This is a genomic window from Nocardioides sp. Root682, from assembly GCF_001427795.1.
Lineage (GTDB): Bacteria > Actinomycetota > Actinomycetes > Propionibacteriales > Nocardioidaceae > Nocardioides.
This window is the reverse complement of record NZ_LMHJ01000003.1, coordinates 171120-626904: the sequence shown is the minus strand read 5'-3', so window position 1 is coordinate 626904 and position 455785 is coordinate 171120. Positions and strand designations below refer to the sequence as shown.

Sequence of the window (455785 nt, the reverse complement as noted above, 5' to 3'; positions counted from 1 at the left end):
GGGTGATGGCGTCGATGTGCTGCTCCCGGCCGGGGCCGGTGCCGCGGGCATGGCGCTCGATCGAGTGGTCGTTCAGGTCGAGGAGCACGGCGGCCAGGGTCGCGGCGTCGGGGCCGTCGACGGCGTGCCCGCTGGCCCGCTCGCGGCGGATCATCTCCGCGACCATGCCGGCGAACTCGGCCCGCCCCGCGTCCCAGAGCTCCTGCACGGACGGGCTGCTGGCCCGGGCCTCGAGCAGTGCCCGGTAGGTGTGCGGGGTCCGGTCCACCGAGTCGAACAGCGAGGCCAGGACGTTGCGGACTCGTTCCCGTGGCTCGCCCTCCGCCTTGACCAGGAGGTCAGTGGCTTCCGACGCGTCGTCGTACAGCTCTGCCATCAGGGCGAGCACCGCGACGGCCTTGCTCTCGAAGTAGAAGTAGAACGCCGAACGGGTCACGCCGGCGCGGCGCGAGATCTCGGCGACGTTGACCTGTTCGAGGCTCTGCTCGCGCAGCAGCTCGTCGAAGGCCTCGAGCAGGGCCGCGCGGCGCAGGTCACCGCGGTTGACGCTGCGCCGGTCGACCATCCGCGCCCAGCTGCGCTCCTCGCTGCCGGGTCCGGCGGAATCCGTGGGGTCGGTCATCGCGCCACTCCTGCACGCACGCCACCGGCGGGGATCTCCTTGACCCGGATGTCGTGCTCGTAGAGGAAGAAGTCGAGCTGCTGCGTGTGCCGTGGCCGCTGCACCATGTGCGCGGTGTACTTCTGCGTGTCCTCGTCGATGACCCGCTCCATCTCGGCCTCCGACGGCGGCTCGTAGCGACCCGCCAGCCAGGCCGCCACCAGGCGGGTCTGGCACTCGACGAACGGGAACAGGGTCGGCGTGGACTGCGCGAAGCCGATGAAGGCGAGGTCCTCGATGCCCGGCTTGAAGATCCGCTTGTAGAGCCGGATGTGGTTCTCCGGCGCGCTGAGGAACTCGGGGTCGAAGAACGGGAAGGTGATGTTGTAGCCGGTCGCGTGGATGACGACGTCGAAGTCGGCCGAGGTGCCGTCGGCGAAATGCACGGTCTGCCCGTCGAAGCGCTCGATGTCGCCCTTGGCACTCAGGTCTCCCGAGCCGAGCCGCAGCGGCAGCTCCACCGACTGGGTCGGGTGCGCCTCGAAGAACTTGTGGTTGGGGGTCGGCAGGCCGTAGTCCTCGGGCCGGCCGGCGGTCATCGGCTGCATGATCTGGACGAACTTGCGCTGCCAGGCGTACGGGATGTGGGGCGAGGTCCTGTAGTACTTGTCCGCCGGCTTGCCCGCGAAGTACTTCGGCACGATCCACGCACTCGACCGCGTCGAGATCATCACCTCGTTGTCCAGCGTCTTGCTCGACAGCTCCACAGCGATGTCGGCTGCGCTGTTGCCCAGCCCGATGATCAGGATCCGCTTCCCCTTGAGGTCGTACGGCGTGCTCGGGTCGATGTACGCGTGGGAGTGCATCGTCGTACCGGTGAACTCGCCGGGCTTCTCGGCGAAACGAGGGTCCCAGTGGTGCCCGTTGGCCACGAGCAGGACGTCGAAGTGGCGGGTGCCGGTGCGCTCGGTGTCGAGCTCCCAGCCGCCGCCGTCCTCGGCGGGCAGGCGACGCGCAGACAGCACGCCGTTCTGGAACTCAATGTGGCGGCGCAGGTCGAACGCGTCGGTGTAGCTGTCGAGGTAGTCCTTGACCTGCGTGTGGTGCGGGAAGTCGGGGTACTCGTCGGGCATCGGGAAGTCCTTGAAGGACAGCTGGTGCTTCGAGGTGTCGATGTGCAGCGACTTGTAGGCGCTGCTGTGGCCGTTCGGGTTGCCGAAGGCCCAGTTGCCACCGACCCGGTCCGAGGACTCGAAGGTCGCGAACTCGATCCCGTAGTCGGCGAGCATCTTGCTCATCGTCAGGCCGCTGATGCCGGCCCCGATCACGGCGACGGTCGAACCACGCATGCGTTTCTCCTGAACGGTCAGTCTCTGCTTGACAACTTCGGGTGACGGGCGTCACGTTAGGACCAGCAGTTGACACGTGTCAACTGCAACAGACGAATGTCAGGAGACAGGTACATGCGGGTAACGGTCGTCATCGGAGGCGCCTCGGGGATCGGGGCGGCCACCGCCCGGTCCCTGGTCGCCGCTGGCCATCGCGTCGTGATCGGCGACCTTCCCGGGACGGGTGCCGACCTGGATGTCGACGTCACCGACGAGGCGTCGGTGGAGGCACTCTTCGAGCGGGTGGTCACGGACCACGGCAGCTTCACCGGCGTCGTCAACTGCGCCGGGGTGAGCACCCTGTCGCGGGTCGTCGACCACGACGCAGCCGAGTGGCGGCGCGTCGTGGACGTCTGCCTGACCGGTGCCTTCCTCGTGCTCAAGCACGCCGGGAGGCGGGTCGCCGACGGTGGCTCGCTGGTGTCCCTGTCGTCGCTCAACGCCACCCAGCCCGGCACCGGCCTGGCGGCGTACTGCGCCTCGAAGGCGGGCCTGGTCGCCCTCACCGAGGTCACCGCCCTGGAGCTGGCGCACCGCCAGGTCAGGGTCAACGCGGTCGCGCCCGGCCTGGTCGTCACTCCCCTGACCGCCCCCGCCATGGACATCGCCGGCATCCGCGAGGACTACCTCGAGAACACCCCGCTCGGCCGCTCGGGAGAGCCTTCCGAGATCGGCGCAGCGGTCCGCTTCCTGCTCTCCGACGACGCCGCGTGGATCACCGGCGAGACCATGGCCGTCAACGGCGGCGCCCACCTCAAGCGCTACCCCGACCTGGTCGGGCTGATCGAGAAGGCCTTCGCATGAGCGCCCCCGACCTCACCGGACAGACCGCGATCGTCACCGGCGGCGGATCCGGGATCGGCGCCGCGCTCACCCGCGCCCTCGTCGCCGCCGGAGCGCACGTGGTCTGCGCGGACGTCGACCTCGCCGGCGCCGAGTCCGTGGCAGCCACGGCGGTCGGTCTCGGGTCCGCAACCGCTCGCCGCGTCGACGTCACGTCGGTCGACGACGTGCAGGGGGCCGTCGACGCAGTCGTTGCCCAGCACGGGCGTCTCGACCTGATGTTCAACAACGCGGGCATCACCTTCCTCGGCAACACCGAGGACCTCACGCTGGCCCAGTGGAACGCGATCATCGACGTCAACATCCGCGGCGTCGTGCACGGTGTGCACGCGGCGTACCCGCAGATGATCAAGCAGGGCTCGGGACACATCGTGAACACCGCCTCGATGGGCGGCCTGATGGCGGCCGGCCTGATGACGTCGTACGTCACCACCAAGCACGCGGTGGTCGGTCTGTCCCTGGCGCTGCGCACCGAGGCGGCGGCGTACGGCGTCGGCGTCACCGCGGTCTGTCCGGCAGCCGTCGACACCCCGATCCTCGACAAGGGTGAGTTCGGCGCTTTCCGCGGCCGCGACTTCTACCTCGAGGGCCAGGGCATCAAGAACCCCGTCGACCCCGACCTGCTCGCCCTGCGCGTCCTGGAGGCCGTGGCCGGCAACCGGGCGCTGGTGATCGAGCCGCGACAGGCACGGATGGCCTGGCGCGTCGGCCGGCTCGCCCCCGTGTTCGTCAACAAGGCGGCGACGAAGTTCATCGCGAAGCAGCGCGCGCTCAGCTCGGCCGGTTTAGGGCGTTAGGCGGAGGATGGCCGGCGTGTGACGCCGGGGAAACTCCGGTTAGACCGGCCGAATGCGGGCGGCAGCGCGTGGCGCTCCTCAACGAGCGAGCACGTGCCGCACCAACCCCTCGCGACAACCCGCCATCATCCGGTCGTGGTTCCACGTCATCACCGGCCGGGCGATCCCCGACAGGATCCCCAACATTCCGGACACCTCAACCTCCTGCGCGAAGTCGAGCCGCGTGCCCATCTCGGTCGAGGACAGGGTGAAGCGGGCGTACCCCTCGAGGTCGCCGCTGATCCTCACCTCGACGACAGGCGGCGTACGGCTCACGGCGTCGAGCACCAGGTCGAGCGTGTAGGGCAGCGTCGAGCGGCAGCGGACCCAGGCGGTGTCCGGGCCGAGCTTCGCGACGGCACGCACCTGCGGCCACCACTCGGGGTAGTGCTCGAGGTCGACGACCGTCTCCGCGACCCGCTCCACCGGGGCAGCGACCTCCCACGAGCTCTCGAACGCAAACGAGCGGCGCATGACGACATCATGGCGGACTGCCGGGTTGACCTGGAGCGCACTTCAGGGGTGACACTGAAGCATGCCCGTCGTCGGACTCACGATCGCGGAGGCCGCCGAGACGCTCGGCCTCACCTCCGACACGCTGCGCTACTACGAGAAGGACGGCCTCCTGCTTCGACCCGTGTCGCGCACGTCCTCGGGCCATCGCCGGTACGACGAGGACGACGTCCGCTGGATCGTTCTCGTCACGCGCCTGCGCGCCACCGGCATGCCCATCCGCGACGTACGACGCTATGCGGACCTGGTCCGGGCTGGTGACGGCAACGAGCTGCAGCGCCTCGAGCTCCTGCAGGCGCATCGCGAACAGGTCCTCCAGCAGCTCGCCGAGGTCACCTCACACCTGGGTGCCATCGACCACAAGATCGGCATCTACGAGGACCGACTGCGTCGTCTGGAGATCTCTGCTTGACCTGGAGCGCACTCCAGGGGGTTTGCTGGAGCGCATGACCCTCTCCACCCGCGCTCTCGGCACCACTTCTCCCCTCACGGTCTCCGCCCTCGGCCTCGGCTGCATGGGCATGTCGGAGTTCTACGGCAGCCCCGACGAGGCCGGCGGCATCGCGACGATCCACCGCTCACTCGTCCTGGGTGCGACCTTCCTCGACACCGCCGACATGTACGGCCCGTTCACCAACGAACGCCTCGTCGGCAAGGCGATCGGCGGACGTCGTGACGAGGTCCAGCTGGCGACCAAGTTCGGCAACGAGCGGCTTCCCGACGGCACGCGGGTCGGCATCAACGGCCGGCCCGAGTACGTCCGCGCGGCCTGCGACGCCTCGCTGGAGCGGCTGGGCGTCGACCACATCGACCTCTACTACCAGCACCGCGTCGACAAGACGGTCCCCATCGAGGAGACCGTCGGCGCCATGAAGGAGCTGGTCGAGGCCGGGAAGGTCCGCCACCTCGGCCTGTCCGAGGCCTCGGCCGAGACCATCCGCCGCGCCCACGCGGTGCACCCGATCACCGCACTGCAGACGGAGTACTCCCTCTTCACCCGCGACATCGAGGACGAGATCCTCCCGACGATCCGCGAGCTCGGCATCGGGCTGGTGCCCTACTCGCCGCTCGGGCGGGGGATCCTGACCGGCGCGATCACGACAGAGCCGGACGAGGGCGACAGCCGCTCGACCGCCTACTTCCCGCGCTTCCAGGGCGACAACCTGGCGGCGAACCTCGTCCTGGTCAGCCGGATCACCGACCTGGCCTCACAGCACGGTTGCACTCCGGGACAGCTCGCCCTGGCGTGGGTGCTCGCCCAGGGTGACGACGTCGTACCGATCCCCGGCACCAAGCGGGTGTTGTACCTCGAGGAGAACATCGGCGCGGCAGACGTCGTCCTCAGCGAAGCCGACCTGGCCGCCCTCGCCGACGCCGTCCCGCGTGACGCCGTCGCCGGTGCGCGGTACGGCGACATGACCACCATCGATGCCTGACCCGGGCGCTAACGTGGCCCGGTGACCACCCCCGACACCGACATCCTGCTGGCCCGCGCTCTGGCCTGGCGAGCCGAGGATCCTGACGAAGCCACCCGCATCGAGCTGTCGGGCATCATCTCGGCGGTCGAGGACGGACTCGACCAGGAAGCGCTGGCCGACCTTGCCGACCGCTTCCGCGGGACGCTGGAGTTCGGAACCGCCGGCCTGCGCGGCGCGCTCGGTGCGGGGCCGAACCGGATGAACCGGATCGTCGTGATCCGCGCAGCGGCCGGCCTGGCGTCGTACCTCCTCAGCGAGGGTGCCGAACCCGGCGCCTCCGTCGTCATCGGGTACGACGCCCGCCACAACTCCGACGTGTTCGCCCAGGACACGGCCGAGGTGATGAGCGGGGCCGGCCTGCGTCCGCTGCTGCTCCCCCGCCCGCTGCCGACACCGCTGCTCGCCTTCGCGATCCGCGAGCTCGGCTGCGTCGCCGGCGTGATGGTGACGGCGAGCCACAACCCGCCGCAGGACAACGGCTACAAGGTGTACCTCGGCGACGGCAGCCAGATCGTGCCGCCCGCCGACACCGGCATCGCCGCCCGGATCGACGCCGTCGGTTCGCTCGACTCGGTGCCCCGCAAGTCGCTGAAGTCCGCAAAGGGGCGCGTACTGGACGAGGGCATCATCGACGCCTACCTCGACCGGGCAGCCGGCATCGCCGGTGACGGGCCGCGCGACCTCGCCATCGTCTACACCCCGCTGCACGGCGTCGGCGCCAGCGCGCTGCCCGCAGTGCTCGAGACTGCAGGCTTCGACGCACCCGAGATCGTGCCGGCGCAGGAGCACCCGGACGCCGACTTCCCGACCGTCGCCTTCCCGAACCCCGAGGAGCCCGGCGCGATCGACCTCGCCATCGCCCTGGCGACCGCCAACGGCGCCGACATCGTGATCGCCAACGACCCCGATGCGGACCGGGCGGCCGCGGCCGTCCCGGGGCCGGACGGCTGGCGGATGCTGCGCGGCGACGAGGTGGGCGCGCTGCTCGCCGACCACCTGCTGCGCTCGGGCAAGGAAGGCGTCTACGCCACCTCGATCGTGTCCTCCTCACTGCTCGGCACGATGGCGGCAGCGCACGGCCAGCCCTACGTCGAGACGCTCACCGGCTTCAAGTGGATCGGCCGGCTGCCGGACCTCGTCTTCGGCTACGAGGAGGCGCTCGGCTACTGCGTCGACCCGACCCACGTCGCCGACAAGGACGGCGTCTCCGCCGCCCTGATGCTCTGCGAGATCGCGGCTGCCGCGAAGGCCGAGGGCCGGGGCCTGCTCGACCTGCTGGACGACATCGCCGTGACCTACGGCCTGCACGCGACCGACCAGCTCTCGGTGCGGGTGACCGACCTGTCCGAGATCGCCGCCGCCATGGCGCAGCTGCGGGCCACCCCGCCCACCACGCTCGGCGGGTCGGCCGTGGTGTCCGCGGAGGACCTGACCGCCGGGTCGAAGGAGCTCCCGCCGACCGACGGGCTGCGCTACCGCACCGCGGACGGCGGTCGTGTCGTCGTACGACCGAGCGGGACGGAGCCCAAGCTCAAGTGCTACCTCGAGGTCGTCGTACCCGTGCGCGACGGCGACGTGGCGACGGCGCGGACCGAGGCAGCCACCGGCCTGGTGGCGCTGCGGACGGACATCGCCGCAGCGGCCGGGATCTGACCGCCGGTGCCTAGCTGACGTCCACCGCGTCGATCACGAAGACCAGGGTCTCGTCGGGCTGCACACCGTTGCCACCCGCGCCGTAGCCGAGTGCCGGGGGCACGATGAGCAGGCGGCGAGTGCCCTTCTTCATGCCGATCAGGCCCTGGTTCCAGCCTTCGATGACCTGCGCCTGGCCGATGTTCTCGACCGGGTAGGGCGCGCCTCGCTGGAACGAGCTGTCGAGCACCTGCTTGTCCGACCAGGTGACGAGGTGATAGTTCGCCAGGACGGTGCCACCGTTCTCCGCGCCCGCGCCGCCGCCGGCGACGAGGTCCTTGGAGATCAGGGTCGTCGGCGGGCTGCAGTCGTCCGGGATCGTGATCGTGGGCTCGTCGCCGAAACCACCCTCGACCTTGACGTCCTCGGCCGTGCACTCGGCGCCGGTCGCGGCGGGCGCATCAGTCGGCGCCTCCGAGGTCGTCTCGTTGTCCTTGGCCTCCTTGTCCCCTGAGTCGCCGCAGGCGCTCGTGGCGAGGACGGCGAAGGACAGGACGGCGGCGGCAACGAGCCGGGCGGGTGTCTGCATGCGGAGCAGCCTACGAGCCGGGTGTCAGCGGAGGACGACGGCCACCAGGGTGACGAGGGCCGTCGCCGACAACGCGACGATCACCGGCCAGGCCCAGGCACGGCGGATCGGGCCGACCTCACCGGTTGCGTACTTCGCGTCGTCGATCCGGCGCAGCAGCTTCTGCTCGACGAGCCAGCCGAGCGACGGGTTCGTCGGCTGTTCCTCGACCAGGCCACGACCGTCGCGGCGGATCTTGCGACGACTGCGACCGAACCCGCTGGCGACGTACGGGCCCTCGTCGGTCTGGAACGTCGTCACGATGTCGACCTTCACCTCGGTGATGCGGGCGTACGGGATCCACCGGCTGTGCAGGATGTTGCGCAGCTCCACCTCGTCCGGCCCCAGCACGATGCCCGGACGCAGCAGGACGGCCCACATGGCGACCATCGCGAAGGCGGCGCACGGGTAGGACCACAGCGGCAGGTCACCCGTCGGGTCAAGGGCGCTGAGCACCATCACGACCACCACGCTGATGATCCCGCACACCCCGCCGGCCTTGCCGCCCGTACTGAAACGCTCCGCCTTCTTCACGCCTTCGCTCTGCACGCCCACAACCCTATGCTGGGCAGATGCCGACCACCGCCCCCACCGATCCCCATCCGGGACTCGCGGCGTACTCCGAAGTGACGGCCAGCGAAGCGTCGCTGCGCCGGTTCCTCCACGGCTTGCCGGGGGTCGACCAGGTCGGCGCCGAGGCGCGCGCCGCCGGACTCGGGACGCGCTCGATCAAGACCACCGCGAAGGCGTGGGCGATCGACCTCGCCATCCGGATGGTCGACCTGACCACGCTCGAGGGCCAGGACACCCCCGGGAAGGTGCGGGCACTGGGCGCCAAGGCCCTGCACCCGGACCCGGCCGACCCGTCGTGCCCCTCGACCGCCGCCGTCTGCGTGTACGGCGACCTGGTCGGCGAGGTGAAGGCGATCGTCGGTGACCGGGTGAACGTCGCGGCCGTCGCCACCGCGTTCCCCAGCGGCCGCGCGTCCATGGCGATCAAGCTCGCCGACACCCGCGACGCGGTTGCGGCCGGCGCCGACGAGATCGACATGGTCATCGACCGTGGCGCGTTCCTCGCGGGCCACTACCTCCAGGTGTTCGAGGAGATCGTCGCCGTGCGCGAGGCCTGTGCCCGACCGGACGGCACCCACGCGCACCTCAAGGTGATCTTCGAGACCGGCGAGCTGCAGACCTACGACAACGTCCGCCGTGCGTCCTGGCTGGCGATGCTCGCCGGCACCGACTTCATCAAGACCTCCACCGGCAAGGTGCAGCCGGCAGCGACCCTGCCGGTCACCCTGGTGATGCTCGAAGCGGTCCGCGACTTCCGCGAGGCGACGGGCGTCCAGATCGGCGTGAAGCCCGCCGGCGGCATCAAGACGACCAAGGACGCGATCAAGTACCTCGTCATGGTCAACGAGATCGCCGGCGAGGACTGGCTCGACCCGGACTGGTTCCGGTTCGGCGCCTCGACGCTCCTCAACGACCTGCTGATGCAGCGGACCAAGCTGACGACCGGCCGCTACAGCGGTCCCGACTACTTCACCCTGGACTGATCCCATGCCCAAGAAGTCGAACACGTTCGAATACGCACCCGCCCCCGAGTCGCGCAGCATCGTCGACATCAAGGCGTCGTACGGCCTGTTCATCGACGGCGAGTTCGTCGACGGACGCGGCTCGTCGTTCAAGACGATCAACCCCGCCACCGAGGAGACCCTCGCCGAGATCGCCGAGGCCAGCGACGCCGACGTCGACCTCGCGGTGAAGGCCGCACGCCGGGCGTTCCGCGGCTGGTCGCGGATGTCGGGCAAGGAGCGGGCCAAGTACCTCTTCCGGATCGCCCGGATCATCCAGGAGCGCGGCCGTGAGCTGGCGGTGCTGGAGTCGATCGACAACGGCAAGCCGATCAAGGAGAGCCGCGACGTCGACGTACCGATCGTTGCCGCTCACTTCTTCTACTACGCCGGCTGGGCCGACAAGCTCGAGCACGCCGGGCTCGGCGCGAACCCGCAGCCGCTCGGCGTCGCCGGTCAGGTCATCCCGTGGAACTTCCCGCTGCTGATGCTGGCGTGGAAGATCGCGCCGGCGCTCGCATGCGGCAACACCGTCGTCCTCAAGCCGGCCGAGACCACGCCGCTGACGGCGCTGCTGTTCGCCGAGATCTGCCAGCAGGCCGACCTGCCGCCCGGCGTCGTCAACATCGTCACCGGGGCCGGCTCGACCGGACAGGCGATCGTCAGCCACCCGGACGTCGACAAGGTCGCGTTCACCGGATCGACCGACGTGGGCAAGGCGATCGCCCGCGCCGTCGCCGGGACCGACAAGAAGGTCACCCTCGAGCTCGGCGGCAAGGCCGCCAACATCGTGTTCGACGACGCGGCCATCGACCAGGCGGTCGAGGGCATCGTCAACGGCATCTTCTTCAACCAGGGCCACGTCTGCTGCGCGGGTTCGCGGCTGCTGGTGCAGGAGTCGATCGCCGACGAGCTGCTCACCAAGCTCAAGCGCCGGATGGGCACGCTGCGCGTGGGCGACCCGCTCGACAAGAACACCGACATCGGCGCGATCAACTCCGCCGAGCAGCTCGCCCGGATCCGTGAGCTCACCGGCATCGGTGACGCCGAGGGTGCCGACCGCTGGTCGCCCGCCTGTGACCTGCCGTCGGCCGGCTTCTGGTTCGCCCCGACGATCTTCACCGGCGTCACCCAGGCCCACCGGATCGCGCGCGAGGAGATCTTCGGCCCGGTGCTGTCCGTGCTGACCTTCCGCACGCCGGCCGAGGCCGTCGAGAAGGCCAACAACACGCCGTACGGCCTGTCTGCCGGTGTGTGGACCGAGAAGGGCTCCCGAATCCTGCACATGGCGTCCGAGCTCCGCGCCGGCGTGGTGTGGGCCAACACCTTCAACAAGTTCGATCCCGCCAGCCCGTTCGGCGGCTACAAGGAATCCGGCTACGGCCGCGAGGGCGGCCGGCAGGGCCTGGCTGCCTACCTCAAGGGAGCGTCTCTCTGATGGCACGCATCGACGTACGCAAGACGTACAAGCTCTACATCGGCGGCGCGTTCCCGCGCTCCGAGTCGGGCTACTCCTACGAGGTGAACGACAGCAAGGGGAAGTTCGTGGCCAACGCGGCTCTGGCGTCGCGCAAGGACGTCCGGGACGCCGTGGTCGCTGCCAGGGGTGCTTTCCGTGGCTGGTCCTCACGCACGGCGTACAACCGTGGCCAGGTCGTCTACCGGATCGCCGAGGTGATGGAGGACCGTCGCCCGCAGTTCGAGGAAGCGATCCGCCAGTCCGAGGGCGCGACCGCTGCCGCCGCGCGCAACCAGGTGGACCAGGCCGTCGATCGTCTGGTCTGGTACGCCGGCTGGGCCGACAAGCTCGCCCAGGTGATCGGCAACGCCAACCCGGTCGCCGGCCCGTTCTTCAACCACACCGCACCCGAGCCGACGGGCGTGGTGGCCGTGCTGGCCCCGCAGGCCTCGTCGCTGCTCGGCCTGGTCTCCGTGGTCGCCCCGGTCATCGTCACCGGCAACACCTCGGTGGTCGTGTCGTCGTACGCCCGACCGCTGCCGGCGGTCACCTTCGCCGAGGTGCTGGCCACCTCCGACGTCCCCGGTGGTGTCATCAACATCCTCACCGGTGACGCCGCGACGCTCGGTCCGTGGCTGGCCGCCCACATGGACGTCAACGCCATCGACCTGGTGGGCGTGGCCGGTTCCGCCGAGCTCGCGACGTCCCTCGAGGTCGCCGCCGCCGACAACCTCAAGCGGGTACGCCGCGCGCCCGGCGCCGAGCCGGACTGGACCGCCGACCCGGGACTGTCCGGCATGACCGCCTTCGTCGAGGCGAAGACGGTCTGGCACCCGATCGGGATCTGAGCTCCTACGTCGCCGGCGTGGTCTGACGCCGACGGTCCCACCACGCCCAGCCCGCCATCACGACCACGACGAGCAGGCCGCCCGCGATCTCGTCGACGACGTAGTGCTCGGCGTAGTAGACGAGCGAGAAGAGCATGCTGGCCGGATAGAGCAGCACGGTCCAGCGCCACGGCGTACGGAAGTGCGCCACGACCCACCAGGCGATGAAGATCGCCAGCGCCGAGTGCAGTGACGGCATCGCCGCGACCTGGTTGCCGATGGAGGAGAAGTCCTGTTGGGCCGTGGTCCCGGGGCTGCTGTGGACCGACCGGCTCGAGGCGGTGAGATCGAACCAGCCCCGTCCGGTGATCCGGGCGACGTCGTCGGTCAGGTAGCCGTCGCGCGCGGCCATCCACGGCGGTGCCATCGGGTACAGGATGTAACCGGCGACCGAGAGCAACATGATGGACAGGTAGCGCCGCATGTAGCCGACCCACGCGGCCCTGTTGCGCTTCCACAGCACGGCGCCGATCGCGAGGGCGGCGAAGAAGTGGGAGTAGTACACCGTGGTGAGGACGACGTCGTACCAGCGTGGCTGCAGGGACTGCGTGCAGGGCACGCCGCACAGGTGTGCCTGGAGGTACTCGGTCGGCAGCGTGCCGCCGAACAGCCAGCGATCGGCGTCGACCGGCCACGTGTAGCTCACGCCCAGGATCCCGAGGTTGTCCGAGACGCCGCGGCTGTAGAGGTAGAGCAGGAGCACGGCGAACGGCGGCCACCAGTCCCGCAGGAACGCCAGGTGCTCCCGCGCAGGACGGCGTACGTCCCAGGCGACCGTGGCCAGCCAGAGGATGATCACCACCTGGTAGCCCTGCCGGGGCAGCCCGTTGGCCTGCATGTACGCGACGAGCCCGAGGACGAAGACCGTGATGCCCGCCAGGCGGAGCAGGTCGACCGGCCGCAGGACAGGCTGGATCACGTCCGCTTCGGCTTCACCACCCGTCATGACGACCTCACGAAGGCGAGGGTAGCCAACGGCGGCACAGGCGGCGCGTTCGGTCGAGGGCTACACGTCGGCGATGGAGAGGCGGGCCTTGAGCAACGGGATGGCCGGGTGGCGCAGCCGGCCGTCACGACCGAGCTGGGCGAGACAGGCTTCCAGCACCGCCGTGTCGTACGGCGCCAGCTCGATGTAGCGCAGCACGGCATCGGGCTGCGGGTCGGCGAGCAGCGCCTCGCGGACCGCGACAGCGACGTACTCCCCCATCTGGACCAGGCCGGGGCTCTCGGTGCCGGGCAACAGGTCGCCGCCATAGGCCTCGACGGCAGCGGCGACGTTGCCGCGGCGCAGGAGGGCGAGCACGTGGTCCACGTCGGTGGCGACGGGCATCAGCAGGCGGTAGGGACGCGAGGCGAGCTGGCCGGCGAGGGCGTGGCGCAGGTGCGAGACCTCGGCCTTGAGCGTGGAGAAGGTGACCGCGTGGTCGCCGTACAGGAGCGCGTGGAGCTGCTCCAGGGACAAGCCGTCGGGGTGCAGCGCCAGCAGGGCGAGGATCTCGCTCTGCCGACGGTTGAGCAGCAGCCGCTGTCCGTCGACGTGCGCCTCGGCGGTGCCGAGCACACTGAGCACCAGGCCGGGCTCGAAGGTCTCGTCGAGCGCGGCCTGCTGCGTGGCGTACATCTGGGTGCGCGGCAGCGCCTGCTCGACGAGCCGGGCGAGCACCCGCGCGGTCGCGAGCCCGATGGGGTGGGTGCGCTCCCAGGTCGTCGAGATGTCGAGCACGCCGAGCTTGGTGCCGCTGACCGGGTCGTGCACCGGGGCCGCCCAGCACACCCAGTTGTGGACGATCGGCGCGTAGTGCTCGGCACTGAAGACCATCGCCGGGCGGTCGAGCCGGTTGGCGAGGTCCAGGGCATTGGTGCCGACCGAGCGGTCGTCCCAGCGCCCGCCGGGGACGAAGTTGACGGTCTCCGCCTTGCGGCGCATCACCCGGCCGCCGTACGTCCACAGCACCCGGGTGTCGGCGTCGGTGACGGCCAGGACCAGGTCGCCGTCCTCCGCCGTACGACGGAGCTCCTCCTCGACGCGCTCGACGGCGATCTGGAGCGGCGAGCCCTGCCAGAACGCGTTGGTCTCGGACTCGTCGGCGAGCGGCGCACGGACAACGCCCCGGTCGACCGAGGCCGAACGGGCCCAGCTGTCGAGGATCTCGGGGCGCACGAGGGGCGTCGCCCGATCCCCCTCCTCGACGAAGGTGGTCCAGGCCGAGAGGGCCTCGCGGCGGCGCTCCAGGAGCTCGTCCATGCCGTCACAGTACTCCCGGACTGTGACGGCGATCACTCCCCCGAGGGATCGACTCAGGGAGCGGCTCAGGCAGCGACCGGATAGTGGCTGGCGATGGCGATCCGGTTCCAGGTGTTGATCGCGATGGCGATGGCGATGACTGCCGCCACCTGCTTCTCGTCGAGCGCCGCCTCGACGTCGACGGCGGGCGCGGCGGCGGTGTGGAGGTCGCCGATCCGGGTGATCTGTTCGGTGAGCGCGAGCGCGGCCTGCTCCTGGGGAGTGAAGTACTGCGACTCCCACCACGCGGCGACGACGGCGAGACGGTCGGGTGTCTCGCCCCTCACGATCGCGTCGCGGGCGTGCATGCGGAGGCAGAACGCGCAACCGTTCAGCTGCGAGGCGCGCATCTTGACCAGCTCGACGAGCAGCGGGTCCAGACCGGCCGCGACCGCGGCGTCGTCCGCTGCCTTGTCGGCCGCGAGCTGGGCCTCGTACAGGCCGGGGACGAGCTTGGTGATGTTGGCGTGCGGGAGCATGGTGCTTCCTGCCTTCCGTTCTCTGGTTCAGTGGTCGAGGACTGCCGTCTGCGGCCCTCGATCACTTGACGAGACAGGGCCTGCGGATGTGAGGTGCTCACACTTCGTCGTGCTGTCTCGTCAGATCACCATGACCCCCCTAGGACGTGAGCCGGTGGACCGAACGGTCGAAGACCTCGACGACGTGATGACCGAGCGCAGCCGCCTGATCGCTCTCGGCTACCGGATGCTCGGCACCCTCCAGGAGGCCGAGGACGCCGTGCAGGAGACCTACCTGCGCTGGTACCGGCTCAGCGAGGACGAGCGCGCCGCGATCGACAACCCGCAGGGCTGGCTCACCCGGGTCGCCAGCCGGGTCTGCCTCGACGTGCTGAAGTCGGCGCGCGCCCGCCGGGAGCAGTACGTCGGCCCGTGGCTCCCCGAGCCGGTGCCCGCCGACCTGCTCACCCTCTCCTCGCACGCCACGGACCCCGCGGACCGGGTCACCCTCGACGACACCGTGAGCACGGCCCTGCTCGTCGTGCTCGACGCCATGACACCGCCCGAGCGGGTGGCGTTCGTGCTGCACGACGTCTTCGCGGTGCCCTTCGGCGAGATCGCTGACGTCGTGGGACGTTCCCCGGCCGCCGTACGCCAGCTCGCGAGCTCGGCCCGGCGCCGGGTCGCCGCGCACCGCGGCACCGTCGCGACTGCGCCGGAGCACGACGCCGTCGTCCGCGCCTTCGGCTCGGCCGCGTCCGGCGGCGACCTCGGAGCGCTCGCTGCACTGCTGGACCCGTCAGTCGTGCTGCGCTCGGACGGCGGCGGCGTGGTCAGCGCCGCGCGCAATCCGATCCTGGGTCCGTCGAACGTGGCGCGCTTCGTGCTCGGCTGCCTCGACAAGCGGCCGACGTGGCGGTTGGTCGAGCGCCCCACCGCCGACGGCCTCGGTTTCGTCTGGCTCGAGGGCGACGACGTCCTCGGCGTCGTCAACCTGCAGGTGGCTGCCGGACTGGTGACCGACGTGTGGATGGTCGTGAACCCCGACAAGCTCGCCGCGTGGAGGATCTGAGATGTCGAAGCCGCGCATCTTCCTGGGCTCGTCCGGCAAGCAGGAGAAGCTGCTCAAGGCGCTGACCCGTGGCCTGGCCGACGTCGCTGACGTGGAGCCGTGGACCACGACGTTCAACCCGGGCACCTCGACGCTTTCCCGGCTGGTGGACCTGACCAGTGAGGTCGACTTCGCAGCTTTCATCTTCGCCCAGGACGACTGGACGTCCCTGCCCGACGGCGAGGTCGTCGGCCAGGCATCGCCCCGCGACAACGTGGTCTTCGAGGCCGGCCTCTTCGGCGGCGTCCTCGGCATGGGGCGCACGTTCATCCTGCACGCCAACGGCGCCAAGCTGCCGAGCGACCTGCTCGGGCTGACGTGCGTGCGCTACTCCGAGGACCCCGGACCAGCAGAGATCCGCTCGATCAACCAGAAGATCCGCACGGCCATCGAAGCCGAGTGGGAGCCCGCGGGCATCGAGGGCCCGTGGTGGCAGCTGTCACTGACCGCGCGCAGCGAGGAAGAGCCGTCGGCGATCAGCCTCCTGCGGATCTCGCGGGACCGCACCGGGGCGCTCGCTCTCGACGGGCGCGCGTGGCAGGAGGACGGCACCCTGTCGGCCCGGTACCGCTCGGAAGCCACCCAGGAGAGGACGGACCCGGCCGGGATCTTCTACTACTGGAAGGGCGAACGCCCCCGGCACGCCGGGGCGCCCGAGCTCGACGGCACGGGCGAGATCCGGCTCGATGCCCCCGACCACGCCAGCGGCTGGTTCACCACGCGCGCCGACGACTTCCGGGCGCGGACCGCCGGCACCTACCTGCGCGCCGCACCCGCCGACGTGGCGGTTCTCGACGGCCGCGACGCCGCGGCGCGGGCCGAGCTGATCACGGAGCGGATGCTCGACTGGCGGTCGATGCTGGACGCCTGAACCCGACGGGCCGCCGCGGGCCAGCGCACCTCCGGGAGCAACGCACGCGCCGAGCGTTCACGCAGGACTCCCCACCAGACGCCCGCACCGTAGGCGAGGTCATCGAGCCGGTGAGCGATCGCGTAGCGCACCGGGCCCAGGCCGGGACGCACCCGTGCCCGGTCGGCCAGCGCCTCGGCGACGGCCGCGACCAGGAGCGCCCGGCGGCCGCGCCGGGAACGCAACGCCCACAGCACCGCCAGCGGCCAGTGATGACGGGTGAGCGCGGACGCGGTCTGCCAGCCGGACGCGACTGCCCCCTCGATCGCGAGCGTTCCGGCGGTGGCCACCGGGCGCCTGCTCGCCCCGAGCCGATGGGCGCCCTGTGCGGTTGCGAAGGCCAGCGCCGCGACCACCACGGGACCCGACCATCGGCGCTGAGCCAGCAGCGCGACCGACAGGACCGCAGTGGTCGGGGTGAGCACGACCGGCGCGACAGCTGACGAGTGGCGGGCCGCGAGAGGTGCGGCCGAGGTGCCGTAGAACGCCTTGCGGGCAAGCCACGGCCCGAGCCGGGTGCGGTGGTCGTGGCGGACCTCGGCCGCCGGTTCATAGCGGATCCGCCACCCGGCTCCCAGCAGCCGCCAGACCAGGTCGACGTCCTCGCCTGCCCGCATCCGTTCGTCGAACGCGCCGCCCACGGCGGGGTCCTCGAGGGCCGCGCGCCGGACCAGCAGGAAGGCGCTCGGGAGGTAGGCGACCGCGCCGTGCACCCGGACCGCCGCCGGAGTCGGGCCGAGGTCGAGCGACGAGCGCGCCTGTTCGTAGCGGTCGAGCCAGGAGTCCTCGTCGCAGGGGGCATGACCACGCACACGTGGTCCGACGATCGCCACGGCCGGGTCGTCGCAGTGTCGTCGCAGGATGCCGAGCCACCCCGGCTCCGGCAGCACGTCGGAGTCGCAGAAGACGACGTACGGCGTCGTGGCGACCCGGAGGCCGGCGTTGCGCGCGGCCGCCGGACCCCGGTTGACGGGGAGCCGGACGAGTCGGGCGCCGTACCTGGCCGCGACGGCCACCAGTGCCGCGGCATCGCGCGATCCGTCATCGACGAGGACGACGGGGAGGTGGGCGGGCAGCGCTGCGAGCAGGCGTTCGACGGCTGCGGCCCGGTCGCGCGTCGGCACCACGAGCGTGACGTCGTCGACGTCTCCGTCGCGCGGCGGAGGCGCGGGCCACCAGGGATCGGCCAGGCCACGATCGAGCAGCAGCCGGGCGAGGTCACCCGCGCGCCGATTGCCGCCGATGCTCAACGGTGCTCGCTCCACGAGTCGCCGAGCCGCCGGGGCCAACCGGACCACCCTGCCGTCGGCGACCAGCTGCGCACCGTCGTCACAGACCCGCACCCGCGAAGCCAGGCTGAATCCGAAGTCCGCCGGCAGGTTCACGTCCATGTCAGCCGCCCGTGGGTTCCGACGTCCAGGGCGGTCAGCTCGACGACCAGTCGGTCGACCATCTCCGCGAGGATCCGTCGGCCCGCAGCTGCTGTCGCCGTCGTCGGGTCGCCGAGGACGCCGGTCGGCGAGACCGCACGTACACCCTCGGCCCGCAGCCGCGGCATCAGGCTGGCGACGGGATCCGTGCAGCCCGGCACCAACCGGTCCCGGGCCACGGTGTCCGGGGCGAGGGCCAGCATCAGCGACGTCTCCGAGCGACCCGCGTGCGCGTCGAGGTCGCTCGCCCGGCACGACGTCCAGGCGACGCCTCGACCCTCCTCGCGCAATTGGGTCACGGCGCTCACCAGCGAGGCGACGTTGCCACCGTGCCCGTTGACGAAGACCACGCCGGGCGCCCAGCGGCAGGCCGATCGGCCCAGCTCCAGCAGCATCAGGTGCAGCGCCTCGTGGCCGATCGAGATGGTCCCGGGGAAGTCCTCGTGCTCGCCGCTCGCGCCGTAGGAAACCGTGGGTGCGACGACGAAGGACTGGTCTCCCCGGTCCAGCTCGGAGGCCGCACGCCTGGTGACGTGCGCCGCGACGAGGGCATCGGTGGCCAGGCCGAGGGCCGGACCGTGCTGCTCCAGCGATCCCACCGGGACCAGCACCACGGCCGGCTCGACCTCCGGCCACCGCATCGCGGCGAGGAGCTTCATGACCTGGTCATCCCACGGCGCGGCCGGGAAGGAGCGGGTTCTCGTCGCACGGGCTCGAGAGACGCGTGGGCGTCAGCTCGAGCGGCACCGGTGCGTTGCGCACCGGACTCTTGTGCGAGTGGTCCTGCGAGCTGCCGGGGCGCTCCCTCTCGGCGGCGTTCAGCTCGTCCGCGTGTCCCTTGACGCACTCCGGATCGGGGCCGTCGAGCGGCAGGCCGGTGAAGAACTTCGCGGCCATGCACCCACCCCGACAGGTGTCGAACGCCGAGCAGCCACTGCACGCACCGCCGGTCTGCGGGCTCCGCAGCTCCTCGAACAGGGCAGAGTGCTTCCAGACCTCGTCGAACCCTCCGGTCGACCGGACGTTGCCGGCGAGGAAGGTGTCGTGGATCGCGAAAGGACAGGCGTAGACGTCGCCGATCGGGTCGACCAGGCAGACCACCCGACCCGCACCGCACAGGTTCAGTCCGGGAAGCGCCTCGCCGTACGCGGAGAGATGGAAGAAAGAGTCGCCGGTGAGCACCTTGTCGCCGTTGGCCACCAACCAGTCGTAGAGCTCGCGCTGCTGCTCGGGGAGCGGGTGCAGCTCGTCCCAGACGTCGGCACCGCGACCGGAAGGGCGGAGCCGGGTCAGGCGCAGCTGGGCGCCGTACTTGTCTGCGATGGCCTTGAACTCGTCGAGCTGGCTGATGTTGTGCCGGGTGCACACCACCGACAGCTTGAAGTCCGTCATCCCGGCAGCCTGCAGGTTGCCCATCGCCTTGAGCGCGGCGTCGTAGGTGCCTGCACCACGGACGTGGTCGTTGACCTCGGCCGTGGCGCCGTCGAGGGAGATCTGTACGTCGACGTAGTCGGTCGCCGCCAGCATGGCGGCCCGTTCGGGGGTGATCCGGAAACCGTTGGTGGAGAACTTCACCCCGACGTCGTGCTGGACGGCGTAGTCGAGCAGCTCCCAGAAGTCGGGTCGCACCGTCGGTTCGCCGCCACCGATGTTGACGTAGAAGATCTGCATCCGCTGGAACTCGTCGATGAGTGCCTTGCACTCCTCCGTCGACAGCTCACGCGGGTCGCGCCGGCCCGAGGACGACAGACAGTGCAGGCACGCGAGATTGCAGGCGTAGGTGAGCTCCCAGGTCAGGCAGATGGGCGCGTCGAGGCCGTGCTCGAACTGGTCGACCAGCTTGCCGACCACCGGCCGGCCGGTCGATGCGGGACGCGTCGGGGTCAAGGTCATGGGGTCTGCTCCTCGATCAGGCCGCCGCTGGCCAGTCCGGCCAGGGCAGCGATGTAGGCGGGGCGTTCGTCGTCGGCGACCCGGGCGTCCGTGAGGGCGATCCCGACCGTGGGACTGTCGCCGAGGCGTCGTACGACGTCGACCAGCGTCGGCGTCTTCAGAAAGCTGAGCCGGCGGGTCGAGAAGTCGTAGGCCAGTGCGCCGAACGGCTCGGGGCGCAAGGCCACCGAGCCGCTCAGACGCCAGGCCCCGTCAGCGGTGACGGGAGTGGTGGACATCAGTAGACGCCGCACATGCCGTCGATCGAGACGTCCTCGACGAGCGATTCCTCGACGAGTACCTCGTCCAACTGAACTTCCTGGTTCGGTTCCATCACAGCCTCCTGCGGGTCGGGTGTCCTTCCCCTCGAACGCTACGAACACCCGAGCCGGGGCACACCCCTCGCGAGCACGGCCCCACCTGTCGGAACGGACAGGTGTCTTCCTCCCCCACCGTCGCGTTTCCGGATCCTCGCCTGTTGCGACTGCCGTCGGACTGCCAGCGTCGATGAGGTCAGCACTCACCCCGCCCGGAGGTACCCAACGATGCAAGTCGACGAGCTGCTCAAGCCCTTCCCCATCAAGGAATTCCACCCGTTCCCCCGTGCCCTGATGGGGCCGGGAGCACACGAGATGATCGGCCCCGAGGCCCTCAAACTGGGGTTCCGCAAGACCCTCGTGATGACCTCGGGCCTGCGCGGCACCGACATCGTCCACAAGATCGTGGAGTCGATGAAGTACCACGGCCTCGAGGTCGTCGTGTACGACAAGGTCGAGTCCAACCCCAAGGACTACAACGTCATGGACTCGGTGAAGCTCTACCAGGAGAACGAGTGCGACTCGTTCGTCTCCATCGGTGGCGGCTCCTCCCACGACGCCTGCAAGGGCGCTCGGGTCTCGGTCGCCCACGACGGTCGGAACGTGAACGAGTTCGAGGGCTTCAACATGTCCGAGAACCCGAAGAACCCGCCGCACATCGCGGTCTCCACCACGGCCGGCACCGGCTCGGAGACCTCGTGGGCGTACGTCATCACCGACACGACCACCGACCCGGACAACCCGCACAAGTACGTTGCCTTCGACGATGCCTCGATCACCAGCCTGGCGATTGACGACCCGGTCCTGTACTTCGACTGCCCCACGGACTACACGGCCCAGTGCGGATTCGACGTCCTCGCGCACGCCAGTGAGCCGTACGTCTCCCGGATCAACTTCGAGCCGTGCCTGGGCAACGCGCTGCACGCCATCAAGCTGACCTCGGAGCACCTTCGGGCAGCGGTGTGGAACGGCCAGGACCTCAAGGGGCGCGAGGGCATGATGTACGCCCAGTACATCGCCGCCCAGGCGTTCAACTCCGGTGGTCTCGGCATCATCCACTCGACGTCGCACGCGGTGAGTGCCTTCTACGACACCCACCACGGCCTCAACAACGCCATCGCACTCCCCCGCGTGTGGGCGTTCAACATGTCTGCGAACTACGGCAGGTTCGCCGACATCGCCGAGGCCATGGGCATCGACACCCACGGAATGACCAAGCCGCAGGCAGCCGACGCAGCGCTCGCTGCCTCGATCCGTTTGCTGCGTGACGTGGGCATCCCGGAGAAGTTCACCGACATCACGGCGGACAGCTACTCGAAGAACCGGCTGGGCCAGGGCCCGACGCCCTTCTACGAGAACGCCAAGGTGATCAAGGGCGACAAGGAGGACGTGGACCGCATCACCAACCACGTCCTCGGCGACGCCTGCACGCCGGGCAACGCGAAGGAATGCACCTTCGAGACGGTCCGCCCGGTCATCGAGCACTGCATGAACGGCGACCTGGACGACCTCATCTCCTGAGGCCGGTCGTCTTCTGACCTCCGGGCCGGGTGGCGAGCAACACCGCTGCCCGGTCCGGACACCACCCCCCTTCTCGTCCCCATCTCGTCCCCTCTCGTCCCCATCACTCTCGAGGAGCACCGCGTGACCACCGACCCGCGCAACGCCGCCGGCGAAGGCGAATTCGACGACGTGTCCCATGCGCTCGAGCGCTTCCGCGACGCCGGCTACCTCGCCGACAACCGCCTCGCCACCACCGTGTTCCTCCAGACCAGGCTGGGAAAGCCCGTCCTGCTGGAGGGTCCGGCCGGCGTCGGCAAGACCCAGTTCGCCACCAGCCTCGCCGCCGTCACCGGCCGGCGGTTGATCCGTCTCCAGTGCTACGAGGGCCAGGACGAGACCAAGGCCCTCTACGAGTGGGACTACGGCAAGCAGATGCTGTACACCCAGATCCTGCGCGAGAAGATCGGCCAGGTCGTCGAGGACGCTGTCGACCTCGACGAGGCCGTGGAGAGAATCGCCAAGCAGGACAGCGTCTTCTTCTCCGAACGATTCCTGGCACCACGCCCGTTGCTCGAGGCCATCGACTCCGAGGACCCGGTCGTGCTGCTCATCGACGAGGTCGACCGGGCGGACGAAGCCCTGGAAGCCGTGCTGCTGGAGCTGCTGTCGGAGTACCAGATCTCGATCCCCGAGGTCGGCACGGTCAAGGCCCGGCAGCTGCCGTACGTCGTCCTCACGTCCAACAACACGCGTGACCTGTCCGCAGCGCTGAAGCGCCGCTGCCTGCACCTGTTCCTGGACTACCCCGAGGCCCAGCGGGAGCTGGAGATCATCAACTCCAAGGACACCGGTCTCAGCGAGGCGCTCGCCGTGCGCCTGATCGAGATCGTCCGCGGGCTGCGTGACCTCGAGCTGCGCAAGGCACCGAGCATCTCCGAGACGATCGACTGGGCCCGCACCCTGGCCGTCCTCGGCGTGAGCGAGCTCAGCGCCGATGTGCTGTCGTCGACCCTGAACGTGGTGGTCAAGTACGAGCGCGATCTCAAGAAGGCACTGGCCGCGATCCCCCGCCTGGTCGACCCGAACGCCACGGTTCCGGCCCGGCACGACCTCGACCACGGCCACGGCCACGGACACGGCCACGGACACGACGCCGACCACGGACACGACTCTGGAGACGTGGACGGCAAGGAGGTCCGGGCGGCCAAGGACAGGCCCGGCCGGCACGGTGACACCTATGGCGGACCGGCGAGGCCGGACGCACCGGTGCTGACGAAGGCCGTGACCACCGGCCAGGGCGAACGGTCCTTCGCTGCCCGATCCGCCCGCAAGCGTCCGGTCTGAGTCGATGGAGGGCGCGGTCCACCGGTTCATCAGGTTCCTCCGCCTCCACGGCGTGCGAGTGAGCACTGCGGAGGCGATCGATGCGATGCATGCCGTTGCCCAGGCGGGCATCCTCGGCGACCGTGAGGTGCTTCGTTCGGCGCTGACGGTGAGCCTGGTCAAGGACCGGCGCGACCTGGCGACGTTCGACCGGGTCTTCGACCTGTTCTTCGGGCTGCGCCCCGTGTTCGCCGAGGAGGTCGGCCACGGCCACTCCCACGACGACCTCACCGACGACGCCGACGTCGAGCAGTTCACTCTCTCCGACGAACCGGGCGACGTCCCCGAGGACGGCCACTCGCACGGCAAGCCCGACGACATCAAGGAGTTCTTCAAGCCCGAGGACATGGCCCAGCAGTTCAACCTCCACCAGGAGGCGAACAAGATCGACATGGCTGCCCTGACCAACGAGATCGTGCTCTCCAACGACACCGAGGGCAGCGCCGGCGAGGCGGCGCGCGTGCAGATCTCCACCCAGCGGATGCACAACCCCGGCGCCCCCGGCGAGCTGATCACCAGTCCCGGAATGGAGCTCGACGTCGAGCTCTCCGTGGCCCAGGAGATGGCCCTGTTGAGCTGGCTCGAGGACGCCCTGCCGGACGACGACAGCGACGACCGAGGGGCCTCTCTCGCCGCGCTCCGCGCCGCACTCGCACCCCTGCTCGCAGGCCTGCCCGAACGCCTCAAGCACCACCTCGAGAAGCTGATGCAGGTCGAGCGCGAGATCGAGACGCGCGAGGTGAAGGCTGCGCAGACCGAGCGGCTCCTCGAACACGAGCGTGCCGAGCTCGAGGATGCGCTTCGTCGGCTGCTGCGCTCCCTGCACGGCGCACCCCGTCCTCGCCGCAAGGCGGCGACCCGTGGTGTCGTCGACGGCGCCCGCACCATGCGCGCCAACATGAAGTACGACGGCGTCCCCTTCCGCCCCGTCACGGTGAGCAAGGTCGAGGACCGGCCCCGGTTGCTGGTGCTCTGCGACGTGTCGCTGTCGGTTCGTTCGGCGGCGCGCTTCACCCTCCAGCTGGTCCACAGCCTGCAGTCGCTGGCGTCCTCGGTCCGCACCTTCGCGTTCGTGAAGGACCTCGTCGAGATCAGCGACCTGTTCGCCGAGCACCACCCCGAGGAAGCACTGTCCCTGGTGATGTCCGGCCTCCCGGCGGGCGGCGTCCTCGATGTCGACGCGGACTCCGACTACGGCTCCGCCTTCGGGGACTTCCTCGAGGAGTTCGGCTCCGCCGTCACCCGTCGTACGACGGTCCTGGTGCTCGGCGACGGACGCAACAACGGTCGCGATCCCGGCCTGTCCGCGTTCGAGGAGATCGCGCGTCGGGCGCGCTCCACGATCTGGCTGACTCCCGAGCCGCGCTTCTCGTGGGGCCTCGGCGGCTGCGACCTCCCGCGGTATGCCGAGATCTGCGACCGCGTCGAGGTCGTGCGGAACCTCCGCGGCCTGGACCGGGTGCTGGACCGGGTGTCAGCCGCCCAGGCTCCGTGATGACCGCCACCGGACAGATCGACCCGCTCGGCCCCGCGGTCGGCGGGGTCTACCGGGACGCGATGGTCGACGTGGTCGCCCAGGACGGGCCGACGGCACGCCGCGAGCTCCACATGGTGCGCACACCGCACTTCGACCTCACGTCGGTCGGACACCGGGTCGCCGTCACGCACCGGGTCGGGACCGACCGCATCGACGACGACCTGTCCGGGCTCCTGGCCGAAGAGCTCTTCCAGCCCGGGTGGCTGCGCGGGGCCGAGCTCTTCGAGCGCCTCTTCACGGGGATCGTGCTGAGCAGCGCGACCGACCCACTGGTCGCGTGGGAGGGCTTCTACCGCAACACCCTCGACCGGGTGCAGACCACGCTGTCGTCGTCCACGGCGGTGAACGCCCACGGCACCATCGCGGACTACGCACCCGTCTACTCCCATGCCGAACAGCAGCTCGCTCCGGGGAGCGTCCTCGAGCTGGGCTCGTGCTTCGGGTTCCTCGCCCTGCGCCTGGCCCGGGCCGGGCGGGAAGTCGTGGCCTCGGACGTGTCCGAGGGCACCGTGGGCCTGCTCGCTGCGGTGGCGCCCCGCCTGGGGATCTCGCTGTCGACCCGCGTCGCCGACGCCGGCCGGGTCCCGGCGGCCGACGGGTTCGCCGACAACGTCCTCGCGATCCACCTGCTCGAGCACCTCGATCCCGACCACGGCGACCGGGTGGTCGCCGAGGCGCTCCGCCTGGCTCGCCGGCGGGTCGTGGTGGCCGTGCCCCTGGAGGACGAGGCCGACGAGACCTGGGGTCACGTGCGCACCGTCTCGCTCACCGACCTCGCCGACTGGGGACGTCGTACCGGTCTGCCGCACCGGGTCTTCCGCCACCACGGCGGCTGGCTGGTCATCGACGTCGCCGACCGACCCCCGACCTGACCCCCGACCCCCGACCTGACTCCCCGCACCATCCCACCACCAAGGAGAATTCGATGACCGAGATCGCACCGACCACCACTGCCGCACCGCCCCTGACCACCGTCGAATGGGGCGACCCGTTCCCCCTCGGCCTCGCCAGCTTCGGCATCTCCGCGCTGGTCCTGGCGAGCGTGATGTCCGGGCTGATCGACGCCGCGGCGACACCGGCCGTGCTGTCACTCGCCCTGGCGCTCGGCTTCACGACCGAGCTGATCGCCGGCGTGATCCACTTCCGACGTGGGGAGACCTTCGCCGGCATGGTGTTCACGACGTACGCCGGGTTCTGGCTCAGCTACGCCCTGCTGGTGCAGTTCTACGCACCCATGGTGACCACCGACGGTGCCGCGATCACCGGCATGTTCCTGCTGGCCTGGGCCGTGTTCACGACCTACATGCTCCTGGCGGCGCTGCGCACCAACACCACGACGATCGCCATCTTCACCCTGTTGAGCGCCGTGTTCTACCTGGCCGCTCTCGGTGCCTTCACCGAGAGCGCCGCACTGGGCCACCTCGCCGGCTACATCCTGGTCGTCGACGCCCTGATCGCGCTGTACGCCTCGGCGGCGATCATCGTGAACACCACCTGGGAGCGCACCGTCCTGCCCGTGCCGTGACCTGTCGAACGCCCGCCCCCGCGGATGCGCCGGGGCGGGCGTTCGTGCGTCAGATGACGCCCATCTTGGAGGCCTCGTAGACCGCCTCCGCCCGCCGGGACACCTCGAGCTTGCGCAGGATGTTGCCCACGTGGAACTTCGCCGTGGTCTCCGAGATGTAGAGACGACCACCGATGTCGCGGTTGGACAGTCCACGGGCCAGGAGGGCGAGGACCTCGCACTCCCGCGGTGTCAGCTTCTTCGCCTCGCCCGCCGGCGGCGCCCTCAGGCCGCGCACCATCGCGGCCGCCGAGCGCGCGTCGAAGGCGCTCTCACCTCGTGCGACGTCACGGATCGAGCGCACCAGGCCGCTCATGTCGACGTCCTTGACGACGTACCCACGGGCTCCGGCCCGCACCGCACGCAGCACGAGCTGCTCCTCGAGGAAGGTGGTGAGCACCAGGATCGCCAGCTCGGGGTACAGCGCCACGAGCTGCTCGCACAGATCGAGGCCCTCGGTGTCGGAGGACGTGGAGAGCTTGAGGTCGAGCAGGACGATCGACGGACAGGCACGGCCGACGACAGCCAGCGCCTCCGCGGCGCTCGAAGCTTCGGCGACCACCCGCAGGTCGTGCTCGCGCTCGAGGATCGAACGCAGCCCCTGCCGGACGATCGCGTGGTCGTCGACGAGCATGATGTCGACCGTCGACCCGGGTCGTTCCGTGGTGCCCGGTGCCATCACCGGTGTCAGTGCTGCCATGGTCGTGCCTTCCTGGGGTTGTTCATCTGGGCCCGGCTCCCACCAGGCCGGCGATGATGCCCGGGCGCTGCGCGCCCAGGGGCAAGGGAATCCGCATCTCGACCCGGACGCCGCCGATGCGGGCCCTGCGGAATGCGATCGAGCCGCCGAGCTCGTTGACCCGGCACTCGATGTTCACGAGGCCGCGGTGCCGGCCGTCGACCGACGGGCCGCGCTCCAGGCGCAGGCATCGGGCCAGCCTCTTCGGGTCCCCTGTTCCGTCGTCGGCGACGCTCACGAAGAGCTCGTTCGACCGGTAGCGCAGCCGTACGGTCGCGCGGGTCGCCTCGGCGTGGGTGGCCACGTTGAACAGGGCCTCGCCGACGGCCCGCGCAATCTCGTGGTCGGCATCGGCGGGGAGCACGTGGGCATCACCTTCCACGCGTACGGCGACGAGGAGATGCGGTCGATGGTGCTCGGCCACCTCCTGCAGGAGCTCGGGAAGCGTGCGTACGACGTCGCGCTGCGGCTGGTGCAACGCATAGATCGCCCGCCGGAGCTGGTCGACCGCCTGGGCGCTCAGGTCCTTGGCGGTGGTGAGTCGTTCCTCGATCCCCGTCCGGCCCTCGTCAGCCGCCATCCCGCGGGCGAGCTCGACGGCCATCCCGGCCGAGAGCACGTACTGCGTGACGCTGTCGTGGAGCTCGCGTGCGATGCGGTGGCGTTCGTGGTCGAGCAGCTCGCGCTGGTGCGCCGCGTGCAACCGCTCCTCCACCTGCCGCAGCTCACGGGTGCGCTCCGCGAGGTCTCGGGCCTGTGCGGCGGTCTCGTCGTAGAGCCGCTGGGCACGCCGGTGCAGGGCCAGACCGGCCTGGTACTGCTCGGAGGTGTGCAGGGCGACAGCAGCCTCGTTGGCAAGGATCCGCAGCACGGACAGGTCGCTGGGTTCCGGCTCGTCCTCCAACCCGTGCTGCCCCACCAGGCTGCCGATGCGCTCGCCCGACAGTGTCATCGGCACCCGCACCCAGCTGTCGTCGTGGGGTGTCCGCGTGGCGTGCCCGGCGCGAACGGCACCCAGCTCCCGTCGTACCTCCGGGGGCAGCGCGGCGTCGTCGTCCACGAGGACGCCGGCGCGGCCGTCGAGCACCAGGTAGCGCGGCCGGGCTCCCGTCAGCTGTCCGTCGGCCAACCCGAGGATGAGCCAGGGGGCGTCGAGGTGTTCGGCCGCCGCCCGCGCGACCTGCTCGAGCAGTCCCCGCGGCCCCTCGACCGTGCGGACCAGGCCGCGGGAGATCGAGTCCATGGCGCGAACCGCCTGCTGCATCCGCTCGTCGGAGCGGACGAAGGCCCGGTAGTACGACCGCTTGCCCGACCGGACCCCGGTCAGCGTGGCCAGGTCGAGGTCGTTCACAACGCCTCGAGGAACAACTTCTCGACGTCGTGCAACGTCGCCGTGCGCGGATTGGTCGTCAGACAGGCATCGTCGAGCGTGGTGTCCGCAAGGCGCGGTATGTCGGCCGCGGTGACGCCGAGCTCGCGCAACCCGCGCGGTACCCCGACGTCGTCAGCCAACCGTCGTACGTGATCGGCCAGCAGCTCCGCCGCGTCGACTCCGGGCAGGCCCGCCACAGCGATGCCTGCCGCGGCAGCAAGGTCGATGAAACGCTCGGGAGCGGCGCGGGCGTTGTAGCGGATCACGTGGGGCAACAGCACCCCGTTGACGACGCCGTGCGGCGCGTCCAGCAGGCCGCCGACCTGATGGCTCATCGCGTGGGTGGCGCCGAGGATGGCGTTCGAGAAGGCCAGACCCGCCTGAAGGCTTGCCTGCGCCATCTTGCGCCGGTGCTCGGCGTCGAGGGGGGTGTCGATCGTCGCGCGCAGGTGCCGGCACACGAGGCCGACCGCGTTCAGCGCATGCATGTCGGCCAGTGGGTTGTGCGCCAGGGACACGAACGACTCGATGCCGTGGGTGAGCGCGTCGAGACCGGTCGCTGCATTGAGCAGGTCAGGCATCGTCACCAGCAGTCGAGGATCGGTGATCGAGATGTCGGGCACCAGCGCGCGGCCCATGATCGTGACCTTCACCGATCGGGCGGTGTCGGTGACGATGCAGAACTGGCTGACGTCCGCCCCTGTCCCGGACGTGCTCGGAATGATCAGCAGCGGCGGGATCGGCTTGGTCACCTGGTCCACCCCGCGGTAGTCGAGGATGTCGCCCCCGTTGCCCGAGAGCACCGCCACCCCCTTGGCTGCGTCGGCACAGGAGCCGCCGCCGATGCCGATGATGACGTCGCAGTCCCACTCGAGGTAGTGGGCGAAGGCCGCGCGGACCTCGTGGTCGCGGGGGTTCGGCGTCACGCGGGACCAGACCACCGGGCTCAGTCCGGCTTCGCGCAGGTGGCCGAGGAGCTCATCGACCCAGCCGGCTTCGATGATGCCGGGGTCGGTCACCACCAGGGGTCGCCGCGCACCGAGGCGCGCGGCTGCGAAGCCGGCCTCGCTGAGCGATCCGGTGCCGAAGACCACCTCCGGCGCGTGGAACTTGACCACCCCGGTCGGGTCCTGCTCGCCGCAGGCCGACCGTCGGTCCCTGACCGGAGCTGCTGTGAGAACCATCGCCATCCCTTCGCCGAGTGTGATGGTCACCACACTCCTCACCAAAGGTTGCGACCAGGTTGGGACCCACCTGTCCGTTCGGAGAGGTACGGCGTCAACGGGCCCTGGCGACGGCCTCGGAGCCGAGGATGCGCAGGAATCCCTCCGGCAGCAGCACGTCGTCCGGACCCAGGTCGTGCACCGAGGACTTGCCCATGCCGAGCAGGGCCGAGTCGAGGCCACCACGGATCACGTCGAGCACGTTCTCGACACCGGGCTGCCCGTTCGCCCCGAGGCCCCAGAGGTAGGCGCGACCGATCATCACCGCGCGGGCACCGAGGGCCAGTGCCTTGACGACGTCACTGCCGCGTCGGATGCCGCCGTCCATGACGACCTCGACCTCGTCGCCGATGGCCTCCACGATCGACGGGAGCACCCGGATGGGAGCAGGAGTGCCGTCCAGGTTGTTGCCGCCGTGGTTGGACACCGACACGGCGGTCACTCCGGCGTCACGCGCGGCCTTGGCGTCGTCGACCCGGCAGATCCCTTTCAACATGAAGGGCCCGTCCCATTCCTTGACCATCCACGCGATGTCGTCCCAGGTCGGCGGCGCCGTCTGGGCCCACTCGCCGTACGCGCCGAAGAAGGTGGGGGCGTCGGCCTCCCGGCCGGGGTCGACGAGGTTCGGGGTCTTGAGGTCGGGCAGGTCCCCGGACCGGGCGAACTCGTAGAGCCACCGCGGACGACGCAGCACCTCCGGAGCGAACCGGGCCATCGCCCTGAGGTCGAGCTTCTCCGGGATGGCCGGGCTCCCCCAGTCACGCCCGTACGAGAACGACCAGTCCAGGGTGGCGATCATGCCGACACAGCCGGCGGCGCGAGCGCGGTCGAAGCGCCGCGTGATCGCGTCCCGGTCGCCCAGCCAGTAGGACTGGAAGAAGACCTGCGAGCAGGCCTGGGTCACCTCCTCGACCGGCTTGCTCGCGAACGAGCTGAGACCCATCGCGATCCCGCGAGCCGCCGCGGCCCGGGCCACTGCAACCTCGCCGTCCGGGTGGACGGCCTGCACGCCGGTGGGCGAGATCAGCACGGGCATCGAGAGCTGCTGGCCCATCACGGTCGTGCTCAGGTCGCGCTGCTGCGACAACCCGGCGACGTGGGGAGCAAGGCCGATCTCGGCGAACGCTCGGGTGTTGTCGTCGTACGACGAGCCTCGTTCGGACCCTGCCAGCAGTGCGCTGTAGACCGAGGCAGGCAGCCTCTTCTTCGCCCTGCGCTGCGCCTCGGCAACGGTTTCCATCCACTTCATCGAGCTCTCCTTGCGTCGGTGCATCCGTCTACCGACGCTAGGAGCCAGCGGGTCCGCCCAACACTGCCCGATCGGAGGGGAGGTCCCCGCAGGTCAGCCGTGGATGCGTCCCGACCGCACGGCCAGCGGCTCCCCCGACCCACCCCACCGTCCGGCGACGATCTCGGCGGCGATGCTGATCGCCGTCTCCTCCGGGGTGCGCGCACCGAGGTCCAGGCCGATCGGGCTGGACAGGCGAGCCAGCTCGTCCTCGGTCAGCCCGGCCTCGCGCAGCCGCTCCATCCGGTCGTCGTGCGTGCGACGCGAGCCCATCGCGCCGACGTACCCGACCTCGGGCAGGCGCAGCGCCACCTCCAGCAACGGGACGTCGAACTTCGGGTCGTGGGTGAGGACCGTGACGACGGTACGACGATCGACCCGGCCGGCTTCCTGCTCGGCCGCGAGGTAGCGGTGCGGCCAGTCGACGACGACCTCGTCGGCACCGGGGAACCGGCTGGCGGTCGCGAACACGGGACGCGCGTCGCACACCGTCACGTGGTAGCCGAGGAAGGCTCCCACCCGCGCGACCGCCGCCGCGAAGTCGATGGCGCCGAACACGAGCATCCGCGGCTGCGGCGCGAACGCCCACACGAAGACCCGCATCCCCTCACCACGCCGCTCGCCGTCGGGGCCGTAGCCGAGGGTCCCGCTGTGGCCGGAGGCCAGCAGGCCCAGTGCGTCGTCGCGCACGGCGGCGTCGATCCGGTTGCTCCCCAGCGAGCCACCGGCCGCATCGGGCCGGATCACCATCCGGCGCCCGACGTACGACGGGTCGACGTGCTCCACGACGGTGGCGACCGCGACGGGTCGGCCGGCATCGATGTCGTCCGCGATCTCGCCCAGCTCGGGGAAGGTCTGCCGGTCCACCTTCTCGACGTAGACGTCGAGGATCCCGCCGCAGGTGAGCCCGACGGCGAAGGCGTCATCGTCGGAGACGCCGTACCGCTGGAGGACGGGAGTCCCCGAGGCGGCGACCTCCTGCGCGAGGTCGTAGACGGCGCCCTCGACACAGCCGCCGGACACCGAGCCGACCGCCGAGTCGTCGGGCCCGACGAGCATGGAGGCTCCGGGCGGGCGCGGCGCCGACTGGAAGGTGGCCACGACGGTGCCCATGCCGACGGTCTCCCCGGCCTCCCACCAGGCCAGCAGCTGGGGCAACACCTCACGCATCGGCGACCACCTCCAGGAGGTCGGCGAAGGTCGCCAGGGAGTGGCCGGCGAGCAGCGTGTCGACGTGCGGCAGCACGGCCACGATGCCCTGCTGCACCGGCTCGTAGCCGGGCTTGCCACGGTGTGGGTTGACCCAGATCACCCGGTGGGCGAGGCGACGCAACCGCGCCGCCTGTTCGCCCAGCAACGCCGGGTCACCGCGCTCCCAACCGTCGCTGAAGACCACCACGACGGCACCGCGCGCCAGGCCACGCTGACCCCACCTGTCCAGGAAGGCCTTGAGGTTCTCGCCGAGGCGCGTACCCCCGGACCAGTCCGGCACCACCTCGCCCGCGGCGGCGATCGCGCGGTCGGCGTCACGCAGCCGCATCGGCCGGGTGAGGCGGGTCAGCCGGGTCCCGACGCTGAACACCTCCACGGTGCCGCTGCCGGCGGTCGAGCCCGTCGAGATCCGGTGCGCCAACCGCAGCAGCGCGTCGGCGTACCCGCTCATCGACCCGGAGACGTCAACCAGCAGCACCACCCGGCGCGGGCGCACCGACCGGCGTCGGCGATGGATCTGCGCAGGTTCACCCATCCGGCGCAGGCTTGCGCGCAGGGTGCGCGAGGCATCGACGTCACCCCGTCGGTGCGGCGTACGACGCCCGGCAGTCCGGGTGGGCAGTCGTACCCTGAGTCGGGCGAACTGGGCGCCCAGCAGCGCACGATCCGCAGCGTCGAGGGTCGCGACGTCACGGTGCCGCAGGACCTCCGCCGCGCTGGCCGCTGCCCGGACCGGGTCCTCGTCCTCGACCCCCGTCCCGTCGGAGTCCGCCCCCTCGGGGAGCAGCGAGACGGTCGGCCGGGAGCGGTCGGGCCGGGGTTGGAGCGTGGGCGTCGCCGTGTCACGTCCGAACCACTCCTCGAAGATCCGGTCGTGTCGTTCGAGGTCCTCCGGTGAGGCACACAGGGTCGCGCGCCCCGCGGCACGGGTCGCGGCGCGTTCGCCCAGGCCGACCAGGGCGACCGCCTCGAGGTAGGCGCGCGTGCGGTCCTGGGTGACGGGGACCCCGGCCGCACGCAGCGCGGTGGCGAAGCCCAGCAGGACCTCGTCGGCGCCGCGCACCAGGGTCGCGCTCATCGCGCCAGCATCCGGTCGAGGGCGGCCTTCACCCGCTCGGTGTCGTCGCGGTACTTCACCAGCGCGCCGAGGGTGCGGGCCGCGGCCTCGACGTCGAGGTCGGTGGTGCCGAGGTGCTGCAGCGCCCGCGCCCAGTCGAGGGTCTCGGCAACTCCGGGTGGCTTGAGCAGGTCGGTCCCCGAGCGCAGCTCCTGCACCACGGCGACCACCTGACGGGCGAGCTCGACGCTCACCTCGGGCGCGCGGGAGCGCAGGATCGCGACCTCCCGGTCCAGGCCGGGGTGGTCGATCCAGTGGTAGAGGCAGCGCCGCTTGAGGGCGTCGTGGAGCTCGCGGGTCCGGTTGGACGTCAGCACGACCGTCGGCGGCGTCGCGGCCTGCACCGTGCCGAGCTCGGGAATGGTCACCTGGAACGTCGAGAGGACCTCGAGCAGGAACGCCTCGAACTCGTCGTCGGCGCGGTCGACCTCGTCGATCAGCAGCACTGCCGGGCTCTGCTGGAGTGCCGCGAGGACCGGCCGGGCGAGCAGGAACCGTTCGTCGTACAGGCTCTTCTCGGCCTCCTCGACGTCCCCGCCCGCCCCTCCACCGGACAGGGCTTCCAGCGCCCGCAGGTGCAGGATCTGGCGCGGGAAGTCCCAGTCGTAGAGGGCCTGCGTCGCGTCGATCCCCTCGTAGCACTGCAGCCGGATCAGGGGCAGGTCCATCGATGCCGCGATCGCCTCGGCCAGCGCGGTCTTGCCGGTGCCGGGCTCACCCTCGAGCAGCAGCGGCCGCCCCATCTCCAGGGACAGGAACAGGACCGTCGCGAGCTCGTCGTCGCACAGGTAGCCGGTGCTCTCCAGGCGCTGTGCGAGCTCCGCGACACGAGGGTCCATGTCCCGAGGCTACGGACCCCAGCGTTGGTCCGTGGTTGGCCCTGACGCTCACCGCTCGTCGACGTCGACGCCCGTCGCGAGGTCCCCGCACTCGACCAGCACCGTGTCCTGGGCAGCCAGGTAGCCGCGCGCACCGCGATCCCCCAGGGCGGCCTCGAACACCGGCTCCCAGTGGTCACGGCCCAGCAGCACCGGGTGCCCCGGTCTCCCGTCGTACGACGCCCGCGCCAGCACGTCCGGAGCAGCACCCGTCGTGGCCACGACCCGGCCGATGACCGCTGCCGGGACGTCGGGCAGGTCGACCAGGTGCACCAGCGCAGCCGAGGCCTCCACGTCAGCCAGGGCGCGCAGGCCGGCGCGCAGCGAGGCCCCCATGCCGGCCTGCCAGGCCAGCGAGCGGACGACGTGCACACGGGCCAGGTCGAGCAGTCCGTCGGCGAGCAGCCACTCGGCCTCGTCCGCGGATGCACCGAGCACGACGCTGACCTGGTCGCAACCACCCTCGAGCAGCACCTGCACCGACGACGCCAGCCACGGGCGGCCGTCGTCGTCGCGCACCAGTGCCTTCGGCATCCCCATCCGGGTGCCGGCACCGGCGGCGAGGAGCAGGCCGTGGGTCACCGAATCCATCCGCCGAAGATGCCACAGGTCCCGGGAACGCCACAGGGCCCCCGCCGAAGCGAGGGCCCTGCTGCTGAATCTGTTAGCGAAGCTGGACTCAGAAGTCCATGCCGCCCATGCCACCGGTCGGGTCGCCGCCACCAGCGGACGCCTTCTCCGGCTTGTCGGCCACGACGGCCTCCGTGGTGAGGAACAGCGCGGCGATCGACGCGGCGTTCTGCAGCGCCGAGCGGGTGACCTTGGCCGGGTCGATGATGCCCGCGGCCAGCAGGTCGACGTACTCGCCGGTCGCGGCGTTGAGGCCGAAGCCCGGCTCGAGGCCGGCGACCTTCTCCGCAACGACGCCGCCCTCGAGGCCGGCGTTGATCGCGATCTGCTTCAGCGGAGCGGACAGCGCCACGCGAACGATGTTCGCACCGGTGGCCTCGTCGCCCTCGAGCTCGAGCTTCTCGAACGCGGTCGCGCCGGCCTGGACCAGGGCAACGCCACCGCCGGGCAGGATGCCCTCTTCGACAGCAGCCTTCGCGTTGCGAACGGCGTCCTCGATGCGGTGCTTGCGCTCCTTGAGCTCGACCTCGGTGGCCGCGCCGACCTTGATGACCGCAACGCCGCCGGCCAGCTTGGCCAGGCGCTCCTGCAGCTTCTCGCGGTCGTAGTCGGAGTCCGACTTCTCGATCTCGGCACGGATCTGGTTGACCCGGCCCTCGATCTGGCCAGCGTCGCCGGCACCTTCGACGATGGTGGTCTCGTCCTTGGTGATGACGACCTTGCGGGCCTGGCCGAGCAGCTCGAGACCAGCGGTCTCCAGCTTGAGGCCGACCTCTTCGGAGATGACCTGGCCGCCGGTCAGGATCGCGATGTCCTGCAGCATGGCCTTGCGGCGGTCGCCGAAGCCGGGGGCCTTGACGGCAACCGACTTGAAGGTGCCGCGGATCTTGTTGACGACCAGGGTCGACAGCGCCTCGCCGTCGACGTCCTCGGCGAGGATGACGAGCGGCTTGCCCGACTGCATGACCTTCTCCAGGAGCGGCAGCAGGTCCTTGACGTTGCTGATCTTGGAGTTGGCGATGAGGACGTAGGCGTCCTCGAGGACCGTCTCCATGCGCTCGGGGTCGGTGACGAAGTAGGCCGAGATGTAGCCCTTGTCGAACCGCATGCCCTCGGTGAGCTCGAGGTCGATGCCGAAGGTGTTCGACTCCTCGACCGTGATCACGCCCTCCTTGCCGACCTTGTCCATCGCCTCGGCGATGGCGTCACCGACGGTGGCGTCGCCACCGGCGGAGATGGTGGCGGTGGCGGCGATCTGCTCGCGCGTCTCGACGTCCTTGGCCAGGCTGAGCAGCTGCTCGGTCACGGCCGTGACAGCCGCCTCGATGCCGCGCTTGAGGCCCATCGGGTTGGCGCCCGCGGCAACGTTGCGCAGGCCTTCCTTGACGAGGGCCTGGGCGAGCACGGTCGCGGTCGTCGTACCGTCACCGGCGACGTCGTCCGTCTTCTTGGCGACCTCCTTGACCAGCTCGGCGCCGATGCGCTCGTAGGGGTCCTCGAGGTCGATCTCCTTGGCGATGGACACACCGTCGTTGGTGATCGTGGGGGCGCCCCACTTCTTCTCCAGGACGACGTTGCGGCCCTTGGGACCGAGGGTGACCTTGACGGCGTCGGCGAGCGTGTTCATGCCACGCTCCAGGCCGCGCCGGGCTTCCTCGTTGAAAGCAATCAGCTTCGACATGTCTCTTGCGATCCTTCGCAGGTGCGTTCGTGGTGATCCGGTCCGAAGACCCGGTCCGGGACTGGCACTCTGATCTTACGAGTGCCAGCCTCATGTTTAGCACTCGACCCCTTCGAGTGCAAGGAGAACGCGTTCAGCGAAGGTCGGCGAAGGACCCGACCGGGACCTCCTGGCCGGACTCCCAGCCCGTGATCCGGCTGACCCGCCGCAGATCAGCCGTGCCGACGCGCCAGGCGAGGATCCGCGAGGTGTTCGAACGGGACTGCAACAGGACGGTCCGGTCGTCGAGCCAGCCGATGACCGGGCAGCAGCCCTTCCAGCGGCCGTCGTCCAGGCCGGGCATCACCAGGAGCTGGACGTCCTCCCCCTCGTTCGGGCCCACCCGGGCGGCGAGCGCGTCCAGGCCGCCCATCGCGCGACCGTCCGGACCGGTTGCCTCGTCGGCGAGGAACATCGCCTGCGCGGCGCCGTCACCCCTCGAGCTCCGGATCGGCCCCCAGGGCTCGTCGGAGGTGTCCCACACCCGCGGCAGGTCCAGCGACGAGGAACCGCTCCCGGCCCCCGTGACGTCGTACGTCGTCCCGACACCGTCGGGCCTGCCCAGCTCGCCGGGCACCCAGACCTCGCTGGCACTGAGCCAGCGCGCCTGCTCGGCGAGCCACGGAACGGTGTCGTAAGTGGTCCACTCACCGGTGGTCAGGTCGTAGACCTCGAGCGAGCTCTTCTGGACGAAGAAGACGTGCTCGCCGTCGGGCGCCAGGCTCTCGCTCGTCAACGGGGACAGGGCGTTGCCCTCCTCGTCGGTGACCGGGTCCAGCCGCCCGACGTCGAGGGAGTACGTCGAGCCGTCGTGGCCCACGATGACCACCCGTCCCGGACGGGGGTTGTCGCCGGACAGCTCGTAGACGGCGTGCGCCGGGACCCCGGCGGGATGCGGCGGGAGACCGGGGGCAAGGCTGATCTCGGGAGGGTACGGCAGCGATTCGAGCTCCGGCAGGTCAGCCTCGTCCGCCACCGACGGCGCCCACCAGGTCTGCGCTCCCCGGTAGTCACTGCCCGGTTCGGCCACCGCATCGGCCACCGCCTCGGGCAACAGGACCTGCGGAGTGTTGACCGGGTCCACCGGATCGCCGTCGCGACCCACGGTGAGCACGCCTGCCGTCACCGCGATGACGGCGACGGCAGCCACGGCCACCGCAGCAGTCCACCGCCGACGCGTGCGCCGGGCAGCGGTCCAGGCGGCCGCTCCCAGGTCGGGGGCGTGCAGGTCGGCGACCCGCTCCTCGAACAGTTCCTTCAGTCGCTCTTCGGTCATCTCAGCTCTCCTCCCCCAGGAGCTCGGCGAGCTCGGGCGCGGCCTCACGCAACCGGCTCAGGGCCAGGTGGGTCTGGCTCTTGACGGTGCCGACGCTGACACCGAGCGCTTCGGCCGCGGCGCGCTCGGTCAGGTCGTCGTAGTAGCGCAGGACCACCACGGCTCGCTGACGGGGCGTGAGCGCGGCCAGCGCCTCGTCCAGCAGCAGGCGCCGTTCCGAGGCGACCGTGTGGTCGGGCACCGCGACGCGCGGCAACCGGTCGACCACGACCTCGCGCCGGCGCTTGCGCCAGGCCGAGATGTTGTCGCGCACGATGATCTGACGGGCGTAGGCCTCGGGGTTGTCGTCACGGAGCCGGCGCCAGCGCAGCGCCACCTTCGTCAGGGCCTCCTGGACGAGGTCCTCGGCCCGCTGCCGGTCACCGGTGAGCAGCGTCGCCGTCCGCAGCAGCGCGAGCTGGCGCTCCGCCGCCCAGCGGCGGAACGACTCCTCATCGGTGGTCACACCCCATCAACGCACACCAGGGGGCAAAAGGTTGGAGGGTCGCACCCCTCCGATGCAGTCGGTCAGCGTCGATGCCGCCACCTCCACCAGACCGAGTACCTCGCGCAGCCGCGCACCGTCCACGGACGACGAGAGGACATGTACCTCGACCTGGTAGCGCGGCCGCGCGTCCGGCCCGAAGGCCCCGGCAACGACGTAGCCCACCGAGTACGGGCCCGGACCCGTGAGCTCCGAGGGCAGGCACGACTCCTGCACGAGCGGACTGAACAGGGCGGCCATCTGACGGAGGTCCGCGCGGTTCGCATTCGCCGACGCGCTCGTCAGGAGGTCACTGAGCTGCCGGATGAGCTCCGCGTCGGGCTGGACGTGCCGCCACACGCCCCAGCCGGTGTCCCTGATCCCCGCGAGGACCGCATGGTGACGGCGCCGCGCGGCCGCATCGATCGGCACTGCGCTCGTGTCGAGCCACGCCTCGATCTCCATCGGCGCGCGCCACGCCATGGCCACGCTGCCCCACGGAGGGGAGAACGGCATCTTCTCCCCCAGGCTGGGCCGGCTCGCCGCCGGATCGCCGATGGCGACGTCGAGCACGGTGAGACCGGCCGGTCCGATCTCCGTCAGCGAGGTCCCGAACCCGCTCTCCGCACGAAGCGCACGAATGACCTCGTGCCCTGCCCCGAGGAGCGGGTAGCGGGACCTCAGGCCGTCGACGACCGGCAGGATCCCGGGTCCGAGGACATAGGACTTGTCCGGTCGCCGCTCGACCCATCCGGCGACCGCGAGCTCGTTGAGCACCAGCGCGCAGGTCGATCCGCTGATGCCCAGCTGGACGGCGATCGCCGACGCCGACGCACTCTCGACGCTCGCCAGGGCCGCCAGCACCGAGACGACCCGGCGGGTCGGTGGCGAGAAGGACGTCTGCTTCACCGCTCCTCCAGATTCTAGGAAACCGCCGACGCGGCATTGCCCGGTTCCGGCGGCACTGCCTACCGTGAAACGACTATTCGTCAGCGATTTCCCAAATATAGGAGCAGTGGAGTTGTCGATCTACTCCCAGCGGTCAGGCGAGACCTGGCGGAACCCGTACGACATGTACGCCGAGCTGCGCGACCGCGCCCCGGTCGACCATGTCGAGGAGGGTGGCTACTACGTCCTCTCCCGCTACGCGGACGTGGTCAGCGCAGCCCGCAACTTCACGACGTACTCATCGGCCTCAGGCCTGACCGTCGAACCGTCCGGCGGGGAACAGGACGTCATGCGCGCCTTCGACCCCATGGTCATGCAGGACCCTCCGGTCCACACCGCGTTCCGCAAGATGGTGGGTCGTGGCTTCACCCCGAAGCAGGTCGTGGAGCTCGAGCCGCAGATCCGGTCCTTCGTGTCCGAGCGGGTCCAGCGCCTTCGCGAGGCGGGCACCGGCGACGTCGTCGCCGAGCTCCTCAAGCCGTTGCCGAGCCTCATCGTCGCTCACTACCTCGGCGTACCGGAGGGGGACCGTGACCGGTTCGACTCGTGGACCGACGCCATCGTCGCTGCGACGTCCGAGGGCGATCCGCTCGCCAGCGCCCAGGCCGCGGGAGAGATGATCGACTACTTCACGCAGCTGATCGAGCTCCGGCGCTCCCGGCCCGGGGACGACACGATCTCCCACCTGGTGCACGCCGCGGACGCCGGTGACGACGTCTCGGTCCTGCAGGTCCTCGGCTTCGCCTTCACCATGGTCGCGGGAGGCAACGACACCACCACCGGCCTGCTCGGGGGCTCGCTGGACCTGCTGACGGCCCACCCGGACCAGCGGCGCCTGCTGATCGAGGACAGGGACGCCCTCCCCGATGCCGTCGAGGAACTGTTGCGACTCACCAGTCCGGTCCAGGGCCTCGCGCGGACAGTGACCCACGACGTCGAGCTGCACGGCACCGTCATCCCGGAGGGAGGCCGTGTCCTGCTGCTGTACGCCGCCGGCAACCGCGACCCACGCGAGTACGGTCCCGACGCAGAGACGTTCCGGGTCAACCGACGCCCCGCGAAGATCCTGACCTTCAGCCACGGTGCGCACCACTGCCTGGGCGCCGCAGCGGCCCGGCTGGCGGCGCGCGTGGCACTGGAGGAGCTCCTCGCCCACTGCCCCGGCTTCACCGTCGACGGCGCCGCAGGAGAGTTCGCCCCCGGTCACTACGTACGCCGGTACCTGTCGCTCCCCTTCGACGCGACAGGGCTGAGCTGACCTGGGCTGACCTGAGCTGAGTCAGGACACCGGCGCGCGGTGCCCGTACGGCACCGTCGCTTCGTGTCCCAGCGCGAGCAACACCGAGGGCAGCAGGGCCCGCGCGGTCCGCTTGTAGCCCAGGGCGCTCGGGTGGAAGCGATCCAGGCTGAACATCTCGTCGGGGTTGGTGATGAAGAACGGCCCGACCACGTGCGCGAGCGACACCGCATGCGCTCCCTTCCGTACGGCGACCTCCGCCTGCGCCGCGGCCAGCTGGCGTGACATCCGGGACCCGAGCGAGCGCAGGGGTTGCGGCACGGGCCGCAGCGCCCCCAGGTCCGGGCAGGTGCCGACCACGACCTCGGTCCCCTCGGCCCGCAGCCGGCCGATCGCCGCCTCCAGCTGGCCCGCCGACGTGCCGACCGGTACCCGGTGCGTCACGTCGTTGCCACCGACCACGATCACCGCGACGTCGGCCCGGTAGCCGGCGGGGAGGCCGTCGAGCTGGCCAGCCAGGGCCGAGGTCTCCGACCCGACGACGGCCGCGGTGTGCAGGGCCACGGGTCGGTGCAGGCGCTTGGCCAGGTCCCGTGCGATGCGTGCGCCGAGCGTGTCCTTGGGGCGTTCGGCCCCGAGCCCGGCCGCGATCGAGTCACCGAGGACCAGCAGGTGCAGGGGCGCGCCGCCGTACGTCTTCTTCTTCCAGGTCTTGTCGGCGGCCAGCGCGTCCTCACCGAGCGGCTTGCCGATCCGGGCGCGGGCGATGGCGGCCTGCCTGCGGAGCAGCTCACGACCACCACCGGTGGTGACGCCGACGCCGGCAACGAGGGCGCCGACGGCCAGCAGGGCGGTACGGGAGCGGGTCATGCCTTCGTTGAACCAGACCAGCCTGAACGGACGGTGGCGGGACCATGGCGAATCGCCGGACGATCCGCACCAATTCCTTTACTGTCGCCGCATGCTCCAGCGCCTTGCTCCCCTCCTGGTCGCCACCGCACTCCTGGCGGGAGGCTGCGCCGCGGAGACGGTCCCCGACTCCGAGAAGATCTTCATCGAGACCACCTCCTCGCCACTCGGCCCGTCGAAGGGTGACGGGAAGCCGAAGGCCAAGGCTGAGAAGCCAAGGGAGAACAAGGGTCGCCGAGTGAAAGCGATCCGCTCCGGCATCAGTTTCAGAGCGCCAGCGGGATTCACACGACTGACCAAAGGTGCCGTGTCCTTCGCAGCCGACAGCCCTCGCGGGCGAGAACTCGCGGAACGTACGGGCTTCACGCCCGAGCAGGTTCGAGCGATGTTCGAGAGCACCGACGTGTTCCTACTGGGATTCTCCGGCGCACTGACGGTGGGCCCGATCGACAACGACGGGGCTCTGCCGACCGAGGCCTACCTCCGCGCCGAACTCGGTGAGATGGAAGGAACGATCGAGCCTTCGGAGAACGTGAAAACACCGCTGGGCAACGGGCGCCTGTTCCGGGTCTCATTCGAGTTCGGAGGCGCGCAGCAGTCCGGGACGATCCTCTACGTCCTCAGTGGCAGCACGGTCGTGGAGATCTCTGCCGGAGGACCGGACGCAGACGCAACTCTCAATGCAGTGATCCCAACCCTCAAGCGAGCCTGATCTCCGGCTCGTGCAGCACCGGGAAGTTCACCGACGCCGCGATGAAGCAGTTGCGGCTGGCCTCGCCGTGGATCTCCCGCGCCAGGTCCACGTGAGCCGGCTCGGCGACGGTCACCCGCGGGCGCAGGGTGACCGACGTGAAGTGTCCGCCGTTGCCTGACTGCTCCATCACCCCGACCGGGCTGTCGTCGTACGCCGTCACGACGATGCCGTGCAGCACTGCGGAGTGCAGGTACGACAGCAGGTGGCACTGGGCCAGTGCGGCGAGCAGCAGCTCCTCGGGGTTCCAGCGGGTGGCGTCGCCGCGGAACGTCGGGTCGGCCGAGCCGAGCAGGTCCGGCTTGCCGTCTGCTCGCAGCGTCACCTCGCGGCCGTAGTCGCGGTAGCCGCTGGTCCCGGTGCCGCGGTTGCCCTGCCAGATGAGGTCGAGCGCGTAGTGGTGGTCGGTCACCGGGCCATTCTCTCCCGAACCGCTAGCGAGAACTTGTTCTAGTTTGGCATTCTCTGCTGTGTGACCCCCACCACAGACATCACCACGCGTCCGATCAACCTCGCCGACGTCATCGAGGTGATGGCGGATGCGGTCCCGGACCGCGTCGCGGTGTTCACGGCGGACCGCACGTGGAGCTTCGCGGAGGTCGACGAGCGTTCGACGCGGCTGGCCAACCACCTGGTCGGACTCGGCATCCAGCCGGGCGACCACGTCGCGGTCCACGCGACCAACCGGATCGAGTGGGTCGACGCGCTCTACGGCTGCCTGAAGGCCCGGGCCGTCCCGATCAACATCAACTTCAAGTACCTCCGCGACGAGCTGGCGTACCTCTACGACAACGCCGACTGCGTCGCCGCGATCATCGCGCCGGAGTACGTCGACGCGCTGGCCGAGCTGGACACGCCGACCCTGCGCCACCTCGTCGTCCTCGGTGAGGAGTACGACGCCGCGCTGGCCGCCGCGTCACCCGAGCGCCGGATCACCGGCCGCTCCGCTGACGACCACTACGTCCTCTACACCGGCGGCACGACCGGCAACCCGAAGGGCGTGGTCTGGCGCAACGAGGACCTGATCCGCGCGGCCCTCAACGCCGCGCGCTACGGCGCCCCGCTCGACTCGGTCGAGCAGCTGGGCATCGAGGCGCAGGCGAACGAGAACCCGATGGTGCTGCTCGCCTGTGGGCCGATGATGCACGGCGGCAGCCAGTGGATCCTCGGCAACGGGCACGTGGCCGGCCAGACGATCGCGCTCTACACCGAGCCGACGTTCGACGCGGCGAAGATCCTCGACCTGGTCGAGAAGGCGAAGGTCGTCTCGATGACCTTCCTGGGCGACGCGATGGGACGACCGGTCGCCGAGGCGATCCTCGCCGAGCCCGACCGCTGGGACCTCTCCAGCCTCGCGGCCGTGTCCAACGGTGCCGCTCCCCTGTCCGAGGGCGTCCGCGCCGAGATCCGCGAGGCACTCCCGGGCCGCTTCATCCTCGACTCCTACGGCGCCTCGGAGTCCGGGGCGACCGGCTCCCGCATCGACGACGGCACCGAGGGCGCCGCGGGCGCACCCCGGTTCACGGTCGACGACCACGTGCAGGTCTTCGACACCGACCTCAAGCCGTGCCCGCCCGGGGTCGACGGGATGCTCGGCCGTTCCGGCCCGGTGCCGCTGGGCTACTACAAGGACCCGGTGAAGACGGCCGCGACGTTCAAGGAGATCGACGGCGTGCGCTGGGCGATCCCCGGCGACTTCGCGCGGCGCGAGGAGGACGGCACGGTCACCGTGCTCGGCCGCGGTTCGGTCTGCATCAACACCGGCGGCGAGAAGGTGCACCCCGAGGAGGTCGAGGCTGTGCTGCTCCGGCACGACGACATCTTCGACGCCGTCGTCGTCGGCACCCCGCACGAGCGCTGGGGCCAGCAGGTCACGGCGATGGTGCAGCGTCGGGACGGGTCGACGATCAGCGAGGACGACGTCCGCGACCACTGCCGCTCGCTGATCTCCAACTACAAGGTGCCCAAGACCGTGCTGTTCATCGACGAGGTGCCTCGCACCCCGGTCAGCAAGGTCGACTACTCGGCGAGCGCCCTGCTGGCGGCGCAGCTGCTGGGCTGACCGACCGACGAGACTTCGGGTTTCCCCGGACGGGCCGAGCGCGAGCACCTAGCATCGAGGCGTTGGTTCCGGCGTTGTGCCGCCAGCGTCCTTCCCGGGGGGAACAGTTGCGCCGATTCCTGCTGATGCTCTGCGTTGCCACGCTGGGCGCCTCTGTCCTCGGCGCCCTGCCCGCTGCGGCGGCGCTGGAAGCGCCATGGCTGGTCGTCTACACCCCCGACCCACTGCTCAACGAGAACGGCGACGGGTACTGGGACTCGGCCACCGTCGAGGTGGGCACCAATGCGGACACCGCGCACTGGGCCCTCTCCACGGGCGGACAGGTGGTCGCCGAGGCAGATCTGACGGAGACCGAGCTCGCGAGTGCGCACACCTGGGACCGCGCATCTCTACCGGTGAGCTCGACGACGACGGGCGTCACCCTTGCCGCAGGCACCTACACCTTCACGGTGACGGCCACGACGACGGGCGGGGAGTCCACCACGAGCTCCACGAACCTCTACGTCAGCACGGCAGCGCCCCTGACCCCCTGGGTCCCCAGTGCTGCCGTCCTGTACCCGCACGACTACTACCCCGGGGTGGCCCACAGCATCACGCTCCGGCACGGGGTGGATGCCACCATTGCCGAGTGGGGCTGGCCGAGGTTCGAGCTGATTGGCCCCGACGGCGTCCGCGTTCTCTGGTCCATCGACCAGCACGACCCGTTGCTGCACTGGGACGGGCTGATTCCTGCGCCCAGCGGTAGCAGCACCGTCCAGGCGCCCGCGGGAACGTACCGGGCGCGGCTCCAGCTCCAGGACAACGGGATCACGACCTACGGTCCGATGTCCCAGCCGTTCACGCTGTCGTGGGGCTATCGCACCACCGTCAAGGTCACCAACCGCCGGACGGCAGTCGCCACCCGCACTGCCACGCTGACCCAGCGCCATGCCCGGGTCCGTGCCGTGGACGGCAGTCTGCGCTACCGCTCTTTCCGCACCGATTGGCCAGAGCAGCCACTGGTCCGGACGGCGCACCGGGTCAGGATCCCGAGCAACCGCGTGGCGGACGGCCCGGTCCTGCTGATCATCCGCGGCCGATGGCAGGACGAGCTGGATCCCGACTTCGAGATCGTGACCCCGAGCGGTCGGGTCCGCAACATCGACATGTACGAGGCTGTCAGCCTCCGCAGCAGGGTGGTCGCCATCCCGCGACGCTGGATCCGTGCGGACGGCACCGTGCGGTTCCGCCTCCTGTGGAGCAGCCACCCCAACGGCGTCACGGGTACACCCGGACGCACCGGACGGACGGACGCCGTCGACGTGCGCGTCACGAGGTACGTCTGGCACAACCTCAGCTGAATCTTTTTGCGCGGAGTTGTCGATTGACCGGGTGCTCGCCCGTCATCCCGGTGACAGACTCCATCCACGCCCACAAGGAGATTCACCATGACCGAGTACGCCGTCCTGCTGACCGCTGACGAGAACCTCTGGGAAAAGGCATCCGACGAGGACAAGGTCGCGATGTTCGGCCGCCACGAGGAGTTCTCGCGCCTGCTGGCCGAGCGCGGCCACACCGTGACCGCCGGCGCCGAGCTGACCCACTCGCGCCAGGCGAAGCTCGTCCGACGCGGCGCCGACGACGCCATCACCGTGGCCGACGGACCGTTCGCCGAGTCCGTCGAACAGCTCGGCGGGTTCTACTCCGTGCAGAGCGACGACCTCGACGACCTGCTCGAGATCTGTGCCGTGCTGGCCGACGGAACCACCACGGTCGAGGTCCGCCCCGCCGTCGACCACTCGGCAGCCAGCTGACCACCCCCGCCGCTCCCGAAGCACTCGAGCGGCTGCTGCGCGACGAGTGGGGCCGCCTGATCGCCCTGCTCGTCGCGCGCCACCGCCGTCTCGACCTCGCCGAGGACGGGCTGGCGGACGCCTTCGAGGCGGCGGCACGACGCTGGCCGACAGACGGCGTACCCGACAATCCCCCGGCCTGGCTGCTGACGACCGCCCGACGCCGCATCATCGACCGGCTCCGGACCGAGTCGGTCCACGCCGCGAAGCAGCCCCTGCTCGAGGTCGATGCCCGCGTGGGCGACCACGACCACCAGGTGATGGCGGACGGAGGCGACGTGCTCCTCGACGAACGACTGCGCCTGGTGCTGCTCTGCGCCCACCCACGCCTGTCCCGGGAGGCCGCTGCGGCGCTGACCCTGCGGCTGGTCATGGGTGTGCCGACCGAGGAGATCGCCCGGCTGTTCCTGGTGCCGACCGCGACCATGGCGGCGCGCCTGACCCGGGCACGCAAGAAGCTGGCGGGCGCGGCCTTCACGATCCCCCCGGCATCGGCGCTGGCGGCCCGCGTCGCGGTGGTCGCCGACGTCGCCTACCTCGCGTTCACAGCCGGCTACGCGCCCGGGTCCGGCGCCGACGTGCTCCGTCCCGGGCCGGCGGGTGAGGCCCTCCGGCTGGTGAGCGTCCTGCGATCCGTGCTCCCGGCCGACGTCGACACCTCCGAGCTCGATGCCCTGCTGGCACTGATGCTCTTCCAGCACTCGCGACGCGACGCCCGGGTGGACGACGGCAGGCTGGTGCTGCTGCCCGACCAGGACCGGTCCCGGTGGCACCACGACGAGATCCTCGAGGCGGTGGCGTTGCTGACGCCGCTCACCGACGCCCCGGCCGCGCCGTACCTCCTGCAGGCGCTGGTCGCCGCCGAGCACTCCATCGCGTCATCGGCCGAGGAGACCGCGTGGGACCGGATCGTCGCGCGGTACGACGAGCTGCTCGCGCTCGCCCCGACGCCGGTCGCTCGCCTCAACCGTGCCGTGGCGATCGCCGAACGCGACGGCCCCGCCGCCGGTCTGGCCGCACTGGACGGCGTCGCCGTGCCCGGGCACCGACTGCCCGCAGTGCGGGCCGAGCTGCTGCTCCGGTCAGGCCGTCACACCGAGGCGCTGAAGGCGTATGACGCCGCGATCGCCCTGTGTCGCAACGATGCCGAACGCGCGCACCTGCGTGCGCGGCGTGCGGAGATCGGTTAGCGCGAACCACCCGCGACGGCGGGGATCACGGAGACCTCGGCGCCGTCCGGCGTCGGCGTCGCGAGGTCCTGCTCGAAGCGCACGTCGTCGTTGTTGACGTAGACGTTGACGAAGCGGCGCAGCTTGCCGTCCTCGTCCACGATCCGGCCCTTGATGCCGGCGAAGCGACCGTCGAGGTCGTCCAGGATCTCCGCGACGGTGGCGCCGGTGGCGCTCACCTCGGAGTCGCCGCCGGTGTAGGTACGGAGGATCGTGGGGATCCGGACGCTGACGCTCATGGTGTTCCTTTGTACGGGGGTGGGGGGATCAGAGACCAGTCGCCTTGAAGGCGGCGTAGGTCGGGGCAATGGTGGCGGCGGGGCCGACCTGGCCGGAGATCGCGTCGAGCGTCTTCAGGCCGTGGCCGGTGTTGATGACCACCGTCTCCAGGTTCGGGTCGAGCTGGCCGGTCTCGACCAGCTTCTTCGTCACGGCGACGGTGGTGCCACCGGCGGTCTCGGTGAAGATCCCCTCGGTGCGGGCGAGCAGCACGATCCCGGCGCGGATCTCGTCGTCGGTGACCTCCTCGACCGCCCCGCCGGTGCGGCGGGTGATGTCGAGGACGTAGATGCCGTCGGCCGGGTTGCCGATCGCCAGGCTCTTGGCGATCGTGTCCGGCTTGACCGGACGGATCGCGTCGACGCCCGCCTTGAAGGCCGTGGCGACCGGGCCACAGCCCTCGGCCTGCGCACCGAAGATCCGGTAGGGCTTGTCCTCGACGAGGCCGAGCTTGATCAGCTCCTGGAGGGACTTGTCGACCTTGGTCAGCTGTGAGCCGGAGGCGACCGGGATGACAATCTGGTCGGGCAGGCGCCAGCCGAGCTGCTCGGCGATCTCGTAGCCCAGCGTCTTGGAGCCCTCGGCGTAGTAGGGACGGACGTTGACGTTGACGAACGCCCAGCCCTCCTCCTCGCCGGCGATCTCGGAGGCGAGCTTGTTCACGTCGTCGTAGTTGCCGTCGACCGCCACGAGGTTCTCGGTGAAGATCGCCGAGTTGACCTGCTTGGGCTGCTCGAGGTTGCTCGGGATGAAGACGACCGTCTTGATCCCGGCCCGCGCACCGGCAGCGGCGACCGCGTTGGCCAGGTTGCCGGTCGAGGGGCAGGCGAAGACCTTCGCGCCGAGCTCGCGGGCCGCGCTCAGGGCGCAGGCGACGACGCGGTCCTTGAAGGAGTTGGTGGGGTTGGTGGAGTCGTCCTTCACCCACAGATTCGTGATGCCGAGCTCGCGGCCGAGGTTGTCGGCCTTGATCAGCCGGGTGAAGCCGGGCTCGGTGTTGGGGCTGGACTCGATGTCGGTCGGGACCGGCAGCAGCGCCTTGTAGCGCCAGATGTTGGCCGGACCGGCCTCGATCTCCTCGCGGGTGATGGCCGGGAAGTCGTAGGTGATCTCCAGCGGACCGAAGCACTCCGGACAGGCATAGAACGGGCCGAGCTCGACCTTGTGGCCACACTCGCGGCAGGCGAGGTTGGTGGCGTGCCCGAAGGCGCCGTCACGAAGTCCGGGCTTGCTCGTCGGTTCGCTGGCTTCAGCTGCCTCGGTCAGAACACTCATGGGAAATCCTCCTTCTCATCTGCCCGCGCGACTCTCGCGACGGTCGGATTTGGCACCGTTTCCGCGACGTACGCACCTTCAAGCACTGGTGCGTACGGGGATTCGCGGCGGTTGCCGGGACTTCTCAGGGCCGTTCCCTCAGTCCCTCTGGATGAGCAGGTACAGCGTAGGGGCGAGGTGAGTGCGTGGCCGAATCGAGATTCCAACTAGTGAGACGGAGATCCACGATGTGAGATCAGCGACGTGCGCGAGCGTCCCGGGCGAACGTCTGGAGCAGCTCGAGTACGCCGGCAGGCCCGTGCACCACGACGTCGGACATGCCGATCAGGGCGCTCTCCTCGTGCGAGGCCGAGCAGACGCGCAGGGCAGCCAGCCCCTGCTTCTCGAGGTCGTCGAGCGCCTCGAACGCCTCGACGTCGCCGAGGTCGTCACCGGCGAAGAGGAAGCCCTCGGCGTCCAGGACGGCAGCCAGTCGCTGGACGACCATGCCCTTGTGCGAGCCGGCGGAGCGGACCTCGATCACCGAGCGCCCCGGCTCCAGGACCAGGCCGTGGGTCCGGGCCAGGTCCCGCAACGGCGGGAGCAGCCGGTCGAAGGCGGCATCGGCATCGGGCAGTCGCCGCGTGTGCACGGCCACCGCGAGGCCCTTGTCCTCGACGAAGGCGTCAGCAGCGTCGGCCCTGCGCAGGGCACGGGGCAGCTCTCGCTCGAAGGTGGCCAGACCACGCGGTGGGCGAGCGCCCAGGATCCGGCGCCGACCCGAGCTCCACCGCTCGTTGCCGTACTGGCCGAAGACGAACAGCTCCTTGCCCGCAGCCTGCAGGATGTCGCCGACCTCCTCCAGCCCGCCGAGGTCCAGGGCCTGGCGAGCCGGGCGACCGGTGATGACCGCGATCGCCGCGACCTCCTCGGCCAGCTCGACCAGGACGTCGGGCGCGTCGGGGTGGATGTGGGCCTGCGCCGGGTCGTCCACGATCGGCGACAGGGTGCCGTCGAAGTCGAGTCCGACGACGGTCCGCGGCGCGACCCGCAGCAGCGCGTCGTACCGCTGTTCACCCTCGATGGAACGAAACCTCACGACTCCATCTGATCACGGACCTGATCACGGCCGGTGTCGGGTGAGTGAACTCTCAACCGAATTGCCGCCAAATCAGGCCAGTGTCAGAGGTCTCCCGTGAGGATCAGGGTCAGGTTGGTCGCGCTCATGTCGGCGTCGGAGTCGGCCGGCTTGATCCGGGCCACGCCGAGGTCGAGAGCGAGCAGCTGCGCGGCGGCCTTCTTGCCCTTGGGGTAGTAGACCGTCGTGGCGGGAACCGTGCCGTACCAGTTGTCGGCCGCGGACACCGTCCATCCGGCGTCCTTGACCTTCTCCGAGACCCGGGCAGCGAGGCCCTTGGTGGAGGTGTTGTTGAAGACGACGACAGCATGGTCGGCGCGGACCACCGGCTTGGGCTTCGGCTTCTCCTGGACCGGCGTGGTCGCGGTCGCCGAGGCGTCGGTGGAGGTCGCGGTCTCGGTCGGTGTCGCCGCGGCCTTCGTGGCAGAGATGTCGCGCTCGGCCGGCTCGCCGCCACGGGTGGCGACGAACGCGATCGCGGCCAGGGCCACGGCCAGGATGCTGAGCAGCACCACCGGGGACGGGAGGACGGCGCCGCGCTGGGTCCGGTGGCTGTTCATGTCAAAGCTCGAAGCCCAGGCGACGCGCGGAACGCTGGCGCTGGCGCTGCGAGCGCAGACGACGCAGGCGGCGGACCAGGAGCGGGTCGGCGGCGAGTGCCTCGGGACGGTCGATGAGTGCGTTGAGGACCTGGTAGTAGCGGGTGGCGCTCATGTCGAACTGCTCGCGGACCGCGCTCTCCTTGGCCCCGGCGTACTTCCACCACTGGCGCTCGAACTCGAGGATGGCGCCGTCGCGATCGCTCAACCCCCCGATGTCGACCGCGGGGACGGCCGCGTGGGCGACTTCGCCCTGGGGGCTGCGCTCGGCGTTCATGGCGTCTCCTCGACGATGGGGCGGACCTGCTGGACACCCACTCTAACGGGTGAATGACACGCATGTCATTCGGTCCGGCCCGGCGGGTCGAGGGGGGCGCCCGCGCCCACCGCCACCGGTAGGGTCGCGACATGCCCGAGACCCTGGACACCATCGGTTGGGGCATCCTGGCCACCGGCAAGATCGCGCGCACCTTCGCCAGGGACCTCACGCTGGTCCCGGGCGCCCGGCTCGCTGCGGTCGGCTCCCGCGGGATCGACTCGGCCCGCTCGTTCGCCGAGGAGCACGGCGACGGAAGCACCCGCGCGCACGGCAGCTACGACGCCCTGCTGGCGGACCCGGCGGTCGACGTGGTCTACATCGCGACACCGCACGCCCTCCACCTCGCTGGCGCCCGCGCCGCGTTCGAGGCCGGCAAGCACGTGCTGTGCGAGAAGCCGGTGACCCTGCGCACCGCCGATGCCGAGGAGATGGTGCGGCTGGCACGCCACCACGACCGGTTCCTGATGGAGGCCATGTGGATGGCCTGCCACCCCGTCGTCCGGGAGCTCCGCGGCGAGCTCGGCACCGGACGGTTCGGACGGCCCCTGCACCTCACCGCCGAGCTCGGGTTCCGGGTGGACGCGCCGCCGACCGACCGGATGTTCGACCCCACCCTCGGCGGTGGCGCGCTGCTCGACATGGGGATCTACCCCCTCACCTTCGCCCACCTGATGCTCGGCGAGGCGCACGAGCTGCGCGGGGTCGCGACGCTCGCGGAGAGCGGCGTCGACCTCGACATCGCCGTCGCCGGTCGCTACCCCGGCGGCGCCGTGGCGAGCCTGAGCGCCTCGATGACGTCGTGGTCCTCGCGCCGGGCGACGATCGCGACGGACCTCGGCCGGATCGACGTCGGCTCCAACTTCCACCACCCGGACCACGCCGTCTTCACGCCGTACGACGCCCGCGGGCCCCGAACGGAGCACGAGGTCACCCTGACGGGCACCGAGCCGGTGCTGGGACTCGGCTACGGCAACGAGATCCTCGAGGTCGGCCGGTGCCTCCGGGAGGGGCTCGGCGAGAGCCCGCTGGTCCCCCACGCGCAGACGATCACCCTGCTGCGCCAGATGGACGCGCTGCGGGCCGACGTCGGCATCCGCTATCCCGACGACCCTGAAGGTCCGGCCTGACCGGCACGGAGGAACCCGACCACCGCCAGCACCCGCCGATGGGACTGGTCGTCGTCCGGCGAGAGCCCGAGCTTCGCGAAGATCCGCTGGGTGTGCTTCTCGACCGCACCCAGGGTGACCGTCAGCGCCTCGGCCACGGCCGCGTTCGACCGTCCTTCGGCCATCAACGTCAGCACCTCACGCTCGCGCGGCGTGAGCGCCGTCAACGGATCACCTCGCCGGTCGAGCAGCTGGCGCACCACCAGGGGGTCCAGCGCGGTACCACCGTCGGCAACCGCCTCGACCGCGGCGAGGAAGTCCCCCACCTCGCTGACCCGGTCCTTGAGCAGGTACCCGACTCCGGCCTCGCCCGTCGCCAGCAGCTCGTCGGCGTACGACACGACGACGTACTGCGACAGGACCAGCATCCGTGCCTCCGGCCAGGCCCGTCGTACGGCGACCGCGGCCCGCAGGCCCTCGTCGGTGTGGCTCGGCGGCATCCGCACGTCCACGATCCCGACGTCGGGACGCAGCTCCAGCATCGCCTCGACGTACGACGGCCCGTCGGCCACCGACGCCACGACGTCGTGACCGGCCTCGGCCAGCAGCAGCTGGAGTCCTTCGCGCAGCAGCACCGAGTCATCGGCGACGACGATCCTCACGCGGCGATCCTCACCCGAGCGCGACCTCGGCGCGCAGCCGGGTCGGTCCGCCGTCGGGCGACGCGACGCTGAGGGAGCCGTCGACCCCGTCGAGCCGCTGCTGCAGTCCGTCCAGCCCTCGTCCGGCAGTGACGTGGGCGCCACCCCGGCCGTCGTCGTCGACGGTGATGACCAGCCGGTCCCCCGTCGCCTGCACGCCGACGTGCGCCCGCACTGCCTGGCTGTGCTTCGCGATGTTCGTCAGCGCCTCGGCGACCACGAAGTAGGCCGCCGTCTGCACCGGAAGAGCGAGGTCGTCGGGCACCGAGACGGTGACCTCGACGGGGATCTGCTGCCCTGACGCCATGTCCCGCAGTGCCGCCTCGAGACCGCGGTCGACGAGCAACGGCGGAGCGATCCCCCGCGACAGCGCCCGCAGCTCCTCGACCGCCTCGCGGGTCTGCGCGACCGCCGAGTCGATCGTCACGGCTGCAGTGGCGGGATCGTCGGCCAGCTGGAGCTTCGCCCTCCCGAGGTCCATGCCGAGCCGGATCAGTCGTTGCTGCGGACCGTCGTGGATGTCGCGCTCCAGGCGTCGCAGGGAGTGCGCCTCGGCGCGGTGCGCCGACTCGCGACTGGCCTCGACCCGGTCCACCCGGCCGAGCAGCTCCACCCGGCTGCACAACATCACCCGAGCGACGGACCCGTGCAGCCCGGCAGCCAGCCGCACGACGAGCGGCAAGGTGATCAGGGCGACGACCCCGATGGCCAGGTTGAGCAGCGACTCGGGCGTCCGCCCGGCACCGAAGCCCAGGATCTCCGCGAGCCCCTTGCTCTCGGCGTCGAAGGTGATGAAGCGCTGCCAGTACCAGTACGTCAGGCCGCCGAGGGTCAGCGCCCACCAGCCGACGGTCAGCGCGAACGCGAACACCCCGGTCGCCAGCGCCAGCAGGCACCACAGCACGTCGAGCCAGGTCTGCACGTCGCGCAGCGGCGTGAGCACTGCGCGGATCCGTCCGTCACCCGCCACCGGCCGGAGGTACGACGGCTGCGGGGCCGCCATGCCGAGCATCGACCGCAACCGGATCCGCTCCACGCTCGCGAACCCGCGGGCGACGTACGAGGTGGCAACGAGGATCGCGAGACCCACGCCCGCGACGACCAGCGTGCCGGCACCGGCTGCCAGGCCGGCGATCACGAGGCCGAATGCCGGGACCACGAGCAGGATCGAGGACAGCGCGTAGCCGGAGTCGAGAAGGAGCCGTCGGAACAGGTTCATGGGCTCCACGCTAGGAACGTACGCGGCGCGCCACCATCCAGCCAGCCCGACACTTCGGGCCTGACGACTAGGGTTGCCCCGTGGCCCATGACCTCGTGATCGTCGCCAACCGCCTTCCGGTGGACCGCGTGACCGACCGCGACGGGAAGACGACCTGGCGGGCGTCCCCCGGCGGGCTGGTCTCCGCGATCGAACCAGTGATGCGCGCCCATGACGGCGTCTGGGTCGGCTGGTCCGGCGGATCCGAGCAGCGCCTCAAGCCGTTCAAGGTCAACGGCCTGCAGCTCGTGCCGCTGGCCCTCAGCGCCGAAGAGGTCGAGGAGCACTACGAAGGCTTCTCGAACGGAACCCTCTGGCCGCTGTACCACGACCTCGTGGCGAAGCCCGAGTTCCACCGTGAGTGGTGGGACTCCTACGTCAAGGTCAACCGACGCTTCGCGGAGAAGACCGCCGAGCTGGCGGCCAAGGGCGCGACGGTGTGGGTCCACGACTACCAGCTGCAGCTGGTGCCGCAGATGCTCCGCGAGCTGCGTCCCGACCTGCGGATCGGCTTCTACCTGCACATCCCGTTCCCGCCGGCCGAGCTGTTCCAGCAGCTTCCGTGGCGGCGCCAGATCCTCGAAGGCCTGCTCGGCGCCGACCTGGTCGGCTTCCAGCTGCCCGGTGCTGCCCAGAACTTCATCCGGCTGGTCCGTCAGCGTGTCGGCCACAAGACGCACCGCGACCTCGTCTACCTGCCCGACGGACGCACCGTCCGCGCGGCGGCGTTCCCGATCTCGATCGACGCCGCCGGCTTCGAGGAGCTCGCCCGGTCCGAGGCGGTCACCGAACGAGCCGCAGCGATCCGGGACGCGCTCGGCAACCCGAGCAAGATCTTCCTGGGCATCGACCGGCTCGACTACACCAAGGGCATCTACGCCCGGCTGCGCGCCTTCGGTGAGCTGATCTCCGACGGCGACCTCACCGTCGACGACGCCGTGTTCGTCCAGGTCGCCGTGCCCTCACGTGAGCGGGTCGAGCACTACCGCAACCTGCGCGACGACATCGACCGCCTGGTCGGCCGGCTCAACGGCGACCTCGGCCGGATCGGCACGCCGGCGATCAGCTACCTGCACACGTCGTACCCACGCGAGGAGATGGCGGCTCTCTATCGCGCCGCCGACATCATGGTCGTGACGCCGTACCGCGACGGCATGAACCTCGTCGCGAAGGAGTACGTCGCCTGCCGCATCGAGGAGGACGGCGCGCTCGTGCTCTCCGAATTCGCCGGTGCCGCTGACGAGCTGCGCCAGGCCTGGCTGGTGAACCCCTACGACATGAACGGCATGAAGGCCGCGCTGCTGGAGGCCCACCAGGCCGAGCCGAAGGAGCTCACGCGGCGGATGAAGGCGATGCGCAAGCAGATCGCCCAGCACGACGTGAAGGCGTGGGCCGACAGCTTCATGACCGAGCTCGCCGAGGACGGGCAGCACTCGAAGTCCGTGCTGCCCGCCACCCGTTCCTGACGGGCCGTCCCTGAGGGGATCAGCCGAGCACGTCGGGTCCGGCGCCCTCGTCGTCGATCCAGTCGCTGCCGTCGTCGAAGAGGTCGCGCTCGCGACCCTCCTCGTCACGATCCTTGCGTCCTCGACCGCCAGCGCCGGCGGCTGCCGCTCCCCGGCTGCCACCGCGGCCGCGACCGCCGGCAGTACCCGGAGCAGCGCCCCCTCGACCGCCGGCACCCCGACCGCCACCGGCTCCTCCGGCGCGACCGCCGCTTCGGCCCGCCTGGCTGCCCGGCGCTGCGCCGCCGGACCGGCCGAGCGTGCCCGAGCCACCGGTGCGCGTCGTCGAGCCGATGGTGCCGTTCGTGGAGCCGAAACCACCCCGACCACCCAGAGCGCCGCGCACTGCGTTGACCAGGCCGGGGCCGCCGAAGACACCGGCCGCGATGCCGCCGCCGATGATCGGGTTGATGCCCGGACCACCCGAGGGGTGCGGACCGCCGGGGTTGCCCAAGGTGCCGCCCACCGGGCCGGGCACGGGGTGGTCGATGCCGGGGTTCGGGCCCGGACCGGGACCGGGGCCCGGACCGGGGCCGGGGTCGATGACGGGCGGGTGCACGACGGTCGGCACCGGGTGGTGCACCGGGATCGGACCCGTGGGTCGGGGACCACCCGTGGGACCGACCGGGAATCCACCCGGTCCCGGGTCGCCGGGCGGCGGGAGGTCCTCCGGGTAGACCGGCTCGCCGTGGATCTTCGCGAGCTCGACTGACGCCTCGGCGTACGCCTCGTCGAGGTCCTGGAGCTTCAGGCGCGCCTTCTCGTCGGCGTCGGCATAGGCCGTGACGGCCGAGTTGTGCGCGGTCACCTGGTTGTCGTAGGCGCGTTGGACGCGGAAAGCGTCGATGTCGTCCTCCGTGCCGTAGGACGACGGACGCGGCGGGAGGTCGCCGGGCGGAGAGTCAGGCATGTCGACTCGGATGTTCTCTGCCGCCATCAGCTTGTCCGCCGCGAGCTTCAGGGCGGCGGCAGCCGACTTCATCTGGTCGCGGCGCGGGACGACGACGTCGTCGCGCAGGGTCTCGAAGGCCATCCGCCCCCGGGCAGCCGTACCTTTCCCGCTGCTGTCGACACCGTCCGCGAATCCACGCTGGACCTCCGCCGCGGTCTTGCCCAGGGTGATGGCGAGCGCGTCGAGCGCGTCGTACCCGTCCTGCCAGGCCTTGCGGGAGTCGCGCAGCTTCTGGTGGTCCGACGACGCAGTCGCCTTGAGCAGCTTGTGGATGTGCTGGCCGGTCACGGGGTCTCCTTCGGGTCCGAAATCTTCCCGCCACCCTGGGCACCCGCGACGGGCGTCTCCGGGGCATCCGGGTTCTCCTCGGTCGGCACCGCGTCGGCCTCCGTATGGACGGCCTGGTTGTAGGCGTCGTCGCTGGAGGTGCCGGTGGTGCCCTCGGCAAGGACGCGCGCCACCAAGATCCGGGAGGCGTCCCCCGCCTGCTCGTCAGCACCGACGATCAACGCACGGGCTTCGACGCAGGCGTCGCGGAACCGCGCCAGGTCCTGCTTCACCCCGATCAGCGTCTTCTCGATGACCGCGTGGGCGCGCGTGTGGTGGAGCGCCAGCTCGGGTGAGCGGTCCGCCGCACCGAAGGCAGAGACCGGGATGAACCCGTCGGCACCGAAGGTCGTGTGGTCGAGCTTCACCAGCTCGTGGTCGATGGACGACACAGCGAGATCGATCGCGTCCTCGACGATGGTCAGGCCATGGGGTGAGGCCTTGACCGCGGCGGCAGCGAAGTCTGCGAACTGCTCTGGCAACACGTGGCAATCCCTCCATCCGAGAACCGCCGAAGGTGGCGGCGCACGGCGCACCTACCCGCACGGCCGACGCGCAAACACGTGATCGCGGTGATTTCAGGGGTCGCTAAGGTGATCCTCCCGTCTCGGAAGGTGGTTCACGGTGATCGCTCGGCCCCTGCTCGCCCTGCTCCTCGTGTCAGGGCTGCTGCTCGCAGGCTGCAAGGACGACGAGCGGACAGGCGCGGACCCTGGCGAGGCCTCCACGTCGCCCACCACCGAGGGAACGGCGACCGGCTCGCCGTCGACCGACGGCACAGCGCCCCAGCCGGCCGACGGCCCCCTGATCGAGGACGAGGTCTTCAGTCTCCACCTGCCCGCAGAAGGCGACTGGGAGCTGCGACGCGGTGGACTGAGCGCCACCGCCTACGACGAGGACTTCGACGTGTTCGACCTCTCCACCTCGACGGTGCCTCTCCAGGCGGGCGACACGGGTGAGGACATCGACTTCGACTTCGAGACCAGCACCGGCGGCGACTCCTTCGACCAGCCGCTCCGACGCGGCAAGAACCGGGTCCTCGACGGCGTCGAGGGCTGGACCGCCGAGACCGTCGACGACGGCCAGCTGGTCTACGCCTACGGTGGCATGCACGCTCGCCACGCGGTCAAGATCACCTTCAGCTTCCCCAAGAAGGATCCGCGGTCGCGCGCGTGGATCGAGGCCACCCTGGCCTCGCTCCAGTGGAAGTGACCGGACAGCTCCAGTCCCGGACGAGGCCTGCCACGGTCGTTGCTCCGCGGTAGCGTTCACCCATGGATCTGCTGCCCTTGCGTTCGGTTCCGGGAGCGGGTCTGCTCCCCGGGCCCGATCAGGTCGTTGCTGCCGCCAGCAACGTGGCCCACAAGGTGTTGTACGGCGGCCTGGCCGACCTGCGTCCGATGCCCCGCACGCTGATCGACGAAGGCACGCTGCGCGAGGTGTATCACTACCGGCCGTCGGGCACCGTCGTCGAGAAGGGCGACCCGGTCCTGCTGGTGACGCCGCTCGCCGCGCCCGCGCTCTGCTACGACCTGCGCCGCGGCTGCTCGCTGGTGGAGCACTTCGTCACCGAGGGCCGTCCGACCTACCTGCTGGAGTACGGCGAGGTGTCGTTCCGCGACCGCAACCTCGGCATGGAGCACTGGGTCGACGAGGTGCTGCCCACTGCGATCCGTGAGGTGTCCGAGCACGCAGGCGGCCGCCCCGTGCACCTGATCGGCTGGAGCCTCGGCGGCATCTTCTCGCTGCTCACCCTCGCCGACCAGCGGTCGGGCCGTCTGCCCGTCGCCTCGCTGTCCGTGGTCGGCTCGCCCATCGACATCTCCCTGGTGCCCCTGCTGGCGCCGATCCGCCCGCTGCTGAACCTCTTCAACGGCAAGGGACCGATCACCAAGGGCTACCAGATGCTGGGCGGTGCCCCGAAGCCGTTGGTGAAGTGGGCGTTCCAGCTCAGCGCGTTCCAGAAGATGGTGACCAAGCCGATCGCGCTGGCGACCCATGTCGACGACCGCGAGTTCCTCGCCCAGGTCGAGGCCGTCGACCGGTTCACGGCCAACATGATCGCCTATCCGGGCCGCACGTTCGGGCAGCTCTACCACCGGTTCGCGAAGGGCAACCAGCTCGCGAGCGGCAGGTTCGAGCTCGACGACCGCACGATCGACCTCGCCGACATCGATGTGCCCGTGCTGGTCTTCGGCGGCGCCACGGACGGCATCGCCCCGGTCCCGGCGGTGCGGGCCGTCGTACCCCTGCTGAAGGGGTCGCCGGAGGTCCGTTTCGAGATCGTCCCGGGGGGACACCTCGGCATGCTGACCGGGCGCGCGGCGCGACACACGACCTGGCTCGCGATGGACGAGTGGATCACCGAGTGGTCCACCGACAACCAGCCTGAGTCACCGATCGGCACCAGCCGCAAGCGCCGGCACACCTCTGCCTCGTCGCGCGCGCTGTCGAAGTAGCCCCACCTGCTCCGCTCGGCACCGCCGATCGCCGTCCCGACCTAGTCCCAAAGGACTACAAGAGGACGGCCGCACTCCCGATCCCGGGACCCCTCCCGGGTCCGTAGATTCTTCCTTACCGACGCGGACCTCGAAGCCGCTGGAGGGAGCCCCACCGGGTCCGGTGCACCGCAAGGTTGCGCCGCCGGAGGACCAGTTGGGCTCGGAGTCCGCGTCGGAGCTAGCTGCAACGCGCGCTGGTGCGTCCCTCGGAGGGAGAGGGACGCCCCACGCTGCGTGCAGCGAGCATGAGGAGCAGCACCACGGCCGGACTGCAAGGTGGGGTCTGGGGGGACCGCTGCGCGTCGGGAGCCGCGCACGAGCGTTACTGTCCGGCTGTGGGTGCTTCTCTTTCTCAACTCGTCGACCAGGGCCGTATGGCCGCCGACTGGGCCGAGGCCCTCGCACCGGTCGAGGACCGGATCGCGAGGCTCGGCCAGTTCCTCGACGGGCAGACCGCCGCGGGGAGACCGTGGTTGCCCGCTCCGGAGCACATCTTCCGCGCCTTCGAACGACCCCTGTCCGAGGTCCGGGTGCTCATCGTCGGCCAGGACCCGTATCCGACACCCGGCCACGCGATAGGACTGTGCTTCGCCGTCGAACGCTCCGTGCGACCGCTGCCTCCGAGCCTGAAGAACATCTACAAGGAGATGCGCACCGACCTCAGGGCGGTGCCGCCCGAGCACGGCGACCTGACGACGTGGGCAGAGCAGGGCGTGATGCTGCTCAACCGGGTGCTCACCGTCGAGCAGGGCCAGCGGCACGCGCACCGGCGCCAGGGCTGGGAGGACGTCACCACCTGCGCCATCGAGGCCCTCGCCCGCCGAGCGGAGTCGGGCGCTCCGATGGTCGCCATCCTCTGGGGCGATCCTGCGCGGGCGCTCAAGCAGCATCTTGGCCCTGTCCCGACGATCGAGTCGGCCCACCCCTCACCGCTGTCGGCCCACAAGGGCTTCCTCGGGTCCCGTCCGTTCACGCGCGCCAACCAGCTGCTCGCCGAGCAGGGCGCCCTTCCGGTGAACTGGAGCCTTCCTTCCTGACTCGCGGGAATATAGTTGAGACTTCAACTATTGAACTGAGCATGGACACGAACACCAACGGACGGATGCCGGCCCTCTATCTCGGGCACGGCGCTCCCCCGCTCCTCGACGACCCGGTCTGGTCGGGCGAGCTGGCTGCCTGGGCCCACGACCTGCCGCGCCCCAAGGCGATCCTGATCGTCAGCGCCCACTGGGAATCCGCGCCCCTGTCGCTGTCCGCGAACCACGCGCCGCTGGTCTACGACTTCGGCGGATTCGCGCCGAAGTACTACCAGATGACCTACGAGACGCCGGACAACTCGGCACTGGCAGCCCGCATCGCGGCGATGATGCCGAAGACCGAGCCGGTCCACCAACACACCTCGCGCGGCCTCGACCACGGCGCCTGGGTGCCGCTGCGGATCATGTATCCCGAAGCGGACATCCCCGTGCTCCAGATGTCGATGCCCACCCACGACCCCGGTCGACTGATGGAGATCGGACGTCGACTCCAGTCGCTGCGCGACGAGGGCGTGCTGATCATCGGCTCCGGGTTCCTCACCCACGGCCTGCCGTTCCTGACGTCCTTCCAGCTCGACGCGAAGGCGCCCGGCTGGTCGAAGGACTTCGACGCGTGGGCCGGCGAGGCGATGGCCCGCGGTGACGTGGACGAGCTGGCGTCGTACCGCGACAAGGCGCCGGGCATGCCGTACGCCCACCCGACCGTCGAGCACTACAGCCCGCTCTTCGTCACGCTCGGCGCCGCGACCGACCCGACCATTCCCGGCGAGCAGGTCATCGACGGGTTCTGGCTGGGGCTCTCCAAGCGTTCGCTTCAGGTCGCCTGACGCAGTCGGGCACGAAGCCTGGCCACCTCGGCCTCCAGCGCCAGCACGTGGGCGATCCCGGCCAGGTTGAGCCCGTCGGCCAACAGATCCCGGATCCGGTGCAGGGTCTCGATGTCGGCGCGGCTGTACAGCCGCGTGCCGCCGGCACTGCGCTCAGGGGCGAGCAGGCCACGCCGCTCGTAGACCCGGATGTTCTGGATCTGCAGGGACGTCATGTCGGCGGCCACCGAGATGGCGAAGACGCCGCGTCGAAAATCCTGCGACCCAGGGACTTGATTCATGGGAACAGATTACCTATAACAGTCATTGCAGATCCAGAGCCCGGCCAGAAGAGCCGGCACGTTCCCAAGGAGGAGTCATGTTGCTGCGTTCCACCGACCCGTTCCGCGACTTCGACCGCCTCACCTCCCAGCTCCTGGGCGCCGGTGGCACCACCAACCGGCCGGCGGTGATGCCGATGGACGCCTGGCGCCAGGGTGACGAGTTCGTCCTCGAGTTCGACATGCCGGGCGTGAGCCGCGAGAACATCGACATCGACATCGAACGCAACGTGGTGACGGTCAAGGCCGAGCGCGTCCCCGGCAACGGCGACTGGCAGCGCCTGGCGTCCGAGCGGACGCACGGGCAGTTCTCGCGCCAGCTCGTCCTGGGCGACAACCTCGACCTCGACAAGATCGATGCCGTCTACGAGAACGGCGTGCTGCGCCTGGCCATCCCGGTCGCCGAGAAGGCCAAGCCCCGCAAGATCGAGGTGGCAGGAAAGTCGGCCCCCGAGCGCGAGGCCATCGAGGCCTGATCCTGTCTCGGCAGGCTCGACCTACCGTCGATACGCTCGACCCTCCGCAGGTCGAGCCTGTCGAGACCTCAGCGCCCCAGCTTCCGCATCAGCTTGAGTGACTGCATCATCTGCTTGACGTAGGCGTCGTAGTCCTGCCCGGGCCGGGCACCCATGACCTGCTTCTTGAGCACCGCGACGTTCTTGGCGTCGGTGTACTTCAGCAGGCCCTGGTCACCGTGGCGGGCGCCGACTCCGGAGCTCTTCACCCCACCGGACGGCGAACCCTTCGACGCGTACGCCGTCGCGAGCGCGTCGTTGATGTTGACGTTGCCCGAGTCGATGCGGGCCGCAACGGCCTCCGCACGCGCGATGTCACCACTCCAGACCGAGGCATTGAGCCCGTAGTCGGTGTCGTTGGCGAGGTGGATCGCCTCGTCGAGGGTCCGGTAGGGATACAGGCCGACCACCGGACCGAACGTCTCGGTGTGCCCGGCCAGCATGTCCTTGGTGACGCCCTCCAGCACGGTCGGCTCGAAGAAGGCCGGACCCAGGTCGGGCCGTGCCCGGCCACCGATCAGCACCGTGGCACCCTTCGCGACGGCGTCCTCGACGTGGGACGCCACACGGTCGCGGTGGTCGGGGCTCACCAGCGAGCCGACCTCCGGTCCGAAGTCGTACGACGCCCCGAGCACCAGGTTGGCGGCCCGCTCCACGAACGCGGACTTCAGCTCGTCGTACCGCGACTCGGGGAGGTAGATCCGCTCGATGTGCATGCAGATCTGGCCGGTGTTGCCGAAGCATCCGAAGATGGCGGACTCGACCCAGTCCGCGACACCCTTGTCGTCGAGGTCGTCGAGCACGATCATCGGGTTCTTGCCACCGAGCTCGAGGCAGCAGCCGATCAGGTTCTTGCCGGCCCGCTCGCCGATCACCCGGCCGGTCGCGGTCGAACCGGTGAACATGACGTAGTTGGCGTTGTCGATGAGCGTCGGGCCGATGTCGGGCCCTTCACCGCAGACGACCTGGAACAGGCCCTTCGGAAGCCCGGCCTCCTCGAGCAGGGAGATGCCGTAGAGCGGGGACAGGGCCGTCTTGTTGTCCGGCTTCACCACGACGGCGTTGCCGGCGATCAGGGCCGGGATCGCGTCGGAAAGGCCGGTCGCGAACGGGAAGTTCCACGGCGCGATGATGCCGACGACGCCCTTGGGGACGCGCACCTCGGTGGAACCGGAGATGATCGGCACCGGTCCGGCGTGCTTCGTGGGCTTGAGCAGCTTCTGTGCGCGCTTGATGTAGTAGCTCATCACCATCGGCGGATCGCAGGACTCCTCGATCGCCATCCGCCGGTTCTTGCCGCTCTCGACCTGGATCAGGTCGGCGGTGGTGTGCGCGTTGTCCACCAGCAGGGTGTGCGCCCGCTTGAAGACCTCGACCCGCTTGGCAATGGGCCACTGCGCCCACAGCGCCTGCGCAGCGCGCGCCTCGGCGAAGGCCTCCTCGATGTCCTGCGGCGTCGACTGCGGGAGCTCGACGAGCACCTCACCGGAGTAGACCTCCGTCAGCTTCCAGGTCGCACCGGTGCGACCCGGCACCCGGGCGACCAGCCGCTCGAGCAGCTCGTCGGTGACCGAGGCGGGCCGGGCCGGGCCCTGCGTCGACGAGGTCACCAGCTCGCCCCGCCCAGGATGATCTCGGCCGCCATCTCGCCGATCATGTAGCACGGCGCGTTGGTGTTGCCACCGGTGATGGACGGCATGATCGAGGCGTCCGCGACCCGGAGTCCCTCGATGCCGCGCACCTTCAGGTCGGGGCCGACGACAGCGCGCTCGTCGACGCCCATCCGGCAGGTGCCGACACCGTGGTAGACCGAGGTCGATCGCTGCTTGAGCGCGACCCGCAGGTCCTTGCCGTTGGGGATCGACGGGCCCGGGTGGATCTCTGCCTTGACTCCCCCACCGAAGGCGGCGGACCCCATGATCTCGCGGATCATCTCGGTGCCCTGGGCCAGCACCTCGACGTCGTCGGGGTGGGTGAAGAAGCCGTAGTCGATGAGCGGTGCGGTCATCGGGTCCGAGGAGGCGAGGCGGATCGTGCCACGGCTCTTGGGGTAGATCAGCGTCGAGAAGACGGTGAGACCCGGACGCGGGTCGGGCATGTGCCGGACCGGCTCGTCCTGGTTGGGACTCGGGTAGGTCCACGGCAGCGCGTGCAGCTGGATGTCCGGGATGTCGGTCGCGAGGCCGGAGCGGATGAACCCGACGGACTCGAAGACGGAGTTGTCGAGGAAGGACTTGCGACCGGACATGTTGCGTGCGGTCCCCTTCGCGAACGTCCACGGGTTGCCGCGGTAGACGACGCTCGGCACGTGGAACGACAGCGGGTGGAAGAGGTGGTCGTGGAGGTTGTCGCCGACGGGCAGGTCCGCGACGACCTGGATGCCGAGCGAGGCCAGGTGGTCGGCGGGACCGACGCCGGAGAGCATGAGCAGCTGCGGGCTGTTGATGAACCCCGAGGAGAGGATCACCTCCTTGCCGGCCTTGATGAAGCGGCGGGTGCCGCCGCCCTTGCCCTGGTCGAGGACCTCGACGCCGGTGGCACGGCCGTCCCTGATCACGACCTTCTCGACATGCACCTCGGTCTGGAACTCGAGGGTGGGCGGGTTGAGCTGGTGCACGTAGCCGCGGGTCGAGGAGTAACGAAGACCGTCCGCAATGTTCTGCTGCATGCGGGAGATGCCCTCCTGCTCGGCACCGTTGTAGTCGTCGTTGACCTTGACGCCCAAGGTGTCGGAGGTGGCCTGGATGAACTGGAGGGTCGCCTCCTGCGGGGTCTTGTTGCGGGTGACCTTGATGGGACCGCCGGCGCCACGGTAGGCGTCCTCGCCGTCCTCGAAGTCCTCGTAGCGCTTGAACGCCCGGTTGACGTCGTCGGCGCTCCAGCCCGTGTTGCCCTCGGCGGCCCACGAGTCGTAGTTGGCGCGGTTGCCGCGGACGTAGACCATGCCGTTGACCGACGACGAGCCGCCGCCGACCTTGCCGCGGGGCGCCGGCATCCGGCGACCGTCGAGGCCGGGCTGGGGAACCGAGCGGTAGCCCCAGTCGAACTTCGCCTCGAGCTTGGGCTCGGAGTGCATCGGGCCGATCATGCCGGGCACCTTGGTCATGTAGCCGTGCAGGCCCTTGTCGTCGCTCTTGCCTGCCTCGAGCAGGATCACGCTCGCGCCCGACTGGGCCAGGCGACCAGCGACGATCGCCCCGGAGCTGCCGGATCCGACCACCACGTAGTCGGCTTCACTGCTGCGCTGGTTGTTCTTGCTCGCGCGCTTGGCCATGCCAGTCCCATCCCTCGTCACTGTGGTCCGCTAACTGTAACGCGTTCTAGTTTCGTTACGAAAGGGTTTCGTTTGCGAGGATGTTCGGGTGAAGGTCCTCTCGATCCAGTCCTCGGTCGCCTACGGCCACGTCGGCAACTCCGCAGCGGTGTTCCCGCTGCAGCGACTGGGCCACGAGGTCTGGCCGGTGTTCACCGTGCACTTCTCGAACCACACCGGGTACGGCGCCTGGCGGGGCCCGCTGCTCGACCCGGCCGACGTCCGCGAGGTCATCGCCGGCATCGACGACCGCGGCGTCCTCGGAGACGCCGACGCGGTGCTGTCCGGCTACCAGGGTGATCCGGCGATGGGCGCCGTGATCCTCGACGCCGTCGCTCGCGTCAAGGAGCTCAACCCCGCTGCGGTCTACTGCTGCGACCCCGTCATCGGCGACGTCGGCCGCGGCGTCTTCGTCCGCCCGGGCATCCCCGAGTTCCTGCGGGACGAGGTCGTCCCGTTCGCCGACATCCTGACGCCGAACCACTTCGAGCTCGAGTTCCTCGCCGGTCGCGAAGCCCGCACGGTCGAGGACGTGCTCGACGCGATCGACGTCGTACGCGACCGGGGGCCGCGGGACGTCCTGGTCACCTCCATCCGGTACGACGACAGCGAGACCCTCGACGTCATGGCGGTCTCGGACGCCGGCGCCTGGGCGGTCACCACGCCGCTGCTGCCGATCTCGCCCAACGGTGGCGGCGACCTGACAGCGGCTCTGTACCTGGCCCATCTGCTCGAATCCGGCTCTCCGGCGGTCGCACTGGGTCGGACCACGGCGTCGGTCTTCACCGTCCTCGAGCGGACCCTCGCCGCCGGCACGCGCGAGCTGCAGATCGTCGTGGCGCAGGACGCGATCGCTGTTCCCCCGGAGCGGTTCGAGGTGCGGCAGCTGCGCTGAGCGCCACCGTCAACGCCTGACCATCCCGACAGCAGCGACGGACAATCCAGCGCCGACCGCGGCGATGCCACCCAGCAGCGCGAACGCGATCGGGTACCCGCCCGTCACCTCGGCAAGACCGGCTCCCACGAACGGCCCGACGGCCGTGGCCAGGGCGACGGGAGCGCCGAGGACGCCGTTGAGGGCTGCGTAGCGCTCCGGGCCCCACAGGTCGGTGACCAGCAGCGCGCCGACGAGCGTGAAGAGCCCGCGGGCAGCGCCGGCCACGACGGCACCGAGCACGAGCAGCGCCGCCGGACCAGGCACGACTGCGAACACGGCGATGGTCACCGCCAGCGCGGAGGTCGTCAGGCCGACCCGGGCTCGGAGGCCGAGCGCCCTGCTGAGGGCCGGGTAGGCGAGGCGCCCGACGACCTGGCCGGCTCCACCGAGACCGAGTGCCCAGGCCGCGAGCCCCGGAGTGAGGTCGCGCTCGATCAGGAGCGGCACGAACGCCACGATCGACGCATACATCGCGAGCGTGGCCAGGGTGAAGCCGATCGCGACGAGCACGAAGGCCACACTGGTGACGACGTCGCGGTCGGTGGCCGCATGGTGTCCCGCCTCCAGCGGCTGCCAGGTGAGTCGGAGCGCGAAGAGGTGCAGCGGTACCGCGACGACCAGGAGCAGCACCGCGAACACCACGTAGGTCGTGCGCCACGAGGTGCGCTCGGCCAGGAGGGTCGTCGTCGGCGCGAAGACGGTGCTGGCGAAGCCCGCCACGAGGGTGAGCGCGGTCAGCGCCTCGACCCGGCGCGCGCCGTACCAGTGGGTGATCGCAGCAAAGGCGGGCGCGTAGAAGAGGCCGGCCGCACCCGTTCCACAGACCACCATCGCCAGCAGGAAGAGCGGGTACGTCGGCGCGACGGCCACGAGCAGCAGTCCGGCCGAGCCGACACATCCGCCGGCGACCATGACCTTTCGCGGACCGCTGGCCTGGATCGCCCGCCCAGCCGGGATCCCGACCACCCCGGTGGCGAGGCTCCCTGCGGAGAACGCCGCAGTGATCGCGGTGAGCGACCACCCGGTGTCGGACGAGATCGTGGGCGCCAGCCCGCGAAGGCGTAGTACAGGGTGCCGTAGCTGACCGTGACCGTCACGCACAGCGTCGCGAGGACCCTGCGGGGCGGCCGTTCGATCATGGGCGAACGGTACGCAGGGCCGGGTGTACGCCCACTCCGCAGGGACGCGATCGCCGTACCGCCGGAGCGGTTCGAGGTGCGGCAGCTGCGCTGACTAGGATGGCGCGGTCGCTCGCACGCGAGCGGCATGCCGGTGTAGCTCAGTTGGTAGAGCGCAAAATTTGTAATTTTGATGTCGCGGGTTCGATTCCTGTCACCGGCTCCGGAGACGCAACCACTTTGCGTCGCACCCTCATCGTAATTTTCGCCAATGAGGACGTGTCTCGGGTGCGGCTCTCCCCTCACCAAACGGAGCCAGAAGGCCTACTGCAATACGAACTGCATGTGGACAGTCAAGTTCAACGTCAAGTTGCAACGCTGGTTGAGCACCGGCGAGGTGAGCCTCAGCGGCAGCCGCACCCATTACGTGCGTCGCCACCTGCTCGACGCTCAGGACGGCTGCTGCGATATCTGCGGGACCGTTGAGGAGTGGAACGGGATGGACCTGGTGTTCGTCCTCGACCACATCGACGGCGATGCTGCCAACAACCGCCGCGAGAACCTGCGCATGATCTGCCCGAACTGCGACTCGCAGCTGCCGACGTTCAAGAGCAGGAACCGAGGCAAGGGACGACACTTCCGCCGCGAGCGCTACGCGAACGGCCAGTCCTACTGACCGATGGGCGCGGCGACCCGCGGCTTCCGTCGCGTCACCAGCACCCCGACCACACAGAGCGCCCCACCGGCGAAGGCCAGGGCCGGCGGCACCTCGTCGAGCAGCACCCACGCCATCACGGTCGCGATCGCGGGGACCAGGAAGGTGGTCAGCGCCTGCTTGCCGGCGTCGGTGTGGCGCAGCGCGAAGGCCCAGGTGCTGAACGCGATGGCGGTCGGGAAGACGCCGAGGTAGGCGATCCAGAGCAGGGTGTCGGTGCTGCCGTTGCGGATCACGTCGCCCAGGTCACCGATCCATGGCAGGCAGACGGCCGCGCCGATCCAGCAGGCGTAGCAGGTCACCTCCAGCCCGGAGAGTCGCCGCAACAGCACCTTCTGGCACACCACACCGATCGCGTACGTCGCCGCCGCGAGCAGTGCCAGCAGGACACCGTCGAGGTCGGAACCGCCCTCGCCGCGCATGGCGCTCCCGATCACGACGACACCACCGAAGGCGATGGCCATCCCGAGCAGCAGCCAACCGGTGAGTCGTTCACCCAGGAACAGCGCGGCCAGGAAGGCGATCAGGATCGGCCCGACCTGCACCACCATCGCGGCCGTCGCGGCGTCGATGCGGCGCTCGCTGTCGTTCAGGGCGAGGTTGTAGATCCCGAACCACGCAACCCCACAGCCGACGAGCAGCAACACCTCGTTGCGGGTGAACCGGCTCCGCGGCGCCCGCACCAACAACGCCGACAGGACAAGGGCAGCGATCAGCAGGCGCCCGAGCGAGAGCGCACCTGGCGTCACCTCGCGCCCGAGGTGCCGGATGGCCACGAACGCAGAGGCCCACAGCACGAGCGTCACCCCGATCGCCGCGATCGGCTGCCACGCCTGCGGCCCCGTGACGACAGGAGCTTCGGGGGCGGCCTGCGCGGGTGTCGACGTCACCCGACGAACCTAGGCTGCCGTCGCCGTACGGCGACACCGGGTTTCTGCCGATGTGCGTCGACATCCGGACGTTCCGACGAGTGGCCGATGAGTGTCGGCGTCCTGACTAGTCTGAGGTGCTGTGGACCTCCCCGTGATGCCGCCCGTCCAGCCGATGCTCGCGAAGGCCGTGTCGGGTGTGCCCGACCCGGCGAAGCACGACCCCATTGGCCTGCTGTTCGAGCCCAAGTGGGACGGGTTCCGCTGCATCCTGTTCAAGGACGGTGACGAGGTCGAGCTGGCGAGTCGCAACACCAAGCCGTTGACCCGCTACTTCCCCGAGCTCGTCGAGGCCGCGCGGGCCGAGCTGCCCGAGCGGTGCGTGCTGGACGGCGAGATCTTCGTGGCGCTCGACAGTGAGGACGGCAAGGGTCGCCTGCAGTTCGAGGTGCTCCAGGAGCGGATCCACCCCGCGGCCTCCCGGATCGGGATGTTGTCCGAGAAGACCCCGGCGGCCTTCGTGGCCTTCGACCTGCTGGCACTGGGCGACGAGTCGTACGTCGATCGACCCTTCATCGAACGGCGCAAGGCACTGGAGGAGGCGCTCGGCGGCCTCGCCGAAAACCCGGACGCCCGCTGCCACCTCACCCGGACCAGCACCGATCCGGCAGTCGCGCAGGAGTGGTTCCACCAGTTCGAGGGGGCCGGGCTCGACGGCGTCATCGCCAAGCCGCTCAGTGCGCCGTACGCGCCGAACGCCCGGACCATGCTGAAGATCAAGCATGAGCGCACCGCGGACGTCGTCCTCGCCGGCTATCGCGAGCACAAGACCAGCACCCCCGAACAGCCGCTGATCGGGAGCCTGCTGCTCGGTCTCTACCAGGACGGCGAGCTCCAACACATCGGCGTCAGTGCCAGCTTCACCGCTGCCCGCCGCGCCGAGCTCTGGGAAGAGCTGCAGCCCCTCGTCTGCGCGATCGAGGACCACCCCTGGGGCCGCTGGTTTCGAGACGCCTCGTCCCTCGGCTCCTCAACCTCCGGCCCGTGGGCGGTCGGCAACCCCGGGCGGCAGCCCGGCACCCAGAGCAGGTGGAGCAGCGGCAAGGACCTGTCGTTCACGCCGTTGCGTCCCGAGCGCGTCATCGAGGTGAAGTACGACGCCATGGAGGGCCGGCGCTTTCGGCACACCGCCCACTTCAAGCGGTGGCGTGAGGACCGCGACCCGGAGTCGTGCGGGTACGAGCAGCTCGAGCAGCCCGTGAAGTACGACCTGGCCGACGTGCTCGGGGGCTGACTCCGCGCCGGTCAGGGGTGCAGGATGGTGGCATGAGCACCGACGCCACACCTGCCGAAGAGCCGTACGACGTCGTCCTCCTTGTGGAGCAGGCCCTGACCCCGACGGACGCGGCCCAGGTCCGGGCCCTGCATGTCGAGCTCGACGACGACCCGACCATCGAGGTCGTCTACCACGTACTGCTGCCGATGGCCGACGCAGCCGCAGCCGTCGAGGCGTCCCTCGGAGTGATGGGCGGTGCGGACCTGATGGCCGTACCGATGACGCCGTCACCCGACGAGATCGAGCACCTGCGCGAGGAGTACCGCAGCCAGGCCGAACGCGACCTGGCCACCACGTCCGACGCACTCGCCGCGGCCGGCGCCAACGTCGGCGACGGCACCGTCGTCACCGACTCGGCCGTCGACGCCCTGATCCGCAAGGTGAAGGAGGTCGACGGTCGGGAGGCGATCATCCTCACGCGCTCGCACGTGGTGGCGGAGTTCTTCCACGTCGACTGGACCTCGCGGGCCCGCCGCAAGCTCGGCGTACCCGTCCTGCACCTGCTCGAACACGACGCCACGTAGTCGGGGCGTAACAGCACCGGCCACCGCGTCGTTGATCAGTCATGTCGGCCCTGCACACCCTCGATGTCCGCCTCTACGAGGTGCTGGCGGGGGCGCGCCTGCCAGCGGCCGAGCGTGATCAGGTCATCGACCTGTGCGAGTACGTCGTCGGGCTGGTGCCCGAGCTCGACCTGCCGCATCCCGGCCGGACCACGCGCAGCGCCGTCCACCTGCTCCTCGACGACCTGGCCACCTCGCTGGACGTGCGGGTCCGCAGCGACCTCGCGCGGCTGTGCGAAGTCGCCGTGGTGCGCGGCCTGGACTGAGCTCGCGAGGACTCAGGTCCCCTCGACCCGGTTGCCCTGCTCGTCCCAGTGCTCGGCGACCTTCTTGCTGGGCTGCACCCGCGGCGGCTCGCCGGGCATCTTCGGGTAGTCCGGCGGGAAGTTGAGCTCACTCGCGCCGTCGAGGATCTGCTGCTCCCACAGGTCCAGCAGCGGCTGGAGCGAGAAGGACTCGTCGTCGATGCTTGCCCACGGGTCGCCGTCGGCCATCCGCTCCGGCACGGTGAACAGGTTGAAGTCCTTGGGGTCCTTGACCCCGGCGAGCTCGGCCCAGGTCATCGGCGTCGAGACGGGCGCGCCGGGCAGGGGGCGCAGCGAGTACGCCGACGCGATGGTGCGGTCGCGGTTGTTCTGGTTGAAGTCCACGAAGATCCGCTCACCCCGCTCCTCCTTCCACCACGCAGTGGTCACCTGCTCGTCGCGCCGGGACAGCTCGCGCCCGAACGCGATCGCGGCGTGCCTCACGTCGGTGAACTCCCACCGCGGCTCGATCCGGACGTAGACGTGGACCCCGCGGTTGCCCGAGGTCTTCGGGTACGCACGCAGGCCGAGCTCCTCGAACAGCTCCCGAGCGAGGTCCGCAACCCGAACGGCGTCACCGAACGTCGTACCCGGCTGGGGGTCGAGGTCGATCCGCAGCTCGTCGGGGTGGTCCGTGTCGGCCCGCCGCACCGGCCACGGGTGGAAGGTGAGGGCGCCCATCTGGGCACACCACACCGGCACGGCCAGCTCGGTGGGGCAGATCTCCTCGGCCGTGCGACCCGACGGGAACGTGATCTGCACGGCCTCCAGGTAGTCGGGAGCGCCCTTGGGCACGCGCTTCTGGTAGAAACCCTCGGCATCGTTGTCGCGCGGACCGGTGGCCAGCCGGAAGCCCTCGCGGACTCCGGATGGCCACCGTTCGAGGGCAGTGGGCCGCTCGCGCAACGCGCGCATCAGGCCGTCACCGACCGCGACGACGTACTCGGCCACCATCAGCTTGGTGACCTCGCCCGTGCGTTCGGTCGCTTCGTAGATCACGCGGTCCGGGCTCGACACCCGGACCTCGCGCTCGCCGGCCTGCACCATGGCCGCCGCGGTCTTCGCCATGCACCGACCCTAGAGGGTCAGCCCGCGACACCGCTGAGTTCGTTGGGCGTGTGCGCCACGTCGATGCTGCGTTCGACCTTGCGGGTTGCCAGGTCGATCACGTGGATCTGCCTCGTCACCGGCTCGGTGACGTAGACGACCTCACCGATCACCTGCACCGTCGGGCGAGCCTCGTGCCAGTCGGTCGGCTCACGCCACGCCTTGGTCACCGGGATCGATGCCGTGATCCGGGCCGATGCCGGGTCGATCACGTGGAGGCGGCCGTCGGTACCGAGGACCAGGGCGTCCCCGTCCGGCGTCCGAGCCAGCGAACGGAAGCTGTAGCTGGCCGGCAGGTCCACCAGGCGCAGCGACGCGTTGCGGGTGTCGATCACCGACACCCGGGTCGGGCGTTCCAGCTCCGCGTCCCGGTCGACCTTGTAGTCACCCAGGACGTACGGCGAGTCCTCGTGCCCGGCCTGGTTGCCGATCCGGCCGTAGGAGTCAGGCGAGTCGATCTTGGTGATCCGGCGCCCGTCCACCACCAGCACTCCGTCCTCGCACCCGAAGAGCGCGACATCGCCCGCGAACGCCTCGCCGTGGACACCGGGACACTGGTCGGAGGAGGCCAGCTCGTTGCCCGCGGCCGTGACCAGGCGGATGCCGCTGCGCGCCTCGGCGTCGCCGACCGTGTGGATGAGGTTGCCGTGTCCGTCCTGCACGGCGACGCCGTGGTGGGCCTCGTCGAGGGTCCACGTGTCCAGGGCCGGTTCGCCGTCCTCCAGCGCGGCGAGGTCAGCGGGGTCGAAGGCCGTGACGATGCCGGTGCCGTCATCGAAGACGGTCGTGCGTCCGTGGTGCGGCACGACATGCCCGGGCTCCTCCGCGGCGATCGTGAAGTCGGTCAGTCGCGGGTCGGTGGTCCACGAGTGGCCGTGGTCGCCGTGGTCGTCGGTCCACGCCCCGAGGTCGAGCGCGGTCAGACCGCCGGCCGCGGACACGAAGAGGTGGCGGTCGTCCCCGGCGGGGTTGAGCCGGAGGAAGCCGTCGATCTCCTCCTCGAGCAGCACCTCACCGGTGGCCGCATCGAGGACCGCCACCCCGCCGTCGTACGTCATGGCCAACCGCGGCGCAGGGGCCTTGACCTCCGTCGCGGAGGCGTCGGTGGCGGGGGCGTCGTCACGGGAGCGGGAGGTGGATTCCTCGGTTCCGCAACCGACGAGGGCGAGGGTGGACAGGAGTGCGAGAGCACTGGACTTGATCAACATGAGAATGATTCTCATGTGCAAGTTCAGTGCTCGTCAAGCCGGCGCGGCTCTCAGCCGTCCTTGGGCTCCAGGGTCAGGCTGACCGAGTTGATGCAGTACCGGTCGCCGGTCGGGGTGCCGTAGCCGTCGGGGAAGACGTGCCCCAGGTGCGAGCCGCAGTTGGCGCAGCGCACCTCGGTGCGCTTCATTCCCAGGGTCGAGTCGTCGACGTACTCGATCGTGTCGCTGATCGGCTGGTAGAAGCTCGGCCAGCCACAGCCCGAGTGGAACTTGGTGTCCGACTCGAACAACGTCGCCTGACACGCCTTGCAGCGATAGACGCCCTTGGTCTCGGTGTCGGTGTACTCACCAGTGAACGCCCGTTCGGTGCCCGCCTTGCGCAGGACCTGGTACTCCTCGCGAGAGAGCTGGGCCTTCCACTCCTCGTCGGTCTTCTCCACCTCGTATGCCATGCAATGAGCGTACCCAGCGAGCGAGGCAGTCAACCGGAAACGGGCATCCCTGCGGCCCGCCAGGCCGCAAAGCCCCCGACCACATCGGTGGCGTTGCGGATGCCGAGTCGCTGCAACGCGTCGGCCGCGAGCGAGGACGTGTAGCCCTCCTGGCACAGCACGATCACCCGACGGTCGTACGACGCCTCCGGGATCCGCGCGTCGCTGCGCGGGTCGAAGCGCCACTCGAGCACGTTGCGCTCGATGACGCGCAACGGCAGCCAGGACGCGACCTCGCCCTCAGCGGCGCGTTGGGCGGCGGGCCGGATGTCGACCAGGAGCGCGTCACCGGTGACCAGCTCCTGGAAGGCGGCCCGGGCGCTGATCCGGGCGAGCCGGGAGCGGGCGTCGTCGAGCATCGCGTCGATGCCGTCGTACTGCTGGACGCCCTGCTGGACGTGGGGGGTGACCTCGGCGAGCGCGGTCACCACTCCTCCCCCGCGCGCTCGACGCCGAGCACCTCGAGCCGGTCACCACGGAAGCGGAAGCGGGTCATGGTGGACAGTCTCGGCGAGTAGACGTGCAGCGACAACGCCGGCAGGTCCGACTCGTTGCGGACGTCGTGGGCGTAGCCGGCGCCGAACGCCTTCGCGTCGCCGGGCTCGAGGTCGACCAGCTGGAGACCGCCGTCGAAGGTGTGCTCGACGAGCGAGCCCTGGAGGACCGTGAAGGCGCCGCACGACGACCCGTGGTCGTGCCAGTCGGTGGACGCGCCCGGCGGCCACGAGATCAGCCAGACCTCGTACTCCTCGGCGGCGTGGATGCGCAGCCACGACCGCTCCGGCCGGTCGGGGTCGAGCAGGTAGTTCAGGTCGGGGTCGGCGGCGTACTCCCGCACGATGTCGAGCAGGGAAAGAACAGCGAGCTGGGTCATCGGGATGTCTCTCGGAACGGCGTCGACCGCCTTCGTGGGCGGGACGCGACTGTCGGGATCGGGGATGAGGGCGATCAACAACAGCGACAACACGACAGCGCGTCACGCGAGGTGACGGTCATGGCTGCAGTGCGGTCGGGCATGTTCCTATAGTGCACTAAGTCAATGCACTTTGCAAAGATCTCGATGCTCCGGTGGTCGAGGAGGTTGCGCAGCAACCGTCTCGAGACCCGCAACCTCCTCGATCACCGGCCGCGCAAGCGCGTCACGGCAGGCGAGCGATGAGGTCCGTGACGTCGACGCGACGGCCGGTGTAGAACGGCACCTCTTCGCGCACGTGGCGGCGGGTCTCGGAGCCGCGCAGGTGCCGCATCAGGTCGACGATCCGGGACAGGTCGTCGGCCTCGAACGCCAGGATCCACTCGTAGTCGCCGAGGGCGAAGCTGGGCACCGTGTTGGCGCGGACGTCGGGGTAGCCGCGCGCCATCTTGCCGTGCTCGGCGAGCAGGCTGCGGCGCTCGGCGTCGTCGAGGAGGTACCACTCGTAGGAACGCACGAACGGGTAGACCGAGACGTAGTCGTGCACGCGCTCGTCGGCGAGGAACGCCGGCAGGTGGCTGCGGTTGAACTCCGCCGGCCGGTGCAGCGCCATCTGCGACCACACGGGAGCCAGGCGCGACCCGAAGGCGGTGCGACGCAGCCGGTGGTACGCAGCCTGGAGCTGGTCGCTCGACTCGGCGTGCCACCAGACCATGACATCGGCGTCGGCACGCAGGCCCGCGACGTCGTACACACCGCGGACCACGACGTCGTCCTCGGCCAGCTCGGCGATGAGGGCCTCGACCTCGGCGGCCTCGCCCTTGCGCGCGACGTCGTCGTCACCGATCGTGCGGTCGAGGCGGAACACCGACCACATCGTGTAGCGGATCAGCTCGTTGAGCTCGTTGATCTTCGCTGCGTTGGTCTTGATGTGTTCCTGCGGGTCGGACATGGCATCCATTGTGCCGCGCCCCCATCTGCCGCACTTCGCGCCCCCAACCAGCGCACTTCGCGGGTCATGCGAGCAGGTCGGCGATGGCGCGGTGAGCGGAGCCGATGGTGGCGGGGATGCCGACGCCGTCGTACGCCGCGCCGCAGAGGGCGAGTCCGGGGACCTCGGCGACCGAGGCGCGGATGCGGGTGACCCGCTCGAGGTGACCGACCCAGTACTGGGGCAGTCCGCCACCCCAGCGCTGGACGACGGCGTCAACGGGCGGGGCGGTGATTCCCGTGGCGGCGGCCAGGTCGGCGAGGGACGCCTTGACCAGGTCTTCGTCGGGCACCTGCAGCGTCGCCTCCTCGCCGAAGCGGCCCAGCGAGGTGCGGAGCACCAGGAGGCCCTCCCCGGCAGCCCGCACCCAGTCCCACTTCGCGAAGGAGAACGTCGACGCCTTGATCGCGCGATCGTCGACCGGAGGGACCAGGAAGCCGGAAGCCCCGATGTCGAGGGACTCGGTCACACCGGAGTCATCGGCGCGGAAGGCCAGCGTGACGAGGGCGACCGAGGCGTAGCCGATCTGGCGCAGCTCCTCCGCCGCCGCCGGCGCCAGGTCGACGACCAGACGGGCAGTCGGCGCCGCGGGCGTGGCGAGCACGAGGAGGTCGGCAGTCTCGTCGCCGCTGGCGGCGGTCACCACGAACCCTGAGCCAGTACGACGGACCGCGGTGACCGTCACTCCGTGGCGGACCTCGACGCCCGGCCGGTCGCGGAGGTCCGCCTCGAGCGCAGCGGGCAGACGCCACATGCCGCCATCCACGCTGGCGAAGACGGGCGGTGCGTCGGCCGGTGGGGTCGGGAGCGTGAACTCGGGACGGGCGATCAGGTCGACGAGCTGCGGGATCGCCGACCGTGCCGAGATGCGGTGGGCCTGGCCGGCGTACACGCCGCCGAGCAGGGGTTCGACGAGACGGTCCACGACCTCGCTGCCGAAGCGGCTGGCAACGAGCTCGCCGACGGAGACGTCCCCGTGGGGTTGCTGGACGCGCTGGTGGCGCGCGTCGCGGATGCCCTCGGCCGAGAGGATCCCGGACGCCTCGAGCTGGTCCAGGTCCAGCGGAGCGCCCATCAAGGTGCGGGGCAGCGGCCGCAAGGCGTCGCGGGTCCAGACCCGAGAGGTTGCAGCGGTGGGGTGCGTGATCGGCAGTCCGAGCCCTGTTGCGAGCGCGGTCCCCTCGGGGCGGCGGTGCAGCATCGCCTCGGCGCCGACGTCGACCGTGACACCAGCGACCTCGCCCGCCCGCAGCTTGCCGCCGGAGCGATCGGTCGCCTCGAGGATGAGTACGTCGTGGCCGGCCTCCGCGAGATCACGGGCGGCGGTCAACCCGGCCACCCCTGCACCGACCACCACTGCTCGACTCACGCGCCCAGCCTGCCAGAGGCGCGCACGGAGCTCGGCGGAACCGTCCGGGACGGCCGCACGTCGTACCGCCATGACGAAGACACCCCGCACCCGATTCCTGCTCGCCATCGCGGCAGTGGCCGCCATCGCCGCGACGGCTGGTTGCGCGGGGTCGGGGGACGGCGACAGCGCCATGTCCGACACCAAGGCCAGCCGCGATGACGCCGGAGCGGTCGCTGAGGCGCCCGCCGCACCCGACGCACCCGACGGCAGCCGGGCGGACGCAGACCTCCAGGACGCGGCCGCGACGGCGCCCGACGCGGAGGCCGGGAAGCAGCTGGAGATCGCGGGGCCGTCGGTGATCTCCACCGGCACCGTCTCGCTGGAGGCCAAGGACGTCGGCGACGCGCGCACCGAGGTCCGCAAGGTCATCGACAAGTACCAGGGCACGCTCGCCGAGCAGGAGACGACGACGGGCGAGAAGGGCGAGGTCACGTCGGCCCGCCTGGTCTTCCGGGTGCCGAGCGCCCGCTTCGCCGACGCGACCCTGGATCTCGAAGGGATCGCCACGCTGACCAGCTCGACGTCGTCGGGTCAGGACGTGTCCACCGAGGTGGTCGACGTCGAGGCGCGGATCCGGGCCCAGCGCAAGAGCGTGTCGCGCATCGAGGCGCTGCTGGCGCGGGCCGAGAGCCTCGAGCAGATCGTCACGATCGAGAGCCAGCTGAGCTCGCGTCAGGCCGAGCTCGATGCCCTGCTCGCGCGGCAGACCTACCTCGCCGACCAGACCAGCCAGTCCACGATCAACGTCTACGTCCAGCAGCCCGACGACGAGTCCGACGAGCCCGAGGAGGACACCGCCGACGGGTTCATCGGCGGCCTGAGCGACGGCTGGGACAGCTTCGTCACCGGCTTCGGTGCCGTCCTCACCGTCGTCGGTTTCGCCATCCCGTGGCTGCTCCTGCTGGCGCTGGTCGGCATTCCCGCGCGGATCCTGATCAAGCGGCGGACGCGAGCAACCGCCTGATCAACGGTCGCGACCGGTCGAGCCACTGCTCGTAGGCCGCGGGGTCGTCGTACTGCTTGTCGAGGACGTAGAGGCCTCCCGGCACGACGGCCCCGAGGTGCAGGAGCAGCGGCGCCAGGCCCACGTCGGGCGCCAGCGCATGCGCCGGCCCGCCGCCGAGCATCAGCGGAACGGCGATGCCGGACAGCTGACCGACCGCGAACCGATCCAGGAACAGCTTCAGCAGCCCCGTGTACGTCGCCTTGTACGTCGGGCACGCGACGACCACCAGGTCCGCCTGACCCACGGCGGTCACCAGGTCCTGGACCGTCGGGTCGCTCCAGTCGAGGAGGCCGGCGCCGATGGTGGCGAGGTCGACCACGAGCTCCGGCTCGGCACCGACCAGCTCGCGGTGCAGGAGCAGGGCGGCGTCGAGAGTGCGACTGGCCGGACGCGGGTTGCCGGCCACGACGGCCGTGCGCGGCGCGCTCATCGCGAACCCACCGACGCGAAGGGCACGGCCGCACTGTGGAGGCGCTGCGGACCGTCGTACTTCCACAGGCCGCGCTCGGCGAGGATCGGCAGCACCCCTTCGCCGAACCAGTAGGCACCCTCGAGGTGCGGGTAGGCAGAGAGCACGAACTCGTCGATCCCGAGGTCGGCGTACTCCGCGATCCGGTCGGCGACCTGCTCGTGGCTGCCGACCAGGGCGGTGCCGGCACCGCCGCGCACCAGGCCGACACCGGCCCAGACATTCGGGTGGATCTCGAGGTCCGCGGTGCTGCCGCTGTGCAGGTCGAGCATCCGGCGCTGGCCCTCGGACTCACTGCGCCGCAGGCCGTCCTGGACCCGCTTGATGGACGCCGGGTCGATCCCCTGCAACAGCCGGTCGGCCTCGGCCCACGCCTCCTCGGCGGTGTCGCGGGTGATCACGTGCATCCGGATCCCGAAGCGGATCGGACGGTGGTCGGGTCCGCGGCCTGCCGCTGCTGCGAGCTCCCGGATCCAGGCGATCTTCTCCGCGACGGCGTCCGGCGGCTCGCCCCAGGTCAGGTAGACGTCGGCGTGCTCGGCCGCCACCTTGCCGGCGGCCGGCGAGGACCCGCCGAAGTAGATGTCGGGGACGGGGTTCGGGATCTGCGCGAGCTGGGCGCTCTCGACCGAGAGGTGCTCGCCAGCGAAGTCGACGACCTCCCCTGTCCACAGCCGTCGGACGATCTGGAGGAACTCGCCGCAGCGCTCGTAGCGCGCGTCCTTGTCGAGGAAGTCGCCGTACATCCGCTGCTCGTGGCTCTCCCCGCCGGTCACGACGTTGAGCAGCAGTCGGCCGCCGCTGAGGTTCTGGAACGTGCCGGCCATCTGGGCGGCGAGGTACGGCGCGACGACCCCCGGGCGGAACGCCACGAGGAACTTCAACCGGTCCGTGGTCTGGCTCAACATGGCCGTGCTCAGCCACGCGTCCTCGCACCAGGCACCGGTGGGCGTGAGGGCGGCCTCGAAGCCGTTGTCCTCCGCGGCGCGGGCGACCTGGGTGAGGTAGGCGACGTCGGCAGGGCGACCGGCCTGACCGGGGTTGACGCCGTGGCCGCCACCGACGACGTGGCGTCCGTCGCCACCGTTGGTGGGCAGGAACCAGTGGAACTTCAGGGACATGCGAATCCTCTAGATCTGGCCGTGGAGCGGCGGAAGGGTGCCGTCGATCGCGAACCGACCGAGGTGCTGGACCTTCCAGGCTGCGGGGTCGTGGAGCGTGTGGGTGCGGGCGTTGCGCCAGTGCCGGTCGAGGTTGTCCGAGGCCAGCGCGGAGCGGGTGCCGGCGACCTCGAAGAGCCGGCTCGACGCCTCGAGAGAGGCCGCCGTGGTGGCGGCCCGGGCCGCAGCCACCGCGAGACTGGCTTCGGCGGCGGACTCGGCCGTCAGGTCCGCACGGGCCCGGTCGACGGCGCGCCCGGCCTCGGCCAGGAGCGCCTCGGCGCCGCGCACCTGCAGCTCGATCTCCCCGAAGGCGCGCACGATCAGTGGGTCCTCGGCGGCACCGTCGACGTCGTAGAGCGCGATCGCATCGGGGTACGGCCGGCTCCGGGTGGTGACGAATGTCGCCGCGTCACGCAGGGCAGCGCGCGCGATGCCCGCGTCGATGGCGGCGTGCAGGAGCTGGGCGAACGAGCCGTAGGCCTGGGGCCGTTCGAAGGTCAGGTGGTACGGCGTGATCCGGTCGGCCGCGACCCGTACGCCGGCGAGGCGGACGGTGCCGCTGGCGGTCGTGCGCTGCCCGAGTCCGTTCCAGTCGTCGATCACCGTCACCCCGTCGGCGTGCCGTTCGACCCAGGCGACGTGCAGCGGTCCGCCCTCGCCGAGGTGCGCGAGCACCGGGATCCAGTGGGCGAACAGGGCTCCCGTGCAGTAGCCCTTCTCTCCGTCGAGCACCCAGTCCCCGTTGACCGCCGCGTCACGGCGCAGCGTCGTCGCGTGGTCGCGGACGTGCTTCGAACCGATCTCGGACTGGGCGTTGCCGAACCGCTTGCCGGCCACCACCTCGCCCAGCAGGAACCTCTTCTGCTCCTCGGTGCCCTGCTCGAGCACCGCGTTGACGTAGACGAAGTGGCTGTGCGGGATCTGCGCGATGTTGGGGTCGCCGGTGGCGACCAGTCGCACGACCTCGGCCAGCACGGCGGCGCCGAGCCCCGGGCCGCCGTACTCGACCGGAACGGTGAGGGCGAGCAGCCCGGACGCCGACAGGGCGTCCACCTCCGCGACCGGGAGGATCCGTTCGCGGTCGCGGAGGGACGAGCCCTCCGCGAAGCGGGCTGCCAGGGTGTGTGCTTCCGCAATCGCCGAGATCGCCGTGTGGGGGTCTCGAGACGGTTGCTGCGCAACCTCCTCGACCAACGGGTGGGTCGCGGTCATCAGACGCGCTCGAGCTCCGCGGCCTCGAGCTCACGGACGATCGGGAGCACCTCGCGACCGAAGTACTCCACGTCCTCGAGGTAGTGGAGGAAGCCGAGCAGCAGCAGGTTCACCCCACGGCGCTTGTACTCGATCATCCGGGTCGCGATCTGTTCGGGCGTGCCGATCAGTCCGGTCCGGAAGCCGTCGTTGTACTGCACCAGGTCGGCGAACTCGGAGTCCTGCCACATGCCCTTCTTGTCACCCGTGCTCTGGCCGGCCTGTCGTACGGCGCCGCCGAAGCCCTCGACCGCTTCGCGGTCGGCCTTGTCGATGATCTCGCGGAGCACGTCGCGCGCCTCGGCCTCGGTGTCGCGGCCGATGAAGAAGCCGTTGACGCCGAACTTCACGGTGCGGCCGTGGACGGTGGCCACGTCGGTGACGTCGCGGATCTGCTCGGAGATCCCGTCGGGGGTGTTGCCGTTGGCGAAGTACCAGTCGGAGACGCGGCCGGCCATGCCCCGCGCGTCGGTCGAGTTGCCGCCCTGGAAGATCTCCGGGTGGGGGCGGCCCTCGCGGACGACCGGCTTCGGCTTCAGGTCGAAGTCGTGGAGGTTGTAGAAGTCGCCGTTGAACTCGGCGTGGTCCGAGGTCCAGATCTCCCGCACGTAGCGGATGAACTCCTCGGAGCGGCGGTAGCGCTCGCCGTGCTCGAGCCACGGCTCGCCCAGCTTGGTGAACTCGTCCTTGAACCAGCCACTGACGACGTTGATGGCGAGCCGCCCGTTCGTGATCTGGTCGGCCGTCGCGATCCACTTGGCGAGGACACCCGGCTGCCACAGCCCGGGGTGGATCGCGGCGATCACCTTGAGCCGTTCGGTCGCCAGCGTCAGCGCGAGGCTGATCGCCGTCGACTCGTGCTGGTAGGCCGCGCCGTAGGAGGCGATGTAGCGCACCTGCGAGAGCGCGAACTCGAAGCCGTTGTTCTCGGCCAGGCGCGCGAGCTCGACGTTGTAGTCGTAGCCCCAGTCGGTGCGCTGCTCGATCTTGCTGACCACCAGTCCCCCACTGACGTTGGGGACCCAGTAGGCGAACTTCAGCGGCTCGGCAAAGGCTTCGCGGTCAAAGGGCTGGGAAGTCATGGTGAGGTCTCCGTGGTTAAGTCGAGTAGTTCAATAGACATTAGCGGACAGGGCCGGGAACGCAAGCCAGAAGGGGTCGCCGGCTCCTTGGAACCGGCGACCCCGCGACAGGCAGCGCCTGTCACCGCACCGTGCGACCGATCGCCCAGGCGTACGGCGGCGGGGTGCCGTTGACCAGATGGGCGCCCACGACCCGCGCCTTGAGGATCCGCGGGTTGTGCGAGGCGACCGTCCGCGCGTTGCGCCAGTGGCGGTCCAGCCCCCGGGCCCGGGACGTCCCCGAGGCACCCAGGGTGTCGAACAGGTTGGTCGTCGCCGTCAGGATCAGGTCGGTGACCGCCACCTGGGCGGCCGACGACTCGAGCTCGGCCACCTCGTTGGCGATGGCGATCTCGACGTCCGCCCCCGGCGGCAGGTCGGCCACCTCCTGCACGGCGGTCGCCGTCCGGATGGTCACCGCCTCTGCGGCATGGACCGCCGCCGCGGCCTCGCCGATCCGGGCGAGCACCTGCGCGTCGTCACGCACCCGACCCGCGTTGGCGTGCGAGTAGTTGCGCTCGCGCCCCTGCACCTGACCGATGAACTCCCGGAGCGCGGCCTTGCCGATCCCGCTCAGCACCGCCAGCAGGTTCAGCTGGTAGAGCGCCGTCTGGTGGACGAAACGCTCACCGAACGGCAGCACGTCCTCGGCCGGAACCAGCGCTGCGTCGAACGTCGTGGTCCCGCTGCCCGTGCCGCGCTGGCCGAACCCGTCCCAGTCGTCGCTGACCGTGACCTGGGGCGTCCGGGTGTCCACGAGCGCGATCGCGAAGTCCGCTTCGCGACCGGGCACCTCACGTCGCACGTAGACGTCCGCCCACTCCGCGTAGACCGTCCCGGTCGTGTAGAACTTGCTGCCCGTCAACAGGTAGCTGCCGTCGGGCTGACCGGTCAGCACCGTCGCCTGGGTGTCGATCGAGGTCGCCCCCACCTCCGACCAGGCGTTGCCGGCGATCTCGCCCGCGACGAAGCGGTCGAACCACACCTGCTGGTCCCGGCCCCGGGCGTGCTGCCAGAGCCGGTCCTCGACGAGGGCAGCATGTCCGCGCAGTGCCTGCGGCAGGTTGGAGTCCGCGGCCGCGAGGTCGATCCAGAGCTGCGTGAGCTCGGGAATCGAGGCCCCGCGGCCGCCGTACTCGACCGGCACGCGGAGCGCACCGAAGCCGGCCGCCTTGAGGCGGCCCACCTCCTGGTCGGGCAGCACGTCGTCGACCTCGCGCTGGAGCGCGCCCTCGCCGATCTCCTCGAAGAGCGGTCGGTACGACGCTCGCAGCTCGTCGAGCAACGGCGTGCGCAGTGTCGGGCGGTCGAGCCCGCGGACGAGGTCCGCGGTGACGTCGGGAAGGGTGCGGTCGGTGCGCTCAATGATCGTCATCGGCGCGTCCTCACGTGTACCAGGACGGAGCCGGCAGCTCGCCGAGAAGGGCGTACCGCCCGACCTCGGCGCGCTTGTGGGCCACCGGGTCGTGGAGGCTATGGGTTCGGATGTTGCGCCAGAAGATGTCGAGCCCGACGGAGCTGGCCGTCGCGCGGGCCCCGGTGACGTCGTACACGCGGGTGCCGACCTCGAGACCCGTGTCGATCGCGACCTGCTTGGCAGCGGCGATGACGACCTCGGCCTCACCGCGCTCCTGCTCGGTCACCGTGTCGGGGTGGGCGTTGATCGCCTCGATGAGCGTGGCGGCCCGCTCGACCAGCGCTTCGGCTGCCCACAGCTTCGAGCGCAGGTCGCCGTACGCCTCGAGGATGTAGAACTCCTGGGTCGCGGACTCCTTGAGGTCGGGCGTGTAGGGCCACGGACGCGTCTTCTCGCGGGTGTACGTGGCCGCGGTGGCGAGGGCACCCTCGGCGACACCGACGTAGATGTTGGCGAAGATGATCTGGATCAGCGGCACGTTGAGGGTGTTGTAGACCCGCGGCTGGAACTCCCAGCCCTGCTCGGTCTCGACGTAGCCGGCAGCGGCCGCCCACGGCACCCGCACGCCGTCGATCGACACGCCGCCGCTCTCGGTCAGGCGCTGGCCGAGGCTGTCCCAGTCGCCCTTGAAGACGATGGCCGGCTGGTCGGTCGGGACGATCGCGAAGACGTGCTTCTCGGTCCCTTCCAGGATGCCCTCGAGCACGGTCACGTCGGAGACCCGGCCACCGGTCGAGAAGCTCTTCTCGCCACGGAACACGAGCTCCTCGGATCCGTCCGGTCCCGTCTCCAGCGTGATCGTCAGGTCGGCGTCACGCGGATTGACCGCGCCACCGAAGAACCAGGCGTCCCTGGTGGCCTGCTCCTCGACCGCCGCGACCTGCTCGGGCGTGCCGACCAGGCGCACCGCCCAGAACCACAGGTAGTGGTAGCCGATCAGCTGGCCGATCGAACCGTCACCTGCGCTCACGGCGCGGATCACGCGCAGGGCGGTCGTCCAGTCCTGGCCGCCCCCGCCGTGCTCGACCGGTCCGAGCAGGGTGACCAGGCCGGAGTCCTTGAGCAGCTGGACCTCCGCTGTCGGTACGGCCAGGGCCCGGTCGCGCTCGACCGCGTCGGCAGCGAGCGTGGTCGCCACCTGACGGGCGCGCTCGAGCCAGCCTTCGGCGGTCGACGGACGGTCGGTCCACCCACCAGCAGCGGTGCCGGAGTGGGCGGTGAGTTCAGCGGTCATGGAAGAGGACTCCTCGGGATCGACGGATCGTGTTACTGTTTGTTTACCAACTTACTTGACTTTGGGTCAGCGGCAAGTAGTCCCGCCCTCGGCGTCACCGATGGATGTGAAAGGCAGCGCCCATGCGCATCGAACAGCTGGAGTACCTCGCCGCCGTGACCCAGCACGGCTCACTCCGCCGCGCGAGCGAGAAGCTCCACCTCTCCCAGCCCGCGCTGAGCGAAGCGCTCACCAAGCTCGAGCGCGAGCTGCGCGTCACCCTCCTCGACCGCCGCCGCTCGGGCGCCCGGATCAGTCGCGAGGGCCGTGAGCTGCTGCCCTACATGACCGAGGTCCTTGCCGCCGTCGACCGGCTCCGCGTCGCCGCCGGCGACCAGCGCACGGACACCCGCGTGATCCGGGTCGGCACGGTCCACGCCGCGACCTCAACCCTGCTGGTGCCCGCGGTGCGCGTCTTCCAGGAGCGCCACCCCGGTACGACGGTGGAGGTGCTCACCATGCAACAGGCGCAGATCGACGAGGCGCTGGCCGAGGGCACCCTCGACCTGGGCCTGGTCAACGTGCTCGACGGCGACGACGCACCCATCGGCCTCGACGGGATCGACCTGCTCGTGGGCCGACCGGTCGCCGTCCTCCCCGCAGGTCACAAGCTCACCGCCCGACCGCAGGTGACGATCGAGGAGCTCCGCCTCGAGCGCTTCGTGATGATGCGCGCGGGCTACGTCATGCACCGCTACGTCCACCGTGCCTTCGGCCCCGAGGTCCCGCCGGCTGCCCACAGCACCGACGGCGCCGAGATGGGCAAGGCGCTGGTGGCCGAGGGCATCGGGGTCACCGTGCTCCCGGACTACTCGGTGCACGGCGACCCGCTGCACCGGGTCGGCCTCATCGAGACCCGTCCCATCGTCGGCGAGCAGACGTTCGTGACCCTGCAGCTGCGCCAGCGCAAGACCCTCCAGCAGCCGTTGCCGGTGCGGGAGCTGCAGAGTGCGCTGGTCGCCCGCGCGACGGCGTACCGCACCGCCAACGAGAAGGCGGCAGGCGCGGCGTCCTGAGCGGGGCCAAGGGCCTCGGACATGATGGCCGCATGACCGCCACCCGGATCGCCGTACTCATCGACGCGGACAACACCTCGCCGAAGCACGCAAGCGCACTGCTCGAGGAGCTGGCGAAGTACGGCGTCTCGACGGTCAAGCGCGCGTACGGCGACTGGACGACCCCGCAGCTCGGTGGCTGGAAGACCGAGCTCAACCAGCACGCGATCGTCCCGGTGCAGCAGTTCGCGTACACGACGGGCAAGAACTCGACCGACTCCGCGCTCATCATCGACGCGATGGACCTGCTCTACAGCGGCAACCTCGACGCGTTCGCCCTGGTGTCGAGCGACAGCGACTTCACGCGACTGGCCACCCGGATCCGGGAGTCGGGCATGACCGTCTACGGACTGGGCCTGCGCAAGACGCCCCAGTCACTGGTCGCGGCATGCGACACCTTCATCTACCTCGAGGTGCTCGGCAAGGAGGCGCAGACCGGCAGCCCGGCCGAGCCCGTCGACGCCAGCGGCGACACACCGGACGACCCGCCGCTCCCGAACCTGCAGAGCCTGCTGGTGCGCGGGATCAACAACGCCTCCGACGAGGACGGCTGGGTCAACCTGGGTGCGCTCGGCAACTACCTGCGTACGGCGAGCCCGTCCTTCGACCCCCGCCTGTACGGCTTCCCGAAGCTGCTCTCGCTGGTCGAGGCCCAACCCTTCCTGACCGTCACCGGCTCCGGCAGCGGCACGAAGGTCAGCCAGAAGGGCAAGGCACCCGCGAAGAAGGTCGCTGCACGGAAGAGCACAGCACCGAAGGCGAGCGCGAAGAAGGAGCCGGCACCGAGCGCTGCGCCCCAGGAGACCGCCGCGGAAGCGCCGGTTGCCGAGATGAAGTCCACCAGGCCGGTGGTCACCACGACCACGCGGAAGCGCGCCGCGAAGAAGGCTCAGCCCAGCGGGTAGGACTGCACGAACTCGGTCAGCCGCGCGAGCTGGTCGGGGTCGGTGCTCGGGATGACGCCGTGGCCGAGGTTGAAGATGTGGCCGCGCGCCGCGCGGCCGGCTTCGATGACCTCGGCGGCTCGCGCCGTCATCACCTCGGTCGGCGCGAACACCAGGGTCGGGTCGAGGTTGCCCTGCACCGCCCGGTCGCCCACCATCGGGATCGCCCGGTCCAGCGGGGTGCGCCAGTCGACACCGACGACGTCGGCACCGGCCTCGCCCATCAGGTCGAGCAGGTTCGTCGTACCGACGCCGAAGTGGATGCGCGGGACGCCGAGCTTGCCGACCTGCTCGAGGACCCGGGCCGAGTGCGGCTGGACGTGGCGGACGTAGTCGCCCGGCGTGAGCGCGCCGGCCCACGAGTCGAACAGCTGCACCGCCGAGGCACCGGCCGCGACCTGCGTCTCGAGGAACGCGGCCGAGATGCCCGAGATCTTGCGCATCAGCGCGTCCCACACCTCGGGGGCACCGAACATGAGGGCCTTGGTCTTGGCGTGCTCCTTCGAGGGCCCGCCCTCGACGAGGTACGACGCCACGGTGAACGGAGCGCCCGCGAACCCGATCAGCGGGGTGCCGCCGTTGATGCCGGCGAGCTCGCCGACCAGGCCCTGCACCGCAGCCGTGATGTACGGGATCTGGTCCGCAGTGAGGTCCGGGATCGCGTCCACGTCGGCGAGTGTGCGCACCGGGTTCGCCACGACAGGCCCGACGCCGGGCACGATGTCGAGGTCGACGCCGACCGCCTTGAGCGGCAGCACGATGTCGGAGAAGAAGATCGCGGCATCGACGCCGTACCGGCGCACGGGCTGGAGCGTGATCTCGACGATCAGCTCGGGGTCGGCGCAGGAGTCGAGCATCGCGATGCCCTCGCGCAGCTTGAGGTACTCGGGGAGCGAGCGGCCGGCCTGGCGCATGAACCACACGGGCGTGTGCGGGACGGTTTCGCCGCGGGCCGCCTTGAGAAAGGCCGAGTCATGGAGGGTCGTCACGAGGCCAGCGTCTCAGGTCGACGGCGTGGGACGCACATCGATCGGGGACCTTCGCCCTAGTCTGACCCCATGGTCGCTCGCCAGGAGTCGAACCCGGGGTCCGGCGCTGCCGGCACACCCCGCGAGTTCACCGCTGCCGTCGACAGCCTCCGGGCGGCGAACTTCCGCTCCGAAGTGTTCTGCGAGGAGATGCCGGCACCCCAGCGGATCGCGCCGTACGCCACCGCGCTGTCGGCCGACGTGACCGTCGACGACGAGGAGGTGGCCACCGGTCGCCTCGTGGTGCTCCACGACCCCGCCGGCAACGACGCCTGGGAGGGCACCTTCCGCTGCGTCGCCTACTGCCGGGCCGAGATCGATCACGACCTGGCCACCGATCCCCTGCTCACCGACGTGGGCTGGACCTGGCTGACCGACGCGCTCGAGGCCCACGGTGCCGAACACGTCGCCGAGTCCGGCACCGTCACCCGGGTCGCCACCGAGAGCTACGGCTCCATGGCCGGCGAGCCGGGCAACGCCCAGCTCGAGATCCGGGCTTCGTGGACGCCGATCGACCCGACCGACCTCGCCTCGCACGCCGAGGCGTGGGGCGAGCTGATGTGCACCGCTGGTGGCCTGGAACCGGTGCCGGACGGGGTGGCCGTGATGCCGTCGCGTCGCGGCCAGCGGGGCGGCACCGTCTGATGGCTGATCAGCCAACCGAAGCACCTGACGGCACGCCGGAGGAAGCAGAGACTGCACCGCCGGTCGAGCTGCTCCGTCTCGCCGGCGGCCTGCCGCCGGTCATCGACACCGTCCCCGCGCTCGAGGTCTACTGCGCCAGCATTGCCGCCGGCACCGGCCCCGTGGCGATCGACGCCGAGCGCGCGTCCGGCTATCGCTACTCCAGCCGCGCGTACCTGATCCAGGTCAAGCGCGAAGGCTCCGGCATCGGCCTGATCGACCCCATCGCGTTCGAGAACCTCGACCTGCTCGCCGAGGCGATCGGCGACGAGGAGTGGATCCTGCACGCGGCGACCCAGGACCTCGCCTGCCTGGCCGAGGTGGGTCTGCGACCGACCGTCCTCTTCGACACCGAGCTCGCCGGCCGGCTGCTCAACTATCCGCGGGTCGGCCTCGCCACCCTCGTGGAGACCCTGCTCGAGCGCCAGCTGCTCAAGGAGCACTCCGCCGTCGACTGGTCCACCCGTCCGCTGCCCGAGTCCTGGCTGGAGTACGCCGCCCTGGACGTCGAGGTGCTGGTCGAGCTGCGCAACATCCTCGCAGCCGAGCTCGAGGAGACCGGCAAGGCCGACTGGGCGCGCCAGGAGTTCGACAACCTGCTCAGCTTCACGCCGACCGTGCGGGTGGATGCCTGGCGCCGGACCAGCGGGCTGCACAAGGTCCGCGGGCGTCGTACCCTCGGCGCGGTGCGCGCCCTGTGGGAGGCACGCGACAAGCTGGCGCAGGAGCGCGACGTCACCCCCGGGCGCCTGATCCCCGACGCCGCGATCGTCGCCGCCGCCACCGCCATGCCGACCACCCGTGGCGGACTGATGTCGACCTCGGGCTTCCACGGACGCGGCGCCTCGCGCTACGCCAACGAGTGGCTCGAGGCGCTCCAGAAGGCCGCGGCACTCCCCGAGGACGAGCTGCCCACCCGGGTCACCCATGGTGATGGACCTCCCGCACCACGTGCCTGGGGCGACAAGGACCCGGTGGCCGCCCGCCGCCTCGAGCTCGCCCGCGCCGCGATCGGCGCCATCGCCGTGGAGCAGGACCTCCCGCTGGAGAACCTGCTCACCCCCGACCACCTGCGCCGGGTCATGTGGACGCCGCCGCACAGCCGTGAACCCGTTGAGCTGCTCGAGGCCGTGATCGACCAGCTCCGCGCCCTGGGCGCCCGCAGCTGGCAGATCGGCCTGACCGCACCGGCCCTGTCGAGCGCCGTCCTGGACGCCGACGAGTGGAAGCGTCAGTTGCGCGATCGGTCGTCGGTCGCGCCGTCCGAGGCCGTGCCCGACGCACCCGACGGCGTGCCCGCAGGGGTGCCCGAGGAAGACGTGGCCGACGGGTCGTCCGAGGCACCGTCCGACGGTTCGTAGTCCGGGTCCAGCAGCGTCCGCGACTTCTCGTCGATGGCCTGCAGGAGCTCCTGCAGGTCCGTGAGGACCGGCGTCGTCAGCAACGCCTTGATGTCGGGCGTGATCAGCGCCTGCAGCTCGGCACCGTTCTGCATCAGCGGCGGCAACACGATCGAGCGGACCACGTTGTTGAACACCGCGGCGTGCGCGGGGGCCAGGTTGGGCTGCAGGAAGTCCGCGGAGAGCGCCACGGTCAGCTTGCTCGGCTGGATGTAGCCGGTCCCGGCGACCCGGGCGATGGCCTCGTCACTGACCAGGTAGCTGAGGAAGTTGGCCGAGCTCTCGGCACGGCCCGCCGGCCCCGAGGACAGGCAGATGCCGTTCTGCTCACCGACGGTGTGGTTCGCACCGAGCGACGGCATCGGCATCACGTCGAAGTTCAGCCCCTCGACGGCGCGCAGCTCGGGGGTCAGGCCGCGGAACCCGGCGATCATGCCGAGACGACCTCGCTTGAACCAGTCGATGGCCGAACGCTGCTGCAGCTGCCGGGTGCTCAGCGTCAGCCGGGGATCGCGGAGCAGCTCGAGGGTCTGACGCAGGGCGTCGGTCGAGTCGCCCTCGCCGAGGGCCAGGCTCTTCGGGTCGTCACCGTCGAAGATCTTCCCCCCGCCCGAGTAGATGAAGGGAGCCAACCCGCGCAGCGTCGGCTCGATGTAGACGCCACGGGTCTTGGCCCGCGGCCGGCTCGCGAACTCCGCAGCGGCGCGGAACTCGGCGAAGTTCCATCCCGAGTGGTCGTCCTTCGGGGTCGGCAGCCCTTCCGTCGCCATCGCCTCGAAGTCGACGAGATCGGTGTTGTAGTACATGACCATCGGGGAGGTCGTGTACGGCATGCACTGCAGGTCGTCGTCGACGGAGAAGGCCTCGATCGCATCGCGCGAGAAGTCCTCGCCGACCGGGATCTCACGCTCGTTCAGCAGGTCGAGCAACGGCCGGTTGCGCTTCTCCGCGATCGTCTCCGCCAGGTCGCCACGCGGCAGCAGGTAGAGGTCCGGTCGGGCCACGCCCGTGCGCATCGCCAGCAGCATCGAAGCGGAATCGGGCCACGAGGTCAGGACGACGTTGGTGTCGGTGCTGCTCGCGTTGTAGTCGTCGACGACACCCTGGTAGGCGGCGATCTCCTCCTTGCCGCCCCACACGGCGAACTCGAGGTTCGTCATCGTGGGCTTCGTGGACACGGGGTGATCCGGCTTCTCGCCCTTGCTGCCACTGGCCAGGACCAGCATGCCGATCAACACAGCCACGGCGACGACGCCGACGACGGCACCCGTTCGCCAGCCGAACCGACTCACGCGCGTCATTCCCGTCCTCACCGTGTGTCCCCAGGGCCTGGTCAGCCTACCGGCGGAGTTCGAGCACACCGGGCCGGGAGCGCCTCACGGCGCAGGGCCGCTCGTAGCGGCTTGTTTATGGGACCCGGGGCTGCCGCGACCCGGCGTGCTCGAACCCCCAGTGTACGGGTCTCAGCCCAGACCACGTGCCAGTTCGACGTGTCCGGCTGCCTCGAGCTGTTCGGCCAGCGCCAGCATCCGGCGTACGTCGGCGTCGGGCACCTCGCTGAGCGAGGCCCGGCCCGCCGCGACGACGCGGGCGAAGGCGGACGCGCGGAACAGCACGTCGGCGAACTCACCGGACGCGATCCCGCGCAGCACCTCGTCGATCATGTGGCGCAGCTCATCCGGTCCGGGCGGGTCGGCCACCCCCGCCACCACCCGGGCGAACTCCGCACGCGCCCGTCCGGCCTCGAACTGGCGTGCCACACCGGCCGGGTCGGCGTACACCCACGACCGGAGGAGGTAGAGCCGCCACAGGCAGCCGGACAGGGAGTCGGCCGACGCGTGCGACCAGACCTGGGCGATCGCCTCGATGCCCTCGGTGTCGGCGAGGTGGACGAGCCGCTCGGCCACGTCCGCGTCGTTGCTGTCGTGCGCTCCGCGCACCAGGAGTACGGCGGCGCGCTCCGCCGCTTCGGTGACGAGCGCCGGATCGGCGCCGTCGGCGTGGTCCTCGAAGAACGCAGCCTCCCGCGGCACGGGGCGATGGTGCGGACGGGACTCGGACACGCGAACAGCGTACGGTCGGCGCGGTTCAACTACCGGATTTGTAGCGATCCGGTCGGAATGACGACAAATCCGGTAGTTGAACCGCCCACCGCGGAAGTCAGAGCGCGTCGAAGGCCTTGCGCAGCCGCACGTCGGAGACGGGTCCGTCAGTGCCGAGGTGCTGCGCCCACAGGGACACGCGGTACTCCTCGAGCATCCAGCCGATGGCCCGCAGCCCGTCGCCCGCCGGCCGGCCCTCGGGGAGCGCGGCGACCCGTGCGAGCCAGGCCTCCTGCAACGGCTGGACCAGGTCGAGCCGCTGGCGGTCGCGGCCCAGCGCCGCCGGTCCCCCGCTCTCCAGCGCCTGGCGGCGCTCCCGCATCGCCGAGAGCCACGTGCGGTAGCGGCGCAGGCGGGCTGCGCCCGCCTCCCCGACGAAGCCGTCGTGGACCAGGCGCGCGAGCTGCGCCTTGAGGTCGGTCAGGGCCGGGAGCATGGACATGTCGGCCCGGCCGCTGAGCAGCCGGTCGACCTCGCGCCAGGTCTCCAGCACGCGGATCAGCTCGGCCAGCACCTGGCGGACCGCGGGTGCGGCGGCGGTGCGCAACGAGGCCAGCAGGGCGTCGTACTCCGCACGGGTGCGGACGGGCCCGCCCGTGTCGACTGCATCGACCACGACGGCGCGCAGGCAGTCGGCCAGCAGGGCGGGCACGCCCGCGTAGGGGGTTCCGGCGAGGCCCAGCTTCTCGGCGTTGGTGAGCCCGTCGACGATGCCCGCGAGCGGCTTGCTCCCGAGATCGAGCAGAACCAGCCGGATCACGCCCAGCCGGTGCCGGGCGTCGCGCTCGTCGGCCGAGCCGAACACCTGGAGCCCGACCGTCGTCCCCTCGTCGACCAGGCCGGGGTACGCCTCGACCTCGTGGCCGGCGCGCGTCCAGGTGGCCGTCGCCGGGATCTCGTCGAAGACCCAGGTCTTCTCGCCCGTCCGGGCCACGCCCGAGTCCGACGCGACGGCGGCCATCGCCTTCTCGAACTGCGGCTGCAGGGGTGCCTTGAGGTCGGTCAGCGACTTGCCACGACCCTGCACGCGGCCGGTCTCGTCGACGACTCGGTAGGTCGGCGTGAGGTGTGCGCCCAGGCTGTTGAGGTCCCAGGCGTCGTGAGGGACGTGGACGCCGGTCGTCGAGCGCAGGTACCGCTCCAGGGCCACCAGGACCGGCTCCTCCCCCGCAGGTACGGCGGCGAGGAACTCCCGCGCGGTGTTGGGCGCCGGCACGAAGTTCACCCGCAGCGCCTTGGGCAGGCTGCGGATCAGCTCGGTCACCAGCTCCTCGCGCAGACCGGGGACGATCCAGGAGAAGTCCTCGTCGTCGACCCGGTTGAGGGTCGACACCGGGATGTCGATGGTCAGCCCGTCGTCCTTCGCGCCCGGTTCGAAGTGATAGCTGATCGGGAAGGTCAGCCCGCCCCCGAGCGACCACTCCTCGGGGTAGTCCGCCTCACGGACCTCGTCCGCCGTGTCGTGGGTGAGCATGGCGGGGTCGAAGGTGAGCAGCTCCGGGTTCGCCCTGCGGGCATCGCGCCACCAGCGGTCGAAGTGCGCGCCGCTGACGACGGCCTCGCCGACGCGGGCGTCGTAGAAGTCGAAGAGGGTGTGCTCGTCGACGACCAGGTCGCGGCGGCGGGCGCGGTGCTCGAGCTCCTCCGCCTCGGCCAGGAGCTTGCGGTTGTGCTGGAAGAAACGGTGCCGGGTGTCCCACTCCCCGTAGACGAGGGCGTGACGGATGAAGAGCTCGCGCGACAGCACGGGATCGACCCGCCCGTAGGTCACCGCGCGGTCCGAGGCCAGCGGGACGCCGTACAGGGTGACCCGCTCGCGGGCCATCACCGACTGCCGCTTGCGCGACCAGTGCGGCTCGGAGTACGTCCGCTTCACCAGGTGCTCACCCAGACGCTCGGCCCACTCCGGTTTGATCTCGGCGTTCTGCCGGGCCCACAGGCGTCCGGTCTCGACGAGCTCGCCGGCCATCAGGAACTGGGGGTTCTTCCGGGCCAGACCGCTGCCGGGGAAGATCGCGAACTTCGCACCGCGGGCGCCGAGGTACTCGCGCGGTCCCGGCCGGCGCCCTTCCTTCGCCTGTCGCGAACCGGGCGCCGACTTTTCCCGCTCCTCGAGCAGGCCGACGTGGGACAGCAGGCCGGAGAGGAGCGCCTGGTGGATGCCGTCGGCGTCGGGCTCACCCGTGCCCGCGGCGGCCTCCGTGCGGACGCCGATCTCCTTGGCCACCTGCCGCAGCTGGCTGACGAACTCCTGCCACTCCCGCACCCGCAGGTAGTTGAGGAACTCCCGCTTGCACATGCGGCGGAACGCACTGCCCGACAGCTCCTTCTGCTGCTCGCGCACGTGGCGCCACAGGTTGAGCAGCGTGAGGAAGTCCGAGCCCTCGGCCTTGAACCGGGCGTGGAACTGGTCGGCCTGCGCCTGTTCCTTCGGGCGGTCGACGCCCGGTCGCTCGCGGGGGTCCTGCAGCGACAACGCGGCCACGATGACGAGGACGTCGCCCACGCAGCCGAGCCGCTCGGCCTCCAGCAGCATCCGGCCCAGGCGCGGGTCGATGGGGAGTCGGGCGAGGCGGCCACCGATCTTGGTGAGCTCGCCGGGTCTCGATACGCCGTCTCGTTCCTCGCCGGCTACTCGACCACCTTGAATGGCACCGAGCTCCTCGAGCAGCTGCACGCCGGCCTGGATGTTGCGCCGGTCGGGCGGCTCGACGAACGGGAACCGTGCGATGTCGCCGAGCCCGAGCGAGGTCATCTGGAGGATCACCGAGGCGAGGTTGGTCCGGATGATCTCGGGGTCGGTGAACTCCGGACGCGCGTCGAAGTCCTCCTCGGCGTACAACCTGATCGCGATGCCCGCAGCGACACGGCCGCAACGGCCGGACCGCTGGTTCGCGGAGGCCTGGCTGATCGGTTCGATCGGGAGCCGCTGCACCTTGGTGCGCACGGAGTAGCGCGAGATGCGGGCGACGCCGGTGTCGATGACGTAGCGGATGCCCGGCACGGTCAGCGACGTCTCGGCGACGTTGGTGGCGAGGATGACGCGACGACGCGAACCGCGGGCGGGCTGGAAGACGCGGTGCTGCTCGGCCGCCGACAACCGCGAGTAGAGAGGCAGTACGTCGACCCCGCGCACCCCCTCCCCGAGGGGAGCGAGGGCTTCCGCCGTGTCGCGGATCTCCCTCTCGCCGGGCAGGAACACGAGGATGTCGCCGGATCCCTCGGCGGAGAGCTCCTTGACCGCATCGACGATCGCCTCGGTGGGGTCCCGGGCGAACCGTTCGGCGTCCTCGTCCTCCTCGGCCTCCTCGATGAGTGGCCGGTAGCGGACCTCGACGGGATAGGTGCGGCCGGAGACCTCGATGATCGGCGCCGGCTTCCCGTCAACCGATGAGAAGTGCTCGGCGAAGCGCTCGGGGTCGATGGTCGCCGACGTGATGATCAGCTTGAGGTCGGGACGCTTCGGCAGCAGCTGGCGCAGGTAGCCGAGCAGGAAGTCGATGTTGAGGCTGCGCTCGTGGGCCTCGTCGATGATGATCGTGTCGTAGCGGCGCAGCATCCGGTCCCGCTGCAGCTCGGCCAGCAGGATTCCGTCGGTCATCAGCTTGACCCGGCTGGCCCTCGACGTCTTGTCCGTGAAGCGCACCTGGTAGCCGACGAGGTCGCCGAGCTCGACGCCGAGCTCGTCGGAGATCCGTTCGGCCACCGAACGGGCCGCGATCCGGCGTGGCTGGGTGTGGCCGATCATCCGGGCCCGGCCGTCCTTGTCCGGCAGCCCGCGTCCGAGCTCGAGGCAGATCTTCGGGAGCTGGGTCGTCTTCCCCGAGCCGGTCTCGCCGGCGACGATCACGACCTGGTGGTCGCGAATTGCCGCAGCGATGTCCTCGCGACGGGCACTGACCGGCAGGTCGGGCGGGTAGGTGATTTCCACGGCGCCGACATTCTCCCGCGCTCGTCCACAGGCGGACAACAAGGGGTGGCGCGCCGTCGGGCGAGGAGCGATCGTGCCGGCATGCAGACCTGCCTGGACCTCCACAGCCTTGACCACCTGCTGACGCGTGTCCAGGACGGCATCGTCTGCCGCCGCCAGATCCTTGAGCTGGGAGGGACCGACAACGACATCGAACGCATGCTGCGCCGTCGGGAACTGACGCAGGTGTACGTCGGCGTCTACGTGAACCACACCGGGCGACTCACCAGGTCACAGCATCGATGGGCGGCCGTGCTCGCCTTCTGGCCGGCGGCGCTCACGCTGGAATCGGCGCTGCCTGGGCATCCGCTCGACGTGGTGAAGGTCGCCGTCGACCTGTCTCGTCGCGTGAAGAACCTGCCGCGTGTGTGGGTGTATCCCACCAGCGATCTCCACCAGCGCACCGACTGGCGCGCGGGACCTCCCACGATCGGGCTCGAGCACGCGACGATTGACGTGATGTCGCGACGGATCGGCGACACCGACGTCGCCGGCGCGTTCTCCACGCTGGCAGAGGTGTGCCACACGCGGCGAACGACCCCCGAGCGCATCGCCACGATCCTTGACGAGCGGGCACGCATCGCGGGCCGATCGACGATCGCCGCGCTGCTGGCCGATCGCCGCGATGGCGCGTGCTCGGTCCTCGAACGCGGATACCTCAACCTGGTCGAGCGAGCCCATGGCCTCCCCCGGGGCTCCCGGCAGGTGCGTAGTGACGCCACTGGACGCCGGACCTACCAGGACGTGCACTACAAGCCGTATGGCGTGATCGTCGAACCGGACGGCCTCGCTTGGCACGACGGCACGGTCGCGCGCACTGCTGATGCCCGACGTGACCTCGCCGAGCTCGCCGTGAGCAGCGCCCTCACCGCCCGGGTCACCTACGGCCTCGTCTTCAGAGAGGGATGCTGGACCGCGGCGATGATCGCCGCACTTCTCATCCGGCAGGGCTGGCCCGGCCCCTTCCGCCGCTGCCCGAAGTGTCCTCGGGACCTTGAAGTGCTCAAGCCGTAGTCCGTCCGGCGCCTGGCGCCGGGCGGACTACGGCTTGGCGCTTGGAACGCTGGTTTCGGACCCACCCGATTCGACTTCCGGCGTGTGGCCTGGGTTACAGTGGAGAAGGATTGTCGGACAATCTGGCAATCCACCGGAGATTCTCCGGTTCCATCAGGATCGCGGAGGGAAACCAATGAGCATCACCGCTGATCACACCGTCGTGGCCCCGCGGCGGACCGCTGCCGAGGTGGCGCGTGCGGAAGCCCGCACGGCGCACAACTACCACCCGCTGCCGGTGGTCCTCAGCCACGCCGAGGGCGCCTGGCTGACCGACGTCGACGGTCGCCGGTTCCTCGACCTGCTCGCGGGCTACTCCGCGCTCAACTTCGGCCACAGCCACCCGCGCCTGCTGGCTGCCGCACACGCCCAGCTCGACCGGCTCACCCTGACCAGCCGCGCGTTCGTCCACGACCGGTTCGCCGACTTCTGCGCCGCGCTCGGCGACCTGTGCGGCAAGGACATGGTGCTGCCGATGAACACCGGTGCCGAGGCCGTCGAGACCGCTATCAAGGTCTCGCGCAAGTGGGGGTACGACGTCAAGGGCGTCGCCGCCGACCAGGCCCGCATCATCGTGGCCGCCGGCAACTTCCACGGCCGCACCACGACCATCGTCGGGTTCTCCGACGACCCGGACGCCCGCAACGGGTTCGGGCCGTTCACCCCCGGCTTCGACATGGTCCCGTACGGCGACCTCGCCGCCATCGAGGCAGCGATCACCCCCGACACCGTCGCCGTGCTCATCGAGCCGATCCAGGGCGAGGGCGGCGTGATCATCCCGCCGGCCGGGTTCCTCCAGGGGCTGCGCGAGCTGTGCACCCGCGAGAACGTGCTCTTCGTCGCCGATGAGATCCAGGCCGGGCTCGGCCGCACCGGCCGGACCTTCGCCTGCGACCACGACGACGTGGTGCCCGACCTCTACGTGCTCGGCAAGGCCCTCGGCGGCGGCATCGTCCCCGTCTCCGCCGTCGTCGGCAACGAGGACGTGCTCGGCGTGCTGCACCCGGGACAGCACGGCTCCACGTTCGGCGGCAACCCGCTCGCCTGCGCGGTCGGCCTCGAGGTCGTCACGATGCTGGCGACCGGCGAGCACCAGGCGCAGGCAGAACAGCTCGGCGTCGTACTCACCGAGCGGCTGCAGGCCATGGTCGGCAACGGCGTCGTCAGCTTCCGCACGCGCGGCCTGTGGGCCGGCGTCGACATCGACCCCGCGCTCGGCACGGGAAGAGAAGTCTGCGAGCGCCTGATGGCGCACGGTGTCCTCGCCAAGGACACCCACGGCTCGACCATCCGGCTCGCGCCTCCCCTCGTCGTGTCCAGCGACGACCTCAACTGGGGAATGGACCAACTCGAAGGGAGCCTGCGGTGACCGCGGCCCAGGAAAAGCGCAGCATCAACCAGGTCGGCGTGATCGGCCTGGGCAAGGTCGGCGAGCTGGTGGCAGGTCTGCTCACCGACGCCGGCTTCAAGGTCAGTGGGTACGACGCGACCCCGCACCCCGGGCTGCGGTTCGAGACCGCCGAGCTCGACGTGACCGACTCGGACAGGCTGCAGGAAGCGCTGCGCGGAGTCGACGCCGTGGTCTCGTGCCTGCCGTACGACCGCAACATCGAGGTGGCCGAAGCAGCCGCCGCCGTGGGCTGCCACTACTTCGACCTCACCGAGGACGTGCCCACCACCCAGCGCGTGATCGAGCTCGCCGGGCAGACGCCGGGCGTCGCGTTCGTGCCGCAGTGCGGCCTCGCTCCGGGGCTGATCGGCATCGTCGGCGCCTCGCTCGCCAAGGGCTTCGAGGAGATCCGCTCGATCGAGCTCAAGGTCGGCGCCCTCCCCCAGAACCCGACCGGCCTGCTCGGCTACGCGTTCAACTGGTCGGCCGAGGGCGTCGTCAACGAGTACCTCAACGACTGCGAGGTGCTGCGCTCCGGTCGTCGGCAGATGGTGCCAGCGATGGAGGAGAAGGAGCGTGTCGTCATCGGCGGCATCGAGCTCGAAGCGGCGCTCACCTCCGGCGGCCTCGGCACCATGTGCCCGACGTACGAAGGCCGCGTCCAGCGCCTCGACTACAAGACGCTGCGCTACCCCGGCCACTTCGACCAGATGCACTTCCTGTTCGACGAGCTGGGGCTGCGTGACTGTCGCGAGGAGGTCGGCCGGATCCTGGTGAAGGCCAAGCCGCCGGTCAACGACGACATCGTCTACCTCCACGCCGCCGTCGAGGGGATCAAGGACGGCCAGCCGTTCCGCGAGAACCACGTCCGGGGCTACCTGCCGCTGGAGATCGACGGACGCATGTGGCGCGCCATCTCGTGGACGACCGCCTCCTCGGCCGTCGCCGTCCTCGAGCTCGTCGCCAACGGCAAGCTGCCGCAGGAGGGTTTCGTGCGGCAGGAGGACATCACACTCGAGGACCTGCACTCCACGCACGCGGGTCGTCGCTTCAGGGACTACGGAAAGATCTCGGCATGACTGACCTGGCTGCACGCACCCGCGAAATCCTGAGCGCCCTCGGCGCCGGCGACCCGTTCACGACTGACGGCGCACTCGTCACGCGCTCGCCCATCGACGGCTCCGACCTCGGTCGGCTCCCGGCCCACAGCGCGTCCGACGTCACCGACGCCGTGACGGCCGCCCAGGCCGCCTTCGAGCAGTGGCGCTCGGTCCCCGGACCGGTTCGCGGCCAGCTGGTGCGCGAGCTGGGCAACCTGCTGCGCGAGCACAAGGACCTGCTCGGCGAGCTGGTCTCGATCGAGGCCGGCAAGATCCGCTCCGAGGGCCTCGGCGAGGTCCAGGAGATGATCGACATCTGCGAGTTCGCGGTCGGCCTCTCCCGCCAGCTGCACGGCCTGACCATCGCCTCCGAGCGACCGGGCCACCGGATGATGGAGCAGTGGCACCCGCTCGGGGTCATCGGCGTCATCAGTGCCTTCAACTTCCCCGTGGCCGTCTGGTCCTGGAATGCCGCCCTCGCGTTCGTCGCGGGCGACGCCGTGGTCTGGAAGCCGTCGGAGAAGACCTTGCTGACCGCGCTCGCGTGCCAGGCCCTGGCACTCGAGGCTGCCCGCAGAGTGGGGGCGCCGCAGGGACTCAGCCAGCTGGTCCTGGGCGAGAGCGCGGTCGGCGAGGTGCTGGTCGACGACCCGCGGGTGCCGCTGGTCTCGGCCACCGGATCCACCCGGATGGGCAAGCTCGTCGCGCCGCGGGTGGCCGCGCGCCTGGGCCGCTGCCTGCTGGAGCTCGGCGGCAACAACGCCGCCGTCGTCGCGCCGTCCGCCGACCTGGACCTCGCGGTCCGCGGCATCGTCTTCTCCGCTGTCGGCACCGCCGGCCAGCGCTGTACGTCGCTGCGCCGGGTCATCGTGCACGAGTCGGTCCACGACGAGCTCGTCGACCGGCTGTCCAAGGCCTACGGCACCCTGTCGATCGGTTCGCCGCTCGAGGCGAGCACCCTGGTCGGTCCGCTCGTCGATGCCTCTGCGACCGAGGGCTTCCTCGCCGCAGTGGAGCAGGCGCAGGCCGACGGTGGCCGCCTGGTCACCGGTGGCGGTCGAGCCGATGGCGTTGCAGGTGGCCAGTACGTCGTACCCGCCATCGTGGACATGCCGGCACAGACGGACATCGTGAAGACGGAGACCTTCGCTCCGCTGCTCTACGTGCTGAAGTACGCCGAGCTCGACGAGGCGATCGTGCTGCACAACGAGGTGGCCCAGGGCCTGTCGTCGGCCATCTTCACCCTCGACGTGCGCGAGGCCGAGCTGTTCACGTCGGCGGTCGGTTCGGACTGCGGCATCGCCAACGTCAACATCGGCACCTCGGGCGCCGAGATCGGTGGCGCGTTCGGCGGCGAGAAGGAGACCGGCGGCGGACGCGAGTCCGGCTCGGACGCGTGGAAGGCCTACATGCGCCGCTCCACCAACACGATCAACTACTCAACCGAGCTCCCCCTCGCGCAGGGTGTCGAGTTCGGCTGATGCCTGAGGGTCTGATCAGGCCGACCGAGCTGCGCGCCCGGTTCGCCCGCTCCCTGTCGACGCTCTACGGCTCGGAGGTCCCGGCCTACAACACGTTGGTCGAGGTCTCCGAGGCCGTGAACGCCGACGTCCTGGCGACGCTCGGTCCGGAGGCCGAACGACTGGGTTCGATCGCGCGGGTGACCGCCGAACGACATGGCGCGATCAGGGTCGGGACGCCCGAGGAGATCGCCCAGGTGGGCCGCATCTTCGGCGCGTGCGGGATGTTCCCGGTCGGGTTCTACGACCTGCGTGAGGCGAACCGGCCGATCCCGGTGGTCTCGACGGCGTTCCGCCCGATCGACCGCGAGGAGCTGGCCGAGAACCCGTTCCGGGTGTTCACCTCCCTGCTCGTGCCCGACGACCGGCGGTTCTTCGACGCCCGCACGCAGGCCCAGCTCGAGGAGTTCCTGGGGGCGCGCAAGCTGTTCCCCGACGAGCTGCTCGACCTCGCCGACCTGGCGGAGAAGGGCGGCGGGCTGGAACCCGTCGACGCGGACCGGTTCCTCGCGCTGGCCACCGCTTCGTTCGCGCTGTCGCCCGAACCGGTCGACCGCGCCTGGTACGACCACCTCGAGGCGATCTCGTCCGTGGCCGCCGACATCGGTGGCGTGGCGTCGACCCACATCAACCACCTCACGCCGCGGGTGCTCGACATCGACGACCTCTATCACCGGATGACCGAGCGCGGGATCGCGATGATCGACCGGATCCAGGGTCCGCCCCGGACCACGAAGCCGGCCGTCCTGCTGCGCCAGACCTCCTTCCGCGCGCTCGCCGAGCCACGTACGTTCCGCGCGGCCGACGGGTCGCTGGCGGCAGGAGCCCTGAGCGTGCGGTTCGGGGAGGTCGAGGCTCGCGGCGTCGCCCTGACCCCCGCTGGTCGTGCGTTGTACGACGACCAGGGGCTGGCCGCGTTCCCCGACACCGAGCAGGGTCTCCACGAGGCCGGGCTGGCCTACTACCGGCGCGACGCCGACGGGCTGCTCCAGCCGATCGTCTACGAGGACTTCCTCCCGAAGTCGGCTGCCGGCATCTTCGCCTCCAACCTCACCTCGGACGGGTCAGTGGACGCCGCGCAACGCGCAGCGCTGCGGGACGCGGCGTGGTTGCAGGACGCCCTGGGCCGCACCCTCCACGACCCGTACGCCCTCTACGCCGCGCAGGTCTGACCTCGGGTCAGCCTGATTCCAGGCTCTCAGAGCGCCTCGACGTTCTTCACCAGCGCCGCAGCGGTGTGCTTGACCGCGACACCGACGACCGGCTTCACGGCGCTCTCGATCGCCTTGCCCGCGGGGCCGCCCGGCAGCGTGAAGCTGATCCAGGCCTCGAGCCGGGTCCGGTCCGCACCCACCGCGGTGAAGGTCCAGCGCTGCGTCGTCTGGATCCCCTTGATCGAGGTCAGCTCCAGCAACCGGTCCTGCTCCCACCCGGTGCACTCGATCCGCGACTTCAGCGCGACGCCGAGCTTCATCACGCCGTCGTACTGCGCCCCGACGCCGTGGACCTGCTCGGTCACGGGCTCGATCTTCTTCAGGCCGTACATCCAGTCCTTGGTGGTGCTGAAGTCGTCGACGTACGCGAAGACCTTGCTCACCGGGGCTGCGATCTCGACACTGTGCTCCACCACGTTGCTCACGTCGCGGATTGTGGCACGTGCGGCTCAGCGGGGCGGCGGCAACGCGTCGGTCGCCTCGAGCTGACCCATGCCGGTGACCATCAGCAGGTCGGCCACGATCGCCCGCAGCTGGGCCAGGATCGCCTCGGCCGTGAGGATCTCACTGCGTTCGACCCTCCCGGTCGCGGCACCAACGGCGAGCACGGTGTCCCGGGCAGCGCTGGCGAGCCGGTCGGCCGCGAGCTCGTCGGCCACGGCTTCGGCAGCCGCCGCGAGGTCGGCGGCGACCAGTGCGTACGACGACGGGACGGGCCGGTGCCGGTAGGCGGCGATCGAGGTCTGGCGCACCAGCACGCGGGTGCTGCGGAGCGCGCGGTCGAGCGGATCCACCAGCTCCACCATCTGGCGCAGCCCTTCGCGGTGCCGCACCCGGAAGGGCGAAGAGCTGACGACCGACATGCCTTCCTCCGCGGCCGACTGGAGCTCGCGGATCATCCGGTCGGTGGCGCGCGCGTCTGCCAGCAGCTCGAGGGCGGGCGCGACCTCGCCGTCGATCATCACGTCGGAGGCAGCCCGCAGCAGCGCGGCGATCTTGCGCGCCACGGCTGCCGCCTGTTCGCGCGGGCGCCGCAGCGGTGCGGCGGGCACGATCATCGCGGCCACCAGCGCGACGGCACCACCGATGAGGGCGTCGGTCCAGCGCAGGAAGGCGCCCCCCGCGTCGGGCATCAGCGCCGCGACCACGATCGACTGCACCGCAGCCTGGGTCACGAAGAGCTGGCCCGCGTCGAGCAGCAGGGCCGTCGACATGGACAGCAGCACGATCAGCCCGATCTGCCACCCGCCCGAGCCGATGCCGGCGACCAGGATGTCCGCGACGAAGACGCCGATGGCGACGCCGAGGGTGACCTCGACGACGCGCCTCAGTCGCTGGCCGTACGACGTACCGAGCGAGACCACTGCTGCGATCGGCGCGAAGAACGGCGTCTCGTGGCCGATCAGGTCGGCGGCGATCCACCACGCGACCGACGCGGCCACCGCGCACTGCAGGACGACCCAGGACTTGCCGCGCCAACGATCGATGCGACCCCGAACGGACAGCTGGCTGCGCGACCACATCCGGTCGAGCACCCCGTCAAAAGACGCCTCCACCCGCGCATCGTCCCATGGGCGAGGCGCGGGTGGAGGAGGGGTTCGGTCAGACGACCTTCGTCGGCAGCACCCGCTTCGAGACCACCGCGATGATGTCCTCGTAACGCGAGCCGGTGAACTTCTGGAAGTTGTGCAGGGCGTGGGCATCGAGGCCGACGAGCACCCGCGCCTGGTTCTTCGTGATGCCCTTGATGATGATCTCAGCGGCACGGTCCGGCGTCATCCGGGCAAGCTTCTCGTCGAACAGCTTCGCCGTTGCCGCCTGGTCCTCCTTGTCGGAGACCCGCGCGCTGCGGGCGATGGCGGTCTTGATGCCACCGGGGTGCACCGACGTGACGCCCACCTTGTGGCCGGCGATCAGCATCTCCTCGCGGAGCGCCTCGGTGAACCCACGCACCGCGAACTTCGTCGCGTTGTAGGCGCTCTGACCGGGCATGGCGAGCAGGCCGAAGAGCGAGGAGATGTTGACGACGTGACCGTCGCCGGACTCGATGAGGTGGGGCAGGAACTCCTTGGTGCCGTGCACGACGCCCCAGAAGTTGATCCCGACGATCCAGTCCATGTCCTTGTACGACAGGTCGGTCACGTCACCGGCCAGGGCGACCCCGGCGTTGTTGATGACGATGTTGACCTGGCCGAAGTGGGCGGCCACGTCGGCGGCGTACGCCACGAACCCCTCGCGGTCCGCGACGTCGAGGTGCGCGGTGTGCACGTCGGGCGCACCGGCCTTCTGCGCGAGCGATGCCGTCTCGACCAGGCCGGTCTCGTTCACGTCGGAGAGGGCCAGCCGCGCGCCTTTGTCCGCGAAGTTCAGTGCGAGCGCACGACCGATGCCGGACCCGGCACCCGTGATGACGACGACCTTGTTCTTGAAGTTCTTCACGCGCTGGCCTTTTCCTTGGTCTCGGTGGGACGGACTGCCTGGACGTCGTACTTGTCGACGTCGAACTTTGACAGATGCTGCCGGAACGCGAAGGTCTGTCCCGGCCACAGGGTGGTGTTGTTGCCGAACTTGTCGAGGTACCAGCTCGCGCAACCGCCGGTCTGCCACACGGTCGGCTTCATCCGACGGCGGATGTCGGCCGTCCACGCGTCCTGCGCAGCCTGCGTCGGCTCGACGGCGCCGAGGCCCTCGCGGCGCATCGCCTTGGCTGCTTCGACGACGTACTTCACCTGCGACTCGATGATGAAGATGATGCTCGAGTGCCCCAGCGCGGTGTTCGGGCCGACGAGCTGGAACAGGTTGGGGAAGCCGTTGATGGTGGTTCCCTTGTACGCCGCCATGCCCTGCTCGTCCCACAGGTCGGCGAGCGTGCGGCCGTCCCGGCCGGTGACGTGCTCGGCGATGGGCGGCTCGGTGACGTAGAAGCCGGTGGCGATGACGAGGACGTCGATCGGACGCTCGACGCCGTCCGCGGTCACCACGGCGTCACCGGTGATCTTGACGATCGGGTCGGTCACGAGGTCCACGTTGTCGGCGGCGAGCGCGGGGTACCACTTGTTCGAGATCAGGATCCGCTTGCAGCCGGCGCGGTAGTCGGGAGTGACCTTGGCGCGGAGCTCGGGGTCCTTGATGGCGGCGTTGATGTTCTTCCTGCCCTGGGCCTCGACGACCTTGAGCAGGTCGGGGAACTTCGCGAACGCCGGCACGCGGCCCTCGAGGGTCGAGTAGACGGCCGAACGCGCGGCCCGCTGCAGGCCGGGCACCCGTCGGAACGCCGTCTTCTCCAGGCTGGTGAACGACCGCTCGTTGCGCGGGATGATCCAGTTCGGGGTGCGCTGGTAGACGTCGAGGTGTCCGGCGACCTCCTGGAGCTCGGGGACGAGCTGGACCGCGGACGCGCCGGTGCCGATCACCGCGATGCGCTTTCCGGTCAGGTCGACGTCGTGGTTCCAGCGGGCGGAGTGGAAGATCTCGCCCTGGAACGACTCGATGCCCTCGACCTCCGGCATCCGGGGCTCGGAGAGCCCGCCTGCAGCGGAGACGATGGTCCGGGTGGCGTACTCGCGGGTGCCCTCCGGACCCTCGACCTGCACGACCCAGCGCTGGGCCTGCTCGTCCCAGCGCGCGTCGACGACGGCCGTGTCGAACACGAAGCGGTCCAGCGTGCCCGACTCGCGGGCGACCTTGCGGATGTACTCCAGGATCTCCGCCTGCGGCGAGTAGACCTTCGACCAGTCCGGGTTGAGTGCGAACGAGTACGAGTACAGCTGGCTCGGGACGTCGCACTCGGCACCCGGGTAGGTGTTGATGTGCCACGTGCCACCGACGTCGCTGTCCTTCTCGATCACGACGAAGTCGCGCTCGCCGGCCTCATCGAGCTTGATCGCCGCGGCCAGGCCGGCGAAGCCGGCGCCGATGATGAGGTGGTCGACCTGCGTGGAGCCCGTGGGGCTGTCGCTTCGTGAACTCATGGGAGAACGCTATTGCCACTATTGAATATCTGTCAATAGAATGGGTGGCGTGACCGCGCCCACTCCCAGCCGCACCCGGCTGACACCCGACGAACGACGCAGCCAGCTGCTCGACCTCGGCGTGCAGCTCCTCGCGACCCGCTCGCTCGAGGAGCTGTCCATCGACCTGCTCGCCGAGCAGGCGGGCATCTCGCGCGGCCTGCTCTACCACTACTTCGGCGGCAAGCAGGGCTTCTACGAGGCCGTCGTGCAGCGCGCGGCCGACGACCTCTACGCACAGACCGCTCCCCCCGACGAGGGCGAGCCGCTCGAACGACTCCTGGTCTCCCTGGCCGGGTACGTCGACTACGTGGTCACCAACGCGGCCGGCTACCGCTCCCTGGTGAAGGCAGCGTCCGGGAGCAACGACAACCTGCGCGCGATCTACGAGACCACCTTCGCCGCCCTCGCCGACCGGTTCTTCACCGCCGACCCGGGCGGGATGGTCCTCCAGGACACCCCGGCCGTCCGGCTGGTGATCCACGCGTGGCAGGCGATGGTCGAGGACCTCGTCCTCACCTGGTGTGACGACCCTGCGGGCCTGACCCGCGACGACCTGTTGCACCTGGTCACCGGGTCTCTCCCGACCCTCGTCGACCTGCTCCCCTGACGGACCGCCTCCTGCGGGGGTGGCGGGTGATGCCGACCAGACGCGGGCCGGAGAGCCGCTGCTCGACGCGGCGGGCCTCGCGCACCACCGGCTGGGCGACGTACTCCCCGAGGATCACGCCCGCGGCGAGGGCGATCGCGATGGACGCGGCCGTGGCCATCGCCAGCAGGCCGTCGGCGACCTGCTGTCCGCCCTCCTCGCCGAGGAGGAAGAGGCCGCGGTAGATCGAGAGGCCCGGCAGCAGGGGTACGACGGCGGAGACCACCACCACGAACGGCGGGACGCGGAAGCGCCGACCGACGGTGTAGCCGAACAGGCCGATCACGAACGCCGAGACCCCGACGGCCCACGTCCGACCGAAGCCTGCCTGCGCGACGGCCTCGGTCGCGGCGATCCCGACGCCGCCGAGGACGCCGACCGGCAGCAGGGTCCGCCACGGTGCGTACGAGGCGAAGGCGAACGATGCCGCCGCGATCCCGCCGCCGACAGCTGCGGCGGACAGGCTCACGAGGTCGAACCGGGGCAGCGCGAGCCGCGGGATCTCGAGTCCGACCGCCGCGCACAACGACAGGCCGCCACTGACGCCCGCGATGATGCCGGCCGTCGCCAGCACCGCCTCGAGCACCCGGGCGCCTCCGGTCACGAAGAACCCCGACAACGCGTCCTGGATCGCGCCCATGAAGCCGATCCCGGCGAGCAGCATGATGATGTTCGCCGTCACCACGAGCGAGGCGTTGAGGTGCACCCAGGGCTCGGCGAGCCGGGTGCAGGCCGAGGCCAGCACCGTCGCCACCACCCCACCGGCGATCTGCTGGTAGAAGACCGGCAGCCTGCGTCGGGTCATCAGCAGCTGCAGGCGGTCGATGCAGACGGCCGCCAGCATCGCCACGAGCACGACGACGGGCCCTCCCCCGAGCTGCAGCGCGATGCCGCAGCACATCAGCCCCCAGCCCAGCGTCGCCGCCCACCGCGGACGCACGTGCCCGGAGGACACGATCCGGGCGAGGGTCGTGCGCGCCTCCTCGAGGTTCATCCGGCCGGCCACGACGTCGCGCGCGAGCTGGTCGACGCGGGTGAGGTCCTCGTAGTCGATCTCGCGCTGGGTGACCTGGCGGATCTGCGTCACCGGCGACTCGTCGGGTCCTTGCTGCACGCTCATGGCGAGCGAGGTGAAGGTGACGTCGATCTGCGACTGCCGCACACCGAGGGCCCGCGACAGCGCGCGCATCGTCGCCACCACGTCTGCTGCACCGGCGCCGGAGGAGAGCAGCACCTCGCCGACCTTCAGGCACAGGTCGAGCGTGCGGTGCAGGGTCCGCGGATCGTCCACCCGACCATGCTCGCAGGTCGCCGGTCAGGCCCTACGCTGAGCGGGTGCGCATCGACTTCCACGGATCAGCAGCACCCACGCTGGGGGTGGAGTGGGAGTTCGCGCTGGTGGATCGGGACACGCGCGACCTCCGCAACGAGGCGGCCCACCTCTTCGCGCGGGCCAAGCCCCGGATGCCCGAGCCCGAGAAGCTCCACAAGGAGCTGTTGAAGAACACCGTCGAGGTCGTCACGGGGATCTGCCCGACGGTCAAGGACGCGATGGCGGACCTGCGCAACACGCTGCAGTACGTCGTCCCGGCGGCCGACGACCTCAACATCGACCTGTACGGCGCCGGCACGCACCCGTTCGCTGACTGGTCCGGGCAACAGCTGACCGAGGGACATCGCTACGCCGAGCTGATCAACCGCACCCAGTGGTGGGGCCGGCAGATGCTGATCTGGGGCGTGCACGTCCACGTCGGGCTGCCCGAGCAGAGCCGGGTGATGCCGGTGATGTCGGCGTTGCTCACCTACTACCCGCACCTGCAGGCACTGTCCGCGTCCTCACCGATCTGGAACGGGGTGGACACCGGCTACGCCTCGAACCGGGCCTTGATGTTCCAGCAGCTGCCCACCGCCGGCCTGCCGTTCCAGTTCGACCGGTGGGAGGAGTTCGAGCAGTTCGCGAGCGACCAGATCGTGACCGGCGTGATCGACGACCTGAGCGAGATCCGCTGGGACGTGCGCCCTGCCATCAAGCACGGCACCCTCGAGAACCGGATCTGCGACGGCGTCTCCACGCTGAGCGACATGTCGGCCCTGGTCGCCCTGATGCACTGCCTGGCGATCTGGCTCGACGACCGCGCGGCCGCGGGCGAGACGCTGCCGACGATGCCCCCGTGGCACGTGCAGGAGAACAAGTGGCGTTCGGCGCGGTACGGCGTCGACGCGATCGTGATCCTCGACGACAAGTCCAACGAGCGCCTCGTCACCGACGACCTCGCGGACCTCATCCCGCAGCTGGAACCGACCGCAGCGAAGCTCGGCTGCGAAGCCGAGCTGGCGTCGGTCCTGGACCTGCTCGACCGCGGGCCGTCGTACGCCCGGCAACGTGCCGTTGCCGAGCGCACCGGCAACGACCTGGTCGCCGTCGTCGACTCGGTGGTCACCGAGCTCCGCCAGGAGCTCGACCAGTAGCTGGCCGCCGCCGGCAGCGCGGTTCAATCAGTACCTGCGGGAGCCGACGAACTCGATGCGGCAGTCCTTGTCAGGACAGGTCGGCGTCTCCGCCCACACCAACGCCGACTCGAAGATCGCGCCGGTCGACTTCATCACCTGGACGCCCGAGAACTTCGTGTCGCCGTAGTGCTTGACCACGAACACCACGTCGCCCTTCCCGTCGCCGTCGACATCGCTGATGATCGCCCCCTGCAGGGACCGCGACCCGACCTTCGACTTGCCGGTGAAGCCGGGGACCGGCTTGAGCTGGCCGCTCGACACGTCGTAGACGGTGACGGTGAGCTCCTCGTCCACCGAGTTCGTGTCGACGCCGATGATGTTGATCGTGCCGTCGCCCGTCACGTCCCCGACCAGGAACGCCTCCTGGAAGACGCTCGACTTGTTGATCGCCCCGAGTGCGAAGGTCGAGCCCGAGGACGTGAGCAGCGCGTAGCCACGATCGCCGGAGTAGTACTTCGTGTAGGCCTCGTCGGTGAGCCGTTCGGCGGGCAGCTCCGCCCACAGGTCCGCGTCGCCGTCCTTGTCGAAGTCGCCCGCCGTGATCCTGGTGGCGTCGATGACGGCATTCGGGATCGACAGCCACAGCACCGGCGCCGAGAACGTGCCCTTGCCGTCGTTGGTCAGGACGGAGACGTCGACCACCTTGTCGTTCGGGCCGACGATCGCGAGGTCCTGGTCACCGTCCCCGTCGAAGTCGCCGTTGACCACGCGGATCTCGACGTCGCCGTAGTCCTTGAGCGAGGACAGCGACACCGTGAAGGTCTGCTCCCCGGGGAAGTCGGGATCGCTGGAGGACAGGGTGATCTGCTTGCCCGAGGCCACGAACTTCCAGGCGAGCTTCTCGTTGACACCGTCGGCGTCCCAGTCGACGTACAGCGCATTGGGCTCGTCATAGGGATCGACCGCGAGCTCGGCAAGCTCGAACCCGTTGCCGTTGCTGGTCGCCGTGATCTTCTTGACGTCGTCGTAGTCGAAGTAGACGTAGTAGAGCGCGTCACCGAGGTTGTCCCCGGTGATGTCGCCCTGGATGGCCTTCTTGCCCGTCGGCCCGTCCGGGTCGGTCCCTTTCGTGGAGGTCGAGTCGTCGTCCTTCCACGGCTGCACGACCGCGAGGGTCACACCGGCACCGACGCACAGGAGCAGCACGAGGCCCAGGGTGAGCCAGAGCCAGAGCTTGCTCTTCTTCGGCGGACCGGAGGAGTAGCCCGGGAAGGAATTGCCGTACGACGCGGGGTACGGCGCCTGGGCTGGCGTCTGGGCCGGCATCTCGAAGGAGTGACCTGAGGGCACGTGGCCGTAGGACCGCCCCGCGGCGCCGGGCTGTCCCTGCGGGACTGCGTACTGCTGCGGGGGCCCCTGGGGAGGCGGGCCCTGCGGTGCGGCAGTCACGGGCGGGGTGGCTGCCGGGGCTGCGGGGGATGCGGGCGGGGCTGCGGGCGGGGTCGCGGGCCGCACCTGCGTCGGTTCGGCCATCCGGCGCCGTTCCTCGGTCCAGCCCGAGCCGTCCCAGCGCCGCTCCCAGCCGCCGCCGTCGGGGTACCACCCTGCAGGGGTCGAGAAATCACTCACGCCGAGTCTCTCCCACGCCGACTCCCTCCTGAAACGTCGGAAGTGCTTGTGACGGTCCGCACGACACGCGAGTATCGAGGTCCTGCAACGAAAGGGGCCCTTGTGGTTTCTGCTCCCGCCTTCCGCCCGATCGACCCGACCTCCGCCGGCTTCCTGCTGGCCGAGAACCGCCACATGCCGATGCACGTCGGGTCGCTCCAGCTCTTCCAGAAGCCCGAGGGCGTGGGCCCGGAGTACATCCGCGAGATGTTCGAGTCGATGCGGGACACCGAGAAGGTAGCGCCCCTCTTCCTCAAGCACCCCTACCGGTCGCTGACCACCGCGGGTGCCCTGTTCTGGAAGGACGACGAGGCCTTCGACATCGAGCACCACGTGCGCCACAGCGCGCTCCCCCAGCCCGGTCGCGTTCGCGAGCTGCTGGACCTGTGCGGCCGGCTGCACTCCACCCGCCTCGCCTGGGAACGGCCGCTGTGGGAGACCCACGTGATCGAGGGCCTCGCCGACGGCCGGGTCGCGATGTACACCAAGCTGCACCACTCCCTCGTCGACGGCATCTCCGCCATGCGGCTGCTCGCGAGCGTCCTGTCAACCGATCCCGACCGCCGCAACATGCCCGCCCCCTTCGCCGAGGGCGCCTCGCGCAAGAAGAAGGAACCGGAGGCGGAGTCGCTGCCGGCGGCTGCCCTCGGTGCCGCCACCACCGCCGCGCGTACGGCGGCAGACCTGCCCGCCGACGTACTGCGCTCGGCGCTCAGCATCAGCGGTGAGGCCGCCGGCATGCCGATGGCCCTGATGAGGACGCTCCGCAAGGGCATGCGCAACGAGACCTCCGCCGTGTCGATGTCGGCGCCGCGCACGATCTTCAACCAGTCGATCACCGGCGCGCGACGCTTCGCTGCCCAGGACTGGCCGACCGAGCGGCTGCGGGCCGTCGGCAAGTCCACCGGCACCACGATCAACGACGTCGTCCTCGCCATGTGCAGCGGCGCGCTGCGGAGCTACCTCGACGAGCTCGGCGAGCTGCCCGACGTACCCCTCGTCTCGATGGTGCCGATCGGCCTCAACGCCAAGCAGGCCGGCCAGGCGTCCAGTGCCGGAGGCAACGCCGTCGGCTCGATCATGGTGCGCCTCCCCACCGACGTCGCCGACGCGGGCGAGCGGCTCCGGTCGATCAGCCGCTCGATGAAGGACGGCAAGGAGGCGCTGTCGTCGATGACACCGCTCCAGATCGTCGCAATGAGCGCGATCGGCATGACGCCCTCGATCGTGCTCCCGCTGCTCGGCCTGCAGGGGATCGTGCAGGCACCGGTCAACCTGGTCATCAGCAACGTGCCCGGCCCGCGCGTGCCGCACTACTGGAACGGCGCGCGGCTGGTCGGCAACTACCCGCTGTCGATCCCGATCAACGGCATGGCGCTCAACATCACCTGCACGTCGTACGACGGCAGCATGGCGTTCGGGCTGACCGGTTGCCGTCGTACGGTCCCCCACCTGCAGCGGCTGCTGACCTACCTCGACGACGAGCTCGCGGCCCTGGAGAAGGCGGCCGGGATCAGCTGACTATTCGGGGCTGAGTCCGCCGCCGACCCGATCCGCGACGGCCTGGAGTCGCGCTCGGGTGATCGAGGCGACCGTCGGGTAGCCGGCCCGTTCGGCGTTCGAACCCATGCGGGTCGGCTCGGCGGAGTTCACTGACAGACAGGTACGGCGACCGCCGTCGGCCACGTTCGCGAGGGCGACCGCATGACCGGTCGTCCCGCTGCCGGCGAAGTAGTCCAGCACCCGGCAGTCGGCCGGCATCGTGTCGAGGATCCGGCGGACCAGGCCGGTCGGCTTCGGCGACTCGAAGACGTGCCCGAGGATCTCCTTGAGCTCGGCGACCGCCGTGTCCGTGGACCCGATCTCCTCGGCCAGCCAGATGGTGCGGAGCTTCTTGCGGCGACCGCCCACGGGGTGGCGCCAGTCGCGCTGGTAGACGTCGACCCGTTCACCGCCCGCGCCCTGCACCACCCGGCACTCGAGGTCGTCGGGCCGCTCGTCGATGCGGGGCCGTGACCAGCGCCAGACGGCAGGAGCCCCGTCCCCGAAGACGGGCTTGACCTCGACGGCCCCGTCGAACGGGGCGGTGGCCACCCGGCCGCTGACCGGATCGCCCCAGACGGCGAAGTGCAGGGTCGGCGCGGTCAACGGGTTGAACTTCTTGTTGGTGTTGCGCAGTGGGAGCCGCCGGTAGCGGCGACCGTCGTCCGCCACGAGCGGGAAGTCCGTCTCGATCACCGTGCTCGTGGAGGACGCGTCGAGCACACACGTCGCGGCGTCCTTCGCGTAGGCCAGGACGTACTCGTGCGAGGTCGCGAACCCGCGCCCCAGCTGCCGACCCTTGGGGTTGAGGTTCACCACGATCTGGGCGAGGAAGTTCGCCTCGCCGTACACGTCGTCCATCAGCAACCGCAGGTACGCGACCTCATGGTCGTCGATGCTGACGAAGATCGCCCCGGTGTCGGCGAGGACCCGGTGGCCGGCGGCCAGGCGCGGGCGCAGGTAGTCGGCCCACGCCTGGTGGCGTCCGGCGGTCCCCGCGCCGCGGGCGCCCTTGAAGTCGTCGTTGTAGGCGAACCCGTTGCCGGTGTTGTAGGGCGGATCGAGGTAGATCAGGTCGAAGGAACCGGCCGCGAGCGTGGGCAGTACGTCGAGGTTGTCGCCCTCGACGAAGGTGTTCCACGGTGGGCCAGCCATTCGGGAATCCTCGCACGCGTTGTCCACAGGTCGGTGTCCGCGCGGTTGCGGCTCAGTTCCTCGCATCAGAGGGTCAGGACATGGACGATCAGCGCCGACAACTGGCGAACACGCTCGCACTCCAGGGCGGTCTGGTGACCCGATCTCAGCTCACCGAGATCAGTTTCCAGGATCACGACGTCGCACGCATGCTGCGCCGCCGCGAGCTGGTTCGCGTCCACCCCGGCGTGTACGTCGACCACACGGGTCCCCTGTCGTGGCACCAGCGGTCGTGGGCTGCAGTCCTCGCTTGCTGGCCAGCCGGGCTCCGCGGATCCTCGGCGCTCCGCTCGTCCGACCCACGCCGTCGCAACGACGCCGACGACCTGTCGCCGATCGAGGTCGTCGTCGACTGGCGCCGCAGTCCCAAGGTGCCCGGCGTCGACGTGCACCGGAGCCGCGACTTTCCGGCGAACGTCATCTGGTCGACGTACCCACCGCGGCAACGCACCGAGGAGTACGTCCTGGACCTGGCTTCCGATGCACCGACGGACCTTGCCGCCGTCGGTCTGATCGCCGACGCGGTCGGCGGGCGCCGGGTGAAGCCGGCCGATCTGCGCAGGGCGTTGAACGCCCGAGCGAGGATCGCTCGACGCACCTTCCTCAGCGCGGTGATCGATGACGCGGGCGCCGGCACGTGCTCGGCGCTCGAACACGGCTACCTCCACCGCGTCGAGAGGGCGCACGGCCTGCCTGCAGCGGGTCGACAGGTGCACGAGTCGGCCAAGGGGTCGCTCTATCGCGACGTCGTCTATCTCGCGTTCGGCCTCATCATCGAGCTCGACGGGCGTCTGCACCATTCCGGGATTCGCAACCGGGACCGCGACCTCGAACGCGACCTGGACGCCGCCGTCGCTGGACGGGACACCGTGCGACTCGGCTGGGGGCAGGTGTTCGGCGGCGAGTGCCAGACAGCACCGCGCATCGGTGCCCTCCTGCAGCAGCGGGGGTGGAAGGGAGCAGCGAGCGCGTGCCCCGCCTGCGCCTGAGCGAATCATTGTGGGGTCCTGCGTTCACCCGGTGCACGTACGACCCCACAATGATCGGCCGACAATGTCCGGGAGAATGGCGAGGTGGCCCGCCGTACCTTCTCCCGAGCAGAGCTCGAGTCGTTCCGGGACGCGGAGGTTCCGGACCTGCTGCCGACCACCCCGGGAGAGCCGCTCCGGCTGCTCTTCGTCGGCATCAACCCGGGGCTGTGGACGGCCGCGACGAGCACGCACTTCGCCCACCCGGGCAACCGTTTCTACCCGGCGCTGCTGCGCGGTGGAGTGATCGAACGGCCCATCGATCCGGCCAACGGGATGACCGACGAGGACCGGGCGATGATGCGTGAGCGGGGCATCGGGATCACCAACCTGGTGCGCCGGGCGACGGTCAAGGCGTCCGAGCTCACCGCCGTCGAGCTGCGCGCCGGCGGTGCTGCACTGACCGCGCTGGTCACCGACCGACGGCCGCGGGTGGTCGCCATCGCCGGGATCACCGCCTACCGCACAGCGTTCGGGCAGCCCAAGGCCGTCATGGGGCGCCAGCCGGACGACCTCGCCGGAGCTGAGCTCTGGGTGGTGCCGAATCCCAGCGGTCTGAACGCCCACGAGACCGTCGCGACCCTCGCCGACGCGTACCGCGAGGTCGCCGAGGCAGCCGGGATCATCTGAGCGCGTCCGTCAGGGCGCGGAGGTCACCTCGACCGACTCGTCACCGGACACGCTGACGACCATGGAGACCACGCCGGTCTCCCGGTCGGCATCGATGCGCAGGGAGTAGGTGTAGATGTCGTCGGTCTTGGTGAGGGCGTCCTTGACGGCCGCGATCATCGTGGCGGCATCGATCGTCGAGAGGTCGAACGGCCGCGGCTGGTAGTCGTCGTAGTGGCTCTTCTCGACCCGCACCTCGTAGCCGTCGACGTAGTCGTTGGTCTCGAAGTAGCGCGACTCCCGCTTGTTCGGGTCGAAGTACTCGACGGTCAGGTCGTACTCGCTGAGCCGCACGGAGACGGCGTCCTTGCCCTCGACCTCCAACGCCTCGGCGAGGCCCTCACCGATGAACTCCTCGGTAAGCAGCGAGGTGTCGATCTCCCCGCTGGGGTCGTCGTCACCCGAGTTCGCCGCGACGATGATCCCGACGACGACGGCGAGGCTGACCACCCCGATCAGCAGCCCCACCCAGCCGCTGAGCTGCACACCGGACTTCGCCTTCGGCTTCGGCGGCATGACCTTCGAGGTCGCTGCCTTCTTCGGCCTCGACCTCGGCTTCGGCTTCGGCGTTGACGCCCCGATGGGCTGCCCCGTCTCGTCCCGCTTCTCGGCAGGGGGTCGGTACCGGCTCCACCGAGAGTTCTTCGCCATGCGGTGACCCTACAAAGTGCCCTGCTGCTCGAGGAATCCGTGGACGAGCGAGACCGCAGAGGCTCCCTCACCGCTCGCCGACGCGACCCGCTTCATCGAACCCGAGCGGATGTCGCCGGCGGCGAAGATCCCCGGCACGCAGGTGGCGAGGTTCTCCGGCGGCAGGTCGTCGATCCAGCACTCGGTGGGTACGTCGCGGCCGGTCAGCACGAACCCGTGGACATCACGTCGTACGTCGTCGGGCAGCCAGTCGCAGTGCGGAGCAGCACCGATCAGCAGGAACAGCCCGCCGGCACCGACCCGCTCCTCGGCCCGGGTGCGGACGTCGCACAGCTGCAGCCAGCCGAGCTGCCCGCTGTCGTCGGGGCCGCCGTCGATGATCTCCGTGCACGGCCGAACGCTGATCCGCGGGTTCCACTCGATCTCGTCGATGAGGTACCTCGACATCGTCGAGGAGAGGTCCTCGCGACGGATCAGGATCGTGACCGAGCGGGCGAACCGGGCCAGGTGGACGGCCGCCTGACCGGCGGAGTTGCCGCCGCCGACGACGTACACGTCGCGGTCCTCCATCTCGCGTGCGGCGGTCATCGCGGCGCCGTAGTTCACGCCGGCGCCGACCAGCTCCTCGAGGGGAGCGACGCCGAGGCGGCGGTAGGCGACGCCGGAGGCGATCATCACGGCGCGCGCATGCACCGAACCGCCAGCCGTGACGAGGGTGTGCGGGGCGCCGTCGACGCCGGGCACCAGCGCCTCGACCGGCCAGCCGGTGAAGAAGCGGGCGCCGAACCGGATCGCCTGCACCCGGGCGCGCTGCCCCAGCCGCGTCCCGGAGATGCCGCGCGGGAAGCCGAGGTAGTTGCGGATCATCGAGCTCGTGCCGGCCTGGCCGCCGATCACCTCGGACTCGAGCACGATCGTGCTCAGGCCCTCCGAGGCGCCGTACACCGCGGCCGCGAGGCCTGCCGGGCCGGCACCGACGACCGCCAGGTCGACGACCGTGTCGACCTCGATGTCGGAGGGTCGGCCGTAGATCAGTGCCGCGAGGTCACGCACCGAGGTCGGGGCGATGATCGGGTTCTCCGCGAAGGGGCGGGCCGCCATGTGCACCAGCGGGTACGGCGCCACACCGTCGGGGCCGTCGTACAGGGCGATCGCCGCCTGGCCCTGGGGGCTGTCCGGCGGGTAGGTGCGGTGCGGGAACCCGGTGCGGTCCAGGAAGTCGCGGATCGCCAGGGCGAGCGGCGAGGCGTCCGGCGTGATGATCCGGACCGAGTCGATCACCGAGGCAGCAACAGTCGCGCCCCAGTCGCTCAGCAGCTCGACGATCGCGTAGTGGAACTCCTCGTCGCGCCGGCCCTGCGGCAGCACGAGGTAGGTGTCGAACTTGCCCTTCTGCAGGTACGGCCGCAGGGTCACCGAGTCCGACGCGAACCGCGAGATCGGGATGGCCACGACGCGGCGCGCGGTCGGGACGAGGGTGCGCCACTCGTGCATCGCCATCAGCATGTTCTGGTCCGACAGCTCCGACTCGGTGACGAGCATCGCCACCGCCTGCCCGCGCTCGACCGCCTCCCGCAACACGGCGCTCGCCTCCGCACCGGTGGTTGCGGCGCGGACGTCGTAGTCGTGCTCATAACGACGGAACTGCTCGGTCAGGACGGCGATCTCGTCGGCAGAGACGAGGAGGATGAGAGGGTCGGCCACCCCCACATCCTCCCCGACCTGTCCAGTCAGTTCACGAGTCAGATCACCGGTCAGATCACGAGGTTGAGGGCGAGCACGAACACGAGGCCCGTGACGGAGAGCAGCGTCTCCATCGCCGACCAGGTCTTCAGGGTCTGCCCGACGCTCATCCCGAAGTACTCCTTCACCAGCCAGAAGCCGGCGTCGTTGACGTGGGAGAAGAACACCGAGCCGGCGCCGATCGCCAGCACCATCAGGGACACCTCGCCGCTGGAGAGCTGGTCGGTGAGCGGCGCGAGCAGGCCGGACGCGGTCACGGTGGCGACCGTCGCGGAGCCCGTCGCGAGCCGGATGAGCACGGCGACGAACCAGGCCAGCAACAGGACGGAGATGTTCGAGTCGGCGACCCGCTCGGCCACGATCGTGCCGATGCCGGTGTCGACCAGGGACTGCTTGAAACCGCCACCGGCGGCGACGATCAGCAGGATCCCGGCGACGCCGGGCAGCGAGGACTCGAGCGACTTCGCGACCCCGTCGCGGCCCATGCCCGAACCGAGGCCGAGCGTGAACATGGCCACCACGACGGCGATGGCGAGTGCGATCAGCGGCGTACCGAGGACGTCGAGGGTACGGCGGAGCGGGTCGGTCGCGTCGTCGATGAAGATGTCGGCCAACGCCTTGCCCATCATCAGCACCACCGGCAGCAGCACGGAGCCGAGGGTGACCGCGAACGACGGCCGGTTCGGCACGTCCTCCTGGTCGTGGGCCTCGAAGCGCTCGGGAACCGCCACGTCGACGTACCGCCCGACGAGGCCGAAGACCGGGCCGGCGATGATCACGGTGGGGATGGCGATGGCGACACCGAGGGCGAGCGTGGTGCCGAGGTCGGCGCCGAGGTAGTCGATCGCGGTGAGCGGACCGGGGTGCGGCGGCACCAGGCCGTGCATGGCCGAGAGGCCGGCGAGGGCCGGGATGCCGATGGTGACCAGGGACTGGCCGGAGCGACGGGCCACGAGGTAGATCACCGGCATCAGCAGCACGAGGCCGATCTCGAAGAACATCGGCAGCCCGATGATTGCGCCGACCAGGGCCATCGCCCACGGAAGGGCGCGCGGCGAGGCGTGCCGGATGATCGTGTCGACGATCTGGTCGGCGCCACCGCTGTCCGCGAGGATCTTGCCGAACATGGCGCCCAGCGCGATCAGGATGCCGACGCCTGCGGCCGTGGAGCCGAAGCCCCCGGTGTAGCTGGCGAGCGCGGTCTCCACGCTCACCCCGGCGGTGATGCCGACGGTGATGGCGCCGGCCGTCAGCGCGAGGAACGGGTGGATCTTGCCGGCGATGATCAGCGCGACGATGACGCCGATGCCGAGCAGGGCCGCGAAGACCAGGCGGCCTTCGGACGCGACCGGCTCGACGAGGTCGGTGCCGGCGGCGAGGACGAGTTGGGCGGACATGACGTGCTCCTCAGTTGGTCGGTGCCGCGGCGGCGCGGTCGACGTATTCCTGGACGATGGCGTCGACGTCCTGGTCGACGTCGATGACGAGTCCGGCCTCGTGGCTCGCCAGCGGCTCGAGCGTGTCGAACTGCGAGTCGAGCAACGAGGACGGCATGAAGTGGCCCGGCCGGCTGGCCTGGCGCCGCGCGATGACCTCGCGCGAGCCGTGCAGGTGGACGAACGTGGTCCGCGGTGCGTGATCGCGGAGCCGGTCGCGGTAGTCCACCTTGAGGGCCGAGCAGCTGACGACGCCGCCGTGGCTCTCGTGAGCGGCGAGCCACTCCCCGATCGCCTCCAGCCAGGGGCCGCGGTCGGTGTCGTCCAGCGCGATGCCGGCGGTCATCTTCGCGATGTTGGCGGGCGGGTGGAAGTCGTCGGCGTCGGCGAAGGGCACGCCGAGACGTTGCGCGAGCGCGGCCCCGACGGTGGACTTGCCCGACCCGGACACGCCCATCACGACGATCTGTGGGGGCTGTGGGGGCTGCGGGTTCATGCTGGTCATTCCGCCTCCTGTGGGATGTGCTGGCCGTCACAGTGTGCGATGATTAATCTGGTTTTATCAAGACCTTGGACCAATAAATCTGATTATTGGAGGAGCGATGGCGCGGACCGCGCTGCACGACAACGTGCTCGACGCCCTCGGCGAGCGGATCGTCAGCGGCGCCCTCGCCGCGGGGACGGTGCTGACCCTCGACGTCATCGACAGCGAGTACGACGTCAGTCGCTCCGTGTCGCGCGAGGCGGTCCGCGTGCTCGCCTCGATGGGGATGGTCGCCTCGCGGCAGCGCGTCGGCGTGACGGTCCAGCCCCGGACCTCGTGGCGGGTCTTCGACCCGCGACTGATCCGCTGGCGCCTGGACTCCGAGGACCGGGTGGCCCAGCTGCGGTCCCTCGGTGAGCTGCGCAGCGGGTTCGAGCCGGTGGCCGCCGGTCTCGCGGCCGTCAGGGCCACGCCCGAGCAGTGCGGCGCCCTCGCCACCGCCGCCAGCGACATGGTCGTGCACGGCAGGTCCGGCGACCTGGCGGCCTTCCTCGCGGCCGACGTGCTGTTCCACCAGCTCGTGCTCGAGGCGTCCGGCAACGAGATGCTCGCCGCCCTCGACGGCGTGGTCGCCGAGGTCCTGACGGGCCGTACCCATCACCACCTGATGCCGGCGCACCCCAAGGACGAGGCCATCGACCTGCACGTCGAGGTGGCCCGCGCGGTGCGCTCGGGCGACGCCGTTGCGGCCCGTGCCGCCATGGCCGCGATCATCGAGGAGGCCACGGTCGCGGTGACCGATGGCAACACTGATGTCCGCACGGATGCGGACAGCGGCCCGGAGTCGACTAATGTCGGTTGAGTCATGGAGAACACGCCGGAACTTGCAGACCTGATCGATCTCATCCAGGCGGAGGAGCACACCGTCGAGGAAGTGCTCCCCGGTGTGCTGCACGTGAAGGGCCGGTTCTCCAACCCGGAGCGGATCGCCCTGCGCGCCGCGGCCGACGCGGGTGACCGGCCGATCGCGGTCTGGGCCACCAGCCACCGCGAGGACTGGACCCTCATCGCCTGGGACCGCCCCGACCTCGTCGCCGTCAACCAGCGCGGCGCCACCCCCCAGCGCTGGCGGCACCGCGAGCTGCCCCCCACGCTGAGCCCGGACGCCCAGACCTTCCTCGAAGGCTCGTCGTCCTCCTTCGACATCGAGACCCGGCCCAAGCACCAGCCGACGTCGCTGGCCCGCTCCGTGCTGGCGCGCTTCGGCATCACCGAGCCGGCCCCGCCGGGCTGGGTCGCTCCCGTCATCGAGGTGCCGGCCGTGGTCGAGAAGCTCGTGCCGGTCAAGGCGCCCCGCGCGCCCCGTGCCACGAAGGCCGCCGCTGTGCCGCGCACGCCTGCCAAGCCGGCCAAGTCGGACGTCGTCTTCAAGATCTGCCCGACCTGCTTCATGGCGCTGCCGTCCACGGGCGTCTGCGACAACGGCTGCTGAGACCCGCCATGCTGGGTGCATGAGCGACTCCTCGACTGCTCCCACCACCCTGCGCGCGATCTCGCGCGTCGGCATCGCGATCGCCCTCGGGGGCGCGCTGATCCAGCTGGTGCTCGGGATCTACTACCTCGCGATGGCGCACTCGCCGTCGCCCAACGAGCTGCCGATGGGCATCGTCGGCAGCCAGGACCAGCAGGACCAGCTGACCCAGCAGCTCGAGGCCGACGGCGCCTTCGAGGTCGAGCCGTACGACGATGCGGCCGCGCTGGCGCAGGCGATCCGCGAGCGCAAGGCGTACGGCGGGGTCGCCTTCGACGGGCAGTCCCCCACGCTCTACGTCGCCTCGGCGGCCTCCCCGTCCGTGGCCAACCTCTTCAAGGCGAAGTACACCGCGGCCTACCAGGACGAGATCAGGTCTCAGGTCGAGGCCCTGACGGCGGCCGGTGCGGACGTCCCGGTCGCCACGCTCGCGGCCCTCACGACGCCGCCACCGGTGACGGACGTCGTACCGCTTCCGCAGGAGGACAGCGGCGGCAGCTCGCTCGGCTTCGTGATCCAGGCGTTGTGCCTGGGTGGGTCCATCGCGTCGCTCGCCCTCGGCCGGCTGCGGGGATCGACCGAGCGGTCGACCTTGCGCGGCCTCGGTCACGCGTCGCTGCTGGTGGTCTACGCGTTGTTGTCGTCGGGAGTCGCGTTGCTCGCCCTGTCGTTGTTCGGCGTGGGCAAGGGCGCCGACCACCTCACCCTGTTCGGCGGGCTGGCGCTGATTTCCCTCGCCGTGACCGCGTCCACCGCCGCCTTCGTCGCCCTCCTCGGACCGGCCGGGTCGCTGATCGGCGGCCTGTACTTCACGGTCGGGCTGATCATCTCCGGGTCGTCGATCGCGCCGGAGATGCTCCCCCACTTCGGCCACACCATCGGCCAGCTGCTGCCACCGGGGGCGGGAGCGACGGTCGCCCGCGACGCCCTCTACTTCCCCAGCGCATCGACGGCGTCGGCGTTCGTGGTGCTCGGGCTCTACTCCCTGCTCGGCCTGCTGGTGATCCTGGTCAGCAACGCCGCTGCCAACCACACCCGCTTCACCAGCATCCTGCGTCGATCGGCGGAGTCATGAGCGAGCGCAACGTGCTGGGCGGGGACCTGGAGCCCTGCGGGACCGACCCGATGACCGGCTTCCACCGCGACGGCAACTGCTCGTGCGGGCCCCAGGACGTCGGGCTGCACGCGGTGTGCGCGGTGATGACCGAGGAGTTCCTCGCCCACCAGATGGCGGTCGGCAACGACCTGTCGACGCCGCGCCCGCAATGGCAGTTCCCGGGCCTGAGCCCCGGCGACCGGTGGTGCGTGGTCGCGGCCCGCTGGCTGCAGGCGTACGCCGACGGCGCGGCCGCCCCGATCGTGCTCGCGTCGACGAACGAGCGGGCGCTCGAGCTGATCCCGCTCGAGGTGCTGCAGTCGCACTCCGTCGACGTACCCGACGACCCGAGCGGACTCTGAGGCTCAGCCCGTCAACCGGCTCCGGCTGCGAGATCACGCGGGGTGACGACCACCTCGAACGGATCGGCGGCACGCCACGTCTCGTCGGGCGCCACATCGGCGACGTCGACATAGACACCCTCACTGAGGCGCCAGGCCACCAGCCGGAGCTCGTCAGGATCGACCACCCAGTACGACGGCACACCCGCACGCTCGTAACGGGCACGCTTGAGGTTGAGGTCGATCAGCCGCGAGCTCGGCGACAGGATCTCGACCGCGAGCAGAGGCGGCTCCATCAGCTTCCGCCCGACGATCTGGGCAAGCGGCGCCACCAGGAGGTCAGGCTGCACGACGGTGTCGTCCGCGAGCACGATGTCCGTCGGGGCGCTCAACACCTGAAGGTCCGCCGGTGCGGCGTTCAGCAGCAAGTGCATCAACCGCGAATGGACCAGTTGGTGGCGCAGCAACGGCGCGGGCGACACGATCAGCGTCCCGTCGATGAGCTCGTAGCGGTGCCCGTCATCGGGCATCGCATCGAGATCGTCGACCGTGAGAGGTCGGCGCGGGAGGACCGTCACAACAGTCATGGTGCCTCATTTCGGCAGAGCGGTCAGCCCGCTGCTGCGAGGTCGTCGGGGGCAGCCACGCGGAGCTCGACGTCATTGGCGAGGTGGACAGGCCAGCGACCGTCGACGGTCCTTGCGAGTCCGCGCGCCCAGGCAAGGTCGCCCGCCGTACGCCCCGCGCCGCCGGGGCGCGCGTAGAGGAACGCGCACGAGTGCTCGTCATCGACGATGTGCTCGAGCATCACCGCGACGGACTCGATCTCCACCGGACTGGGGTGCAACGGGACGTCCTTGATCTCGAGGACGTGGAGCGGGCGGTCGCCGTCGATGAAGAGCAGCCACAGCTGCGGTACGGCGAACCCCAGCTCCCCCATCAGGGCGCGCCAGGTGTTCTCCAGCGAGGTCTGGTCGGTCAGCGGCGGCATCTCGTGCGGCGGACGGAGGGGCGGGATCTCGGAGCTCTGGTGATCGGTCATGGCGCCAGCCTGCGCCAATTCGGGCGCGGGCGTCGGCGCTCATCCACAGGCCCGCGCGACCGGCCGGGTCCCGCAGGCCAGGAGGGTCAGGCGGTCGGGCCCCACGCGCTGCCGAGCACCTCGCGGTGCGTGGGCAGCGCGGCGTCGTACACCTTGCGGCCCTGGTCGGTCAGGCAGACGTAGACGCTGCGGCGGTCCTGGTCGCACGCCGAGCGCTCGACGAGGCCGTCCTTCTCGAGCCGGGTGATCGCCCGCGACAGCGCGCTCTGACTGAGGTGGATGTCCTGGGCGAGCTCGGCCATGCGGTACTTGCCGCAGTTGGCGTCGACGATCCGGTCCAGCGTCTCGAACTCGCTGAGCCCGATGCCGTGCTGGTCCTGCATCGCCTTCTCGAGGGCGCAGCTGACGACGGCGTGCCGGTCCAGCAGCTCGCGCCACTCCGCGAGGAGCGAGCTCGCAACGGGCGCCTTCGACATGACCGCATCCTAGCCATCCGGTTACATCTATGCAAGCGCATTATTTGCGCTTGCATTCAATGCATGTGCATGGAACGCTACTCGTCATGTCCTCGACAACCTCGACTCCACCCTCCACGACCGGCGCGATCCGCTGGTCCGTTCGCACCTGGGGTCTCCTGATGACCCTGTGCATCGTGCTGTTCCTCGACGGCCTCGATGTCTCCATGATCGGCGTGGCGCTGCCCTCCATCGGCGCCGAGCTCGACCTCACCACCTCCTCGCTCCAGTGGCTGATCAGCGGCTACGTCCTCGGGTACGGCGGCCTGCTGCTCGTCGGCGGACGGACCGCCGACCTGCTCGGTCGGCGCAAGGTCTTCCTGATCGCGCTCGCCGTCTTCGCCGTCGCGTCCCTGCTCGGCGGCGTCGTCAGCTCGGGCCCGCTGCTCATCGCGACGCGGTTCATCAAGGGCCTGGCCGCCGCCTTCACCGCGCCGACCGGCCTGTCCATCATCACGACGAACTTCGCCGAGGGCCCCGCCCGCAACAAGGCGTTGTCGATCTACACGGTGTTCGGCGCGGGCGGCTACTCGTCCGGCCTGCTGTTCGGCGGCCTGATGACCGGCGTCGGTTGGCGCTGGACGTTCCTGCTGCCGGTCCCGATCGCGCTGCTGGCGCTGGTGGCGGCGTACTTCCTGGTCCCGCGGGACAAGCCGGTCGCCGAGGGCGGCCACGACGTGCTCGGCGCCGTCACGTCCGGCGCGGCGATGCTGCTGCTCGTCTACACCGTCGTCTCGGCGCCCGAGGCCGGTTGGACCTCAGCGCGCACGATCGGTTCCTTCGTCGCCGTGGCCGTGCTGTTCACGGCCTTCGTCGCCATCGAGAAGCGGATCGCACACCCGCTGATCCGCCTCGGCATCCTGCGCAAGTCCACGTTGGTGCGCGCCAGCATTGCGATCGTCGCGGTCGGCGGGTCCTACTTCAGCTGGCAGTTCATCGTGACCCTGTTCCTCCAGGAGACCCTGGGCTGGAGCCCGCTGGAGCTGGCCCTCGCCCTGCTGCCGATCGGCCTGATGGTCACCCTGTCGGCGATCTACTCCGACAAGCTGGTCGACCGCTTCGGCACCGCGCCGATCATCGCGGTGACGATGACGGTGATGGCCGTCGGCTACCTGCTGTTCGTCCTGCGCCTGGACACCTCGCCGTCGTACGTCGGCATGCTGCTGCCGGCGCTGCTGCTGATCGGCATCGGCTGGGTGGGCTTCCCCGCCATCAACATCCAGGCCACCAGCGGCATCGATGACGACGAGCAGGGCCTTGCCGCGGGCGTGCTGCAGACCTCGATGCAGGTGGGTGCAGCGATCGTGCTGGCGGTGACGACGGCGATCATCTCGAGCGCCCAGGACGCCACGTCGGCGACCGAGGTCCTCGACGCCTACCAGCCCGGGCTCCGCTTCGCGGCCGGCGGGTGGGCGCTGGCCCGCCGTACCGACGACGCCCCGGTGGCTGAGGTCGAGCCAGAGCTCGCCGGAGCGGCGTAGACGTGAGTTGGGTGGGTGAGAGTGACCCAGGGTCACTCTCACCCACCCAACTCGCATGCAGGAGTGATCAGCCGACGCCGGCCTGCGCCTCCGCCGTGACGGTGACGCCCTCAGCGAGCTCGATGATCTGGTCGTCGGTCAGGCCGAGCGAGTCCCAGACCTGCACCAGGACGCGGTTCGCGCCGTCGTCGTAGGTCAGGATCGTCGCCGCGTCGCTGGCCCGCAGCCAGCCGTCGTGGTCGCCGACCTTGACGGGCGTACCTTCCGGGGCGCCGGTGACCGAGGACGACTCGAGCATCACGACGACCTTCTCGACGAAGTTGTCGAGGCCGGTCAGGTTGTCGGGGCGGGCGATGTTGAGGTTGAACGGCCCGGAGCCCTCGAGCACGAAGCCCTCGGGCACCTTGCTGACGATGAAGCCCGGCTCCTGTTCGCCGGTGTAGGCAACCAGCTCGAGCGTCTCGCCCTGCTGCGAGGGCTGGACGACCGGGGGCGCGGACGGCTGATCGGCGTTCACGGCAACGGTCACGCCGACGGCCGCGACGGCGGCGATGCCGAGACCGGCGACGCCCATCCGGACGGTACGACGGCGGGCGGCGCCGCGGCCGCGCATCACATCGCGCTTGATGATGGCGTCGGTGGTCTCGGCTTCGTGGTTGAGCTTGCGCAGGCGGTCGGTGAGGTCGGTCATGATGCGTCTCCTTCGTGGGGGGTGCCCTGGGGCGTGGGCGGGACAGTCGTGGGGTCGGGCAGGACTTCGCGGAGCTTCGCCAGGCCGCGGGCGGTCTGGCTCTTGACGGTGCCCTCGCTGCAGCCGAGCGCGTCGGCGGCGTCCTCGACACTGAGGTCGACGACGTGGCGCAGCACGACGGCCGCCCGCATCCGCGCGGGCAGCGCACTCAACGCGGCGAGCAGCTCCGCGTCGATCGGCTCCTCGGCAGACGGGCCGGCACGGTCCGGCAGCTCACCGGTCACCTTCTCCCGCGCGATCATCGGGCGGCGCCGGTGGTCGATGAAGGCGTTGACCAGGACCCGTCGCGCATAGGCGTCGACGCCGCCGCGCTTCGTGGCCCGGCCCCAGGCGAGGTACAGGCGCACCAGGGTGCCCTGGACGAGGTCCTCGGCCAGGTAGTGGTCGCCGGCGGTCAGGACGGTCGCCGTACCCAGGAGGTGGGAGCGGCGTCGTCGTACGAACTCTTCGAACTCCGCGTCACGCGGCGTCGGTCTCATGTCCCCTACACGAGTGGGAGGTCCCAGCGGGTTGCATCACCCGCCCCACGATGTCACCCGTAGTGACAGATGTACCCGAGCGTCTCGGTGACCTCGATGTCGAAGGAGGAGTCGCCGGGGACGTTGAAGGACTCGCCGGCGGCGTACTCGGTCCAGTCCTCGGAGCCGGCCAGGCGGATCCGGCACTTGCCGGCGTTGAGCTCCATCACCTCGGGCGCAGCGGTGCCGAAGTTGAGCTGCGCCGGGAAGATCACGCCGGCCGACTTCTTGGTGCCGTCGGCGAGGAAGAAGGTGTGGCTGACGCAGGCGCCGTCGAAGTAGATGTTGGCCTGCGGGTCGAGGGTCACGTTCTCAAAGGTCACGAGGCCGAACTCTATTGGTCGTTGCCGTGGGGGCTGGCGCCCGTGGGCTCCGGCGGTACGACGACACGCTGGCCTCGCCCGCGAGCCAGAACCGCCACGGCACGTCGGCCGCCTTGGAGACGCCGACGCGAGGGCCGGCCTCGACGCGTTGTCGGTGGCGTACCTCGGGGCCGAGCGCGGGCTGCTCGGTCGGCGACTCGCGGTCGAGGAGGTCGGTGCCCAGGTCGGTCAGCGTGATGGCGAGCGCCTGGGCGAGATTGCCCGGTCCGCGGGCGAGCTGGTGGTCGGGAGCGTTGTTGCGGCGGATCCGCGCAAGGTCGATCCCGTCGACCACCTCCCCCGCGCGCAGCAGCACCGCGGCCCCGATCTCGGTGGGGCCGGTGACCACGTTGGCGCAGTGATGGATGCCGTAGGACCGGTAGACGTAGAGCCGCCACGGCGGTCCGTACATCACCTCCGAGCGTGGGGTCCGGGTGAACGCGTGGGAGGCGGGGTCCTCGCTGCCGCCGTACGCCTCGACCTCGGTGATCCGGATGGTCACGCCGTGCGCGGAGAAGGTGCGGCCGAGCAGGGATCGCGCGCGTCGTACGACGTCGGCGGTGTTGCTGGCGCTCACGGGGGTGAGGCTAGCCGCACGCCGACTGCCGGCTGGCCTTGTCCGCCTTGATGTAGCGGTCCTCGCGCGGGTGGCGGCCGTAGCCGTCGCGGGAGTCGTAGCGCGCGATCGCGAGCCCCTGCTTGATCAGCTGCAGGCCGGCGTCGACCCTGCCGACGTCGACGTAGCGCAGCAGCCGGTCGTAGCGGTCGCGGTCCTCGTCGGAGGCGCCGAGGGTGATCCGCTCGTCCTCGACCAGGTCGACGAGCGCGGCCCGCGCTTCGTCGTACCCGCACTCCCCTCGCTCCGGGGTGTCGATCCCGACCAGCCGGACGGTCTCGCCGTTGCTGAGATCGACGGTGTCGCCGTCGACGACGTGGGTGACCACGAAGGTGCGGCCGTCCTTCGGCTCGACCGGCTGGACCTCGTTGTGCGGCCGGGCGTCGGCGCCCCCGAACACGCGGAACAGGAGGAAGAGCACCACGACGACGGCCACCGCGAAGAGCAGGGGGTGGCGGCGCATGTGCGGAACGTACGGCCAGGGTCCGACCCTGTCAGGGGTTTCGGGAAACGGTCAGGCCGCGAGGGCGGGCTCGAACGCCAGGTAGTGGACGTCGGTGAGCGGGCGCGACACCAGCTCGAAGATCCGGCGGCCGAGGCCCCACTGGCTCCGGATCACCCTGGCCGCACGTTGCCGGTCACCCTCGTCGGTGAGGACCCGGCCGCGGGCGGCGATCGGGTCGCCCTCCGGGACACCGCGGGCGTCGCACGGCGCCAGCAGGGCGCGCGGATCGTTGCGGATGCGCTTGGCCTTGAACGCGTTGATCTCGGTCCAGACGTAGAGCGTCTCGCCGTCGCGGGCGAACCACACCGGCGACGGGATGGGCGTCCCGTCGCGCTTGTAGGTCACCAGCAGCACGTGGACGTGGCCGGCCAGCGCGGAGAAGTCGGTGTGCTGCACCGGTCGGTCGAGGACCGTCATCGCCTCGGGTGCGCGCATCGCGTTCATCGGCTTCTTGCCCGACTTGATCAGGCGTCGGGTGAGGGATTCGGGAAGGCGCATGGGTCGATCTTGGCGGGCACGGCTCGCCCTGTCGTCCTCCCACGGGAGGAACCGGTCAAGCGTCCGCGCGCGCGAGTGCCGCCCCGGTCCAGGCCTCGTCGCCACTGACGTCCTCGAGCACGTCGAGCCACACCGGAACCGGCCGGGGCTCGTGGTCGCCGTCGTCGATCTCGGCGAGGAGAGTGCCGTCCTCGAGCTCGTCGACCACGACGTGCCACCCGTCGCGGTGCACGTGGTGCCGGCGTTTGCGCAGCGACCGGCCAGGGAGCTTCGCGAGCATCAGCGCCCACTCCGCGTCGTCGAGGTAGACCGACGTGCAGGCGACCTCGGCCGGGCTGTCGCCGAGCCGCACCTTGTGGCCGAGCTTGCGCACGACGGTGCCGTCGGGTCGTCGTACCTCACGAAGCCGGAGGCGGGTCCCGTCGACGTACCGGTCCTCGATCTCCCAGGTCTCCCCCACTCCCTCGGGAAGGGCGGCGACCAGGAACCTGCGTTCACGTTCGACGACGGCGTACTTCAACGAGACCATCGCACCAGTCTGCCCAAGACCCGCATGAGGCCGCGGGCCGTGGGTACCCGAGGCCGTTCGGCGACCGGGCCGAACGCGGGCCAGGGCTCGGACACCTGTGGGGCGGTCCGGGCCCTGGTCATTTCCGGCGAGACGTATCAACGGACCTCCGCCGCCCTCCTCCCTGTGTGCCTGGCATGGGGCCGGGCCTTCAGAGAGGTGCCTCGGATGGCTGAGAAATGGACCATCAAGCTGGATCGACTCTTCGTCCATGACGCGGATGAGGACGGGACGTTCAGCGACGGCGACGAGCCGTACATCGTGCCCATCGGCTTCCGCTCGAAATTCCGTACGCCGAACTCGACCTCCGTGTTCTGGAAGGGCGTGCTCGACGACGACTGGGCGAGCGGCATCGACGACCACGAGTCGAAGGCGATCCCGGCCGGGCAGGGCGAGCTCGTGTTCAAGGGTGTCTCCCGACCGACCGTGCAGGAGGTGCTCGGTGGCCAGATGCCGGAGATCCTCGGCGCGATCGTGCTGGTCTTCGAGTCCGACGCGACGCCCTTCAACGCGATCCGGTCGATCGTCGAGGACGTGCGGTCGGCGCTGCGGACCGAGCTGAAGCGACTGGTCGAGGGCGGGGCGTTGAGCCTGACCGACCCGGAGCCCGACATCGAGCAGGCCGTCAAGAACGTGCGGGCGGCGACCGAGCTCACCACCGGCGAGAAGATCGAGCTGTTCCTGCTGTCGTGGACGGACCCCGACGACATCGTGGGCATCCACCCGCTGACGTTCGCCGCGGTGCAGGGCAGCGGGCTGCCCATCCCCGTGCTGAGCGACCGGGACCTCAACCTCCGGTTCAAGCCGAGCGGCATCGACTACGAGATCCAGGGACGTCTCATCGGGGGCTCCGAGGGCGTCGGTTGGGAGTCGCTCGGCGGCGTCCTGACCAGTGACCCGGCGATCGTCTCGTGGGGCCCGAACCGCCTGGACATCTTCGTCCGCGGCGAGGACAACGCGATGTACCAGAAGCTGTGGAACGGCTCCTGGCACGGCTGGACGAGCCTCGGCGGCAAGCTCACCTCGGCGCCCGCGGCGACGAGCTGGGCGTCGGGTCGCATCGACGTGTTCGCCCGGGGCGAGGACAAGGCGATGTACCACAAGTGGTTCAACGGCTCCTGGCACGGATGGGAGTCCCTCGGCGGCACGCTGACCTCCGGGCCGGCGGCCGCGAGCTGGGGTTCAGGGCGCATCGACACCTTCGTCCGCGGCACGGACGGCGCGCTGTGGCACAAGTGGTTCGACGGTGCCTGGCACGACTGGGAGTCCCTCGGTGGCCAGATCATCGGTGACCCGGCGGTCGCGTCCTGGGGCTCGGGGCGTCTCGACGTCTTCGCCCGCGGCACCGACAACGCGCTGTGGCACAAGTGGTTCGACGGTGCCTGGCACGACTGGCAGTCCCTCGGCGGCGTACTGACCGCGAGCCCCGGCGTGACGTCGTGGGCGTCGGGCCGGCTCGACGTGGTCGTCCGCGGTGGGGACAACGGTTGCTACCACAAGCTCTTCAACGGCGAGTGGCTCGACTGGGAGGTCCTGGGCGGCAAGTTCAGCTCCGGCCTCGACATCGCCTCGTGGGGCCCGAAGCGGCTCGACCTCGTGGGTCGCGGCATGGACAACGCCTGCTACCACGCCTGGTACGACAACACCTTCACCGGCAACGGCTGGTCCTGAGGACGCGGCGGGCGGGTGCGTCGTACGACGTGCCCGCTCGCTAGGACGAGAACATCAACGCCACCACCATTGCGGCGACGATGAGGAGCAGGCCGATGCCCCAGGCAGCCCAACGCGCCAACGGGTGGTGGGCGTCGACGTCGCGGGTATGGAATCCGAGGTTCACACCTCGAAGGTAGGTACCTGTGGGAGCCGACGTGGGCTAACCCGCAAGAGATGGTCACGACGAACTACGAGGTCTGTCCGAGCGTGACTCCGGGGCCACGTTGCAGTGGCCCCGCCTCCTCGACAGGAGACCGGGCCACTGCGTCAGGAACCCTCCAGCTCAGCGAATTCTGAAGGTGGTCGACCGTGCAGCAGGACACTGCGCCTGGTTCGTGGCCGCCGACAGGGGGGTCGTTGCGTAGTAGCGCCCGGCCCTCTTGGTGCGCGTCAGCCGATAGGTCCCGTCGGACCGGCTGGTGGCTGTGCCCACCTTGCGGTCCGGACCGGTGACGGCCTTCCAGATGGTGACCGGACGCGATGCCTTGCAACCCGCGACCGGAGAGGAGATGCGGCCCCTGAACTTGCCGCTCGAGTACGTCGACGTCAACGTCCGCGTCGTCAACGGGCACCCCGTCGCAGTGGCTGCGGCAATCCCGCGACAGCTGTCCTTGTGGTCCTCGACACCGTCGCTGTCGAAGTCGCAGCTGACGTAGGTGACCTTCATCGACCAGTCATTGAGGGTGCCGGTGTCGCCGGGTTCCATGTCGTACACGCCCACAAAGAACTTGCCTCCGACTGCTCCGTTGTGCGTAGAGAGCCGCTCCGACGGCTGGAAGGAACCGGTGAAGGGAGCGACGCCCCAACCCAGCGGGTCCGCGGCCTGGTCGTTGAGGACCGTTCCCACCATGTCGTTGTTGCCGCGGCCCACACGGAAGACCACGTAGCTGCTCGCACGGGCGATCGATGCATCAGTCATGGAGTACAAGATGACCACCACGTCGCTGATGTAGGTGTGGTGAAGGTTGAGGGTCACGTCGATGTCGGCGACGGTCAGTCCTTCGGGCACGTCGAACGGCGTCGTCCCGAGGTACCCGCTGCTCCCCGATGAGGGAGAGTCTGGAATCGGCTGGTTGAGAGCCCCGCTGGCAAAGGTCTGCTGACAGGCTGCCGTTGCTGCCCGGGCCACAGGAGCGCTGACGGCAACGATCCCGAAAGCACCGATCCCCACTGCCAATGCCGCCACCCCCGACCGCCGGATCATGGCCCACCTGGTCCCATCACGCATGGTTGTCCCCGAATCTGATTGATCTGCCGAGCCCAGACGGGCCCGCGATCATGCTCGTCGGGCTGGGTCGCCAACGGCAGTAGGGATGCGACGTAACCGTGAGCGCTCTCGGGGCGAGGCGGACCCGCCCGTAGGCTTCGGCCGTGGGCTACGAGACCGGCACGAAGCACTTCAAGGTCGTCGGGGCCGTGATCGTCCGCGACGGCCTGGTGCTGTGCGCCAGGCGCGAGCCGGGTGGCGAAACCGGCGACCTGTGGGAGTTCCCCGGCGGCAAGATCGAGCCCGGCGAATCCGCGGGACGTGCGCTCGAGCGGGAGATCCTCGAGGAGCTGGGCTGCCGGATCCGCGTCGGCGCGAAGGTGACCGCCACGACGCACAAGTACGGCTTCGGTGTCATCACGTTGACCACCTTCTACTGCGAGCTGATCGACGGTACGCCGACCGCGACCGAGCATGCGGCGCTGCTGTGGTTGGCGCCGGATGAGCTGGATGACCTCGAGTGGGCGCCGGCGGATCTGCCTGCGGTGGAGCTGGTGAAGCTCCAGCTCGATACCCGGCTCGGTTCAGAATGACCTCGTTTCCCCGTCCACGGTGTTGGCAGCGAGTGCGCCCCGGTCGTCGCCACCGGAGGGGAGCACGGCGTTCTCCGGCTCGGCGACTGCCACGGCACAGCGCCCGCACCCAAGAGACAATTCAGCGGTCTGCCTTGCGCACGGCCAAGCTGCGAAGCGCCTCTTGATCTTGTCCCAGATCGAGGCTCGCAACCTCAAGACAACTTCCACCGCGAGGCCGCACCGCGAGATGTTGGCGCTAGAAAGCCGTCGTTGCGCAGCTTTTGCGCTGCCCACCGGATGTCGTACTGCCAAGTGAAGAACAGGTCTCCGCTCGAGCGGAGATCCTTTTCATGTTTTGACCACACCTCGCGGCACACGTCAACGACTGTCGCCGAACCGCCGAGATCCTTGAGCGCCTCAATGACGTGGTCCGCCAAGTCTTGTTTGATCATCTCTGCAGCTTGCCAGCCCGCCCGGGGAAGATCAGCGCTTCTGAGATTGCGACCGTTGGAGATTCGAACGCGCGAGTTCGATGGCTTCGCCCGCAAACAGGTGTAGGTACTGCGCATCGAGCATCAGTTCAAGGACCGCCGTTTCGAACTCGCTGGGGCCAACTGAGTCATCTAGGCGACCGACCATTCGACGGGCAGCATCGACGGCGCCGACCGATCTGACGTCCAACTCAAAGACGCCCGCAGGCATGAATGCATCGACCCGTGACGCCCATGCATCTGTCAGCGACAAGGTGAACTTCAGCTCCGTCGGATCACTCGGCAGCCGGACCTTCAATCGCGAGAACGGCTCCGCCGGTTCTGAACCTTCAATCTTGGCGGCTTCGGAGCGAACTAGGTCATCGAGTTCCTGATCGCTGAGGACGTCGAGGAGCCTAGCGCCGGTCAGAAAAGTGATGCGTTTGTAGAGTTGGCGAGCCCAAGAGCTGCGATCTCCCTCGCCGCTCTTGAGGACAGCAGCAACGAGCGCTCGAACAAGTCGATGATCGCGCACCAATGCCGTTCGATCGAACAACTGGAACAGCTCGTCCTCGCCGAGTGGCTTTGGATGGGCTGGGTCCAGAAGTTCCAACAGCACCTCCTCCCGATCCCACACTCGTCGCAGCGCATGCTTGGACGGCGTTCCGATCATCCGGTCTGCATGGAGGTCGGGGAACCTCGCAGCGCAGACGTCCGGCAACAAAACGAGCGCTAAGAAGCTCCAAGTCTCACCGTGAGCCGCGTCTGAGGGGACGATCTCGAGACTTTGTCGCAACACTTGACCGAGCGCGATGTCGTATCGGGCGGTATCACGACTCACTGCGCGCAGCGGATCCTGCGTCCCAAGCCACGGATCTAATCGCCCCAGGACGTCGGCGCGAACCTGCTCCAACTTGGCGGGTGACGCGACAGCCCCTCCCGTGGCGACTGGCGTCTTGAATGGATGATCGGTGGCTGCCATCCGTCCAACGGCCGCTAAACCACCACCTCCGAACGCCTCGCGCAACTCGTCCAGCCGATGTTGAGCATGAGCAACACCAAGGCGCGGATATACCCAAGTCATTCCGTCCACACCTCCCGCAACGGATCCATCGATGCTTGGAGTAGGTCGTCCAGGTACCCCGGGTCCGTGCGCAGGGTCTTGATCACAGTCGCCAACGGCTGGCTCAAGTACAGCTCGCACATCCCGCTCGCGACAGCACCGACAGACTCGTCATCATGCGACTCGGCAAGCTCCAAGTCTTGATGCGCGATCTCGGCCAGAAGCCGGCGAACAACATCGGCCTTCAGCACCGCTGGCAAACCTTGCGGGGGTTCCTTCTGCATTGCCAACAGGCCAACTGGGTGACCCGTATTTACCAAAAGTCGGACAGCTCCCGCGAACGACTCATTCAGATCGGTGAAGCTGGTGACCAAGGCCCACGGCGAGGGAGGTCGTCCGACCTTCTGAAAGTCCACGGGCTCGATCGGAAACCTACCGCCAGATCCCTCTAGGACGATCACTTGAGGAGCACTGAAGGCAAGGATCGACCCCCGCCTCCACCCGATGCGCAGGCCGACCGACGACGAAGACTCAGCGGTCACCAACTTGGTTGACAGTCGAAGCTCGCGTGCCATCTGACCGCGCGGCAACGATATTTCGATCTGCGCTCCACCGCCGTCATCGATCGGCGAACGTCCAACGACGCGTCGCATCGCGGCCGGGCAGTCCACAACCGCAATCAACTCAAGCGCTCCGGTTGATGAGAGCCCAGTCGCCTCAAGCACCGCAGCGATATCCACCGTCGCAGCACTCCTGAGCACAATGTCGGTTGCGTAGTCCCAATCAGTCAACATGTCCGGCACCGTGAGCCATCCAGAGGGCGTCAGGATCGTCCACGGGTGCCATGAAACAGAATCCGAGGTCGCGACACGGTGCGGCATGACCCGCGTCTTGGTCATTCGGGATTCACGATCTTGACATCGATGTCGAGCGCAACATCATCACGACATTCAACGAGATACTCGACGGCCCTCCCCGACTTGACCAGCATGGGCTCCAAAGAATGCGACGGCATCCACCCCACCGGGCGGATCCATTGATCGATGTCCTTGGTGCCGCTGCCGCCGTCGTATCCGACACTGGGAACCACGGCAACCCACTCGCCCAATGGGGATCCTCGTTCAAGGCGGATTCCGAATCGCATTGACGTCCAGCCCGGCTCGCTGCTCGGACCCGCGTCTATCAGGTCCACCCGTGCCGACGGCCTACGCACACCGCTGCTGCCTCGCCTCGGTCCCGGCGTCCGCTCAGGAGCATTTCCTGGCAATCCGACAAGGAGGCTGGCCAGCTTGTTGCCCAAGGAGGCCGCGGACGGAGCATCGCCAACTGCTCGATCCGCTTGATCGAGTGGAGCGACGAACTCGTTGACCCGGTTCCGGATTTCGCGGAGTGCGATGTTCACGTCCCGCTTCATTCTGGCGTCCTGGATCCCGGAGACAACCCAGTCGTCGTGTGCGGGGGGCTCCGCAGATGCAAATGAGTCGTCGGTCTGGGCCGTCGGTTTGAAAACCCCAACCCAACCGAAGTCTTCATCCGGCAGCGCCCGGTGCTCTTCGTACTTCACCACGAGCTCGGTGTCCGTCCGCATCAGAGCGACATGATGGGATGGAGCATCCTTGTCCCCTCGTGGCCAACGCGACAGCGCCAAATGTCCAAGTACCTTTGGTGGTCGTTGCGAAGCAATCTCGAATACCCTCGTCGGAAAGAATGCCTGCGGAACGGGCCCTCCAGCTTGAGCGGCCCGAACCGCAACAAGGCAGTCGACCAGAGGACGAATCTCAGCATTCGTCACCTCCTGAAGCGGCACCTCGGTGCCCTCATGAATCAGCGAAATATTCATCGTGTCGCGACCCGATTCAGGCACCATCTTTGGCCAAAGATTCATCGTCATCGCGGCCTTGAGATCTGCGACAATCTCCACATCATTTTCAGAGTCGAGCTGTGGGTCGACAATCAACATGCTGGTGCCAGTCGCACCCGTAGCAAACTTATTCGCAAACAGCCGCTCGGCAAGCGCCGCAGCGCGCTGTCCTCGAATCGGTTCGACGCGATCGTCCACCAAGATCCCCCACCAATGACGACCCGTGTAGCGGTAGCCGTCCAAGTCAAACGCGTCGCCAATAGCCGAGGCAATCAGGCGATCCTCAACGCCATGAGCTGTATGACATCTCGTCCAGAAGATTACCGTGGAGACCTTGCTCACGACGTATGCGATCGTCTTACCAAAGCCGTAGGTTCCGCCACCCAAGTGCACGTCCCTGGGTGCACCCAAGTTGAGGATCAGGTTCGCAAAATTTCGAGATTCCCCTTCCCCGAACGCAAGATCAGCCCTCACCGGGCCGTCAAGTCCAACCGTCCCCCGGTCCGATATCTCAAGCACGCGGATTGAGTGTCCCGTCAACAGCTTGTCAATGTCTGTGGAGTCAGATCCTTCCGCGAAAACCACATCGCGAAGGGTTCCAACAGCTGCCTCTCCAAGACGGCGAAGCGTGACGTTGAAGTCGACAACAGCGCCAGGTCGACGAGCGTCCCAGCTGTTTTGCGCTGTTTCCCGAACAAGTACTTCAGTGGTTGAAATGTTGGGCACCCCGAGCAACCGGCGGGCTCCAGCTCCATCGATGTCACCCTCTGCGAATCGCTTGGGAAACCAGTCGAGCGGGGACGCCTCATCCATCAACGTTGGCTCCTTCAGACACCCATTGCGCAAGCTGCGCGTCAACTTGGTCTGCATGAATGCCTTCTGGCGCGGTATCGAGATTCAGCTCGTAACGCACCCTGCCCACCCCGTTCAGATGGCGGGGATCAATGTGACTACGCCGCAGTCCAGGAAACTCAGTCCCAACATTCCAGATCCGCACGGACTTGACGCCAAATCTAAAATCTCTGTCCGCTGCGCTGCCGACGACGTACCCAGCTTGGTGAATCTTCGCCACAAGCGTGGCCTTCGGCACCCCCAGCGAAGTTAGTTCGTCCACGAGGATGTCAATGCTGGGCGCCTCCGTATCCTCCACCAAGTGAATGACTCCCAGCCAGAGTTCGTGAGGTCCTGGGTCAAGTTGATCTAAGTTGCTGATTGACACCACCTTCCCGTCCAAGGAAGCCGTCGCCTTCACTTCGAGGTGGCGGAGACCCGCAACGAAGTCATGCAGGCCCCCGGCCGGACCTTTCCAGGTCTCAACGGCGGCAACAGGATCGGCCCCGAGGATCAGCTTCAACATGGTCAACTCGCCCACGATCCCCTCGACTTTCTCACGCCCGATGGGAAGGCCCGCTGACTTCAGCAGTTCCTTCCACTCAGCGACGACCGTTCGACAGGTGGACGGTGGGTTTTCGGGGCCACTTGCCAGACGTTCGACGATGTCGTCGACCATGCGCTCAAACACGCCATTGAGATGCGGCAGGTGGCAGTGGACGTCGACGAAGTTCAGTAGCGTGCCACCGTCCATCATCGCGTGGCCAGCCAACGCCACGCCAGCAGCGGAGTGGTCCGGCTTAACCTTGCAACCCGCGGTCGGCACGAGCAGGTGCCTCTGTCCCAAGTGATCGACAGCGAGCCGGATGGCCTTGCCTCCGACCTTCTGATCGAGATCGCGGGTCTTCATCTGGCCGGAAATCACTTTCTCTTTGTTCGCATCCAAGAGGACGAACTCAGCTCCGATGCCGATCATTCTGCGATCTCCTCGGACAGTTCATCGAGCACAATCTCGTCGTCCTCTTCGTCGAGCGCTTCGGGCTCCCAATCCGGCACCACCGCGAAGAAATCTCCGTCACCGGCTACACCGGCGTCACCAACCTCGGGGAAAATGATCCCGACCCCGACCAGTCCGCTAACGGCGTCCATTTCACGCCGACTGTCAAGCTTTATGGCCTTTCCCTGCGGAACCGAGGCGGCACTGATCGGAAGGAGAAGAACCAAGCCCGTCTGCGGAGCCAGCTTTCGTCGAATTGATGCGGGATCCGACGTTTCGACCGCCACCAGAGCCGGATCAAGGTCCGCGAACCAATCTTCGTGCGAGAGCAACGCCTTGATGTTTGCATTCGGTCCAGCCGGTTCTTTCAGAGGCGCCCGGTTATTGTTGGGGATCGCAATTTCAAGACCCAAGTCGGTGGTACCCAAGTCATGAGGGCTTCCGTTGCGGACGACCTGCTTTCCACTGCCGACGACGACCACGTTCCACAAACAGTCCTGCGCGAATGAATCGATCCACTTCGACATCTGAGCCGCATTCATTCGCCGTTGATTCTCATGGAACGAGTAGGAGCGGACGAACTCCGCGACAGTTGCAGAGGACACGGCAGGCAAAGCCCACCTCTGGCGGCGTCCAACTCGAGATGCGTCCCCAGTCGCTAGAGACGCGGCAACGAGTGACCGCGCAGCCTCGAGGTTCTGCTCGACAACGTCGCCATCCTTCTCCGTGAGCCAGATGGTCTGATGACGCTGGGCCGAGTAGGACACACGAACCTGCTGGACGAATCGCATGCGGTTTCGAGCGACGATCTCCAGCCGCCCCGGGTGAGCGCGGACTCGCAATCCCAACTGTCGAGGAGTGACATTCTCAACTTCCATGTGCGTGATGTCGTTGCGGATCTCCTGTTCGACTTGGGCGAGAAAGCGGAAGTCTTCCCGAAGTCCTGCCGTCATCCAGATTCGTGGCAGGTCCTCGTACCCGACACGAAACCCAAACCATCGGCCCATCTGCAGCAGCGTGTCGTACGAGTTCGAACTGCGGCTGAAGTACGAAACGACCAGCCCTTCGAGAGTGAGGCCCCGCGACAAAGTGCCGCCTCCGATCGCAACAACTGTCTCTGCGATAGGCGACCCATCCGCGGCCTTTCGGTTGTAGTCGAGACGGTCCTGGGACCTTCCGTTGTCGACGATCACGCGAACGGCGGACACCGTTGCTGGAACCTCTCTCCACACGTCCTCCCACGAAGGAAGGGGCACTGAAGCAACGTCGCTTGCCCGCGTCGCCTCTTCGACCCAAGCCTGCTCGAACTCGGGCCGCAACGATTCAATGTTGCTCGCCCACCTCCCAAGAAGCACCTCCACTCTGCCCTGCATTGCAAAATGGGGATCGATGTATTGCGTTGTGTGAATGAGCATCGAAGAGTGCTTGTTGGCCTGCCCGCGAGCTCGCCGAACTGCCGTCGCCAATACGAACCACCTCAACGCGTCCACGAGTGAGTCAGGAGACTCAGGGTCGAAGTCGAGGCGATCCGCCAGCTTGCTCGGCGCTCGAAGCTGATTGGCCTCGTCGTCCGTGACCATGCGGACCATGTCCAGCCCGTCATCAGGCTCGTCATCTGCACCCAGCGATTCCCGGCCGAACAGTCGCTCTGCTCCGAAGTACGCAGCCGGTCGCGGCAAACTCAGGATGAAGTCAGCCGGGTACATCTCGTCGTCGTCGCTCGGATCCATGAACACGTTCGCGAAGGGCGTTGCTGTGTATCCGACGTAAGTACCGCTGGGGATCTCTTTCCAAATGTCCCGAATGCACCCATTGATCGCGGTGATCTGGTTCGCCCGCGTTGGCGAGTTCGGCGTTGCTTGATCTGCCTCGTCATCGAGCAGCAAGATCGGAGTCCGGCGGCGAATGTCCTCCGGGATATCCGCCAGCCAACGGCGCAAACGACGAAGCCGTGATGCGTTCTTCTTCACCACCATGAGGGTTCGCACTCCGTGCCCAAGCAGCGCAGCACCTTGCACATGTCCAAGGAAGTCGGAGTCTGGCTTCGTCAGAGTCGACCACGTGTGGTCGACCAGATCCTGCTCCAACCGAGTCTGGGTCTGTTCCCGAAGATTCTCGAACGTCCCTGAGAGAACGATCACCAAGCGGTACCCCGCGTCCGAAGCTTTGGCGATCACCGACGTGTAGTTGGCAGTCTTACCAGACTGCACATATCCAATGACCAATCCCTTCTTGGACAGGCCCTCCAACGCGGGGTTGGCGAGCTGCGCAACGACCTTGGTCGAAGCGTCATCGATCTCGTCTATGACCGAGCCCATGCCAGTTGCTACAAGCCGCGCCCGAACCTTGGTCCATCCTGGATCGCCGTCCTGTGGCCCGGCGTACCACGGAGCGACCTTCGCCTCGGCGATGACTCCGCCGACGCCCACCCCAGGTGGATCATTGAGAATCGCTGCCTGCGCAGCCTTCTGTTCGAAGAAGGCGATGGCAGGTTGAAGCTCCTCCAACTGCACGCCCATCCCCTTGGCGAACCGACGTGCGGCCTCATGGACGCTGATGTTGTGCTGATGCATCAGCATCACCAACTGCTGATAGGCGAATGCCGTATCCATATGACGTGTCTCCCGGGAAGTCGAGGCCGTGGCGTGATCCGAGCGCGTCTCCGCGACTCTCGAAGCCATATTGCCAAGTCAACGATGGAAGCGCGGGAAGTCCGAGAACTTCCTATTGCAACCTGCAACGAACGAGGCCTGCCATTCCCCGAAAGTGCCTACTGCCCACGCAGGACCGACTCCACAACATCTGCTGCCTCAGTTGCTAGCTCGTGCTCCCAGAATCGCAAGACCACCCAACCGCTTGCCTCAAGCGAGGCGTTGGTCGTGCCGTCGCGCGCCACGTTCGCAGCCAGTTTCTGACGCCACCATGCCCCGTTGTTCTTGACTGCGACCGAGTGCACCGGGCACTGGTGCCAGAAGCATCCGTCAACGAACACAGCGACCCGTTGACGAGGGAATGCAATATCGATCGTCCGGCGAGGACGCCCCGGAACCTTGGTGCCCAGCCGGTATCGAAGGCCACGGCGATACAACTCTCGTCTGAGAGCGAGCTCCGGCTGCGTGCCTGCGCGCAACTGAGCCTGCATGCGCGACCGAACATGCTCCGTCGGTTCGCTCCGATCCATTGACGATCCTAGAGTCGTCCTGCGGCAGGCTTGATGCCGAACATGTCTGCGACGATCTCGCCCAGTTGGCGCGCCAACAGAGGAGGCACGGCGTTCCCAACTTGGTGGTACTGCTGCGTCCGCCCACCCACGAAGAAGTAGTCGTCAGGAAAGGTCTGGAGGCGCGCGGCTTCGCGAACGCTGAGGCTTCGCATCTGCGTCGGGTCATAGTGGATGTAGTAGTGGCCGTCCTTGGAGATGTGCGACACGACTGTCGTACTCGACTCATCCCGGATCTGGACGCGGAATCTGTCCGTGAAGGGCGCATCCGCATTGCGCGCGTTCTTGTGGTTAGGCACCAAGGCATCAGGTAGGTCACCCAGTTTGGGCCTCTTCCCTCGCTCAGCCATCACTGCCAGGTATCCGTAACGCTTGAGGTCCGATTCCATGTGGGCGCGGCTTTCATGCAATGCCACCCCCCCGATTTCGTCGTCGACCAGCCAGTCACGGAGATGGCCCTGAAGCGCAGGGACGTAGCCGTCAACGAAGGGCGCGCCGACAGCCGGAAGCCTCGCGGCTCGACCGCCCTTCTTCCCCGCGAGAAGCCACGCCGCGTCGCGGGCCAATCGCCACGCAGTCTCGGAGTCGGAGCCGCGGGGGCTCACCATCGACCTGATTCCAGGCAGGTCGCCGATGGCGTCCAGGACTGTCGTCGTCGGACGTGTATCGAGTTGTCCCGGCGTCCGCAGTCCCGATTCTCGTTGGATGCCCAGCAGGATCACCCGGTGGCGTCGCTGCGGGATGCCGTACCGCTCGGTCCTGATGATGAAGTCCGATGGCTTCGGGTCATCGTCCGGCACGACGAAGGATCGGATGTCGTACCCATTCCCGGCCGCCGCCAAGTCATCGCGGATGGTTCGGAAAATGCCGCCGCCAGAGTGCTGCGAGCTCAGCATGCCCTTGACGTTCTCCATGACGAATACCGTCGGGCGGAACTCCTCGATGATCGCGAGGTACTCCCGATACAGAACGTGCTTGTGATCGCCCGCGAAAGTCGGGTCAGCCTTGCGGCGCGACCGTCCCGCGAGCGAATAGGCTTGGCACGGTGGACCTCCAATCAAGATCCACGGTTCACCCGTGCCGCGCGCCTCTAGGGCAGCCTTGATCTGGCTGTTGGACTCCGCCCGGGTGTCCGGACCCAACGCCATCTCTCTGATCTCGTCCCACGCATGCTTGAACGCGACCTCGAGCGCAGGACTGGTCTCGAGACCCGCTTGGTCAACTGTGCCTCGAAGGAAGTCGTAGTAGACGGCGGGGTTCGCGCCGAACTCTCTTCGATGGTGGCGAAGGGCAGCACGCAGTCTCAGTGTGCGACAGGCCCAAGGGTCCATCTCGAAGGAGGCGACGGCCTCGAAGATCGGCGAACTGTCACTGTTGAGTAGGGACGAGAAGCCTTCATTCAGGCCGCCGGGACCCGCGAACACATCAACGACTGGAATCGCGCTCATGCCGGCGATCCCTCAGCAACCCCACCCATCAACATGCCCATCCCGTCCTCACGTCTCCAGGCTACCAGGCAGCGGAGACACAATGCGCCGATACGAACCAGCTCCCCTGAACGCGTCACCAGCGATTGGCGAAAGCCCGGCCACCTCGCGAGAGGTGACCGGGCCTTCGTCTCGATACGCCCTCGCCTTGCGGCTCGGGCTACTCGACGACCTTGATCAGCTGCAGCCGCTGGTGCTTCCGCAGCCCTCGCACACGTAGCACGAGCCAGCAGGCCGCATCTTCGTGCCGCAGGTCAGGCACAGCGGGCTGTCGACAGCGGTGCCGGTGAGCTGCTCGAGGAGCTCGGCGGAGGTCTTGGCGACCTTCACCTCGACGGCGGGGGCGCCGGCGAGCGGGTCCTCCTCGGCATCAACGATGTCCTCGGAGGTTTCGAGGCTCGTCGCTTGCGCTCCTCGCACCTCAACCACCGAGGTGTCGATGAGCTCGGACGGGCTGCCGATGTCCTCCTCGAGGGGCTCGTAGGAGCCGGTCTCGAGGTGGCGCTGGCGCTCCTCGGCGGAGTAGATGCCGAGGGCGGAGCGGTCGTCGAAGGACAGGTAGTCCAGCGCCAGGCGGCGGAAGACGTAGTCCATGATCGACTGCGCCATCCGGACGTCCGGGTCGTCGGTGAGGCCGGCGGGCTCGAAGCGCAGGTTGGTGAACTTCGAGACGTAGGTCTCCAGCGGGACGCCGTACTGCAGGCCGATCGAGACCGCGATCGAGAAGGCGTCCATCACGCCGGCCAGGGTCGAGCCCTGCTTGCCGAGCTTGAGGAAGATCTCGCCGAGCGTCTTGTCGTCGTGCGCACCCGAGGTCATGTAGCCCTGGGCGCCGGCCACCGTGAACGAGGTGGTGCGGGCCATACGGGACTTCGGGAGGCGCTTGCGGGTCGGGGCGTAGACGACCTTCTCCACAACCTTCTCGATGACCTTGGCTGCATCAGCTGCGTCTGCAGCGTCGGCCGCGTCCTTCTTGGCCTTGCCGCCACCGTCGGCCAGGGGCTGGCCGACCTTGCAGTTGTCGCGGTAGATCGCGGTGGCCTTGAGGCCGAGCTTCCACGACTCCATGTAGATGGTCTCGATCTCCTCGACGGAGGCGGACTCCGGGAGGTTGACCGTCTTGGAGATCGCGCCCGAGAGGAACGGCTGGCAGGCAGCCATCATCTTCACGTGGCCCATGGGCTTGAGCGAACGCTCCCCCATGGCGGTGTCGAAGATCTCGTAGTGCTCGGTCTTCAGGCCGGGTGCGTCGACGACGTGGCCGTGCTCGGCGATGTAGGCAACGATCGCCTCGACCTGCTCGGGCTGGTAGCCGAGCTTGGTCAGCGCACGCGGGATCGTCTGGTTGACGATCTGCATCGAGCCGCCACCGACGAGCTTCTTGAACTTGACCAGCGAGAAGTCCGGCTCGATGCCGGTCGTGTCGCAGTCCATCATGAAGCCGATGGTGCCGGTCGGCGCGAGCACGGAGGCCTGCGCGTTGCGGAAGCCGTTGGTCTTGCCGAGCTCGACGACCTTCGCCCACTCGGCGGTCGCCAGCTTGAGCACCTCGGCGTCGGAGATGTGCAGCGTGCGGACCGCGTCGTTGGCGGCCTGGTGCTTGCGCATCACCCGGTTGTGGGCCTCGGCGTTGCGGGCGTAGCCGGCGTACGGACCGACGATCTCGGCCAGCTCGGCCGAGCGGCGGTACGACGTACCGGTCATCAGGGACGTGATCGTGGCTGCCATCGCGCGGCCACCGTCGGAGTCGTAGCCCAGGCCCATGGCCATCAGCAGCGCACCGAGGTTGGCGTAACCGATGCCGAGCTGGCGGTAGTCACGCGTGGTCTGGGCGATCGGCTCGGTCGGGAAGTCGGCGAAGCAGATCGAGATGTCCATCGCGGTGATGATCAGCTCGACGGCCTTCGCGAACAGCGGCGCGTCGAAGGTGTCGTCGTCCTTGAGGAACTTCATCAGGTTCAGCGAGGCGAGGTTGCACGAGGAGTTGTCGAGCGACATGTACTCCGAGCACGGGTTGGACGCGGTGATCCGGCCCGTCTCCGGGTTGGTGTGCCAGTCGTTGATCGTGTCGTCGTACTGCAGGCCCGGGTCGGCGCAGGCCCAGGCGGCTTCACTGATCTTGCGGAACAGGGTGCGCGCGTCGACGGTCTCGATGACCGAGCCGTCCTTGCGCGAACGCAGGCCGAACTCGCGACCGTCCTCGACGGCGCTCATGAACTCGTCGTTGACCCGCACCGAGTTGTTGGCGTTCTGGTACTGCACGGACGTGATGTCCTTGCCGCCCAGGTCCATGTCGAAGCCGGCGTCACGCAGGGCGCGGATCTTGTCCTCTTCGCGCCACTTGGTCTCGACGAACTCCTCGATGTCGGGGTGGTCGACGTCGAGGACGACCATCTTGGCCGCACGACGCGTGGCGCCGCCCGACTTGATGGTGCCCGCCGAGGCGTCCGCGCCGCGCATGAAGGAGACCGGGCCGCTCGCCGTACCACCGGAGGAGAGGAGCTCCTTGGAGGAGCGAATGCGGGAGAGGTTCAGGCCGGCGCCGGAGCCGCCCTTGAAGATGAAGCCCTCTTCCTTGTACCAGTTCAGGATCGAGTCCATCGAGTCATCCACCGAGAGGATGAAGCAGGCGGAGACCTGCTGCGGGGACTGCGTGCCGACGTTGAACCACACCGGGGAGTTGAAGGAGAAGTACTGGTTCACGAGCAGCCAGGTCAGCTCGTGGTCGAAGATCTCAGCGTCCACCGCAGACGCGAAGTAGCCGTTCTCGATGCCGGCCTTGGTGTAGCGGGAGACCACCCGGTCGATGAGCTGCTTGAGACCGCGCTCGCGCTCGGGGGTGCCGACGGCGCCACGGAAGTACTTCGTGGTGACGATCGTGGAGGCGTTGAGCGACCAGAAGTCGGGGAACTCGACACCGAGCTGCTCGAAGACGGTCTCGCCGGTCTTCCAGTTCTGCTGGACGACGTCGCGACGCTCCCAGGTGATGGCGTCGTAGGGGTGCACGCCCTCGGTGCTGAAGATCCGCTCGATCTTCAGACCCTTCTTGTGGCCCCCACCTGTCGTGGTGGTTGCCTCGGTGTTGCTGGCCGTCTCGGTCATGTCTCTCCTGGTCTCCTGGTACGTCGTGCGGCGGTGGTGGTTCAGCGGTGATTCAACGGTGATTCTTCAAAGGTAAATCGACGTTGGGTGGCCCGGCAGGCGGCTTCCCCACCACCTGCCGGGCGTCTGTGGTCAGCCCGAAGGGACCGAGGTCGCCTCCGAGGCCAGCTGGCGCTCAGCGCGCATCAGCGAGATCTCGTTCTCGAAGTCGGCCGCGGAGTCGAACCCGCGGTAGACCGAGGCGAATCGAAGGTAGGCCACCTCGTCGAGGCGGCGAAGGGGCGAGAGGATCGCCAGGCCCACCTCGTGGGCGGCGATCTCGGGGCTGCCGGCGAGGCGCAGCTGGTCCTCGACCTCCTGGCCCAGCCGGGCCAGGTCGTCCTCGTCGACGGGGCGCCCCTTGCACGCCTTGCGCACACCCGAGACAGCCTTCTCGCGGGTGAACGGCTCGGTGGCGCCAGAGCGCTTGAGCACGGTCAGCTGCATCGCCTCGACCGTGGTGAACCGCTTCTCGCAGTCCAGACACATCCGGCGGCGGCGGATCGCGCACCCGTCGTCGGACACGCGCGAGTCGAGGACCTTGGTGTCACTGTGCTTGCAGTACGGACAGTGCATGAGCCCCTCCTCACGGGATGTCGGACAGCGGGATGGTTGTGGAGAAAGTGGGAGCCTTCTGTGCACAACTGGTCGTGATCTGTGCAACTCCACCCCTCGTCCTGTGGACTAGATGTGGAGAACTACATCGTTGTAACTACTAGATGTAGTGGTAACCGTACGCCCCGACCACCACGGGTGCAAGACCGGGTCGCGATGACTTCTGGAAACTTTGATTCCGGCCCCGAACCGGAGGGTTGAGGAGGCGTCCCAGCCACCCATCGGACACAATGACGCCGTGGCGGGAGGCAAGCGTTCCGGGGAGCGCGTCAAGGCAGGGTTTCGCGCCGACCTCTTGGTGCTCGCCGTCGGCATCACCTTCGCGCTCGTCGCCTGGGGATACCTGGTGTTCGCCGCGATCGACTTCGGCGCCACCGCCCGCCACGACGGCAAGGGCAGCGCCTGGTTCTTCCTGCTCGTCGCCTGCGCCGGCGCCATGCTGTGCATGTTCCTCGCCTTCATGCTCGCCGTGCGCCTCTCGCGTGCGGTCGGATGGAGCGAGGGCGCCACGCCCCGCGTGAAGCGGGACCCCACCGCCCCCAAGGGCGGCAAGCGCGCCGCTCGGTAGGCCTCACCCCAACAAAACAGCGCGAGGGGCGGGACGCGGCTGCATGAGCCGGGTCCCGCCCCTCGTCTTCCCCTACACCCGTCGGGGTCGAAGCGACGGGGAGTTCTGACTACTCCGTCGGAACGCGGAGCTGCTGGCCGGCGTAGACCATGCTCGAGTCGAGCGTGTTGAGCTGCTGGATCTGGTCCATCACCGAACGCACGTCGTCGCCGGTCGTCGCGGCCACGTCGCTGGCCAGGCCCCACAGCGTCTCGCCGGGCGCGACGGTGACCACCTCGACGGCCGGCTCGCCGCCGCCTTCGCGGGTCGCGGCCGAACCGGCGGCGAGCCACACGGCCGTCGCCACGACCACGGCGAACGCGAGCGCAAGGACGACGAGGCGGCCACGGCGGGTCAGCCGGACCTGGCTGCGGGCACGCACCGGGCGGGCGGACGTCGTACGGCGAACGGTGGAGACGTGCGGGGCGAACGTGATGGTGCTCATGGAAACCTCCGGGGGAAGTGGACGACCCATGTCTAGTGAGGCGGTCCGACAGAAGCTGGTCGATCAGGCGTTCGATCGAACATGTGTACGAGAGTAGATCAGGTGTTCGAACAAATCCAGTACCTGTTCGAAAGAGCGTTCGACCGCGTGTCGCGACACGCCCGTTCGAACAGATGTTTGAAGAAGGGCCGGTGCATCGGTTAGCGTCGTCACATCCGTACCGGGCAACGTGCTGGGCAACGCGCTGGGCAATTTGGGAGGGCATCCATGGCTGACAAGGCCAAGACCACGACTGGCAGCACCGTCACCGAGCTGCCCGACGGACCCCCGGACGCGAGTGGGCTGACCGTGCGCCAGCTGCGCGTGCTGGCCCACATCAAGGACAGCATCGAGAAGCGCGGCTACCCGCCGAGCATGCGCGAGATCGGCACGGCCGTCGGCCTGACCAGCACCTCCAGCGTCGCCCACCAGCTGCGCACCCTGGAGGAGAAGGGCTACCTCAAGCGCGACCCCAACCGCCCGCGCGCCCTCGAGGTGTTCCTGCCCGAGGTGATGGCCGCCCGCCGCGCCATGGGTGACCACTCCGCCGACGAGAGCACCTACGACGAGACCGGCAGCGGCGACGCAGCGCCGACCCCGCGCAACGTCCCCGTCGTCGGCAGGATCGCCGCCGGTGGCCCGATCCTGGCCGAGGAGCGCATCGAGGACGTCTTCCCGCTCCCCCGCCAGCTCGTCGGCGACGGCCAGCTGTTCCTGCTCCAGGTCAGCGGCGAGTCGATGATCGACGCCGCGATCTGCGACGGCGATTACGTCGTGATCCGCCAGCAGCCCACCGCCGAGAACGGCGAGATCGTCGCCGCGATGATCGACGGCGAGGCTACGGTCAAGACCTTCCAGCGCAAGGCCGGGCAGGTGTGGCTGCTGCCGCACAACCCTGCGTTCGATCCGATCGACGGCACGAACGCCACGATCCTGGGCAAGGTCACGGCGGTTCTTCGCCGCGTCTGACGTAAGGTCATGGGGTTCATCTCGTCGACCCTGAAGGCCGAACTTCCCCATGACGCGCCGCAGCAACTTCCCCTTCTCGGGGCTGCTCATCGCCCTGCTCGCCACCTTGTTGCTCGTGCCGTTCCTCGGCAGCGCAGCGCAGGCTGAACCCACCGACCCGGCGACCCCGGCCGACCCGGGTGCTGCGGCGCCCGAGACCCCGCGGGACGTGGCCGAGCAGGCACTCGAGACGGTGGAGGAGATCCTCGACCCGGCAGCGTCCGTGACCTCCGACGCGGACGACCGCGCCCACGGCAAGGACCTCACGCTGGCGCTGCGCGACCTCGCCGCGAGCAAGGCCGACCTGCCGAAGAACAAGCGGGACGACGCCGCGCGGCTGCTCGCCCGCCCGACCGACGGCGTCAACACGGCCGGCAGCTACGAGTGCGAGGGCAACGACGGCCCGCCCTGCTACACGCAGTCGCAGGCCGGCCAGAAGTGCCTGACGACGATCTGCGTCCACTACGCCCGCTCCACCGACCCGAACCGTCCTGACGGCGAGAACGACGGGACCGGCGGCCGCTGGGCCGGCACGGACCCCGCCCTCCCGGACTACGTCGAGTTCGTCGCGAACACGTTCCAGCAGGTCGCCAACCGCTACGTGAGCGCCGGCTACACGGCACCCCTGGGCGACGTGATCGCCGGCGGGGACGCCAAGACCGACATCTACATCGCCGAGCTCGGCGACTTCGGGATCTACGGCTACTGCGCGACCGACCAGGACATCGCCGGTCACGTGGCCGCACCCGCCTACTGCGTCGTCGACAACAACTACAAGACCACCGAGTACCCCGCCCACACCCCGGCCGCGAACCTGCAGGTCACCGCAGCCCACGAGTTCTTCCACGCCGTCCAGTTCGCCTACGACGTGAACGAGGACGGCTGGTTCATGGAGGGCACGGCGACCTGGGTCGAGGACGAGATCTTCGACGCGATCAACGACAACCGCTCCTACCTGCCCCACGGTCCGCTGGGCGTGCCCCACCAGTCCCTCGACAAGTGGAGCACCCTGTCGCAGTACGGATCGTGGATCTTCTTCCGCTTCCTCACCGAGCGCTACCCGACCGCCAGCGGCGGTCTCCCCGTGGTCATCCGGAAGATCTGGGAGCGCGCCGGCAACGGCCAGTACTCCGTGCAGGCCATCAACAACACGCTCGGCGAGCTCGGCACCAACATGGGCGTCCTGTTCCCCCGGTTCGTCCTGTGGAACCGGATGCCCGCCCAGTACTACGCCGAGGGTTCCGCCTACCGTCCCGCGCCGCTGCGGGCGTCGTACGGCCTGAGCGCGGCAGCGCCGGGCAAGACTGTCGGCTTCACGCTGGACCACCTGTCCGCCAAGCACCTGCGGTTCGTGCCGAAGATGACCGGTGCGTGGAAGCTGCGCATGCGGCTCAACCTCAACAGCTCCGCCGCCGGTGGCTCCGCGATGGTCACCTACAAGCCCAAGGGCAAGGCACCGGTCGTCAAGGCCGTGAAGCTGTACAGCGACGGCAACGGGCTGGTCGTGCTGCCCTTCGGCGGGCGGGTCGACTGGGTCGAGGTCGCCGCGGTCAGCGGAAGCATCCGGTACGCCGGCTGCGGCAGCCCCGCGCGCGACTACACGGCGACGTGCCAGGGCTACCCGCTCGACAACGGGGTCAACCAGGGCATCGTCGTCAGGGCTGTGCGCGGCTGAGCCGCTGCAGCGCAGCCCGGACCATGGCCGGGTCGGTCGTCGCCCACATCGGCGGCAGGCTCGACTTGAGGAACGAGCCGTAGCGCGCCGTCGCGAGCCTCGGGTCGAGTACGGCGACCACGCCCCGGTCGGACGTCGTACGGATCAGGCGACCTGAACCCTGCGCCAGCAGCAGCGCCGCGTGCGTGGCGGACACCTGCATGAAGCCGTTGCCGCCGGCCTTGTCGGCCGCCTTCGAACGGGCGCTCATCAACGGGTCGTCGGGGCGCGGGAACGGGATCCTGTCGATGATCACCAGCTGGCAGGTGTCGCCGGGGACGTCGAGGCCCTGCCACAACCCGAGGGTGCCGAACAGGTTGGTGTGCGGGTCCTCGACGAACTGGCGGGCGAGCTCGGGCAGCTGGGCCTCGCCCTGCGCCAGCGTCGTGAGGTGCGGCAGCGCGGTGCGGACGTGCTCGGCCGCGGCCTCCGCGGCGCGACGACTGGAGAACAGCCCCAAGGTGCGGCCCTCGGCCGCGTCGACCAGCTCGGTGATCTCGTCGAGCTGGGCCTGGCCCAGGCCGTCACGTCCCGGCGGTGGCAGGTGGCGTGCGACGTACAGGATGCCCTGGCGGGGGTAGTCGAACGGGCTGCCGACGTCGAGGCCGCGCCAGGGCTGGGCGTCCTCAGGTCTCGAGGCGGTCGCTGCGCGACCTCCTCGACCAGCGGCCTCGCCGCCGGCTGAGCGTTCGGACGGTTTCAGGCCGACCGAGGTGGCGATCGAGTCGAAGTCGCCGCCGAGCATCAGGGTCGCCGAGGTCAGCACCACCGTGTTGTCGGTCAGCAGCTTGTCGCGCATCGGGCCCCACACCTGGAGCGGCGCGACACACAGGGTCGGCGGGATCCGGTCGGTGCCCTCGGTGCGCCACAGCACGTCGGCCTCCGAGCACGCCGCCATCCGCTCCGCGGTGGCGAACACCTCCTGCACCATCCCCTTGGCCTGGGTGAGGGCCGGGTCCGGCTCCTGGCCTGACGACTTGCCGGTCTCGGCCTTGGGGAAGGCCGAGGCGCAGGCGCGGGCCGCGTCACGGACCAGCACCAGGGCGTCGGACAGGTCCTCGGGCAGGGTCTCGAACCGGCCGGACGGCGCCTCCGACACCGCGGCACGCAGGGCGTCCGCCGCGTCGGCGAGGTCGTCGGCCTCGTTGCCCTCGACGTGGCGGATGCTGCGCCGAGCCGCCCGCTCGACCTCGGCTGCCCACAGCTCGTCGGTCGCGGCCTGGGTCACCCGGGCGGCGAGCTCGTGGGCCTCGTCGATCACGACGGCGTCGTACTCGGGAATCATCGGGATGCCCTCGATCGCGTCGATCGCGAGCAGCGAGTGGTTGGTGATGATCAGGTGGGAGCGCTGCGCCTTCTCCTTCGCGCGCTCAGCGAAGCACTCCTCGCCGTAGGCGCACTTGCTGGCACTGAGGCACTCGCGCGCGGAGACGCTGACCTGGCGCCACTCCTTCTCGGTGTGGCGTGGCGCCTCGTCGCGCTCGCCGGTCTGCTTGTCCTTGGATGCCTTCTCGGCCCACTTGCGCAGCTCGAGGACCTTCGCCCCCATCGTGCCCTCGGGGATCTGGATCAGCTCGCCCTGCTCGTCGGGGGCGCCCTCGCGGATCCGGTGCAGGCAGGCGTAGTTGGAGCGGCCCTTGAGGACGGCGTACGACGCGTCGAGGCCCGGCGTCGTACCGACGGCCTTGACCAGCCGCGGCAGGTCGCGCTCGACGAGCTGGTGCTGCAGGGCGAGGGTGGCCGTGGCGATCACGACCCGCCTGTCGTGGAGCAGCGCAGGGACGAGGTAGCCGAGCGACTTGCCCGTGCCCGTGCCTGCCTGGATCAGCAGGTGCTCCTTGTCGGCGAAGGCGCCGGCGACGGCATCGGCCATGGCGACCTGGCCGTCGCGCTCCTGGCCACCGAGCGCGGCCACCGCGGTCGCGAGCAACTCCCGGACGGGGTTGGTCTGCGGTGCGGCGTCAGTGGTCACCGGAGAACCCTAGATGGTGGCGCCGACCTGCCCGTCATCCCTCCACAGGCGTCTCGATACGCCGCTCGTTCCTCGCGGTTACTCGACGAACATGGTCCTGACCTTCTCAGCCACCAGGTCGCCGAAGACCCGGTGTCCGGCGGGGTCGGGGTGGAGGTCGTCGTCGAGATAGGCGAGGTCCACCCCCAGCATGCTCAGGTACGGCATCCCCTGGGCCGCCGAGAGCCGCGCGAGAGCCGCGTCGACGGCCTCCACCGAGGCGCGCGGGCGTTCCGGCGCCGGGGGCGGACCCACGACGAGCACGTGGCGGCCGTCGAGCACCCGGACCAGGCGCGCGAACCCTGCCTCGAGATCGGCGAGCGACTGGTCGTAGTCGTTGAGCCCACCTTCGACGACGACCAGGTCGGTCGCACCACTCAGCGAACGCGCCGCGCGCGTGGCGTAGGAGACGTCGCCACAGCCGCTCGCACCGACCGTGAACCCGCTGCCGGAGAAGCCGTCGACGCGGACCCGGCCGGGCAGGCGCACCGGCCACGACTCGCTCCGGCGGACGCCTGCGCCGACGGAGTAGGAGTCGCCGATCACCAGGACGTCTGCCCCGGAACCCGTCACGAGCGAAGCCCGCGCCTCGGCGCGTTCGCCGATCACCGCACACCGGTCGGGTCGGGCACCGGCGCGCGCCAGCACCGTCGTACTCACGGCGACGACCAACAGCGTCGCGAGCACGGACAGGAGAAGCCGGGGACGGGTGATGCGCCGAGTCACGCCCAGATCATCCGTCGCACCTGACGAACGCGCTGCGAATTCGCCGAAATGACAGCAGATTCGTCAGGTGCGTTGGTCACACGGCGTAGTCGGCGAGCTCGCCGGCCAGTGCCTCGGAGGTACGGCCGGTGACGTGACTGCCATCGGCCGTGTGCTCGATCGTGGCGATCTCGCCGTCGCGGTGGATCCGGTCGATCAGGTCACCGCGCGCGTAGGGAACCAGCGCGGAGAACGCGACCTGGGGACGCGGGAGGTCGCCCTCGATCAGGGCGAGCGCCTCCTTGATGCCCTCGCCGGTGTGAGCGGAGACCGCGATGGAGTGCGGCTCGCGGCGGAGCAACCGGTCGATGACCAGCGGGTCCGCGGCGTCGACCTTGTTGATCACGACCAGCTCGGGGACGTCGCCGGCGTCGATGTCGGCGAGCACCGCGCGGACCGCGTTGAGCTGGCCCTCGGGGTCGGGGTGCGAGCCGTCGACGACGTGCACGATCAGGTCGGCGTCGGCGACCTCCTCCAGCGTCGACCGGAAGGCCTCCACCAGCTGGTGCGGCAGGTGCCGGACGAAGCCGACCGTGTCGCTCATCGTGAAGACGCGACCGTCTGCGGTCGTCGTACGACGGGTGGTGGGGTCCAGCGTCGCGAAGAGGGAGTCCTCGACGAGCACTCCTGCACCGGTCAGCCGGTTGAGCAGGGAGGACTTGCCGGCGTTGGTGTAGCCGGCGATGGCGACGGAGGGGATGTGGTTGCGACGGCGCTCCTGGCGCTTGGTGTCGCGGGTCCCCTTCATCACCTTCAGGTCGCGGCGGAGCTTGGCGATCTTGTCGTTGATGCGACGCCGGTCGGTCTCGATCTTGGTCTCACCGGGACCACGGCCACCGATACCGGCGCCGTCGGCGCCGACGCGGCCACCGGCCTGGCGCGACAGGTTGCCACCCCAACCACGCAGCCGCTGCTTCATGTAGCTGAGCTGGGCCAGCTCGACCTGTGCCTGGCCCTCGGCGGACTTCGCGTGCTGGGCGAAGATGTCGAGGATCAGCGCGGTCCGGTCGACGACCTTGACCTTGACCCGGTCCTCCAGGTTGCGCAGCTGCGAGGGGGCGAGCTCACCGTCACAGATGACGGTGTCGGCGCCGCTGGCCTGGACGATCTCGGCCAGCCCCTCGACCTTGCCGCGGCCGATGTACGTCGCCGGGTCGGGCGACTGGCGACGCTGGTAGATCGCGTCGAGCACCTCGGAGCCGGCGGTCTCGGCGAGCAGGGCGAGCTCGGCCATGGCGTTCTCGTGGTCCTGGACGGTGCCCTCGGTCCACACCCCGACGAGCACGACGCGCTCGAGCCGGAGCTGGCGGTACTCGACCTCGGAGATGTCCTCGAGCTCGGTGCGCAGCCCGGCGACACGACGCAGCTCGTGGCGCGCCGCCAGGTCCATGTCGCCCGCGGTGGGCTCGTCGGCGGAGGCAGGCGCGTAGCCCGACTCGAAGGTGTCGTTGTCGGGGTCGTCCCAGCCCTCGGTGGCGCGGAGGGCGGAATCGAGCGAGAAGTCTTCAGCATGGTTCGTCATAGGCGTATCCAATGTAACGACGAACTGTCGCCAAGGCTTCCCGATTACCGGGAGCGGGACGGCTCACCGCCGATCCTGCACCAACTGCGGCGCCGCACTCCTTGCGTTACCGCAGTTTGTGCGGCACCATGGACGGCATGACCGAACCGAAGCGAGGCGACCGCCCGACTCCCCCCGCGCCCCCTGCAGGAGCCCCCGCTGCGCCACTGGCCGGGCCACTGTCTGGGCCACTGGCCGGGCCGTCGCGCGAGGCGCTGGCCGTCGTACGACGGGCGCTGGACGAGGCGGAGTCCCGCGATTCCGTCGGGGCCCTGCCCTACCTTCGGGAAGCCGCCGATCGCCTCACCGAGATCCTCGACGAGGCGATGGCAGCCGCCGTGCTGACCGGTCAGGCGTCCCTGCGTGGGGCAGGGGCGCAGGCCGGGCTCACGGAGAACGCCGTCGGCCCGCGTCTGGCGCGCACCCGCAGCCTTGCGGCGTACGCCGACGACCGGGGGCGCGTCACGGCCGCCGGGGTCGAACGTGCGAAGTACGACCTCGAGACCGGTCAACCGCGGCAACCCGCCGCAGCACCGGCGCCGATGCGGTTCAAGCCGCGACGGAGCCAATGAGAGCGGCGCCCGATCGGCGCCCGAATGGAGGAATCATGACTCGAGCCGACCTCACCCACCTGTACTTCCTGCTCGACCGCAGCGGATCGATGCAGTCCATCAAGGCCGACACCGAGGGAGGTTTTGCCGCCTTCATCGCCGAGCAGCGTGCTGTCCCGGGTGACTGCCGGGTCACCCTCGCCCAGTTCGACAACGAGTACGACGTCGTGTTCGCCAACGTCCCGATCGCGGACGTGCCGACCCTGGACCTGCAGCCGCGCGGCTCGACCGCGCTGCTCGACGCGATGGGCCGACTGATCACCACGGCCGGCCAGGAGCTGGCCGCGCTGAAGGAGGACGACCGTCCCGGGACCGTGATCGTCGCGGTGATGACCGACGGCCACGAGAACTCCAGCCAGGAGTGGACCCACCCCGCGATCAAGGCGCTCGTCGAGCAGCAGACCAACGGCTTCGCGTGGCAGTTCCTCTACATGGGGGCCGACCAGGACGCGATCGAGGTCGGCACCAGCCTCGGCGTCTCTGCCGGCGCATCGGTCACCTACGGGCGCGGCAAGAGTCGCGACGTGATGGCCATGACGTCGCAGAAGCTGGGCAAGCTCCGCGGTGACCGGTCTGTCGCCCCGCCAGGAGCGCCGGCTCCGATGATGGCCGACTACAGCCGCGAGGAACGCGAGTCCGTCGCCGACTGATCCGGCTCGAGGACCCGCTGCCACAGCACGGTCCCGACGGCGTCGTACAAGCGCACGGTCAGCTCTCCTGAGGGCGCGATGGAGAGCTGGCCGATGTGCTGGTTGTCAGGGCGCGGCGCGATCTTCACCGGCAGCGACTCGTCCTTGCCGTGGGTGAAGTGGACGAGGGGGCCGAAGGTGCGGTCCAGCTCGTCGGGCCGTGCGGTGAACGGTGAGCAGTGCAGCGGCCCCGAGATGAACTCCCAGAACGGCTCGAAGTCGGTGAACGTCGCCCGCTCCGGGGAGTAGTGGTTGGCCGCGGTGTAGTGCACGTCAGCGGTGATCCAGACGACGTTCCTGATGCCGTGACGCTTGATCGCCGAGAGGACGCGACCGATCTCGGGCTCGCGCCCCAACGGGCGGCCGGGGTCGCCGTTGGACACACCGTCGAGGTCGTGCAGACGCTTGGCCGGCGCGGAGAGCGGCTGGTCGATCGAGATCACCTTCCACGTGGCGGTGGAGCGGCGCAGGCCTGCAATCAGCCAGTCCTCCTGCTCCTGGCCGAGCAGCCCCTGCGGGGCACGCGCGTCGCGCGGGTCGGCGGCAGGGTTGCCTCCACGGAAGCTGCGCATGTCGAGCAGGAACAGGTCCAGGTGCTGCCCGCGCGGGATCTTCCGGTAGAGCCGGGTCGGCACGAAGCCGTCCCCGTCGGCCGGGACCAGACGCTTGACCGGCACCGGCTGGTACTCCTGCCACGCCCGCCGCCCGCGCAACGCCAGGACGTCGGCCCGCCGCTCGGTGTAGCGGTCGTCGTCGATCGTCTCGCCGGGCCACCAGTTGTTGCAGGTCTCGTGGTCGTCCCACTGCACGGCCGAGGGTACGGCGGCGTAGAAGTCGCGCACGTTGTCGTCGCGCAGCGGGTAGCGGTGCCGGCCGCGGAAGTGCTCGAGGGTCTCGGCGACGACCATGACCTCCTCGGTCAGCTCGTTCTGCCACGTGCTGCCGTTCTCGAGCAGGAGCTTCGAGGACTCCATCGGTTCGTCGGCGTAGATCGTGTCGCCGACGTGGATGAACAGGTCCGGTCGCAGGTCCAGCATCGCGCGGTACGCCGTCATCCCGCCGCGCGCACGATCGATCCCCCAGCCCTGGCCGTTGGTGTCCCCGGACCACACGATCGACTGCGCGGCGCCATGGATCGGTGCGGTGGCGAACGACAGCAGCTGCGGCGCGCTCCGCTCCCCTTCCGGCGTCTCGAACCACACCTCGGCGTCGTACTCCCGACCGGGCGCGAGGTCGGTCAGGTGCATCCGCGCGGTGAAATCGGTGCGCGGATCGGCCCAACGGCCGCGGATCGTGCCCCGCAGCCGCCCGCCGCTCGACAGGCGCACCATCATCCGGCTCGGCTCGACCGCACGGGACCACAGCACTGCGGAGCTCGTCGTGACCTCACCGCTGCGCACGCCCGACGTCAGGTCCCGGCGCCGTTCCACGAAGCTCGGCCATCGGTCGGCGAGGCCGAGGACCGCCGCGCCGGAGAGGCCGGCGACCACCGTCGTACGGCGCCCGACTCGCAGCTCACCGAGGCGGGTCTGGTCGTCCCAGAGCAACGTCACGTTCCGAGAGGCAACCGGCTCCCGACGACCGGGACGCGATCACCAAGGGGCTGCGCGGTGAACGTCACAGGACCGTTCACCGGCGCGGGCCATAGCCACGTGGCGCCACCCGTCGTTGTAGGGACATGCGCGACACACCGGGGGCCCAGACGAGGGTGTTCTTCATCTGGGCGGCCATCCTGGTGATGGTCACCGTCGGCGTCATCGTCCTGCTCCGCCCCGACTCACCCGAGCGGGCCATCGACGATGGTCGCCCTCGCGCGGGCGAGGACGTCACGACCCTCGCGACCGAACAGGCCACGACCAAGAAGAAGCCGAAGATCATCGAGTCGAGCGAGCTGCCGGCCGCCTTCGGCAACAACTTTCCCGGTCTCGGCGTCCAGCCGGGCGGCATACGCGGGAACGGTGCGTCGTACTCCGCCGAGAAGCACGAGGTGACGATCCGGTGGCGTGCCCGGCACCCGCTCGGGCTGGTCGCCTACATCGTCCCGACGAGCACCAACAACTCCCAGGGCTCCCACGTCGAGAACAGCAACAGCTGGTCGATGTCCACGGTCGCGTTCGGCAACCCCGACTACGCCGTCGCGTTCGTGCAGGCGCGTGCCGACGGTCAGCCCGTCACGTGCGAGATCCTCATCGACGGCCGCGTCACGGACCGCCGGTCGACCGTCGGTCCCTACGGCAGCGTCTGGTGCCAGGGCTGATCCAGCCCCGGCACCACTGCGAGCGAACTACTTCGGGGGCATCCGGATGCCGCCGTCGACGCGGACGACCTCGCCGTTCATGTACGAGTTCGTCAGGCACTCGATGACCATGCTGGCCAGCTCGTCGGGCGAGCCGAGACGCTTCGGGAACAGCACGTTCTGGCCGAGGTTGGCCTTGAACGCCTCGGAGGCCTCACCCTCGCCGTAGATCGGGGTGTCGATCAGGCCGGGGGCCACGGTGTTGAGGCGGATGCCGGCAGCCGACAGGTCGCGCGCCACGGGAAGGGTCATGCCGACCACGCCACCCTTGGAGGCGGAGTACGACGCCTGGCCGATCTGGCCGTCGAACGCGGCCACGCTGGCAAGGTTCACGATGGCGCCCCGGCAGCCGTCGGCGTCGGGCTCGTTCAGGCTCATCGCGGTCGCGGCCTGGCGGACCATGTCGAAAGTGCCGATCAGGTTGATGTGGACGACCTTGGTGAAGGCCTCCAGCGAGTGGGCCGACTCGAGCTGGCCGTCGCGACCGATGGTGCGCTGCGCCCAGCCGATGCCGGCCGAGTTGACCACGGCGCGCAGCGGGGCGATCTCGGCGGCAGCCTTGACCGCGGCGGCGATCTGCTCGGTGTTCGTGACGTCGACCTGGGCGAAGATGCCGCCGATCTCGGCGGCGAGCGCCTCGCCCTTGTCGGCCTGCAGGTCGGCGACGACGACGGTCGCGCCCTTGGCAGCGAGCTGACGGGCGGCCGCGGCACCGATGCCCGACGCGCCACCGGTGACGATGGCAGAAGATCCAGTGAGTTCCATGGTCGCGAGCATAGGGGCCGCGGAGAACCGTGACACCAACGGTGTCAGAGTGCGGTCCGGCCCTCTGCGACGATCACGGCAGGTCCCGTCATCAGGATCCGGTCGTCGGCCGTCCAGCTGATCCGGAGCGTGCCGCCGGGCAGGTCGATCCGGTAGTCGGTATCGCGCGCGGCACCGTCGGCGAGCGCTGCGGCCACCATCACCGCGCAGGCGCCGGTCCCGCACGAGCGGGTCTCGCCCGAGCCCCGCTCGTGGACCCGCATCGCGACGTGGCCGGGCCCGCGTCGTACGACGAACTCGACGTTGACCCCGTGCGGGTAGACGGCAGCGTCGTGGAGGGGCGGCTCGAACAGCGGGCCGACGTCGGCGAGGTCGGCGCCGTCGTCGAGGAAGGCCACGGCGTGGGGGTTGCCCATGTCGACGTGGAGGGCTGGCCACGACTGGTCGCCGATCGACACCTGGGTGTCCTCGAGGACCTTCGGGACTCCCATGTCGACGGTGATCTCGCCGTCGGCGACACCGCCGGCGAAGGTCAGCACCTTCACGCCGGCGCGGGTCGCGACGGGGACGGGGGTGGCCGGATCGGCCAGGCCAGCAACGGCGAGGTGCCGCCCGAAGACCCGGATGCCGTTGCCGCACATCTCCGAGACCGAACCGTCGGCGTTGCGGTAGTCCATGAACCACTCGGCGTTCTGTCCTGCGGCATCGCGGATCGCCACCGCCCGGATGACCCGGAGGACGCCGTCACCGCCGATGCCCGCGCGGCGGTCACAGAGAGCGCGGACCCGATCGGCGTCGAGGTCGCCGTGGACGGTGCCGTCGTGATCGGGGAGCAGCACGAAGTCGTTCTCGGTGCCGTGGCCCTTGAGGAAGGCGTAGTCAGCCATAGAGGCCGTCCTTGTAGGACTCGCCGTAGTAGGCGTCGAGCTCCTCGAGCGGGGTGTCCGGTCGCTCCAGGCGATGGGCCAGTACGGCGCGGCGCGGGACGGTGCCGTCGGGGTTCCAGCTCTCCGGCTGCCACAGCTGCGATCGCAGGAACGCCTTCGCGCAGTGGAAGAAGACGGTCTCGATCTCGACGACGACGGCCAGCAGCGGCCGGTGCCCCTTGACCACCATCTCGTCGAAGAACGGAGCGTCGCTGACGAGCCGGGCGCGGCCGTTGATCCGCAACGTGTCGCCGCGACCGGGGATCAGGAAATTCAGCCCGACCTGCGGGTTGGCGAGGATGTTGCGGTAGCCGTCCGCGCGACGGTTGCCCGGCCGCTCGGCGATCGCGATCGTCTGGTCGTCGACGACGTGGACCAGGTGACCGGCCGGGTCGCCCTTCGGCGAGACGTCGCAGCGGCCCTCGGCGTCAGCGGTGCCGAGGAAGCAGAACGGCGTGGCCGCGAGCCAGTCGCGGTCGACCTCGGTCAGCGTGGCGCGTTCCTTGGCCCGCGCCGCCGCGGTGGGCTCACCGAGCAGCGCGCTCAGCGCGTCATCGCTGGTGATCTCGGTCCAGCCGGGTGCGGTCCTCACCCCACGATCGTAGGCGGTGGCTGTCCGTCAGTCGGGATCGACGACCATCGCCGAACCCCCGCCGCGGCGGGTGGGTTCGGCCACGGCGGTCAGCTGCCCGTCGGGCCCGAGCTCGATCGCCGCGACGGCACCGATCTCGGCGGCGCTGGTGCCCGGCGGACCGGCCACCGTGAGCGTGTGTCCGTAGCCGCCCAGCGCGGCGCCGTACGCATCGATGAAGGCCTGCTCAGCCGTCACTGCCGTGGTGTTGCGCTGGGACGCGCGCGGAGCCGCGACCGCCTCGGGAAGGGACATGCCGAGGTCGAGCCGGTTGAGCAGCACCTGGAGGACGGTCGTGATGATCGTGGAACCACCCGGGGACCCGAGCGCCAGCACCGGGTCACCGTCGCGAAGCACGATCGTCGGCGACATCGAGCTCCGCGGACGCTTGCCGGGCTGGATCCGGTTCGGGTCGGTCTCGTTGTAGATCGTGCTGAAGTCGGTCAGCTCGTTGTTGAGGATGAAGCCGCGACCGGGCACGACGATGCCCGATCCGCCGGTCTGCTCGATCGTCAGCGTGTAGGAGACGACGTTCCCCCAGCGGTCCGCCGTCGTCAGGTGGGTGGTCGAGAGTCCCTCGGTGTCGGCGTCCGGCACTCCTGTCGCGTCGGCGGCGCAGAGGCCGTCGTACGACGTCACGTCGCCGGCCGGCACCGGCTTGGTCGCCGCGACCGCCGGGTCGAGCGCGCAGGCCCGCTCCTTGGCGAAGGTGTCGTCGAGCAGCGCGTCGATGGGTACGTCGACGTGGGCGGGATCACCGACGTACTTCCCGCGATCGGCGAAGGCCAGCGCCGTCGACTCGAGGTAGTGGTGGAGTGCGCCGACCGGCGTCATCGCACCGAGGTCGAACTGCTCGAGGATGTTGAGCGACTCCCCGACCGTCGTGCCGCCCGAGGACGACGGCGCCATCCCGTAGACGTCGTGGCCGCGGTACGAGACGTGGGTCGGCTCCTGCACGAGCGCCTCGTAGCCGGCGAGGTCCGCAGTGGTCATGCTGCCGGGCGGCACGGGCAGGTCGGTGGCGCCGCTGAGCGGCGGCTGTTGCACGTTCTCGGCGATCTCGGCGGCCAGGCCACCTTCGTAGAACCAGTCGGTGCCCCGGGCGCCGAGGAGGCGATAGGTCCTGGCCAGGTCAGGGTTGCGGAGCCGGCTCCCGACGGCCGGGACGCCGTCGGCGAGGTAGAGGTCGGTGGTGCTGGAGAAGGTCCGGAAGCGAGCGGCGTTCTCGCTGGTCTGCAGTGCGAAGGTCGGGTCGACGACGAACCCACGCTGAGCCAGGCCGGCAGCGGGCTTCAGCGCGTCGGCGAGCGAGAGACTGCCCCACCGGTCGAGCGCCTCCTGCCAGGTCGCCGGGGTGCCGGGGACCCCGACGGACACGCCGCTGGTGACGAGGTCAGGGCTGAACCGGTACGGCGCCCCGGTCGCCGGATCGATGAACGCGTCCGGCTGGATGCCCGCCGGTGCGGTCTCCCGGCCGTCGATGGTGGTGACCTCGCCCGTGGCTGCGTCGTAGTGGACGAAGTAGCCGCCACCGCCGATGCCCGCGCTGTAGGGCTCGGTCACGCCGAGGGCGGCCGCAGTGGCGACGGCCGCGTCGACGGCATTGCCGCCGCGCTCCAGCACCTGCAGGCCGATCGCCGAGGCATCGGGATCCACCGAGCTGACGGCGCCGCCGTGGCCGACCGCGACCGGAGACCTCGGCGGCGCGGAAGGTGCGGGCGGGTCGGCGGTCGCCGGGGCGACCAGCCCGAGGGCGAGGGTGGTCACGGACGTGGTGACGAGGGCGAGGGTTCGGCGCACGATGTCCTCCCGAGAGATCCAGAGCCGTTGCTTCCACCATCCCCCCGTTGTCCCCTCCGTTGTCAAGGGCGGGCTACTCCGAGGGACGGTCCTCCGTGAGGACGCCGTCGACCTCGTAGCGGGCCGTCACGAAGGCGCCGTTCTGGGCGGTCTCCACGAGCCGCAGGTCGAGGCGGCGAGGCAGGATCGGGCGGCCCGCACCGAGGGTGACGGGCGCGATCGAGACGATCACCTCGTCGAGCAGTCCGGCGTCGGCGAACTGTCCAGCGAGGTCTCCCCCACCGACCACCCACACGTCCTTGTCCCCCGCGGCGGCCACCAGGTCGTCGTACACGCTGGTGACGTCGCCGCGGGCGAAGCGGACGTCGGCACCCTCGAGGACGGGGAGGTCGCGCGAGGTCAGCACCCACGCCGGCATGGAGTAGAACCACGCCTCACCGGACTTCTCGAGGTGCGCGAGCACCCATTCATACGTCGTCGAGCCCATCACGATCGCACCGATCTCCTTGATGAAGGCGCCGTAGTTCTGCGGGCCCTCCTCGTCCAGGTCCTGGCGCATCAGCCAGTCCAGCGAGTCGTCCGGATCGGCGATGAAGCCGTCGAGCGTGGTGGCCGTGTAGTAGGTCGTCCGAGGCATGTCACCAGCATGGACCCGGGCGCCGACAACCAGCGCCCCTCGGCGGGTCATCACCTGGGGGCCGGGGTGAGCACCTCGGGCCCGAGCCACTTGCACGCGATCAGGGCCAGCTGCAGGTCGAGCCGCTCCTCGCTGAGCGGCTTGCCCCGCACCTCGATCGCCCGGTCGATGCGGTACTTCACGGTGTTCTTGTGCAGGTGCGTCCGGGCGGCCGTGGCGACATAGCTCTCGCGGTCCTCGACGAACGCGAGCAGCGTCTCGCGCATCCGGGCTGCGGCCTCGGTGTCGGCGCCCAGGTCGCCCAGTGTCCGGGCCACCATCCGCCGGGCTGCGGCCAGGTCGCGGGACAGCAGTGCAGCAGCGCGCACGCTCGGATCGGCGTACGAGACGACACGCGCCTCGGAGCCCTGGTTGTGGAGGCTCACCTCGTGGGCGGCCGCCGCACCCAGGTGCGTGACCCGGAAGCCCGGTTCCCCTGCCTCCGGCGTGCCGAGCGCGACCTTAACGCCCGCCTCCCCCTCTGCCAGCCCGTCTCCCAGCGCATCGGCCAGGGCCGCCACGACCGCGTCGAGGTCAAGGTCGGCAGACCGGCCGATGGGGATCCAGCCCCAGGCCGTCGCCCGATCCCGCGGGACGAAGAGCGGATGTCCGCTCCCGAACTGCTTCGCGAGGCGAGCGAGAAGCCGCTCGGACTCGGCGAGTCCGGCGTCCCCACCCGTGGTCCACAGCACCACGCCGAGGTGGTGCTGGCGGAGCCGGTAGCCCAGGGCTGCCTCGGCTGCGGCGAGATCCACCCGGGCACCGGCGAGCAGCGCGTCGACCGTCTCACGCTGGACGGCACTGCGGTTCGCGAGCCAGCGCTCCCGCTCGTCCTGGTAGGCCTCGATGACGTCCTCGGACACCGCATCGATGTATTGGAAGGAGATGTCGGTGAGCAGGCTGCTCGTCGCCAACGCCAGCAACGGATCCGACATCTGGCGGACGATCTGCTCGTTCGCCCACTGCAGGACCAGCTGCTGGCCGAGGCGGTAGGCCCGCAGGAGCGCGCTCGGCGGCGTACCGCGCTGGGCGAGCCGGCGGGCGTACTCGACGGCCGCTGCGGGTGCCCGAATGCCCTCGATCGGCGCATGGCCCTGCAACAGGTGCGCCAGCGTCTCGAGGTTGGAGCCGGTGCTCCCGACGAGAAGGTCGACGAGCGTGGGGTCGTGCGGCAGCGCGGGGATCCGCTCGCCGAACTGCTGCACGAGGTGATCAGTCAGCGTCTGGGCGTTCTCGACCAGCAGCCGGGCGATGCCCGCGAGCTCCTTCTGGGCGTCCGGCACCCCACACCTCCTGGAGATGGCCGAGTTGGACGATGACACCAACGAGTGACGGCGCTCACGTCATCCTGACAGACTCAACGGACGCCGGTCCTGCTGCGCCCGCCCCGAATCCCAGTCCCGAAATTGGTGCGCGACACCAAGAAAGGCGTACGTCGCGCGTCCTAGCGTGACCGGCATGACCCTCGACTTCCTCCCCTGGCTGCGCCCGGCGTCGTACGACGACCGCCCCTGCGTCCGCGACGAGCGGCTCGCCCTCACGTACCGCGAGTTCGGCGAGCGGGTCGAAGCCGCGGCCGAACAGTTCGCGGCCCGCGGCGTGGGCGCCGGCTCCGTGGTGGCCGTGATGCTGCCCAACCGGATCGAGCTGCTCGTCTCGATCATGGCCGCGTGGCGCCTGGGCGCTGCGGCCACGCCGGTGAACCCGACGCTCACCGTCCCGGAGGCGGCGCACCAGATCGGCGACTCGGGTGCGGAGCTGCTGGTCACCACCGATCCGTCGGTGGTGCACGGCGACGCCGTCACGCTGGCCGCCGACCGGCTCGCCAGCACGCCCGAGGGCACCCTGCCGCCGCCGGAGAACGCAGCCTCCGACCTGGCACTGCTGGTCTACACGAGCGGATCGACCGGGCGCCCCAAGGGCGTCATGCTCGACCACGGCAACCTCGACGCGATGATCACGAGCATGGGCGCGGCGATCGGCATCACGACCGACGACCACTGCCTGCTGGTGCTGCCGCTGTTCCACGTCAATGCCATCTGCGTCAGCTTCCTGACCCCGATCTCGGTGGGCGCCCAGCTGTCGGTGCTGGAGCGGTTCCACCCCGTCGAGTTCCTGTCGTCGATCGAGCGGCTGCGCCCGACGTACTTCTCGGCAGTGCCCACGATCTACTCGCACCTGGTCGCCCTGCCCGAGGAGGTGCGGCCCGACGTCAGCTCGGTGCGGTTCGCGATCTGCGGCGCGGCCCCCGCTCCGCCGGACCTGTTCGCCGGTGTCGAGAAGCGGTTCGGCTTTCCCCTGGTGGAGGGCTACGGCCTGTCGGAGGGCACCTGCGCCTCGACGTGCAACCCGGTCGACGGGGTCCGCAAGCCGGGCAGCGTCGGACCGGCCCTGCCCGGCCAGCTGGTCGCGATCATGGCGCCCGACGGGTCCCTGCTCCCGCTGGGTGAGCGCGGCGAGGTCGTGATCAAGGGCGGCAACGTGATGCGCGGCTACCTCCATCGCCCGGAGGCCACGGCCGAGGCACTCGGGGACGGCTGGCTGCACACGGGCGACGTGGGGATCCTCGACGAGGACGGGTACCTGCGGATCGTGGACCGGATCAAGGACATGATCATCCGCGGCGGGGAGAACATCTACCCGAAGGAGATCGAGAACGTGCTGCACAGCGATCCGTCCGTCCTCGAGGCCGCGGTCGTCGGTGGCCCGGACCCCGTGTACGGCGAGGTGGTGGTCGCCTTCGTCGCTCCGGAGCCCGGCGGCGAGGTGGACCGTGACGCCGTTCTCGCCCGGTGCCGCGCAGAACTTGCCAAGATCAAGGTCCCGGTCGCCCTCCATGTCCGGGAGACCCTGCCCAAGAACGCCGTGGGCAAGATCGACAAGCCCGGGCTGCGGGCCCAGCTGGCGGACCTCGCGGTCGCCGCAGGAAAGGACTCCTGACATGGGATTCATCAACCCCTCGCCGCAGCCGGTGCCGCCGGCCGAGTTCCTCCGCCTGCCCCTGCAGGAGCGGATCCGGGTGCTGAGCACCCACTGGGTCGAGGACGGCTTCGGCACCCCCCGGGTGCTGCACGTCGTGTACGTCCTCAAGATGCTCGGCCTCTACTTCGCGGTGGGCCTGTGGATCACCTCGATGACCACTGCGGGCGTCGAATTCGCCGACCCCGGCACCTGGTTCGACAACGTGGTCGTCTACCAGAAGCTCGCGGTCTGGCTGATGCTGCTCGAGGTGATCGGCCTCGGTGGTGCGTTCGGCCCCTTGTGTGGCCACTTCGTCCCGATGCTGGGCAACATCCGCTACTGGCTGCGTCCCGGCACGATCCGGATGGCGCCGTGGGGCCGCCACGTCCCGCTGACCGGCGGCGACGAGCGCACGGTGGTCGACGTGATCCTGTACGTCGGCGTCCTCGCGAGCCTCGTCGTCCCGCTGGTCGTCCACGCCGATCCGGTGGCGTTGCTCCCGGCCGGCACCGGTCCCCAGGAGCTGATCCCACCAGCCGCGTTCATCCCGGTCCTGGTGCTGATGCCGCTGATGGGCCTGCGCGACAAGGTGGTCTTCCTGGCGGCGCGCTCCGAGCAGTACCTCCCGATCATGCTGTTCTCGGCGACCCTCGGGGCGATCGCCACCCGGGACGGCGCGAGTGCCGCGGACTTCGTGAACCTGGTCGTCGCGTTCAAGATCATCATCTGCATCGTCTGGATCGGTGCCGGGGTGTCGAAGTTCGGCGAACACTTCGCCCACGTGGTCCCGCCGATGGTGTCCAACAGCCCGGGCCAGCTGAGCATCGTCAAGCGGCTGCACTACCGCAACGAACCCGACGACCTGCGCCCGTCCGGGCTGGCGAAGTTCATGGCCCACGTCGGCGGTACGACGGTCGAGATCGTCATCCCGGTCGTGCTGCTGACCACGACCAACAACACCGTCGCGATGCTCGGAGCCGTGGCGATGCTGGTGTTCCACATCTTCATCACCTCGACGTTCCCGCTCGCCGTACCGCTGGAGTGGAACGTCTACTTCGGCTACATCGCGATCGTGCTGTGGGGCGGCTTCGGGAACGGCTTCGACGCGTCGGTCTACAACATCTGGGACTTCTCCGAACCGCTGCTGCTCATCCCGGTCTTCGGCCTGCTGCTGTTCGGGCCGGTCCTGGGCAACCTGCGCCCCGACCTGGTCTCGTTCCTGCCCTCCATGCGGCAGTACGCCGGCAACTGGGCCTCGGCGGTCTGGACGATGAAGCCCGGGGTGGAGGAGCGGCTGAACGAGCTGCCGCAGGTCGAGATCCAGGTCGACCAGCTGCAGCGGATGAAGCCGACGCCGCTCGAGCACGATGACGCCGAGATGACCCTGCAGAAGGTGATGGCCTGGCGCGCGATGCACAGCCAGGGGCGCGGCCTGTTCTCCGTGCTCCGCGAGCACCTCGACGACATCGAGGAGCGCACCCTCCGGGAGGGCGAGTTCGTCTGCAACGTCGTGCTGGGCTGGAACTTCGGCGACGGGCACCTCCACGACGAGCGGATGGTCGCGGCCATCCAGAAGCGCCTCGACCTCGCACCTGGCGACCTGGTCGTCGCCTACTGCGAGTCGCAGCCGACCCCGTGGCGGACCTCACGCCCCCAGCACTACCGGGTGATCGACGCAGCGCTCGGCGTGGTCGAGCGCGGCACGTGGGACGTGCGCGACTGCGTGAAGGAACAGCCGTGGCTGCCGAACGGGCCGATCCCCCTGCAGGTGGGCTGGACGGCCGACGGCTACCGTCGCCAGCACACCCTCACCACCGGAAGGGACGCCGTCACGTGAGCACCGCAGTCGTCGTGGGGAGCGGGCCGAACGGCCTCGCCGGCGCCATCCGCCTGGCCCAGGAGGGTCTCGACGTCACCGTCCTCGAGGCCCATGACCGACCCGGGGGCGGCACCCGCACCAGCGAGCTGACCCTGCCCGGACTGCTCCACGACGACTGCGCCGCGTTCCACCCGACCGGAGTGGCCTCGCCCTACTTCGCCTCGCTGGGGCTGGAGCGACACGGGCTGAGGTGGCTGTGGCCGGAGATCGACCTGGCCCACCCTCTCGACGACGGCCGGGCCGGGATCGCGACCCGCGACATGAACGCCACGGTGGCCACGCTGGGCCGCGACGGTGCCCGGTGGCGGCGCATCTTCGACCCCATCGTCCGCAACTTCGACGACCTGATCGGCGAGGTGTTCCAACCGGTCGCTCACGTGCCGAGGCATCCGCTCACGCTGTCCAGGTTCGGGGTCAAGGCGCTGCTGCCGGCCACCTGGACCGCGCGCCGCTTCAGCGACGACCCGGCGAAGGCCCTGTTCATGGGCGTCGCCGCCCACGCCTTCGGTCGCCTCGACACCCCCTTGAGCGGTTCGGTCGGCCTGATGCTCACCGGTTCAGCGCACGCGGTCGGGTGGCCGGTCGCCGAGGGCGGCACCGAGGCGATCACGCGAGCCCTGATCGCCGAGCTCCAGGAGCACGGTGGCAAGGTGCGTACGGGCGTCCGGGTCACCTCACTCGACCAGCTCCGCGAGCTCACCGGAGCCGCCCCTGACGTCGTGCTCCTCGACACCGCACCGGCCGGCGTGCTCGACATCGTCGGCGATCGGCTGCCCCGTCGGGTCCACCGCGCGCTGTCGCGCTACACCTACGGCCCTGCGGCCTTCAAGGTCGACTTCGCCATCGAGGGCGACATCCCCTGGATCAACGAGGACTGCCGCCGGGCCGGCACCCTGCACCTGGGCGGTACGGCGGAACAGATCCGCGCGATCGAGGCCGGCACCGTGCGCGGAGAGATGGCAGAGCAGCCGTTCGTGCTGCTCGGCCAGCAGTACCTCATCGACCCGAGTCGGTCGAGCGGTGGCGCGAACCCGGTCTATGCCTACGCCCACGTGCCGCACGGCTGGACCGGCGACGCGACCGAGGCGATCACCGGGCAGATCGAGCGCTTCGCCCCCGGCTTCCGCGACCTCATCCTCGCGACGTCGACGCGATCGGCCCCGGAGATGGAGGTCTACAACGCCAACTACGTCGGCGGCGACATCAGCGCCGGCGCCAACACCGCACTGCAGATCGCGTTCCGGCCACGTCCGGCGCTGAACCCGTACGCCCTCGGCGTCGACGGCGTGTACCTCTGCTCGTCAGCCACGCCGCCCGGTGGGGGCGTGCACGGCATGGGTGGCTTCAATGCGGCGGAAACGGCCCTGCGCCGACTCCGCTGACGCTCACCGCTGGATCGCGGCAAGTGCCTTCGCGACACGGTCCGGGTCGTCGTACTCCACCCAGGTGATGCGGGGATCGGCGCGCCACCAGGCCATCTGGCGGCGGGAGAACTTGCGGGTCGCGATGAAGGTGCGCTCCTGCGCCTCCTCCAGCGACATCTCCCCCGCCAGTGCGGCCATCACCTGGCGGTAGCCGATGGCGACGCGGGCGGTGCGGCCCTCGGCCAGTCCCCGGGCCAACAGACCCTCGACCTCCGCGACGAAGCCCTCGTCGAACATCGCCTGGACGCGTTGGCGGATCCGGTCCTCGAGGACTGCCGGATCGATGGAGACGCCGATCTGGACGGTGTGCGGGTCGACGTACTCCTGCACGGGCAGGCGGGCGCTGTAGGGCTCGCCGGTCAGCTCGATCACCTCGAGCGCCCGCACGATGCGGCGCCCGTTCTCGCCGATCCGGTCCGCAGCCACGGGGTCGAGCACCCGCAGGCGGCCGCTCATCGCGGCCACACCGGCCTCCACCAGCTCGGCCTCCAGCCGTTCCCGTACGACGGCGTCGGTCCCGGGGAAGTCGAACTGGTCGAGGATCACCCGGGTGTAGAGGCCCGAACCGCCCACCAGGACAGGCGTCACGCCGCGGCTGCGCAGCTCGGCGATCGCCGTACGCGCCCAGTCCTGGAAGTCCGAGACCGTGGCGACGTCGCTGATGTCGAGGGTGTCGAGCAGGTGGTGCGGGATGCCGCGTCGTTCGGCGAGCGGCAGCTTCGCCGTACCGATGTCCATGCCGCGGTAGACCTGCATCGCATCGGTGTTGACGATTTCTCCGTGCAGTGCGGAAGCCAGATCCAGGGACAACGCCGTCTTGCCGCTGGCGGTGGGTCCCACGAGCGCCACGATCGGAATCTCCGACGGGTTGTTGGGCTGCGGCATGTGGCCAGTGTGGCAAGGTTGCCGCGAGCGACTCACCCGGGTCGCGGATCATTCCAACTGTTGGGGGTTTCTCGTGGGCTTTCTGGATGACGCCAAGGACAAGGTGACCGACGCGGTCGACAGCCAGGGCGACAAGATCGGCGACGCGGTCGACAAGGCTGCGGACTTCGCGTCCGACAAGACCGGCGGCAAGTTCGACGACAAGATCGACCTGGGCGCCGACAAGGCCAAGGACGCGCTCGACGGCCTCGACGGCCAGAACGACGACATCAACTGATTGATCTCGAGACGGTTGCAGAGCAACCTCCTCGATCAACGAAGGGCACCTCGGTGACTGTGCTGGACCCCGCGACCGGCAAGACGCGGTTCGTGGTGGTACCCGCTTCGTACGTCTTCCTCCTCAGGGAGACAACGGACGGCACGGCCACCGAGGTGCTTCTGCAATTGCGGCAGGGCACCGGCTACATGGACGACCACTGGGCCGCTGCCGCGGCCGGTCACGTGGAACGCGGTGAGACCGCGGAGGCCGCCGCCCGGCGCGAGGCCCTCGAGGAGATCGAGGTGAGCGACCTCGACCTCACCTTCGCGACCGCGATGCAGCGCACCGCACACGACCTCCCCATCGACGAACGCGTCGACTTCTTCTTCACCGCCCGCTCCTGGTCCGGGGTCCCACGCATCGTGGAGCCGACCAAGTGCGCCGACCTGCGCTGGTTCCGGCTCGACGCGCTGCCGGAACCGGTGGTCCCGCACGAGCGCGTCGTCCTCGACGGTCTCCGTCGCGGCGACCTGCCGGGTCTCAGCCAGCACGGGTTCTGAGCGGCCTTCCTCGGCCCCGGATGAATTCCGGGTCAGCGGATACCTCTCCCCCGAGGAGGGTGATCATGACCGAACAACCCGAGGAAGCCGTACGAGTGGACCCCGACAACGATGCCGGGCAGAGCCTGCCGCCAGCACCCGAGCCGACTGCCGAGCCTCAGGCGCCGCCGCCCGGCGGCCCGAACGGGCTCGAGGGTGTGGGCGGCGACGGGGCCTACACGACCGACGCGCGCGACCCCGATCCCCACAAGAATCCGGCGACCGACGAGCTCCCTGCGGACACGCTTGAGCTCGAGGACACCGACACCGAGGCGACGAAGGGCAACCCGGACGTCAAGCCGGAGGACGAGTCCCCGGCCTGAGGAACGGCTGTTGGTCAGCCGCAGACCGGGCCGGCGGCAAGCGGGGCCGGTACACCGACGGTCGGCATGCCGAGACCGACACCCGTGGGCGCGGCGGGCGCGGCGTTCCGCCGGTCCCACGCGTCGCCCGAGCGGGTACGACGCAGCGCGCGCACCGGGCCGTCGGCGATCAGGTGGTGCGGGGCACCGTGCGTGATCACGACGGTGACCACGTCGCCGGGGCGCGGTGCGCCCTCGACCAGGGAGAAGTCGGCCTCGAAGTGCACGAGCCGGTTGTCCGGTCCGCGCCCGGAGAGGCGGTGCGTCTCGGCGTCCTTGCGGCCCTCGCCCTCGGAGACCATCAGCTCGACCTCGCGGCCGACCAGCAACATGTTCTCCTCCCACGCGACCTGGGTGACCAGCTCCGCGAGGCGCAGGTAGCGCTCCTTGACGACCTCCGGGGAGATCTGGCCCTCGAGCGTCGCGGCCGGCGTTCCGGGGCGCTTGGAGTACTGGAAGGTGAAGGCACCGGCGAATCGCGCCCGGCGCACGACCTCGAGCGTCTGCTCGAAGTCCTCGTCGGTCTCGCCGGGGAAGCCCACGATGATGTCGGTGGTGATCGCTGCGTCAGGCATGGCCGCACGGACCCGCTCGATGATGCCGAGGTACTTCGCCTGCCGGTAGGACCGGCGCATGTCCTTGAGCACCTTGTCGGAGCCGGACTGCAGCGGCATGTGCAGCTGGGGCATCACGTTGGGCGTCTCGGCCATCGCCTCGATGACGTCGTCGGTGAACTCGGCCGGGTGGGGGCTGGTGAACCGCACACGGTCGAGGCCCTCGATCGCGCCGCAGGCCCGCAGCAGCTTGGAGAACGCCTGGCGGTCGCCGAACTCCACGCCGTACGCGTTGACGTTCTGGCCGAGCAGGGTGATCTCGGAGACGCCCTCGGCGACCAGCGCCTCGATCTCGGCGAGGATCTCGCCGGGGCGGCGGTCCTGCTCCTTGCCGCGCAGCGCCGGGACGATGCAGAACGTGCAGGTGTTGTTGCAGCCCACCGACACCGAGACCCAGGCGGCGTACGCCGAGTCCCGCTTGGTCGGCAGCGTCGAGGGGAAGACGGACAGGGACTCGAGGATCTCGACCTGCGCCTCCTCCATGATCCGGGCGCGCTCCAGCAGCACCGGCAGCGAGCCGATGTTGTGGGTGCCGAAGACGACGTCGACGTACGGCGCCTTCTCGGTGATCGTGGCGCGGTCCTTCTGGGCCAGGCAGCCACCGACGGCGATCTGCAGCCCCGGGTTGGCGGCCTTGACCGGCGCGAGCTGTGACAGGTTGCCGTAGAGCTTGTTGTCGGCGTTCTCGCGCACGGCGCAGGTGTTGAAGACGACGACGTCGGCCTGGACGTCGGCCTCCGCGGCGACGTACCCGGCGTCCTCGAGCAGCCCGGAGAGTCGTTCGGAGTCGTGCACGTTCATCTGGCACCCGTAGGTGCGGACGACGTAGGTGCGAGGCGGACTCTGCGTGGTGCTCATGACCGGTCAAGGGTACGGCGGCGCGGGCCGTGCGCCCGAATCGCACAGCCGCTGAGTAGGCTCGATACCATGGCTGAGACAGCTCCCCCCGGCTTCATGGCCCGCAACAACCAGTGGATCGGCAGCGTCCTGAGCGTCGCGGCGCTGGTCGTGTCGGTGCTGCTCGGTGCCGGGCTGATGTTCGGGACCGACACCCGCGGGGTGTCGGCGATCCTCACCGTGCTCACCGTCGCCGGCGGCACGTTCACCGTGCTGCTGTACGCGATCGGCGCGATGCTGGAGGCCCTGACGCCGACCGAGCTGTGGGACCGCGAGGAGACCGAGTGGCGCGTCGGGATGGGTCTGCCGGCACTGACGGACGCCGACGCGGCCGCGTCCGAGAAGGCCCACCGCAAGGCGATGGCGTTCGCCGTCCTGGCCATCATCGTCGGTCTGGCGCTCAGTGTGGTCCCGGCAATTGTCTGATCGTCCCTGATCTCCGGCGCGTGAACCTGGCGTCACGAATCGGTCTCGGTGGCGTGGCGGTCTAGCCGGGCGTGGCCTCGCGGGACTAACGTCCCCAAGCATGACCGTCACCGATGACGCTGCGGTCAGCAGCGGAGCGACCCGTTCCAACGACCCGTTGGTCGAGCTCGTCGACGTCCAGAAGTGGTACGGCGACCTGCACGTCCTGCAGGACATCAACCTGACCGTGCAGCGTGGCGAGGTGGTCGTCGTCATCGGCCCGTCGGGCTCCGGCAAGTCGACGCTGTGCCGCACGATCAACCGGCTCGAGACCATCGACAAGGGCTTGATCCAGGTCGACGGCGCCCCGTTGCCGCAGGAGGGCAAGGCACTGGCCGCCCACCGCGCCGACGTGGGCATGGTGTTCCAGAGCTTCAACCTCTTCGCCCACAAGACGATCCTCGAGAACGTCACGCTCGGGCCGATCAAGGTGCGCAAGAAGTCCAAGGCGGAGGCCGAGGCGCTCGCCAAGGAGCTGCTCGACCGGGTCGGCGTCGGCCACCAGGCCGCGAAGTACCCCGCCCAGCTGTCCGGTGGCCAGCAGCAGCGCGTGGCCATCGCCCGCGCTCTCGCGATGGAGCCGAAGGTGATGCTCTTCGACGAGCCGACGTCGGCACTGGACCCCGAGATGATCAAGGAAGTCCTCGACGTCATGGTCGACCTCGCCGAGCGCGGGATGACGATGATCGTGGTCACCCACGAGATGGGTTTCGCCCGTACTGCCGCCAACCGCGTCGTGTTCATGGCCGACGGACGGATGGTCGAGACCGCTGACCCGGAGACCTTCTTCACCAACCCAGAGAGCGATCGCGCCAAGGACTTCCTCGGCAAGATCCTCAAACACTGATCGCTCGGCACCCTCGGGCCTACACAAAGGAGCAGTACATGCGACTCAGGAAAGCATTCGCGGCGACGGCGGTCACCCTCATCGCTGCCACCGGCCTCGTGGCCTGCGGCGACGCCGGCGACGACAAGGCCGGCCGCGACGTCGAGGCCAAGAACGACTGTGACGACAAGTTCGAAGCAGGCTCACGCATGGCCGCGATCGCCGACGCCGGCACCATCAACGTGGGCGTCAAGTACGACCAGCCGGGCCTGGGCTTCAAGGGCGCCACCGACGACGTGCCCAGCGGGTTCGACATCGAGGTCGCCAAGCTCCTGGTGGCCGACCTGTGCATCGACCCCGCCAGCGACAAGGTGAACTGGGAAGAGACCATCTCGGACAACCGCGAGCCCTACCTCGAGTCGGGCAAGGTCGACATCGTCCTGGCGTCGTACTCCATCACCGAGGACCGCCAGAAGGTCGTCGGCCAGGCCGGGCCCTACATGGTGACCGGCCAGCGGATCCTGGTGAAGTCCGACAGCGACGTCAAGAGCGTCGATGACCTCAAGGGCAAGGAGGTCTGCTCGGTGACCGGCTCGACCTCGCTCGACCGGATCAAGGAGAAGGGCGCCAAGGGCGTCGGAGCCGACTCCTACTCCGAGTGCGCCGAGAAGGTCCTCGACGGCACCTACGTCGCGATGACCACTGACGGCACCATCCTGGCCGGCCTGGCCGCCCAGAACGAGGGCGAGCTCAAGGTCGTCGGCGACGAGTTCTCCGAGGAGAACATCGGCGTGGGCTACGGCAAGGACAAGCCCGAGATGTGCGAGTGGATCAACGGCGTCCTGTCCGACGCGTTCGAGGACGGGTCGTGGGCCGAAGCCTTCGAGCTGACCCTCGGGCCGTCGGGTGTCGAGACGCCCGAGCCGCCGGCGCTCCTGCCCTGCAAGTGACCGACGCATGACTCAGGAGTCGGGGGTCGCCCGTGACGGGCGACCCCCGGCTCCCCCATCGGAGAGGTGACGCCGTTGAACGCGGTGCTCGACAACCTTGACCAGTTCTTCAAGGCGTTCGGCTACACGTTGTTCCTGTTCCTGGTGTGCGCCGTCGCCTCCATGGCGCTGGGCGCGCTGCTCGTGGCGATGCGGGTCGGACCGATCGGCGTGCTCCGCAAGGTCGCCGCGGTCTACGTGTCCCTGGTGCGCAACACCCCGCTGGTCCTGATCTTCATCTTCTTCCACTTCGCCGCACCGATCATCGGCATCAACTTCAAGTGGGTGCAGATCTACGTCGGCAGCTTCGACTTCACCTCGGCCTTCGCCACGGCCTTCATCGCCCTGAGCCTCTACACCTCGTGCTTCGTGTGCGAGGCCCTGCGCTCGGGCGTCAACGCCGTGTCCATAGGCCAGGCTGAGGCAGCGCGTGCCATCGGCCTCCCCTTCAGCGGTGTGATGACCCAGGTGGTGCTGCCCCAGGCGCTGCGCGCATCCGTGCCGCCCCTGGCCAGCGCGCTGATCGCGATGCTCAAGAACACCTCGGTCGCCGGCATCTTCTTCCTCGCCGAGGCGACTGCCACGATGCGCGGGCTGAGCAACGACTTCAGCAGCCAGCGACTCGGGATCTTCCTCTGCTTCGCGATCGGTTACATCGTCCTGGTCGAGATCGTCTCGATGATCTCGCTGAGCTTCGAACGACGCTGGAGGATCGCATGAACACCCCACGACATTCTTCTCCTCCCCCGCTTCGCTCCGCCGTCGAACAATGCCGCAGGGACCCCGTCTGATGGCCGCGAGTGTTCTCTTCGACGCCCCCGGTCCGCGCACCCAGGTGCGGCACCGGATCTACAGCGTTGCCGCGTCCGCGGCGATCGTGGTCGTCATCGCTTACGCGCTGTGGAAGCTGAACGACGACGGCCAGTTCGAGTACGCCCTGTGGGAGCCGTTCCTCACCCCCGACTTCATCACGGCACTCCTTGTCGATGGCCTGGTCACCACGGTGACGATGGCAGTCGGTGCGATCATCGGCGCGGTCGTCTTCGGCTTCGTGTTCGGCGTCGCCAAGATGTCCGACCACAGGTTCATCCGCTGGCCTGCCTGGATCGTGGTCGAGTTCTTCCGCGCGATGCCCGTGCTGCTGTTGATGATCTTCTTGTACTTCGGGTTCTTCGTTTCGACGCAGGGCGGCTTCCTCTGGATCGACCAGCGCGGCGGCTTCTTCGCCGTCGTCATCGCCCTCACCTGCTACAACGGATCGGTCCTGGCCGAGGTCGTCCGGGCCGGCGTGGCCGCCGTGCCAAAGGGCCAAGCGGAGGCGGCGTACGCCATCGGCATGCGCAAGACCCAAGTGATGACACTGATCCTGTTGCCGCAGGCGGTGAAGGTGATGCTGCCCGCGATCATCAGCCAGATGGTCGTCGCGCTGAAGGACACCAGCCTCGGCTACGCGGTCGCTGCCCCCGGCCTGACGAAGGTCGGGCAGTCCATCTACAAGGAGTTCCACAACCAGGTGCCGACTGCGTTCGTGCTCGCCGTGCTCTACGTCGGGCTCAACCTATTGCTGACGCTGCTCGCCACCTGGATCCAGAAGCGGTTCGTCGGTGAGAAGAAGATCGACATCGTTGCTGCTGCGGCAGGGATCGACAAGGACCGCGCCTGAGCGCAGTCCGTCGTTCGTCGACGACTACTTCTTCGAGGTCACCCAGAGGTTGATGACGCCCTCGATGACGACGGTGCCGTCCTCGAGCTGGCCGCGGACGCGGACCGGGAGGTCACCCTCGGCGGCGTCCCACTGCGCCTGGTCGGTCTCGGCGATGCAGGTGATGTCGCCGGTCGCCTTCGCGGTGTAGTTGATCGACATGCCCTTGGGGATCCAGCGCTTGGTGTCCGGGACGGTGGACTCGGCGAGGGCACCCATGGCCATCTCCAGGCCGTTGCACAGCGCGATCGCGTGCACCGTGCCGATGTGGTTCTGCACGCTGCGACGCTTCGCGAAGCGGATCTCGGCGTAGTTGGGACGCATGTCGACGACGCGCGGGTGGATCGTGGCGAAGTACGGAGCCTTCTGGGCGAACGCCAAGGAGAACACCCGCTTGCCGATCGAGCCGCCGACGACCGGGACGCTGGTCGTGGTCTTCCAGAGGTTGTGTACCTGAGTCATGGCACTCAGATTACTCGTGAGTAACAACCGGCGGCAAGGTGACGTCCGGCTCAGTCGCCGAAGCGCTCGGTGGCGACCTGCTCGCCCGCGGCCACCAGGGTGACGCTGCCCGCAGGTGAGGTCGGCGGCAGCAGCCACGGCGCCGCAGACAGGGTCAGCGGCGGGGGTGGCGCGGCGTCGTACGCGAAGGAACAGGTGACGGGCATCAGCGGGCCCGCGACGAGGTACGGCGACGTGGCTCCGACCTCGAGTCCCCCGGCGAGCAGGTCGATCACCGTGCAGGTCCAGCCGGTCCCGGCTCGGCCACCGGCCGGCACCGTGACCGGAGCGTCGAAGAGGAATACGAGCTCGATCGTCCGGGCCGGCCCGCCGAGCACCTCGGTCGTCACGGTCATCTCTGACGGGTGCGGGCCGGGTCCGTCGACGGTCGTGACGTCGACCAGCCGGACGCACGGGTCCGTGGCGCACGGGTCCGTGGGCGGCGCCACGGCGGGCGTCGGCTCGACGGTCGGCGTGGGACGGGGCGCTGCGGACTTCGGTGCGCTCGTGGGCTCGCTCGCGGGGTCGGGCTCCGACTCGACCGGCGCGGACTCGACCGGTACCGATTCGACCGGCACGGCCTCGACGGGCACGGGCGAGCGCCGGGCCGGCCGTTCAGGTGCCGGCGCCGGGTCTGCGGCGAGCGCGTCGTCCGGCTCCCCTGTCACGACATCGGCACTTGTCGGCTTGTCGGCGCGGGGCCTGCTGTCGCCGGACGACAGGGCAAAGGCCCCGGCCGCGATCGCCCCAACCACGACCGCCGCGGCAACCCCCACGGCAACCGGAGTGCTCGCGCTGGACGCACCCGAGGACGCGGCCCCGGAGGTCGCGCCGCCCGACGCGGCCGCACCGGTGGTCGCGACACCGCCAGCGCCGACGAGCCAGAACAGGCCCTTGCCGCCACCGGGCAGCACGGCCAGCAGGACGATCGGGAGGACGTAGGCGGCGAGCTTCTGGTTGACCCCGTTGACCACCACGAAGGCCTGGTTGCAGTCGGAGCAGCCGTCGATGTGGTTGCCGAACTTCTGCTCGGCGCGGGACCCGAGGTCACCGCGGGCGTACTGGCTCATCCGGGCATGCGCCCACTGGCACGCCTCCCGCGCGGGAGCCGGGCCGGCATGCAGGTCGAGGTAGGCACGCTTCAGGCCCTCGCGGGCGCGGTGGGCCAGGGAGGACACCGCGCGGGGCTGGAGGTCCATGATCGTGGCGACCTCGGCCGGCTTGCGACCCTCGACCTCGACGTGCCACAGGACGCGCTGCCAGCTCTCAGGCAGGCTCGAGAGGGCGTCGACGGCGACGGTCTCGTCGAGCCCGGCACCCATCTCCTCCGCCGGCTGCTCGGCGGCGTCGAACAGCCACGGCTGGTCGGAGACCGGCGCCTCGCGCGGAGCCCGCAGCGCGTCGCGGTAGCCGTTGCGGATCGTGACGTGCAGGTAGGACCGGAAGTTGTCGGTCGGACCGCCACCGGAGCGGAGCGCCGACAGCACGCGGGCGAAGGACTCGGCGACGAGCTCATCGGCGTGATCGGCGCTGACCAGGATGCGCGCCAGGTGGCGGGCGCCGTCGACGTACTCCCGGTAGAGCTCCTCGTAGGCGAGGCTGTCGCCGCTGCGAACGCGGTCAAGCAGCTGCTCGTCCAGCGCGCGGCGCGCGTCGTCCGCCATCAGGTCCCCCCGGATCCTGGTCGTCCGCCGCCCAGCGGCGGCGATTTCGTCGGCCTGCGTCGTTGCGAGGTCCTCGTGGATGCGCCCCGATCATGCCATTTCTCCGAATTGCACCAACTTTCGGGAAAACCGCGTGATGTTTCCGGGCCGCCTCCGTCTGGTTGAGAGCAGGCCGGAATCCCGGCCCTTTCCACAGCCCAAAACAGCGGACGGAGGCATCGATGAGCACCGTGGTCCAGCTCCGCCCCCGCGCGACCGCTCGTCGTACCGCTGCCCTTCGCAGCCGGCTGCTCGACCGCCGCCGCACCGTCGGGCCGTACCGCCACCGCCTGCTCGAGATCACCGGCGACGTGCTCGGTCGCGTCGGCCAGGTGGGGACGAACGACCTCGACGCCTGGGAGCGCCTGCTGCAATTCCTCGAGGAGCACGAGGACAACACCTTCGCCTCCCCCGCCGACGCCGCCACGGCCAACCTGGTTGCCCTGGCGCTCTTCGGCGAGGCCGGCGACCACGCGGCCCTCGCCGACCTGGCCGGTCAGCTCGGCCACGAGCGCCTCGCCCGGCTCCAGCACCGCCACGGCAGCCCGCTGGAGTCACACCCCGGACTGCCGCTGACCAGCGAAGCCGTCCGCCGCCTCGTCGCCAGCGACCTGCGCGAACGCCTGGCCGCCGACCCCCGGACCGCCGCACGGGTCGAAGCCGTCGACGACACCTGCCTGCGGGCCGCACACGCCCTGCTCAACCAGGGCACCGACCGCACCTGGACCGTCCCGGTGCTGGACTCCGTCGAGGAGCTCCTCGACATCGCCGAGCGGGGCACGATCGTCGAGTGGCGCCACCACATGGCGATGGTCACCGCACAGCCGTGGTCGCCGTACACCGGGCGGATCGTCGCGCTCGCACAGGAGGCCGGCAAGTCCCACACCGCCTCCGTCATCGCGGCTTTCGTCGACCTCTGCAGGGAACGGACGATCGCCGCCGGGCGGCCGACGTTCGAGCGCGAGGTCGACAGCCTGGTGGCGCTGGGCGACACCCGCCGCGGGAGCGGCCCCTAGATCGTCGGAGTGCCTGCGGGCGCCAGTTCCGGGGGCCTGGGGGGGCTACGGAGCGGCAGGGAACTGATCTCCATCTCGGGAGAGCTCACTCCACCCGCGGGCACTCCGGCTTCACGTCCGCACGGCCACCCGCCGACCTGAGGTCAAGTGCTGGCCGGGCGGTCAGCCTTCTCCAGGAGGGGCCGCATTCCCGAAGCGAGGGCGTAGACGCGCTCGTCGAGCCGGTTGATGTCAGCCTTCAGTTCGACGCGCAGGACTGCCATCTCGCCGCGGAGTCCACCCATCTCGTCACGGAGCTCAGTCCTCAGGCCGCCCATCTCGTCACGGAGCTCAGTCCTCAGGCCGCCCATCTCGTCACGGACCTCAGTCCTCAGGCCGCCCATCTCGTCACGGACCTCAGTCCTCAGGCCGCCCATCTCGTCACGGACCTCAGTCCTCAGGCCGCCCATCTCGCCACGGAGTCCGGAGATCTCGGTGTGCAACTCCCGCCGCAACGCGACATGGAAGCCAGTCAGTGCCGTCACCAGCACCGCCAGCGAGATCCAGGTGTCGAGGTCCAAGCCGATCACATCCTCAAGTGTGCGTCAGAAGTTGCCCTTGAGCCAGCGACGGTACGACGCGGCGCCGACACACGTCACCCGAGGCGGACAGACCTGTGGACAACCGTCGGCAGCGATTCACCGAGCAGGCGCGAGGAGCTCCACCCTGTTCCCGGCGCCATCGAAGGCGTGGCATCGCTCGTGGCCTTCGAACGTGTGCTGCGCCAGTCGGTTTCGAACCCGAGACCGCTGAGGTGACCGGCGACGGTCTCGAGCTCGTCCACTGACCCCAACAGGAACGCGGGGTGCGCCTTGCGCGCCGGGGCGAAGGGCTCCTCGACACCGACGTGGATCTCAGCGGTGGGGACTCCGCTGGCGTCGTACCACCGGAACCAACAGCCGCCACGCTTCGCCAGCTCCGCCGGTTTCGGCACCTCGGTCATGCCGAGGCCGTCGGCGTAGAAGCGGCGCGCGTCATCCTGGCCTCCGCGCTGGCAGGCGACCTGGACGTGATGGATCCTCATCCCTGCGCCCTCGCGACGACGAAGCTCCGGCGGAACGGCATCACCACGCCGCCGGCCTCGTCCGGGTAGGCCGCGCGCAGGCGCGCCCTGAACTCCTCCTCGAAGGCCGGACGCAGGTCGTCGGGCAACGCCTGCAGCGTGGGCCGGGCACCCGTGGCCGAGACCCAGGTGAAGACGGGGTCGGGGCCGGCGAGCACGTGGAGGTACGTCGTCTCCCACGCGTCGACCTCGCAACCGAGGTCGCGCAGCGCGCGCAGGTAGGTGGCGGCGTCGTGCGCGGCGATGGTGGCGGCGCCGGCCGTGTGCGCGGCGTACGGCGGCTCGGCTGCCAGCTCCTCGCGAACCGTCGTGGTGGGCTGGTCGGCGTTGCCCGGCACCTGGAAGGCCAACCAGCCGCCGGGCGCGAGCGCGGCGACGAGGGCAGCCATCAGGTCGAGGTGGCCGGGCACCCACTGCAGGGTGGCGTTGGAGACGAGCACGTCGACAGAGCCCGGCTCCACGGTCGCCAGCCAGTCCCGCAGGTCCGCCCTGTGGAAGGAGATGCGCTCGGCGGCCGGACTGTCGGTCGCCGCGCGCACCATGTCCTCACTGGAATCGATGCCGGCGACCGACGCTGACGGCCAGCGGTCAGCGAGCAGGGAGGTGAGGTTGCCCGGACCACAGCCAAGATCGACCACGACCCGCGGATCGGCGGCGTCGATGCGGGTGATCAGGTCGACGAAGGGACGGCCGCGCTCGTCGGCGTAGGTCAAGTAGCGCTGCGGGTCCCAGGCGTGGCTCACCGAGCCGCCTCCTGGCGCTCGGCGAGGTAGTCCAGGATCCGTGCGTTCACGACGTCCGGGCGTTCCACCTGGAGGAAGTGACCGGCGCCCTCGACGACCGCGACTCGGCTGCCCTCGGGAAGCCGGTCGCCGACCATCCCTGCCCAGCGGGCGTCGAGGCAGCCGTCGTCAGCCCCCTGGAGGTAGAGGATCGGCACCTTCGGACCGCCGACCCAGTCGCGCGCATGCGCCCGGTAGCGGTCCGGGAGGCTCCGGACACGCGGCTGGGCGCGGTAGTAGCCGAGCACGGCGCTCTTGCGGGCCTCGTCCGGTACGGCGGCGGCGAGGTGCATCAGGTCCTCGGTCGCGTCGAAGCCCGGGGACCAGCGCCGCCACAGGTGGTCGACGAGACGGTCGAAGGAACGCTCGGGCAGTCGCGGGAGCTGGTTGAACACGGTGTACCAGCTCAGCCCGGCCTGCCGCGGCAGCACCCGGAACCAGCGGCCGAGGTCGTCGCGGCGCGGGTTCATCACACTGAACGGCGGGACCGCCAGCGACACGACGTGGCCGAACGGGTTGGCGTCGGACGCGGCGATCCCGTTGGCCGTGATCGCGCCCCAGTCGTGCCCGACGAGCAGCGCACGGTCGTCGCCGCCGTACTCCCGATGGAGGCCGAGGACGTCGTCCATCAGCGCCGGCACGTGATAGCTGCCGTCGGTCGGGATCGAGCTCGGCGCGTAGCCGCGGGTGAACGGCGCCACCACCCGCCAGCCCGCCTCGACCAGCGCGGGCGCGAGATGGCGCCAGGTGTGGGCGGTGTCCGGGAACCCGTGCAGGAGTACGGCGAGCGGCCGGTCGTGGTCGTCGATGTCACCCCAGACGAGGCTGGTGAGGGTGACCCGGTCGAGGACTGTCGAGCGATGGTTCACGGGACGGAGCCTACGTGCCATTTATCTCGACATCAAGATTCTCGACCCGACCGCTAGGATGCCGCCATGCGGGATGAGGTCGATGAGCTGATCGAGGCGTGGGCGCGCGAGCGCAACGACCTCGACCTGGCACCCGTCGCCGTCTTCAGCCGGATCTCCCGCCTGGCGCACCACGTCGACAGGGCCCGCCGACAGGCCTTCACCGCCCACGACATCGAGCCGTGGGAGTTCGACGTGCTCGCCGCACTACGGCGGGCCGGGGCGCCGTACGAGCTGTCTCCCGGGCGACTGCTGCGCGAGACGCTGGTGACCAGCGGCACGATGACCAACCGGGTCGACCGGCTCACCACACGCGGGCTCGTCGAGCGGCACCCCGACCCCTCGGACCGCCGGGGCGTGCTGGTCCGCCTCACCCCGGAGGGCAAGGAAGCCGTCGACGGCGCGTTCACCGCGCTGCTCGACGCCGAGCGCGACCTGCTGACCGGGCTCAGTGCCAAGGACCACCAGGGGCTCGCCGACCTGCTGCGCCGGCTGCTGCTGCCGTTCGCCGGCTGACCGCTACTCGAGCAGTGCGGCGGCCTCGAGCCACTCGAGCTCGGCCGTCGCCTTGTCCTCGTGCAGAGCCGTGAGCTCGTTCGCGATCTCGGTGAGCTTCTTCGCATCGCTGGCGTTGTCGAGCAACGCCGCCGTCAGCTCGCCCTCGCGCGCACCCATCCGGGCCAGGACCTTGTCGAGCCGGGCCACGGTCTTGCGGGCGGTGCGCTCCTCGGCGGAGCCGGCGCGGGCCTTGGGAGATCTCGACACGCCGCCCTCGGCGGCTGCTCGATCACCTTGCGCCCGATCCTGATCCGTCTTTTTCGGCGACGCGGTGGTGTTCTGCGCACCACCGGCCTTGCGGCGCTCGAGGTACTCGTCCACGCCGCGCGGCAGCATCGAGACCCTACCGTCGCCGAGCAGTGCCCAGACCGAGTCGGTGACCCGCTCCAGGAAGTAGCGGTCGTGGGAGACCACGATGAGGGTGCCGGGCCAGCCGTCGAGGAAGTCCTCGAGGACGTTGAGGGTCTCGATGTCGAGGTCGTTGGTGGGCTCGTCGAGGAGCAGCACGTTCGGCTCGGTCAGCAGCAGCCGGAGCAGCTGGAAGCGTCGCCGCTCGCCGCCCGACAGGTCACCGACGCGGGCCGTGAGCCGGTCGCCGGTGAAGCCGAAGCGTTCCAGCATCGACGTCGCGGAGATCTCGCCGTCGGCCGTCTTGGTGACGCGCCGGATCGACTCGACCGTCGCGAGCACCCGGGACTCGGGGTCGTCGAACTCGACGTCCTGGGTCAGGTGCTTCAACGCGACCGTGCGGCCCTGCTTCACCTTCCCGGCCGAGGGCTTCGCAGCGCCCGCGATCAGGGACAGGACGGACGTCTTGCCCGCGCCGTTCACGCCGACCAGGCCGACGCGGTCGCCCGGGCCGAGGCGCCAGGTGGCGTCCTTGAGCAGCATGCGCTCGCCGCGCACGAAGTCGACGTCCTCGATGTCGATGACGTCCTTGCCGAGCCTCTGGGTCGCGAACTTCTGGAGCTCGAGCCGGTCCCGCGGCGGCGGTACGTCCTCGATCAGGGCGTTGGCCGCGTCGATGCGGAACTTCGGCTTCGACGTGCGCGCGGGGGCACCGCGGCGCAGCCAGGCCAGTTCCTTCTTGACGAGGTTCTGCCGGCGCTGCTCGGAGACACCGGCCTGGCGCTGCCGCTCGGCCTTGGCCAGCACGAACGCGGCGTAGCCGCCGTCGTACAGGTCGACGACACCGTCGTGGACCTCCCAGGTCTGCTGGCAGACCGCATCGAGGAACCAGCGGTCGTGGGTGACCACGACCAGCGCGGAGGACCGCCCGGCCATGTGCGCGGCGAGCCAGGCGACGGCTTCGACGTCGAGGTGGTTCGTCGGCTCGTCGAGGATGATCAGGTCGTGGTCGCCGAGCAGCAGTGCGGCCAGCGCGCAGCGGCGACGTTCGCCGCCGGACAACCCGTGGATGATGCGATCGAGCTCGACGCCCGCGAGCAGGACCTCGACGATCTCGCGGGAACGCCCGTCGGCCGCCCACTCGTGGTCCGCCATCCCACCGAGAACGACCTCGCGCACCGAATGCGTGTCGTCGAAGTCGTCGCGCTGCGTGAGGACCCCGATGAGCAGGCCGCGCTGACGCGAGACCCGGCCGGAGTCGGGCTCCTCCGTGCCGGTCATCAGGCGCAGCAGGGTCGTCTTGCCGTCACCGTTGCGGCCGACGACACCGATCCGCTCACCGGCCCCGATGCCGAGGGACACCTCGGTCAGCAGCGGGCGGACGCCGAAGGACTTCGAGACCTTCTCGAGATTGAGAAGGCTGGGCAGATCAGACATAGGTCACCACGTGGGCACCAGCGACAGGGCCGGGCGCGAGGGTGCACCGGAACCCGCGCTCGGTGAGGTCAGCAGCCGTGGCACGCGCGTCGTCGACGTCGTCGTGCAGCACGAGCAGGGTCGGGCCGGAGCCCGAGAGGAGCACGCCGGCGGGCGAGAGGCTGCGCAGCTGCACCTCGACGTCCACCAGGTCAGGCCGGAGGTCACGCGCCGCGGGCCACAGGTCGTTGGCGAGCAGGTCCCCCACGTCGTCGACATCGCCGCCGGCGAGCGCCTCGATCAGGGCTTCAGGGACGGGCGGTTCAGCAGGCGCGTCCGGGGAGAGCTCGTCGAAGTGGCGGTACGCCGCAGGTGTCGAGAGGCCCTGGTCCGAGAGCACGACGACCCACCACACCGACGTCCGGTCCGCGACCGGCTCCACCAGCTGGCCGTGACCGGTGCCGAGCGCCGTACCGCCGAGCAGGGCGAAGGGGACGTCGCTGCCGAGGGTGCCCGCGATCCGGAGCAGGTCGTCGTCGGGCGTCTGCAGGTCCCAGAGCCGGTCGAGGGCCAGCAGGGTGGCGGCGGCGTCGGCCGAGCCGCCCGCCATGCCGCCCATGACCGGGATGCCCTTGGCGATGGAGATGTGCGCGGCCAGGTCGACGCCGTGGTGCTCCACGAGGGCACGGCCGGCGCGGATGGCGATGTTCGTGTCGTCGAGCGGTACGCCGTCGACCGGCTCGGTCAGCTCGACCGACCACGCCGGGGCGTCGTACACCGTGACGTCGTCGTACAGGCCGACGGCCTGGTAGACGGTGGCGAGCGGGTGCAGGCCGTCGGGGCGCGGGGCGCCGACACCGAGGTGGAGGTTGATCTTGGCGGGCGCGCGCACGGTGACCGGCGGCAGGGAGTCGATGCGTTGCTGGCTCACTGGCCCGCCCCCTGCTGGTCGAGCGCGATCGCGACGGCGACGAACTCGTCGATCCCGAGGGACTCGCCGCGGGTGAGCGGATCGATCCCGACCGACACCAGCGCGGCCTCGGCAGCCTCCGCGCTGCCAGCGATGCCGCGGAGCACCCCGCGCAGGACCTTGCGGCGCTGCGCGAAGGCGGCATCAATGACGGCGAACACCTGCTCGCGGGTGACCTCGTCGGTCGGCGGCGCGCGGTGTGTCCAGGCCACCAGGCCCGAATCGACGTTCGGCGCCGGCCAGAAGACGTTGCGGCCGATGGCTCCGGCACGCCGCACGTCGGCGTACCAGGCGGCCTTGGCCGAAGGGACGCCGTACGTCTTGGAACCGGGAGGCGCGGCCAGCCGGTCGGCGACCTCGGACTGGACCATCACGAGGCCGTGCTCGAGCGACGGGAGCAGCTCCATCAGGTGCAACAGGACCGGGACCGAGATGTTGTACGGCAGGTTGGCGACGAGCGCCCGCGGCGCCGGGCCGGGGATCTCGGTCACGGCGAGTGCGTCGGCGAGGACCACCCGCAACCGATCGGTGTGATCGGGCGCGAAGGTCGCGATGGTCGCGGGCAGCTCGTCGGCGAGCGCCTGGTCGACCTCGATCGCGGTCACGTCGGCGCCCACGTCCAGCAGGGCCAGGGTCAGCGACCCGAGCCCGGGTCCGACCTCGAGGACGACCTCCCCGTCGACGACACCGGACTCGCGCACGATCCGACGGACCGTGTTGGCGTCGATGACGAAGTTCTGCCCGCGTTGCTTGGTGGGACGGATGTCCAGGCGCGCCGCGAGCTCCCGAACCTCCACCGGGCCCAGCAGGCGCGGTGGAGCTAGGGAGTCGGACACGACATCAGGCTATCGGTCAGCGAGGCAGACCCAGCTTCGAGGCGCAGCCGGGCCAGGCGCCGTACCCGCCGGACGCGTCGCGGACCTTCGTCGCGATCGCGATCTGGGTCTCGCGGGAGGCCTGGTGCGGGTAACCCGTGCCGCCGTTGGCCTGCCAGGTGCCGAGGTTGAACTGCAGGCCGCCGTAGTAGCCGTTGCCGGTGTTGGTGGCCCAGTTGCCGCCGGCCTCGCACTGCGCCAGGCGGTCCCAGACGCTGCTGCCGCCGGCGTAGTTGGCGGTCACGACTTCCTGGGTGCCGACCCGGACGACCTCGGCCGTGGGCTTCTTGCTCACGTCCTGCTTCACGATCTCGCGGCGCAGGACCTTGCCGTTGCGGAACACGATCTTGTAGGTGACGTCGCGGACACCGGAGATGCCCTCGGTGACGACCGTGCGCTCGCCCTTTGACATCGAGTCGTCCTCGATCTCCTTGACGGGCGCGTCGAACACCTCGTCGTCGACGCTGCGGGTCTTCACGTTGATGTCGGTGTAGACGATCTTGTCGCCGTCCTTGACCTCAGCGTCGCGCTTGGGTCGGACCTTGTCGCGCGCGTCGAGCTCGACGCCGACCTCGGCCAGCGCCTCCTCGACGGTCAGGGCGACGACATTGCGCTTGACGGCCTTCTTGCCGGCCAGCTTGAAGGTCAGCTTCTTCGACGTGACGACGTCGATCTCGGCGCCACCGCGGCTGAGGCTCATGCTGCGGCTCGTGGAGAGGCGGCTGTCGGCGTACAGGGTGCCGATCTGGGAGAGCGCGCCCTGGACGTCGGTCGCGGTCACCCAGTGGGTGCTGGTGTCGCCGTCGACGGTGAGCTCGATCGGCTTGCCGTACCGGACGGAGATCTTGTCGCCGGCCTCGATCGACTCGTCCTCGTCGGGCGACACCAGGTCGCGGTCGGTGAGATCGATGTCGGCGGACGCGAGAACGTCCTCGACCGTGTCACCGAACGTGGAGACAGTGCGCTCCTTGCCGTCGACAGAAAGCGTGACCTCGGTGGTCATCGACGCATAGCCGACGGTCACCGCGGAAACCGCGACCAACACCGCGATGACTGTCGCGACGAGGGCGACCCGGCTGTGGGTCAGCTTCTGGATGAGCGCCTTGGCGCTCAGGGCAAGGGTGGGGTGCGCAAGCTGCACGACTCTCCGATGTTCGAGCTCCCCGGGCCTCGGTCAACCAGTCCGATCCGATCCGCCGCGCCGTGGTGCGGCAGGGCCTGATCCCGTGAGAACTGGTCGAGATTTTGCTTCCGATCCCGGCCTTCTGACATCAACGAGAACAGGAGCAAGCACCCCGATGCAAACCCGCGGGGCCTCTTTCGCGCTCAGGGAGTGACCTGTTTCACCCGCAAATCGCCACTCTGGTCCCACCCGTCACACGACCTTGCTAACTCCAGCTAGCACGCGCGGTGCTACCTTCGGCCATGGACGTCGGCACGATCGCAGCCCTGTGGCGCTACCCCGTGAAGTCGATGGGGGGTGAGACGGTCGACGCGTCGTACGTCGACGAGCGGGCCCTGCACGCCGACCGGATGTGGGCCGTGCGCGACCTCGAGCTCGGTGCGGTGACCACCGCGCGCCGTCTCCCCGCACTCCTGGGCTGCACGGCCCGTTTCGTCGAGGAGCCGCCCACAGGCACCGGCCCCGGCGACGTGGCGCACGTCGTCGTCACGTTCCCTGACGGCACCGAGGTCACGAGCACCGACGCCGACGCGATGGACGCACGGCTGAGCGAGCTGACGGGGAAACGGGTCGCGCTCGTCCCGCTCCCGGCGCTGCACGACAAGGCGGCGTACCGCGGCGTGCTGGCGAGCAAGAAGGACATCCGGCAACAGTTCGGGCTCGCCGACGACGAACCGCTACCGGACTACTCCATGTTCTCGCTCAAGATGCTGGCTGAGCTCGCGATCTACGCCACCCCGGTCGGGATCTTCGCCGACGCCTACCCGCTGCACGTCGTGACGACCTCCAGCCTGCGCACCATGGCCGCCCACGGCGGCGACTTCGACGTACGACGGTTCCGCCCCAACATCGTCATCGACAGCCCGCTGGACGGACTGGCCGAGCAGGAGTGGATCGGCGGCACGCTGCACGCCGGCGGGCTGAGCACCCGGGTCGAGGTGCCCACCATCCGGTGCACGGTGCCGTTGCGCGAGCAGGTCGGGGTACCGGCCGATCCTGCCGTGATGAAGTCGGTGTCGACCTACGGCCAGCGCTGGTTCGGCGTGTACGCCGACGTAGCGACCGCTGGCACGGTGCGCGTCGGCGACCCGGTCAACCTGGATCCGCCGGCCAGCCACGGCGCCGTCGCAGCGACCTTCGGCCGGATGGCCGAACGGGTCAAGCGCAACACGGTCAAGACGGGCAACCGACTCCTGCCGCGCTGATCACCAGGTCCCGCCGAAAGCTCGCTCGGTGTTGGCGTCGATGGCTGCACACAGCTCCCCCAGGTCCTCGCCGCGCTCGGCCGCCATCGCGCGGAGCGTCACCGGGACGAGGTACGACGCGTTGGTCCGGCCGCGGTAGGGCGTCGGGGTCAGGAAGGGCGCATCGGTCTCCACCAGCACCCGGTCGAGCGGGGCCAGCCGCAGCGCCTCGCGGAGCGGTTCGGCGTTCTTGAAGGTCACCGTCCCGGCGAAGGACAGGTGCGCGCCCCGGTCGAGGCACTCACGAGCGAAGTCGGCGTCGCCGGAGAAGCAGTGCATCACCCAGCGCTCGGGCGCCCCCTCGCTGTCGAGGACCGCCAGGACGTCGTCGTGGGTGTCGCGGTCGTGGATGACCAGGGTCTTGTCGAGCCGCTTGGCGATGTCGATGTGACGACGGAAGGACTCGACCTGCACCGCGCGGCCCTCCTCCCCCGTGCGGAAGGCGTCGAGACCGGTCTCCCCGACGGCGCGCACCTTGTCGTGCGTCGCGGCAAGCGTCTCGATCTCGGCCCAGGCCGCTTCCAGCGCGGCGCGGCCACCCTGCTCGAGGATCCGCGGCGCCTCGTTCGGGTGCAGGGCGACGCCGGCGACCAGCGCAGGGTGCTCCGCGGCAGCGGCCACCGCCCACCGGGCGCCCGGCAGGTCGCAGCCGATCTGCACGATCCGGGTGACGCCGACGGCTGCGGCAGCGGCGATCGCCTCCGCGGCGTCCCACGGCTCCCCGTCCCGACCGATGTCGAGGTGGCAGTGGTTGTCGACGACCGGGTGCGGGAGCGGTTCCGGGACCGGGGGACGTTCGTCGTTCATGAGGCCCGCACCTGGGCGAGGATCGCCTCCGCCAGGGCCTCGGGCGCCTGGGTCGGGATCCAGTGCGAGACACCGGCCAGCTCGACGAACCGGAAGGGGGCATCGACCCACTTCTCGGCGTTCTCCGGACCCCAGCGCGCCACGGCGGTGTCCTGGTCGCTCCACACCATGGTCGTCGGCACGGTCACCCGGGCGCGCATCGCCCGCGGATCGCCGAGCGGCATGGCGCGGTACCAGTTCAGGGCGGTGGGGAGCGCACCGTCGTCCAGGATCTCGCGGTGGAAGTGGGCGACGTCGTCCTCGGTCATCCCGAAGGCCACCATCTGCCGGGTCGCGCGGGCGCTGCGGACGCCCATGATCCGCTCGGGCAGGAACGGCAGCTGGAAGGCCAGCATGTACCAGGACCTCAGCAGCTGGGTCGAGCGCACCATCGCGGTGACGAACGCCTGCGGGTGCGGCACGGACACGGCGGTCAGTGACAGCACGCGGTCCGGACGGTGTCCGGCCAGCAGCCACGCCGGAACGGCGCCCCAGTCGTGGCCGACCAGGTGCACCCGACCGGCGGGGGCCACGGCATCCACCAGCGCCAGGACGTCAGCAGCCAGCTCCGTCGCGCGGTAGTCACGCCGACGGGGCGGCCGGGCGCGTGGCGAGTAGCCACGCTGGTCGAGCGCCAGGGTGCGGTAGCCCTCCGCGTGGAGCAACGGGGCCACCCGACGCCAGGCGCTCGCCCGATCGGGGAAGCCGTGCAGCAGCACGATCGGCACCCCGTCGACCGGCCCGCCGTCGACCACGTCGAGGACGAGGCCGTCGCGTTCGACCGCCGTGATCCGCTCGGTCCCACGCAGGTCACTCATCGACGTGCACCACCTGGTAGACCTCGCGCTTCGGCAGCCCAGCCTGTACGGCGATCGCCGCGATCGCGTCCTTGCGTCGCATCCCTGTTGCCTCGAGATCGGCGACGGCTGCGCGCAGGCTGTCGGGATCGGTGGCGATGCCGGCACCCGGCACGACACCGGCGACCACGATGGTGATCTCGCCGCGGATCCCCTCGTTGGCCCAGTCGACGAGATCGGCGAGCGGGCCGCGTCGTACCTCTTCGTAGGTCTTGGTGAGCTCACGGCAGACCGCCGCCGGACGGTCGGGGCCGAACGCGTCGCGCATGGCCTCGAGGGCGGCGACCGTGCGATGCGGCGCCTCGAAGTAGACGAGGGTGCGCTGCTCGGACGCGACCTCAGCGAGGCGACGCGAGCGCTCGCCCGCCTTGCGCGGCAGGAAGCCCTCGAAGCAGAACCGGTCCACGGGGAGCCCGGAGACGGCGAGCGCGGTCAGCACGGCGGACGGTCCGGGCACGGCGGTCACCCGGATCCCGGCCTCGACCGCGGCCGCGACGAGCCGGTAGCCGGGGTCGGAGACGCTCGGCATGCCCGCGTCGGTCACCAGCACCACGCGCTCGCCCGCCACCAGTGCGTCGACGAGCGTCGGGGTGCGGGCGGCCTCGTTGCCCTCGAAGTAGGACACGACGCGGCCGCTGAGCTCGATGCCGAGGTCGGAGACCAGGCGACGCAGGCGGCGGGTGTCCTCGGCAGCGATGACGTCGGCGCCGGCCAGCTCGGCAGCCAGCCGTGGGGGTGCGTCACCGACCTGCCCGATCGGGGTGCCTGCCAGCACGAGGACTCCGGTCACGGCTCGATCATGTCAGGACGGGCGTCTCGATACGCCCTCGCCTGGCGGCTCGGGCTACTCGACGACCTTGCCTGGCACTCTCCGCGACCTTGCCTTGCGTAAGGTTTCCGACCGTGACCGCTGTCGACGAGAAGGCCCGGAGGCGTGAGCGCCTCGTCGGGCTCTCGACGACGGCGACCGGCCGGCCGGTGCCCCGGGCGGTCGAGCGGGCGTTCAACCCGCTGCGGCGGCTGCTGTTGCGCGACAAGCTGGTCGGCTGGCTGGCACCGATCGGCCTGACCCTGCTCGCCTTCGGCCTGCGCGTGATCGGCCTCGGCAACCCGGACCGGTTCGCCTTCGACGAGACGTACTACGCCAAGGACGCGTGGTCCCTCCTCAACAACGGCTACATCCAGACGTACCTGACCGACGTCGACGGCAACACCAAGAACGAGATCAACGACGACATCCTCGCCGGCCACACCCACGGCGTGTGGACCGGCGACCCCTCGCTGGCGGTGCACCCCGACGTCGGCAAGTGGCTGATCGCCCTGGGCGAGAAGGCCTTCGGGATGGACCCCTTCGGCTGGCGGATCGCCTCGGCCGTCGCGGGCGCCCTGATGGTCCTGGTCATGTGTCGTCTCGTACGACGGATGACGGGCTCCACGATGCTGGGTTGCGTCGCCGGGCTGTTGTTGATGCTCGACGGACTGCACTTCGTCCTGTCCCGGCTGGCGTTGCTCGACATCTTCCTCGCACTCTTCCTGCTGTGTGCCGTTGCGTGCCTGGTCGCCGATCGTGACTGGCACCGGGCCCGGCTCGCCCGGGGTCTCGACAAGCTCGACCACCGACCCCTCTCGTACCCGGGAAGGTCCTGGGGTCCACGGATCCTGTTCCGGCCGTGGCTGCTCGCGGCCGGCATCTGCTTCGGCCTGGCGATCGGCACCAAGTGGACAGCCCTCTACCCGCTGGCGGCGTTCGGCGTGCTGTGCTGGATCTGGAGCGCGGGCGCCCGCCGGTCCCTCGGCATCCGGTGGCCGATCGCGAAGGGCGTCCTCGCGGACGGCGTACCGGCCTTCCTGCACCTGGTCGTCATCGGTGTGCTCGTCTACATCGCGACCTGGGGCGGCTGGCTGGTGCACGCCAACGAGTACGAGGAGCACCTCAGCTCGACGCAGTACCGCCAGTACACCGGGCACGGCCACTGCGCCAAGGACGACGACTCCTACGAGGCCACCCACCTCGACAAGACGAAGAAGTGGCCGACCGCCGACGACAAGGACGCGAAGGGCGTCGGTGAGGCCTGGCAGTCGCTGCGCTCGCTCTGGTACTACCACCAGGACGTCTACACGTTCCACACCCACTTCCTGAACTGCTCCGACCACTTCTACGAATCGAAGCCGTCGAGCTGGCTGTTGATCAACCGGCCCGTCGGGGTGGCCGTCACCAACGACATCCCGCCGACCGCGAAGGGCTGCGACGCACCGGCGGGCAGCGACTGCATCAAGCAGGTGCTGCTCATCCCCACTCCCGTCCTGTGGTGGGGCGGCCTGCTGGCGCTGATGTTCTCGGTCGTGATGTGGATCGGCGCCCGGGACTGGAGGTACGGCGTCGCCGTGGTCGGTGCGCTGTCGACCTGGCTCCCCTGGCTGCAGTACGACGACCGGCCGATCTTCCTCTTCTACGCGATCGCGATCCTCCCGTTCACGGTGATCGCCCTGACCCTGAGCATCGGGACCCTGATCGGGCCCTCCCGGCTGCCGTCCGCCCGCCGGACGGCCGGAGTCATCGTCAGCGGGGCGTTCGTGATCCTCACCCTGGTGAACTTCGCCTGGTTCTGGCCGATCTGGACCAACCAGATGCTGACCCACAGCGAGTGGCTGGACCGGGTCTGGTTCAGTCGCTGGGTGTAGGGCCGACCGCGCCTCACAGGAGCGGCAGGAGCGGCACACCCGGGCTGATCCGGACCTCGTTGGCAGCCCGGTCGATCTCGACGCCCGGCCCCACGTCGACCCCGCGCACGTGGCGGTGCAGGCGACGTACGACGACGGCGACCGCGAGCGGTCCCAGGTCCGGCTTGCGGTCGTAGCCGAACAGGCTGCCCGGTCGCCCCGGTCCGACGACCAGTCCGGTGACGAGCGGACGCTCGGTGCGGTGCGGGACCCCCGCCAGGCGGACGTCGAGGACCCGGGAGCGCTTCGGGAGGTCACCGCACCGCACCCGCATCCCGAGCAGGTCTCCGAGGCGCCACCGTTCGACGCCGGCGGGCACCTCCGCCGTACGGGGCCGGACGAGGCCCTTGCGGAGCACCGACAGCTCGACGCCGCTGCCGATGTCGTCGACGAGCTCGAACTCGATCACGCCGGGCAGCGCCCGGTCGGCGCGCTCCTCTCCAGCCTGGACGTACTTGTCGAGGAGCCACGACCCGAGACGGTCGCCGAACCGTGGCAGTAGCGCAGGCAGCCCCACGAGCAGACCGGTCGCCACCAGCGACCCGTCGGGCTCCAGGGTGAGCTCGACGTCGTCGACCTTGGCGACCAGCTGGCCCTCCCGATCGACGACCTGGCGGTCCAGCAGGTGCAGCGCGGCGTCGTACCCGTCCATCAGCCCTGTCCTCCCATCAGCCCTGTCCTCCCATCAGCCCTGTCCCATCGACGTGATGACCATCAGCGGGATCGCGGCGATCGACGCGATCGTGATGACCACCAGGTAGAAGACCCCCAGCACGTTGGCCAGCCGCCCGTTGCGGTGCTCGCCCAGGTAGTCCGGGTCGTTGGCGACCACCAGGATCGGGAAGTAGGTCAGCGGCAGCGCAAGGGCCGAGAACACCACGGACACCTCGGTCACCATGATCGGGTCGACGCCGGTCAGCAGGACGCCCGCCGCGAGCACCGTCGCCACCAGCAGCACCACGTGGAAGCCGGCGGCCTCCCGGGGACGGACGTACTTGCCCCACTGGAAACCGGAGTACTGCGCCAGGCTGTAGCCCACGGACAGCCCCGTCTCACACGCCGCGCCGAACGTCGCTGCGAAGAAGCCGAGCACGACCACGGCCAGACCGATCTTGCCGAGCGCCACCGCCACGGGCAGGCCCACCTGGCCCAGCGTCTCGACCGTGATGCCCTGCGGCAGGAACACCACGGCCGCGCAGCCCGCGATCGCGACCGACAGCACGCCACCCAGCGGGAAGCCGAGGAACACGTTGGCGCGCATCACCCCGATGTCCTTGCTGGTCCACCGCTCCTCGACACCTCCGCTGGAGAAGAAGAAGACCTCGTACGGCGTCATCGCCGCACCGAAGAGGGCGACGCCGAAGAAGGCGTAGACCGCCCAGCCCTCGGCTGCCGGCTTCTCCGCCGGTGAGAGCTGGGAGCTCAGCTCGCTCCAGTCCGGACCGAGCTGCCACAGCGCGACGGCGAAGACGATCAGTGCCAGGCCCATCAGGCCGAGCACGTTCTCGATCGAGGAGAACTTCGCACGCCACAACACGATCCACACGGCTGCGGCCACGAACATCGCGACCAGCACGTGACTGACCGACGACAGCAGCTGCAGGGCGAGCGCGACGCCGCCGATCTCCGCGATGAACGTCAGGAAGGTGACCGACATCGACCCGAAGAGGTTGAGCAGGCCCATCCGCGGCCCCAGCCGTTCGCGGACCAGGTCGAAGGTCGCCCGGTGGCTGACGGCGGCGATCCGGCCCGACATCTCGGCGAACACGCAGATGCCCAGCACCCCGAGCACGACCACCCACACCAGGGACCAGCCGAACCGGGCACCCGCCTGCGCATTGGTGACCAGGTCTCCGATGTCTACGAAGCCGCCGATCGCGGTCAGTACGCCCAGCAGGACGGCGAAGTAGCGCTTCACCTCAGCTCACCGCGCTCCCGCCGCGTCCTCGAGGTCGGTCGCGAGGCGGTCGAGCTCGTCGATCGAGGCCGGGTCGTCGTACCTCCCCTGCACGGCGAGGGACCGGGCCGCTCGTACCGACGCCACGGCGCGATCCATCAGGGCGCCGACGTCCGCGGCCTGCTCCGTGCGCCCGGCGGGCGCCTGGACCCGGGCGAGGTTGTCGGCCACCGTCACGATGGCCTCCTCAGCATCAGCGACCACCACCGTCGTGTACGACGACCAGACCCGCTCCTGGGCGGCCGTCTCGAGCGCCAGGCGGGTCGTGGCGACCTCGCTGGCCGCGTCCTCGAGGGCCTGCGCGGCCTGCTGGTCCCACGCGGCCGCATCGGGCTCCTCGACCAGCGAGCAGCTGCAGAGGAGGGCGGCGAGGACGCCCGCGAGCGCAGCCGTGAGCCCGCGCAGCTTCATCACTCCGCTTCCTCCGGGTGGGCGTAGGGCTCCTCCTCGTCCTGGTCGACCTCGTCGTCGTGGTTGTCCTGGTCGCCGGTCCGCGCGTTGGGGCCGGTGGCACCTTCCTGGACCTCACGGTCATCGGGGTGTGCGGCCACCGCGTCCTCCGGTCGGATCTCCCCGACGTCGTCGAGGTTGCCGACCTCCGACACCTGTCCCTCCGTCTCTTCCTCACTCGAACCCTCACGTGGTCCCACCATCACGAGAACACCTCCAGCTCCCTCTTCTCGACGATCACGAACGGCGTGCACGGCGTGGCCCGGGTGATGGCGGTCGACGTGTCGCCGCGCCTGCTCCACCTCGGCCAGGTCTCCCACCTGCACCAGTACCCGGCCTCCGGGTGCCAGGTGCGCAAGCGCGACGTCGATGCAGTCGCGGACGAGGTCACACCCGTCGGTCCCGCCGTCGACCGCGCCGACCGGGTCGTCGGGGAAGTCGTCGACCTCAGCCGTCCGCAGCCACGGCGGGTCGGCCACGACGACGTCGAACAGCTCCCCCGGCGCCAGGACGTCGGCCATCGGCCCGCACCGCACGTCGGAGGTGATCCCCGCCGCGGCGGCGTTGCGGGAGGCGTACTCCGCCGCGACGGGGTCCCGGTCGACCTGCACCAACGGTCGTCCGGAGAGGCGGGCCGCCAGGAGGCCGATCTGGCCGGCGCCGCAGCACAGCTCGAGGATCGGTCCCGCTGACGCCGTACCCGCGAGCTCGGCGGCCCAGCGGGCCTGCTCGGCGGTCCACGCTCGCGGGCGCAGCACGCGGGAGTCCCACGAGATGGCGAGCCCACCGAAGTCGATGACCTCGGTGGGCGCTTCGAGGGTGTCGATCGACGCGCTCATGGCGGGGCAGTACCCCCGGCCCCACGACGCAACCGGTGCGGCCGGCTCCTCCGTATGCCGACGGGCGCCTCGGGTACCGCCGGCCGCATGCGACTCCCTGAACCCTGTGGCCCGCTCAGCGAGGGAGTGGTGCGCGCACTCGAGCCCGACGACCGGCGACCGCGCGCGGTGCCCGAGGCCCGTGCCTTCGGCGACGTCGACGAGCCGCTGCGCGACCGCGACTTCCAGCTGGCGCTGTGGATCCTCTACGAGCTGCACTACCGCGGGTTCGACGGTGTCGATCCGCACGCGGAGTGGGATCCGTTGCTCCTGGTGAGCCGGGCGGGGCTCGAGCGCACGATGGAGCACGCGCTCCGCGAGCTCGTCGCGAGCGCAGGCACGGCGGACCCGGTGGAGAAGACGGGTGACAACCCGGCCGACGACGTCGTGTTGGCCCTGACCCGCATGACCGTGGCCGACGGCCCGTCGACAGTGTCCGGCTTCCTGCAGCGGCGCGCGACCCGTACCGAGTTCTGCCAGTACCTCGGGGAGCGGGCGATCTACCACCTGCGCGAGTCCGACCCGCAGAGCTTCGTGCTGCCGCGGATCGACGGCCCCGCGAAGGTCGCCCTCGCTGAGCTCCAGTACGACGAGTACGGCGGCGGTCGGCCCGAGCGGCTGCACGCCACGATGTTCGCCCGGGCCCTCGAGTCCCTCGACATGCCGACCGACCTGGCGTCGTACCTCCCGGACGTCTCGGGCGAGACCCTCGCCTCGGTCAACGTGATGTCGCTGTTCGCCCTCAACCGCCGCCTCCATGGTGCGGCAATGGGCCATCTGGCCGCGTTCGAAGCGACCAGCTCGCTCCCGTGCGGACGGATCGCGAGGGGCGCCCGGCGGCTGAAGCTGCCCGAGTCGGTCCTCGACTACTACGACGAGCACGTGGAGGCGGATGCCGTGCACGAGCAGCTCGCGATCCGCAGCATCTGCGGCAACCTGGTCGCTGCCGACCCCGGTCTCGCCGACGACGTCCTCTTCGGCGCCGCCACCTGTCTCGAGGTGGACGGGATGGCCGGGGAGGCACTGATGCGCCGCTGGCTGGACGAGCGGGAACGACGACCCGAACCCGCGAAGCGAAGCAGGGCCGCCGGATGAGTGAGGTCCGACGCGTGGTCGTCCAGGACTGTCCCGGAGGTCCGCTGTTGATCCGGGGTGCCGACGAAGTGGTCGGCGGCGACGGGACCGTCGGCAAGGTGGAGCGACCGGTGGTCGCCCTGTGCCGGTGCGGGCGGTCCGAGCGGCAACCGTGGTGCGACGCGAGCCACCGCGCGCGGCGTCGGCGCAAGAAGGATTGAAGGGCAGGACCAGAGGAACGACAACGGTCCACCGACTCGATCTTCCTGAGCGTATCGAGGGACCCATATCGGTGGACCGTCGTCGTCACCGTGACCGCCGGGCGGAGCGGCGGTCGTCTCAGGCAGCGCGCGGGCGCTGCGGATCGCTCACCGAGCGGCGCAGGTCGTTGAAGATGCGTTGCAGGAGGCGGGACACCTGGACCTGCGTGACCCCGAGCTCGTCCGCGATCTGCTGCTGGGTGAGCTGGTCGTAGAACCGCATCCTGATGATGCTGCGGTCGCGTGGCTTCAGCCGGCGGCAAGCGGGAGCCAGCATGGCCACGGCCTCGCTGTGCTCGAAGCCCGGATCGGTGTCGGGGAGCAGGTCGGCGAGAGGGCTCCCGGACTCCGAGACCGGCTCGTCGAGGGACGAGGCGTGCACGAGGTCGCGACAGCCGACGGCCTCCTCGACCTCCTCGACCTCACAATCCAGCTCGGCCGCGAGCTCCGAGAGCCGGGGCGACCTGCCCAGGCGCTGGGTCAGGTCCTCCTCGGCCGCGCCCAACAGGGGGCGGAGCTCCTGGATCCGGCGGGGCGGGCGGACCGCCCATCCAGCCGAGCGGAAGTGTCTCTTCAGCTCACCCAGGATGCTCGGCACGGCGAAGACCAGCAGGTCGTCGCCGCGGCCCGGGTCGAAGCGCTGGACGGCCCGGGTCAACGCCAGGCAGGCAACCTGCTGGAGCTCCTCCGGGCTCTGACCGCGGTTGCGATAACGCGCAGCGAGGGCATGCGCGACCGGGATGTTCAGCACGATGACCTGCTGGAGCAGCTCGTCGCGCTCCGCCCCGGTGCACTGGGTGGCCTTCGCGAGCAGTTCAGCGGTCAGGGTCTTGCGATCCTCCGAACGTTCCGGAGGGATGGTGGGGACTTCAGGCAACACGGACACGATCTACTCCCGGGTCGAGAGCGGCGTGGCTTTGGTCTCAACCACTTCGTATGTCGTCGGCGCAGGTACCCGCGGTCTGGATCTTCATTACACGTGTTCTTGAGAAACCTGACTGAAAATTTCCGGTCGAGCCGTGCGGGGTGGTCAGGAATGACTACGACACTCGTGACCCGTCCGGCCGTAACAACCAACCCGACAGCCGGTTGATCTCCATGTCAGGCCAGCAACCCAGGAGGACATCGTGGAGCAGATCAACGTGGCACTCAGCCCGTTCACGCGGCGTAGCCGCTCGCTCGCCGTGAGCCACCGGGCGCACGACCTGGGCCGCGGGCTGGAGCCCGGCGAGCACGTCCTGATCCACGACCCGGTCGCCGACGAGCACTTCAACGCGGTCGTCGCCGACATCCACTTCGACCTCGACGACACCGAGTACCGCCTCACCGTCGGTGGCAGGATCACCGCCGAGGAAGCCGTTGAGTGGATGTCTCCCGCGCTCGACGACGACAACCTGACGACCCGCGACCTCGTGGACCTGCTGGCCGAGCTGCGCCGCGGCGAGCGCGACATCTCGGCCGCGCTGGCCGGTATCCGGGCCCGCTGAGCCGTTCGCCTCCTTCGTTCGCACATCCGCCCTAGTCACTCCGGGCCAGACGTTGGACGACGTCCGCCCACAACTGCCCGGTAGCCCTGTCGGGACAGCGTCCCTGGGACCACACTCGGTGACGTGCCCGAAGAAAAAGTCATTCGCGTCTACCTCGTCGACGACCACGAAGTGGTCCGCCGGGGGGTCGCCAGCCTGCTCGAGACGGACGACACGATCGAGGTCGTCGGCCAGTCCGGCAGCGCCACCGTCGCCCTGCGCGAGATCCTCGCACTCCGCCCCGACGTCGCCATCCTCGACGCGAACCTCTCCGACGGCACCGGAGTCGACATCTGCCGCGAGATGCGGTCCGTCGACCCCACCATCAAGGGCCTGATCCTGACGTCGTACGACGACCCGGACGCCATCTCGTCGGCGATCCTGGCCGGCGCCTCGGGCTACGTCCTCAAGCGCATCGAGGGCAACTCGCTGATCAGCGGCATCAAGCTCGTCGCCGGCGGCCACTCGCTCATCGACCCCACCGTCGCGAGCCGCGTCGTCGAGCAGATGGAGTTGCAGCGCAGGTCCCTCGACGTCATCTGCGAGCTCACGCCCCAGCAGCGCAAGATCTTCTTCCTCATCGCCGAGGGCATGACCAACCGCCAGATCGCCGAGAAGCTGTACCTGGCCGAGAAGACCGTGAAGAACCACGTCACCGGCCTGCTCTCCCGCCTGGGGCTGCAGCACCGCACCCAGGCCGCCCTGCTCGCCGTCCGCCTGCACGGCGCCGAGGCGAGCACGCCGGCCCCCACCGCCGTACCGCAGAACACCGCCATGCCGGGCCTCACCCGCCGGGTGAGCTGACTTCAACCGCTGCGTTTCGCCGACGCACGCCAACACCCTCCGACCGGATCCCGGTCGGAGGGTGTTGGGGTTTTCATGCGCCTGTGGGGGGTTGCAACGGCCGACAGGCGCATGAATCCCCGGGCGGCCGGGGATTCATGCGCCTGCGGCGCTCACTTACTCAGAGCGTGAACTTCGCGACCAGCTCGCGCAGCTCGGCAGCCACGCCGGTCAGGTCGGTGGCGGAGGCGAGGGTGTTCTGCGCGCCCTCGCGGGTCTCGGCGGCGGCGGTGGCGACCTGGGTGACGTCACCGGCGATGCCGTTGGCGCCGGCAGCGGCCTCGGTCACCGAACGAGCGATCTCGTTGGTGGTCGCGGTCTGCTCCTCGACGGCGGAGGCGATGGTCGACTGGATGTCGTTGATCCGGGCGATCACGTCGGCGATCCGGCTGATCGCGGAGACGGCACCCTGGGTGTCGCTCTGGATCGCCTCGATCTTCTTGCCGATCTCCTCGGTGGCCTTGGCGGTCTCCTTGGCGAGCTCCTTGACCTCGTTCGCGACGACCGCGAAGCCCTTGCCGGCGTCGCCGGCCCGAGCGGCCTCGATGGTGGCGTTGAGGGCCAGCAGGTTGGTCTGCTGGGCGATCGAGGTGATCACCTTGATGACCTGGCCGATCTCGGCGCTGGACTCGCCCAGCGACGCGACGGTGCCTTGCGCCTCGGACGCCACGGTGACGGCGTCCGTGGCGACGGTGGCCGCCTCGGTGGCGTTCTTGGCGATCTCGCGGATCGAGGCGGTCATCTCCTCGGCGGCCGTGGCGACGGTCTGGATCGACGCCGACACCTGGACCGACGCGCTCGACGCGGACGCCGCCCGGTCGGAGGTCATCGATGCGCCCTCGCCCATGCCCTCGGCCAGCGAGGTGAGCTGCCCGGCGGCTGCGGCGAGCGTCTCCGCCGTACCCCCGATGTTGCCCATGCTGACGCGCAGCGTGGACATCAGGGACCGCAGCCCGTCGGCGACGCGGCCGACGGCGTCGTCGCCCTCGATGTCGAGCTCGCGGGTGAGGTCGCCGGCCGCCGCAGCGGAGACGACGTCGAGGATCTGCTCGACCTTGGTGGTGAGCTCGGCAGCCGCCTCACGGTCCGCAGCTTCGCGGTTGATCCGCGAGAGCGTCTGGGACACCAGACGACCGATGTTGCGCAGGGCCTCGAGGCGCTGTGGGCTCGGGTCCAGGGTCTCGGTGGCGAAGAAGTCCATCGTCGCGACGACCTCGCCGTCGATGATGATCGGGAAGCAGACGCCCGACTTCACACCGGCCTGCTGCGCAACGGGTGCCCGCACACAGTCGGTCATCTCGCCGATGTCGCGGGTGAAGAACAGGTCACGTTGGGCCCACGCGCGACCGGACAGGCCGACGCCCTCGGCGAAGGAGGCCTGCACCGTTACGCGGCGGAACTCCGCGCCGGCGTCACCGGACTCACGGTCGAACTTCAGGGTCCGGTCGGCCGCGTCGACCTTCCAGTAGGAGCCATAGGCCCAGCCGAACTCGTTGCGCACGGTGTCCAGTGCGGTCTGGATGGCCACTTCGACATCCGAGGCGGCGGAGAGCGTGGAGAGCACCTTGTTGACGGCGGTCGTGTCCGATTCGGCCTCCAGGCGCAGGCGCTCGGTGCGCAACCGATCGGTGATGACCTCCCAGGTCGCCATCGCGCCGATGTAGGTGCCCTCGGCGTCGGTGATCGCACTGACGAGCAGGTCAAGGGTCTCGTCGCCGACCTTGATGTCGGCCCGGCGCGGCAGGTGCTCGGCAGTCGCGAGCAGGCCACGCTGGTAGGCGGGGTTCTTGTGGAAGATGTCGAGGCTCGAGCCCACCACTTCGTCGGCCCGCACCGGCAGCACGTGCTCGAGGCCGCGCAGGGTCCGCAACGAGGCCGGGTTCATGTAGCGGATGACGAAGTCCAGGTCGGCGAACATCATGTTCGTCGGGCTGTTCTCCATCATCGACAGCGCGAAGCCCGACGCCTCGGTGACCGACTCGGTCTTCGAGGGTCCGCCCTTCGGCTGACTGGCCTTCGAGGCCTTCTCGGCGGGAAGCGTGCCGTTCACCGGCACGTCAAGGATCTCGGTCACGGGGTTCCTCCGGGGTTGTCGGGTGTGGTCGAGACATCGACCGCACGGTCTGCGTCGAGGACGAGCAGGATGGCGTCGGCCAGCGGGAGTACCCCGCGGTCCTTGCACACGAGGTCCTGCACCTTCCTGGGCATGTTTGCTGGCGCCGGCTGGCCGTCCACGCCGGCGGTGTCGATCACGTCGCCGATGTCGTCGACGAGGAGGCTGACCACCTCGCCGCGGGTGCGCACGATCACGTTCATGGGGAGCTGGTCGCCCTCGCGGGGCGGCAGTCCGAGTCGTACCCGCAGGTCGACGGCGGTGACGATCTGGCCGCGGAGGTTGATCAAACCGGTCACGGCGGCGTCGGCGCGGGGCACCGGCGTCATCGGCTGGTGCCGCAACACCTCCTGCACCTCGTCGACGGCGACGCCGAAGAACAGGTCGGCGACCCAGAAGGTGCAGTACTGCTCGGCGGTCCTGGAACCGGTCGAGGCAACAGCAGCGGCGGTCATGCCGGCACCCCCGACCGAGCCACGACGGCGGCGAGGTCGACCAGGTCGGTGACCCGGTCCTGGACGACGGCGCTGCCCGTCACGCCGTCACGACGGCCGACCTGGCTGGACACGATCACGACGTCGACGACGTCGAGGACGCGGTCGATCACGATGCCCACGACACCGGCCGCGGCACCCGTCGTCTCGTGGACGACGACACTGATCTGGTCGCCCTGGTCGCTGGTGTCCGTGAGGCCGATGGCGGTGGCGAGCCGGACCAGGGGCAGGATCCCGTCGCGGTACTGCACGACCTCGGTCGCCCCGCTGCGTTCGATCCGGTCCCGGCCGAACTCCTCCAGGCGCGAGACCGCCGCGAGCGGCAACGCCGCCCGGCGTCCGTCGGACACCTCGAGCACCAGCAACGCCGTACGGTCGTCGGCCACGACGACCCGACTGTCGTTCGTCTCCTGCTGCGCGACGCCGACACCGGCCGTGACCGCCGTACCAGCGACGTCGAGGATCAACGCGACCCGTCCGTCGCCCATGATCGTGGCGCCGGCGTACATCGCCAGGGCCTTCAGCTGGCGGCCGATCGGCTTGACCACGATCTCCTGGGTGTCGAACACCGTGGAGACACAGAGGCCGAAGCGCACGTCGTCGGACTGGAGCACGACGACCGTGAGTGCCTGGCCGTCCATGGGCGGTCCGCCGAGGATCTCCGCGAGGGAGACCAGCGGCAGCAGCTTGCCGCGGAGCCGGAGCACGGGGGCACCGGCGAGGTCCTCGACCTGGCGACGCAGGTCGTCACCCTCGATCCGGACCAGCTCGACCAGGTTGGCCTGCGGGATGGCGTACCGCTCCTCGCCCTCCCCCACGACCAGCGCGGGGATGATGGCCAGGGTCAGCGGGATCCGGACCCGGGTGGTGGTGCCGCGACCGACCTCGGAGGTGACGTCGACGCTGCCGCCGATGCGCTCGATGTTGGTGCGGACGACGTCCATCCCGACGCCGCGGCCCGAGATGTTGGAGACAGCGGCGGCGGTCGAGAAGCCCGGTCGGAAGATCAGGCCGAGCACCTCGCGAGCGTCCATCCGGGACAGCTGGTCCCGGGTGACGACGCCGCGCTCGATCGCCACTGCGGCGATCCGGTCGGGGTCGATGCCCTTGCCGTCGTCGCTGATCTCGACGACCACCTGGCCGGACTCGTGATAGGCGCGCAGGCTCAAGGTGCCCTTGGCGGGCTTGCCTGCGGCGAGGCGGTCCTCGGGACGTTCGATGCCGTGGTCGAGGGAGTTGCGGACCAGGTGCGTGAGCGGGTCCTTCACCGCCTCGAGCAGGCTGCGGTCCAGCTCGGTCTCGTGGCCGTCCATGACCAGCTCGACCTCGCGACCGAGCTGGTGGGACAGGTCGCGGACGACGCGCGGCAGCTTCGACCAGACCTGGCCGATGGGCTGCATCCGGGTCTTCATGACCGATTCCTGGAGCTCGCTCGCGACGAGGTCGAGGCGCTGGCTGGCCCGGACCAGCTCGATGTCCGAAGAAGCGAGGCTTCTCTGGATCAGCTGGTTGCGGGTCAGGACCAGCTCGCCCACCAGGTCGACGAGGTCGTCGAGCAGGTCGATGTCGACCCGCACCGAAGCCTCGACGACGGTACGGCGGTCGACGCCGTCCCAGCCGTTCTCCGGAGCCGGCGGCTCCTCAGTGGCAGGTTCTTCGCTGGTCAAGCCCTCCGGCGGAGCTGTGGGAGGGGCCGCCGGGGACACGTCCGGCTCCTCCACAGCTCCGCCGAGCTCGGACACCTCGGCGACGGAGAGCTCGTCGGCGGACGGTGTCTCACCGGAGGCCGTCGTTGGGAGGCCGACCTCCAGCAGTCCTTCGATGAGCGCCACCAGCGGGAGCACGTCGACCGTGGGGTCGGTGTCCTTGCTGGTGCGCTCGATGACGTCGAGGAGGGCGCGGACGGTGTCCACCATGGACAGCAACGCCTCGGTGATCGCCGGGGTCATCACGGCGTCCCCGTCGCGCAGCCGCGACAGCAGGGTCTCCCCCACGTGCGTCAGCTGCTCGAGGCGGTTGAACGCCAGGAAGCCGCTCGTCCCCTTGATCGTGTGGATCGTGCGGAAGATGCTCGAGAGCCGGTCCCGTGAATCGGGCTGCTGCTCGAGCTCGACCAGGTCGCGGTCGAGCTGATCGAGATTCTCGTGAGACTCCACGAGGAACTCCGCAATGATCTCTGCGTCGTCGTCCATGCGTTCCTCCCTTCACGCGGCCCATCGGCTCAGCGGGAGGGGGGATGAGGGGCGAATCGGGACTAGGGACCTAGTCCCTGCTGCTGCGACCGGACGACCGACATCGGGTCAGAGGCGGGTGCGCAGGGCCTCGGTCAGCGAGGCCACGGAGGTCTCCGAAGGGGACGCCGCTTCGGTGTTCGCGTCGGCCACCTCGGCGAGGAGCTCGGCGCGGTGGATGGCGACCGAGCGGGGGGCGTCGATGCCGAGGCGGATGACGTCACCACGGACCTCGAGCACGGTGACGGTCACCGCTTCGGGAGACCCCGCGCCGATGACGACGCTTTCACCGACGCGACGAGAGAGAACCAGCACGCGTGTGAGGCTACCGGTTCAGGCGACGAGCGGTGCGGTGATCGACAGGTCGGCGTCATCGAGGACGACCTGGCTCGCACGGCGCGTGGCGGTGTTGATGACCAGCGGGGCGCGCAGGTTGACCGTGGTCTCGGCCAGCGTGGCGCCGGCGCGGACGACGAGGAGCACGATCACGTCACCGGCGTTCCCGGACGACAGGCCGAGCTCACCGGCGACCTCGTCGGCCAGCTCGGGTGCGTAGTCGGGGAAGAACGGGCCGGGCGGGATGACCACGAACTGCAGGCCGTCGCTGTCCAAGGACCTGAACCCGTGGAGCACGCCGTCGTCGTCGAGCTGCACCAGCGCGAACCGCCCGTCGTCCGGGAAGCCCGGCATCGGGTGGACCAGCTCGATCACCGGGATCTCGTCCTCGGTGGCAGCCTTCTGCGTCATGTCGCCCATCATCGCAGGAAGTCGAGCAGGCTCGGCTGCATCACGCGCGACGTCGCGGCAAGCGATGCCTGGTAGGCGACCTCCTGCAGCTTGAGGTCCACGGTGGTGGCCGCCAGGTCGGCGTTCTCGATCATGCTCAGCTGGTTCTCCAGGGACAGTCCCGCGTCGGAGGCCGTCAGGTCGGCCTGCTCGATCCGCTGGAACCGGGCACCGGCCGCCGTGCGCGCACTGGTCAGCGTGTCGAGACGTGTGTTGAGCGTGTTGATCGATGCACTGATGCCCGCCTGGTCCCCGGCCCGCAGGGCGGTCGACAGGGCGGCGAGCTCGGCGAAGGCCGAGGTCGCACCGGTACCGAAGACGTCGGGACCGTTCGCGTCGACCTTGACCTGGACGCCGTTGGCGACCCGGCGGTTCACGTCGCCGACGGTGCCGACGTAGGTGCCCGTGGCGTCGTACGCCGCGGAACCTGCGGTGACGCCGCCGAAGACCGGGCTGTCGAGGTAGGTGGTGTTGGCCTGCGAGATCAGGCTCTGCCGGAGGCCATCGACCTCGATGGCCAGCGCCTCACGGGAGACGGGTCCCGACGCAGCGGCGTTCGCGCCCTGGAGCGCCAGGTCCCGGGCACGGCGGACGGTGGAGGTGGCCGAGTCGAGCGCGGTGTCGACCTGGGTGAGCCAGCCGATGCCGTCCTGGGCGTTGCGGGTGTACTGCGCCTGGTCGGCCATCGAGCTGCGCAGCCGCATCGCGGCCGTCGTACCCGTGGGGTTGTCGGAGGGGCGGTTGATGACCCGTCCGGTGGAGAGCTGCTCCTGCACCCGCGCCAGCCGTCCGAGGCCCCGCTGGAGGTTGTCCAGCGATCCTTCGGTCAGCATCCGCTGGGTCACACGTCCGACGCTCATCGTCCCACCAGTCCCGTCCGGTTGATCAGGGTGTCGAGCACTTCGTCGAGGGTCGTGAGCAAGCGGGCCGCGGCCTCGTAGGCGCGTTGCGCGGTCACCATGTTCACCGTCTCCTCGTCGAGGTTGACGCCGGCCTGCTGCTCCCACGCGTTGTCGAGGGAACCGGCCAGCGCAGTCTGGTTGGCGGTCTGTCGCTGCAGCGCCGCCACCTGGGTGCCGAAGCCGTTGACGAGCCGCTGGTAGGCGCCCGTGTTGTCACCGGCGTTGCTCAACGCGTCGGCGTTGTTGCCGTCGCGTCCGCCACCGGTGATCGAGGACGCGGCCACCAGGGCAGGATCCGTGATCGCGACCTGCAGGCTGGCCGCGCCGACGAGCGGGTCGTAGGAGAAGAAGGCGCCGCCGGCGGTGCCCGCGGCGTCGTACCCCAGCGCGTGCTGGGCGTTGACGCCCGCGGCCAGGTCGGCAGCGATCGCGTCCAGTCCGGCGCGGTACGACGGCAGGGTGGTCGTGAGGATGTCGGTCACCGCGCCCAGCTCTCCGCCGGGTCCGGCCGCACCGGTCGGGAGCGTGGTGCTGCCCCAGCTGGCATCGACGCGGAAGGTGATCGGCAGGCCGTCGGACGCGCCGGTCGGCGTGACGCCGGAGGCGACCACGAACGTGCCGGCCTCGCGTCCCGCCACGAGGGACTCGCCACCGATGCTCACGTCGAACTGGCCGTCCGGGCGGACGGTGGTCACCGCGCCGCCCAGCTCGGAGAGGCGGAGGGCGAGCTGGTCGCGGCGGTCACGCAGCGTTCCCGCGTCGGTGCCGTTCTGCTCGGTGACCAGGATGCTCTGGTTGAGCTCGGCGAGCCCCGCGGCTGCCGTGTTGATCTCGCTGACGACGTTGTTGAGGTGGACGCGCTGGTCGGCCTCCTCGCCGGTGATGTTGCTGACCTGGATCCGCAGCGCCTGCGCCAGCGTCTCCGCGCGGCCGAGCACCTGCTGGCGAGCGGCGTCGCCCCCGGGGTTCAGCGCGAGGTCCTGCCAGCCGTTGCGGAAGTCGAGCATCGCGGCGTACACGCCGTTGGTGCCGGGCTCGCCGATGCCCTCCTCGACGCGCGCCAGGACGGCCTGGCTGGACTCGAGGTAGGACAGGGCCGCGTGCTCGCGGCGCACGCGGGTGTCGAGCAACGGGTCCACGAGCCGGCGGACCTCACCGACGGCGACGCCCTCGCCGTGACCGTCGTAGCGCGACCAGAGCGCCGGGGCGGCGCTGCTGATCGACTCGCCCACCACCCGGCGTCGTACGAAGCCGTCGGTGGAGGCGTTCGAGATGTTGTTGCCGGCGACGTCGAGCGCCACCTGGTTGTAACGCAGGGCCGACAGCGCGGTGCTGATGGACCCGAACGAGCCGACCACGTCACAGGCTCCTGTCCAGCAACCTGCTGCGTCGCGTCTCCAGCACCGCGGTGCCGTTCGGGCTGTAGCTCTCGGTGCCCGTGCCGCCGATGGCCAGCAGCGTCTCGCGCGCCGACCGGTACCCAGCGGTGATCAGGCCCTTCGCCTCCTCGGAGGTCTCGGAGATCTCGCGCGCCAGGTTGATCATCGTGTCGCGGTGGTCGAGCAGGATCCCCCGCCACGGGTCGTCGCAGGCATCGGCCAGCGCGGCCAGCGCCGGGTTCGGCGACAGGCCGACCGACTCGGCGGCCTGGTCGGCGGCGGTCGCCCGCAGCACCTCGGTGGCCCGGAGGTCCTCGAGGACCTCCTCGATCTCGCGGGTGACGTTGACCAGCCAGCGGGTGCGGCCCGTGGCCAGCACCATCCGCTCGATGTCGAGCTTGTACGCCAGGGTCTCCAGCAGCTCGCGCTCACGCCAGAGGACCTGCGACAACCTGTCCATGTCGATCATTGCCTGACCCTTTCCGTCCGCCCCGAGATGCGGGTGCTCTTGATCCTGCTCATCGTGCGATCGGGCCAGTACCTGAGCAGTTGGGCCGTACTGGTCCTTGCGCGTTGTCAGTAGTGACCAGCGCAAACCGGGACCTCTGTCCTGTATTGCCCGCCCGATAGGCCAATCGGGGCCGAAATTGCTGCGCCACGCCGAACGGACCCCGGAATGTCGTACTCGTGAACGAGTACGACGGCACCGTCGCCAACGAGACGGACGAACTGATCACCAGCCACATGGCCCTGGTCGGCCACATCGTGCGCGAGACCATGGGTCGCGTGCCGTCGCACGTGAACCGTGACGACCTCACGTCCGCGGGCCTCACCGCCCTCGTCCTCGCCGGCCGTGCCTTCGACGCTGCCCGCGGCGTGCCCTTCGACCGGTACGCCGCCACCAGGATCCGCGGCGCACTGCTCGACGAGCTCCGTTCGGTCGACTGGGCCTCCCGCTCGGTCCGGCGCCGTGCCCGCGACCTGACCGAGACCCGCAGCCGCCTCGCGGGCCTGTTCGGTCGCACCCCGACCACCGCCGAGGTCGCCCAGTCCACGGGCATGACGGTCGACGAGGTCGCCGCCAACGACGACGACGTCGCCCGCGCGCAGGTGCTGTCCCTCCAGGGCTCGACCACGACCCCGATCGAGGAGCTGCTGCCGACCCGCGCACCCTCCCCGGAGGCCCTGCTCGAGCAGGCCGAGAAGCTGACCTACCTGCGCGAGGCGATCGCCGAGCTGCCCGAGCGCCTTCGCGTCGTGGTGGAGGACTACTTCTTCGCCGAGCGCCCCATGGCCGACATCGCCGCCGAGCTCGGCGTCACCGACTCCCGGATCTCGCAGATGCGCGCCGAGGCGCTCACCCTGCTCCGCGACGCCCTCAACCACGCGCTCGAGCCCACGCTGGTCAAGCCGATGGGCAAGAACGGCGGTGTCGCCCAGCGTCGCCGCGAGACCTACTTCTCCGCAGTCGCCGCGCGGCACGCCGAGGGCGGACGGCGCGGGATCACGATCCCGCTCGACGCCGTGGGCTGAGGAAGTTTCGGAATCTTTCCCCGAAATCCCTTGGTACGACGGCCACCCGGCCGATCACCAACCCGAAGGGCGACCACGGATGGTCACCCGGAACATCTGACCTAATCCAGGAGGGAACCATCATGGGTCTTCGCATCAACCAGAACATCGAGGCGACCAACGCGTACCGCAACCTGTCGGTGACGCAGAACCAGCTCTCGAAGTCGATGGAGAAGCTGTCGTCCGGCTTCCGCATCAACCGTGCCGCCGACGACGCCGCCGGTCTCGCCATCTCCGAGGGCCTGCGCTCGCAGGTCGGTGGCCTCAAGGTCGCCGTCCGCAACGCCCAGGACGGCGTGTCCGTCGCCCAGACGGCAGAAGGCGCACTGACCGAGGTCCACTCCATGCTGCAGCGCATGAACGACCTCTCGGTGCAGTACAACAACGGCACCCAGAACACCGACTCGCAGGCAGCCCTGCAGGCGGAGTTCGACTCCCTCCACACGGAGATCGTCCGGATCAACGACAACACCAAGTTCAACGGTGTCGACCTGTTCGGCGGTGCCGCGCTCACGTTCCAGGTCGGCTTCGACAACGCGGACACCATCGACATCTCGGCGACCGCGCTCGCGGACTTCGACGTCAGCGGTGCGGTCATCACGGACAGCAACACCGTGCAGACCGAGATCACGGCGATCTCGACGCAGCGTGCCGAGCTCGGTGCGATCCAGAACCGGTTCGAGCACACGGTCAACAACGTCAACGTCGCGATCGAGAACCTCTCGGCGTCCGAGTCCCGGATCCGCGACACCGACATGGCGCAGGAAATGATGAGCCTCACCCGCTCGCAGATCCTGTCCCAGGCCGGCACGGCCATGCTCGCCCAGGCCAACTCGGCCCCCAACGGCGTGCTGCAGCTGCTCCGCGGCTGATCCCGCGAAGCCAGCTGACCACGCTGGACAGCACCAACCGCGTGCCGGTGGGGCCACCGGCCTCACCGGCACGCGGGCTTTTTGACCAGGACAACCCAGGACAACCCCAGGACAACCCCAGGACAACAGGGCACCCGCGGTATCGGAGGCACGACCATGGCAGCGACCAGCAGCATCGGCGGACTCGCGAGCGGACTGGACACGGCGAGCATCATCAGCCAGCTGATGGCGCTCGAAGCGCTGCCCCAGACCAAGCTCAAGACCCAGGTGTCCTCGGAGCAGAGCAAGGTCACCGCCCTGCAGAAGCTCAACACGGCGCTCCAGGCACTGGGGACCTCCGCCGAGGGGATGCGCACCGCCACCACCGGCTCGTGGACGTCCCTGACGCCCACCTCCACCAACACCGGGGTCCGCGTCACCGCCACCACCGCCGCTGCGGCGGGCAGCTTCACGGTGAACGTCGGCCAGACCGCGCTCAGCCACCAGGTCGCCTTCACCGACGCCCACGCGAAGACCGATGTGGTCACCGGCGCCACGAGCAGCGTGCTGCTGAAGCGGGCCGGCGACGCCGACGTCCAGATCGACACCGCCGGCGGGACGCTCGAGGAGCTCGCCGCCGCGATCAACGGCGCCGACGCCGGAGTCCGGGCCACCCTGGTGCGCACCGGCAACGTCGGCGGCACCGACCAGTACCGGCTCCTCGTCGAGTCCTCGACCACCGGAGGCGACCAGGCCTTCGAGCTGACCGACTCGACGGGCGCCGCCCTGCTGGGTGGCACGACTGTCCGCGGCGGTCGCGACGCCAGCATCGACATCGGCGGCATCACCGCCACCTCCAGCACCAACACCTTCACCGACGTCGTCCCTGGCGTCACCATCACCCTCGCCGCGAACGCGACCGGAACCGCCGAGGTCGACGTCAGCCGCGACGCCGCCGGCGCCTCCGCGTCCGCGTCGTCGTTCGTCGACGGGATCAACGCCATCCTCGGCCAGATCAGCAACCTCACCTCCACGAGCACCACCTCCAAGGGGGTGCTCGCCGGCGACAGCGGGCTCCGCCACCTCGGCGCCGCCCTGCAGGAGGCGATGTACCCGGCCGACGGGACGTCGATGGCGAAGTACGGCATCCAGGTCGACCGCTACGGCAAGCTCACGTTCGACTCCGCCAAGTTCGCGGCGTCGTACAAGGACGACCCGATCGCCGCCGCCGCGGCCTTCACCGGACCCACCGGGTTCACGGCCCGGATCGAGGCCGTGGCCAAGGCAGCCAGCAACAAGTTCGACGGCTCGGTGACGAGCTCGATCACCAACCACGGCACGGCGATCACCCGCCTCAACCAGAACATCGCCCGCTGGGACGACCGGCTCGAGCTGCGCCGTACCTCCCTGGAACGGCAGTACACCGCACTGGAGACGGCTCTCTCCCAGATGCAGGCCCAATCCAGCTGGCTCTCCAGCCAGCTGTCGTCCCTGACCGCGTCGACCGAGTGAGGAATCACCGATGAACGCCTTGACCGCTCACGCGGCCTACCAGTCCAACGCCGTCTCGACCGCGTCGCCGGCACGCCTGCTGGTGATGCTGCTCGAACGCCTGGTCCTCGACGTCGAGCGGGGCCGCGGTGCCCAGCAGCTCGGTGACTGGGAGAGCGCGCACAAGCACCTGATCCACGCCCAGGACATCGTGCTGGAGCTGGAGTCGAGCCTTCAGGTCGACAAGATGCAGGGCGGCGCCGAGCTCGCCGCGCTGTACGCCTTCCTCCGCAACCAGCTGGTCCAGGCGAACATCCGGCGTGACCCCCAGCTGTCGACCGAGGCGCTCGGGCTGGCCCAGCAGATGTGCGACACCTGGCGTGAAGCCGCGATGGCGGCGGCGATCCAGTGACCACCCCACCGAACGGCCCTCGTCGACCGGTCACCTGGCGCGAGGCGCTGGACCGCCTCGAGGCCCACGCCGACAACGCCGAGCGGATGCTCCAGGGACGCCGGGCGCCCGACTCCACCCCGTGGCACCCGCCCACCGAGCTCGGCCCGATCCCCGACGAGTTCCTGCCCCGCGCACGAGCACTGCTCGAACGTCAGCAGCGGCTGATGGCGGCGATCCCCGGCATCCTGTCCGACACCCGGCAACAGCAGCGACTGACCGAGCGGGTGCGCGACGCGACCGCCACCCGGTCTGTACCCGTCTACCTCGACATCACGGCGTGAGGTCGTGATTGGGGCGTCGGGCAGACACGGACCGGGGTGACGGTCGCTTCGGTGCGGTCTTCTAGGGCGCGAAGACCATGTTGTTGTTGATGGCGTCGAACGCGTCCTTGGCGTCGGTCTGGAGCGGCCTGGACGTCCCGTACCAGTTGCTCATGCTGACGTACTGCCCGGCCGTCCAGGACAGCATCTGGCTCACTGTCATGTGCGTCTGGTTGTTGAAGGCAGCGCGCACGTCGCGACCCTTGATGTGGGTGAGGTCGATGTCGATCGCACCCAGGTTGGTGTTCGGGATGTACTTCTGCGTCGCCAGCGTGCTGCCCGGCCCCGTGAAGTAGACCGACAGTGCGGTCGCCAGCATCTGTGCCTTGAGCATCGGGGTCATCGTGGTGGCCGTTGCCTTGTTGATCACGCCGGTGACGTACGTGGCCACCTGGGCACAGGTCGCGTTCGCAGCCAGGTCCTGGAACGGCGCGAAGGTCCGCAGGTAGGTGCCGGAGTTGCACACCTTCACGTTGCTGATCGTCGTGAAGGGCCCGTTCTTGATGAGGTCCTGGCCGTTCTTGTTCGTCCAGCCCCCGATGGTGTGGGCACCCGTGTTGAGCGGCGTCTTGCAGACCTCCACGTTCTGGCTGTCCTCACCCGTGAGCCCGCCGTCGTTGGTGACGAAGGAAGCGGTGTTCGGGTAGACGACACAGCCCGGGTTGGTGAGGTTCCAGGTCCGTGAGTACTCGAGCGTCAGGTCGGCGTCACCGACACAGACGGTGCCGAGGTCACCGGCGTAGGTGTCGGTCACGTCGACACACTCGTCGATCGTGTTCTCCGTGATCTCGATCGGGTCGGTCGTGTCCGTGGCCGAGCCCGCGTCGAGGACCGCGTCACCGAGCAATTGGACGTCCCATTCCACCGTGACGGTGTTCGTGAGACCGTCCGCCGGGACGGCGTCGTCGGCGACATCGCAGCTGAACGGGAGGACCGTGTCACCCGGGGCGACCTCGACGTCGTCGCCTGCACCGGTCAGTGTGCAGACGATCCCGGCGTCCGAGAACGCGTCGGTGATGTCGGCGACGGCCGCGACGGGGTTCGGGTTCGTGACGGTGACCGAGCCGGTGATCTCGGCCCCGGAGATGGCGCCCCCGTCGTGGCTCAGCGTGACGGTGTAGTTGGCGGTGACCGAGCCGGACACGCCACTCAGGGTGCTGTCGTCGACCGACTTGTCGATCCCCCAGGTGTAGGTGTTGTCGTAGGAGCCCTCGGCTGTCTTCGAGACGGTCAGCGCGGGCGCGACCGGCGGCGGGTTGTCCTGGAGCACCTTGAAGTTGTCGTGCGTGCAGTCATTTCCGTTGACCGGAGCGGTCGGGTCAGGGCTGGGCAGCGCACACACGCTGGCCACGTAGACGCCGCCGTTGTTGGTCGTGGTGATGAACGGTTTCATCTGGATCCGGTCGTTGACGACCAGGTGGGTCGCGGTGATCTCTCCCAGCGCACTCACGTGGAAGGTCCGGTCCGCGCGGCTGTCGCCGGACAACAGCCCGATCTCGCCGTCGTTCGGCGTCGACTGGGTTCCCGGCGCGTTGATCGCGAAGAAGTAGTCGCCCTCGGGGAGGTTCTGCGGCAGGTTGCTCAGCCAGACGTCGTCCTGGACGGCGTAGGCATTGCAGTTGACCGGGTCCGCACCCGCTCCGTCGGGCCGAACGCATTCGCCGGTTCCTGCGGCGATGTTGGTGGTGGTCGAGATGGCCTGGCCGGCTGCGTTGGCCATTGGGGTCGACACCGTCGTGGCGATGACTGCTGCGCCGGCGACGAGGAGCGCGCCGGATCCGATCTGGGCGATGACGCGACGGGCGCGACGATGGGAGCGATGCTGGGACATGGTGTGTGGACTCCCCACGAGTCGTAAGAGGGTTGTGCCCGCACAGCGTCACCACGAGAAATATGGCCGCCGGGACCTTCACCCATCGTGTGCTCGCCGGCGGGGCACCACCAGTGTCGGAAGTGAGGACACGCCGCCTCGCCCGGCACGGGGCCGCCGGGGACCTCAGGCGGCGCGGGAACGGCGTACGGTCGCCACGATCCGGTCGCCCAGCTGGTCCAGCGGGAGTACGTCGTCGGCGAGGCCCGCGCCCGCAACGGCACCCGGCATCCCCCACACGACCGAGCTCTCCTCGTCCTGGACGAGGATCCGGGCACCGGAGGCTGCCAGCTGCCGGGCCCCGGCGAGGCCGTCGTGCCCCATGCCGGTCAGCACCGTCGCGAGCGCGCCACCGCCGTAGATGTCCAGCGCGGACCGGAACAGCACGTCGACGGCAGGGCGACAGAAGTTCTCCTGGTCACCCTGGTCGAGCGCGACCCGCACCGGGCCGATCCGGCCGACGCGGCTGAGCCGCAGGTGGAAGTCCCCGGGCGCGATGAGGACGTCACCGGCACGGACCTCGTCGCCCTCGGCGGCCTCGCGCACGTTCAGCGCGCAGAGCTTGTCGAGGCGCTGGGCGAGCATCGCGGTGAACACCGGTGGCATGTGCTGGACGACCAGCACCGGCACGCCGAGATCGGCGGGCAGCCGGGGCAGCAGCCGCGCCAGCGCGTCGGGGCCGCCGGTGGAGCAGCCGATGAGCAGGGCGCTGACCGGTTGCGTCGCGTGCGGCTGGCGCTCGCGACGAACGATGGGCCGCGACGTGCCGGGCGTGAGCTTCCGCATCCCGGCCAGGGCCCGGATGCGGGGCACCAGCTGGTCGCGGATCGCGGCGATGCCGTCGGCGATCTGCCCGGTGTTCGAGGGCTTGGTGACGTAGTCCGACGCCCCACGGGACAGGGCGTCCAGGGTCGCGGTCGCACCCCGCTCGGTCAGGGTCGAGAACATGATGACCGGCAGCCGGGCGTGCTTGTCGCGGATCTGCGTCAGCGCGCCGAGGCCGTCGAGGTTCGGCATCTCGATGTCGAGGGTCACCACGTCGGGCTTGAGCTCGTCGACCATGCGGACGGCCTCGACACCGTCCTTCGCCACGCCGGCGACCTCGATGTCGGTGGCCTGGCTGAGTGCGGTGGTGACCAGCCGTCGTACCAAAGCCGAGTCGTCCACCACGAGCACCCTGATCTGAGTCACGTCCCTGTCATCGGCCCGGCGGGGTAGTCCCTGACCAAAAGCACCGCGACACGCGCATTTTCGGTGCTTTTGGTCAGGGACTATCGCGCAGTGCCGATGAGCGAGGCATGACCACGCCCACCGCCTTCGCGTCTGTCTCCGCGCTCGTCCGGCGCGAGACGTCGATGGTGTACGACGAGGGCAAGGAGTACCTCGTCGAGGCGCGTCTTGCCCCGCTCGCCGCGGCCAAGGGCCTCGACCTGGAGGCGTACGTCGCCAGGCTGGCCTTCGACGCCGACGAGCGCCGCAAGGTGATCGACGCGCTGACCATCAACGAGACCAGCTGGTTCCGGGACCACACGCCCTACCAGGCCTTCACGGACGCGATACTGCCCGACCTGCTCGAGCGGCGCTCGACGACCCGTCGGCTGCGGATCTGGAGCGCTGCGTGCTCGAGCGGCCAGGAGGCCTACTCCATCGCGATGCTGCTCGACCAGCACCTGCCAGCCGGGTGGGAGTACGAGATCGTCGCCACCGACATCGCGACCACCATGCTCGAGCGGGTGAAGGCCGGGCGTTACAGCCAGGTCGAGGTCAACCGCGGCCTGCCGGCCACCAGCCTGGTGCGCTACTTCACCCGGGTCGGTCGCGAGTGGGAGATCGCGCCCCGGTTGCGGGAGCGGGTCACCGTCCGTCACCTCAACCTCGCGGCGCCGTACGTCGCCCTCGGGACCTTCGACATGATCTGGCTCCGCAACGTGCTGATCTACTTCGACGCCCCGACCAAGCAGGACATCCTGCGCCGGATGCTGCCGATGCTGTCGCTCGACGGCTACCTGCTGCTCGGCTCCTCGGAGACCACGCTCGACCTGCCCGCGGACCTTGCCGCTGCATGGCGACGCGAGCCGATCGGCCGGGTGCAGGTGCATCGACGTTCCGGCGCACCCGCCCCCGCTGCTGCCCCGATCCCCAACCTGACCATGACAGGAGCCTGATCGTGCGCGCCATGATCATCGACGACTCCCGGGCCATGCGGAGCATCCTGCGCCGCATCGTCGCGGGCCTCGACTTCGAGACCTCCGAGGCCGAGCACGGCCAGGACGCCCTGGACCAGCTGCGGGCCGGGCCCGTGCCCGACATCTGCCTGGTCGACTGGAACATGCCCGTGATGGACGGCTACACCTTCATCACCGAGGTGCGCGCCAACCCCGAGTGGCGTGACATCACGTTGATGATGGTCACGACCGAGGGCGAGCAGCGCAACATCGTGCGGGCGCTGGCGGCCGGTGCGCACGAGTACGTCATCAAGCCCTTCACCCCCGACGCGATCGTCGAGAAGCTCGAGCTCCTCGGCCTGCTCCGCGACGGCGTCACTGCGACCGACGGAGCACTGGCATGAACGTGTTGACCTTCTTCGACCCTTCGTCCGCCGACGTCGACGCGCCGGACCTCGAGGACGTGCGCTCGGTGACCGAGGACATGTGGATGGCGCTCCTCGGCGAGGACGAGGCGCTCGTCCCCCGCGCCGTCCCGCCCGGCTCCCCCTTCGATGCGGCCGGTGTCTGGTCCGCGACGGTCTCGGTCACCGGAGGCTGGCAGGGCGTCGTGACCCTGGAGCTCGACGAGCAGGTGGCACGCCAGGTGACCGCCCGCATGCTGGCCATCCCGTCGACCGACGAGGTGCTCGACGGCGACGTCGCCGACGGTGTCGGAGAGCTCGTCAACATGGTGGGCGGGAGCATCAAGAGCATGATGCCCGGCCCCAGCGTCCTCTCCCTCCCGTCCGTCGCAGCGGGCCGAGCGGCCTTCGCGAGCGACGTCCGCGAGGTCTGCCGCGTGGACGTCGCCTGGCGCGGCGCCCCCGTCCGCGTCTGTGTCCACGTCCCCCAGGGAGCAGCCCGATGAAGATCCTGATCGCCGACGACAGTCGCGTGATGCGGCAGATCGTGATCCGCACCCTGCGCCAGGCCGGTCACGGTGGCCACGAGATCGTGGAGGCCGAGAACGGCCGCCAGGCACTGGAGCTGGTGCGGACCGAGTCCCCCGACCTGGTCCTGTCGGACTGGAACATGCCCGAGATGAATGGCATCGACTGCCTCGACGCCCTGCGCGCCTCCGGCTCGACGGTCGCCTTCGGCTTCGTCACCTCGGAGGGTTCCGAGGAGATGCGCCAGCGCGCCACGTCGTCCGGCGCCGCCTTCCTCATCGCCAAGCCGTTCACCCCGGAGGCGTTCGACGACGCCCTCCGCAGCGTCATCTGAGGAGTCGACGTGGTCGTCCACCTGCCCCAGCCCAAGCAGCTCCGTGACCTGCTCGCCGACCTGCTCGGCCGCGACGTCACGCTGTCGCCGGCAACGCCGTTCGCGCCCGCGCCCGACACTGCTGCCTCGATCGCGGTGTACGTCGACGACCAGCTCCGGATCAGTGCCCTGATCCTGTGCGACCTGACCTTCTCCGCCCACGCCGGCGCTGCCATTGGGCTGATCCCGGTCGGCGGCGCCCAGGCGGCGATCGACGACGGCAAGATCACCGACGCGATGAGCGAGAACCTCTACGAGGTGCTCAACATCGCGGCGTCGATGTTCAACGTCGCCGGTGCCGAGCACCTGCGACTGCACGCCCTGCACCCGGCCGGGCCGCCCCTGGACCCGCAGCTGCGGATCAGCGCGCTCACGCTGGGTCGCCGCGAGGACCTCACGATCGACATCGCCGGTTACGGCGCGGGAGCCGTGTCCGTCGTACTCCTCTGACGTACTCCTCTGGTCGAACGGTCGGGATAGTCGGGATCAAGTCCCAGCGATCGGAACTCAGGTCGTTCAACGCTCAACCGATTGTCCCCGTGAGCAGGGATTGCTCGCCCCTCGCCGAAGGACCGGCACCGCTGCACCACTGCTGACCAGCTCCATCCGTCAGGAGAAGTGCCTCCCGAGGAGAACCTCGTGTCCTTCGCAGCCACCGATGCCGTCGGCTTCGTGTTGCACTCCGCGATCAACGGCCTGTCCACGCGCCAGCAGGTGATCGCCGACAACATCGCGAACGTCGACACCCCCGGGTTCCGGGCCCGCGCCGCCGACTTCGAGTCGGCGCTGTCGCGCGCCATCGAGACCGGCAAGGCCACGGCCTCGACCGGCGTCGGTGTCACCGTGTCTCCCACCGACACTCCCGTCGGGGCCAACGACAACAACGTCGACCTCCGCAAGGAGTCGATCGCGGCGATCCAGACGCAGTACGAGTACGAGGTCATGGGTCGCGCGATCAGCGACCGGGCCACGCGGATGTCCGTCATGTCGGGCGGTAACGGCTGATGGGCGCCTTCGACACGCTGCGCATCGCGAACACCTCGCTCGGCGCACACCAGGTCTGGCTGGACGCGCTCGCCGGCAACATCGCGAACGCAAACACGGTCAAGGGCACCGACGACGACGCCTTCCAGGCCAAGTTCGTCGTGATGGACCCGCGCGAGGACGGCGGCGTCGACGTCGCCGGCTTCGCCCAGTCCAGCGCCGAGGGCCGTCTGGTCCACAACCCGACGCACCCGCTGGCCGACGAGGACGGCTACGTCCGGATGCCCGACATGGACATGGCCTCGCAGATGAGCGAGCTGGTCATGGCCCAGCGCGGCTACCAGGCGTCCGTGCAGGTCACCAAGTCGGCCCAGGACACCTACACCGCAGCCCTGCAGATCGGCCGGTGACCACGATGAGCATCTCCCCGATCAGCTTCCCGCAGATCCCGAACCTGCCCGGCGTCGACGGCATGGCGTCGATCGCGAACGCTGCGCCGGCCAGCGGACCCACCGGTACTGCCGCCGTCAACGGACCCACCGGGCCCGACACCGAGTTCGGCTCGATGGTCCTCGACGGACTCGACCGGCTCGAGGGCCTGACGGACAAGGCCGACAACCTCGCGGTCCAGGCCGCGACCGGGAAGCTCGAGAACATCCACGACTACACGATCGCCGCCAGCGAGGCCTCGGTCGCCAGCCAGATGACGGTTGCGCTCCGCAACAAGGCCGTCGAGGCGTTCAACGAGATCATGCGGATGCAGGTCTGAGGACATCGACATGCAACAGAAACTGAACCGCTTCCTCTCCCGCGGATCCGACGCGTTCGCGTCCTTCACGTCCGGCCAGAAGGCCGTCGCCATCGTGGGTGGAGCAGCCCTGCTGATCGCCGCCTTCATGGTGTTCCGCTGGGTGTCGGCCCCGAGCTACTCACCGCTCTACTCGAACCTTTCGGGCGAGGACGCCAGCGCGGTCATCGAGGAGCTCGACGCCTCCGGCATCCCGTACGAGATCTCCGGCGGCGGCGGCACCATCTCGGTCCCGCGCGCGGACGTCTACAGCACCCGGATCACCCTGTCCGGCAAGGGCCTGCCCACCAGCACCGACGCCGGCTACAGCCTCCTTGACGGCCAGAGCCTGTCGACCTCGGAGTCCCAGGAGCAGACCAACTTCAAGCGCGCGATGGAGGGCGAGCTCAGCAAGACCATCGAGGCCATCGACGGCGTCGACACCGCGGTCGTCCACCTGGCGCTGCCCGAGAAGCAGGTCTTCAGCGACGAGCAGGACCCGGCCACCGCGTCGGTCCTGGTCGACACCGCGGCCGGTGTGACCCTCGACGACGAGCAGGTCCAGGCCGTCGTCCACCTGGTCGCATCGAGCATCGACGGCCTCGACCCGAAGAAGGTCACCGTGGCGGACTCGACCGGCAAGGTCCTCACCAGCGAGGGCACCGAGGCCGGCTCGGGCGCCGCCTCCTCCCGGACCAAGCAGGTGGAGGCCTTCCAGAAGTCCCTGCAGGGCGAGATCCAGGCCGTCCTCGATCGCGTCGTCGGCGTCGGCAACTCCAAGACCGCCGTCACGGCCGACCTCGACTTCGACAAGTCCGTGACCGATTCCCTCAAGTACGACGTGCCCGAGGGCACCCCGGCGTTGTCCGAGTCGAAGACCAGCGAGACCTACACCGGTGCGGGGAAGACCCCCGACGGGGTCGGCGGGACCGTGGGCTCGGACGGCCAGATGGATCCGGGCACCGACGGCGCAGACGGCGACTCGTCGTACAAGAACGGCAGCGAGACGAAGGACAACGCCATCGACAAGACCGTCGAGCACCGCGAGACGGCTCCGGGATCGGTGAACAGCCTGCACGTCGCGGTCGTCCTGGACGCCACCGCCGCCGCGGCCATCCAGCCCGAGGTGGTCCAGGACCTGATCAGCAGCGCCATCGGCATCAAGGCCGACCGGGGCGACACGATCGAGGTCTCCGCGCTGCCGTTCGACCGCAGCGCCGACGAGGCCGCGGCGAAGGAGATCGCCGCAGCACAGAAGGCCGACGCGGCCGACGCCAAGAACGCACTCCTGCGCAACGTCGGGATCGGCGGTGGCATCGCCCTCATGGTGCTGCTGGCCTGGTTCCAGGCACGGCGCCGGGCACGGGCCCGCGAGGACGCGACGTCGTACGTCGTCGAACAGCTGAAGCTGGACGCCGCGAACCGGATGCCCCAGATCGACAGCCCCGCGGTCGCCGTACTCGAAGCAGCGGAGGCGAACGAGGAGGACGGCTTGCGTGACGACCTGATCGCGCTCGTGGAGAAGCAGCCCGAGGACGTGGCGTCACTGCTGCGTGGCTGGCTCGTGGAGCCGCGGTCATGACCATGCTCGCCAGCGGCAGTGCCGTGACCGGACTGGGTGTCCGCAAGGCCGCCATCCTGCTCATCCAGATGGGCAAGGACCGCGCCGCCCAGGTGATGGCGCACCTCAGCGACGCCGAGGTCGAGGGCATCTCCGCCGAGATCGCCCGGCTCGACTCGGTGTCGGCGTCGGAGACCGGCTCGGTGCTCTCGGAGTTCCACGAGCTCGCGACGGCCCACGCGCACATCACGCAGGGCGGGTTCAACTTCGCCAAGCAGCTGCTCGAGCAGTCCCTCGGTCCCGAGCGGGCTGCCGAGATCATGGAGCGGCTGCACGCGGCCGCCGTACAGATGCCGTTCCAGTTCCTGCACCGCGCGGATCCCGCTCAGCTGCGGGGATTCATCGCCGACGAGCACCCACAGATCATCGCGCTGGTGCTGGCCTACATGGCCGCCGACAAGGCGTCCCTGCTGCTGAGCGGACTGCCCGCCCACCAGCAGGCCGTCGTCGCGCACCGGATCGCCGTCATGGACCGCACTTCCCCCGAGATCGTCCGCACCGTCGAGAGCATCCTGGAGCGCAAGCTCTCCTCGATGCTGCAGCCCGCCGAGGTCTCGCGCGTCGGCGGCGTCGATCCCCTCGTCAACATCATCAACCGCTCCGACCGGCCCACCGAGCGGCAGATCGTCGAAGGCCTCGAAGGACTGGACGCCGCGCTGGCCGACGAGGTCAAGAGCCGGATGTTCATGTTCGAGGACATCGTCGGGCTCGACGACCGTTCCGTGCAGCAGGTGCTGCGCCAGGTCGACACCGCCGAGCTCGCCCTCGCCCTCAAGGGCGTCAGCGAGTCGGTGCGGACCAAGATCACCAGCAACCTGTCCGAGCGCGCCGCAGAGAACCTGCTCGACGAGGTCGAGATGCTCGGCGCCGTCCGCCTGGCCCAGGTCGAGGAGGCCCAGCAGGGCGTCATCCGCACCATTCGCCAGCTCGAGGAACAGGGCCAGATCATGGTCCGGCGCGGGAGTGACGATGAGTTCGTCGTCTGACTCCGGAGAGCTGACGCGACCGCTCCTGCCGGAGCTGCGGGTCGGTCGGTGGACCCGCCTGGGCGGGCAGAGCGTGCTCGGCGACTCCATCACCGAGTCGCTGCTCGACGGGATCGCTGCCGATGCGCGCGACGCCGCGCAGGCACAGGGGTACGCCGTCGGCTGGGCCGCCGGACGTCGGGCGGCCGCCGAGCAGGCTGCCGCCACCGAGCTCGTCCGAGCCGCCCGCGCGGCCGAGGACGAGGCGCGGCGGGCCGGCGAACACCGGGCCGCCGTCGAGGCGCTGGCCCAGGCCGCCGAGCGGGTCAGGGGGCTGCTCGGCGACCTGGCCAGCGCTGTCGAGTCGCAGGCGGCAGGTCTGGCGCTCGCGCTGACCGCCGAGATCGTCGGCCTCCGGGTCGAGGACATGGGGCCGGCGGAGGTGGTGGCCCGCGTGCTGCAGGTGCTGCCGGCTGCTCCTGTCGGCCGGGTGCGCGTGCACCCTTCGCTCGTTTCTGCCGAGGCCGTTCGGGACCTCGTCTCCCGCGGCCTCGAGGTCGTCCCCGACGCGTCCCTCGGCCCCGCCGACGCCCTGGTCGAGTCCGTCGACGGTGCCGTCGTCGACCTGCGCATCGACGAGGCCATGGCCCGGGTGCGCGAGGTGCTCTCATGACGCGCGACTTGGGGTTTGTCACGCGCGACTTGGGGTTTGTCACCGCCGAGTCGGGGTTTCCCACCGCCGACTTGGGGCTTGTCGACCGCGCATTGACCGCCGCTCGGCCACTCCACCTGGGCACCGTCGCCGAGCTGGTCGGCCTCCACCTCGAGATCCGTGGCCTCCCTACGGCGGCCGCCGGCGACATGCTGGAGGTACGCGCGGCGGCCGGACCGCTGCTCGTCGAGGTGGTCGCCCTCCGACACGGCGCGGCGATCTGCCTTCCGCTGGGCCCGACCACCGGCGTGCGCGTCGGCGATCTGGTCCGGTCCACCGGAGGTCCGCTCCAGATCCGGGTCGGCGACGCCCTGCGCGGGCGGGTGCTCGACGGACTCGGCCGGCCCGTGGACGACGGCCCGCCCTTGGACCTGGTGTCCGGCCTCGAGCTGGTCTCGACCGAGCACACCACCCCGAGCGCCCTGTCCCGACCGCGGATCACCGAGCCGCTCGGGCTCGGCGTACGGGCCATGGACGCGCTCGTTCCCGTGGGCCGCGGCCAGCGGCTCGGCATCATGGCGGGCTCCGGCGTCGGCAAGTCGTCGCTGCTGTCGATGATCGCCCGCGGCACGGACGCAGCGGTCAACGTGATCGCCCTGGTGGGCGAGCGCGGCCGCGAGGTCCGGGAGTTCATCGAGGGCGACCTCGGCCCCGAAGGCCTGGCCCGCTCGGTGATCGTCGTCGCCACGTCGGACGCGCCGGCCGTCGAACGGCTGCGCGCGGCCTTCACCGCCACCCGCATCGCCGAGTGGTTCCGCGACTCCGGCCGCGACGTCCTGCTGATGATGGACTCGCTCACCCGCGTCGCGATGGCCCAGCGCGAGATCGGCCTGTCGGCCGGCGAACCGCCCGCCACCCGCGGCTACCCGCCCAGCGTCTTCGGGCTGCTGCCGCGTCTCCTCGAGCGCGCCGGAACCTCCGCCAACGGCTCGATCACCGGCCTGTACACCGTGCTCGTCGAGGGCGACGACCTCCAGGACCCGATCGGCGACACCGCCCGCTCCATCCTCGACGGGCATGTCGTGCTGTCCCGCGAGCTCGCGACGTCCGGGCACTTCCCCGCCATCGACGTCCTCGAGTCGATCTCGCGCGTGCACCGTGCCGTCACCACGCCCGACCAGCAGGCCGACGCCGCGTTGCTGCGCCGGATGCTCGCCGCCCACCGCGGGATCAAGGAGCTCGTCGAGATCGGTGCGTACGTCGCCGGGGCCGACCCGTACGCCGACGCCGCCCTCGAACGGCTGCCGCGGATCGAGGACCTCCTGCGCCAGGACATGGACGACGTCACGCCCACGTCCGAGACCTGGGCCCGTCTCAGCGAGCTGGTGGCGACATGAGCACCCGCACCATGCACGGGTCATTGGCCCGACCCACCCACCCGGAGGACCGCGGCCTCGCCGCTGTCGCCCGGGTCCGCTCGGTCCGGGAGACCGACAGCCGGATCGGCCTGACCCAGGTGCTCGCCGAGGAGGCCGCCGTCGCAGTGCGCCTCGCCGGCCTGGAGAACCAGCTGGCCGGCACCCCCGTCGCGCACCTGGCGACCCCGGGCGAGCTGCTCGCGCACCACACCGCGCTGACGCATCTCGGCACCCTCATCCAGGAGACCCGCGGCGACGTCGAGACGGCTGCCGTGGTCTCGTCCGAGGCCCGCGCACGCTGGACGAGCGACCGCGCCCGCCTCGCCGCCGTCGAGTACCTCCTCGAGCAACGAGCGGTACGGCGTCGTACCGAAGCACGCCGGAAGGCCGACCGCGAGGCCGACGACCTGGCCGCCCAGCGCTGGTCGCGCGCCCACGGGGGCGTCTCATGAGCATCGACAACGTCACCGCGCGGATCGGACAGATCCAGGCACAGCTCGCGCAGTTCGCGACCACACGTCCGGCCTCGACCGGGTTCGCGAACGCGCTCACCACCGAGACCGTGGCGGCTTCCGCCGCGAGCCCGTCCGGTGCTGGCGATGTCAGCGGCGCGGACGTCGTCGCGGAGGCGAAGAAGTACGTCGGCCTGCCCTACGTCTGGGGCGGCACCAACCCCGAGAAGGGCATGGACTGCTCCGGCCTCGTGCAGGTCGTCTACCGCAACCTCGGGTACGACCTCCCCCGCGTCTCCAACCAGCAGGCACAGGCGGGTCGTCCGGTCGCGAGCATGGCCGAGGCGCAGCCCGGCGACCTGATCGCGTGGGACAACTCGAGCCGCAACAACGGCGTCGACCACATCGCGATCTACATCGGCGACGGCAAGATGATCGAGGCCCCGCGCACCGGGCTGGACATCCGGGTCGTCGACGTACCCTCCACGCCCGACGTGATCCGTCGCATCCTCCCGGACGGCGCTTCTGCGGCGGCCACGCCGACGAGTGGCGCTGCGGCAAGGGTCTCCGACGCGACGCCGTACGCCGGACTGATCAACGCCGCGGCGGCCCGCACCGGGGTGCCCGGTGAGCTGCTCGCCGCTGTCGCGAAGCAGGAGTCGGGCTTCAACCCGAAGGCCGTCAGCCCCGCTGGAGCGCAGGGCCTGATGCAGCTGATGCCCGGCACCGCCCGCGGCCTCGGCGTGGAGAACCCCTTCGACCCGGCCCAGGCCATCGACGGCGCCGCCCGCCTGCTGCGGTCGCTGATCGACCGGTTCGGCCAGACCGACCTGGCCCTGGCGGCGTACAACGCCGGCCCGGGTGCCGTGGCGCGGTACGACGGCATCCCGCCGTACCGCGAGACCCAGAACTACGTCCGCAACGTGATGGCGATGGTGAACGACTGATGAGCATTGCGCCCTTCCTGCCGGGCCTGCTGGCCCCGGCTCCCACCGAGGCCGGTACGACGACCGGTACCGCGAGTGGCCAGACGACCGACGGTCAACCCGGCGCCGAGGGCGAGGTCGCGTTCATGGACGCCCTCGCCGCGGCGCTCGCCGTACAGCCGATGGTGGCGATGGTGGCGACCACGACCGCAACGCCGGCTCTTCCCGCCACCGGATCCACCGGATCCACCGGATCCACGGGGGCACACCGCGCAACGCCTGCAGTGCCGGCAACTCCCGCCACCCCAGCCGCCGAGTTGGGGTTTGTCACCCCCGAGTTGGGGTTTGTCACCCCCGAGTTGGGGATTCCCACCGTCGAGTCGGGGATTCCCACCACGGCCCTGCCCACCACGGCCCTGCCCACCACGGCCCTGCCCACCACGGCCCTGCCCACCACGGCCCTGCCCCCGTCGAACCGCAACGCCACGCAGCAGCCGACCCTCGGCGTTGCCGGGACGAGCATCGCGGCCGCGTCCGAGGAGTCGGCAACGGACGGTCCGATCCGCACGACGTTGGCGGTCGACGTACCCGCAGACCTGACCAAGGTCCCCGCCCCTTCCGTCGACTTGCCGACGGCGACAAACGCCGACTCGATGGTGACAAACCCCAACTCGGGCGTGACAAACCCCAACTCGGCGGTGACAAGCCCCAAGTCGGTGGAGCGGGCGGTCGTGACGCAGGTGTTCCCGGAGGTGACGAGGCTCGCGAGCAGCGGGAACGGCACGCACCGGATCACCCTGACCCTCCAGCCGGCGCAGCTCGGCGAGGTCCGGGTGACGCTGGTCGTTCGCGACGGAGCGGTACGGGTCCGGATGTCGGGCGAGGCCGGTGACGGTGCCGTGCGTCAGGCGCTGGCCAGCGGTGCCCCGGAGCTGCAGCGGATGCTCGAGCGGGCCGGCGCCACCGAGGCGCGGATCCTGGTTCGTGACGTCAACGCCACGCCCCTGCTGACCACGCCCACCCCGGCAGCGCGCAGCGACTTCGCCCAGGCGTGGAGCGGCCAGCCCGACCAGCAGCCCGGTCAGCAGCCCGGCCAGCAGCCCGGTCAGCAACCCGCCTTCGACCAGCCCGGCCAGTCCCGCGGCCAGTCCCGCGGCGAGGGCCGTGACGGCCATGCCGGCCGGCCCGGCCACCCGCTCGAGCAAGGAGTACGTCGCGCAGACGTCGTACCCACCTCGACCCCGACCCCCGGTCGTCTCGACCGGAACCTGTGAGGAGGCACCATGTCGATCGGCGCAACCGAAGGCGTGACGTACGGCGTCACGTCCGGAGGAACCAGCACCGCCCAGACCAACAGCTTCGGTGACCAGAAGGTCTTCCTGGAGCTGATGGTCGCGCAGATGCGCTACCAGGATCCGCTCAACCCAGCCGACTCCAGCGAGTTCATGGCGCAGACCGCCCAGTTCACCGCGCTGGAGAAGATGCAGGCCGTCGCCGACCAGACGGCGATGCTGCTCAGCAGCCAGCTCGCGTTCGGCGCGAGCTCGATGATCGGCCAGACCGTCCGCTGGTTCGACGAGAACGGGGCCGAGCAGAGCGGCACGGTCCAGGGCACCACCTACCTGTCGACAGGGCCGATGCTCAGTGTCGACGGTCACCAGGTCCCGATCACCGGCGTGATCAGCGTCGGCACCGCACCGACCATCACCGCACCGCCACCGAGCGGTACGACGGGCACGCCCAGCGGCACGCCCGCCTGATCTCGACCAACTCGACCAACTCGACCCACCGCACCATCCGAGAAGGAGAACCACCATGCTTCGCTCGCTCTTCGCCGGCATCTCCGGCCTTCGCACCAACCAGACCATGCTCGACATCACCGGCAACAACATCGCCAACGCCAACACCACCGGCTTCAAGGCCAGCACCACGGTCTTCTCCGACACGCTGAGCCAGATGCTGACGGCGGCCTCGGGCGGCAACGCCGAGCGCGGCGGCACCAACCCGATCCAGATCGGCCTGGGTGTGCAGCTGGCAGCCACCATGACCAACTTCGGCCAGGGCTCGGCGCAGATGACCGGCCGTCCCACCGACCTGATGCTGCAGGGCGACGGCTTCTTCGTGGTCCGAGACGGCGCCGAGAACATGTACACCCGCGCCGGTGCGTTCACCTTCGACCAGACCGGCGTGCTGGTGGCGCCGACCGGCACCCGCGTGCAGGGCTACGCCCTCGACGTCGCCGGTCTGCCGACCGGTGGCCTGATCGACGTCGACCTGAACTCGATCGCGCTGCCGGTCGGCGTCGAGCTGACGTCGTACTCCATTGCCGCCGACGGCAAGCTCCGTGGCGTGTACTCCGACGGCGTGCAGCGCGACATCGCGCAGCTCGCGGTGGCCGACTTCGCCAACCCGATGGGCATGGACCGGGTCGGCGACACGTCCTTCCGGGAGTCCGCGAACTCGGGCGCGGTGCAGCTCGGCGTGGCCGGCCAGGGCCAGCGCGGCCAGATGACGGCCGGTGCCCTGGAGATGTCGAACGTCGACCTGTCGGCCGAGTTCACGAACCTGATCCTGGCCCAGCGTGGCTTCCAGGCCAGCTCGCGCGTCATCACGACCAGCGACCAGGTCCTCGAAGAGCTCGTCAACATCAAGCGCTGAGGTCAGCGCGCGGGGTAGTCCCTGGCCAAAAGCACCGCAAATCGGCGTGGCGCGGTGCTTTTGGTCAGGGACTACCCCGAGCGGCCGATGAACCCCCTGAAGAGAGCCATGGACGGCTCCTGGAATCGATCCACGCACACGGAGGTGCCGCGGTGATCTCGCTGACCCGATTGTCAGGAACTGTGTTCCTGCTCAACGCCGACCTGATCGAGCGTGTCGACTGCACGCCGGACACGGTGGTGACCCTCGTCGACGGCACCAAGTACCTCGTGTCGGAGTCGCTGGACGCCGTGCTCGAGTCGGTCGTCCGCTACCGCGCCCTCATCGTGGCTCGATCCGCCCTGCCGGACGCCGCCGTGATCCCGCCCGTGGGATCGACGGCGCCCCGACCGACCCGCCTGAGCGCCGTCTCGCTCACCGATCGCCACCGTGGAGGTACGTCGTGAAGGACATCGCCACCCCGGTCGGCATCGCCCTCGGCCTGGTGATCATCGTCGTCGCCAACATGATGGAGGGCGGCAACCCGATGAGCCTGCTGCTCCTGCCGCCGATGCTGCTGGTCCTCGGTACGACGATCATGGTGACCATCGCCGGCGGCACGGTGGCCGACGCCAAGGCAGCCGGCAAGAACATCGGTCGAGCGATGAGCGGCAAGGTCGAGCCCGCCGACGCACTGGTCCCCCAGGTGGTCAGCCTCGCCGAGCGCGCCCGCCGCGAGGGCCTCCTCGCGCTCGAGGACAGCCTGCGCGACATCGACGACCCGTTCCTGGTCAAGGGCGTCACGATGGCGATCGACGGCACCGACCCCGACGACGTCCGCGACATCCTCGAGGCCGAGCTGCGCGCCAAGAAGCGGGACGACAAGCAGGCCGCGAAGTTCTTCGGCGACGCAGGTGCCTACTCCCCGACCATCGGCATCATCGGCACCGTCATGGGCCTGGTGCACGTGCTCGAGAACCTGGCCAGCCCCGAGGAGCTCGGCCACCTCATCGCCGGCGCCTTCGTCGCCACGCTCTGGGGCGTCATGTCCGCCAACGTGATCTGGCTGCCGCTCTCGAGCCGGCTCAAGCGCCTCGGCGAGCTGGAGTGCGCCCGGATGGAGGTCGCCATCGAGGGCGTCGCCGCCATCCAGGCCGGAGCCAACCCTCGTCTGGTGGCCGAGAAGCTCCGCTCCTTGCTGCCGACCGGAACGGTCGAGCGGGAAGCCGCCTGATGTCCGGACACCCCGCGCCCCGTCGGCGACGCATCGAGGAGGACCACGAGGAGGGCCACGAAGGGAACGAGCGCTGGCTGGTCACCTATGCCGACATGGTCACCTTGCTGATGGTGCTGTTCATCGTCATGTTCGCGATGTCGACGGTCGACGAGAAGAAGTACCAGCAGCTCAAGGAGGGCCTGGCCGTCGGCTTCGGCCGCGAGCAGTCGATCCTCAGCGGCGAGAGCCCCGTCAGCAACGCCAAGGGCGCGGACGAGCCTGGCGAGGCGTCGTACCAGATGCTGCTCGCGCAGGTGCCCGAGTCACAGCGCGAGCAGGTCGCCCAGATCATGAAGGAGTCCGACCGCCTCCGCTCCGAGCGTGCGTACGGCGACGCGACCGCCGAGGTCGACCGGTTGCTGAAGGTGTGGAAGGAGATCGACAAGGCGCTGCGCAAGCAGGGCCTGCGCGAAGACGTCCGCGCGACGATCGACGAGCGCGGGCTCGTGGTCAGCCTGGTCTCCCAGCACGTCGTCTTCCAGCCCGACATGGCCGAGCTCACCGCACGCGGGCGCCGGGTGGTCGACACCCTCGCGCCCGTCCTGAAGCTGCTTCCGGAGCCGATCGAGCTGGACGGCCACACCAACCAGGAGAAGGTGCAGCCCCGGTTCTTCCCGACCGACTGGGAGCTCTCCCTGGCCCGGGCCGCGCACGTGCTGCGTCGGCTCGAGGAGGTGCACGGCATCGCCGCACCGCGGTTGCGGGCGACCGGCTTCGGTCACACCAAGCCCCTGATCGACCCGACCCGCGCCGACTCGCAACGGATCAACAAGCGCGTCGACATCCTCGTCCTCAGCGACGCCCCCGCCGAGACCAGGGCGCTCATGGGCGAGGCGTACGCCGACCTGCGCCGCGAGGCCGGGCTCGTCGACGACGAGGACCCGCCCCCGGCACCCGGCGGCACCGACAACACCCCCGACACCGACAACCACGCGACGGCCTCCGGCCGCCCGAGCAGCACCCGCCAGGAGGAAGTCCCGTGAGCACCCTGACCGCCAACGCCCAGAAGGGCGCCACCACCGAGGAGCCGGCCGATTCCGGCAAGATCAAGAAGATCGGCATCGTGGTCCTCGCGATCGCCGTCCTCGCCGCCGGCGCCTGGTACTTCATGCTCAAGCCCCAGGGCAAGGTCGAACCGAAGCCGGGCGAGGTCGTGCAGCTCGAGGCAATCCAGGTGAACCTCGCGTCGGGTCACTACCTGCGCCTGGGCCTGGCCCTCCAGCTGACGTCCACCGCAAAGGAAGCCGACGGCAGCAAGGCACTCGATGCCGCGATCGGCGTGTTCAGTGGCCGACCCGTGGGCGAGGTGAACAAGCCTGAGATGCGGGAAGAACTGCGCACCGAGCTGAACAAGGAACTTCAGGAACGGTACGAAGGTGAGGTCATGGAGGTGTACTTCACCGAGTTCGTCACCCAGTAGGGGTCGGTGTCCCGGGACCGTCCCCGGGACCCTTCGTAGTCACTTCGGGCCACACAGTCGTGGCCGCACGGCGTTGCCGCGACCCCTCAGGTCACCGGTCGCGCCGACGATGGGCCATCCGTGACCCTCGCTCCGCAGCGGCCCCGCCGCCGTGCTCGTACGGCCGACCCGACGCCGTACGACTTCCGGCGACCGATCCAGCTCTCGCGTGAGCACCAGCGCACCCTGCAGCTCGGCTTCGACGGGTTCGCGCGCCAGGCGACCACCGTCTTCACCAGCTCGCTGCGCACCGTCTGCTCGGTGACCCTCGTCGGCATCGACCAGCGCACCTATGCGGAGTACGTCGACAGCCTCGGCCCGTCGACGTACCTGACCCTGTTCTCGGCCGATCCGATGCCGGGCACGGGCGTGCTGGAGATCCCGCTGTTCGCGACCATGTCGTGCATCGACCACATGCTCGGCGGGCCGGGCTCCGACGAGCAGCCCGACCGGCCGCTGACCGAGATCGAGGACGGCGTGATCCGCGGGCTGGTCGAGCGCCTGCTCAGCGAGATGCGCTACTCCCTCGACGGCATCGTGGTCCTCGACCCGACCATCACGGGCAACGAGTACAGCCCCCAGTTCGCCCAGGCGGCCAGCGCGGCCGACGTGATGGTCGTGGTGAGCCTCGACCTGAGGATCGGCGAGCGGGCGCACCGGATGTCGATCTGCCTGCCGTTCTCCGGACTGCTGCCGCACCTGGCCAACGCCTCCGGCAGCGGTGCGGTCTCCGACCGGGAACGCGCCCAGCGCGCCGAGTCGTCGCAGCTCCTGCACGAGCAGTTCAACCGGGTGCCCGTCGCCGTGTCCGTCCGGTTCCGGCCGATCACCCTCGACCCGGAGTTCCTCGCCGCCCTGAAGCCCGGGTCGGTGGTCCGGCTCAACCACCCTGCCTCGGCGCCGCTCGACGTCACGGTGGCCGGCAACACCTTCGCCCACGCCACCCCCGGTGCTCGCGGCCAGCGCCTGGCCGCCCTCATCGTCACCACGCCCGAGGAGAACTCATGACCACCGCACCCGACCCGACCGACCTGGCCCAGGCGGTGGCGGAAGCCGCAGCGCAGTCGCTGCCGGCCGTCACCCCGCTGACCCTCGGCCCGGTCCAGCCCGGCTCGCCCCACGTCACGGCTGCCTTCGCCGGCGGCGCGATCGCCGACCTCGACGGCGGGGTGCCCGGCTCGGTGGCCATCCTGATCGGCAAGGAGCTGGTCGACGCGCTCGCGTCCAGCCCGCTCGGCGGTCTCGACGTCGCGGCAGCGATCCAGCCGGCGATCGACGCGGCCGCGCTCCGCCTGGGCGCTCGGGCCAGGAGCGCCCGCACCCTCGACCTGGACGCCGACGGCTTCGACATCACGACCGAGCTCGGCGCCGCCTTCAGCACCGTCCCCCTCATCGGCCTCGGCATCGCAGCAGCGGTGCTGGTCCCCGACGCCACCCTCGCCGGAGCCCGCGAGCCGCTGACGGCAGACGACGACCTCTCGGCGATGCTCGGCAACGACGCCCCCGCTGCCATCGCCGCGACCGTCGACGCCCCCTTCGTCCCGGCGTTCGGTACGGCGGCCCTGCCCCCGCGCGGACTGGAGCTGCTCCACGGCGTGGACATGGAGGTGACGGTCGAGCTCGGCCGCACCCGGATGACCGTCCGCGACCTGCTCGCCCTGACCCCCGGTGCCGTCCTCGAGCTCGACCGTGCGGCCGGCAGTCCTGCGGACCTGCTCGTCAACGGTCGACTGGTCGCCCGCGGCGAGGTCGTCGTGGTCGACGAGGACTTCGGCCTGCGGGTCACCGAGATCGTCGACGCCTCGGCAGCGGTCTGAGTCCATGTCCGGCGGAGAAGCAAGCATCGGAGAGCTGGCCGTCCGGCTGGTCGGCTCCCTCGCGGTCGTCGTCGGGCTGATGCTGCTGATCGCCCGCACGGTGAACCGCCGGTTCAAGGCACCCTCCGGTGCGGCGATCCAGGTCGTGCACCGCCAGGCGCTGGGTCGCGGCATGGGCGTCGCGGTGGTCTCGATCGGCACCCGGGTGCTGGTCATCGGCACCACCGAGCAGCAGGTCACCCTGCTGGCCGAGGTGGAGCCGGACGAGATCGGCCTCGACCTCGCGCCCGACGCGGCCGAGTTCGCCGAGTCCGTGGACTCCGCACCGGCACGGCACCGGCGCATCGACTCCGCTCCGACAGAGAACCCGGCCCGGAAGCTGGTGACGGCGCCCACCGGCGCCCTCGCCGGATCGGTGCTCTCGCCGCAGACGTGGAAGCAGACCCTCGCCGCCTTCACCGGCGGCGCCGCTGGTGAGCCCCCGGGCGTCGTACCCCCTCGACGGCGCGCGTCATGACCGCCCTGCGTCGGCTGATCATCCTGTTGGTGGGGACGATCGGCCTGGTCCTCCTTGCCCCGAGCACGGCCCTGGCCCTGCCGATGACCCTGTCGAGCGAGCCCGTCGGCCCGGACGGACCGGGTGGTCCGGGCAGCGGTGGCTCGGTCCAGATCGACCTGACCGGGATGACGGACAAGCCCAGCAACAGCCTGGTCGTCTTCCTCGCCCTGACCCTGGTCAGCCTGCTGCCGGCGATCATGCTGACCTGCACCAGCTTCACGAAGATCCTCGTGGTGCTGGGCCTGACCCGCAACGCGCTCGGCCTCCAGCAGACACCGAACAACCAGGTGTTGGCGGGACTCGCCCTGTTCCTGAGCCTGTTCATCATGGCGCCGGTGCTGGGGCAGATCAACGACGATGGCGTGCAGCCCTATCTCGACGGCGACAAGAACACGTCCGAGGCGTTCCACGACGGGATGGAGCCGCTGCGGGCGTTCATGCTCGACAACACCGGCGACGACGAGCTGATGCTGCTGACCAGCGTGGCCGACCGTGATCTCCCGGACAACCGCGACGACGTCTCGACCGCCACCCTGATCCCGGCGTTCGTGCTGTCCGAGCTCAAGGACGCCTTCATCATCGGGTTCATCATCTTCATCCCGTTCCTGGTGATCGACATCGTCGTCAGCGGGGCGCTGATGAGCCTCGGCATGATGATGATGCCGCCGGTGATGGTGTCACTCCCCTTCAAGCTGCTGCTGTTCGTGATGGTCGACGGCTGGGCGCTGGTCATCAAGTCCCTCGTCGCGTCCTACGGAACAGGTTAGGTACGCCGCCATGACCGACACCGCGATCATCGAGATCGCCCTCAAGACGATGCTGGTGGCCCTCAAGCTGTCGGCACCGATCCTCGCGACCGCGCTCGCGATCGGCTTCGTGATCTCGCTCTTCCAGTCGATGACCCAGATCCAGGAGTTCACGCTCTCCTTCGTGCCGAAGCTCGTCGGGGTCGGCCTGGCCCTGCTGTTCTGCGGCAACTGGATGCTGCACACGCTGATCGCCTTCACCCAGGAGCTCTTCGACCTCATCCCCGGTCTCCTCGTCTAGCAGCGCGCCGTGATCCTGACCGTCGACGGTGCCCAGCTGACCGCGCTGCTGCTCGCTTCCGTGCGCGTGGCGACGTGGCTCATCGTCGTACCGCCGTTCTCGACGCGGGGCATCCCGTCGATGGCGAAGGTGATCCTGGCGCTGGGCCTGTCGCTGTCGATGGCACCGACCCTGGCGACCGAGGCCCTCCCCAGTACGACGCCAGGACTCCTCGTCGCGACCGCGTCGCAGGCGCTGATCGGCCTGGCGATGGGCTACGTGACGATGCTGCTGTTCTCGGCGATCGGCGCGGCCGGCTCCCTGATCGACCTGTTCGGCGGGTTCGCCCTCGCCTCGGCGTGGGACCCGCTCGGGATGAACATGAACACGGTCTTCGGGCGGTTCCACCAGATGCTCGCCACCATCTTGCTGATGGCCTCGGGCGGCCACCTGCTGGTGATCGGCGGCCTGCTCAGCACGTTCAAGTACCTGCCGCTGAACAGCATGCCGGACATGTCGAACTGGGATTCGGTGCTGGTGACGGCGTTCTCGATGTTCTTCACCGTCGCCGTGCAGATGGCGCTGCCGATGATCGCGGTGTTGTTCGTCGCCGACCTCGCGCTCGCGCTGCTGACCAAGGTCGCGCCGCAGCTCAACGCCCTCAACGTGATGTTCCCGGCCAAGGTGGGGCTCACCCTGCTGCTGCTCGGCCTGTCGTTCCCGATGCTCCCCGGCGCCGTCGACCACCTGGTCGAGCTGGCGAACGAGGCGATGGCCTCGATGGCGGGAGCAGCATGACCACCCCGATGAGCACCCCATGAGCAGCGAGGAGAAGACCGAGAAACCCACCCCGAAGCGCAAGAAGCAGGCGAAGAAGGATGGCCAGGTCCCCCGGACCCCCGAGCTGGGCGGCTGGGCGGCCCTCCTTGTCGTGACGCTCGCGATGGGTCCGCTGCTGGACAAGGAGCTCAACGCGATCCGGACCATGATGTCGGTCCACCTGAAGGCGACCGAGGACCCCTCGATCCCGCTCGCCCTCGACCTGCTCGCCGACGCGGCCCAGCACGTCCTGGTCACCCTGGTGATCCTCGGCTCGATGGTGCTCGTGGTCGGCGTCGTGTCAGCGCTGGCGCAAGGTGGTTTCTACCTCTCCCCCAAGCTGGTCAAGCCGGACGCCAAGAAGCTCGACCCGATCAAGGGCGCGAAGCGGGCGTTCGGCCCGCACGCGTTGTGGGAGGGCGTGAAGGTGCTGGGCAAGAGCAGTGTGGTGGCCTTCCTCGCCTACGGCGCGGTGCGCTCGATGATGCCGCTCGTCGGCGACGTACTGCCGATCGAAACCGTGCTGGGACTGTTGGCCGACGAGGTGTCCCATCTGATCCTCAGCGTCGCCGTCGCCGGTCTGGGCATGGCGGCCGCCGACTACGCGATGATGCGGCGCCGGATCGGCAAGCAGACCCGGATGAGCCACAGCGAGATCAAGCAGGAGCACAAGCAGGCCGAGGGCGACCCGATGATCAAGAGTGCGATGCGCAGCCGCCAGCTGGCCGCCGCGCGCAACCGGATGATGGCTGACGTCGCCACCGCCGACGTGATCCTGGTCAACCCGACCCACGTCGCCGTCGCCCTGCGCTACGACCCCTCGCGCGGCGCGCCGCGGGTGGTGGCCCGCGGAGCCGGCGCCATTGCCGCGAAGATCCGCGAGCGGGCCACCGAGGAGCGTGTCCCCCTCGTGCAGGACGTCACCCTCGCGCGGGCGATCTACCGCAGCTGCGAGGTCGGCCAGGAGATCCCGCGCGAGCTCTGGGCCGCGGTCGCGCAGGTGCTGGCCTTCGTGCTCAGTCGCCGCAACGCCGGTCAGCACGGCGGACAGCACCGCACCCCTCGTCACACCGACGAGCTGCCCGAGGTGCTCAACGCTGCCCGGCGGCGGCGGGCGCTCCATCCCTGAGCGGATGCACGAACCGCTCAACCACCGGATCCTTCTGCCGATGAGGCGTACGACGCCAGGACGGCGTCCCCATTGCAGTGCCACGGACGGCGCTCGGCTGTCGACCCCGGTCGACCCGCGAGAGGCTGATCCACCCCATGGACATGAAGTCGCTGACGAAGCTCGGCGTCCCGCTCGGCATCGTGATGATCGTCGTGATGCTCGTGGTGCCGCTGCCGGCGATGCTCCTCGACGTGCTGATCGCGCTCAACATCACCGGCGCCCTGCTGGTGCTGATGGTGGCGATGTTCATCCACAAGCCGCTGGAGTTCGCCGCGTTCCCCTCGGTGATCCTGGTGATGACCCTGTTCCGGCTGGCGCTCAACGTCAGCGCGACCCGGCTGGTGCTCGTCGACGGGTACGCCGGCAAGGTGATCGACACCTTCGGGCACTTCGTCGTCGGCGGCTCGCTGATCGTCGGGCTCATCGTCTTCTCGATCCTGCTGGTCATCCAGTTCATCGTGATCACCAACGGCGCCGGTCGCGTCGCCGAGGTCGGTGCCCGGTTCGCGCTCGACGCCATGCCCGGCAAGCAGATGGCGATCGACGCCGACCTCAACTCGGGCCTCATCGACGAGGACGAGGCGCGGCGGCGACGAGCCGAGGTCCATGCCGAGGCGGACTTCCACGGTGCGATGGACGGTGCGTCGAAGTTCGTGAAGGGCGACGCCGTCGCCGCCATCATCATCACCCTGGTGAACCTGCTCGGTGGCTTCGCGATCGGCGTCGCCCAGAACGGCATGCCGTTCAGCGAGGCGATCCAGACGTACTCGCTGCTCTCCATCGGTGACGGCCTGGTCTCGCAGGTCCCGGCCCTGCTGCTGTCGGTGGCCACCGGCCTGATCGTCACGCGCTCGGTCGCCGACTCCGACATGGGCTCGGACATCGTCGGCCAGATGTTCGCCCGCAAGATGCCGCTCCGGGTCGCAGGATTCGGGGCCCTGGGCATGTGCCTGATCCCCGGCCTGCCCAAGCTGCCGTTCCTGCTCGTCGGCGGCCTCTTCCTCGTCGCTGCCAGCCGGATCGACGAGGACGCAGTCGCCGCCGAGGCCGCCGCTGCGGCGGGTACGGCGACTGGCGAGCTCGTCGAGGCACCCGACTCACCCGAAGCCCTGGCCGCCGAGATCCGCGTCGACCCGCTCGGCCTCGAGCTGTCCGCCGACCTGATCGACCTGGTCGATGCCCGCGCCGGCGGCGACCTGCTCGACCGCGTCAAGGCCCTGCGCCGGAAGGTGGCGGGCGAGCTCGGCATCGTCATCCCGCCGGTCCGCACCCGCGACAACCTCGAGCTGCCGCCGAACACCTATGCCATCACGTTGTACGGCGCCGAGGTGGCCCGCGGCGAGGCGCCTCGTGGCACGGTGCTGGCCATCGGCGACCACCTCTCGTCGCTGCCCGGAATGCCCACCCAGGAGCCGGTCTTCGGGCTGGAGGCCAAGTGGATCCCGGCCGAGCTGCGGCACCAGGCCGAGATCGGCGGTGCCACGGTCGTGGACCGCGCCTCGGTCGTCACGACCCATCTCTCCGAGGTCGTGCACCAGCACGCGAGCCGGCTGCTCGGCCGCGAGGACGTCCGCCTGCTCACCGACATCGTCAAGCGCTCCCATCCCGTCGTCATCGAGGAGCTCACCCCGGTGCAGCTTCCGCTGGGCGAGGTGCAGCGCGTCCTGCGGGCACTCCTCGACGAGCGGATCCCGATCCGCGACCTGGTGCGGATCTTCGAGGCGCTCTCCATCCGGGCGGCTGCGTCCAAGGACCTCGACGGCCTCATCGAAGCGGCCCGCGCCTCGCTCGAGCCCTCCCTCGCGTCGTCGTGCGTGTCGGACGGCGTGCTGCACGCGATCAGCTTCGACCCGGTGCTCGAGCAGCAGATGCTCGAGGGCCTGCGCCCGACCGAGCAGGGCACCGTCATCGTGCTCCACCCCGACGTGGCCCAGAGCGTCCTGCTGGGTCTCGTGCAGAGCGCGCAGAACGCCGAGAACTCCGGCCTGCGGCCCGTCCTGGTCTGCGCACCCCAGCTCCGCGCCGCCGTACGACGCCTGGTGGCGCCAGCGGTCGATCGTCTCCCCGTGCTCGCCTACTCCGAGCTGGGCGCGGCCCGCCAGGTTCGTTCCGTCGGTGTCGTGGGTGCCACCGGCGCCGTCGGCGCCCACCCGGCGCTCACCGCGGCAGGTGCGTGATGGCCCGCCGACGCGGCCGTCCCGCTCCGGAGACCCCGGCCCTGATCGACCTGCGCGTGCTCTTCGTTGCCGCGCTCGTGGCGTCCCCCGCGGCGTACCGCGCCAGCCAGGGGCTGCTCACGATCGACCAGGCCCTGACGCGTTTCCTGCTGGTGGCGCTCGCGTGCACAGCGGTGAGCATGCTGCTGCGCGCTGTGTGGCCGGTGGTGGCCGGACCGACGCCTGACACCGCGGCAGCGGAGACCGGCGGGAGCGCCGGGAGTGGCGACGTCGAGGCGACGCTGCTCAGCCCACGACCGGAATGACCCACTCCAGAGTGGTTCCCGCACCAGGTGCCGTGGTCACCTCGAGGTGACCCCCGAGCTCGGCCGCGCGGGTCGCGAGGTTGTCCGAGCCGTGGCCCGACGTGACGATCGCCTTGTCGAAGCCGACGCCGTCGTCGGCAATGCGGAGCCGGAACCAGGCCGACGATGCCGACAGCTCCACCACGACCGACGAGGCGTCGGCATGGCGGGCGATGTTGGAGAGCGCCTCCCGCAGGGCGGTGAGCACGTGCGTGATGGAGTCCGGCGCAAGCGCCCGGTCGACCTGACCGGTGATCCGCAGGACCGGCTGGAAGCCCAGGACCACGGCGTACTCGCCGAGCAGGGCACGGGTCTCCTCGAGCAACGGTCTCCGCGGACCCGCGGCGAGCTCGAAGATCGCGGCGCGCAGCTCCTTGATGGCGACGTCGAGATCGGTGATGGCGCCGTCGACGCGGCCACGCAGCTCACTGGGGTCCAGCTCGCGGGCGCCCTGGAGCTGCATGCCGGTGGCGAACAGTCGCTGGATGACGAGGTCGTGGAGGTCACGCGCGATCCGGTCGCGGTCCTTGGCCACGAGCAGCTGCGCACGGTCGCGCAGGGCCTGGTCGCGGTCCAGGATCAGGCCGAGCTGCAGGGCGGTTACGCCGACCAGGTCCAGCATCACGCCGCGTAGCGACGGTGTCTCGTGCGCCTTCTCGACGACGATGGCCCCGTCGCCGCCGGACAGGCGGGTGTGCACGGGCACGATCAGGGTCGCGTTGCCGGGCGACTCCGGGATCCGGGTCGGCGTCCGCGTGTCCAGCACGGCGTTGATCTCGGACTTCAACCGATCGATGACATCAGGAATGGCGGCATCGTCGCCAGCGACCTGGAGGACCTCGATCAGGCCGTCGACGCGGCGGACGTAGGCGACCACCCGTGCGTCGCAGAGCTCACGCAACGACGTGACGAGCTCGTCGAGCGCGTCCTGGACGCGGGAGCGCCCGGACAGGTCCCTGCCGACCTCACGGGTTCCGACCAACCAGCGGCGGCGCCACTCCACCTGCTCATAGGCGCGGGCGTTGTCGATCATCACGCCGGCCGCGCGGGCGAGTGCCTCGACCAGCGCCTGGTCGCGCGCAGTGAAGGGCACGCCTCCACGCTTGTTGCCGAGGTAGAGGTGGCCGAAGGCCTGCTCGTCCACCAGCACCGGTGCGCCGAGAAAGCTGGTGATGGGCGGGTGCCGGTCGGGATACTTGCCCGTCGCCGCCGGGTGCTTGGTGACGTCGTCGATGCGGATCGCACGCCGTTCACGGGGCACCAGTCCGAGCAGACTGTCCCCCGTCGGCATCTCGTGGATGTGCGCGAACTCCGCGGCCACGGCGGGATTGGGCACCAGCTCGGTGAAGGCTCCGTCGTCGTCGACGATGCCCAGGACGCCGTACTTCGCATCGGTGAGCTCGCACGACGCGACGACGATGCGCGTCAGCACACCGCGCAGGTCCCGGTCGGAGCCGATCGCCACCACGGCGTCGAGCAGGGCGCGCGCCTCTGGCGGCAAATCGAGGTCCATGGCGTCGATCCCTCCCACAGCGATCGCTGACTCCTCAGGCTAGCGGGATTCTTTACTTTTGTCGGAGCTCGACACGGATCCGATCGGCATCGGAATCGCGGACCTGAGCCAGACCCGGGTCAGAACGGGTCAGACCCGGGTCAGAACCGTCGCAGCTGGTAGGTCCCGCGCGTGCGAGCGACGACCGTGCCGGCCTCGTCGGTGACGTCGACCAGCAGCTCGAAGTCGGACTTGCCGCGTTCGTCGTACTCCGCCAGGACCCGCGCGATCTCGGCGTCGCTGAGCGTCGCCCGCGCGACGACATCGGTCATGGCGGGGCGCAGGAAGTCGATCTCCACGCGCTTGACCAGCGGTACGCCGCCCTCGGCGGCCAGCGAGGTGCGCGCAAGGACCCCGCCGAGCAGCTCGGCGACGGTGAACAGCGATCCCGCGTACGACGTCCCGAAGTGGTTCACGTTGGGGGCGCTCGGAAGGCGCGCCGCGACGGAGTTCGCCTCCGCCTCGATGACCTCGACCCCCATCGCAGCGACGATCGGGATGAGGTCCTTGATGCTGGCGGTGATCTCCTCAGCGATGCTCATCGGGCCAACCTAGTGCCCGACGAGCATCACGGAGACGTCAGGCGACGTCGTACGTCGCAAGCCCCAGGCGCGGGTGCGCCGAGCCCTTGAGGAGCACGTCGACCACGAGGTCGACGTCATCGATCATCGGGACGTGGCCGCACTTGGGCAGCGTGACGTGGGTGGCGTTCGGCAGCGCCTTGCGGGCGCGCTTCGCCTGGTACGGGAGCAGCACCAGGTCACGGGTTCCCCAGGCCACCGTGACGGGGATCGAGGGGTCGATCGGCCGGTCGAACGGCTTGCCGCCGTCGATGATCGTCTTGAGCGCGGGCTTGGCGGCGACGAGGCCACGCAGGTCACCCAGGGCGAGCTCGGGGTCCAGGCGTCCGCCGTGGGTCATCAGCAGCCCCATCGCGGCGGCCCGGCCGGGCGCCGTACGCAGCAGGGCGGGGGCGATCGGCTGGGCGAGGGTCGCGGCGCCGGTCAGTGCGACGAAGACGGCGCGGATGTAGGCGAACTCCAGGGCACCGTTCCAGAACCCCGCCGGGGCAAGGGTCGTGGCGCTGCTGACCAGGTTGTCCGCCGCCGCCTCGAGCGAGATGCGGCCACCGAGCGAGTTGCCCGCGATGTGCGGTCGGTCGAGGCCCTGCTCGTCGAAGAAGTCGATCAGGATGTCGCGCAGCGTCTCCTGCACGGGACGGCCGTCCGGGACGAGCGCGGGCGACTCACCGTGACCGGGCAGGTCGAGGATGATCACCTCACGGTGCTCGGCCAGCCGATCGACGACCGGGTACCAGGCCTGCCTGCGGTGGCCGATCCCGTGGACCAGGACCAGGGGTTCACCCGAACCGAAGCGTTCGTGGGCAAGCATCTTGACCTCGCTTTCGCACGCCGACGCTGGCGTGCAGTTAGGTGCAACTCGAAGTTGCGCATACTCACAGTAAGAAAAGTGCTAGCTGTGCGCAAGCATTCGAGACAAGGTCATCCATGTGGCCCATGTCACAGGGTCGAAGGGAGGCGGCCTGCTGTTCTCGGCAATCCCCAGCGGGAGCATCGGCGCCCGCATAGCCTTCTCCAGTGAATCGCCTTCTCGGGACGCTGCTCGCACTGACCCTCACCTCGCTCCTGACCCTCGTCGGGCCGGCGAGCACCGCGACGAGCGTGGACCCGATCCCCTCTGACGCCGTCCTGTCCGGCACCGTGACCTCCAGCGTCGACGGCTCACCCCTCGCTGGCGTGAGGGTTGCGCTCTACGGAGCGGACACCTTGTTCGGGTCGGGCACGACGACCGACGCGAACGGGCACTACTCGTTCGACGTCGGCTTTGCCCGTGGCTACCGCCTGATCTTCACCTCGCCGGAGACCATCACCCATTGGTACGGGGGCGGCGAGACCCAGGATTCGGCCACCATCCTCGACATCGGGGCAACGGGGACCACGGACGCTTCGACCACGTTGAAGCCGGCCGGCACCATCCGCGGTACCTACACCGGAACGAAACCGTTGCGTGTCGTCACCATGGCGGCTCCCTACGGCCCCATCGGCACGTCCGCCACGATCGGCGACGGCCAGTTCGTCGCCCGGATCACCACCGAGGCTCCGATTGCCGTGGGCCTGCACTGGATCGGGGTCATGCGGTTCAACGGGAACAAGTACCACGGGAAGAACTCGCCGGCGATCCAGGTCAGCAGCGGCAGCGAGGTGTCCGACATCGCGATCGACATGCCTGCAACGGCAACCGTGACGGGGCGGACCACCAACATGAACGGCGGATCCATTCACGCGAAGGTTCGCGCGACAGTGGTCGAGGACGGCGAACGACTGGACCTGGTCTGGTCCACGGCCGAGTCCGACTGGACCACCGGCGAGTACTCGCTGGTCGTGCCGGCGACCACCGTCACACTGCATGCGTTCACTTCCTGGGACCTGTACGGCACCGGGTGGCTCGGGAACGCACCGAACGCGACCGGCGCAGCGGTCCTCGAGCCAACCGAGGGACAGACGCTGGCCGGCAACGTGATCAGCGTGCCGGGGGGTCGCACCCTGACGGGCGTCGTCCGCGACACGGCCGGAACCCCACTCCCCGGCGTCACGGTCACGGCCTTCGCGAGCTGGACGGCCGACGTCAAGGGATCGGCGGTCACGAACGCCGACGGCAACTGGTCCATCACCGGGCTGGGCTACACATCGATGCCTGATGTGAAGGTTCGCTACACGCACGACCGCTTGGTGACCAGCTGGTTCCCCAGCGTGACGAACGAGGGCCTGGGGCGCCCAGCACTCGACTATCTCGCCGACCGAGGGCTGACGGTGGCCGAGCAGACGGTCACCCACAGGTCGGAGTACCGATTGGCCGCCACCGGACAGCCCGTCATCACGGGGAAGGCGCTCACCGGCCTGACCGTGCAGACCCAGCCCGTCCCGGTGACGCCGACGCCGGATGCCACCCGCTTCGAGTGGCTGTGCAACGGTTCCCTGCTCGACATCACGGGTCCGTCCGTCGTCCTCCCGGTGTCCGCGGCCGGCTGCCAGCTCACCGCTCGACAGGTGTCGATGCTGGCGGGTCACCAGCCCGCCATCGTGGACTCGGCGCCCGTCCCCGTGTCAGCCCAGGTAGCGACGGTCCGTGCTGCCATCAGCGGAATTCTGGTGGACGGCGCCGTGGTCAGTGCGACGAAGCCGGTCTGGAACTTCACGCCGGACCGCATCTCCCACCAGTGGTACCGCAACGGCGTGCCCATCGCCGGGGCGACCGCGTCGACGTACCGACTGGTCACGGCGGACGTTGCCGACCGCATCAGCGTCAAGGTGACGGCACGGGATGCCGCGACCGGCCTCACCGGGAGCTCGCTCTCCCTCAGCAGCCGGTACATCAAGGCACGCACCGTCCTGCTGGCCCGAGCGGTGAGCAACGCGCAGCACATCAGCGCACTGCTCAGGATGAGGGTGATCACGCCGGGCCTGACGAGTTCGAGTGGCGCCATCTCCATCAAGTACTACGACCACTTCTACTACGGACTGATCAATCGGTCGTTGATCCTCAAGACCATCTACGGCAACCGCCAGGGCTGGGTGACCGCCCGGATCACCTACGGCGGCTCGTCCCTCGCCACGAGGGCCTCGATCCTCGTCCGGATCTACTTCGACTGAGGCCGGTCGACCCGTCAGCCGTCCTTGAGCCCGAACCGGTCGTGCAGGCGGCGGAGCGGACCGGGAGCCCACCAGTTCGCCTCGCCGAGCAGCCGCATCAGCGACGGCACGAGCAGGGCGCGCACGATGGTGGCGTCGATGATCACGCCGAGGGCCATGCCGACGGCGATCTGCTTCATGAAGAAGACCGGGCTGACGGCGAAGGCCGCGAACACCACCGCGATCATCAGGGCCGCGGCGCTGATGATCCGCCCCGTCCTGGCGACGCCGTGCGCGACGGCGTCCTCGTTGGACATCCCTCCGTCGCGCAGCTCCTTGACCCGCGCCATGACCAGGACGGCGTAGTCGGTGGCGAGCGCGAACGCGACGGCGAACAGGAAGACGAGGCTGGTGACCTCGACGGCGTAGGGCCCGGGGTAGTCGAGCAGGCCGACCAGGAACTTGTGCTCGAAGACGATCACCAGGATCCCGAGCGACGCGGCGAGGGTCATCGCGTTCATCAGCAGCGTCTTGAGCGGCAGCAGCACCGACCCGGTCAGCAGGAACAGGAGCCCCACGGTGAGCACGACGACCAGGCCGATCGTCAGCGGCGCGTTCGAGACCAGGCTCTGCTTCTCGTCCACGAAGCTGGCGGTGTTCCCGGCGGTCAGGAGACGGGCGCCGGCCGGGGCGGCGATGTCACGCACGTCCGCCAGCGCATCCTGGGAGGTGCCGGACAACGCCGGACCCTCGAACGCACCGATCGTGTACGCCACGGCGTCGGAGACCCGTACGAACGGCGGGATCGTGTCGGCGACACCGTCGATCCCGGCGATCTGCTGGCGCAGTGCTTCGAGCTCACCGTCGGTCGCCGGGCCGTCCACCGTGAGCGACAGGCCCTCGGTCACCGCCCGGTCGTAGTGGTCGGACAGGTACGCGTTGACCTCGTAGGACTGCTGTCCCGGTGGGACCGCCTGCGCGCTCGGGCCGGTGAGATGGGTGCCCAGCAGCGGTGCGGCGAGGGCGAGCAGGACCACGGTCGTCGCGACGGCGACCAGCACCGGCCGCTTCATCACGGCACGCGCCACACGGAGCCAACGCGTCGACGTGTCGGAGACGGCCGGGCCACGCCGGATCGAGAGCGCGTTGATCCGGGGGCCGAGCACCGCCAGCAGGGCGGGCACGACGATGACGGCCATCGCAGCGGACAGCACGCCGACCACGGCGCCGGCTGCCCCGACCGAGTAGAGGAAGCGCTGCGGCATCACCACGAGCGCGGCCATCGCGCCGGCCACGGTGAGCCCGGAGAACACCGCCGTACGACCTGCCGAGGCGACGGTACGACGGTGCGCCTCCTCGGTGTAGCCGTGCTCGGCGGTCTCCTCGCGATGTCGCGACACGATGAGGAGCGCGTAGTCGACCGCCAGGCCCAGGCTGAGCGCCGTCGCGATGTTGAGCGCGAAGAGGGAGGTGTCGACGAGGCTCGCCATGATGCGGAGCGCGAACAGGGTGCCGACGATCGACAACGCACCGAGCAGCAACGGCACGAAGGCCGCGACCACGCTGCGGAAGACGATCAGCAACAGGATCCCGAGCAGCGGGAACGCGATCAGCTCGGCGTTCTGGAGGTCCTTGCGGGTCTGGTCGTTGACCTCGTTGAAGCTGGGCGCGTAGCCGCCGTACCCGACGTCGAGGAGGTCGGAGGTGACGTGCTTGCGCACCGATTCGTCGGCCAGGCCGCCCTTGTCCTCGAGGTCGCTCGTCGCCAGCTGCGCGGTGAGCGCGATCGACTCGCGATCGGCCGGCACCAGGCCGGGCGCCGCGGCGAGGTCGTCGAGCGGGTTCACCACGTGCCCGACGTACGACGATGCGCGCATCGCGTCCGCGAGGCGATCGACCTCGGTGATGATCTCCGGGGAGGCCACGTCGATCGGGCCACCGTCGGGGTCGCGGAGCAGGACGACCAGTCCGGGCTGCGCCGTGTAGCCGAGGGCGTCGGAGAGCACGTCGCCTGCCTGCTCGCTCTCGGAGGACGGGTCGGTGAACCCCGCAGCCTTGAGGTGGTGCTCCACGTCGTGCCCGAAGAACCCGGCGACGAGCACGAAGCCGAAGGCCGCCAGCAGGATCTTCTTCGGGTGCCGCCAGGTCAGGCGGGCGAGGCGATCGAACACGTGGGCACGGTAGTGCACCCGCTCGGAAACCGGACCCGTCTGCGCGGGCCGCCTCTGGGCACCTGTCAGCCATGACCACCCATGACGTTGTTGACCTGATCCTGAACGACCACCGCGAGCTGGAGAGGTTGTTCGACACCCTCCTGAACAATCCCGGGCAGCGGGTGACGCTGGTGCCGGTGATGACCACCCTGCTCACGGCGCACAGCCGCGCCGAGGAGTCGGAGGTCTACCCCGCCGCACGGGAAGCCGGCGGCGAGGAGGACGTGGAGCACAGCCAGAAGGAGCATCTCGAGGCCGACCAGCTGGCGGCGAAGGTCGCCGCCGCAGACCCGGACTCGCCAGGCTTCGCGACGGCGCTGCAGGAGCTCATCGACGCGGTGAAGCACCACGTCGAGGAGGAGGAGTCGACGGTCCTGCCGGGCATCCGCCAACGGATCGACGACGCGCGCCGCGCCGAGCTCGGAGCGGCGTTCCTGGCTGCGCGGGAAGAGCACCTCGGCGACCAGCCCGCCGACATCACGAAGGCCGATCTCGAGCAGCAGGCCGCCAACATCGGCCTTGCGGGCGCTTCGTCGAAGGCCAAGGCCCAGCTCAAGGACGAGCTGGCCGACGAGGCCGAGATCTGAGCCGCGTCGCAGCCAGGACAACGACCACGGCGCGGTCCCCGGAGGGGGACCGCGCCGTGGCGACGTTGCTGGGCTGGGTTGGTGGGCTGGTGGGTCAGAGGATGTCGTCGACCTTGTCCTGGATCTTGTCCTTGACGTTCTCGACCTTGTCCTTGATGCCGGCCTTCGTCTGGTCGGCCTCGCCCTCGGCCTTCAGGTCCTCGTCATCGGTGAGTGAACCCGTGGCCTCCTTCGCACGACCCTTGAGGTCCTCGGCCTTGTTCCCGATCTTGTCGTCGAGTCCCATGTGTTCCTCCTTCTGGTCGGCCCATCGCTGGGCGGTGGCGACCGCCACCGGGGCGGTCGCGTTCACTTTCAGCGACCACGAAGTACCCGGCTGAAGGTTCTTCATCCGCCCCTTCCGGGGACGCGCGCGGCACCGCCCGCGGTTCGGGCACAATCGGTGACCGTGCTGCTCCGCAACGTCACCGGGTCGATCGCCGACTTCCACGCGCGGCCGATCCCGGAGGACCTGGCGGCCGCCGAGGTCTGGTCCTTCGAACCGGACCACTCCGCGCTCGTGCTCGGAAGCGCCCAGGACCACACGGTCGCGGATGCTGACGCCACCGCGGCGGCCGGCCTCGACGTCGTACGACGGCGCAGCGGAGGCGGCGCCGTGTTCGTCGACCCGGCCCGGTCCGTGTGGCTGGACGTGGTCGTGCCGCGGACGGATCCCCGGTGGAGCGACGACGTCCGCAAGGCGACGTACTGGCTCGGGGAGGCGTGGCAGCGGGCGCTGTCGACGCTGGGCCTGGAGACCGAGCTCTACCGCGGCGGACTGGAGCAGACGCCGTGGGGACGGCTGGTCTGCTTCGCCGCTCTCGGACCCGGCGAGGTACTGGTGGGAGGGCGCAAGCTCGTGGGGATCTCCCAGCGCCGGACCCGGGCGGGAGCACGCTTCCAGTGCATCGCCTACGACCGGTGGGACCCGTACGACGTGCTCGACCTGCTCGACATGACCGAGGCCGACAAGAGGCTCGCGGGCGACGACCTGGTCGACCGGGCAACGGGGGTGGGGCCGCACCTCGGACCTCTGCGCGACGCAATCCTGCGCGAGCTGGTTGGCGACACATCCATGCACTGACAGCATGGATCCCATGGACCTCGAGACGATCCGCGCATTCCTCGCCGTGGCCGACGGCAGCACGGTGACGGAGACTGCCGAGCGCGCCCACCGCACCCAGCCCGCCGTGTCTCGCGCGCTCTCCCGGCTCGAGCGCGAGGTGGGCACGCCGTTGTTCCAGCGCGTGGGGCGTGGTCTGGTGCTGACGCCGGCCGGCCGCGAGCTGTCCCGGCACGCCCGCGACACGCTGGATGCCTACGAGCGTGGGGTCCGATCGGTCCAGGACATCACCGTCCCGGGCGGCGGCTTCGTGCCCGTCGCGTTCCTGCACACCCTCGGGACCTGGCTGGTGCCCGAGCTGATCCGGGGGTTCCGGGCCGAACGTCCCCAGGTGCGCTTCGACCTGCGCCAGCACGGGGACGCGGGCCTGATCGACGACCTGCTCAACGGCGTGGTCGACCTCGCCATCACGGGCGACCGTCCGCAGTTCGCGCCGCTGGAGAGCCGACGCCTGTTCCTGGAGCCCTTGCGCCTCGTCGTACCACCCGACCACCGGCTCGCCGCCCGGCGGACCGCGCGGCTCGCCGACGTGGCCGCCGAGCAGTTCATCGCCCTCAAGCCGGGCTTCAGCCTCCGCACGGTCACCGAGGACCTGTGCGCCCAGGTCGGGTTCACGCCACTGATCGGGTTCGAGGGCGAGGAGGTCGAGACCCTCCGCGGACTGGTCTCGGCGGGCCTGGGCGTGGCGCTCCTGCCCGAGCCCCGGGGTGGCGCCGCGCCCGCGGCCCCCTCCCTGCGGATCACCGACGTACGTGCCTCGCGAGAGATCGGGCTCGCCTGGGTCCGGGACCGCAACCTCCCACCGGCGTCCGAGCACTTCCGCGAGCACGCGCTCCGGACGAGCCGCCTCATTCATGTGACTGACGCATAGATAGGTCCCGATCTAGGCATTGGACGCATGTCTCTCCGGCGCTGAGGATGGTGATGCCCATCACCACAGACCTGAGGACACCGATGACCGACATCGACCCTGCCGAGACACAGGAGTGGCGCGACGCCCTCGCCGCCGTCCTGGAGTTCGAGGGCGAGGCGCGCACGAAGTTCCTCCTCGACCAGGTGATGGAGGAGGCACAGCGGCTCGGAGCACCGGTGCCGTTCGTGGCCACGACGCCGTACGTCAACACCATCGCCGCGGACGACGAGCCGACCCACCCGGGCGACCGTGCGGTCGAGCACCGGATCCGCTCCGCGATCCGCTGGAACGCCCTCGCGATGGTGCTGCGCGCCAACAAGGACTCCACCGAGCTCGGCGGGCACCTCTCCAGCTTCCAGTCCGCGGCGACGTTGTACGACGTCGGCTTCCAGCACTTCTGGCACGCACCCAGCGAGGGTCACGGCGGCGACCTGGTCTACGTGCAGGGCCACCTCTCCCCCGGCATCTACGCCCGCGCCTTCCTCGAGGGCCGGCTCACCGAGGCCCAGCTCGACAACTTCCGCCAGGAGACGGGCGGCAACGGGCTGTCGTCGTACCCGCACCCCTGGCTGATGCCGGACTTCTGGCAGTTCCCCACGGTCTCGATGGGCCTCGGGCCGCTGATGGCGATCTACCAGGCGCGCTTCCTCAAGTACCTCCACGCCCGCGGCCTCGCCGACACGGCCGGCCGCAAGGTCTGGGCCTTCCTCGGCGACGGCGAGACCGACGAGCCCGAGTCGCTCGGCGCGATCTCGATGGCTGCGCGCGAGAAGCTCGACAACCTCGTCTTCGTCGTCAACTGCAACCTGCAGCGCCTCGACGGACCCGTCCGCGGCAACGGCAAGATCATCCAGGAGCTCGAGGGCGTCTTCCGCGGTGCGGGCTGGAACGTGATCAAGCTGGTCTGGGGCTCCACCTGGGACGAGCTGCTCGCCAAGGACTCCACGGGTGCGCTCAAGCGGCGGATGATGGAGTGCGTCGACGGCGAGTACCAGACGTACAAGTCCAAGGACGGCGCCTACGTCCGCGAGCACTTCTTCGGTGCGGACCCCGACCTCGCGCAGATGGTCGCGGGCTGGAGCGACGACGAGATCTGGCGCCTGACCCGCGGCGGCCACGACCCGCAGAAGGTCTACGCCGCCTACGCCGCGGCCAACGCGCACAAGGGCTCACCGACCGTCGTGCTCGCCAAGACCGTCAAGGGCTACGGCCTGGGCGCGGCCGGCGAGGGCCAGAACATCAGCCACCAGGCGAAGAAGGTCTCCGACCCCGCGCTGAAGGCGTTCCGCGACCGCTTCGCGATCCCGGTCGCCGACGAGCACCTCGACGACCTCCCTTACGTGTCCTTCGACGAGGGATCCGCCGAGCACACCTACCTCCACGCCCGACGCAAGGAGCTCGGCGGATACCTGCCCGAGCGGCGTCGTACGTCGCAGGCCCTGGCCGTCCCCGGTGTCGAGGCGTTCGCCGCCCAGGTCGCCGGGTCGAACGGTCGCGCGATCTCCACGACGATGGCGTTCGTCCAGATCCTCACCAAGCTGCTGCGCGACCCCGAGGTCGGCAAGCGGGTCGTGCCGATCGTCCCCGACGAGGCGCGCACCTTCGGCATGGAAGGCCTGTTCCGCCAGGTCGGGATCTTCTCGCAGAGCGGCCAGCTCTACACGCCCGAGGACGCCGACCAGCTGATGTTCTACAAGGAGGACGCCAGCGGGCAGATCCTCCAGGAGGGCATCAACGAGGCCGGTGCGATGTCGTCGTGGATCGCGGCCGCCACGTCGTACTCCAGCAATGACACCCCGATGATCCCGTTCTACATCTACTACTCGATGTTCGGCTTCCAGCGCATCGGCGACCTCGCCTGGGCCGCCGGCGACATGCGCGCCCGCGGGTTCCTCCTCGGCGGCACCGCCGGCCGGACCACACTCAACGGTGAGGGACTGCAGCACGAGGACGGCCACAGCCACCTGCAGGCAGCGACCATCCCCAACTGCGTCGCCTATGACCCGACGTACGCCTTCGAGGTGGCGGTCATCGTCGCCGACGGGATGCGTCGGATGTACGCCGACCAGGAGGACGTCTTCTACTACCTGACCCTGATGAACGAGAACTACGAGCACCCGCCGATGCCCGAGGGCGTCACCGAGGGCATCGTCAAGGGGATGTACCGGCTGCAGCCGGGCAAGGGCCGCGGCGCCGCCAAGGTCAACCTGCTCGGCTCGGGCACCATCCTGCGCGAGGTCCTCGCCGCAGCCGACCTGCTGGCCGCGGACTTCAAGATCAAGGCCGATGTGTGGAGCGTGCCCAGCTTCACCGAGCTGCGCCGCGACGGCCTCGCCACCGAGCGGTGGAACACCCTGCACCCGCTCGAGGAGCCGCGCACGTCGTACGTCGAGCAGTGCCTGAGCGCGGTCAGCGGCCCGGTGGTCGCGGCCACCGACTACATGAAGTCGTACGCCGACCAGATCCGCGCCTTCGTCCCGGGCGACTACACCGCGCTCGGCACCGACGGCTTTGGCCGCTCCGACTACCGCCGCAATCTGCGCCGCCACTTCGAGGTGGACCGGCACTTCATCGCCGTCACCGCCCTGCGCCGCCTCGCCACCGAGGGCACCGTCACCCCCGCCGTCGTCGCCGAGGCGATCGAGAAGTACGGCATCGACCCCGACCGGCTCGACCCGGCGTACGCGTGAGGACTGAACTGATGGCTGGACTGCCCGGACTGATGGAGAGCACCGTGGAAATTCGCGTCCCTGACATCGGCGACTTCACCGACGTCCCCGTGATCGAGGTGCTCGTCGCGCCCGGCACGGTCGTCCGTGCCGAGGACCCGCTCATCACCCTCGAGACCGACAAGGCGACGCTCGAGGTCCCCTCCCCGATCGACGGCACGATCGTGTCCGTCTCGGTCACGATCGGCGACAAGGTCAGCCAGGGCACGGTCATCGCGATCGCCGAGAGCGCGGCCGCTCCAGCCGCTGCAACGGCTGACGCACCGGCCGTCGTACCCGACGTCGTACCCGACGTCGTACCCGAGGCGGCGTCGGCCGTCGTACCGGAAGCGGTCGAGGTGGCCGCAGTCGCCGAGGAGCCCGTCGAGGGTGGCCTCCGGGCCACTCCGCTCGTCCGCCGCCTCGCCCGGGAGCTCGAGGTCGACCTCGCGACCCTGACGGGCAGCGGCACCAAGGGCCGGATCACCAAGCAGGACCTGCTCGCCCACCACGCAGGCACCGGCACCAACGCCGGCACCAACGCCGGTACCGCCAGCGCGGGGGCGGTCGCGGGCGGCTCCGGCATCCCACCGATCCCCGAGGTCGACTTCGCCAAGTTCGGTCCGGTCCGCAGGGTCCCCCTCTCCCGGATCAAGAAGCTCTCCGGGGCGCACCTGCACCGGTCCTGGCTCAACGTCCCGCACGTCACCCACAACGACGAGGCCGACATCACCGACCTCGACGTCTACCGACGCGAGCTCGACACCGCCGCGAAGGCAGACGGGTACCGCGTGACGCTGCTGAGCTTCCTGCTCAAGGCAGCGGCCGCCAGCCTGCGGAAGTTCCCCGAGCTCAACAGCTCGCTGTCGGGTGAGGACCTGGTCCTCAAGGACTACGTCAACGTCGGCGTCGCCGTCGACACCCCCGACGGCCTGGTCGTGCCGGTGGTGCGCGACGTCGACCGGAAGGGCATCCTCGAGCTGAGCAGCGACCTCGGCGAGCTCTCGGCCAAGGCGCGCGACGGAAAGCTCGCCGCCACCGACATGCAGGGCGCGACCTTCACGATCAGCAGCCTCGGTGGCATCGGGGGTACGGCGTTCACGCCGATCGTCAACGCACCCGAGGTCGCCATCCTCGGTGTCGTACGGTCGAAGACAGCACCCGTGTGGGACGGCGAGACCTTCGTCCCGCGCCTGATGCTGCCGCTCTGCCTGTCCTACGACCACCGCGTCATCGATGGTGCGCTGGCCGCCCGCTTCACCGCCCACCTCGCCCACCTGGCTGCCGACGTACGACGCCTCTCGCTCTGACTTCGGTCGGGCTGACTCAGGGAGTTCACCGATGTTCTCGAAGGTTCTGGTCGCCAACCGTGGCGAGATCGCGATCCGGGCGTTCCGCGCCGCCCACGAGCTGGGCGCGACGACCGTGGCCGTCTTCCCCTACGAGGACCGCGGGTCCGAGCACCGGTTGAAGGCCGACGAGGCCTACGAGATCGGTGAGCGGGGACATCCGGTCCGCAGCTACCTCGACCCGGAGGCGATCGTCGCCGCCGCGGTCGCGTGCGGTGCGGACGCGATCTACCCCGGCTACGGCTTCCTCTCGGAGAACCCGGCGCTGGCCGAGGCGTGCGCCGCAGCCGGCATCACGTTCATCGGGCCCTCCTCGCAGGTCCTGGAACTGACGGGCAACAAGGCCCGCGCGATCGCGGCGGCGAAGGCCGCCGGGGTGCCGACGCTGCAGAGCGTCGAGCCGTCCACGGACGTCGACGCGCTCCTCGTCGCGGCCGAGGCGATCCCGGCGCCGTTGTTCGTCAAGGCCGTCGCCGGCGGCGGCGGTCGGGGCATGCGGCGGGTCGACGACCGCACCCAGCTGCGCGAGGCGATCGAGACCTGCATGCGCGAGGGCGAGGCCGCCTTCGGCGACCCGACGGTCTTCATCGAGCAGGCGGTCATCGAGCCGCGGCACATCGAGGTGCAGATCCTTTCGGACGGCACCGGTGAAGAAGGTGGCGTGATCCACCTCTTCGAGCGCGACTGCTCGGTCCAGCGCCGGCACCAGAAGGTCGTCGAGATCGCGCCGGCCCCGAACCTGGACCCCGACCTGCGCGACCGGATGTGTGCGGACGCCGTACGGTTCGCCCGCGAGATCGGCTACCGGAACGCCGGGACGGTGGAGTTCCTGCTCGACCCGCAGGGCCAGTACGTGTTCATCGAGATGAACCCGCGGATCCAGGTCGAGCACACGGTGACCGAGGAGGTCACCGACGTCGACCTGGTCCAGTCCCAGATGCGCATCGCTGCTGGCGAGACGCTCGCCGACCTCGGCCTGTCGCAGGACATGGTGCGGGTCCGCGGCGCGGCCCTGCAGTGCCGGATCACCACCGAGGACCCCGCCAACGGGTTCCGCCCGGACACGGGCACCATCACGGCGTACCGCTCCCCCGGTGGCGCCGGCGTCCGGATCGACGGTGGTACGACGTTCACCGGCGCCGAGGTGAGCCCGCACTTCGACTCGATGCTGGCGAAGCTCACCTGTCGTGGACGGACCCTCGAGGACGCCGTCACCCGAGCCCGTCGCGCCGTCGCGGAGTTCCGCATCCGCGGGGTGGCGACGAACATCCCGTTCCTGCAGGCGCTGCTCGACGACCCCGACTTCGCCGCCGGACGGGTCACGACCAGCTTCATCGAGACCCACCCCCACCTGCTGATCGCCCGCGCCTCGGGTGACCGCGGCACCCGACTGCTCAACTACCTCGCCGACGTGACCGTCAACCAGCCGTACGGCGAGGCGCCCGTCTCCGTCGATCCGCGGACGAAGCTGCCGGAGGTCGACCTCACGGCCGCGGTGCCCGACGGCTCCCGGCAGCGGCTGCTCGAGCTCGGACCCGAGGCGTTCGCAGCCGAGCTGCGCGCCCGGACCGCCGTCGCCGTGACCGACACGACCTTCCGCGACGCGCACCAGTCGCTGCTCGCCACCAGGGTGCGGACCCACGACCTGCTGGGCGTCGCCGGCCACGTGGCACGGACGACACCGGAGCTGTGGTCCCTCGAGTGCTGGGGCGGAGCGACGTACGACGTCGCACTGCGCTTCCTCTCCGAGGACCCCTGGGACCGGCTCGCCCGGCTGCGCGAGGCGGTGCCGAACGTGTGCCTGCAGATGCTGCTGCGCGGACGCAACACGGTCGGCTACACGCCGTACCCGACCAGCGTGACCAACGCCTTCGTCGACGAGGCGGCAGCCACCGGCGTCGACGTCTTCCGGATCTTCGATGCCCTCAACGACGTGGACCAGATGCGGCCGGCGATCGAGGCGGTCCGCGCCACCGGCACCAGCGTCGCCGAGGTGGCGCTCTGCTACACCGGCGACCTGTCCAGCCCGGCCGAGGACCTCTACACGCTCGACTACTACCTTCGCCTCGCGGAGCGGATCGTCGACGCCGGCGCGCACGTGCTCGCGATCAAGGACATGGCCGGGCTGCTCCGCGCACCGGCCGCGACCACCCTGGTCACCGCACTGCGCGAGCGGTTCGGCCTCCCCGTCCACCTGCACACCCACGACACCGCAGGCGGTCAGCTCGCCACGCTCACCGCCGCCATCGCCGCAGGCGTCGACGCGGTGGATGCGGCCACGGCCTCGATGGCCGGGACGACCTCGCAGCCGCCGCTGTCCTCGCTCGTCGCAGCGACCGACCACACCGCCCGGGCCACCGGACTCTCGCTGGCAGCCGTGAACGCACTGGAGCCCTACTGGGAGTCGGTACGACGCCTCTACGCGCCGTTCGAGTCCGGACTCCCCGCACCGACCGGTCGGGTCTACCGCCACGAGATCCCCGGCGGCCAGCTCTCCAACCTGCGCCAGCAGGCCATCTCGCTCGGCCTCGGCGAGAGGTTCGAGCAGGTCGAGGACATGTACGCCGCCGCCAACGACATCCTCGGGCGGATCCCGAAGGTCACCCCGTCCTCGAAGGTGATCGGCGACCTGGCGCTCACGCTCGTCGCCGCCGGCGCCGACCCCGTCGCGTTCGAGGCCGACCCGGCGTCGTACGACGTCCCGGACTCGGTCATCGGATTCCTCCACGGCGAGCTGGGTGACCCGCCCGGCGGCTGGCCCGAGCCGTTCCGCAGCAAGGCCATCGCCGGCCGGCCGTGGACGCCGCCCGCCGAGGCGATCACCGCGGACCAGGAGGCGGGGCTGAGGGACGACACCCGCGCGACGCTCAGCCGGCTGCTGTTCCCGGGGCCGATGCGGGAGTTCGAGGAAGCGCAGTCGCGGTGGGGCGACCTGTCCGTCGTACCGACGCGTGAGTACCTCTACGGCCTGCAGCACGGCGAGGAGCACGTCGTCGAGATGTCCGAGGGCAAGCGGCTCCTGGTCGGCGTCCAGGCCGTGAGCGACCCCGACGAACGCGGCTACCGCACGGTGATGTCCACCCTCAACGGACAGATCCGTCCGATCTCCGTCCGGGACCGATCGGTGGCCGCCGAGGTCGCCGCGGCGGAGAAGGCCGACCCCTCGCGTCCCGGCCACGTCTCGGCACCCTTCCAGGGCGTCGTCAGCATCACCGTCGCTGAGGGCGACCAGGTCGAGGCCGGCGACACCGTCGCCACGATCGAGGCGATGAAGATGGAGGCCGCCATCACGACCTCGGTCGCCGGCACCGTCCGCCGCGTCGCCTTCACCCATCCTCAGGCAGTCGAGGCGGGCGACCTGGTGCTGGTGGTGGACTGAGTCACCAGAGCGGGCACGGCCGAACGCCTATGGTTGCTGCCGTGCCATCCTCCCGTTCCACGAGCCCTCCCTCACCGGCGCCCTCACCGGCACCGTCACCGGCACCGAGGGGCGCGGACCGTCGCCCCACGCGCAAGGGCGACGTCCAGCGGGAGGCCCTTCTCGGGGCAATGACCCGACTGTTGGAGCGCAAGCGCTTCGGCGACCTGTCCGTCGCGGACATCACGACCGAAGCCGGGGTTGCTCGCTCGGGCTTCTACTTCTACTTCGAGTCGAAGTACGCGGCGCTCGGATCTGCGTCCGTGGACATCTGGTCCGAGTTCGTGGACGCAACGGACTCGTACGTCCGGCCCGAGGGAGAGTCCGTCAGCGACTACGTGACCCGGGTGCTGCAGAACGCCCTGCGGATCTGGCGGTCCCACGAAGCCCTGCTGATCGCGTCGCTGGAGGCCCTCCCGCTCGACGAGGACCTGACCCGCGCCTGGCGGGAACAGATCGGCCGCGTCAGCGATCTCGTTGCCCAACAGGTTGAGCGCGATCGTGCCGCTGGACTGGTGGCGCCGGGCTTCGGCGACGTTCCGGCACTGGTGCGCCGCCTCGGCGAGACCACCATGTACCTGCTCTACCAGGACCGCAGCGACAAGTCCGACGACGCCGCCAGCGAGCAGACCGTCGAGGTCCTCAAGCACCTGTGGCTGTCCGCGATGGGCGCTCGCACCTGAGCCCGGTTTGAAGCCGCTCCTTCCCATTTGACAGGGCGTCGATTATTCTCGACACCTAGTCAACTCAGGTGAGGACCCTCATGGACGCTCGTGCATCCGATCTGCTCTGCATTCACGGCTACACCGCCAGCTGGCACCACTGGGACCCCGTCGTGCCCGCCCTGCAGGAGCACCATCGCGTCCACGTGGCCCGCCTCGCCGGACATGCGGGTGGGCCATCGCTCGCCGCCGGCATCGCCCCCACGGCGACAGCCCTCGCCGACCAGCTGGAGCGCGACCTCGACCAGGTGGGCGTGGACCGCGCCCACCTGGTCGGGAACTCGCTGGGCGGATGGCTCGCCCTGGAGCTCGCCGCCCGCGGACGAGCACTCTCGGTGACCGCGCTCTCCCCCGCGCTCGGCTGGGAGCCGAGCGGCCACCACCTGCGCGTACTGGACTTCAAGCTGGCCGTCGCGCGTCAGTTGATCCTCCGGGGAGCCCCGCTGCTCCCGACACTCTTCCGGTCCCCGGCCGCGCGGCGGGCCGCACTGAAGATCGCGGTCGCGCACGGCGACCGGATCACCCCCGAAGCGGCGCTGGCCTTCACGGCCGCCATGGGCGAGTGCACGATCTCCAAGCCGCTCAAGCAGTGGTTCCTCACCACCGAGCACACCCTGGGACCCATCGACTGCCCCGTACGCATCGCCTGGTCGGGCGAGGACGCCCTGATCCCCCTCGAGCCGTACGGCGCCCGGTTCACCACCCTCGTGCCGAACGCCGAACGCATGGTGCTCCCCCACGTCGGCCACGTCCCGATGTACGACGACCCGGCGCTCGTCGTACGGACCGTCCTGGACGTGACCAGTGCTGTCGACCGAGCAGCGAAGTCGCCACTCCCCGTCGACGGGAGCTCGTGAGCCGCACCGGGCGGCACCCACTTTGGCGGGTACCGGCGAAGGTGTGACCGCCCACACACTCCTCGACATGAGCAACCAGGACCAGACCTCCATGCGAAGGGTGGCATTCGCGAGCTCCGCGGGCACCACCATCGAGTTCTACGACTTCTTCATCTACGGCACCGCGGCAGCGCTGGTGTTCCCCACCGTTTTCTTCCCTGCCCTGGGCGAGTCGGCCGCCACGGTGGCGTCCTTCGCGACGTTCGCGGTGGCGTTCATCGCGCGCCCCTTCGGCGCTGTCCTCTTCGGCCACTTCGGTGACCGGCTCGGTCGCAAGAAGACGCTGATCAGCACCCTGCTGCTGATGGGTACGGCGACCGTCCTCATCGGTCTGCTGCCCAGCGCCAACAGCATCGGCGTCGTCGCGCCGATCCTGCTGGTCGCCCTCCGCTTCGTCCAGGGCCTGTCGGTCGGCGGCGAGTGGGCCGGAGCGACCCTGCTCGCCGCGGAGTACGCGCCCGCGGACAAGCGCGGCCTCTACGCGGTGTTCCCCCAGATCGGTCCGGCGTTCGCGTTCGCCCTCTCCACCGGCACCTTCCTGCTGGTCAACCTCTTCATCGGCGAGGCCTCGCCGGCGTTCATCGAGTGGGGTTGGCGGGTGCCGTTCCTGGCTTCCTCGCTGCTGGTCCTGATCGGTCTCTACGTCCGCCTCAAGGTGGAGGAGACCCCGATGTTCCGCGAGGCCGAGGCGAAGCCCCGCATCAGGACCCAGGCGCCCTTCGCCGGCGCCATCCGGCACCAGTGGCGCGAGATCCTCATCGCTGGCGGAGCCCTGGCCATGCTGTTCGCGTTCTTCTACATCGGCACCGCCTACCTCACCTCCTACGGCACCGCAGTGGTCGGCCTGTCCCGCGCCACCGTGCTCGGCATCGGCATGGGCGGCGCAGTGGTCTTCGGAGCGGTCATCGCGCTGAGCGCCATCTACTCCGACCACATCGGCCGCAAGCGGATCGTCCTGGCGTCCTGCGTGGTCGCGGTCCCGTGGGGCCTGGCCCTGTTCCCGATCCTCGACCACGGCACGGCGGTCACCTTCGCCATCGGCCTGTACGGCACGTTGGTCATCTTCGCGGCGTCGTACGGACCGGCCGGCGCACTGCTGCCCGAGATGTTCCGCACGGAGTACCGCTACACCGGCGCCGGCATCGCCTACAACCTCGCCGGTGTCATCGGCGGCGGCACCGCACCGATGATCGCCTCACGCCTGAGCGACGCCGGGAACGCCAGCGCGATCGGCTGGGTCCTGGCCGGATTCGGCCTCCTGAGCGTCGTCTGTGCCCTGATGCTTCCGGAGACGAAGTCGCGGTCGATGGAGGACACCCGCGACGAGATGACCGACGTACCCCTTGTCGAGACCGCGGTCCCCGCGTGACTCTGGCACCACCAACCCCGCACACCAGAGGACAGATCATGGAGTCGTACGACGCCGGCGACCGCAGCACTCCCCTCCTCGAGGAGACGATCGGAGCGAGCTTCGAGCGGACGGTGGCGTCGTACGGCGACCGCGAGGCGCTGGTCGAGATCGCCACGGGTCGGCGGTGGACCTATGCCGAGCTGGACCGTGACGTCGACGCCTTCGCGATCGGCCTGTTGCGGGCCGGGGTCGCCAAGGGTGACCGGGTGGGGATCTGGGCGCCGAACTGTGCGGAGTGGACGATCACGCAGTACGCGACGGCGAAGATCGGGGCGGTCCTGGTCAACATCAACCCGGCCTACCGCACCCACGAGCTGGCCTACGTGCTCAACCAGGCGGGGGTGAAGCTGCTGGTCTCGGCGACCGCCTTCAAGACCAGTGACTACCGGGCGATGGTGGCGGAGGTGGTCGAGGAGACCCCGGTGGAGACGGTGCTGTTCCTCGGCACGCCGGAGTGGGCCGAGCACAACGTCCACGACCCCGGCATCACGCTCGCCGACCTGGTGACGTGGTCCCTGGACCCGAACGACCCGATCAACATCCAGTACACGTCGGGAACGACGGGGTTCCCCAAGGGCGCGACGTTGTCGCACCGCAACATCTTGAACAACGGGTACTTCGTCACCGAGACGATCAACTTCACCCCGCAGGACCGGTTGTGCATCCCGGTGCCCTTCTACCACTGCTTCGGGATGGTGATGGGCAACCTGGGTTGCACCACCCACGGCGCGACGATGGTGATTCCGGCACCCGGGTTCGACCCCGCAATCACACTGCAGACCATCCAGGACGAGAAGTGCACCGGCGTGTACGGCGTACCGACGATGTTCATCGCGATGCAGAACGCGCCCGGGTTCGCCGGCTACGACCTGTCGTCACTGCGGACCGGGATCATGGCCGGCTCACCCTGTCCGGTCGAGGTGATGAAGCACTGCATCGACGACATGCACATGGCCGAGGTCTCGATCGCCTACGGCATGACCGAGACCAGCCCCGTGTCGACCCAGACCCGCGCCGGTGACGACCTCGATCGTCGTACCGCGACCATCGGACGGGTCCACCCCCACGTCGAGGTCAAGATCGTCGACCCCGTCACCGGGGAGACCGTCGAGCGGGGTGTGGCCGGGGAGTTCTGCACCCGCGGCTACTCGGTGATGCTCGGGTACTGGAACGACCCCGACAAGACGGCCGAAGCGATCGATGCCGAGGGGTGGATGCACACCGGTGACCTCGCGGTGATGCGCGAGGACGGGTACTGCGCCATCGTCGGGCGGATCAAGGACATGGTCATCCGCGGTGGGGAGAACATCTACCCCCGCGAGATCGAGGAGTTCCTCTACACCCACCCCGACGTCGAGGACGTCCAGGTCATCGGGGTCCCCGACGAGAAGTACGGCGAGGAGCTCTGCGCCTGGATCAGGATGAAGCCAGGTGGGACTCCGCTGGACGCCGCCGCGGTCAAGGAATTCGCGACCGGCAAGCTCGCGCACTACAAGGTCCCGCGCTACGTCCTGCTCGTCGACGAGTTCCCCATGACCGTCACCGGCAAGGTCCGCAAGATCGAGATGCGCGAGGAAACGACCCAGCGCCTCGGGCTCACCGTCCCGGGAGCAGCTACGGCGCAGTGACCAACGAGGCGCACCACCGGCAGCCGTTGGCCGTCGGGAAGTGCACCTGGGCCGCGGCGACGGCCTCCACGCTGGACGCGTGCTGTCCGAGGTTCAGGCGGTTCGCGGGTGCCGGCAGGCAGCCCAGGGTCGAGTCGAGGTCGTGCACCTCGTGGTCGCCCGGATGGTCGACGTTCCGGTTCACGCAGTAGTTCGGCATGGCGTCCTTCCCGGACCAGGCGGCGTCGCCCGACGCACCGTAGACATGTTTTGACATCCTACGCATGTCTGGCAATGTCTGCCGGGAAATCCCCGTGAGGCAGGATGAGCACGTGGATCTCGACCTCGCCGACCTGGCGCTTGCCTCCGGCGATGCCCGCACCGCGCTCGCCGCGGTCGACGCCGTCCTCTCCGACCCGGCGACCGAGCAGGTGCCCGGCCTGTCGCGCGCCGCCCGCCAGGTCAGGGCCGGCGCCCTCGAGCGCCTCGGCGACCTGACCGCCGCGATCGTCGTACTCGAAGACCTGGTGGCGACCCCGACGCCGGACGCGAGCTGGCTCAAGACCCTCATTGCGTTGTCTCGCTGCTACCGCGACAGCGGTGACTTCCCGCGAGCGATCGCGGTCGAGGAACGGGCGGCCGCGACCATCGACGACCTCGGGCTGCAGGGTCTGACCGAGGCCATCCAGCTGACGGTCACCGTTGCCGGCGCGCACCTCTTCGGCGGCGACCCGGGCACCGCGATGCGCACCTGCCTGCGTGCCATCGAGGCCGCCGAGGAGCACGGCTCGGTCATCGGCAAGGCATCGGCGTACTGGAACGCCAGCCTGGTCGAAGCAGCGCGCGGGCAGATCGAAACCGCCATCGACCTTGCTCGCACGGCCCTGGCGACGTTCGAGCTCAGCGACGACCGCCGCAACCGCATCAAGCTCCGATCCCAGATCGCCAACCTGCACCTGATGCAGGACCCGCCCGATGCCCCGACGGCACTGGAGATGCTGGACGGCGTCGAGCTGGAGATGAACTGGTCCGACATGCCTGCCTGGGACCTCGCGTTCACCCAGGTCCTGCGTGCCAAGGCCCATTTGCTCCTGGGCGACCTCGATGCCGCGCGGACCTGCCTGGACAGGGCCGAGCAGATCAAGCCCACCGAGGCTCCCGTCCTGGAAGCCCAGTGCCTGGTGCTCCACGGGCGCCTGGCCTTCGCGGACGGCGACCACGCCGAAGCCCGCCAGCGCTTCCGGGCCGGCGTCCACGCACTCACCGCGGCAGGCTCCGACCGCGGCGCCGCGCAGCTGTGGTTCGACCTGGCCGAGCTCCTGGCCCAGGTGGGCGACACGGACGGCGCGGTCCAGGCGTTCCGCAGCGCCGGCGCGTCCAGTGGCCTGCAACCTCCGACCGGCCTCACACGATGAGACAGGTGGACCCACACCTCGCGGAGCTGAGCCGCGCGATCGACAACGCAGAGCTGTCCATGGCGTCAGGCGACGGCCCGGGCGCGCTCCGGGCGGCTGACGTCATACTGGCCGATCCGTTGATCGATCAGGTTCCGCACGTCCGTCGCGCTGCGCTCCAGGTCCGCGCGGGCGCGCTGGAGGTCACCGGTGACCTCAACGGCGCCATCGCCGTACTGGAGGACCTCACCGCGACCCCGAGCGCTGACGCGAGCTGGCTGAGGGCGTTGATCGCCTTGACCAGGTGCTGTTCCAACAGCGGCGACCATCCCCGGGCGATCAAGGTCGGTGAACAGGCAAGGCCGAAGATCGAGGAGCTGGGGATCGACGGACTCACCGAGGCCATCCAGCTGACCGTGACGACGGCAGGCGCCCACCTCAACCATGGCGACACCGGGCAAGCCATGCGCACCTGCATGCTCGCGCTCGAGGCAGCCGAGCTGCACGGCTCCGTCGTCGGCAAGGCGTCCGCGTACTGGAACGCCAGCAACGTCGAGGCAGCACGCGGCGCCACCGGCAAAGCCATCGACCTCGCCCGCAAGGCACTCGCTCACTTCGAGGTCAGCGACGACAACCGCAACCTGGCGCGTCTGCGTCTTGCGATCGCGAACCTGCACCTTCTCGAGAACCCGCCGAACGCCGAGGCAACCCTGGAGATCCTCACGACCCTGGAGCGCGGGCTGAGCTGGTCAGGGGCTTCAGCGTGGGACATCTCCTACCTGCACCTGCTGCGCGGCCGGGCCCACCTCGTCCTCGGCGACCGCGAGACCGCACTGGAGTGCGCGGAGAAGGTCATGGAGACCAAGCCGACCGGCGGACCGACCCTGGAGGCGCAGAGCCTGGTCCTCAAGGGTCGGATCGCCTTCGGCGGCGGCGATCGCGCCCGTGCCCGGACCCTGTTCCAGGCCGGTGTCCACGTCCTCACCGCCGCGGGAGCGGACAAGGGTGCAGCACAGGTCTGGTTCGAGTTGGCGCACCTGCTCGCCGAAGTGGGCGATCACGAAGGAGCAGTGCAAGCGTTCCGCAGCGCAGGGGCGTCAACTGGACTCCGCCTCCCCACCCGCGCGAATGGCGCCCTCCGCCACTGATTCCGAGCAGCACCAGCAGCACGACGGGAGTGGGGTGAAGTGTCGGCAAGAAGGACGAGACAGGGCTCCTTCTCCTCAACCCGAGGTTCCGGAAGCCTGCCGCTGACCCGCAAGAACTGGTGGAGCTGAGGGGATTCGAACCTCTGACCTTCTCGACGAGTAGGAACCGATTGCAGGCCTCGGAAACTCTCGCGAAAACTCGACCTTGCAACTGCCGTCTGGCGTCAGGACCCAGAACTGATGGGCCTTTCGCGATCAATGGTACGTCGCGGCGTCGGAAATCTCGACTGCTCTCGTAAGAGCGTTGAGGATGCTGAAGTGCCGAGTTTATGCCGGCACTCGGCCGTGAGCCGGTAGGCCCACTAGCGGCAAAGGACGCGCGTCGGGCTTGCGCCGCAATGCTGGCGGTGCCGCGTAGCGTCTTGGTGATGAGCGATCTTTGGCTGACGGTGGGTGTGCCGGCAACGGTTGGCGTGGCGACAGCGCTCTATGCGACAGGTGGCCGGGGTGCCCTCGCCCGACGAGCAATCAAACAGGATTTGGAGATCGCAAAACTTCTCCCCGAAGGCACGGCTCGAAAGGTCCTGGAGCGGGTAGCCGAGGAGAAGGCGATCATTTACGGGTCACGCTGGGTCGGCCCGCAAGCGCTGACCCGTCGCGGCCACATGTACCTTGCCGGTACGGCAGTCGTAGGCGCGGCGATGACCTGGGGCGCCGCCCGGTTCGTTGACGACGCCGCCGGGCACCTCTGGGCCGCGTCCGTCCTAGTCTTGGCCATGCTTGCGGGCCTCACAGGTCTGGCCTTGGCGATTGCTCTGTGGGGTTCCCTAATGGTGACGGCCGACAACGCAAGAACCCGCGCTTCTACGGTCGAGGTGCGTCGCGCTCGAGTAGAGGCGTTCGTCCGCGATCGAGAAGCGCCCTGACGGCGCTCGCGACGCGGCGCTATGACGCACTGGAGACAGCCGTCGGGCGCACCTGCATGACGGGTTCGTCGCAGGCCGGTGCTCTAGCTCAAGCCGCGACCCGGCTGTAGCGATGGGCCTTGATCTGTCGGCCGACCCGTCGCCACGGGTGCGGGAGAAGCATGACCTCGAAGAGGTGGACCGGGACGTTGTAGTAGTCGTACGTGCCGCCTGATCGGAACGTGACACGTAGGACCTGGGTGCCGTGGTCGTAGCCGACTGCGCGGACGTTGTCTGAGGTGACGGGGGTCATGTTCATTGAGTGCCTCCTTGGCTGGTCGCGTTCCTTCGAGTCCGTGCGAATCGATTCCGCAGGCGTTGCCACCACGTCGGTTGTGCCGCCTGAGCCGCTGGCGCGAGCTGGGTGTGGGCAGCACGGTCGCGAGTGGTTGCGGCCTTGGTTGCGGCGGCGGAGATCGGTGCGAGCCAGTCGATCCGGTTGCCTCTGACGTAGTAGTGCGACCTGCAGTGCTGTTGGCCGTTGCCGACTGACGGGCGCAGGGACACGGTTCCGTCGTAGGTCAGGATCCAGTCGCGGGCTCCGAGCGGAGTGACCGTTTTTGTTCCGCATCCGCAGGCGCACAGGTGGACTGCGATGTCGAACTCCATCGAGATGTACAGCGTCTCCGGCTCGAGCTCGGAAGGGATGTAGTCGGTGAATACCGGTGTGAGTTCTTTGGCCTTCATGCTGCGTCTCCAGTATTGGTTGATCGGTTCCCGTCGGTACACGCGATCTCGCCGGTTTTCGGCGCACCTGAGGGCTCGGCCGCGGTGATGTCGGAGGCGGCCCTGTGTTCGGAGGTGCCGTACCGGTTGAACAGGTCGTTGGAGTCCACGGCGTACACGGTGTGGTGTTCGTTCTCGGTATCGGCGTAAAAAGCCAAGTACTTCTTGTAGCGGATCACTGCGTGGACAGCGGCAAGCGCGTTGAGCTCCGCGACCTGGAGGTTCGTGTCGTACTCGGCGTCTTCGCCCGCGAAGTATGAGATCACTTGGTCACGTTCGATGTGGTCGCTGTGGCCGGGGGAAGAGAACGTGATTCGGATCAGGCCGTTGATGCCGCCAGGGTCCTTGGCCATACCGACACCGGTATCGATGAACGGGACGCCGCGGGCTGTAAGGGCCTCGATGATGGCCCTCTTGTCGGGGCCGGTGTCCATGGACAGGAACACAAAGCTGGCGTCGAGGATCTCGCGGACGTTCGCGTCGGTGACGTACTCCGGGTGCGGTTCGATGCCGCGCCGCATCAGTGAGTACATCTGTGAGAAGTATTCGACCTTGTACTTGCCGGCACGCAGGTCCTCGATGCCGGTGGCGCCAGGAGCGCGGTAGGCGTTGTGGGTGCGGAAAATGTCGCCGTCGTAGAGGTGAATCGTCTGAATGGGGGTCTTGGCAAGGAGGTCGAGAAGGTACGCACCGGTACCACCCAGGCCGATGATCACGATCTTCGGCAACGCCAGCACATTGTTGAGTTCGGTGATCCCAGCTCGGCTGGAGAATGTGTCGAGGTAGCAGAACGCGCCATCGTCCTCATCGGTCGCGACCGGCTTGAAGGTCAGCGGTGTCAATGTCGGGTCGATGGCCTGGGCAGGCCCGATCAGCATTGCCGTGTAGTAGGTGACCTTCTCGTAGAAGTCGGTGTAGCCCTCTGGTCGCGGCTTCTGTGAGAACCCGCAGGCCGCGGTGAGGTCGGGTCCGGCCGACCATTTCTCGACACCGTCGTTGATCAGGCCTTCGATCGCGGCGCCGTTCTTGTCGCGAGGCACACCGCCCACAAGGCACATCACGTGGTTGCTGGGCTTGATGGTGGCGTCTCCGCTCAGGTCCAGTGGGCAGAGGAAGGAACCCCACTGGACCTGAGCAGCGTCGTTGACGAACGGGATGTCGTCGACGACTAGGTATCCGCCGACAATGCGGATGGCGTAGCCCTCCTGGGCGAGGAGGGCCAGGTCCGGGCTGTTACGAACGAGTCGAGAGCCGGACATTGAACGTCGTGCCCTTCTTCTTGACCTTCACGGACTCGTCGGCGACCAGGGTGCCGCTGCCGCCGTGCGGGGCGATGGCGTTCTTGTAGGTCACGGTGAAAAGTGCCTGCGGGTCGTGGCCCGGGTAGGCGAGTTGACCCAACTCTTCGTAGGTCACGGTCTCGTGGTCGAGGGGGAACGCCGTGCCGTTAATGGTGACGTCGTACTCCTTGTGGTCCTTCTTGTCGCCTTGGTTCTGCGTGATGGCCTGGGTCATGAGCTGGTTCCGCCTTCCTGTTGGTGAAGGTCCTCGTTCGACGACCTTGACTGCAAATGTAGCATAGGGTTCATCACCCTACGGATGAAGACGTGAAGACGACTCAATGGTTTGCGGTGTGTCCTGCAGGAGTCGGGGTACACCGGGCAGGTAGCGTCACGCTCAGGAAGAGCAGTCATCAGCCGATGGGTGATGGAGAGCAGGCGCGTGGAGCGGGAGTACTTGGATGAGGAGTTGCGACGCCTCGCCACGGAATCTGAGTTCAGCCCCAATGGGTGGAGTGCTCAGGAGATCTCGGACTTTCGCGTCCTCGTTCAGTGCGCACGAGCAGCTCAGGTTGAAGGTGACCTGTGGCGAACGCGCATGTTGCGGATCGAGTTTGACGAGTCTGGTGACCCCGACAGGGCACGGGCGACGTTGGGCTCGGGCCGCGTAATCGATCTCACGTTCAAGAACTCCGACAGCCACGGCGCAGTGGTCTTCGGACTTTTGACTCCAGAACTGGACCCCCTGCGATGAGCAACACTGACCACGACCCACTGCCCATTGGCCAAATACCGGTCGGCGAGATCCTCGGCCGCGAGCTTGATTCGCGAGGTTGGTCCCAGGCCGACTTCGCTGTCGTCCTCGGTCGCCCGACCCAGTTCGTCTCGGAGATCGTCACCGGCAAGAAAGAGATCACTCGCGAGTCCGCTGCCCAGATTGGTGCGGCGCTCGACCACACAGCTGAGTACTGGCTTCAACTGCAGGACCAGTACCTCCTGGCCGAGCAGCAGAACAATCCCGTCACTAAGGGCAAGCTCGATGAGGTGCGGCGCAGGGCGCTCCTGAACCGCAAGGGCCCGATCCAACTTCTTCAGAAGCGGAAGATCCTCACAGGCAAATCGTTGGATGATCTCGAGGCCGAGGTGATGGAACTATTCGAGCTCGACTCGCTGGATGACGAACCTGGGTTCGCGGCCGCAGCCAAGCGAGGCAACCAGGGTGAGAACATCAGCGTCCTTCAGCGGGCATGGGTTGCCTGTGTGCGAAAGGAGGCACGGCAGCTTGCTCCGGAGAGCAAGTACTCAGCCAAGGGCCTGAGGAAGCTGGCGGCCATGCTCTCCACGACATTGATGACCTCAGAGGACTTCGCGAAACTGCCTGAGCTGTTCGCCGAAGTTGGTGTTCGTCTCGTGTATGTCGAGATGCTTCCTGGCGGCAAGATCGACGGCTGCGCCATGTACGTCGACAACTACCCGGTCATTGGATTGTCCGGACGTGGGAAGCGGTTCGACAAAGTACTTTTCACTCTTCTTCACGAGATCGCGCACATCCTGATGAACCACGTTGACGCCGATCGAATGATCGTTGAGGATCTCGACGAGACCCATGAGGGCGAGGCGGAACGTGAGGACGGCGCAAACACCTTGGCCGGTGAGTGGCTGTTCCCCGAAGGCTTCCCGTCGGTGCCGGTACGGATCAGTGGGCCCTGGGTCGATCAGGTTGCTGCTGACCTCGGCGTAGCTCGCATTGTCGTGGTCGGTCACCTCCAGCACCACAAACGACTTGACTGGCGTACGACGCTGGCCAAGAACGCACCTGCCGTCGACGCAGCGCTATCCGGCTGGAAGTAGCCCAGCGCGCAAGATGCGCAAGCAGTGTCATTTGCGCGCTGTGGCTGCGCTGCATAGTGGGCTACTAGAGACTTCCTCGTAGGGCCGGTGTCTGGCCAGACTCGGTCTAGGTGCTCGGCGGTTGGCTCTCTATTGGGCTGCCCACCCCTCGCGGGTGTGGCTCACTTTCGGTCTGCAGCCCGCCGGGCGCCGCTGACGAGGCGTGGCTCAAGAAGGGACTGCCCTGCTCGTAGTAGCAATGCCCACCTCGCCGTCCACATCGGTCTGAGCCACAGGCGGGAGAAGCACATGGAGCACGTCATCATCGGGGTCGATCCCCACAAGCTGTCAGCGACGATCGAGGTCGTAGACCAGCAAGAACAGCTGCTTGGTTCTGGTCGCTTCACCACTGACCAGGCTGGCTACAAGGCAATGCGGACCTACGCGAAGTCATGGCCGAATCGGGTCTGGGCAGTCGAGGGCGCCAACGGTGTCGGACGTCCGCTGGCGCAACGGCTGCTCGAGTCCGGCGAACATGTCGTCGATGTCCCAGCTAAGCTCGCGGCCCGTATCCGGCTGTTCGACACCGGCCACAACCGCAAGACCGACGCCCGGGACGCCCACTCGATCGCGATCGTCGCAGTCCGCACCAAGACCTTGCGAGTGCTGCAGGTCGACGGCCAACTTGAAGCGCTACGGATGTTCACCGACCGACGAGAAGCACTGACCCCGGCGCCGCGTCCAGACGGTCGACCGCCTTCAAGCCTTGCTCGCAGAACTCCTTCCGGGACAGGCCAAACGCGACATCACCACCGGCCAGGCCAAAGCAATGCTGGCTTCCGTGCGCCCGCGTGACATCGCAGGCAAGACCCGTCGGCGCATCGCGGCCGACGAGCTCGCCGAGCTGATCAACGTCGAGGCGAAGATCAAGAAGGCCACCGCCGAACTCAAAGCCATCGTGCTCGCCCGCGGTTCTACGTTGATGGACATCCACGGCGTCGGGCCAGTCGTGGCCGCCCGGATCCTCGCCGATGTCGGTGACATCGCTCGCTTCGCCGACCGCAACCGATTCGCATCCTGGACCGGCACCGCGCCCCTGGACGCATCCTCAGGCGAACAGAACCGGCATCGGCTCTCGCGAGCCGGCAACCGCCGGATGAATCACATGATCCACATCGCTGCGGTCACGCAACTTCGCGTCGATACCGACGGCCGGACCTACTACCGACGCAAGCGAACCGAGGGCAAGAAATCACTCGAGGCACTCCGCTGTCTCAAGCGCAGGATCTCCGACGTCATCTACCGACAGCTCGTTGCTGACGCTGAGCGCGTCGCTGGGGCGGGTCCGGGAGGGCACTGCGGGGCGTCTCAAGAATCCAGCGCGGCCGACCTGCCCCCGCACATCGGCACTTCGGATCAACCACTTCCCGGACCCGCAGGTCAGACGCTACGCCCGGCATCGACGTCTCGGAAGACCCGCGGCGAGGACCTCGCAGCGACCGGTTGACAACAGAAGGGAGCCGGAATGGGCTCCACCCGGCTAGTCCATGTGGGTCCGGCGTCCCTTCTCGAATCCCAGCTGGTCAAGCCCAAGAGGCGCAGGTAGGTATTGAGGTCCGCCTCGACAAGTAGCAGCCGATTTCGGGCCTCGGATCTTCTCGCGAAGACCCGACCGTGTGACTGCCCAGGGCCACTACGTCCGCCGGTGAACGGCGTCCTACCAAGGACGGTGCCCGCATCCTCTACAACCCCCGCAGAGCGAACCCCGCTCGTGATCGCCACGCCGGGCAGGGCGCTTCCTACCCGCGCCGACGTCGGGCCATCCAGCGCCACAGCGACCGTCAGTACAGGCCGTCGGCCAACATCGACATCGTCCTGGGCCTGAATCCAATCGACAGCAGCAACCGCGCGACGGCACCGAGGCTGGCCTGACGGATCAACCGTTCAAATGAGTCAGTAGCCGTGGCGCAGGCAGCGCCGCTCCCCGCGCCACGGCAGCCTGATTCAGCGTTGCTGAACCAGCGATGCCGGATCTGAGGCGCTGATGATCGACTGCACCTCGACGGCTTCTCGGGCCGATGTGAGTCGTTCGGCAACACGGTGGTCGGGAAGTTCGGCCAGCCAGACGTCGCGGGTTTCGGGACTCATCGGCAAGTTGCGGGCCTGGTGCGTGTCATCAAGCTGTGGGTGGCCAACGCAGAACTCGACCGCAAAGCCGCGGGTCTCGTCCTTTAGGTAGACCCCAATGGAGCCTGAAGGAGCGTGGCGGAGCAGGTCGTCACGCAGGTGGACCCCCCAACGCAGCGCGTTGTTGCGGGCACGCATGACGTCGTCGAGGCTTTCGACCTGGATGCAGAAGTGGTTGAACGCCGGGCGCTGGCCGTTCAGTAGTACCAAGGAGTGGTGGTAGCGGTCGGCGGAGCGGAAGAATCCGGCCCGGTCTCCGATCCAGTCGGATGCCTTGAAGCCGAGGACCTTTTGGTAGAAGGCGGTGTTCGCTTCCCAGTTGGGTGCGGCCCAGGCGGCGTGCAAGAACTTCTCAAGCGTGACGCCGTTGTTGATGGGCGCTACACCTCGTTCGACCATGCCCACATACAGTTCAATTGAGAAGCCGCCAGGGTCGATGAAGCGGATCCACCGGTGCACTCGTTCGCGCTTGATGTCGCCACCTTCGGTGAAGGTGATTCCTGCTGCCTGCAAGCGTCCGCGCACGACGTCGAGGGCATCTTCGGACGCGACCTCGTAGCCGATCCGCTTGAGGCCCTGGCCGTTGCCTTCTTCGAGGCGCAGCCAGTGATGCTCGGTCCCGCCGGTCATGAAGGCCGTTCGGCCAACCTGCTCGCTGAGGTCGAGCCGGACGAACCGTGAGTAGAACTCGGTGCCTTCCTCAAGGTTGTCGACACCAACGGCGAGATACCCCAGCCTGGTCACGATGTCCATGAGGTGCCCTCCGTCTCTGCAGCGTGCTGATCCAGCACCTTGTGCACTCCTGCGACGAGGTCGGTGAGGCTGGAGCCTGTCGGAAACGTGGCACGGACGCCGAGTTCCTGCAACGGTTCGACGTCGAATGACGGAATGGTGCCTCCGACGACGACGGGGATGTCTCCGCCGCCTGCCTCTTCGAGGGCGATGATCGTCTTTCGCACCAGGGCCATGTGCGCTCCGGAAAGGATGGATAGGCCCACCATGTCGACGTTCTCCTGAACGGCGATCGTGGCGATGTCGACCGGGAGTTGCCGAATGCCGGTGTAGATGACCTCAAACCCTGCATCCCTGAGGGCCACTGCGACCAGTTTTGCGCCTCGGTCATGCCCATCAAGGCCAGGCTTCGCTACAAGGATTCGAGCGGCCATCAGAAGACCCTCGGCTGTTCGAACTCGCCCCACTCGGACTTCAACACATCCACCATTTCCGCCACCGTGCAGTAGGCATTCACGCAGTTAATGAGGTAGCTCATCAGGTTGTCGGTTCCTCGGGCTGCCCTTCCCAGGGCGTTGAGGGTTTCGCTGACTTGACCGTCGTCCCGACGCTTCTTGACGTCGGCGAGGCGGTCCATCTGTCGCTTGCGGTTCTCGGCATCTAGTTCGTATCCGATGGCGTCCGGCGGGGGCTGCCCGTCCGCGAACTTGTTGACGCCGACCACGAGCCGCTCGCCAGCTTCGAGGGCGAGCTGCGAGCGATAGGCCTCTTCAGCGATGAGCCGTTGTACGTAGCCGGACTCAATCGCCTTGACCATGCCCCCCTGCGCTTCAAGGTCAGCCATGATGGCCTTGACGCGATCTTCCATGTCGTCCGTGAGGGACTCAACGAAGTACGAGCCGCCGAGCGGGTCAACCGTCCGAGCGACACCCGTTTCGTAGGCAAGGATCTGTTGGGTTCGAAGCGCGAATGTGGTGGACTCTTCAGTGGGCAGCGCGAACGGCTCGTCCCAGGCGGCTGTGAACATAGACTGCACGCCACCGAGCACGGATGCCATGGCCTCGTAGGCGACCCTGACGCGGTTGTTCTGTGCCTGAGGCGCATACAGCGAGGCGCCACCGCAAACCACTCCGAATCGGAACATCGCCGACTTCGGGTTCTTGGCACCGAACCGATCGGTCACGATCTCGGCCCAGCGGCGGCGGCCAGCACGGTACTTGGCGATCTCTTCGAAGAAATCGCCATGCGTGTAGAAGAAGAAGGAGATCTGCGGCGCGAACTGGTCGATGGTCATCCGCCCGCGGCTGACAACCTCGTCGCAGTACGTAATGCCGTCCTGGAGAGTCAGCGCCATTTCCTGGGCGGCGTTGGCGCCGGAGTCGCGGAAGTGGGCGCCGGCAACCGAGATGGCGTTGAATCGGGGAACCTCGGCCGCACAGAACTCGATCGTGTCGGCAATGAGTCGCAACGAAGGAACCGGCGGCCAGATCCAGGTACCTCTGGAGGTGTACTCCTTGAGGATGTCGTTCTGGATAGTGCCGCGAAGCTTTTCGCGCGGGACGCCCTGCTTCTCTCCGACGGCGACGTACATCGCGAGAATGATTGCGGCAGTTCCGTTGATCGTGAAGCTTGTGCTGATGGAGTCCAGCGGGATGCCATCGAAGAGGATCTCGGCGTCGGCGAGGGTGTCGATCGCGACACCCACCTTGCCAACCTCTTCCTCGACGTCGGAGTCGTCTGAGTCGTAGCCACACTGGGACGGGAGGTCCAGCGCGACCGACAACCCAGTGCCGCCCTGACTCAGGAGATAGCGGTAGCGCTCATTGGATTCCTCTGCGGTTCCGAATCCGGAGTACTGACGGAAGGTCCAGAGCTTGTGGCGGTAGCCGTCTTTGAAGTTGCCCCGCGTAAAGGGCGATTCGCCCGGCAGGCCGATGCGGGACGCGTCTACGGCATCCGCTTCATAGACGGGCCGGACCGGAAGCCCGGCGTCTGTGGTCACGTCATTCATAGGCACTGCGATATCATATCACAACGTGATGGGTCGGCTAGATCGGCCGAGAAGCACGAGTTCGTCGATGACTGCGTCGACAGGCGTCACGCCTTCAAGGACGCGGGCGACTGCGTCGTCGGGAACCGCCAGGGCGCGCCGGAACCGATCGACTGCGGCGTCCTTGAGGGCTCGACGGACCAGCTCTGCGCGAACTTGGCCAGGCTGGACGGGGTGGTGCTCCAACCATTCGCGGTGTTGCTCCAAGGCGATGGCTAGGTCATCGAGCCCTCCCGGTGTCGCGGCCGACGCCCGCACGATGGGCGGCCGCCACGAGTCGGGCGCAGGCCTGCGGTGCGCGAGGGCCTCAGTGAGGTCGCGTACGGTCTCCTCGGCTCCGGGAAGTTCCGCCTTGTTGACGACGAAGATGTCAGCGATCTCAAGGACGCCGGCCTTGACGGCCTGCATTCCATCGCCGCCTCGTGGACTGACTAGCACGACGGTCGTCGATGCAACGCGGGCGATGTCGACTTCGCTCTGGCCGATGCCGACCGTTTCGACGAGGATGATGTCGAAGCCGATTACGGCGAGCAGGCGGATCGCTGTCTCTGTTGTCTCGGCGAGTCCACCGAGTTGTCGGCGGGCAGCGAAGGACCTGATGTAGACGCCAGGATCCTTGACGTGGCGAAGCATTCGGATCCGGTCACCGAGGATGGCACCGCCGGTCAACGGCGACGTGGGGTCTATGGCCAGCACAGCGACGGTACGGCCGGCTGCTCGATAGTGGGCGATGAGGCCGTCGGTCGCTGTTGACTTGCCGACTCCAGGGGGCCCGGTTAGTCCGACAACTAGCGGGGCGCCGACCTTTCGCGTGGCGATGGCGGCGAGGACGGTCGCGTCTGCGTTCTCGACTGCGCTTACAAGCCGGCCGATGGATCGAACGTTGCCTTGCGTTGCGGCATGGAGCTCGTCGTCGAGGGAAGGGCGGGCCACGGTGGGCGTGCTCATTGTGTCCTCAGCCATCTGTCGCTCGTTCGACTAGATGATCGAGACGTGCCCGGCACAGGCCTGCGGAGAGTTGCACACCTGCAGCCGTGAGTGGCATCGGCGTCAGGGTTTCGCGACTGCTGACGACGGCCTCCCACATGTCCTTGGACATCATGCGGAAGATGCCGTCGGAGTCGGCTTGTGGGTGGTCACGGAGGATGTCGTCAACGACTGACAGGTTTTCAGTGACCCAAGATCGGCCTGTTGACTGGTTGACGACGTCAAGAACAGTGGCTTCTTCGAGGCCCATTGAATCGGCGAAGCGAAGAGCTTCGAGTGCGATGAGGTGGTCCATATGGAGCATGACGTTGTTGACCAGCTTCATGACTTGTCCGGCTCCGACGGGCCCCATGTGGAACACGTGGCCTGCGAAGGTGTCAATGACAGGTCGGGCGTTGGCTAGAACCTCGGCCTTCCCCCCGATCATGAGGGTCAGGGTTCCTGCATCCGCTGCCGGGCGCGACCCGCTAACGGGGGCGTCGAGGAGTTCTGCGCCCGACTCTTCGACTTGTGTCGCGACCGACCGTACGACGGCTGGCGAGACACTGCTGTGAATCAGGACGGTCTTGCCTGGCGCCAATGCGGGTAGGAGTTGGTTGCATACGGCGAGGACCTGGTCGCCCGTGGCCACACAGACGGAGATCACGTCGCTGCGTTCTGCCACGTCTATCGCGGACTCGGCGATCACGGCACCGCCTTCTGCAAGTGTTCGCGAGGCGTCTGGGTTGGGGTCGTACACCGTGAGGGGTAGCCCAGCGCTGAGTATTCGTGCTGCCATCCGGCCGCCCATGTCGCCTAGTCCGATGAACCCTGCCTGCATCTCAACTCCTTTTGCGATATCATATCGAACAGTACTCGACAGTGCGCTAGGAGGCGACTCAGCGTGACTACCAAAACCGGCTCTTCTGGGCCCGACACCGTTCAAGGAACCGCGCCCGACGGCTTGGTCGTGGTGACGCTAAGCCTGAGCGGCGAGCTCCTCGGCGTCCACCTGCAACCAGGTGACTACGCGCCCTTTGACCCACCCGGCCTTGAGAACTGCGGCGACATGGTCGTCGCTGCCTGGAACGACGCACAGGAGCGACTGGCGTTGACGACGCCGGAGCGTCTTCACCTCGTCAGTTCCCCACCAGCCCACAAGGAAGCAGGAGAATGAGTCAGCCACGCAAGGTCACGGCCGCAATCGTCGGTCCGGGCAACATCGGGACAGATCTTCTGTACAAGCTCCGCCGCAGCGACCGCATCGACGTCGCGTACATGGTGGGGGTGGTCGAGTCAGAAGGGTTGACTCGCGCCCGGGACCTCGGCGTCGAAGCGTCTTCTGAGGGAGTCGACTGGCTGCTGCGTCAGGATGTGCTACCAGAGTTGGTGTTCGAGGCAACCTCCGCCACTGCCCATCGCTCTCATGCTCCCAGATTCGAAGCCGCCGGAATCCAGGCGATTGACCTGACTCCGGCCCACATCGGGCCAATGGTTTGTCCCCCGGTCAACCTGAATGAGAACCGTCTTGCCGCCAACGTTTCGATGATCACTTGCGGCGGGCAGGCAACGATCCCGATGGTGGCCGCGGTCTCAAGCGTCACAGCGGTGCCGTACGCCGAGATCGTTGCATCGGTGTCCTCACGCTCCGCCGGTCCGGGAACGCGCGCGAACATCGATGAGTTCACTCAGACGACCAGTCAAGCCGTCGAGGTCGTCGGTGGTGCGAAACGGGGCAAGGCGATCATCATCTTGAACCCCGTGGAACCGCCGATGATCATGCGCGACACCGTGTTCTGTGCAATCTCGCCCGATGCTGATCGCGACGCCATCAGCGAATCGATCCATCGAATGGTGGGGGCAGTCCAGGAATACGTGCCGGGCTACGCATTGCGAGCTGATCCTCAGTTCGACGATCCCCGCGGCCAGTGGGATGGCTTCTCCCGGGTCGCAGTGTTCCTTGAGGTCAAGGGCGCCGGGGACTTCCTCCCGCCCTATGCCGGGAACCTCGACATCATGACCGCCGCCGCCGCCCGTGTTGGCGAACTCATGGCGCAGCACCTTCAGGAGGTCCCGGCATGACCCGGCCCGACATCACCTTTGACGTTCGTATTACTGACACGACCTTGCGCGACGGTAGCCATGCGATGTCGCACCAGTTCACTGAGCAACAGGTCCGTCATACAGTGCGAGCGCTGGACGCGGCAGGCATTCAAATCGTCGAAGTCGCGCATGGCGACGGCCTAGGCGGGTCCTCCTTCAACTACGGATTCTCGCTTACCGACGAGTTCGATCTGATCGCTGCGGCTCGCGATGAGGCTTCGTCAGCGAAGATCGCCGTGCTCCTTGTGCCCGGCATTGGCACAGTGGACGACCTCAAGCGAGCCCATGACGCTGGCGCGGAGGTCGTTCGCATCGCGACGCATTGCACCGAGGCCGACGTCTCGGTCCAGCATTTCAAGGCGGCGCGGGATCTCGGCATGGAGACCGCCGGCTTTCTAATGATGGCGCATCGCACCAGCCCCGAATCGTTGGCCGAGCAGGCTCGCATCATGGTCGATGCGGGCTGTCAGTGCCCGTACGTGACCGACTCGGCCGGTGCCTTGTTGTTGAACCAGGCTCAGGCTCGCTTCGAAGCCCTCATTGATGAGGTCGGCGATGAGGCGTGGGTTGGGTACCACGGGCATCAGAACCTCTCGCTGGGCGTCGCGAACTCGGTGCTCGCCTACGAGGCCGGGGTGAAGCAGATCGACGGTTCCCTCTGCGCGCTCGGAGCTGGCGCTGGCAACTCGCCTACCGAGGTACTCGGTGCAGTGTTCGACCGATACGGCATCAAGACAGGCCTCGACGTACCGGCACTCATGGCCGCCGCCGAAGAGGTCGTGCGTCCGTATCTTCGGCGATGGCCGAAGATGGACCGGAATGCGATCGTCCAGGGCTGGGCCGGCGTCTATTCGAGCTTCCTCCTCCACGCGGAGGCGGCCAGCGATCGGTACGACGTGCCGGCGCACGCGATCCTTCAGCGTTGCGGCGAGCTCGGCTTGGTCGGCGGTCAGGAAGACATGATCATCGACATCGCAATCCAGATGAGCCAGAAGGCACGGTCGGACACGTGACGCCAAACGTTCCTGGCCCACTATCAGGATTGCTAGTTCTCGACCTGTGTCACTTCCTCGCAGGTCCATACGCGACGCTCGCGTTGGCGGACCTCGGTGCCGATGTAGTGAAGGTCGAGGATCCCGAACATCCCGACGAGGCCCGCAATGTTGGGCCGTGTTTTCGCGAGCAGTCGGTCTACTTTGAGTCGCTCAACTGGGGGAAGCGGTCACTGGCGATCCGCCTGTCGACTGAGGAAGGGCGAGAGACGTTGCTCGCTCTGGTTGGGAATGCAGATGTGGTTCTCGACAACTACAAGCCGGGCGTAATGGCAAAGCTTGGGCTCGACCACGACTCGCTGTCTGTGGTGAATCCCAGGATCGTGTCGTGCTCGTTGAGCGGGTTCGGTAGTACTGGGCCCGAGGCGAAACGACCTGGCTATGACTACACGATTCAGGCGCGCACTGGGGTCATGAGCCTGACCGGTGAGCCTGGGGCCGCGCCCGGCAAGGCAGGCATTTCCTACGTCGATCACAGCGGCGGTCTGGCAGCTGCACTAGCGGTGTCCGCGGCCTTGGTTGAACGCGACCGAACAGGGCGAGGTCGGCATGTCGACCTGGGTTTGTACGACGTGCAGATGTCGATGCTGACCTACATCGCGGCATGGAATCTCAACGGCGGGTACACGCCGGCCCGCCAGCCGAGCGGCTCGCATCCGTCCATCGTGCCCGCGCAAACCTTCGAGACTAGCGACGGACATGTATCGCTCTTCATTGGCAACGACCCCATGTGGCAACGGTTCTGCGGGGCTGTTGATCGACCGGGGGTGATGGATCTGCCGGCTTACCGAACGAACACAGGACGAGCAGAGAACCGGCCCGTTCTGGTGTCCGCGCTGCAAGCCCTGTTCCTGGAATCGAGCAGCCAGCACTGGGTAAATCTCCTCTCGAGTGCTCACGTCCCGTGCGAGGAGGTCAAGTCGATCGACGATGCCCTTGCCGATCCACAGGCAGCTGCACGGTCGCTGGTGGTGTCGAGCGTCGACTCTCGGGGGACGGAATTCCTTCACACCCGTGGCCCAGTTCCACTGGATGCGACGATCGCTGGGCGTCCTGCACCGATCTTGGGAGCCGATTCACGCGAGGTGCTCATCGATGCCGGCCTGTCCGGCGAGCTGGTCGATGACTTGATCGCCAGGGGCGTCGTAATAGATGGCCTCGCTCGCGTATGAAGTCGAACCATGCCGAGATGTGTGTGACCGGTCGGCACGATCGCACCGTGCGTCGCATCACACACAGTCTGGTTTGGCATCGCCCATGCACGGAGCGTCTCCAAACGGTTCCGACGATTCATGATCAGATCAGCCGCTGCGGCTAAGGAGATCCCATGCGTAGCCGACCGATACTCCTCATTCACGGTTCCATGCATGGTTCTTGGTGCTGGCGGCCCACTATCGCGGCACTTGAAGCGCGCGGGCGATGGGCGACCGCAATCGACATGCCCGGCAGCGGTGACGACATGACGCCATTGGGCGAGGTAGGCATGGCGTCCTACGTCGATCGAATTCGCGCGACCGTGACCGAGATCGGTGAACCTGTAACCCTCGTTGCCCATTCAATGGGCGGCTTGTCCTCGACCGTCGCCGCATCGGAGACGCCTGAGCAAGTCGCGGCCCTGATCTATGTGGCAGCTTTGGTGCCGAACGATGGTGAGACCGCGTTATCGATCTTGGGCGCCCTGCCGCCGGGCGGCTTGTCCTCGAGGCTCAAGCCCACGCGGGACGGCCTCGCGTTCCACCTTGAACGATCGGACTCGATCGACCACTTCTACAAAGACTGCGATGAGGTGATCGCCGCGGATGCTGCATCTCGTCTATCGCCGCAGCCCAGCGGTCCAATGACCGACACCGTCCGCGTTGCGCCGTCGATCGGCTTGGTGTCCTCCGGCTACGTATTGACACGCGACGACCGAACTCTCCCGGTGGCCCAGCAGCGACAATTTTCAGTTCGCCGGTCGATGGAGACGATCGAGATCGACGGTGGGCATTCGCCCTTCCTGTCGGATCCTGGTGGCTTTGCTGACGTTCTACTGGCGCTGGAAATGCGACTGTAGGAAATCGGGGCCTGGATCGCCTGACCGACGGAAACACGGCAACTGGTTCGCTCTCTCGATCTGCGATATCATGTTTCAGGTGACGTCTGACAGTTCCCACGCACCAATCCGCCCTCAATCGCTGACGGATACGGTCACCGAGCGCCTACGCCGGATGATTCTTTCTCGCGAACTTGAACCGGGCCGGCGGATCACTCAGGCGCAGTTGGCCGAGATGCTGGGCATCAGCACGATGCCGATTCGCGAGGCGCTCTTGCGCCTCGTTGCTGATGGGATGGTTGTTGCGTCAGCCAGCAGGTCGTTCGAGGTCTCCACCACAACCGAGCAGGGCATTCGCGACATCTACTGGGCTCACGGCGTCCTTGCGGGAGAGATGGCGGCTAGGGCGTGCGACGCCCGCACCGACAGCCTGGTTCAGACCCTTCAAGGCAGGCATGAGGCTTACCAGGCAGCAATGGCCGAAGGTCGCCTTGAGGTGCTCACCCGAGAGAACCGCCGCTTCCACACCGCACTGAACCAGACTGCCGCGTCACCGACCATCGGAGTGCTGGTGCGCAACTGCCTCAACTACTTCCCGGACGTCAACTTCGATGTGCCTGGATGGATCGAGCAGGCTGACAAGTGGCAAGCAGACCTGATCAAGGCCGTTGACGCCGGCGATCGCGAGGCCGCCCGGGCTGCATCAATCAAGCACAGTGTGGCCGCGGGCGCGTTGTTCACGACCGCTTACTGGCAGTAGAGCCCGTCGACCGGCACTCGGATCACTGGCCCGTCGCCACCTTCCTATAGATCGCGGTGATCTCGGACATGTCACGGGGCACGTGATAGCCGGCTTCGTTCATGATCGCAGCGAAGTTGTCCTCCACGTCCTCGATAGTGAGGTCAGGGTTCACGTAGCCCACGGTCTCACCGATGAAGATCCGGGCCATTCGTCCAGCGCCTATCGCGAAGATCTCGCCACTGACTGGGCAAGACTCGTGCACCAGGTACACGCTGCCTGGTGCAACGCGCTCGGGTGTGGAATGAGTCGCCATGAATGCCAACTCTGGAGTCTGTTCGAGGCCAGCTGCGAGCCGGGTGTACGCATGAGGCGACACAGCATTGACCTTGATGCCCGTGGAACGCGCACGGATCGCGAGGCTGCGGGTGTGACCCAGAGCTCCCATCTTGGCCGCACCGTAGCCCTGGAGGGTGTTGTAGTCGGTCCCGACGGCGGTGCCAAAGAGCCCCGCGCTCGACGTGGTCACGAGGATCCGTCCGTAGTCGGCTTCAAGCATGTGAGGCCAAACGGCCTCCGTTAGCCAATGTGTGGCGTCCATGTTGAGAGTCCGCAACTCGTCATAGTTGCCATGCACTCGCCCAGCATTGTGGATAAGGACATCGACGCGGCCATATGCGGCAATCGTGGCCTCAATGAGACCCTCGGCCCCCTCAGGGGAAGCGACCGAACGCGTGTCGGCCATGGCGCGGCCGCCGGCCGCCTCGATCTCGGCGACGACCTCGTGCGCAGGTCCACCTGAGGGGTCTGTGCCCGTTGGACTGACACCGAGATCGTTCACGACGACCGTCGCGCCGCGCGAGCCGAGGAGCCGGGCGTACGCCGCACCAACTCCTCGGCCGGCGCCGGTCACGACGGCAACCCTGCCATCAAATCGAAGCATGTGAACTACTCACTCCTGGCGCTTCAAGAACTCGGTCATGAGTTCGTTGACCTCATCGAACTTTTCCCACTGCGGCCAATGTCCAGCACCCTTGAGGAGATGGACCTCCCTCTCCGGGATCGCATCGATGGCCGGCTTCACAGCGGCGAAACTCTTGCCAGGGTTGTGATCCGTCCAGACGACGAGCGCCGGGCACTGGAGTTTGGCAAGAGTGTGGTCGTAGTAGTCGACGTCGCCGAACGCATCGCGGTTCATCTGCAGCACCGTGCGCATCACCTTGACCATGCGCTCGACCATGCCCGGTTGCGAGTACACCCGATGACGGATCTCGACGAGCTCGTCGGTAACTGCGGACTTGTCGTAGACCAGCCACTCAAGCCTCGACCTGATCGCCTCCCGCGTCAGGTCCTGACCAAGACGGTTGGTACGAGCCTCGATGTCGGCGAGATCAGCGAGTCCCTTCTCATCCGGTCGAGCCAGAATTCCCGTGTTCAGGGACAGCGCTTTGATCTTTGCGGGGTACTTCAGAGCGGTCCAGCAGGCAACGCCTCCGCCCAAGGACTCGCCCGACAGGAAGACCTGGCCTACATCGAGAACGTCGATGAGGTCCGCGATGTGGTCGGCGAAGGTGTCCATCGTGTACTCGCCGTCGGCACCGTCAGTGAACCCGTGGCCCACCATGTCGACCGCGAGAACGCGGAAGTGCTGCGAGAGCGGTGCAATGTTGCGCAGGTAGGTCTCGGCATGGCCACCGGTTCCATGCAACAAGATGAGCGGGGTGCCAATCCCTGCCTCAAGGACGCGAGTGCGCCGGCCACGAACGTCGTAGTAGGTCTCCGCGACACCCGAGCCCATGAGCTCAAGCCAGGCGGTCGGGGCCGTCACCAGGTCACCGGCAGGGACTCGAGGGCGCGGAAGAAGTGGTGATTGCTCCACTGGGGCTCTCCTGCAAGACGGAGGTTCGGGAACCTGTTGATCAGAGCCGTGAGGATCACGCTTGATTCCATACGGGCGAGGTGCGACCCGAGGCAGAAGTGCGCGCCGAATCCGAATGAGATGAAGTTGTTGTCCTGGCGCGTGATGTCGAACTTTTCCGGGTCAGGGAAGACGTTGGGATCCCGGTTCGCTGCGGCGAGCGCCACAACGACGGTGTCGCCCTTGCCGATGGTTTCGGTTCCAATGACGACGTCATCGATTGCGACGCGGGGCAGGGGCATTGGAGCGGGGCTCTCGTAGCGAAGCATCTCGTCGATCGCCGAAGACAGCAGGTTCGGGTCGGCGAGGAGCGCCTGCCACTGGTCCGGGTGACCCAGAAGACAGGCGACGCCGTTGCCTACGAAGTTGGACGTCGTCTCGTGGCCAGCGAAGATCAGTTCGATGGTCATCGCGACCACCTCATGCTCAGCCAGCGTGCCGTCCTCCGCATCCTCAGCCTGGATCAGCTTCGTCAAGATGTCGTCTCCCGGCTCCGCGCGACGCTCGGCCATGCGGTCACGGACGTAGGCGGTGATCTCGCGAGTCGCTTGGGTTGCGCCTTCGCGGAACTGGTCAAGGTCACCCCCCGGAGGCGGCTCCGTCATGGCCTTCGACCAGCCGAGGAACAGTGGGAGGTCGCCATGCCGAAGCCCCAGCATTTCGGTGATGACCTGCTCAACGACGGGGTAGGCGAAGTCGTGCACCAGTTCCATCTCGCCGCGGCCCTCTACTGCGTCCAACTGAGCCTCGGTAACTTCCTTGATCCTGTCCTGCCAACTCGAGATCCCGCCGCGAGTGAAGGCTTGCGCGACGAGGCGCCGCAAGCGGGTGTGCTCGGGACGGTCGTTGTAAAGCATGCGCGAAGTGAAGACGAGTCGTTCCTCGGGAGAGTCGACGACGACGTGCTTGAGCCCAGCCTCGCGTCGGCTCAGGAGCACGTCGTTCCGCAGGACCTGGTTAGCTTCGTCGAACCCGGTTACGAGCCAGATGCCAACATCCGTCTTAATGACCGGCGCCTCCACGCGGGAGCGCTGGAAGAAGGCCCAAGGATCCTGGCGGAACTCGGGATCGGTGAGGTACCTCGTTGCATCTCGAACCAATGGTTCGTTCACGGGTACTACTTCTGCGGACATTGTTTGCTCCTTCTGCATTGCTGGCGTTCGTTGGGACGGGTCCCGAGAAGTGACGGGTCAGCTCGATGAAGTGGGCGCGACTCCGACCACGACCACGCCGATGACGACGTCCTCGGTGCCTCGGTTCAGCCAGCGGTGGCTTTGTCCTGATTGGACGAATGCGTCGCCGGGGCCGAGTTCAAGTTGGGCCGCACCTTCGACGTCGAGTGTCACGCTGCCCGAGATGACGAAGCCGAGGTCCACTGTCGGCGTGGCGTGGAACGGCGGTGTGTTGGGGCCGTCGGGCGGAACCGTGAGCACCCAGAGTCGTGCACCGTCCGGGCCAGGGAATGCCTCGTTGTCTGGTTCGTTTGAAGGTCCGGACACGAGTGCTCCGGTTCGCCACAACTCGGCCAGGGCTCGACCGCTCGGCAGGACCCGTGATTCGACGTCGGTGGCCAGAAGATGCGGTTCGTTGTCGCGGGCCTCGGCGATGGCGACCTTGACTGGAATGCTCACCACTCCCCCGCTCCGCGGCAGGTCACTTCAACAGAGCCCAGGTGAGCGAACGTTGCGGTGATGCTCATACCGGGTTGGAGGTCGATAGGTGGGAGAAGTGCGCCAGTGAGCACGATGGTTCCTTCGTTGAGTTCGCCTTGCTCGTCCCTCGCCAAGGCGTTGACGAGCTCGGCAACTGCTTGTGCCGGATCACCCATGGCAGCTGCACCAGCTGCGGATCCTGCGACTTCGCCGTTGATTTCGAGGAGGACGCCGAGAAGGCTGAGGTCCAGGTCGGCGAAGTTGTGACAGGGCTGGCCGACCACGAATCGGTCAGCCGATGCATTGGTCGAAATCAGTCGATCAAGAGTGGTGGGGCGCTCGTCGACATTCCAGGACGGCAGTTCGAGGGCGGGCAACACTGCTCTGGTTGCGGCCAACACGTCGCGGCGAGTAACGCCGGGGCCCACAAGGTCCGCTCCGAGCACGAAGGCGAGCTCCGCTTCGACCCGGGTTACTCGACGAGTTTGAGCAGTAACCACGGCACCGTTCTCGAGCTCCATGGCATCGGTCAGCCAACCCCATTGAACATGGGGCGCCCCCAGCCGGGCCTGGGCGGCAGCACTGGTCAGAGACGCTTTGACGCCCACCACACTTTCGCCGGCAAGCCATCGATCGTGGAGGTGCGACTTGCGGCGGCGCTGTGCTTCGAGCAGCGTCGTTCCAGCACTCACAATGCTCGTCATTGATTAGCTCACCTCGTCACTTGAAGGTCGTTGTTACCGAACCGAGTACGTCAAAGTCGGCCCGAACGGTCTCGCCGGCCGCAACGTCGTATGCCCGCGTGCATGAGCCCGGAAGAATCACGTGGCCCTTCTCAAGCCGCACGCCGAACGAGTGGACCTTGTTGGCAAGCCATGCCACGGCGGCGGCGGGGTTCCCAAGGACGGCACCTGAGGCTCCTGTGGCGATGATGTCGCCGTCCTTGCGAAGGACGGCGCCTACCGTGCGCAGGTCGACGGACGAAGGATCGGTACGAGCGCTGCCCAGTACGACGAGGCCAGATGAGGCGTTGTCCGCAATGGTGTCGACGAGGCCGATGTCCCAGTTCTGGATTCGGGAGTCGATGATTTCTAGTGCCGGAACGATGTAGTCGGTGCAGCGCAGGACGTCCGCGATCGTGCATCCGATGCCCGGCAGGGTCTCTTGCAGGACGAATGCAATTTCGACCTCGACGCGAGGCGCGCACAGCTTTGACGCCTGGATCGGGACGTGCTCTGGCACGAACATGTCGGACAGCAGGTGTCCGTAGTCGGGCTCGTCGACTCCCATCATGATCTGCATTGCGCGTGAGGAGAGGCCGATCTTGTGGCCGCGTACGACAGTGCCGGCTTCTTCGCGTGCCCGAATGTTGAGCAGTTGAACTTCGTACGAGTCGACAACGGTCATGCAGGGATATCGATCACTGAGCCGTCCGATGGGCGCGCAATCGACCTCGGCCGACCGAAGATCGCTAGCCAGTTCGGCCAGTTCGGCCGCATTGAGGGTCGGTTCGATGACCTCTATCTGGTCATCGGTCGACGGGTTGTAAGCCATGAGCGATATGATATCGTAAGCCTCCAAGATCCGCTAGCGGACCTGCACGTAACCCGCCAACGTCAAGGACCAACCATGAGCAGCGATACGACGGACACCACCACCGCAACCGCTACCGGCCTGCTCGCCGCGCTCGGAAACGGCGACTTCGCGGCAGCCGAGTCATTCCTGACGCCGACGGCAACCTGGTGGCTGTTGAGCAAGCGTGGTGCCATTCCCGCACGTGCTTGGCTTGCTGCAATGCACGAGCTGTTCCCGGCCGGGCTCAGGTTCGACATCGATTCGGTGACCGCCCAGGACGACCGTGTGTCCATCCAGGCGAACGGCACCGGCACCACAACCCATGGTCGCGAGTTTCAGAACGCCTATCACTTCCTGCTCCGCATCGAGAGCGGCAAGGTTGCGGCAGGTTGGGAGTACGGCGACACGCTGTACGCAGACAAGGCGCTGCGCGCATGAACACCGACATCGCTACCCCCGACACGGCTCGGCTGGCCTACTTGGTCCCCTCCGACGGTGAGGACATCTATGTCGAGTCAACTGGCTCGGGCGAAGCTGTCGTCTTCTGCCACGGTCTCGGAGGGAACCATGCGGTCTGGTGGCAGCAGACGGACGACTTCGCTGAACGCTTCCGGGTAATCACGTGGGATCAGCGCGGCTTCGGCAACTCCACTGCCCGCAAGGAATCGGTCGGCATCGAAACCGCAGCCAGCGACTTAGCCGCCGTACTTGCAGCACTTGAGGTCGAGCGAGCCCACATCATCGGGCAGTCAATGGGTGCGTTTGTCGCCATGGAGTTCGCACTGCAGCATCCGACGGCTGTCAGCTCGCTCACGTTGTCGACAACCCTCGCAGGCGCAGACCCCAGCCACACTCAGTCGTTGAAGGGTGCAGTCCCGCCGTTCAGCGTCCGCGATCGACACCCGGTCCTTTCCGAGCAGTTCTGCGACCGGCATCCCAGTCTCGCGATCCTCTACAACCAGATCTCAAGCTTCGGAAGCAAGCCGCCCACGATGCAGATGCTCGACGCCATGGCCGCATCGAGCTTTTCGGCCGAGCAATTGGGTCAGATCCAGGTTCCGACATTCGTCGTCGCCGCACATGGCGACCGTCTGTGCCCGCCCACCGTCATGAGCACCACGGCCAACCTGATTCCGCACGCCGAGTTCCAAGTACTCCAAGGCGAACACTCTGTCTACTTCGAGGATCCCAAGACCTGGAACACCGCGGTTATCAACTTCATCTCATCGCACTCCGACCACATCGTCCGCTGAAGGAGATTCGAATGTCAGTCGAAAGCACCGCCACCCCGGAGTCGACACCCGTGGTCGAGGCATCGACAACCGCTGCCCAGAGCACCGGAAGTCGAGCATCACGCCCCAAGGCAGCTACACGTCCCGCTGGAGGGCTGGGCTTGCGTGACGCCATGCCCGAGTTGGGAATGACCGAGTACTGGTACCCGGCCATCGCTGATCGCAAGGTCCCGCGCCGCAAGGGTGTACGTCGCACGCTCCTCGGCCAAGAGGTTGTCTTCTTCCGCGGCAAGGAGGGCCAGGTTGTCGCACTTTCCAACTGGTGCCCCCACCGCAACGCCTCCCTCGCGCAGGGAAAGTGCCACTTCGCCGGCACCATCACTTGCCCGTACCACGGTCTGACTTTCGACGAGACCGGCGAGGCGAAAGCATTCCTCGGCGAGGGGGCACGCTCGCGCTACATCGGCCGGCGCGGGGCCGATGCACGATCCTTCCCCACGCAGACCCACAAGGGATTGGTCTTCATCTGGATGGGCGAAGGCAAGCCGTCTCCAATCGCTGAGGACGTACCGCCGGAGTTTTTCGACCCCAAGTCACTGGTCCTCTTCTCTCAGCAGCGGTGGAAGGCCAACTGGCGGCCCGCACTGGAAAACCTCCAGGACTCGCACGCCTTCTATGTTCATCGGAACTCACTTGAGGTCCTCAGCCAGGACGAGCACGGCCTCAACCTGCTGCTCCACATGGGCCCCGAGCGTCCGCCCACGAAGATCGTCAATGGCCGTGCTCTGGTCTTCGAGAACACTCGCTTCTTTGACTTCCAGGACTCACAACAGAAGCGCAAGACGAACATCGAGCGCGCCGAGTTCCAGGAGACCTACCCCGGGCTGGGCGGCGCCAAGTTCCCTCGGACGAAGGTCCGTTTGCACCTCTCGCACGTGATGGGCTTCTTGCGCCGCCACTTGCGCCAGGAGCGCGACTGGATGGTCAAGGACGAGGAGTGGTCACTGGGAGTCCACCTTCCGACGACTTTCCGGTTCGACTATCAGACTCACGTCTACTCTCGCGCCGTAACGCCGAAGAACGCAGACGAGAGCTGGATCTTCTACTACAACACCTCCTACCCCGCGACGCCCCTGCGTCGGTTGCGCCACCGCTTGAACTACGTCCTGTACTACGACTGGAAGCAGCACCGGAACTTCTCGGGTCAGGACAAGCGAATCGTTGAAGAGATCAGCTACAAGGAGCCGCAGGAGAAGTTCTCGTCCTCAGACGCGTTCCCTCTTGCCTATCGGTTGCTCGTCACCGAGCACTCCCGCAAGCCCGACGCGGACTGAGCCGAGTCCTCCGCCGTCGACATCGATGGCACCTACCGTCCAACACTCCACGCCACATCAAGGAATGCTCTCGTGACCGCCCAATCGAACCCCACTTCCACCCTGGAGCCTGACGCCGCCGTGGCGCAGAACCTTGTCGTGGACGCAGTCAGCCGCGCGACCGATGACGTCGTGCTGGTGCATCTCGTGCATCCAGACGGGGATCCCCTCCCGCGCTGGAGCCCCGGAGCGCATCTTGAGCTCGAACTTCCCTCGGGTCTGCTTCGTCAATACTCACTGTGCGGCGACATCGGGGCTGACGACGAGTACACCGTGGCAGTCCTTCGAGTTCCGGACGGTCGGGGCGGCTCTGTCGAAGTTCATGACAGCGGCCTTGTCGGTCAGCAGATTGCCGTGCGTGGCCCCATCAACAGGTTCAAGTTGATTGCCGCCGACCACTACGTTCTGCTGGCTGGAGGTATCGGCATTACCCCGATCTCTGCAATGGCCCGCGATCTTGCGGCAGCAGGAAGTTCGTGGGAACTGATCTACGGCGGGCGATCGCGCAGCGCGATGGCATTCGCTGACGATCTGCTTGCGCTCGATTCTGGCCGCGTATCGCTAGTCCCACAGGACACTGCGGGTCTGCCTGACCTGGTGAAGATTCTGTCCGCTGCCCCAAAGGGCACCGCCGTCTACTGCTGCGGCCCTCAGCCGATGATCGAGGCTGTCGAGCAGGTGTGTTCCGATCTCGGCATAGATCTCCACTTGGAGAGGTTCTCGGCGTCGGGCAAGCAGCCTGAGGCACCCGAAGCGGGTGAGCGCCCGTTCGAGATCGAGTTGGGGCGTCGCGGTCTTGTGCTTGAGGTCGGTCCAGATGACAACGCCCTCGATGTGGTCCGCGAAGTTGTGTTGAACCACCCCTACTCGTGCCACGAGGGAACCTGCGGGTCGTGTGAAGTGTCGGTTCTCTCCGGTCAGATCGACCATCGAGACGAGGTGCTCAGCGACGAAGAGCGCGAGGCCAACGACACGATGATGCTCTGCGTCAGCCGCGCCCTTTCCGACCGCCTGGTCATCGATCTGTGACTGCCATGACCATCGAGAAGCAGGTCAAGCAGTTGGACCGGGTGATCATCCGGTTTGCCGGGGACTCCGGTGACGGCATGCAGTTGACCGGTGACCGTTTCACCCAGGAGTCGGCCGTCTTCGGCAACGACCTGGTCACCCTGCCGAGCTTCCCCGCCGAGATCCGGGCCCCTCAGGGCACCATCCCGGGTGTCTCGTCGTTCCAGATCCACTTCGCCGATCACGACATCCGCACTGCCGGTGACCGTCCCGACGTGCTGGTGGCGATGAACCCGGCGGCACTGAAGGCGAACCTGGGCGACCTGCCCAAGGGCGCGGCGATCATCGTGGACTCCGCTGACTTCACCAAGCGCAACCTCGACAAGGCCGGGTACGACGCCAACCCGCTCGACCAGCTGGGCGAGGTGAACGACCCGCTGGGCGACTTCCAGGTCCACGCGGTCGACCTGACCGGGATCACGGTCGAGGCGGTCAAGGAGTTCGGGCTGTCCCGCAAGGACGCCTCGCGCGCGAAGAACATGTTCGCGCTGGGTCTGTTGTCGTGGATGTACGGCCGTCCGACCGAGCCGACCGTGAAGTTCCTGGAGAAGAAGTTCTCCAAGGTCCCCGACATCCTCGGCGCCAACCTGGCCGCCTTCAAGGCCGGCTGGAACTTCGGTGAGACGACCGAGACCTTCGTCGTCCAGTACGAGATCAAGCCCGCGAAGATGAAGTCCGGCACCTACCGGAACATCACCGGCAACCTGGCGCTGTCCTACGGTCTGGTCGCCGCAGGCGTCCGCTCGGGCCTGCCCGTGTTCCTGGGTTCCTACCCGATCACCCCGGCGACCGACATCCTCCACGAGCTGAGCAAGCACAAGTCCTTCGGCGTGACCACGTTGCAGGCCGAGGACGAGATCGCCGGCGTGGGTGCCGCGATCGGGGCCTCGTTCGCCGGCTCCCTGGGAGTCACCACCACCTCGGGCCCCGGCATCGCGCTCAAGGGCGAGGCGATCGGCCTGGCCGTGATGACCGAGCTCCCGCTGCTGGTCATCAACGTCCAGCGCGGTGGCCCCTCCACCGGTCTGCCGACCAAGACCGAGCAGTCCGACCTGCTGCAGGCCATGTACGGCCGCAACGGCGAGGCGCCGGTCCCGATCGTCGCGCCGCAGTCACCCGGTGACTGCTTCGGTGCCGCCGTCGAGGCAGCCCGGATCGCGGTCACCTACCGCACCCCGGTGATGTTGCTGTCCGACGGCTACCTCGCCAACGGCTCCGAGCCCTGGCAGATCCCCTCGATCGACGAGCTGCCGGTCATCGACCCGAACTTCGCGACCACGCCCAACCACGTCTCCAAGAAGAGCGCGGACGGCGAGCCGGACGAGTTCTGGCCCTACCTGCGCGACGAGCAGACGTACGCACGTCCGTGGGCGATCCCCGGCACTGCCGGCCTCGAGCACCGCATCGGCGGGCTCGAGAAGGGCGAGGGCCACGGCAACATCTCCTACGACTCGGTCAACCACGACCGGATGGTGCGGATCCGCGCGGAGAAGATCAAGCGGATCGCCAACTCCCTCCCGCCGCTGGAGATCGACGACCCGTCCGGCGAGGCAAAGGTCCTGGTCATCGGTTGGGGATCGACGTACGGCCCGATCGGCGCTGCCTGCCGTCGCGTCCGTCGCGCCGGCTACAACGTCGCGCAGGTCCACCTGCGCCACCTCAACCCGTTCCCGAACGACCTGGGCGCCATCCTCAAGAAGTACGACAAGGTGCTGGTCCCCGAGATGAACCTCGGCCAGCTCTCGAAGATGCTGCGCGCGGAGTACCTCGTCGACGCCATCGGTTACAACCACGTCTACGGCCTGCCGCTCAAGGCCGCCGAACTGGCCGAAGCCGTCGGCGCGCTCGTCGGCGAAGCCGAGGGCAAGGACGTCGACCTCGGCGAACACGGACTCAACATGCTTTCCGCACCGGATGGAGCGAGCTGATGACCTACGTGATCGCTGAGCCCTGCATCGACCTCAAGGACCGTGCATGCGTAGACGAATGCCCAGTCGATTGCATCTACGAGGGCAAGCGGATGCTCTACATCCACCCAGACGAGTGCGTCGACTGCGGCGCATGCGAGCCGGTCTGCCCAGTCGAAGCGATCTTCTACGAGGACGACCTCAGCGACGAGACTCAGGCCTATATTGCGATCAACGCCGACTTCTTCGCTCACGTCGGCTCTCCGGGCGGAGCGGCCAATGCGAATGTGAGCGACCACGACCACCCCTTCGTGGCCGAACACCCCCACCGATCGAGCCGCGAGGTCCGAGTATGAGCACCATCGATCTGCCGCTTCCCGGCGCCCGCACCGGCACCGAACTGATTCCCGCCGTCGACGAGGGCGTGACCCAGACCGGCAAGGACTTCACCTCCGACCAGGAGGTCCGCTGGTGCCCCGGTTGCGGTGACTACGCCGTCCTCAAGGCCGTCCAAGGCTTCCTGCCCGACCTCGGCCTGCGCCGCGAGAACATCGTGTTCGTCTCCGGCATCGGCTGCAGCTCGCGGTTCCCGTACTACCTCGACACCTACGGCATGCACTCGATCCACGGCCGCGCGCCGTCGATCGCGACCGGCATCGCCACCGCCCGCGAAGACCTGTCCGTCTGGGTCGTCACCGGCGACGGTGACGCACTCTCGATCGGTGGCAACCACCTGATCCACGCCCTGCGCCGCAACGTGAACATGACGATCCTGCTGTTCAACAACCGGATCTACGGCCTCACCAAGGGCCAGTACTCCCCCACCAGCGAGGTCGGGAAGGTCACCAAGTCCACGCCCGTCGGCTCGCTGGACCACCCGTTCAACCCGGTGTCCCTTGCCCTGGGCGCCGAAGCCTCCTTCGTCGCACGGACCATCGACTCGGACCGCAAGCACCTCACGGCCGTGCTTTCCGCTGCTGCCGCCCACCGCGGCACGTCGTTCGTCGAGATCTATCAGAACTGCCCGATCTTCAATGACGGCGCCTTCGACGCCATCAAGGGCATGGGCGACCACAAGGGCGAGAAGGACTACGCGATCATCCCGCTGAACCACGGCGAGCCGATCACCTTCGGTGTCCGCGACGAAGCCGGCCCGCTCAATGGATTGGGCGACAAGGCCCTGGTCCGTTCGGCCTCGGGCAACATCGAGGTCGTCGACACCGCCGACATCTCCACCGAGGCGATCCTGGTCCACGACGCCCACGACCCGGACCCGTCGACCGCGTTCGCGATCTCGCGTCTCACGGCTGCGGACTACCTCAACCGCAGCCCGATCGGCATCTTCCGCCAGGTCGAGCGGCCGACGTACGACGACCAGGCCCGCGCCCAGGTCAGCGACGCCGCCGCCAAGGTCAGCGGCAGCGCCGAGGACCGGCTCACCGCGCTGATCAACGCCGGCGACACCTGGACCATCGACTGACCCGAGGTCCGTAACCCGACGAGGCGTCCCGTCCTACAGGAAGGGGCGTTTCGTCGCAGTTCCACGGCTTTGAAGACCTTCACGACGCTCGTTCCGATATGATATCGTCGATGGAATAGCTGCACGGCCCTCCATCGCGTGAACCGCATTAACCGCCAGTCGTCGAAGGCACGAGGAGCAACTGAAATCATGTCGACCGAACTTCGCGTCGCCGTCGTCGGCGCGGGCCCTTCGGGGATCTATTGCGCTGAGGCCCTGACCACGCAATCTGTGGTGCCTGCGCGAGTCGACGTTTTTGACCGGCTTCCCTCGCCGTACGGACTGGTCCGCTACGGCGTTGCCCCCGACCACCTCAAAATGAAGTCGGTTGTCGGCGCGCTGGCCAAAGTGATGGGGCGCGAGCGAGTTCGTTTCATCGGGAACGTCGACATTGGTGTGGATGTCCCCGTTGACGTTCTGGCCGAGCACTATCACGCCATCGTCTGGTGCTACGGGGCCTCGACCGATCGCCCCCTGGGCATCGATGGAGAGGAACTCCCGGGAAGCACGTCGGCTGCGCGGTTCGTCAACTGGTACTGCGGGCACCCCGATCGAGACTTGCAGGGCGATCTGCTCGCGGCCACGTCCGTCGCAGTCATTGGCAATGGGAACGTCGCCGTCGATATTGGGCGCATTCTGGCCAAGGACTCGGGCGACCTACTCGTGACTGACATGCACGACGAGGTTCTGGGCGCGTTGGCCGGGAGCCAGATCACGGACATCAGCTTGATCGGCCGCGGCGATCCACTTCGGGCAAAGTGGACGACCAAGGAACTCCGCGAACTCGGCGAACTGGCCGACGTCGACGTCATCGTGAACGCTGACGATCTAGTACTGGACGCACGGTCCGAGGAGCTGTACGCCGAACGCAAGGACTTGGCACGCAACCTTGACATCCTTCGTGGCTGGTCGCAGCTTCCGCCCCGCGGCGCGCGTCGCCGTCTTCATCTTCGATTCTTCCAACGTCCGGCTGCGGTCGTGGGCACGGACCACGTGTCCGCGTTGCGCCTCGAACGCACAAAGCTCGAGCAGGACGGACGAGTCGTCGGGACGGGGTTCCAAGAAGACCTCCCGGTCGAGATGATCGTTAGGGCCGCTGGCTACCGCGGCCGCCCGTTGGGCAACCTTCCGTTCGATGAATCATCCGGCACGATGCCCAACGACGCGGGCCGGGTCAGGCGCGGCGGCGACCAGGGAGTTGGCCACTACGCGGCAGGCTGGATCAAGCGCGGCCCGTCGGGTGTGATCGGAACCAACCGTGTCGATGCCGCCGAGACCGTGGCGTCCATCGTTTCCGACGCCGACCGTCTGCTGAGTCGCGACTTACCCAACTCGGGCGAGTTCGAGGCCCTCATGTCAGAACACGGCGCGACGCCCGTCACGTGGGACGACTGGCTGGCCATCGACGCCGCCGAGGTGGCACTTGGCGCTGCCGTGGACAGGGCGCGCATCAAGATTGCGGACCGCTCGGACCTTCTCGCCGTCGCACGGACAAGGTGACCCGCCTTGACCTTCGATCTCACCGACCCTTCCATCGCAACGAAGCCTGTAGGAGGCCCCTGATGTCTGACGCAACTTGCACTATCAACGGAGAATCCGTCGGCGGTCGGGAACGAGCACAGGTTCACAATCCAGCCAACCATCGGGAAGTTGTCGGTACCTATCCAGTCCTGACAGAGGCAGACGTCGACGCCGCTGTTCGTGCAGCCCGACACGCGCTGCCTGCGTGGTCCGCTAGGACTGCGGTCGAGCGGGCAGCGATTCTTGCAGATGCCGTAGCCGCCACCACAGGTCTCGACCTAGCAACTCTCTTGGTCCGCGAGCAGGGCAAGACCTTCATGGAGGGTTCTATCGAGGCCGGTGCCTTCACAGGACTTGCGGAGTTCTTCGGAGCACTCGCGCCGACCCTAGACGTGCCCGAGTCTCTGTGGAGCGACGAGAACGGCACGATCCGCCTGTTCCGCAAGCCTGTCGGCGTGGTCGGAGCGACCATCGCCTGGAACGCACCCATCTGGCTTGCCGCTGGCAAGTTCGTCCCGGCGTTGGTCGCCGGCAACTGCGTCGTACTAAAGCCCTCCCCGGTCGCGCCGCTTGCTGTTCTTGAGCTCATCAGCGCTTTGGGCAAGGTCCTTCCGGCGGGCGTGTTGAACTCTGTCAGCGGCGAGGACCTGACAGTCGGTTCAGCCCTGTTCAACCACCCCGGGGTCAACATGACATCGTTCACGGGCGGAATCGGTGGAGGTCGCGCGGCCGCCGTTGCCGGAGCCACTTCCTTCACGCGAATGCTGCTGGAGTTGGGCGGTAATGATGCAGCGATCGTCCTCGATGACCAGGAGATCAACGCTGACCTGTGCACCGGACTGGTAACGGCGTCGTACTCGATGGCTGGCCAGGTTTGCATCAACGTCAAGCGCGTCTACGCACCCACGGAACGCGTCGGTGAACTGGCCGCCGGCATCGGCGCCGTTCTGGACCACTTTGTCATCGGCGACGGGCTCCAGGCAGGGACGACCATGGGCCCTCTCACCACAGACACCCAGTTCAAGCGGGTCAACGGCCTGATCGAGGCAGCTCGCTCCTCGGGCGGACAAGTCACACAACACGGCACCGTTACTGGCGACGAAACGCAGGGCTTCTTCGTGCGCCCTGCAGTCGTCACTGGCCTCGACGAGGGCCATGCACTGGTTGCGGACGAGCAGTTCGGCCCGGTACTTCCGATTCAGGGCTACGGGTCAGTCGAACAGGCAATCGCCATGGCCAACGGCACGGATTACGGCCTCACGGCATCAGTGTGGTCGCCGAATCTGGACCGCGCCGAGTCCGTCGCCCGCCAGCTCGATGCAGGCGGCTCTTTCATCAACGTCCACGGCATGTTCGGCGTCCACCCGATCACACCCTACGGCGGCATCAAGCAGAGCGGGATCGGTCGGGAGTACGGGGCCATCGGCCTCAACGCCTACACCGAACCGCAGGTCATCAGCAACTGGCGCGCCCCGATGCCGGGCTGATCCCAGCCCACCACCGAACTCGACCCGGTCACCACCTAGGACAAGTGAGCACATCATGAAGGCAGCAGTCGTTCGCGAACCCGGAACCATCACCGTCGAAGACATCGACATCCCCACTCCCGGTCCGAGGCAGGTACGCGTTCGCCTCGTCGCGACTGGAGTCTGTCACTCCGACGTGACGGGCCTGTCCGGACTGGTACCCGTACCGACACCAGTCGTTCTCGGCCACGAAGGCGCCGGGATCGTTGACGCCGTCGGGTCAGCCGTCACCAGCCTGTCCCCGGGAGACCATGTCGTTCTCTCCATCACTGACGGTTGCGGACGGTGCTATCAGTGCCAGAACGGTGCATTTGGCCTATGCGAGATCAGTGCACCCCGGCAGCTCGCAGGCACCTTGGGTGATGGGACGACGCCGTTGAGCAAGGGCTCCGAGACGATCCACAACTACCTTCTGCAGTCCTCCTTCGCCGAATACGCCGTTGTGCCGGAGCAGTGCGCTGTGAAGATCCGCGAGGACGCACCACTCGAGGTCGCAGCGCTCCTGGCATGTGGCGTCACCACCGGCTACGGAGCGGTGGTCCGCAAAGCTCGCGTTGCTCCCTTTGCCTCAGTACTCATCATCGGCCTTGGGGGTGTTGGACTCGCCTCCGTCATGGCGGCACGTCTGAGCGGCGCAACCACGATCATCGGCGTCGACCGCAGCAAGGAAGCCTGCGACCTCGCGATGGAACTCGGCCTGACACACACGATCGTTGCCGACGAGTCGACTGACATTCTCGGCGAGGTCATGGCACTCACGGGCCGGGGCGTTGACCACGCATTCGATGTTGTCGGCATTTCAGACACCATGAACCTCGCCATCGCAGCCACGCGGGCTGGCGGCGAGGCTGTACTGATCGGCCTGGGTGACGTCATGGCCGTTGCTACGGTCCCCCTCTTCTTGCTGCTATCTGAGAAGCGCATCACCGGAACGACCAACGGGTCGATCCGCCCCCATGTCGACATCCCAGCCATCCTTGATCTCTTCATGGAGGGCCGGTTCCCGGTCGACAAACTCATCACCCGCCGATACGCCCTCGGCGACATCGCCACAGCCCTGGCCGAGGTCGGCTCGGGTCCGGGGCGCGGCGTGATCACGTTCGACGAGTAGAGACGAGAGACCGATGAACGAGTTCGACTCCACTGCGGACGCTGAGCGCGTCCTGGGCGGCTTCATGCGTCTCGTCGCTGAGCATCCGGCCATCAGGCCAAAACTCGTGAACGCCGCGACTTCGTTCCGTGTGACCTATACCGACCCGACATGCGTAGTAACGATGAACGGTCGACAGGACCCGCCTGTTGTAACTGTCGGCGACGCGGCCATCATCCAGGATGTCGACGTCGAACTCAGCATGTCTACACGCGATGGGCACGTGTTCTGGCTGGGTGACCTCAACGTTCCAATGGCCTTGGCCAAGAAGAAGGTCCGGGTCAACGGTCCCGTGACGAAGTTGCTGAAGTTGCTGCCGGCACTCCAACCGGCCTTTGGCATGTATGCCGGCTACCTGTACGAACTGCACGCGTCGCAGGAGTCGATTCCGACCGCCGGCCAGCCCAACGGGCTCGGCCAGCCAGACTCCCAGGAGGGATGAGCAATGCCTTACGTCGTCGCTGAACCATGCATCGACGTCTTGGACCGGAGCTGCATTGAGCAATGCCCCGTGGACTGCATCTACGAAGGCGCACGGTCCATGTACATCAATCCCGACGAGTGCGTCGACTGTGGGGCCTGCGAGCCCGCGTGTCCCGTTGGAGCAATCCACTACGCAGATGACCTACCTGAGGAACACGCTGAGGCACTGACGAGCAATGCCAACTTCTTCACGTTGCCTCTCGTGGGAGGCACCCCGCTAGGCAACCCGGGTGGTGCCCTGGACGTCGGCGTCATTGCTGCCGACACTCCATACGTCGCGGCCTTCCCGCCCCGCGCACCCGCAGAGAACTGACCGGTTGGGCTCCGCGGCCCGACACCGCATCACACGCAATCGATATTCAAAGAATCTGGGTGGAATTCCGTGACGACCTCCGATGCCCCTGCCGACCTGTACTACGAGCCCTGGGACCCCGCCTGCCGCGAGGGTCTCTTCGACACCTATCAGCGACTGATCCGTGACGCACCGGTCTATCAGGCGCCGTCCGGCACTTGGGTGATCTCAAGCTTCGCGGGCGTCGAGTACGTCCTGTCGCATCCTGAATTGTTCTCCAACCGTCCCAATCAGGACGAAACGATCGGCTTCCCGCCAAAGATCGACCTCAACGACGCCGAAAGCGTCGAGTCCCTTGGAGCGCTGGCGGAGCTCGCGGAGGACTTGCCGCTGGACTTCGACGAGATCCTCTTGGCTCGAGTCATCGTCGGCGCGGATCCGCCACAGCACACTCGCCAGCGCAAGATCGTGAACCGTGGGCTCACAGCTCGCCGCATTGCCGCCTTCAAGGGACGCATTGACGAGATCGTGACCGAGTGCCTCGATGGCATCGAGGACCGCGACCACTTTGAACTGGTTAGCGAGCTCGCGGTTCCGGTGCCTGTGGGCGTGATTGCCGATCTGCTGTCCATCACCCCAGACCGGCACGGTGATGTTCGTCGGTGGTCCGACATGCTGGCCAACCTGCCCCAGAGCGAGAACCGGGGAAGCCCCGAGACGATGGCGCAGCTGTTCGGCATGCTCAAGGAGTTCGCCGAGTACTTCGTTCCTCTGATCGAGGACCGGAGAATCAATCCACAGGATGACATGATCAGTGACTTGGTCAAGGCCGTTGAAGTCGACACGATGACCGTCACTGAGACCGTGCTGTTCCTCCTGGTCGTGATGGCTGCTGGCAATGAGACCACAACAAACCTCCTCGGCAACACGGTGGTTGAACTCCTCCGCCACCCCGACCAGCTCGCGCTCCTGCAGGAGAACCCGGACCTGGTCGCCAGCGCGCTCGAGGAAGGCGTCCGACTTCAGTCGCCGTTCCAGTTCCTGTTCCGCGAGACCCTGGAAGAGGTCGAGGTTGAGGGAACGGTCATCCCCAAGGACGCCATGATCGCAATCATGATCGGTGCCGCAAACCGGGACCCCAAGGTGTTCGAGAATCCGGAGATGTTCGACATCACTCGAACGACTGCGCATCTCGGCTTTGGCAAGGGCATCCACTTCTGCCTCGGCGCTCCCCTTGCGCGGCTTGAGGCGCATCGGTCGCTTAGCGCGCTCTTGCCTCACCTCCAGCGGTTCAAGTTGGACGAGACGGAGCCGTTGGAACTCAGCGAGAGTCTGCTTATTCGCGGCTACAAGAAGATCTCACTGACCGCTGTGTAGTGCGAGTGTGGTCGAGAGCCGCACATGCAACTGAAGGACGTCGGAGTGAACCGTGGGGGCCACCACACCGACGTCCTTCAGTTGTTTTGTCCGGAACGGCGTGAGAGCGCGGATCGTTCGACTGGAACTCGTCGACGATCTTGTCTGCAACAACCTCTCCTGCTCGCAGGGCCCGGCCCTGTCTCCCGCGCAATGTCGCTTGGGGCCGGTGGCTCAGCCAGGGTTTGAGAGCGCTTCAACGATTGCCGCCGTGTCGAAGTAGTAGGGGCGGATCTGGGTTATCAAGCCTTGCTCGACAACGAAGGTCTCTACGACGGGCATGCTGATCGGGTTTGCCGAGTCGTCAAACCCGAACGGAACCTCGAGGAACGCAGCCGCGCGGGACCCACTGATCAGAACTTCGGAGCGGACTACTAATTCGAGGGGGATGCCGTCGAACAGCATGGCGAGAAGGATCAGGACGTTGTCACGACCTTCGTGAGCTCCGCCGTACGGCAACGAGGATGCTTCGTGCACGATCACATTCGGGTGCAGGATGGCCGCGATTGCGACCAAGTCCTTTGAGAGGGCCGCGTTGTAGAACTGGTTCACAACGCATTCGGTGGTGGCTTCTGATGGCATGGCACGAACCTGCTTCCTCGGATGGCGAGACTGAACGGCGAACGGGGTTAGAAGACAAGGTGCACAGGCACTCGACTTCACGTGTAGACCGTTGGGCGACACTGGTCAGCGGGCGACAGGGGTCGGCGGCGTGGCATCGTGGTGTCCGCCTCTCGTGGGGCGTCGGTTCGCGGCCCGAGAGAGGACCACGAAGCTGGCCTTGGCCCGCCGGTCACCAAGCCGGCCACGTTGCCGCAGCGGCGGCCCCAAGGTGGATGAGCCATTAGTCCGCGGCGGCTCCGGCTCCGCTCAGCGGATCGTAGGTGAGTGGCAGCCTTGGTCAGAGGGGGTCGATGCCGGCGACGCGCCAGGTTTCGTCGTCGTGCTTCATGGTGACGCGAACACGAGAGCCTGTGGCGATGGGAGCCGCGGCGCCCTTGCCGCTGGAGACCTGATTGAGGAACATCAGGACCTTGACTTCACTTTCTGTCGCCGAGATCACCGACGCTGTCGCAACCTGGGTGCGGGTGACGAGTTGGCCCTTGGTCGCTGCCGGGATGATGCTGTCGCGCAGCAGGCCTTCGTACTCGTCCTTGAACGAACCGGTGAGCAACGGCGCTGCCCGATTGGGAGCCTCCGCGATCTCCTTAAAATCGTAGGAGAGCAGTTCTGGAACGGCCGACTGGGCGGCGGCCAACGCCTCGGTTCTGGCGGTCTCTGTCGCGTCTGCGCCGCGGGTCTTCAGGAACAGGAAGATCGTGGTCGACGCGGCGACGACTACCAGGACGGTCAGCAGCGCGATCGTTCGCTTCATCCACGGGCCGGTGCCAGGTGCACGTGTGAAGTTGAGGCGTTCACGAATCGCACCTAGTCGCGGCAACACGAGTAGCTTGGTGGGTGCAGCATCGGTTGTCATTGGACGAACTCGACCTTCGATGCCAACCAACGGCCGTCATCCTGGGGCTTCATTTCAATCGTCATTCGATACCACCGCTCCTCGCCTTTGCCCGTCTTTGAGTTCTTGACTGTGCTGGCAACGGCGACCGCAACAGTCGTGAGGCCACCCTTTTCGGACACGACGCCCGCCTCGATGACCTTGCCGGTGCTAACGACTTTGAACTTCTTGACCATCTGGGTTTGGCCATCGAGGTTCGTCGCGACCTCTTCCGCGAATGCACCGGTGGCCAGGTCGGAGACCCTTGCGATGTCGTCAGCAGCTGTCTTGAAGTTGATGGTGGCTAGAGCAACGGCGACATCCCGCGCTGCTGATACCGCCGCAGTTCTGGACTTGGATCGCTCGCGATCATCTCGCCATTCGTTGCCGAGGGTGACGCTGGCGACTACACCGGCAAGAAGGAGGATCGCGAGAACTGCGGCCATGACCTTCGGTCGAGCTGGCTTTGGTCCGGCACTGGGAGTGGTCTCATCGTCGTTGAGGTCGGAACCGAGTTCAGGCTCGGTTGTGTCCGGATCCTCCCTGTCTTCCGCGGCGATATCCGGCTCGCTCGCGGATGATGTATCCGGATCAGGTTCGTCGAGAGCGACCTCGGGAGGCGGGACTGCCTTTGGTGCTGTCATCGCTGACTCCTTGCCGGACCTAGGAGCAATCCCTCTAGGGAGTCCTCATTGCGGGCCCGTGTTGGACTTATGGGCGTACCGATCAGGTCGAGGAGGTTGTCTCCAACCCCGGACAGCGGGTTGGGGACCGCTATGCCGTCATACGGCAACGGGTTGGCCTTGAATCCTCCTCCGCGACACTGCTGGACCGTCGCGGCACGGCGACCTTCCGGCGCCCCTGGTTCGAAGCACTCGAGATTGCGCGCTCCGCGCACCACTCTGGGGTCACTCTGTGCGATCTTGCAGTAGGCATTCGGGTCGGACTGCATGTCCGCGAGGAAGTGCGGGCCACGTGAGCCAAGCGGGTCTGCTGGGCCCTGCCACCCCTCATTGCAGCCACCCGGATAGTTCGCAACCGTCTTGAATGACACGCCGAAGAGACCCTCGTAGTCGGGGTTCATCATCGAGATGTTGCCTGCGGCGATCATCGGGTACACGACAAGAACCTGCTCCAATGGCTTCCTGTACGCGCTCAGGAGGTCCGCGACGATGTCGGCATTGTGGGTGAGGACCGGCACGTCGTTGGAGATGTCCTTCAGAAGCCCCTCAATCTCCGCGGCGCCTCCAGGAACGCTCTCAAGGACCGCCTGCAGTTGTTTGTCCCCTGATCGCAGGTCGGTGGTGAACTCGGCCAAGTCGGCGCTCCACGCCCGGATCGACTCGCTTGAGGCTAGTTGGGTGTCGAGTACCTGCTCGCCGTCGTCGATGAGGGTATTTGTCTCGTCGTAGTTCGCGTTTGCCTCGTCTAAAAGTAGACGTGCGTTTCGAGTTAGATCTTCCAACTCGGGACCCAGACCGTCGAAGCCGTACTCGAGCTCGTCCAGGACCGTCGTAAGGTCGTCGCGCGGGATCGAACCAACCAACGAATCCACATCGTCGAGGACATTGGAGATAGGTACGGGCAACTCAGTGTTTTCGAGCGCGATCCTGCCCCCGTCGGCGAGCAGGGGGCCTTCTGAGCTCAATGGCACTAGGTCGACGTATTGCTCGCCGATCGCGGAAATGCTCTTGATGGAAGCCTTTACGGCGGCCGGCACTTCGGCTGATTCTTCGATCCGCATTTCAACGTCTACGCCGACTGGAGCGAGCCTGACGTGGGTGACCTTTCCGACCGGGACGCCGCGATAGGTCACGTTGGCGTGTGGATAGATGCCTCCGCCCTCGGCGAAGCGTGCCGTTACGGTCTGTTGTCCGACGCCCATGAGTGCCGGGATTCGCGTGTAGTGGAAGAAGATCAGCGCGAGCGCGATGACGGTGAGGCAACCGAATACGATCAGCTGAGTTCTGACACGACGAGTGATCATCGTTAGCCACCTGCCTTTTGACCAAGGAGTCCGGACAGCAGATCCAAGAGACCAGTGCCCACGTTCCCGTTCGGAGCCGGGGCCTTCTCAGGTGTTGTCGATTCACCCTTGGTGGCGCCAGGCTTTTCGCCTGCCGCGCCTGCGCTTGGATCTGTCGGCACTAGTGGTTCAGTCACCTTGATCGGGTCCGTAAGGGGGTTTCCTGCGGTTCCGCCGAGGCCGATCGTTTGGCCGAGCAATCCACTTGCAGAGGTCAGGATCCCCTGAAGGGGGGTGCCCGTGAGCAATGCCTTGTCGAGGCTTTCGAGTCGAAGATCAAGGGTGGCGAACAGGTTGACATAGTCACCGCGGATGTATTCGTCCATGGTGCGGATCGGGAAGGTGACGGTGCCTAGCAGGTAGAGCGAGTCAGTCAACGAGGTCCCCGCGTTTGCAAGTGCCTTCAGGGCAGGTTCGAGCGATGCGATGTTCTGGGTCAGGTTCGCGCCGCCCCTGTTGATGAATCGCGTGGTCTGATCCCCGAAGCGTCCCAGCGCTTCGAGCATGGCGATCAGTCGCTCGCGCTCCTTCGAGAGAACGTCGAGAGCGTCAGGGAACGTCTCCAAGGCACGGGCGATGGTCTTGTTGCCCTTCTTGAAGTCGCGCGCAAAGCCGTCAAGGGAATCGATCGCTCGCGAAATCTCGTCCCGTTGCCGATCGAGTCCGGTCACGAACTGTTCGGTTTGAGCAAGTGCCTGTCGTGTGGTGCCTTCGCGTCCACCGAGGGCGCGGTTGAGCTCGGTGGTGATTGTCTTGATCTGGGCAAGCCCGCCACCGTTGAGGAGCGCGGCCACTGAGGACAGGACGTCCTCCGTGGTCGGGTACGCCCCAGCATTTGCCAACTCGACGACGTCGCCGTCCGACAGTGAACCTTGGGCTACTTCGGGTGCCGGGGCGAGGAGTTCGATGTGTTTGGCACCGAACAAGGAGGTCTGTCCGATCCTGGCGGTGACGTTCTCGGGGAGCTGGACGTCATCGCGAACGCTGATGGTAATCACGGGCTGGACGCCGTCGAGTTCGACCTTGCGGATGGTGCCGACCTCTAGGTCGCCGACGCGTACGGGAGAGTTCGGCACCACGTTGAGGGCGTTGGGTACCCGGATGGTGAGCGTGTAGGAGTCGTCCCCGGTCCCGGTGGTGCCGGGCAAGGTGAGCGAGTTGAGGTTCTCGTAACCGCATCCTGAGAGCGAAACCATGATGGCCAGCGCCGCGAGTTGAATGGTCGTTCGACGAGTTCGCTTCGTGGTCCACATCATCGGCTACTTCCACTCAAGAGGGGCAGCAGCAGGCTTTCCAGTCCCGACACGGGAGGTGCCGGCGCTTCGTCCGATGGTGCACCGGACGCCGGTGTACCGGCTGTCTTATCGGGGGCCTTGTCGTTGAGATAAGGCGCGCCACCACCGGGGAACTGCAGCGGACCACCGGTTCCGACCGGGAGGTTGTAGATCCCGAACTTGTCGAGCAGCGGGCCGAGGGTCTCGTTGCAGGTGGTGTCTGCTGCCTGCTGTTGCGCCAACTGTGCTGACACGAACGCACAGGCCAACTGTCCCGGCGTCCCGAGGTTGTCGAGCATCAATCCGCCGGTGAGGGTCTGCATCCGCGGCGAGATGATGTTGTAGAAGTTGGTCAGCGTGTTTGGTCCGACGTGCAGGAGAGTTGCGAGGTCGTCTCGTGAGTTCGCCAGCGTGGTCATGAGTTCGGCAAGTTGGTCGGTTGCGTCAGCGATACCCGGGCGGTTCTGCTTGACGAAGCGCCTGACGAGTCGGGCCGCGCGGTCGACGCTGGTGAAGGCGCGGTTGAGGTCGTCTCCGTTGGTCTCCAGGAGGTCGGCGACCCCCGCGAGGCGTCGGTTGAACTGGGCAACGTCGCCGTCCATTTGCGCGACAGCGCTGATGAAGATCTGCAGGTTGCGCACCGTCCCGAAGATGTCGCCTCTGCCTTCGGCCAACGTTGATAGAGCCGCAGAAAGGTCGGTGATCATGGTGTTGAAGTTCTTGCCTTGACCTTCACCGAGGTCCGCTCCAACGGCGACTAGATCCGCGAGCACCCCCTTCTGTCCCTTCGCGCCTGGTCCGAGTGCCTTCGAGATTTCGGATACCTCGGACTTGAGGTCGTCGTATTCCAACGGCGAGGCGGTACGTTCCAGTGGGATCTCTCCACCCTCGGACAGGGTGGGCCCGTCTATGTAGGCGGGCGAGAGTTGGATGAACCGTGTTGCGACCAGCGTGGGGGAAACGATTGCGGCCTGTACGTCAGCTGGCAGGCTGTAGTCGCCGTCATAGCTGAACTCGACGCGGACTCGGTCCCGTTCGGCAACGACCTTGTCGATGGTGCCGACCTCGACGCCCAGGATCCGTACCTTGTCCGACTGGTAGACGTTGGTGAACGAGTCGAAGTAGGCCACGCCGTGCTTGCGGCCGGACGCTGTATCAGAGAGCAGGGCGAAGCCAACTCCAACCGTGGCGAGGCACATCAGGATGATTGCGATCTTTCGTCCCATCGGTGTCACCTTCCGGCGTTCGGGTCAGAGATGGGGAGCTTGGGAGCAAACTGTTGGAGTCCGACGACTCCCGGTGGCAGTTCGACGTGGCCGTTGAACCACGGTCCATGGGCAACGCCCTCGCCCAGTCCGGTGATGAAGGCTGCGGCACGCTTCACGGCGGCAACAATGTTCGACTGGTTCTTTCGAAGCACGCGCAACACCGAGTTGAGTTCGTCCAGTGCAGGCTTCAAGTCGGCCTGGTTTTCCTTCACCAAGCGGCTGACTTGGTTTGCTACGGCGGCCGAGTTGTCGATGAGGCGTCCGATCACGGCTCTGCGAACCTGGAGTTCTGCGAGTAGAAGGTTTCCGTCTTGTACGAGCTTGGTGATCTGTTGGGTGCGCTCGCGGAAGGTGCCGGTCACCTTTTCGGCCCGAGCGAACAGTTCACGAAGCGCCACGTCTCGAGTGCTGATGGTCTTGGAGAGCGCGCTGACTCCTTCAAGTGCCGGGCCGATGTCGTCCGAGGACTGGCGGAAGGTGTCGGAGAAGGTCTTGATCGCTTCTGAAATCAGGTCCAGGTCGAGCGGCCGGATTTCGCCGGCGAGTTCATTGAGTGCGGACTGCACGTTGTAGGGCGAGGTGGTTCGTTCGATCGGAATCCGCCCGCCTGTCTTGAGGTTGCCGTCTCCAGCCGAGTTCAGGTCGATGTAGCGGGCACCCAACAAGGTGCCTGTCTTGATGGCAGCAGTTGTTTCGCTGCCGAGGGTGACGTCCTTGGCCGTGAGTTGGACTTCGACCTTCCCTTTGCCGAGTCGAACGTTGATCACTTTGCCGACCGGGACGCCGGCGACCTGGACAGGATCACCCGGCTTGAGGCCGCCTGCTTCAGCGAATTCCGCGTGCAGGGTCATGCCAGCAAGGACCGGGAGTTTGGAAATCTGGAAGGATCCGACGATTGAGATCAATACCGCGACGATTGTGATTGTTGCGATCTTCGCTGGGTTGCGCTCACGGAAGCTCATCTCGTTTAGCCCTTCTCTTCCGTTGCTTCTTCTTTTGCGATTCGCTCTTCAGGGGTCTCCAACGGGGCGGTCCCGAGCTGACAGCGATCGAGAGAGGGGTCCGGTCCGATGTAGGGCGTGTACAGGGACCCTCCGTTGGGGCCGTCGAGTCGTACTCGCAGCGAGCACAGGTAGATGTTGTAGCCCGCGCCACGACTTCCGAGCCGACCGATCCGAAGGTATGCACCTGGAAGGAGCCGCAGGACCTCGTTGATGGTGTCCGCGCCCTTGTTGGCTTGGGTGACGGTGCGCCCGAGTTCTTCGACCATTCCGTCGAGCGGGCCGTGGAGTTCTTCGAGAAGTCCGTCCACGCTTGTGACGAGGCCTTCGACTTTGCCGAACGATCGTCCGAGCCGGCTTCGGTCGCTCGACAAACCTGTGGTCAGTTCCTGCAGGGAGGTGATGGTCTGGCTGAGGCCAACCGTGTGGGTGTCTAGGTTCTTGAGGACCGAGTTGAGGCTCTCGATGGTCTGGCCAATGACCTTGTCCTTGTTGGCGATGGTGGTGCTGAACGAGGCAATGCGTTCGAGAATGGACTCGATGGTTCCGCCCTGTCCTTGGAGGACGCTGACGAGTTCGCCGGCGAGCTGGTTGACCTGTCCAGGGTCGAGTCCCTCGAAGAGGGGTTCAAACCCGCCGAGGAGGAGGTCGAGGTCCAACGCGGGGCGCGTGTCTTTGAGTTGGAGGGTCGCGCCGTCGGGAAGCTCGGGGTTTTTTGTTGGGCCGGGAACGAGTTCGAGGTAGCGGTCGCCGGTGAGGTCGCGGTATCGGATGACGGCGTTGGTGCCTACGGCGAGGACGACTTCGGTCTTCACGTTGAAGCTGATGAGGGCGTCGTCTTCCTTGTGCACGGAGACGTCATCGATGGAGCCGACTTCGACGCCTGAGACCATGACGGAGTCGCCTTCAAGCAGCAGTGATGCGTCGGTGAAGATCGCGCTGTAGTGCTTGCGGTCACCGAACTTGAAGTCACCGAACTCCATTGCGACAAACGCGAGGACGACGCTTGTGCAGATGGCGAACACAAGGGTGTAGATCAGGGGCCGGCGAATGGCAATGGATGAGCGGCTCACGATGATCCTCCGAGCCCTGCGAGCGGTCCGAACAGCTGGACGATGAGGGGCTGGTCGTTGAAGGTGAGGTTGTCGGCGTCCGAACCGGGCGGGTTGGGTTCTCCGCCGCGGTCGAAGGGAATCATGAGAGATTCCGGGAAGTACGTTCCGTCGTACTTGGGCATGTCATGGCAGTTCGGACCATCGTTTGCGGCCATGACTGGAAGGTTCTTCGGGTTCTCGTAGCCCTTGTTGCCGTGGAGAACTGTGACGAGAGAGTCGACTCCCGCAACCTTGGTGCCGAAGGCCTGTTCAAGCATGACGTTTGCCTGATCCATCCCTTGCAGGAAGCACGTGAAGACCGGCGAGTACTTCTTGAGCAGGTCAGTTGCTGCCAAGGACGAGGCGAAGAGGTCGACGAGGGCGTCGCCGTTTCGGACTAGGAAGTCTTCACCTACGTAGGAGAGCGAGGTGAGCGCAAGCAGCATTCGTTTCAGCTGCGCTGACTTGAGCACGATCGTGTCCGCGGTGATGGATCCGTTCGCCAAGATGGTGAGCAGGTCGGGCGTCACTTCGCGGTAGAGGTCGAGGGTCGCGGCAGCCTTGTCGAAACCTCGACCGATCTGGGGAAGGTCCTGGTTGATCTTCTTTAGGTACTCGGCGGAGAGGTCGATCATTTCTCCGATTCCCTCGCCCTGTCCGCGGACGCTGTCTGCCAAGGCTCGGAGTGTGCTGTTGAGCTGAGCCGGCCGGATAGCGCCCAGCATGCTGTCCAACCGGTCGAGAAGGGTGTTGACTTCCACGCTGACACTTGACGCCTGTAGAACGGCACCGGCCTGGAGGTGGTCTGTTGATGGAGTCTTGGGGGCTGAGAGTTCGACGGCCTTGTTGCCGAAGGCCGTCAGCTGTCGCAATGCGACGTGGACGTTGACGGGGATCGCCGAGAGCATCTCCGGTTTCATTGCCAACGACACGGTGACGTTGCCGCTGCCGTTGACTTCGGCCTTCTCGATGGCTCCGACGTCGACGCCTCGATACTTGACGACGGTGCCCTTCCGCATTTGCAGGCCAGCGCGATCCGTCTCGATCGTGACTGTGGCAGTGTCGACGAATGACTTGTTGTACATGGCGACGGTGAGGCTCGCCGTTGCTGCAATGAGGGCAAGGAGCACGAGCGCCGCGACGCGGCCGCGAATACGCTCGATGAGTTCGGCTTTGTGTCGTTGGGCGGCAGTGGTCATCGTGTCACCCCGAAATCCTGAATGTGTTGACGCCGCCGTAGAGAGCCATGGCGACGCAGAGCTGGACGGTGAGGACGGCGACGAGCGACGTGCGGACGGCACGGCCGACTGCCAGTCCCACTCCGGCGGGCCCGCCGGAGGCTGTGTAGCCGTAGTAGGTGTGGATGAGGATGACGACCATTGCCACGATGACGGCCTGGATGAAGGAGAACAGGATGTCGACGGGCTGCATGAAGGTGTTCATGTAGTGGTCGTAGGTGCCTTCAGACAGGCCGAAGAATTCAACTTGGGTGGTTTTCCAACCCACCCAGGCTCCCACCAGTGACATTGCGAAGATCGGTCCAACGCAGAACATGCCGGCGACGACTCGGGTGGACACGAGGTATGGAAGGGATCGGACGGCCATCACCTCGAGTGCGTCGATCTCTTCCGAGATCCGCATCGCGCCCAGTTGGGCAGTGAAGCCGGTGCCGACGGTGGCTGCGAGGGCGGCGCCGGAAACGATAGGGACCAGTAGGCGCGGGTTGATGATCGCGGACGTGAAGCCGCCGAGCGCCTCAAGGTTGAGGTCGGCGAGCGCGCGATAGGTCTGCACACCTCCGGTGATGCCGGCGAAGAACGTGATGAAGAGGGTGATGATTGCGGAGCCGCCGACGACGGCGAGCGTTCCGTTGCTCATACCGACTTCGGCAATCAGCCGGACCTGTTCGCGTCTGTAGTGGAACACGGCGCGAGGTGTCCACGCGAGGGCCCTGGCGTAGAAGCGTGCCTGTTTTCCGAGGGCGTCCAATAGCCCTAGCGGGCGCGTTGCATGGCGGCTGATCCAGGGCACCAAGGATCCGGAGTCACCGAGGGTCTTCAGCGTTGTCATGTCAGGCCCCTAGAGGATTCCGAGCGAGTACGGAATCTGAGTCAGCAGAATGTTGATCGGGAACAGGGCCATGAATGTGAAGACCACTGTCTCGTTCACGGCGTTCCCGACGCCTTGGGGTCCGCCCCCTGCGTTCATTCCGAGGAAGCAGGCGATGAGCGCTCCCACGAGTCCGAAGACGACTGCTCGGAGTTCGGCGTGGATCAGGTCGGGGAATCCGACCAAGAGGGTCATCGAGTCGATGAACTGTCCTGGGCTGGCGTCTTGCAGGAATACAGCGAAGGCGAATCCGCCGGCGAGTCCGATGAGGATCACGACACCGTTGATAAGGAGTGCGTTCACTGCTGTGGCGAGTACGCGAGGTACGACTAGCCGCCGGATGGGGTCAATGCCGAGGACCTCCATCGCGTCCAACTCTTCGCGGATTTTGCGTGCCCCTAGATCGGCACACAGCGCGGTCGAACTGGCTCCGGCGATGACGAAGGTGGTCGCGATTGGTCCGATTTGGGTAATGGTTCCGAAGGCTGCACCGGAGCCGCTGAGGTCGATAGCGCCGATCTCTGCCAGAACGTTGTTGAACTGGTAGGTGACGAGTGCGACGAACGGGATGGAGATGAGGATTGCAGGACCGAGGGACACGCTGGTGATGAACCAGGTCTGCTGGATGAACTCACGCCATTGCAGACGACTCTTGAACATCATGGTGAACGTGTCCATGCTGAAGGCCACGAAGTTCCCCAGCGGGTGGAGTTTGCGGGAGGCGGACGCCGCAATGCTGCTCATCGGCGTCCGCCATCGCAAAGTCGGTTCCGGTCCTTGTCAGGCTTGCGTCGCCCGCACTTGGCGGTGCAAGCCCGAGACTGCTCGTAGGCACAGCGGGCTCCAGCTAGCCGGCGAACCCGGTGGGCCTGCCGAACGTGGTCCTGGAACAGCATGGTTGCTCGTTTCTTGAGATCTTCCGGGCGCTAGGTGCTTTCTGTGCCAGCTCGCTAGCTCAAGCTCGTACGACGACCTCGGCGGGACCAGGGATGATCGAGTTGTCACGCCACGGGATGTCGCTTGAGTCCAGGGACAGCTGCAAGTTGGGAACTTGGGACGCAATTTCGGAAAGGGCGATTCGCATCTCAAGACGCGCGAGGTTGGAGCCCAAGCAGAAATGAGGTCCGAATCCGAAGGTCAGGTGCTTGCCAGTTGGCCGCCCCCACCGGATGGCGTCGGGGTCCGGGAAGACCTCGGGATCGCGGTTGGCCGCTGCCAGAATCGAAACGACGCTGTCGCCCCGCTTGAACTCACGGTCGCCGAGAACGGTGTCTTCGGTGACCCAGCGCCAACGCTGGCGCTGGACGGGCGTCGACCAGCGGAGGAGTTCGTCGATGGCTCCGTCGAGGGCGTCACCGTCGAACGTCTTGAACTCTTCCCACTGTGCGCGCTGGTCCATCAGACCGATGAGGGACTTGGCGATTCCATTGGTTGTGGTCTCGTGCCCCGCGACGCCAAGCTCCGTTGCGATGGCGATGGCATCGAACTCAGACATCGGCTGACCCTCGTCGTCGGCCACTGCGACCATCGTGCTGAGGAGATCGTCGCCAGGGTTGTTTCGGCGCTCGGCAACCAGTTCCGCGAAGTAGTCGTACATTGCGAGAATCGCGGCCGCACCGAGGGCGCCCGCTTCGGGGTCGCCGGCCTTGTCGACTGCGTGGGAGATGTCGGCAGCCCAGCGCTGGAACAGATCCCAGTCATCGCGCCTGACCCCGAGGGCCTCGCCAACGACTGCCATGGGCAGCGGGAAGGCGACGTCGGCGATCATGTCGAACTGTCCGTTGCCCTTCTCGATCGCTTCTGCGAGGAGGGTCTTGGTGATCTCCGCGATCTTGGGCTGAAGGGCGTTGATGCGCTTGGGCGTGAACGCCTTGGCCATGATGATTCGGAGTCGCCGGTGGTCCGGCTCATCACGTCCACCGAGCCACCGCTGGTGGATTTCTGCAATGGGCCGGAACGCCTCCGGCACGCTGTGCACCTGTCCAACGGATGCCGGGTCGCTGGCAAAGAGCGAGCCATTACTCAACAGCGCCGAGTTGTGGTCGTGTCGGAAGAGGTACCAGGAGCCGGCAAGGCCGTCCATGTTCGACATGCCCCAGTGGATCGGGTCGAGTTCGCGGTACTGGGCGTAGGTGGGGTATGGGTCTCGCAGGATCGACCCGTCAGTCGGGTCGAATCGCGGGAGGTCGACGGTGGTTTTCATGCCGCCTCTTCCTTCATCAGGAGGCGCTCTCGCGCCTCTCCAGTCATTGGGTGATCGAGAGCAGTTGTTTCGTCGTCGCACATGTCTTCGTTAGCTGTGGCCGGCGACTGCCTGTTCGACTCTGCGATATCACGATATCATATCGAAGTGGTGTGGGTCACTGCCCTGCTTTCGATTTTGGTGCGTCGCTGAACCTCGTCGACGCCCGTCGCCGCGCCAGGTAACTGGGTTCCGATCACCCGCCGGCAACGCCGCCTGAGCAACGCCGCCTGAGCAACGCCGCCTGAGCAACGCCGCCTGAGCAACCCCGCGTCCGGGCTTATCGTCCGGACGCAGCGGGCAGACCCAAGGCCTCCATGCGTTGGAGCATCAGACCTATCAGTCCTGTAACGGTGATCAGGCCGCCGGACAGGAGGGCCACTCCAGCCCACCCGCTATGTGTCCATGCGATGCCGGACAGAGTGCCGAAGACCGAAGCGCCGAAGTAGTAGGAGACGAGGTAGAAGGACGCCGCCTGCGCAGTGGCGACACCGCCGGCATGGGCTCGGGCTGGCACCCAGCCACTGGCCACTCCGTGTGTGACAAAGAAGCCGATGGTCAGGAGCGCAACACCGAGAACGATTGCTGGAAGATACGCCGAGGCGGTGAGCGCGACGCCCGCGAGCGCAATGACGGATCCGATCGGCAGAACTGCGCGCCTGCCGAGCCTGTCGGCCATCACGCCTGCCACCGCTGCCCCCACAGTGCCGAGCGGATAGACGAGAAACACCAAGCTTGCCGCGCCGATTCCGAGGGCGAATTGCGGTGCAGCGAGTCGGAACCCGATGGTGTTGAACACCGAAATCAGGGCGCCTACCCCACAGGCGCCAATGCCGTACAACGCCAACAGCACCGGGTCTGATAGCGCGCGGCGGGCCATCGTGCGCACGACGCCACGCCCGCGCGGGGCAGACTCGAAGTGCTGTGAATCCGGCAGACTCAAGTGGACGACGAGGGCGCAGGTTAGCCCGACCACGGCCGCGGCGGCCATGGCCATGCGCCACCCAACCAGCTCCGCAACTCCGCCGGTGACGAGGCGGCCGAGCATGCCGCCGATTCCGGTGCCGCCGACGTATAGGCCGGCAGCACGCGCGTGGGTTGACGGGTGTAGCTCTTCTCGGAGATATGCCGTAGCGACCGCCGGGAGACCGGCGAGCGCTACCCCCTCAAGCAGCCGCAGGGCGAGCAGCGCATCCCAGGTCGGAGCGATTGCGCAGGCGAGCCCGATCACCGATGAGGCCGCGACGGACAGTTTGATCATTCGGGTTCGGCCAACCACCTCGGAGACGGGCCCGGCGACGAGGAGCGCGAACGCGAGCCCGAGCGTGGACAGCGAGAGGGTGAGGGTGCTTTGTTGGGTCGAAACCTCGAAGTCCCTGCTCAGTTCGGGCAGCAACGCCTGCGTGCTGTAGAGCAGTTCGAAGGTGGCTAGTCCCGCGGCGAAGAGCGCCACGAGGACCATCCGATGCTCATGGCTGCCGCTGGGATAGCCCTGGGCATGGCAGTGGTTGGCAAGAGCCGGTGACGTGGGCACACCCTCATGGTGCGCGGAGGGCGGCGATGCGTCTAATGCGTCGTTGGCCAGATCTGAATGCAGATTCCGTATGCTCGGATCATGTACACCCGCGACCTCGAGTGGCTTGTTGTCCTCTCGGATACAGGTCACCTAACCGATGCTGCGGCCATCCTGGGCACCACTCAGCCGACGCTGTCACGAGTGCTCGCCCGGGTCGAGTCCGAACTCGGGACTCGGCTCTTCGAACGGCTGCCCGGTGGAGTCGTTGCAAATCCGGACGGCGAGATCGTGGTGGAGGCAGCACGTCAGATGACGCGGCGATACGACGAGTTGCGGGTCGAGTTGGCCGCACGATCAGACCCCGACGGCGGGATTGTGCGGCTGGCATTTCTCGACTCCATGGCCACGTCATTGGTCCCGCGATTGCTTCGCGGGTTTCACGCTCAAGTGCCGCAGGCGAGGCTGTCGTTGCGCCAGGAGGCTGCACACGAGATCCGGCGCGACCTCGACACGGGGGTCGCGGAGCTCGCGATCACCTGGCCCCGTCCCGAGGGACCGTTCGAGTGGGTGGCTTTGCAGGAGGAGCGGTTGGCTCTCGTTGTCCCGCCTACACACCGTTGGCGGGATCGGCGTCGGATTGCATTGTCTGAGCTCGCAGGCGAGGACCTCGTCACGACGCCACGCGGGTACGGATTCCGCGTTCTCGTCGAGGACCTGCTCAACGAGGCAGGCGTCACACCGACAGTGTCGTTCGAGAGCGCAGACTTGGCCACCATTGAGGGATTGGTTGCGGCCGGCCTTGGCGTCGCCGTCCTCCCGGAACAACTCGCTGGCGCGTCCGGAACAGTCGGGATTCCGTTGCACGCTGCAGGAGCTCGCCGCGTTGTCGGTCTCGCCTGGCGCTCCGACCGGGACCTCAGCCCAGCGGCGATGCGCTTTCGCGATCACATCGTGCGGCGCAACGACTGACTGCTGGATCCGCCCACGTCGCCGCTCCCCGGGCACGACCATCGGCATTCACCTTCGGGCAGCGATGTCCTCCTAGCGCGGAGATGTACGTGACATGAAGGCGTCGGCCGCGGCCCAATGTGGCTCACCGATCCAGAGCTCGGAAAATCGCTCGACAGCATTTGCCTCTAGGTGCGGGTGGTCATGTGGGCGCGCCGCCCCAATCACGGATTTCACGGAGCGTGCGGTCGCCGGGGGAATGGCTGCGAACTCCTCAGCGAGGTGTTGCCAAGCGCCGACGAAGTCGTTGCGTTCAGCTACTACATCAACCAGCCCCATGCCGGCGGCCTCGTTGGCCGTGAGAAGGCGGCCGGTTGCGACCAGCGTGAGCGCGCGGCCGCGTCCAACGACCTCAGCGAGGCGCTCCGCTCCTCCCCAAGCGGGCATGATCGCCAACTTCACCTGAGTAAATCCGATCTGGACATCTGCGGCGGCTACCCGGATGTCGCACGCCACGGCTACCTCTGCACCGCCGCCGAGAGCGTGACCGTTGACGGCAGCGATGACGGGGATGGGGAAGGTGCTGAGTCGGTCGAGAACCCGGCGCATCCGTACGGCCATCTCCATGGCACCAGCCTGGTCTCTGATGGCGTTGAGTTCCTTGAGGTCTCCGCCGGAGACGAAGGCGCGGTCTCCGCCGCCGGTGATGACCAACACCGAAACGTCACGCTGCGCGACGTCGTCCAGAGCCATCTGAAGGTCGTCGATGGTGGCAAGACCAATTGCGTTCCGGGCATGGGGACGGTCAATCGTGAGGACAGCGATGCGGTCCCTTACCTCGACGTTCACTTCAGACATCGGAACTCCCTCAGACCTTGGTTCGGGCTGCTGCGGCGTAGGCCTCGGCACATTCGGCTGCAGCAAGTGCGGTGAGTGGCAGGCTTTCGCCGCCGTCTTTGGCTTCGCGCATGGCAAGGTTGAGGTCCTTGACGGTGAGACGAGCGGCCGCATGGACGCCGCCGCTGTAGTTGGCGGCAGCAGTCCCCAGCGCCCGCCAGTTCCGCAGAACCCAACTGTCGCCTGAGCCCTTCGCAAGGACCTCAAGGAGTTCGTCTGGCGCGACGCCGGACTGCTCCGCGAGGGCTGTTGCTTCCCGCACCGCCTGGAGGTTGATCGCGAGGATCATGTTGCTAGCAAGCTTGACGACCTGCGCCTGTCCGACCTGCCTGAAGGTGACGAACTCGCGCGAAAGGCAGTCCAGTACGGGACGGACCTCGTTGACGGCGACCCTGTCGCCAGCGACAAGCAAGACGAGCGTCCCATCGCGAGCTGCCGATGGGCCACCGACCATGGGCACGTCCAGTAGGTCAATGCCATTGGCTTCGGCCTCGTGCAGGTACCGCGCCATTGCCTGGGGTCCGACAGTGCTATGCACCATGACGATCGTGCCCGGCTGAGCCGACGCGAGGAGGCCATCGTCATTGCTGCCGAGCAACACGCCATCTGCCTGCTCTTCATCGACCACCACGACTGAAACGACTGAACATTCGGTTGCCAAGTCCACGATCCCGGTGGCCGCGCGTGCGCCGGCGCCAACGGCTTGCGCAACAGCGTCAACATTGAGATCGAACACCATGACGGAGAAGCCGTCTCGCAAGAGATTCCGCGCGAATGCGCCGCCCATCGCACCTAGCCCTACAACTCCGATAGGAGTCGCTGGATCGATCATGGCTGCATCACCGGTTCGATTCGTCACCACGCGCTTCGATGGAATCCGCCGTCGACAGCGATGAACTCACCAGTGACGTAGCCCGCGTACTCCGAGCAGAGGAAGGTCACCACTCCGGCCATTTCCTCGGGTGTGCCGACGCGTCGCACCGGCACGTTGGCGGTCAGCGCTGCGACGAGTTCTTCCTTCGTGACGCCGCGCTCGGCCGCGAGGTGCTCGTAGTAGGCCTGCATTCGCTGGGTTCCGATGTAGCCGGTCGCGATGGTGTTGACGGTGATGCCGTCCTTGCCGAACTCGTTCGAGAGAGTCTTGTTGAGCGGCACAACTGCGGCCCGAGCGGTGTTGGCAAGGATGTGCGGCAATTCGGGCGGCGGCTCCTTGGCTGCGCCGGAGTTGAGATTCACGATGCGGCCCCACTTCTGCTCGCGCATGTGCGGGAGGACTGCACGCACCAGGTAGATCATGCTCATGGCCATGGACTGGAAGGCGTCGGTGAAGTCTTCGTTGGCGACATCAACGAAGTCTCCGGGTCCGGGTCCACCGACGTTCGCGATCGCGATGTCGGGCGCGCCGAGGGCAAACGTGCACTCAGCGACCGCTCGGTTCACGTCCTCTTCGACCGTAAGGTCTGCGGCCACGCCTACGGCGCGGCCTCCAGCGACGCGAATCGCATCGACGGTCTCGTCGATTGATTCCTTATGCGCGGGAAGTGCGGCTACCGCCACCAGGCACCCTTCCTGTGCCAGCAACTCTGCCGTGGCGCGCCCCATCCCCATGCTGCCGCCGGATACGAACGCGACCTTGCCTGCAATACCCAAGTCCATCGGATCACCCATCTCTAGGAAGTTCCGATATCATATCGCATGGTCGAGCCCAGTCAAGGCTCGTCCGCGCCACGACGACGGCCTCTAGCCGGCGGCGGTGCGCGTCCAGGTGGATTCTGTAATCGGTCGCAGCCTGAGTTCGGCCTTGAGGCTTCGCCCGCTGGCATTCGTCGGGATCTCGGCAACCAGGTCGATGTACTTGGGGACCATGTACGCGGGAAGCTTCTCACTCAGGTACTTCACCAAGTCTTCGGGATCCACCATTTCGGCTGCGGCAGCGACAACGAAGAGCCGAACATCTTCGTCATACTGCCGGTCATCGTCACCGGGCAGCGAGACCCTGTGTCCGACGCAGGCACACGCGGCGACGGCTGGGTGGGCAAGTGCCTCGCCCTCGACTTCGAACGACGAAATGTTGCGGCCCCGATGGCGGATCGAGTCGGTGAGGCGGTCAACGAAGCAGTACTGACCCGCCTTCACGACGAAGCGGTCGCCGGTGCGAAACCACCCGCGCTCCCAGGCCTTCGCTGTCGCGTCCGGCAAACCGTCGTAACCGCTCATCAGCAGTCGAGTGTCAGCGTGGCAAACCATGAGTTCACCGACAGTTCCCTCCGGGACGTCGAGGCCGTCCGGATCGACGATGCGGCAGTTGTACCCGTCTGTTGGTTTGCCTGCCGATTCCGCTGACACGGGGTCGAGGTGGGTGATCGCAGGTCCGATCTCGGTCATTCCATAAATGCTGCTGATTCGAAGGCCAAATCGTGCGGCAAAATCTGGGTACTCGCGGATCAGCGGAGTCATCCCCACCAGACGGAGAGGGTTGTTGACCTCGGCGTCGACCTCTTCCTGCTGCCAGAGCAAGTGGCTCACGCTAATGATCAAGCATGCCTCCACGTTGTGCTTGCTGACGTCTGACCAGAAGTGATCAATCTCGAACCGGTCCCGGACGACCAGGTGAAGGCCGCGATGAATAGCAACGGACATGCCAATTGATCCGAGCGCGTGTGTCATTCCCCACGGGCTGTAGTACCCAGCGTCATCGGACCATTCAAAGCCAGCGTCGGGAAAGAGGTGTCGCGCGTAGTTGTCCATTGCGCCAAACGACAAAGCGACAGGCTTCGGCGGTCCAGACGTACCCGAGGTGAAAATAATGGCCCGGGTGGCCTCGGGATTGACGGGCTTCGCGGTCACCGGAAGTCCCGAGGCGAGAAACTGTTCTCGTCGAATGACTGGCACGTCGCTGTTGTACGTATCGGCGTCGTCGATGACCACGACGCGCATCCCGGGCTCGAGGTCGTGCCAGATCTCTGCCAGCGTGGGTACACAGGAAGCGAGTGTCAAAACGACCTCAGCGCGCGACTCGCGGAGCACATGGGTCAATGGTTGCCCACGGAGGCTCGGGCTCACGGGGACAAATATGGCTCCCGCCCATGCCATGCCTGTCTGGGCAACGAAGGCTTCCGCGCCGTTAGGCAGCATGGCAGCGATGCGAGACCCGTTGCTTGAGGAACACCCCATGGCAATCAGAGCGCCCGCATACTCGCGCGCCAGTCGAACAACGTCGCCGTAACTGAGGCTGACCTCGGAGGTCACATCGTGGATAAGGGTTCGGTCCGGTGTGTCCTCGGCGCGCTGAACCAAGAGGTCAAGTGAAGGGACCGCTGAACGTTCAGTCGTTGGCACAACGTCGCTCGGCGCGTGGTACCGAGAGGGATAGGGCACACATGTGACGAAAGTTACCGCGATCGATCACGGCACGCCAGCGACCAACCCACAACACGGAACTCACGATGGAGTCGCATTGCAGGTTGGTCACCAGTGTCGCTCCCTCCAAGGGCGAGGTGTTGATCAGTTGGAGTAGGCAGCCAGCTCTTCGAACGGGTTCACCGCTCCGCGACCGTCTGGGACAGTGATGCCGTCCTTGACGACGCCATTGAAGACCGTCGGGTTGTAAATCCGGGGGAACGACTCCACGTACGGCGGGCTCTTGGGCTGGCCGAAGGGACCGATGGAGCCGACTTCAACAGAGGTAAGGGACTTGAAGGCCTCCATGATTGCCGCCGAGGACGTGTCGTCGCTGTCTTCCATGACGTTCTTCAACAGCTGGATGGTGGACCAGGCCCAAACGGTCAACTCGTCAATCTCAGCGTCCGGTGCGTACTTGTCCATCGCCGCGAGCATGGCCTTGATCTCGGCGTTCTCCTCATCGGCGATGAGGGCACCCTGACTGGTCAGCAGGAGACCCTCTGCGTTCTTGCCGAGGGCTTCCAGAATGGCCGGTCCGAACGTGACTGTGATCGACGAAATGGCGCCGTCGTAGCCGCCCTGGCGCAAGGCGAGGACCGCCTTGGGAGTCAGCGCTGGCGAGGTAGCAAGGAAGATGCCATCGACGCCATCGGCGGTCGCTTCAGCTGCCGCAGCAGCGAACGTCGGGTCGGCGTCGGTGTCCTGCCGGACGGTTGCAACCGGCTTTACCCCTGCCTTCTTGAGCGCCTCGACCGCGAGAGACTGTGCGAACTCCGAGCCCGCCTCCCCGGCGGTGGCAACGAGTGCAATCTTCTTGGACCCGGTCGAGAGCAGATGCTCAATCGCGCCTTCGACCCACCCGGGGATGCCCGGACCGATCGGGAACACGCCCTCGGTGTTGAAGTCTGCTGGGGTGAGGCCCCCGGTGCCGACCACGGGGATACCTGCCCGCGAGGTCAACTCGTACTCGGCGCCAGACTGGTCGGCGATGATGGTCGGGGTCACGATTGCACTGACCTTTGCCGACACCAGTTCACGGGTGCAGCCCAGCTCCTGGTTGACCGAGTATTGCGTGTCGCAGACCTTCAGCTCCACCTGCTTGCCGGCGATTCCGCCGTCTGCGTTGACTGCCTTCACGGACGCCTCAAGTGCTGCCTTGAGCTGTGGCTGGGTAAGGCTGTCGCTTGTCAGGGGGATAGCGGTGCCGAGAACGATGGTGTCGCCGTTCGGTGCGCCGTCTGAGTCGTCGCTGCTGCACCCGGCCACGAGCATGGCCGTCGCGAGCGTGGCTGCGAGTGCCACTCTGGGAATGTGTCGGTTTGCCACTTGTTCCGCCTTCGTTTGGTGATTGACACTGCGCCCGTTCGACCCCTTCGGGTCACGGGGCAGACTTGTTGGGCCGTGCCAGAGGGCGGTTGTGCATGCCCTCAAACGGGCGCGTCAGACGAGTGCCTGGTCGCCGAGGTATGCGTCGATCACGGCCTCATCGCGCACGATCTCGTCCGGCGAGCCTGATGCGATGACGGCTCCGTGTTGAAGGACTGTCACGGTGTCGCTGATCGACATGATCATGTCGACCTTGTGCTCGACGAGAAGCACGCCGACGCCCCATTCGCGCGCCAGTCGCGTGATGAGGGCAGCCAGTTCTCCCGCTTCGTGGTCGTCGAGCCCGGCAGCGGGCTCATCGAGCAAGATCGCTGTGGGCGATAGGGCCATGGCGCGCGCGATGGCCACGGTCTTGCGGCGACCGAAGGAGATTTCAGTGGGCTTGCGGTCGATGATGCCGAGGAGTTCAAACTCTTTGATGGCCTGATCGGCCACCGTTGAGAGGACCAACTTCTTTGGCAGTAACAGGTCCAGAATCCACCGCACGGGGCTGGGCCGCTCGCTGGCGACGGCTAGGTTTTCCAGAACGGTGAGGTCGTCAAAGAGTTCTAGAGACTGGAAGCTGCGCGACAGTCCGTGGTTCGCGCGTCGCCGGGCTGACCAGTCGGTGATCTTCACTCCGCCAAGGGTGACCGCTCCAGCGGTTGGCTTCACGAACCCAGTGACGGCGTCGATGAACGTCGTCTTGCCAGCTCCGTTGGGGCCGATAAGGCCGTGGATCTCTCCTGGTTGAACAACGAGGGAGACGTCGCGGACGGCATGGACCCCGCCGAAGGAGACGCTGAGGTTTCGGACCTCCAGCGGGCTTGGCGAGCGGCCGTCGGGCGGGCGGACGGCGTAGTTGCGCTTTTGGTTGACGCGGCCGGGCTTGCTTCCGGTTCTGCGCAGGATGGCCCATGCGCGTGCGACCGCCTGACAGGTGCTGGCGTAGGCGCCGTCCGGTTGGAAGACCAGGACGAGCAGCAAGGTCAGTCCGCCCACGAGGGGTAGGAAATCGGCTATCTGTCCCCAGCCGGAGAGGACCTTGCTGACGACGCCGCCGACGATCAGAGTCGAGCCCACCACGGCTCCGCCGACGCGTCCTACGCCGCCGACAACGGTGACGCAAACGATGAGGATGCCGGCAAAGACCCCGAACTGCGGAGTGACCCCGACGAGCACCGAGGGTTGCATGAAGGCGAAGAGCGTTCCGCCGATGCCGGCGATAGCTGCGGAGAGACAGAAGGCGTAGGCCTTGAGTGCGGGGGCAGGCACCCCCAGGGCCGCTGCGGCCCGCTCGTTTGATCTCATCGCGAGCAGCTGCCGCCCCGTGGGTCCACGTCGAAGGTTGGCGACGGCGACGCCGATCAGGATGAGAGCCGTCAGCACGACGAGGGAGTATCGGTCGCCGAAGAAGAGGGGGTCGATCTCCCAGCCTACGAGGGTGAGAGGTTTCAGTCGGATGCCTTGTGCGCCGCCGTTGTAGTCGAAGTTGCGGAGAATGACTGACGACAGTGAGGCGCTGAGCCCGAGCGTTGCGATTGCCAACGTGACTCCTCGTGTCCGCAACGATGGCAGCCCGATGAGGAGGCCAGCTGCAGCCGCAGCCCCTCCGCCGACCGCGATGGCGAGAATGAGAGACCCGGAACCGCCTGCAATCTTGGCTGCGGCCAATGCGCCGACTCCGGCCAGGACGGATTGGGCGAGCGAGAGTTGGCCGGCGTAGCCGGTGATCACGACGACGGAAATGCAGATGATCGCCACAGCGAAGCTTGCGGTGATGAAGGGTTCCCAGGTCACGTCCAATCCGAAGATCGCCGCGACGGCGGCTGCCGCCGCCGCCGCTAGCACGAAGGGATTGATCCGGCCGTCGCCAATCGATGGCTGCCGGTCGAGAACGAAGCTCCGCAGTGGGATCACTTGACCGCGGATGACGAGGACAACGACGACGGCAATGAATGGCGCAGCGTTCGCCCACCCAGGTGCGGGCGCGAAGCGAGCGACCTCGGAGGACACGACTCCGATGGCGAGTGCCATGACGAAGGTGATCGGGAACGACGAGAACTGGCCAAGCAAGCCAGCAGCGAGCGCCGGCACCACCAGGAGCACAAGGCCAATCGGATCCAAGAAGACGATGGGCGCGATCAGTACGCCACCGAGGCCAGCGAGCGCCGAGCCGAGCGCCCAGTTGACAGTAGAGATGAGATCTGGGGAGTGACCCAAACTTGAGGAAACTGTGAGATTTTCCGCGACCGCTGTAGTGGTGATCCCGAACCGCGAGTACCGGTACAGGATAGCCAGGCCCACAGTCACGACGAGCCCGATCGCAAGCATGACGAGGCGGTCTGCTGCGATCGTCAACTCCTCAGAGAAGACAGTGACCGGCTCAGTCGGGAGGAGTGAGGGCAAGGCCCGCGGATTGTGTCCGAAGCGGAGGAAGGCAAGCGACTGTAGAACCAATGTCACGCCCAACGTGGCCGTCACCCTCGCGACAGCCGAAGATCGTTGAAGTGGCTTTACAACCAGCCAGTGAGTCGCTGCACCGATTACCGCGCACGCCACGAGTGCACCAACCAGACCCACGCCCTTCGACGCCCCACGCTCAACGACAAGCTCGAAGTAGACGTAAGCGCCGACCATTGCGAAGGCACCTTGGGCGAAATTGATCACCCCAGAGCCGCGGTAGACCAGTACAAGTCCTTGGGCGAGGATCGCGTACACGGCGCCGGTACCGATGCCCAGGAGGGCGAACCGCAGGATCTCCATGCGTGAGCGCTTTCTGTTCGTCGCTGCCGAGCCAGCAAGTAGATGGACGTGGGTTAGGCGGACTGCTCAGACGGTTTCGCGTCGAGACCGGCGCGGTAGGCAGCCTCGAGCAGGTGCCCGTCGGCCCTGGTCCCGCTGTGCGTGATGACGCCGTTGACCAACAAATGCCAGCGATCTGAGACTGCGAGCGCACGTCGTGCTTGCTGCTCGACCAGGATGACTGCGAGGCCCTCCTGGTCCGCTGCTGCTCGAAGCGCGCCCAGAAGGCGCTCGACAATCAGTGGCGCCAGTCCAAGCGATACCTCGTCAACGAGGATCACAGTCGGCTTTGCAGCCAGGGCCCGAGCCATGGCTAGCATCTGCTGCTCCCCCCCAGAGAGCAGCCCGGCGCGGCGATCGAGCAAACCCTCCAACTCGGGGAAGTAGGCAACAGCAGCACTCACGCCGCCTCGTCCCAGTCGGAGGTTGTCGCGCGTCGAAAGACGGGTTATGACAGTCGGGGCACCGGGCACTAGGCCCAATCCCTCGCGAGCCATCTTGTGCAAAGGGCGGGCCCGTCGCGAACCACGCCACTCGACATGGCCGCCCATCCGTGGCAACACACCGGACATGGCCAGCAGCGTTGTTGTCTTGCCAGCGCCATTGGCGCCGAACAACGCAACTACTTCACCCGGGTGCACCTCGAATGACAGGCTTCGCACGGCGGCCAGGTCTCCATACCCAGCGCTCAACTCACGCGCTGCAAGTACCGGCCCGGATGCCGCAACGGTCGCCCGTTCAGTGGGTATGCGCTTCGTCACATTCGATACCGTAACACGTGCGATATCATATCGCCATGACTATGGCAGACGCCGCCACGACCCTCGCCAACTTGTCGCGGGAGGAGCGCCGTTTCCAGCCCCCGGCCGACCTCGCCGCGAACGCGAACGTCAAGGCAGACGCGTACGACGCCGCGAAGGCCGACCGTGAAGGCTTCTGGGCCACCCAGGCCGACCGGCTGGACTGGGCCNCCTCGCCAACTTGTCGCGGGAGGAGCGCCGTTTCCAGCCCCGGCCGACCTCGCCGCGAACGCGAACGTCAAGGCAGACGCGTACGACGCCGCGAAGGCCGACCGTGAAGGCTTCTGGGCCACCCAGGCCGACCGGCTGGACTGGGCCACGAAGTGGGACCAGGTCCTCGACTGGTCGAACCCGCCGTTCGCGAAGTGGTTCGTGGGCGGCACGCTCAACGCGTCGTACAACTGCGTGGACCGGCACGTCGAGGCCGGACGGGGCGACAAGGTCGCGATCCACTGGGTCGGCGAGCCTGTCGATGACACGAGGGACATCACCTACGCCCAGCTCAAGGACGAGGTCTCGAAGGCCGCCAACGCCATCGAGGAGCTCGGCATCGAGGCCGGTGACCGGGTCGCGATCTACATGCCGATGATCCCTGAGACCGTGGTCGCGATGCTGGCCTGCGCCCGCATCGGCGCCCCGCACACCGTTGTCTTCGGCGGGGTCTCCTCCGATGCGCTTGCCTCTCNCCCGCCGTTCGCGAAGTGGTTCGTGGGCGGCACGCTCAACGCGTCGTACAACTGCGTGGACCGGCACGTCGAGGCSGGACGGGGCGACAAGGTCGCGATCCACTGGGTCGGCGAGCCTGTCGATGACACGAGGGACATCACCTACGCCCAGCTCAAGGACGAGGTCTCGAAGGCCGCCAACGCCATCGAGGAGCTCGGCATCGAGGCCGGTGACCGGGTCGCGATCTACATGCCGATGATCCCCGAGGCGATCATCGCGATGCTGGCGTGTGCCCGCGTCGGCGCACCGCACACCGTCGTGTTCGGAGGCTTCTCCGCCGAGGCCCTGGCCTCACGGATCGAGGACTGCGGAGCCAAGCTCGTCATCACCGCTGACGGCGGCTACCGACGCGGCGCCCCGGCCGCGTTGAAGCCGGCCGTCGACGAGGCACTGGTCAAGATCGACAACGACAACACCGCGATCGTCGAGAACGTGCTCGTGGTCCGTCGTACCGGCCAGGACGTGGAGTTCAACTCCGCCATCGACAACTGGTGGCACGAGGTCGTCGACGAGGCCTCCACGATCCACGAGCCGCAGGCGTTCGACGCCGAGCACCCGCTCTACGTCATGTACACCTCCGGCACCACCGGCAAGCCCAAGGGCATCCTGCACACCACTGGTGGCTACCTGACCGGTGCGTCGTACACGCACAACGCGGTCTTCGACCTCAAGCCCGACGACGTGTACTGGTGCACGGCCGACATCGGCTGGGTCACCGGCCACTCCTACATCGTCTACGGACCCCTCGCCAACGGCGTGACCCAGGTCGTCTACGAAGGCACCCCCGACTCCCCCGAACGTGGGCGGTGGTGGCAGGTCATCCAGGACTACAAGGTCACCCTCTTCTACACCGCGCCCACCGCGATCCGCTCGTTCATGAAGCAGGGCCGTGAGATCCCCGACCGGTTCGACCTGTCGTCGCTGCGGATCCTCGGATCGGTCGGTGAGTCGATCAACCCCGAGGCCTACATCTGGTACCGCAACGTCATCGGCGGCGACCGCACGCCGGTGGTCGACACCTGGTGGCAGACCGAGACCGGCGCCGTGATGATCTCCCCGCTCCCGGGCGTGACCGCGGGCAAGCCCGGGTCCGCGATGACCGCGATCCCCGGCATCGAGGCCGACGTGGTCGACGACGACGGCAACTCCGTCCCCAACGGCTCCGGCGGCTACCTCGTCGTCACCTCGCCGTGGCCCTCCATGCTGCGCACCATCTGGGGCGACGACGACCGCTACGCCGAGACGTACTGGTCACGCTTCAAGAAGGAAGGCTTCTACTTCGCCGGCGACGGCGCGAAGAAGGACGAGGACGGCGACATCTGGCTCCTGGGCCGCGTCGACGACGTCATGAACGTCTCCGGCCACCGGCTCTCCACCACAGAGATCGAATCCGCACTCGTGTCGCACCCCAAGGTCGCCGAGTCCGCCGTCGTGGGCGCCAACGACCCCGACACCGGCCAGGCCGTGGTCGCCTACGTCATCCTCCGCGAAGAGTTCGAGGCGGCGGCAGCAGCAGACAACGCAGGCATCATCAAGGAACTGTCCGACCACGTCCGCAAGGAGATCGGCCCGATCGCCAAGCCCCGCCAGATCATGATCGTCCCCGAGCTCCCCAAGACCCGCTCAGGCAAGATCATGCGCCGCCTGCTCCGCGACGTCGCCGAGGGCCGCACGGTCGGCGACACCCAGACGCTGGCCGACGCCTCGATCATGGACCTGATCTCCGCCGGCCAGACCACGTCGACGGAGGACTAAGCCCTGGGTTAGCGCAAATGGCCCGGACGGATGAGAGTCATCTGTCCGGGCCATTGATGCGGGAAGGCCAGCCGATCAAGCGGTTGCAATCCGCTGTTGAGCGGCGATAGCCCTGTGCAGCAGCACGCAAAGGGTCGCTAGCCAGATGAAGAAGAAGAAGAACGGGATCCAGAAGATGAAGAGCCCGTTCCAGGCAAAGGGTCCGGTCTTGAAGAGGAACGCCACGCCCCCGACCTCGAACATCAACGTGCACCAGATAGTGAAGTACCCGTAGGTCCGCGGGAACGGCGAGCCCTTGACTTCGTGCTTGCGCAAACAGCTGATCGCGACCGTGACACCAAAGAAGATGAAGTACTGGACGGTTGTGAACAACGACAGGAGCGCAATGTCGTGCAGTGTGGCGGTGATCTCTGCCGACCGGTCGGGCCGATACGCAGCGACGCCGAAGAACACCGGGGGCAGCACCAAGAAGACCGAGGTGAACGTTCCGCCGGCGAACATGAAGATCGACCACACGGGTCGACCTGGTTCTTGGCGTGCGGACTGCACTGCCGCAACTACTGAGATCGGCAGCATGAACGCACCCGAGAATGATGCGATGACTGCGCCGAACAGGACTCGGTCGCTGTGCTGTTGATAGAACTCCGCGACCCTTGCGGGCGACCATGTCGGCGGCGGTGGCGGCACCACGTCGATCAGCAGGCCGAGAGACACCGCGTACAACGCAGTGAATGCGATGCCCCACCACAGCAGGACCATCTGACTTCGCGTTGACATGAGGCTCCTAACTAGATGTTGCGATATCATATCGACTTTCAGTTGGGTCCACCAGCGGCACCCGACAGGCGAGTGACGGAGGAACAACATGCGAAGAGGTCGGCGCGTACTACACCGCCACCGGCGTGAGCTGTTGAAGGCCAACCGGGCACGACCGTGCTAGCCGTCATCGACAAGGAACCAACAGCTGTGCGGCGGCGAAACCACATCCCCGGCGAAGCCGGGCTCTGGCTTCTGCTCTTTGGCGACATGACTGTGTTTGCGGTCCTCTTCGGGTTGTACCTGCACGCTCGAAGCCAAGACCCTGAGCTCTTCGCTAGCTCTCAGTCCGAGCTCAACGCCAACCTCGGCGCCCTCAACACGCTGGTGCTCCTGACGAGTTCGCTTCTCGTGGTGTGGGCCTCCACCTGCATGCGCACTCAGCAGCGTCGCCGCGGCGTGCTTCTCCTCGTGGGATCCATGGCCCTCGGCGGCGTGTTCATCGTGATCAAAGTGTTCGAATACCACGACCAGATCGCGTCGGGAAATGTCCCCAGCACCAACATGTTCTTCACGTACTACTTCGCACTGACAGGCCTCCATCTCGCCCACCTCGTGCTCGGGCTGCTGGCACTGGGAGGCCTTGCCTATCTCCTCCGCCGCCCTGACGACGAGGAGATCCCTGAGGCCTTCTTCGAGGGCGGAGCCTGTCTGTGGCACACGATCGACCTGCTGTGGATCGTCATCTTTCCGCTGATCTTCTTGGTGAGGTAGCGATGCCTTCATTCCTTAGGTCGACGCCGACCGTCATATGGCTCTTCCTGATTGGTGCGACCGTCGCGTCCTGGCTGTTGGGCAACGACTTCGGTGTCCCCGGCGTCAGTCATTCGCTTGCGACCACGCTGATCCTCGTTGTCGCGGCGATCAAGCTCCATCTGGTGGGCTACCACTTCATGGAGTTGCGAGACGCTCCGTGGATGCTGCGATCGGCCTTCAATTTTTACTGCGCCGGCCTGCTGGTCACGATGCTCGTCTTGTATCGCCTATAGCCGCTGCTGTGCGTTGCACAGTGTTCGGTCCGGCGGCATCGAAGGCGGCAGGGAAAGCCGCACTCTCCAGGTTCTCCCACGTTCCGTAACGGCTCTGCAATCGTCTAAATGACTATGGGCAACTGGTACGTGCCTCCGGACATGCGGCCGATCATGAAGAAGTTAACGATCAACTGGTTGACCGCATGCTGATAGCGCTGGTCTTCAAGGACGTGGTCGACAGCGATCCGGCACATAAGGTCATCCATGAATCGACCGAGCAAGTAGGGGTCCTGGACGATCTCGTCGAACCTGTTGCCCTCGGTGATCCACCGGTCGAGGACGCTGCCCGGCACCGCCGTCGGCGGTTCATCGACCTGGTTTTCGAACCTCTCGGCAAGCCGCTCGCTGTACGCCAGTTGGCGACAGTGTTCGCTGCAATAGACGCGGGGACGCCCCCTGCCCTTCTTCGGCGGCAGCGGGTTGCCGCACAGGGCACAGGTGTCGGCGGGCTTGTCCATGTCGAACAGGTGCGCCGACCGAGCCATCGCCTCGGGTCACCGCGAGCGTCGCTCGGCGAGATACACCTCGATCTGCACACCGTGTGACGAAAAGAATTTGGGGTTAGCGAGGGGCGGAGCTGGGACGTGCAGGATTGGCGTGGGCGAGGTACCTGAGAGTGGGCAAGGGACGCGGATTGACGGGAGCAGAGGACGGGCAGGCGTAGTGGTGGGCCGATGCTCAACGCGGGCGGCCGTGGCGCACAGCACCGGATCCTGGCGATCTCATCCACAGGCGAATCAGTGCGGCGCTGAACCCCGGACTTTCCGCCAGAGCATGAGCTTCCCGTTCCGAAAGGAAACGCTCATGCACCTGGCATTCGCGATCGCTCATGCGGAGGCGCGCGCCTACATCGCGGTTCTAGCGGCTCGAACAACCTCCGTCGACGCCGCCCTGGCCTACAGACGTGCACTGACCTACCTCGACGAGGTCGGGCGTACTCGGCCGTTGAGGACCTAGACGACTACGGTCTCGACACCCGCCAGATCGAACTCATCCACACCATGCTCGACATCGCACGCGAACTGGACGGGCGGCCGGCCTAGGTCTGTTCCTCGGCTGCCAGGGCTCCGCGCGCGTCGTCGATCAGCGGCGTGAGCGACTCGCGCCACACGCCGAGGTCTGCGGCCAGCGTCTGCCAGGTGATCGACCGGTTGATCTCGTCGTACTGATGAATGATGAAGTTCCGGTTCGCCACGGCGAGTGCCCATTCCACGCCGTCGGGCGCCAGGATGCCCAGTCTGGACAGGCGGTTCGCGGCCTCGCCGAGCTTCATCATGAGCGAGTCGCCGGCCTCCTGCAGCAGCACATCGGTCAGGTAGGCGTCCCGTCCTCGCTCGACAATCTCAGCGACGCGTTCGAACCATGCCGCGATGTGGGCGAGTTCCTTGGCGGCCTTGCGGTCCATCACAGCAGGACCGCTTCGCGGCGGATGTCGTCGTCGAGACCGGGCTTCAGGCCGCCGTATTCGACCAGGTCGATCTGACGCCCGAGCACCTGCTCCAGGAGCTGTCGGAACCGGATGAAGTCGAACGAGGAGATTCCGGCAGGTGCCTCCACGACCAGGTCGATGTCAGAGTCGTCGCGGGCCCGTCGGCGAGCGACCGAGCCGAAGACCGCCAACCGCGAGTATCCGTGCTCCTCCGCAATGGAGCGGAGGATCGGTGCGGCCGCGTCGAGCAGGACCTCGGGGTGGACCTCGCCCAGATGGCGCGTGAACTTGAGCTGCTGACTGACCGCCGGCTGACTGATCCCGAGGGCCTCGGCGATCTGCCGTTGCGACATGTCCGTGGCCAGTGCGCGCAGCGCCAGGACGCGGCGCAGGCGCGCGACGTCCTCGTCACGCTGCGCTCCGCGGTACTCTGCCAACAAGGTCATAAGGCAACCTTATCAGGAGATGACCCTATTTCGACCACGCGAAATTTGCCCGCCTCACCGTCAGCGGCACCGCCGCGTCCGCACGGTGCCCCTTTCCCGGTGCCGCGCCAGATGCGGCACCGGATTACCGCTGCGTTCCCGGCTGTGCACCGGCGCACAGCCGGAGGTGAGGGCCTCGATCACGGTGCCGGACAGTGTCCGGCACCGGCTTCTCCGCCGCTTCGGGCAGGCAGACCAGCCGAGGCGAGAACACGGACCCACGTGGACACATCTCCACCGTGCGCCGGAGATCGGAGTCTGTCAAGCGCCCAATTCCTCGCTGTCGAGCCAACCCGAGACAACTCGAGACGTTCGGCAACAACCAGCAAGAACGAGCGCGAAGTCAACCGGTCGCATCGGCTTCCTCGGCCACGATGAGCGCTTCGAGTTGAAGTTGCTCACCGAAGGTCGCAGGCCGGGAGAGGACCGTGTGGTCGGGCGCGGCCAGTCCCAGCGCGTGTTCCAGGTGGGCTGCCGGTGAGTGGTCAGTGGTCGGGTCCGGTTCGATGTAGTGGCCCTCGGTGATCGCCGTCGACGTGTGTCCGAGGAACGCGGCAGCAGCATCGGAACCCATGCTGCGAGCAATGACCGTGGCGGCCGTACGCCGGAACCAGCGCAGGCTGACCCCGGTGTCGCCCAGCCCGGCGAGCTCGACCATCTCGCGGAACGTACGGCGCACGTTGTACGGGTTCAGCGGTCCACCGTTCCGGTTTGCGAAGATCGTTCGCTCGTCGTCCTCCGCTCCGATGGCGGCCAGACGACGGCGAAGGACGACGGCGGCGAACCTCGGAACCGGGATGGCGCGGACCGAGCTCGCGCTCTTCGGATTGGACTGCCGGATCAGGCCGGTCGCCTTGCGCTGGACGACCGTTCCGGTCACCCGGACGACCATCCCGGACGGGCCGTCGGTGACGTCGCAGGGGCGGATCGCCAGCGCCTCCCCTGGCCGCATCCCTGTTCCGAGCAGGACCTCGATGAGGTCGCGGACCTGGCCGTCGCTCTTCGGCCCGGGCAGACCGTCCTCTGTGCGCCACTCGGCCGCGGCCTTCCGGATCGCGGCGATCTGGCCCGGTGTCAGCGCCTGCGGGATGTTCCTCGGCTTACGGAGCTGCGACGTTCCTTCGACGGGGTTGCGGGCGATCGCGTCGTTGCGAAGCGCGTAGCCGAAGAGCAGGTTCAGCATCGTGCGGGAATGCATGGCCCGCGAGTGGGAGTGCTGCGCCTGTGACTTCAGGAACCACTCGACACGTCCGGTGGTGATCTCCCCGAGCGTGAAGTGCTCGAACGCCGGCAGCACCTGCAGCCGCACCAGGTCGCGGTAGCTCTCCTTGGTGCCCTCGGCCAGTTCGCGCTGCTCGAGGTCGGCCAGCCAGAGCGCGACCAGGTCCGTGAACGGGCTCGCCACGCTGAGCTGTCCCCCACTGCCGTAGCCCGACCGCTTCAGCAGCCGTTCCTTGACCTGGCTCCGGGCGAGGGCCGGCGAAGCGGCAGTGGCCTCCACCTTTCGCAGTCGGCCGTCGACGTCGCGGTACCGCGCCTGCGCTACGAAGCGTGAGCCACGGGCCCGGACATGGATGTCGCCGTAGGTGCCGATCGCCGTACGCGGGCGACCGCCAGTCATGCCGTGTCCCGATGCACTGCCGGATGACGCGCGGCGTCGTCCGCCTCCATGCGCGCGAGCCAGGCCTCGATCTCGCTGGCACGGAAGCGCAACTCACGACCGACCCGGAAGCCGCGGGGTCCGCGGCCGTGGCTGCGCAGGTCGTACAGGGTCTGCACGCTGACATGCAGGCGGTCAGCGAGCTCCGACAGCGTCAGAACAGGCTCGAGGGTCTCCGGGCGGGTGTCGTTGATGTCCATGACCGACAGGTGCGCGAGACACCCCGAGACACGGGACAACGCAGTCGAAGAACCGCCAGGGACGGAGGCGTGATTCGGTGAAGTGCCGAGTAAATGCCGAGACAGGGTTCTTTCTCCTCAAACTGAGGTTCCGGAACCCTGCCGCTGACCTGCGAAAACTTGGTGGAGCTGAGGGGATTCGAACCCCTGACCTTCTCATTGCGAACGAGACGCGCTACCAACTGCGCCACAGCCCCAAGCGAGGGGAAACGGTAGCACCGACGCTCGACGAGTCCGAATCCGGATCCCCCTCCTGGCGCTAGTCCTCGTCGGAGCCCACGGACTGGTCGGGATTGCGGTCCTCGTCGGCGCGACCGGGCGGCCGGGGGTTCTCGTCGCCGCTCGGGCCCTGGTCCACGTTCGAGCTCGGCCGCGGCTTCGGCGGGTCCTCGAAGACGGTGGACTGACCGCGGGAGGCGAGGTCGGCCTGGTCGATCTGCGGGACGTCGTCAACGATGTCGCCGGGGTCGGCGAACTGGGTGTCGGGCGAGACCGCGGTCGCGGAGTCGGCGTACTTCTTCTCCTGCTCGCGCGCCTGCTGGGTGGCCTGGCGGTCTGCTGCGCTCTCTTCGCTCATGGAGCGGGAGTACCCGCAGCCGCGAGTCCCAGCCGGTCAGGAACCGGAGGCGCGGCGCTGCTGCTCAGCGTCCGGCTCAGCCTTCGTGCGCTGGGCGTCGGCCTCACGGGCCAGCTGCGAGTCGGCCTCGTTGCGGCCCGAGCTCCACACGCCGGTGGAGTCGAGGTCGATGGTGCGGACGGTGCGCCCCGCGGGCGCCTTGTCGACGTACGTCGGCAGCGGGACCGGGACCGGGGTCCAGGCATCGGGATCCACTGCAACCGGCTCGTCGGCCAGCGCGGCGGTGACGACCGGGATGTCCTGGGTGTTGTCGCTCTCGTCGTCGAGGTCGTCTGCATCGTCGGCGTCCTCGGCGGCGATCACCTCGTCGGCGAGCGTACGGCGGCGCTTGCGGACCGAGGTCGCGGCACGGGCAGCGCGCTCGCGCTTGACCATGAGACGGCACGCGACCAGCCAGGCGCCCATCAGCACGAGCGGGCCCAGGATCCAGGTGGCGCCGATGACGCCGCCGATCGACAGGGCGACGGTGACGATGATCGCGAGGAGCAGGATGTTGAAGACCCGGCGACGACGCTCGGCGGCGCGACGGGCGGCCGCTTGGCGGAGCCGGCGCTGGACCGGGCTGTGCTCGGTCGGGCGGGCACGTGGCGCAGGTGCGGCCGTCGCGGGGACGTCCTCCGGCAGCTCGGCCTCGGGCACGGCGTCCGCAGCCGGCTCGTAGGCGTCGTACGACGTGCGTCCGGCAGGCACGAGAGCGGCTTCGGTGGCCGACACCGCGTCACGACGGGCCAGCACTCGCAGGCGGTCGGAGAAGCCTTCGACAGATCGACTGTCGGCGTCCTCCTCGTGCTGCTTGAGCGCCTTCGGAACGAGGTAGACGGCCCACGCCACCGCCAGTGCGACGAAGATCAGTGCGCTCAGGTCCACAACGAGAGGTTAGGAGCGTTATCTCAAACTGGGGCGCATGTCGATCGGTGTGTCACAGATTGATTCGTGTGACGCATGTGATTTGACCGAACCGGTCACGCATCAGGGTTTTCCTCGAGCCGCACCAGCACACCTCGCGGCGCCTCCTCGCGGGTCACCGCGAAGATCCGGTGGTCGCGCCACTCGCCGTCGATGTGGAGGAAGAACGGCGCGTACCCGACCTGCCGGATGCCGAGCTTCTCCACCACCCGCAGGGAATTCGTGTTCTCCGGGCGGATGCAGATCTCGATCCGGTGGAGGCCTGCGACGAAGAAGCAGTGGTCGATCACCATCGCGACCGCGCGCGGGATCACGCCCTTGCCGGCGAAGTCCTGGTCGATCCAGTAGCCGACCGACGCGAACTGCGCCGAGCCGCGCACGATGTTGTTGACGCTGACCTGACCGGCGAACCTTCCGTCCACCTCCACCACGAAGGGGTACGTCGTCCCCTTCCGCGCCGCGCGGGCCAGTCGCTTGGTCAGGCCGCGGAACGTCAACGGCCGGGCATCGGCACCAGGAGGTGCGGTCGCGTCCCAGGGCCCCAACCACACGGCATTGCGACGCCGGGCCGCGCGCCACGGCTTGGCGTCACTGCGCCGGATCGGGCGCAACCGGACGACCGGGTCAGTGCCCGAGGTCAGCTCGTTGGGCCACGCCCGCCCGGGCATGGCCACCGTCGTCCGCTCGCGGTACGCACCCTCGCGCCGCACCTCGCTCAATGGTCGCTCCCGAGGATCTGCTCGACGGCGTGCACCAGCACGGGCTCGAGTACGGCGAGCGCGTCCTTCACCCCGCCGCGCGAACCCGGCAGGTTGACCACGAGCGCCTGGCCAGCCACACCGGCGAGACCACGCGACAGAGCGGCCGTCGGCACGCCCTTCGCGACGCCGGCAGCGCGGATCGCCTCGGCCAGGCCGGGGACCTCGCGGTCGAGCAGCGGCCGGGTCGCCTCGGGGGTGCGGTCGGTCGGCGTCAGGCCGGTGCCACCGGTCGTGAGCACCACGCGGGCGCCCGCATCGACGGCCGCGGCGATGGCCAGGGCGACAGGTTCCCCGTCCGGGCAGACGACCGGGTCGGCGACGACGAACCCCAGTCCCCGCAGGGCATCCACGATCAGCGGGCCGGTCGTGTCGTCGTACACACCGGCAGCGGCGCGGTTGGACGCGACGATGACGGTGGCGGGCAGGGCCTGGCTCATCGGCGGTACTCCCCCGACTTGCCACCCGACTTCGTCTCGACCCGGATGTCGGTGATGACCGCCGCCTTGTCGACGGCCTTGACCATGTCGACGACGGTGAGCGCAGCCACGGAGACCGCGGTGAGCGCCTCCATCTCGACACCGGTCCGGTCGGTCGTCTTCACCGTCGCCAGGATCTCGACCGCGTCGTCGGCGACGGACAGCTCGACGGTGACACCGGAGATCGCGAGCGGGTGGCACAGCGGGATCAGCGCGGGCGTCTGCTTGGCGCCCATGATGCCGGCGATCCGGGCGACCGCAAGGGCATCGCCCTTCGGCACGCCCTCGCCGCGCAGGAGTCCGACGACCTCGGCCGAGACCAGCACCCGGCCGGACGCGCTCGCGACCCGGTGGGTGACGTCCTTCGCGGACACGTCGACCATCCGCGCAGCACCGGTGGAGTCCACGTGCGTCAGCCGCGGCTGGGTTGCCTCATCGGCCATCTCGGTCCTCCTCGGGGTGGAGCGGCAACACCTCGACGGTCGTGCCCTCGGGCACCACCTTCCCGGTTGCCGGTACGACGAGCAATGCATCGGCCACGGCGAGCAACCGTTGCGAGTGGCCGGCGTGCCCGGGCAGGGGGGCGATCCGGCCCTGGTGGTCGAACAGGCCGGGCAGCAGGACCGTGCGATCGGCGCCCTCGACCGGCGCGGCCAGCGCGGCCGTCCGGCGGGCGACGTCGCGTCCGGCGAGGACGTGGAGCGCCGGGACGACGTACAGCAGGAAGGAGGCGTAGGCGGCCACCGGCGTACCGGGGAGGGTGACCACCGGGACCTGCCTTCCATCGGCACAGACGACGACGCCGAAGCCCTGCGGACGGCCGGGCTTCATCGCGACGGGGCCGAACCAGAAGCCGTCCACGTCGCGCAGGGCGGCCTTCACGACGTCGTGGTCGCCCGCCGAGACGCCGCCGGTCGTGACGACGACGTCGGACGACTCGGCCGCCTTCTGCAGCAGCTCGCGAAAGACAACGGGGTCGTCGAGCGCCGGACCGAAGGCGGTGGCGTCGGCCCCGACGGCGTGACCGGCCGACGCGAGGGTGGCCGTGTTGCTGTCGGGGATCTGGCCGTCGACGAGCTCGGCGCCGGTGGAGATGACGGCCAGCCGGGGCCGCGGGTGGACAGGCACCTCGCCGACACCGACCGAGGTGAGCAGGCCGATCTGGGTGGGACCGAGGCGGGTGTCCGCACGCAGCGCGATCTCGCCGACAGCGACGTCCTCGCCCTCGTTGCGGACGTGGCGACCGGCTGCGGCCGTACGCAGGATCCGCACCGGGTCGACACCGCTGGTCCACTCGAACGGGATCACCACGTCAGCACCCGGAGGAACCGGTGCGCCGGTCATGATCCGGATGGCCGCGCCCTCGGGCAGCGGCAGGACCGCGTCACCCGCGGCGATCACACCGGCCACCGGCAGGTCGACGGGTGTCTCCTCGGATGCCGACGCGACATCGGCGGCACGGACCGCGAAGCCGTCCATCGCCGAGTGGTCGAACGGTGGGACCGACGCCAGGGCGGTGACGTCTGCTGCCAGGACGCGACCGACGGCATCGGCCAGCGGCACCAGGTCGAAGCGCGTCAGCGGAGCGACCGTGGCGAGGATCCGCGCGCGATGCTCCTCGACGGTGGTCAGGACAGCCGAGGGGTCAGTCATCCGACCCGGTCAAGACCTCGCCGGCGGGGACGCGTTGCGCACCCTTGCCGGACAGCTCGACCGAGCCGACGACCTGCACACCGTGCCCGAAGGTCCAGTCGCCGTCGACCGTGAGGGACGACGCCTTCGCGAGCGACGGCGCGCCCTCGGGGAAGCGCTGGTCGAACTCGGCGACGAGCTTGTAGTGGTCCGCGTCGAGCTCGACGAACGGCACCTCGGTGGCGATCTGGGTGAGCCCGAAGTCGGCACCGATCTCGTAGACGTCGGAGCGCAGCACGAGCAGGTCGTTGGTGGTCTTGACCGGGATGAACCGGTCGCGGCCCACCTCGATCAACCGAGCACCGTCGAACACCTCGATGGCCGCACCCATCGCGGTCTCGATCTGCACGACGGCCGGGCTGTCGGGGTCCGCCGGGTCGACGGTCTTGTCGTTGCGGATCAGCGGCAGGCCGAGGATGCCCTCGCGCTCGTCGAGCTTGGCCTTCATCGCGTGCAGGTCGAACCACAGGTTGTTGGTGGAGCAGAACTGGTGCCGGTTCAGGTCGGCGAGGGCCTCGAGGTCCTCCTTCGCCGTCTGCGCGGTCTCCCGCAGCACGATCCGGCCGTCGGTCTTGCGGCGGGCGAAGTGGCCACCCTTGCGGTCGGAGGGGGTACGACGAACCGCCTCGATCGCGAACGGTGCACCCGACGCGGCGAACCAGCCGGCCACCTTCGGGTCCGGGACCGCGCCGAGGTTGTCGGAGTTGGAGACGAACACGTAGCGGTAGCCGTGCTCGATGAGCTGGTCGAGCAGACCGGTGCCGCGCAGCGCGGTGTAGACGTCGCCGTGGCCCGGCGGACACCACTCCAGGTCGGGCTCCTTGGGCCAGCTGACCGGCGTCAGGTCGGACGCGAGCAACTTGGGCTCCTTGTTCTGCAGGAACTCGATGGGCAGCCCGTCGACGGCCAGGTCGTCGTAGCGCCCGAGCGCGTGCAGCGTGTCGGCCGAGGTGCGGAAGGAGTTCATCAGGATCAGGGGCAGCCGGGCGTCGTACTCCTTGCGGAGGTGCAACGCCTGCCGGGCCATGATGTCGAGGAACGACAGGCCACGCCGCACGCACAGCAGCGACTTCGCCCGTTCCATGCCCATCGACGTACCGAGGCCGCCGTTGAGCTTGATCGCGACCGTCTTGCCGATCGCGTCGGCCGCGACGTCCGCAGGCACGTCCGCGTCGGCAAGGCTCTCGATGTCGACGGGGTCGATCGTCGACTCGGGGATCATCCCGGTCTCGCCGTGCTCCAGCAATCGGTAGTAGTGCGCGAAGGTGTCGACGGCGACCGGGTCCACGCCCGCGGCCAGCATCTTTGCCCGCGCCTTCTCGAGCCCGTCGCTACGGCCAGTCATACCCATGACTCGATCGTAGGCTTGTCCGGTGACCGGTCCACAACTGCGCCCAGAAGCAGCACGAAAGATTGCCCTCCGGGACCAGGTCCTGACTGCTCGGCGGCGCCGGCCCCTGACCCAGGTGGGCGAAGCCGCACGGGCGATCGCGGACGTCGTACTGGCTTCAGAGGAGGTACGACGGGCCGCGACCGTCGCGGCCTACGTCTCCCTCGGCACCGAACCGGGCACGACCAACCTGCTCGACCGGCTGATCGAGGCGGGGAAGCGCGTGATCCTCCCGGTGCTGCTCCCCGACAACGACCTGGACTGGGCCGTGTATCACGGCCCCACGTCCCTGGCCCCCGCTCGCCGCGGACTGCTCGAGCCCGTGGGCACGCCGCTCGGCGTCGAGGCGATCGCCACCGCCGACGTCGTGCTGGTGCCGGGCGTCGCCGTGTCGCGCAGCGGGATCCGGCTGGGCCGCGGCGGCGGCTCCTACGACCGTGCCCTCGGCCGCGTGCCGGTCGGCACCCCCACCTGTGTCCTGTTGTACGACGACGAGGTGCTCCCCGACGTGCCCGCCGAGCCGCACGACCGACCGGTCACGGCCGCCGCGACGCCGGGCGGGCTGATCAGGTTCTGAGCGGCCCGGAGGTTTCGAGGCTCGTCGCTGGCGCTCCTCGCACCTCAACCACCGGGAACCTCAACCACCGGCGGGCAGCAGGGTCAGCACGTCCTCGCCGGCCTTCTCGACCGCACCCTCGGAGAACACCCACGGCAGGGTCTCGCCGCGGGCCCAGCGGTCGGTCTGATCCGTGTAGTGCGGGTGGAAGGCGTGGCCGGAAACACCGGTCAGGTTGATCCAGCGGGCCGCGTCCAGGTCGTCCATCGGCACGACCATCCGCATCGACGGGGCGGTCACGACGTCGTATCCCTCCGTCGCGTCCCAGCCGGTCGCGTTGACGAGCGAACCACCGCCGCCGACCTCCCAGCCGCCGCGGTTGAACAGCCGCTCGACCACGCCGACTCCCGACTCCCCCAGGGTGGCCGAGCGGAGCTCGAGCTTGTGCAGCGCGCCCCACGTCCACTCCTCGGCGTTGGGTGACTCGCGCGCGGTGAGCTCGTCACGAGCGGCCTTCATCGAGGCGAGCAGGATGTCGTCGCGGCCCTCGCGGACGCCCTCGGTCTCCACGTCGTCCCACCAGCTCGATGACGCCTTCGGCAGGATCGAGGCGACGACGGCGAACCAGCGATCGCTGCCGTCCGCGTCGAGCGCGTCGGGCAGCTCGTCGCCGAAGGTCCGCTCCAGCACCTGGCGCCAGACGACGTTGAAGTACGCGGCCGCGCCGCTCTCAGGTCCCTGCCGGTAGTTCCACGAGCGCAGCAGTCGCTGGCCGTCGGAGTAGTAGCCACGCGGCATCTCCAACCCCAGCAGGTACGGCGTCAGCACCTCACCGATCGCGCTCCAGTCGTCGAGCTGGATGGCGCCCATGCTGCGCACGCTCAGCTCGTCGTCGGCCTCGAGGAGCTCGTTGATCCGCGACGAGCGGTAGCCGAGGTCCCAGTCGGCGGTGAGGTACGGCGCGTACCGCTCGGGGTCGATGACCGCCTGGTTCGCCGTGGTGATGATCCCCGAGTCGGGATCGAGAACGTTCGGAAGGGCGTCGTACGGCACGAACTCACCGGTCCACGCGGTGTCGCTCTTCCAGCCGGCGGCCGGCATCCGGCCGTCGTTGCCGGGCTTGCGGATCGGGACGAGACCTGTGGCCTGGTAGCCGATGTGGCCCTCGGTGTCGGCGTACACGACGTTCTGGCCGGGCACGGCGAAGTCGCTGAGCGCCGCACGGAAGGACTTCCAGTCGCTGGCGGTGTTGAGCGCGAAGAGCGCATCGGCGGTGGGCCGCGGCTCCAGCGCGGTCCAGGCGAGCGAGACGCCGTACTCGGCCGAACCGGCGATGTCGGTGAGCTGGTCGACGAGCCCGTCCTCGGTCAGGTCGACGGCGTCCAGCTCGTCGTCGAGCCGGGCCAGGTCGGACAGCAGCGGGCCGTGCCCGGTCGAGCGCACCGCGAGGTCGATGGACTCGCCGTCGCGGACCTTGATCACCTCGTTGCGTACGACGAGCGGCAGCTCCTGGCCGTCGGACTCCCAGGTGTCGCCCTTGATCCGCTCGACGTAGAGGTCGGTGACGTCCGGGCTGAGGTTGGTGAAGCCCCAGGCGATGTCGGCGTTGTGGCCGATGACGACGCCGGGCACGCCGGAGAAGCTGAAGCCGGCCACGTCGAGCGGGCACTCGGTCGAGACCGTGCGGCAGTGCAGCCCGACCTGCGACCACACCCCGGGGAGCGAGATCCCCAGGTGCGGGTCGTTGGCGAGGATCGGCTCGCCGGTGCTGGTGTGGTTGCCGTCGACGACCCAGCCGTTGCTGCCGATGCCGTCGCCCTGACCGAGCAGCGGCGGTACGGCGGCGAGGACTCCGCGCACCTCGGCCAGGGCCGTCAGCGCGTCGCGACCACCGGGAGGGGGACGTCGCAGCAGGCGGTGCCCGTCGCCGATGACGTCCTGGTCGAACTCGTCGCCGAGCAGTCCGCCCTGCTGGACGATCGGGGCGTGCTGGCCGTAGGGGTAGGTGGGATAGAGGTCGGCCATCCGCTCGTCGCCCACCGCCGCGGCGGTGAGCGCCCGCCCGATCTCCTCCTCCATGTTGCCGCGCAGGTCCCACGCCATCGCCTTGAGCCAGGCGATGGAGTCGACGGCGGTCCACTTCGGCGGGTTGTAGTCGAGACCGGTGAGGCCGAGCAGGGAGTACTCGAGCGACATCTCCGACGGTGAGCGGCTCGCGAGGTAGGCGTTGACGCCCTCGGCGTACGAGTCGAGCGCGCTGCGGGTCGCCGGTCGCAGCAGCGTCAGCTCCTTCGTGGCGACGTCGCGCCAGCCGAGCGTCCGCACCACCAGGTCGCTCTCGATCCCGGCCTCCCCGAACAGCTCCGAGAGCCGGCCGGCGGTCGCGTGGCGTCGTACGTCCATCTCGAAGAAGCGGTCCTGGGCGTGCACGAACCCCTGCGCGAGCATCAGGTCCGGCATCGAGTCGGCGTAGATCTGGGGAATGCCGGCCTCGTCACGGATGACCTGCACCTCGCCGTCGAGACCGCTGATCTCCAGCTCGCCGGTGGTCTGCGGCCAGGGCTTGCGGACGACGACCCACGACGTGGTCAGGCTCGCCACCAGCGCGACCGTGCACAGCACCGCGATCACGGTCAGCCAGCGCACCGAACGCGGCCACCTGCGGAACCCGGTCTCCGGGCTGGAGTGCTGCTCGACGTTCTCTGCTCCCACCATGGTGGGCGTCATTGTGCCGTCTGTGGGGGTCGTGACGTAGCATTGGCACTCGAAAGTCGAGAGTGCCAACCCGGAGAACACACCGATGCCGACCTACCAGTACCTCTGCACCGAGTGCAGCCACGCGTTCGAGCAGGTCCAGAGCTTCAGCGACGACGCGCTGACGGTCTGCCCCGCGTGCGAGGGCAAGCTCCGCAAGGTGTTCAACTCCGTGGGCGTGGTGTTCAAGGGCTCCGGTTTCTACAAGACCGACAGCCGCTCCTCCACGACCGCGACCTCCCCGGCCGCGTCGTCCGAGAGCAGCCCTGCTGCCTCGTCCTCGTCCTCCTCGGACTCGGGTTCCTCGAAGCCCGCAGCCGCCGCGAGCTCGAGCAGCAGCTCCAGCACCGGCGCCGCCGCCTCCCCCGCCTGACCCCTGTGGAAGAGGTCCGCGCGCCGGACCGAAGCGACCTACCGTCGCTGCCATGGATCTTCGGGACTTCACGAACACCCTCGCCGAGGTACGACGCCGGGTGCTCCGCAGACGCCGCCTGATCGCGGTTCTGCTGGTCGCGGTGGCAGTCGCCGCCTCGCTGCGTACCCTCGCGCCCCCACCACCGGCATCCACCACGATGCTCGTCGCCGCACGCGACCTGCCCGCCGGGCGACTCCTCCGGACCGACGACCTCGTCGAGCGACGGGTGGCTCCTGGCGTCGTACCGGAGGGGGCGGTGGGGTCACCGGCTGGTCGGCTCCTGGCTGCCCCGTTGCGTGAGGGCGAGCCCGTCACCGACGTACGCCTGGTGGGTGAAGGCCTCGCTCAGGCGCAGCGTCCCGGTACGACGGTGCTGCCGATCCGGCTGTCCGACGCGGGTCAGGCGGCGCTGCTCACGGTGGGTGACCGGATCGACCTGCTGGCCACCGACCCCCAGGCCGGGACGACCGCCGGACTGGCGCGGGACGTGACCGTCCTGGCGGTCCCGGACGCCGAGATCGCGGGCGACGGGGCATTGCCCGGGCACCTGATCGTGGTGGCCGTGGGTCAACTGGACGTGCCGGAGGTCACCGGAGCGTCGGTGGCGGCGTACGTGACTTATACGTGGCGTCGCAGATAGGTTGCTGCCTGATCAAGCACCCTCATCATCATCTCGGGACAAGAGGAGAAAACATGACCGGCTTCAGAAAGTTCCTGCTCCAGGGCAACCTCGTCGACATCGCCGTCGCCTTCATCATCGCCGCGGCCTTCGGCAGGGTCGTCACGACCTTCGTCGCCTGGCTCACCAACAAGATGCCGAAGTCGATGGACGACGTCTTCACCAACACTGCGAACTCGTTCGGCGCCTTCCTCAACGCCGTGATCGCGTTCGTGATCCTGGCCGCGGTCGTCTACTTCCTGATCGTGACGCCCTACACGAAGGCCAAGGAGAAGTTCTTCCCGGACGCTCCCGAGGCCGAGGCGCCCGAGGTCGTGCTGCTCACGCAGATCCGCGACTCGCTCGCCACTCGCTGACCGGAGGCTTCGGCCCCGCAGCACCCGCGCGACACACGTGCCGCTTCACCCACCGTGGTGAGGCGGCACCTGTGATTTCAGCCAGCGCTCGGAGGGGGTGTCGCCGCCGTCCTTCTCGGGCGTCGGCGGGTCCTTCTCGTCCGAGGTGACGGTCGGCAGGACGTCGCCGAAGATCTCGGCGAGGCGCTGCTTGCGCTTCCACTCGGGCTCGGACCGGTCCGCCATCAGCGATCCCGCCCGGTCAGCACAGGCCCGCGCGGGCGCGGGCGTCGTCGGTCATGCCCTGCGGGTCCGCGGTGGCCCCGCCACTGGGGTCGGTCGCTGCCCCGGTCGGCGAGCTGGCGCCGTCGCCGGGGTCGGCTGTCCCGGTGCTCCCGGTGCTCCCGGTGCTGCCGGTGCTGCCCGAGGACGACGACGATCCGTCGGTGTTCTCGCCGGCACTGATCGAGTCACCCAGGAAGCTCTTGGTCAGGCGCTTGTCGTTGCGGGCCAGGCGCCACAGCTTGTTGACCTCGGGGGTCCACTCGACCCGGCCCGGCTGCGCCGTGGAGTAGACCCACGGGGTCGTGACGAACGAGATGTTGTCCAGGCCGATGCCGTTGAACGACGCGGCGATGTCGGCGAGCTCGGCGATGTTCTTGAAGTCGGTCTTCAACGAGCTGGTCGTGGCGTTGATGAACTTCGTCAGCTTCACCGGCTGGGCGAGGGTGTCCGCACCGACCGCCTTGCCGATCATCGAGGCCATGAACGCCTGCTGCCGCTTGATCCGTTGCGGGTCGGTGCCGTCACCGACATGGCGGACCCGGACGTAGCTGAGCGCCTGCTGCCCCTTGATCTCGCGGGTGCCGGCCTTCAGCTTGATGCCGTGCTCCTCGTCGTTGATGTCCTCGGGGATGCACACCTCGACACCACCCAGGGCGTTGACCATGTCCTTGAAGCCGCTGAAGTCGACGACGATGTAGTTGCTGATGCGCACGCCGCTGACCTGCTCGACCTGCCGGATCGTGCACGCCGGGCCGCCGACGGCGTACGCGGCGTTCCACTGGGCGACGGGCTGGGCGGGGATGACGCTGCCGTCCTTCTTGTAGCACTCGGGGCGGTCGACGAGGGTGTCGCGCGGGATCGAGATGCCGTAGGCGAACTTCCGGTCGGCCGAGAGGTGGAACAGGATCGTGGTGTCGGAGCCGCCGCCGGACTCGCCATCGATGTTGTTGTCGCCGGAGCGGGTGTCGTCACCCATCACCAGGATGTTGAGCGGACCCTTGACCACCTCCTTGGGGCGGTCGGTGCCCAGCTGCGCAGCGAGGTTCTCGCGGTCGAGGTTGCCGTTCCAGTTGTTGTAGAGCAGCACGACGCCGACACCGGACGCGAGCCCGAGCGCCAACAGGCTGCTCAGGATCACCTTGAACACCGTCTTGCCGGGCTGCGGCGCCTTGCGACGACCGCCACCGCGGGCTCCACGAGCGGCCTTGGGACGCTCGGCGCGTGACGTGGCCACCCGGCGGGCACGACTGCCGGGCGGGGTCGCCTCACCCGGCATGGTGCGGGTGCGTTGGTCCTGCGTCATCGATCACCTGGTCGTGCGGCCCGCTCAGGCGGGACTGCGGATTCGTTCCGGCGCTTCCGAGAGCAACCGACGGCGCTCCCTCGCGCCTGGCCCACCGTACGGTCCGGGACAAGGCCCGGCAGCGGATCCACCCATTCTCCCCGCTCGGCCCCCACGGACCCAATCCGCTTCGCGCGGGACGGCACTGACCTGACAAGATGGTCCACCGCCAGCCCCAGTAGCTCAGTGGATAGAGCAGCCGCCTCCTAAGCGAAAGGTCGCAAGTTCGACTCTTGCCTGGGGCACCAACGCGAAAGCGCAGGTCAGCCAGCCGGATCGGCTCCCGACCTGCGCTTTCGTCATCGTGCTCGCCCTGCCTGTCGATGTCGGACCGTGTCGCGGCGGGTCGGTCTGAGGTGCGGGAATCCGCTGCCAACGGCCAACCGGCCTGGTGATCTATGGGAATCCTATGTGAAATCTCGCCCGCTGGCGGCGTGCTCTGAATCCCGTCCGGAACGACCTCAGCTAGTCACGCGAACGCTGACTGGGTCACGAGGATGGCGGTCGTCCTGCTCGGCTGACCGCGCAACCGTTGGCACCTGGCCGCGTACCACAGCCGCGCGGAGACGTGCTCTCTTCAAGGCGGTCCGGACCGCGGCCGGCCCCAGGTCTACGAGTCGCCGGGCCACCCAGGGGGCAGCGCTGGTGACGAGGTCGTGTGTGTCGCGGGCTCGAGTGGATCGGGGTGTGACGCACGCCGTCACGGGCGGGTCGAAGTCGAGACCTTCCTCATTGAGGAGCGTCGCCACCCGTGCCGCGATCTGTCGGTGCCCCCGCTCGGACGGGTGCATCCGGTCGGCGGCCCAGAACTCCCGTGCGTAGGTTGCCCGGTCGGCGTCGAGATCGACTCGCAGCAGTCCGTATCGCTCGTGCACCTCGTCGTAGATCTCGTTGAGCACTTTGATACGGGCGGTCATGCGGTGTGACAGCCATCGCGGTAGGCCGAGCACCTTGCCGTGGTCGTGGAATCGGACGGTCATGATCAGGGCGCCAGACTCAGCCAACCGCCCCGCGCAGTGGAGCAGGTCCTCACGGAACCGGGCGGGGTCCCAGGTCGAGCGCATCACGTCATTGAGTCCGACCACCAGCGAGACGATCGCCGCGTGGTGGTCGAGAGCACGCGGCAGCTGGATGTTCCGAACCTCCCGCACGGTCGCCCCGGGCATAGCCAGGTTGCAGAACGAAACGTCGTTTGCCGTGGAGATCGCGTCGGCGAGGAGGCGGGCCCAGCCGCGCCAACCCCGGTCGACCGGGTCACCCAGTCCGAACGTGGCGGAGTCTCCGAGCGCGGTGAAGCGGATGTAGTCGGCCTCTCGGATCCGGTTGGCGCGATCGCACGGTGTTGCACCCGAAGGCTTCGAGGTGTCGGTCATGTCGTCCACGTCCCTCAGTGCCACGACGAGGAGGTCGTCCAGGTCACGAGCACACCGTTCGCCTCGGGGCGGCAGTGGGTAACTACCCCGCCCGTACCCGAGATGTTGGCGAGCAGTGCTGGCAGGCCTGCGGCCGGAACGGCTGCGGTGTGCCAGATCATGATGCGCTCGCGAGGGACGCGTCATGGAAGGCGAGCGGACGCCGATCGTCGCGCGGACGGCTCTGGTGCTGCGAAGTTTTCGTGGACATGGCATTGCCTCGGGCGTGCGAGAAGAAGGGCCCTAGCCGTCCCATTGCTGGGCTCGGCGAGCCTATGAACTCCCGTTGGCGCCTGTCCGAGTCGCGCCTGCGGGACGGGATCATCTGAATCGAAGACCTTGTGCTCTGCACCCATCTTAACCATACGGTTACAAACCGTGCAACCGTATGGTTACATTCTTTACTTTCGCCCTTCAAGCGAGGCGACGCCGGCGGGGCGGCAGGAATCCGAGGGCCCTCGCTTGCTTTCTTGGACACCGCGATCCAGCGCGAGGAGGTCGATCTGCAGCCAGCCGTAGCGGTCGTAGCTTTGGTTGGGCTTGTCCGTGCGGGCGGTTGACCACGGGGACATCAATCGGCGCCATCGACTCGCCCGGCCACCGACGGCGGTTCGGTCCTCGGCGCGCCGGAGGAGGTTGGTGCGGTTCGGTGACATGCGGGTGAGCGACTTCGAGACGTCGGTGGACATGGTCGTTCCTTTAGGTGTGCGAGAAGAAGGGGGCCCGCCCGGCAGGCCCATTGCTTGAGTCAGGCGGGCCTAGAAGTCCAGAGAAAGGCCTGAGTCGAATCGCGGGATTCGGGATCATGAGTCGACAAACGTTGTGCCTCGGCACGAGGTCAACCGAACGGTTACTCCGATGCAACCATTCGGTTACATTCTTTGCCAAGGGTCCGCCGCGCGTCACCCGTTGCCCTCGTCGCGCACTAGGTTCTGGGGTCGAGGTCAGGACGGTTCGAGGCGGGGTTGGCGAAGACCTCGTCCAGGATCTGCAGGACGCGACCAGGCCGCTGTGGCGTCTTGGCCTGAACCTGCGTACAGCCCTCGGCCAATCAGCCCTGCACGCTCAACCCCAGCGACTTGACGGCATCGGGGTCGCAGACACAGAACGGCGCCGCCGGCGCCGGCAGAGGATGCCCACCGGCCCAAAGACCGGCACAGCGGATACCGCGGACAATGCCCCGAGCGCGAGGCCGCGCCGTGCGAGGGCGAGGCAGCCGAGCACGCCCTGGGCGAGCAGGGCCTGCTCCTTCGGGATCGTCATGGGAGGACTCCTCGTGTCAAGGTTCCGGCAATCGTGAACCTAGGTAGCGCCCGTTGCGCGACCCGTTGGGCTGGTCAGTTCTCGCACCGTCCGTCCTCCGCATGAGGAAGTCGACGCAGCGGCCTGTCCCCGCTCCACCAGCGCCTCATGGGCTACGCCAGTCCCCTGCTCAGGTAGTCGGTCCCGTTGTCTCCGAAGAGCAGTTCGTCAGCCGCATTGCGGTAGAGCCGCTCGTCCTCTCACCGCGAACCATGCCGACGCCGGGTCCCAGGCGAGAACGGCGACCAATCGGCCAGGGGCCAGGGTGGCTGAGGTATCGAGCAGCTCGCCCGCCTGAACGACCGCGGCCTCGACGAGGAGTTGGTCACCCCCGACACCGGACTGGTGTCGGATCCGGTGGTGGTCGGCATCGCCGATCGATGTATGTGGGTCGCTGCACTGGTCGCGGGCCGGCTGCTAGATCTGTGCCTTCAAACCAGGCATCGGTGCCGCTCACCGGGAGGCCCCCACATATCGGGAGCGAAGTCCGATGCCGGCTGGTAAGCAGTCGGGCTCGGACCGTTGGTCCGAGCCCGACTGACGAACTCCGGTTCTACACCGTCAGAGCAGGTTGACCGGAGCCCCGACCGATGTCTGGTAGCTGCCGACGTTGTCGGCGTTCCCGTACCCCAGTTGACCGTAGGTCCCGAGACCCCAGCAGCTGACGGTGGCGTCATCGAGGACCGCGCAGGTGTGCGAGGTACCCGAACTGATGGCTGTCACCTTGCGTCCCGCACCGAAAGCGACCGGCGCGACCGCTGTCGGGTGCTCGTTGTCACCGATGACGGTGGTGTTGTTGTAGCCGAGCTGGCCCGAATCGTTCCTGCCCCAGCAGCGGAGGTTGCCGTCATCCATCGTGGTACAGCTGTGTGCGCCTGCCGCGGAGATCATCGTCCCGTACCGCAGCGTTCCCAGCTGCACCGGACCCGCGCTGGCGGGATGCTCGTTGTCTCCGATGTTCACGACGCTGCTGTAGCCGAGTCGACCGCTCACGCCCTCGCCCCAACAGCGCACCCTGCCATCGTCCATCCGCACGCAGGTGGTCGAATAGCCAGCCACGATCCGGGCGGCCAACTGGTTCGTCCCAATGTTGACCGGGTGCGCCGTACTGACGAACGTCGCGCCCGGATACTCGTCGTCTCCGACGTCCTGGGTGTCGGCGTAGCCGAGTCGACCATCGGCACCCTTGCCCCAGCAGCGCACCGACCCATCTGCCAGAATCACGCAGGCATGGTCGCTGCCCACGGTCAGTGCCTTCGGCAGCCCCGGCTCAGGGCCTCCGGTCCCACCGAAGCCGAGGTCCGCGACCGTCGAGGGCGCTTCGTCATCACCGATGGTCTCGACGCTGTAGGGATCTCCAAGGCGTCCATTTGCGGCATCGCCCCAGCAGCGGACGCTTCCCTTGGCGAGCAGGACACATGTGTGTTTGTATCCGGCGGCAACCGTCACCGCACGCTGTCCGATGTCCACGGGCGCGACCGCCGTCGGCACCTCGTCGTCACCGATCGGGTCGGTGCTGCCGTAGCCGAGTCGTCCCGAGTCTCCATCTCCCCAGCAACGAACATTCCCGTCGACCAGCACCGCGCAGGTGTGGAAGGTCCCCGCAGAAATTGCCTTGGCCTCGTTACCGAGCTGCACCACGCCAGCCGTAGCAGGCTCTTCGTCGTCACCGATGGCGTTGGTGTTGCCGTAGCCCAGCTGTCCCTCTTCCGCGCGGCCCCAGCAACGGACCTCGCCGTTGCTGATCAGCGCGCAGCTGTGCCCCAGACCAGCAGTCACTGCCACCGGGTACGCCGAGACGCCGAGGTCGAGCGGCGCGATGCTCGACGGGACCTCGTCATCCCCGATCGAGTCGATGTTCCCGTAACCGAGACGACCGAAGGTTCCCGCACCCCAGCAACGGATCCCGCCGTCAGCGAGGCGGGCGCAGGTATGACTCCGTCCTGATTCGATCGCGATCACCTCGTTGCCCATGGAGATGGGGCTCGTCCAGGTCGGGTTGAGCAGCGTGTTGGTGTTGCCCCTGCCCAGCCGGCCTGAGTCTCCACTGCCCCAACAGCGAGTGGCGCCGTTGGCGAGAATCGTGCACGTGTGGATGTTTCCGGCACTGACCGAGACTGCCGGATGGTCCAGCACGACCGGTCCCACGGACGAAGGCAGCTCGTCGTTGCCGATGTCGGTGGTGTTGCCGTAACCGAGCTGCCCGTTGGAGCCCTCGCCCCAGCACGACACTGCACCGTCCTCCAGCACCGCGCACGTGTGATCCAAGCCGGCGGTCAAGGAGACAGCGAGCCGCCCGCCCGGGAACTCGATCGGGTCGGGATTCACCAGGGGGTCGTACGGCTTGACGACAGTTCCGACGTGCGAACCGCTGTGCCCTAGCCCGAGCTGACCGTTGCCGTTGCGCCCCCAACACCGGACACGTCCCGTGGCCAACAGGGCGCAGGTGTGGTGAGCGCCTGCCACCACCGCGACCGCCTGGCCCTGATTGGCCGGGCCAAGGGTGACGCCTGGCACGCTGGTGGGAAGCTCGTTGTCACCGATGGTCGCGGTGTTGGCGTAGCCGAGTTGGCCGTAGAAGCTCCATCCCCAGCAGCGGATCTCACCAGTGTTCAGCAGGGCGCAGGTGTGCTCATCACCCGCGGCAATGCTCACCGCCGTCCGTCCGAGAGGGACCGGGCCCACGGATGCGGGCGTCTCATCGTCGCCGATGGAGTCGGTGTTGCCATAGCCGAGCTTGCCCCTCAGCCCATCGCCCCAACAGAGAACCTGACCGTCGGTACGAATGGCGCAAGTATGCCGTTGCCCAGCGGTGATCGCTATCGCCTTACCGCCGATATCGACCACGCCTGCAATGGAGGCGGCCTCATCGTCTCCGATGTCGTCGGTGTGTCCGTAACCGAGCTGCCCGGATTCATTGGCGCCCCAGCATCGAACGTCGCCAGCGTCGATAGCGCAGGTGTGCGCATTACCCAGCGCGAGTTGCTCTTGTGCGGTGGCTCGAGCCGCTGGATCAGTCTGAGAGCCTCCGGCTTGGGCCGGGGCGGTCACCAGAGCCACGCACGCCCATGCAAGGGCGAATAGGGCCAGGACCGTGTGCGGCCGGAATCTGAAAGTAGACATCGTTGTCCTTTCGAGAGTTGGCTGAACCCCTCCGAACGATGAAGCTATTTGGTTGGCGTTGCGCCGGCCGTTGCGCTCGCACCACTTGAACCTCGTCAGGGCACCTCCATCCGATTCACCGAGCACCTCGAGGTCAGGGACATCCAGCCATCGATCGGCTCGGTCGGCGATCCCCTACGACGGCGCCCTGATGGGGACGATCACCGCGCTCTGCAAGCCCGACTGGCCGTCGTCAACCGGTTGGTCGCGCTCAACTACTGATCTCGGCGTCGAAACCGTGTTCAGCTTTCGCAACTGGTTCTGCCGGTTGTTACGGATGTAAACGCACCTGTCCGCGCTGGCCTGACCATGTCCTTTGTCCAGAACGCCGCTGCCGCCATGCAGATAGTCATTGCCGGGGGCCGGCATCGAGGGCATCGGCGCCCTCGTTGCCGTCCCGGCCGAAGAGAATGTCCTGCTGCCCATCGCCGGAAAGGTAGTCGTTACCGCCACCGCCATCGACGTGGTCACCTCCCTCGCCCCGTACAGGCGGTCATCACCCTCCTCGCCATAATGGAAGGTCTTCCCGCCGACGTCTCGACCGTCCAGCAGATCGTTGTCCAGGCTGCCGTGCAGATTGTCGGCATTCGTGCTGTAGTCGTAGCCGTTGACGCCGGCGGTTCTCCCACCATGCAACACGTCATCGCCGGCGTCACCACGGAGCTCATCCGCATACTGGTTCCATCAGTTCTTCTCCTTCCGACCGTTTGGCTACATCGCCGGCCCGAAGAAGCACTCGCAGACCGATCCTAAACAGCGACCAGAACGCGCATCTCAATCAGCAGCCAAGGCAACCAAGGAGGAGCCGGGCGGCCAATCCACGGAGCCACCTCAAGGGCAATCAAGGCTCAGCCAGACCCAACCCTCCCGGGCCGCCCAACAACTTACGGATCGAGAACTAGTCTCGCCTCTGTTCGCAGGGGTCGGTCTTATCGGTTCCGCTGGACGGGCCCAACAGACGCTACGCAACGCCCGTTGCGCGCCAATCGTTGTGACCACCGACCCAGCCCTCGTTTGGCGCCGGGCGACGGCGCTGAGCCGGCGCTCAGCGCTTGCGGATTGTCCCGCAGCTCGTGTCACTTTCTGTGTTGAAGCATCTGTCGCCGCCTGGGCCGCCGTCGGCCGAGTCCTCGCCGTGGTAGCCGCGCATGAGGTCGTCGCCGGTTTCGCCGTACAACTCGTCCCCGTCACGGCCGCCGTCAATGTTGTCGGCGCCGGCCCCTCCATAGACAGTGTCGCGGCCCTCGCCGGCGTAGATGTGATCGTTGCCGGGGCCGCCATGGATCTCATCGCTGCCAGTGCCGCCATAGATGTTGCCGCCCATTGCGCCGCTGTAGATCCGGTCGTCGCCGGAGGCTCCGTAAATGTCGTCAGAGCCCGACCCGAACGTGCAGATGAGGTCGTCGCCCCCCAATGCGTCAATGACATCTCTGCCATTGACGGCGACGATGACGTCGTCGCCGCTGGTCCCAGAGACTCGAGCACCGCCTTCCACGTAGATGGTGGCATCCTCGCCCATGCACTGAGGCGCGTCGACCGGGAGAATGTCGTCGCCATCGGCTCCGGCTGGCGCCGGGGCCGCAGAGGCCAATACCAATAGCGAGGCCATACCCGCGGCGGCAAGGGCGACCTTCGCGCTGGGCGGTGACGCGGCGGCCTTGAACTGGGAACAGAGCACGGCAAGTGGTCGCACAGGGATGTCTCCTGAAGTGTTCTGGGTAGGGCGTTCCGATGTGCAGACTGTGCAGGCTGGACGTTGCGAGAACCGTTGAGCACGGTCATCCAGCTCCTTTGACTGCAACGGGGCCTTCGGGCGAAGCGACGTCAGTCGCCGCACAGCCGGATCGCCTGACCGATGAGAACCTGGACGTGCTGGTCGCCCTCGCTGCGTACCTTCCGTTTGACCAACCATGTCTGTAGGCGTGACTGGCTGATCCGGCGCATGGCTGCGGGGGCTTGGCAGTCGTTCAGGAGCACGAGCGCACCGCGGCTGTGGGCGTAGTCGAAACCCGCTCCAGTGCGGGAAAGTAGTCGCTCAGCGTGTCACGGAGTCGGTTGATATGTCGGACCCCGTCGGCAACCAGATCGGTGTGGGGAGGAGTAGTTGTCATTCGGAGAAATGAGGCACGTAGACGCCGGCGACGACAGGCGTCGTCGGCCGTGGTAGTCAGTTTTCGCAGCTGGTCTGCCGGTTGTCGCGGATGTACACGCACCTATCTGTCCCGGCCTGGCCATTGCCTTGGTCCATGACGCCGCTACCGCCATGCAGATAGTCGTTGCCGTCGCCGCCCCGGATGTCATCGGCGCCCTCGTTGCCGTACAAGATGTCGTCACCAGCACCGCCGAAGACCCGGTCCTGCTGCTCGCCGCCGGAAAGGTAGTCCTTGCCGCCACCGCCGTCGAGGTCATCCCGTCCGTCGCCCCCGTAGAGACGATCGTCACCAGGCCCGCCATGGAGGTTGACAGCCCCAGCGCCGTCTGAACCGGGCAGCCTGCCATCCAGCAGGTCGTTGCCCGCACCGCCGTCCAGTTCCTCAGGGCCCCCGAAGTAGTTGGTTGCTCGGGAATACAGCTCGTCATCGCCATCGCCGCCCTCAAGATCATCCGAATCGGTGCCGCCGTCGAGGTAGTCGTTGCCGTCCTCACCCCGGAGATTGTCAGCGTCCGGGCCTCCGCTGAGATAGTCGTCGCCGGTGCCGCCCTCCAGTTGATCCCAATCTTGGCCGCCGTACAGGGTGTCGTTGCCACCTTCGCCGTACAGTTGGTCGGTGCCGTCGCCCCCGTGGAGGAGGTCGTTGCCCTCGAAGCCGCCGAGCACGAAGACCTTGCTTGTGTCGAAGTCGCCGATGAGGTCGTCCTTGCCGTCGCCGCCGGTCAACTTGTCGTGGCCGGACTCCCCGTAGATCAGGTCGTCGTCGGCGTCGCCCCGGAGGTCGTCGTTGCCGGCTCCTCCGTCGATGCGGTCGTTGCCGACACCCCCGTCGATGACATCGGCACCCGCGCCACCGTTGATCGTGTCGTAGCCGGCGGCTGCGTCGATGGTGTCGTTGCCAGCGCCGCCGTCGATGGTGTCGTCGTCAACCTCGCCGTGGATCCAGTCGTCGCTGGCACCAGCCGCGATCCAGTCGTCGCCTGCGCCGCCGAAGATGTTGTCACCCACCACCGCGCCATCGGACTCAGCGCAGATCGTGTCGTTCCCATCTCCCGCGAAGATCTGGTGACCGCCACCGCGGACCAGAATCACGTCATCCCCCGCAGTGCCGTAGGTCCCCGACCAGTACGTCGACACCCCAGCCAGGATCGTCACGGCCTTGCCGTTGCAGGTCAGACCGTCCTCGGCCGACGCAGGTGCAGCCGCCGAGGTGAGCGTGAATGCGAACGCACCGCAAACCGCCAGACCGACTGCCGTCGCGCGGGACGCCGCCCGGTCACGCACGAAGAAACGAAGGGGTGAAGAACTCATAGCGTTGCCTTAAGAAGTGGGAAGTGAGGGTCGGTCCGAGAGTGGGCGCCCAGATCACGCTGAACGCACGTCGAAGTAGAACGGACGGGCGTTGCCGAGAGCGTTGGAGTCGGCAGAACTACCGACCGGACAAACCACCCAACAGATCGGTCAGAGAGCCGCTCAACCCAGTCAGCGTCCCGCCCAGTCCGGTCAGGAGGTCCTGGAGCGGGTTGCCCGTCCCTGCGCCCGGGTCGGTGCCCGGGTCGCCAGGCCCGCCAGCGCAGGTGACCGTCACGGTGACCTTGGCTGTGGCCCCGCCGTTCAGGGTGTAAAAGAAGGTGTCAGGTGTTCCGTCGGGGCTGTTGCAGTACCCGTCGTCGGGCCGGTAGGTCACCTTCGTCGAGCCTGAGAGCGACACGACACCGCGCTGGGCCTGAGTGACCGCGATCACGCTGATGGGGTCGCCATCGGCGTCGGTGTCGTTGGCAACGACATTGACCACGGTTGCGGCGCTGTCCTGGCCCACCGTCAGTACGTCGTCCACAGCGGCCGGCGGCTGGTCCTCGATCAGCCGGCAGGTGACCGTGACCTTCACCGTGGCCGTGGAACCACCGTTCAGCGTGTACGGGAACTCGTCGGCGGCGTCGCCCGGCTCATTGCAGTACCCGGCGTCGGGCCGGTAGGTCACCGAAGTCCCGCCGGCGGCGATGGTCGCCGTCCCGTGGGCCGGTTGCGTCACCGCACTGACCACCTTGGGTCCACCGTCGGCATTGGCGTCGTTGGCCAGCACGTCGATGAGTGTGTCGGAGCTGTCCTGCGCGACCGTGGCGACGTCGTCCACCGCCACCGGAGGCACGTCCGGGTCGAAGAGCACGACCGGGTCCTTGGCCGACGGGGACTCGTTGTCGCCGATGTTGTCGACGCCGTTGTAGCCAAGACGCCCCTCGGCTCCACGGCCCCAGCAGCGGACCCGTCCGTTGGCGGTCAGGACACACGAGTGGTCCTTGCCTGCGGTGATCATCGTTGCCCGGGAGCCCAGGCCCGCGAGTCCCCGTGCGTTGGCCTTCTCGTTGTCCCCGACGGATTCGGTCGAGCCGGTGCCGAGTTGGCCGACATTGGAGATGCCCCAGCACCGCACGTTGCCGTCGTCGAGGATCGCGCAGGTGTGGGTTCCGCCAGCGATCACCGCACTCGCCGAAGCGCCCAACGGGACGACGCCGACGGCGTCGGGGTGTTCGTTGTTGCCGATGTCGTCGGAGTTTCCGTAGCCCAGCCGTCCGCCGAAGCCCTTACCCCAGCACCGGACCGTGGCGTTGTCGAGCTGAGCACAGGTGTGTTCGCCTCCGGAGGTGATCCGGGCCGCCTGCCTACCCGCGCCGAGTCGCACCGGCTCCTTGGTGCTGGGATTCTCGTTGTCGCCGATGTTGGCGGTGCTGGCATAGCCGGTCCGGCCGTTGGCTCCGGAGCCCCAGCATCGGACCTCGCCCTGGGCGAGTATGGCGCAGGTGTGGCGCGCGCCAGCTGAGATCGATCGTGCCCGCAGGCCGATCCGGGCGTCGGGCGCAGCGGCCGGTGCTTCGTTGTCACCGATCGTGGCGGTGCTCCCGATCCCGAGCTGCCCCACGTCGTTCAGGCCCCAGCAACGAACGGCTCCGCTACCGAGGATCGCGCACGTGTGCATGCCGCCGGCCGTGATCGCCACCGCCGGTCCTCCGAGGTTCACTGCGGGCAGGCTTGCCGGCGTTTCGTCGTCGCCGATGTTCGACGTGTTGCCGCTGCCGAGCCGGCCGTTGGCGCCGCGTCCCCAGCAGCGGACGCTCCCGTCCGTGAGCAGTGCACAAGTGTGCTGTTCGCCGGCGGCCAAAGCTCTGGCTGACGCGCCCAGTTCAACGCGCCCCGCGCGCCACGGATCCTCGTTGTCCCCGACGTCATTGGTGTTGCCGTAGCCGAGCTGGCCGTCTGCTCCGCGGCCCCAGCAGCTCACAGTCCCGTCGTCGAGCAGCACGCAGGTGTGCGAACCACCGGCAACGATCGACGCTGCCGCCTGCAGGACCCGCAAACGCACTCCGTCGAGATCTGCCGGGTGCTCGTCGTCACCCACCGTGGCCGTGCTGGCGTTGCCCAGTCGTCCTGAGCCGCCCAGACCCCAGCATCGGATGTCACCGTTGGCGAGCCGGGCGCAGGAGTGGGCGTCACCGACGCTGAGAGAGGACGCATCGCCCCCGAGCCGGAGGACAGGTACGGCGGTGGGGAGCTCATCGTCGCCCACGGCTCGTAGGTTGCCGAGCCCGAGGCGGCCGCCGCTGGCACCCCAGCACCGGACGGCACCGTTGTCGAGCAGCGCACAGGTCTGCGCGCCACCAGCACTGATCGAGACTGCGTTGCGGCCGAGGGCAACGAACCCCACGTCGCTAATCCGCTCGTCGTCACCGACGTCCTTGGTGTTCCCGTAGCCGAGTCGGCCGTCGGCACCGGTTCCCCAGCACGCGACGCTTCCGCCTTCCATCAATACACACGTGTGGCCCGCACCCGCGCTGATGGCGATCGCGCGGCCGGAGATCGGTGCACCTCCCGGCAAGGACGAGGGCGCGGGCCCCTCGTTGTCGCCGATGTTGCCGCTCGTGGTGCCCCCATAGCCCAGCCGGCCGTTCGCACCCCTGCCCCAGCAGCGGATCCTGCCGGTGGCGAACACCGCACACGCGTGATGCGTTCCGACGGCGACGGACGTGACCTCTCCGTCGAGAGCAAGGGTGGGGACTGCGCTCGGGGATTCGTTGTCACCGATGGACTGCGTGTTGCCCTGGCCCAGCTGTCCGAACTCGCTGCTTCCCCAACACCGGACGCTGCCGTTGTCGAACACCGCACAGGTCGTGTTGCCCCCGGCCTCGATCGACCTCACGTTGCGGCCCGTCGAGACAGCGATCTGAGATCCAGGGGTCTCGTCGTCACCGACGTTCTCCACGTTCCCGTAGCCGAGTTGCCCCTCGCTCCCGCTCCCCCAACAGAGCACGGAGCCGCCTTCCATCAGCGCGCAGGTGTGCTTCGCACCCGCTGCGATCGCGGTCGCGTTGCCGTCGAGGTTCACCGGCGGGAGGTCCTCGAGGGTCCTGTCCGCGCCGACGTCCCGCGTGTTCCCGTAGCCCAGGCGTCCGTCGTCGCCCTCGCCCCAGCACCGCACTTCCCCGGCATTCAGGGCACAACTGTGCGCATCGCCGGTCGCGATCCTCCCTGCCTCCGACAGACGCAGCCCAGATTCGACGCTTGGCACCGCGGCCGTCGCGGTTCCGGCGAGAGCGGTACCGAAGGTCCCCAACAGCGCCACGAACAAGACCGTCAGGAGGAAGCCCAGGAGCGCCCGGTGCGTCCGGTCGCCGGTCGAGCGGCGGAGACTGGGCCCGGATCGCGGGCCTGCACCTGCGGTTGCGCTGTTGCTCTGCATCTCGTCCTCCTCGACGGGCTGTACATCTGTTGCTGGGGTGCCGGGCATGATCCGGACACGGATAGATCTGGCCAACCGAGAGGCAAGGCGGTGGGTGTGCAGCCGAGACGTCAGTCGGTGCACAGCGGCACGATCTCTCCGACGACCGCCTTGTCGAAGATGTCACCGAAAGCAGTGGCCATCCGCTTGCGGCCGCCGCAGTCGATCTGGCCTGCTGAGCGGCGGTCCAACTGGAGCGGGTGCCCATCGCGGCAGCCCTTGAGCCAGGCGATCCTGCTGCTGGCCTTGGCCGGCTGCGAGTTCGTGCCGATCTGGAAGTCCAGGACCAGCGGCGGGAACTTAATCGAGTTGATCACGAAAGGCCGGTTGCGCGAGTCCATGAACATGTAGATCCGAGGAAAGGCCGACGTGCTGAAGGTGCAGCCTCCCTTGAAGTCCGGGCCGAGGCCGAAGTCGAAACTCAGGTTCTCGAACCGCAGGTCGGTGATCTTGGCGGTGCCGCCCTCGTCGAGCTCGACCGTCGCGTCGAGGGTGGTCGGCAGGAAGCCAGGGGTATGGGTTCCGAAGTCCTCGAAGTCCATCGAGACGAGGGCGTCGTACGGTCGCCCGTTGCTGACGCCGCCGCCGTCACCCATCACGTTCGGATTGGTACGACGGCAGGCGGGGCCGGGGTCCAGGCAGATCGCCATTCGCGGGGAGACGTTCTTGAACACCGCGTTGAAGTTGCGGATACCGGTCAGGCCCTGCGCGTCGAGCGAGAAGCTGTTCAGGAAAGCCGAGTTGTCGAAGACGAGCCGGGTCGGCTGGCCGGGGGTCAGTTCGACCGCCAACGAGGTCCTCGATCCGGGCTTCGAGAGGGTGCTGGCGACGGTGACGAGGTCCCCGGCCTCGGACTCGAACTGCGCCTCCAGGTCGATCGCACGATTCTTCGCCGCATCCTGGGTCATCGTGAGCTTGATCGGGTCGAGGCTCATTGAGATCGTCCGAAGAGCGGTCAACCGCGCGGCCGTGCTCTTCTGGCCGGGGAGGTTGATGAACTCGAACAGATCGTTCAGGACAGGATCATCGCCCAGGCTGCGTCCTGGCAGGACAACATCGCCGGAGCCTGCGGCGATCCGCACCTGCCCGATCTGCTCGTCCGCGACGACCGACGCAAGTTCGCCCTCAGCGGGGAAGACCATGTCGACAGCCTTGGGCACTCCGTTGATCACCGCCTTCGCAATGTTGGCGCCCTCCAGGAGTTCGATCCCCTCCAATTCGAGAGCAACCTGTCCGATCCTCTCCGAGGCGCGATACCTCACTGCGCTCTCGGTGTCGCCGCTCGCATCGTCGATGGCAATCTTCAGCTGGGCCGGCAGGGCGTCCACCTCGAGACGGGCGCGGACCGCTGGTGTCGCCCCGTCCGATCCGATGACGGCGTCGGCAACGAACGCCTGCCCTGCGGTCATCGAGGTCTCGACCAACAACGGCTCGGTGGTGAAGCTGACCTTCTCCAGGTCACGCAATCGCGCGAACACGAAGAAGTTCTCGTCGTTCGAGCGCAGGACGACGCCCGACTGCCCGGCATCGAGGTCCAGTCGATCATCGGTGGCATCAGGGCTCTTCGCGCTGACCTCAACGAGTCCGATCGGCGCATTAGCGACGAATGACGCCGCCCCCGCCGTCAGGTCGGCCCGTAGGTCGACCTGGGTCGGAATACCTTCGAGGAGGAGGGTGAAGTTGTTCGCGCCGGCAACGATTGGCTCGGCAGTCTCGAGACCGATTCGCAATCGGCCGATCACCGCTGATCCCGTGTAGCTCAGAGCTGCCGTCGCGGTGTCAACGGACAGGGAGGCGACCGGGGGCAAGTCATCGATGTTGGCGCTGGCCTCCAGGTCGTCGACCTCGCCTGACAACTCGAAAGGTCCACCTTGACCCACCATCTCGACGATCAGGGATTCGGCCACCTGTGCGCGCAGGGCACTGAGCCTCTGCACTCGGGCACCGATGACGAACGGGGCGCCGGTGCGGTCGACAAAGCGCGCGCCCTGTTTTCCAGCGGACGGCAGGTCGCCGGGAGCCTCCGGGTGATCGCCGGCGAAGACTTCGATCTCTCCCACCGGCTCGTTGGTCGTGAGGCTGAACTCACCCGCCTCGGAGTTCGCGGAGATCTTGGTTCCGGAGGTCAGGTCCTTGATCGCGGCGCGCATCTGCGTTGCCCTGCCGAGCAACGGGACGTCCGACTCCAGCCGGACATCGAGGGCGGCGATCGAGCGCGCCGCACCGTTTCCGTTACTGCCTGTGTACCGGATGACCGGGTTGTCGAGGCTGAAGTCGACGCCGAACTCGTTCGGCATGTCCCGGGCGTCGACCGCGACCTTGACGTCCTGCTCGCCGTTGAACACCAGGTTGCCAAGGACCCGGCCGGGCCGGTCCGTGGTCAGCTGCAAGCTGCCCGGCTCGGTCATCAGATAGGACAAGCGAGCGGCGCCAGGTGCTTTGCCGTACTGGATGCCCGCCTGCACCTTCTCCTGTCGGCTCTTGGCTGTGCCGTCGAAGGTCGTTGCGATCAGGTTCGTGCCGCCGCTCAGCGCGCCGACGCCGTTCGACTGGATGACTGCCAGTTCGAGCGTGGGGCGAACGGCATCGAGGAGCTTCCCCAACTGGAGGTCCGCGCGGAACTTCGCCGGCACGTTGCCGGTGCGCTGGTCGTAGCCGAACGCGATCTTCTCGGCACCGACGGAACCAGTCGGGTCGGTCGCAACGACCTCGACCGAGGCAGCGATGGGCTGGGTACTCCCAGCCGCCCTGTTGATTGTGATGCTCAGCTGGTCGAGCCCGCCCGACGCCGTGACCGTCCCGACGAGGTCCGCGCCAGCCCGGCCGTCGACATTCAACATCGTGGGGAGGCCGACGAAGGCCGTCTGCACCCGTTCGATCCGAGCGCCGTCGGGAGCGACCGATACCGTGTAGAACTCGTACCGCAGCGAGCGCAGCAGGCAGGCCGCCTCGGTGATCGGTTGCAGGATCTGCGTGAGCAGGCCGAAGAGACCAGCCGATGATCCCCCACTCGTGCACGGCGCGCTGGCAACGGCGGTGGGGACCGACACACCCTTCGCCGCAAGGCCACCTGTCGCTGCTGCGGGCTGCGCGGCACCCATGAGGATGGCCAGGATGAGCGACACAGGCAGTGCGGCCCAAGTTCCTCGGGGGATCATTGAATATCGCGCCATGACGGTCTCCTCGCTCGCACCTCAGTCGGACGACCTACTCTTCAAATGTCGTCGCTGAGGCGACCGTAATCAGGCACCGTTGCGGCATCCGTTGTGACGGGGACCACATCGTCGGGGTCCCGCGCTCAGATGCTCGACCTGTGGCTATTTCTTGAACGGCCAGCGCCCACAGCTACTGGTCGTCTCGGTGTTGAAACACACGTCGCCATCAGGTCCGCCATCGGCCTCGTCCTTGTCCAGCCCACCGCGCAACAGGTCCTCACCGGCTCCGCCGTACAGGTAATCGTTGCCCTGCTGTCCGGAGAGTTGGTCGTCGCCACTGTCCGTGAAGATCCTGTCGCGGCCGGAATTGCCGTGCACCACGTCTCGCTCTGGGCCGAAGGTGCAGATGCGATCGTCCCCATCGCCGCCATAGATGACGTGATAGCCATTCAGGGCGACGATCACATCGGGTCCCGGAGTTCCGACTACTCGATCGGCGGTCTTGGGCCCAAGGACGATCGTTGCCGATCGTCCGTCGCACAGTGGAACTGTGGGTATCTCGACCGCATCGGCCAGGGCCTGTGAGCTGGAGGTCAGTACGACCGCTGACGCCATGACGAGAAGGAACCTGGTGCTGGACCGGAACATACGGGACGAACTCGTCCTCGACCGTGGCGCGTGGACAACTTTGAACATGAACGCTCCATTGGTTGCCGGGATGCTTCGCGGCAGATCCTAGGGCGCCAACCATTGTGCGAACCGTTGCAGAACCGACTCCACGCCTACGCCGAGTCAGGGCACGACGGGGAGCTTGAGCGCCTGGTTCTCGCTGCCGGATGCCACGGAGACCGTGTTCACTGTCATGCCACCTCGGTAGTTCACCGAGCTCGCAGCCACCACCAGCCGAACCCGGTGTCCAACGGCAAACCGGTGGACGAAGGCAGGCATCGTGACCGTGAACGGCGCGCGCACATCGGGGATCCGGACGGGGGTCGTCAGGAGGTGGATGTCAGTCGCCGTGCCGTCTGGCGCAACGTCCTGGAGGCGGGCGAAGAGCACCAGTTGGCCTGTGGGACCGAGGTTCTGAGTCAATGCGGCTGTCGGCGAGGACACCTGGAGGTCGAGCTTTGGGGAGCCGACCACGTCCAGGTTCGCCGCGAGAGGGTCGGTGTCCCAATGGATCGCGGTGCCCGGAAGGTCGAGTTCTGGTACCGGCACGTCCGCGAAGACCGAGATCGTCTCCAGCGCCGCCAAGTTCGTCGGCAACCCAGCAGGTGCGGTCACCAGGTACTGGGACCGGCGCGCCAGGTCATTGCTCGACGTGGTGAGTGACGTACCCGAGAGATAGAATTCCTTGGCTTTCCCGACCGGGTAAGACGACGCCGTGCCGTATGCCGGCGCCGCGTTGCCGTCGTACTCGACCCAGTCACGGAAGTACGCGAACTCGGGCCCGGTACTTACCTTCTTGCCCTTGAGGTAGTGGTCGAACCAGTTCGCGACGCGACCAGTCTGATACTGCGTCGCGGGGTCCAGTGCATCCAGATCGATCTCGCCAGGAGCCGGGTCCTCGTTCGAGTGGCCCCACGACTGCCACATCATCTTGACCTCGGTGCCCTGTGCTGCCAACGCTTCGTAGGTGGCGATGGCCTCGTTGAGATTGAACAAGGTGTCCTTCTGCCCCTGCATCAGCAGGGTAGGAATCTTGACCTTGTCGATGTAGGACGCGACGGAGGAGCCCCGCAGGAGCGCCACGTCCTTGGGCTGGAAGTAGCCCAGGGCGGCGGCCGTGACCAGCGCCGGGCACACGAACGTCGTGAAGTTGGGACAGGGGAACAATCGGCCTGGATCCGTGGCGGCGTTCTCGACTCCCCGGGTCACGCCCATGGCAGTGAAGCCGAGACCCCAGACGAGCTTCAGCGCCCCCGGCGTCGCCTTCGGGTTGCTGGATCGGTCGATTCCGTTCGGGTTGAAGGAGTAGTCCAGGTCGTTCCAGGTGACCATCGGCGTGATCGTGTCCAGGCGAGGGTCGACCGATGCGACCGCGAACTGGATCTGGCCGCCGTACGAGCCGCCGGCCATCCCGACGCGAGGGTCGTTCTGTCGCACCACTCCGTCGCGGTCGGCGGAGTCGATAATGACGACGTCGAGCGGCGGCGCCGGTTGAGTGTGGGCGTCATCGGCGTAGGCGATGCCCGGCGCGCCGCCGAGGTAGCTGATCAACTGGCTGCCGGCCTTGCCGTCGTACGCCGGATGGTCGAGCGTGATCGCGCAGTCGGATCCACCGAAGCCGAGTCCTGAGTACGACAGCACCACATAGCCGCGCTGAGCGAAGGCCTTGCTGATCCCGGCCTCGGCCCGGCCGTCCTTGGAGCCGCCGAACCCGTTCGTGATCAGGATCGCCGGCACCCGGTTGCTGCGGCTCGCCGCCGCCGGGATGTAGACGTCACCGACGATGTCGCAGACCTTGTCGTCCGGGCCCGTCGTCACCTTGAAGTGCAGGGTCTGCTGCGTGAACGTCTCGTCCTGGTCGGCCACTCCGGTCGGCGCGAACGCCATCGTTGCCACCCCCAGACTCGCAACGATGGCTCCTACCACGCCGAACCGGCGGTGCCGCCGAGGCCTCGAAGGGGCCGTCGGTGCCTGACGGGATCCGTCTTGTGTGTCCACGTCGACTCCAGTCTCGTTCTCATGCGGTCGTTCGCTGGGAGCCGGTCGACCTCCATCGCAAGTACGTGACCGGTAGGTGGACGCTAGGGGGCAGGCGTTGCGAAAACCGTTTCGCCAGGACCAGCCCAGCGACCACAACGGTTTACGCAACCGTCGGCACCTACGTTCGATCTCACCCGATTCAGTGGCTCCGCACGCCCGCCGACGCTCTGGAACTCGAAGAGCTAGGAGTTCGACGATGACCCATCCGCCCACGCGAAGAACCCGCACCCGCATGCTCGCCACGACCGTGCTGCTCGCGACGACGGTTCTCGCGCTCGCGGCGCCCGACGGAGCACGTGCCACGACAGCGGTCGCCACAGCCCCGACGCCGCTCGATTGCACCGGCGACCCGGGCGCGGTGATGCCTCTCGAGCTCACGGTGCAGGGCGAGCCGGCGTCCGGGATCTACGCGGCGCCTCAGGCTTCGCCGCGAGGCCTTGTGGTCTTCTTCCACGGCTACACCGAGACGGTGGAATCGTGGCGGCAGCACATCTCTCGAGTCGCCAGGCGGGACGGTGTCATTGCCGTTGCCATGAACTACCGCGGGCTGGTTCCCGCCCCGAGCAGCGAACCGCTGCCGCGCTCGACCGGGATGCCGCTGGTCGCCGGGTCACAGGACGGCGTTGCTGCCGCACAGGCCTTCGACGCCGCCTGTCCAGGACTGCCTGCGATCGTCGCCTACGGCAACAGCCTGGGAGGCGGGGTCGCCGGTCTCTCGGTCGCATCCAGAGCGCAACGAGCCGATGGCGGCCCACTCTTCGACCGCCTCATCGCAACAGCTGGGTTGAGCAACCTGACCGAGGCCTGGACCGAACTGACGGCAGGGTCAGCCACAGGGCAGGTGTTCTTCACGCAGGGAAAGAGGGATCTCGAGACCGAGACCGGGGGCACCCCGTTGACCGCCCCAACGGCCTACCTGCAGCGTTCCAGTGCCTTGCGGCCCGGTGACATTGCGGCCTCCGGAGTGACTGCGGTGACCCTGGTCCACGGGCTCGCGGACGGCACGGTTCCGGTCGACCAGAGCATCGAGATGGCATTGGCGCTGACCGCAGCCGGGGTGCCGGTGGAGCTCATTCTGGCTGGCGGACGCCCCACCGGAACTGCATCGGGAACCACACTCGACGCGACGGCTCTGGGTCTCCTTGGGCTCCAGAGCAGCTCGCCACTCGCCGGTCACGCCAGCGACCCGGACCCGACCCACGTCGTCGCCGCGACCGGGTTCGCGCGGCTCTCCGGAATCTTCGGCGGGACACCTGCTCCCCGATGCCTTACCGTCACTTTCGTGGACGCTGCTCCCGACCCCATCCTCCCGGGCGAGCCTGCCTGCACCGCCGCGTCCCAGCTCGACCAAGTGCTCCGACCCGTGACCGAACCGCTCGCGACCGCGGTGCTCCAGCCGCTCACCAAGCTCCTCGCGGGCCTGTTCGGTCGATGACCCGATGAGCGGTCATCGGTCACGGAGCGACGCAACAGCGGTCCTACTGGTGATCCTCTGCGGCGCCGCAGTGGGAGCAGCAGTCGGCGAGTTTCCCGACCTTCACGTCTACCGGTACGGCGGCACCGCGCTGATCGATCAGTGGCCGATCTACGACACCGATGATCCCATCACCGGATACCCGTTCACCTACACACCCGTCGCGGCGGTCCTGCTGGCGCCGCTGGCGCTGGTCCCGGGGTGGCTCGCGGCCGCAGTGTGGACGGGCGCCTCAGCAGGGTGCCTTGCGACAACCGTCATCCTCGTCCGTCGTGAGCTGGGCCGCCCCACGCCCGGTTGGCTGGTTGCCTTCATCTGCCTCGGTTCGCTCGCTCTGGAGCCGATGTGGCAGAACTTCGCCTTCGGGCAGATCAACCTCATCCTGATGCTGGCGGTGCTGATGGACCTGCTCAAGCCCGAGCGGCGTACCGCAGGCATCCTCCTGGGCATCGCGGCGGGCGTGAAGCTGACTCCGCTCGTGTTCGTGGTGCTGCTGGCTCTGGCCGGGCGTCGCCGCGCCGCCGGACGGGCGGTAGCCGCGTTCGCAGGGACGGTCGTGGTGGGACTCGTCGCGGTGCCCGGCGCGACAAGCTACTGGACCGAACGTCTCCTCGACCCGAACAGGGTCGGACCGCCCGCCCTCGCTCACAACCAATCCGTCTCCGGGACGCTGACGCGCCTCTTGGGCGAGGTCCCCTCGACGACGCTCTGGCTGCTCGTCGCCGGACCGGTCTCCGTCGCGATCGTCCTCGTGGCCGCCAAGTCGTGGCGGAACGGCGACCGGGTCCTCGGAAGCTCCTTGGGTGCGATGGCCATGCTGCTCGCTTCACCGATCTCCTGGTCGCACCACTGGGTGTGGGCGCTACCGGTCGGGTTGCTGTTGTGGGAGCGCAGTCGTCCGGCGGCTGTCCTGTGGACCACGTTGTTCGCCGCTCGCCCGGTGCTGTGGCCGCCTTGGGGACAGGGCCGGGAGTACGCGTGGCGTGGGTTCGACCACGTGGTCGGCAACGCCTACGTGCTCGCCGCCATCACCATCGCAGCCGTCGCGTTTGTCGCACTCCGACGCAACCGTGAGGACGCCCGGTCGCTGACCGCTCCAGGACCTTCGCTCTGAACCGTGGGCCACCTCGCCCCGTACAACTACCTGTGAGGCGCAAATGCTCGACGACCAGGCCGCAGCGATGAAGACGTTGCACGACACCCACTCCGATGCCCTGTGGGCCTTCTGTCTCCACCTGACCGGCAGTGACCGAGCGCGGGCAGAGGACGTGGCACAGGAAACCATGCTGCGGGCCTGGCGCAACTCGGCCACGTTGACAGAGTCCCGCGGTTCGGTCAGGTCCTGGCTGTTCACCGTCGCCCGGAACATCGTGATCGACGAGTGGCGGACCCGGCGTTCGCAGAGCGAGTTCCCGACGGCCGAGGTTCCCGACTACACCGCCACCAGCGACCGTACGGACGAATTGCTGCTGTCCTGGGTGGTCGCCGATGCGCTGACCAACCTGTCCGTCGAGCACCGCACCGTCATCGTCGAGTGCTACTACCGCGGTCGTCCGGTGGCAGACGTCGCCCATCGCCTCGGCATCCCGCCGGGGACGGTGAAGTCACGCACCCACTACGCCCTGCGGGCGCTGCGGCTTGCGCTCGAGGAGGCGGGCGTCGTCGCATGAACTGCGAGTTCACCCACCTCGATGGCGCCTACGTCATCAGCTCGCTCGCCCCTTCGGAGCAAGCAGTTTTCGAACAGCACCTCTCAGGGTGCGCGGAGTGCTCGCGTGCCGTGGCCGACCTGACCGGCCTGCCCGGACTGCTGGCGCGGGTTCCGGTGGAGATCGTGGAACAGTCCGGGGAGCGCGAGACGGCCCCCGCCACGCTTCTCCCTGCGCTCGTGTCCCGAGTACGACGGTCCCGGCGACGTCGCGACGCGGCGACGGCGATCCTTTGCGCAGCATGCGTCATCGCCGCCGTCGCCATCACCGGTGCCGTGGTCGCCAGCGACGACCCATCCCTGTCGGCACGATCCGCACCGTCCGTCACGACTGCTCCGGCCATCCGGATGGGCAGCGTGGGGTCCGGCAGGGTCACCGGATGGGTCTCCCTGACCGGCAAGGAGTGGGGCACGCGGATCGACCTGACCTGCACCTATGCTTCAGCCGACGAGGACACGTGGACGTCGTATGCCATCTTCATCCGCTCCCGTGACGGGCGGGTGGAACAGGTCGGCACCTGGCGTGCCGAGTCGGGAAAGCGGACCACGGTCACCCTTGCCACATCTGCAGCGCCGGACGACATCGGGTCCGTGGAGGTCAGGGCCGCCGACGGCACCTTGGTCCTGCAGTTGGCGGCCTGAGGACAGCCGCGGCTCGCTCAGCGTGGCCCGTGCTGCCCGAAAGCAGTGAACAGCCGGTCTCGCACTGCGCTCATCGGCCAGACCGAAGCGTCGGGCCCGGGACGCAAGCCGGGCTGCCACTGCCAGTCGGCGATCCGGCCCATCACCGCGGGGTCCTGGGAGATGACCGTGACGGGCACGTCGCGTCCCGAATCCGTACCGCTCACGAAGGCGTGCGGTTGATGGTCTCCGGCAATGAGCAACACGCGGTTGGGATCGGGGTAGGTGAGCAGGAAGGAGATGATGGTCCGCCACGTGTACTCGATCGACTTTCCGTAGTACCGCTGTGCCGTCGCCGGCTCTTCCTTGCCGTTCACCGCCGCCTCGCCACGCTCTGGCATCCCTTGGAAGACCGAGCCGTCGCCCACCTCATCCCAGTTGACCAGCTCAGGTAGGGGGCTCCAAGGGTGGTGGCTCGAGACCAGGTCGATCTCGGCCATCACGGGTCGCCGGTCGACGGGGGCGAGCTCGGTTCGCCGGAAGTGCTCGAGGGTGTATTGGTCGGGCATGGACGCGTATCCGAACTTGGGGCCGGCATACCCGACGTTGCGCGAGTCGTTGAGCTGATCGAACCCGTAGTACGCCGCCCCCTCGGGCCAGTCCCGGGTGTTGGCGGGCACGGTGAAGACGGTGCGCCATCCGGCCTGCTCGAAGGCTGACGTCAGCGAGAGCCGGTCGCTCTTGAGCAACTGGCCGTAGCGCTGCTCGCTGTCGACCCAGAGCCCGGACTGAAGGGTGCCATGGGCGAGCCAACTGCCGGCCCCGAAGGTCGGCGAGGTGAGGAAGGCGCTCCGCATGTCGTAACCGGCGGCCGCCAGACGGTCCGTGCCGTCGTCGAGCACGTCGATGATTCCCTCCGAGATCGGGACTCCCTCGAGCGCCACGCGGCCATAGCTCTCGACCCACACGATCAGCACGTCCTTGCCGGCCAGTCCCGCGAGCCGTTCGTCCGCCGGCACACCTGCGGCCGGGTCGTCGCCGATCTGCTGCTCGAAGTCGTCCGTGTCCTCCAGGTCCAACCGGACCTGCCGCGCCGTGTCGACGGTGAGCGCCGTCGCGCCAGCACCCGCCAGTGGAGCCGCCGGCCCTCCGTACGCAGCACACGCGACCCACACCGCTGCCAAGGTCAGGACAATCCTCGCGGAGCGACGGCGATTCCCGGTCGCAGCCCGGGTCACCCGCAGGACCGCCAGGGGCAGCAGCCAGATCAGGGCGACCGCCGTGGCCGCTGCCGCGCCGACGAGGAGCACCGCACGAGTCCCGCCGATCGTGTCCTGCAGCAGTTCGACGCCGTTGGCAAGGTACGACCAGTCCCCCAGCACGTGGAACGGACGGTCGAGAGCGATCCGGAAGCCGGCGTTCACCGCCGCCAACAGTGTCACTGTGGCCGCGACCAGGCCGAACCCCACGGCGACCACCCGCCCGAGTCGTGCAGGGAGCACGAGAGCAGTCGTCACCAGGACGAGGCCTTCGATCGGGATCCGGATGAGGTCGACCGGCGCGAAGCCGTCGACGAGGGCGGGGGTGGACAGTGCGAACCACAGTCCGGCGACTGCGAGCACGGTCACCGACGCCGCCGGCGCGCTTCGCACGGGCAGCGGGGACCTGGTGTCGGGCGCCACCGGGTCGTGACGCAGTCGCCACTGCCGCCAGACGTCGATCCCGAAGGAGTGCACGAGCAACAGCAGAGCAACGGCCAGAGCGCCGCGCACCCACCCGACCGGCAGCACACCGGCCGAAGCGACCACGAGCACCACCCCCTGCACCGCTGCGACCACTTTCGCGGCGAAGCGCGGAGGGAGCGGCCGTCGAAGCCAGCGCCACGCCCACGAAGCGGCCACGTACGCGTAACGCATCGCGCCGATGGCCGCCACCCACCACCCGACGCTCGGTGCCACGTACAGGGCCAGGACTGCGATGAGAAAGGCGTCGACTTCCATGTCGAAGCGCGCGCCGAAGCCAGTCACGGTGTCGGTGCGACGCGCGACGTGGCCATCGACAGCGTCCAGCGCCAGCGCCGCGGCGCTGAGCGCTGTCACCAACCCCGGGTGCCCGTCGCCTGCCACTGCGTCGGCAATCAGGGCCGCGACCCCGCAAACCAGCGCGGCACGGAAGGCCGTCACGCAGGTGGCGGGCCCCATCCCGACGAGGCGGTGGCGGACAAGTGCGCGGTCCAGCACCAGGGCCAGCGCGGCCGTGCAACTGACACCGGTCACCCAACCAATCGGGCCAAGACCCATCGCAGAGCAGATGCCGACGACGATGACCAGCGTCGCGCCGAAGACGCCCACGGGGCCGAGATGAACCCGATCCATTGTTCCTCCGTGTTCTAGATGTACTAGCCATACGGCGACCCCGCCGCGCTGGTTCATCAGCAGGGCGAGGAAGAGGACGAACGTGACCGAGCAGGCATGGGCCTACTGGCTTACCGAGCCGGGAACCGGAGAGATCCGGCCAGTCCGGCTGGCAGCGCCCCGCTCCGGCGAAGTACTGGTGCGGACGGTGGTCTCGGCGATCAGCCGTGGCACAGAGGCGCTGGTCCACGCCGGACGGGTCCCCAAGGACCAACACCAGGCAATGCGAGCCCCCTTCCAGGAGGGCGCGTTCCCGGCGCCCGTCAAGTACGGCTACCTCAACGTGGGTGTCGTCGAGGCCGGACCCGCTGAGCTCGAGGGAAGACTGGTGTTCTGTCTCTATCCACACCAGACCAGGTATGTCGTGCCTGTCACCGCTGTCGTGCCGGTCCCCGATGGCGTGCCTCCCCGGCGAGCCGTCCTCGCCGGCACCATGGAGACGGCCGTGAACGCGCTGTGGGACGCCGCCCCGCTCGTCGGCGACCGGGTGGCTGTCGTGGGCGCTGGCATGGTCGGGAGCTGCGTCGCTCGTCTACTTGCCGGATTCCCCGGTGTCGAGGTCACGCTCGTCGACACGAACCCCGACCGCGCGCAGATCGCAACCGCCCTCGGAGTCGAGTTCGCCGATCCGGCCACGGCGCGCGCTGGACGTGACCTCGTCGTCCACACGAGCGCCACCGCCCAGGGGCTGCAGCGCTCGTTGGAGCTGCTCGGCCCGGAGGGTTCCGTGGTCGAGCTCAGCTGGTACGGCGACGTGCCGGTCACCGTTCCGCTGGGAGCGGTCTTTCACTCCTCGCGCCTCTCCATCCGGGCCAGCCAGGTCGGCTCCATCGCGCCGGCGCGACGGGCCAGCCGCACGCACCGCGATCGCCTCGAGCTGGCTCTGGACCTCCTGCGAGATCCGGCGTACGACGCACTCGTCAGCGAGGGCTCGTCCTTCTGGGACCTCCCAGACGTGATGGCCGCGGTCGCCGATGGCAGCCGGTCCTCTCTGTGCCACACCATCAATTACGATCCCAAGCCCGAGGAGAACAGATGTACCGCGTGACCGTCCGAGACCACATCATGATTGCCCACAGCCTGCCGGGCGAGGTCTTCGGACCGGCCCAGGGACTCCATGGGGCGACGTACATCGTGGACGCGACGTTTGCCGCATCCGAGCTCAGCGGCGACGGGATCGTCGTCGACATGGGCAGGGCCACGGTCGAACTGAACGCCGTCCTCAGCGACCTCAACTACCGCAACCTCGATGACGAACCGGCGCTCGCGGGACGGACGACCACGACCGAGGCGCTGGCCCGGATCGTTGCCGACCGGCTCGCGCACCGCGTCCGCGGCGGCCACCTCGGTCGGACGGAAGGTCTGTCAGGGATCGAGGTGACGCTGCGTGAGTCTCACGTCGCCTGGGCCTCCTACTCGCGACTCGTGTGAACATCACCCACTTTCCGATCCACGTCGTACTCCCGGAAGCCGTCGACGATCCTGCCCGTCCCAGCGGCGGGAATGTCTACGACCGCCGCGTGTGCGACGAGCTCGTCGACGCCGGTTGGATCCTGGAAGAGCACCTGGTGTCCGGCGATTGGCCACACCCGACCCCGGCCGACCAAGCCGACTTGGCTCGCCTGCTCTCGCACCTGCCGAACCAGGCCACGGTGCTGATCGATGGTTTGATCGGTTCGGCTGCATCGGCCCTGACTGCGGAGTCCGACCGACTGCGCCAGGTGCTTCTGATGCACATGCCCCTGGCGGAGACGGTTCCCGAGGTGCGCGTGAGAGCGACCGAACGCAGCGCACTCAGGTCCGCCCGAGCCGTGGTCACGACGAGCCACTGGGCGCGCCGATGGGTGCTCTCCCATCACGGTCTCGAGCCCGACAGCGTCCACGTCGCCGAGCCAGGCACTGACCTCAGGGCGCCGGCGACGGGTTCGGCGTCGAGTGGCGAATTGCTGTGTGTCGCATCGGTTACGGCGGACAAGGGCCACGATACGCTGGTCGAGGCCCTGGCTCAGGTGCAGGACCTGCCCTGGCACTGCACCTGCGTCGGTTCACTCACCCTCGAACCCGGGTTCGTCGACCGACTCCGGACAACTACAGAGCGGCGAGGTATCGCGGATCGGGTGAGCTTCCTCGGGCCACTGAGCGACCCCGCCTTGCAGATTGTCCGGTCGAGAACCGACCTCGTGGTGTCGGCTTCGCACCGGGAGTCCTTCGGCATGGCCGTGACCGAGGGGTTGGCATGTGGGATTCCCGTTGTCGCCACGTCCGTTGGAGGGCACCCGGAGGCTGTCGGCCGGACCGAGGGCGGCGCGACGCCTGGGCTGCTGGTCCCCGTCCGCGACGCGGACTCTCTCTCCGCAGCCCTGCGACGGTGGCTCACTGATGCCGCTCTGCGCGAGAGCCTGCGCCAGGTCGCGCAGCGTCGTCGTTCGGACCTCATGCCCTGGGCAGAGACCGCGAAGAAGATCTCGGAGGTCCTGTCGGCGGTGCGACGTTGAACCGAACGGATCCATTCGCCGTGTGTCCAGGTACCGGCGTATCGGCCCGACCGTTAGGTGGACAGCCATGAGCAAGACGACGCTCTGGACCTCGCTGCGCCTTCTCGGAGGTGCGGCGATCCTGGTCGTCCTCGTGCTCCAGTTTGGCGCAGCGCCGTTCGTCAACGGCCTTCGTCGCATCGACCCGACGGCACTGCTCCTCGCCGTCGTCGTGACCGCGATCACCACGTGGTGCTGTGCCGTGCGCTGGAGCCTCATCTCCGACCTCCTCGATGTCGCGGTGCCGGTGCGCTCAGCGTTCCTGGCCTGCTACCGCTCGCAGTTCCTCAATGCCACCCTGCCGGGAGGAATCCTCGGCGACGTGGACAGGGCGGTGCGCCATGGGCGAGGCTCACGTGCAATGTCGCGCGGCCTGATGTCGGTGTTCTGGGACCGAGCCACCGGCTTCGCCGTGCAGGCCACCCTGGCGGTCGGCGCTGCCCTCTGGCTGGCGGCGCTCGTACAGGCTTTGGTCGGGTGGCTGCTCCTGGCCGTCGCGGGAGTCCTGATCCTCGTCCACGGTGGGCTGCCGGACCGTTTCATCCGCACGCTCCGGGTCGAGATCCGGCATGTGCCCGCGGCGCCCGGCATCTGGCCACGGATCGCAGGCCTCTCCACGATCGCGGTGGGTGGACATGCGCTGGTTTTCGTGGTTGCTGCGCGCACGGTCGGCGTCACGACACCGCTGGGAGAGCTGGTAGCGATCGCACTCGTCGTACTGATGGCTTCAGCCATCCCGCTGAACCTCGCCGGGTGGGGGCCCCGCGAGGGAGTTGCTGCCTGGATCTTCGCTGCATCCGGAGTCGGCGCCAGCGTCGGCCTCGAGGTCGCGGTTGCCTACGGAGTCATGGCGTTGGTCGCCACATTGCCGGGCGCTCTGGGACTGCTGGGCACCCGCATTCCCGCCCTCGGCTTCCGTGCTCCCACGCGCGGGATGGACGGAGCCACTCATGGGTGACCGGCCCTACACCCTCCTCAGCTGCAGCATGTCGCTCGACGGTTATCTGGACAGTGCGACCGACCAGCGGCTCCTGCTCTCCAACGAGGCTGACTTCGACCGCGTGGACGAGGTCCGGGCCGACTCCGACGCGATCCTGGTCGGTGCCACCACGATCCGGAACGACAACCCGCGCCTGCTCGTCCGCTCCGAGCAACGGCGCCGCCGGCGGCTGGCTGACGGCCTGCCCACGACGCCCGTGAAGGTGACGGTCACGGCCGGCGGCGACCTCGACCCTCGCACGAGGTTCTTCGCCGAGGGTGACTGTCAGAAGATCGTCTACTGCCCGACCGATCGAGTCGCCGGCACAACTGCCCGTCTGGGCGACCTGGCCACGGTCGTGGACGGCGGGCCGGCCGTCCGGATGCGCGGAGTCGGCGAGGACCTGCACACCCGCGGTGTGCGCCGCCTGATGGTCGAGGGAGGCGGCGCCGTACACACCCAGTTCCTCTCCCACGGCCTGGCTGACGAGTTGCAGCTCGTCGTGGCGCCGTTCTTCGTGGGCGACTCACGGGCATGTCGCTTCGTGGGGGACGCCCGGTTCCCCTGGTGCTCGGAGAACCGCGCAAGGCTTGTCGAAGCCCGCCCGATCGGCGACGTCGTCCTCCTGCGCTACGCACTTTCAGACCGATTCGACGAGAACTGACCGGACCGAGGAAACCATGAGATCCGAACTCCCCGCCGCAACTCTCCGCACCGAGATCACGATGCCCCTTCAGTTGACCGATGGCTTCGCCACGGTCGGCCGGGTGTACACCTTCGAAGGACTCGTCGATGGCCGCGAACACCTGGCCATCCGACTGGGCGACATCTACCCCGGCAAATTGAAAGCCCCGCTCGTTCGCCTGCACAGCGAGTGCCTGACGGGCGATGTGCTCGGAAGCCAGCGATGCGACTGCGGCCCCCAACTGAACGAGGCGATTCGGCGCATTACGGCAGCAGGCGGGTACCTGCTCTACCTACGGCAGGAAGGTAGGGGAATCGGGCTCTACAACAAGATGGACGCCTACAAGCTCCAGGACGCGGGGCTCGACACCTACCAGGCCAACCACGCTCTGGGCCACGGCGCCGACGAGCGTGACTACACCGTCGCTGCCCAGATGCTCATGTCGCTGGGCATTGTCGAGTTGTCTCTGTTGAGCAACAACCCGGACAAGGCCACCCAACTGGCCACGGCCGGGCTGACGATCACCGAGCGCGTATCCACCGGCGTTCACCTCTCGGCGGCCAACCGCTCCTACCTGGACGCCAAGGCCCGCCACGGTGCCCACGACCTCGCCATCGAACTCGCGCCCACCACACCGTCCGGTGCGGCTTGACCCAGCCGCCGGAGCCGTGCCCTCCCCGGGTCACGATGCCTCGACGCGCACGACCTCCCCGGCAGCGGTGAAGGACACCGTCACCGCCGCGAGCACTTCGTCGCCAGGTCGCTGGGCGCAGTAGGTGTAGGTCGTACCGATCCGGGTGTGCGGCTGGCCAACACTCTGGAGAACTGCGGTGACGCTCATCCCCGCGGCCACGTCGTCGAAGGCGCCGAGCTCGCGCAGCGCGCGCGGGTCGCGGCAGCCGTCATTGGTCACGCCACTGGCTCGTTCCCATGTCTGCAGGTATGCCTCGGCACCTCGCGACATGTCGGCCATGAAGTCCTCGCCATCCGCGGCCGCCAGAACGCGGACGTCCTCCACCCAGTCGGGGTAGAGCCCGTAGTGCGCCACCCCGTCGGTGTTGATGTCCCAGACGCGCTGCCCACCGCGTTCACGATCGACGAGGACGCCTCCGACAGCACTGAAGGGGTAGTCGACGTCGTTGGCCTCTGCGGGCTTGCGCGCGTCGCCCTGGGCTCCGAAACCGTTGATGTCAGCGCCGAAGCCGAACCCGAAGTAGTACCTCTCATCGCGCCACTCCAGGTGCTTCTTCCACTTCTCGAGGAAGCCCTTGCTGTCGCCGGCGTAGGGCGTGATCACGCCACCCAGCGCGTAGATCCGAGGGAGCGCGTCCGGGGTCGACCATGAGTGACTGGACAGCACACCCGGCCGTTTGCCCTCCTGTGCCAATTGCTCCAGGAGGTCCAGCGCCTGGCGTCGAGCAAGCACGCTCATGTGGTCCGGGTCGAAGAGCATGCCCTTCTCGACCAGCCTGATGATCAGGTGTCGGCCCAGCTCGGTCAGCCCGGCCTGATTGCAGTGCGGCTGTGAGGTGTAGACCGGCGCCAGTGCTCCCAGAGGAGCGAACAACTTTGCGATCGCACCGAACAAGGCGTCCTGTTCGGGAAGCACGCCAGGAACGGTGACCTGTTGTTGGTCCTGCACCCCCGCGCCGAACGACGCCGGACACGGCGCCATACGCAGCCACGAGCCGGTGTTCAGGAAGTTCGCCAGGTTGGTCAACACACCGGTGGAGCCAGCGTCACCCGCCACCCCGGTGAGGCCGTTGTCGAACTTGTTGGTGATCTCCATTTGACGAACACCCAGCCGATGGACCTCGTCCAGGGAGCGGTCGATCGACTCCTTGGTGCACTTCGGGGCCCGAGCACCGATGTTGCAGTCGAACGGCACGCTCGTCTCGATGCCCATGATGACGGCCAACTTGCCCTCGTTGACCACGCGCCGCGCCTCGAACGGATCCTTGACGATGCGATACCAGCCCCGCCCCGGTCCGCCGTACTGCGCATCGACGTAGTCCTCAAGCTGCCGCATGTCCTTGGCCTGCAGGCGGATGGCGTCCATGTCGTTGCAGGAGTTCTTCTTCAATGGGTAGAGCTCGCAGAGCACGTTGTTCTCGGTGAGGAGACTGGTGAACACGCGAAGCCCGCCGCGCCACGAACGCTCGAGCCACTTGTAGTACAGGGCCTGGTGCGTCAAGGAGTGGGGCGCTGGCCAGTCGCGGAAGGTGGGCCAACCGGTCGTGTCGTGGCCTGGCTTCCCGCCGGAGAGGAAGGTTTCGAGCAACGCGCCATAGCCGGCCGTGAGGGTGTGGTCGGGGCAGTCCACCAGTGCCTTGGTGACCCCGTAGGGGTGCCATGGCTTGCCGCACAGCACCTGGCCCCCCAGGAACTCGTGGGTCATGCCGTGGCTGTGCGCGTCGAGCAGGCCGCGAGTCTCCTGCATCGATGTGCTGCCCTTGAACGGCTGGCCCACGTTGGTCTCGATCTCCGGGAATGTCGCGCAGCCGTCGATCGTGTGAAGTTTGAACGCGGTTGCTTTGTCTGCGGTGCCGAGCGCGATCGAACCGTCCGGCTTGGCAACGAGCGACCTGCCACTGGAAAGCACGAAGGTGTATCCCGATCCCTTGGCGTGGACTGTCCAGTCAGTGTTCGTGCCGGCCACAGCCACGAAACCGGGGGCGTGAAGGAGGAGATCGAGCAGGGAGGTCACGCCGAGGTAGTCCGACTTCGTGCCATACAAGAGGTAGCCGCCCAGTCTGGTCGCCTGGAACCGGATCGGCTCGACTCCGGCGCCCACCACCGTGGGCTTTCGCCCGGCACGGTGCACGAACCGTCCGCTGGGCGCCTGAAGGGAGTAGCACCCGCCGGCCATCGCGTACCGGTCCTGCGGAACAGCCAGGCGGGGCCTCGTCGTGAAGCCCGCAACCAGCAGGGGCTGGTCGGCCCCACGGTCAATTGCAACCGAGGCCGATGCCGCAATGGCGTCTGCGTCTGCGGTGATGTCCTGCGCGAGCGGGTCGCTCAGGTCGCCGCGAGACACTGCGTTCTTGGTCGCAACGTCATTGTGGTCGTGATTATGCCCCTCGGTGTCGCCGCCTGGACGCATCGCCTCCATGAAGGCGTCCCCGGTGGGGTGCTGGTCGGCATCGCGTGCCAGGGCGTCCTGCTCCACCTGCGTGTCGTACGCCTGCCTGACAGAGATCGCGCTCTCCCGAGCCGGGCTGTGGGGGGCAAGCAACACCGCACCCACGAGGGCGCCCGACACAGCCGTGGCGCACACCAGGCGCCACTTCGCAGAGGACTCGGTCATTGTCGAACTGGGCATGCATGCTCCTGGCACCTAACGAGACTGTGCCGAATGGTCTCTGCCGCACCGTTGAAGAAACCGTTGGAGCCCGCGCCAACTGCCTGGGTATCCCTACGGCACGTAGGCGGGCGCGATGAGGTCCGTCACCTGTGCGACCACCATCCGCCGGACAGCGTCGCTGTCCGCGCCGGTCGCCTCGACCATGAAGTCCCCAAAGATCAGCCACCCCAACACGACTACGCCGGCGACAGCCGAGGCATCCGCGGCCCCAGGGTCACCGCTGCTCCAAAGGTTCGCGAACACCTGGGTTGTTGAAGCGCTGCCTTGAACCGCTGCACCCGGCTCGTCAAGCACTGCGTTCACCAGCGCCCGCCAGTAGGTCGGCCGTTCGGCCAGCAGGCCGAGCAAGCGCAGGATCACGTCCTCGAGCGAGGTGCCACTCGCGACCGCGCCGGAGGCCTTGACTGCCTCGGCGACGGCCTGAGCCTCTTGGGCCAACATCTCCTCGACGACCTGGCTCTTGGAACCGAAGTAGCGAAATACCAACGCGTGGTTGATCCCGGCACGGGCTGCGATGTCGCGGACCGAGAATCGATCCGGCCCCCGCTCCGCAAGGAGCTCTCGGGTGGCCGCGAGCGTGGCCGCTCGCACTTCTTCGCGACCATGTGGCTTGGCGTCCGCTGCGGGGTCAGCATTAGTCATGCCGCAAGTTAACCAGATGGTTCCAACTTCTCGCGTCCTTTTCAAACCCAGTAACCAAATGGTTGACCAACCTGTAACCAACCGGTTAATATCAGAGCACCGTCAGTGCCACCCTCGGCCCTGGCCCGCACGCCCCGAAGGCGGTACGTACGTTGCCCCCTCCTTCTCGCGAAGCCCTCCACGTGAAGCGCATTGCGGTGGTCTGCCTCGGCAACATCTGCCGATCCCCCATGGCGCAGGTGATCCTTGAACAGCTCGTGGCAGACGCCGGACTCGATGTCGAGGTGGTCAGCGCGGGGACCGACGTCCGCCGCTCTGGCGAACCGGCTGACGACCGGGCCGCAACCATTTTGCAAGCTTTCGGCTACGACCCGAGCCGCCATCAGGCCCAGCAGTTCGACCTCAGTTGGTTCGACGAGTGCGACCTGGTGCTCGCGATGGATGCACGCAACCGCGATGACCTTGATGAACTCACCGACGTGGCGCCCGGCCAACTGCGGCTCTTCCGGTCGTTCGACCCACAGGGCCCCGGCGACGTGCCAGATCCGTTCTTCGGCGACGAGGAGGGATTTCGTGAGGTCTTCAACACCGTGGTGCGAACCTCGACAGCAATCGTCGCCCGAATGGCCGCCAACAGACAGTGACGGTCCTACAGACGAAGGAGGACCGCGTGGGCGGCCCAGAGATCCAGATTCGACTGTTCGGCGGCTTCTCCGTCGAAGTTGCCGGCATGGACGTCACCAGCGCGCTGCCGGGACGCAAGGGGCGAAAGGCGTTGGCCTTCCTCGCGGTGAACCATCCCACCGGTGCGACACGGGACGAGTTCGTCGACATCCTGTGGTCAGACAATCGACCCGCCGACCCCCGCGCCAATCTGCGCACCCTCCTGTCAAGGATCCGCGACGCCGTCGGTTCCCATGCATTGGAGGATGGGCCGAGACTCCGGCTCGCCATCGGTGACCTGGACACCGACCTCGCCCGCGCCCGCGTCCTGATGGCCGCGGCCGACGCGGACCGCGAAGCGCGGGCCGCCGAGGCTGCTGTCAACCACGCACGAGCTGCCGTCGACATCCTCGATCGGAGCTTTCTGCCCGACATGGAAGGCGAGTGGCTCGACCGGACACGACGGACCGTGGAGCGCGGGCTCAGCGACATGCTGCGCTGTATCGCTGACATGGGTTCGCTGGCTGGCGGCGACCTCGGGGACGAGGCGATCGCCGCGGCCCGCGAACTGGTGGAGCGTGACGGCTATCTGGAACGAAGCCACGCCCTCTTGATGTTGGCCCTGGCCCGCAGCGGTGAGGCCTCGGAAGCGCTGCGTGTGTTCGAGTCCGTGCGTCAGCAGCTTCTCGAAGAGCTGGGCACGTCGCCCGGTCCCGAACTCCAGGCACTCCATGCCGCCATCCTGCGCGACGAGGATCTCGGCTCCTCAGCCACCCAGCAGGCGACCGACATCTGGAGCCCGGACCAGATCCCACTGCCGCCTCCCGTTCTCGCAGCCGCTGAGCGTAGCTTCGTCGGACGTGATGCGCAGTTGCGAGTCATCGACCGACGAGACGACTCTCGACGCGGCAGTCGAGTTCTCACCGTCGTGGGCCCGCCGGGGATCGGCAAGTCCCGACTGATCACCCAGGCAGCGGCCCACGCAGGACACGACGGCCACATCGTGCTCTTCGGGCGTTGCGACGAGGGCATGGCCGTGCCGTACCAGCCGTTCATCGAAGCCATCGGGCACGCTGTGCGTTCGTTGAGTAACGAAGATGTCGAGCGACTCCTGGGTCGTACCCGAGTCGACCTGGCTCGGATCGTTCCCCAACTGGCCGAGGCCGATCCGCGGCCCGCGACCAATGAGCCCGACACGGACCGGTACCGGTTGTTCGAGGCGGTCGCGTACGTCGTTCGCAAGCTGGCGACTACCGTGCCGGTGCTGCTCATTCTCGATGATCTGCACTGGGCTGACCGACCGACTCAGTTGATGTTCTTGCACGTGGAACGAGCAGTCCGCGACCTCGACGTCACCCTGTTGATCGCGCACCGCAACACCGCAGCCGATCAGTCGGTTGGCTTCGCCGACCTGCTCGCCGAGGTCCGTCGAGAGCGCGAGTTGACCACGATCACGCTCGAGGGACTTGGCGACGAGGAAATTCGAGAGCTGGTTCAGGCCGAGATCCAGGGCCCACCTCCCGAATCCCTCGTCGAAGCGATCAGCCGGCGGACGGGCGGCAATCCCTTGCTCGCCCGAGAGCTCACCCGGGACCTCTGTGCGTGCCAGGATCCGACCGCCGCATGGCCGGACGGCCAAGACGTGCGCGAATGGCCCGTTCCCGAAGGCATCCGACAGCTCGTCATGCACCGGCTCGCGACCTTCGCCGCGACAGACCGCGACCTCCTGGTCCGCGCCGCAACACTGGGTCGAGTCGCACGTCCGATCGAGTTGGCGGTCGCGGCCGGAGTTCAGGCAGCCGTCGCACTCGCCGCACTGGAAGCGGCCACTGCGGCGGGCCTGACGGTCGAGTCCAAGAGTGAACCCGGGGCCTTCGCCTTCGCCCACCCCCTCATTCGCGAAGCGTTCATCGCGAGCACTTCCCCGGCCCGCCTTGGCCGCACGCACCTCGAGAACGCTGAGCGACTGGAGCAGCACTGGCAAGGCAGCGAGCTCGATCTCCACCTTCCGGAGTTGGTGCATCATAGAATCGCCGCCGCCGCCGTCGGCCTTGAACTGGAGACCGCCGTCGACTGGGCGGAGCGAGCTGCGCACCACGCCGAGCGACAGTTGGCGTACGAGGCCAGTGCCGAGCACTATTCGCGAGCGCTCGAACTCTTGACTGATCGCCCTGACTCACGCAGACACAGGGGCGGCCTGCTGCTCGGATTGGCCGCGGCACAGTGGCGCTCCGGCAGCCGCGACGACTCACGACTCTCTCGCCGCGCTGCCTTCGAGATCGCCACCCAACTCGACGATCCTGAGCTGATGGCCGATGCGGCCATCGGCCACGAGCGGTACTTCGAGCTCAACGCCTTCGAAGCCGATGAGGACCTCATGACCCGGGAGGCACTTGGACGACTGCCTGAACACCCAACAGCCCGACGAGCCCAACTTCTCGCCCGCCTCAGCAGGATCGACCATTCGACCGGGGACCGAGCTCGCACGTCGGGAGTGGCAGTCGAAGCCGTTCGATTCGCCCGCGAGAGCAACGATCGCGAAGTCCTGGCCGATGCTCTCAACGCCCTACTGCTTGCATTCCGGGCGCCGGGCTACCCGATGCACACGCGGCTGGCGGCTGCCTCCGAACTCATCGAAATCGGTCGGGAAGTCGGGAGCGGCGAACGCCGGCTCGAAGGCGAAGCGCATCGTCTACTCGCACTGGTGGAGGGAGGGCGGACCACCGAGATCCGGTCAGCAGTCGAACGCTTCGGCCGTATCGTCGAGGGGGTACGCCAACCCTTCTGGGTGTACTTCCGACACGCATGGGCCTCTACCTTCGCCTTCATCGAAGGGCACCTGGAGCAATCCGAGCGTCTTGCCGATCTTGCCACCGAGACGGCCATGGGAGCTCGATCGGATGCCGCGGACGGCGGCGCCGCCGCAACGGTTCAGCGCATGGTCGAACAAGGACGCGCCGAGGAGGTCGCCGACCTGGCCGCCCAGTTCGCCGCCGAAGGGGTCCACGACGGCGTCTGGCGCTCCGGCATGACGATGGTCCTTGCCCGGGCAGGCCGGTTCGAGGAAGCCAAGAGGTCTCTCGATGAGTTGGTCGGTCCGGATGGGATCAGACTGCAGCACGACGTTCTCTGGGGCATGGGAGCTTGCCTGTTGGCCGATGCGGCACATGTAATCGGAGACCGCGAGGCGGCGAGAACGATCTACCGTGAACTCGAGGCCGCGCCGCGCTGGATAGCCATGGCCGGCTCCGGCCGAGGGTTCCTGCTCGTGAGCCAGAGGCTCGGCCAGATGGCCCAGGTCATGGGCGATCACCCGCGGGCTCTCGCTCACCTGGCCGACGCCCGGCGTCAGGGCCAGGACCTTTCTGCGGGCCTGCTCATCGCATGGGCCGACGTGGAATCGGCTGCGACCCTGATCCGCCGAGGCGCACCCGAGGACGTGGCACGAGCCGAAGTCCTGATCGGATCCGTTGAGATGTTCAGTGAGGGGCGCGGACTCGGGCTTCTGGAGCAGCGCATCAGCGACCTTCGCACGGGCTGGACGCAGGGGCCGATGTTCGCCCTTTGAGGTGGGCTCGACAACCGGCTCCACCCTGCGGCCGCAGGTCGGCCACGCCCCGATTCTCGAGTGTAACCAAATGGTTGTAACCAAGTGGTTGACGTTGCGTAACCTATTGGTTAACGTCTTGCCATGACACGTCGAATCCAGGAACTCCCGATGGCCCGCACGTACGTCGTCTCTGGCTCGGCGAGCGGCATCGGAGCAGCAACGACGGCAATGTTGCGCCGACAGGATCACCGGGTGATCGGCGTCGACCTGCACGACGCCGAGGTTGTCGCCGACCTGGCAACAACGGAGGGCCGCGCCGATGCGATCGAGCAGATCAAGGCCCAGGCCGAGGTGATCCACGGCTTGGTCCCCTGCGCCGGGATCGCCGGACTCAGCGGCCTCGACCCTGAACGCCTGGTTTCGGTCAACTACTTCGGCGCACTGGCTCTGGTTCGCGGACTTCGCAGTGAACTGGCGGCCGCGGGCCGTGCCAGTGTCGTGTTGATCTCGTCCAACTCGGTGACCTGCCAGCCGGGCTGGTACCTGCCGGTGGCCGAAGAATGCCTGCGCGACGACGAGGAGGCGGCCTGCAAAGCTGCTGCTGACATCGATGCCGTCCGCGTCTTCCCGGCAACGAAGGCAGCACTCGCGTGGTGGGCCCGGAAAGCAGGTGTCGGCCCCGACTGGATCGACGCCGGCATTCGGATCAATGCCGTGGCCCCAGGCCCCACCACTGCGCCCATGACAGACCGTCTCCCGGAGGACTCGGAGGTGGATGTGTTCGACGAGAGCTATCCCACCGCCATGGGCCGACCCGGCCGCCCCGACGAGGTTGCCGCGATGGTCGGCCTGCTCCTCTCCGACGCGGCGAGCCTGATGGTCGGATCTGTCGTCTTCATCGACGGCGGCTCCGACGCCATGCTGCATCCGATGCGGCCCGACCCGATGGCGTGCGACCTGTGGGCCGAGCCTTCCTACAACGAGCGAGCAGCAAGCGCCAGTTCATGGACCCCCGTGACGGCCGCGTCCTGATCTAGGACACCTCGACTCGCACCACACACACAGACGATGAGCCATGACGAGCGACGCTGAAGCCCCGGATTCCACGGTCGCGATCCGGCTGCGCCAGATCCTGTTGGACCTTGCTCGACACGAGGACGCCATCGCGTTGTCCGAAGCGGCAGCCGTTCCCTACTGGGCACCCCATCCCCCGTCTGCCATCGGCCATCGCGCCGCGGCCGTCGCACTGCGCAACCAAGCCGACGCCTTCCTCCGGACGTCCTGAAAGCCGAGAACGCGGGCCACCCTGGATCTCAGGATGGGGTTGGGTTCCAGGGTGGCCCGCCAAGCCGGCTTCTCCGTATGGTGCAGACGCGCCGGGTCACCCGGGGGAAGGTTCCACGACTGTCAACGGTGAGGGGTCCGGCGCCGCCCGACTGTCTCCGGTCCGGCGGCTGATTCCAGCATCGCAGGCCAACGTTGCAGAGACCGTTGCAGTTCGGGGTGATTCACAAGAGGCACGGCTGCCCCGGGAAGGCAAGCAGGCACTTGCGCACGGTCCAGGAGCGCTTGGCGCCGGCTGGGTCGGTGAGCCCGTTGTGGTTGCTGGCTGCGCGCACTTCGAACGTGTGCGTGCCCGCGGCCAGCCGGCCATAGTCGGTCGGGGAGGTGCACGGCGCGAAAGCTCCTTCGTCCAGCCTGCATGCGTAGGTGGATGCGGGCTTGGAACTGGCGAACGTGAAGACGACCGCATCTACCGTCGTCGTCGTCCCGCTCGGGCCTGACACGATCGTGGTCACCGGCGCGGCAGCATCGATCACCACCGTCGCCTGGTCCGATGCAGCGTTTTCTGCTTCGTCGACGGCACGAACGGTCAACCGGTGCTCGCCGTGTGCCAGCGGGGCCGTCTCGTACCCGGAGGAGCAGGGGACGAACTCCTCGTCGTCAACGCGGCACTCCACCCGCTGCGCGGTCTCATCGACCGAGTACTCCACGACCGCACTGGTCGTACCCTCCCGTTGGACGAGATCCGAGATCGCCAACTCCGGCGGGGTCGTGTCCACGATCACCTCGGGCACAACAGCATCGGCCGGGTCGTACGGCGGCGGCGGAGCGGGCAGTAGACGGTCTCTACCGATCCCCTGGCTGGCCAGCGGTCCGGTCCGGATCCCGACGTACCCCAGGCTCCACGACTGGTCGGTGGCGGGGTCTCCACCGTCGATGCCGGTCGACGTGCCGATGCCCTCGTAGCCGTCGAAGTTGTCATAGCCCTTGACGCCTCCGGCGAAGGGAAAGACCGGGCGCGGCATGGGACTGGATGCGTACTCACAGGTGGTGACCCGCGCGAGCGCGCCGTTGTCGATCGTGGCGGCACCGGTCATGTCCAGGCACCGACCGCTGGACAGGTTGACGAGGTAGCCCAGTGGGTGCATCCCCCACTGCTGGTCGGCATGTTCGGGCGAGCTCCCGGCAACACAGTCGGAGAGCACCACGTTGCTGCCCTCGGCCTGCTGCGACGCAGGTCCCGCCACATCCAGACAACGACCGGACAGCAAATTTTGCAGGCGCCCCGTGCCCTGCACGAAGCGCCACACCTGATCCGTCGACGGGGCTCCGCTCGTCCCCGCTTGTGCGAACTGGCAGTCCGCCAGTTGCACGGGTGTTCCCGCAGCCTTGCCCGGGCTGCCCTTCACGTCGAGGCACGTGTACCTGATGCTCGCCACCGTGGTCCCGGTGCGCTGCGACCTGTTGTTGATGAGGAAGAATGACTTGCCCCGATACATGTCCAACTCGTTCTTGAACTGCAGGTAGTCGTCGGCCAATACTCCCCCGATGGCGTGCCGCACCTCCCGGTGCTTGGCGAGTGCGGCAGCGAAGAACTCGGTTCGCCGTTGGCTGAACAGATCGCAGCCATTCCCGAAGATTGACTTCGTGCAGGTCCAGTCCTTGCTGTAGACGAAGCGCCCGTTCCCTCGCGTGGCTCGCGCGAGAATCGTCGGCTCCTGGCCCGACCGCGACTCCCGCCTCAACGACACCTCGTCAGTCACGAACCGTGTGTAACGCGCCTCCTGCGTCGCCACCAACTGCCGCGTCTCTTCGAGCTCAGCCGGCATCACGACCTTCCTGAGGTGATCCTTGTTCAGTCCTGGCGGGCTCAGCAGGTACGACAGCGCGTAGGCACCGTTCTTCACTGCACCGACCACGGCGACCGCCGGGAGCGCCTGCCACGGGAGGTTCTCGAGTTCCGCCTCCAGCAGCGAGGCGCTGTTGCCGACGGTCTGGATCACGATGGCGAAGCCGGCGCGCTCCGCCGACGTCATGGTGTCGACCTTCTCGAGATTCGGCCGTTCACGCTCCAGCGTGCGCATGAGATCCGTGGACCGCGCATAGACGCTCTGCAGTGCTTGCTGGTCGACGACGGCGCCGGCCGCGCGCTCCATGTCCTTGATCATCAGGACCAGGGTGCTGGCCTCGTTCACGCCCAGGACACAGGTGCCGTAGTACCCGATCGTGCCCAATGCGGAGGCGAACCCGAGCGGCGAGAGGATGCTCACCCCCGGAAGCAAGCTCATGATGGTCATGCCGCCGACCCACAGGTAGCCCTTCGTCTTCCCGCATTCGCGATCCTTCAGGATCTCCGGAAGGCTGTCGGGGTCGTCGGAGGATGCGACCGCGGCTGCAGTGACCGGCCGAGGAACTGCGGTGGGAGCAGCGGCACCGACATCCGTGCCGCCGAGCACCAGCCCGACGGAGACTGCGGCCATCGCCAGACCAACGAATCGGGAACGGGACGAGCGAAGGAAGTGGTTCAACGGTGTGACTCCTAGGTCGCCGGACCACTTCGACGATGCACTGCGCTACGCAACACCGCTGTCATGGTCCGCTGTGCGGAAGGTGCCACGCACGGTGCCAAGCGACCGTTGTGGCGACCGTTACATGAAGTGTTACGTCGATCACTCATTGACCTGTCGTAACCATATGGTTACTATAAGCCATGACTTCACGCTCGCTCGCTGTGCTCGGCCTCGGGCTCAGCGTCGCCCTCGCCGTCGTCGGCCAGTCCTCGTCGGCCATGGCCGACGGCCTGACGTTGCCGCCGATCCCAGCATTGCGCGGGGTGCCGATCCCTTCGCTGCCAACGGACCTGCTGGTGCCGTCCTACGTCGGGAGCCCGGCCACACCTCAGCCGATCGCGCATCCGCCCATCCCGCAGAATCCGCATCTCGCCGACAACGGGCGCAGCAGCATGCACAACGACAGCTACAGCTCGGACGCCTACAGCGGATCCGGTCCGCTGGGCAAGAGTCCCAGGGTCACCTCCGCGATGTACGGAGTCCGTGAATGCGCCACGGTTACTTTCGATTCGCGGGGCCGCATTGAGGCACTCTGCGGCGGTCTCGACGGATTCACGATGATGCTGATCGACCCGACCACGCTGACGCCCATGGCGGAGTTGCCGATGCCTGGACGCAACCTGCTCTCCGCGTCCAATCCACTGACCGACCTGTGTGGTGGTAGTTATTTCGTACTGACCGCCGACGATCGCGCCCTCGCGCTCACGACCAGCGGCGAGATATGGGAGGTCGTCCAGACGGGTGAGAGCGGCCTGGCCAAGGAACGATCCTGGCCGCTCGCCACCCACTTGGCCGACCCGGACGACTGCCTGGTCGCGCTGACTCTCGACTGGGCCGGCCGCGCCTGGTTCTTCACCCAGTCGGGCGTGGTCGGGACCCTCGACCTGGCGACGGGAGCGGTGCACACCCTGAGCACCACTGAGGACATCTTCAACTCCGTCTCCGCCGACGAGACCGGCGGCGTGTACGCCGTGACGACACACGCGACCTACCGCTTCGACGCAGCTGTCGACGGGACACCCACCGTCACCTGGCGAGAAACCTACGATCGTGGCAACCGCACCAAGCCGGGCCAGCTCTCTCAGGGTTCGGGCACCTCCCCGACCCTGATCGGGGACCGCTGGATCGCCGTGACGGACAACGCCGAGCCGCGCATGAACGTCCTCGTCTACGACCGGCGGACCGGTGTGACCAACCGGCTGCACTGCACGACCCCGGTCTTCGGCGACGGGGCGAGCGCGACGGAGAACAGCCTCGTCGCCGCTGGGAACTCGGTGATGGTCGAGAACAACTACGGCTACACCAGCCCCCTCTCCACCCTCCTCGGCCGCAGCACGACGGCCGGCATCTCGCGGGTGATGATCGAGGATGGCGGCTGTCCGGTCGCGTGGACAAATAATTCGGTCGCGCCCACCTCGGTGGCCAAGGCCTCGCTGGGCAACGGCCTGCTCTACGCCTACACGAAGCCACCGAGGCGCGACACCCTTGACGCCTGGTACCTGACGGCCATCGACATTCGGACCGGAAAGACCGCGTGGAGCAAGCTCACCGGTACCGGCATCCAGTGGAACAACCACTACGCCGCGATCTATCTCGGTCCGGACGGGGCGGCGTACATCGCGACGCTGACCGGAATGGTTCGCCTGAAGGACCGCCCATGAGCACCTTCGTCGTTTCCGGCAGCGCGTCGGGGATCGGCGCCGCCACGTCAGCCCTGTTCCGGGCAGGCGGCCACAGGGTGATCGGGATCGACCTGTACGACGCCGACGTGGTCGCCGATCTCGCCACCCCGGATGGCCGCGCGAGCGCTGCACAGGGCGTCCGGCGACTCACAGACGTCGTGCACGGTGTCGTGCCCTGCGCGGGCGTCGCTGGCCTGACCGGAGTCGACTCCAAGCTCGTGGTGTCGGTGAATTACTTCGGTGCCATCTCTCTCGTGACGCAACTCCGGCCCCAACTGGCCGCCGCCAGTGGCGCGAGCGTCGTGCTGCTGTCATCGAATTCGACGGCGTGTCAACCCGGCTGGCCCGAGGACGTCGCCGACGCATGTCTCGACGGGGACGAGGACAAGGCCCGCGAGCTCGCCGCCACGCACGACGCCGTACACATCTATCCGGCGAGCAAGGCCGCCCTCGCGTGGTGGGCCCGGCGCGAGGGCATCGGCCCCGAATGGGCGGGCTGCGGGATCCGCGTGAACGCCGTGGCGCCGGGGCTGATCGCAACGCCCATGACGGACCGGCTTCGCGAAGACCCCGAGCTCGGCGTCTTCGCTGACGCCTATCCCAGTCCGCTGGGCCGCGATGGACGGGCGGATGAAGTCGCCGCTGCCATCAACTTCCTGATGTCCGATGCGGCCTCGCTGGTGGTCGGGGCGGTCCTGGTCGCTGACGGCGGGACCGAACCACTACTGAACCCCCGACGCTGACCTTGGGCTCAAAGGGCTAGAGCGCGGCTTGTACCCGTACCGCTCGCCTAGTCCCCCGCCTGGATGCGTACGAGACCGCCACCCGTGCTCCTGAGCGTGGGTCCGTGACATCGTCGAGGTGCCACATGTCGCAGTGCACGCGCGACTCCGTGAAGTCGACGACGCCGAATCCGTTCGCAAAACCCTCATGATACTTCACCCAGGGGCTGCCCAGCGCGAGGTTGGTCTCGAGGATGGTGTCGACGAGGTTGCCCACAGGTGTGGCCACCGTGTTGAGCCCGCGCGCGATCGATGGGGAGCTGACCCCCGGAACGATGAACTCGACGGCGTTGGAGGCGCGGGTCAGCAGGTAGCTGCCGGCGTCCTTGGGAATGTCGCAGACGAAGGTCTCGTGCACGTCGCCCGTGAGCACGACGACGTTCGCCTCGCCCTCGAAGGCCTTCGCGAGATGCTGCCGTTCTGCCTGGTACCCGTTCCAATCGTCGACGTACAGCGCTGGCGGAACGGCAAGGGGGATGTTGCCGGCCAGGGGCTTCAACAGCGCAGCCACCTGTCCAGGTAGGGCCGGCCCGACCTGGAGCGGGAAGAACGGCACCTGGTTGCCCAGCACCTGCCACGTCGCGGTCGAGCTCCTGACTCCACCGACCAGCCAGTCCCGTTGGGATCGGCCGAGCATGGTGCGATCAGGGTCCGTCACCGCCCGATCCACCGAAACGTAGCCAAGAAGGGCGCTGGCCGGTTGCTCGTCGCGGTACGACCGTTCGTCGAGCATCCAGAGGTCAACCAGTCGTCCGAACTCGAACTTGCGATGGATACGTTCGGCGGGATCGTGGGGGTCGGGGCGCACCGGGAGCCACTCGAGCCACGCCTGACGAGCCGCGTTGACCCGTGCCGGGAAGTCGCCCTCGCCAGGCCCGTGGTTCTCGGCACCTTCGCGCCAGGCGTCGTTGGCAATCTCGTGATCATCCCAGATCGCGATGACCGCATGCTTGGCGTGCATGGCTTGCAGGTTCGCGTCGAGCCGGTACTGACCGTGGCGCATGCGGTAGTCCTGCAGGGTGACGGTTTCGTGGATGGGCAGATGGCCCCGCGACTTCAACGGGCTCGAGACCCCGGCGACGACGGCGTCACGCGGGTACTCGTAGATGTAGTCACCCAGGTGGAGGACCGCGTCCAGTTCCATCCCGGCCAGGTGGCGGTACGCCGCGAAGTGACCCCACTCATGGTGGGCACATGAGACGACGCCGAACCTGACGGGTCGCACACTGTCGCGAGCGGCTGCGCTCCTCGTGGCGCCGGTCGGGGACGCACTTCCGAGCGCAAGGAACCGGTAGTAGTACCGCTGGCCGGGCTCCAGGCCACGCACATCGACCTTGATCGTGTGATCGGTGGCCGACCCGGTGACCGCAGTGCCGGTCTTGACGAGCCGTCGAAAATCGCAGTCCTGCGAGACCTCCCAGGTAACGCTCACCGCGGCGCCGATGCCAGATCCCGGGTGGGCGTCCGGCGAGACGGTGACGCGGGTCCAGATGACGACCCTGTCGGGCCGGGGGTCGCCGGACGAAACGCCGTGCAGGAAGGGGGTGACCGTTGCTGAGGCATGTCCACGAGCGCCCGATGCCAGGACGCTCGCCCCGCCAGCACCCAACGCAGCCAGCATTCCGCGACGACCGAGAACTGCCCTCAAGATCTCACCTTCCGTTTCGACCGCAGGCAGCCGATTCCAACGCCGACGTGTTCGTCGTCGGTCGGAGTATCGAGGACCCACCGTTGTCGAAACCGTTTCGCGGCCGACCGGCCAGCAGAGAGCCAGGCCAGCAGTTCCGGGCTAGAAGAGCCCGGCGACGAGGACCGAGCTCGTCGCCGGCGTGGGATCGACATTCCCGGCCGGGTCGATGGCGCGGACCGCGAAGGTGTGGGTGCCGAACGGGATGGTCACAGCATGCGGCGACGTGCACGGTTCGAAGGCAGCTTGATCGACCCTGCACTCGAAGGTCGACCCCAGCTCCGTGGAGGTGAAGGTGAAGGTGCCCTTCTGCGACAGCCACAGCGACAACCCAAGGAGGTTCGTGGTGCCCGTGATCTCCGTTTGCGGGGCGGTCGTATCCGCCGGGGGTGGCGCCTCCTCGTCGCAGGTGACACTCATGTCGACCGTGGCGGTCGAACCACCGTTCAGCGTGTAGGTGAACGTGTCCGGGGCCTCAGCGTCCTCGCAGTACCCAGCGCGCGGCGCGTAGCTCAGACCCGAACCGGAACCCGTGATCGCGACCACGCCGTGAGCCGGCTGCGTCACCGACTCCACCACCATCGGACCACCGTCGGCATCGGTGTCGTTGGCCAACACATCGATCTCGGTGGCCTCCGCGTCCTGTGCCACGGTCGAAGCATCATCGACCGCCACCGGCGCCAGGTCCACCGGCTCCGGCTCCGGCTCACAGGTGACCGTCACCGCGACCGTTGCCACGGAACCGCGGTTCAATGTGTAGGTGAACGTGTCCGGGGCCTCCACGTCGCTGCAGTACCCGACGATCGGCGCGTAGCTCAGACCCGAACCCGAACCCGTGATCGCGACCACGCCGTGAGCCGGCTGCGTCACTGACTCCACCAGCATCAGACCACCGTCAGCATCCGTGTCGTTGGCCAGCACGCCGATCTGCGTGGCTTCCGCGTCCTGGGGAATCGTCGCGGCATCGTCCACTGCAACCGGAGCCTTGTCCACCGTCAACGTGCCACAGATGACCTTTACGGTGACCGTGGCGGTAGAGCCACCGTTCAGGGTGTAGGTGAACGTGTCCGGGGCCTCGGCGTCGTTGCAGTACCCGCGGTTCGGTGTGTAGGTCAGAGCCGAACCCGAACCCGTGATCGCCACCGCGCCGTTGGTCGATTGCGTCACCGACTCCACCACCATCGGACCACCGTCCGCATCCGTGTCGTTGTCCAGCACATTGATCTGCTTCGCCGTCACGTCCTGGACGACGATCGCCGCATCATCGACTGCAGCCGGATTCTGGTCCACCACCTCCGGGACACAGGTGACCGCCATTTCGGCGGTGCCTGTCGACCCGCCATTCAGCGCGTAGGTGAACCTATCCGGGGCCCCAGCGTCGTTGCAGTAGCCGGAGTCCGGTGCATAGGTCAGACCCGAACCGGATCCGGAGACCGCGACCGTGCCGTTGGTCGGCTGGGTCACCGACTCCACCACCATCGGGCCGCCGTCAGCGTCCGTGTCGTTGGCCAGCACATCGATCTCGGTGGCCTCTGCGTCCTGGGCCACCGTCGCGGCATCATCGACCGCCACCGGCAGCAGGTCCACCGGCTCCGGGGTGCAGGTCACTCTCAACGAAACAGTGGCAACCGAGCCGCCGTTCAACATGTAGGTGAACGTGTCCGGCGGACCGGGACGATCAGACGGTGCGCCGACGGTGTCGTTGCAGTAACCGCGGTTCGGTGTGTACGTCAAGCCCGAACCCGATCCGGTGATCGCCGCCGCGCCGTTGAACGGCTGAGTCACCGACTCCACCACCATCGGGCCGCCGTCAGCATCCGTGTCGTTGACCAACACATCGATCCCGGTGGCCTCTGCGTCCTGGAGCACAGTGGCGGAATCGCCGACCGCGACCGGGGCCCGGTCCACCGGGGTGCAACTGACCCTCACCATGACCGTTGCTGTGGATCCACCGTTCAGCGTGTAGGTGAAGGAGCCTGAGTCGGTGCAGACGTCCCGGTCCGGCTCGTAGGACAGGCGCGATCCCGAGTCGACGATCTCCACCGACCCGTGCCGCGGGTGACCGACCGACTCGATCAGGATGGGGCCGCCGTCAGGATTCTTGTCGTTGGCAAGCACGTCGAGCAGGGACGGACCGGTCTCGCGGACCACGGAGATATCGTCGTCTTGCGCAACGGGAGGCGAGTCACCGCACAGCACCGTCACCCTGACCGTCGCGGTCGACCCGCCGTTCAGTGTGTAGGTGAACGGGCCCGAGTCGTTGCAGTACTGCCGGCTGGGCTCGTAGGACAGGCTCGCGCCTCCATCAACGATCTCGACCGACCCGTTGGTCGGCTGGGTGACCGACTCGATCCTGATCGAACCCCCATCCGCGTCGGTGTCGTTCGCCAACACGTCGAGTGCGGCCGGCAGACCGATCTCGCGCAGGACAGTGAGCTCGTCGTTCACGGCAACCGGCGGAGCGTCAGGCGCGACGACAGTGAAGGTGCGCGACGCGGGCGTGGGGTCGACGTTGCCGGCCGCGTCCGTAGCGCGGACCTCGAAGGTGACGAGCGTGCCGGACGCCGGAACGGGAGTCAGCGTGTGGGAGTTCGCGCTCGAGCACGAGCCGAAGGCAGGCGGTGTTCCCGGCTGCTGCCCGGGCGCCGTCAGGGTGAAACGGCAGCGGAACGTCGAGGGGAGGTCGTCCGAGGCGAATCCCAGGGTGATCGGGGTGTCCGAAGTCGTCGATCCCTCGGCCGGACCGGAGGTGATCGACGTGTTCGGCGCGATGCTGTCCATCGTGCGCCAAACCTCGCGACCGACACTGGCGCCGTCGTCGGCCGACAAGAACAGTTGGCCGCCGCTGGCCGTGAGGTACGTCGGCGAACTGCTCGCGGCGCCCGTTGCGACGTCGCCCACCCGTACGGTTCCGCCAGCGGTGCCATCCGAACGCCACAGCTCACGCCCGTGCGTGCTGTCGGTTGCCGCGAAGTAGGCAGTGCCGGCGATCTCGGTCAGCTCGGCCGGGCTACTGCTTCCGGCGACATTGATCTCCTTGACGCGGACCGTACCGGCGGCGGTGCCGTTCGACGTCCAGAGCTCACGATTCGTCTCCGCTCCTGCCTGGAAGAACAGCCGCCCGCCGACAGCGGCAAGCTCGGTCGGCTCGCCGCTCTGGTCGCCGAGGATGATGTCGGCGACTTGCACGGTTCCGGCAGTGGTGCCGTTGGACTTCCACAGCTCCCTGCCCTGTGCGGTCGTCGTCGCCGAGAAGAAGAGAGTGCCGCCGACATTCGTAAGCTCAACAGGCGCTCTGAGTAGGGCGTTCTGCGCGACCCGGACGGTGCCCGCGGAGGTCCCGTCCGACTTCCACAGCTCGTGAGATCCCGTGCCGCTCATCGCCGAGAAGAACAGTGTCGAGCCCACCGCGGTAAGTCTGAGCGGAAGGCTGCCCGTGGTGCCGGGGTTGATGTCCTTGACCCGCACCGTCCCCGCGGCGGTGCCGTCCGACTTCCACAGCTCGCGGCTGCTGGCGCCCGCGTCGGCCGCGGTGAAGAACAAGGTCCCCCCGACCTGGGTCAGGTCCTGGGGGTCGCCGCTACCGGCGCCGGGGGCGATGTCCTTGACCTGGACGGTCCCCGCCAGGGTGCCGTCACTCTTCCAGAGCTCGCGATCCGTACCGTCGAAGGCGCTGAAGAACAACGTGCTGCCGACCATGGTCAGCTCGGTGGGTGTGCTGCTCGCACTGCCCGCATTCACCTCTCCGACCTGCGCGGTGCCGGATGCGGTGCCGTTGGACCTCCACAACTCACGACCGCCGAACCCAGTCGCACTGAAGAAGAACACTGACGCACTGCGCTTGGTCAACTCTCGGGGGTCGCTGCTACCTGCTCCCGCGTTGATGTCACGGACCAGAGAATGCCCCGAGCCGTCGTACTTCCAGAGCTCGCGGTCACCCTGGGTGGCCGCGAAGTAGAGAGTGCCACCCATGTCGAGCAGGCCGGTTGGGTCACTTCCTGTGGCGCCAGCCTTGACGTCCGCAACGAGCGACACGCTGTCCGGCGGACCGGCCACGGCTGCGGGCACCAGGGGGGCGACCAGAGGCAGCGTCGCGGCCAGGGCCAACATCGCGACCGCCGAGAGGCTACGCCGCGTTCGGCGATCGATGGACCGGTGGTCATTGGTCATCCACATGAGCATCTCCTCGGGCGACAGGCGTGGTGAGCGCCTCCGCCGTTTCGTGATCCCGAGGATTTGAATGAATAGGGCAACGTAGGCCGCCGACCGTTGTCGAAACCGTTGCGGTGCATTCGAAGGCCCAGCGCTCGGTTCAGAACGGTTCCACGACGGCCCACAGCGCAACTGCAGCGGTCGGATCGGTGAGGCCGTACCGGTTGGTCGCCCGCACCCTGAAGGAGTAGTCCCCGCGTTCCCCACGGAAGGTGTCGTGCGTGAACGGTGACGTGCAGGGCACGTAGCCGCCATCGTTGAAACTGCATTCGAAGGTGGATCCCACCATGTTGCTGGTGAATGCAATGTTCACTTCGTCGTAGTGAGTGATCGTGTGGGGCGGGGCAGCGGTGATCGTGGTCTGCGGCGGGACCACACGACCGTCCAGCGCCGGGTACGACGGAAGTGTGGGGTGCAGGCCGCTGTCGAGGCCCGACACGCTCCACGACTGATCGGTGGTGGAGTCTGCTGCGGTGAGGCCCTGAGAAGAACCGGGACTGTTCAGCTTCGCGCTCAGTCCGTACTCGCAGTTGACCACGCGCGCCGCGGCACCGTTGCTCGTGGTGCTCGCGCCGTTCATGTCCAGGCAGCGGCCGGATGCCAGGTTGACCAGGTAGCCGAGCGGGTGCAGTCCCCAGCGCTGGTCGGCAGTCTCCCAGCCGCCATTGAAGTCACACGCGCTCACCACGACCGGACTGCCGTCGGTCTGGGTCGTCACCGGTCCCGCAACATCGAGGCAGAGACCGGACAGGACGTTCTGCAGCAGGGACGTCCCCGGAACGAAGCGCCAGATGTGATCGGTCGGCAGGGTGCTCGACGGCTCGGCGCGGTCGAACTCACATCCGCGCAACTGCAGCCCAGTGCCCGGAGTAACCCAGGCATAGCCGCCGATCACGTCCAGGCAGGTGTGAGAGGGGCTGGGTTCAGTCTGGTTCCTCTCCCTGCTCAGGTTGTTGACCAGGAAGAACGGCACTCCCCCGTAGAAGTCGATCTCGTTCTTGTTCAACAGCTTGGGGACGTTGAACCCGTTGGTGGCCCTGGACGAGCGCTCATGGTGGAGCACGTTCAGTGCTGCCGCGAAGAACTCCGCGCGGCGCTCCTCGAAGTTGCTGCACGCATTCGGCCTCGTCCACCTCCGCTCACAGCCCCACAGTTGGTGGTACAGATACGTCGACCCGCTCTTGACCCACGCCTTGATCACGAAGTTGGTGGTCGTGCCGCTCTTGGTCACGCTCGACTGGCGGCTGATGAGCAGGTCATCGGCACCGGCCACAAGAGAGGCCTCTTCGGCCATGAACTGGTCACGCAGCTCCGCCTCAGTCGGCTCGTCGAACGAAACGACCTCGGGGGCGAACACCGCGCCGGCGGACGGCGTTCCGCCTTGCACAGCCCCAAGACAGACCAACGTGGCCGCGACGACAACGGCGACGCGGAGCGGGAACATTCGGCAGCGGTTGATCATGGCGACACCTCGATTGAATGGTCACATCGGGAGTGGTGCCGAGTCAGTCCACAAGCGGTGATGGCCTACCTATGAAGAAACCCCACGATGCAGACGAACCGTTGCGTAAACCGTTGCGAGGCCACCCGCCGCTTCCATCAGCGCTCGGCCGAGCGCGTCGACGTTACCCGAGGTCGCCCTCCCGACGAGCCCGTCGTCGAGCATGGTGGCGGCTGCCCGATGGTCGATCGTCACCGACCTCTACAGGCCGAACTGGAGGACCCGGAGAGTCGCCGGGGTGGGGTCGACATTCCCGGAGGCATCTCGAGCGCGTACGGCGAAGGTGTGCTGGCCGAACGGAACGCTGAGGCGGTGCGGCGAGGCGCAGGCGACGTAGGGACCGGTGTCGACCCGGCACTCGAACGTCGAACCAGGCTCCGATGAGGAGAACGAGAAGGTTCCCGTCGACGCCAGCCACAGCGAGCTGGTGAGCAGGTTCGGCGCGGTCGTGATCACGGTCTCCGGGGGCGTGGAGTCGTCCGGCGGGCGCGGAGCACAGGCAACGGTCAGCGTGACCGTGGCCCTGGATCCACCGTTCAGTGCGTACTCGAAGGAATCGCTTTCCCCCGGGTCTGAACAGTGGCCGGGCGTGGGTGAGTACCTGAGTCCGGATCCGGCATCGACGACCCGCACGGTGCCATTGCTCGGTTGCGTCACTGACGCGATCAGGAGCGGACCACCATCGGGATCGGTGTCGTTCGCCAACACGTCCAGGCTGACGTCGACCGCGTTCTCGAGTGCTGTCGCGTCGTCATTGACGGCCACCGGCGCATCGTCGACACACACGATCGTCACGCTGACCTTCGCTGTAGAACCGCCGTTCAGCGTGTACCCGAACGTGTCTGCCTCGTCCGTATCGGTGCACTGGTCCGGATGAGGTTCATAGCTGATCAGCGACCCAGCCTCCGCGACGACGGCCGTCCCCTTGCCCGGCTGTCCGACCGACACGATCGTCACGGGGCCGTCCTGCGGGTTGCTGTCGTTCGCCAGTACGTCGACCTTCGTCGGCCCTGCGTCCTCCACCACGGTCACCACGTCATCGACCGCGACCGGAGGTACGGCGGCTGCCGTCGTGAACGTCCGTCGGGCCGGCGTGGAGTCGAGGTTCCCGGCCCCATCCAGGGCGCGGACCGCGAAGTCGACGGTAGTGCCGGGCGGCGGCATCGGATCCAGCACATGCGCGTCGGCCGACGTACAGGGCTTGAACGCGGGGACGGACGCGAGGACGTCGCCCGGAACAGACAGGACGACGCGACATTCGAAGGTTGCCGACGAGTCATCGGAGCGGAATCCGATCGTGACCCGAGAGGCAGTCGTGGCGGATCCTTCCGCAGGGCCTGAGGTGATGATGGTGTCCGGCGCAATCGTGTCCTTCGCCGACCACAGTTCGCGACCTTGCACCACGTCGTCGGCAGACATGTACAGAATCGGGCCCGCAGCCGTCAGGGACTTCGGCTCCCCGCTTCCGGCTCCCGCGACGATGTCACTCATCCGCTCCGTGCCGACGCCCGTTCCATCGGATCTCCAGAGTTCACGACCGTTGGCCGCGTCAAGGGCGGAGAAGTAGAGGACACCACCGAAGGCGACCAGCTGGTTGGGTGTGCTGCTGGCGACGCCCGGGTTGATGTCCTTGACCTTGGTCGTCCCGTTGGCCGTTCCGTCCGAGGTCCACAGTTCCCGCTCACCGCCGACGTTGGCGCTGAAGAAGAGCCGATCGTCGACAGCCGTCAACTCGGTCGGCTGGCTCGCGCTGGGGCCGGTTGCGAGGTCCGCGACCTGGCCGGTTCCGGCTGCTGTGCCGTCGGACGTCCACAGCTCCTTGCCGTGTTCACCGTCTGACGCCGCAAAGAACAGGGTGTCGTCCACCGCGGTGAGTCCGACAGGGAAGGCACTGAGGACCCCCGGCAGGAGCTCCTTGACCATGACCGTCCCCGCCGGCGACCCGTCCGACTTCCACAGCTCGACACTGCTCTTCTCGTTGTAGGCCGTGAAGTACAGGGTGTCGCCGACTGCGGTCAGCGCGGTCGGGTTGCTGTCCGCGCTGCCGGGGTTGATGTCCTTGAGCCGGACGGTTCCAGCCTCAGTGCCGTTGGATGTCCACAACTCGCGACCGCCGTCGTCGACCGCGGTGAAGAACAGCGTGCCCGCGACATCGGTCAGTCCGAGCGGATGGCCACTCTGATCACCGGGCCCGATGTCCTTGACCCGGCCCGTTCCGCCGAAGGTGCCGTCGCTCTTGAACAGCTCGCGCCCTTTCCCGTCGAATGCCGAGAAGAACAGCGTGCGTCCGACCGCGGTGAGTTCGATGGGCGCCGCGTCCTGAGGGCCGGCGAGGTCCCTGACCAGCTGGGTGCCCACGCGCGTGCCGTCAGATTTCCAGAGCTCGGTGTTGTTGCCGTCGAAGGCGGCGAAGAACAGGGTCCGACCCACGGCCGTGAGCTCGCGTGGGGAACTGCTCTTTGTCGGCCCCAGGTTGATGTCGTGGACCTGATTCGTGCCGAGGAAGGTGCCGTCCGACATCCAGAGCTCGGTGTCGCCCTCGTCGGTGGCCGCGAAGAACAGGTTCCCGGCCACGTCGGTCAACTCGCGGGGGTTGCCGCTCGCCGAGCCGAAGCGAAGATCCTCGAGGATCGCGACGCTGTCCAGCGGCGCCGCCTCGGCGGTCGTCGGCCGAACGAGGAGAAGCCCCAGACTCATCGCCGCGACGACCAGGACGGCCAAGTGCGGGCGCGCGTCGACCATCCCGGTTCGTACGTGTGACTTGAGCATGGGGCGTCTCCTCGCGTGGCGTACAGGCGGCGGCGAACGTCCAAGGCGCAGGTTGGCTTCTCGTCTGTCCACCGTCAGACGGCCAACGTAATTCCCATGCGTTGAGGTAACCGTTGCGTCCGCCGAACACCCCCTGGGCCGTTGCCGGATCCGTTGACGCAACCGTTGGCTTCTGGGGCAAGACCCTCGCGTGATGCGCCTGGTTCACCGTTCGTTCGTTGCCGACCGTGGCGCCGGACACCTGAGCCGCGAAGCATCCGTCGCCTGCAGGCACAACGCCAGCAGCGACGGCGACAGCGAGGCTCTCCATGTTCTTGTTCCAGCGACAAGTCCGACGTTCCGTCACAGCGATGGTGCTCACCCTCGCCTGTGCATGGGGTGTTGTCGGCGGCCCAGGTGCGGCGGATTCTGCAGTCCGACCGAGTTCGGGCGATTGCGCGAAGACCGCGAATGTCGCGGCGTACACGGCGTTGGAGATCTTCGGGGTGCTCCCGGGCTTGTCCCAGTTCCTCAAGCTCGCGACGGCCATGGGCAAGTCCGCGCGGTTTGCCGTGTGCAGCGTCAACGGGCAGCAGATGCTCACGATGGAGTTCCTGGTCGGCCGGATGGAACAGGTCGCCGGTGACATCGTCGAGGAACGCCTTCTCCAGAGCGTGTATGCGAGGACGTCCGACCTGATGCTGATCCTTGAGCGCGAACAGGCGAGTCTCGAACAGATCGAGACGATGGGGCCAGGAGAACGCGCGGCGTTCGCGACCTTGCTCCAGACGATGGGCAACACCGCCTCGCAACTGGAGGCCGAGCTCGGCATCCTGTCGTGGCAGGCGCTGCCTGCGCTCGAGGTGATCGGTGCGGTCAAGAACGGTGCCTACGCGCTCGCGTACGGGCTCTCTGCGCCCGGGGAGAACAAGTCCAAGCTGAGGGACCGGGTCCTGCCCGCTGAGTTGGCCGAGACCCGGCGCATGGTGGCGGAGAAGGAGGCCGACTTCACCGGGTTCGTGGTCGGGGACGTGACGGTACGGCGGGAATCGAATGACGGCCGGACGGCGTCGGGGAAGCTCTGCACGAACTGCACACTCACGATCGATGCCCGAGCGACGCGCGGAACGGGCACCCTGGCCCACCAGCAGAGGTGGAGCTGCACGAGGAAGCTGTTCCGCCCACGGAGCTGTGACAATTTCGGCAGCCGCCGCGCTGAGTACTTCGGTGACGCCTACGACAAGCACGTCGAGGTGCGGGCCGAGATCCTGGAGGCCTTCGATGAGCCCTACCTGGGATTCAGGAACAAGGTGGACCTGTATCAGGGGGTTCCGTTCTTCCTCATCAACAACCTGACCCGGACCGGCCCCGCTGCCACGAGGTACACCTGTCTGGACGTCGCCGCGCCGTCGACGACGGCTCCAGGTGGTGCCACGGTGCTGGGCGACTGTGAGTTCCAGGCGATCGACCCCGCTACCGCAGCTGTCACAGCACCCGGGACTGACCAGGTCTGGCGGTTCGTGAGGGGCTCGGGCCTCGTGCAGAACGTCTCCTCCGGTCTCTGCCTCGACGTAGCCGGCGCCCCCGGGCAACAGGCCGACGGTGCCCGGGTGGTGCTGGCCAGGTGCGACATCCAGGAGAGTCCCGAGCGGGCTGATCAGCAGTGGGGGATGAATCCGTTGGGCTACCTGGTCAATCTCGCCACGGGCCGTTGTCTGGATCTGAACGGAGACGCCGCGACCGACAAGGGCGCCACTGCCCGGGTGGGACCCTGTGAATACGGGCGCAGCCCGAAGGCGGGCGCCGTGGCCGCCTCCCACGGCGTCACTCCTGGCGACCCGGGCACGGACCAGTCGTGGAGCCTGGGCTATCTCGGAGTCGACGTCGGACCGCTGGCAGACCAAGGGGTGGGCAGGCACCCGTTCCTGCCGGCTCCGCCCCCTTCCGGTACGGGATCGGACCCGGTGTCCGAGCCCGAGCCCGTTGACACCACCCCGCCCACAGTGGGCATCCAGACCGTCACCCAGCGCGCCGGCACCACCACCGCCGAGGCACTCTTCAGCGTCGACCAGACGGCGACCATCGTCGAGTGCCGTGTCGACCGGGACGCGTACGTGCCGTGCACGTCACCACACCTGACCGCCTCTCTTCCGACCGGCGGGCACACCCTCACCCTCCGGGCAGTCGACGCCGCAGGCAACACTGCGTCAGCCGAGATGGGGTTCCCGATCGACGCCGACCCGCCTCTGGCCACCATCGACAGCGGCCCCAGTGACTCCTCGACCACGATCGACCGAGCCCGATTCACCTTCACCAGCTCCGAGCCAGGGTCGGTCTTCGAATGCCGTCTCGACGACGGTCCCGCGTTGCCGTGCACCTCTCCGACCGACTACGGCCGCCTGAGTGCCGGGCGCCATACCTTCACGGTCCGCGCCATCGCCAGCAACGGCGTCGCCCAAACCAGTCCCGTCACTCGGACCTGGCTTGTCAAGCAGTGCGTGCTCCACCTCGGCGGCGCGCAGTGTCTCCTCGTGGTCTAGAAAGCACGAGGCGAGCGTCACCCACGCGGGGAGACGCTCGCCTCGAGTCACAGCTCGTCAGCTCAGGCGGACGACCCCGCAGCTGATCTTGTCTTCGCTGGTCAGGCACCGATCGTCCCCGGGCCCGCCATCCGCGGTGTCATCGCCCGTCCATCCATGGAGCTCGTCGTTGCCGTAGCCACCATGCATGTAGTCGTCGCCCTTTTCACCGCGCAACTCATCAAAGCCGTAGGAGCCGAACAGCTGATCGGCGCCGTCGCCGCCGAGGATGTCGTCGTTGCCATTCCCCCCGTAGATCCGATCGTTGCCGTTCCCCCCGTAGATCAGGAACCCGTCTGACCCGAAACCACAGATCAGGTCGTTGCCGCCGTATCCGTGGATCCGCTGCCCATTGCTGGCAACGATCACGTCGTCTCCCCCAGTGCCCTCGACAACCTTCTCGCCAGGCAACGCAACGATGGTTGGGTCCACGCCTCGGCACAGCGGAGCGTCAACCGGGATGAGGGGGTCCCCCCACGGCTCAGCCCACGCGGAGGACCCTGTGGCGAGGACCAGGGCGGCAACGGTGCCGGCCAGTGCCGGCACCGCCTTCGACGACGTCCGCGCAAACACGGACTGGTGCGGGGAGCGGTAGGTGGTGCGGGGCTTCACGATGTTTCCTCCGAATGGGTGCGTGCTTGGATTGCAGCCACCCAAGGCGGGCAGCTGGCCGTTGGCGGAACGGTTCCGCGTCCGAGGATCGACTCAGTCCCGGGTCCAGGTCCCGCAACTGGTGCGGTGCTCGGTGCCGAACCGGCACAGGTCGTCCCCTGCTCCCCCGTCGCCCTTGTCGTTGTTGCCGATGAGACCGCGCAGGCGGTCATCGCCGTCGCCGCCATGCATGGTGTCGTCTCCTCCATCGCCGATGATGAGGTCGGAGCCAGCGCCCCCGAAGAGAACGTCATTGCCGTCGTCGCCATGGATGACATCGTGCCCACCACCGCCGTGCACCTCGTCGGCTCCGTCGCCGCCATAGATGACGTCGTCACCGCCCCACGTGAAGATGCGGTCGTTGCCCGGGCCCCCGACGATCGTGTCGCCCTGAGATCCGAAGGTGCAGATCAGGTCGTCACCGCCCAGGCTGTGGATCGTGTGGAGATGACCAACGGCGACAATGACGTCATCGCCCTCGGTGGCGAAGACGATTCGCTGTTCGGGACCCACGTAGATGGTGGGAACCTGGCCCTGACAGGTCGCAGTATCACCCGAGGTCTCGACGCCGGCTGAGAAAGCGTAGGCCGGAGATGCCGAGGTGAGCATCACGAGGGCAGCTGCGGCGGTGATCGCTGCGAACGCCTTCGGAGTCGTCCCCTCCGCACCGAGCCGACGTGAGTTGAGGCGGGCAGTGTGGTTGGTCATGAGGAGAGCTCCATGGTGACTGTTGGATTTCGTTGGGTCGCCCGAGCCGGGCAGCCCACGCTTGTCGCCACCGACGCACGTCTGATGGCGGACGACGCTCGTGCGTGCCGAGCCAGCCGCTCAGGCGCCGACATAGGTTCCGCAGCTCGTGCGGAACTCTGTTTCGAAACGGCAGATGTCATAGCCCGGACCGCCGATTCCCCTGTCCAGACCCTCGAAACCCCGGATGCGGTCGCCTCCGTCACCGCCGTACATGGTGTCGTCGCCGTCAGCACCGATGATCCAGTCACTTCCGCCGTCCCCATGAAGGAGGTCGTTGCCTGGGCCGCCGTAGATCTCGTCACCGCCGTCGTCTCCATGGATGATGTCGGCGCCCGAGCCGCCATGGAGCTCATCGCCGCCACCGCCGGCATGGATCTCGTCGTTCCCGTCATCTCCGTAGATGATGTCCCGTCCCGTGGCGGTGAAGATGCGGTCATTGCCGGAGCCGCCATGGACGATGTCTCCGTCGGGACCGAAGGTGCAGATGAGGTCATCCCCACCGTTGCCGCGGATCGTATTCTCGAGGCCGACCACGACGATGACATCGGGTCCCTCAGTGCCCATGACGAACGTGTCGTCCACCGCACGGTTGGCGCCCCTGAAGATGGTCGCGGTCTGGCCTTGGCACGAGGGTGCGTCGAACGGCACGGACTCTCCGGCGATGGAGAGGGCCGTCGTCGGCGAGGCCGAGGCGAGCGCCAGGATCGGTACAGCGCAAGCGAGCGCCATCAAGGACCGCGAGCGCAGTACGGGCCCGGCCAGGCAGGAGGCAGTGGGACGGCGGTCAGTTCGGCGGTTCATCGTTTCTTCCTTCGAGGATGTGGGGGTGACGCGTGGGTCGGTAGGAGTGCACCGGATCACAAGAGGCAGGGCCCGCCCGGGAAGAACAGGCTGCACTTGCGGACCGTCCAGGAGCGGCTCGCGCCGACGGGATCCACCACGCCGTTGCTGCCCCGGGCCCAGACCTGGAACGAGTGCGTCCCCGCAGCCAGCGGGCCATGGCGGAACGGTGAACTGCACGGCGCGAACCGCTGGGTGTCCAGGCGGCACTCGAAGGTGACGCCCGCCTTGGGACTGCTGAACGTGAACGTCACGGCGTCGACCGTGGTGGTCGTGCCGGAGGGACCCGAGAGAATCGTCGTCGTGGGGCTGTCGGCATCGATGGTGAACCTCGCCTGCTTCCCCGCGACTTTCCCCGCTCCATCGATTGCGCGGAGCGTGAACGTGTGGCCGCCCGTCGGCAGGGACGCCGTCTGATGCGGGCTCGCGCACGGCTCGAACTGTCCAAGGTCGACACGGCACTCGACCCGTACGGCGCTCGCGCTGACGGAGAAGGTCGCCAAGGCCGTGGTCGCGCCCGGCTGCTGGGCAACAGCGACAGCACCGATGCTCACCACCGGCGGGTCGGCGTCCGGTTCCACCGGCTGCTCCGGTTCCACAGGCTGTTCCGGCTCCACCGGTTCCTCGGAACCGCCGCCCGTTGCCGGAGGCGGCGGCGCAGGCAGGAAGCCATCCATTCCTCCGTCGACGTACCGAAGGCTCCAGGACTGGTCGGTGGTTCCGTCTTCCTCGTTGACGCCCTGGGACGAGGCAATGCTGCCTTCGGCCGGGATGTAGCCGTACTGACAAGCCGTGACTCGCGGCTGAACGACGCCCACCTTGGACGCATCGTCCGCGCCGATGTCGAGGCACCGTCCGCTGGCGAGGTTGACCAGATACCCCAGCGGGTTCAGACCCCACTGCCGGTCAGCGTGCTCGGGGAGCTCGCCACCCGCGCACTCCCCCAGCCGAACGACGCTGCCATCAACCTGGGACGCCGCAGGCCCGTCGACGTCCAGACATCCCCCCAGGAGTACGTTCTGCACGAGCCCGGTGCCGGGCACGAACCGCCACACCTGATCAGTGGGGGTCTCGGCAGCGCGATTGAGCTCGCAGCCCTTGAGCCGCAACTGTCCGGTCCCAGCGAGGCGATCCGCGATGTCCAGACAGGTGTGCGCCGCGTCCGACTCGTCGCTGAGCCTTGTCGACCGGTTGTTGACGAAGTAGAACGGCTTGCCCCGGTAGACATTCATGCTGTTCTTGAGGGTGAGGTGCTCGACGCCGATCGCGCCCACGAGTTCGGCACGTACCTGGTGGTGGGCGTTCAGCGCCTTGCTGAAGAACTCATTGGTGCGCTCGACGTAGTTGCCGCAGGCGTTGGGCGTCCACCAGGTGCGCGTGCAGTTCCACAGTTGTTGGTAGGCGAAGCCGTCCAGCCTCGTAGCCGTGGCCAGGATCGAGTAGTACGTCTTCTTGCCGCTCGTCGTGTCATCGGCAACGCGCTGGAGATTCAGATCGTGGACGTACTGGACCCACCGCTTCTCCATGGCGATGAGGTCCTCGGGCGTGGCCGGCAGGTCGTCGTCATCGCCCGACGAGACCTCTGTCTGCGGTGCGGGCGCAGGAGCGGCCAACACCGGGCCGCTGCTGGTCGCCACCAGGCACATCAACATGGCCGCAACCGCCGCGAGTCGAAGACAGGCGTACTGCAGAAGCTGGGTCACGTGGAACTCCTCAAAGCAATGACATTCGATGATGCGCCGGACTCGCAGCCGTCCAGTGGACAGCCGACCGATCGCAGCGCAGTGGTTCGCCCACCAGCGTCACAGGTGACCGTTGCGCGGACCGTTGCGAGGAAACGTTTGGCAACGGTTTCGCCAACGTCCGCCACCTTCAATCAGGTGGGCGGCGCCGGCGCCGGCAAGAACAGGTCCATCCCGCCGTCGACGTACCAGAGGCTCCAGGACTGGTCGGTGCTGCCGTCTTCCTCGTTGACGCCCTGAGACGAGCCGAGGCTGCCCGGCCGGGGACTGTACTGGTACTGGCACTGAGTGACCCGCGGCGGGACTGTGCCCGTCTTGGTCGCGTCGTCCGCGCCGATGTCGAGGCAGCGCCCGCTGGCGAGGTTGACCAGGTATCCGAGCGGATTGATGCCCCACTGCCGGTCGGCATTCTCGGGATCGTCTGCGTCCGTGCACTCCCCCAGTCGGACTGGGCTTCCGTCGAACTGCGAGCCCGCCGGACCGTCGACGTCGAGGCATCCCCCCAGCAGCACGTTCTCCACCAGCCCGGTCCCGGGCCTGAACCTCCACACCTGATCGGTGGGGGAGAGCGCAGTGGGCGCGGCACGATTGAACTGGCAGCCGCTCAGGCGCAGTTCGCCGAGCTCGCGGAGTCGGTCCGTGACGTCGAGGCACGTGTGCGTGAGCTCCGTACCGGTGGCTCTCTGCTGCGTCGACAGGTTGTTGACCAGGAAGAACGGCTTGCCCTGGTAGACATTCATCTTGTTCTTGCGGTCAAGGTGATCGATGCCGAGCGCTCCCACGATCTGGGCACGATCCCGATGATGAGTCTGGAGTGCTTTGGCGAAGAACTCCCCGACGCGCGCGTCGTAGTTGCCGCAGGCATTGGGAGTCCACCAGGTTCGCGTGCAGTTCCAATCCTTGTAGTACGAGAACGTGTTGAGTCGAGTTGCCGACGCAGTGATGGAGTACCTGGTCGTCTTGCCACTGGTGCTGGTCCCTGCTCGTCGCTGAACGGATAGTCCATTGACGTACTGGACCCAGCGCGCCTCCTTGTCCATGAGCGCCTCCGGAGTGGCCGGCACATCACCGTCATCGTCCGGCGAGACCTCCGTCTGCTGCACCGGCGTCGGGGCCGCAAGAACGGGACCGCTGGCGGCCGCCAGCAGGCACACCAACATGGCCGCAACCGCCGCGAGCCGAAGCCAGGCGTACTGCAGAAGCTGGGTCACATCGAACTCCTCAAAGCAATGACATTCAGTGACGCGCCGGGGTCGCAGCCGGTGGTTCACAGCCGGCCGTTCGCAACGCAGTGGTTCCGTCACGAGCCTCACAGGTCCCCGTTGCGCGGACCGTTGCAAGAAGCGACTGGCAACGGTTTCGCCAACGTCGACCACCTAGCGTCCGAGGCTCTGCCCCTTGACCCCTGAAGGAAAGCGTTCCGATGAGCACTTCTCGAGCCCCCTCTGCCTGACCCGCCAGAAACCCGGCACCCCACTCCTGCGCAAGCTCGCTGCCGTTGCCGGCACGACGTCGTTGCTGGTGATCAGTACCGGATCCCTGGCCCCGACGGAGGCCTTCACCGGCTCCGTCCCGCTCTGCCAGGGGCAGGTCCCGACGATCTATCAGGCCCCGGGCCTACCGCGTACGCCGACCGGCACCCACGAGAACGAGTACAAGGTCACGGGCACCGAGGGCGATGACGTGATCCTCCTGGTCGGGCAGACGAATCTCCTCGACGGATACACCGTCGATGCGCTGGGTGGAAACGACCTGGTGTGCACCTTCCACAACGACCACGACACGATCCGCCTGGGTAACGGCGACGACCGTCTCTTCGTGCAGGCAGGCGCGTACAAGTACGGGACCGTCGTGTACGGCGATGCTGGCAATGACGAGATCCACACCAGCACGGGACGCGACTGGATCGCCGGCGGCGGTGGCGCTGACACCATCTACGCGGGTGGGAGCTCGGACTACATCACGGGCGGCGGAGGAAACGACCTCGTTCAGGGCGGCGACGAGGACGACGTCATTCACGGAGGCGACGGCGATGACTTCCTCTCCGGCGGAAACGGCCGCGACGACGTCATCGGGGATGACGGCAATGACCGTCTTTATGGAAATGCCGGTGGAGATCACCTCCGCGGGCACGACGGCTACGACTACGGCGTCGGCGGCGACGGAACTGACTCCTGCCGCTTCGGCATCGAGGTCAAGGTCACGTGCGAGAAGTTCCTTTCCTAGTCACCTGACAAGCCAGAGCCCGGCCCGTCGTACGACGGGCCGGGCTCTGCGTCTGCCCGCACCTCGCTGGGAAGCAGCGAGCAGGGCTGGGGTCAGTGCTGAGGTGCTCTGACCGACGCCAGCCAACCCTCGGCGCGCACAAGCCACAGGCCCACGACGATCAGGATGACCTCCGAGACCGCGCTCACCCACTCGTCCCAACCCGCCCAGGACGCGTGGATCCCGAACAGGCCGACGGTCGTCGAGACAATGAACGCGCCCAGTGTCGACACACCGAAGCCGATGGCCAGGAGCAGGGGCAGCCAGTGCTTCCACGTCAGGAGCAGTACGGCGATCACCGCTCCCCCGATCGCGTTCATCATGAAGGCGGGCCCGATGACGTCCTGGTGACGCACGCCATCGAACCAGAGCCACAGGTGAACCGCGGCCGACGTCAGGGCAGCTGCTGCTGCCAGGAATCGTGCTGTCACTACATCTCTCCGATCCTCGTTGCCCGACATCTGTCGGGCTCCATCTGCAATACGGGCACCGAGAACAGAAGGTTCATCGTTGCTGGGTCCGGAACAGGGTTCGGCCCCGGAATGACGGACGACGCGCCGGGACTCGGAGGTCTCGGCGCGCCGTCGTCTTGGGGCGGACGGTCAGAAGAGCGGAACCCCTCCGACGCTGGCTGGCGTTTCGTCGTCACCGATGTTGGCGGTGTTGCCGTAGCCGAGGCGGCCGGTCTCTCCAGCCCCCCAGCAGCGCACCGTGGCATCGTCCAGGACGGCGCACGAGTGCGTCAGGCCGGAATCGATGGCCACGATCGTGCGTCCACCGAAATCGACTGGACCCACTGCAGAGGGATGCTGGTTGCCACCGACGTTGGCGGTATTTCCATAACCCAACTGCCCGACGTTGCTCTGCCCGAAGCAGCGAACGTCACCGTCATCCATCACGGCGCAACTGTGCTGGCCAGCCGACAGGACGCTCCCGTAACGAGAGGCGCCCAACTGGACCGGGCCAGCGGCCTCGGGGTGCTCGTTGTCACCGATACTGGACGTGTTTCCGTACCCGAGCCGACCGTTGGCCCCGTTCCCCCAGCAACGGACATTGCCGTCGTCGAGTCGAGCGCAGGTGTGCATCGCTCCAGCGACGATCCGCACGGTCTGCCGCCCATCACCCAGCCGCAGTGTCAACTTCGTGCCGGGGTGTTCATGGGCGTCGTCACCGACGTTCTGGGTGTTGCCGTAGCCGAGCCGTCCGTTGGCCCCATTGCCCCAGCAGCGCACCCGTCCGTTGCCCAGGATCGCACAGGTGTGTGACGGTCCGGCTGTGATCGCCTTCGCCTGCTCGGTGAGTCCGTCTGCGCTGATGTCGACGTCCCCAGCCGTCCTGGGGTGCTCGTCATCACCGACGGTTCGCTCGACCCAGCCCACGTTGGCGTAGCCGAGACGACCCATCGCGCCGTTGCCCCAACACCGGACACCACCCGTGGCAATCAGGGCGCACGTGTGCTCGTCACCCGCCGTCACAGCGACGGCGCGTTGACCGACGTCGACCGGCGGCACCGATGAGGGGTGCTCGTCGTCGCCGATGTTGTCGGTGGCGGCAAGGCCGAGGCGCCCCTGGACACCGACGCCCCAGCATCGGACGTCGCCATTGGCCAACACCGCGCAGGTGTGTCGGGCGCCAGCCGTGATCGACTTGGCTTCTCCACCGAGCGAGACGGCGCCAGCCGTCGCCGGTGCCTCGTTGTCCCCGATGGTGGTGGTGTTGGCATAACCCAGTCGGCCGCCGCCGCCGAAGCCCCAGCACTTCACGTCGCCATTGCTGATCAGGGCACAACTGTGCGATTCACCGCTCGTGACCGTGACCGGGTAGGGCGAGACACCGAGCTGCACTGGGGGCACAGCGGAGGGGTGCTCGTCGTCCCCGATGCTGCCCGTGTTCCCGGAGCCGAGCAGACCACCGGACCCCAGGCCCCAGCAGCGAATGTTCCCGTCGGCGAGCCGGGCACAGGTGTGGAAGGTGCCTGCACTGACGGCGACGACCTCCTTGCCCAGTGAGACCGGGGGGACCGAGGTGGCGCTGTGTACGTCGTTGGTGTTGGCCAGGCCAAGACGACCGTTGGCGCCGCTGCCCCAGCAGCGTGTTTCGCCGTTCGCCAGGACGGCGCACGTGTGCCGGTAGCCGGCTGTCACGGCGATGGCAGGGCGGCCCAGCCCAACCAGACCCGGGTGCTCGTCGTCACCGATGTTCTGCGCGTTGCCGTATCCCAACTGAAGGTCCGAACCCCGTCCCCAGCAGGTGAGTCCACCGGTGTCCAGGATGGCGCACGTGTGTGCCTGACCCGCGGTGATGGCCACAGCCTGCTCCCCCCCGGGGAGCTTCACGGTCGGCGCGGAGGAGGGATGCTCGTTGTCACCGATCACGCTGCTGGCTGGCCAACCGAAGTTGAGGTTCGCAGTGCCGAGCTCGCCGTCCTGCGCGCGGCCCCAGCAGCGGACCTTTCCCGTCGAGAGCACGGCGCAGGTGTGTGTTCCACCGGCAGCGACGGCAATGACCAGCCCGCCGACCTGCACGGAAGGCACGCTGGACGGTACTTCGTTGTCACCGATGATGTTGTTGTTGGCATAGCCGAGGCGACCTTGGTTCGCGACTCCCCAGCAGCGGATCTGGCCATTGTTCATCAGGGCGCAGGTGTGCTGCTCGCCCGCACTGATCGCGATGACCTCACGGCCGATGTTGACTGGTCCGGCCGCGGCTGGGGTCTCGTCGTCTCCAATGGTCTGGGTGTTGCCGTAGCCCAACTGGCCACCGGCGCTGGCACCCCAGCACAGCACCCGTCCGTCCGCGCGCAGTGCGCAGGTGTGATTGGATCCGGCAGTCACGGCTATTGCCTTGCCGCCGATGTCGACGGTCCCTGCATCCGAGGGATGTTCGTTGTCCCCGATGTTGTCGGTGTTGCCGTAGCCGAGTTGCCCGTGGTCGCCTCGGCCCCAACAGCGGACGTCACCGGCATCGATGGCGCAGGTGTGGTTCGTGCCGACCGCCATCTGGTCCTGCGGGGCGACTCGAACGCCTGGATCGGCCGGCGGTGTCGTTGCCTGAGCGGGGGCGGAGATCACGGCAAGCCCTATACAGGCGACCACCATTGCTCCGAAGATTATGAGTGTTCTTCGTACCGACATCATGGTCCTCCAAGACAGGTTCCAAATGAGGACAGGAGCCATGACGCTGGCCACGACCCTGCCCACACGCGTTGTGACCTGAAGTTAAGGACCCGGCGTTGCGCAAACCGTTGTGCACGACCAGATCGGCGGACGTCAACGCCGAGTGGTGACTTGAATTCAAGCGCCGTACCGGGGCCGCTGGTGACGTTGCGAAGCTTGGGCTCGTCGTCACCAACGGTCGTCAAGTCGAAATGGCGCAACACAGCGTCGGTGGTCGCGTCTCTCACGGGCCATTCGCTCAGGTCCCCGGTGGCTGACGCGCACGAACTCCGGGTGGCCAGGGCCTCCTGAGCATTGCCGCGGCCCCTTGGCAAGCACACGGGGAGCACCCGATGCGAGGCGGGTGCTCCCCGGGTCAGGCTGAGGAACCTCGGCTGTCAGCGCTCGCAGGTGGTCTGCATCGCGTCACGGATCCCGACACAGGTGTCCACCCCGGGGTCGCCGTTCCCTTGGTCCATGAGGTCGCCGCCGCCGTTCAAGTAGTCATCGTTGACACCGCCATGGAGGTCGTCCGCGCCATCGCCGCCGTACAGCCGGTCATTACCCTCATGACCGCGGAGCTCGTCCCTGTTGCCGCCACCCTCGAGTCGGTCATTACCGGAATCACCGTAGAGCTTGTCCTGGCTGCCATAGCCGTACAACAGGTCGTTGCCGGTCCCACCATTGAGGCGGTCACCGTCGCTGCTGCCGTGCAGCACGTCGTTCCCGCTGTCGCCGAACGCCTTGTCGAAGCCGGCGGGCCCCCCGTCGCCGGTGTAGATGACATCGTCGCCTTCCTGGCCGTAGAGAGAGTCCGGGTAGAGGCCTCCGTGGAGGAGGTCGTCACCGAGGCCACCGACGAGGACGTCCTGGCCGATCTCCCCATAGAGGTGATCGTTTCCGTCCTGTCCGTAGACACCGTCCCCACCGTCGTTCCCGTGGATGACGTCGTCGCCACTATCGCCGTACAGCATGTCTCTCGCGTCGCCGCCCGTCAGCCTGTCGTCGCCGGACCCACCGCGCAGCTCGTCCACGTGGTCTCCGCCGAAGAGGTTGTCGTCACCGGGGCCGCCGCCGATGAAGTCCTGGTCGCTACCTCCGTCGAGCGTGTCGTTGCCGGCTCCCCCGGTGAGGTAGTCGTTGCCCACTCCGCCCAGGATGACATCCCCGACCGAACCCACATCGGAGCTGGCGCAGATCGTGTCATTGCCGGCCTGCCCGTCGATGTGGTGACCGCCGCCGAAGGCCATGATCACGTCGTCGCCCGACGATCCGTAAACCGGTGAGCCATTGTGCGATGCGTCGACCAGGATCGTCACGGCCTTGCCGTGGCAGGTCAAGTCACCTGCGTCCGCCGACGCCGGCGCGGCAGCGGTTGCGCTGAACGCGAGTGCCCAGGAGCCACAGGCAAACAGGCCCACGGCCGTGACGCGCGTCGCCAGGCGGTCACGAGAGAAGAGGTGGAGAGACGCAGGAGTCATTGCACTGCCTTTGGTGATGGTAGGAGTAGCTGTCAGTCCGACATCAGGCATGGCGAACGCCGCGATCACCCCGATGAGAACCCGGCCAGCAGAGCAGAGCGACATTGCCGAAACCGTTGGCACCCGGGCGGAAAGCTTTCGAAGGGACACCTCTTCGGTCGCGAGGCCCTCCCGAGCCGGTTGAGGAACGATGATGCGGGCGCTCGGCGAGCGTTGACCTTGCGCTCGCAACTGTCCAGCCCTTCGACGTTGTTTCGACAGAAATCGAGCCCTGGTCCTGGTGGGCATGCTGTGCGGTCGCGACGAGCGGGTGAGCCGGCCGGCGTCGCTCCCACCCAGGGTTCTCGTTCGTTCAACCAGGCTCGCCGCTACGTCCTGCCCGGGTACTGCTAGACGAGGCAGCCCGTGCCGGCAAGTGGGATCAGGCAGCGTCTGACTGTCCAGGTCCGAGTCGCTCCGATGGCATCCGTGATGCCGTTGCTCCCGGTGGCCCGGACCCTGAAGGTGTGGGTGCCCACGCTCAACCTTCCGAAGTCGGTCGGCGATGCGCACAGTGAATAGCTCCCGGTGTCGAGCATGCACTCAAAGGTGGCCCCGGGTCGCGAGCCGGTGAACGTGAACCGCGCGGGATCGCGGTCGGTCACGGTGCCCACCGGGCCACTCTCGATCCTGGTCGCCGGTGCGTCCGCATTGATGGTGGCGGTGGCCTCGGCCGAGCCCACGTTGCCTGCGTCGTCCGTGGCACGAACGACAAATTTGTGCGGACCGGTGGACAGCGATGAGGTCTTGTGCGGAGACGCACACGGAGCGAAAGCGCCACCATCGACCGCGCACTCGACTGTCGTGCCGATCTCGTCGACGGTGAAGACACCGACCGCGCTCGTCGCGTTCGGGTTCTGTCCGAAGTCCGTGATCGCAACGAGGGGCGGCGCCGTGTCTGCTTCCTCGGCACAGGTCACTGTCACGCTCACCATCGCCGTGGAGCCACCGTTGAGGGTGTAGGAGAACCGATCTGGCGTTCCCTCCGGATCGTTGCAAAAGCCGCTCTCCGGTTGATACCAGACGGTCGCTCTGCTCGCCGGAATCGACACATTGCCGTGTTCAGGCTGTGTCACCGAAACGACTTCCCTGGGCCTACCGTCCGGATCGAGGTCGTTGGCCAGTACGTCGATCGTCGCCGGGCCGCCGTCCTCCGCCAGCGTCATGCTGTCGTCCCTGGCGATCGGCAACGCATCTACCACTTCCGCCGGCAACAGCGTCGGCAGGCTCTCGCCCCGATACCGCAAGGTCCAGGACTGGTCGGTGGTCGGATCACTGGCCTTCGTGCCGACTGAAGCGCCCCGGGCCAACCACCCCTGCGCATTCACGATCCCCGCGCCCAGTTCGTACTCGCAGGAACTGACGACGGCGCTCGCGTCGCTCTGGGTGCCTCCGGTTCCGTTGAGGTCCACGCAACGGCCAGTAGCGAGGTTGACGAGGTGACCGAACGGATGCATCCCCCACTGTTGATCGGCGTGCTCAGCCGCGTCGCCGTCCCCGCACGATGCCAGGATGACGCGGCTGCCGTCAGTCTGCGCAGTCGGGACGCCCGCCACGTCCAGGCACAACCCCTGGCGCACGTTCTCAACCTGTCCGGTGCCGCGGATGAATCGCCACAACTGATCGGTCTGGGGCGGGCCAGACGCGTTGCCCTGGCTGATCTCGCAGGCCCGGAGCGGCAGCCCACTTCCCGGCGCCGGCGAGGTCTCGCCCGGTGCATCCAGACACTTGCTCTGGCCGGCCTTCAGCTTGGTGTTGTCGTCGACCCGGTTGTTGACCAGGAAGAACTGCGCACCGCGATACATTGTCAGTTCGTTCCGAAATGCCAGATACTCCGGAGTCAATGCCTCGGCAACCCGCGCCCTCAACGCCTGGTGCTTGTTGAGGGCCGACGTGAAGAACTCCGAACGTCGGCTCTCAAAGTTCGTGCATTGCTGGTTGGGGCGCCAGCGCCGCTCGCACGTCCAGGCCAGGCGGTAGGCCCACTTGTCTCCTTGCGTTGCCCCCGCTGTGATCTTGAACCAGGTGGTCGGCACCAGGCCCGCGGACGTCTTCGTTGACGACTCACGCTCGAGTGTCAGATCGTTTCGCGCGAACCGCACCAGGTCCGCTTCCTTCTCGGCCATCAGGTCAATCGTCTCCTCGCGCTCCGCCGGCAGCACGACGGACCCCAGATTTCGGCGATAGGCACCGTTGTTGGAGAGCGCAAAGGACAGCGCGTAGGCAAGGTGCTTCATGGAGGCGACGAAGGCGATCGCCGGCAGCGCCTGCCAGGGCAGGCTCTTGAACTCCGCTTCGAGCAAGGATGCATTGTTGCCCAGCCCCTGCATCACCGTCGACAGCCGCTCGCGCTCTGCCAGCTCGAGCTCCGTCGCTTGCTCAAGATTGGCCCTTTCATGCTCGATCGTCTGGAGCAGGTCTGCCGCCCTGTTCTCGATGCTGGCCACCAGTGCCTGGTCCACCTGGGCACCGGCAACCCGCTCCATCTCACCGATCACGTAGGACAAGGTGAGTGCGGTCACCGGCTGGTCGCCCGCGAGAAGGATGCACTTGCTGACGAACCTCATGCTCAGCATCATCCCGATCAGGCCCGTCAACAGGAAGGCGGACTGCGTGCCGATCAGGGTGCCCGCGAAGCCGATGGCGGACCCACCCATCAAGAGGAAGAACTTCTCCACTCCGCTGCACGACGTGTGATTGACCTCGCCCGGCCCAGCCGGGATGTCGTCTCGGGTGGCAGCCCGGAGCTCCGCAGGGCCACGGATCGAGGTGACAACGGCAGCTTCGGCCGCTGGATGGACAGCAGCATGGGCCGCTGGCGGGCGCGCCGATGCCGTCGCCGGCGGCCCGCTCAGGCCCGCTCCGGCCACGATGATCACGGCGACGACAGACGGCAGGAGCTTTGATCGAACGGTGGTTTCCCGGTCCTGGTGATCCATGGCGGTACTCCGCATTCTCGATGGGGTACCCGAAATGACCCCGGCTTCGATGCGCTGGGTTTCAGCGAATCTGGCCGGAACGCTAGGAGCCGTGTGTTGCCGCATTGTGACTGCCGGAGTTCCGTCAGGTATCCCGCCCAACAGGGCAACGGTTGCGCCAACGCATACGTCAACGGTTCCCGGTGTCGTGGGTAGCGAGGAGCCGAGCGGCGAGTCCATCGGAGCCACCGCCCGGCTCTCCCGAGCCCGTCAAGAAACGTACGGTTCGAAACTCAGCGTTCGTTGAATTTGTGTCCGCAGCTGATCATCTTCTCGACGTTGTACCGACAGAAGTCGGTTCCCGGGCCGCCGTCGGCGTAGTCCTTGCCCAGCCCACCGTTGTTGTTGTCGTTACCGGCACCACTGATCAGCGTGTCATCGCCAACGCCGCCGTTGAGGTCATCATTTCCATCGCCCCCGAAGAGGGTGTCGTGGCCAGGATCGCCGTGGAGAACGTCGACACCGCCGCCGCCATGAATCTCATCGCGGTCCTCGCCACCGAGGATCTTGTCGTTCAAGGGGCCTCCTGCGATCTTGTCGTTGCCCGGACCACCCTTGATCGTGTAGAGGTGCTGCCCCGGCAGTACGGTCCCGCCGAATACGCAGATGAGATCGTCGCCGCCCAAGCCGTTGATGGTGCTGGGAACGGTGAAGTCCTTGGCGACGATGACATCGGCGCCCTTCGTCCCCTCTAGGAACCCCTCCGAATGCCCCTGCTCGAGCACGATGGTCGCCTGCTTGCCGAAGCACAACGGAGTCGTGGAGTCCGCTGCTCCGGACGAGACTGAGGTGAACACGAAGGCTGTAGCAGCACCGGCCACGACAACCAGGACCGACGCTGACGAACGTCCTGCTTGAGCCCGGAGGTACGTGCGTCCTGCGTGGGTGAATCTCATGTGCTGCTCCTAGTAGTAGTTGGTAAAGCAGCTCGAAACTAGGCAGCGCACGTTGGGGAAACCGTTACCTCGCAGCATCAGGCCGCCGACCACTGGGCCTCATCCACCGCGACTCCGCACTCGATCTCTCCGACTCACTTCCGGATCAACCTCCCGCAACTGTGAGCCTCGGAGTTGTAACACCAGTCCAGGCCCGAGCCGCCATAGGCTCCGTCGTTGCCGTCACTACCAAGCAGCAAGTCGTTGCCCCCGCCGGAGGACATCCTGTCGTTGCCCGCGCTGCCCTGGATGTGGTCGTCTCCGCTACCCGTGTAGATCCGGTCGTTGCCAGGACCGCCGACCACGAGGTCGCCCTTGCCGCCCTGGTGATGGTCGGTACAGATGACGTCGTCACCACCGTCTGCGTAGACCTTGTGGTCGGCGCCAGACGCGACGATCACGTCGTCGCCGGCAGTCCCGACGACCTCGATCTCGGTAGGCCCCGCGACGATGGTCGGGATCTCGCCCTGGCAGGTCAAGCGGGGTCCTTGAGGATCCAGGTTGTCGGAGACCGGATCATCGGCCATCGCAGAAGATCCCGTGGCGAGCACCAGGGTCGAAGCGACACCCGCCAGGACGATCAGGACCCGCCGGGACCAACGGTGGTTCACGTGGACCGGTTGCGCGGAACGGTGTGCGGCAAGATGCATGCGTAGCGTCTCCTGGTGCCTTGCTGGGATTGACTCCGCCACGGTAGGCAATCGCCCGTTGCGGAAACCGTTCACCATTTCACGACACTCCTCGAGTCGCCCTCGTCGAGGGCTAGAACAGACCAAGCACGACGACCTGGCGCGTGGCCGGCGTGAGGTCGACGTTGCCCGATGCGTCCCGGGCGCGGACCGCGAACGTGTGGTTACCGAACCGGAGCCGGGTCGTCACCGGGGACGTGCAGGGTTCGAACGCACCGCTGTCGATCTGGCACTCGAAGGTGGATCCAGCCTCGGTCGACGCAAAGGAGAACGATCCCGTCGACGAAAACCACAGCGACGAGGTCAGCAGGTTGGGCAAGGTGGTGATCACCGTGTCCGGGGCCAGATCCACCGGGTCCGGCACCTCGTCCACCGGGTCTGGCACCTCGTCCACCGGGTCCGGCACCTCGTCCACCGGGTCCGGCACCTCGTCCACAGGGTCCGGAACCTCAGTTACCGCACAGGTCACCGTGACTGAGACCAGCGCCGTTGATCCTCGATTCAAGGTGTACCTGAACTCGTCGGCGGGTTCATCCGCCGCGGTGTTGCAATAACCGGCGCTCGGCGCATAGGTCAGTCCTGAGCCCGCACCCGTGATCACAACGGTCCCGTTGGCGGGCTGGGTCACGGACTCGACAGCCTTGAACCCGCCATCGGTATCGGTGTCGTTGGCAAGTACGTCGATCGCGGTAGCTGGATCGTTCTGTGCGACGGTCGCCGCATCGGCGACCGCGGTGGGCGCAGCGTCAAACTGCAGGCTGAGCAACTGGACCGGGCCAGCAGAGGCTGGGGTCTCGTTGTCACCGATGTTCTTGGTACTGGAATATCCAAGACGTCCATTGCCGCCTGCTCCCCAGCACCGGACATTGCCGTCATCCAGGACAGCGCAGGTGTGCAGAAACCCGGCACTGACCATCGTCGCGGTTCGTCCTGGACCCAGGTCCACAAGGCCCCCGGTCGTCACCGGTTCGTCATCGCCGATGTCTCTCGGCCTACCGTTGCCGAGTTGCCCGAAGTCCCCGCGCCCCCAGCAGCGCACACTGGCGTCGTGGTTCAGGCCGCAGGTGTGGAATCGGCCGAGCGCGAAGGCCTTCGGCGCGCCGCCGAGATTCATTTCGCCCGTTGTGGCTGGGGTCTCATCGTCTCCGATCGTCTCCGACTTGCCGTAGCCGAGCTGGCCGAACTCACCGGCGCCCCAACAACGGGTCAGGTCGTCGCGGCGTCGGCGCGGAATGATCACGCAGGTGTGACTACCGCCAGCCGAGACCGAGGTTGCCTCAGCAACCAGAACGGGGGGAACCGAAGCGGGTGTCTCGTCGTCACCGATGTGCTCCTTGTTGCCGTACCCCAGAGCCCCTGCCTGACCGAAGCCCCAACAGCGCATTTCACCCTCATCGAGGAGAGCACAGGTGTGAAACAGACCAGCTGTGACCAGTACGGCCCGCCCGCCGAGGCGCACTGCCCCGGCATCGGCTGGTGTCTCGTTGTCGCCGATGTTCTGGGTGTTGCCATACCCCAGACGGCCGAAGGTGCCCGACCCCCAACACACCACGGAGCCGTCGTCGAGCAGAGCGCAACTGTGGTCCGCGCGGGCCGTGATCGCCACAGCCGTGCGGAAAGGACGGGTCAGGGTGATCGGCCCGACATCTGCCGGGGTCTCGTTGTCACCGATGTCCTGCGTGTTGCCGTGTCCGAGCTGACCCAGAAAGCCAGCGCCCCAGCAGCGGACGGTGCCGTCATCGAGGATCGCGCACGTGTGCGATGCGCCGGCAGCGATAGCCACTGCCGATCGGCCCGCACCCAGATTCACAGAGCCAGCCACTGACGGGTGCTCGTCGTCACCGATCGATTCTGTGTTGCCATAGCCCAGACGGCCCTGAGCGCCGTTGCCCCAACACTGAACGTGCCCGTCCTCTCGCAACACGCACGTGTGCGAGCCGCCTGCCGCCACCTCGGTGACGGCAGGTCCCCGCGACGACGAGGCAGTGACCGGGGCCGGCGCAGCCACAGCGTGAGTCGTCGGGGCGGTCAACACGATCCCCGCCATCAACAGGACGATGGCGACCACGCCCGCTGGCACGGCCCACTTTCCCAAGAATTGCGGCAAGGCCGAATCGTCGGACATCGCACGTCGTCGCATCTTGTTCCTCCATGAAGGCATAGGACCGTTGTGCCCCGTTTCGGGTCCATCGGCGTCCCCGAAGGGAGCACAGCTGGCTAGAGAGCCAGTTGGCTGAGCCGAGTTCTCAGCTCTGTTCGCAGCTTTCCTTGCGCTTCGACTTGACCTCCACGCAACGATCCGTGCCCGGCCCGCCATCGCCGGTGTCCAAGCCGCCGTCATTGCCGTTCAGGTAGTCGTCGCCAAGACCGCCGTAGAGATGATCAAGGCCGGCGCCGCCAAACAGCGCGTCGTTGCCCGGGCCGCCGTCGATCTTGCCGTCGTTGCCGTCCCCGCCCTCGAGGCGGTCATCACCCTCGCCGCCAAACAGGTCGTCGTCACGGCCATTGCCGTACAGCGTGTCACGGCCATCGCCGCCAAACAGAACGTCCGACAAGTCCCCGCCCACAAGGACGTCCGCGCCTTCCCTGCCAGAGAGCTTGTCTTGGCCACTGCCCCCGTGCAGAACGTCGTCGCCCTCACCGCCGTCGAGTCTGTCGTCTTTGTCTCCACCGATCAGCTCGTCATTGCCGGAGTCCCCGAGAAGCTTGTCCTTGTCGTCGCCGCCGTCGAGGACGTCGTTGCCGGCGCCGCCGTCGAGGACGTCCCGGTGGTCCTGGCCGTACAGTCGGTCGTTGCCGTTCTCGCCGTACAGGTGGTCTGCGGTGCCCATGAAGTTGGCGAAACCGAGAACGCCAGCCACGAGCTCGCTTTTCCCGCCGAGCAGGGTGTCCTCGCCCGAGCCTCCGTGAAGGGTGTCAATGCCGTTCTCGCCGTGAATCCAGTCGTCGCCGTTGCCGCCCTGGAGGTAGTCGTCGCCGGCTCCGCCGAAGATGAAGTCACCTTGGCCAAACTTGGAGGTGCTGCAGATCGTGTCGTCGCCGCGACCTCCGAAGATGTAGTGCCCGCCACCCGTAACCATGATCACGTCGTCGCCGTCAGTGCCGTTGACCGAAGCCTCGGCGAACGAAGCGCCTGCGGCGACAGGGCCGGCGTACATCGTCACTACCTCGTAGCCGCAGGCTTGCCCGCCATCGGCAGCCAAGACAGGCGCAGCGGCACTGGCGAGCGGAAGCACACCGGCACCCAGGGCCAGCACGGCTACGGCCCAAGGCCCGGACGAGGCCGAAAGAAAAGCGAGAAGTGGTACGGAAGTCACTGAGTTGTCCTCAAAACGAGTAGGTGGGACCCAACGGTCCAGACAGCACGCCGGAAGACACCGTTGTCCGAGCACGGCAATGTGCCGAAACACATGAGGTCATTTCACACGGCTGGCGTTGTCGAAACCGTTGACAGTCGGCGACAACTCGCCCCAAGTCCGGCCCCCTGCTGAGAGTGCGCCACAAGGACCTCGGCCGTTCCTGCACGAAACAAGCGGCAACGGTTGCAGCAACGGCGACACCGTCCAATTCACGCTGCACGTGTCGGCACTTCGCCGTGGGTTAAACGAGGACGTTCGCCAGCGTGCTTCCCGGACCTCTCCGTCCATTCCGACTTCAACGAGGACACACAGTGAACCCCACACCCCTTCGCCTCCGGCGTGGAACGCCGGCGTCCCGTGCACGGGGCGCAGGCCTGCTCGTCCTGGGAGCGTCGACGTTGTCGATCGCCCTCACCGCCCCGAGTACTGCTTCAGTTGCCGATGAGAATCAGACCTGCAACGGCAAGGCGGTGACCATCAACGCCGGTCCTGTCATTGCAGACGCTGCGGTCAATGGCAGCGCCGGAGACGACGTGATCATGGCCGTTGGCGGCCGACACAACATCTTCGGAGGTGGAGGTGATGACACGATCTGCAGCATCACCGAGGCTGGCCGGGGTGACTTCATCTACGGCGGGACCGGTGACGACTTCGTACAGGCCGGCGCCGGCGACGACTGGATCCACGGCCAGGACGGAATCGACATTCTCAAGGGTGGCGCTGGCAATGATGACCTTCTCGGCGGCAAGAGTGTAGGAAGCGGGATGGTGGAGATCCCCTCCTTCTTCGACATCGCGGACCAGCTGTACGGCGAAGAGGGCAACGACAGGCTGTACGGCCAGACAGACCGGGACTATCTCGACGGTGGTGCTGGCGACGACTTCCTCGACGCGGGCGACGACCGTGACCGGCTCGTCGGCGGGACAGGCAATGACGTGCTCCACGGCGGGCCCCGCGGGGACTTCCTCGACGGAGACGAAGGTGACGACCACCTCTTCGGAGACGACGGCTCGGACAACCTTCACGGCGGAGCTGGAGCGGACGTCCTCGAGGGCGGAGACGGGTCAGACGACCTCAGTGGCCAGGACGGCAACGACAGGCTCTACGGCAACGGCGGGCCGGACCACCTGTACGGCGGGAACGGCAGCGACTACCTGAACGGCAACAGCGGCCTCTTGGACACGGGCGACGGCGGCCCCGACAAGGACCGGTGCCAGGAGATCAAGGAGAACCGCAAGACGAGCTGCGAGCTGGCCTGACCCGTGCCGGTCGAGCAGGGCCCGCAGAGCGCGACAAAGGCCAGCCGCCGCCTCAGCGAAAGGTCCCACGTTCGCCTCCTGCCTGAGGCAAGTCGCTCCAAGCTGTACGAGCTGTTGAAGTCCGAAGGCTCCACACGGTCCACATCGACAGAACCCGCCTCGTGCGACACGCTGAACTCGATGCACACGTGGCCTCTCTGGCGACCGCGATCTGAACCATCGGCTCCAGTCGGAATGATGGAATGTCACGAAAGGTGCGGCCCATGATCGAGCGATGGGGAAGTGTCGTCGTCCGGCGCGCAGTCGTCGTCCTGCTGGTGGGGCTCGGCATCACCGCCGCGGCGCTGTTTGCCGGGATCGGGCTCGAGGACGAGCTGTCGTCCGGGGGGTTCGACGACCCGGCGTCGGAATCGATCAGGGAGCTGACGCAGGAGCACGCGGCCTTCGGCAACAAGTCGATCGACGTGATCGCGATCTTCACAAGCAAGGACGAGGTCGCGACCGACCCCGCCTTCCGCGCGGAGGTCGAGGAGACGTTGGCTGCGGTGCCCGATGGTCGGGTCACGTCGTTCGCCACCTTCTACGACACCGAAGACCCGGCGATGGTCAGCCACGACGAGCACGCGACTGCGGTCTACATCTCGCTCAGCGGCGAGAGCCAGAACGAATTCCAGGACTCCTACCGAGTGATCCGGCCGATCCTCAGCGACTCCGGCCTTGACGTCGACCTCGCCGGCCCGTACGCCGTCTACTCCGACGTCAACGAGCACACCAAGGACGACCTCGCGATGGCCGAGCTCGTCTCACTGCCGTTCGTCCTGCTGCTCTCGCTGATCATCTTTCGCAGTGTGACCGCCGCGCTGGTGCCGGTCCTGGTCGGCTTGGTCACCGTCCTCGGCGCTCGGGCGGCCATCGCCGGGCTCAACCAGATCACCGAGGTGTCGATCTTCGCGCCGAACATCATCACCCTGCTCGGCCTTGGCCTGTCGATCGACTACGCGCTGTTCGTGGTCTCCAGATTCCGCGAGGAGATCGCGCTGTCGCCCGACGACACCCGGCACGCGCTCGTGCGCACGATGGCGACCGCCGGCCGCACCGTGATGTTCTCCGCACTCACCGTTGCGGCGGCGATGAGCTCGCTGCTGGTCTTCCCGCAGGCCTTCCTCAAGTCGATCGGGTACGGCGGCATGGCGGCAGTCCTGGTGGCGATGGTGGCCGCGCTCACGATCCTGCCTGCGACGCTCGCACTGCTCGGCAAGCGCGTCGACTCGCTGCGGATCCCGTTCCTGCAGCGGAGCGCGGCGGCCGACGGCGAGCACGGCTCCTGGTCGCGGCTGGCCCACGGCGTGATGCGGCACCCGATCCTGGTGGCGGTGGGCGTGGCCGTCGTTCTGCTGGCGGTCGCGTCGCCGTTCCTCGGCGTCAAGTGGGGCAAAGTCGACTACGGCGTGCTGCCGCCGGACGCAGCGGCGCACCAGGCCGCGGAGCGGCTCAACACCGAGTTCGGGCCCGAGCGGTCGACCGCCAACGTGCTGCTCGAGGGCGCCGACGACGCCGAGGTGGCGGCGTACACCCGGGAGCTCAACGAAGTGGAGGGTGTGGTCGACGTCCGGCCAGTCGACAGCGCGGGGGGCACCACGCTGCTGCGGGCCGCGTGGGAGGGCAACAGCCAGAGCGGGCACAGCCAGGACCTGGTGCGCGACCTCCGCGACGTGCCGAGTCCGGACGGGACCACGGCACTCGTCGGTGGCCTGACTGCGGACACTGTTGACCTGGCCGCGTCGGTGAGATCCCACCTGCCGTGGATGGGCCTGATCGTGGTGACGGTGATGCTGGTGCTGCTGTTCCTGGCGTTCGGGTCGCTCGTCCTGCCGATCAAGGCCGTGGTGATGAACTTCTTCTCGATCACCGCGTCCTTCGGTGTCGTCACCTGGATCTTCAGCGACGGTCACCTCTCCGACCTGCTCGGCTTCACCAGTTCCGGGTTCCTCGATCTCACCACCCCTGTCGTGATGCTGGCCGTGCTGTTCGGGCTGTCGATGGACTACGAGGTGTTCCTGCTCAGCCGGGTGCGAGAGCAGTGGGACGCGACCGGCGACAACGACGCGGCCGTCGCGACCGGCCTGCAGAAGACCGGCCGGATCATCACCAGCGCCGCGCTGCTGTTGGCCGTCGTGATCGGCGCGTTCAGCCTCAGCGGCGTCGTCTTCATGAAGATGCTCGGCCTCGGCATGCTGATCGCGCTGCTGGTCGACGCGACCGTAATCCGGGCCCTCCTGGTGCCCGCCACGATGAAGCTGCTCGGCCGGTGGAACTGGTGGGCGCCGGGCCCGCTGGCCCGGTGGTGGCACCGCCACGGCTTCCGCGAGGAGGGCGGAGCGGACAACGCCGAGAGCAGGGAAACCTCGCCTGTGGGGTAGAACGACCTGTGCTCTCGGCCTCGGCAGGCGGGTGTCCCGTCCGCGGCGCGTGGCGAGGGCGTCGAAGACCCGCGCGTGAGGGTGCCGCTCAACGAGGCGTTCGGCTTCCAGCGGATCACTGTCGAGCGCCCACTACTCGACGAGGCGGGGTAGCCGGTGTCCAAGAAGGGCACGCCGACGCCGGATCCGAAGCTTCCGCGACCAAGAGGATGCGCCGCTGTCCGAGGGCTACATCGAAACGGGGGTCCACCTCAAGACAAAGGCGCTCGCCAGGGAGGCCGAAGAATAGCGCTTATCATTCCAGTTTTTATCCCCCCGAATTACAGAAGAGGATTGCGCCCGACTTCCGATGCGCATAGCGTGGCGAAATGCTTGATCTCGCCAACACCCGCGCCATCGTCACGGGCGCTTCACGCGGGATCGGCGTCGTGCTCGCCGACGCGCTCGCCGCACGCGGCGCCGAGCTCCTGCTCGTCGCCCGCAGCCAGTCCGGCCTCGATTCGGCCCGAGAGCGGCTGGCGAAACACAACACCAAGGTGCTCACCTTCTCCGCGGACCTGAGTGATCGGCGAGCCATCGAGGGCCTCGTCGAATTCGCGCAACGTGAACTTTCCCCGATCGATCTTTTGGTCAACAACGCCGGCATCGAACAGGTGGACTTTTATGAAGATCTCTCGGTCGCGGATATCGAGCAGACCATCGCGGTGAATTTGACGGCGCCGATGGTGCTGACGCGACTCCTGCTCCCGGACATGCTCACGCGCAATCGTGGCTTCGTCCTCAACGTCGCATCCCTGGCAGGCCTCGGTCCGACGGCCTTCGGAGAACCGTATGGCGCCACCAAGCACGGTCTCGTGGGCTTCACCCGCTCGCTCCGGGCGAGCCTCCAGACCCGCAATAGCGCGGTGAGCGCGTCGGTGGTGTGTCCTGGGTTCATCTCCGGGACGGGCATGCACCAGGACGCCGTCGACCGCTATGGCGTCGTCGCCCCGCCGCAACTCGGAACGTGCACGCCGGAGGCCGTAGCCCAAGCATGCATCCGCGCGATCGAGCGCGACGAGCCGGAGGTTCTCGTCAGCGGCAAGGCCTTTCGGCCCTACATCGTGCTCGGCTCTGCGATGCCGCGGGGGTTCGAACGCATCGTGAAGCGTCTCGACGCGTACGCCCCCTTGCAGCAGGTAGCCGAGCTCCGTCGCACCGAGCGCTTGTCGGATGAGCAGTAGCTGGCCCCGGCGCCATCTCACGCCTGGAAGACGCGGGTCGAGCGGCACTCGGCGATCACCTTGCGGTTCTGCTGGATCGTTACCCGGAAGAACGCGATCGTCCTGCCCTTCTTGAGAACCTCGGTGGTCAGGGTCAGCGTGCCCGGCTCGCGCACGGACGAGAAGAGCGACATCGACGACTCGATCTCGGAGCCGGGATCGCCGTACATCGCCCAGACGTGCCCGGAGAGAGCCTTGCTCGCGGCCAGGAACAGGTAATAGCTCTCGGCCGTCCCGGTGGCTCCGAACGCTTCCTGCGGAAGCTCGAGCGAAAAATGGGCGGCATCCGCCGTGGCGTCGGGCTCCGCCACCCGCAGGCGCGTGTCGAGCACCCGCGTCGACAGCGACGCGGCACACGGCGGGTCTGCGAAGATCGCGGCAAGTCGCTCGGGAAGATCAGCCATTGCTCTCCTCAATTCTGGCGAGCGGAATGCTCGCGGCTTCGCGACGCTCGAGGATGACCGGGCACGCGCTCGGCTTCGCGGTGAACGACTCGACGCTGACCACGGAGTGTCCCGGCCAAGGCGCGAGCCGGAATCGCTTGAAGAGTGCGGCGAAGACTTCCTGGGCGAGGACGCGCGCCTGCATCTGGCCCACGCAGCTGCGGGGCCCGAGCGCGAACGGCAGGAAGGCGCCACTGAAGTCGCGCTCGGGGTCGAAGCGCGTCGGATCTGACCAGAACTCGGGATGCTGGTGGGCCGCGGCGATGTTGCAGAGGATGACGTCGCCCGCTTGGTATTCGTGCCCGCGCGTGCTGAACGCCTCGACGGCGGTGCGCGAGACCACATGAACGGGGGGGTGCAGGCGCAGTGTTTCCTTCATCATCCTGAGGACGAATGCCGGCTCTCCACTTTGAAAGGAAGGCTCGAGGGCCGCGTGATAGGCCATCCAGGAGAGCGTCGCAGCGGTCGTCTCGAAACCCGCGTTCTGGAGGATGATGATCTGATTGGTGGTGAGGTAGGGATCGTCCTCCTCGGGCTCGATCTTCCAGGCCTCGATGCGCTTCACGACCTGCGCCCGGAGGCGCGCGACAACCCCGTCGAGCGCGGGATCGCGCGAGAGATAGCGATCCTGGATCGACTCGACCGCCTCGTAGAAGGCTTCCATCGCGCCGATGTCGGCTTCGTTGTGATCCAGGTCGACGTCGTCGACGTCGAAGAGCATCTTGAGCGAGGCATGGAACGCGATCTTGCGGAACACTCGCTGCAAGTCGGTCGGTCCTGACTCGATTTCATCCATGTAGCGCGCGACGATCGCCCTCACCTGCATGCGCATTGGGTCTGCGCGCTTGTTGATGCGACGCAGGTAGAAGTCGTGGAACTCCCCGGCAACCGAATCGGGCGAAGTGAGCACGTTCGGGTTGAAGTACGAGCCGATCTTCTTGGTGATACCGCGATCGACGGTCTTTTCGACCGGCATCCGGGCGAAGATATCGCGCAATGCAGGCGGAAACGAGACCAAGAGGACGTTGTAGCCCTTCGCTTTCAAGCGGACGTGGTCGCCGTATTCGCGGTGCAGCGATTCCAACGTTGACTGGAGTACGTCCGGAACTCGTTTTCGGGAAAAAAAGACCGGGCTCGGCCAAACGTCTACCCAGCCCTGCTTCGGCATATGTTTGTACGCATCGATAATGATGCCGGACACGCGTTCCCGAATAACTTCGAACCGGCCATCAACTAAACCGGCCATGAACCACATCTACAGGTTCTACGCGCGCGTCGCAAGACGGCATTTCCGGGTCATGTGCCGCCGCAACGGTTTTCGCAACGGTTTCCGCAACGGTTTGGCCGCGGAAACCCCGCGCCCTCTCCTGTCCGCGACCGTCCTCTGAAGCGCCCCAGCTTCTCTGCCGCCCCTATGCGGGTGCGGCAGATGATGATCACGTTGCCCTCCCGTGAAGACGCGCTCGCGCGGTTTGCGGGCAGGTTTAGGTCGCTCTGATGGCCGCGACGCCGCGTTGCGCGCCGCGCTCGTCGCCGAGGGACAGGCGACTGACACGTCCATACCCGGGTCTGTCGGCTGGAGAACGACGTTATGGTCAACTCTTGATACTCCTCACGCCGCCTTCTCCACGGACTCAGTTCGCTTGTGGACATGCGACGACGTTGGTGGTGCTACGGCGCGGCAATCGCCCATCCTTCCGCGGATAGGTCTGGCCGCTCGGGCTGCATGCCGACGACCACCCAAGCGCCGCCCCGCGCAGCCTGGATGGCTCGCCTGCGATCGGCCCGCTGTACCACGGTGGACGCTCCCCGGCCGACGGGAAGATCCGAGGTGATCTGATAACGATCGCGGTAGGCGGCGACCGTGGCGATGTTGCTACCCCTCGCGGCTCGGTCAGTCTGGCCGACGGGCGGCTCAGCCAGCGCACGAATCCAGGCGGCGTGCATCCTGACGGCCCCCTGGGCCAGCGCATTGGCGCGCGCCTCGATGAGGTGCTTGCGCTCTTCGATCGCTTGACGGTCCTCGGCTGGCATGGGGCCGAGCGGTTCCGGGATCAGTCCTGCGATCAACCTCGGCCGGAGTCGGCAGCCGCGGGGTGCTGTCGAGGCGCACTTCTCGATCCGGTACCGGAGGACGGCGGAGATGTCGTCGGCGTCGCCGAAGCCGTGCTGGCCGACGACTCGCGGGACAAGGGTATCCAGGTCGTGGTGGTAGGCCTCCGCCTGTCGGAGCGCGGCTTTGAGGGGTCCGGATGCTGTCGACTCGACGACCGCAGTCTGCTGGGCGGTGGTCAGTCCGGACCGGCTGAGCAGGTCGACGAAGCGGTCGTGTTGGGCCTCGGCAGCGATGGTCTCGAGTTCGGCGGCGAGGCGGTCGATTCCGCCGTGGATGGCGTACTCGGCTTCCATCGTCTGGTGGGCGGACAAACTGGCACCACTGTGCTGAAGTACCCCGCACAGCACGGTGCGAGCCGAGACGTCCTCGGGTTCCGGGGTCGAGTGGCTCTCGTCGGGTTGGTCGAAAGCGACATAGGCGATGTTCGATTCCCGGCCGCGGCTCATCGATACGTAGAGGTTCTCCCGGGTCGTGGTCGGGGTGACGACGACGTGGGAGGTGTCGACGGTGATGCCCTGGGCGCGGTGGGCGGTGACCGCGTACCCCAAGTCGAGGTGCCGCTCGACGTAACCCGACGGCAGGACGGTGCTGCCCCGACGTCGCCGGCCGACACGGTCGACGATCACCGACCCGTCGCGTCGGATGTCGGTGATGCGCCAGCGGTCGCCGTTCATGACCCAGCCGCCTGGCTTTGTTCGGATCGTGCGGTCGTTACGTCGCGTGATCACGACGTCGCCCACAGAGGCCCGGCTGCCGCCGACGAGGCGGACTTCTCGGCTGTTGACGGCTCCGTCGAGGAGGAGCCGCTCAGCGCGGGCGCGTTCGTTGAGTGCTTGTACGGCGCGCGCGGACTCAGTCACGAGCACACTAGACATTCCGGCGTCGGTGTCTGCACGCCAGGCTTCGTAGGCGGCGTCGAGCATGGCGTCGGTCATTCCTTCACGGATGCGGTCCTGCCGAATGTAGGTCGAGATGATCTCGACCTCCCCTCGACGCAGGGCGAGCGACGCGTACTTCTCCCACCTGTTCACGAACCGGTGGATCTCGCTCAGCTCAGGGGCATCAGTACGGCGGTCGAGCAGGAGAGCGAACGCTCCGCCAGCGTCGACGGACTGGAGTTGGTGCGGGTCGCCGACGAGCAACACCTTCGCGCCAGCACCGTCGGCGATGCCGCTGATCCGGTCGAGGGTCGTGGTTCCGGCGAGGGTGGCCTCGTCGATGATCACCAACTGCCCGGGGCGGAGGTCGGTTCGGCCGTGGTCGTACTCGTGGAGCCATTTGGCGGTGTTGTCGCACGCGATCCGGAGGTCGTCGGCCAGGGCCTGAGCTGCGGTGGCTGACGGTGCGAGACCGACGACACTCCCGCGGCCGTGTTCGCGGATCCATGCCGAGCGCAGCGTTCGCATGGTCGTGGTCTTGCCCGCCCCGGCCGGGCCGACGAGCAGGTCGACCAAGCGTCCGGAACTGGTGATGGACTCCAACGCCGTCCGCTGTTCGGCGCTGAGCGCCGCACGGCAATCACGGATCGCGCGCATCACGTCGGCTGGCCGAACCGAGGGTGCCGTGAGGTCCTCGGAGCGTTCGAGGAGCCGGGCTTCGGCGTCGATGACCGCGGTCGAGGAGTACTTCACCGAATGGCGTGGGCGGAAGATGCTGGTCCCGTCCTCGCGCTGGAACCGGACCGGACTGGACGCCAACTCCGGTGGCGTGAGCGACACCGACTGGAACTGGGCTGCATCGACCACCATCGCCACCACCGCTTCACGGTCAGCGGTGCTGGCGAAGCGCAGGTCCATGGTCTGCTTCGAGGCCTCGGCGAGCAGGTTCCAGTGGCTCCAGACCGAGCGTTTGACGCTGACCGCGGCCACCACGTCCGCGCCGATTGCTTCGATGGCCGCGAGTGGGACGTCGTCCACGCTGAGTGACCCGGCAGCGTTGTCGAGCAAGGACGCTGCCCACGCTGTCGGTTCCGTGCCGGTGCGCTCTGCGGCTCGCTCACGCCACTGGGCGGTCAGCTCGGCGAGTGATCGGGTTTCCTTTGGTGGCCGGGTGGCGAGGGTGGCTTGGGCACGGAGTTCGACGATCGTCTTCTCTGAGGGCATCCGACCGTGCCGGGCGACGTACTCGCCGATGAGGTCGTCCTTCTTGAGTTCGATCTCACGGGTCCTACTTGAAAACTCGGCGATCAGCTCGTCACTGACGCCAACGATCTCCCACCGCGGGTTCCGGTCAACGCCTCTTTGGCGCAGCTCCCACTCGACGCCGAGTTCACGCGTCAGCCGGTCGGCAAGCAGCGCGTTGTAGTACGCGGAGAGGCCGGTGACCGAGGCGAAGACCGGGCGTCCGTCAAGGCTGCGCCACTGTCCGTCGCGCAGCGTGAGGACCTTGTTCGACACCACCAAGTGGGTATGGAGCTGCGGGTCACCCGCGCGCGAGTCGTAATGGTCGTACGCGACGGCCGCGAGCCCGGCAACACCGACCTGGGCGACCGCTCCATCGCTGTCTGCCAGTCCGGATCGAGTCGCGGCGACCTCGCGCTCGAAGTACGCCAGCACGTCGCCCACCGCTGCGTGGTGGACGTTGACGATCCGTTCCTGCGTCGCGGCATCGGCCACGCCCCACAGGACCGAGACCGACTTCGGCACACTGAACGTCAGGTCGAAGCCCGCGACCGCATGCCGTCCTCCCGCTTTGGTTTCCTCCGCTTCGATGCGGCTCGTCTCGGCCGCACAGTCCTCCTGGCTCATCTCCGGGTCCAGTTCAGCGACGCGTTCCTCGATCCGTGCCGACAGCTTCTTGTACGTCGGATAGGCGAGTCCCAGTTGGTCACCGGTCACGGGGTCGCGGCCCATCCCGATCAGCAGCGCGAGCTGCGCTTCGCTCACTTGCATGCCCGGCTGGAGGCGCCTGTCGCCGAACGCGCCCAGGCCCGAGCCCATCCAGCGACCGGGTGGCGTACCCGTCTCCGCGTAGTAGCGCGTGAGCGGTGTCGACATGGCGCGGTTGCCGTCGCCAGCCACGACGCTGCGCAGCAGGTACTGGTAGCCCGTGCCCGCCGACATTCGCCGCAGCGAGACCGTCACGGCCGTTTCCGTTCCACAGATCTCAGGTGCGCACCTTCATCCACAGACCACCTCGAGGTGCAATGCGTGTGGGGAGAAGGAGCGGTAGGAGGAGGGGAGAGAGATGGAGAGCGGAAGGGGTGGCGGGGAAGGGCTTGATGGGAGTGAGGGGCTGGGTGAAGAAGGAGCGGGGTGGTGGGAGGGGAGTACCTGAAGGTTGAGGTCCTGTGGAAAGCGCAGCGGCCGAATCACGAAATCGGGCTTACGATGTTGGCCAGACGGCGGCAAGCAGCTGCGGGACGCCGTCCGGCCTCGAACCCCAACGGGTGAGAGGAAACGGAATTCCTATGACTCAGTTTCTCGGGATGAAGTCGTGGGCGGCCGGCGCACTGGTGTTGGTCGCGGTCACCGCCTGCACGAACAGCGATCCTGAACCCGCGCCTCCCGACGCCAGTAGCTCCACGACGTCGAGCGCGTCCTCGCCGACACCGACGTCACCCTCCGAGGTTGCAGCCGCTGACGCCACTCGACTGATCGAGCGCTACTTCTCCGTGCTGGACAAGGTCAGGATGGAACCGGCGACGCCCTTGTCGGAATTGAGGACCGTGGCAATTGGCATTCAGTTGGGCGCGCAGACCAACTTGATCCGCCGCGAGCGCGAGAAGGACCGTCACCAGGTCGGCGTCACCGAGATCGTCGAACTGAAGATCCAGTCCGTCAACCTCGACAACTCCGCTCCCAACGCCGGTCGCGTTCCCGTCGTCCAGATCGACGTCTGCTGGGACGTCAGCAACGCTGACGTCGTCGATGCGTCCGGGAAGTCTGTGACAGATCCCGATCTACCCAATCGCGGGTGGAGCCGATACATGGTCGCGAACTACCGGTACGCCACGGCCCCGTCCGACGGTTGGCGGGTGGCATCGGGCCAGGACCTTGAGCAGGCGCCATGTGCCGATTCCTGAGCCGAGGCGTCGTCGCGTGGTTGATGGTTGCTGGCACCGTGGTCCTCGCAGGTGGATCAGTAGCCGCGTCGGAACCCAAATGTGACCTCGTCGATCCGATTACCGGCGAGTGTGCGATCGAGGTTGTGGTTCCGAGCGACGATCCTGATCCTTCTGACGATGAGCCGAAGAGCACCGGTGGCGGGCAGGCCTGCTACTGGGATCCGGCGAAGCAGGGCGTGGTGAAGCCACCGGCTGGACCTGTCCCCTGTTCAACGAAGGACGGCTACTGGTCGAACGCGTACAACTGCTACATCCGGGCATTGGCCCCTCAGCCCCTTGCTGGTGATCCGGGCTGGAAGGGGCACGAGCCTGGTGACGGGGCGGTCTACTTCTGCTTCCAACCACAGACGGGTCTGCTGATCACGATCTGGGCGCAGGACCCGCCACCGGGATCACGTGCCGGTCCTTCTCCTCGTGAGGTCGCACAGGTCGCGGTGGCGAAGATGAAACTCAAAGCGGTCGACATCGGGATCGTCCCGAAGCCCGGTCCGGACAGCATCGGTCTGGTCGGGATGCCGGTGTGGATGTGGGTGCAGGCACCGAACGACCACACATTCGGCCCGATCACGGCCAGCGCCTCCGCGGGCGGCATCACGATCACTGCGACCGCGAAAGTCGAACGCATCGGGTGGGACATGGGCGACGGCACCGAGGTGGTGTGCCGGAGCGCCGGTTCGCCGTACAAGCCGTCCTACGGGCGGAGGGACTCTCCCGACTGCGGCCATACCTACTCGAAGACGAGCGCACGCGAACCTGACGAGGCGTACACGGTCACCGCGACCTCGACCTGGGTCGTCACCTGGTCGGGCGCGGGTCAGACCGGGACGATCCGCTTGGACGGTCTCAGCCGCTCGACCCAGATCCGGGTCGGCGAGGCGCAGGTGCTCGTGAACTGACGAACTGCGCGAGGGAGATACGACGATGACCACCAGTATCCGATCGGACCGGAACACCGGCCCCCGCCCTGCCACGGCCGCCTCCGACGGGGTCATGAGTCCCCCGCCCAAACTGCGGAAGCGACCAGCCCTGATCGTCGCTGGTGTCGCGGTCACTGCGTTCGGGTGTCTGCTGGGTGCGTGGGCGTGGAGCGCGACGACGAACACCGTGGAGGTCCTGGCTGCTCGCGACACCATCCACCGCGGTGAAATGATCACCGCCGAAGACCTCCAACGGGTCAGGATCAACGGCGACCCGGCGCTCGAGCCGCTCGCTGCCTCGGCGTACGACGACATCGTCGGCCAACGTGCGGCCCTGGACGTCGCTGCCGGCGGACTCCTGACGGCCGAGTCGACGACCGAAGAGTCGCTTCCGCCGCAGGGGCAGTCGATCGTGGGGATATCGCTGACGCCGGCTCAGGTACCGGCGTTGCCGATGCATGGCGGGGACAAGGTCCGGATCGTCCTGACCCCCGGCACCGACGGCGACGTGTCGGCGGGCAGTGCGCAGTTCACGGGTGCGGAGGTCGTTGACACCTCGCTGGATGAGACGACCGGCAACACTATCGTCAACGTCCTGGTGCCATACGGCGATGCCGGGCTCCTCGCGGCACGGGCGGCCACCGGGAACGTGGCACTGATTCTGGATTCGGGAGACCAGTGATGGCCCTCATCTGTCTGACCTCCGCGTCGGGATCACCCGGGGTCACCAGCACGGCCGTTGGTCTGGCGTTGTGCTGGCCGCGTCCGGTGCTGCTGGTCGAGGGGGACCCGACCGGCGGCTCTGGGATCTTGGCCGGGTTCCTGCGCGGGACCACGCCGTACGACGTCGGGCTGATCGAGCTCGCCCTGTCGCCGCTGGCCGTGGGCGACGCTCTGCGTGAGGTTGTCCGACCGCTGACGCCGATTGTCTCCGTCGTGGTTGGCACCCGGTCCCACGCCCAGGCTGCGGCGTTGCGGGAGGTGTGGGATCCGCTCGCCGACGCGCTCCGTGACTTGGAGGCCAACGGGCAGGACGTCATCGTCGACGCCGGCCGCCTCGGGCTCGCCAGTTCACCGCAGCCGCTGCTCGAGGCCGCTGACCTGAGCTTGCTGGTCACTCGCGCCACCCTGCCGGCGATCTCGGCTGCCCGGTCGTGGGCCGAGACCATCCGCCACCCGGCGACCGGGTGGCGCCACCCCGGCCTGCTGCTGGTCGGGGAGGGGCAGCCGTACCGAGCCACAGAGGTGTCGAAGGTCCTGGGCATGCCCGTCATTGCGGACCTTCCCGACGACCCGGCGGCCGCGGCGGTCTACCACCGCGGAAGCGCACCGCCCCGGCACTTCGAAACCGGTCCCTACGTCCGCAGCCTGCACGCCGCAGCCCAGGCCATCGGTGCGCAGGTCACTCGGCGTCGGATCTCGCTCGCACTGGAGGTGGCCCCGTGAGTGAAGCGTTCCGCTACTTCAACGAGTACGGCGAGTACGGCAATCTGTCCCGACTCCCCTTGTTCAACCACCCCAACCAGGTCAACACCGTCGACCAGCCCAACCAATCGGCCGACGGCGTACCGGACCATGCTCATTTGGATGATCCCGTCGTCACGCCGCCGGTCTCGAACGCTGACGTCGACTGGTCGACCGTCGCAGCTCTGCGGGCCCAGGCCTCTGAACAGCTCAGCCAAGCGGTAACCGGCGACCGAGGTCGGCTCGACAAGGCCGCCCAGCAGGAGCTTGGGCGCTCGATCGTGCTGGACCTGATCGATTCGGCGATGGCCGATGCGGTGGATGCTGGCCACGGTTCGTGGAGTCCGGCCCGCCAGCAGGCCACCGCCCAGGCGGTGTTCGATTCGCTGTTCCGCCTCGGTCGGCTGCAGCCGCTGGTCGACGATGACCGCATCGAGAACATCGTCATCGTGGGCCACGACAACGTCCTGCTCGAACTCATCGACGGCACACTCATCGACGGGCCACCCGTGGCCGATTCGGATCAGGAGTTGATCGACTTCCTGGTGTTCCTGGCTTCTCGCAGTGAGGTCAACGCCCGGTCCTTCTCCGAGGCACAGCCGCGGCTCCATCTGCGACTCGATGGCGGTTCCCGCCTGGCTGCGGCCGCGTGGGTTACGCCGCGTCCGTCGGTGGTGATCCGTCGCCACCGGCTTATGCAGGTCACTCTCGACGACCTCGTCGCCAGAGACATGATGACCCCGGTCGCTGCGTCCTTCTTGCGCGCGGCGGTGCGGGCTCGTCGTTCCATCGTGGTTGCGGGTGCGCAGGGTGCCGGGAAGACGACGCTGGTCCGTGCCCTGTGTGCGGAGATCGACGCGTTGGAGGCGATCGGCACGTTTGAAACCGAGTACGAACTGCACCTCCACGAGCTCGGTCGCCACAAGATTGTGCACGCGTGGGAGTCGCGGCCGGGTTCGGGTGAGCGCGGCCCGGATGGGCGCCAGGCCGGCGAGTTCACCTTGGACGAGGCGCTCGTCGACTCCTTCCGGTTCAACCTCTCGCGTCAGATCGTCGGCGAGGTCCGAGGCAAGGAGATCTGGGCGATGATCAAGGCCATGGAGTCGGGCACCGGCTCCATCTCCACCACCCACGCCGCCGATGCGGTCACCGCCGTCCGCAAGCTCGTCACCTGCGCCATGGAGGCCGGACCCCACGTCACCCAGGGGCTGGCGACCAGCAAGCTCGCCGCAACAGTCGATCTCATCGTGCAGCTCAGCATGGAAACCACCACCGCACCGGGGCTTGCACAGCGGATGCGGCGGGTCGCGGAGATCGTCGCCCTGGCCCCCGGGGAGAAGGAAGTCGGGTACGCCACGACCCACGTGTTCCGCGCCGACAGCATTGGTGTGGCCGTGCCTGATGTGTTGCCTGACGACTACCGGGCGCTGGCCGTCCACGGGTTCGACCTCGCCGGCTACCTCTCCGCCCAGCCGTACCGAGTCGGGCTGTGAGTGCCTTGATCCCCAGTCTGGCCGGTGGCCTCGTCGTCGCCGGGGTCCTCCTCACGGTCGTGGGACTACGTCCCTCTACGTTCCCGGCACGTCAGAAGTCCAGGACCCGAAGCCGTCACTTCGCCCTGTCCGCTCGTACCCGGGTGTTGCTGCTTGCCGGGATCGGCTTCGGTCTCCTCGGCTGGGTCATCACCGGGTGGGTCCTCGCCCTGCTCATCGCACCCGTAGCCGTCCTCGGCCTCCCGGCTTTGTTGTCTGCTCCCCCGGCCGCCACCCAGATCGCCCGCCTGGAAGCGATGGAGGAATGGACTCGATCGCTCTCAGGAGTCCTCACGATCGGGATCGGCCTCGAGCAGGCACTCGTCGCGACCTTGCGCTCGACCCCGGCACCCATCAACTCCGAGGTCACCCGCCTCGTGGCCCGGCTCCGCGCACGTTGGGACACGCAGAAGGCGCTACGTGCGTTCGCGAACGAACTCGACGATTCCATCGGCGACCTGATCGCCGCGACCCTGATCCGCGGCGCCAGCCGTCGAGGCGCCGGCCTCGCCAGCGTCCTGGAAGCACTCGCCACCTCGGTCGCCGCCCACGTCAACGCTCGACGCCAAGTGGAGGCCGATCGAGCGAAACCCCGCTCCACAGCCCGGTGGGTGACGCTCATCAGCGCCAGCGTATTGATCGTTCTGGCGCTGTCGGGAACCTATGTCGAGCCCTACCGCAGCCCCGTCGGTCAACTCATCCTCGTCGCCCTGCTCTCCGCCTACGTCGCGACGCTGATCTGGATGCGGCAGATGGCCAACGGCAAACCGCTGCCTCGCTTCCTCAACGATTCCGCTGGGTTCATGGAAGCTGAAGCCCCCGACATGAACCGCGTCGACAGCGTCCACTCAGGCACGGGGGTGACGCGATGATCACCGGACTGCAAGTTGCGATGGTGGCGGGCGGACTGATCGGACTCGGGCTGAGTCTCCTGGTCGCCCGCATGTTGCCCGTCGAGCCGGACCTGGCCGACGTCTTGGAACGGGTCTCCTCGAACCGCACCCGCACCACCACCACGGCTCCTGTGGCGCGGACCGGCAAGGAACGGCTCGGGCTGTGGGGCATCCGGGTGCTGCCTCCCGGGCTGTGGGTTCGCACCCCGGTCCGCGAACTGGCTCTGTTGCGGATCTCGGTCGCCCAGTTCTACGGCGAGAAGCTGACCTTCGCCGGCCTCGGCCTGGCCATCCCTCCGACGCTCACGCTGCTGTTCAACAGCCTCGGGTTGGGGATCCCGCTCCAGATGCCGGCGTTCGCATCGATCTCGCTGGGAGTAGTGATGTTCTTCGTGCCCAACTACAACGCCCTGGAGGAGGCCAAGAAGGCGCGCTACGAATTTGCCTGGGTCCTGAGCGCCTACCTCGATCTGGTCGCCCTCGAACGCAACATGGGCGCGGGTGTACGCCAGGCGATGGAGTCGGCCACCGAGCTCGAGGGCTCGTGGGTCTTCACCCGCCTATCGGAGGAACTGGCCCGTTCCCGCTGGTCTGGCCTGCCGCCCTGGGATGCGCTGCACACCTTGGCAACAGAGCTCGGACTCCCCGAGCTCGACGACTTCGCCGACATCATGCGCCTCTCCGGTGAGGAAGGAGCCGGCGTGTACGCCACCCTCCGGGCACGATCCGCCGCCATGCGCGCCGCGATGCTCAACGACGAGATCGCCCGCGCCAACGCCGTCGGCGAACGCATGACCATCCCCGGCTCCCTACTCGGCGTGATCTTCATGGCCCTGCTCGTCGCCCCCGCCCTGCTCCGCATGCTCACGCCGACCTAACCCTGACCCGTGCCCAGGAAGGACACCCTGAGAGGAACCCCGATGACCAAAGTTCTCGTCCTGCTGCATCTGGCAGCCCTCACCAAGTACGACGACCTGCGCATGACCCGATGCGGTCGACCCGACAGTGAGCGGGGTTCGGTGACCACCGAGCACGTGCTCTGGGCGGTTGCCGTGATGGCCATCGTCGGCATCGTCGTCGCAGCGGTCACGTCCTATGTCACCAAGCAAGCCGGCAACATCAAGTAGCCGCACCCCGCGGCGCGGACAACGGCGCGGTCAACGGGGCTCGACATCGATCGAGCTCGTCATCCTGCTGCCCGCACTCTTCGCGCTCATGTTCCTGGGCATGCAGGCCGCTCTGTTCTACCAGGCCCGGACCGTCGCGATCGCCGCCGCACAAGAAGGTGCCCGGGCAGCCGGGGCCCAACACGGAAGCGAAGCCGACGGCGCCACGGCGGCCAACGACTTCCTCACCGAAGCCGGCGGTGACGACGTCCTCACCACCACCTCGACCAACGTTCAGCGGACCCCCACCACAGCGACGGTCACCGTGACCGGGTTCAGCCTGAGCGTCATCCCCGGCTGGAACATCCGCATCACCCAGACCGCGACGGTCCCGGTCGAGCGACTGACCGCACCCACCGCCCGGTTCGCGAATACAGAACGTGCGGAGAACTGAGATGGCAATCGACCAGCGAGGATCCGCAGCGATCGAGGCAGCGATCGGCGTCCCCGCCTTCGCCCTGTTCGTCGCCCTGGTCATCCTCGGTGGACGCACAGCCAGCACTCACCAAGCACTCCAGACGGCGGCCGCCGACGCAGCCCGCACGGCGTCGCTGGCCCGCGACGCGCAAACGGCGCAGACAGCTGCGCGGGAGTCGGCGGTTGCGAGTGTCACCAACCAGGACATCGGGTGTTCGGGCGTCGAGGTCACCGTCGACACCAGCGACTTCACCAAGCAACCCGGCGTGGCCGGGACGGTCGAGGTCACCGTGTCCTGCGTTCTTGACCTGTCAGATCTGGTCATCCCGACGATCTCAGGATCTCGGGTCCTGCGGGCGACCATGTCCAGCCCCCTCGACACGTGGAGGGAACGATGATCCGCCCTCGCGGCGAGCGCGGTTCGGTGACCGTGTGGTTGGCGCTGGCGAGTTTCGTGATGATCTTCCTCGTCGGCCTCGCCGTCGATCTCGGCGGCCAAGTCCACGCCCACGAACGCGCGCACGACCTCGCCGCCCAAGCCGCCCGCGCCGGCGGCGAAGAGGTCGACGGCGGCGCCGCCATCCAAGGCAACGACCCCGCGATCAACACTGCGGCCGCACGCACCGCAGCGCAGCGGTACCTCGAGGCCGCCGGAGTCAGCGGAACCGTCGCGATCACCAACGGCAACACCATCACCGTGACCGTCCACGACACCTACGAACCACGGTTCCTGAGCCTCCTCGGCATCAACCGCCTCGACGTCACCGGCACCGCATCCGCGCGCCTGATCCGCACCATCGGAGGTAACCAGCAATGAGCACACTCCCTACCCGGCTACGCGGGCTGGCAGCCGCAGCCGCGGTCCTGGCCTTCGTGGTCGGCGTCCCTGCCCTGCTGCTGGCCATCGACGCGACACCAGACCCCGGCGCGTTCTCCTGGCCCCGGCTGACCGCCCCCGACGACGGCACACTCGCGCTTGAGGTCATCACAGCCGTCTGCTGGGCCGCGTGGGCCGTGTTCACCTGCCAACTGCTCGCCTCGATCGTGTTCCAACTCCGCGGGATGCGCGCACCACGACTGCCCGGCCTCGCCGTGCCCCAACTCGCCGCGAACCAGCTCGTCGCCACCGCGGCACTCCTGTTCGTCGCAGTCCCCGCCGTAGCCGCGTTCCTCCCACAACCCCGTGCCCAAGCGAGCGCGACAGCCGCCCCTCTGCCCGAACCGAGACTCACGGTCGATCTGGACCAGGTTGCTGCCACGGCAGGGCACACCGCAGCCGCTGCGGACGTGGCGGAGGCGACCACGCCGAAGGAGACCGGTACGACGGTCGAACGCACCACCGAGCGGTACACTGTGAAACGCGGTGACAGCCTGTGGAAGATCGCCGAACAACGCCTGGGCGACGGAACCCGGTACGTCGAACTCGTCGACCTCAATCGTGGCGTCCTCGACGGACGCCCTGACTTCCTGCGTCCCGGGACCGTGCTCCATGTCCCCGTACCCGACGGTTCAGCAGACGACGCGGCACAGGGTGCGTACGTCGTCCAGCCCGGCGACACCCTCTCCGAGATCGCCAAAGACCAACTCGGCCACGCCGACGCCTACCCGTCGATCTTCCACGCCTCCCGCGACACTGCTCAGGCCAACGGCGCCCACCTCACCGACCCCGACATGATCCGGCCCGGCTGGAAACTGACCATCCCCGCCTCCGGGGACCATGAGACTCCGGCGCCTCCGAAGCACGCAGCACCATCCGAAAGGTCGCCCGAACCGGCACCGCTCGCCGAAGATCCGCCGCCCGCACCCGCCGACGAAGGAAGGCCAGGGCGGCCCGAGGATCCTGCTGCCGATTCGAGTGGAGAGTCGGCTGGCGATTCGGCCGGCCGTTCGGCTGGCGAACGGGCCGAGACGTCGCAGCCGCAGGACACCACCCCCGACGACGAAACAACCCCCGTCTGGTTGCTCCCCGGCCTCACCGGCGCCGGGGCCGTCCTCGGAGCGGCGTTCTGGTTGGTTCTGCGCGCTCAACGGCGCACCCAACTCCGCTACCGACGACCGGGCACGATCATGGCTCCCCCGCCGCCCGAATTGGCGCCTGGCGAGAAGAGCGCCCGCCGTGCGGCATCGGTGATCGCACCACGGATCGAAGACCTCGACATGGCGCTGCGCTCCCTCGCCCCGATGCCCCGCCTCCTGAGCGTCGAGCTCAGCGAGGAGCACATCGAACTCGCCCTCGCCCAGGCCACCGAACTGCCGGCGCCGTGGACCGGATCCGACACCTGTTGGCGGATCGCTCTGGCGGACGTGCCGGCACGGACCGACGACGTGTTCCCGCCGTACCCGCTGCTGGTCAGCATCGGACGCGCCGACACCGGGGCGTTCGTGTTTCTCAACCTCGAGGAACTCCGCACCGTGACCGTCACCGGCGACGAGGCCCAGAAGTCCGCGTTCGCGCGACACCTGGCCGCGGAACTCGCCGTGAACCCGTGGTCGATCGTCGCCACTGTCGATCTCCTCGGACTCGGTCCCGACCTCGCAGCGTTCAACCTCGGCCGCGTCCGCACCCACCCCGCCGGAGACACCGACTTCATCGCCGGACTCGCCCACGACCTCGGTGCACTCGAAGTCCCGTACGAGCCCGACGACTTCAACGCCGCGATCATCGCAACCGCGAACCGCCCCGAGCCCGACATGACAGCACTCCGAACGGCGATCGAACGAGTGCCGGGCCGTTCCTCAGCGGCCCTCGTCGAGCTCGCCGGCGAACCCCGCCCGGGCAGCACCCACTTTCACCTGACGACCGAGGGGCGCCTCCAAGTCGCCAGCCTCGGCATCGACATCACCGCCGCCGGCCTCAGCGAGGACGAAGCCAGGGCCTGCGCCCTGCTCCTGGACCTGACCATCGAAGAACGCGCTGTGCCCGTCCCCCCGTCCGAGGACCCCGACGCGGTCTCCGACCTCGCAGGAGCCCTGGCATCACCCCTGACCGAAGAACGTCCGACCGGCGCCGCGGGTGACACCTCACTGCTCCCGCTCGCTCCCCAGGTCTATGTCGACGCGGCTGCCACGACGCCCGAGGACGTCCAGGTCCTGGCGCCCTGCGCGACACCCGATGCACGGGCGAGGGTCGAGGCAGCCGACCCGGACCTGGACGAGGACCTCGCCCGCTGGGACTCACCCACTGTGACGTCGGCGAAACTGACGCTGCTCGGACCCGTGGGTGCCCGGACCACCGGCGACGCGAAGGCCACCGCACACCGGCGTCCGTTCTACGTCGAACTCCTCGCCTACCTCGTTCTGCACCCCACCGGCGCCCCCGGCACCGACATCGCCGCAGCCTTCGCGATCAAACCCGACCGCGTTCGAGTCGACATCAGCCATCTGCGCCGCTGGCTCGGAACCAACCCGAACACCGGCAAGCTGTACCTCCCCAAAGCCGAAACACCGGCCACCGCCGACACCCCCGCGCTGTACAAGGTCCACGGCGTCCTGTGCGACCTCGACCTGTTTCGTCGGCTGCGTACCCGTGGACAGAGCCGCGGAGCCGACGGGATCGAGGACCTGGTCACGGCCCTGCGTCTGGTCACTGGCGAACCGTTCACCGACCTCCGCAAGGACCACTGGGCCTGGCTGCTCGATGGCGAACGGTGGGACCACATCATGACCAGCGCCATCGTTGACGTCGGGCACATCGTCACCACCCACGCGCTCGCCAACGCGGATGTTGAGCTCGCGCTCTGGGCCGCGCAGACGGCCTACGTGGCAGCGCCGTACGACGAGGTCGCCCAACTCGACATGATCCAGGCCGAGACAGCGACCGGCAATGAGGAACGGGCCAGCGCGGATCTCGACACGAAGGTCTTCAACCGCCGTGACGATGAACTGCCACCGATCGAGATCCCGAAACGCAGCGCTCAGATCGTCGGTGACAAGAACTGGGGAACCCGGATCGATCCCACTCGCCGTACGGGCTGAACGTCGCGCTCCAGCACACCACACCCAAACCGGTGTACCGCCTAACGCCACGGTCCGTCGTTCCAGACGTTGATGTCGCTCTTCGCCGGCCGGATGGCTGACACCGGAAGCCAGGCCTGTCGAACAGTGTCGCGGCGGCCGGTGTTGTCGATCCAGATGACCCACGCCAGCCACCGGCGGCCTTCGCGGCGCCAATCCAGGATCAGGCCCGGCGCGGGCGCCGCCGGGCAATTGCCCTGACCGAACCGCACCCAGCAGTGTCGCCATCGCCGGGGCTGCGGCCAGGCATCGTTCTTCGGCGGATTGGCGGACACAGGTCCATCTTGACCGAGGCTCGAACGTGTGTTCGACTCGGGGTGTGGCGATGACGGGCACAGAACAGCAGTACATGGCCGGGTACGACGCCGGACGGTCGATGGCGCTGCAGACCGGATCGGTCGTGGCCTGCCAACGCTGGCTCGCGCAGCACTGGAACGCCGAGAACGCCTTCATCGCCGGTTACGAGTGGGCGCTATGGGACTACGAAGACGCCAACGGACTGGCGCACCAAACGGGCCGCATCGCTCGATGAACAGGCACCCGTGGCGCAAATCGAGTTGCGTCAACACCTTTCGACATCTTCTTAGGGAACGCCTCTTGACCTGCGCAAACGCAACGTTCCCCCCAACGTTCCCCCCAACGTTCCCCCTGCTTGTTACCAAAATCCGGTAACACCCGGAGCGCAGAGTCGTCGGCATGTACGACCCCGCGAACCCCATCCCCCACTGGACTGTCTCGACGATGCAGCGCGTCGGTGCAGAGCCCACCTTGGCTGCGGCCGCGATCCGCTACGCGAACCTGGGCATCCCGGTCTTTCCCTGCGTGCCTGGCGGCAAGCAGCCACTGACTCCGAACGGGTTCCACGACGCAACGTCGGTGGCCCGCGTCGTCCACGCCTGGTGGCAACGGACTCCGGACGCGAACATCGGACTCCCCACCGGCACCAGCACCGGAGTTCATGTTGTCGATGTCGACGTCCATGCCGGCGGCAGCGGGTTCGCCGCGTTCGAACGTGCTCGATCCGCCGGCCACGCTGAGGGATGGGGTTGGCTGGTACGCACGCCCTCGGGCGGCCTGCACGCGTACTACCCGACCACGTCTGGTCCCGAGCAGCGGTCCTGGCAGGTCCCCGCAGCGCACGTCGATTTCCGCGGCGACGGCGGCTACGTCATCGCTCCCCCGTCCCGGGTCGACACCGACGGCGTCCTGAGGTCCTACGAGGTCATCGCCGTGACGACCCAGCCGACCTGCCCGGTCAACGCGGTCGAGCTGCGGCGGTTCCTGGAGCCGCCCCGCCCGGCACCGACGGTCGGGCCGCACACGCTCCCCGCAAAGGGATGCAATCCAGCCGCCTTGGCGCGAACGGTCGCGTTGGCCCCGGAGGGCGGGCGCAACCGAACCCTGTTCTGGGCCTCGTGCCGGATGGTCGAAGACCACCACGACCACGCCGCGGTCATGAACTACCTGGGGCCGGCTGCTCAGTACGCCGGCCTGCCCGATCGCGAGATCACCACGACGATCAACTCGGCCTTCCGGATCGCTACCCACCTCGGACCCGGGAGTCGCCTGGGCCCTACCCGAGCAAGTGAGGGAATCCAGCTGTGAACACCCATGGCGAGTACCGCCACCACAACCAGTCCCGCGAAGCGCTCACAGGTCCCCCGGCCTCCGAAGAGGCTCCAAACCACCTCGCACGCCACCGTGACCCGTCCCTCCCGGTGGCACAGACGAGCTCGCCCATCCTGTCGACGGGGGTCGCGTGGGTACGACCTACCGAGCTCGCGGCGTACTCCGCCCCGACGGTGGGGCGCGGTATCGACCTCCAGTCCGAGTTGGTGCGCCGCGCCCGTCGTACGCCCGTGGCGGCCGCCCGCGGCGTCCGACGACACCTGCCCCGCCCCTCCGCACCGACACCGCCCGGGACTCCGAACCCGGCCCCGGCTCCGGGGCTGTGTCTGGGTCCGGCTCGGACATCGATCCCGGAAGGACTCCGGCCGTGAGCCACTCATTCACGACTGCCAAGGGTCTGCGCCGGCTCCTGATGCGGCTACGGGTGTCAGGTCCCAATGCCTGGGAGACCGATCCGGAGGCCCGCGAGCTGATGGTCTTCACCACCGGCAAGTACGAAGCCCTCGCGATCAAGCACCACTGCGACCCGAGCGCCGGTGCAGCGGCGGCGTTCGAGGCGATGCGGACCTATGCGGTCCGGCGAGCGGTCGATCCCTGGGCGGTGGTCACCCAAGCAGTGAAGGTCAGCTTGAGCGCCGAGGAACGCGCGGAGGGGTTGATGTGTTCGGTCGACCACGCGCGGCGTCCTGAGTTCTCCCGCCATCACGACGTCCGCCGCTTCTGCGACACCGATGCCGACCTGCCGAGTTTCCTGCCCGAGCTCGCCGACGATCCCTTCAACGCCGAGGAGCCCGCCCCCACGGGCGCCTTCGAGGCCGTCGAATCAGCGATCGATCTGTTCACCGCACTCGGTTGGCCCCGCGACACTGCGACCTGTGCCCTGGACTACATCGCCGCCCGCCTTGCCGAGTGCGGCTCGAGAGCTACGACCCATGCGGCGCTGCGCCGTGACTTCACCGCACAGGCGCTGCTCGACATCGACCAGTCGGCCTGGTCAACGGTGCTGCGGATCATCCTCGGTAGCCCGAACCCAGACCGGGCCTGTACCTCCGATGGTCACGGTGTCTTGTTGCGGTTGCTGATCGGCCATCGCGTCAGCGAACTGCTTGACGATGACCTGCTGGTGTTCGACATCAGCGAGACCGCACCGCGACGCAAGGGGCTCATCGATGCCTGAGACCCGTGGCCACATCGAACTCGACCGGGCGATCGACTCGATCCTCGTCGGCACCCGCCACCGCAAGGACCCCGGCGACCTCCAGGCCCTGATGGAGTCGATCGAACAGCTCGGACTCCTGCAACCGGTCACCATCACCCCCGAGGGCGTCCTCGTGTGTGGGTGGCGCCGGCTCGAGGCAGTACGGCGGCTCGGTTACCGGTCCATGAAGGTCTGGGTCCGCTCCGGCATCTCCGACAAGCTTCACGCCCTGCTCGCCCAGCAGGACGACAACGAGCTCCACAAGCCACTCAACGAACTCGAGAAGGCCTCGCTCTACCGCGAGCTCAAAGCCCTGCGCGCCGAAGAGGCTGCCCGACGGAAGCAAGCCAACCAGTTCGGTGTCAACGACGCTGAATACACGGGAGACTCCGGTTGTGCACCGGGTGCACAACCGGGAGAGACCGGTCGGGCCCGGCGCCAGGCAGCGATGGCGATCACGGGAAAGGGTTCATACAACACCCACGAGCGGGTGTGCGCCTTGATGGATTGGGCGGCGCGGAAGGCGACGCCTCCAGAGATTCGGGCGATGGCGAACGACGCTCTGCGCCGGATCGAGGAGGGCGAACCGGTCAAGCCGCTGTACCGAGAGGTCAAGGCCGCCTACGACAAGACCCAGGAACCTCAGCCGGAGGTCGAGACCGACCTGGCCCGCCTGGCCCGCGAAGCCCTGGAACGGGCGAAGCGTGAGGAAGCGGCGAAGGGCCGGCACAAGCTCAGCCGCAACCACGGCGCGAGCAGCCACTACCGCAGTGTCCGATCGTTCAACCTGACCTGGACCGAGCTCGACGGCTGGACCGAGATGTACGACGTCGACCAACTCGCCGCCGAACTCACCCCCACCGACTGGCAGCGCTTCGACCAGGTCGTCACCGCCACCATCGCGTTTCGGGACCAGCTCATCGCAGCACGCCGGAACCGGTCGACCCCGGCCCCGTAGGCGACAGACGGCAGCGCGACGGCTCACAGCGGCGGCTCAATCAAGGTGGCGTCAGGCGGGGCGGGCGTACCTACTCCACGTCCCCGTCGTCATGTCGTCGCAGGTTGGAGTTCATTCGATGCCTCACCTCACCGTCCGCCAGGTCATGGTTCTCGCGGGTTGCGTCCTCGCCCTCGCGACCTTCTCCATCGGCGTCTATGGGTTGGTGCGCGGACCGGCCGACACCACCGCTCCTACGCCGACACGTCGTCCGGCCGAGGCCGAGGTGACGGCACGAGCTAACGATCCGGCCGCCACGCTGCAGCACCGTGCTCTGCTCCGTACGACCGACCCCATCGCCTACGCCCGGGCGGTTGCCGAGTCCCTCTTCACCTGGGACACCAGCACGGGCTTCCTTCCGACCGATTACACCTCCGCGGTCCTGGCCGACGCCGACCCATCCGGCGAGGAGACGCCCGGCCTGCTCGCCGACGTAGCCGCCTATCTGCCGACAGTTGAGCAGTGGCTCGACCTCAGCGCCATGGGGGTCGCGCAGCGGATCGACATCGTCGAGGCCTTCGTGCCCGAGTCCTGGGACGCTGCGGAAGATCAGGCGCACGGACGCCTCCTTCCCGGCACGACCGCGGTGACGATCTCCGGAACCCGGCATCGAAGTGGCATGTGGAACGGCGAGGTGGCCGCGTCGTCGTACCCGGTGTCGTTCACGATCTTCCTCGCCTGTCAGCCGGCGTTCGAGCGTTGCCACGTGCTGCGGCTGTCCCAGCTCGACAACCCGCTGCGGTGAACTGCCGTGGGGATGAAGGTGATCGCAGCCGGCACTGTGGCAGCCGTCCTGTTCGCCCCCGGGGCCGCGCTTCTCGGCGTCGGGACCCTGATCAGCCCGCCCGCCGCCGGCTCAGGCAGTTGCCTGTGGGGCGAGCGTGCGGCCGGAAGCGTCGGTGTGAGCGGGCAGGTTCCGGGCGCACTGAGTGCGGTCAACGCCCACGGAGCACAGGTCACGCTCGGTGCGCAGCAGTTGGCGCGTGCCGCGACGATCATCGCCGTGGGCAAGAACGCGAACGTTCCTGTCCGCGGGCAATTGATCGCGCTGATGACCGCGCTCACCGAGTCCTCGATCCGGGTGCTGTCCAACACCAGCGCCTACCCAGCATCAGGTGGGTTGGCCAACGACGGCAACGGCGGCGACCACGACTCGGTCGGGATCTTCCAGCAACGACCCGCAGCGGGGTGGGGCAGCGTGGAGAATCTGATGGATCCGGTCTGGTCGGCCCGCGCCTTCTACGGCGGCCCCACCGGACCCAACCAGGGCTCACCGCGCGGTCTCCTCGACATTGACGAATGGCAGTCGATGGAACACGGCGCGGCAGCACAGGCCGTGCAGGTCTCCGCCTATCCGGATCGGTACGCCGTCAACCGGCCCGTCGCCGAGAAGATCCTCGCAGCGCTCAGCGGTGTCAGTCTGAGCAGTACGTTGGCGTGCGCGCACAGCGGCGGCGAACTCCCCGCCACGCTGCCGCCGGGGTTCGCGGGTGACTTCATCAAGGCCGCGGCCACTCAGATCGGGAAGCCGTACGTGTGGGGCGGCGGCAACCTGAACGGCGCCACTGGCGGTGGGTTCGATTGCTCCGGCCTCGTGCTCTACGCCGCCTACCAAGCCTCCGACGGAAGGGTCCGGCTTCCCCACTTCACCGGCGACCAGATCCGCCTGGGCCAGCGGGTCGCGTGGGCGGACAAGCAACCGGGCGATCTGATCTTCTTCAGCTACCCCGGATCCGGAGGCCCGCACCATGTCGCCATCTACGTCGGCGGCGACAAGATTCTGCACGCACCCCGGACCGGCGACCGGGTCCGCTACGGGCGTACCTCGGAGTTCGCCGGGGAGGTCACGACCGTGCGCCGCCTATCGGTCTAGTTTCCCCGAGGTCGGGGCTTGATCGCGCACCTATCGGGCATGAATCGTCTCCTCGACGTCCGCACCCGGAGCGCACCGAACTTTGACGCTGTCGAGGGCGCTGGAGTGCTGCGCGAGATCGTCGGCGCTCTGTTGACCTACACCTTGATCACCGCCGTAGCGATGCTGGTCATCTCCGCTGCGACCTGGGCCCTTGCATCGGGCGCCGGGAGTTGGCACACCGCCCAGAAGGCGAAGACCGGCTGCTTCGTCGCCATCGGCGGCGCCACGCTGTCGGGTGCAGCGTTGACGTGGGCGAACTGGCTATTGGACCTCGGCGCGCACCTCTAACACGTCCACCCTTCCCGTTCAGCAGCCCTCAGGAGCGCTCCCATGCATCTTCCCGCGGCACTCGTCCTGCTCCCCCTCGACATCAACATCAGCCCGAACTCCCATGGGTTGCCCGGTATCCGGCAGCTCAAGGGCATCGTCGGCGCCTCGATGACGGTCGGGTTGATCCTCGCGGTCCTGGCCCTGATCGTCGCTGCGATCGTGTGGGCACTCGGCGCGAACTCCTCTAACCCGCACCTCGCCGGACGCGGAAAGCTCGGGGTTCTGGTCGCTCTCGGCGCGGCGATCATCTGCGGAGCCTCGGTGACGCTCGTGAACTTCTTCTGGAACGTCGGCCAGCAGGTCTGAAAGGGAGGGAGACGTCATGGGTGTGTGCGATGTCCCGGTCATTCACCAGGTCTGCAACGCCGCGGGCGAAGCCGGGGGCGCGGTCGTCACTGCTCCGTTCGATTGGCTGGCACAAGGCATGGGCGGCGCAGCCGAGTGGATGTTCACCTCCGTGTGGCAGGTCATCGACTCCACGACGTACGTCGACATCACCAGCGGCGAGTACACGCAGGTCTACAACATCATGTTCGGCATCGCGGTCTTCGTAATGCTCGGCTTCTTTTTGCTCCAGGTCATCGGCGGCATGATCCGCCGCGAGCCGGCCGCCCTGTCCAGGGCGGCGCTCGGGCTCGCGAAGTCCATTCTCGGATCCTTCGTTGCCCTCGCTCTGGTGGGCACCGCGCTGGAGGTGACCGACCAGCTCTGCATCGGCATCGTCAACGCCGCGGGCACGAACATGGACGAGATGGGCGAGAAGGTCGCCGTCCTGGCCACGGGCCTCGGCGCCATCAACCTCGCCTCCCCCGGCGCCGGGTCGATCCTGACCATCTTCCTGGCGAGCCTCGCCATCATCGGCGCGATGGTCGTGTGGATCAGCCTGCTGATTCGCAAGGCGCTGCTCCTGATCGCGATCGTCTTCGCACCCATCGCGTTCGCGGGCTCGAGCTGGGACCACACCCGCAGCTGGGTGAGTCGTTGGGTGAGCTTCGTGATCGCGATGATCCTCTCGAAGGTCGTTCTCGTGGTGATCTTCCTGCTCGCCACCGCCCAGGTCTCCGCACCCATCGATACCGATTTGGAGTCAGTGAGCCAACCCATGGCCGGGGTGGTCCTCATGCTGATGGCCGGATTCGCCCCCTACCTGACCTACAAGGCCATCGCCTTCATGGGCTTCGACATGCACCATGCGATGTCCGCCGAGCAGGAAGCCAAAGGTGCCCTCAACCGCCCCCTGCCTGTCCCCTCATTGCGACACACCGGCGCCGCACCCACCAAGATCCTCGGCGACGGCACCACGACAGGGAGTACCGCCGGAGGCGGAGGCGGGGGCGGGGGCGGTACACCGGGCAATGCCGCAACCCGTCTCGGCGGCGGCCCAAGTGGCGCACCCGCCACCGGTGGTGCAGCGGCGGCTGGGGGCGCGGTCGCGGCGGGCGCGGTCGTGGCCAAGGAGGCTGCTGCCGCCGGGCCGCGGCTCGGCGGATTCGTCGCAGTGCAAGCCCACGGGTCCTCCGCAGGACACGAGTCGCCCGCCCCCAAGCCGGTCCCACCGCCGGTGACTGGTTCGGGGCTCGCGGAGCCTGCGGGTCGGAAGTAGCCGGGCGTGCGTACCTCCTCCGGCACCGAAGCCGGGTTGACGCCGATCAAGTTCTCCCGGCTCTCGCGTCGCGGTGTCCTGCTGGGCCTGTCCGGACCACAACTTGTCGTGACCGGGCTGGCGGCCGGTGTGTTGGTGCTCGGTTTGTACGTCGGGACCGTGGTGATGACGTTTCCGCTCATCGGCGTCCTCCTCGCTCTGGCGTTCCTCGGTGTGGGTGGGCGCAAGTTGATCGAGTGGGCGCCGATCGCCGGGCGCTGGTTCTGGCGTTCGACCGGCGGGCAGCTGTCCTATCGACGCAGGATCGTGAGACCGCGCCCCGCGGGGACGCTTGCGCTGCCCGGGGATGCCGCTCGGCTGCGTCAGTGGGTCGACCCCGAGACCGACGCGGTGATGGTGCACGACCCCCATGCCGCGACCCTGACCGCGATCGTCGGTGTCGTCCACCCCGCTTTCGTGCTTCTCGATCCAGCCGAGCAGGAACGACGGGTCGTGTCGTGGGGCCGGGTCCTGGCAACTGCCTGTCGCTCGGGTCGCCTCGCGTCGGTCCAGGTGATGGAACGCACCCTGCCCGACTCGGGCAAGGGTCTGGCTGACTGGTGGGAGAAGCACGGCACCGGCTCGGGTACCCGGACCGAAGGCTGGGCGTCGGTGACGTACGGGGAACTAGTCGACCGGGCCGGCCCCGCCGGCGAACGCCATGCGAGCACCATCTCGATCGCCCTCGACCTCAAGGCCGCGGCCCGTGCGATCAAGGCAGCCGGCGGCGGCAACCGCGGGGCCGGCGCCGTCCTGCGACAGGAGATGGCAACGATGATCGCCGCCATCCGGTCCGCCGACCTCTCCCCCACCGACTGGCTGACCCCGGGCGATCTCGCCATGATCCTGCGCTCGGCCTACGACCCCGCCGTTGCCGGAGCCCTCGAACGACACGGCGAGATCGGCCGCGGTCTGGCCACCGCCGGCCCCGTCGCCGTCAACGAGTCGTGGGGATCGCTGCGCAGCGACTCAGCGCATCATTGCGTGCTGTGGATCAGCGAATGGCCACGCTCGCTCGTCTTCCCCGGCTTCCTGGCCCCGTTGTTGCTGACCTCGGGGATCCGTCGAACGTTCACGCTCCTGTACACACCCCTGCGCACCGACAGGGCCGCCCGCGACATTCGCAAGAAGAAGTCCGAGTACATCTCCGATGCCGCCCAACGCCAGAAGATCGGCCAGATCGAAGACGCCCAACAGGCCGCGGAGTACCACGACGTACTCCAACAGGAGGCCGACCTCACCGCCGGGCACGGCGTGCTGCGCTGCACCGGCTTCGTCACCGTCAGCGCTACCGATCCAGATGAACTCGAACGATCAGTTGCCGCGATCGAACAGGCCGCCATTCAGGCCTCGTGCGAGACACGACGGTTGTGGGGACAACAGGCCCAGGCGTTTGCCGTGGCCACCCTGCCGCTGTGCCGGGCCCTCTAGAACAAGTACGAGCCGTGGTCCGGGTCCCGATCACATCCGGTGCCAAGTCGCGACGCCCAATGGCGGTCGCCCGGTCGTCCCGGTAGGCAGCCTGGCAAGGGATGCGGATCCCGGTGGCCAACGTCTGCATCGGTTCAGTTGCAGGGTGCGCCTTCGCAGCACGGGCGGATGTATCCGCACCCGTCGCACCGTTCGTGCGAGGTCTCCCAGCGCATCATCGTGGCGCAGTTCGGGCACGGCTCAGTCAGATCTGCCATGCCCCCGACATTAGGCCGCCCCGACACCTGCGGTGCGGTCGACACGACGGAGCAGCACGCGCACCTCATGGGTGAGAACCCATCGATGAGGAGACGCTCCGATGCCTACGTTCAACGCCCCGGCCACCGATGCCGACGAGCTGCGTGAAGCCGCACGCGGCCTCGCACATGCGACGCGATCTCTCGGCGATCTGACGGAGATCTATGCCGTGCTCGGCTCGATCAGCAGCGCACTGGCTTCGATGTCCCAGACCCTGCATCAACTCGGCGCCGTCCACGACAACTCCGCCCAGAGCGGCGGATTGAACCCCGCCCAGAATCCCAGGTTGGTGCACCACACCGCGTACGCCGACCGCGCCGCGTCCTACCAGGAATCGTGGGAGTTGCACCGCGCTGCGGAGATGATCCATCAGGTCGCCGCATGCGTCGACCGGGCACACCAGATCGAGGCGACCATCGCCTACGACACCGGCGAACCCCCTTCCCTCGCGCCGGCGCACCGGCCGTCGAGTCAACCCGGGTTGTCGCTGTGACGCGCCAACAGGACGGACGCCTGCACTCATCGGTGCTGGTCTCACCCGGCCGCGAATCCCGGCGCGATCGCCAGCGCCGCAAGGGCGCCGCCCGGGCGCTGATGGCCCAGGACCGCGAGCTACGCCGAGGCGCCGCCCAACGCAAGGCCGACGACCTCGCCGCCGAGAAGCGTTCCACGCTCACGCTCCCGGCCACCGGCGAACCCGGGCCGGCGGCATTGCGGACGCCCTGTCGGTTCCGGGTCCCCCGCCACCAGGACACCTCCGCCACGTTGGCTGGCGCGTACCCGTTCCTGGCAGAAGGTGGGCTGGGCAGCGAAGGGGTGTTCGTCGGTCAGGACCTCTACTCGGGCAGTTCGTTCGTCTATGACCCGTGGGTCCTCTACGCCCGCGGCCTGATCACCGCACCGAACCTCGTCCTGGCCGGCATCGTCGGCTCCGGCAAGTCGTGCCTGGCCAAGAGCCTCTACACGCGCTCCATTCCGTTCGGGCGCCGCGTCTATGTGCCCGGCGACCCGAAGGGCGAGCACACCGCTGTCGCCGAGGCCGTCGGCGGGCGTGCCATCGCGCTCGGCCACGGGATGCCGAACCGGCTCAACCCCCTCGATGAGGGCCACCGCCCCTCCGGGTACGACGACGCCCAATGGGCCAGCCAACTCAACTCGCGGCGCCGTGACCTGATCGGTGCACTCGCCGAGACCGTCCTCGACCGCAGGCTGACCCCGCTGGAGCACACCGCCGTGGACATCGCCATCGACCGCACCGTGCGCGCTACCGATGTCCCCACCCTGCCGGTGGTCGTCGACCACCTCCTCGCTCCCGACGCCGCCGACGATCCGGGCAAGAGGCTCACCGAGGACGGGCGCCTGGTCGGCCACGCCCTGCGCCGACTCGTCGCCGGCGACCTCGCCGGCCTCTTCGATGGACCCTCCACGGTGCGGTTCGACCCGACGCTGCCGATGATCTCCCTGGACCTGTCGCGGGTCACCGAGAACGCGACCCTGATCTCGGTCCTGATGACCTGTGCCTCGGCGTGGATGGAGTCCGCGCTCCTCGACCCCGCAGGGGGCCAACGCTGGGTCGTGTACGACGAAGCGTGGCGACTCATGTCCCACCCCGCTTTGCTGCGCCGGATGGACGCCCATTGGCGCCTCGCACGGCACTACGGGATCGCGAACATGCTGATCTTCCACAAACTCACCGACCTCGACAACGTCGGCGACCAAGGCTCCGCCATGCGTGCGCTGGCCTCCTCGCTGCTCGCCAACGCAGAGACCCGGATCGTGTACCGCCAAGAAGCCGACCAGCTCGGCGCCACCGCCGCGGCACTCGGGCTCACAAGGACCGAACAGTCACTCATCCCCACCCTCAGCACCGGGCAGGGCCTGTGGCGGATCAAGAACAGGTCCTTCGTTGTGCAACACCAGATGCATCCAGCCGAGCTCGAAACCTTCGACACCACCCAGAGAATGTCCGGAGGGCTGGAGTCATGAGCACGCAGGTTCGTCCACGGACTTCCCGCGAAGCGAAGCTGGAGGCGCTCCAGAACCAGCTCTCCGAAGCGGTCACAGCACTGGTGAGCGGTGAGGACTGGAAGCGGGCAATGACGTTCGCGGCCCGGTTCCGATCCCGCAGCTTCAACAACACGATGCTGATCTACGTCCAGCACCACGTGGCCCATCGAGAGGGCCGGGTGCCGGAGCCCAGTCCCACCTATGTCGCCGGGTTCCACCAGTGGCTCTCACTCGGCCGGCACGTCGAGAAGGGCCAGCGCGGGTACGGCATCCTCGCCCCAGTCACCGCCAGGTTCGCCTCCCGCAACCCTGCTGACGATCAGTCGTGGCATCGACTCGCCTCCGGTGAGAAGCCCGGATTCGGGGAGGTTGTGAAGTCAAGGCTGGTCGGCCTCAAGCCCACCCATGTCTGGGACATCTCGCAGACCGTCGGCGACCCGGTCCCCGAATTCCCGACCCCGACCCTCCTCGAAGGTGAGGCACCGCCTGGCCTGTGGGACGGCCTCGCGGACCAGATCACGGCGCGCGGGTTCGACGTGCGGCTGGTCTCGTCTGCTTCGGCGATCGGCGGTGCCAACGGACTGACCGACTTCCTCACCCGCGAGGTCTCGATTCGCATGGACATGGACGACGCAGCCCAGGTCAAGACCCTCGCCCACGAACTCGGCCACGTCCTGCTCCACGCACCCAGGGAGGACCTGACCTCAACCGACCTCGCGGCCGACGCCACCCTGCACCGTGGCATCGCCGAAGTGGAAGCCGAATCGATCGCGCTGATGGTCGGCGCAGCTCACGGGCTCGACACCTCCTCGTACACCGTTCCGTACGTTTCGACGTGGGCCGCGAGCGTGCCGGGCAAAACACCCGTCGAAGTCGTCCAGACAACGGCCGACCGCGTCCGCAAGACTGCCCTCGGGGTGCTCGAGCAACTCGACACCCCCAAGGTCGGCGACGGCAACCCGCCCGGGCTGGACCGCGACAGCCTCACCCACCCGTCCGGCACAGCGACGATGCGTCGCGCCGTACGGCGCGACGAGAAGGCGTTGGGCCTATGAAGATCCCCATTGTGCTCAGCACCGTGCACGTCGACATCGACGCGCACGGTCACCTCATGATCGACATCGACGGCGACCCGTACGCACCAGATCGCACCCTCTGCCGCAGCGACCTGTCCACAGTCCTGGACGAGATCACCACCGATCGCGGGACCGCAGTCCGCGTCGAAGTCCGCGAGCACGACGCAACGATGTACGCCGACATCGCAACACCACCTGACCTCTCGGCGCCGGCAGACGAGGAGCCTTCACCTCCCTCGCCGCCTCCCGCGTTTGCCGGCGCCGGGTTCCACCCCGGAGAGGAAGTCGCCCTCGCCTACGTCGTCGCGCGGCAACCCGCCGATCCCGACGGCCACGCGATAATCAACTTGCCTCCCGCATTGCTCGCCACGGCCCGTGACGGGCTGTTGTTGCTGGGTCTCGGCTCGCAGACGATCGCGGCGTACGAGGCACCCACATGAACCCGACAGCCAGCGGCGGCAACGACGAACTGGTGAACCTCGCACTGCTCGGGCTGGTGGCCGCGTTCGGACTCGCCTTCGTACTCCGCGCCGCGGGGACAGCGGCAGCGATCCTCACCGGCCAACCCCAACCGGCAGGAGACATCGCGAGCGGTCTGCGGGTCATCGTCGATCCCGCTCACCCGGCCCAGGCACTACGGGCACCCGGCCTGTCCACGACCGTCTACTGGTTCGTCGTGCTGCTGCTCCTCAGCACTCTCGCGACGATCGGTTGGGCCCTCTGGTCAGTGGCCGCTCGATGGCATCATCGAGCGGCGCGGAATCCCCACCGGCTCCAGGGCACCGCCACCGGCCGCGACATCGACACGGTCGCATCCAAGAAGGCGCTGGTACGCCGCGGGCAGACCCTGCGTCCATCCCTGTCGAACCCGAAGGCCGGCGATGTCGGGTACCTGATCGGCAGGAGCCGCGGCCGCGAGGTCTGGGCATCGGTCGAGGACTCGATCCTGGTGATCGGACCTCCCCGCTCAGGCAAAGGGCTGCACCTGGTCATCAACGCGATCCTCGACGCACCCGGCGCCGTGGTCACCACCTCGACCCGCCCCGACAACATCGTCGCCACCATCGGTGCCCGCCGAGAACGCGGACCCGTCGCAGTCTTCGACCCCCAACGCCTCACCTCCGGCCTGCCCGAACTCGACGGGAACGGTGTGCGGTGGTCACCCATC

Annotated in this window: 432 protein-coding genes, 3 tRNA genes, 6 pseudogenes and 1 riboswitch (2 of these 442 only partly in view); of the genes and pseudogenes, 211 read left to right on the top strand and 230 right to left on the bottom strand. The window is 68.1% G+C overall.

Annotated elements, in window-relative coordinates:
- Positions 1–622 carry the 5' portion of a TetR/AcrR family transcriptional regulator gene (locus ASD84_RS18285; protein ID WP_056713462.1) on the bottom strand. The gene continues 38 nt to the left of window position 1, outside the view, so the window shows 622 of its 660 coding nt (coding positions 1–622); its start codon is at positions 620–622; the stop codon falls past the left edge of the window.
- Positions 619–1950, bottom strand: a complete 1332-nt coding sequence (locus ASD84_RS18280) for a flavin-containing monooxygenase (protein WP_056713460.1) — start codon at positions 1948–1950, stop codon at positions 619–621. The genes ASD84_RS18285 and ASD84_RS18280 overlap by 4 nt, the downstream gene beginning before the upstream one ends.
- A gap of 114 nt (positions 1951–2064) precedes the next feature.
- On the opposite strand from ASD84_RS18280, the gene ASD84_RS18275 reads away from it, so the two are divergent.
- Entirely contained in the window at positions 2065–2793 is a 729-nt protein-coding gene (locus tag ASD84_RS18275) for an SDR family NAD(P)-dependent oxidoreductase (protein ID WP_056713457.1), read from the top strand.
- On the top strand, positions 2790–3629 hold the full coding sequence (locus ASD84_RS18270) for an SDR family NAD(P)-dependent oxidoreductase (protein WP_056713455.1): 840 nt from the start codon (positions 2790–2792) through the stop codon (positions 3627–3629). Before ASD84_RS18275 ends, ASD84_RS18270 begins: the two co-directional genes overlap by 4 nt.
- Positions 3630–3707: 78 nt before the next feature.
- Here ASD84_RS18270 and ASD84_RS18265 read toward each other — a convergent pair whose 3' ends face one another.
- Positions 3708–4142 (bottom strand): SRPBCC family protein, encoded by a 435-nt coding sequence (locus tag ASD84_RS18265; protein WP_056713453.1) that lies wholly within the window; start codon positions 4140–4142, stop codon positions 3708–3710.
- Between the two features lie 61 nt (positions 4143–4203).
- Between ASD84_RS18265 and ASD84_RS18260 the strand changes: the two genes are divergently transcribed.
- The 3 genes from ASD84_RS18260 to ASD84_RS18250 are packed head-to-tail and all read left to right on the top strand — an operon-like array spanning position 4204 to position 7312.
- Positions 4204–4593, top strand: coding sequence for a MerR family transcriptional regulator (locus ASD84_RS18260; RefSeq protein WP_056713451.1), 390 nt, complete (start codon positions 4204–4206; stop codon positions 4591–4593).
- A 34-nt stretch (positions 4594–4627) separates the two neighbouring features.
- The gene (locus ASD84_RS18255; protein ID WP_056713449.1) at positions 4628–5617 is read left to right on the top strand and encodes an aldo/keto reductase; all 990 of its coding nucleotides are present in this window, start codon (positions 4628–4630) and stop codon (positions 5615–5617) included.
- Between the two features lie 21 nt (positions 5618–5638).
- Positions 5639–7312, top strand: a complete 1674-nt coding sequence (locus tag ASD84_RS18250) for a phospho-sugar mutase (protein WP_056713447.1) — start codon at positions 5639–5641, stop codon at positions 7310–7312.
- Between the two features lie 10 nt (positions 7313–7322).
- Here the strand turns inward: ASD84_RS18250 and ASD84_RS18245 are convergent, their stop codons facing one another.
- Positions 7323–7880 (bottom strand): FKBP-type peptidyl-prolyl cis-trans isomerase, encoded by a 558-nt coding sequence (locus ASD84_RS18245; protein ID WP_056713446.1) that lies wholly within the window; start codon positions 7878–7880, stop codon positions 7323–7325.
- A 24-nt stretch (positions 7881–7904) separates the two neighbouring features.
- A complete protein-coding gene (locus ASD84_RS18240) occupies positions 7905–8468 on the bottom strand; it encodes a hypothetical protein (RefSeq protein WP_156392086.1) in 564 nt (187 codons plus the stop codon).
- A 23-nt stretch (positions 8469–8491) separates the two neighbouring features.
- Here ASD84_RS18240 and deoC point away from each other — a divergent pair, with 23 nt between their 5' ends.
- The 3 genes from deoC to ASD84_RS18225 are packed head-to-tail and all read left to right on the top strand — an operon-like array spanning position 8492 to position 11800.
- On the top strand, positions 8492–9475 hold the full coding sequence (gene deoC / locus ASD84_RS18235) for a deoxyribose-phosphate aldolase (protein ID WP_056713442.1): 984 nt from the start codon (positions 8492–8494) through the stop codon (positions 9473–9475).
- A gap of 4 nt (positions 9476–9479) precedes the next feature.
- Positions 9480–10931: an aldehyde dehydrogenase family protein gene (locus ASD84_RS18230; RefSeq protein WP_056713440.1), complete on the top strand. Its 1452-nt coding sequence runs from the start codon at positions 9480–9482 to the stop codon at positions 10929–10931.
- Entirely contained in the window at positions 10931–11800 is an 870-nt protein-coding gene (locus ASD84_RS18225; RefSeq protein WP_056713438.1) for an aldehyde dehydrogenase family protein, read from the top strand. Before ASD84_RS18230 ends, ASD84_RS18225 begins: the two co-directional genes overlap by 1 nt.
- 4 nt (positions 11801–11804) lie before the next feature.
- Here ASD84_RS18225 and ASD84_RS18220 read toward each other — a convergent pair whose 3' ends face one another.
- The 3 genes from ASD84_RS18220 to ASD84_RS18210 form a co-directional block, all read right to left on the bottom strand.
- Complete coding sequence (locus ASD84_RS18220; RefSeq protein ID WP_056713436.1) at positions 11805–12785, bottom strand: phosphatase PAP2 family protein; 981 nt, start codon at positions 12783–12785, stop codon at positions 11805–11807.
- A 60-nt stretch (positions 12786–12845) separates the two neighbouring features.
- Positions 12846–14084 carry a hypothetical protein gene (locus tag ASD84_RS18215; RefSeq protein WP_056714874.1) on the bottom strand — a complete coding sequence of 413 codons (1239 nt, stop codon included), beginning with the start codon at positions 14082–14084 and terminating at the stop codon, positions 12846–12848.
- 65 nt (positions 14085–14149) lie between these two features.
- Positions 14150–14602 (bottom strand): carboxymuconolactone decarboxylase family protein, encoded by a 453-nt coding sequence (locus ASD84_RS18210; RefSeq protein WP_056713434.1) that lies wholly within the window; start codon positions 14600–14602, stop codon positions 14150–14152.
- A 154-nt stretch (positions 14603–14756) separates the two neighbouring features.
- Between ASD84_RS18210 and sigJ the strand changes: the two genes are divergently transcribed.
- Together sigJ and ASD84_RS18200 are read left to right on the top strand one after the other, a co-directional pair.
- Complete coding sequence (gene sigJ / locus ASD84_RS18205; protein ID WP_235531171.1) at positions 14757–15653, top strand: RNA polymerase sigma factor SigJ; 897 nt, start codon at positions 14757–14759, stop codon at positions 15651–15653.
- 1 nt (position 15654) lies between these two features.
- A complete protein-coding gene (locus ASD84_RS18200) occupies positions 15655–16563 on the top strand; it encodes a TIR domain-containing protein (protein ID WP_056713433.1) in 909 nt (302 codons plus the stop codon).
- On the opposite strand, the gene mftF is transcribed toward ASD84_RS18200, so the two are convergent.
- The 5 genes from mftF to mftA are packed head-to-tail and all read right to left on the bottom strand — an operon-like array spanning position 16449 to position 20298.
- Entirely contained in the window at positions 16449–17993 is a 1545-nt protein-coding gene (mftF, locus tag ASD84_RS24850; RefSeq protein WP_082573791.1) for a mycofactocin biosynthesis glycosyltransferase MftF, read from the bottom strand. The genes ASD84_RS18200 and mftF overlap by 115 nt on opposite strands.
- Positions 17984–18691: a mycofactocin biosynthesis peptidyl-dipeptidase MftE gene (mftE, locus tag ASD84_RS18195; protein WP_056713431.1), complete on the bottom strand. Its 708-nt coding sequence runs from the start codon at positions 18689–18691 to the stop codon at positions 17984–17986. The genes mftF and mftE overlap by 10 nt, the downstream gene beginning before the upstream one ends.
- Positions 18692–18698: 7 nt before the next feature.
- On the bottom strand, positions 18699–19925 hold the full coding sequence (mftC, locus tag ASD84_RS18190) for a mycofactocin radical SAM maturase (RefSeq protein WP_056713429.1): 1227 nt from the start codon (positions 19923–19925) through the stop codon (positions 18699–18701).
- Entirely contained in the window at positions 19922–20203 is a 282-nt protein-coding gene (mftB, locus tag ASD84_RS18185; RefSeq protein WP_156392084.1) for a mycofactocin biosynthesis chaperone MftB, read from the bottom strand. Before mftB ends, mftC begins: the two co-directional genes overlap by 4 nt.
- Positions 20203–20298, bottom strand: coding sequence for a mycofactocin precursor MftA (mftA, locus tag ASD84_RS24845; RefSeq protein WP_082573789.1), 96 nt, complete (start codon positions 20296–20298; stop codon positions 20203–20205). Before mftA ends, mftB begins: the two co-directional genes overlap by 1 nt.
- 211 nt (positions 20299–20509) lie before the next feature.
- Here mftA and mdo point away from each other — a divergent pair, with 211 nt between their 5' ends.
- The 5 genes from mdo (at position 20510) to ASD84_RS18160 (ending at position 26229) form a co-directional block, all read left to right on the top strand.
- Positions 20510–21802, top strand: coding sequence for an NDMA-dependent methanol dehydrogenase (gene mdo / locus ASD84_RS18180; RefSeq protein WP_056713425.1), 1293 nt, complete (start codon positions 20510–20512; stop codon positions 21800–21802).
- Positions 21803–21925: 123 nt separating this feature from the next.
- Complete coding sequence (locus ASD84_RS26045; RefSeq protein ID WP_268788481.1) at positions 21926–23128, top strand: AAA family ATPase; 1203 nt, start codon at positions 21926–21928, stop codon at positions 23126–23128.
- Between the two features lie 58 nt (positions 23129–23186).
- The gene (locus ASD84_RS18170; protein ID WP_235531170.1) at positions 23187–24662 is read left to right on the top strand and encodes a VWA domain-containing protein; all 1476 of its coding nucleotides are present in this window, start codon (positions 23187–23189) and stop codon (positions 24660–24662) included.
- Positions 24662–25576: a mycofactocin oligosaccharide methyltransferase MftM gene (mftM, locus tag ASD84_RS18165; RefSeq protein ID WP_056713420.1), complete on the top strand. Its 915-nt coding sequence runs from the start codon at positions 24662–24664 to the stop codon at positions 25574–25576. Before ASD84_RS18170 ends, mftM begins: the two co-directional genes overlap by 1 nt.
- 53 nt (positions 25577–25629) lie before the next feature.
- On the top strand, positions 25630–26229 hold the full coding sequence (locus ASD84_RS18160; RefSeq protein WP_056713418.1) for an acetate uptake transporter: 600 nt from the start codon (positions 25630–25632) through the stop codon (positions 26227–26229).
- Positions 26230–26278: 49 nt separating this feature from the next.
- On the opposite strand, the gene ASD84_RS18155 is transcribed toward ASD84_RS18160, so the two are convergent.
- The 12 genes from ASD84_RS18155 to ASD84_RS18100 form a co-directional block, all read right to left on the bottom strand.
- On the bottom strand, positions 26279–26968 hold the full coding sequence (locus ASD84_RS18155; protein ID WP_056713416.1) for a MadR family response regulator transcription factor: 690 nt from the start codon (positions 26966–26968) through the stop codon (positions 26279–26281).
- Between the two features lie 22 nt (positions 26969–26990).
- On the bottom strand, positions 26991–28358 hold the full coding sequence (locus ASD84_RS18150; protein ID WP_056713414.1) for a MadS family sensor histidine kinase: 1368 nt from the start codon (positions 28356–28358) through the stop codon (positions 26991–26993).
- Positions 28355–29593 (bottom strand): iron-containing alcohol dehydrogenase, encoded by a 1239-nt coding sequence (locus ASD84_RS18145; RefSeq protein ID WP_235531169.1) that lies wholly within the window; start codon positions 29591–29593, stop codon positions 28355–28357. The genes ASD84_RS18150 and ASD84_RS18145 overlap by 4 nt, the downstream gene beginning before the upstream one ends.
- A 64-nt stretch (positions 29594–29657) precedes the next feature.
- Positions 29658–30851, bottom strand: a complete 1194-nt coding sequence (gene mftD / locus ASD84_RS18140; protein ID WP_056713412.1) for a pre-mycofactocin synthase MftD — start codon at positions 30849–30851, stop codon at positions 29658–29660.
- Between the two features lie 93 nt (positions 30852–30944).
- Positions 30945–32060: an XdhC family protein gene (locus ASD84_RS18135; RefSeq protein ID WP_056713410.1), complete on the bottom strand. Its 1116-nt coding sequence runs from the start codon at positions 32058–32060 to the stop codon at positions 30945–30947.
- On the bottom strand, positions 32053–33180 hold the full coding sequence (locus tag ASD84_RS18130) for a vWA domain-containing protein (protein ID WP_056713409.1): 1128 nt from the start codon (positions 33178–33180) through the stop codon (positions 32053–32055). Before ASD84_RS18130 ends, ASD84_RS18135 begins: the two co-directional genes overlap by 8 nt.
- The gene (locus ASD84_RS18125; protein WP_056713406.1) at positions 33177–34058 is read right to left on the bottom strand and encodes an AAA family ATPase; all 882 of its coding nucleotides are present in this window, start codon (positions 34056–34058) and stop codon (positions 33177–33179) included. Before ASD84_RS18125 ends, ASD84_RS18130 begins: the two co-directional genes overlap by 4 nt.
- Positions 34059–34106: 48 nt before the next feature.
- Entirely contained in the window at positions 34107–34688 is a 582-nt protein-coding gene (locus tag ASD84_RS18120) for an NTP transferase domain-containing protein (protein ID WP_056713404.1), read from the bottom strand.
- A gap of 88 nt (positions 34689–34776) precedes the next feature.
- Positions 34777–36408 carry a chaperonin GroEL gene (gene groL, locus ASD84_RS18115; protein ID WP_056713403.1) on the bottom strand — a complete coding sequence of 544 codons (1632 nt, stop codon included), beginning with the start codon at positions 36406–36408 and terminating at the stop codon, positions 34777–34779.
- A gap of 133 nt (positions 36409–36541) precedes the next feature.
- Positions 36542–37723, bottom strand: coding sequence for a hypothetical protein (locus tag ASD84_RS18110; RefSeq protein WP_056713401.1), 1182 nt, complete (start codon positions 37721–37723; stop codon positions 36542–36544).
- 1 nt (position 37724) lies between these two features.
- Positions 37725–38228, bottom strand: coding sequence for a SigE family RNA polymerase sigma factor (locus ASD84_RS18105; protein ID WP_056713399.1), 504 nt, complete (start codon positions 38226–38228; stop codon positions 37725–37727).
- 6 nt (positions 38229–38234) lie between these two features.
- On the bottom strand, positions 38235–39155 hold the full coding sequence (locus tag ASD84_RS18100) for a MarR family transcriptional regulator (RefSeq protein ID WP_056713397.1): 921 nt from the start codon (positions 39153–39155) through the stop codon (positions 38235–38237).
- A gap of 112 nt (positions 39156–39267) precedes the next feature.
- On the opposite strand from ASD84_RS18100, the gene ASD84_RS18095 reads away from it, so the two are divergent.
- Positions 39268–40452, top strand: coding sequence for a cytochrome P450 (locus tag ASD84_RS18095; protein WP_235532877.1), 1185 nt, complete (start codon positions 39268–39270; stop codon positions 40450–40452).
- A gap of 21 nt (positions 40453–40473) precedes the next feature.
- Here ASD84_RS18095 and ASD84_RS18090 read toward each other — a convergent pair whose 3' ends face one another.
- Positions 40474–41301, bottom strand: coding sequence for an SGNH/GDSL hydrolase family protein (locus ASD84_RS18090; protein ID WP_056713395.1), 828 nt, complete (start codon positions 41299–41301; stop codon positions 40474–40476).
- 91 nt (positions 41302–41392) lie between these two features.
- On the opposite strand from ASD84_RS18090, the gene ASD84_RS18085 reads away from it, so the two are divergent.
- Entirely contained in the window at positions 41393–42052 is a 660-nt protein-coding gene (locus ASD84_RS18085; protein ID WP_056713392.1) for a hypothetical protein, read from the top strand.
- Here ASD84_RS18085 and ASD84_RS18080 read toward each other — a convergent pair.
- Positions 42039–42503 (bottom strand): OsmC family protein, encoded by a 465-nt coding sequence (locus tag ASD84_RS18080; protein WP_056713390.1) that lies wholly within the window; start codon positions 42501–42503, stop codon positions 42039–42041. The two genes, ASD84_RS18085 and ASD84_RS18080, sit on opposite strands and share 14 nt — an antisense overlap.
- A gap of 60 nt (positions 42504–42563) precedes the next feature.
- On the opposite strand from ASD84_RS18080, the gene ASD84_RS18075 reads away from it, so the two are divergent.
- The 5 genes and pseudogenes from ASD84_RS18075 to ASD84_RS18060 all read left to right on the top strand — a co-directional run bounded on the left by ASD84_RS18075 (position 42564) and on the right by ASD84_RS18060 (position 47175).
- A complete protein-coding gene (locus ASD84_RS18075; RefSeq protein WP_056713389.1) occupies positions 42564–44153 on the top strand; it encodes an acyl-CoA synthetase in 1590 nt (529 codons plus the stop codon).
- Between the two features lie 107 nt (positions 44154–44260).
- A complete protein-coding gene (locus ASD84_RS18070) occupies positions 44261–45493 on the top strand; it encodes a hypothetical protein (protein WP_156392082.1) in 1233 nt (410 codons plus the stop codon).
- 87 nt (positions 45494–45580) lie between these two features.
- Positions 45581–45946: a YciI family protein gene (locus ASD84_RS18065; RefSeq protein WP_056713385.1), complete on the top strand. Its 366-nt coding sequence runs from the start codon at positions 45581–45583 to the stop codon at positions 45944–45946.
- Positions 45874–46116, top strand: a pseudogene (locus tag ASD84_RS26120) (hypothetical protein); the annotation flags it as partial. The gene ASD84_RS18065 and the pseudogene ASD84_RS26120, both read left to right, overlap by 73 nt.
- A gap of 105 nt (positions 46117–46221) precedes the next feature.
- Positions 46222–47175 (top strand): RNA polymerase sigma factor, encoded by a 954-nt coding sequence (locus ASD84_RS18060; RefSeq protein ID WP_235531167.1) that lies wholly within the window; start codon positions 46222–46224, stop codon positions 47173–47175.
- Here ASD84_RS18060 and ASD84_RS18055 read toward each other — a convergent pair.
- The 5 genes from ASD84_RS18055 to ASD84_RS18035 form a co-directional block, all read right to left on the bottom strand.
- Positions 47172–47453, bottom strand: a complete 282-nt coding sequence (locus ASD84_RS18055; RefSeq protein ID WP_056713381.1) for a MoaD/ThiS family protein — start codon at positions 47451–47453, stop codon at positions 47172–47174. The genes ASD84_RS18060 and ASD84_RS18055 overlap by 4 nt on opposite strands.
- Before the next feature lie 28 nt (positions 47454–47481).
- Positions 47482–48768: a threonine synthase gene (gene thrC / locus ASD84_RS18050; protein ID WP_056713378.1), complete on the bottom strand. Its 1287-nt coding sequence runs from the start codon at positions 48766–48768 to the stop codon at positions 47482–47484.
- Positions 48769–48780: 12 nt separating this feature from the next.
- A riboswitch (SAM riboswitch) is annotated at positions 48781–48926 on the bottom strand.
- A 77-nt stretch (positions 48927–49003) separates the two neighbouring features.
- Complete coding sequence (gene otsB / locus ASD84_RS18045) at positions 49004–49846, bottom strand: trehalose-phosphatase (protein WP_056713376.1); 843 nt, start codon at positions 49844–49846, stop codon at positions 49004–49006.
- A gap of 83 nt (positions 49847–49929) precedes the next feature.
- On the bottom strand, positions 49930–50445 hold the full coding sequence (locus ASD84_RS18040) for a LytR C-terminal domain-containing protein (protein WP_056713373.1): 516 nt from the start codon (positions 50443–50445) through the stop codon (positions 49930–49932).
- A gap of 1 nt (position 50446) precedes the next feature.
- Positions 50447–50761, bottom strand: a complete 315-nt coding sequence (locus tag ASD84_RS18035) for a DUF3263 domain-containing protein (protein ID WP_056713371.1) — start codon at positions 50759–50761, stop codon at positions 50447–50449.
- Positions 50762–50892: 131 nt separating this feature from the next.
- Between ASD84_RS18035 and ASD84_RS18030 the strand changes: the two genes are divergently transcribed.
- Positions 50893–51930: a Gfo/Idh/MocA family protein gene (locus ASD84_RS18030; protein WP_056713369.1), complete on the top strand. Its 1038-nt coding sequence runs from the start codon at positions 50893–50895 to the stop codon at positions 51928–51930.
- Here ASD84_RS18030 and ASD84_RS18025 read toward each other — a convergent pair.
- Complete coding sequence (locus ASD84_RS18025; RefSeq protein ID WP_056713367.1) at positions 51900–52571, bottom strand: response regulator; 672 nt, start codon at positions 52569–52571, stop codon at positions 51900–51902. The genes ASD84_RS18030 and ASD84_RS18025 overlap by 31 nt on opposite strands.
- A 10-nt stretch (positions 52572–52581) precedes the next feature.
- Positions 52582–53829, bottom strand: a complete 1248-nt coding sequence (locus ASD84_RS18020; protein WP_056713365.1) for a sensor histidine kinase — start codon at positions 53827–53829, stop codon at positions 52582–52584.
- A gap of 80 nt (positions 53830–53909) precedes the next feature.
- On the opposite strand from ASD84_RS18020, the gene ASD84_RS18015 reads away from it, so the two are divergent.
- Entirely contained in the window at positions 53910–55334 is a 1425-nt protein-coding gene (locus ASD84_RS18015) for an alpha,alpha-trehalose-phosphate synthase (UDP-forming) (RefSeq protein WP_056713363.1), read from the top strand.
- A gap of 19 nt (positions 55335–55353) precedes the next feature.
- Here the strand turns inward: ASD84_RS18015 and ASD84_RS18010 are convergent, their stop codons facing one another.
- Together ASD84_RS18010 and ASD84_RS18005 are read right to left on the bottom strand one after the other, a co-directional pair.
- A complete protein-coding gene (locus ASD84_RS18010) occupies positions 55354–56613 on the bottom strand; it encodes a hypothetical protein (protein ID WP_056713361.1) in 1260 nt (419 codons plus the stop codon).
- Complete coding sequence (locus tag ASD84_RS18005) at positions 56610–57137, bottom strand: hypothetical protein (protein WP_056713358.1); 528 nt, start codon at positions 57135–57137, stop codon at positions 56610–56612. Before ASD84_RS18005 ends, ASD84_RS18010 begins: the two co-directional genes overlap by 4 nt.
- Positions 57138–57276: 139 nt before the next feature.
- Here ASD84_RS18005 and ASD84_RS18000 point away from each other — a divergent pair, with 139 nt between their 5' ends.
- The 4 genes from ASD84_RS18000 (at position 57277) to ASD84_RS17985 (ending at position 61017) form a co-directional block, all read left to right on the top strand.
- Complete coding sequence (locus tag ASD84_RS18000; RefSeq protein WP_056713357.1) at positions 57277–57864, top strand: hypothetical protein; 588 nt, start codon at positions 57277–57279, stop codon at positions 57862–57864.
- A 62-nt stretch (positions 57865–57926) separates the two neighbouring features.
- Positions 57927–59111, top strand: coding sequence for an alpha/beta fold hydrolase (locus ASD84_RS17995; RefSeq protein WP_082573785.1), 1185 nt, complete (start codon positions 57927–57929; stop codon positions 59109–59111).
- Between the two features lie 416 nt (positions 59112–59527).
- A complete protein-coding gene (locus ASD84_RS17990) occupies positions 59528–60190 on the top strand; it encodes a uracil-DNA glycosylase (RefSeq protein ID WP_056713355.1) in 663 nt (220 codons plus the stop codon).
- Between the two features lie 41 nt (positions 60191–60231).
- On the top strand, positions 60232–61017 hold the full coding sequence (locus ASD84_RS17985) for a dioxygenase (RefSeq protein ID WP_056713352.1): 786 nt from the start codon (positions 60232–60234) through the stop codon (positions 61015–61017).
- Here the strand turns inward: ASD84_RS17985 and ASD84_RS17980 are convergent.
- On the bottom strand, positions 61005–61298 hold the full coding sequence (locus ASD84_RS17980) for a MerR family transcriptional regulator (protein ID WP_056713350.1): 294 nt from the start codon (positions 61296–61298) through the stop codon (positions 61005–61007). The two genes, ASD84_RS17985 and ASD84_RS17980, sit on opposite strands and share 13 nt — an antisense overlap.
- A 77-nt stretch (positions 61299–61375) precedes the next feature.
- On the opposite strand from ASD84_RS17980, the gene ASD84_RS17975 reads away from it, so the two are divergent.
- The gene (locus tag ASD84_RS17975; RefSeq protein WP_056713348.1) at positions 61376–61813 is read left to right on the top strand and encodes an Hsp20/alpha crystallin family protein; all 438 of its coding nucleotides are present in this window, start codon (positions 61376–61378) and stop codon (positions 61811–61813) included.
- Positions 61814–61881: 68 nt separating this feature from the next.
- On the opposite strand, the gene ASD84_RS17970 is transcribed toward ASD84_RS17975, so the two are convergent.
- Positions 61882–63462, bottom strand: a complete 1581-nt coding sequence (locus ASD84_RS17970; RefSeq protein ID WP_056713346.1) for a succinic semialdehyde dehydrogenase — start codon at positions 63460–63462, stop codon at positions 61882–61884.
- Positions 63459–65126 (bottom strand): GMC family oxidoreductase, encoded by a 1668-nt coding sequence (locus ASD84_RS17965; RefSeq protein WP_056713344.1) that lies wholly within the window; start codon positions 65124–65126, stop codon positions 63459–63461. The genes ASD84_RS17970 and ASD84_RS17965 overlap by 4 nt, the downstream gene beginning before the upstream one ends.
- Positions 65127–65214: 88 nt before the next feature.
- Here ASD84_RS17965 and pdxY point away from each other — a divergent pair, with 88 nt between their 5' ends.
- A complete protein-coding gene (pdxY, locus tag ASD84_RS17960) occupies positions 65215–66060 on the top strand; it encodes a pyridoxal kinase PdxY (RefSeq protein ID WP_056713342.1) in 846 nt (281 codons plus the stop codon).
- Between the two features lie 9 nt (positions 66061–66069).
- On the opposite strand, the gene ASD84_RS17955 is transcribed toward pdxY, so the two are convergent.
- Positions 66070–67203, bottom strand: coding sequence for an MFS transporter (locus ASD84_RS17955; protein WP_056713341.1), 1134 nt, complete (start codon positions 67201–67203; stop codon positions 66070–66072).
- A gap of 167 nt (positions 67204–67370) precedes the next feature.
- Here ASD84_RS17955 and ASD84_RS17950 point away from each other — a divergent pair.
- Positions 67371–67443 (top strand) — tRNA-Thr (locus tag ASD84_RS17950).
- A gap of 159 nt (positions 67444–67602) precedes the next feature.
- Positions 67603–67896: an HNH endonuclease signature motif containing protein gene (locus tag ASD84_RS17945; RefSeq protein WP_235531166.1), complete on the top strand. Its 294-nt coding sequence runs from the start codon at positions 67603–67605 to the stop codon at positions 67894–67896.
- Here ASD84_RS17945 and ASD84_RS17940 read toward each other — a convergent pair.
- Entirely contained in the window at positions 67890–68825 is a 936-nt protein-coding gene (locus ASD84_RS17940) for a DMT family transporter (protein ID WP_235531165.1), read from the bottom strand. The two genes, ASD84_RS17945 and ASD84_RS17940, sit on opposite strands and share 7 nt — an antisense overlap.
- A 121-nt stretch (positions 68826–68946) precedes the next feature.
- On the opposite strand from ASD84_RS17940, the gene ASD84_RS17935 reads away from it, so the two are divergent.
- From ASD84_RS17935 to ASD84_RS17925, 3 genes are read left to right on the top strand one after another with little or no spacing between them, the layout of a single operon-like run.
- Positions 68947–70098: an ATP-dependent DNA ligase gene (locus tag ASD84_RS17935; protein ID WP_056713338.1), complete on the top strand. Its 1152-nt coding sequence runs from the start codon at positions 68947–68949 to the stop codon at positions 70096–70098.
- A 32-nt stretch (positions 70099–70130) separates the two neighbouring features.
- The gene (locus tag ASD84_RS17930) at positions 70131–70664 is read left to right on the top strand and encodes a hypothetical protein (RefSeq protein ID WP_056713336.1); all 534 of its coding nucleotides are present in this window, start codon (positions 70131–70133) and stop codon (positions 70662–70664) included.
- A 41-nt stretch (positions 70665–70705) separates the two neighbouring features.
- A complete protein-coding gene (locus tag ASD84_RS17925; RefSeq protein WP_056713334.1) occupies positions 70706–70969 on the top strand; it encodes a hypothetical protein in 264 nt (87 codons plus the stop codon).
- 12 nt (positions 70970–70981) lie between these two features.
- Here the strand turns inward: ASD84_RS17925 and ASD84_RS17920 are convergent, their stop codons facing one another.
- From ASD84_RS17920 to ASD84_RS17890, 7 genes are all read right to left on the bottom strand, one after another.
- Positions 70982–72076, bottom strand: a complete 1095-nt coding sequence (locus ASD84_RS17920) for a DNA polymerase domain-containing protein (RefSeq protein ID WP_056713332.1) — start codon at positions 72074–72076, stop codon at positions 70982–70984.
- Positions 72077–72093: 17 nt separating this feature from the next.
- Positions 72094–73323, bottom strand: a complete 1230-nt coding sequence (aztD, locus tag ASD84_RS17915; RefSeq protein ID WP_200954631.1) for a zinc metallochaperone AztD — start codon at positions 73321–73323, stop codon at positions 72094–72096.
- Positions 73324–73373: 50 nt separating this feature from the next.
- Positions 73374–73775 carry a peptide-methionine (R)-S-oxide reductase MsrB gene (gene msrB / locus ASD84_RS17910; RefSeq protein ID WP_056713328.1) on the bottom strand — a complete coding sequence of 134 codons (402 nt, stop codon included), beginning with the start codon at positions 73773–73775 and terminating at the stop codon, positions 73374–73376.
- A 29-nt stretch (positions 73776–73804) separates the two neighbouring features.
- Entirely contained in the window at positions 73805–74242 is a 438-nt protein-coding gene (locus ASD84_RS17905; RefSeq protein ID WP_235531164.1) for a rhodanese-like domain-containing protein, read from the bottom strand.
- Positions 74239–74781, bottom strand: a complete 543-nt coding sequence (locus ASD84_RS17900) for a cysteine dioxygenase (RefSeq protein WP_056713326.1) — start codon at positions 74779–74781, stop codon at positions 74239–74241. Before ASD84_RS17900 ends, ASD84_RS17905 begins: the two co-directional genes overlap by 4 nt.
- A 172-nt stretch (positions 74782–74953) precedes the next feature.
- Positions 74954–75679 carry a hydrogen peroxide-dependent heme synthase gene (hemQ, locus tag ASD84_RS17895; RefSeq protein WP_056713324.1) on the bottom strand — a complete coding sequence of 242 codons (726 nt, stop codon included), beginning with the start codon at positions 75677–75679 and terminating at the stop codon, positions 74954–74956.
- 64 nt (positions 75680–75743) lie between these two features.
- Positions 75744–77087, bottom strand: coding sequence for a protoporphyrinogen/coproporphyrinogen oxidase (locus ASD84_RS17890; protein WP_056714857.1), 1344 nt, complete (start codon positions 77085–77087; stop codon positions 75744–75746).
- 70 nt (positions 77088–77157) lie between these two features.
- Between ASD84_RS17890 and ASD84_RS17885 the strand changes: the two genes are divergently transcribed.
- The gene (locus ASD84_RS17885; RefSeq protein WP_056713322.1) at positions 77158–78093 is read left to right on the top strand and encodes a DUF4349 domain-containing protein; all 936 of its coding nucleotides are present in this window, start codon (positions 77158–77160) and stop codon (positions 78091–78093) included.
- Here ASD84_RS17885 and ASD84_RS17880 read toward each other — a convergent pair.
- The 6 genes from ASD84_RS17880 to ASD84_RS17855 all read right to left on the bottom strand — a co-directional run bounded on the left by ASD84_RS17880 (position 78065) and on the right by ASD84_RS17855 (position 84790).
- The gene (locus ASD84_RS17880; protein ID WP_056713319.1) at positions 78065–78565 is read right to left on the bottom strand and encodes an NAD(P)H-dependent oxidoreductase; all 501 of its coding nucleotides are present in this window, start codon (positions 78563–78565) and stop codon (positions 78065–78067) included. The genes ASD84_RS17885 and ASD84_RS17880 overlap by 29 nt on opposite strands.
- Complete coding sequence (locus tag ASD84_RS17875) at positions 78562–79725, bottom strand: LLM class flavin-dependent oxidoreductase (RefSeq protein WP_056713312.1); 1164 nt, start codon at positions 79723–79725, stop codon at positions 78562–78564. The genes ASD84_RS17880 and ASD84_RS17875 overlap by 4 nt, the downstream gene beginning before the upstream one ends.
- 9 nt (positions 79726–79734) lie before the next feature.
- Positions 79735–80979, bottom strand: coding sequence for an SfnB family sulfur acquisition oxidoreductase (locus ASD84_RS17870; RefSeq protein WP_082573777.1), 1245 nt, complete (start codon positions 80977–80979; stop codon positions 79735–79737).
- Positions 80979–82100, bottom strand: coding sequence for a dimethylsulfone monooxygenase SfnG (gene sfnG / locus ASD84_RS17865; RefSeq protein WP_056713310.1), 1122 nt, complete (start codon positions 82098–82100; stop codon positions 80979–80981). The genes ASD84_RS17870 and sfnG overlap by 1 nt, the downstream gene beginning before the upstream one ends.
- Before the next feature lie 121 nt (positions 82101–82221).
- On the bottom strand, positions 82222–83514 hold the full coding sequence (locus ASD84_RS17860; RefSeq protein WP_082573775.1) for an acyl-CoA dehydrogenase family protein: 1293 nt from the start codon (positions 83512–83514) through the stop codon (positions 82222–82224).
- Between the two features lie 10 nt (positions 83515–83524).
- Positions 83525–84790, bottom strand: a complete 1266-nt coding sequence (locus ASD84_RS17855) for an acyl-CoA dehydrogenase family protein (protein ID WP_056713308.1) — start codon at positions 84788–84790, stop codon at positions 83525–83527.
- Positions 84791–84912: 122 nt separating this feature from the next.
- On the opposite strand from ASD84_RS17855, the gene ASD84_RS17850 reads away from it, so the two are divergent.
- Both ASD84_RS17850 and ASD84_RS17845 read left to right on the top strand, forming a co-directional pair.
- Positions 84913–85845, top strand: a complete 933-nt coding sequence (locus tag ASD84_RS17850) for a LysR family transcriptional regulator (protein ID WP_056713307.1) — start codon at positions 84913–84915, stop codon at positions 85843–85845.
- 32 nt (positions 85846–85877) lie between these two features.
- A complete protein-coding gene (locus ASD84_RS17845; protein ID WP_082573773.1) occupies positions 85878–86789 on the top strand; it encodes an NYN domain-containing protein in 912 nt (303 codons plus the stop codon).
- Here the strand turns inward: ASD84_RS17845 and hemE are convergent.
- Positions 86774–87817, bottom strand: a complete 1044-nt coding sequence (gene hemE, locus ASD84_RS17840) for a uroporphyrinogen decarboxylase (protein WP_056713304.1) — start codon at positions 87815–87817, stop codon at positions 86774–86776. The two genes, ASD84_RS17845 and hemE, sit on opposite strands and share 16 nt — an antisense overlap.
- A 69-nt stretch (positions 87818–87886) precedes the next feature.
- Between hemE and ASD84_RS17835 the strand changes: the two genes are divergently transcribed.
- Together ASD84_RS17835 and ASD84_RS24840 are read left to right on the top strand one after the other, a co-directional pair.
- Positions 87887–88501 (top strand): DUF3000 domain-containing protein, encoded by a 615-nt coding sequence (locus ASD84_RS17835; RefSeq protein WP_056713302.1) that lies wholly within the window; start codon positions 87887–87889, stop codon positions 88499–88501.
- Positions 88501–89901: an HRDC domain-containing protein gene (locus ASD84_RS24840; protein WP_082573771.1), complete on the top strand. Its 1401-nt coding sequence runs from the start codon at positions 88501–88503 to the stop codon at positions 89899–89901. The genes ASD84_RS17835 and ASD84_RS24840 overlap by 1 nt, the downstream gene beginning before the upstream one ends.
- A 221-nt stretch (positions 89902–90122) precedes the next feature.
- Here ASD84_RS24840 and ASD84_RS25840 read toward each other — a convergent pair.
- From ASD84_RS25840 to hrpA, 3 genes and pseudogenes are all read right to left on the bottom strand, one after another.
- Positions 90123–91100, bottom strand: a pseudogene (locus tag ASD84_RS25840) (extracellular solute-binding protein); the annotation flags it as partial.
- 303 nt (positions 91101–91403) lie between these two features.
- Positions 91404–92003 (bottom strand): hypothetical protein, encoded by a 600-nt coding sequence (locus ASD84_RS17825; protein ID WP_056713299.1) that lies wholly within the window; start codon positions 92001–92003, stop codon positions 91404–91406.
- 97 nt (positions 92004–92100) lie between these two features.
- Complete coding sequence (gene hrpA, locus ASD84_RS17820) at positions 92101–96090, bottom strand: ATP-dependent RNA helicase HrpA (protein ID WP_235531163.1); 3990 nt, start codon at positions 96088–96090, stop codon at positions 92101–92103.
- Here hrpA and ASD84_RS17815 point away from each other — a divergent pair.
- The 5 genes from ASD84_RS17815 to ASD84_RS17795 all read left to right on the top strand — a co-directional run bounded on the left by ASD84_RS17815 (position 96055) and on the right by ASD84_RS17795 (position 102247).
- Positions 96055–97026, top strand: a complete 972-nt coding sequence (locus tag ASD84_RS17815) for a hypothetical protein (protein ID WP_200954630.1) — start codon at positions 96055–96057, stop codon at positions 97024–97026. The genes hrpA and ASD84_RS17815 overlap by 36 nt on opposite strands.
- A gap of 175 nt (positions 97027–97201) precedes the next feature.
- The gene (gene rocD / locus ASD84_RS17810) at positions 97202–98434 is read left to right on the top strand and encodes an ornithine--oxo-acid transaminase (RefSeq protein WP_056713295.1); all 1233 of its coding nucleotides are present in this window, start codon (positions 97202–97204) and stop codon (positions 98432–98434) included.
- Complete coding sequence (locus ASD84_RS17805) at positions 98431–99534, top strand: saccharopine dehydrogenase family protein (protein ID WP_200954629.1); 1104 nt, start codon at positions 98431–98433, stop codon at positions 99532–99534. The genes rocD and ASD84_RS17805 overlap by 4 nt, the downstream gene beginning before the upstream one ends.
- Positions 99531–101036, top strand: coding sequence for an aldehyde dehydrogenase family protein (locus tag ASD84_RS17800; RefSeq protein ID WP_082573769.1), 1506 nt, complete (start codon positions 99531–99533; stop codon positions 101034–101036). The genes ASD84_RS17805 and ASD84_RS17800 overlap by 4 nt, the downstream gene beginning before the upstream one ends.
- Positions 101036–102247: a VOC family protein gene (locus ASD84_RS17795; RefSeq protein WP_056713292.1), complete on the top strand. Its 1212-nt coding sequence runs from the start codon at positions 101036–101038 to the stop codon at positions 102245–102247. The genes ASD84_RS17800 and ASD84_RS17795 overlap by 1 nt, the downstream gene beginning before the upstream one ends.
- Before the next feature lie 26 nt (positions 102248–102273).
- Here the strand turns inward: ASD84_RS17795 and ASD84_RS17790 are convergent, their stop codons facing one another.
- From ASD84_RS17790 to ASD84_RS17775, 4 genes are read right to left on the bottom strand one after another with little or no spacing between them, the layout of a single operon-like run.
- Complete coding sequence (locus tag ASD84_RS17790) at positions 102274–102714, bottom strand: SRPBCC family protein (RefSeq protein ID WP_162251562.1); 441 nt, start codon at positions 102712–102714, stop codon at positions 102274–102276.
- Positions 102715–102738: 24 nt separating this feature from the next.
- Positions 102739–103845: an FUSC family protein gene (locus ASD84_RS17785; RefSeq protein WP_082573765.1), complete on the bottom strand. Its 1107-nt coding sequence runs from the start codon at positions 103843–103845 to the stop codon at positions 102739–102741.
- Between the two features lie 46 nt (positions 103846–103891).
- Positions 103892–104728, bottom strand: a complete 837-nt coding sequence (locus tag ASD84_RS17780; protein ID WP_056713290.1) for an SDR family NAD(P)-dependent oxidoreductase — start codon at positions 104726–104728, stop codon at positions 103892–103894.
- Positions 104725–106260 carry a flavin-containing monooxygenase gene (locus ASD84_RS17775; protein ID WP_056713288.1) on the bottom strand — a complete coding sequence of 512 codons (1536 nt, stop codon included), beginning with the start codon at positions 106258–106260 and terminating at the stop codon, positions 104725–104727. The genes ASD84_RS17780 and ASD84_RS17775 overlap by 4 nt, the downstream gene beginning before the upstream one ends.
- A gap of 40 nt (positions 106261–106300) precedes the next feature.
- Between ASD84_RS17775 and ASD84_RS17770 the strand changes: the two genes are divergently transcribed.
- Positions 106301–106909 carry a TetR/AcrR family transcriptional regulator gene (locus ASD84_RS17770; protein ID WP_056713285.1) on the top strand — a complete coding sequence of 203 codons (609 nt, stop codon included), beginning with the start codon at positions 106301–106303 and terminating at the stop codon, positions 106907–106909.
- Here ASD84_RS17770 and ASD84_RS17765 read toward each other — a convergent pair.
- Positions 106869–108239, bottom strand: coding sequence for a threonine/serine ThrE exporter family protein (locus tag ASD84_RS17765; RefSeq protein ID WP_082573763.1), 1371 nt, complete (start codon positions 108237–108239; stop codon positions 106869–106871). The two genes, ASD84_RS17770 and ASD84_RS17765, sit on opposite strands and share 41 nt — an antisense overlap.
- A gap of 44 nt (positions 108240–108283) precedes the next feature.
- Between ASD84_RS17765 and ASD84_RS17760 the strand changes: the two genes are divergently transcribed.
- A complete protein-coding gene (locus ASD84_RS17760) occupies positions 108284–109417 on the top strand; it encodes a glutamate--cysteine ligase (protein ID WP_056713282.1) in 1134 nt (377 codons plus the stop codon).
- Between the two features lie 27 nt (positions 109418–109444).
- Here ASD84_RS17760 and ASD84_RS17755 read toward each other — a convergent pair whose 3' ends face one another.
- Positions 109445–111028 carry an FG-GAP-like repeat-containing protein gene (locus tag ASD84_RS17755; RefSeq protein WP_156392080.1) on the bottom strand — a complete coding sequence of 528 codons (1584 nt, stop codon included), beginning with the start codon at positions 111026–111028 and terminating at the stop codon, positions 109445–109447.
- Between the two features lie 102 nt (positions 111029–111130).
- Between ASD84_RS17755 and ASD84_RS17750 the strand changes: the two genes are divergently transcribed.
- A complete protein-coding gene (locus tag ASD84_RS17750) occupies positions 111131–112588 on the top strand; it encodes a WS/DGAT/MGAT family O-acyltransferase (RefSeq protein WP_235531162.1) in 1458 nt (485 codons plus the stop codon).
- Here ASD84_RS17750 and ASD84_RS17745 read toward each other — a convergent pair whose 3' ends face one another.
- Positions 112589–113764, bottom strand: a complete 1176-nt coding sequence (locus tag ASD84_RS17745; protein ID WP_056713278.1) for a site-specific DNA-methyltransferase — start codon at positions 113762–113764, stop codon at positions 112589–112591.
- An 80-nt stretch (positions 113765–113844) separates the two neighbouring features.
- Here ASD84_RS17745 and ASD84_RS17740 point away from each other — a divergent pair, with 80 nt between their 5' ends.
- Both ASD84_RS17740 and ASD84_RS17735 read left to right on the top strand, forming a co-directional pair.
- Entirely contained in the window at positions 113845–114792 is a 948-nt protein-coding gene (locus ASD84_RS17740) for a type IV toxin-antitoxin system AbiEi family antitoxin domain-containing protein (protein WP_056713276.1), read from the top strand.
- A gap of 84 nt (positions 114793–114876) precedes the next feature.
- Positions 114877–115461, top strand: coding sequence for a mismatch-specific DNA-glycosylase (locus ASD84_RS17735; RefSeq protein ID WP_056713274.1), 585 nt, complete (start codon positions 114877–114879; stop codon positions 115459–115461).
- Positions 115462–115470: 9 nt separating this feature from the next.
- Here ASD84_RS17735 and ASD84_RS17730 read toward each other — a convergent pair whose 3' ends face one another.
- Genes ASD84_RS17730 through ASD84_RS17715 form a run of 4 tightly spaced genes read right to left on the bottom strand, consistent with a single transcriptional unit; the run spans position 115471 to position 119835 of the window.
- On the bottom strand, positions 115471–116151 hold the full coding sequence (locus ASD84_RS17730) for a hypothetical protein (RefSeq protein WP_156392078.1): 681 nt from the start codon (positions 116149–116151) through the stop codon (positions 115471–115473).
- A 9-nt stretch (positions 116152–116160) separates the two neighbouring features.
- Positions 116161–117855, bottom strand: a complete 1695-nt coding sequence (locus tag ASD84_RS17725; protein ID WP_082573762.1) for an FAD-dependent oxidoreductase — start codon at positions 117853–117855, stop codon at positions 116161–116163.
- 50 nt (positions 117856–117905) lie between these two features.
- Entirely contained in the window at positions 117906–119291 is a 1386-nt protein-coding gene (locus ASD84_RS17720; protein WP_056713271.1) for a gluconate:H+ symporter, read from the bottom strand.
- 10 nt (positions 119292–119301) lie between these two features.
- Positions 119302–119835, bottom strand: coding sequence for a gluconokinase (locus tag ASD84_RS17715; protein ID WP_235531161.1), 534 nt, complete (start codon positions 119833–119835; stop codon positions 119302–119304).
- Between the two features lie 97 nt (positions 119836–119932).
- Between ASD84_RS17715 and ASD84_RS17710 the strand changes: the two genes are divergently transcribed.
- The 4 genes from ASD84_RS17710 to ASD84_RS17695 are packed head-to-tail and all read left to right on the top strand — an operon-like array spanning position 119933 to position 122803.
- A complete protein-coding gene (locus tag ASD84_RS17710) occupies positions 119933–120676 on the top strand; it encodes a FadR/GntR family transcriptional regulator (protein ID WP_056713269.1) in 744 nt (247 codons plus the stop codon).
- 3 nt (positions 120677–120679) lie between these two features.
- Complete coding sequence (locus tag ASD84_RS17705; RefSeq protein ID WP_056713267.1) at positions 120680–121306, top strand: hypothetical protein; 627 nt, start codon at positions 120680–120682, stop codon at positions 121304–121306.
- 19 nt (positions 121307–121325) lie between these two features.
- Positions 121326–122420, top strand: a complete 1095-nt coding sequence (locus ASD84_RS17700; protein WP_056713264.1) for an ABC transporter permease — start codon at positions 121326–121328, stop codon at positions 122418–122420.
- Positions 122417–122803: a DUF2237 family protein gene (locus ASD84_RS17695; RefSeq protein ID WP_056713262.1), complete on the top strand. Its 387-nt coding sequence runs from the start codon at positions 122417–122419 to the stop codon at positions 122801–122803. The genes ASD84_RS17700 and ASD84_RS17695 overlap by 4 nt, the downstream gene beginning before the upstream one ends.
- An 11-nt stretch (positions 122804–122814) precedes the next feature.
- On the opposite strand, the gene ASD84_RS17690 is transcribed toward ASD84_RS17695, so the two are convergent.
- The 3 genes from ASD84_RS17690 to ASD84_RS17680 all read right to left on the bottom strand — a co-directional run bounded on the left by ASD84_RS17690 (position 122815) and on the right by ASD84_RS17680 (position 124300).
- Positions 122815–123369, bottom strand: a complete 555-nt coding sequence (locus ASD84_RS17690; protein WP_056713260.1) for a Uma2 family endonuclease — start codon at positions 123367–123369, stop codon at positions 122815–122817.
- 23 nt (positions 123370–123392) lie between these two features.
- Positions 123393–123824 carry a hypothetical protein gene (locus ASD84_RS17685; protein ID WP_056713258.1) on the bottom strand — a complete coding sequence of 144 codons (432 nt, stop codon included), beginning with the start codon at positions 123822–123824 and terminating at the stop codon, positions 123393–123395.
- A gap of 86 nt (positions 123825–123910) precedes the next feature.
- Entirely contained in the window at positions 123911–124300 is a 390-nt protein-coding gene (locus ASD84_RS17680) for a MarR family winged helix-turn-helix transcriptional regulator (protein ID WP_056713256.1), read from the bottom strand.
- An 86-nt stretch (positions 124301–124386) separates the two neighbouring features.
- Here ASD84_RS17680 and ASD84_RS17675 point away from each other — a divergent pair, with 86 nt between their 5' ends.
- Entirely contained in the window at positions 124387–125820 is a 1434-nt protein-coding gene (locus ASD84_RS17675; protein ID WP_082587108.1) for an MFS transporter, read from the top strand.
- Between the two features lie 67 nt (positions 125821–125887).
- On the opposite strand, the gene ASD84_RS17670 is transcribed toward ASD84_RS17675, so the two are convergent.
- The 7 genes from ASD84_RS17670 to ASD84_RS17640 are packed head-to-tail and all read right to left on the bottom strand — an operon-like array spanning position 125888 to position 129599.
- A complete protein-coding gene (locus tag ASD84_RS17670) occupies positions 125888–126511 on the bottom strand; it encodes a hypothetical protein (protein WP_056713254.1) in 624 nt (207 codons plus the stop codon).
- Complete coding sequence (locus ASD84_RS17665) at positions 126508–127050, bottom strand: SigE family RNA polymerase sigma factor (RefSeq protein WP_056713252.1); 543 nt, start codon at positions 127048–127050, stop codon at positions 126508–126510. The genes ASD84_RS17670 and ASD84_RS17665 overlap by 4 nt, the downstream gene beginning before the upstream one ends.
- Before the next feature lie 53 nt (positions 127051–127103).
- Positions 127104–127412 carry a pyrimidine/purine nucleoside phosphorylase gene (locus tag ASD84_RS17660; RefSeq protein ID WP_056713250.1) on the bottom strand — a complete coding sequence of 103 codons (309 nt, stop codon included), beginning with the start codon at positions 127410–127412 and terminating at the stop codon, positions 127104–127106.
- Positions 127402–128028, bottom strand: coding sequence for a DNA-3-methyladenine glycosylase (locus ASD84_RS17655; protein ID WP_056713248.1), 627 nt, complete (start codon positions 128026–128028; stop codon positions 127402–127404). Before ASD84_RS17655 ends, ASD84_RS17660 begins: the two co-directional genes overlap by 11 nt.
- Before the next feature lie 10 nt (positions 128029–128038).
- Positions 128039–128530 (bottom strand): thermonuclease family protein, encoded by a 492-nt coding sequence (locus tag ASD84_RS17650; RefSeq protein WP_056713247.1) that lies wholly within the window; start codon positions 128528–128530, stop codon positions 128039–128041.
- Between the two features lie 51 nt (positions 128531–128581).
- Positions 128582–129070, bottom strand: coding sequence for a PPOX class F420-dependent oxidoreductase (locus tag ASD84_RS17645; RefSeq protein WP_082573758.1), 489 nt, complete (start codon positions 129068–129070; stop codon positions 128582–128584).
- A gap of 55 nt (positions 129071–129125) precedes the next feature.
- On the bottom strand, positions 129126–129599 hold the full coding sequence (locus ASD84_RS17640; RefSeq protein ID WP_056713245.1) for a hypothetical protein: 474 nt from the start codon (positions 129597–129599) through the stop codon (positions 129126–129128).
- 207 nt (positions 129600–129806) lie between these two features.
- Here ASD84_RS17640 and ASD84_RS17635 point away from each other — a divergent pair, with 207 nt between their 5' ends.
- The gene (locus ASD84_RS17635; RefSeq protein ID WP_056713243.1) at positions 129807–131309 is read left to right on the top strand and encodes a DUF346 domain-containing protein; all 1503 of its coding nucleotides are present in this window, start codon (positions 129807–129809) and stop codon (positions 131307–131309) included.
- Positions 131310–131349: 40 nt separating this feature from the next.
- On the opposite strand, the gene ASD84_RS26035 is transcribed toward ASD84_RS17635, so the two are convergent.
- A complete protein-coding gene (locus ASD84_RS26035; protein WP_268788480.1) occupies positions 131350–131475 on the bottom strand; it encodes a hypothetical protein in 126 nt (41 codons plus the stop codon).
- Between the two features lie 159 nt (positions 131476–131634).
- Positions 131635–132555 carry a hypothetical protein gene (locus tag ASD84_RS17630; RefSeq protein ID WP_156392076.1) on the bottom strand — a complete coding sequence of 307 codons (921 nt, stop codon included), beginning with the start codon at positions 132553–132555 and terminating at the stop codon, positions 131635–131637.
- A gap of 167 nt (positions 132556–132722) precedes the next feature.
- Here ASD84_RS17630 and ASD84_RS17625 point away from each other — a divergent pair, with 167 nt between their 5' ends.
- Entirely contained in the window at positions 132723–133151 is a 429-nt protein-coding gene (locus tag ASD84_RS17625; protein ID WP_056713239.1) for a (deoxy)nucleoside triphosphate pyrophosphohydrolase, read from the top strand.
- A 194-nt stretch (positions 133152–133345) separates the two neighbouring features.
- Here ASD84_RS17625 and ASD84_RS24835 read toward each other — a convergent pair whose 3' ends face one another.
- From ASD84_RS24835 to nrdR, 10 genes are all read right to left on the bottom strand, one after another.
- Positions 133346–133585 (bottom strand): hypothetical protein, encoded by a 240-nt coding sequence (locus tag ASD84_RS24835; protein ID WP_082573756.1) that lies wholly within the window; start codon positions 133583–133585, stop codon positions 133346–133348.
- Positions 133586–133616: 31 nt separating this feature from the next.
- On the bottom strand, positions 133617–134687 hold the full coding sequence (locus ASD84_RS17620; RefSeq protein ID WP_156392074.1) for a hypothetical protein: 1071 nt from the start codon (positions 134685–134687) through the stop codon (positions 133617–133619).
- On the bottom strand, positions 134684–135565 hold the full coding sequence (locus ASD84_RS17615; RefSeq protein WP_056713234.1) for a hypothetical protein: 882 nt from the start codon (positions 135563–135565) through the stop codon (positions 134684–134686). The genes ASD84_RS17620 and ASD84_RS17615 overlap by 4 nt, the downstream gene beginning before the upstream one ends.
- On the bottom strand, positions 135562–137397 hold the full coding sequence (locus ASD84_RS25190) for a hypothetical protein (protein ID WP_156392072.1): 1836 nt from the start codon (positions 137395–137397) through the stop codon (positions 135562–135564). The genes ASD84_RS17615 and ASD84_RS25190 overlap by 4 nt, the downstream gene beginning before the upstream one ends.
- A complete protein-coding gene (locus tag ASD84_RS17600) occupies positions 137333–138334 on the bottom strand; it encodes a PD-(D/E)XK motif protein (protein ID WP_056713227.1) in 1002 nt (333 codons plus the stop codon). Before ASD84_RS17600 ends, ASD84_RS25190 begins: the two co-directional genes overlap by 65 nt.
- The gene (locus ASD84_RS17595; RefSeq protein ID WP_056713225.1) at positions 138331–140967 is read right to left on the bottom strand and encodes a Z1 domain-containing protein; all 2637 of its coding nucleotides are present in this window, start codon (positions 140965–140967) and stop codon (positions 138331–138333) included. The genes ASD84_RS17600 and ASD84_RS17595 overlap by 4 nt, the downstream gene beginning before the upstream one ends.
- A 158-nt stretch (positions 140968–141125) precedes the next feature.
- On the bottom strand, positions 141126–141536 hold the full coding sequence (locus ASD84_RS24830) for a very short patch repair endonuclease (RefSeq protein WP_082573752.1): 411 nt from the start codon (positions 141534–141536) through the stop codon (positions 141126–141128).
- A gap of 8 nt (positions 141537–141544) precedes the next feature.
- Positions 141545–143023: a DNA cytosine methyltransferase gene (locus ASD84_RS17590; RefSeq protein WP_056713223.1), complete on the bottom strand. Its 1479-nt coding sequence runs from the start codon at positions 143021–143023 to the stop codon at positions 141545–141547.
- 216 nt (positions 143024–143239) lie between these two features.
- Complete coding sequence (locus ASD84_RS17585) at positions 143240–146164, bottom strand: vitamin B12-dependent ribonucleotide reductase (RefSeq protein WP_056713221.1); 2925 nt, start codon at positions 146162–146164, stop codon at positions 143240–143242.
- Between the two features lie 132 nt (positions 146165–146296).
- Positions 146297–146779 carry a transcriptional regulator NrdR gene (nrdR, locus tag ASD84_RS17580; RefSeq protein WP_056713219.1) on the bottom strand — a complete coding sequence of 161 codons (483 nt, stop codon included), beginning with the start codon at positions 146777–146779 and terminating at the stop codon, positions 146297–146299.
- Positions 146780–147056: 277 nt separating this feature from the next.
- Between nrdR and ASD84_RS17575 the strand changes: the two genes are divergently transcribed.
- On the top strand, positions 147057–147386 hold the full coding sequence (locus ASD84_RS17575) for a hypothetical protein (protein ID WP_056713217.1): 330 nt from the start codon (positions 147057–147059) through the stop codon (positions 147384–147386).
- Positions 147387–147495: 109 nt separating this feature from the next.
- Here the strand turns inward: ASD84_RS17575 and ASD84_RS17570 are convergent, their stop codons facing one another.
- Positions 147496–147870 (bottom strand): LysM peptidoglycan-binding domain-containing protein, encoded by a 375-nt coding sequence (locus ASD84_RS17570; RefSeq protein ID WP_162251561.1) that lies wholly within the window; start codon positions 147868–147870, stop codon positions 147496–147498.
- Between the two features lie 267 nt (positions 147871–148137).
- Between ASD84_RS17570 and lexA the strand changes: the two genes are divergently transcribed.
- Entirely contained in the window at positions 148138–148878 is a 741-nt protein-coding gene (lexA, locus tag ASD84_RS17565) for a transcriptional repressor LexA (RefSeq protein WP_056713214.1), read from the top strand.
- Positions 148879–148927: 49 nt separating this feature from the next.
- Entirely contained in the window at positions 148928–150592 is a 1665-nt protein-coding gene (locus tag ASD84_RS17560) for an MXAN_6640 family putative metalloprotease (protein ID WP_056713212.1), read from the top strand.
- Here ASD84_RS17560 and ASD84_RS17555 read toward each other — a convergent pair.
- From ASD84_RS17555 to hflX, 3 genes are all read right to left on the bottom strand, one after another.
- The gene (locus tag ASD84_RS17555; protein WP_056713210.1) at positions 150573–152603 is read right to left on the bottom strand and encodes an ATP-dependent DNA helicase; all 2031 of its coding nucleotides are present in this window, start codon (positions 152601–152603) and stop codon (positions 150573–150575) included. The genes ASD84_RS17560 and ASD84_RS17555 overlap by 20 nt on opposite strands.
- Before the next feature lie 78 nt (positions 152604–152681).
- Positions 152682–153368, bottom strand: coding sequence for an SGNH/GDSL hydrolase family protein (locus ASD84_RS17550; RefSeq protein ID WP_056713207.1), 687 nt, complete (start codon positions 153366–153368; stop codon positions 152682–152684).
- 76 nt (positions 153369–153444) lie between these two features.
- Positions 153445–154929 (bottom strand): GTPase HflX, encoded by a 1485-nt coding sequence (gene hflX, locus ASD84_RS17545; RefSeq protein ID WP_056713205.1) that lies wholly within the window; start codon positions 154927–154929, stop codon positions 153445–153447.
- 137 nt (positions 154930–155066) lie between these two features.
- Between hflX and ASD84_RS17540 the strand changes: the two genes are divergently transcribed.
- Together ASD84_RS17540 and ASD84_RS17535 are read left to right on the top strand one after the other, a co-directional pair.
- Positions 155067–155540, top strand: a complete 474-nt coding sequence (locus tag ASD84_RS17540) for a hypothetical protein (protein WP_200954627.1) — start codon at positions 155067–155069, stop codon at positions 155538–155540.
- A gap of 35 nt (positions 155541–155575) precedes the next feature.
- Positions 155576–156229: a vWA domain-containing protein gene (locus ASD84_RS17535; protein WP_056713204.1), complete on the top strand. Its 654-nt coding sequence runs from the start codon at positions 155576–155578 to the stop codon at positions 156227–156229.
- On the opposite strand, the gene ASD84_RS17530 is transcribed toward ASD84_RS17535, so the two are convergent.
- A complete protein-coding gene (locus ASD84_RS17530) occupies positions 156193–157821 on the bottom strand; it encodes an alkaline phosphatase D family protein (RefSeq protein ID WP_235531159.1) in 1629 nt (542 codons plus the stop codon). The two genes, ASD84_RS17535 and ASD84_RS17530, sit on opposite strands and share 37 nt — an antisense overlap.
- Positions 157822–157946: 125 nt before the next feature.
- Here ASD84_RS17530 and ASD84_RS17525 point away from each other — a divergent pair, with 125 nt between their 5' ends.
- Positions 157947–158525: a hypothetical protein gene (locus tag ASD84_RS17525; protein ID WP_156392070.1), complete on the top strand. Its 579-nt coding sequence runs from the start codon at positions 157947–157949 to the stop codon at positions 158523–158525.
- Between the two features lie 27 nt (positions 158526–158552).
- Here the strand turns inward: ASD84_RS17525 and ASD84_RS17520 are convergent, their stop codons facing one another.
- The 6 genes from ASD84_RS17520 to ASD84_RS17495 form a co-directional block, all read right to left on the bottom strand.
- Entirely contained in the window at positions 158553–159329 is a 777-nt protein-coding gene (locus tag ASD84_RS17520; RefSeq protein WP_056714812.1) for an SDR family NAD(P)-dependent oxidoreductase, read from the bottom strand.
- A 44-nt stretch (positions 159330–159373) separates the two neighbouring features.
- Positions 159374–160216 carry a diaminopimelate epimerase gene (dapF, locus tag ASD84_RS17515; protein WP_056713200.1) on the bottom strand — a complete coding sequence of 281 codons (843 nt, stop codon included), beginning with the start codon at positions 160214–160216 and terminating at the stop codon, positions 159374–159376.
- Positions 160209–160847 carry a pyridoxamine 5'-phosphate oxidase family protein gene (locus ASD84_RS17510; protein WP_056713199.1) on the bottom strand — a complete coding sequence of 213 codons (639 nt, stop codon included), beginning with the start codon at positions 160845–160847 and terminating at the stop codon, positions 160209–160211. Before ASD84_RS17510 ends, dapF begins: the two co-directional genes overlap by 8 nt.
- 27 nt (positions 160848–160874) lie before the next feature.
- Positions 160875–162686 carry a gamma-glutamyltransferase gene (ggt, locus tag ASD84_RS17505; protein ID WP_056713196.1) on the bottom strand — a complete coding sequence of 604 codons (1812 nt, stop codon included), beginning with the start codon at positions 162684–162686 and terminating at the stop codon, positions 160875–160877.
- A gap of 73 nt (positions 162687–162759) precedes the next feature.
- Positions 162760–163323 carry a dihydrofolate reductase family protein gene (locus ASD84_RS17500; RefSeq protein WP_056714808.1) on the bottom strand — a complete coding sequence of 188 codons (564 nt, stop codon included), beginning with the start codon at positions 163321–163323 and terminating at the stop codon, positions 162760–162762.
- Positions 163324–163373: 50 nt separating this feature from the next.
- Positions 163374–164645: a PucR family transcriptional regulator gene (locus tag ASD84_RS17495; RefSeq protein ID WP_056713194.1), complete on the bottom strand. Its 1272-nt coding sequence runs from the start codon at positions 164643–164645 to the stop codon at positions 163374–163376.
- 175 nt (positions 164646–164820) lie between these two features.
- On the opposite strand from ASD84_RS17495, the gene ASD84_RS17490 reads away from it, so the two are divergent.
- From ASD84_RS17490 to ASD84_RS17480, 3 genes are read left to right on the top strand one after another with little or no spacing between them, the layout of a single operon-like run.
- Complete coding sequence (locus ASD84_RS17490) at positions 164821–166302, top strand: class I adenylate-forming enzyme family protein (protein ID WP_056713192.1); 1482 nt, start codon at positions 164821–164823, stop codon at positions 166300–166302.
- A gap of 1 nt (position 166303) precedes the next feature.
- Positions 166304–168160, top strand: coding sequence for a DUF3556 domain-containing protein (locus tag ASD84_RS17485; protein WP_056713191.1), 1857 nt, complete (start codon positions 166304–166306; stop codon positions 168158–168160).
- On the top strand, positions 168157–169584 hold the full coding sequence (locus tag ASD84_RS17480; RefSeq protein WP_056713188.1) for a phytoene desaturase family protein: 1428 nt from the start codon (positions 168157–168159) through the stop codon (positions 169582–169584). The genes ASD84_RS17485 and ASD84_RS17480 overlap by 4 nt, the downstream gene beginning before the upstream one ends.
- A gap of 3 nt (positions 169585–169587) precedes the next feature.
- Here ASD84_RS17480 and miaA read toward each other — a convergent pair whose 3' ends face one another.
- The gene (miaA, locus tag ASD84_RS17475; RefSeq protein WP_056713187.1) at positions 169588–170511 is read right to left on the bottom strand and encodes a tRNA (adenosine(37)-N6)-dimethylallyltransferase MiaA; all 924 of its coding nucleotides are present in this window, start codon (positions 170509–170511) and stop codon (positions 169588–169590) included.
- 73 nt (positions 170512–170584) lie between these two features.
- Here miaA and ASD84_RS17470 point away from each other — a divergent pair, with 73 nt between their 5' ends.
- From ASD84_RS17470 to ASD84_RS17460, 3 genes are all read left to right on the top strand, one after another.
- A complete protein-coding gene (locus ASD84_RS17470) occupies positions 170585–170788 on the top strand; it encodes an antitoxin (protein ID WP_056713185.1) in 204 nt (67 codons plus the stop codon).
- A gap of 53 nt (positions 170789–170841) precedes the next feature.
- A complete protein-coding gene (locus ASD84_RS17465) occupies positions 170842–171330 on the top strand; it encodes an NUDIX domain-containing protein (RefSeq protein ID WP_235531158.1) in 489 nt (162 codons plus the stop codon).
- Between the two features lie 65 nt (positions 171331–171395).
- Positions 171396–171692 (top strand): hypothetical protein, encoded by a 297-nt coding sequence (locus ASD84_RS17460; protein WP_056713184.1) that lies wholly within the window; start codon positions 171396–171398, stop codon positions 171690–171692.
- A 14-nt stretch (positions 171693–171706) separates the two neighbouring features.
- Here ASD84_RS17460 and miaB read toward each other — a convergent pair whose 3' ends face one another.
- Complete coding sequence (miaB, locus tag ASD84_RS17455) at positions 171707–173203, bottom strand: tRNA (N6-isopentenyl adenosine(37)-C2)-methylthiotransferase MiaB (RefSeq protein ID WP_056713182.1); 1497 nt, start codon at positions 173201–173203, stop codon at positions 171707–171709.
- 69 nt (positions 173204–173272) lie between these two features.
- Between miaB and ASD84_RS17450 the strand changes: the two genes are divergently transcribed.
- The 5 genes from ASD84_RS17450 (at position 173273) to ASD84_RS17430 (ending at position 177185) form a co-directional block, all read left to right on the top strand.
- On the top strand, positions 173273–173668 hold the full coding sequence (locus ASD84_RS17450; protein WP_156392069.1) for a hypothetical protein: 396 nt from the start codon (positions 173273–173275) through the stop codon (positions 173666–173668).
- 100 nt (positions 173669–173768) lie between these two features.
- Positions 173769–174554 carry an amino acid ABC transporter ATP-binding protein gene (locus ASD84_RS17445; RefSeq protein WP_056713178.1) on the top strand — a complete coding sequence of 262 codons (786 nt, stop codon included), beginning with the start codon at positions 173769–173771 and terminating at the stop codon, positions 174552–174554.
- A gap of 38 nt (positions 174555–174592) precedes the next feature.
- The gene (locus ASD84_RS17440; RefSeq protein WP_056713175.1) at positions 174593–175483 is read left to right on the top strand and encodes a glutamate ABC transporter substrate-binding protein; all 891 of its coding nucleotides are present in this window, start codon (positions 174593–174595) and stop codon (positions 175481–175483) included.
- An 84-nt stretch (positions 175484–175567) separates the two neighbouring features.
- Positions 175568–176242, top strand: a complete 675-nt coding sequence (locus ASD84_RS17435; RefSeq protein ID WP_235531185.1) for an amino acid ABC transporter permease — start codon at positions 175568–175570, stop codon at positions 176240–176242.
- Between the two features lie 70 nt (positions 176243–176312).
- Positions 176313–177185: an amino acid ABC transporter permease gene (locus ASD84_RS17430; protein ID WP_056713171.1), complete on the top strand. Its 873-nt coding sequence runs from the start codon at positions 176313–176315 to the stop codon at positions 177183–177185.
- 24 nt (positions 177186–177209) lie between these two features.
- Here the strand turns inward: ASD84_RS17430 and ASD84_RS17425 are convergent, their stop codons facing one another.
- Together ASD84_RS17425 and ASD84_RS17420 are read right to left on the bottom strand one after the other, a co-directional pair.
- Complete coding sequence (locus ASD84_RS17425; protein WP_056713169.1) at positions 177210–177686, bottom strand: hotdog fold domain-containing protein; 477 nt, start codon at positions 177684–177686, stop codon at positions 177210–177212.
- Positions 177687–177736: 50 nt separating this feature from the next.
- Entirely contained in the window at positions 177737–179389 is a 1653-nt protein-coding gene (locus ASD84_RS17420) for a sigma-70 family RNA polymerase sigma factor (RefSeq protein ID WP_056713167.1), read from the bottom strand.
- Between the two features lie 221 nt (positions 179390–179610).
- On the opposite strand from ASD84_RS17420, the gene ASD84_RS17415 reads away from it, so the two are divergent.
- A complete protein-coding gene (locus tag ASD84_RS17415; RefSeq protein ID WP_056713165.1) occupies positions 179611–180444 on the top strand; it encodes a hypothetical protein in 834 nt (277 codons plus the stop codon).
- Positions 180445–180587: 143 nt separating this feature from the next.
- Here the strand turns inward: ASD84_RS17415 and ASD84_RS17410 are convergent, their stop codons facing one another.
- The 4 genes from ASD84_RS17410 to ASD84_RS17395 form a co-directional block, all read right to left on the bottom strand.
- On the bottom strand, positions 180588–181013 hold the full coding sequence (locus tag ASD84_RS17410; RefSeq protein ID WP_056713163.1) for a hypothetical protein: 426 nt from the start codon (positions 181011–181013) through the stop codon (positions 180588–180590).
- Positions 181014–181078: 65 nt separating this feature from the next.
- Positions 181079–181507 (bottom strand): VOC family protein, encoded by a 429-nt coding sequence (locus ASD84_RS17405; protein ID WP_235531157.1) that lies wholly within the window; start codon positions 181505–181507, stop codon positions 181079–181081.
- Entirely contained in the window at positions 181504–182289 is a 786-nt protein-coding gene (locus ASD84_RS17400) for a methyltransferase domain-containing protein (protein WP_056713161.1), read from the bottom strand. The genes ASD84_RS17405 and ASD84_RS17400 overlap by 4 nt, the downstream gene beginning before the upstream one ends.
- Positions 182286–183197: an alpha/beta fold hydrolase gene (locus ASD84_RS17395; protein ID WP_200954626.1), complete on the bottom strand. Its 912-nt coding sequence runs from the start codon at positions 183195–183197 to the stop codon at positions 182286–182288. The genes ASD84_RS17400 and ASD84_RS17395 overlap by 4 nt, the downstream gene beginning before the upstream one ends.
- A gap of 66 nt (positions 183198–183263) precedes the next feature.
- Here ASD84_RS17395 and ASD84_RS17390 point away from each other — a divergent pair, with 66 nt between their 5' ends.
- On the top strand, positions 183264–183752 hold the full coding sequence (locus ASD84_RS17390; RefSeq protein ID WP_056713156.1) for a MarR family winged helix-turn-helix transcriptional regulator: 489 nt from the start codon (positions 183264–183266) through the stop codon (positions 183750–183752).
- 3 nt (positions 183753–183755) lie between these two features.
- Here the strand turns inward: ASD84_RS17390 and ASD84_RS17385 are convergent, their stop codons facing one another.
- Genes ASD84_RS17385 through ASD84_RS26115 form a run of 4 tightly spaced genes read right to left on the bottom strand, consistent with a single transcriptional unit; the run spans position 183756 to position 188544 of the window.
- Positions 183756–185579 (bottom strand): ABC-F family ATP-binding cassette domain-containing protein, encoded by a 1824-nt coding sequence (locus ASD84_RS17385; RefSeq protein WP_056713154.1) that lies wholly within the window; start codon positions 185577–185579, stop codon positions 183756–183758.
- On the bottom strand, positions 185572–186489 hold the full coding sequence (locus ASD84_RS17380; protein WP_235531156.1) for a 4-(cytidine 5'-diphospho)-2-C-methyl-D-erythritol kinase: 918 nt from the start codon (positions 186487–186489) through the stop codon (positions 185572–185574). Before ASD84_RS17380 ends, ASD84_RS17385 begins: the two co-directional genes overlap by 8 nt.
- Positions 186486–187364: a 16S rRNA (adenine(1518)-N(6)/adenine(1519)-N(6))-dimethyltransferase RsmA gene (rsmA, locus tag ASD84_RS17375; RefSeq protein ID WP_056713152.1), complete on the bottom strand. Its 879-nt coding sequence runs from the start codon at positions 187362–187364 to the stop codon at positions 186486–186488. Before rsmA ends, ASD84_RS17380 begins: the two co-directional genes overlap by 4 nt.
- A gap of 16 nt (positions 187365–187380) precedes the next feature.
- Positions 187381–188544 carry a transglycosylase family protein gene (locus ASD84_RS26115; protein ID WP_156392067.1) on the bottom strand — a complete coding sequence of 388 codons (1164 nt, stop codon included), beginning with the start codon at positions 188542–188544 and terminating at the stop codon, positions 187381–187383.
- A 284-nt stretch (positions 188545–188828) separates the two neighbouring features.
- Between ASD84_RS26115 and ASD84_RS17365 the strand changes: the two genes are divergently transcribed.
- Positions 188829–189791: an MOSC domain-containing protein gene (locus ASD84_RS17365; protein ID WP_056713150.1), complete on the top strand. Its 963-nt coding sequence runs from the start codon at positions 188829–188831 to the stop codon at positions 189789–189791.
- On the opposite strand, the gene ASD84_RS17360 is transcribed toward ASD84_RS17365, so the two are convergent.
- From ASD84_RS17360 to rsmI, 3 genes are read right to left on the bottom strand one after another with little or no spacing between them, the layout of a single operon-like run.
- Positions 189792–190637, bottom strand: a complete 846-nt coding sequence (locus ASD84_RS17360) for a TatD family hydrolase (protein ID WP_056713148.1) — start codon at positions 190635–190637, stop codon at positions 189792–189794. It abuts the gene before it with no gap.
- The gene (locus ASD84_RS17355) at positions 190634–191494 is read right to left on the bottom strand and encodes an alpha/beta fold hydrolase (protein WP_056713146.1); all 861 of its coding nucleotides are present in this window, start codon (positions 191492–191494) and stop codon (positions 190634–190636) included. Before ASD84_RS17355 ends, ASD84_RS17360 begins: the two co-directional genes overlap by 4 nt.
- Positions 191487–192323, bottom strand: coding sequence for a 16S rRNA (cytidine(1402)-2'-O)-methyltransferase (gene rsmI / locus ASD84_RS17350; RefSeq protein WP_056713144.1), 837 nt, complete (start codon positions 192321–192323; stop codon positions 191487–191489). Before rsmI ends, ASD84_RS17355 begins: the two co-directional genes overlap by 8 nt.
- A gap of 113 nt (positions 192324–192436) precedes the next feature.
- Between rsmI and ASD84_RS17345 the strand changes: the two genes are divergently transcribed.
- The gene (locus tag ASD84_RS17345; protein ID WP_082573740.1) at positions 192437–194215 is read left to right on the top strand and encodes a dolichyl-phosphate-mannose--protein mannosyltransferase; all 1779 of its coding nucleotides are present in this window, start codon (positions 192437–192439) and stop codon (positions 194213–194215) included.
- A 13-nt stretch (positions 194216–194228) separates the two neighbouring features.
- On the opposite strand, the gene ASD84_RS17340 is transcribed toward ASD84_RS17345, so the two are convergent.
- Genes ASD84_RS17340 through ASD84_RS17325 form a run of 4 tightly spaced genes read right to left on the bottom strand, consistent with a single transcriptional unit; the run spans position 194229 to position 197500 of the window.
- Positions 194229–194906 (bottom strand): hypothetical protein, encoded by a 678-nt coding sequence (locus ASD84_RS17340; RefSeq protein WP_056713139.1) that lies wholly within the window; start codon positions 194904–194906, stop codon positions 194229–194231.
- A gap of 33 nt (positions 194907–194939) precedes the next feature.
- Positions 194940–196172, bottom strand: coding sequence for an NRAMP family divalent metal transporter (locus ASD84_RS17335; RefSeq protein WP_056713137.1), 1233 nt, complete (start codon positions 196170–196172; stop codon positions 194940–194942).
- A gap of 6 nt (positions 196173–196178) precedes the next feature.
- A complete protein-coding gene (locus ASD84_RS17330; RefSeq protein WP_056713135.1) occupies positions 196179–196622 on the bottom strand; it encodes a hypothetical protein in 444 nt (147 codons plus the stop codon).
- Positions 196622–197500, bottom strand: coding sequence for a methyltransferase domain-containing protein (locus ASD84_RS17325; protein WP_056713133.1), 879 nt, complete (start codon positions 197498–197500; stop codon positions 196622–196624). Before ASD84_RS17325 ends, ASD84_RS17330 begins: the two co-directional genes overlap by 1 nt.
- An 87-nt stretch (positions 197501–197587) precedes the next feature.
- Between ASD84_RS17325 and ASD84_RS17320 the strand changes: the two genes are divergently transcribed.
- Both ASD84_RS17320 and ASD84_RS17315 read left to right on the top strand, forming a co-directional pair.
- Complete coding sequence (locus ASD84_RS17320; protein WP_082573863.1) at positions 197588–198634, top strand: iron-containing redox enzyme family protein; 1047 nt, start codon at positions 197588–197590, stop codon at positions 198632–198634.
- Complete coding sequence (locus tag ASD84_RS17315; RefSeq protein ID WP_056713129.1) at positions 198631–198834, top strand: CDGSH iron-sulfur domain-containing protein; 204 nt, start codon at positions 198631–198633, stop codon at positions 198832–198834. Before ASD84_RS17320 ends, ASD84_RS17315 begins: the two co-directional genes overlap by 4 nt.
- A 118-nt stretch (positions 198835–198952) precedes the next feature.
- Here the strand turns inward: ASD84_RS17315 and ASD84_RS17310 are convergent, their stop codons facing one another.
- Positions 198953–199753, bottom strand: coding sequence for a sigma-70 family RNA polymerase sigma factor (locus ASD84_RS17310; protein ID WP_162251560.1), 801 nt, complete (start codon positions 199751–199753; stop codon positions 198953–198955).
- Between the two features lie 247 nt (positions 199754–200000).
- Between ASD84_RS17310 and ASD84_RS17305 the strand changes: the two genes are divergently transcribed.
- Together ASD84_RS17305 and ASD84_RS17300 are read left to right on the top strand one after the other, a co-directional pair.
- Positions 200001–200360, top strand: a complete 360-nt coding sequence (locus tag ASD84_RS17305; protein WP_056713125.1) for a hypothetical protein — start codon at positions 200001–200003, stop codon at positions 200358–200360.
- 123 nt (positions 200361–200483) lie between these two features.
- Positions 200484–201203, top strand: coding sequence for a response regulator (locus tag ASD84_RS17300; RefSeq protein WP_056713123.1), 720 nt, complete (start codon positions 200484–200486; stop codon positions 201201–201203).
- 160 nt (positions 201204–201363) lie between these two features.
- On the opposite strand, the gene ASD84_RS17295 is transcribed toward ASD84_RS17300, so the two are convergent.
- The 8 genes from ASD84_RS17295 to flgN form a co-directional block, all read right to left on the bottom strand.
- On the bottom strand, positions 201364–203316 hold the full coding sequence (locus ASD84_RS17295) for a methyl-accepting chemotaxis protein (RefSeq protein WP_235531155.1): 1953 nt from the start codon (positions 203314–203316) through the stop codon (positions 201364–201366).
- On the bottom strand, positions 203313–203810 hold the full coding sequence (locus ASD84_RS17290; RefSeq protein ID WP_056713121.1) for a chemotaxis protein CheW: 498 nt from the start codon (positions 203808–203810) through the stop codon (positions 203313–203315). Before ASD84_RS17290 ends, ASD84_RS17295 begins: the two co-directional genes overlap by 4 nt.
- Complete coding sequence (locus ASD84_RS17285) at positions 203807–206041, bottom strand: chemotaxis protein CheA (RefSeq protein WP_056713119.1); 2235 nt, start codon at positions 206039–206041, stop codon at positions 203807–203809. The genes ASD84_RS17290 and ASD84_RS17285 overlap by 4 nt, the downstream gene beginning before the upstream one ends.
- Positions 206042–206149: 108 nt before the next feature.
- Positions 206150–206395: a carbon storage regulator CsrA gene (csrA, locus tag ASD84_RS17280; protein ID WP_056713117.1), complete on the bottom strand. Its 246-nt coding sequence runs from the start codon at positions 206393–206395 to the stop codon at positions 206150–206152.
- A gap of 18 nt (positions 206396–206413) precedes the next feature.
- Positions 206414–206827 carry a flagellar assembly protein FliW gene (gene fliW, locus ASD84_RS17275; RefSeq protein ID WP_056714797.1) on the bottom strand — a complete coding sequence of 138 codons (414 nt, stop codon included), beginning with the start codon at positions 206825–206827 and terminating at the stop codon, positions 206414–206416.
- Between the two features lie 8 nt (positions 206828–206835).
- A complete protein-coding gene (gene flgL / locus ASD84_RS17270; RefSeq protein ID WP_056713115.1) occupies positions 206836–207726 on the bottom strand; it encodes a flagellar hook-associated protein FlgL in 891 nt (296 codons plus the stop codon).
- The gene (gene flgK, locus ASD84_RS17265) at positions 207723–209126 is read right to left on the bottom strand and encodes a flagellar hook-associated protein FlgK (RefSeq protein ID WP_056713114.1); all 1404 of its coding nucleotides are present in this window, start codon (positions 209124–209126) and stop codon (positions 207723–207725) included. The genes flgL and flgK overlap by 4 nt, the downstream gene beginning before the upstream one ends.
- Before the next feature lies 1 nt (position 209127).
- The gene (gene flgN / locus ASD84_RS17260) at positions 209128–209616 is read right to left on the bottom strand and encodes a flagellar export chaperone FlgN (RefSeq protein WP_235531154.1); all 489 of its coding nucleotides are present in this window, start codon (positions 209614–209616) and stop codon (positions 209128–209130) included.
- 218 nt (positions 209617–209834) lie between these two features.
- Here flgN and ASD84_RS17255 point away from each other — a divergent pair, with 218 nt between their 5' ends.
- The 5 genes from ASD84_RS17255 (at position 209835) to ASD84_RS17235 (ending at position 213796) form a co-directional block, all read left to right on the top strand.
- Positions 209835–210680: a sigma-70 family RNA polymerase sigma factor gene (locus ASD84_RS17255; protein ID WP_082573736.1), complete on the top strand. Its 846-nt coding sequence runs from the start codon at positions 209835–209837 to the stop codon at positions 210678–210680.
- 122 nt (positions 210681–210802) lie between these two features.
- Positions 210803–211591: a flagellin gene (locus ASD84_RS17250; protein ID WP_056713106.1), complete on the top strand. Its 789-nt coding sequence runs from the start codon at positions 210803–210805 to the stop codon at positions 211589–211591.
- A 156-nt stretch (positions 211592–211747) separates the two neighbouring features.
- Positions 211748–213082: a flagellar filament capping protein FliD gene (gene fliD, locus ASD84_RS17245; protein WP_056713104.1), complete on the top strand. Its 1335-nt coding sequence runs from the start codon at positions 211748–211750 to the stop codon at positions 213080–213082.
- Between the two features lie 10 nt (positions 213083–213092).
- Positions 213093–213473, top strand: a complete 381-nt coding sequence (gene fliS, locus ASD84_RS17240) for a flagellar export chaperone FliS (RefSeq protein WP_056713103.1) — start codon at positions 213093–213095, stop codon at positions 213471–213473.
- Positions 213470–213796 carry a hypothetical protein gene (locus tag ASD84_RS17235; protein ID WP_056713101.1) on the top strand — a complete coding sequence of 109 codons (327 nt, stop codon included), beginning with the start codon at positions 213470–213472 and terminating at the stop codon, positions 213794–213796. The genes fliS and ASD84_RS17235 overlap by 4 nt, the downstream gene beginning before the upstream one ends.
- Positions 213797–213857: 61 nt before the next feature.
- Here the strand turns inward: ASD84_RS17235 and ASD84_RS17230 are convergent, their stop codons facing one another.
- Positions 213858–215666, bottom strand: coding sequence for a hypothetical protein (locus ASD84_RS17230; protein WP_056713100.1), 1809 nt, complete (start codon positions 215664–215666; stop codon positions 213858–213860).
- Positions 215667–215831: 165 nt separating this feature from the next.
- Positions 215832–216896: a protein-glutamate methylesterase/protein-glutamine glutaminase gene (locus ASD84_RS17225; protein ID WP_056713099.1), complete on the bottom strand. Its 1065-nt coding sequence runs from the start codon at positions 216894–216896 to the stop codon at positions 215832–215834.
- A gap of 107 nt (positions 216897–217003) precedes the next feature.
- Between ASD84_RS17225 and ASD84_RS17220 the strand changes: the two genes are divergently transcribed.
- From ASD84_RS17220 to ASD84_RS17075, 30 genes are all read left to right on the top strand, one after another.
- Positions 217004–217870 carry a CheR family methyltransferase gene (locus ASD84_RS17220; protein ID WP_056713098.1) on the top strand — a complete coding sequence of 289 codons (867 nt, stop codon included), beginning with the start codon at positions 217004–217006 and terminating at the stop codon, positions 217868–217870.
- 11 nt (positions 217871–217881) lie between these two features.
- Entirely contained in the window at positions 217882–218274 is a 393-nt protein-coding gene (locus ASD84_RS17215; RefSeq protein ID WP_200954645.1) for a response regulator, read from the top strand.
- Positions 218271–218780 (top strand): chemotaxis protein CheX, encoded by a 510-nt coding sequence (locus ASD84_RS17210; RefSeq protein WP_056713095.1) that lies wholly within the window; start codon positions 218271–218273, stop codon positions 218778–218780. The genes ASD84_RS17215 and ASD84_RS17210 overlap by 4 nt, the downstream gene beginning before the upstream one ends.
- Positions 218777–219136, top strand: a complete 360-nt coding sequence (locus ASD84_RS17205; protein ID WP_056713093.1) for a response regulator — start codon at positions 218777–218779, stop codon at positions 219134–219136. Before ASD84_RS17210 ends, ASD84_RS17205 begins: the two co-directional genes overlap by 4 nt.
- 9 nt (positions 219137–219145) lie before the next feature.
- Complete coding sequence (locus ASD84_RS17200) at positions 219146–219625, top strand: hypothetical protein (RefSeq protein WP_056713091.1); 480 nt, start codon at positions 219146–219148, stop codon at positions 219623–219625.
- A gap of 189 nt (positions 219626–219814) precedes the next feature.
- The gene (locus tag ASD84_RS17195) at positions 219815–220180 is read left to right on the top strand and encodes a flagellar basal body rod protein FlgB (protein WP_056714788.1); all 366 of its coding nucleotides are present in this window, start codon (positions 219815–219817) and stop codon (positions 220178–220180) included.
- Positions 220180–220569: a flagellar basal body rod protein FlgC gene (locus ASD84_RS17190; protein WP_056713090.1), complete on the top strand. Its 390-nt coding sequence runs from the start codon at positions 220180–220182 to the stop codon at positions 220567–220569. The genes ASD84_RS17195 and ASD84_RS17190 overlap by 1 nt, the downstream gene beginning before the upstream one ends.
- Before the next feature lie 5 nt (positions 220570–220574).
- Positions 220575–220928, top strand: coding sequence for a flagellar hook-basal body complex protein FliE (gene fliE / locus ASD84_RS17185; protein WP_056714785.1), 354 nt, complete (start codon positions 220575–220577; stop codon positions 220926–220928).
- 10 nt (positions 220929–220938) lie between these two features.
- Positions 220939–222528, top strand: a complete 1590-nt coding sequence (gene fliF, locus ASD84_RS17180) for a flagellar basal-body MS-ring/collar protein FliF (protein ID WP_056713089.1) — start codon at positions 220939–220941, stop codon at positions 222526–222528.
- Complete coding sequence (gene fliG, locus ASD84_RS17175) at positions 222525–223553, top strand: flagellar motor switch protein FliG (protein ID WP_156392065.1); 1029 nt, start codon at positions 222525–222527, stop codon at positions 223551–223553. The genes fliF and fliG overlap by 4 nt, the downstream gene beginning before the upstream one ends.
- Positions 223537–224205 carry a FliH/SctL family protein gene (locus tag ASD84_RS17170; RefSeq protein ID WP_056713087.1) on the top strand — a complete coding sequence of 223 codons (669 nt, stop codon included), beginning with the start codon at positions 223537–223539 and terminating at the stop codon, positions 224203–224205. The genes fliG and ASD84_RS17170 overlap by 17 nt, the downstream gene beginning before the upstream one ends.
- Positions 224206–224297: 92 nt before the next feature.
- Entirely contained in the window at positions 224298–225581 is a 1284-nt protein-coding gene (locus tag ASD84_RS17165) for a FliI/YscN family ATPase (RefSeq protein ID WP_235531153.1), read from the top strand.
- Positions 225578–226054, top strand: coding sequence for a flagellar FliJ family protein (locus ASD84_RS17160; RefSeq protein ID WP_056713085.1), 477 nt, complete (start codon positions 225578–225580; stop codon positions 226052–226054). Before ASD84_RS17165 ends, ASD84_RS17160 begins: the two co-directional genes overlap by 4 nt.
- A complete protein-coding gene (locus ASD84_RS17155; protein ID WP_056713083.1) occupies positions 226051–227001 on the top strand; it encodes a transglycosylase SLT domain-containing protein in 951 nt (316 codons plus the stop codon). The genes ASD84_RS17160 and ASD84_RS17155 overlap by 4 nt, the downstream gene beginning before the upstream one ends.
- The gene (locus tag ASD84_RS17150; RefSeq protein ID WP_056713081.1) at positions 227001–228254 is read left to right on the top strand and encodes a flagellar hook-length control protein FliK; all 1254 of its coding nucleotides are present in this window, start codon (positions 227001–227003) and stop codon (positions 228252–228254) included. Before ASD84_RS17155 ends, ASD84_RS17150 begins: the two co-directional genes overlap by 1 nt.
- Positions 228255–228263: 9 nt before the next feature.
- Positions 228264–228740, top strand: coding sequence for a flagellar hook capping FlgD N-terminal domain-containing protein (locus tag ASD84_RS17145; RefSeq protein WP_056713079.1), 477 nt, complete (start codon positions 228264–228266; stop codon positions 228738–228740).
- 55 nt (positions 228741–228795) lie between these two features.
- Positions 228796–229638: a flagellar hook-basal body complex protein gene (locus ASD84_RS17140; RefSeq protein WP_056713077.1), complete on the top strand. Its 843-nt coding sequence runs from the start codon at positions 228796–228798 to the stop codon at positions 229636–229638.
- A 152-nt stretch (positions 229639–229790) separates the two neighbouring features.
- Positions 229791–230084, top strand: a complete 294-nt coding sequence (locus ASD84_RS17135) for a flagellar FlbD family protein (RefSeq protein WP_056713074.1) — start codon at positions 229791–229793, stop codon at positions 230082–230084.
- The gene (locus tag ASD84_RS17130; protein ID WP_235531152.1) at positions 230081–230851 is read left to right on the top strand and encodes a motility protein A; all 771 of its coding nucleotides are present in this window, start codon (positions 230081–230083) and stop codon (positions 230849–230851) included. Before ASD84_RS17135 ends, ASD84_RS17130 begins: the two co-directional genes overlap by 4 nt.
- Positions 230851–231876, top strand: coding sequence for a flagellar motor protein MotB (locus tag ASD84_RS17125; protein WP_056713072.1), 1026 nt, complete (start codon positions 230851–230853; stop codon positions 231874–231876). The genes ASD84_RS17130 and ASD84_RS17125 overlap by 1 nt, the downstream gene beginning before the upstream one ends.
- Positions 231873–232313 (top strand): flagellar basal body-associated protein FliL, encoded by a 441-nt coding sequence (gene fliL / locus ASD84_RS17120; RefSeq protein ID WP_056713069.1) that lies wholly within the window; start codon positions 231873–231875, stop codon positions 232311–232313. The genes ASD84_RS17125 and fliL overlap by 4 nt, the downstream gene beginning before the upstream one ends.
- A gap of 120 nt (positions 232314–232433) precedes the next feature.
- Entirely contained in the window at positions 232434–233360 is a 927-nt protein-coding gene (locus tag ASD84_RS17115) for a flagellar motor switch protein FliM (RefSeq protein ID WP_056713067.1), read from the top strand.
- A complete protein-coding gene (fliN, locus tag ASD84_RS17110) occupies positions 233357–234169 on the top strand; it encodes a flagellar motor switch protein FliN (RefSeq protein WP_056713065.1) in 813 nt (270 codons plus the stop codon). The genes ASD84_RS17115 and fliN overlap by 4 nt, the downstream gene beginning before the upstream one ends.
- A 4-nt stretch (positions 234170–234173) precedes the next feature.
- Positions 234174–234686 (top strand): FliO/MopB family protein, encoded by a 513-nt coding sequence (locus ASD84_RS17105; protein WP_056713063.1) that lies wholly within the window; start codon positions 234174–234176, stop codon positions 234684–234686.
- A complete protein-coding gene (gene fliP / locus ASD84_RS17100; protein ID WP_056713061.1) occupies positions 234683–235495 on the top strand; it encodes a flagellar type III secretion system pore protein FliP in 813 nt (270 codons plus the stop codon). The genes ASD84_RS17105 and fliP overlap by 4 nt, the downstream gene beginning before the upstream one ends.
- A gap of 10 nt (positions 235496–235505) precedes the next feature.
- Positions 235506–235775, top strand: coding sequence for a flagellar biosynthesis protein FliQ (gene fliQ / locus ASD84_RS17095; RefSeq protein WP_056713059.1), 270 nt, complete (start codon positions 235506–235508; stop codon positions 235773–235775).
- 9 nt (positions 235776–235784) lie between these two features.
- On the top strand, positions 235785–236552 hold the full coding sequence (locus tag ASD84_RS17090) for a flagellar biosynthetic protein FliR (protein ID WP_056713057.1): 768 nt from the start codon (positions 235785–235787) through the stop codon (positions 236550–236552).
- Between the two features lie 19 nt (positions 236553–236571).
- On the top strand, positions 236572–237702 hold the full coding sequence (locus ASD84_RS17085; protein ID WP_056713055.1) for a flagellar biosynthesis protein FlhB: 1131 nt from the start codon (positions 236572–236574) through the stop codon (positions 237700–237702).
- A gap of 143 nt (positions 237703–237845) precedes the next feature.
- A complete protein-coding gene (gene flhA / locus ASD84_RS17080; protein ID WP_200954625.1) occupies positions 237846–239921 on the top strand; it encodes a flagellar biosynthesis protein FlhA in 2076 nt (691 codons plus the stop codon).
- The gene (locus tag ASD84_RS17075) at positions 239921–240226 is read left to right on the top strand and encodes a hypothetical protein (RefSeq protein WP_056713051.1); all 306 of its coding nucleotides are present in this window, start codon (positions 239921–239923) and stop codon (positions 240224–240226) included. The genes flhA and ASD84_RS17075 overlap by 1 nt, the downstream gene beginning before the upstream one ends.
- On the opposite strand, the gene ASD84_RS17070 is transcribed toward ASD84_RS17075, so the two are convergent.
- From ASD84_RS17070 to ASD84_RS17060, 3 genes are all read right to left on the bottom strand, one after another.
- Complete coding sequence (locus ASD84_RS17070; RefSeq protein ID WP_156392063.1) at positions 240207–241778, bottom strand: GAF domain-containing sensor histidine kinase; 1572 nt, start codon at positions 241776–241778, stop codon at positions 240207–240209. The two genes, ASD84_RS17075 and ASD84_RS17070, sit on opposite strands and share 20 nt — an antisense overlap.
- Before the next feature lie 140 nt (positions 241779–241918).
- Positions 241919–242359 carry a YiiD C-terminal domain-containing protein gene (locus ASD84_RS17065; protein ID WP_056713043.1) on the bottom strand — a complete coding sequence of 147 codons (441 nt, stop codon included), beginning with the start codon at positions 242357–242359 and terminating at the stop codon, positions 241919–241921.
- Positions 242360–242396: 37 nt separating this feature from the next.
- Complete coding sequence (locus ASD84_RS17060; RefSeq protein WP_056713031.1) at positions 242397–243209, bottom strand: alpha/beta fold hydrolase; 813 nt, start codon at positions 243207–243209, stop codon at positions 242397–242399.
- 206 nt (positions 243210–243415) lie between these two features.
- Between ASD84_RS17060 and ASD84_RS17055 the strand changes: the two genes are divergently transcribed.
- A complete protein-coding gene (locus tag ASD84_RS17055) occupies positions 243416–245488 on the top strand; it encodes a carboxypeptidase regulatory-like domain-containing protein (RefSeq protein WP_056713030.1) in 2073 nt (690 codons plus the stop codon).
- Positions 245489–245502: 14 nt separating this feature from the next.
- On the opposite strand, the gene ASD84_RS17050 is transcribed toward ASD84_RS17055, so the two are convergent.
- Complete coding sequence (locus ASD84_RS17050) at positions 245503–247638, bottom strand: MMPL family transporter (protein WP_156392061.1); 2136 nt, start codon at positions 247636–247638, stop codon at positions 245503–245505.
- A 71-nt stretch (positions 247639–247709) separates the two neighbouring features.
- Between ASD84_RS17050 and ASD84_RS17045 the strand changes: the two genes are divergently transcribed.
- Entirely contained in the window at positions 247710–248267 is a 558-nt protein-coding gene (locus tag ASD84_RS17045) for a hemerythrin domain-containing protein (RefSeq protein WP_056713028.1), read from the top strand.
- A 94-nt stretch (positions 248268–248361) separates the two neighbouring features.
- On the opposite strand, the gene ASD84_RS17040 is transcribed toward ASD84_RS17045, so the two are convergent.
- Positions 248362–248553 (bottom strand): CsbD family protein, encoded by a 192-nt coding sequence (locus tag ASD84_RS17040; RefSeq protein ID WP_056714775.1) that lies wholly within the window; start codon positions 248551–248553, stop codon positions 248362–248364.
- 162 nt (positions 248554–248715) lie between these two features.
- On the opposite strand from ASD84_RS17040, the gene ASD84_RS17035 reads away from it, so the two are divergent.
- From ASD84_RS17035 to ASD84_RS16995, 9 genes are all read left to right on the top strand, one after another.
- Positions 248716–249390 carry a lipoyl protein ligase domain-containing protein gene (locus ASD84_RS17035; protein WP_162251559.1) on the top strand — a complete coding sequence of 225 codons (675 nt, stop codon included), beginning with the start codon at positions 248716–248718 and terminating at the stop codon, positions 249388–249390.
- Positions 249391–249403: 13 nt separating this feature from the next.
- Positions 249404–250300 (top strand): LysR family transcriptional regulator, encoded by an 897-nt coding sequence (locus tag ASD84_RS17030; RefSeq protein WP_056713024.1) that lies wholly within the window; start codon positions 249404–249406, stop codon positions 250298–250300.
- Between the two features lie 47 nt (positions 250301–250347).
- Entirely contained in the window at positions 250348–253032 is a 2685-nt protein-coding gene (gene aceE, locus ASD84_RS17025) for a pyruvate dehydrogenase (acetyl-transferring), homodimeric type (RefSeq protein ID WP_414858600.1), read from the top strand.
- A gap of 11 nt (positions 253033–253043) precedes the next feature.
- Positions 253044–254360, top strand: a complete 1317-nt coding sequence (locus tag ASD84_RS17020) for a 2-oxo acid dehydrogenase subunit E2 (protein ID WP_200954624.1) — start codon at positions 253044–253046, stop codon at positions 254358–254360.
- Between the two features lie 31 nt (positions 254361–254391).
- Complete coding sequence (locus ASD84_RS17015; RefSeq protein ID WP_056713015.1) at positions 254392–257778, top strand: pyruvate carboxylase; 3387 nt, start codon at positions 254392–254394, stop codon at positions 257776–257778.
- Between the two features lie 170 nt (positions 257779–257948).
- On the top strand, positions 257949–258500 hold the full coding sequence (locus tag ASD84_RS17010; RefSeq protein ID WP_162251558.1) for a TetR/AcrR family transcriptional regulator: 552 nt from the start codon (positions 257949–257951) through the stop codon (positions 258498–258500).
- Between the two features lie 80 nt (positions 258501–258580).
- Complete coding sequence (locus ASD84_RS17005) at positions 258581–259396, top strand: alpha/beta fold hydrolase (RefSeq protein ID WP_056713013.1); 816 nt, start codon at positions 258581–258583, stop codon at positions 259394–259396.
- A gap of 67 nt (positions 259397–259463) precedes the next feature.
- Entirely contained in the window at positions 259464–260804 is a 1341-nt protein-coding gene (locus ASD84_RS17000) for an MFS transporter (protein WP_056713011.1), read from the top strand.
- A gap of 38 nt (positions 260805–260842) precedes the next feature.
- A complete protein-coding gene (locus tag ASD84_RS16995) occupies positions 260843–262474 on the top strand; it encodes an AMP-binding protein (RefSeq protein WP_056713010.1) in 1632 nt (543 codons plus the stop codon).
- Here ASD84_RS16995 and ASD84_RS16990 read toward each other — a convergent pair.
- Positions 262461–262739, bottom strand: a complete 279-nt coding sequence (locus tag ASD84_RS16990) for a hypothetical protein (protein ID WP_200954623.1) — start codon at positions 262737–262739, stop codon at positions 262461–262463. The genes ASD84_RS16995 and ASD84_RS16990 overlap by 14 nt on opposite strands.
- Before the next feature lie 46 nt (positions 262740–262785).
- Here ASD84_RS16990 and ASD84_RS16985 point away from each other — a divergent pair, with 46 nt between their 5' ends.
- From ASD84_RS16985 to ASD84_RS16975, 3 genes are all read left to right on the top strand, one after another.
- Positions 262786–263868 (top strand): tetratricopeptide repeat protein, encoded by a 1083-nt coding sequence (locus tag ASD84_RS16985; protein WP_056713008.1) that lies wholly within the window; start codon positions 262786–262788, stop codon positions 263866–263868.
- A 5-nt stretch (positions 263869–263873) separates the two neighbouring features.
- Entirely contained in the window at positions 263874–264995 is a 1122-nt protein-coding gene (locus ASD84_RS16980) for a tetratricopeptide repeat protein (RefSeq protein ID WP_056713007.1), read from the top strand.
- A gap of 428 nt (positions 264996–265423) precedes the next feature.
- On the top strand, positions 265424–265921 hold the full coding sequence (locus tag ASD84_RS16975) for a hypothetical protein (protein ID WP_156392057.1): 498 nt from the start codon (positions 265424–265426) through the stop codon (positions 265919–265921).
- Between the two features lie 88 nt (positions 265922–266009).
- Here the strand turns inward: ASD84_RS16975 and ASD84_RS16970 are convergent, their stop codons facing one another.
- The 4 genes from ASD84_RS16970 to ASD84_RS16955 are packed head-to-tail and all read right to left on the bottom strand — an operon-like array spanning position 266010 to position 268201.
- Positions 266010–266219, bottom strand: a complete 210-nt coding sequence (locus tag ASD84_RS16970) for a KTSC domain-containing protein (RefSeq protein ID WP_056713004.1) — start codon at positions 266217–266219, stop codon at positions 266010–266012.
- Positions 266216–266647, bottom strand: coding sequence for a DUF6527 family protein (locus tag ASD84_RS16965; protein WP_056713002.1), 432 nt, complete (start codon positions 266645–266647; stop codon positions 266216–266218). The genes ASD84_RS16970 and ASD84_RS16965 overlap by 4 nt, the downstream gene beginning before the upstream one ends.
- Positions 266644–267945, bottom strand: coding sequence for a ThiF family adenylyltransferase (locus ASD84_RS16960; RefSeq protein ID WP_056713000.1), 1302 nt, complete (start codon positions 267943–267945; stop codon positions 266644–266646). The genes ASD84_RS16965 and ASD84_RS16960 overlap by 4 nt, the downstream gene beginning before the upstream one ends.
- The gene (locus tag ASD84_RS16955; RefSeq protein ID WP_056712995.1) at positions 267920–268201 is read right to left on the bottom strand and encodes a multiubiquitin domain-containing protein; all 282 of its coding nucleotides are present in this window, start codon (positions 268199–268201) and stop codon (positions 267920–267922) included. The genes ASD84_RS16960 and ASD84_RS16955 overlap by 26 nt, the downstream gene beginning before the upstream one ends.
- Positions 268202–268716: 515 nt before the next feature.
- Here ASD84_RS16955 and ASD84_RS16945 point away from each other — a divergent pair.
- The 3 genes from ASD84_RS16945 to ASD84_RS25565 all read left to right on the top strand — a co-directional run bounded on the left by ASD84_RS16945 (position 268717) and on the right by ASD84_RS25565 (position 271303).
- Complete coding sequence (locus tag ASD84_RS16945; protein WP_056712991.1) at positions 268717–269817, top strand: XRE family transcriptional regulator; 1101 nt, start codon at positions 268717–268719, stop codon at positions 269815–269817.
- A 288-nt stretch (positions 269818–270105) separates the two neighbouring features.
- Positions 270106–270651, top strand: a complete 546-nt coding sequence (locus ASD84_RS25570; protein ID WP_200954622.1) for an IS110 family transposase — start codon at positions 270106–270108, stop codon at positions 270649–270651.
- Positions 270638–271303 (top strand): transposase, encoded by a 666-nt coding sequence (locus tag ASD84_RS25565; RefSeq protein ID WP_200954621.1) that lies wholly within the window; start codon positions 270638–270640, stop codon positions 271301–271303. The genes ASD84_RS25570 and ASD84_RS25565 overlap by 14 nt, the downstream gene beginning before the upstream one ends.
- 497 nt (positions 271304–271800) lie before the next feature.
- Here the strand turns inward: ASD84_RS25565 and ASD84_RS16935 are convergent, their stop codons facing one another.
- Genes ASD84_RS16935 through ASD84_RS16915 form a run of 5 tightly spaced genes read right to left on the bottom strand, consistent with a single transcriptional unit; the run spans position 271801 to position 276572 of the window.
- The gene (locus tag ASD84_RS16935; protein ID WP_056712989.1) at positions 271801–272736 is read right to left on the bottom strand and encodes a VOC family protein; all 936 of its coding nucleotides are present in this window, start codon (positions 272734–272736) and stop codon (positions 271801–271803) included.
- The gene (locus ASD84_RS16930; protein WP_056712984.1) at positions 272724–273149 is read right to left on the bottom strand and encodes a cobalamin B12-binding domain-containing protein; all 426 of its coding nucleotides are present in this window, start codon (positions 273147–273149) and stop codon (positions 272724–272726) included. The genes ASD84_RS16935 and ASD84_RS16930 overlap by 13 nt, the downstream gene beginning before the upstream one ends.
- Positions 273149–274726 carry a methylmalonyl-CoA mutase gene (locus ASD84_RS16925; RefSeq protein WP_056712982.1) on the bottom strand — a complete coding sequence of 526 codons (1578 nt, stop codon included), beginning with the start codon at positions 274724–274726 and terminating at the stop codon, positions 273149–273151. The genes ASD84_RS16930 and ASD84_RS16925 overlap by 1 nt, the downstream gene beginning before the upstream one ends.
- A gap of 18 nt (positions 274727–274744) precedes the next feature.
- The gene (gene meaB, locus ASD84_RS16920; RefSeq protein ID WP_056712979.1) at positions 274745–275728 is read right to left on the bottom strand and encodes a methylmalonyl Co-A mutase-associated GTPase MeaB; all 984 of its coding nucleotides are present in this window, start codon (positions 275726–275728) and stop codon (positions 274745–274747) included.
- Positions 275721–276572, bottom strand: coding sequence for an NAD(P)-dependent oxidoreductase (locus ASD84_RS16915; protein ID WP_056712978.1), 852 nt, complete (start codon positions 276570–276572; stop codon positions 275721–275723). Before ASD84_RS16915 ends, meaB begins: the two co-directional genes overlap by 8 nt.
- A 63-nt stretch (positions 276573–276635) precedes the next feature.
- On the opposite strand from ASD84_RS16915, the gene ASD84_RS24825 reads away from it, so the two are divergent.
- The 6 genes from ASD84_RS24825 (at position 276636) to ASD84_RS16890 (ending at position 281678) form a co-directional block, all read left to right on the top strand.
- Complete coding sequence (locus ASD84_RS24825) at positions 276636–276908, top strand: YbaB/EbfC family nucleoid-associated protein (protein WP_162251557.1); 273 nt, start codon at positions 276636–276638, stop codon at positions 276906–276908.
- A complete protein-coding gene (locus ASD84_RS16910) occupies positions 276905–277813 on the top strand; it encodes an acetaldehyde dehydrogenase (acetylating) (protein WP_056712976.1) in 909 nt (302 codons plus the stop codon). Before ASD84_RS24825 ends, ASD84_RS16910 begins: the two co-directional genes overlap by 4 nt.
- On the top strand, positions 277810–278847 hold the full coding sequence (dmpG, locus tag ASD84_RS16905) for a 4-hydroxy-2-oxovalerate aldolase (RefSeq protein ID WP_056712975.1): 1038 nt from the start codon (positions 277810–277812) through the stop codon (positions 278845–278847). The genes ASD84_RS16910 and dmpG overlap by 4 nt, the downstream gene beginning before the upstream one ends.
- Positions 278844–280058, top strand: a complete 1215-nt coding sequence (locus ASD84_RS16900; protein ID WP_162251556.1) for a CaiB/BaiF CoA transferase family protein — start codon at positions 278844–278846, stop codon at positions 280056–280058. Before dmpG ends, ASD84_RS16900 begins: the two co-directional genes overlap by 4 nt.
- Positions 280059–280213: 155 nt before the next feature.
- Complete coding sequence (locus ASD84_RS16895; protein ID WP_082573722.1) at positions 280214–280939, top strand: alpha/beta fold hydrolase; 726 nt, start codon at positions 280214–280216, stop codon at positions 280937–280939.
- 79 nt (positions 280940–281018) lie between these two features.
- Positions 281019–281678, top strand: a complete 660-nt coding sequence (locus ASD84_RS16890) for a GntR family transcriptional regulator (protein WP_162251555.1) — start codon at positions 281019–281021, stop codon at positions 281676–281678.
- Between the two features lie 22 nt (positions 281679–281700).
- On the opposite strand, the gene ASD84_RS16885 is transcribed toward ASD84_RS16890, so the two are convergent.
- Genes ASD84_RS16885 through ASD84_RS16860 form a run of 6 tightly spaced genes read right to left on the bottom strand, consistent with a single transcriptional unit; the run spans position 281701 to position 286781 of the window.
- On the bottom strand, positions 281701–282570 hold the full coding sequence (locus ASD84_RS16885; protein WP_200954620.1) for an SDR family NAD(P)-dependent oxidoreductase: 870 nt from the start codon (positions 282568–282570) through the stop codon (positions 281701–281703).
- Between the two features lie 39 nt (positions 282571–282609).
- Positions 282610–283485 carry an alpha/beta fold hydrolase gene (locus ASD84_RS16880; protein ID WP_056712968.1) on the bottom strand — a complete coding sequence of 292 codons (876 nt, stop codon included), beginning with the start codon at positions 283483–283485 and terminating at the stop codon, positions 282610–282612.
- Positions 283482–284708, bottom strand: a complete 1227-nt coding sequence (locus ASD84_RS16875; RefSeq protein WP_162251554.1) for a cytochrome P450 — start codon at positions 284706–284708, stop codon at positions 283482–283484. The genes ASD84_RS16880 and ASD84_RS16875 overlap by 4 nt, the downstream gene beginning before the upstream one ends.
- Positions 284709–284765: 57 nt before the next feature.
- Entirely contained in the window at positions 284766–285206 is a 441-nt protein-coding gene (locus ASD84_RS16870; RefSeq protein WP_162251553.1) for a cupin domain-containing protein, read from the bottom strand.
- A complete protein-coding gene (locus ASD84_RS25185; protein WP_156392055.1) occupies positions 285203–285931 on the bottom strand; it encodes a 2-keto-4-pentenoate hydratase in 729 nt (242 codons plus the stop codon). Before ASD84_RS25185 ends, ASD84_RS16870 begins: the two co-directional genes overlap by 4 nt.
- A 16-nt stretch (positions 285932–285947) precedes the next feature.
- Positions 285948–286781 carry a 2-keto-4-pentenoate hydratase gene (locus tag ASD84_RS16860; protein ID WP_056714765.1) on the bottom strand — a complete coding sequence of 278 codons (834 nt, stop codon included), beginning with the start codon at positions 286779–286781 and terminating at the stop codon, positions 285948–285950.
- A gap of 75 nt (positions 286782–286856) precedes the next feature.
- Between ASD84_RS16860 and ASD84_RS16855 the strand changes: the two genes are divergently transcribed.
- The 13 genes from ASD84_RS16855 to ASD84_RS16800 all read left to right on the top strand — a co-directional run bounded on the left by ASD84_RS16855 (position 286857) and on the right by ASD84_RS16800 (position 300250).
- Positions 286857–287240: a nuclear transport factor 2 family protein gene (locus tag ASD84_RS16855; protein WP_056712959.1), complete on the top strand. Its 384-nt coding sequence runs from the start codon at positions 286857–286859 to the stop codon at positions 287238–287240.
- Entirely contained in the window at positions 287237–288055 is an 819-nt protein-coding gene (locus ASD84_RS16850; RefSeq protein ID WP_056712954.1) for an alpha/beta fold hydrolase, read from the top strand. The genes ASD84_RS16855 and ASD84_RS16850 overlap by 4 nt, the downstream gene beginning before the upstream one ends.
- 152 nt (positions 288056–288207) lie before the next feature.
- Positions 288208–289368, top strand: a complete 1161-nt coding sequence (locus ASD84_RS16845; RefSeq protein WP_162251552.1) for an aromatic ring-hydroxylating oxygenase subunit alpha — start codon at positions 288208–288210, stop codon at positions 289366–289368.
- Positions 289369–289440: 72 nt separating this feature from the next.
- Entirely contained in the window at positions 289441–290436 is a 996-nt protein-coding gene (locus ASD84_RS16840) for a PDR/VanB family oxidoreductase (RefSeq protein WP_082573712.1), read from the top strand.
- 5 nt (positions 290437–290441) lie between these two features.
- Positions 290442–292403, top strand: a complete 1962-nt coding sequence (locus ASD84_RS16835) for a 2-oxoacid:acceptor oxidoreductase subunit alpha (RefSeq protein ID WP_056712950.1) — start codon at positions 290442–290444, stop codon at positions 292401–292403.
- Entirely contained in the window at positions 292403–292738 is a 336-nt protein-coding gene (gene fdxA / locus ASD84_RS16830) for a ferredoxin (RefSeq protein ID WP_056712948.1), read from the top strand. The genes ASD84_RS16835 and fdxA (ASD84_RS16830) overlap by 1 nt, the downstream gene beginning before the upstream one ends.
- Positions 292735–293862, top strand: a complete 1128-nt coding sequence (locus ASD84_RS16825) for a 2-oxoacid:ferredoxin oxidoreductase subunit beta (RefSeq protein WP_056712946.1) — start codon at positions 292735–292737, stop codon at positions 293860–293862. Before fdxA (ASD84_RS16830) ends, ASD84_RS16825 begins: the two co-directional genes overlap by 4 nt.
- 189 nt (positions 293863–294051) lie before the next feature.
- Positions 294052–295401 carry an NAD(P)-binding protein gene (locus ASD84_RS16820; RefSeq protein ID WP_056712945.1) on the top strand — a complete coding sequence of 450 codons (1350 nt, stop codon included), beginning with the start codon at positions 294052–294054 and terminating at the stop codon, positions 295399–295401.
- Between the two features lie 62 nt (positions 295402–295463).
- A complete protein-coding gene (locus ASD84_RS16815; RefSeq protein WP_082573710.1) occupies positions 295464–296909 on the top strand; it encodes an aldehyde dehydrogenase family protein in 1446 nt (481 codons plus the stop codon).
- A 55-nt stretch (positions 296910–296964) separates the two neighbouring features.
- Complete coding sequence (locus ASD84_RS16810) at positions 296965–298059, top strand: zinc-binding dehydrogenase (RefSeq protein ID WP_056712943.1); 1095 nt, start codon at positions 296965–296967, stop codon at positions 298057–298059.
- Between the two features lie 13 nt (positions 298060–298072).
- Positions 298073–298540 carry a hypothetical protein gene (locus ASD84_RS16805; protein ID WP_200954619.1) on the top strand — a complete coding sequence of 156 codons (468 nt, stop codon included), beginning with the start codon at positions 298073–298075 and terminating at the stop codon, positions 298538–298540.
- Between the two features lie 3 nt (positions 298541–298543).
- Positions 298544–298894 (top strand): ferredoxin, encoded by a 351-nt coding sequence (fdxA, locus tag ASD84_RS24820; RefSeq protein ID WP_082573708.1) that lies wholly within the window; start codon positions 298544–298546, stop codon positions 298892–298894.
- A 69-nt stretch (positions 298895–298963) separates the two neighbouring features.
- Entirely contained in the window at positions 298964–300250 is a 1287-nt protein-coding gene (locus ASD84_RS16800; protein WP_056712942.1) for a cytochrome P450, read from the top strand.
- 213 nt (positions 300251–300463) lie between these two features.
- Here ASD84_RS16800 and ASD84_RS16795 read toward each other — a convergent pair whose 3' ends face one another.
- The 13 genes from ASD84_RS16795 to ASD84_RS16735 all read right to left on the bottom strand — a co-directional run bounded on the left by ASD84_RS16795 (position 300464) and on the right by ASD84_RS16735 (position 314332).
- Positions 300464–300871, bottom strand: a complete 408-nt coding sequence (locus tag ASD84_RS16795) for a nuclear transport factor 2 family protein (RefSeq protein WP_082573706.1) — start codon at positions 300869–300871, stop codon at positions 300464–300466.
- Between the two features lie 319 nt (positions 300872–301190).
- Entirely contained in the window at positions 301191–301766 is a 576-nt protein-coding gene (locus tag ASD84_RS16790) for a hypothetical protein (RefSeq protein WP_156392053.1), read from the bottom strand.
- Positions 301763–302428 carry a hypothetical protein gene (locus tag ASD84_RS16785; protein WP_156392051.1) on the bottom strand — a complete coding sequence of 222 codons (666 nt, stop codon included), beginning with the start codon at positions 302426–302428 and terminating at the stop codon, positions 301763–301765. Before ASD84_RS16785 ends, ASD84_RS16790 begins: the two co-directional genes overlap by 4 nt.
- A complete protein-coding gene (locus ASD84_RS16780; protein WP_056712937.1) occupies positions 302425–303771 on the bottom strand; it encodes an MCE family protein in 1347 nt (448 codons plus the stop codon). Before ASD84_RS16780 ends, ASD84_RS16785 begins: the two co-directional genes overlap by 4 nt.
- Positions 303772–303773: 2 nt before the next feature.
- Entirely contained in the window at positions 303774–305066 is a 1293-nt protein-coding gene (locus ASD84_RS16775) for an MCE family protein (protein ID WP_056712935.1), read from the bottom strand.
- Positions 305063–306310 (bottom strand): MCE family protein, encoded by a 1248-nt coding sequence (locus tag ASD84_RS16770; protein ID WP_056712934.1) that lies wholly within the window; start codon positions 306308–306310, stop codon positions 305063–305065. Before ASD84_RS16770 ends, ASD84_RS16775 begins: the two co-directional genes overlap by 4 nt.
- Before the next feature lie 5 nt (positions 306311–306315).
- Entirely contained in the window at positions 306316–307314 is a 999-nt protein-coding gene (locus tag ASD84_RS16765) for an MCE family protein (RefSeq protein WP_056712932.1), read from the bottom strand.
- A 5-nt stretch (positions 307315–307319) separates the two neighbouring features.
- Complete coding sequence (locus ASD84_RS16760) at positions 307320–308426, bottom strand: MCE family protein (RefSeq protein ID WP_056712930.1); 1107 nt, start codon at positions 308424–308426, stop codon at positions 307320–307322.
- On the bottom strand, positions 308423–309646 hold the full coding sequence (locus ASD84_RS16755; RefSeq protein WP_056712929.1) for an MCE family protein: 1224 nt from the start codon (positions 309644–309646) through the stop codon (positions 308423–308425). Before ASD84_RS16755 ends, ASD84_RS16760 begins: the two co-directional genes overlap by 4 nt.
- A 4-nt stretch (positions 309647–309650) precedes the next feature.
- The gene (locus tag ASD84_RS16750; RefSeq protein ID WP_056712927.1) at positions 309651–310517 is read right to left on the bottom strand and encodes an MlaE family ABC transporter permease; all 867 of its coding nucleotides are present in this window, start codon (positions 310515–310517) and stop codon (positions 309651–309653) included.
- Positions 310518–310526: 9 nt separating this feature from the next.
- A complete protein-coding gene (locus tag ASD84_RS16745; RefSeq protein ID WP_082573704.1) occupies positions 310527–311300 on the bottom strand; it encodes an MlaE family ABC transporter permease in 774 nt (257 codons plus the stop codon).
- A gap of 211 nt (positions 311301–311511) precedes the next feature.
- The gene (locus tag ASD84_RS16740; protein ID WP_056712925.1) at positions 311512–312759 is read right to left on the bottom strand and encodes a cytochrome P450; all 1248 of its coding nucleotides are present in this window, start codon (positions 312757–312759) and stop codon (positions 311512–311514) included.
- Between the two features lie 319 nt (positions 312760–313078).
- Positions 313079–314332 (bottom strand): MFS transporter, encoded by a 1254-nt coding sequence (locus tag ASD84_RS16735; protein ID WP_235531151.1) that lies wholly within the window; start codon positions 314330–314332, stop codon positions 313079–313081.
- An 81-nt stretch (positions 314333–314413) separates the two neighbouring features.
- Between ASD84_RS16735 and ASD84_RS16730 the strand changes: the two genes are divergently transcribed.
- Complete coding sequence (locus ASD84_RS16730) at positions 314414–315283, top strand: LysR family transcriptional regulator (RefSeq protein WP_056714757.1); 870 nt, start codon at positions 314414–314416, stop codon at positions 315281–315283.
- 72 nt (positions 315284–315355) lie between these two features.
- Here ASD84_RS16730 and ASD84_RS16725 read toward each other — a convergent pair whose 3' ends face one another.
- The 7 genes from ASD84_RS16725 to ASD84_RS16695 all read right to left on the bottom strand — a co-directional run bounded on the left by ASD84_RS16725 (position 315356) and on the right by ASD84_RS16695 (position 324393).
- Positions 315356–316120 (bottom strand): enoyl-CoA hydratase/isomerase family protein, encoded by a 765-nt coding sequence (locus ASD84_RS16725; RefSeq protein WP_056712922.1) that lies wholly within the window; start codon positions 316118–316120, stop codon positions 315356–315358.
- A gap of 10 nt (positions 316121–316130) precedes the next feature.
- Positions 316131–316991, bottom strand: coding sequence for an NAD(P)-dependent oxidoreductase (locus ASD84_RS24815; protein WP_082573702.1), 861 nt, complete (start codon positions 316989–316991; stop codon positions 316131–316133).
- Between the two features lie 23 nt (positions 316992–317014).
- Complete coding sequence (locus tag ASD84_RS16715) at positions 317015–317827, bottom strand: SDR family oxidoreductase (RefSeq protein WP_200954618.1); 813 nt, start codon at positions 317825–317827, stop codon at positions 317015–317017.
- A gap of 72 nt (positions 317828–317899) precedes the next feature.
- The gene (locus tag ASD84_RS16710) at positions 317900–319456 is read right to left on the bottom strand and encodes a class I adenylate-forming enzyme family protein (protein ID WP_056712920.1); all 1557 of its coding nucleotides are present in this window, start codon (positions 319454–319456) and stop codon (positions 317900–317902) included.
- 207 nt (positions 319457–319663) lie between these two features.
- Positions 319664–320863, bottom strand: a complete 1200-nt coding sequence (locus ASD84_RS16705; RefSeq protein WP_056712919.1) for an ABC transporter substrate-binding protein — start codon at positions 320861–320863, stop codon at positions 319664–319666.
- 138 nt (positions 320864–321001) lie between these two features.
- Entirely contained in the window at positions 321002–323692 is a 2691-nt protein-coding gene (locus tag ASD84_RS16700; RefSeq protein ID WP_056712916.1) for a branched-chain amino acid ABC transporter permease/ATP-binding protein, read from the bottom strand.
- 53 nt (positions 323693–323745) lie between these two features.
- Complete coding sequence (locus ASD84_RS16695; RefSeq protein WP_268788482.1) at positions 323746–324393, bottom strand: ATP-binding cassette domain-containing protein; 648 nt, start codon at positions 324391–324393, stop codon at positions 323746–323748.
- A 444-nt stretch (positions 324394–324837) separates the two neighbouring features.
- Here ASD84_RS16695 and ASD84_RS25180 point away from each other — a divergent pair.
- Together ASD84_RS25180 and acs are read left to right on the top strand one after the other, a co-directional pair.
- Positions 324838–325216: pseudogene (locus ASD84_RS25180) on the top strand (AMP-binding protein); the annotation flags it as partial.
- A gap of 1 nt (position 325217) precedes the next feature.
- A partial coding sequence (acs, locus tag ASD84_RS16690; protein WP_235532874.1) for an acetate--CoA ligase occupies positions 325218–327012 on the top strand: 1795 nt, incomplete at its 5' end.
- Between the two features lie 75 nt (positions 327013–327087).
- Here the strand turns inward: acs and ASD84_RS16685 are convergent.
- The gene (locus ASD84_RS16685; protein WP_056712911.1) at positions 327088–327771 is read right to left on the bottom strand and encodes a hypothetical protein; all 684 of its coding nucleotides are present in this window, start codon (positions 327769–327771) and stop codon (positions 327088–327090) included.
- Positions 327772–327945: 174 nt separating this feature from the next.
- Here ASD84_RS16685 and ASD84_RS16680 point away from each other — a divergent pair, with 174 nt between their 5' ends.
- Together ASD84_RS16680 and ASD84_RS16675 are read left to right on the top strand one after the other, a co-directional pair.
- Entirely contained in the window at positions 327946–328542 is a 597-nt protein-coding gene (locus tag ASD84_RS16680; protein WP_056712909.1) for a cytochrome c oxidase subunit 3, read from the top strand.
- 2 nt (positions 328543–328544) lie between these two features.
- On the top strand, positions 328545–328817 hold the full coding sequence (locus ASD84_RS16675; protein WP_056712907.1) for a cytochrome C oxidase subunit IV family protein: 273 nt from the start codon (positions 328545–328547) through the stop codon (positions 328815–328817).
- Positions 328818–328921: 104 nt separating this feature from the next.
- Here the strand turns inward: ASD84_RS16675 and ASD84_RS16670 are convergent, their stop codons facing one another.
- The 13 genes from ASD84_RS16670 to ASD84_RS16605 form a co-directional block, all read right to left on the bottom strand.
- Positions 328922–329317 (bottom strand): hypothetical protein, encoded by a 396-nt coding sequence (locus ASD84_RS16670; RefSeq protein WP_156392049.1) that lies wholly within the window; start codon positions 329315–329317, stop codon positions 328922–328924.
- 581 nt (positions 329318–329898) lie between these two features.
- A complete protein-coding gene (locus ASD84_RS16660) occupies positions 329899–330264 on the bottom strand; it encodes a DUF86 domain-containing protein (protein ID WP_056712901.1) in 366 nt (121 codons plus the stop codon).
- Positions 330264–330734 (bottom strand): nucleotidyltransferase domain-containing protein, encoded by a 471-nt coding sequence (locus tag ASD84_RS24810; protein ID WP_082573693.1) that lies wholly within the window; start codon positions 330732–330734, stop codon positions 330264–330266. The genes ASD84_RS16660 and ASD84_RS24810 overlap by 1 nt, the downstream gene beginning before the upstream one ends.
- Positions 330735–331116: 382 nt before the next feature.
- Entirely contained in the window at positions 331117–332394 is a 1278-nt protein-coding gene (gene xerC, locus ASD84_RS16650; protein WP_056712899.1) for a tyrosine recombinase XerC, read from the bottom strand.
- On the bottom strand, positions 332391–332633 hold the full coding sequence (locus ASD84_RS16645; protein WP_056712897.1) for a helix-turn-helix transcriptional regulator: 243 nt from the start codon (positions 332631–332633) through the stop codon (positions 332391–332393). The genes xerC and ASD84_RS16645 overlap by 4 nt, the downstream gene beginning before the upstream one ends.
- 160 nt (positions 332634–332793) lie before the next feature.
- Positions 332794–332869 (bottom strand) — tRNA-Ala (locus ASD84_RS16640).
- Between the two features lie 62 nt (positions 332870–332931).
- Entirely contained in the window at positions 332932–333249 is a 318-nt protein-coding gene (locus tag ASD84_RS16635) for a hypothetical protein (protein WP_056712895.1), read from the bottom strand.
- A gap of 36 nt (positions 333250–333285) precedes the next feature.
- The gene (locus ASD84_RS16630) at positions 333286–334176 is read right to left on the bottom strand and encodes a hypothetical protein (RefSeq protein WP_056712893.1); all 891 of its coding nucleotides are present in this window, start codon (positions 334174–334176) and stop codon (positions 333286–333288) included.
- A 95-nt stretch (positions 334177–334271) separates the two neighbouring features.
- On the bottom strand, positions 334272–334925 hold the full coding sequence (locus ASD84_RS16625; protein WP_321164048.1) for a GNAT family protein: 654 nt from the start codon (positions 334923–334925) through the stop codon (positions 334272–334274).
- 5 nt (positions 334926–334930) lie between these two features.
- Positions 334931–335413: a molybdenum cofactor biosynthesis protein B gene (locus ASD84_RS16620; protein WP_056712892.1), complete on the bottom strand. Its 483-nt coding sequence runs from the start codon at positions 335411–335413 to the stop codon at positions 334931–334933.
- Positions 335410–335895 carry a cyclic pyranopterin monophosphate synthase MoaC gene (gene moaC, locus ASD84_RS16615; RefSeq protein WP_056712890.1) on the bottom strand — a complete coding sequence of 162 codons (486 nt, stop codon included), beginning with the start codon at positions 335893–335895 and terminating at the stop codon, positions 335410–335412. Before moaC ends, ASD84_RS16620 begins: the two co-directional genes overlap by 4 nt.
- Positions 335885–337105: a gephyrin-like molybdotransferase Glp gene (gene glp, locus ASD84_RS16610; RefSeq protein WP_056712888.1), complete on the bottom strand. Its 1221-nt coding sequence runs from the start codon at positions 337103–337105 to the stop codon at positions 335885–335887. Before glp ends, moaC begins: the two co-directional genes overlap by 11 nt.
- The gene (locus ASD84_RS16605; RefSeq protein WP_056712886.1) at positions 337098–338489 is read right to left on the bottom strand and encodes a UTP--glucose-1-phosphate uridylyltransferase; all 1392 of its coding nucleotides are present in this window, start codon (positions 338487–338489) and stop codon (positions 337098–337100) included. Before ASD84_RS16605 ends, glp begins: the two co-directional genes overlap by 8 nt.
- 28 nt (positions 338490–338517) lie before the next feature.
- Here ASD84_RS16605 and ASD84_RS16600 point away from each other — a divergent pair, with 28 nt between their 5' ends.
- Positions 338518–339111 carry a 5-formyltetrahydrofolate cyclo-ligase gene (locus ASD84_RS16600; protein WP_056712884.1) on the top strand — a complete coding sequence of 198 codons (594 nt, stop codon included), beginning with the start codon at positions 338518–338520 and terminating at the stop codon, positions 339109–339111.
- Between the two features lie 60 nt (positions 339112–339171).
- On the opposite strand, the gene ASD84_RS16595 is transcribed toward ASD84_RS16600, so the two are convergent.
- Positions 339172–341817 (bottom strand): penicillin acylase family protein, encoded by a 2646-nt coding sequence (locus ASD84_RS16595; RefSeq protein WP_235531150.1) that lies wholly within the window; start codon positions 341815–341817, stop codon positions 339172–339174.
- A gap of 73 nt (positions 341818–341890) precedes the next feature.
- On the opposite strand from ASD84_RS16595, the gene ASD84_RS16590 reads away from it, so the two are divergent.
- Genes ASD84_RS16590 through ASD84_RS16580 form a run of 3 tightly spaced genes read left to right on the top strand, consistent with a single transcriptional unit; the run spans position 341891 to position 343294 of the window.
- Positions 341891–342217 (top strand): FmdB family zinc ribbon protein, encoded by a 327-nt coding sequence (locus ASD84_RS16590; protein ID WP_056712882.1) that lies wholly within the window; start codon positions 341891–341893, stop codon positions 342215–342217.
- Between the two features lie 52 nt (positions 342218–342269).
- Positions 342270–342899 carry an SAF domain-containing protein gene (locus ASD84_RS16585; protein ID WP_056712881.1) on the top strand — a complete coding sequence of 210 codons (630 nt, stop codon included), beginning with the start codon at positions 342270–342272 and terminating at the stop codon, positions 342897–342899.
- Positions 342900–342952: 53 nt separating this feature from the next.
- Entirely contained in the window at positions 342953–343294 is a 342-nt protein-coding gene (locus ASD84_RS16580) for an MscL family protein (RefSeq protein WP_056712878.1), read from the top strand.
- Positions 343295–343339: 45 nt separating this feature from the next.
- On the opposite strand, the gene ASD84_RS16575 is transcribed toward ASD84_RS16580, so the two are convergent.
- Together ASD84_RS16575 and ASD84_RS16570 are read right to left on the bottom strand one after the other, a co-directional pair.
- Positions 343340–343519, bottom strand: a complete 180-nt coding sequence (locus tag ASD84_RS16575; RefSeq protein ID WP_056712876.1) for a hypothetical protein — start codon at positions 343517–343519, stop codon at positions 343340–343342.
- Between the two features lie 16 nt (positions 343520–343535).
- A complete protein-coding gene (locus ASD84_RS16570) occupies positions 343536–344861 on the bottom strand; it encodes an LCP family protein (protein ID WP_056712874.1) in 1326 nt (441 codons plus the stop codon).
- A 211-nt stretch (positions 344862–345072) separates the two neighbouring features.
- Here ASD84_RS16570 and ASD84_RS16565 point away from each other — a divergent pair.
- Positions 345073–345148 (top strand) — tRNA-Arg (locus tag ASD84_RS16565).
- A 213-nt stretch (positions 345149–345361) separates the two neighbouring features.
- On the opposite strand, the gene ASD84_RS16560 is transcribed toward ASD84_RS16565, so the two are convergent.
- The 14 genes and pseudogenes from ASD84_RS16560 to ASD84_RS16505 all read right to left on the bottom strand — a co-directional run bounded on the left by ASD84_RS16560 (position 345362) and on the right by ASD84_RS16505 (position 363410).
- Positions 345362–346273 carry an SGNH/GDSL hydrolase family protein gene (locus ASD84_RS16560; RefSeq protein WP_082573849.1) on the bottom strand — a complete coding sequence of 304 codons (912 nt, stop codon included), beginning with the start codon at positions 346271–346273 and terminating at the stop codon, positions 345362–345364.
- A gap of 14 nt (positions 346274–346287) precedes the next feature.
- A complete protein-coding gene (locus ASD84_RS25175; protein ID WP_156392047.1) occupies positions 346288–346434 on the bottom strand; it encodes a hypothetical protein in 147 nt (48 codons plus the stop codon).
- Positions 346435–346713: 279 nt separating this feature from the next.
- Complete coding sequence (locus ASD84_RS16555; protein ID WP_056712869.1) at positions 346714–347001, bottom strand: hypothetical protein; 288 nt, start codon at positions 346999–347001, stop codon at positions 346714–346716.
- A 376-nt stretch (positions 347002–347377) separates the two neighbouring features.
- A complete protein-coding gene (locus ASD84_RS16550; protein ID WP_056712863.1) occupies positions 347378–347575 on the bottom strand; it encodes a hypothetical protein in 198 nt (65 codons plus the stop codon).
- A 600-nt stretch (positions 347576–348175) separates the two neighbouring features.
- Positions 348176–350863 (bottom strand): RCC1 domain-containing protein, encoded by a 2688-nt coding sequence (locus tag ASD84_RS16545; protein WP_156392045.1) that lies wholly within the window; start codon positions 350861–350863, stop codon positions 348176–348178.
- A gap of 262 nt (positions 350864–351125) precedes the next feature.
- Positions 351126–351215, bottom strand: a pseudogene (locus ASD84_RS26195) (hypothetical protein); the annotation flags it as partial.
- Between the two features lie 185 nt (positions 351216–351400).
- Positions 351401–351451: pseudogene (locus ASD84_RS26190) on the bottom strand (hypothetical protein); the annotation flags it as partial.
- Positions 351452–351821: 370 nt separating this feature from the next.
- Positions 351822–352295 carry a calcium-binding protein gene (locus tag ASD84_RS25335; RefSeq protein WP_162251550.1) on the bottom strand — a complete coding sequence of 158 codons (474 nt, stop codon included), beginning with the start codon at positions 352293–352295 and terminating at the stop codon, positions 351822–351824.
- Positions 352296–352663: 368 nt separating this feature from the next.
- Positions 352664–352878 (bottom strand): annotated as a pseudogene (locus tag ASD84_RS25825) (IS110 family transposase); the annotation flags it as partial.
- Positions 352879–352943: 65 nt separating this feature from the next.
- A complete protein-coding gene (locus tag ASD84_RS16530) occupies positions 352944–354065 on the bottom strand; it encodes a calcium-binding protein (RefSeq protein WP_162251549.1) in 1122 nt (373 codons plus the stop codon).
- Positions 354066–354357: 292 nt separating this feature from the next.
- Positions 354358–357660: an Ig-like domain-containing protein gene (locus ASD84_RS16525; protein WP_056712855.1), complete on the bottom strand. Its 3303-nt coding sequence runs from the start codon at positions 357658–357660 to the stop codon at positions 354358–354360.
- A gap of 110 nt (positions 357661–357770) precedes the next feature.
- Positions 357771–360872, bottom strand: a complete 3102-nt coding sequence (locus ASD84_RS16520) for a hypothetical protein (protein WP_156392039.1) — start codon at positions 360870–360872, stop codon at positions 357771–357773.
- Between the two features lie 144 nt (positions 360873–361016).
- A complete protein-coding gene (locus tag ASD84_RS24805) occupies positions 361017–361469 on the bottom strand; it encodes a calcium-binding protein (protein WP_162251548.1) in 453 nt (150 codons plus the stop codon).
- 177 nt (positions 361470–361646) lie between these two features.
- Entirely contained in the window at positions 361647–363410 is a 1764-nt protein-coding gene (locus tag ASD84_RS16505; protein ID WP_056712848.1) for a CocE/NonD family hydrolase, read from the bottom strand.
- A 349-nt stretch (positions 363411–363759) separates the two neighbouring features.
- Here ASD84_RS16505 and ASD84_RS16500 point away from each other — a divergent pair, with 349 nt between their 5' ends.
- The 4 genes from ASD84_RS16500 to ASD84_RS16485 are packed head-to-tail and all read left to right on the top strand — an operon-like array spanning position 363760 to position 367387.
- Positions 363760–364998: an alpha/beta hydrolase family protein gene (locus ASD84_RS16500; RefSeq protein ID WP_156392036.1), complete on the top strand. Its 1239-nt coding sequence runs from the start codon at positions 363760–363762 to the stop codon at positions 364996–364998.
- Positions 364999–365002: 4 nt separating this feature from the next.
- A complete protein-coding gene (locus ASD84_RS16495; protein WP_082573683.1) occupies positions 365003–366151 on the top strand; it encodes a glycosyltransferase 87 family protein in 1149 nt (382 codons plus the stop codon).
- Between the two features lie 43 nt (positions 366152–366194).
- A complete protein-coding gene (locus ASD84_RS16490) occupies positions 366195–366707 on the top strand; it encodes a sigma-70 family RNA polymerase sigma factor (RefSeq protein ID WP_082573681.1) in 513 nt (170 codons plus the stop codon).
- Positions 366704–367387: an anti-sigma factor family protein gene (locus ASD84_RS16485; protein WP_056712842.1), complete on the top strand. Its 684-nt coding sequence runs from the start codon at positions 366704–366706 to the stop codon at positions 367385–367387. The genes ASD84_RS16490 and ASD84_RS16485 overlap by 4 nt, the downstream gene beginning before the upstream one ends.
- A gap of 17 nt (positions 367388–367404) precedes the next feature.
- Here ASD84_RS16485 and ASD84_RS16480 read toward each other — a convergent pair whose 3' ends face one another.
- Entirely contained in the window at positions 367405–369741 is a 2337-nt protein-coding gene (locus tag ASD84_RS16480; RefSeq protein ID WP_235531149.1) for a CDP-alcohol phosphatidyltransferase family protein, read from the bottom strand.
- Positions 369742–369823: 82 nt separating this feature from the next.
- Here ASD84_RS16480 and ASD84_RS16475 point away from each other — a divergent pair, with 82 nt between their 5' ends.
- From ASD84_RS16475 to ASD84_RS16450, 6 genes are all read left to right on the top strand, one after another.
- The gene (locus ASD84_RS16475; RefSeq protein WP_056712840.1) at positions 369824–370828 is read left to right on the top strand and encodes a zinc-dependent alcohol dehydrogenase; all 1005 of its coding nucleotides are present in this window, start codon (positions 369824–369826) and stop codon (positions 370826–370828) included.
- Positions 370816–371211 (top strand): 6-pyruvoyl trahydropterin synthase family protein, encoded by a 396-nt coding sequence (locus tag ASD84_RS16470; protein WP_056712838.1) that lies wholly within the window; start codon positions 370816–370818, stop codon positions 371209–371211. The genes ASD84_RS16475 and ASD84_RS16470 overlap by 13 nt, the downstream gene beginning before the upstream one ends.
- The gene (locus ASD84_RS16465; RefSeq protein ID WP_200954616.1) at positions 371208–372275 is read left to right on the top strand and encodes a glycosyltransferase family 4 protein; all 1068 of its coding nucleotides are present in this window, start codon (positions 371208–371210) and stop codon (positions 372273–372275) included. The genes ASD84_RS16470 and ASD84_RS16465 overlap by 4 nt, the downstream gene beginning before the upstream one ends.
- Positions 372276–372342: 67 nt before the next feature.
- Positions 372343–373272, top strand: a complete 930-nt coding sequence (locus ASD84_RS16460) for a lysylphosphatidylglycerol synthase transmembrane domain-containing protein (protein ID WP_056712831.1) — start codon at positions 372343–372345, stop codon at positions 373270–373272.
- Entirely contained in the window at positions 373265–373957 is a 693-nt protein-coding gene (locus ASD84_RS16455; RefSeq protein WP_056712829.1) for a RibD family protein, read from the top strand. Before ASD84_RS16460 ends, ASD84_RS16455 begins: the two co-directional genes overlap by 8 nt.
- Positions 373958–374018: 61 nt before the next feature.
- Complete coding sequence (locus tag ASD84_RS16450; protein ID WP_414858605.1) at positions 374019–374630, top strand: GTP cyclohydrolase II; 612 nt, start codon at positions 374019–374021, stop codon at positions 374628–374630.
- 30 nt (positions 374631–374660) lie between these two features.
- Here the strand turns inward: ASD84_RS16450 and ASD84_RS16445 are convergent, their stop codons facing one another.
- Positions 374661–377300: a peptidase gene (locus ASD84_RS16445; RefSeq protein WP_156392034.1), complete on the bottom strand. Its 2640-nt coding sequence runs from the start codon at positions 377298–377300 to the stop codon at positions 374661–374663.
- A gap of 93 nt (positions 377301–377393) precedes the next feature.
- Complete coding sequence (locus ASD84_RS16440) at positions 377394–377984, bottom strand: TetR/AcrR family transcriptional regulator (RefSeq protein WP_082573675.1); 591 nt, start codon at positions 377982–377984, stop codon at positions 377394–377396.
- A gap of 182 nt (positions 377985–378166) precedes the next feature.
- On the opposite strand from ASD84_RS16440, the gene ASD84_RS16435 reads away from it, so the two are divergent.
- From ASD84_RS16435 to ASD84_RS16420, 4 genes are all read left to right on the top strand, one after another.
- A complete protein-coding gene (locus ASD84_RS16435; RefSeq protein WP_082573673.1) occupies positions 378167–378628 on the top strand; it encodes a low molecular weight protein-tyrosine-phosphatase in 462 nt (153 codons plus the stop codon).
- A 26-nt stretch (positions 378629–378654) separates the two neighbouring features.
- A complete protein-coding gene (locus ASD84_RS16430; RefSeq protein WP_156392033.1) occupies positions 378655–382215 on the top strand; it encodes an ATP-binding protein in 3561 nt (1186 codons plus the stop codon).
- A gap of 123 nt (positions 382216–382338) precedes the next feature.
- Entirely contained in the window at positions 382339–383229 is an 891-nt protein-coding gene (locus tag ASD84_RS16425) for an SDR family oxidoreductase (RefSeq protein WP_235531148.1), read from the top strand.
- A gap of 43 nt (positions 383230–383272) precedes the next feature.
- A complete protein-coding gene (locus ASD84_RS16420; RefSeq protein ID WP_056712815.1) occupies positions 383273–383482 on the top strand; it encodes a hypothetical protein in 210 nt (69 codons plus the stop codon).
- A 223-nt stretch (positions 383483–383705) separates the two neighbouring features.
- Here the strand turns inward: ASD84_RS16420 and ASD84_RS16415 are convergent, their stop codons facing one another.
- The gene (locus tag ASD84_RS16415) at positions 383706–385961 is read right to left on the bottom strand and encodes an RICIN domain-containing protein (protein WP_056712813.1); all 2256 of its coding nucleotides are present in this window, start codon (positions 385959–385961) and stop codon (positions 383706–383708) included.
- Between the two features lie 230 nt (positions 385962–386191).
- On the opposite strand from ASD84_RS16415, the gene ASD84_RS16410 reads away from it, so the two are divergent.
- The gene (locus tag ASD84_RS16410) at positions 386192–387712 is read left to right on the top strand and encodes a hypothetical protein (protein WP_056712806.1); all 1521 of its coding nucleotides are present in this window, start codon (positions 386192–386194) and stop codon (positions 387710–387712) included.
- Complete coding sequence (locus tag ASD84_RS16405; RefSeq protein WP_056712804.1) at positions 387709–388476, top strand: SDR family oxidoreductase; 768 nt, start codon at positions 387709–387711, stop codon at positions 388474–388476. The genes ASD84_RS16410 and ASD84_RS16405 overlap by 4 nt, the downstream gene beginning before the upstream one ends.
- A 16-nt stretch (positions 388477–388492) precedes the next feature.
- On the opposite strand, the gene ASD84_RS16400 is transcribed toward ASD84_RS16405, so the two are convergent.
- From ASD84_RS16400 to ASD84_RS16385, 4 genes are all read right to left on the bottom strand, one after another.
- Complete coding sequence (locus ASD84_RS16400) at positions 388493–390163, bottom strand: alkaline phosphatase D family protein (RefSeq protein WP_156392031.1); 1671 nt, start codon at positions 390161–390163, stop codon at positions 388493–388495.
- Positions 390164–390304: 141 nt separating this feature from the next.
- Positions 390305–394378: an ELWxxDGT repeat protein gene (locus tag ASD84_RS16395; protein WP_056712800.1), complete on the bottom strand. Its 4074-nt coding sequence runs from the start codon at positions 394376–394378 to the stop codon at positions 390305–390307.
- A gap of 136 nt (positions 394379–394514) precedes the next feature.
- Positions 394515–395876, bottom strand: a complete 1362-nt coding sequence (locus tag ASD84_RS16390; RefSeq protein ID WP_056712798.1) for an RICIN domain-containing protein — start codon at positions 395874–395876, stop codon at positions 394515–394517.
- 240 nt (positions 395877–396116) lie between these two features.
- Entirely contained in the window at positions 396117–398684 is a 2568-nt protein-coding gene (locus tag ASD84_RS16385) for an ELWxxDGT repeat protein (protein WP_056712796.1), read from the bottom strand.
- A gap of 497 nt (positions 398685–399181) precedes the next feature.
- Here ASD84_RS16385 and ASD84_RS16380 point away from each other — a divergent pair, with 497 nt between their 5' ends.
- Positions 399182–401203, top strand: a complete 2022-nt coding sequence (locus ASD84_RS16380; RefSeq protein ID WP_162251547.1) for a ricin-type beta-trefoil lectin domain protein — start codon at positions 399182–399184, stop codon at positions 401201–401203.
- Positions 401204–401260: 57 nt separating this feature from the next.
- On the opposite strand, the gene ASD84_RS16375 is transcribed toward ASD84_RS16380, so the two are convergent.
- The 5 genes from ASD84_RS16375 to ASD84_RS16355 form a co-directional block, all read right to left on the bottom strand.
- Entirely contained in the window at positions 401261–401854 is a 594-nt protein-coding gene (locus ASD84_RS16375; protein WP_056712792.1) for a calcium-binding protein, read from the bottom strand.
- Positions 401855–401947: 93 nt separating this feature from the next.
- Positions 401948–402601: a calcium-binding protein gene (locus ASD84_RS16370; RefSeq protein ID WP_056712790.1), complete on the bottom strand. Its 654-nt coding sequence runs from the start codon at positions 402599–402601 to the stop codon at positions 401948–401950.
- Positions 402602–402721: 120 nt separating this feature from the next.
- On the bottom strand, positions 402722–403291 hold the full coding sequence (locus tag ASD84_RS16365) for a calcium-binding protein (RefSeq protein ID WP_156392029.1): 570 nt from the start codon (positions 403289–403291) through the stop codon (positions 402722–402724).
- Positions 403292–403500: 209 nt separating this feature from the next.
- Positions 403501–405186, bottom strand: coding sequence for an RICIN domain-containing protein (locus ASD84_RS16360; protein ID WP_056712787.1), 1686 nt, complete (start codon positions 405184–405186; stop codon positions 403501–403503).
- 173 nt (positions 405187–405359) lie between these two features.
- A complete protein-coding gene (locus ASD84_RS16355; protein ID WP_162251546.1) occupies positions 405360–406496 on the bottom strand; it encodes an RICIN domain-containing protein in 1137 nt (378 codons plus the stop codon).
- A gap of 127 nt (positions 406497–406623) precedes the next feature.
- Between ASD84_RS16355 and ASD84_RS16350 the strand changes: the two genes are divergently transcribed.
- Positions 406624–407451, top strand: a complete 828-nt coding sequence (locus ASD84_RS16350) for a calcium-binding protein (protein WP_056712784.1) — start codon at positions 406624–406626, stop codon at positions 407449–407451.
- Between the two features lie 92 nt (positions 407452–407543).
- Here ASD84_RS16350 and ASD84_RS16345 read toward each other — a convergent pair whose 3' ends face one another.
- From ASD84_RS16345 to ASD84_RS25815, 9 genes are all read right to left on the bottom strand, one after another.
- The gene (locus ASD84_RS16345; RefSeq protein WP_200954615.1) at positions 407544–407921 is read right to left on the bottom strand and encodes a hypothetical protein; all 378 of its coding nucleotides are present in this window, start codon (positions 407919–407921) and stop codon (positions 407544–407546) included.
- 171 nt (positions 407922–408092) lie between these two features.
- Positions 408093–410489, bottom strand: coding sequence for an RCC1 domain-containing protein (locus ASD84_RS16340; protein WP_056712777.1), 2397 nt, complete (start codon positions 410487–410489; stop codon positions 408093–408095).
- A gap of 554 nt (positions 410490–411043) precedes the next feature.
- A complete protein-coding gene (locus tag ASD84_RS16335; protein ID WP_156392025.1) occupies positions 411044–412414 on the bottom strand; it encodes a calcium-binding protein in 1371 nt (456 codons plus the stop codon).
- A 101-nt stretch (positions 412415–412515) separates the two neighbouring features.
- Complete coding sequence (locus ASD84_RS16330; protein ID WP_162251545.1) at positions 412516–415104, bottom strand: Ig-like domain-containing protein; 2589 nt, start codon at positions 415102–415104, stop codon at positions 412516–412518.
- 272 nt (positions 415105–415376) lie between these two features.
- Positions 415377–416039 (bottom strand): calcium-binding protein, encoded by a 663-nt coding sequence (locus ASD84_RS26030; RefSeq protein WP_082573660.1) that lies wholly within the window; start codon positions 416037–416039, stop codon positions 415377–415379.
- 134 nt (positions 416040–416173) lie between these two features.
- Complete coding sequence (locus ASD84_RS16320; RefSeq protein ID WP_056712769.1) at positions 416174–416728, bottom strand: calcium-binding protein; 555 nt, start codon at positions 416726–416728, stop codon at positions 416174–416176.
- A gap of 112 nt (positions 416729–416840) precedes the next feature.
- Positions 416841–418892, bottom strand: a complete 2052-nt coding sequence (locus ASD84_RS16315) for an Ig-like domain-containing protein (protein WP_056712766.1) — start codon at positions 418890–418892, stop codon at positions 416841–416843.
- Positions 418893–419013: 121 nt separating this feature from the next.
- The gene (locus tag ASD84_RS16310) at positions 419014–420084 is read right to left on the bottom strand and encodes a calcium-binding protein (RefSeq protein ID WP_156392023.1); all 1071 of its coding nucleotides are present in this window, start codon (positions 420082–420084) and stop codon (positions 419014–419016) included.
- Between the two features lie 473 nt (positions 420085–420557).
- Positions 420558–420812 (bottom strand): hypothetical protein, encoded by a 255-nt coding sequence (locus tag ASD84_RS25815; RefSeq protein ID WP_235531147.1) that lies wholly within the window; start codon positions 420810–420812, stop codon positions 420558–420560.
- Between ASD84_RS25815 and ASD84_RS25810 the strand changes: the two genes are divergently transcribed.
- From ASD84_RS25810 to ASD84_RS16295, 3 genes are all read left to right on the top strand, one after another.
- Positions 420717–421385 carry a calcium-binding protein gene (locus ASD84_RS25810; protein WP_414858604.1) on the top strand — a complete coding sequence of 223 codons (669 nt, stop codon included), beginning with the start codon at positions 420717–420719 and terminating at the stop codon, positions 421383–421385. The two genes, ASD84_RS25815 and ASD84_RS25810, sit on opposite strands and share 96 nt — an antisense overlap.
- Positions 421386–421648: 263 nt before the next feature.
- Positions 421649–423805 (top strand): MMPL family transporter, encoded by a 2157-nt coding sequence (locus ASD84_RS16300; RefSeq protein WP_056712760.1) that lies wholly within the window; start codon positions 421649–421651, stop codon positions 423803–423805.
- A gap of 368 nt (positions 423806–424173) precedes the next feature.
- Positions 424174–425028 carry an SDR family NAD(P)-dependent oxidoreductase gene (locus tag ASD84_RS16295; protein WP_056712758.1) on the top strand — a complete coding sequence of 285 codons (855 nt, stop codon included), beginning with the start codon at positions 424174–424176 and terminating at the stop codon, positions 425026–425028.
- A gap of 17 nt (positions 425029–425045) precedes the next feature.
- Here ASD84_RS16295 and ASD84_RS16290 read toward each other — a convergent pair whose 3' ends face one another.
- From ASD84_RS16290 to mobF, 3 genes are all read right to left on the bottom strand, one after another.
- Positions 425046–425471, bottom strand: coding sequence for a hotdog fold domain-containing protein (locus ASD84_RS16290; RefSeq protein ID WP_056712756.1), 426 nt, complete (start codon positions 425469–425471; stop codon positions 425046–425048).
- Positions 425464–426765, bottom strand: coding sequence for a cytochrome P450 (locus tag ASD84_RS16285; protein WP_082573657.1), 1302 nt, complete (start codon positions 426763–426765; stop codon positions 425464–425466). Before ASD84_RS16285 ends, ASD84_RS16290 begins: the two co-directional genes overlap by 8 nt.
- A 416-nt stretch (positions 426766–427181) precedes the next feature.
- The gene (mobF, locus tag ASD84_RS16280; RefSeq protein WP_156392021.1) at positions 427182–430709 is read right to left on the bottom strand and encodes a MobF family relaxase; all 3528 of its coding nucleotides are present in this window, start codon (positions 430707–430709) and stop codon (positions 427182–427184) included.
- A gap of 206 nt (positions 430710–430915) precedes the next feature.
- On the opposite strand from mobF, the gene ASD84_RS25170 reads away from it, so the two are divergent.
- The 12 genes from ASD84_RS25170 to ASD84_RS16220 all read left to right on the top strand — a co-directional run bounded on the left by ASD84_RS25170 (position 430916) and on the right by ASD84_RS16220 (position 442056).
- Entirely contained in the window at positions 430916–431650 is a 735-nt protein-coding gene (locus ASD84_RS25170) for a hypothetical protein (protein WP_156392020.1), read from the top strand.
- 485 nt (positions 431651–432135) lie between these two features.
- On the top strand, positions 432136–432588 hold the full coding sequence (locus tag ASD84_RS25805; RefSeq protein WP_235531145.1) for a hypothetical protein: 453 nt from the start codon (positions 432136–432138) through the stop codon (positions 432586–432588).
- Between the two features lie 94 nt (positions 432589–432682).
- Positions 432683–433291, top strand: a complete 609-nt coding sequence (locus ASD84_RS16265) for an SAF domain-containing protein (RefSeq protein WP_162251544.1) — start codon at positions 432683–432685, stop codon at positions 433289–433291.
- Positions 433291–434055 carry a hypothetical protein gene (locus tag ASD84_RS16260; protein WP_056712746.1) on the top strand — a complete coding sequence of 255 codons (765 nt, stop codon included), beginning with the start codon at positions 433291–433293 and terminating at the stop codon, positions 434053–434055. Before ASD84_RS16265 ends, ASD84_RS16260 begins: the two co-directional genes overlap by 1 nt.
- On the top strand, positions 434052–435566 hold the full coding sequence (locus ASD84_RS16255; RefSeq protein WP_235531144.1) for a CpaF family protein: 1515 nt from the start codon (positions 434052–434054) through the stop codon (positions 435564–435566). The genes ASD84_RS16260 and ASD84_RS16255 overlap by 4 nt, the downstream gene beginning before the upstream one ends.
- On the top strand, positions 435563–436477 hold the full coding sequence (locus ASD84_RS16250) for a type II secretion system F family protein (protein WP_082573656.1): 915 nt from the start codon (positions 435563–435565) through the stop codon (positions 436475–436477). The genes ASD84_RS16255 and ASD84_RS16250 overlap by 4 nt, the downstream gene beginning before the upstream one ends.
- On the top strand, positions 436474–437376 hold the full coding sequence (locus ASD84_RS16245) for a type II secretion system F family protein (RefSeq protein ID WP_056712743.1): 903 nt from the start codon (positions 436474–436476) through the stop codon (positions 437374–437376). Before ASD84_RS16250 ends, ASD84_RS16245 begins: the two co-directional genes overlap by 4 nt.
- 42 nt (positions 437377–437418) lie before the next feature.
- Positions 437419–437625, top strand: a complete 207-nt coding sequence (locus ASD84_RS16240; RefSeq protein WP_056712733.1) for a hypothetical protein — start codon at positions 437419–437421, stop codon at positions 437623–437625.
- Positions 437594–438058, top strand: a complete 465-nt coding sequence (locus tag ASD84_RS16235; RefSeq protein ID WP_056712731.1) for a TadE family protein — start codon at positions 437594–437596, stop codon at positions 438056–438058. The genes ASD84_RS16240 and ASD84_RS16235 overlap by 32 nt, the downstream gene beginning before the upstream one ends.
- 1 nt (position 438059) lies before the next feature.
- The gene (locus tag ASD84_RS16230; protein ID WP_056712729.1) at positions 438060–438479 is read left to right on the top strand and encodes a TadE/TadG family type IV pilus assembly protein; all 420 of its coding nucleotides are present in this window, start codon (positions 438060–438062) and stop codon (positions 438477–438479) included.
- Positions 438476–438898, top strand: coding sequence for a TadE family protein (locus ASD84_RS16225; protein WP_056712726.1), 423 nt, complete (start codon positions 438476–438478; stop codon positions 438896–438898). The genes ASD84_RS16230 and ASD84_RS16225 overlap by 4 nt, the downstream gene beginning before the upstream one ends.
- Positions 438895–442056, top strand: coding sequence for a LysM peptidoglycan-binding domain-containing protein (locus ASD84_RS16220; RefSeq protein WP_056712724.1), 3162 nt, complete (start codon positions 438895–438897; stop codon positions 442054–442056). The genes ASD84_RS16225 and ASD84_RS16220 overlap by 4 nt, the downstream gene beginning before the upstream one ends.
- Before the next feature lie 41 nt (positions 442057–442097).
- Here the strand turns inward: ASD84_RS16220 and ASD84_RS16215 are convergent, their stop codons facing one another.
- Positions 442098–442370, bottom strand: coding sequence for a hypothetical protein (locus ASD84_RS16215; protein WP_056712722.1), 273 nt, complete (start codon positions 442368–442370; stop codon positions 442098–442100).
- Between the two features lie 50 nt (positions 442371–442420).
- Between ASD84_RS16215 and ASD84_RS16210 the strand changes: the two genes are divergently transcribed.
- The 15 genes from ASD84_RS16210 to ASD84_RS16140 form a co-directional block, all read left to right on the top strand.
- Positions 442421–442627 (top strand): hypothetical protein, encoded by a 207-nt coding sequence (locus tag ASD84_RS16210; protein ID WP_156392018.1) that lies wholly within the window; start codon positions 442421–442423, stop codon positions 442625–442627.
- 164 nt (positions 442628–442791) lie between these two features.
- A complete protein-coding gene (locus ASD84_RS16205; protein ID WP_056712718.1) occupies positions 442792–443700 on the top strand; it encodes a bifunctional DNA primase/polymerase in 909 nt (302 codons plus the stop codon).
- A 391-nt stretch (positions 443701–444091) separates the two neighbouring features.
- Positions 444092–444901: a serine/arginine repetitive matrix protein 2 gene (locus ASD84_RS16200; protein WP_200954614.1), complete on the top strand. Its 810-nt coding sequence runs from the start codon at positions 444092–444094 to the stop codon at positions 444899–444901.
- Complete coding sequence (locus ASD84_RS16195; RefSeq protein WP_056712715.1) at positions 444894–445880, top strand: ParB N-terminal domain-containing protein; 987 nt, start codon at positions 444894–444896, stop codon at positions 445878–445880. The genes ASD84_RS16200 and ASD84_RS16195 overlap by 8 nt, the downstream gene beginning before the upstream one ends.
- Positions 445881–445998: 118 nt before the next feature.
- The gene (locus ASD84_RS16190) at positions 445999–446664 is read left to right on the top strand and encodes a hypothetical protein (protein ID WP_056712712.1); all 666 of its coding nucleotides are present in this window, start codon (positions 445999–446001) and stop codon (positions 446662–446664) included.
- Positions 446665–446676: 12 nt separating this feature from the next.
- Positions 446677–447792: a C40 family peptidase gene (locus ASD84_RS16185; protein ID WP_056712711.1), complete on the top strand. Its 1116-nt coding sequence runs from the start codon at positions 446677–446679 to the stop codon at positions 447790–447792.
- 39 nt (positions 447793–447831) lie between these two features.
- Positions 447832–448122: a DUF6112 family protein gene (locus ASD84_RS16180; RefSeq protein WP_056712708.1), complete on the top strand. Its 291-nt coding sequence runs from the start codon at positions 447832–447834 to the stop codon at positions 448120–448122.
- Between the two features lie 42 nt (positions 448123–448164).
- Positions 448165–448470: a DUF6112 family protein gene (locus ASD84_RS16175; protein ID WP_056712706.1), complete on the top strand. Its 306-nt coding sequence runs from the start codon at positions 448165–448167 to the stop codon at positions 448468–448470.
- Between the two features lie 16 nt (positions 448471–448486).
- Entirely contained in the window at positions 448487–449767 is a 1281-nt protein-coding gene (locus ASD84_RS16170; protein ID WP_156392016.1) for a type IV secretion system protein, read from the top strand.
- Positions 449768–449773: 6 nt separating this feature from the next.
- Positions 449774–451237, top strand: coding sequence for an SCO6880 family protein (locus ASD84_RS16165; RefSeq protein ID WP_056712705.1), 1464 nt, complete (start codon positions 449774–449776; stop codon positions 451235–451237).
- 358 nt (positions 451238–451595) lie between these two features.
- Positions 451596–452027, top strand: coding sequence for a hypothetical protein (locus ASD84_RS16160; protein ID WP_056712703.1), 432 nt, complete (start codon positions 451596–451598; stop codon positions 452025–452027).
- Positions 452028–452128: 101 nt separating this feature from the next.
- Positions 452129–453520 (top strand): ATP-binding protein, encoded by a 1392-nt coding sequence (locus ASD84_RS16155; RefSeq protein ID WP_414858603.1) that lies wholly within the window; start codon positions 452129–452131, stop codon positions 453518–453520.
- On the top strand, positions 453517–454596 hold the full coding sequence (locus ASD84_RS16150; protein WP_056712699.1) for an ArdC-like ssDNA-binding domain-containing protein: 1080 nt from the start codon (positions 453517–453519) through the stop codon (positions 454594–454596). Before ASD84_RS16155 ends, ASD84_RS16150 begins: the two co-directional genes overlap by 4 nt.
- Positions 454593–455057, top strand: a complete 465-nt coding sequence (locus tag ASD84_RS16145; RefSeq protein WP_056712697.1) for a hypothetical protein — start codon at positions 454593–454595, stop codon at positions 455055–455057. The genes ASD84_RS16150 and ASD84_RS16145 overlap by 4 nt, the downstream gene beginning before the upstream one ends.
- A protein-coding gene (locus tag ASD84_RS16140; RefSeq protein ID WP_056712692.1) for a TraM recognition domain-containing protein crosses the window boundary here: on the top strand, positions 455054–455785 show its start. It continues 984 nt past the right edge of the window; only the first 732 of its 1716 coding nucleotides appear in the window; the start codon lies at positions 455054–455056; the stop codon falls past the right edge of the window. The genes ASD84_RS16145 and ASD84_RS16140 overlap by 4 nt, the downstream gene beginning before the upstream one ends.

Coding starts and splice junctions, on each gene's coding strand:
- ASD84_RS18280 (WP_056713460.1), bottom strand. CDS start 1,950: ATGCGTGGTTCGACCGTCGCCGTGATCGGGGCCGGCATCAGCGGCCTG.
- ASD84_RS18275 (WP_056713457.1), top strand. CDS start 2,065: ATGCGGGTAACGGTCGTCATCGGAGGCGCCTCGGGGATCGGGGCGGCC.
- ASD84_RS18270 (WP_056713455.1), top strand. CDS start 2,790: ATGAGCGCCCCCGACCTCACCGGACAGACCGCGATCGTCACCGGCGGC.
- ASD84_RS18265 (WP_056713453.1), bottom strand. CDS start 4,142: ATGCGCCGCTCGTTTGCGTTCGAGAGCTCGTGGGAGGTCGCTGCCCCG.
- ASD84_RS18260 (WP_056713451.1), top strand. CDS start 4,204: ATGCCCGTCGTCGGACTCACGATCGCGGAGGCCGCCGAGACGCTCGGC.
- ASD84_RS18255 (WP_056713449.1), top strand. CDS start 4,628: ATGACCCTCTCCACCCGCGCTCTCGGCACCACTTCTCCCCTCACGGTC.
- ASD84_RS18245 (WP_056713446.1), bottom strand. CDS start 7,880: ATGCAGACACCCGCCCGGCTCGTTGCCGCCGCCGTCCTGTCCTTCGCC.
- deoC (WP_056713442.1), top strand. CDS start 8,492: ATGCCGACCACCGCCCCCACCGATCCCCATCCGGGACTCGCGGCGTAC.
- ASD84_RS18230 (WP_056713440.1), top strand. CDS start 9,480: ATGCCCAAGAAGTCGAACACGTTCGAATACGCACCCGCCCCCGAGTCG.
- ASD84_RS18225 (WP_056713438.1), top strand. CDS start 10,931: ATGGCACGCATCGACGTACGCAAGACGTACAAGCTCTACATCGGCGGC.
- ASD84_RS18220 (WP_056713436.1), bottom strand. CDS start 12,785: ATGACGGGTGGTGAAGCCGAAGCGGACGTGATCCAGCCTGTCCTGCGG.
- ASD84_RS18215 (WP_056714874.1), bottom strand. CDS start 14,084: ATGGACGAGCTCCTGGAGCGCCGCCGCGAGGCCCTCTCGGCCTGGACC.
- ASD84_RS18210 (WP_056713434.1), bottom strand. CDS start 14,602: ATGCTCCCGCACGCCAACATCACCAAGCTCGTCCCCGGCCTGTACGAG.
- ASD84_RS18200 (WP_056713433.1), top strand. CDS start 15,655: ATGTCGAAGCCGCGCATCTTCCTGGGCTCGTCCGGCAAGCAGGAGAAG.
- mftF (WP_082573791.1), bottom strand. CDS start 17,993: ATGGACGTGAACCTGCCGGCGGACTTCGGATTCAGCCTGGCTTCGCGG.
- mftE (WP_056713431.1), bottom strand. CDS start 18,691: ATGAAGCTCCTCGCCGCGATGCGGTGGCCGGAGGTCGAGCCGGCCGTG.
- mftC (WP_056713429.1), bottom strand. CDS start 19,925: ATGACCTTGACCCCGACGCGTCCCGCATCGACCGGCCGGCCGGTGGTC.
- mftB (WP_156392084.1), bottom strand. CDS start 20,203: ATGTCCACCACTCCCGTCACCGCTGACGGGGCCTGGCGTCTGAGCGGC.
- mftA (WP_082573789.1), bottom strand. CDS start 20,298: ATGGAACCGAACCAGGAAGTTCAGTTGGACGAGGTACTCGTCGAGGAA.
- mdo (WP_056713425.1), top strand. CDS start 20,510: ATGCAAGTCGACGAGCTGCTCAAGCCCTTCCCCATCAAGGAATTCCAC.
- mftM (WP_056713420.1), top strand. CDS start 24,662: ATGACCGCCACCGGACAGATCGACCCGCTCGGCCCCGCGGTCGGCGGG.
- ASD84_RS18160 (WP_056713418.1), top strand. CDS start 25,630: ATGACCGAGATCGCACCGACCACCACTGCCGCACCGCCCCTGACCACC.
- ASD84_RS18155 (WP_056713416.1), bottom strand. CDS start 26,968: ATGGCAGCACTGACACCGGTGATGGCACCGGGCACCACGGAACGACCC.
- mftD (WP_056713412.1), bottom strand. CDS start 30,851: ATGAAGTGGATGGAAACCGTTGCCGAGGCGCAGCGCAGGGCGAAGAAG.
- ASD84_RS18135 (WP_056713410.1), bottom strand. CDS start 32,060: ATGCGTGAGGTGTTGCCCCAGCTGCTGGCCTGGTGGGAGGCCGGGGAG.
- ASD84_RS18130 (WP_056713409.1), bottom strand. CDS start 33,180: ATGAGCGCGACCCTGGTGCGCGGCGCCGACGAGGTCCTGCTGGGCTTC.
- ASD84_RS18125 (WP_056713406.1), bottom strand. CDS start 34,058: ATGGACCCTCGTGTCGCGGAGCTCGCACAGCGCCTGGAGAGCACCGGC.
- ASD84_RS18120 (WP_056713404.1), bottom strand. CDS start 34,688: ATGGATTCGGTGACCCACGGCCTGCTCCTCGCCGCCGGTGCCGGCACC.
- groL (WP_056713403.1), bottom strand. CDS start 36,408: ATGTCGAAGCTGATTGCTTTCAACGAGGAAGCCCGGCGCGGCCTGGAG.
- ASD84_RS18110 (WP_056713401.1), bottom strand. CDS start 37,723: ATGACCGAAGAGCGACTGAAGGAACTGTTCGAGGAGCGGGTCGCCGAC.
- ASD84_RS18090 (WP_056713395.1), bottom strand. CDS start 41,301: ATGACCCGCTCCCGTACCGCCCTGCTGGCCGTCGGCGCCCTCGTTGCC.
- ASD84_RS18085 (WP_056713392.1), top strand. CDS start 41,393: ATGCTCCAGCGCCTTGCTCCCCTCCTGGTCGCCACCGCACTCCTGGCG.
- ASD84_RS18065 (WP_056713385.1), top strand. CDS start 45,581: ATGACCGAGTACGCCGTCCTGCTGACCGCTGACGAGAACCTCTGGGAA.
- ASD84_RS18055 (WP_056713381.1), bottom strand. CDS start 47,453: ATGAGCGTCAGCGTCCGGATCCCCACGATCCTCCGTACCTACACCGGC.
- thrC (WP_056713378.1), bottom strand. CDS start 48,768: ATGAGTGTTCTGACCGAGGCAGCTGAAGCCAGCGAACCGACGAGCAAG.
- ASD84_RS18040 (WP_056713373.1), bottom strand. CDS start 50,445: ATGAACAGCCACCGGACCCAGCGCGGCGCCGTCCTCCCGTCCCCGGTG.
- ASD84_RS18035 (WP_056713371.1), bottom strand. CDS start 50,761: ATGAACGCCGAGCGCAGCCCCCAGGGCGAAGTCGCCCACGCGGCCGTC.
- ASD84_RS18030 (WP_056713369.1), top strand. CDS start 50,893: ATGCCCGAGACCCTGGACACCATCGGTTGGGGCATCCTGGCCACCGGC.
- ASD84_RS18020 (WP_056713365.1), bottom strand. CDS start 53,829: ATGAACCTGTTCCGACGGCTCCTTCTCGACTCCGGCTACGCGCTGTCC.
- ASD84_RS17995 (WP_082573785.1), top strand. CDS start 57,927: ATGGATCTGCTGCCCTTGCGTTCGGTTCCGGGAGCGGGTCTGCTCCCC.
- ASD84_RS17990 (WP_056713355.1), top strand. CDS start 59,528: ATGGCCGCCGACTGGGCCGAGGCCCTCGCACCGGTCGAGGACCGGATC.
- ASD84_RS17985 (WP_056713352.1), top strand. CDS start 60,232: ATGGACACGAACACCAACGGACGGATGCCGGCCCTCTATCTCGGGCAC.
- ASD84_RS17980 (WP_056713350.1), bottom strand. CDS start 61,298: ATGAATCAAGTCCCTGGGTCGCAGGATTTTCGACGCGGCGTCTTCGCC.
- ASD84_RS17975 (WP_056713348.1), top strand. CDS start 61,376: ATGTTGCTGCGTTCCACCGACCCGTTCCGCGACTTCGACCGCCTCACC.
- ASD84_RS17965 (WP_056713344.1), bottom strand. CDS start 65,126: ATGGCCAAGCGCGCGAGCAAGAACAACCAGCGCAGCAGTGAAGCCGAC.
- ASD84_RS17930 (WP_056713336.1), top strand. CDS start 70,131: ATGAGCACCGACGCCACACCTGCCGAAGAGCCGTACGACGTCGTCCTC.
- ASD84_RS17925 (WP_056713334.1), top strand. CDS start 70,706: ATGTCGGCCCTGCACACCCTCGATGTCCGCCTCTACGAGGTGCTGGCG.
- ASD84_RS17920 (WP_056713332.1), bottom strand. CDS start 72,076: ATGGCGAAGACCGCGGCGGCCATGGTGCAGGCCGGCGAGCGCGAGGTC.
- aztD (WP_200954631.1), bottom strand. CDS start 73,323: ATGTTGATCAAGTCCAGTGCTCTCGCACTCCTGTCCACCCTCGCCCTC.
- msrB (WP_056713328.1), bottom strand. CDS start 73,775: ATGGCATACGAGGTGGAGAAGACCGACGAGGAGTGGAAGGCCCAGCTC.
- hemQ (WP_056713324.1), bottom strand. CDS start 75,679: ATGTCCGACCCGCAGGAACACATCAAGACCAACGCAGCGAAGATCAAC.
- ASD84_RS17885 (WP_056713322.1), top strand. CDS start 77,158: ATGACGAAGACACCCCGCACCCGATTCCTGCTCGCCATCGCGGCAGTG.
- ASD84_RS17880 (WP_056713319.1), bottom strand. CDS start 78,565: ATGAGCGCGCCGCGCACGGCCGTCGTGGCCGGCAACCCGCGTCCGGCC.
- ASD84_RS17875 (WP_056713312.1), bottom strand. CDS start 79,725: ATGTCCCTGAAGTTCCACTGGTTCCTGCCCACCAACGGTGGCGACGGA.
- ASD84_RS17870 (WP_082573777.1), bottom strand. CDS start 80,979: ATGACCGCGACCCACCCGTTGGTCGAGGAGGTTGCGCAGCAACCGTCT.
- sfnG (WP_056713310.1), bottom strand. CDS start 82,100: ATGACTTCCCAGCCCTTTGACCGCGAAGCCTTTGCCGAGCCGCTGAAG.
- ASD84_RS17860 (WP_082573775.1), bottom strand. CDS start 83,514: ATGACGATCATTGAGCGCACCGACCGCACCCTTCCCGACGTCACCGCG.
- ASD84_RS17855 (WP_056713308.1), bottom strand. CDS start 84,790: ATGACCGCTGAACTCACCGCCCACTCCGGCACCGCTGCTGGTGGGTGG.
- ASD84_RS17850 (WP_056713307.1), top strand. CDS start 84,913: ATGCGCATCGAACAGCTGGAGTACCTCGCCGCCGTGACCCAGCACGGC.
- ASD84_RS17845 (WP_082573773.1), top strand. CDS start 85,878: ATGACCGCCACCCGGATCGCCGTACTCATCGACGCGGACAACACCTCG.
- ASD84_RS17835 (WP_056713302.1), top strand. CDS start 87,887: ATGGTCGCTCGCCAGGAGTCGAACCCGGGGTCCGGCGCTGCCGGCACA.
- ASD84_RS24840 (WP_082573771.1), top strand. CDS start 88,501: ATGGCTGATCAGCCAACCGAAGCACCTGACGGCACGCCGGAGGAAGCA.
- ASD84_RS17815 (WP_200954630.1), top strand. CDS start 96,055: ATGCAGACCTGCCTGGACCTCCACAGCCTTGACCACCTGCTGACGCGT.
- rocD (WP_056713295.1), top strand. CDS start 97,202: ATGAGCATCACCGCTGATCACACCGTCGTGGCCCCGCGGCGGACCGCT.
- ASD84_RS17800 (WP_082573769.1), top strand. CDS start 99,531: ATGACTGACCTGGCTGCACGCACCCGCGAAATCCTGAGCGCCCTCGGC.
- ASD84_RS17795 (WP_056713292.1), top strand. CDS start 101,036: ATGCCTGAGGGTCTGATCAGGCCGACCGAGCTGCGCGCCCGGTTCGCC.
- ASD84_RS17775 (WP_056713288.1), bottom strand. CDS start 106,260: ATGAGTTCACGAAGCGACAGCCCCACGGGCTCCACGCAGGTCGACCAC.
- ASD84_RS17770 (WP_056713285.1), top strand. CDS start 106,301: ATGGGTGGCGTGACCGCGCCCACTCCCAGCCGCACCCGGCTGACACCC.
- ASD84_RS17745 (WP_056713278.1), bottom strand. CDS start 113,764: ATGGCTGGCCCACCGTGGAACACCTTCGTCGAGGGCGACAACCTCGAC.
- ASD84_RS17740 (WP_056713276.1), top strand. CDS start 113,845: ATGGACGATCAGCGCCGACAACTGGCGAACACGCTCGCACTCCAGGGC.
- ASD84_RS17730 (WP_156392078.1), bottom strand. CDS start 116,151: ATGGCGAAGAACTCTCGGTGGAGCCGGTACCGACCCCCTGCCGAGAAG.
- ASD84_RS17720 (WP_056713271.1), bottom strand. CDS start 119,291: ATGTCCGCCCAACTCGTCCTCGCCGCCGGCACCGACCTCGTCGAGCCG.
- ASD84_RS17715 (WP_235531161.1), bottom strand. CDS start 119,835: ATGACCAGCATGAACCCGCAGCCCCCACAGCCCCCACAGATCGTCGTG.
- ASD84_RS17710 (WP_056713269.1), top strand. CDS start 119,933: ATGGCGCGGACCGCGCTGCACGACAACGTGCTCGACGCCCTCGGCGAG.
- ASD84_RS17705 (WP_056713267.1), top strand. CDS start 120,680: ATGGAGAACACGCCGGAACTTGCAGACCTGATCGATCTCATCCAGGCG.
- ASD84_RS17700 (WP_056713264.1), top strand. CDS start 121,326: ATGAGCGACTCCTCGACTGCTCCCACCACCCTGCGCGCGATCTCGCGC.
- ASD84_RS17695 (WP_056713262.1), top strand. CDS start 122,417: ATGAGCGAGCGCAACGTGCTGGGCGGGGACCTGGAGCCCTGCGGGACC.
- ASD84_RS17690 (WP_056713260.1), bottom strand. CDS start 123,369: ATGACTGTTGTGACGGTCCTCCCGCGCCGACCTCTCACGGTCGACGAT.
- ASD84_RS17685 (WP_056713258.1), bottom strand. CDS start 123,824: ATGACCGATCACCAGAGCTCCGAGATCCCGCCCCTCCGTCCGCCGCAC.
- ASD84_RS17680 (WP_056713256.1), bottom strand. CDS start 124,300: ATGTCGAAGGCGCCCGTTGCGAGCTCGCTCCTCGCGGAGTGGCGCGAG.
- ASD84_RS17675 (WP_082587108.1), top strand. CDS start 124,387: ATGTCCTCGACAACCTCGACTCCACCCTCCACGACCGGCGCGATCCGC.
- ASD84_RS17670 (WP_056713254.1), bottom strand. CDS start 126,511: ATGACCGACCTCACCGACCGCCTGCGCAAGCTCAACCACGAAGCCGAG.
- ASD84_RS17665 (WP_056713252.1), bottom strand. CDS start 127,050: ATGAGACCGACGCCGCGTGACGCGGAGTTCGAAGAGTTCGTACGACGA.
- ASD84_RS17650 (WP_056713247.1), bottom strand. CDS start 128,530: ATGCGCCGCCACCCCCTGCTCTTCGCGGTGGCCGTCGTCGTGGTGCTC.
- ASD84_RS17645 (WP_082573758.1), bottom strand. CDS start 129,070: ATGCGCCTTCCCGAATCCCTCACCCGACGCCTGATCAAGTCGGGCAAG.
- ASD84_RS17640 (WP_056713245.1), bottom strand. CDS start 129,599: ATGGTCTCGTTGAAGTACGCCGTCGTCGAACGTGAACGCAGGTTCCTG.
- ASD84_RS17635 (WP_056713243.1), top strand. CDS start 129,807: ATGGCTGAGAAATGGACCATCAAGCTGGATCGACTCTTCGTCCATGAC.
- ASD84_RS17630 (WP_156392076.1), bottom strand. CDS start 132,555: ATGATCCGGCGGTCGGGGGTGGCGGCATTGGCAGTGGGGATCGGTGCT.
- ASD84_RS24835 (WP_082573756.1), bottom strand. CDS start 133,585: ATGATCAAACAAGACTTGGCGGACCACGTCATTGAGGCGCTCAAGGAT.
- ASD84_RS17620 (WP_156392074.1), bottom strand. CDS start 134,687: ATGACTTGGGTATATCCGCGCCTTGGTGTTGCTCATGCTCAACATCGG.
- ASD84_RS17615 (WP_056713234.1), bottom strand. CDS start 135,565: ATGACCAAGACGCGGGTCATGCCGCACCGTGTCGCGACCTCGGATTCT.
- ASD84_RS25190 (WP_156392072.1), bottom strand. CDS start 137,397: ATGCAGACCAAGTTGACGCGCAGCTTGCGCAATGGGTGTCTGAAGGAG.
- ASD84_RS17600 (WP_056713227.1), bottom strand. CDS start 138,334: ATGATCGGCATCGGAGCTGAGTTCGTCCTCTTGGATGCGAACAAAGAG.
- ASD84_RS17595 (WP_056713225.1), bottom strand. CDS start 140,967: ATGGATACGGCATTCGCCTATCAGCAGTTGGTGATGCTGATGCATCAG.
- ASD84_RS24830 (WP_082573752.1), bottom strand. CDS start 141,536: ATGGATCGGAGCGAACCGACGGAGCATGTTCGGTCGCGCATGCAGGCT.
- ASD84_RS17590 (WP_056713223.1), bottom strand. CDS start 143,023: ATGAGCGCGATTCCAGTCGTTGATGTGTTCGCGGGTCCCGGCGGCCTG.
- ASD84_RS17585 (WP_056713221.1), bottom strand. CDS start 146,164: ATGACCGAGACGGCCAGCAACACCGAGGCAACCACCACGACAGGTGGG.
- nrdR (WP_056713219.1), bottom strand. CDS start 146,779: ATGCACTGTCCGTACTGCAAGCACAGTGACACCAAGGTCCTCGACTCG.
- ASD84_RS17570 (WP_162251561.1), bottom strand. CDS start 147,870: ATGAGCACCATCACGTTCGCCCCGCACGTCTCCACCGTTCGCCGTACG.
- lexA (WP_056713214.1), top strand. CDS start 148,138: ATGGCTGACAAGGCCAAGACCACGACTGGCAGCACCGTCACCGAGCTG.
- ASD84_RS17560 (WP_056713212.1), top strand. CDS start 148,928: ATGACGCGCCGCAGCAACTTCCCCTTCTCGGGGCTGCTCATCGCCCTG.
- hflX (WP_056713205.1), bottom strand. CDS start 154,929: ATGACGAACCATGCTGAAGACTTCTCGCTCGATTCCGCCCTCCGCGCC.
- ASD84_RS17540 (WP_200954627.1), top strand. CDS start 155,067: ATGACCGAACCGAAGCGAGGCGACCGCCCGACTCCCCCCGCGCCCCCT.
- ASD84_RS17535 (WP_056713204.1), top strand. CDS start 155,576: ATGACTCGAGCCGACCTCACCCACCTGTACTTCCTGCTCGACCGCAGC.
- ASD84_RS17525 (WP_156392070.1), top strand. CDS start 157,947: ATGCGCGACACACCGGGGGCCCAGACGAGGGTGTTCTTCATCTGGGCG.
- ASD84_RS17520 (WP_056714812.1), bottom strand. CDS start 159,329: ATGGAACTCACTGGATCTTCTGCCATCGTCACCGGTGGCGCGTCGGGC.
- dapF (WP_056713200.1), bottom strand. CDS start 160,216: ATGGCTGACTACGCCTTCCTCAAGGGCCACGGCACCGAGAACGACTTC.
- ASD84_RS17500 (WP_056714808.1), bottom strand. CDS start 163,323: ATGCCTCGGACGACCTACTACACGGCCACCACGCTCGACGGCTTCATC.
- ASD84_RS17490 (WP_056713192.1), top strand. CDS start 164,821: ATGACCCTCGACTTCCTCCCCTGGCTGCGCCCGGCGTCGTACGACGAC.
- ASD84_RS17485 (WP_056713191.1), top strand. CDS start 166,304: ATGGGATTCATCAACCCCTCGCCGCAGCCGGTGCCGCCGGCCGAGTTC.
- miaA (WP_056713187.1), bottom strand. CDS start 170,511: ATGCCGCAGCCCAACAACCCGTCGGAGATTCCGATCGTGGCGCTCGTG.
- ASD84_RS17460 (WP_056713184.1), top strand. CDS start 171,396: ATGACCGAACAACCCGAGGAAGCCGTACGAGTGGACCCCGACAACGAT.
- miaB (WP_056713182.1), bottom strand. CDS start 173,203: ATGAGCACCACGCAGAGTCCGCCTCGCACCTACGTCGTCCGCACCTAC.
- ASD84_RS17450 (WP_156392069.1), top strand. CDS start 173,273: ATGGCTGAGACAGCTCCCCCCGGCTTCATGGCCCGCAACAACCAGTGG.
- ASD84_RS17445 (WP_056713178.1), top strand. CDS start 173,769: ATGACCGTCACCGATGACGCTGCGGTCAGCAGCGGAGCGACCCGTTCC.
- ASD84_RS17440 (WP_056713175.1), top strand. CDS start 174,593: ATGCGACTCAGGAAAGCATTCGCGGCGACGGCGGTCACCCTCATCGCT.
- ASD84_RS17430 (WP_056713171.1), top strand. CDS start 176,313: ATGGCCGCGAGTGTTCTCTTCGACGCCCCCGGTCCGCGCACCCAGGTG.
- ASD84_RS17425 (WP_056713169.1), bottom strand. CDS start 177,686: ATGACTCAGGTACACAACCTCTGGAAGACCACGACCAGCGTCCCGGTC.
- ASD84_RS17420 (WP_056713167.1), bottom strand. CDS start 179,389: ATGGCGGACGACGCGCGCCGCGCGCTGGACGAGCAGCTGCTTGACCGC.
- ASD84_RS17415 (WP_056713165.1), top strand. CDS start 179,611: ATGAGCACCGTGGTCCAGCTCCGCCCCCGCGCGACCGCTCGTCGTACC.
- ASD84_RS17405 (WP_235531157.1), bottom strand. CDS start 181,507: ATGAGGATCCATCACGTCCAGGTCGCCTGCCAGCGCGGAGGCCAGGAT.
- ASD84_RS17390 (WP_056713156.1), top strand. CDS start 183,264: ATGCGGGATGAGGTCGATGAGCTGATCGAGGCGTGGGCGCGCGAGCGC.
- ASD84_RS17385 (WP_056713154.1), bottom strand. CDS start 185,579: ATGTCTGATCTGCCCAGCCTTCTCAATCTCGAGAAGGTCTCGAAGTCC.
- ASD84_RS17365 (WP_056713150.1), top strand. CDS start 188,829: ATGGACGTCGGCACGATCGCAGCCCTGTGGCGCTACCCCGTGAAGTCG.
- ASD84_RS17360 (WP_056713148.1), bottom strand. CDS start 190,637: ATGAACGACGAACGTCCCCCGGTCCCGGAACCGCTCCCGCACCCGGTC.
- ASD84_RS17355 (WP_056713146.1), bottom strand. CDS start 191,494: ATGAGTGACCTGCGTGGGACCGAGCGGATCACGGCGGTCGAACGCGAC.
- ASD84_RS17340 (WP_056713139.1), bottom strand. CDS start 194,906: ATGGACGGGTACGACGCCGCGCTGCACCTGCTGGACCGCCAGGTCGTC.
- ASD84_RS17330 (WP_056713135.1), bottom strand. CDS start 196,622: ATGAAGCTGCGCGGGCTCACGGCTGCGCTCGCGGGCGTCCTCGCCGCC.
- ASD84_RS17325 (WP_056713133.1), bottom strand. CDS start 197,500: ATGAGCGCGTCGATCGACACCCTCGAAGCGCCCACCGAGGTCATCGAC.
- ASD84_RS17320 (WP_082573863.1), top strand. CDS start 197,588: ATGCGACTCCCTGAACCCTGTGGCCCGCTCAGCGAGGGAGTGGTGCGC.
- ASD84_RS17315 (WP_056713129.1), top strand. CDS start 198,631: ATGAGTGAGGTCCGACGCGTGGTCGTCCAGGACTGTCCCGGAGGTCCG.
- ASD84_RS17290 (WP_056713121.1), bottom strand. CDS start 203,810: ATGACCGCCGCTGCTGTTGCCTCGACCGGTTCCAGGACCGCCGAGCAG.
- ASD84_RS17285 (WP_056713119.1), bottom strand. CDS start 206,041: ATGGACGACGACGCAGAGATCATTGCGGAGTTCCTCGTGGAGTCTCAC.
- fliW (WP_056714797.1), bottom strand. CDS start 206,827: ATGACGCAGAAGGCTGCCACCGAGGACGAGATCCCGGTGATCGAGCTG.
- flgL (WP_056713115.1), bottom strand. CDS start 207,726: ATGAGCGTCGGACGTGTGACCCAGCGGATGCTGACCGAAGGATCGCTG.
- flgN (WP_235531154.1), bottom strand. CDS start 209,616: ATGATCGACATGGACAGGTTGTCGCAGGTCCTCTGGCGTGAGCGCGAG.
- ASD84_RS17250 (WP_056713106.1), top strand. CDS start 210,803: ATGGGTCTTCGCATCAACCAGAACATCGAGGCGACCAACGCGTACCGC.
- fliD (WP_056713104.1), top strand. CDS start 211,748: ATGGCAGCGACCAGCAGCATCGGCGGACTCGCGAGCGGACTGGACACG.
- fliS (WP_056713103.1), top strand. CDS start 213,093: ATGAACGCCTTGACCGCTCACGCGGCCTACCAGTCCAACGCCGTCTCG.
- ASD84_RS17230 (WP_056713100.1), bottom strand. CDS start 215,666: ATGTCCCAGCATCGCTCCCATCGTCGCGCCCGTCGCGTCATCGCCCAG.
- ASD84_RS17220 (WP_056713098.1), top strand. CDS start 217,004: ATGACCACGCCCACCGCCTTCGCGTCTGTCTCCGCGCTCGTCCGGCGC.
- ASD84_RS17215 (WP_200954645.1), top strand. CDS start 217,882: ATGATCATCGACGACTCCCGGGCCATGCGGAGCATCCTGCGCCGCATC.
- ASD84_RS17210 (WP_056713095.1), top strand. CDS start 218,271: ATGAACGTGTTGACCTTCTTCGACCCTTCGTCCGCCGACGTCGACGCG.
- ASD84_RS17205 (WP_056713093.1), top strand. CDS start 218,777: ATGAAGATCCTGATCGCCGACGACAGTCGCGTGATGCGGCAGATCGTG.
- ASD84_RS17190 (WP_056713090.1), top strand. CDS start 220,180: ATGGGCGCCTTCGACACGCTGCGCATCGCGAACACCTCGCTCGGCGCA.
- fliE (WP_056714785.1), top strand. CDS start 220,575: ATGAGCATCTCCCCGATCAGCTTCCCGCAGATCCCGAACCTGCCCGGC.
- fliF (WP_056713089.1), top strand. CDS start 220,939: ATGCAACAGAAACTGAACCGCTTCCTCTCCCGCGGATCCGACGCGTTC.
- fliG (WP_156392065.1), top strand. CDS start 222,525: ATGACCATGCTCGCCAGCGGCAGTGCCGTGACCGGACTGGGTGTCCGC.
- ASD84_RS17170 (WP_056713087.1), top strand. CDS start 223,537: ATGAGTTCGTCGTCTGACTCCGGAGAGCTGACGCGACCGCTCCTGCCG.
- ASD84_RS17160 (WP_056713085.1), top strand. CDS start 225,578: ATGAGCACCCGCACCATGCACGGGTCATTGGCCCGACCCACCCACCCG.
- ASD84_RS17155 (WP_056713083.1), top strand. CDS start 226,051: ATGAGCATCGACAACGTCACCGCGCGGATCGGACAGATCCAGGCACAG.
- ASD84_RS17150 (WP_056713081.1), top strand. CDS start 227,001: ATGAGCATTGCGCCCTTCCTGCCGGGCCTGCTGGCCCCGGCTCCCACC.
- ASD84_RS17145 (WP_056713079.1), top strand. CDS start 228,264: ATGTCGATCGGCGCAACCGAAGGCGTGACGTACGGCGTCACGTCCGGA.
- ASD84_RS17140 (WP_056713077.1), top strand. CDS start 228,796: ATGCTTCGCTCGCTCTTCGCCGGCATCTCCGGCCTTCGCACCAACCAG.
- ASD84_RS17125 (WP_056713072.1), top strand. CDS start 230,851: ATGTCCGGACACCCCGCGCCCCGTCGGCGACGCATCGAGGAGGACCAC.
- fliN (WP_056713065.1), top strand. CDS start 233,357: ATGACCACCGCACCCGACCCGACCGACCTGGCCCAGGCGGTGGCGGAA.
- ASD84_RS17105 (WP_056713063.1), top strand. CDS start 234,174: ATGTCCGGCGGAGAAGCAAGCATCGGAGAGCTGGCCGTCCGGCTGGTC.
- fliP (WP_056713061.1), top strand. CDS start 234,683: ATGACCGCCCTGCGTCGGCTGATCATCCTGTTGGTGGGGACGATCGGC.
- fliQ (WP_056713059.1), top strand. CDS start 235,506: ATGACCGACACCGCGATCATCGAGATCGCCCTCAAGACGATGCTGGTG.
- ASD84_RS17085 (WP_056713055.1), top strand. CDS start 236,572: ATGAGCAGCGAGGAGAAGACCGAGAAACCCACCCCGAAGCGCAAGAAG.
- flhA (WP_200954625.1), top strand. CDS start 237,846: ATGAAGTCGCTGACGAAGCTCGGCGTCCCGCTCGGCATCGTGATGATC.
- ASD84_RS17075 (WP_056713051.1), top strand. CDS start 239,921: ATGGCCCGCCGACGCGGCCGTCCCGCTCCGGAGACCCCGGCCCTGATC.
- ASD84_RS17070 (WP_156392063.1), bottom strand. CDS start 241,778: ATGGACCTCGATTTGCCGCCAGAGGCGCGCGCCCTGCTCGACGCCGTG.
- ASD84_RS17065 (WP_056713043.1), bottom strand. CDS start 242,359: ATGAGCATCGCTGAGGAGATCACCGCCAGCATCAAGGACCTCATCCCG.
- ASD84_RS17060 (WP_056713031.1), bottom strand. CDS start 243,209: ATGCTTGCCCACGAACGCTTCGGTTCGGGTGAACCCCTGGTCCTGGTC.
- ASD84_RS17045 (WP_056713028.1), top strand. CDS start 247,710: ATGACCACCCATGACGTTGTTGACCTGATCCTGAACGACCACCGCGAG.
- ASD84_RS17040 (WP_056714775.1), bottom strand. CDS start 248,553: ATGGGACTCGACGACAAGATCGGGAACAAGGCCGAGGACCTCAAGGGT.
- ASD84_RS17030 (WP_056713024.1), top strand. CDS start 249,404: ATGGACCTCGAGACGATCCGCGCATTCCTCGCCGTGGCCGACGGCAGC.
- aceE (WP_414858600.1), top strand. CDS start 250,348: ATGGTGATGCCCATCACCACAGACCTGAGGACACCGATGACCGACATC.
- ASD84_RS17020 (WP_200954624.1), top strand. CDS start 253,044: ATGGCTGGACTGCCCGGACTGATGGAGAGCACCGTGGAAATTCGCGTC.
- ASD84_RS17015 (WP_056713015.1), top strand. CDS start 254,392: ATGTTCTCGAAGGTTCTGGTCGCCAACCGTGGCGAGATCGCGATCCGG.
- ASD84_RS17010 (WP_162251558.1), top strand. CDS start 257,949: ATGACCCGACTGTTGGAGCGCAAGCGCTTCGGCGACCTGTCCGTCGCG.
- ASD84_RS17005 (WP_056713013.1), top strand. CDS start 258,581: ATGGACGCTCGTGCATCCGATCTGCTCTGCATTCACGGCTACACCGCC.
- ASD84_RS17000 (WP_056713011.1), top strand. CDS start 259,464: ATGAGCAACCAGGACCAGACCTCCATGCGAAGGGTGGCATTCGCGAGC.
- ASD84_RS16995 (WP_056713010.1), top strand. CDS start 260,843: ATGGAGTCGTACGACGCCGGCGACCGCAGCACTCCCCTCCTCGAGGAG.
- ASD84_RS16990 (WP_200954623.1), bottom strand. CDS start 262,739: ATGCGTAGGATGTCAAAACATGTCTACGGTGCGTCGGGCGACGCCGCC.
- ASD84_RS16975 (WP_156392057.1), top strand. CDS start 265,424: ATGAGCGATCTTTGGCTGACGGTGGGTGTGCCGGCAACGGTTGGCGTG.
- ASD84_RS16970 (WP_056713004.1), bottom strand. CDS start 266,219: ATGAACATGACCCCCGTCACCTCAGACAACGTCCGCGCAGTCGGCTAC.
- ASD84_RS16965 (WP_056713002.1), bottom strand. CDS start 266,647: ATGAAGGCCAAAGAACTCACACCGGTATTCACCGACTACATCCCTTCC.
- ASD84_RS16960 (WP_056713000.1), bottom strand. CDS start 267,945: ATGTCCGGCTCTCGACTCGTTCGTAACAGCCCGGACCTGGCCCTCCTC.
- ASD84_RS16955 (WP_056712995.1), bottom strand. CDS start 268,201: ATGACCCAGGCCATCACGCAGAACCAAGGCGACAAGAAGGACCACAAG.
- ASD84_RS16945 (WP_056712991.1), top strand. CDS start 268,717: ATGAGCAACACTGACCACGACCCACTGCCCATTGGCCAAATACCGGTC.
- ASD84_RS25570 (WP_200954622.1), top strand. CDS start 270,106: ATGGAGCACGTCATCATCGGGGTCGATCCCCACAAGCTGTCAGCGACG.
- ASD84_RS16935 (WP_056712989.1), bottom strand. CDS start 272,736: ATGGACATCGTGACCAGGCTGGGGTATCTCGCCGTTGGTGTCGACAAC.
- ASD84_RS16930 (WP_056712984.1), bottom strand. CDS start 273,149: ATGGCCGCTCGAATCCTTGTAGCGAAGCCTGGCCTTGATGGGCATGAC.
- ASD84_RS16925 (WP_056712982.1), bottom strand. CDS start 274,726: ATGAATGACGTGACCACAGACGCCGGGCTTCCGGTCCGGCCCGTCTAT.
- meaB (WP_056712979.1), bottom strand. CDS start 275,728: ATGGCTGAGGACACAATGAGCACGCCCACCGTGGCCCGCCCTTCCCTC.
- ASD84_RS16915 (WP_056712978.1), bottom strand. CDS start 276,572: ATGCAGGCAGGGTTCATCGGACTAGGCGACATGGGCGGCCGGATGGCA.
- ASD84_RS16910 (WP_056712976.1), top strand. CDS start 276,905: ATGAGTCAGCCACGCAAGGTCACGGCCGCAATCGTCGGTCCGGGCAAC.
- dmpG (WP_056712975.1), top strand. CDS start 277,810: ATGACCCGGCCCGACATCACCTTTGACGTTCGTATTACTGACACGACC.
- ASD84_RS16895 (WP_082573722.1), top strand. CDS start 280,214: ATGCGTAGCCGACCGATACTCCTCATTCACGGTTCCATGCATGGTTCT.
- ASD84_RS16875 (WP_162251554.1), bottom strand. CDS start 284,708: ATGTCCGCAGAAGTAGTACCCGTGAACGAACCATTGGTTCGAGATGCA.
- ASD84_RS25185 (WP_156392055.1), bottom strand. CDS start 285,931: ATGACGAGCATTGTGAGTGCTGGAACGACGCTGCTCGAAGCACAGCGC.
- ASD84_RS16860 (WP_056714765.1), bottom strand. CDS start 286,781: ATGGCTTACAACCCGTCGACCGATGACCAGATAGAGGTCATCGAACCG.
- ASD84_RS16855 (WP_056712959.1), top strand. CDS start 286,857: ATGAGCAGCGATACGACGGACACCACCACCGCAACCGCTACCGGCCTG.
- ASD84_RS16850 (WP_056712954.1), top strand. CDS start 287,237: ATGAACACCGACATCGCTACCCCCGACACGGCTCGGCTGGCCTACTTG.
- ASD84_RS16845 (WP_162251552.1), top strand. CDS start 288,208: ATGCCCGAGTTGGGAATGACCGAGTACTGGTACCCGGCCATCGCTGAT.
- ASD84_RS16835 (WP_056712950.1), top strand. CDS start 290,442: ATGACCATCGAGAAGCAGGTCAAGCAGTTGGACCGGGTGATCATCCGG.
- fdxA (WP_056712948.1), top strand. CDS start 292,403: ATGACCTACGTGATCGCTGAGCCCTGCATCGACCTCAAGGACCGTGCA.
- ASD84_RS16825 (WP_056712946.1), top strand. CDS start 292,735: ATGAGCACCATCGATCTGCCGCTTCCCGGCGCCCGCACCGGCACCGAA.
- ASD84_RS16820 (WP_056712945.1), top strand. CDS start 294,052: ATGTCGACCGAACTTCGCGTCGCCGTCGTCGGCGCGGGCCCTTCGGGG.
- ASD84_RS16815 (WP_082573710.1), top strand. CDS start 295,464: ATGTCTGACGCAACTTGCACTATCAACGGAGAATCCGTCGGCGGTCGG.
- ASD84_RS16810 (WP_056712943.1), top strand. CDS start 296,965: ATGAAGGCAGCAGTCGTTCGCGAACCCGGAACCATCACCGTCGAAGAC.
- ASD84_RS16805 (WP_200954619.1), top strand. CDS start 298,073: ATGAACGAGTTCGACTCCACTGCGGACGCTGAGCGCGTCCTGGGCGGC.
- fdxA (WP_082573708.1), top strand. CDS start 298,544: ATGCCTTACGTCGTCGCTGAACCATGCATCGACGTCTTGGACCGGAGC.
- ASD84_RS16795 (WP_082573706.1), bottom strand. CDS start 300,871: ATGCCATCAGAAGCCACCACCGAATGCGTTGTGAACCAGTTCTACAAC.
- ASD84_RS16790 (WP_156392053.1), bottom strand. CDS start 301,766: ATGACAACCGATGCTGCACCCACCAAGCTACTCGTGTTGCCGCGACTA.
- ASD84_RS16785 (WP_156392051.1), bottom strand. CDS start 302,428: ATGACAGCACCAAAGGCAGTCCCGCCTCCCGAGGTCGCTCTCGACGAA.
- ASD84_RS16780 (WP_056712937.1), bottom strand. CDS start 303,771: ATGATCACTCGTCGTGTCAGAACTCAGCTGATCGTATTCGGTTGCCTC.
- ASD84_RS16775 (WP_056712935.1), bottom strand. CDS start 305,066: ATGATGTGGACCACGAAGCGAACTCGTCGAACGACCATTCAACTCGCG.
- ASD84_RS16770 (WP_056712934.1), bottom strand. CDS start 306,310: ATGGGACGAAAGATCGCAATCATCCTGATGTGCCTCGCCACGGTTGGA.
- ASD84_RS16765 (WP_056712932.1), bottom strand. CDS start 307,314: ATGAGCTTCCGTGAGCGCAACCCAGCGAAGATCGCAACAATCACAATC.
- ASD84_RS16755 (WP_056712929.1), bottom strand. CDS start 309,646: ATGACCACTGCCGCCCAACGACACAAAGCCGAACTCATCGAGCGTATT.
- ASD84_RS16750 (WP_056712927.1), bottom strand. CDS start 310,517: ATGACAACGCTGAAGACCCTCGGTGACTCCGGATCCTTGGTGCCCTGG.
- ASD84_RS16745 (WP_082573704.1), bottom strand. CDS start 311,300: ATGAGCAGCATTGCGGCGTCCGCCTCCCGCAAACTCCACCCGCTGGGG.
- ASD84_RS16740 (WP_056712925.1), bottom strand. CDS start 312,759: ATGAAAACCACCGTCGACCTCCCGCGATTCGACCCGACTGACGGGTCG.
- ASD84_RS16730 (WP_056714757.1), top strand. CDS start 314,414: ATGTACACCCGCGACCTCGAGTGGCTTGTTGTCCTCTCGGATACAGGT.
- ASD84_RS16725 (WP_056712922.1), bottom strand. CDS start 316,120: ATGTCTGAAGTGAACGTCGAGGTAAGGGACCGCATCGCTGTCCTCACG.
- ASD84_RS24815 (WP_082573702.1), bottom strand. CDS start 316,991: ATGATCGATCCAGCGACTCCTATCGGAGTTGTAGGGCTAGGTGCGATG.
- ASD84_RS16715 (WP_200954618.1), bottom strand. CDS start 317,827: ATGGGTGATCCGATGGACTTGGGTATTGCAGGCAAGGTCGCGTTCGTA.
- ASD84_RS16700 (WP_056712916.1), bottom strand. CDS start 323,692: ATGGAGATCCTGCGGTTCGCCCTCCTGGGCATCGGTACCGGCGCCGTG.
- ASD84_RS16685 (WP_056712911.1), bottom strand. CDS start 327,771: ATGGTCCTGCTGTGGTGGGGCATCGCATTCACTGCGTTGTACGCGGTG.
- ASD84_RS16675 (WP_056712907.1), top strand. CDS start 328,545: ATGCCTTCATTCCTTAGGTCGACGCCGACCGTCATATGGCTCTTCCTG.
- ASD84_RS16670 (WP_156392049.1), bottom strand. CDS start 329,317: ATGGACAAGCCCGCCGACACCTGTGCCCTGTGCGGCAACCCGCTGCCG.
- ASD84_RS16660 (WP_056712901.1), bottom strand. CDS start 330,264: ATGGACCGCAAGGCCGCCAAGGAACTCGCCCACATCGCGGCATGGTTC.
- ASD84_RS24810 (WP_082573693.1), bottom strand. CDS start 330,734: ATGACCTTGTTGGCAGAGTACCGCGGAGCGCAGCGTGACGAGGACGTC.
- xerC (WP_056712899.1), bottom strand. CDS start 332,394: ATGACTGGCGGTCGCCCGCGTACGGCGATCGGCACCTACGGCGACATC.
- ASD84_RS16645 (WP_056712897.1), bottom strand. CDS start 332,633: ATGGACATCAACGACACCCGCCCGGAGACCCTCGAGCCTGTTCTGACG.
- ASD84_RS16635 (WP_056712895.1), bottom strand. CDS start 333,249: ATGAGCGAAGAGAGCGCAGCAGACCGCCAGGCCACCCAGCAGGCGCGC.
- ASD84_RS16620 (WP_056712892.1), bottom strand. CDS start 335,413: ATGAGCCAGGCCCTGCCCGCCACCGTCATCGTCGCGTCCAACCGCGCC.
- moaC (WP_056712890.1), bottom strand. CDS start 335,895: ATGGCCGATGAGGCAACCCAGCCGCGGCTGACGCACGTGGACTCCACC.
- glp (WP_056712888.1), bottom strand. CDS start 337,105: ATGACTGACCCCTCGGCTGTCCTGACCACCGTCGAGGAGCATCGCGCG.
- ASD84_RS16605 (WP_056712886.1), bottom strand. CDS start 338,489: ATGACTGGCCGTAGCGACGGGCTCGAGAAGGCGCGGGCAAAGATGCTG.
- ASD84_RS16595 (WP_235531150.1), bottom strand. CDS start 341,817: ATGACGCCCACCATGGTGGGAGCAGAGAACGTCGAGCAGCACTCCAGC.
- ASD84_RS16590 (WP_056712882.1), top strand. CDS start 341,891: ATGCCGACCTACCAGTACCTCTGCACCGAGTGCAGCCACGCGTTCGAG.
- ASD84_RS16585 (WP_056712881.1), top strand. CDS start 342,270: ATGGATCTTCGGGACTTCACGAACACCCTCGCCGAGGTACGACGCCGG.
- ASD84_RS16580 (WP_056712878.1), top strand. CDS start 342,953: ATGACCGGCTTCAGAAAGTTCCTGCTCCAGGGCAACCTCGTCGACATC.
- ASD84_RS16575 (WP_056712876.1), bottom strand. CDS start 343,519: ATGGCGGACCGGTCCGAGCCCGAGTGGAAGCGCAAGCAGCGCCTCGCC.
- ASD84_RS16570 (WP_056712874.1), bottom strand. CDS start 344,861: ATGACGCAGGACCAACGCACCCGCACCATGCCGGGTGAGGCGACCCCG.
- ASD84_RS16560 (WP_082573849.1), bottom strand. CDS start 346,273: ATGACCGACACCTCGAAGCCTTCGGGTGCAACACCGTGCGATCGCGCC.
- ASD84_RS25175 (WP_156392047.1), bottom strand. CDS start 346,434: ATGATCTGGCACACCGCAGCCGTTCCGGCCGCAGGCCTGCCAGCACTG.
- ASD84_RS16555 (WP_056712869.1), bottom strand. CDS start 347,001: ATGTCCACCGACGTCTCGAAGTCGCTCACCCGCATGTCACCGAACCGC.
- ASD84_RS16550 (WP_056712863.1), bottom strand. CDS start 347,575: ATGACGATCCCGAAGGAGCAGGCCCTGCTCGCCCAGGGCGTGCTCGGC.
- ASD84_RS25335 (WP_162251550.1), bottom strand. CDS start 352,295: ATGGGCGAGGATGCCACCATCTACGTGGAAGGCGGTGCTCGAGTCTCT.
- ASD84_RS16525 (WP_056712855.1), bottom strand. CDS start 357,660: ATGCAGAGCAACAGCGCAACCGCAGGTGCAGGCCCGCGATCCGGGCCC.
- ASD84_RS16520 (WP_156392039.1), bottom strand. CDS start 360,872: ATGGCGCGATATTCAATGATCCCCCGAGGAACTTGGGCCGCACTGCCT.
- ASD84_RS24805 (WP_162251548.1), bottom strand. CDS start 361,469: ATGGCGTCAGCGGTCGTACTGACCTCCAGCTCACAGGCCCTGGCCGAT.
- ASD84_RS16505 (WP_056712848.1), bottom strand. CDS start 363,410: ATGGCGTTCGCGCCGACCGGAGTGGCCGACCAGGACGAGACGTTCACG.
- ASD84_RS16500 (WP_156392036.1), top strand. CDS start 363,760: ATGACCCATCCGCCCACGCGAAGAACCCGCACCCGCATGCTCGCCACG.
- ASD84_RS16495 (WP_082573683.1), top strand. CDS start 365,003: ATGAGCGGTCATCGGTCACGGAGCGACGCAACAGCGGTCCTACTGGTG.
- ASD84_RS16490 (WP_082573681.1), top strand. CDS start 366,195: ATGCTCGACGACCAGGCCGCAGCGATGAAGACGTTGCACGACACCCAC.
- ASD84_RS16485 (WP_056712842.1), top strand. CDS start 366,704: ATGAACTGCGAGTTCACCCACCTCGATGGCGCCTACGTCATCAGCTCG.
- ASD84_RS16480 (WP_235531149.1), bottom strand. CDS start 369,741: ATGGATCGGGTTCATCTCGGCCCCGTGGGCGTCTTCGGCGCGACGCTG.
- ASD84_RS16470 (WP_056712838.1), top strand. CDS start 370,816: ATGTACCGCGTGACCGTCCGAGACCACATCATGATTGCCCACAGCCTG.
- ASD84_RS16460 (WP_056712831.1), top strand. CDS start 372,343: ATGAGCAAGACGACGCTCTGGACCTCGCTGCGCCTTCTCGGAGGTGCG.
- ASD84_RS16455 (WP_056712829.1), top strand. CDS start 373,265: ATGGGTGACCGGCCCTACACCCTCCTCAGCTGCAGCATGTCGCTCGAC.
- ASD84_RS16450 (WP_414858605.1), top strand. CDS start 374,019: ATGCCCCTTCAGTTGACCGATGGCTTCGCCACGGTCGGCCGGGTGTAC.
- ASD84_RS16445 (WP_156392034.1), bottom strand. CDS start 377,300: ATGCCCAGTTCGACAATGACCGAGTCCTCTGCGAAGTGGCGCCTGGTG.
- ASD84_RS16440 (WP_082573675.1), bottom strand. CDS start 377,984: ATGACTAATGCTGACCCCGCAGCGGACGCCAAGCCACATGGTCGCGAA.
- ASD84_RS16425 (WP_235531148.1), top strand. CDS start 382,339: ATGACACGTCGAATCCAGGAACTCCCGATGGCCCGCACGTACGTCGTC.
- ASD84_RS16420 (WP_056712815.1), top strand. CDS start 383,273: ATGACGAGCGACGCTGAAGCCCCGGATTCCACGGTCGCGATCCGGCTG.
- ASD84_RS16415 (WP_056712813.1), bottom strand. CDS start 385,961: ATGGCCGCAGTCTCCGTCGGGCTGGTGCTCGGCGGCACGGATGTCGGT.
- ASD84_RS16410 (WP_056712806.1), top strand. CDS start 386,192: ATGACTTCACGCTCGCTCGCTGTGCTCGGCCTCGGGCTCAGCGTCGCC.
- ASD84_RS16405 (WP_056712804.1), top strand. CDS start 387,709: ATGAGCACCTTCGTCGTTTCCGGCAGCGCGTCGGGGATCGGCGCCGCC.
- ASD84_RS16395 (WP_056712800.1), bottom strand. CDS start 394,378: ATGTGGATGACCAATGACCACCGGTCCATCGATCGCCGAACGCGGCGT.
- ASD84_RS16390 (WP_056712798.1), bottom strand. CDS start 395,876: ATGATCAACCGCTGCCGAATGTTCCCGCTCCGCGTCGCCGTTGTCGTC.
- ASD84_RS16385 (WP_056712796.1), bottom strand. CDS start 398,684: ATGCTCAAGTCACACGTACGAACCGGGATGGTCGACGCGCGCCCGCAC.
- ASD84_RS16370 (WP_056712790.1), bottom strand. CDS start 402,601: ATGACCAACCACACTGCCCGCCTCAACTCACGTCGGCTCGGTGCGGAG.
- ASD84_RS16340 (WP_056712777.1), bottom strand. CDS start 410,489: ATGGCGGTCGGCACGAACCACACCTGCGCCATCGATGCCGGTGACGTC.
- ASD84_RS16335 (WP_156392025.1), bottom strand. CDS start 412,414: ATGCCCACCAGGACCAGGGCTCGATTTCTGTCGAAACAACGTCGAAGG.
- ASD84_RS16330 (WP_162251545.1), bottom strand. CDS start 415,104: ATGGATCACCAGGACCGGGAAACCACCGTTCGATCAAAGCTCCTGCCG.
- ASD84_RS26030 (WP_082573660.1), bottom strand. CDS start 416,039: ATGAGATTCACCCACGCAGGACGCACGTACCTCCGGGCTCAAGCAGGA.
- ASD84_RS16320 (WP_056712769.1), bottom strand. CDS start 416,728: ATGCATCTTGCCGCACACCGTTCCGCGCAACCGGTCCACGTGAACCAC.
- ASD84_RS16315 (WP_056712766.1), bottom strand. CDS start 418,892: ATGTCCGACGATTCGGCCTTGCCGCAATTCTTGGGAAAGTGGGCCGTG.
- ASD84_RS16300 (WP_056712760.1), top strand. CDS start 421,649: ATGATCGAGCGATGGGGAAGTGTCGTCGTCCGGCGCGCAGTCGTCGTC.
- ASD84_RS16295 (WP_056712758.1), top strand. CDS start 424,174: ATGCTTGATCTCGCCAACACCCGCGCCATCGTCACGGGCGCTTCACGC.
- ASD84_RS16290 (WP_056712756.1), bottom strand. CDS start 425,471: ATGGCTGATCTTCCCGAGCGACTTGCCGCGATCTTCGCAGACCCGCCG.
- ASD84_RS16285 (WP_082573657.1), bottom strand. CDS start 426,765: ATGTGGTTCATGGCCGGTTTAGTTGATGGCCGGTTCGAAGTTATTCGG.
- ASD84_RS25805 (WP_235531145.1), top strand. CDS start 432,136: ATGAAACTCAAAGCGGTCGACATCGGGATCGTCCCGAAGCCCGGTCCG.
- ASD84_RS16265 (WP_162251544.1), top strand. CDS start 432,683: ATGAGTCCCCCGCCCAAACTGCGGAAGCGACCAGCCCTGATCGTCGCT.
- ASD84_RS16260 (WP_056712746.1), top strand. CDS start 433,291: ATGGCCCTCATCTGTCTGACCTCCGCGTCGGGATCACCCGGGGTCACC.
- ASD84_RS16245 (WP_056712743.1), top strand. CDS start 436,474: ATGATCACCGGACTGCAAGTTGCGATGGTGGCGGGCGGACTGATCGGA.
- ASD84_RS16240 (WP_056712733.1), top strand. CDS start 437,419: ATGACCAAAGTTCTCGTCCTGCTGCATCTGGCAGCCCTCACCAAGTAC.
- ASD84_RS16235 (WP_056712731.1), top strand. CDS start 437,594: ATGTCACCAAGCAAGCCGGCAACATCAAGTAGCCGCACCCCGCGGCGC.
- ASD84_RS16230 (WP_056712729.1), top strand. CDS start 438,060: ATGGCAATCGACCAGCGAGGATCCGCAGCGATCGAGGCAGCGATCGGC.
- ASD84_RS16225 (WP_056712726.1), top strand. CDS start 438,476: ATGATCCGCCCTCGCGGCGAGCGCGGTTCGGTGACCGTGTGGTTGGCG.
- ASD84_RS16220 (WP_056712724.1), top strand. CDS start 438,895: ATGAGCACACTCCCTACCCGGCTACGCGGGCTGGCAGCCGCAGCCGCG.
- ASD84_RS16210 (WP_156392018.1), top strand. CDS start 442,421: ATGACGGGCACAGAACAGCAGTACATGGCCGGGTACGACGCCGGACGG.
- ASD84_RS16205 (WP_056712718.1), top strand. CDS start 442,792: ATGTACGACCCCGCGAACCCCATCCCCCACTGGACTGTCTCGACGATG.
- ASD84_RS16195 (WP_056712715.1), top strand. CDS start 444,894: ATGCCTGAGACCCGTGGCCACATCGAACTCGACCGGGCGATCGACTCG.
- ASD84_RS16190 (WP_056712712.1), top strand. CDS start 445,999: ATGCCTCACCTCACCGTCCGCCAGGTCATGGTTCTCGCGGGTTGCGTC.
- ASD84_RS16185 (WP_056712711.1), top strand. CDS start 446,677: ATGAAGGTGATCGCAGCCGGCACTGTGGCAGCCGTCCTGTTCGCCCCC.
- ASD84_RS16180 (WP_056712708.1), top strand. CDS start 447,832: ATGAATCGTCTCCTCGACGTCCGCACCCGGAGCGCACCGAACTTTGAC.
- ASD84_RS16175 (WP_056712706.1), top strand. CDS start 448,165: ATGCATCTTCCCGCGGCACTCGTCCTGCTCCCCCTCGACATCAACATC.
- ASD84_RS16170 (WP_156392016.1), top strand. CDS start 448,487: ATGGGTGTGTGCGATGTCCCGGTCATTCACCAGGTCTGCAACGCCGCG.
- ASD84_RS16160 (WP_056712703.1), top strand. CDS start 451,596: ATGCCTACGTTCAACGCCCCGGCCACCGATGCCGACGAGCTGCGTGAA.
- ASD84_RS16155 (WP_414858603.1), top strand. CDS start 452,129: ATGGCCCAGGACCGCGAGCTACGCCGAGGCGCCGCCCAACGCAAGGCC.
- ASD84_RS16150 (WP_056712699.1), top strand. CDS start 453,517: ATGAGCACGCAGGTTCGTCCACGGACTTCCCGCGAAGCGAAGCTGGAG.
- ASD84_RS16145 (WP_056712697.1), top strand. CDS start 454,593: ATGAAGATCCCCATTGTGCTCAGCACCGTGCACGTCGACATCGACGCG.